At 55.8% G+C, this 461,373-nt stretch carries 426 protein-coding genes, 5 tRNA genes, 1 other RNA gene, 6 pseudogenes, 3 riboswitches and 1 other annotated feature (2 of these 442 running past the window's edge); of the genes and pseudogenes, 180 read left to right on the forward strand and 258 right to left on the reverse strand.

Features of this window, described 5'->3' with window-relative positions:
* Positions 1-666, forward strand: partial view of a ribonuclease D gene (gene rnd / locus R8G34_00275; protein MDW3221317.1) — the 3' portion only. It extends 495 nt beyond the left edge of the window; the window shows 666 of its 1,161 coding nt (coding positions 496-1,161); the start codon falls outside the window, past its left edge; the stop codon is at positions 664-666.
* Between the two features lie 21 nt (positions 667-687).
* Here rnd and R8G34_00280 read toward each other — a convergent pair whose 3' ends face one another.
* Positions 688-1,194 carry a hypothetical protein gene (locus R8G34_00280; GenBank protein MDW3221318.1) on the reverse strand — a complete coding sequence of 169 codons (507 nt, stop codon included), beginning with the start codon at positions 1,192-1,194 and terminating at the stop codon, positions 688-690.
* A gap of 123 nt (positions 1,195-1,317) precedes the next feature.
* On the opposite strand from R8G34_00280, the gene R8G34_00285 reads away from it, so the two are divergent.
* On the forward strand, positions 1,318-1,725 hold the full coding sequence (locus R8G34_00285) for a SufE family protein (protein MDW3221319.1): 408 nt from the start codon (positions 1,318-1,320) through the stop codon (positions 1,723-1,725).
* A gap of 81 nt (positions 1,726-1,806) precedes the next feature.
* On the opposite strand, the gene R8G34_00290 is transcribed toward R8G34_00285, so the two are convergent.
* The 4 genes from R8G34_00290 to R8G34_00305 all read right to left on the reverse strand — a co-directional run bounded on the left by R8G34_00290 (position 1,807) and on the right by R8G34_00305 (position 7,731).
* Entirely contained in the window at positions 1,807-2,445 is a 639-nt protein-coding gene (locus R8G34_00290; GenBank protein MDW3221320.1) for a DUF1638 domain-containing protein, read from the reverse strand.
* 67 nt (positions 2,446-2,512) lie between these two features.
* A complete protein-coding gene (locus tag R8G34_00295; GenBank protein MDW3221321.1) occupies positions 2,513-3,211 on the reverse strand; it encodes a B12-binding domain-containing protein in 699 nt (232 codons plus the stop codon).
* A gap of 213 nt (positions 3,212-3,424) precedes the next feature.
* Positions 3,425-6,574: an efflux RND transporter permease subunit gene (locus R8G34_00300; GenBank protein MDW3221322.1), complete on the reverse strand. Its 3,150-nt coding sequence runs from the start codon at positions 6,572-6,574 to the stop codon at positions 3,425-3,427.
* Positions 6,574-7,731 carry an efflux RND transporter periplasmic adaptor subunit gene (locus R8G34_00305; GenBank protein MDW3221323.1) on the reverse strand — a complete coding sequence of 386 codons (1,158 nt, stop codon included), beginning with the start codon at positions 7,729-7,731 and terminating at the stop codon, positions 6,574-6,576. The genes R8G34_00300 and R8G34_00305 overlap by 1 nt, the downstream gene beginning before the upstream one ends.
* 80 nt (positions 7,732-7,811) lie before the next feature.
* On the opposite strand from R8G34_00305, the gene R8G34_00310 reads away from it, so the two are divergent.
* Positions 7,812-8,441 carry a TetR/AcrR family transcriptional regulator gene (locus tag R8G34_00310; GenBank protein MDW3221324.1) on the forward strand — a complete coding sequence of 210 codons (630 nt, stop codon included), beginning with the start codon at positions 7,812-7,814 and terminating at the stop codon, positions 8,439-8,441.
* 5 nt (positions 8,442-8,446) lie between these two features.
* On the opposite strand, the gene bmt is transcribed toward R8G34_00310, so the two are convergent.
* Positions 8,447-9,469 carry a betaine--homocysteine S-methyltransferase gene (bmt, locus tag R8G34_00315; GenBank protein ID MDW3221325.1) on the reverse strand — a complete coding sequence of 341 codons (1,023 nt, stop codon included), beginning with the start codon at positions 9,467-9,469 and terminating at the stop codon, positions 8,447-8,449.
* A gap of 156 nt (positions 9,470-9,625) precedes the next feature.
* Entirely contained in the window at positions 9,626-9,940 is a 315-nt protein-coding gene (locus R8G34_00320) for a DUF1476 domain-containing protein (protein ID MDW3221326.1), read from the reverse strand.
* A 156-nt stretch (positions 9,941-10,096) separates the two neighbouring features.
* Between R8G34_00320 and R8G34_00325 the strand changes: the two genes are divergently transcribed.
* From R8G34_00325 to R8G34_00345, 5 genes are read left to right on the forward strand one after another with little or no spacing between them, the layout of a single operon-like run.
* On the forward strand, positions 10,097-10,858 hold the full coding sequence (locus R8G34_00325; protein ID MDW3221327.1) for a phosphoribosylaminoimidazolesuccinocarboxamide synthase: 762 nt from the start codon (positions 10,097-10,099) through the stop codon (positions 10,856-10,858).
* Between the two features lie 53 nt (positions 10,859-10,911).
* The gene (gene purS / locus R8G34_00330) at positions 10,912-11,142 is read left to right on the forward strand and encodes a phosphoribosylformylglycinamidine synthase subunit PurS (GenBank protein ID MDW3221328.1); all 231 of its coding nucleotides are present in this window, start codon (positions 10,912-10,914) and stop codon (positions 11,140-11,142) included.
* Positions 11,142-11,810: a phosphoribosylformylglycinamidine synthase subunit PurQ gene (gene purQ / locus R8G34_00335; protein MDW3221329.1), complete on the forward strand. Its 669-nt coding sequence runs from the start codon at positions 11,142-11,144 to the stop codon at positions 11,808-11,810. The genes purS and purQ overlap by 1 nt, the downstream gene beginning before the upstream one ends.
* A 37-nt stretch (positions 11,811-11,847) precedes the next feature.
* Positions 11,848-13,608: an ATP-binding protein gene (locus tag R8G34_00340; protein ID MDW3221330.1), complete on the forward strand. Its 1,761-nt coding sequence runs from the start codon at positions 11,848-11,850 to the stop codon at positions 13,606-13,608.
* A 3-nt stretch (positions 13,609-13,611) separates the two neighbouring features.
* Positions 13,612-14,946 (forward strand): sigma-54 dependent transcriptional regulator, encoded by a 1,335-nt coding sequence (locus tag R8G34_00345; GenBank protein ID MDW3221331.1) that lies wholly within the window; start codon positions 13,612-13,614, stop codon positions 14,944-14,946.
* A 132-nt stretch (positions 14,947-15,078) separates the two neighbouring features.
* Here the strand turns inward: R8G34_00345 and R8G34_00350 are convergent, their stop codons facing one another.
* Entirely contained in the window at positions 15,079-15,396 is a 318-nt protein-coding gene (locus R8G34_00350; GenBank protein ID MDW3221332.1) for a hypothetical protein, read from the reverse strand.
* A 28-nt stretch (positions 15,397-15,424) separates the two neighbouring features.
* Between R8G34_00350 and R8G34_00355 the strand changes: the two genes are divergently transcribed.
* On the forward strand, positions 15,425-18,184 hold the full coding sequence (locus tag R8G34_00355) for an Rne/Rng family ribonuclease (GenBank protein ID MDW3221333.1): 2,760 nt from the start codon (positions 15,425-15,427) through the stop codon (positions 18,182-18,184).
* A gap of 53 nt (positions 18,185-18,237) precedes the next feature.
* Here the strand turns inward: R8G34_00355 and R8G34_00360 are convergent, their stop codons facing one another.
* Positions 18,238-18,471: a sulfurtransferase TusA family protein gene (locus R8G34_00360; protein MDW3221334.1), complete on the reverse strand. Its 234-nt coding sequence runs from the start codon at positions 18,469-18,471 to the stop codon at positions 18,238-18,240.
* A 93-nt stretch (positions 18,472-18,564) separates the two neighbouring features.
* On the opposite strand from R8G34_00360, the gene R8G34_00365 reads away from it, so the two are divergent.
* Both R8G34_00365 and R8G34_00370 read left to right on the forward strand, forming a co-directional pair.
* On the forward strand, positions 18,565-19,317 hold the full coding sequence (locus tag R8G34_00365; protein MDW3221335.1) for a cytochrome c biogenesis protein CcdA: 753 nt from the start codon (positions 18,565-18,567) through the stop codon (positions 19,315-19,317).
* Positions 19,318-19,516: 199 nt separating this feature from the next.
* The gene (locus R8G34_00370) at positions 19,517-20,407 is read left to right on the forward strand and encodes a fructose bisphosphate aldolase (protein MDW3221336.1); all 891 of its coding nucleotides are present in this window, start codon (positions 19,517-19,519) and stop codon (positions 20,405-20,407) included.
* On the opposite strand, the gene R8G34_00375 is transcribed toward R8G34_00370, so the two are convergent.
* From R8G34_00375 to fumC, 3 genes are read right to left on the reverse strand one after another with little or no spacing between them, the layout of a single operon-like run.
* Entirely contained in the window at positions 20,389-20,634 is a 246-nt protein-coding gene (locus R8G34_00375; protein ID MDW3221337.1) for a ribbon-helix-helix domain-containing protein, read from the reverse strand. The two genes, R8G34_00370 and R8G34_00375, sit on opposite strands and share 19 nt — an antisense overlap.
* Positions 20,631-20,807 carry a DUF4169 family protein gene (locus R8G34_00380; protein ID MDW3221338.1) on the reverse strand — a complete coding sequence of 59 codons (177 nt, stop codon included), beginning with the start codon at positions 20,805-20,807 and terminating at the stop codon, positions 20,631-20,633. Before R8G34_00380 ends, R8G34_00375 begins: the two co-directional genes overlap by 4 nt.
* Positions 20,804-22,195 (reverse strand): class II fumarate hydratase, encoded by a 1,392-nt coding sequence (gene fumC / locus R8G34_00385; protein MDW3221339.1) that lies wholly within the window; start codon positions 22,193-22,195, stop codon positions 20,804-20,806. The genes R8G34_00380 and fumC overlap by 4 nt, the downstream gene beginning before the upstream one ends.
* Before the next feature lie 223 nt (positions 22,196-22,418).
* Here fumC and R8G34_00390 point away from each other — a divergent pair, with 223 nt between their 5' ends.
* A complete protein-coding gene (locus tag R8G34_00390) occupies positions 22,419-22,973 on the forward strand; it encodes a hypothetical protein (protein MDW3221340.1) in 555 nt (184 codons plus the stop codon).
* Positions 22,974-23,008: 35 nt separating this feature from the next.
* Here R8G34_00390 and R8G34_00395 read toward each other — a convergent pair whose 3' ends face one another.
* From R8G34_00395 to R8G34_00420, 6 genes are all read right to left on the reverse strand, one after another.
* Positions 23,009-23,530, reverse strand: coding sequence for a ClpXP protease specificity-enhancing factor SspB (locus R8G34_00395; protein MDW3221341.1), 522 nt, complete (start codon positions 23,528-23,530; stop codon positions 23,009-23,011).
* Positions 23,531-23,622: 92 nt separating this feature from the next.
* On the reverse strand, positions 23,623-24,870 hold the full coding sequence (chrA, locus tag R8G34_00400) for a chromate efflux transporter (GenBank protein ID MDW3221342.1): 1,248 nt from the start codon (positions 24,868-24,870) through the stop codon (positions 23,623-23,625).
* Entirely contained in the window at positions 24,867-25,673 is an 807-nt protein-coding gene (locus R8G34_00405) for a chromate resistance protein (GenBank protein MDW3221343.1), read from the reverse strand. Before R8G34_00405 ends, chrA begins: the two co-directional genes overlap by 4 nt.
* Positions 25,674-25,782: 109 nt before the next feature.
* Positions 25,783-26,214 (reverse strand): hypothetical protein, encoded by a 432-nt coding sequence (locus tag R8G34_00410; GenBank protein MDW3221344.1) that lies wholly within the window; start codon positions 26,212-26,214, stop codon positions 25,783-25,785.
* A gap of 98 nt (positions 26,215-26,312) precedes the next feature.
* Positions 26,313-26,661, reverse strand: a transfer-messenger RNA (tmRNA) gene (ssrA, locus tag R8G34_00415).
* Positions 26,662-26,714: 53 nt separating this feature from the next.
* On the reverse strand, positions 26,715-27,065 hold the full coding sequence (locus R8G34_00420) for a DUF4345 family protein (protein MDW3221345.1): 351 nt from the start codon (positions 27,063-27,065) through the stop codon (positions 26,715-26,717).
* A 552-nt stretch (positions 27,066-27,617) separates the two neighbouring features.
* Between R8G34_00420 and R8G34_00425 the strand changes: the two genes are divergently transcribed.
* From R8G34_00425 to R8G34_00435, 3 genes are all read left to right on the forward strand, one after another.
* Complete coding sequence (locus R8G34_00425; protein MDW3221346.1) at positions 27,618-27,842, forward strand: hypothetical protein; 225 nt, start codon at positions 27,618-27,620, stop codon at positions 27,840-27,842.
* A 188-nt stretch (positions 27,843-28,030) separates the two neighbouring features.
* Entirely contained in the window at positions 28,031-28,285 is a 255-nt protein-coding gene (locus R8G34_00430; GenBank protein ID MDW3221347.1) for a hypothetical protein, read from the forward strand.
* Positions 28,286-29,671: 1,386 nt separating this feature from the next.
* Positions 29,672-29,956: a hypothetical protein gene (locus R8G34_00435; GenBank protein MDW3221348.1), complete on the forward strand. Its 285-nt coding sequence runs from the start codon at positions 29,672-29,674 to the stop codon at positions 29,954-29,956.
* Positions 29,957-30,614: 658 nt separating this feature from the next.
* On the opposite strand, the gene R8G34_00440 is transcribed toward R8G34_00435, so the two are convergent.
* Positions 30,615-31,352, reverse strand: a complete 738-nt coding sequence (locus R8G34_00440) for a GntR family transcriptional regulator (GenBank protein MDW3221349.1) — start codon at positions 31,350-31,352, stop codon at positions 30,615-30,617.
* A 72-nt stretch (positions 31,353-31,424) separates the two neighbouring features.
* Here R8G34_00440 and R8G34_00445 point away from each other — a divergent pair, with 72 nt between their 5' ends.
* The 6 genes from R8G34_00445 to R8G34_00470 all read left to right on the forward strand — a co-directional run bounded on the left by R8G34_00445 (position 31,425) and on the right by R8G34_00470 (position 36,100).
* Entirely contained in the window at positions 31,425-32,213 is a 789-nt protein-coding gene (locus tag R8G34_00445) for a DUF2182 domain-containing protein (protein ID MDW3221350.1), read from the forward strand.
* A gap of 3 nt (positions 32,214-32,216) precedes the next feature.
* On the forward strand, positions 32,217-32,924 hold the full coding sequence (locus R8G34_00450) for a DUF1326 domain-containing protein (GenBank protein ID MDW3221351.1): 708 nt from the start codon (positions 32,217-32,219) through the stop codon (positions 32,922-32,924).
* A 23-nt stretch (positions 32,925-32,947) separates the two neighbouring features.
* The gene (locus R8G34_00455; GenBank protein MDW3221352.1) at positions 32,948-33,430 is read left to right on the forward strand and encodes a DinB family protein; all 483 of its coding nucleotides are present in this window, start codon (positions 32,948-32,950) and stop codon (positions 33,428-33,430) included.
* Between the two features lies 1 nt (position 33,431).
* Positions 33,432-34,535 carry a dimethylsulfoniopropionate demethylase gene (locus R8G34_00460; GenBank protein MDW3221353.1) on the forward strand — a complete coding sequence of 368 codons (1,104 nt, stop codon included), beginning with the start codon at positions 33,432-33,434 and terminating at the stop codon, positions 34,533-34,535.
* Positions 34,536-34,592: 57 nt separating this feature from the next.
* The gene (acuI, locus tag R8G34_00465) at positions 34,593-35,585 is read left to right on the forward strand and encodes an acryloyl-CoA reductase (GenBank protein ID MDW3221354.1); all 993 of its coding nucleotides are present in this window, start codon (positions 34,593-34,595) and stop codon (positions 35,583-35,585) included.
* A 389-nt stretch (positions 35,586-35,974) separates the two neighbouring features.
* A complete protein-coding gene (locus R8G34_00470; GenBank protein ID MDW3221355.1) occupies positions 35,975-36,100 on the forward strand; it encodes a hypothetical protein in 126 nt (41 codons plus the stop codon).
* 146 nt (positions 36,101-36,246) lie between these two features.
* On the opposite strand, the gene R8G34_00475 is transcribed toward R8G34_00470, so the two are convergent.
* Positions 36,247-37,185 carry a LysR family transcriptional regulator gene (locus R8G34_00475; protein ID MDW3221356.1) on the reverse strand — a complete coding sequence of 313 codons (939 nt, stop codon included), beginning with the start codon at positions 37,183-37,185 and terminating at the stop codon, positions 36,247-36,249.
* Between the two features lie 86 nt (positions 37,186-37,271).
* Here R8G34_00475 and R8G34_00480 point away from each other — a divergent pair, with 86 nt between their 5' ends.
* Positions 37,272-37,505 carry a hypothetical protein gene (locus tag R8G34_00480; protein ID MDW3221357.1) on the forward strand — a complete coding sequence of 78 codons (234 nt, stop codon included), beginning with the start codon at positions 37,272-37,274 and terminating at the stop codon, positions 37,503-37,505.
* A 328-nt stretch (positions 37,506-37,833) separates the two neighbouring features.
* Positions 37,834-40,254 carry an FAD-dependent oxidoreductase gene (locus R8G34_00485; GenBank protein MDW3221358.1) on the forward strand — a complete coding sequence of 807 codons (2,421 nt, stop codon included), beginning with the start codon at positions 37,834-37,836 and terminating at the stop codon, positions 40,252-40,254.
* A gap of 106 nt (positions 40,255-40,360) precedes the next feature.
* On the opposite strand, the gene R8G34_00490 is transcribed toward R8G34_00485, so the two are convergent.
* The gene (locus R8G34_00490) at positions 40,361-41,059 is read right to left on the reverse strand and encodes a VPLPA-CTERM sorting domain-containing protein (GenBank protein MDW3221359.1); all 699 of its coding nucleotides are present in this window, start codon (positions 41,057-41,059) and stop codon (positions 40,361-40,363) included.
* A gap of 310 nt (positions 41,060-41,369) precedes the next feature.
* Positions 41,370-42,677 (reverse strand): HlyC/CorC family transporter, encoded by a 1,308-nt coding sequence (locus R8G34_00495; protein MDW3221360.1) that lies wholly within the window; start codon positions 42,675-42,677, stop codon positions 41,370-41,372.
* 48 nt (positions 42,678-42,725) lie between these two features.
* On the opposite strand from R8G34_00495, the gene R8G34_00500 reads away from it, so the two are divergent.
* Entirely contained in the window at positions 42,726-43,568 is an 843-nt protein-coding gene (locus tag R8G34_00500; GenBank protein ID MDW3221361.1) for a metallophosphoesterase, read from the forward strand.
* On the opposite strand, the gene R8G34_00505 is transcribed toward R8G34_00500, so the two are convergent.
* Genes R8G34_00505 through R8G34_00515 form a run of 3 tightly spaced genes read right to left on the reverse strand, consistent with a single transcriptional unit; the run spans position 43,505 to position 46,165 of the window.
* Positions 43,505-44,473 carry a site-specific tyrosine recombinase XerD gene (locus R8G34_00505; GenBank protein ID MDW3221362.1) on the reverse strand — a complete coding sequence of 323 codons (969 nt, stop codon included), beginning with the start codon at positions 44,471-44,473 and terminating at the stop codon, positions 43,505-43,507. The genes R8G34_00500 and R8G34_00505 overlap by 64 nt on opposite strands.
* Positions 44,470-46,026: a hypothetical protein gene (locus tag R8G34_00510; GenBank protein ID MDW3221363.1), complete on the reverse strand. Its 1,557-nt coding sequence runs from the start codon at positions 46,024-46,026 to the stop codon at positions 44,470-44,472. The genes R8G34_00505 and R8G34_00510 overlap by 4 nt, the downstream gene beginning before the upstream one ends.
* Complete coding sequence (locus R8G34_00515) at positions 46,016-46,165, reverse strand: hypothetical protein (GenBank protein ID MDW3221364.1); 150 nt, start codon at positions 46,163-46,165, stop codon at positions 46,016-46,018. The genes R8G34_00510 and R8G34_00515 overlap by 11 nt, the downstream gene beginning before the upstream one ends.
* A gap of 82 nt (positions 46,166-46,247) precedes the next feature.
* Here R8G34_00515 and R8G34_00520 point away from each other — a divergent pair, with 82 nt between their 5' ends.
* Positions 46,248-46,841: a shikimate kinase gene (locus tag R8G34_00520; protein ID MDW3221365.1), complete on the forward strand. Its 594-nt coding sequence runs from the start codon at positions 46,248-46,250 to the stop codon at positions 46,839-46,841.
* A complete protein-coding gene (aroB, locus tag R8G34_00525) occupies positions 46,834-47,949 on the forward strand; it encodes a 3-dehydroquinate synthase (protein ID MDW3221366.1) in 1,116 nt (371 codons plus the stop codon). Before R8G34_00520 ends, aroB begins: the two co-directional genes overlap by 8 nt.
* Here aroB and R8G34_00530 read toward each other — a convergent pair.
* Both R8G34_00530 and ssb read right to left on the reverse strand, forming a co-directional pair.
* Positions 47,946-48,395: a GNAT family N-acetyltransferase gene (locus R8G34_00530; GenBank protein MDW3221367.1), complete on the reverse strand. Its 450-nt coding sequence runs from the start codon at positions 48,393-48,395 to the stop codon at positions 47,946-47,948. The two genes, aroB and R8G34_00530, sit on opposite strands and share 4 nt — an antisense overlap.
* A complete protein-coding gene (gene ssb / locus R8G34_00535) occupies positions 48,376-48,867 on the reverse strand; it encodes a single-stranded DNA-binding protein (protein MDW3221368.1) in 492 nt (163 codons plus the stop codon). The genes R8G34_00530 and ssb overlap by 20 nt, the downstream gene beginning before the upstream one ends.
* A 250-nt stretch (positions 48,868-49,117) precedes the next feature.
* On the opposite strand from ssb, the gene R8G34_00540 reads away from it, so the two are divergent.
* Both R8G34_00540 and R8G34_00545 read left to right on the forward strand, forming a co-directional pair.
* Positions 49,118-49,663 carry a lytic transglycosylase domain-containing protein gene (locus R8G34_00540; GenBank protein ID MDW3221369.1) on the forward strand — a complete coding sequence of 182 codons (546 nt, stop codon included), beginning with the start codon at positions 49,118-49,120 and terminating at the stop codon, positions 49,661-49,663.
* A gap of 446 nt (positions 49,664-50,109) precedes the next feature.
* Positions 50,110-50,616 (forward strand): hypothetical protein, encoded by a 507-nt coding sequence (locus tag R8G34_00545; GenBank protein ID MDW3221370.1) that lies wholly within the window; start codon positions 50,110-50,112, stop codon positions 50,614-50,616.
* Positions 50,617-50,766: 150 nt separating this feature from the next.
* Here the strand turns inward: R8G34_00545 and R8G34_00550 are convergent, their stop codons facing one another.
* The 6 genes from R8G34_00550 to miaA form a co-directional block, all read right to left on the reverse strand.
* Positions 50,767-52,857, reverse strand: a complete 2,091-nt coding sequence (locus R8G34_00550; GenBank protein ID MDW3221371.1) for an ABC transporter ATP-binding protein — start codon at positions 52,855-52,857, stop codon at positions 50,767-50,769.
* A 99-nt stretch (positions 52,858-52,956) separates the two neighbouring features.
* Positions 52,957-54,174: an ABC transporter permease gene (locus R8G34_00555; protein MDW3221372.1), complete on the reverse strand. Its 1,218-nt coding sequence runs from the start codon at positions 54,172-54,174 to the stop codon at positions 52,957-52,959.
* A gap of 15 nt (positions 54,175-54,189) precedes the next feature.
* Entirely contained in the window at positions 54,190-55,233 is a 1,044-nt protein-coding gene (locus R8G34_00560; GenBank protein ID MDW3221373.1) for an ABC transporter permease, read from the reverse strand.
* A gap of 14 nt (positions 55,234-55,247) precedes the next feature.
* Positions 55,248-55,439: a hypothetical protein gene (locus tag R8G34_00565; GenBank protein MDW3221374.1), complete on the reverse strand. Its 192-nt coding sequence runs from the start codon at positions 55,437-55,439 to the stop codon at positions 55,248-55,250.
* Positions 55,440-55,824: 385 nt separating this feature from the next.
* Positions 55,825-56,631 carry an AraC family transcriptional regulator gene (locus R8G34_00570; GenBank protein MDW3221375.1) on the reverse strand — a complete coding sequence of 269 codons (807 nt, stop codon included), beginning with the start codon at positions 56,629-56,631 and terminating at the stop codon, positions 55,825-55,827.
* A gap of 77 nt (positions 56,632-56,708) precedes the next feature.
* Positions 56,709-57,620, reverse strand: a complete 912-nt coding sequence (gene miaA, locus R8G34_00575) for a tRNA (adenosine(37)-N6)-dimethylallyltransferase MiaA (protein MDW3221376.1) — start codon at positions 57,618-57,620, stop codon at positions 56,709-56,711.
* 385 nt (positions 57,621-58,005) lie between these two features.
* Here miaA and frr point away from each other — a divergent pair, with 385 nt between their 5' ends.
* The 12 genes from frr (at position 58,006) to lpxB (ending at position 69,383) form a co-directional block, all read left to right on the forward strand.
* Positions 58,006-58,569: a ribosome recycling factor gene (frr, locus tag R8G34_00580; GenBank protein ID MDW3221377.1), complete on the forward strand. Its 564-nt coding sequence runs from the start codon at positions 58,006-58,008 to the stop codon at positions 58,567-58,569.
* 168 nt (positions 58,570-58,737) lie between these two features.
* Positions 58,738-59,478, forward strand: coding sequence for a polyprenyl diphosphate synthase (gene uppS, locus R8G34_00585; GenBank protein ID MDW3221378.1), 741 nt, complete (start codon positions 58,738-58,740; stop codon positions 59,476-59,478).
* The gene (locus tag R8G34_00590) at positions 59,475-60,269 is read left to right on the forward strand and encodes a phosphatidate cytidylyltransferase (GenBank protein MDW3221379.1); all 795 of its coding nucleotides are present in this window, start codon (positions 59,475-59,477) and stop codon (positions 60,267-60,269) included. Before uppS ends, R8G34_00590 begins: the two co-directional genes overlap by 4 nt.
* A gap of 3 nt (positions 60,270-60,272) precedes the next feature.
* Positions 60,273-61,445 (forward strand): 1-deoxy-D-xylulose-5-phosphate reductoisomerase, encoded by a 1,173-nt coding sequence (dxr, locus tag R8G34_00595; GenBank protein MDW3221380.1) that lies wholly within the window; start codon positions 60,273-60,275, stop codon positions 61,443-61,445.
* 3 nt (positions 61,446-61,448) lie between these two features.
* Positions 61,449-62,801, forward strand: coding sequence for an RIP metalloprotease RseP (gene rseP, locus R8G34_00600; GenBank protein MDW3221381.1), 1,353 nt, complete (start codon positions 61,449-61,451; stop codon positions 62,799-62,801).
* Between the two features lie 94 nt (positions 62,802-62,895).
* Positions 62,896-63,027, forward strand: a complete 132-nt coding sequence (locus tag R8G34_00605) for a hypothetical protein (protein ID MDW3221382.1) — start codon at positions 62,896-62,898, stop codon at positions 63,025-63,027.
* Positions 63,028-63,297: 270 nt separating this feature from the next.
* Entirely contained in the window at positions 63,298-65,547 is a 2,250-nt protein-coding gene (bamA, locus tag R8G34_00610; GenBank protein MDW3221383.1) for an outer membrane protein assembly factor BamA, read from the forward strand.
* 4 nt (positions 65,548-65,551) lie between these two features.
* Positions 65,552-66,115, forward strand: coding sequence for an OmpH family outer membrane protein (locus R8G34_00615; protein ID MDW3221384.1), 564 nt, complete (start codon positions 65,552-65,554; stop codon positions 66,113-66,115).
* A gap of 81 nt (positions 66,116-66,196) precedes the next feature.
* Positions 66,197-66,655 carry a 3-hydroxyacyl-ACP dehydratase FabZ gene (gene fabZ, locus R8G34_00620; protein ID MDW3221385.1) on the forward strand — a complete coding sequence of 153 codons (459 nt, stop codon included), beginning with the start codon at positions 66,197-66,199 and terminating at the stop codon, positions 66,653-66,655.
* 3 nt (positions 66,656-66,658) lie between these two features.
* Entirely contained in the window at positions 66,659-67,441 is a 783-nt protein-coding gene (lpxA, locus tag R8G34_00625; protein ID MDW3221386.1) for an acyl-ACP--UDP-N-acetylglucosamine O-acyltransferase, read from the forward strand.
* A complete protein-coding gene (gene lpxI / locus R8G34_00630; GenBank protein MDW3221387.1) occupies positions 67,441-68,232 on the forward strand; it encodes a UDP-2,3-diacylglucosamine diphosphatase LpxI in 792 nt (263 codons plus the stop codon). Before lpxA ends, lpxI begins: the two co-directional genes overlap by 1 nt.
* Positions 68,232-69,383, forward strand: a complete 1,152-nt coding sequence (gene lpxB, locus R8G34_00635) for a lipid-A-disaccharide synthase (protein MDW3221388.1) — start codon at positions 68,232-68,234, stop codon at positions 69,381-69,383. The genes lpxI and lpxB overlap by 1 nt, the downstream gene beginning before the upstream one ends.
* A gap of 485 nt (positions 69,384-69,868) precedes the next feature.
* Here lpxB and mnmA read toward each other — a convergent pair whose 3' ends face one another.
* Positions 69,869-71,011 carry a tRNA 2-thiouridine(34) synthase MnmA gene (gene mnmA, locus R8G34_00640; GenBank protein ID MDW3221389.1) on the reverse strand — a complete coding sequence of 381 codons (1,143 nt, stop codon included), beginning with the start codon at positions 71,009-71,011 and terminating at the stop codon, positions 69,869-69,871.
* 125 nt (positions 71,012-71,136) lie between these two features.
* On the opposite strand from mnmA, the gene R8G34_00645 reads away from it, so the two are divergent.
* From R8G34_00645 to R8G34_00665, 5 genes are all read left to right on the forward strand, one after another.
* A complete protein-coding gene (locus R8G34_00645; protein MDW3221390.1) occupies positions 71,137-71,415 on the forward strand; it encodes a DUF1153 domain-containing protein in 279 nt (92 codons plus the stop codon).
* Between the two features lie 98 nt (positions 71,416-71,513).
* Positions 71,514-72,233, forward strand: coding sequence for a response regulator transcription factor (locus R8G34_00650; protein ID MDW3221391.1), 720 nt, complete (start codon positions 71,514-71,516; stop codon positions 72,231-72,233).
* 159 nt (positions 72,234-72,392) lie between these two features.
* Positions 72,393-74,486 (forward strand): NAD-dependent DNA ligase LigA, encoded by a 2,094-nt coding sequence (ligA, locus tag R8G34_00655; protein ID MDW3221392.1) that lies wholly within the window; start codon positions 72,393-72,395, stop codon positions 74,484-74,486.
* Entirely contained in the window at positions 74,483-76,573 is a 2,091-nt protein-coding gene (gene recG, locus R8G34_00660) for an ATP-dependent DNA helicase RecG (protein ID MDW3221393.1), read from the forward strand. Before ligA ends, recG begins: the two co-directional genes overlap by 4 nt.
* Positions 76,574-76,671: 98 nt before the next feature.
* Positions 76,672-76,800 carry a hypothetical protein gene (locus R8G34_00665; GenBank protein ID MDW3221394.1) on the forward strand — a complete coding sequence of 43 codons (129 nt, stop codon included), beginning with the start codon at positions 76,672-76,674 and terminating at the stop codon, positions 76,798-76,800.
* 281 nt (positions 76,801-77,081) lie between these two features.
* Here the strand turns inward: R8G34_00665 and R8G34_00670 are convergent, their stop codons facing one another.
* Together R8G34_00670 and R8G34_00675 are read right to left on the reverse strand one after the other, a co-directional pair.
* Complete coding sequence (locus tag R8G34_00670) at positions 77,082-77,270, reverse strand: hypothetical protein (GenBank protein MDW3221395.1); 189 nt, start codon at positions 77,268-77,270, stop codon at positions 77,082-77,084.
* 751 nt (positions 77,271-78,021) lie between these two features.
* Entirely contained in the window at positions 78,022-78,474 is a 453-nt protein-coding gene (locus R8G34_00675) for an iron-sulfur cluster assembly scaffold protein (protein MDW3221396.1), read from the reverse strand.
* Positions 78,475-78,552: 78 nt separating this feature from the next.
* Between R8G34_00675 and hisI the strand changes: the two genes are divergently transcribed.
* Entirely contained in the window at positions 78,553-78,924 is a 372-nt protein-coding gene (gene hisI / locus R8G34_00680; GenBank protein ID MDW3221397.1) for a phosphoribosyl-AMP cyclohydrolase, read from the forward strand.
* Between the two features lie 4 nt (positions 78,925-78,928).
* Here hisI and gluQRS read toward each other — a convergent pair whose 3' ends face one another.
* Genes gluQRS through trmFO form a run of 3 tightly spaced genes read right to left on the reverse strand, consistent with a single transcriptional unit; the run spans position 78,929 to position 81,778 of the window.
* Positions 78,929-79,789, reverse strand: coding sequence for a tRNA glutamyl-Q(34) synthetase GluQRS (gene gluQRS / locus R8G34_00685; protein ID MDW3221398.1), 861 nt, complete (start codon positions 79,787-79,789; stop codon positions 78,929-78,931).
* The gene (locus R8G34_00690) at positions 79,786-80,400 is read right to left on the reverse strand and encodes a methyltransferase domain-containing protein (GenBank protein MDW3221399.1); all 615 of its coding nucleotides are present in this window, start codon (positions 80,398-80,400) and stop codon (positions 79,786-79,788) included. The genes gluQRS and R8G34_00690 overlap by 4 nt, the downstream gene beginning before the upstream one ends.
* A gap of 22 nt (positions 80,401-80,422) precedes the next feature.
* Positions 80,423-81,778, reverse strand: coding sequence for a methylenetetrahydrofolate--tRNA-(uracil(54)-C(5))-methyltransferase (FADH(2)-oxidizing) TrmFO (gene trmFO / locus R8G34_00695; GenBank protein MDW3221400.1), 1,356 nt, complete (start codon positions 81,776-81,778; stop codon positions 80,423-80,425).
* A 347-nt stretch (positions 81,779-82,125) separates the two neighbouring features.
* Here trmFO and R8G34_00700 point away from each other — a divergent pair, with 347 nt between their 5' ends.
* Positions 82,126-82,554: a PaaI family thioesterase gene (locus R8G34_00700; GenBank protein ID MDW3221401.1), complete on the forward strand. Its 429-nt coding sequence runs from the start codon at positions 82,126-82,128 to the stop codon at positions 82,552-82,554.
* 827 nt (positions 82,555-83,381) lie between these two features.
* Here the strand turns inward: R8G34_00700 and R8G34_00705 are convergent.
* Positions 83,382-83,891 (reverse strand): Arm DNA-binding domain-containing protein, encoded by a 510-nt coding sequence (locus R8G34_00705; protein MDW3221402.1) that lies wholly within the window; start codon positions 83,889-83,891, stop codon positions 83,382-83,384.
* A 734-nt stretch (positions 83,892-84,625) separates the two neighbouring features.
* Here R8G34_00705 and R8G34_00710 point away from each other — a divergent pair.
* The 7 genes from R8G34_00710 (at position 84,626) to R8G34_00740 (ending at position 95,792) form a co-directional block, all read left to right on the forward strand.
* Positions 84,626-86,626, forward strand: coding sequence for a hypothetical protein (locus R8G34_00710; protein ID MDW3221403.1), 2,001 nt, complete (start codon positions 84,626-84,628; stop codon positions 86,624-86,626).
* A 76-nt stretch (positions 86,627-86,702) separates the two neighbouring features.
* Positions 86,703-88,148: a hypothetical protein gene (locus tag R8G34_00715; protein ID MDW3221404.1), complete on the forward strand. Its 1,446-nt coding sequence runs from the start codon at positions 86,703-86,705 to the stop codon at positions 88,146-88,148.
* A gap of 1,087 nt (positions 88,149-89,235) precedes the next feature.
* The gene (locus R8G34_00720) at positions 89,236-89,772 is read left to right on the forward strand and encodes a hypothetical protein (GenBank protein MDW3221405.1); all 537 of its coding nucleotides are present in this window, start codon (positions 89,236-89,238) and stop codon (positions 89,770-89,772) included.
* Positions 89,769-90,050, forward strand: coding sequence for a hypothetical protein (locus R8G34_00725; protein MDW3221406.1), 282 nt, complete (start codon positions 89,769-89,771; stop codon positions 90,048-90,050). Before R8G34_00720 ends, R8G34_00725 begins: the two co-directional genes overlap by 4 nt.
* 144 nt (positions 90,051-90,194) lie before the next feature.
* A complete protein-coding gene (locus tag R8G34_00730) occupies positions 90,195-90,401 on the forward strand; it encodes a hypothetical protein (GenBank protein ID MDW3221407.1) in 207 nt (68 codons plus the stop codon).
* Positions 90,402-90,959: 558 nt separating this feature from the next.
* Positions 90,960-94,424: a calcium-binding protein gene (locus R8G34_00735; GenBank protein MDW3221408.1), complete on the forward strand. Its 3,465-nt coding sequence runs from the start codon at positions 90,960-90,962 to the stop codon at positions 94,422-94,424.
* 981 nt (positions 94,425-95,405) lie between these two features.
* Entirely contained in the window at positions 95,406-95,792 is a 387-nt protein-coding gene (locus R8G34_00740) for a helix-turn-helix domain-containing protein (protein MDW3221409.1), read from the forward strand.
* 258 nt (positions 95,793-96,050) lie between these two features.
* On the opposite strand, the gene R8G34_00745 is transcribed toward R8G34_00740, so the two are convergent.
* From R8G34_00745 to R8G34_00775, 7 genes and pseudogenes are all read right to left on the reverse strand, one after another.
* Positions 96,051-96,704, reverse strand: a complete 654-nt coding sequence (locus R8G34_00745) for a hypothetical protein (protein ID MDW3221410.1) — start codon at positions 96,702-96,704, stop codon at positions 96,051-96,053.
* The gene (locus R8G34_00750) at positions 96,701-97,291 is read right to left on the reverse strand and encodes a papain-like cysteine protease family protein (GenBank protein MDW3221411.1); all 591 of its coding nucleotides are present in this window, start codon (positions 97,289-97,291) and stop codon (positions 96,701-96,703) included. Before R8G34_00750 ends, R8G34_00745 begins: the two co-directional genes overlap by 4 nt.
* Positions 97,292-97,356: 65 nt before the next feature.
* On the reverse strand, positions 97,357-98,244 hold the full coding sequence (locus R8G34_00755; protein ID MDW3221412.1) for a phosphatase PAP2 family protein: 888 nt from the start codon (positions 98,242-98,244) through the stop codon (positions 97,357-97,359).
* 33 nt (positions 98,245-98,277) lie between these two features.
* The gene (locus tag R8G34_00760) at positions 98,278-100,083 is read right to left on the reverse strand and encodes an adenylate/guanylate cyclase domain-containing protein (protein MDW3221413.1); all 1,806 of its coding nucleotides are present in this window, start codon (positions 100,081-100,083) and stop codon (positions 98,278-98,280) included.
* A gap of 1,016 nt (positions 100,084-101,099) precedes the next feature.
* Positions 101,100-101,918 (reverse strand): DUF2189 domain-containing protein, encoded by an 819-nt coding sequence (locus R8G34_00765; GenBank protein MDW3221414.1) that lies wholly within the window; start codon positions 101,916-101,918, stop codon positions 101,100-101,102.
* A 427-nt stretch (positions 101,919-102,345) separates the two neighbouring features.
* A complete protein-coding gene (locus R8G34_00770; GenBank protein ID MDW3221415.1) occupies positions 102,346-103,269 on the reverse strand; it encodes an IS30 family transposase in 924 nt (307 codons plus the stop codon).
* A gap of 549 nt (positions 103,270-103,818) precedes the next feature.
* A pseudogene (locus R8G34_00775) lies at positions 103,819-104,985 on the reverse strand (ISNCY family transposase).
* A 230-nt stretch (positions 104,986-105,215) separates the two neighbouring features.
* On the opposite strand from R8G34_00775, the gene pcaC reads away from it, so the two are divergent.
* From pcaC to R8G34_00795, 4 genes are read left to right on the forward strand one after another with little or no spacing between them, the layout of a single operon-like run.
* The gene (gene pcaC / locus R8G34_00780) at positions 105,216-105,596 is read left to right on the forward strand and encodes a 4-carboxymuconolactone decarboxylase (GenBank protein MDW3221416.1); all 381 of its coding nucleotides are present in this window, start codon (positions 105,216-105,218) and stop codon (positions 105,594-105,596) included.
* The gene (gene pcaH / locus R8G34_00785; GenBank protein MDW3221417.1) at positions 105,593-106,327 is read left to right on the forward strand and encodes a protocatechuate 3,4-dioxygenase subunit beta; all 735 of its coding nucleotides are present in this window, start codon (positions 105,593-105,595) and stop codon (positions 106,325-106,327) included. The genes pcaC and pcaH overlap by 4 nt, the downstream gene beginning before the upstream one ends.
* Positions 106,327-106,926: a protocatechuate 3,4-dioxygenase subunit alpha gene (gene pcaG, locus R8G34_00790; protein ID MDW3221418.1), complete on the forward strand. Its 600-nt coding sequence runs from the start codon at positions 106,327-106,329 to the stop codon at positions 106,924-106,926. Before pcaH ends, pcaG begins: the two co-directional genes overlap by 1 nt.
* A complete protein-coding gene (locus R8G34_00795; protein ID MDW3221419.1) occupies positions 106,919-107,752 on the forward strand; it encodes a 3-keto-5-aminohexanoate cleavage protein in 834 nt (277 codons plus the stop codon). Before pcaG ends, R8G34_00795 begins: the two co-directional genes overlap by 8 nt.
* Positions 107,753-107,757: 5 nt before the next feature.
* Here R8G34_00795 and phoB read toward each other — a convergent pair whose 3' ends face one another.
* From phoB to R8G34_00850, 11 genes are all read right to left on the reverse strand, one after another.
* On the reverse strand, positions 107,758-108,447 hold the full coding sequence (gene phoB / locus R8G34_00800) for a phosphate regulon transcriptional regulator PhoB (protein MDW3221420.1): 690 nt from the start codon (positions 108,445-108,447) through the stop codon (positions 107,758-107,760).
* A 5-nt stretch (positions 108,448-108,452) separates the two neighbouring features.
* A complete protein-coding gene (gene phoU / locus R8G34_00805) occupies positions 108,453-109,160 on the reverse strand; it encodes a phosphate signaling complex protein PhoU (protein MDW3221421.1) in 708 nt (235 codons plus the stop codon).
* Between the two features lie 4 nt (positions 109,161-109,164).
* Positions 109,165-109,962 carry a phosphate ABC transporter ATP-binding protein PstB gene (gene pstB, locus R8G34_00810; protein ID MDW3221422.1) on the reverse strand — a complete coding sequence of 266 codons (798 nt, stop codon included), beginning with the start codon at positions 109,960-109,962 and terminating at the stop codon, positions 109,165-109,167.
* Between the two features lie 12 nt (positions 109,963-109,974).
* On the reverse strand, positions 109,975-111,333 hold the full coding sequence (gene pstA, locus R8G34_00815; GenBank protein ID MDW3221423.1) for a phosphate ABC transporter permease PstA: 1,359 nt from the start codon (positions 111,331-111,333) through the stop codon (positions 109,975-109,977).
* Positions 111,330-112,802 (reverse strand): phosphate ABC transporter permease subunit PstC, encoded by a 1,473-nt coding sequence (gene pstC, locus R8G34_00820; protein ID MDW3221424.1) that lies wholly within the window; start codon positions 112,800-112,802, stop codon positions 111,330-111,332. The genes pstA and pstC overlap by 4 nt, the downstream gene beginning before the upstream one ends.
* 107 nt (positions 112,803-112,909) lie before the next feature.
* Positions 112,910-113,950: a substrate-binding domain-containing protein gene (locus R8G34_00825; protein ID MDW3221425.1), complete on the reverse strand. Its 1,041-nt coding sequence runs from the start codon at positions 113,948-113,950 to the stop codon at positions 112,910-112,912.
* A gap of 216 nt (positions 113,951-114,166) precedes the next feature.
* Positions 114,167-115,228, reverse strand: a complete 1,062-nt coding sequence (locus tag R8G34_00830) for an ATP-binding protein (protein ID MDW3221426.1) — start codon at positions 115,226-115,228, stop codon at positions 114,167-114,169.
* 13 nt (positions 115,229-115,241) lie between these two features.
* The gene (locus tag R8G34_00835; protein ID MDW3221427.1) at positions 115,242-116,429 is read right to left on the reverse strand and encodes an aminotransferase class I/II-fold pyridoxal phosphate-dependent enzyme; all 1,188 of its coding nucleotides are present in this window, start codon (positions 116,427-116,429) and stop codon (positions 115,242-115,244) included.
* A 1-nt stretch (position 116,430) separates the two neighbouring features.
* The gene (locus tag R8G34_00840; GenBank protein ID MDW3221428.1) at positions 116,431-116,958 is read right to left on the reverse strand and encodes a gamma carbonic anhydrase family protein; all 528 of its coding nucleotides are present in this window, start codon (positions 116,956-116,958) and stop codon (positions 116,431-116,433) included.
* Entirely contained in the window at positions 116,955-117,599 is a 645-nt protein-coding gene (gene gmk / locus R8G34_00845; protein ID MDW3221429.1) for a guanylate kinase, read from the reverse strand. The genes R8G34_00840 and gmk overlap by 4 nt, the downstream gene beginning before the upstream one ends.
* 3 nt (positions 117,600-117,602) lie before the next feature.
* Positions 117,603-118,493 (reverse strand): YicC/YloC family endoribonuclease, encoded by an 891-nt coding sequence (locus tag R8G34_00850; GenBank protein MDW3221430.1) that lies wholly within the window; start codon positions 118,491-118,493, stop codon positions 117,603-117,605.
* Between the two features lie 294 nt (positions 118,494-118,787).
* On the opposite strand from R8G34_00850, the gene R8G34_00855 reads away from it, so the two are divergent.
* Positions 118,788-119,450, forward strand: coding sequence for a PAS domain-containing protein (locus tag R8G34_00855; protein MDW3221431.1), 663 nt, complete (start codon positions 118,788-118,790; stop codon positions 119,448-119,450).
* Positions 119,451-120,010: 560 nt separating this feature from the next.
* Here R8G34_00855 and R8G34_00860 read toward each other — a convergent pair.
* Positions 120,011-121,381: a 3-deoxy-7-phosphoheptulonate synthase class II gene (locus tag R8G34_00860; protein ID MDW3221432.1), complete on the reverse strand. Its 1,371-nt coding sequence runs from the start codon at positions 121,379-121,381 to the stop codon at positions 120,011-120,013.
* A 1,264-nt stretch (positions 121,382-122,645) separates the two neighbouring features.
* On the opposite strand from R8G34_00860, the gene R8G34_00865 reads away from it, so the two are divergent.
* Positions 122,646-123,650, forward strand: a complete 1,005-nt coding sequence (locus R8G34_00865; GenBank protein MDW3221433.1) for a GlxA family transcriptional regulator — start codon at positions 122,646-122,648, stop codon at positions 123,648-123,650.
* Here R8G34_00865 and R8G34_00870 read toward each other — a convergent pair.
* Complete coding sequence (locus R8G34_00870) at positions 123,647-124,756, reverse strand: PQQ-dependent sugar dehydrogenase (GenBank protein ID MDW3221434.1); 1,110 nt, start codon at positions 124,754-124,756, stop codon at positions 123,647-123,649. The genes R8G34_00865 and R8G34_00870 overlap by 4 nt on opposite strands.
* A gap of 165 nt (positions 124,757-124,921) precedes the next feature.
* On the opposite strand from R8G34_00870, the gene R8G34_00875 reads away from it, so the two are divergent.
* The 8 genes from R8G34_00875 to R8G34_00910 all read left to right on the forward strand — a co-directional run bounded on the left by R8G34_00875 (position 124,922) and on the right by R8G34_00910 (position 131,668).
* The gene (locus R8G34_00875) at positions 124,922-126,112 is read left to right on the forward strand and encodes an ABC transporter substrate-binding protein (GenBank protein MDW3221435.1); all 1,191 of its coding nucleotides are present in this window, start codon (positions 124,922-124,924) and stop codon (positions 126,110-126,112) included.
* Positions 126,113-126,206: 94 nt separating this feature from the next.
* Positions 126,207-126,989: an ABC transporter ATP-binding protein gene (locus R8G34_00880; GenBank protein ID MDW3221436.1), complete on the forward strand. Its 783-nt coding sequence runs from the start codon at positions 126,207-126,209 to the stop codon at positions 126,987-126,989.
* A complete protein-coding gene (locus R8G34_00885; protein MDW3221437.1) occupies positions 126,986-127,600 on the forward strand; it encodes a hypothetical protein in 615 nt (204 codons plus the stop codon). The genes R8G34_00880 and R8G34_00885 overlap by 4 nt, the downstream gene beginning before the upstream one ends.
* 34 nt (positions 127,601-127,634) lie before the next feature.
* Entirely contained in the window at positions 127,635-128,459 is an 825-nt protein-coding gene (locus R8G34_00890; protein ID MDW3221438.1) for an ABC transporter ATP-binding protein, read from the forward strand.
* Positions 128,460-128,572: 113 nt separating this feature from the next.
* The gene (locus tag R8G34_00895) at positions 128,573-128,890 is read left to right on the forward strand and encodes a hypothetical protein (protein MDW3221439.1); all 318 of its coding nucleotides are present in this window, start codon (positions 128,573-128,575) and stop codon (positions 128,888-128,890) included.
* On the forward strand, positions 128,890-129,318 hold the full coding sequence (locus R8G34_00900) for a hypothetical protein (GenBank protein ID MDW3221440.1): 429 nt from the start codon (positions 128,890-128,892) through the stop codon (positions 129,316-129,318). Before R8G34_00895 ends, R8G34_00900 begins: the two co-directional genes overlap by 1 nt.
* Complete coding sequence (locus R8G34_00905) at positions 129,318-130,328, forward strand: branched-chain amino acid ABC transporter permease (protein ID MDW3221441.1); 1,011 nt, start codon at positions 129,318-129,320, stop codon at positions 130,326-130,328. Before R8G34_00900 ends, R8G34_00905 begins: the two co-directional genes overlap by 1 nt.
* Positions 130,325-131,668 (forward strand): branched-chain amino acid ABC transporter permease, encoded by a 1,344-nt coding sequence (locus R8G34_00910; GenBank protein ID MDW3221442.1) that lies wholly within the window; start codon positions 130,325-130,327, stop codon positions 131,666-131,668. Before R8G34_00905 ends, R8G34_00910 begins: the two co-directional genes overlap by 4 nt.
* A gap of 15 nt (positions 131,669-131,683) precedes the next feature.
* Here the strand turns inward: R8G34_00910 and R8G34_00915 are convergent, their stop codons facing one another.
* Positions 131,684-133,231, reverse strand: a complete 1,548-nt coding sequence (locus R8G34_00915; protein ID MDW3221443.1) for a helicase HerA-like domain-containing protein — start codon at positions 133,229-133,231, stop codon at positions 131,684-131,686.
* Between the two features lie 344 nt (positions 133,232-133,575).
* Between R8G34_00915 and R8G34_00920 the strand changes: the two genes are divergently transcribed.
* Positions 133,576-134,262: an invasion associated locus B family protein gene (locus tag R8G34_00920; GenBank protein MDW3221444.1), complete on the forward strand. Its 687-nt coding sequence runs from the start codon at positions 133,576-133,578 to the stop codon at positions 134,260-134,262.
* 27 nt (positions 134,263-134,289) lie between these two features.
* On the opposite strand, the gene R8G34_00925 is transcribed toward R8G34_00920, so the two are convergent.
* Genes R8G34_00925 through R8G34_00940 form a run of 4 tightly spaced genes read right to left on the reverse strand, consistent with a single transcriptional unit; the run spans position 134,290 to position 138,541 of the window.
* A complete protein-coding gene (locus R8G34_00925) occupies positions 134,290-135,498 on the reverse strand; it encodes a beta-ketoacyl-[acyl-carrier-protein] synthase family protein (protein MDW3221445.1) in 1,209 nt (402 codons plus the stop codon).
* A 7-nt stretch (positions 135,499-135,505) separates the two neighbouring features.
* The gene (locus R8G34_00930; protein MDW3221446.1) at positions 135,506-135,763 is read right to left on the reverse strand and encodes a phosphopantetheine-binding protein; all 258 of its coding nucleotides are present in this window, start codon (positions 135,761-135,763) and stop codon (positions 135,506-135,508) included.
* A gap of 30 nt (positions 135,764-135,793) precedes the next feature.
* Positions 135,794-136,894 carry a UDP-3-O-(3-hydroxymyristoyl)glucosamine N-acyltransferase gene (locus tag R8G34_00935; protein ID MDW3221447.1) on the reverse strand — a complete coding sequence of 367 codons (1,101 nt, stop codon included), beginning with the start codon at positions 136,892-136,894 and terminating at the stop codon, positions 135,794-135,796.
* 33 nt (positions 136,895-136,927) lie between these two features.
* Positions 136,928-138,541: a L,D-transpeptidase family protein gene (locus tag R8G34_00940; GenBank protein ID MDW3221448.1), complete on the reverse strand. Its 1,614-nt coding sequence runs from the start codon at positions 138,539-138,541 to the stop codon at positions 136,928-136,930.
* Positions 138,542-138,845: 304 nt separating this feature from the next.
* On the opposite strand from R8G34_00940, the gene R8G34_00945 reads away from it, so the two are divergent.
* Complete coding sequence (locus R8G34_00945) at positions 138,846-139,415, forward strand: DUF882 domain-containing protein (GenBank protein MDW3221449.1); 570 nt, start codon at positions 138,846-138,848, stop codon at positions 139,413-139,415.
* 1,023 nt (positions 139,416-140,438) lie between these two features.
* Positions 140,439-140,554: a sequence feature (AL1L pseudoknot), on the forward strand.
* An 88-nt stretch (positions 140,555-140,642) separates the two neighbouring features.
* Here R8G34_00945 and R8G34_00950 read toward each other — a convergent pair.
* From R8G34_00950 to R8G34_00960, 3 genes are all read right to left on the reverse strand, one after another.
* Positions 140,643-140,837 (reverse strand): hypothetical protein, encoded by a 195-nt coding sequence (locus tag R8G34_00950; GenBank protein MDW3221450.1) that lies wholly within the window; start codon positions 140,835-140,837, stop codon positions 140,643-140,645.
* 662 nt (positions 140,838-141,499) lie between these two features.
* A complete protein-coding gene (locus R8G34_00955) occupies positions 141,500-142,495 on the reverse strand; it encodes a metallophosphoesterase (protein MDW3221451.1) in 996 nt (331 codons plus the stop codon).
* Positions 142,495-142,731, reverse strand: a complete 237-nt coding sequence (locus R8G34_00960; GenBank protein MDW3221452.1) for a Xaa-Pro dipeptidase — start codon at positions 142,729-142,731, stop codon at positions 142,495-142,497. Before R8G34_00960 ends, R8G34_00955 begins: the two co-directional genes overlap by 1 nt.
* Before the next feature lie 909 nt (positions 142,732-143,640).
* Here R8G34_00960 and R8G34_00965 point away from each other — a divergent pair.
* Complete coding sequence (locus R8G34_00965) at positions 143,641-144,114, forward strand: hypothetical protein (GenBank protein ID MDW3221453.1); 474 nt, start codon at positions 143,641-143,643, stop codon at positions 144,112-144,114.
* Positions 144,115-145,071: 957 nt separating this feature from the next.
* A riboswitch (cobalamin riboswitch) is annotated at positions 145,072-145,347 on the forward strand.
* Positions 145,348-145,517: 170 nt separating this feature from the next.
* Here the strand turns inward: R8G34_00965 and R8G34_00970 are convergent.
* Positions 145,518-146,075, reverse strand: a complete 558-nt coding sequence (locus tag R8G34_00970) for an IS3 family transposase (GenBank protein MDW3221454.1) — start codon at positions 146,073-146,075, stop codon at positions 145,518-145,520.
* A 326-nt stretch (positions 146,076-146,401) separates the two neighbouring features.
* Entirely contained in the window at positions 146,402-146,812 is a 411-nt protein-coding gene (locus R8G34_00975; GenBank protein MDW3221455.1) for a methyltransferase domain-containing protein, read from the reverse strand.
* Between the two features lie 199 nt (positions 146,813-147,011).
* Here R8G34_00975 and R8G34_00980 point away from each other — a divergent pair, with 199 nt between their 5' ends.
* From R8G34_00980 to R8G34_00995, 4 genes are all read left to right on the forward strand, one after another.
* The gene (locus R8G34_00980) at positions 147,012-148,088 is read left to right on the forward strand and encodes a nitronate monooxygenase (protein MDW3221456.1); all 1,077 of its coding nucleotides are present in this window, start codon (positions 147,012-147,014) and stop codon (positions 148,086-148,088) included.
* Positions 148,089-148,124: 36 nt separating this feature from the next.
* A complete protein-coding gene (locus R8G34_00985; protein MDW3221457.1) occupies positions 148,125-148,646 on the forward strand; it encodes a methyltransferase domain-containing protein in 522 nt (173 codons plus the stop codon).
* Between the two features lie 270 nt (positions 148,647-148,916).
* Positions 148,917-149,456, forward strand: a complete 540-nt coding sequence (locus R8G34_00990; GenBank protein ID MDW3221458.1) for an alpha/beta hydrolase — start codon at positions 148,917-148,919, stop codon at positions 149,454-149,456.
* A gap of 121 nt (positions 149,457-149,577) precedes the next feature.
* Entirely contained in the window at positions 149,578-149,745 is a 168-nt protein-coding gene (locus tag R8G34_00995) for a hypothetical protein (protein MDW3221459.1), read from the forward strand.
* 298 nt (positions 149,746-150,043) lie between these two features.
* Here the strand turns inward: R8G34_00995 and R8G34_01000 are convergent, their stop codons facing one another.
* The 5 genes from R8G34_01000 to R8G34_01020 all read right to left on the reverse strand — a co-directional run bounded on the left by R8G34_01000 (position 150,044) and on the right by R8G34_01020 (position 154,693).
* Entirely contained in the window at positions 150,044-150,307 is a 264-nt protein-coding gene (locus R8G34_01000) for a hypothetical protein (protein MDW3221460.1), read from the reverse strand.
* A gap of 17 nt (positions 150,308-150,324) precedes the next feature.
* A complete protein-coding gene (locus R8G34_01005; protein ID MDW3221461.1) occupies positions 150,325-151,509 on the reverse strand; it encodes a carbohydrate porin in 1,185 nt (394 codons plus the stop codon).
* A gap of 7 nt (positions 151,510-151,516) precedes the next feature.
* On the reverse strand, positions 151,517-152,398 hold the full coding sequence (locus R8G34_01010) for a hypothetical protein (GenBank protein ID MDW3221462.1): 882 nt from the start codon (positions 152,396-152,398) through the stop codon (positions 151,517-151,519).
* Complete coding sequence (locus R8G34_01015; GenBank protein MDW3221463.1) at positions 152,395-153,168, reverse strand: DUF3299 domain-containing protein; 774 nt, start codon at positions 153,166-153,168, stop codon at positions 152,395-152,397. The genes R8G34_01010 and R8G34_01015 overlap by 4 nt, the downstream gene beginning before the upstream one ends.
* 115 nt (positions 153,169-153,283) lie before the next feature.
* Positions 153,284-154,693 (reverse strand): amidohydrolase family protein, encoded by a 1,410-nt coding sequence (locus tag R8G34_01020; GenBank protein ID MDW3221464.1) that lies wholly within the window; start codon positions 154,691-154,693, stop codon positions 153,284-153,286.
* 189 nt (positions 154,694-154,882) lie between these two features.
* Between R8G34_01020 and R8G34_01025 the strand changes: the two genes are divergently transcribed.
* Positions 154,883-155,875 carry a helix-turn-helix domain-containing protein gene (locus R8G34_01025; GenBank protein ID MDW3221465.1) on the forward strand — a complete coding sequence of 331 codons (993 nt, stop codon included), beginning with the start codon at positions 154,883-154,885 and terminating at the stop codon, positions 155,873-155,875.
* A gap of 897 nt (positions 155,876-156,772) precedes the next feature.
* Here R8G34_01025 and R8G34_01030 read toward each other — a convergent pair.
* A complete protein-coding gene (locus R8G34_01030) occupies positions 156,773-157,426 on the reverse strand; it encodes a TetR/AcrR family transcriptional regulator (GenBank protein ID MDW3221466.1) in 654 nt (217 codons plus the stop codon).
* Positions 157,427-157,527: 101 nt separating this feature from the next.
* On the opposite strand from R8G34_01030, the gene R8G34_01035 reads away from it, so the two are divergent.
* From R8G34_01035 to R8G34_01045, 3 genes are all read left to right on the forward strand, one after another.
* Positions 157,528-157,995 carry an ABA4-like family protein gene (locus R8G34_01035; GenBank protein MDW3221467.1) on the forward strand — a complete coding sequence of 156 codons (468 nt, stop codon included), beginning with the start codon at positions 157,528-157,530 and terminating at the stop codon, positions 157,993-157,995.
* Positions 157,982-158,803, forward strand: a complete 822-nt coding sequence (locus R8G34_01040) for a hypothetical protein (GenBank protein MDW3221468.1) — start codon at positions 157,982-157,984, stop codon at positions 158,801-158,803. Before R8G34_01035 ends, R8G34_01040 begins: the two co-directional genes overlap by 14 nt.
* Positions 158,804-158,864: 61 nt before the next feature.
* Positions 158,865-159,443 (forward strand): hypothetical protein, encoded by a 579-nt coding sequence (locus R8G34_01045; GenBank protein ID MDW3221469.1) that lies wholly within the window; start codon positions 158,865-158,867, stop codon positions 159,441-159,443.
* A 338-nt stretch (positions 159,444-159,781) separates the two neighbouring features.
* Here the strand turns inward: R8G34_01045 and R8G34_01050 are convergent, their stop codons facing one another.
* On the reverse strand, positions 159,782-160,681 hold the full coding sequence (locus R8G34_01050) for an alpha/beta hydrolase (protein MDW3221470.1): 900 nt from the start codon (positions 160,679-160,681) through the stop codon (positions 159,782-159,784).
* Positions 160,682-161,761: a tartrate dehydrogenase gene (locus tag R8G34_01055; GenBank protein MDW3221471.1), complete on the reverse strand. Its 1,080-nt coding sequence runs from the start codon at positions 161,759-161,761 to the stop codon at positions 160,682-160,684.
* A gap of 291 nt (positions 161,762-162,052) precedes the next feature.
* Between R8G34_01055 and R8G34_01060 the strand changes: the two genes are divergently transcribed.
* The gene (locus R8G34_01060) at positions 162,053-162,796 is read left to right on the forward strand and encodes a metallophosphoesterase family protein (protein ID MDW3221472.1); all 744 of its coding nucleotides are present in this window, start codon (positions 162,053-162,055) and stop codon (positions 162,794-162,796) included.
* A 1,329-nt stretch (positions 162,797-164,125) separates the two neighbouring features.
* On the opposite strand, the gene R8G34_01065 is transcribed toward R8G34_01060, so the two are convergent.
* The 8 genes from R8G34_01065 to R8G34_01100 form a co-directional block, all read right to left on the reverse strand.
* The gene (locus tag R8G34_01065; GenBank protein MDW3221473.1) at positions 164,126-165,136 is read right to left on the reverse strand and encodes an alpha/beta fold hydrolase; all 1,011 of its coding nucleotides are present in this window, start codon (positions 165,134-165,136) and stop codon (positions 164,126-164,128) included.
* 5 nt (positions 165,137-165,141) lie between these two features.
* Entirely contained in the window at positions 165,142-166,278 is a 1,137-nt protein-coding gene (locus R8G34_01070) for a M20/M25/M40 family metallo-hydrolase (protein ID MDW3221474.1), read from the reverse strand.
* Between the two features lie 11 nt (positions 166,279-166,289).
* Positions 166,290-167,453: a M20 aminoacylase family protein gene (locus tag R8G34_01075; protein MDW3221475.1), complete on the reverse strand. Its 1,164-nt coding sequence runs from the start codon at positions 167,451-167,453 to the stop codon at positions 166,290-166,292.
* 16 nt (positions 167,454-167,469) lie between these two features.
* Positions 167,470-169,098: an ABC transporter ATP-binding protein gene (locus R8G34_01080; GenBank protein MDW3221476.1), complete on the reverse strand. Its 1,629-nt coding sequence runs from the start codon at positions 169,096-169,098 to the stop codon at positions 167,470-167,472.
* Positions 169,095-169,985 carry an ABC transporter permease gene (locus tag R8G34_01085; protein MDW3221477.1) on the reverse strand — a complete coding sequence of 297 codons (891 nt, stop codon included), beginning with the start codon at positions 169,983-169,985 and terminating at the stop codon, positions 169,095-169,097. Before R8G34_01085 ends, R8G34_01080 begins: the two co-directional genes overlap by 4 nt.
* Positions 169,982-170,926 carry an ABC transporter permease gene (locus R8G34_01090; GenBank protein MDW3221478.1) on the reverse strand — a complete coding sequence of 315 codons (945 nt, stop codon included), beginning with the start codon at positions 170,924-170,926 and terminating at the stop codon, positions 169,982-169,984. The genes R8G34_01085 and R8G34_01090 overlap by 4 nt, the downstream gene beginning before the upstream one ends.
* Positions 170,927-171,002: 76 nt before the next feature.
* Positions 171,003-172,652, reverse strand: a complete 1,650-nt coding sequence (locus tag R8G34_01095; GenBank protein ID MDW3221479.1) for an ABC transporter substrate-binding protein — start codon at positions 172,650-172,652, stop codon at positions 171,003-171,005.
* 31 nt (positions 172,653-172,683) lie between these two features.
* A complete protein-coding gene (locus tag R8G34_01100) occupies positions 172,684-174,198 on the reverse strand; it encodes a M81 family metallopeptidase (GenBank protein MDW3221480.1) in 1,515 nt (504 codons plus the stop codon).
* A 142-nt stretch (positions 174,199-174,340) separates the two neighbouring features.
* Here R8G34_01100 and R8G34_01105 point away from each other — a divergent pair, with 142 nt between their 5' ends.
* On the forward strand, positions 174,341-175,153 hold the full coding sequence (locus tag R8G34_01105; GenBank protein ID MDW3221481.1) for an IclR family transcriptional regulator: 813 nt from the start codon (positions 174,341-174,343) through the stop codon (positions 175,151-175,153).
* 804 nt (positions 175,154-175,957) lie between these two features.
* Here the strand turns inward: R8G34_01105 and R8G34_01110 are convergent.
* On the reverse strand, positions 175,958-177,277 hold the full coding sequence (locus R8G34_01110; protein ID MDW3221482.1) for an ArgE/DapE family deacylase: 1,320 nt from the start codon (positions 177,275-177,277) through the stop codon (positions 175,958-175,960).
* A 217-nt stretch (positions 177,278-177,494) separates the two neighbouring features.
* On the opposite strand from R8G34_01110, the gene R8G34_01115 reads away from it, so the two are divergent.
* The 3 genes from R8G34_01115 to R8G34_01125 all read left to right on the forward strand — a co-directional run bounded on the left by R8G34_01115 (position 177,495) and on the right by R8G34_01125 (position 179,919).
* Complete coding sequence (locus R8G34_01115; GenBank protein MDW3221483.1) at positions 177,495-178,352, forward strand: DMT family transporter; 858 nt, start codon at positions 177,495-177,497, stop codon at positions 178,350-178,352.
* Between the two features lie 942 nt (positions 178,353-179,294).
* Entirely contained in the window at positions 179,295-179,483 is a 189-nt protein-coding gene (locus R8G34_01120; GenBank protein MDW3221484.1) for a hypothetical protein, read from the forward strand.
* A gap of 169 nt (positions 179,484-179,652) precedes the next feature.
* Entirely contained in the window at positions 179,653-179,919 is a 267-nt protein-coding gene (locus R8G34_01125; protein ID MDW3221485.1) for a hypothetical protein, read from the forward strand.
* Between the two features lie 657 nt (positions 179,920-180,576).
* On the opposite strand, the gene R8G34_01130 is transcribed toward R8G34_01125, so the two are convergent.
* The 7 genes from R8G34_01130 to R8G34_01160 all read right to left on the reverse strand — a co-directional run bounded on the left by R8G34_01130 (position 180,577) and on the right by R8G34_01160 (position 186,403).
* Positions 180,577-180,822: a hypothetical protein gene (locus R8G34_01130; protein ID MDW3221486.1), complete on the reverse strand. Its 246-nt coding sequence runs from the start codon at positions 180,820-180,822 to the stop codon at positions 180,577-180,579.
* 238 nt (positions 180,823-181,060) lie between these two features.
* The gene (locus tag R8G34_01135; GenBank protein MDW3221487.1) at positions 181,061-181,921 is read right to left on the reverse strand and encodes a DMT family transporter; all 861 of its coding nucleotides are present in this window, start codon (positions 181,919-181,921) and stop codon (positions 181,061-181,063) included.
* A gap of 14 nt (positions 181,922-181,935) precedes the next feature.
* On the reverse strand, positions 181,936-183,348 hold the full coding sequence (locus R8G34_01140; protein ID MDW3221488.1) for a M20/M25/M40 family metallo-hydrolase: 1,413 nt from the start codon (positions 183,346-183,348) through the stop codon (positions 181,936-181,938).
* Between the two features lie 11 nt (positions 183,349-183,359).
* A complete protein-coding gene (locus R8G34_01145; GenBank protein ID MDW3221489.1) occupies positions 183,360-184,103 on the reverse strand; it encodes an SDR family oxidoreductase in 744 nt (247 codons plus the stop codon).
* A complete protein-coding gene (locus R8G34_01150) occupies positions 184,100-185,119 on the reverse strand; it encodes a 2-dehydropantoate 2-reductase N-terminal domain-containing protein (protein ID MDW3221490.1) in 1,020 nt (339 codons plus the stop codon). Before R8G34_01150 ends, R8G34_01145 begins: the two co-directional genes overlap by 4 nt.
* Positions 185,112-185,828, reverse strand: coding sequence for a creatininase family protein (locus R8G34_01155; protein MDW3221491.1), 717 nt, complete (start codon positions 185,826-185,828; stop codon positions 185,112-185,114). The genes R8G34_01150 and R8G34_01155 overlap by 8 nt, the downstream gene beginning before the upstream one ends.
* Complete coding sequence (locus R8G34_01160) at positions 185,825-186,403, reverse strand: MarR family winged helix-turn-helix transcriptional regulator (GenBank protein MDW3221492.1); 579 nt, start codon at positions 186,401-186,403, stop codon at positions 185,825-185,827. Before R8G34_01160 ends, R8G34_01155 begins: the two co-directional genes overlap by 4 nt.
* A gap of 163 nt (positions 186,404-186,566) precedes the next feature.
* Between R8G34_01160 and R8G34_01165 the strand changes: the two genes are divergently transcribed.
* From R8G34_01165 to R8G34_01185, 5 genes are all read left to right on the forward strand, one after another.
* Positions 186,567-188,153 (forward strand): ABC transporter substrate-binding protein, encoded by a 1,587-nt coding sequence (locus R8G34_01165; GenBank protein MDW3221493.1) that lies wholly within the window; start codon positions 186,567-186,569, stop codon positions 188,151-188,153.
* Positions 188,154-188,224: 71 nt separating this feature from the next.
* Complete coding sequence (locus tag R8G34_01170) at positions 188,225-189,199, forward strand: ABC transporter permease (GenBank protein MDW3221494.1); 975 nt, start codon at positions 188,225-188,227, stop codon at positions 189,197-189,199.
* On the forward strand, positions 189,196-190,077 hold the full coding sequence (locus R8G34_01175) for an ABC transporter permease (GenBank protein MDW3221495.1): 882 nt from the start codon (positions 189,196-189,198) through the stop codon (positions 190,075-190,077). The genes R8G34_01170 and R8G34_01175 overlap by 4 nt, the downstream gene beginning before the upstream one ends.
* The gene (locus R8G34_01180; GenBank protein MDW3221496.1) at positions 190,074-191,057 is read left to right on the forward strand and encodes an ABC transporter ATP-binding protein; all 984 of its coding nucleotides are present in this window, start codon (positions 190,074-190,076) and stop codon (positions 191,055-191,057) included. The genes R8G34_01175 and R8G34_01180 overlap by 4 nt, the downstream gene beginning before the upstream one ends.
* A complete protein-coding gene (locus R8G34_01185) occupies positions 191,054-192,067 on the forward strand; it encodes an ATP-binding cassette domain-containing protein (protein ID MDW3221497.1) in 1,014 nt (337 codons plus the stop codon). The genes R8G34_01180 and R8G34_01185 overlap by 4 nt, the downstream gene beginning before the upstream one ends.
* Before the next feature lie 104 nt (positions 192,068-192,171).
* On the opposite strand, the gene R8G34_01190 is transcribed toward R8G34_01185, so the two are convergent.
* From R8G34_01190 to R8G34_01290, 21 genes are all read right to left on the reverse strand, one after another.
* Positions 192,172-193,767, reverse strand: coding sequence for an isochorismatase family protein (locus tag R8G34_01190; protein ID MDW3221498.1), 1,596 nt, complete (start codon positions 193,765-193,767; stop codon positions 192,172-192,174).
* Positions 193,768-193,776: 9 nt separating this feature from the next.
* A complete protein-coding gene (locus tag R8G34_01195) occupies positions 193,777-194,625 on the reverse strand; it encodes an N-acyl homoserine lactonase family protein (protein ID MDW3221499.1) in 849 nt (282 codons plus the stop codon).
* Positions 194,626-194,638: 13 nt separating this feature from the next.
* Complete coding sequence (locus R8G34_01200; GenBank protein ID MDW3221500.1) at positions 194,639-195,514, reverse strand: amidohydrolase family protein; 876 nt, start codon at positions 195,512-195,514, stop codon at positions 194,639-194,641.
* Positions 195,511-196,608 (reverse strand): VWA domain-containing protein, encoded by a 1,098-nt coding sequence (locus R8G34_01205; protein ID MDW3221501.1) that lies wholly within the window; start codon positions 196,606-196,608, stop codon positions 195,511-195,513. The genes R8G34_01200 and R8G34_01205 overlap by 4 nt, the downstream gene beginning before the upstream one ends.
* The gene (locus R8G34_01210; protein MDW3221502.1) at positions 196,605-197,486 is read right to left on the reverse strand and encodes a MoxR family ATPase; all 882 of its coding nucleotides are present in this window, start codon (positions 197,484-197,486) and stop codon (positions 196,605-196,607) included. Before R8G34_01210 ends, R8G34_01205 begins: the two co-directional genes overlap by 4 nt.
* The gene (locus R8G34_01215) at positions 197,487-198,509 is read right to left on the reverse strand and encodes a molybdopterin cofactor-binding domain-containing protein (protein ID MDW3221503.1); all 1,023 of its coding nucleotides are present in this window, start codon (positions 198,507-198,509) and stop codon (positions 197,487-197,489) included. It lies immediately after the preceding gene.
* A gap of 2 nt (positions 198,510-198,511) precedes the next feature.
* On the reverse strand, positions 198,512-200,368 hold the full coding sequence (locus tag R8G34_01220) for a molybdopterin cofactor-binding domain-containing protein (GenBank protein ID MDW3221504.1): 1,857 nt from the start codon (positions 200,366-200,368) through the stop codon (positions 198,512-198,514).
* Complete coding sequence (locus R8G34_01225; GenBank protein MDW3221505.1) at positions 200,368-200,850, reverse strand: (2Fe-2S)-binding protein; 483 nt, start codon at positions 200,848-200,850, stop codon at positions 200,368-200,370. Before R8G34_01225 ends, R8G34_01220 begins: the two co-directional genes overlap by 1 nt.
* 2 nt (positions 200,851-200,852) lie before the next feature.
* Positions 200,853-201,644 carry an FAD binding domain-containing protein gene (locus R8G34_01230; GenBank protein MDW3221506.1) on the reverse strand — a complete coding sequence of 264 codons (792 nt, stop codon included), beginning with the start codon at positions 201,642-201,644 and terminating at the stop codon, positions 200,853-200,855.
* Positions 201,644-202,084 carry an SRPBCC family protein gene (locus R8G34_01235; GenBank protein MDW3221507.1) on the reverse strand — a complete coding sequence of 147 codons (441 nt, stop codon included), beginning with the start codon at positions 202,082-202,084 and terminating at the stop codon, positions 201,644-201,646. Before R8G34_01235 ends, R8G34_01230 begins: the two co-directional genes overlap by 1 nt.
* 1 nt (position 202,085) lies before the next feature.
* Entirely contained in the window at positions 202,086-202,523 is a 438-nt protein-coding gene (locus R8G34_01240; protein MDW3221508.1) for an SRPBCC family protein, read from the reverse strand.
* Positions 202,523-205,717, reverse strand: a complete 3,195-nt coding sequence (locus R8G34_01245) for a flotillin domain-containing protein (protein ID MDW3221509.1) — start codon at positions 205,715-205,717, stop codon at positions 202,523-202,525. The genes R8G34_01240 and R8G34_01245 overlap by 1 nt, the downstream gene beginning before the upstream one ends.
* 18 nt (positions 205,718-205,735) lie before the next feature.
* A complete protein-coding gene (locus R8G34_01250; protein MDW3221510.1) occupies positions 205,736-206,560 on the reverse strand; it encodes a phosphoenolpyruvate hydrolase family protein in 825 nt (274 codons plus the stop codon).
* A gap of 3 nt (positions 206,561-206,563) precedes the next feature.
* The gene (locus R8G34_01255) at positions 206,564-208,711 is read right to left on the reverse strand and encodes an ABC transporter permease (GenBank protein MDW3221511.1); all 2,148 of its coding nucleotides are present in this window, start codon (positions 208,709-208,711) and stop codon (positions 206,564-206,566) included.
* A complete protein-coding gene (locus R8G34_01260) occupies positions 208,704-209,501 on the reverse strand; it encodes an ABC transporter ATP-binding protein (protein ID MDW3221512.1) in 798 nt (265 codons plus the stop codon). Before R8G34_01260 ends, R8G34_01255 begins: the two co-directional genes overlap by 8 nt.
* Entirely contained in the window at positions 209,498-210,559 is a 1,062-nt protein-coding gene (locus R8G34_01265) for a branched-chain amino acid ABC transporter permease (GenBank protein ID MDW3221513.1), read from the reverse strand. Before R8G34_01265 ends, R8G34_01260 begins: the two co-directional genes overlap by 4 nt.
* 1 nt (position 210,560) lies before the next feature.
* Entirely contained in the window at positions 210,561-211,574 is a 1,014-nt protein-coding gene (locus tag R8G34_01270; GenBank protein MDW3221514.1) for a branched-chain amino acid ABC transporter permease, read from the reverse strand.
* Between the two features lie 132 nt (positions 211,575-211,706).
* On the reverse strand, positions 211,707-212,582 hold the full coding sequence (locus R8G34_01275) for an AraC family transcriptional regulator (GenBank protein MDW3221515.1): 876 nt from the start codon (positions 212,580-212,582) through the stop codon (positions 211,707-211,709).
* Between the two features lie 152 nt (positions 212,583-212,734).
* Positions 212,735-214,132, reverse strand: a complete 1,398-nt coding sequence (locus R8G34_01280; GenBank protein MDW3221516.1) for an aldehyde dehydrogenase family protein — start codon at positions 214,130-214,132, stop codon at positions 212,735-212,737.
* A 29-nt stretch (positions 214,133-214,161) separates the two neighbouring features.
* On the reverse strand, positions 214,162-215,226 hold the full coding sequence (locus R8G34_01285; protein MDW3221517.1) for an iron-containing alcohol dehydrogenase: 1,065 nt from the start codon (positions 215,224-215,226) through the stop codon (positions 214,162-214,164).
* An 87-nt stretch (positions 215,227-215,313) separates the two neighbouring features.
* Positions 215,314-216,582: an ABC transporter substrate-binding protein gene (locus R8G34_01290; GenBank protein ID MDW3221518.1), complete on the reverse strand. Its 1,269-nt coding sequence runs from the start codon at positions 216,580-216,582 to the stop codon at positions 215,314-215,316.
* A 466-nt stretch (positions 216,583-217,048) separates the two neighbouring features.
* On the opposite strand from R8G34_01290, the gene R8G34_01295 reads away from it, so the two are divergent.
* Positions 217,049-217,729 (forward strand): GntR family transcriptional regulator, encoded by a 681-nt coding sequence (locus R8G34_01295; GenBank protein MDW3221519.1) that lies wholly within the window; start codon positions 217,049-217,051, stop codon positions 217,727-217,729.
* A gap of 143 nt (positions 217,730-217,872) precedes the next feature.
* Here R8G34_01295 and R8G34_01300 read toward each other — a convergent pair whose 3' ends face one another.
* On the reverse strand, positions 217,873-218,286 hold the full coding sequence (locus R8G34_01300) for an amidohydrolase family protein (GenBank protein ID MDW3221520.1): 414 nt from the start codon (positions 218,284-218,286) through the stop codon (positions 217,873-217,875).
* Positions 218,287-218,348: 62 nt separating this feature from the next.
* Positions 218,349-218,672, reverse strand: a complete 324-nt coding sequence (locus tag R8G34_01305) for a hypothetical protein (protein MDW3221521.1) — start codon at positions 218,670-218,672, stop codon at positions 218,349-218,351.
* Positions 218,673-219,018: 346 nt separating this feature from the next.
* Between R8G34_01305 and R8G34_01310 the strand changes: the two genes are divergently transcribed.
* The 6 genes from R8G34_01310 (at position 219,019) to R8G34_01335 (ending at position 224,490) form a co-directional block, all read left to right on the forward strand.
* Positions 219,019-220,071, forward strand: coding sequence for an extracellular solute-binding protein (locus R8G34_01310; protein ID MDW3221522.1), 1,053 nt, complete (start codon positions 219,019-219,021; stop codon positions 220,069-220,071).
* Positions 220,072-220,076: 5 nt separating this feature from the next.
* On the forward strand, positions 220,077-221,171 hold the full coding sequence (locus R8G34_01315) for an ABC transporter ATP-binding protein (GenBank protein MDW3221523.1): 1,095 nt from the start codon (positions 220,077-220,079) through the stop codon (positions 221,169-221,171).
* Positions 221,168-221,998, forward strand: a complete 831-nt coding sequence (locus R8G34_01320; GenBank protein ID MDW3221524.1) for an ABC transporter permease — start codon at positions 221,168-221,170, stop codon at positions 221,996-221,998. Before R8G34_01315 ends, R8G34_01320 begins: the two co-directional genes overlap by 4 nt.
* Positions 221,995-222,795 (forward strand): ABC transporter permease, encoded by an 801-nt coding sequence (locus tag R8G34_01325; protein ID MDW3221525.1) that lies wholly within the window; start codon positions 221,995-221,997, stop codon positions 222,793-222,795. Before R8G34_01320 ends, R8G34_01325 begins: the two co-directional genes overlap by 4 nt.
* A complete protein-coding gene (locus tag R8G34_01330) occupies positions 222,792-223,673 on the forward strand; it encodes a polysaccharide deacetylase family protein (protein MDW3221526.1) in 882 nt (293 codons plus the stop codon). Before R8G34_01325 ends, R8G34_01330 begins: the two co-directional genes overlap by 4 nt.
* 64 nt (positions 223,674-223,737) lie before the next feature.
* Complete coding sequence (locus R8G34_01335; GenBank protein MDW3221527.1) at positions 223,738-224,490, forward strand: aspartate/glutamate racemase family protein; 753 nt, start codon at positions 223,738-223,740, stop codon at positions 224,488-224,490.
* 460 nt (positions 224,491-224,950) lie between these two features.
* Here R8G34_01335 and R8G34_01340 read toward each other — a convergent pair whose 3' ends face one another.
* Positions 224,951-225,151 carry a hypothetical protein gene (locus R8G34_01340; protein MDW3221528.1) on the reverse strand — a complete coding sequence of 67 codons (201 nt, stop codon included), beginning with the start codon at positions 225,149-225,151 and terminating at the stop codon, positions 224,951-224,953.
* Between the two features lie 67 nt (positions 225,152-225,218).
* Positions 225,219-225,923: a GntR family transcriptional regulator gene (locus R8G34_01345; GenBank protein ID MDW3221529.1), complete on the reverse strand. Its 705-nt coding sequence runs from the start codon at positions 225,921-225,923 to the stop codon at positions 225,219-225,221.
* Positions 225,924-226,156: 233 nt separating this feature from the next.
* Here R8G34_01345 and R8G34_01350 point away from each other — a divergent pair, with 233 nt between their 5' ends.
* From R8G34_01350 to R8G34_01405, 12 genes are read left to right on the forward strand one after another with little or no spacing between them, the layout of a single operon-like run.
* The gene (locus tag R8G34_01350) at positions 226,157-227,143 is read left to right on the forward strand and encodes an ABC transporter ATP-binding protein (GenBank protein ID MDW3221530.1); all 987 of its coding nucleotides are present in this window, start codon (positions 226,157-226,159) and stop codon (positions 227,141-227,143) included.
* A gap of 33 nt (positions 227,144-227,176) precedes the next feature.
* A complete protein-coding gene (locus tag R8G34_01355) occupies positions 227,177-228,445 on the forward strand; it encodes a PotD/PotF family extracellular solute-binding protein (GenBank protein MDW3221531.1) in 1,269 nt (422 codons plus the stop codon).
* Between the two features lie 60 nt (positions 228,446-228,505).
* The gene (locus R8G34_01360) at positions 228,506-229,369 is read left to right on the forward strand and encodes an ABC transporter permease (GenBank protein ID MDW3221532.1); all 864 of its coding nucleotides are present in this window, start codon (positions 228,506-228,508) and stop codon (positions 229,367-229,369) included.
* A 1-nt stretch (position 229,370) separates the two neighbouring features.
* Entirely contained in the window at positions 229,371-230,210 is an 840-nt protein-coding gene (locus R8G34_01365) for an ABC transporter permease (GenBank protein ID MDW3221533.1), read from the forward strand.
* Positions 230,207-230,842: an aspartate/glutamate racemase family protein gene (locus tag R8G34_01370; GenBank protein MDW3221534.1), complete on the forward strand. Its 636-nt coding sequence runs from the start codon at positions 230,207-230,209 to the stop codon at positions 230,840-230,842. Before R8G34_01365 ends, R8G34_01370 begins: the two co-directional genes overlap by 4 nt.
* On the forward strand, positions 230,839-231,258 hold the full coding sequence (locus R8G34_01375) for a nuclear transport factor 2 family protein (GenBank protein MDW3221535.1): 420 nt from the start codon (positions 230,839-230,841) through the stop codon (positions 231,256-231,258). Before R8G34_01370 ends, R8G34_01375 begins: the two co-directional genes overlap by 4 nt.
* Positions 231,255-232,157 (forward strand): polysaccharide deacetylase family protein, encoded by a 903-nt coding sequence (locus R8G34_01380; GenBank protein ID MDW3221536.1) that lies wholly within the window; start codon positions 231,255-231,257, stop codon positions 232,155-232,157. The genes R8G34_01375 and R8G34_01380 overlap by 4 nt, the downstream gene beginning before the upstream one ends.
* Positions 232,147-233,082: an N-carbamoyl-D-amino-acid hydrolase gene (locus tag R8G34_01385; protein ID MDW3221537.1), complete on the forward strand. Its 936-nt coding sequence runs from the start codon at positions 232,147-232,149 to the stop codon at positions 233,080-233,082. The genes R8G34_01380 and R8G34_01385 overlap by 11 nt, the downstream gene beginning before the upstream one ends.
* A gap of 13 nt (positions 233,083-233,095) precedes the next feature.
* Positions 233,096-234,553 (forward strand): dihydropyrimidinase, encoded by a 1,458-nt coding sequence (hydA, locus tag R8G34_01390; GenBank protein ID MDW3221538.1) that lies wholly within the window; start codon positions 233,096-233,098, stop codon positions 234,551-234,553.
* Positions 234,554-234,575: 22 nt separating this feature from the next.
* Positions 234,576-235,478, forward strand: a complete 903-nt coding sequence (locus R8G34_01395) for a polysaccharide deacetylase (GenBank protein ID MDW3221539.1) — start codon at positions 234,576-234,578, stop codon at positions 235,476-235,478.
* Positions 235,478-235,753, forward strand: a complete 276-nt coding sequence (locus R8G34_01400; protein ID MDW3221540.1) for a hypothetical protein — start codon at positions 235,478-235,480, stop codon at positions 235,751-235,753. Before R8G34_01395 ends, R8G34_01400 begins: the two co-directional genes overlap by 1 nt.
* The gene (locus R8G34_01405) at positions 235,750-236,709 is read left to right on the forward strand and encodes a GTP-binding protein (GenBank protein ID MDW3221541.1); all 960 of its coding nucleotides are present in this window, start codon (positions 235,750-235,752) and stop codon (positions 236,707-236,709) included. Before R8G34_01400 ends, R8G34_01405 begins: the two co-directional genes overlap by 4 nt.
* Here the strand turns inward: R8G34_01405 and R8G34_01410 are convergent.
* Together R8G34_01410 and R8G34_01415 are read right to left on the reverse strand one after the other, a co-directional pair.
* Positions 236,673-238,400 carry a hydantoinase B/oxoprolinase family protein gene (locus R8G34_01410; GenBank protein ID MDW3221542.1) on the reverse strand — a complete coding sequence of 576 codons (1,728 nt, stop codon included), beginning with the start codon at positions 238,398-238,400 and terminating at the stop codon, positions 236,673-236,675. The genes R8G34_01405 and R8G34_01410 overlap by 37 nt on opposite strands.
* The gene (locus tag R8G34_01415; GenBank protein ID MDW3221543.1) at positions 238,397-240,475 is read right to left on the reverse strand and encodes a hydantoinase/oxoprolinase family protein; all 2,079 of its coding nucleotides are present in this window, start codon (positions 240,473-240,475) and stop codon (positions 238,397-238,399) included. Before R8G34_01415 ends, R8G34_01410 begins: the two co-directional genes overlap by 4 nt.
* A 290-nt stretch (positions 240,476-240,765) precedes the next feature.
* Between R8G34_01415 and R8G34_01420 the strand changes: the two genes are divergently transcribed.
* Positions 240,766-241,746, forward strand: coding sequence for a zinc-binding dehydrogenase (locus R8G34_01420; GenBank protein ID MDW3221544.1), 981 nt, complete (start codon positions 240,766-240,768; stop codon positions 241,744-241,746).
* A gap of 163 nt (positions 241,747-241,909) precedes the next feature.
* Here the strand turns inward: R8G34_01420 and R8G34_01425 are convergent, their stop codons facing one another.
* From R8G34_01425 to R8G34_01480, 12 genes are all read right to left on the reverse strand, one after another.
* Entirely contained in the window at positions 241,910-242,671 is a 762-nt protein-coding gene (locus R8G34_01425; GenBank protein ID MDW3221545.1) for an SDR family oxidoreductase, read from the reverse strand.
* Between the two features lie 14 nt (positions 242,672-242,685).
* Positions 242,686-243,672, reverse strand: coding sequence for an acetamidase/formamidase family protein (locus tag R8G34_01430; protein MDW3221546.1), 987 nt, complete (start codon positions 243,670-243,672; stop codon positions 242,686-242,688).
* A gap of 63 nt (positions 243,673-243,735) precedes the next feature.
* Positions 243,736-244,212 (reverse strand): hypothetical protein, encoded by a 477-nt coding sequence (locus tag R8G34_01435; GenBank protein MDW3221547.1) that lies wholly within the window; start codon positions 244,210-244,212, stop codon positions 243,736-243,738.
* Complete coding sequence (locus R8G34_01440; GenBank protein ID MDW3221548.1) at positions 244,193-244,489, reverse strand: putative quinol monooxygenase; 297 nt, start codon at positions 244,487-244,489, stop codon at positions 244,193-244,195. The genes R8G34_01435 and R8G34_01440 overlap by 20 nt, the downstream gene beginning before the upstream one ends.
* 57 nt (positions 244,490-244,546) lie before the next feature.
* Positions 244,547-246,100, reverse strand: a complete 1,554-nt coding sequence (locus R8G34_01445; protein ID MDW3221549.1) for an amidase — start codon at positions 246,098-246,100, stop codon at positions 244,547-244,549.
* Positions 246,101-246,167: 67 nt separating this feature from the next.
* Positions 246,168-246,875 carry an ABC transporter ATP-binding protein gene (locus R8G34_01450; protein ID MDW3221550.1) on the reverse strand — a complete coding sequence of 236 codons (708 nt, stop codon included), beginning with the start codon at positions 246,873-246,875 and terminating at the stop codon, positions 246,168-246,170.
* On the reverse strand, positions 246,872-247,594 hold the full coding sequence (locus R8G34_01455) for an ATP-binding cassette domain-containing protein (GenBank protein ID MDW3221551.1): 723 nt from the start codon (positions 247,592-247,594) through the stop codon (positions 246,872-246,874). Before R8G34_01455 ends, R8G34_01450 begins: the two co-directional genes overlap by 4 nt.
* Positions 247,591-248,622 (reverse strand): branched-chain amino acid ABC transporter permease, encoded by a 1,032-nt coding sequence (locus R8G34_01460; GenBank protein MDW3221552.1) that lies wholly within the window; start codon positions 248,620-248,622, stop codon positions 247,591-247,593. The genes R8G34_01455 and R8G34_01460 overlap by 4 nt, the downstream gene beginning before the upstream one ends.
* Positions 248,622-249,488 (reverse strand): branched-chain amino acid ABC transporter permease, encoded by an 867-nt coding sequence (locus R8G34_01465; protein ID MDW3221553.1) that lies wholly within the window; start codon positions 249,486-249,488, stop codon positions 248,622-248,624. Before R8G34_01465 ends, R8G34_01460 begins: the two co-directional genes overlap by 1 nt.
* 9 nt (positions 249,489-249,497) lie before the next feature.
* A complete protein-coding gene (locus R8G34_01470; protein MDW3221554.1) occupies positions 249,498-250,736 on the reverse strand; it encodes a transporter substrate-binding protein in 1,239 nt (412 codons plus the stop codon).
* Between the two features lie 108 nt (positions 250,737-250,844).
* Positions 250,845-252,374 (reverse strand): amidase, encoded by a 1,530-nt coding sequence (locus R8G34_01475; GenBank protein ID MDW3221555.1) that lies wholly within the window; start codon positions 252,372-252,374, stop codon positions 250,845-250,847.
* A gap of 767 nt (positions 252,375-253,141) precedes the next feature.
* Positions 253,142-253,564 carry a MarR family winged helix-turn-helix transcriptional regulator gene (locus tag R8G34_01480; GenBank protein ID MDW3221556.1) on the reverse strand — a complete coding sequence of 141 codons (423 nt, stop codon included), beginning with the start codon at positions 253,562-253,564 and terminating at the stop codon, positions 253,142-253,144.
* 116 nt (positions 253,565-253,680) lie between these two features.
* Here R8G34_01480 and R8G34_01485 point away from each other — a divergent pair, with 116 nt between their 5' ends.
* A complete protein-coding gene (locus tag R8G34_01485) occupies positions 253,681-254,823 on the forward strand; it encodes a substrate-binding domain-containing protein (protein ID MDW3221557.1) in 1,143 nt (380 codons plus the stop codon).
* A gap of 343 nt (positions 254,824-255,166) precedes the next feature.
* On the opposite strand, the gene R8G34_01490 is transcribed toward R8G34_01485, so the two are convergent.
* From R8G34_01490 to R8G34_01520, 7 genes are all read right to left on the reverse strand, one after another.
* Positions 255,167-255,436: a hypothetical protein gene (locus R8G34_01490; GenBank protein ID MDW3221558.1), complete on the reverse strand. Its 270-nt coding sequence runs from the start codon at positions 255,434-255,436 to the stop codon at positions 255,167-255,169.
* Between the two features lie 486 nt (positions 255,437-255,922).
* Positions 255,923-256,072 (reverse strand): hypothetical protein, encoded by a 150-nt coding sequence (locus tag R8G34_01495; GenBank protein ID MDW3221559.1) that lies wholly within the window; start codon positions 256,070-256,072, stop codon positions 255,923-255,925.
* Positions 256,069-256,395 (reverse strand): hypothetical protein, encoded by a 327-nt coding sequence (locus R8G34_01500; GenBank protein MDW3221560.1) that lies wholly within the window; start codon positions 256,393-256,395, stop codon positions 256,069-256,071. The genes R8G34_01495 and R8G34_01500 overlap by 4 nt, the downstream gene beginning before the upstream one ends.
* A 92-nt stretch (positions 256,396-256,487) precedes the next feature.
* Positions 256,488-256,658 (reverse strand): hypothetical protein, encoded by a 171-nt coding sequence (locus tag R8G34_01505; protein MDW3221561.1) that lies wholly within the window; start codon positions 256,656-256,658, stop codon positions 256,488-256,490.
* Positions 256,659-256,810: 152 nt separating this feature from the next.
* Positions 256,811-257,005: a hypothetical protein gene (locus tag R8G34_01510; protein ID MDW3221562.1), complete on the reverse strand. Its 195-nt coding sequence runs from the start codon at positions 257,003-257,005 to the stop codon at positions 256,811-256,813.
* A gap of 245 nt (positions 257,006-257,250) precedes the next feature.
* On the reverse strand, positions 257,251-257,379 hold the full coding sequence (locus tag R8G34_01515; protein MDW3221563.1) for a hypothetical protein: 129 nt from the start codon (positions 257,377-257,379) through the stop codon (positions 257,251-257,253).
* A gap of 378 nt (positions 257,380-257,757) precedes the next feature.
* On the reverse strand, positions 257,758-257,880 hold the full coding sequence (locus tag R8G34_01520) for a hypothetical protein (GenBank protein MDW3221564.1): 123 nt from the start codon (positions 257,878-257,880) through the stop codon (positions 257,758-257,760).
* A 572-nt stretch (positions 257,881-258,452) separates the two neighbouring features.
* On the opposite strand from R8G34_01520, the gene R8G34_01525 reads away from it, so the two are divergent.
* Genes R8G34_01525 through R8G34_01540 form a run of 4 tightly spaced genes read left to right on the forward strand, consistent with a single transcriptional unit; the run spans position 258,453 to position 263,501 of the window.
* A complete protein-coding gene (locus R8G34_01525; GenBank protein ID MDW3221565.1) occupies positions 258,453-259,703 on the forward strand; it encodes a sarcosine oxidase subunit beta family protein in 1,251 nt (416 codons plus the stop codon).
* A gap of 18 nt (positions 259,704-259,721) precedes the next feature.
* Entirely contained in the window at positions 259,722-260,009 is a 288-nt protein-coding gene (locus R8G34_01530) for a sarcosine oxidase subunit delta (protein ID MDW3221566.1), read from the forward strand.
* Positions 260,006-262,945: a sarcosine oxidase subunit alpha family protein gene (locus R8G34_01535; GenBank protein MDW3221567.1), complete on the forward strand. Its 2,940-nt coding sequence runs from the start codon at positions 260,006-260,008 to the stop codon at positions 262,943-262,945. The genes R8G34_01530 and R8G34_01535 overlap by 4 nt, the downstream gene beginning before the upstream one ends.
* Positions 262,938-263,501: a sarcosine oxidase subunit gamma gene (locus R8G34_01540; protein MDW3221568.1), complete on the forward strand. Its 564-nt coding sequence runs from the start codon at positions 262,938-262,940 to the stop codon at positions 263,499-263,501. Before R8G34_01535 ends, R8G34_01540 begins: the two co-directional genes overlap by 8 nt.
* On the opposite strand, the gene R8G34_01545 is transcribed toward R8G34_01540, so the two are convergent.
* The gene (locus R8G34_01545; GenBank protein ID MDW3221569.1) at positions 263,498-264,502 is read right to left on the reverse strand and encodes a GlxA family transcriptional regulator; all 1,005 of its coding nucleotides are present in this window, start codon (positions 264,500-264,502) and stop codon (positions 263,498-263,500) included. The genes R8G34_01540 and R8G34_01545 overlap by 4 nt on opposite strands.
* Positions 264,503-264,624: 122 nt before the next feature.
* Between R8G34_01545 and R8G34_01550 the strand changes: the two genes are divergently transcribed.
* Positions 264,625-265,254 (forward strand): cupin domain-containing protein, encoded by a 630-nt coding sequence (locus R8G34_01550; GenBank protein ID MDW3221570.1) that lies wholly within the window; start codon positions 264,625-264,627, stop codon positions 265,252-265,254.
* Positions 265,255-265,374: 120 nt separating this feature from the next.
* Here R8G34_01550 and R8G34_01555 read toward each other — a convergent pair.
* From R8G34_01555 to R8G34_01565, 3 genes and pseudogenes are all read right to left on the reverse strand, one after another.
* Positions 265,375-266,090, reverse strand: a pseudogene (locus tag R8G34_01555) (DUF3445 domain-containing protein).
* A complete protein-coding gene (locus R8G34_01560) occupies positions 266,080-266,283 on the reverse strand; it encodes a hypothetical protein (protein MDW3221571.1) in 204 nt (67 codons plus the stop codon). Before R8G34_01560 ends, R8G34_01555 begins: the two are co-directional and overlap by 11 nt.
* Positions 266,284-266,820: 537 nt before the next feature.
* Positions 266,821-267,852, reverse strand: coding sequence for an IS110 family transposase (locus R8G34_01565; protein MDW3221572.1), 1,032 nt, complete (start codon positions 267,850-267,852; stop codon positions 266,821-266,823).
* A gap of 76 nt (positions 267,853-267,928) precedes the next feature.
* Between R8G34_01565 and R8G34_01570 the strand changes: the two genes are divergently transcribed.
* On the forward strand, positions 267,929-268,180 hold the full coding sequence (locus R8G34_01570) for a hypothetical protein (GenBank protein MDW3221573.1): 252 nt from the start codon (positions 267,929-267,931) through the stop codon (positions 268,178-268,180).
* A 182-nt stretch (positions 268,181-268,362) separates the two neighbouring features.
* Here R8G34_01570 and R8G34_01575 read toward each other — a convergent pair.
* Both R8G34_01575 and R8G34_01580 read right to left on the reverse strand, forming a co-directional pair.
* Positions 268,363-268,464, reverse strand: a pseudogene (locus R8G34_01575) (transposase).
* Between the two features lie 782 nt (positions 268,465-269,246).
* On the reverse strand, positions 269,247-269,561 hold the full coding sequence (locus R8G34_01580; protein MDW3221574.1) for a hypothetical protein: 315 nt from the start codon (positions 269,559-269,561) through the stop codon (positions 269,247-269,249).
* Between R8G34_01580 and R8G34_01585 the strand changes: the two genes are divergently transcribed.
* The 4 genes from R8G34_01585 to glnT all read left to right on the forward strand — a co-directional run bounded on the left by R8G34_01585 (position 269,560) and on the right by glnT (position 273,921).
* A complete protein-coding gene (locus tag R8G34_01585) occupies positions 269,560-270,483 on the forward strand; it encodes a glutamine amidotransferase family protein (protein ID MDW3221575.1) in 924 nt (307 codons plus the stop codon). The genes R8G34_01580 and R8G34_01585 overlap by 2 nt on opposite strands.
* Entirely contained in the window at positions 270,483-271,166 is a 684-nt protein-coding gene (locus tag R8G34_01590; GenBank protein MDW3221576.1) for a GXGXG domain-containing protein, read from the forward strand. Before R8G34_01585 ends, R8G34_01590 begins: the two co-directional genes overlap by 1 nt.
* Positions 271,167-271,177: 11 nt before the next feature.
* Positions 271,178-272,524 carry an FMN-binding glutamate synthase family protein gene (locus R8G34_01595; GenBank protein ID MDW3221577.1) on the forward strand — a complete coding sequence of 449 codons (1,347 nt, stop codon included), beginning with the start codon at positions 271,178-271,180 and terminating at the stop codon, positions 272,522-272,524.
* 68 nt (positions 272,525-272,592) lie between these two features.
* Positions 272,593-273,921 (forward strand): type III glutamate--ammonia ligase, encoded by a 1,329-nt coding sequence (gene glnT / locus R8G34_01600; protein ID MDW3221578.1) that lies wholly within the window; start codon positions 272,593-272,595, stop codon positions 273,919-273,921.
* A 40-nt stretch (positions 273,922-273,961) separates the two neighbouring features.
* Here glnT and R8G34_01605 read toward each other — a convergent pair whose 3' ends face one another.
* Complete coding sequence (locus tag R8G34_01605) at positions 273,962-274,303, reverse strand: RidA family protein (GenBank protein ID MDW3221579.1); 342 nt, start codon at positions 274,301-274,303, stop codon at positions 273,962-273,964.
* Between the two features lie 568 nt (positions 274,304-274,871).
* On the opposite strand from R8G34_01605, the gene R8G34_01610 reads away from it, so the two are divergent.
* Complete coding sequence (locus R8G34_01610) at positions 274,872-275,012, forward strand: hypothetical protein (protein MDW3221580.1); 141 nt, start codon at positions 274,872-274,874, stop codon at positions 275,010-275,012.
* 1,159 nt (positions 275,013-276,171) lie between these two features.
* Here the strand turns inward: R8G34_01610 and R8G34_01615 are convergent.
* A complete protein-coding gene (locus R8G34_01615; GenBank protein MDW3221581.1) occupies positions 276,172-277,626 on the reverse strand; it encodes an exopolysaccharide biosynthesis polyprenyl glycosylphosphotransferase in 1,455 nt (484 codons plus the stop codon).
* 532 nt (positions 277,627-278,158) lie between these two features.
* Between R8G34_01615 and R8G34_01620 the strand changes: the two genes are divergently transcribed.
* Together R8G34_01620 and R8G34_01625 are read left to right on the forward strand one after the other, a co-directional pair.
* On the forward strand, positions 278,159-279,514 hold the full coding sequence (locus R8G34_01620) for an MmgE/PrpD family protein (GenBank protein ID MDW3221582.1): 1,356 nt from the start codon (positions 278,159-278,161) through the stop codon (positions 279,512-279,514).
* Between the two features lie 676 nt (positions 279,515-280,190).
* Positions 280,191-281,159, forward strand: coding sequence for a D-2-hydroxyacid dehydrogenase (locus tag R8G34_01625; protein ID MDW3221583.1), 969 nt, complete (start codon positions 280,191-280,193; stop codon positions 281,157-281,159).
* A 363-nt stretch (positions 281,160-281,522) separates the two neighbouring features.
* Here the strand turns inward: R8G34_01625 and R8G34_01630 are convergent, their stop codons facing one another.
* Genes R8G34_01630 through R8G34_01645 form a run of 4 tightly spaced genes read right to left on the reverse strand, consistent with a single transcriptional unit; the run spans position 281,523 to position 287,065 of the window.
* Positions 281,523-282,260 (reverse strand): Asp/Glu racemase, encoded by a 738-nt coding sequence (locus R8G34_01630; GenBank protein MDW3221584.1) that lies wholly within the window; start codon positions 282,258-282,260, stop codon positions 281,523-281,525.
* Positions 282,250-283,326 (reverse strand): histidinol-phosphate transaminase, encoded by a 1,077-nt coding sequence (locus tag R8G34_01635; protein MDW3221585.1) that lies wholly within the window; start codon positions 283,324-283,326, stop codon positions 282,250-282,252. Before R8G34_01635 ends, R8G34_01630 begins: the two co-directional genes overlap by 11 nt.
* The gene (locus R8G34_01640; GenBank protein ID MDW3221586.1) at positions 283,323-284,975 is read right to left on the reverse strand and encodes a hydantoinase B/oxoprolinase family protein; all 1,653 of its coding nucleotides are present in this window, start codon (positions 284,973-284,975) and stop codon (positions 283,323-283,325) included. Before R8G34_01640 ends, R8G34_01635 begins: the two co-directional genes overlap by 4 nt.
* Entirely contained in the window at positions 284,972-287,065 is a 2,094-nt protein-coding gene (locus R8G34_01645; GenBank protein MDW3221587.1) for a hydantoinase/oxoprolinase family protein, read from the reverse strand. Before R8G34_01645 ends, R8G34_01640 begins: the two co-directional genes overlap by 4 nt.
* A 451-nt stretch (positions 287,066-287,516) precedes the next feature.
* On the opposite strand from R8G34_01645, the gene R8G34_01650 reads away from it, so the two are divergent.
* The gene (locus R8G34_01650) at positions 287,517-287,735 is read left to right on the forward strand and encodes a hypothetical protein (GenBank protein ID MDW3221588.1); all 219 of its coding nucleotides are present in this window, start codon (positions 287,517-287,519) and stop codon (positions 287,733-287,735) included.
* Between the two features lie 654 nt (positions 287,736-288,389).
* Here the strand turns inward: R8G34_01650 and R8G34_01655 are convergent.
* Positions 288,390-290,012, reverse strand: a complete 1,623-nt coding sequence (locus tag R8G34_01655; protein MDW3221589.1) for a thiamine pyrophosphate-binding protein — start codon at positions 290,010-290,012, stop codon at positions 288,390-288,392.
* A gap of 157 nt (positions 290,013-290,169) precedes the next feature.
* Here R8G34_01655 and R8G34_01660 point away from each other — a divergent pair, with 157 nt between their 5' ends.
* The 4 genes from R8G34_01660 to R8G34_01675 all read left to right on the forward strand — a co-directional run bounded on the left by R8G34_01660 (position 290,170) and on the right by R8G34_01675 (position 294,936).
* Entirely contained in the window at positions 290,170-290,631 is a 462-nt protein-coding gene (locus R8G34_01660) for an Lrp/AsnC family transcriptional regulator (GenBank protein ID MDW3221590.1), read from the forward strand.
* A 339-nt stretch (positions 290,632-290,970) separates the two neighbouring features.
* Complete coding sequence (locus tag R8G34_01665; protein ID MDW3221591.1) at positions 290,971-291,717, forward strand: hypothetical protein; 747 nt, start codon at positions 290,971-290,973, stop codon at positions 291,715-291,717.
* Positions 291,714-293,810 (forward strand): trypsin-like peptidase domain-containing protein, encoded by a 2,097-nt coding sequence (locus R8G34_01670; protein ID MDW3221592.1) that lies wholly within the window; start codon positions 291,714-291,716, stop codon positions 293,808-293,810. Before R8G34_01665 ends, R8G34_01670 begins: the two co-directional genes overlap by 4 nt.
* An 877-nt stretch (positions 293,811-294,687) precedes the next feature.
* Complete coding sequence (locus tag R8G34_01675) at positions 294,688-294,936, forward strand: hypothetical protein (GenBank protein ID MDW3221593.1); 249 nt, start codon at positions 294,688-294,690, stop codon at positions 294,934-294,936.
* Between the two features lie 237 nt (positions 294,937-295,173).
* On the opposite strand, the gene rpsI is transcribed toward R8G34_01675, so the two are convergent.
* From rpsI to R8G34_01690, 3 genes are all read right to left on the reverse strand, one after another.
* Positions 295,174-295,668, reverse strand: coding sequence for a 30S ribosomal protein S9 (rpsI, locus tag R8G34_01680; GenBank protein MDW3221594.1), 495 nt, complete (start codon positions 295,666-295,668; stop codon positions 295,174-295,176).
* Between the two features lie 2 nt (positions 295,669-295,670).
* Positions 295,671-296,132, reverse strand: a complete 462-nt coding sequence (gene rplM / locus R8G34_01685) for a 50S ribosomal protein L13 (GenBank protein MDW3221595.1) — start codon at positions 296,130-296,132, stop codon at positions 295,671-295,673.
* 161 nt (positions 296,133-296,293) lie between these two features.
* Positions 296,294-297,709, reverse strand: a complete 1,416-nt coding sequence (locus tag R8G34_01690; protein ID MDW3221596.1) for a PLP-dependent aminotransferase family protein — start codon at positions 297,707-297,709, stop codon at positions 296,294-296,296.
* Positions 297,710-297,802: 93 nt separating this feature from the next.
* Between R8G34_01690 and R8G34_01695 the strand changes: the two genes are divergently transcribed.
* From R8G34_01695 to aroQ, 3 genes are all read left to right on the forward strand, one after another.
* Positions 297,803-298,036, forward strand: a complete 234-nt coding sequence (locus R8G34_01695; GenBank protein ID MDW3221597.1) for a DUF1127 domain-containing protein — start codon at positions 297,803-297,805, stop codon at positions 298,034-298,036.
* 635 nt (positions 298,037-298,671) lie between these two features.
* Positions 298,672-299,124: a hypothetical protein gene (locus tag R8G34_01700; GenBank protein MDW3221598.1), complete on the forward strand. Its 453-nt coding sequence runs from the start codon at positions 298,672-298,674 to the stop codon at positions 299,122-299,124.
* A 429-nt stretch (positions 299,125-299,553) separates the two neighbouring features.
* Positions 299,554-299,991, forward strand: a complete 438-nt coding sequence (gene aroQ, locus R8G34_01705) for a type II 3-dehydroquinate dehydratase (protein MDW3221599.1) — start codon at positions 299,554-299,556, stop codon at positions 299,989-299,991.
* 254 nt (positions 299,992-300,245) lie between these two features.
* Here aroQ and tsf read toward each other — a convergent pair whose 3' ends face one another.
* Together tsf and rpsB are read right to left on the reverse strand one after the other, a co-directional pair.
* Complete coding sequence (tsf, locus tag R8G34_01710) at positions 300,246-301,121, reverse strand: translation elongation factor Ts (protein MDW3221600.1); 876 nt, start codon at positions 301,119-301,121, stop codon at positions 300,246-300,248.
* Positions 301,122-301,222: 101 nt separating this feature from the next.
* On the reverse strand, positions 301,223-302,026 hold the full coding sequence (gene rpsB / locus R8G34_01715) for a 30S ribosomal protein S2 (protein ID MDW3221601.1): 804 nt from the start codon (positions 302,024-302,026) through the stop codon (positions 301,223-301,225).
* A 293-nt stretch (positions 302,027-302,319) separates the two neighbouring features.
* Between rpsB and R8G34_01720 the strand changes: the two genes are divergently transcribed.
* Entirely contained in the window at positions 302,320-302,895 is a 576-nt protein-coding gene (locus R8G34_01720; GenBank protein ID MDW3221602.1) for a PA14 domain-containing protein, read from the forward strand.
* A 9-nt stretch (positions 302,896-302,904) separates the two neighbouring features.
* Here the strand turns inward: R8G34_01720 and R8G34_01725 are convergent, their stop codons facing one another.
* From R8G34_01725 to R8G34_01735, 3 genes are all read right to left on the reverse strand, one after another.
* Positions 302,905-303,738 carry a lysophospholipid acyltransferase family protein gene (locus tag R8G34_01725; GenBank protein ID MDW3221603.1) on the reverse strand — a complete coding sequence of 278 codons (834 nt, stop codon included), beginning with the start codon at positions 303,736-303,738 and terminating at the stop codon, positions 302,905-302,907.
* Complete coding sequence (locus R8G34_01730; protein ID MDW3221604.1) at positions 303,735-304,523, reverse strand: GNAT family N-acyltransferase; 789 nt, start codon at positions 304,521-304,523, stop codon at positions 303,735-303,737. The genes R8G34_01725 and R8G34_01730 overlap by 4 nt, the downstream gene beginning before the upstream one ends.
* Positions 304,524-304,627: 104 nt before the next feature.
* A complete protein-coding gene (locus R8G34_01735) occupies positions 304,628-304,810 on the reverse strand; it encodes a DUF3553 domain-containing protein (protein MDW3221605.1) in 183 nt (60 codons plus the stop codon).
* A gap of 28 nt (positions 304,811-304,838) precedes the next feature.
* On the opposite strand from R8G34_01735, the gene R8G34_01740 reads away from it, so the two are divergent.
* On the forward strand, positions 304,839-305,435 hold the full coding sequence (locus tag R8G34_01740) for a histidine phosphotransferase family protein (protein MDW3221606.1): 597 nt from the start codon (positions 304,839-304,841) through the stop codon (positions 305,433-305,435).
* On the opposite strand, the gene R8G34_01745 is transcribed toward R8G34_01740, so the two are convergent.
* The 10 genes from R8G34_01745 to R8G34_01790 all read right to left on the reverse strand — a co-directional run bounded on the left by R8G34_01745 (position 305,432) and on the right by R8G34_01790 (position 313,435).
* The gene (locus R8G34_01745; protein ID MDW3221607.1) at positions 305,432-306,697 is read right to left on the reverse strand and encodes a glutamate-5-semialdehyde dehydrogenase; all 1,266 of its coding nucleotides are present in this window, start codon (positions 306,695-306,697) and stop codon (positions 305,432-305,434) included. The two genes, R8G34_01740 and R8G34_01745, sit on opposite strands and share 4 nt — an antisense overlap.
* A gap of 58 nt (positions 306,698-306,755) precedes the next feature.
* Positions 306,756-307,862 (reverse strand): glutamate 5-kinase, encoded by a 1,107-nt coding sequence (gene proB, locus R8G34_01750; protein MDW3221608.1) that lies wholly within the window; start codon positions 307,860-307,862, stop codon positions 306,756-306,758.
* Positions 307,850-308,884: a GTPase ObgE gene (gene obgE / locus R8G34_01755; GenBank protein MDW3221609.1), complete on the reverse strand. Its 1,035-nt coding sequence runs from the start codon at positions 308,882-308,884 to the stop codon at positions 307,850-307,852. Before obgE ends, proB begins: the two co-directional genes overlap by 13 nt.
* A gap of 35 nt (positions 308,885-308,919) precedes the next feature.
* Positions 308,920-309,456: a GNAT family N-acetyltransferase gene (locus R8G34_01760; GenBank protein ID MDW3221610.1), complete on the reverse strand. Its 537-nt coding sequence runs from the start codon at positions 309,454-309,456 to the stop codon at positions 308,920-308,922.
* A 2-nt stretch (positions 309,457-309,458) separates the two neighbouring features.
* Entirely contained in the window at positions 309,459-310,061 is a 603-nt protein-coding gene (locus R8G34_01765) for a LysE family translocator (GenBank protein ID MDW3221611.1), read from the reverse strand.
* Positions 310,058-310,558: a GNAT family N-acetyltransferase gene (locus R8G34_01770; GenBank protein MDW3221612.1), complete on the reverse strand. Its 501-nt coding sequence runs from the start codon at positions 310,556-310,558 to the stop codon at positions 310,058-310,060. Before R8G34_01770 ends, R8G34_01765 begins: the two co-directional genes overlap by 4 nt.
* A 93-nt stretch (positions 310,559-310,651) precedes the next feature.
* Complete coding sequence (gene rpmA / locus R8G34_01775) at positions 310,652-310,921, reverse strand: 50S ribosomal protein L27 (GenBank protein ID MDW3221613.1); 270 nt, start codon at positions 310,919-310,921, stop codon at positions 310,652-310,654.
* Positions 310,922-310,932: 11 nt separating this feature from the next.
* Positions 310,933-311,598 (reverse strand): 50S ribosomal protein L21, encoded by a 666-nt coding sequence (locus R8G34_01780; protein MDW3221614.1) that lies wholly within the window; start codon positions 311,596-311,598, stop codon positions 310,933-310,935.
* A gap of 184 nt (positions 311,599-311,782) precedes the next feature.
* Positions 311,783-312,592, reverse strand: a complete 810-nt coding sequence (locus R8G34_01785; protein ID MDW3221615.1) for a DUF2059 domain-containing protein — start codon at positions 312,590-312,592, stop codon at positions 311,783-311,785.
* 3 nt (positions 312,593-312,595) lie between these two features.
* A complete protein-coding gene (locus tag R8G34_01790) occupies positions 312,596-313,435 on the reverse strand; it encodes a DUF2059 domain-containing protein (protein MDW3221616.1) in 840 nt (279 codons plus the stop codon).
* Positions 313,436-313,594: 159 nt separating this feature from the next.
* Between R8G34_01790 and R8G34_01795 the strand changes: the two genes are divergently transcribed.
* The 3 genes from R8G34_01795 (at position 313,595) to R8G34_01805 (ending at position 315,151) form a co-directional block, all read left to right on the forward strand.
* Positions 313,595-313,684 (forward strand) — tRNA-Ser (locus R8G34_01795).
* Between the two features lie 150 nt (positions 313,685-313,834).
* Positions 313,835-314,479 carry a hypothetical protein gene (locus R8G34_01800; protein MDW3221617.1) on the forward strand — a complete coding sequence of 215 codons (645 nt, stop codon included), beginning with the start codon at positions 313,835-313,837 and terminating at the stop codon, positions 314,477-314,479.
* Positions 314,480-314,590: 111 nt separating this feature from the next.
* On the forward strand, positions 314,591-315,151 hold the full coding sequence (locus tag R8G34_01805) for a tyrosine-type recombinase/integrase (GenBank protein ID MDW3221618.1): 561 nt from the start codon (positions 314,591-314,593) through the stop codon (positions 315,149-315,151).
* Positions 315,152-315,441: 290 nt separating this feature from the next.
* Here the strand turns inward: R8G34_01805 and R8G34_01810 are convergent, their stop codons facing one another.
* Entirely contained in the window at positions 315,442-316,140 is a 699-nt protein-coding gene (locus tag R8G34_01810) for a Crp/Fnr family transcriptional regulator (protein ID MDW3221619.1), read from the reverse strand.
* 135 nt (positions 316,141-316,275) lie between these two features.
* Here R8G34_01810 and R8G34_01815 point away from each other — a divergent pair, with 135 nt between their 5' ends.
* The 3 genes from R8G34_01815 to R8G34_01825 are packed head-to-tail and all read left to right on the forward strand — an operon-like array spanning position 316,276 to position 321,113.
* Entirely contained in the window at positions 316,276-318,117 is a 1,842-nt protein-coding gene (locus R8G34_01815) for a DUF3604 domain-containing protein (GenBank protein MDW3221620.1), read from the forward strand.
* Between the two features lie 14 nt (positions 318,118-318,131).
* Positions 318,132-319,922: a DUF3604 domain-containing protein gene (locus R8G34_01820; GenBank protein ID MDW3221621.1), complete on the forward strand. Its 1,791-nt coding sequence runs from the start codon at positions 318,132-318,134 to the stop codon at positions 319,920-319,922.
* Between the two features lie 39 nt (positions 319,923-319,961).
* A complete protein-coding gene (locus tag R8G34_01825; protein MDW3221622.1) occupies positions 319,962-321,113 on the forward strand; it encodes a hypothetical protein in 1,152 nt (383 codons plus the stop codon).
* A gap of 158 nt (positions 321,114-321,271) precedes the next feature.
* Here R8G34_01825 and R8G34_01830 read toward each other — a convergent pair.
* The 4 genes and pseudogenes from R8G34_01830 to R8G34_01845 form a co-directional block, all read right to left on the reverse strand.
* Positions 321,272-321,401: pseudogene (locus tag R8G34_01830) on the reverse strand (IS481 family transposase).
* 54 nt (positions 321,402-321,455) lie between these two features.
* Positions 321,456-322,880 carry a DUF1214 domain-containing protein gene (locus R8G34_01835; GenBank protein MDW3221623.1) on the reverse strand — a complete coding sequence of 475 codons (1,425 nt, stop codon included), beginning with the start codon at positions 322,878-322,880 and terminating at the stop codon, positions 321,456-321,458.
* Between the two features lie 17 nt (positions 322,881-322,897).
* Positions 322,898-323,419, reverse strand: coding sequence for a DUF1214 domain-containing protein (locus R8G34_01840; protein MDW3221624.1), 522 nt, complete (start codon positions 323,417-323,419; stop codon positions 322,898-322,900).
* A gap of 144 nt (positions 323,420-323,563) precedes the next feature.
* Positions 323,564-323,962 carry a DUF1254 domain-containing protein gene (locus R8G34_01845; GenBank protein ID MDW3221625.1) on the reverse strand — a complete coding sequence of 133 codons (399 nt, stop codon included), beginning with the start codon at positions 323,960-323,962 and terminating at the stop codon, positions 323,564-323,566.
* 873 nt (positions 323,963-324,835) lie between these two features.
* Here R8G34_01845 and R8G34_01850 point away from each other — a divergent pair.
* Entirely contained in the window at positions 324,836-326,125 is a 1,290-nt protein-coding gene (locus tag R8G34_01850; GenBank protein MDW3221626.1) for an alpha/beta hydrolase, read from the forward strand.
* A 7-nt stretch (positions 326,126-326,132) separates the two neighbouring features.
* On the opposite strand, the gene gltS is transcribed toward R8G34_01850, so the two are convergent.
* The 4 genes from gltS to R8G34_01870 all read right to left on the reverse strand — a co-directional run bounded on the left by gltS (position 326,133) and on the right by R8G34_01870 (position 330,158).
* Positions 326,133-327,338, reverse strand: a complete 1,206-nt coding sequence (gene gltS, locus R8G34_01855) for a sodium/glutamate symporter (GenBank protein ID MDW3221627.1) — start codon at positions 327,336-327,338, stop codon at positions 326,133-326,135.
* A gap of 18 nt (positions 327,339-327,356) precedes the next feature.
* Positions 327,357-327,488 (reverse strand): hypothetical protein, encoded by a 132-nt coding sequence (locus R8G34_01860; GenBank protein MDW3221628.1) that lies wholly within the window; start codon positions 327,486-327,488, stop codon positions 327,357-327,359.
* Positions 327,475-328,986: a BCCT family transporter gene (locus R8G34_01865; protein ID MDW3221629.1), complete on the reverse strand. Its 1,512-nt coding sequence runs from the start codon at positions 328,984-328,986 to the stop codon at positions 327,475-327,477. The genes R8G34_01860 and R8G34_01865 overlap by 14 nt, the downstream gene beginning before the upstream one ends.
* Positions 328,987-329,147: 161 nt before the next feature.
* Positions 329,148-330,158: a DUF4105 domain-containing protein gene (locus R8G34_01870; GenBank protein MDW3221630.1), complete on the reverse strand. Its 1,011-nt coding sequence runs from the start codon at positions 330,156-330,158 to the stop codon at positions 329,148-329,150.
* 1,153 nt (positions 330,159-331,311) lie between these two features.
* Between R8G34_01870 and R8G34_01875 the strand changes: the two genes are divergently transcribed.
* Positions 331,312-333,546, forward strand: coding sequence for a cadherin-like domain-containing protein (locus tag R8G34_01875; protein ID MDW3221631.1), 2,235 nt, complete (start codon positions 331,312-331,314; stop codon positions 333,544-333,546).
* 483 nt (positions 333,547-334,029) lie between these two features.
* Here the strand turns inward: R8G34_01875 and R8G34_01880 are convergent.
* The 3 genes and pseudogenes from R8G34_01880 to R8G34_01890 form a co-directional block, all read right to left on the reverse strand.
* A pseudogene (locus R8G34_01880) lies at positions 334,030-334,219 on the reverse strand (IS3 family transposase).
* Between the two features lie 58 nt (positions 334,220-334,277).
* Positions 334,278-334,793 carry a GFA family protein gene (locus R8G34_01885; GenBank protein ID MDW3221632.1) on the reverse strand — a complete coding sequence of 172 codons (516 nt, stop codon included), beginning with the start codon at positions 334,791-334,793 and terminating at the stop codon, positions 334,278-334,280.
* Positions 334,794-334,823: 30 nt separating this feature from the next.
* Positions 334,824-335,576, reverse strand: a complete 753-nt coding sequence (locus R8G34_01890; GenBank protein ID MDW3221633.1) for an isoprenylcysteine carboxylmethyltransferase family protein — start codon at positions 335,574-335,576, stop codon at positions 334,824-334,826.
* Positions 335,577-335,680: 104 nt separating this feature from the next.
* On the opposite strand from R8G34_01890, the gene R8G34_01895 reads away from it, so the two are divergent.
* The 3 genes from R8G34_01895 to R8G34_01905 are packed head-to-tail and all read left to right on the forward strand — an operon-like array spanning position 335,681 to position 337,347.
* Positions 335,681-336,364, forward strand: a complete 684-nt coding sequence (locus tag R8G34_01895; GenBank protein MDW3221634.1) for a winged helix-turn-helix domain-containing protein — start codon at positions 335,681-335,683, stop codon at positions 336,362-336,364.
* Positions 336,365-336,385: 21 nt separating this feature from the next.
* A complete protein-coding gene (locus R8G34_01900; protein ID MDW3221635.1) occupies positions 336,386-337,033 on the forward strand; it encodes a hypothetical protein in 648 nt (215 codons plus the stop codon).
* 14 nt (positions 337,034-337,047) lie between these two features.
* Positions 337,048-337,347, forward strand: coding sequence for a hypothetical protein (locus tag R8G34_01905; GenBank protein ID MDW3221636.1), 300 nt, complete (start codon positions 337,048-337,050; stop codon positions 337,345-337,347).
* Positions 337,348-338,054: 707 nt separating this feature from the next.
* Here the strand turns inward: R8G34_01905 and R8G34_01910 are convergent.
* The 10 genes and pseudogenes from R8G34_01910 to R8G34_01955 form a co-directional block, all read right to left on the reverse strand.
* A pseudogene (locus tag R8G34_01910) lies at positions 338,055-338,162 on the reverse strand (IS110 family transposase).
* Positions 338,126-338,407, reverse strand: a complete 282-nt coding sequence (locus R8G34_01915) for an Arm DNA-binding domain-containing protein (protein ID MDW3221637.1) — start codon at positions 338,405-338,407, stop codon at positions 338,126-338,128. The pseudogene R8G34_01910 and the gene R8G34_01915 overlap by 37 nt, the downstream one beginning before the upstream one ends.
* A gap of 149 nt (positions 338,408-338,556) precedes the next feature.
* Positions 338,557-338,646 (reverse strand) — tRNA-Ser (locus tag R8G34_01920).
* 766 nt (positions 338,647-339,412) lie between these two features.
* The gene (locus R8G34_01925; protein ID MDW3221638.1) at positions 339,413-341,734 is read right to left on the reverse strand and encodes a DUF3772 domain-containing protein; all 2,322 of its coding nucleotides are present in this window, start codon (positions 341,732-341,734) and stop codon (positions 339,413-339,415) included.
* Positions 341,731-342,768 (reverse strand): cysteine synthase A, encoded by a 1,038-nt coding sequence (locus R8G34_01930; GenBank protein ID MDW3221639.1) that lies wholly within the window; start codon positions 342,766-342,768, stop codon positions 341,731-341,733. Before R8G34_01930 ends, R8G34_01925 begins: the two co-directional genes overlap by 4 nt.
* A 54-nt stretch (positions 342,769-342,822) precedes the next feature.
* On the reverse strand, positions 342,823-343,929 hold the full coding sequence (locus tag R8G34_01935) for an NUDIX domain-containing protein (GenBank protein MDW3221640.1): 1,107 nt from the start codon (positions 343,927-343,929) through the stop codon (positions 342,823-342,825).
* Between the two features lie 16 nt (positions 343,930-343,945).
* On the reverse strand, positions 343,946-344,386 hold the full coding sequence (locus R8G34_01940) for a TrgA family protein (GenBank protein MDW3221641.1): 441 nt from the start codon (positions 344,384-344,386) through the stop codon (positions 343,946-343,948).
* 26 nt (positions 344,387-344,412) lie between these two features.
* Positions 344,413-345,621: a cyclopropane-fatty-acyl-phospholipid synthase family protein gene (locus R8G34_01945; GenBank protein MDW3221642.1), complete on the reverse strand. Its 1,209-nt coding sequence runs from the start codon at positions 345,619-345,621 to the stop codon at positions 344,413-344,415.
* Positions 345,622-345,694: 73 nt separating this feature from the next.
* The gene (locus R8G34_01950; protein MDW3221643.1) at positions 345,695-347,113 is read right to left on the reverse strand and encodes a deoxyribodipyrimidine photo-lyase; all 1,419 of its coding nucleotides are present in this window, start codon (positions 347,111-347,113) and stop codon (positions 345,695-345,697) included.
* Positions 347,114-347,181: 68 nt separating this feature from the next.
* On the reverse strand, positions 347,182-348,405 hold the full coding sequence (locus R8G34_01955) for an aminotransferase class V-fold PLP-dependent enzyme (GenBank protein MDW3221644.1): 1,224 nt from the start codon (positions 348,403-348,405) through the stop codon (positions 347,182-347,184).
* Between the two features lie 376 nt (positions 348,406-348,781).
* On the opposite strand from R8G34_01955, the gene R8G34_01960 reads away from it, so the two are divergent.
* From R8G34_01960 to R8G34_01970, 3 genes are all read left to right on the forward strand, one after another.
* Positions 348,782-349,597 (forward strand): alpha/beta hydrolase, encoded by an 816-nt coding sequence (locus R8G34_01960; protein MDW3221645.1) that lies wholly within the window; start codon positions 348,782-348,784, stop codon positions 349,595-349,597.
* A 123-nt stretch (positions 349,598-349,720) separates the two neighbouring features.
* Positions 349,721-352,138 carry an FAD-dependent oxidoreductase gene (locus tag R8G34_01965; protein ID MDW3221646.1) on the forward strand — a complete coding sequence of 806 codons (2,418 nt, stop codon included), beginning with the start codon at positions 349,721-349,723 and terminating at the stop codon, positions 352,136-352,138.
* Between the two features lie 42 nt (positions 352,139-352,180).
* Positions 352,181-352,801 carry a nucleotidyltransferase family protein gene (locus R8G34_01970; protein MDW3221647.1) on the forward strand — a complete coding sequence of 207 codons (621 nt, stop codon included), beginning with the start codon at positions 352,181-352,183 and terminating at the stop codon, positions 352,799-352,801.
* 295 nt (positions 352,802-353,096) lie between these two features.
* On the opposite strand, the gene R8G34_01975 is transcribed toward R8G34_01970, so the two are convergent.
* Positions 353,097-353,180: transfer RNA gene (locus R8G34_01975), tRNA-Leu, on the reverse strand.
* Positions 353,181-353,364: 184 nt separating this feature from the next.
* Here R8G34_01975 and R8G34_01980 point away from each other — a divergent pair.
* Both R8G34_01980 and R8G34_01985 read left to right on the forward strand, forming a co-directional pair.
* On the forward strand, positions 353,365-353,979 hold the full coding sequence (locus tag R8G34_01980; protein ID MDW3221648.1) for an exopolysaccharide biosynthesis protein: 615 nt from the start codon (positions 353,365-353,367) through the stop codon (positions 353,977-353,979).
* Complete coding sequence (locus tag R8G34_01985) at positions 353,976-354,431, forward strand: disulfide bond formation protein B (protein ID MDW3221649.1); 456 nt, start codon at positions 353,976-353,978, stop codon at positions 354,429-354,431. Before R8G34_01980 ends, R8G34_01985 begins: the two co-directional genes overlap by 4 nt.
* Here R8G34_01985 and R8G34_01990 read toward each other — a convergent pair.
* Positions 354,428-354,853: an Lrp/AsnC family transcriptional regulator gene (locus R8G34_01990; protein ID MDW3221650.1), complete on the reverse strand. Its 426-nt coding sequence runs from the start codon at positions 354,851-354,853 to the stop codon at positions 354,428-354,430. The two genes, R8G34_01985 and R8G34_01990, sit on opposite strands and share 4 nt — an antisense overlap.
* Before the next feature lie 109 nt (positions 354,854-354,962).
* Between R8G34_01990 and rocF the strand changes: the two genes are divergently transcribed.
* Positions 354,963-355,883 carry an arginase gene (rocF, locus tag R8G34_01995; protein ID MDW3221651.1) on the forward strand — a complete coding sequence of 307 codons (921 nt, stop codon included), beginning with the start codon at positions 354,963-354,965 and terminating at the stop codon, positions 355,881-355,883.
* Between the two features lie 88 nt (positions 355,884-355,971).
* Positions 355,972-357,021: an ornithine cyclodeaminase gene (locus tag R8G34_02000; protein MDW3221652.1), complete on the forward strand. Its 1,050-nt coding sequence runs from the start codon at positions 355,972-355,974 to the stop codon at positions 357,019-357,021.
* Positions 357,022-357,102: 81 nt separating this feature from the next.
* Here the strand turns inward: R8G34_02000 and R8G34_02005 are convergent, their stop codons facing one another.
* Together R8G34_02005 and dksA are read right to left on the reverse strand one after the other, a co-directional pair.
* Positions 357,103-358,257, reverse strand: coding sequence for an FAD-dependent monooxygenase (locus R8G34_02005; GenBank protein ID MDW3221653.1), 1,155 nt, complete (start codon positions 358,255-358,257; stop codon positions 357,103-357,105).
* 78 nt (positions 358,258-358,335) lie between these two features.
* The gene (gene dksA / locus R8G34_02010; GenBank protein ID MDW3221654.1) at positions 358,336-358,758 is read right to left on the reverse strand and encodes an RNA polymerase-binding protein DksA; all 423 of its coding nucleotides are present in this window, start codon (positions 358,756-358,758) and stop codon (positions 358,336-358,338) included.
* Between the two features lie 170 nt (positions 358,759-358,928).
* Here dksA and R8G34_02015 point away from each other — a divergent pair, with 170 nt between their 5' ends.
* From R8G34_02015 to R8G34_02040, 6 genes are all read left to right on the forward strand, one after another.
* Positions 358,929-359,768, forward strand: a complete 840-nt coding sequence (locus R8G34_02015) for a MoxR family ATPase (protein MDW3221655.1) — start codon at positions 358,929-358,931, stop codon at positions 359,766-359,768.
* A gap of 93 nt (positions 359,769-359,861) precedes the next feature.
* Positions 359,862-360,317 carry a GNAT family N-acetyltransferase gene (locus R8G34_02020; GenBank protein MDW3221656.1) on the forward strand — a complete coding sequence of 152 codons (456 nt, stop codon included), beginning with the start codon at positions 359,862-359,864 and terminating at the stop codon, positions 360,315-360,317.
* Complete coding sequence (locus tag R8G34_02025) at positions 360,314-361,678, forward strand: DUF2927 domain-containing protein (GenBank protein ID MDW3221657.1); 1,365 nt, start codon at positions 360,314-360,316, stop codon at positions 361,676-361,678. Before R8G34_02020 ends, R8G34_02025 begins: the two co-directional genes overlap by 4 nt.
* Positions 361,679-361,728: 50 nt before the next feature.
* Positions 361,729-361,896 (forward strand): apolipoprotein acyltransferase, encoded by a 168-nt coding sequence (locus tag R8G34_02030; protein MDW3221658.1) that lies wholly within the window; start codon positions 361,729-361,731, stop codon positions 361,894-361,896.
* Between the two features lie 11 nt (positions 361,897-361,907).
* Complete coding sequence (locus R8G34_02035; protein MDW3221659.1) at positions 361,908-363,095, forward strand: VWA domain-containing protein; 1,188 nt, start codon at positions 361,908-361,910, stop codon at positions 363,093-363,095.
* An 84-nt stretch (positions 363,096-363,179) separates the two neighbouring features.
* Positions 363,180-363,869, forward strand: coding sequence for a M48 family metallopeptidase (locus R8G34_02040; GenBank protein MDW3221660.1), 690 nt, complete (start codon positions 363,180-363,182; stop codon positions 363,867-363,869).
* Positions 363,870-363,873: 4 nt separating this feature from the next.
* On the opposite strand, the gene R8G34_02045 is transcribed toward R8G34_02040, so the two are convergent.
* The 4 genes from R8G34_02045 to R8G34_02060 form a co-directional block, all read right to left on the reverse strand.
* The gene (locus R8G34_02045) at positions 363,874-364,419 is read right to left on the reverse strand and encodes a PIN domain-containing protein (protein MDW3221661.1); all 546 of its coding nucleotides are present in this window, start codon (positions 364,417-364,419) and stop codon (positions 363,874-363,876) included.
* A 4-nt stretch (positions 364,420-364,423) separates the two neighbouring features.
* Positions 364,424-365,641 (reverse strand): class I SAM-dependent rRNA methyltransferase, encoded by a 1,218-nt coding sequence (locus R8G34_02050; protein MDW3221662.1) that lies wholly within the window; start codon positions 365,639-365,641, stop codon positions 364,424-364,426.
* A 251-nt stretch (positions 365,642-365,892) separates the two neighbouring features.
* Complete coding sequence (locus R8G34_02055) at positions 365,893-366,162, reverse strand: hypothetical protein (GenBank protein ID MDW3221663.1); 270 nt, start codon at positions 366,160-366,162, stop codon at positions 365,893-365,895.
* Positions 366,159-368,948, reverse strand: coding sequence for a glutamine-synthetase adenylyltransferase (locus tag R8G34_02060; GenBank protein MDW3221664.1), 2,790 nt, complete (start codon positions 368,946-368,948; stop codon positions 366,159-366,161). The genes R8G34_02055 and R8G34_02060 overlap by 4 nt, the downstream gene beginning before the upstream one ends.
* A 275-nt stretch (positions 368,949-369,223) precedes the next feature.
* Here R8G34_02060 and R8G34_02065 point away from each other — a divergent pair, with 275 nt between their 5' ends.
* From R8G34_02065 to R8G34_02075, 3 genes are all read left to right on the forward strand, one after another.
* Positions 369,224-369,640: a DUF2852 domain-containing protein gene (locus tag R8G34_02065; GenBank protein ID MDW3221665.1), complete on the forward strand. Its 417-nt coding sequence runs from the start codon at positions 369,224-369,226 to the stop codon at positions 369,638-369,640.
* Between the two features lie 55 nt (positions 369,641-369,695).
* A complete protein-coding gene (locus R8G34_02070) occupies positions 369,696-370,136 on the forward strand; it encodes an RDD family protein (protein MDW3221666.1) in 441 nt (146 codons plus the stop codon).
* A gap of 70 nt (positions 370,137-370,206) precedes the next feature.
* Positions 370,207-371,025, forward strand: a complete 819-nt coding sequence (locus R8G34_02075) for an arginyltransferase (GenBank protein ID MDW3221667.1) — start codon at positions 370,207-370,209, stop codon at positions 371,023-371,025.
* A gap of 115 nt (positions 371,026-371,140) precedes the next feature.
* On the opposite strand, the gene yghX is transcribed toward R8G34_02075, so the two are convergent.
* From yghX to R8G34_02095, 4 genes are all read right to left on the reverse strand, one after another.
* Positions 371,141-372,028, reverse strand: coding sequence for a YghX family hydrolase (gene yghX, locus R8G34_02080; GenBank protein MDW3221668.1), 888 nt, complete (start codon positions 372,026-372,028; stop codon positions 371,141-371,143).
* Between the two features lie 231 nt (positions 372,029-372,259).
* Complete coding sequence (locus R8G34_02085) at positions 372,260-374,614, reverse strand: TRAP transporter large permease subunit (protein MDW3221669.1); 2,355 nt, start codon at positions 374,612-374,614, stop codon at positions 372,260-372,262.
* Positions 374,615-374,655: 41 nt separating this feature from the next.
* Positions 374,656-375,588 (reverse strand): C4-dicarboxylate ABC transporter permease, encoded by a 933-nt coding sequence (locus R8G34_02090; GenBank protein ID MDW3221670.1) that lies wholly within the window; start codon positions 375,586-375,588, stop codon positions 374,656-374,658.
* A gap of 131 nt (positions 375,589-375,719) precedes the next feature.
* On the reverse strand, positions 375,720-376,808 hold the full coding sequence (locus tag R8G34_02095) for a TRAP transporter substrate-binding protein (protein MDW3221671.1): 1,089 nt from the start codon (positions 376,806-376,808) through the stop codon (positions 375,720-375,722).
* Between the two features lie 251 nt (positions 376,809-377,059).
* Between R8G34_02095 and R8G34_02100 the strand changes: the two genes are divergently transcribed.
* From R8G34_02100 to ilvN, 6 genes are all read left to right on the forward strand, one after another.
* The gene (locus R8G34_02100; protein ID MDW3221672.1) at positions 377,060-378,487 is read left to right on the forward strand and encodes a cache domain-containing protein; all 1,428 of its coding nucleotides are present in this window, start codon (positions 377,060-377,062) and stop codon (positions 378,485-378,487) included.
* Positions 378,484-379,131 (forward strand): response regulator transcription factor, encoded by a 648-nt coding sequence (locus tag R8G34_02105; GenBank protein ID MDW3221673.1) that lies wholly within the window; start codon positions 378,484-378,486, stop codon positions 379,129-379,131. The genes R8G34_02100 and R8G34_02105 overlap by 4 nt, the downstream gene beginning before the upstream one ends.
* A 122-nt stretch (positions 379,132-379,253) precedes the next feature.
* Positions 379,254-379,973 carry a methyl-accepting chemotaxis protein gene (locus R8G34_02110; protein MDW3221674.1) on the forward strand — a complete coding sequence of 240 codons (720 nt, stop codon included), beginning with the start codon at positions 379,254-379,256 and terminating at the stop codon, positions 379,971-379,973.
* 324 nt (positions 379,974-380,297) lie between these two features.
* Entirely contained in the window at positions 380,298-382,049 is a 1,752-nt protein-coding gene (locus R8G34_02115) for an acetolactate synthase 3 large subunit (protein MDW3221675.1), read from the forward strand.
* A gap of 38 nt (positions 382,050-382,087) precedes the next feature.
* Positions 382,088-382,636 (forward strand): hypothetical protein, encoded by a 549-nt coding sequence (locus tag R8G34_02120; protein ID MDW3221676.1) that lies wholly within the window; start codon positions 382,088-382,090, stop codon positions 382,634-382,636.
* A 32-nt stretch (positions 382,637-382,668) separates the two neighbouring features.
* Positions 382,669-383,229 carry an acetolactate synthase small subunit gene (gene ilvN, locus R8G34_02125; GenBank protein ID MDW3221677.1) on the forward strand — a complete coding sequence of 187 codons (561 nt, stop codon included), beginning with the start codon at positions 382,669-382,671 and terminating at the stop codon, positions 383,227-383,229.
* 3 nt (positions 383,230-383,232) lie between these two features.
* Here ilvN and R8G34_02130 read toward each other — a convergent pair whose 3' ends face one another.
* On the reverse strand, positions 383,233-383,589 hold the full coding sequence (locus tag R8G34_02130) for a hypothetical protein (GenBank protein ID MDW3221678.1): 357 nt from the start codon (positions 383,587-383,589) through the stop codon (positions 383,233-383,235).
* A gap of 250 nt (positions 383,590-383,839) precedes the next feature.
* On the opposite strand from R8G34_02130, the gene R8G34_02135 reads away from it, so the two are divergent.
* The 3 genes from R8G34_02135 to R8G34_02145 all read left to right on the forward strand — a co-directional run bounded on the left by R8G34_02135 (position 383,840) and on the right by R8G34_02145 (position 386,129).
* Complete coding sequence (locus R8G34_02135) at positions 383,840-384,637, forward strand: helix-turn-helix transcriptional regulator (GenBank protein ID MDW3221679.1); 798 nt, start codon at positions 383,840-383,842, stop codon at positions 384,635-384,637.
* A 107-nt stretch (positions 384,638-384,744) separates the two neighbouring features.
* Positions 384,745-385,902: an SRPBCC family protein gene (locus R8G34_02140; GenBank protein ID MDW3221680.1), complete on the forward strand. Its 1,158-nt coding sequence runs from the start codon at positions 384,745-384,747 to the stop codon at positions 385,900-385,902.
* Entirely contained in the window at positions 385,899-386,129 is a 231-nt protein-coding gene (locus R8G34_02145) for a hypothetical protein (GenBank protein MDW3221681.1), read from the forward strand. Before R8G34_02140 ends, R8G34_02145 begins: the two co-directional genes overlap by 4 nt.
* A gap of 90 nt (positions 386,130-386,219) precedes the next feature.
* Here the strand turns inward: R8G34_02145 and R8G34_02150 are convergent, their stop codons facing one another.
* The 6 genes from R8G34_02150 to R8G34_02175 all read right to left on the reverse strand — a co-directional run bounded on the left by R8G34_02150 (position 386,220) and on the right by R8G34_02175 (position 394,742).
* Positions 386,220-387,005: a DUF2189 domain-containing protein gene (locus tag R8G34_02150; protein ID MDW3221682.1), complete on the reverse strand. Its 786-nt coding sequence runs from the start codon at positions 387,003-387,005 to the stop codon at positions 386,220-386,222.
* Between the two features lie 24 nt (positions 387,006-387,029).
* Positions 387,030-388,439, reverse strand: a complete 1,410-nt coding sequence (locus R8G34_02155; GenBank protein ID MDW3221683.1) for an amidase — start codon at positions 388,437-388,439, stop codon at positions 387,030-387,032.
* Between the two features lie 2 nt (positions 388,440-388,441).
* Positions 388,442-389,566 (reverse strand): peptide chain release factor 2, encoded by a 1,125-nt coding sequence (prfB, locus tag R8G34_02160; GenBank protein MDW3221684.1) that lies wholly within the window; start codon positions 389,564-389,566, stop codon positions 388,442-388,444.
* Between the two features lie 83 nt (positions 389,567-389,649).
* Entirely contained in the window at positions 389,650-392,202 is a 2,553-nt protein-coding gene (locus R8G34_02165; protein ID MDW3221685.1) for a PBP1A family penicillin-binding protein, read from the reverse strand.
* 113 nt (positions 392,203-392,315) lie between these two features.
* Positions 392,316-393,533 (reverse strand): N-acetylmuramoyl-L-alanine amidase, encoded by a 1,218-nt coding sequence (locus tag R8G34_02170; protein MDW3221686.1) that lies wholly within the window; start codon positions 393,531-393,533, stop codon positions 392,316-392,318.
* A gap of 66 nt (positions 393,534-393,599) precedes the next feature.
* The gene (locus R8G34_02175) at positions 393,600-394,742 is read right to left on the reverse strand and encodes an aminotransferase class I/II-fold pyridoxal phosphate-dependent enzyme (GenBank protein MDW3221687.1); all 1,143 of its coding nucleotides are present in this window, start codon (positions 394,740-394,742) and stop codon (positions 393,600-393,602) included.
* Between the two features lie 80 nt (positions 394,743-394,822).
* Here R8G34_02175 and R8G34_02180 point away from each other — a divergent pair, with 80 nt between their 5' ends.
* Together R8G34_02180 and R8G34_02185 are read left to right on the forward strand one after the other, a co-directional pair.
* Positions 394,823-396,097, forward strand: coding sequence for a M48 family metalloprotease (locus R8G34_02180; protein ID MDW3221688.1), 1,275 nt, complete (start codon positions 394,823-394,825; stop codon positions 396,095-396,097).
* A gap of 7 nt (positions 396,098-396,104) precedes the next feature.
* A complete protein-coding gene (locus R8G34_02185) occupies positions 396,105-396,854 on the forward strand; it encodes a DsbA family protein (GenBank protein ID MDW3221689.1) in 750 nt (249 codons plus the stop codon).
* Positions 396,855-396,871: 17 nt separating this feature from the next.
* Here R8G34_02185 and ispG read toward each other — a convergent pair whose 3' ends face one another.
* The 3 genes from ispG to hemA form a co-directional block, all read right to left on the reverse strand.
* Positions 396,872-398,002 (reverse strand): flavodoxin-dependent (E)-4-hydroxy-3-methylbut-2-enyl-diphosphate synthase, encoded by a 1,131-nt coding sequence (gene ispG / locus R8G34_02190; GenBank protein ID MDW3221690.1) that lies wholly within the window; start codon positions 398,000-398,002, stop codon positions 396,872-396,874.
* 87 nt (positions 398,003-398,089) lie between these two features.
* Positions 398,090-399,328 (reverse strand): DUF4115 domain-containing protein, encoded by a 1,239-nt coding sequence (locus tag R8G34_02195; protein MDW3221691.1) that lies wholly within the window; start codon positions 399,326-399,328, stop codon positions 398,090-398,092.
* Between the two features lie 130 nt (positions 399,329-399,458).
* Positions 399,459-400,682, reverse strand: coding sequence for a 5-aminolevulinate synthase (gene hemA / locus R8G34_02200; protein ID MDW3221692.1), 1,224 nt, complete (start codon positions 400,680-400,682; stop codon positions 399,459-399,461).
* Positions 400,683-400,922: 240 nt separating this feature from the next.
* Here hemA and R8G34_02205 point away from each other — a divergent pair, with 240 nt between their 5' ends.
* Both R8G34_02205 and R8G34_02210 read left to right on the forward strand, forming a co-directional pair.
* The gene (locus R8G34_02205) at positions 400,923-402,296 is read left to right on the forward strand and encodes a M20/M25/M40 family metallo-hydrolase (protein MDW3221693.1); all 1,374 of its coding nucleotides are present in this window, start codon (positions 400,923-400,925) and stop codon (positions 402,294-402,296) included.
* Positions 402,297-402,350: 54 nt separating this feature from the next.
* Positions 402,351-403,226 (forward strand): alpha/beta hydrolase, encoded by an 876-nt coding sequence (locus R8G34_02210; GenBank protein ID MDW3221694.1) that lies wholly within the window; start codon positions 402,351-402,353, stop codon positions 403,224-403,226.
* Positions 403,227-403,501: 275 nt separating this feature from the next.
* On the opposite strand, the gene R8G34_02215 is transcribed toward R8G34_02210, so the two are convergent.
* The 6 genes from R8G34_02215 to R8G34_02240 all read right to left on the reverse strand — a co-directional run bounded on the left by R8G34_02215 (position 403,502) and on the right by R8G34_02240 (position 406,914).
* Positions 403,502-403,578 (reverse strand) — tRNA-Asp (locus R8G34_02215).
* 132 nt (positions 403,579-403,710) lie between these two features.
* Entirely contained in the window at positions 403,711-404,439 is a 729-nt protein-coding gene (locus tag R8G34_02220) for an SGNH/GDSL hydrolase family protein (GenBank protein ID MDW3221695.1), read from the reverse strand.
* Between the two features lie 247 nt (positions 404,440-404,686).
* Positions 404,687-404,983, reverse strand: a complete 297-nt coding sequence (locus R8G34_02225; GenBank protein ID MDW3221696.1) for a hypothetical protein — start codon at positions 404,981-404,983, stop codon at positions 404,687-404,689.
* Positions 404,984-405,226: 243 nt separating this feature from the next.
* On the reverse strand, positions 405,227-405,526 hold the full coding sequence (locus R8G34_02230) for a hypothetical protein (protein ID MDW3221697.1): 300 nt from the start codon (positions 405,524-405,526) through the stop codon (positions 405,227-405,229).
* 698 nt (positions 405,527-406,224) lie between these two features.
* Positions 406,225-406,300, reverse strand: a tRNA-Val gene (locus tag R8G34_02235).
* Between the two features lie 35 nt (positions 406,301-406,335).
* Complete coding sequence (locus R8G34_02240) at positions 406,336-406,914, reverse strand: histidine phosphatase family protein (GenBank protein ID MDW3221698.1); 579 nt, start codon at positions 406,912-406,914, stop codon at positions 406,336-406,338.
* 241 nt (positions 406,915-407,155) lie between these two features.
* Between R8G34_02240 and R8G34_02245 the strand changes: the two genes are divergently transcribed.
* Both R8G34_02245 and R8G34_02250 read left to right on the forward strand, forming a co-directional pair.
* Complete coding sequence (locus R8G34_02245; GenBank protein MDW3221699.1) at positions 407,156-407,617, forward strand: (2Fe-2S)-binding protein; 462 nt, start codon at positions 407,156-407,158, stop codon at positions 407,615-407,617.
* Between the two features lie 3 nt (positions 407,618-407,620).
* The gene (locus R8G34_02250; GenBank protein MDW3221700.1) at positions 407,621-409,798 is read left to right on the forward strand and encodes a molybdopterin cofactor-binding domain-containing protein; all 2,178 of its coding nucleotides are present in this window, start codon (positions 407,621-407,623) and stop codon (positions 409,796-409,798) included.
* A gap of 182 nt (positions 409,799-409,980) precedes the next feature.
* Here R8G34_02250 and R8G34_02255 read toward each other — a convergent pair whose 3' ends face one another.
* The 10 genes from R8G34_02255 to R8G34_02300 all read right to left on the reverse strand — a co-directional run bounded on the left by R8G34_02255 (position 409,981) and on the right by R8G34_02300 (position 423,685).
* Complete coding sequence (locus R8G34_02255) at positions 409,981-410,244, reverse strand: hypothetical protein (GenBank protein ID MDW3221701.1); 264 nt, start codon at positions 410,242-410,244, stop codon at positions 409,981-409,983.
* Between the two features lie 948 nt (positions 410,245-411,192).
* On the reverse strand, positions 411,193-411,666 hold the full coding sequence (locus tag R8G34_02260; protein MDW3221702.1) for a helix-turn-helix domain-containing protein: 474 nt from the start codon (positions 411,664-411,666) through the stop codon (positions 411,193-411,195).
* Positions 411,667-412,248: 582 nt separating this feature from the next.
* Positions 412,249-412,635 (reverse strand): chemotaxis protein CheD, encoded by a 387-nt coding sequence (locus tag R8G34_02265; protein ID MDW3221703.1) that lies wholly within the window; start codon positions 412,633-412,635, stop codon positions 412,249-412,251.
* Positions 412,636-412,766: 131 nt separating this feature from the next.
* Positions 412,767-413,894 carry a chemotaxis-specific protein-glutamate methyltransferase CheB gene (gene cheB / locus R8G34_02270; protein ID MDW3221704.1) on the reverse strand — a complete coding sequence of 376 codons (1,128 nt, stop codon included), beginning with the start codon at positions 413,892-413,894 and terminating at the stop codon, positions 412,767-412,769.
* Between the two features lie 127 nt (positions 413,895-414,021).
* Positions 414,022-415,170: an acyl-CoA dehydrogenase family protein gene (locus tag R8G34_02275; GenBank protein MDW3221705.1), complete on the reverse strand. Its 1,149-nt coding sequence runs from the start codon at positions 415,168-415,170 to the stop codon at positions 414,022-414,024.
* A 1,796-nt stretch (positions 415,171-416,966) separates the two neighbouring features.
* Entirely contained in the window at positions 416,967-418,016 is a 1,050-nt protein-coding gene (locus R8G34_02280) for a lipocalin-like domain-containing protein (protein MDW3221706.1), read from the reverse strand.
* Positions 418,006-420,390 (reverse strand): ABC transporter permease, encoded by a 2,385-nt coding sequence (locus tag R8G34_02285; GenBank protein MDW3221707.1) that lies wholly within the window; start codon positions 420,388-420,390, stop codon positions 418,006-418,008. The genes R8G34_02280 and R8G34_02285 overlap by 11 nt, the downstream gene beginning before the upstream one ends.
* Complete coding sequence (locus tag R8G34_02290; GenBank protein ID MDW3221708.1) at positions 420,387-421,061, reverse strand: ABC transporter ATP-binding protein; 675 nt, start codon at positions 421,059-421,061, stop codon at positions 420,387-420,389. The genes R8G34_02285 and R8G34_02290 overlap by 4 nt, the downstream gene beginning before the upstream one ends.
* 109 nt (positions 421,062-421,170) lie before the next feature.
* On the reverse strand, positions 421,171-422,154 hold the full coding sequence (locus R8G34_02295; protein ID MDW3221709.1) for a 2-dehydropantoate 2-reductase: 984 nt from the start codon (positions 422,152-422,154) through the stop codon (positions 421,171-421,173).
* Position 422,155: 1 nt separating this feature from the next.
* Positions 422,156-423,685 carry an acyl--CoA ligase gene (locus R8G34_02300; GenBank protein MDW3221710.1) on the reverse strand — a complete coding sequence of 510 codons (1,530 nt, stop codon included), beginning with the start codon at positions 423,683-423,685 and terminating at the stop codon, positions 422,156-422,158.
* A 323-nt stretch (positions 423,686-424,008) separates the two neighbouring features.
* On the opposite strand from R8G34_02300, the gene R8G34_02305 reads away from it, so the two are divergent.
* Entirely contained in the window at positions 424,009-424,776 is a 768-nt protein-coding gene (locus tag R8G34_02305) for a sulfite exporter TauE/SafE family protein (GenBank protein MDW3221711.1), read from the forward strand.
* A gap of 17 nt (positions 424,777-424,793) precedes the next feature.
* Here R8G34_02305 and R8G34_02310 read toward each other — a convergent pair whose 3' ends face one another.
* From R8G34_02310 to R8G34_02325, 4 genes are all read right to left on the reverse strand, one after another.
* Positions 424,794-425,639, reverse strand: a complete 846-nt coding sequence (locus R8G34_02310; protein MDW3221712.1) for an ABC transporter permease subunit — start codon at positions 425,637-425,639, stop codon at positions 424,794-424,796.
* 1 nt (position 425,640) lies between these two features.
* Positions 425,641-426,504, reverse strand: a complete 864-nt coding sequence (locus R8G34_02315; GenBank protein ID MDW3221713.1) for an ABC transporter permease — start codon at positions 426,502-426,504, stop codon at positions 425,641-425,643.
* 1 nt (position 426,505) lies between these two features.
* On the reverse strand, positions 426,506-427,609 hold the full coding sequence (locus tag R8G34_02320) for an ABC transporter ATP-binding protein (GenBank protein MDW3221714.1): 1,104 nt from the start codon (positions 427,607-427,609) through the stop codon (positions 426,506-426,508).
* A gap of 71 nt (positions 427,610-427,680) precedes the next feature.
* Entirely contained in the window at positions 427,681-428,742 is a 1,062-nt protein-coding gene (locus R8G34_02325) for an extracellular solute-binding protein (protein MDW3221715.1), read from the reverse strand.
* A 456-nt stretch (positions 428,743-429,198) separates the two neighbouring features.
* On the opposite strand from R8G34_02325, the gene R8G34_02330 reads away from it, so the two are divergent.
* The 3 genes from R8G34_02330 to R8G34_02340 all read left to right on the forward strand — a co-directional run bounded on the left by R8G34_02330 (position 429,199) and on the right by R8G34_02340 (position 434,112).
* Entirely contained in the window at positions 429,199-431,019 is a 1,821-nt protein-coding gene (locus R8G34_02330) for a glycerophosphodiester phosphodiesterase (GenBank protein ID MDW3221716.1), read from the forward strand.
* Entirely contained in the window at positions 431,006-431,593 is a 588-nt protein-coding gene (locus R8G34_02335) for a hypothetical protein (protein MDW3221717.1), read from the forward strand. Before R8G34_02330 ends, R8G34_02335 begins: the two co-directional genes overlap by 14 nt.
* A 242-nt stretch (positions 431,594-431,835) precedes the next feature.
* Positions 431,836-434,112 (forward strand): mechanosensitive ion channel, encoded by a 2,277-nt coding sequence (locus R8G34_02340; GenBank protein MDW3221718.1) that lies wholly within the window; start codon positions 431,836-431,838, stop codon positions 434,110-434,112.
* 37 nt (positions 434,113-434,149) lie between these two features.
* Here the strand turns inward: R8G34_02340 and R8G34_02345 are convergent, their stop codons facing one another.
* The 10 genes from R8G34_02345 to cbiE form a co-directional block, all read right to left on the reverse strand.
* Positions 434,150-435,694, reverse strand: a complete 1,545-nt coding sequence (locus R8G34_02345; protein ID MDW3221719.1) for a phospholipase D family protein — start codon at positions 435,692-435,694, stop codon at positions 434,150-434,152.
* Positions 435,695-435,821: 127 nt separating this feature from the next.
* A complete protein-coding gene (locus R8G34_02350) occupies positions 435,822-436,718 on the reverse strand; it encodes a DUF2950 family protein (protein ID MDW3221720.1) in 897 nt (298 codons plus the stop codon).
* Between the two features lie 3 nt (positions 436,719-436,721).
* Positions 436,722-437,999 (reverse strand): DUF3300 domain-containing protein, encoded by a 1,278-nt coding sequence (locus R8G34_02355; GenBank protein MDW3221721.1) that lies wholly within the window; start codon positions 437,997-437,999, stop codon positions 436,722-436,724.
* A gap of 261 nt (positions 438,000-438,260) precedes the next feature.
* Positions 438,261-439,001 carry a precorrin-6A synthase (deacetylating) gene (cobF, locus tag R8G34_02360; protein MDW3221722.1) on the reverse strand — a complete coding sequence of 247 codons (741 nt, stop codon included), beginning with the start codon at positions 438,999-439,001 and terminating at the stop codon, positions 438,261-438,263.
* A 63-nt stretch (positions 439,002-439,064) separates the two neighbouring features.
* The gene (locus tag R8G34_02365) at positions 439,065-439,742 is read right to left on the reverse strand and encodes an energy-coupling factor ABC transporter permease (GenBank protein MDW3221723.1); all 678 of its coding nucleotides are present in this window, start codon (positions 439,740-439,742) and stop codon (positions 439,065-439,067) included.
* 51 nt (positions 439,743-439,793) lie between these two features.
* Positions 439,794-439,977, reverse strand: a riboswitch (cobalamin riboswitch).
* Between the two features lie 34 nt (positions 439,978-440,011).
* On the reverse strand, positions 440,012-440,731 hold the full coding sequence (cobA, locus tag R8G34_02370) for a uroporphyrinogen-III C-methyltransferase (GenBank protein MDW3221724.1): 720 nt from the start codon (positions 440,729-440,731) through the stop codon (positions 440,012-440,014).
* On the reverse strand, positions 440,728-442,047 hold the full coding sequence (locus tag R8G34_02375) for a cobyrinate a,c-diamide synthase (protein ID MDW3221725.1): 1,320 nt from the start codon (positions 442,045-442,047) through the stop codon (positions 440,728-440,730). Before R8G34_02375 ends, cobA begins: the two co-directional genes overlap by 4 nt.
* Positions 442,040-442,834 (reverse strand): precorrin-4 C(11)-methyltransferase, encoded by a 795-nt coding sequence (gene cobM / locus R8G34_02380; protein ID MDW3221726.1) that lies wholly within the window; start codon positions 442,832-442,834, stop codon positions 442,040-442,042. Before cobM ends, R8G34_02375 begins: the two co-directional genes overlap by 8 nt.
* A complete protein-coding gene (locus tag R8G34_02385) occupies positions 442,831-443,199 on the reverse strand; it encodes a cobalamin biosynthesis protein (protein MDW3221727.1) in 369 nt (122 codons plus the stop codon). Before R8G34_02385 ends, cobM begins: the two co-directional genes overlap by 4 nt.
* A complete protein-coding gene (cbiE, locus tag R8G34_02390; protein ID MDW3221728.1) occupies positions 443,196-444,395 on the reverse strand; it encodes a precorrin-6y C5,15-methyltransferase (decarboxylating) subunit CbiE in 1,200 nt (399 codons plus the stop codon). The genes R8G34_02385 and cbiE overlap by 4 nt, the downstream gene beginning before the upstream one ends.
* On the opposite strand from cbiE, the gene R8G34_02395 reads away from it, so the two are divergent.
* Positions 444,394-445,149, forward strand: a complete 756-nt coding sequence (locus tag R8G34_02395; GenBank protein ID MDW3221729.1) for a cobalt-precorrin-6A reductase — start codon at positions 444,394-444,396, stop codon at positions 445,147-445,149. The two genes, cbiE and R8G34_02395, sit on opposite strands and share 2 nt — an antisense overlap.
* Here R8G34_02395 and cobJ read toward each other — a convergent pair.
* The 13 genes from cobJ to R8G34_02460 form a co-directional block, all read right to left on the reverse strand.
* A complete protein-coding gene (gene cobJ / locus R8G34_02400; GenBank protein MDW3221730.1) occupies positions 445,122-445,874 on the reverse strand; it encodes a precorrin-3B C(17)-methyltransferase in 753 nt (250 codons plus the stop codon). The two genes, R8G34_02395 and cobJ, sit on opposite strands and share 28 nt — an antisense overlap.
* Positions 445,871-446,599: a precorrin-2 C(20)-methyltransferase gene (gene cobI / locus R8G34_02405; GenBank protein MDW3221731.1), complete on the reverse strand. Its 729-nt coding sequence runs from the start codon at positions 446,597-446,599 to the stop codon at positions 445,871-445,873. The genes cobJ and cobI overlap by 4 nt, the downstream gene beginning before the upstream one ends.
* Complete coding sequence (locus tag R8G34_02410) at positions 446,596-447,225, reverse strand: precorrin-8X methylmutase (GenBank protein MDW3221732.1); 630 nt, start codon at positions 447,223-447,225, stop codon at positions 446,596-446,598. The genes cobI and R8G34_02410 overlap by 4 nt, the downstream gene beginning before the upstream one ends.
* Positions 447,222-448,358 carry a cobalamin biosynthesis protein CobG gene (locus R8G34_02415; GenBank protein ID MDW3221733.1) on the reverse strand — a complete coding sequence of 379 codons (1,137 nt, stop codon included), beginning with the start codon at positions 448,356-448,358 and terminating at the stop codon, positions 447,222-447,224. The genes R8G34_02410 and R8G34_02415 overlap by 4 nt, the downstream gene beginning before the upstream one ends.
* Positions 448,355-451,648, reverse strand: coding sequence for a cobaltochelatase subunit CobN (gene cobN, locus R8G34_02420; GenBank protein ID MDW3221734.1), 3,294 nt, complete (start codon positions 451,646-451,648; stop codon positions 448,355-448,357). The genes R8G34_02415 and cobN overlap by 4 nt, the downstream gene beginning before the upstream one ends.
* A gap of 6 nt (positions 451,649-451,654) precedes the next feature.
* On the reverse strand, positions 451,655-452,713 hold the full coding sequence (cobW, locus tag R8G34_02425) for a cobalamin biosynthesis protein CobW (GenBank protein ID MDW3221735.1): 1,059 nt from the start codon (positions 452,711-452,713) through the stop codon (positions 451,655-451,657).
* Complete coding sequence (locus R8G34_02430; GenBank protein ID MDW3221736.1) at positions 452,706-453,104, reverse strand: DUF1636 domain-containing protein; 399 nt, start codon at positions 453,102-453,104, stop codon at positions 452,706-452,708. The genes cobW and R8G34_02430 overlap by 8 nt, the downstream gene beginning before the upstream one ends.
* Before the next feature lie 93 nt (positions 453,105-453,197).
* A riboswitch (cobalamin riboswitch) is annotated at positions 453,198-453,411 on the reverse strand.
* Between the two features lie 53 nt (positions 453,412-453,464).
* Entirely contained in the window at positions 453,465-454,373 is a 909-nt protein-coding gene (locus R8G34_02435; protein ID MDW3221737.1) for a DMT family transporter, read from the reverse strand.
* A 128-nt stretch (positions 454,374-454,501) separates the two neighbouring features.
* Positions 454,502-455,005 carry a DUF2478 domain-containing protein gene (locus tag R8G34_02440; protein ID MDW3221738.1) on the reverse strand — a complete coding sequence of 168 codons (504 nt, stop codon included), beginning with the start codon at positions 455,003-455,005 and terminating at the stop codon, positions 454,502-454,504.
* A 31-nt stretch (positions 455,006-455,036) separates the two neighbouring features.
* Positions 455,037-457,151: a HEAT repeat domain-containing protein gene (locus R8G34_02445; protein MDW3221739.1), complete on the reverse strand. Its 2,115-nt coding sequence runs from the start codon at positions 457,149-457,151 to the stop codon at positions 455,037-455,039.
* A 59-nt stretch (positions 457,152-457,210) separates the two neighbouring features.
* A complete protein-coding gene (locus tag R8G34_02450; protein ID MDW3221740.1) occupies positions 457,211-459,886 on the reverse strand; it encodes an arsenate reductase (azurin) large subunit in 2,676 nt (891 codons plus the stop codon).
* Between the two features lie 11 nt (positions 459,887-459,897).
* Positions 459,898-460,485, reverse strand: a complete 588-nt coding sequence (locus tag R8G34_02455) for an arsenate reductase (azurin) small subunit (GenBank protein ID MDW3221741.1) — start codon at positions 460,483-460,485, stop codon at positions 459,898-459,900.
* 13 nt (positions 460,486-460,498) lie between these two features.
* Positions 460,499-461,373 carry the 3' portion of a cytochrome c peroxidase gene (locus R8G34_02460; protein MDW3221742.1) on the reverse strand. Its footprint extends 253 nt past the window's final position, so only the last 875 of its 1,128 coding nucleotides appear in the window; the start codon falls outside the window, past its right edge; it ends in the stop codon at positions 460,499-460,501.

The following is a 461,373-nucleotide window of genomic DNA, read 5'->3' on the forward strand; positions in this document are numbered from 1 at the left end:
TATGAATATCTGGCAAAACAATTGGCCAAGAGCGAACGCGCGCGCTGGGTGAGTGAGGAACTCACGGTTCTGACCAGTCCTGACACCTATGTCGTGACCCCTCAGGAAGCATGGCGCAGAGTCAAAACCCGCACGAATTCACCAAAATTCCTGGCTGTTGTGCGCGAATTGGCAGCATTCCGGGAGCGCTTCGCGCAGGATCGCAACATACCGCGCAACCGCGTTTTCAAGGATGATGCCCTGGTGGAACTTGCGTCAAACAAACCGAAGAACAACGAAGAACTGGGTCGAGCACGCCTCTTGTTGCGCGAAGCGCGACGTGGCGATATTGCCGAGGGCATTCTGAAGGCTGTCGCCGCCGGAGTTGCGTGTCCGCCTGATCAGATGCCCAAACCGGATCGATCGCGCGACAAACTACAGGTCAACCCGGCGCTCGCGGATCTCTTGCGCGTGCTGCTGAAAGCAAAGACCGAAAGTGCAGGGGTCGCGGCCAAACTCATCGCGCCCACGTCGGAACTTGATGCGATCGCTGCTGGATTGCGAGACGTGCCGGCTCTTTCGGGCTGGCGCAAAGAGGTATTCGGCGCAGATGCACTTAGGCTTTGTGATGGGAAAATTGCGTTGACAGCAGATGGTTCAGACGTACGCATTGTTGCTTTGGACTAGGATCGCCAGCGCGCAACTGGTTTAACGGCGGGCTTGCACCGCGTTGTTCTTGGCCTCTACCCGGATCGTGCGTGTGCCTTGAAGTTTTTGATTGGTGACTTTGCGCGCCGCTACGACTTCGCGGGACGCGGGCGGGCCGCTTCCTGCACTCGGCCCTTGCAGCCCTTGCAGGCGATAGGTCAACACACCATCCACTGCCTGTTCATCGTCGTTGTCAGGCGTCAATTGCACAGCATAAAAACCCTGCCGCGCAGCAACGCCGGTGGCGCGAATGATGATACCGTCCGGAACGCGCTCCACCACAAGGCTGCTCACGGTATCCAGTGGCTGGCCAATAAACACAACTTCCTCGTTGTTGGATCGAAACAACCCGGAACGATCCGGGATCAACGGATTGGTGTTTTCACTTGATGCTGCGACAGGTGCCGCACTGCGACTGCCGCCGAACCAATTGAAGGGATTGGCTTTGGTCGCACAGCCCGAAACAGCAAGGGTCGAGATCAAAAGAGCGTAAACTGATGTGCGCATGAAGCCTGCCGTTTGTTTTTATCAGTTGTGAACTATCGCATCTTGATCGTGTTGAAAAGCATGAAGGTTACTGGACCTTCTTGCGCGCAGGCCCTACCTGACAGAAAGAAAAAGAGGACAAACATGGCGCAGACAGCATTTGAGGAACTGGTCGAAGACTTCGAGTTTTTGGAGGATTGGGAAGATCGTTATCGCCTCGTGATTGAGGAAGGCAAAGCCATGGCACCCCTGGAAGATGCGCTCAAAGTTCCCGCAACAAAAGTGGACGGATGCGCCAGTCAGGTTTGGCTGCATGCAACGATCACGAAAGGTATTCTGCATTTTGACGGGGAGAGTGATGCAATGATTGTTAACGGTCTGATTGCGGTGCTGCGGAAGCTCTATAACGGTCTCTCGGTTAAAGATGTGTTGGATGTTGATGCCCGCGAGGCGATGGGCCGCTTGGGATTGAACGATCACCTATCTGCGCAACGATCAAATGGGTTGCGGGCTATGATCGAACGTATCCGCATGGTTGCTGCCGCAGCCTGATCCAATTGCGGCGTCAAAGACGCCACGCGATTGTTCAGATTTCCTTGCGGAAATTGCCGAGAGCGCACGTAATCCGTTGCGTCATAGTTTTTTGAGTGCGGCGGCCAGATCGCCATAGCCTGTGAAGCGGCGCTCAAAGGACAACCCTAGAAACGCGGCGCAGTCCTTGGCTTTTTGCGTCAGTTCGGGATCATCGGTCTGCGCCTGATAAACAAGCTTTTCATAGTTTGCGAAATACATATCGCGCAGCTCCGGGTGGCGATCGAGCCCCATGGGTTTGACAACAAAGGCATCAAATTGGCGCACCAGGAAGTCGGTCAGATAAAAGGCAGTGATTTCGCTTTCACTATGGGCGCTGAACCGTTCATTACCTTCAAAAAAGGAATAGCAATGGGGACCTGCGATCATTTCCACGCCCATTTCCTTGCAGGCTTTCTGCAAAAGCCCGCCCGTGCCGCAATCTGCATAGACAATGAAGATCTGGTCATATTGGCGTTGATGTTTAGCGACAGCATCACGCACGCCTTGTGTGATTTTCTCGGGGTAGAGATGGTAGTTGGCCGGCAGGCAAACCAGATCGAGATGCGTCCAGCCATTTGCGGCCTTGAGATCCAGGATTTCGCGGGCGAGCGCGCCACAGGCAATCAACAGGACCTTGCCGTTCTTATGTTCAAGTGGCAGGCCAGTTTCCGTCAATTTGGTATCGTTCAGGTCCTGCATTCACGCCTTTCACAAAAACGGCCCGTGCCGATCTCCCGACACAGGCCGCAAATCCGGTGTTGGGGTCTCAGGCGGATTTTTGGTTGTGTTTGCGACCAACCCATTCCTTTGCAGTTTCCACCGCAACGGCGGCATCACGACAATAAGCATCTGCGCCAATGGCTTTGCCGAACTCTTCGTTCAGAGGGGCACCACCGACTAGGACAATGTAGTCATCGCGGATACCCTGTTCGACCATCGTGTCGATCACGACTTTCATATAAGGCATCGTTGTGGTCAGGAGGGCGGACATGCCCAGAATATCGGGGCCTTCTTTTTCCATCGCTTCGAGATAAGCTTCCACCGCATTGTTAATGCCAAGATCGACGACCTCAAAACCGGCACCTTCCATCATCATGCCAACCAGGTTTTTGCCGATGTCGTGGATGTCACCCTTGACTGTGCCAATGACCATCTTGCCGACGCGCGGCGCACCGGTTTCAGCCAAAAGTGGTTTAAGGATGCTCATGCCGCCTTTCATTGCGTTGGCGGCCAGTAATACCTCGGGTACGAACAAAATGCCGTCGCGGAAATCAGCGCCGACAATGGTCATGCCACCGACCAGCGCCTTGGTCAGAATGTCGTAAGGTTCCCAGCCGCGTTCCAACAGAATGTTGACGGCTTCCATGATTTCTTCTTTGAGACCGTCGTAAAGGTCATCAAACATCTGCTGGACAAGTTCTTCGTCGTCCAACTCTGAAAGGATGATTTCGTCTTCGTCTGACATTGGCTTTCCTTTATTGCCGTACCAGAAAGCGGGGCACGGTCTCCGATCCCTTGTGACAGAACGACACCACCTGACTTTTCAAATTGCGACACGCAGATAACGATGTGCGACGCTGTGACGCTATTTTGGCGGTGCGTATAAGTCACCGTACAACCTGGAGTATTGGCTTGTACGGGTGAGGCCGGTTTGTAGCGAAAATTGGTTTAAGGCTTGTTACTCAGCGGCCTGCACAAGGTTCAAGGGCGCGGGCCTTGTGGAAACACTGGCGGAATTTGCCATCTTTGCTTTGCTTTTGCCCGCATAAATCAAGGCGAACATTGGCGGTGTGAAATAAAATGAAACGACCGTCGACAGCAAAACGCCACCCGCGACGGACATTGCGAATGGCGGCCAGAACCCACCGCCCGCCAGGATAAGAGGTAAAAATCCTCCAAAGGTTGTGATGGTGGTGCTGATGATGTGGCGGCTGGAGCCCATCAGGACATTCACCATTGCTTCGCGGTCGCCATTGCGGGCATCCGGGTCATCCCGCAGGCCGGTCATGATGATGATCGCGGCGTTGATTGACACACCAATGGAGCCGATGACGCCGATGATGGCATTAATGCCAAAGGGGTATTGGAAAATAGCCAAGGCCAGAATGCTCAGCCCGGCAGACAGGACGCTGACGATCAGGGCAATGGCCGACAGACGGAAGGAATTGAACGTCATAACGATCGCGGCGATGGACAGGGTGACGATCAAACCGAGTGATGCCAGCAAATTGCCCAGCGTTTCGGCACGCGCATCGCTGTCGCCGCCAATCTCTAGGCGGTACCCTGCGGGCAGGGTGAAGCCAGCGGCGTCCAGTGCAGTACGGACCTGGGCGAGCGCCTCTTCGGGCAACACGTCTCGCAGGATGAAGGCCTGAATGGTGTTGACCCTTTCGGCATTGCGCCGGGTGATGATGGGCTCGCTGGGAGACAGGGAGATTCCAGCAATCGCCGACATGGGAACCCCGGGGAAAAGTCCGCGCGCCGATTGTTCGGCGGCATCCGGGGGCAGGAGAATCATATCTGCAATGGCCGTCAGATCGCCGCGCGTTGCGTCCCCGAACCGTACGCGCACGGGTAACTCTTCGGGTCCCTCCAGCAGGGAGCCGCCCGTGACGCCCTCGAGCCCTGCTTCGAGTTGGCGCGAAACGGCAGCGAGTTCCAGGCCCAGTTGCCGGGCTTTGGCTTCATTTACGTCAATGCTCACTTCAGGCGCGCCCGTTGTGACCGTGCCACGTGTCAGCGTGACAGCATCCACGTCCGAGATGATGCGGCGCATCTGTGCCCCGGTGTCGCGCAAAGTTGCCAGATCGGGTCCCACCAGACGCAATTCGACCGGTGCGTCGACGGGAGGGCCTTGTACCAGGCCGCGCACCAGAACCTGCGCCTCGGGGGCGGCGGCACCGATTTCGCGTTCAAGCCGGGCAATCAGAATTTCGGTGGCCTCAGGGGAATGGGTGGTAACGAGCGCCTGCGCGAAACGTGCAGCATTGTCGCGCGCGCTGACCATATTGTAATAAAACGCGGGCGCGGATCTGCCAATGACCCAGGATACCTGTTTCGTCTCAGGCGCGGCACGCAACAGGTCATCCAGCCGATCCACCACTTGCGTGGTTTGTCCGATGGCCGCACCGGGCCGCAGATCGACCTCAATGTGAAATTGATCACGGTCCACGCCAGGAAAGAACTGTGCCGTCAAGAGCGGCATGGACATGAAGCCCACGATCGGCAAGACCAGCGACAGGGCAACGGAGCGCACCGGGTTGCGCACCGCCCAGCGAAGTGTTGCGGCGAACCCATCCGAAAGGCTGCGGATCTTGAGACCATTGGCAAAGGTGCTGGTGTTGCCAGCGGCGGGCATTGCCCAGCCGGCAATAGCGGGCGTGACGGTAATGGCGATCACGAAAGACCATAGCAACATGGTCACCACGGCGATGGCGATGGAGCCAACGAAATCACCGGCAGGGCCGGGCAGCAAGATCATCGGCGTAAAGGACAGGGCGGTGGTGACAGTGGAAGCAAAAAGCGGGGCCGCGAGCCTGCGCACAGAACTCTTTACGGCCGCAATCCTGGTCTGACCCTTGCTGATGCGCTGTCCGACCTCATCCGTCATGACGATTCCGGCATCCACCAGCAAGCCAAGAGCCACAATCAAACCAGTCACGGACATCTGGTGAATGGCGAGGCCGATCACATTCATTGTGGCCAGCGTCGCCAGCGAAACCAGCGGCAAAATGAGCGCGACAATCAAGGCGGCGCGCACCCCCATGGTGATCAGTAACACCCCAACCACAAGAGCGACACCAATGGCCATGTTGCCGCCGACCTCGGTGAGCCGTTCAGCCGTGTATCGGCTTTGATCAAAAATCAGCTCGGCTGTGATGCTGCTTGGGACGTCGTTCTGAAAGCCTGCAAGAGACGTTTTTACACGTTCCATCCAGACATCGACCTGCAAACCGTCTTCCAGTTTGGCAGCCACCAGAACGGCAGGCGCGCCATTGTGCAAGGCTGCCTCAGAGAGGGGCAGGCGCGGGCCTCTGGTGATATCGGCGATGTCGCCAATGCGTGTGACCTGACCGTCCGGTCCTTCGCGCACGATCATTTCACGCACCCGCTCCAGAGCAGTGATGTCGCCTGCCACGTCGATGATCAACTCATTGGCAAAGCTGCGTACGCGCCCTGCCTGACCCTTACTGTCGCCACGCGCAATGACGCTCGACACATCATCCGCCGTAAGCCCCAAGGCCGCGGCCTTCATCGGATCAAGCGTGACGAGCACTTCTTCTTCGGGAGCACCAAAGGTTTCGACCTGTTTGGTGCCAGACAGGCTGCGGATGTCATCGGCAAGGCTCTCGCCAAACCGCCCCATGATCGTCAGCGGGACCTCTGCGTGAGTGGCTGACAAGGCCATGATCGCACCGAAGGTTCCCGCACCGTCTGACGAAAAATCCGGTGTCTGCACCCCTTGGGGAAAATTCGCCTCCGCATCGCCTAAAGCATCGCGAATTTCCGACCAGACCTGCTCGATACGGTCATCCGCCAATGTGTCGAGGAGATCGACCTGCACGATGGACACGCCCGTGGCCGAGGTTGAATTGATTTCATCCACCTCGGGAATTTCGCGCAGGGCGTCTTCGATTTCAGCCGTAACCAGTGTTTCAACACGCGCGGGGTCTGCACCGGGATAGGCGGTGGTGATATTGGCAAAGAGATTGGTAATCGTCGGGTCTTCCTGCCGCCCGATCGCAAGCAAGGACGACAACCCAGCCGCTATGATGACCAGAAGAACAAGAGCAACTATACGCGGTTGGCGAAACGTCAGCGTTTCCATCAGCTTGTCTCATCCAGAATGCGTATACTCTGACCCTTGACGACCCGGTGCGGACCATCGGTGATATAACGTGTGCCTTCAACAAAAGTGCCGCGCACATAGGCCCGCTCGCCATCCGAAAACAACACTTCTACGGCCTCGTTCTGCACGGTCGCAGGGGTACTGTCCTTGACTGTCATCAAGCGCCACAAACCTCGCGGGGCATCCTGGAGTGCTCCGAGTGGCACCCAGGCGCCGCGTTCCACCACATGTTGTTTCATCACAAGCATGCCAGTGTCTCGCAGCGGCGGAAGGTCATCCCCGGCGATATTGAACAGTACAGTGCGCGTTCGGGTCGCGCTATCCAGTTCTGGCAGGATCGAATCGAATGCCAGCTCAAATGCGTCTCCGTCAAAAATGACCTGGAATTCGGTTTGCTCTGACAGCGCGGTGACCATGCCCGGGGTCAGCCCGACGCGAAATTGCTGCCCATCGGTTTCAACAAGGGACAGTATCGCCTGTCCCGCGCCTACTGCGCCACCTGTATCCACCAGACGTGTCGACACCGTGGCCTCAAAAGGCGCACGCAGTTCAGATTTTTCCAATTGCAATGTGATGGATACAAGGCTCGCGTCTATTTCCGCGATGCGGGCTTCGAGTTCGGTAAGGCGCAACGCGACATTGTCCACGGCTTGCTTTGAAGCAAAGCCGCGGTCCTTGAGTTCGGTTTGTCTCTCAGTTGTGCGCCGGGCAAGTTCCGCCTGAGCTTCAAGTGCGCGCCGGACCGCTGTCAGCCGGGTGTGTTCAGCGCTGATCAGGCGGGTATCCAGACGCGCAATCAGGGCTCCGGCTGCAAGAGTGTCGCCTTCATCTACCGCCAGCAGGGCAAGCGTTCCGCCCTGTTCAAAGGCCATGGTAGTCCGCTGCGCCGCCTCGATCTGGCCCGGGAACCGGCGCGTGACCTTGTATCCGTTCTCGAGTCTCAACTGGGCGGTTGCAACCTGCATCGGGAGCGTCTCTTGCGGCGCAATTACTTCTGCGGCGCGCTGAGCAAGCCCGCTTTGGGCCGTGATGATCAGCCCGACGGCAAGCCCGACCACCAAAAGGGTGCAGACGAGCGTCACGCCTTGTCGTAAGATGCGACGCCAAAGGGGTTTGGTCGGAACGATAGTCGACATTGCCTGAGCCTCACTTGTGAAGTAAGTGTCACTTACATATGTTACAGGCTATAACTTAATCAAGCGCAAAGGAGCGTTTTTTGTCTGATAATTCGCCCGCCGTTCAGGATCGGCGCACCACATACCATCACGGCGATTTGCGCGGGCACCTTCTGAGCGTGGTCCGTGATTTGGTGGAACTACATGGTCCTGAAGGGTTTTCTGTCGCAGAAGCCGCGCGTCGCGCAGGGGTCAGCACGGCGGCTCCGTATAAACACTTCAAAGATCGCAACGATCTGTTGAATGCGCTGGTGTCTGACGCGATGGACCGCTTAGCGCTCCAAATGGCGCAGGAACGGGATCGTCATCCAAAGGAGTCGATCGAGGCAGTGGCGGGAATCGGCAAAGCCTATATTGATTTTGCCAAAACGGAACCGGGCATCTTCCGTCTGATGTTTGGGTTGACGGAAGGGCAGGAAGAAGACGATGGCCTGCAGGAAAAAGGCGAGGCCTGTTTTGAGATCGTGGTCAGGGCCTGCGCGGGGTATTTGGGGGCAGAAGCTGCCCCAGAAGCGGCCGCGCGGTCCGCCTACATCCTGTGGACCAGCGTGCATGGCCACGCCTTTTTGAGCATCGACAATAAGAACAAGACTGAGGCCAAGGCTCTGGAAGATTGGGATTTCCTGATGACGGTTGCGCGCGCGATCCTTGCAGAGACCGCGGCGTCCTGATGGTTTTATCCAGCGGCGCGACGACGGCGTGATGTGCGCCGGGCAGGGGCCTCATTGTCGCCCGTACCATCGGTTGCTGAAGAAAACGCGCCCAGACGGTCCACTATTTCTTCAAGGGCTGGCGGGTGATCCATGCTGCGCGTATCCAATGCCTCACGCATGTGGCGCAGGTGTTTGGGCATTGTGCCGCAGCATCCTCCGATGATCCTGGCACCACAGGCGCGTGCCATCACCGCATAATCCGCCATCAATTCGGGCGTACCGTCATAGTGAATGTGGCCGTCGACGTATTTTGGAATCCCGGCATTGCCTTTTGCAATGATAGGACGCTCCGGCCCTTGGGCGGAAAATCCCAGAATGGTACGCAACAGATCGGACGCGCCCGTGCCGCAATTTGCCCCAAAGGCCAACGGAGCATGCACCTCCAGATCATCTACCATTTTCACCATGTCCGCACTGGTCAGGCCCATCATCGTGCGACCCGCCGTATCAAAGCTCATCGTGCCAACCCAGTCGAGCCCGGCAAGGGTGAACCCTTCGGCAGCGGCGCGGTATTCTTCGGGAGCAGAAATCGTTTCCAACCATCCGATGTCCGCGCCGCCTGATTTAAGGCCATCTGCGGCTTCATGAAACATTTCAACGGCCAGCGCGTGGCTCAACGTGCCAACAGGCTCCATGATATCGCCAGTTGGTCCAACGGACCCCGCAACGATGACTTTGCGACCGGCGGTGTCTGCTACGTCGCGACCGATTTCGGCGGAAACGCGCGCGAGTTCATGGGTCCGCTTTTCTGCATTGTGGAGTTTGAGCCGGGACGCATTAGCACCAAAGGAGTTGGTCAGGAAAACATCGCTTCCAGCATCAACCGCACCCCGATAAAGCGTCTTGATCTTGCCGGGTTGTTCCGTGTTCCACATTTCTGGCGCGTCACCGGACATCAGCCCCATGTTGAACAGGTTGGTGCCCGTGGCGCCATCGGCCAGCAAAGTGCCTTTTTCCTGCAGTAGATTTATCATGGGATTGGTCATTTGGGGCCTCGCGAAACATCAGGCCCTGCTGTGGCACGCGCAGCGCCTCATAGCAAACTCATTTCATTCATTTTGGTTATGAGTTTGCTAATGAGTGCATTGGTTGGCTGGGTCTTGATTGTCACCCGACGCCGAAGCGCCGGGACTGGCGCTGTTTTAGACCTCGTTCATGAGTTGCGCTTTGGCTTCGACCATCATCTCCGCCATTTTGGCGCGAATGGTAGCCTCATCCGCTTTTGCGCCGAGATCTCCGGACACTTTGCGATAGACATCCTCGTCGCCCGCTTCTTCGAAATCGGATTTAATAACTTCTTTGGCATATTCAGCGGCGTCATCTCCGGATTTTCCCAGTAATTCAGCAGCCCAGAGACCAAGCAGCTTGTTGCGCCGTGCTTCCGCTCGAAATTGCATGTCCGCATCATGGGCATACTTGTTCTCAAATGCATTTTCGCGGTCGTCGAATGTCGTCATCGGCCTGTCTCCTCATCAACATATAGGGCTGATAAACGATATGCGGGTTCAGATGGGTTTGCGCAAGAGCCGCTGGCTTGCAGCGGTCCAGACCTTGCACTAAGAGGGACCTGTATTCAGCCGCAAAACCTGTGGCATGTTCGCGAAAGGACGCCCATGGCCCGGCGCAAGAAAATTTACGAAGGCAAAGCAAAAATCCTCTATGAAGGCCCCGAGCCCGGTACAATCGTGCAGTATTTCAAGGATGATGCGACCGCGTTCAACGCCGAAAAGAAGGCCGTGATTGAGGGCAAGGGCGTGTTGAATAACCGCCTTTCAGAATTTTTCATGACCGGATTGGGCCAGATTGGTGTGCCCAATCATTTCATCAAACGTCTGAACATGCGCGAACAACTGGTGCGTCAGGTTGAGATCATTCCGCTGGAAATCATCGTTCGCAATTATGCTGCGGGCACGATGTCGACCCGGTTGGGCATAGAGGAAGGCACGCAATTGCCGCGCCCGATTGTAGAATATTGCTACAAAGATGACGCCCTGGGGGATCCATTGGTCACCGAAGAGCACATCGCCGCCTTTGGCTGGGCCAGCCAGCAGGACATGGAAGACATCCTGAGCCTTGCGCTGCGGGTCAATGATTTCCTGTCGGGCGTGATGATGGCCGTGGGCATTCGCCTCGTTGATTTCAAAATTGAAGTCGGTCGGATTTATGACGGGGATTTCCAGCGCCTTATCCTAGCGGATGAAATCAGCCCGGACAGTTGCCGGCTCTGGGACATCGAGACCGGCCAAAAGCTGGACAAGGATGTATTCCGCCGCGATCTGGGCGATCTCAAAGACGCCTATACTGAGGTGGCGCGGCGACTTGGAGTGATGCCCAAGAACGCGGCACCCGTTATCAAACCGACGCTGATCAACTGATCGTACCGTCATATTTGCCAATTGAACCGGATCACACGGGAGTTGAGATCACCATGAAAGCGCGAGTGCATGTGATGTTGAAAAACGGTGTTTTGGACCCGCAGGGTGAGGCTGTGCGCCACGCGCTGGGTGCTTTGGGCTTTGAAGGCGTCAACGGCGTGCGTCAGGGCAAAGTCATCGAGTTGGACCTCGCGGAAGGTGCAAGTGAAGCCGATGTAACGGCCATGTGCGAAAAACTACTGGCCAATACAGTGATCGAATCCTATTCGGTGGAGATCACATAATGCACGCGGCGGTTGTTGTCTTTCCCGGATCCAACTGTGATCGTGACCTTGCGGTCGCTTTTGAGGCGGCAGGAGCCAAGGTCAGCCTCGTGTGGCACAAAGACAGCGCATTACCTGCTGGTGTGGATATCATCGGTATTCCCGGCGGGTTTTCCTTTGGGGACTATCTGAGGTGTGGGGCAATTGCCGCGAATTCGCCAATTTGCCGATCCGTGGCCGACCATGCTAACCGCGGCGGTTACGTAATCGGGGTCTGCAACGGCTTTCAGGTGTTGACGGAAACCGGGTTGCTACCGGGCGCTCTGTTGCGCAATGCTGGCTTGAAGTATATCTGTCAAACTGTTGGTTTGAAAACGGAAACATCCGATTCAATATACACGCAAGGGTATAATGCAGGCGATGTGATCAACATTCCCATTGCGCATCATGATGGCAATTATTTTGCCGATGAAGAAACCATTGCACGGCTGCAAGGCGAGGACCGCGTTGCCTTCACCTATACCGACAATCCGAACGGAGCACGGGCGGATATTGCGGGGATTCTGTCGGAAAACCGCCGTATCCTAGGTATGATGCCGCACCCGGAGCGGGCGGCGGATGTTGGCCATGGAGGCACCGATGGGCAAGCGCTCTTCCGCGCATTGGCGAATGCGCTCGTCACGGCGTGACTTGAGCCGGGGTTGCGCTTTAGCGTAGTCTTTTCGCATGGAAAGCACCGTGGATCCAGACCACCAGACCCAGGCGGTCAATTGGCGCGCGCGCATCGCGCTCGGGATTGTGCTGGCTTTGGCTGTCGTGGTGGTTTCTGTAACCAACAAGCTTTTGACGGATCGCTTCACAGAAAGCACTCGAAACCGCGCTGAATTGCGACTGGCGCTTTACAGCGGGAACCTTCTATCGGAGCTGCGCCAGAACGCGATCGTGCCACAACTTCTGGCCCGTGACCCGGAATTGATCGGCGCTCTGAATTCGGCAGATTATACCGCATCCACACGTCGCTTGATCTCCTTTGTGGATGAAATCGGCGCGGCATCTTTGATGTTGCTGGACATTGATGGCCGCACGGTGGCCGCCACGGATCGCAACCGCCTCGGGTCCCCAAATGGCACGGAAGCCTATTTTGTTGATGCCATTCGGTCCAATGCAACGGTTTTCACCGTGGCAGAAACAGAAGCGGGAGGCTATCGGTTCATGTATTCCCGGCGCGTCCAGTCAGGATCCGACGTCTTGGGCGTGATCACGGTTGAGGTCGATCTGCAGAAATTCGGGCGCGCCTGGGCGGGCATCTCGGATGCCGTGATTGTGACGGATAGCACCGGCAATATCATCCTGACGACGGAACCACGCTGGCGCGGGCGCACCGAAGAAGACGCACTGGCCCGCCAAACACCCAAGAACGCCATACAGCGGGCTATTCAGGCCACCGCCGACTGGACCGCGTTGCCGCCCGATGCGTATTTGCAGGGCGAAGCGGTCATGCGGCTGGAGACACGAATTCCATTTCGCGGCTGGCGCATGGCATCCTTTACAACCTACGCGTCTGTTCGCGAAAGGGTGAACGGCGTGCTTGCGCTGGAAATCATGGGATTCGCGATCCTGCTGGCACTGAGTTTCTACGCGCTCAGCCGCCGGAACGCCCTGCGCATGGCGCTGTTTCAGCGAGAATCAGCCGAACTGCGCGCCCTGAACGTGGCGTTGCAGCGGGAAATCGCTGAGCGGAAACGGGTTCAGGAAACGCTTGCTGTAGCTGAACAAACACTTGAGCAATCCAGTAAACTGGCCGCTCTCGGTGAAATGTCCGCGGCCGTCAGCCATGAACTGAACCAACCCTTGGCGGCGATGAAAACCTACCTCGCGGGCGCACGGCTGTTGCTGCGACGCAACCGGCAGGAAGAGGCGCTGTCCTCCTTTGGACGTATTGATGATCTGATCGAACGCATGGGCGGCATTACGCGCCAGCTGAAATCCTATGCGCGCAAGGGCCAGGAAGCGTTTTCGCCAGTAGACATGGGCAATGCGCTGGCTTCAGCGCTGTCCATGATGGAGCCGCAACTGCGCCAGCGACATGTGCAGATCTCTCGTATTATCCCGGATGCACCCGTTGAGGTGATGGGGGATCGCTTGCGCATTGAGCAGGTGATGGTGAACCTCTTGCGCAACGCTTTGGATGCCACCAAGTCAGAGCGGAACCCGACGGTCGAAATCATACTGTCGGCCGGCGAAACAGCGACGCTGACGGTGCGAGACAACGGCCCCGGCATTGAGGACCTCGATCAGTTGTTTGAACCTTTCTACACCACGAAGCAGCCCGGCGATGGCGTCGGTCTGGGCCTTGCCATCTCCTCCGGGATCGTTAACGACCTCGGCGGAAGGCTCACTGCCCGCAATGGGCAGGCTGGCGGGGCAGTATTTGAAATGCAATTGCCGATTTTAGACGGCAAGCAAAACACACAAGCGGCGGAGTAATCCATGACACAAGCAATGAAAATCGCGATCGTTGACGACGAACAGGATATGCGGCAATCGATCAGCCAATGGCTGGCCCTGTCAGGCTATGACACCGAAACTTTTGGCAGTGCGGAGGATGCGCTCAAAGTACTGGGCCCGGAATACCCCGGTATCGTGATTTCTGACATCAAAATGCCCGGTATGGACGGGATGCAATTTCTCAAAAAATTGATGGGAAATGACAGCGCCTTGCCGGTCATCATGATCACTGGCCATGGCGATGTGCCCATGGCTGTGGAGGCCATGCGGGTTGGCGCGTTTGATTTCCTTGAAAAGCCCTTCAACCCGGACCGTATGAATGAATTGGCGAAAAAAGCCACTGGTGCGCGGCGTCTGGTGATGGACAACCGCGCGCTGCGCCGCGAGTTGAGCGACGGTGGTCAGTTGATGAAGAAACTCATCGGTCAAAGCCCGGTGATGGAACGCCTGCGTGAAGACATCCTTGATCTGGGGCAGGCGGATGGCCACGTGTTGATCGACGGTGAAACCGGAACGGGCAAGACACTGGTGGCACATGCGCTGCATGCTGTCGGATCGCGTGCCGGCAAGAAATTCGTTCTGATCAGCTGTGGCGCATATGAGGAAGAGGAGCTGAGCAAGCGCTTGTTTGGTCCGATGCAGCCCGAAGATGCGCAGTTGCCTGCCATAGAGGAGGCGCGCGGCGGCACTTTGGTGCTGGAAGACATCGAAGCGCTTAGCGAAACCTTGCAGGCACGGCTGCTGAGCGTGATCAACGAGCAAGGCTCTCCTGCTGAAACGCGCATCGTGGCGATCTCGAACCTTCAGGAAGCGGGTCGCACATCCGAAGACGCTTTGCGCGCTGACCTGTTCTATCGCCTGGCGGCTCTACGGATCACGGTTCCTCCGTTGCGGCAACGCGGCGAAGACATCCTGACGCTCTTTACCCGTCTCAGTGAGCAGTTCTCGGATGAATACGGGTGTGATGCACCACAGGTCTCTGCACAGGAGGCGGCGCAGCTATTGCAAGCGCCATGGCCCGGCAACGTGCGACAATTGATCAATGTGGCTGAACGTGCGGTGCTGCAATCGCGCCGGGGATCGGGCACAATTGCGTCGCTCTTGATGAACGATCACGAGGATATGCAGCCCGTCATGACCACTGAAGGCAAACCGCTGAAAGAATATGTCGAAGCTTTTGAGCGAATGTTGATCGACAACACAATGCGCCGTCACCGGGGGTCAATCGCATCTGTGATGGATGAATTATGCCTGCCACGCCGCACGTTAAACGAGAAAATGGCAAAATACGGTTTGCAGCGGTCGGATTATCTCTGATCGCGTTGATCCGGGCGCTTTTGTTGAAAAATCTCGTGAAACCGGGGGTATAGGCGCGAATTATGTCTCGAATGTCACATTGCCCATTGTGTTTCTGGACGCTCTCGCATTAATTAGAAGGAAGGAGGCGCGTCACAGGATGATGCACCCCCTCCTGACGAAATTCGCTGTCTTGGGCGCGGTGTGGGACGTATCACGCCACCAGGGCAGGCCGATTGGGCCGGAAACGGCCAACGAACCGCTGATGTGACACAAGGCGACGCGCCCCAAAACACTCAGTATATAATGGATACGAGGCCGCAATCGCGTGCCCGTGTCGGAGAAGAAACGCGATGACGCGCGCCGATGCAGTGAGCAGATACCCCATGGCCCCTCCGGGCCGGGCCAGCCGTGCGTCTCAGATCGCCCTGACAAGACATATTCCGCATCTGACTGATCCTCCGGGGTCATCGGAATCGCGGCTGTGCACATTGGAAATATGGCTAAGAAAATGCTTATCGATGCCACCCACGCGGAGGAAACCCGCGTCGTGGTGGTGGACGGAAACAAGGTCGAGGAGTTCGATTTTGAGTCCGAAAACAAACGCCAGCTTGCTGGCAACATCTATCTTGCAAAAGTAACGCGGGTCGAGCCGTCATTACAGGCGGCTTTTGTGGACTATGGTGGTAACCGCCATGGATTCCTGGCTTTTTCGGAAATCCACCCGGATTATTACCAGATCCCGGTCGCGGACCGTCAGGCGCTGATGGAAGAAGAGCGCGCCTATGCGGAAGCGCAGAAGGCCAAAGAAGACGAAGACGAAAAACCAAAGCGCCGCTCGCGTAGCCGCAACCGGTCCAAGGCGAAGGCTGCGGAGACCACTAGCGAAGATGCTGTGGTCTCTCGTGATGTGGACACCGATCAGATTGACGGCATGGAGACCATCGATCTGGACACCGAAGAGGGATCATCCCCGATGGAGCGGGTGGCGGAAACGCCCGTCGAAGAGCCTTTGGATGTGCCGGAGGAAGAGGACGCAGTCTCTACCGAAGAAACCGGTGATGAAGCCGCGCCGGAAGAGGCAGAAACCCCTATGGCAAGCGAGCCGGAGGAAACGCCCGAAGCGGTCGCCTCAGAGGCCGATGGCGAGGAAGAGGACGATGAGGACGCCCCGGCGCGTAAGTCGGATGCGTCTGCCAAGGATGACAGCATCGAATCGGTGGCGGATGATGATGATCACGAGGACATTCGCCCGGTGCGTAAACCACGCCCGCGTCGCTACAAGATTCAGGAAGTCATCAAGGTCCGTCAGATCCTGCTGGTGCAGGTGGTTAAGGAAGAACGCGGCAACAAGGGCGCGGCACTGACGACATATCTCTCGCTGGCCGGCCGCTATTGCGTGTTGATGCCGAATACGGCGCGCGGCGGCGGGATCTCCCGCAAGATCACCAATGCGGTGGATCGCAAGAAGCTCAAGGAAATCGCTACTGAGATCGAAGTGCCACAGGGGGCCGGTCTCATTGTGCGCACCGCAGGGGCCAAACGCACCAAAGCCGAGATCAAGCGCGACTATGAATACCTGCAGCGGTTGTGGGAACAGATCCGCGATCTGACGTTGAAGTCAGTGGCGCCCGCAAAGATCTATGAAGAAGGTGATCTGATCAAACGGTCGATCCGCGATCTGTACAACCGTGACATCGACGAAGTGTTTGTCGAAGGCGCACGGGGCTATCGCATCGCCAAGGACTTCATGAAAATGATCATGCCGTCCCACGCCAAGAATGTGAAACTCTACACCGAAAGCCTACCGCTTTTTGCGCGTTATCAGGTTGAAAGCTATTTGGCTGGGATGTTCAATCCCACGGTGCAACTGCCCTCAGGCGGCTATATTGTGATCGGCGTGACAGAAGCGCTTGTGGCGATTGATGTGAACTCCGGTCGGGCGACCAAGGAAGGGTCAATCGAACAAACCGCGACCAAGACCAATCTGGAGGCCGCAGATGAAGTGGCACGGCAGTTGCGGTTGCGTGACCTTGCCGGTCTGATCGTGATCGACTTCATCGATATGGATGAGCGCAAGAATAACGCCGCCGTTGAAAAGCGGATGAAGGAAAAGCTTAAAACCGATCGCGCGCGCATTCAGGTGGGACGTATTTCGGGTTTTGGACTGATGGAAATGTCACGCCAACGCTTGCGCCCGGGCATGATCGAGGCCACCACGCAGCCTTGCCAAGCCTGCCATGGGACCGGTTTGATCCGCTCGGATGACAATCTGGCCCTGTCGATCCTGCGTCAGATCGAAGAGGAAGGCACGCGTAAACGCTCCCGCGAAGTCCTGGTGCGTGCGCCCGTCGGGATTGCCAATTTCCTGATGAACCAGAAGCGCGAACACATCGCTCATATCGAGGCGCGTTATGGTCTCTCCGTACGGATCGAGGGGGACCCTGCGCTTGTAAGCCCAGACTTCAGCCTTGAGAAATTCAAGACGGCTACACGCGTTGTGCCAGTGGCTTCTGCTCATGTGGTCTCTGTGGATACTTCATTGATGGATCAAGTTGATGCGGATGATGACGACACTGCGGTTGTCGCGGATGAGGCGCCGGCCGCCCCGGCTCAAGAGGCAGAGCAATCGCGACACTCTGGCGAGCATGGTGAAAGCGACGCAAAACCCAAACGCCGCCGTCGCCGCCGTCGTCGCAGCCGCAACAAATCCAATGGGGTGGAGGCGGAAAGTGCCAACGAAAATGCGGAGAGCCCTGTTCAACAGGATGACACATCAGTGCCCGTTGCGAATGGAGCAGCGGAGGCTGCTGAGCAGACACCGGTTGCGGAAACGCCTGTAGAGGCTGCTCCCGAAAGTGAAGCGGAAAAGCCAAAACCCCGGCGGCGGTCCCGTTCAAGCAAGGCGAAAGCCGAGGCTCTGAGTGAAGCGTCGAAGGAAGAAGTGACCAGTGATGCACCTGCGCCTTCTGACCCCGAGGTTGCTGTCGAAGAAGAGCCAAAGCCCAAAGCCAAGCCAAAACGTGCAAGCCGCGCGAAGAAGCCCAAAGTTGAAGAAACGGTTGATGCAACAAAAGAACCGACGGCCGCAAGTGAGTCAGAAGTGACGACTGAGGTCGCCGTGGCGCAAGCCCCTGTTGAACCCAAATCCGAGCCCGCGGCAGCAGAGTCAGAGCCAGTGGCGGTTGCAGCGGAACCTGTTGCAGAGGCAAAACCGGCCAAGCCAAAACGCAAGGGTTGGTGGTCGCTGGGCGGCTGAGTGCTGATCAACGCAAAAAGAACAAAAGGCGTGCCGTCTGGGCGCGCCTTTTTCTATGCACCCTTTTGAATAACGTAGACTTGCGTTGGTCCGTTTTGGCCGGTTTCAACCAGCGTATGACCCGCCTCAGCGCAGAAGTGCGGTACATCCACAATGGCCGCCGGATCATCGGCATGCATTGTCAGGACATCCCCCATGGACAGTGCTTGCAGACGTTTGCGCGCCTTGAGCACGGGCAGGGGGCACAGCAACCCGGTTGCATCCAAAATATTTTCGCTATCAGTCATGGGGAGTGAAATAGGCGCGATGTTTCAATCTGTCCACAAGGATGTGACTTCAGGTCGCGTGACCTCTTAACACTTATCGGCTAGGGGTGGAGGATGTTTGGAATTGAGATCATTGACGCAGGCCTGCTCCCTGCGATGCTTGTGGCTCTGCTTGCCGGGGTTATCAGCTTCCTGAGTCCCTGTGTCTTGCCAATTGTGCCGCCCTATCTGGCCTATATGAGTGGCGTTTCCCTGAACGAAATGTCGGGTGAAACGGCTGCGCGTCGGCGGGCGGTAATTGCCGCTTTGTTCTTTGTCTTGGGGCTCAGTACTGTTTTCCTGATCCTGGGATTCACGGCCTCCGTTTTCGGGGCGTTTTTTCTGCAGAATCAAGTGCTTTTTGCACAGGCCTCGGGCCTTGTCGTAATTGTCTTTGGCCTGCATTTTCTTGGACTGTTCCGCATCTCATTCCTGGATCAGGAGGCGCGTCTTGATGCCGGCGACAAGGGTGGGTCGAGCTTTGGCGCTTATATCTTGGGGCTTGCCTTTGCTTTTGGCTGGACGCCCTGTATCGGGCCACAACTCGGCGCAATCCTCTCTCTCGCCGCGTCAGAGGCCTCCGTCAGTCGGGGTACCTTGTTGTTGGGGGTTTATGCGGCCGGTCTGGGGATCCCGTTTCTGGTGGCGGCCATGTTCATCACGCGCGCAATGGGCGTCATGAACCAACTCAAGCGCCATATGAAACTGATCGAGCGTGTTATGGGTGGTTTGCTGGTGGTTGTTGGATTGGCGCTGGTGACAGGAGCCTTCACGACGTTCTCTTGGTGGCTGCTCGAACGCTTTCCAGCGCTGGCCTCTCTGGGTTAATCCGGTCCGCCTTGCAAACTCTGTCAAAGACGAGGGCCGCATTTTCCAGAATGAAGGCATGCATTGCGGCACTTAGGTGCCGCGCATTTGGATAACACGACATATTTGGTTGGCGACTGTCCGGCGCTAACATGTACCATCCTGCGTGGGACTGTTCTATGGAGTGACGAACAGCCGGAATCAGAAGGATAACTCAGATATGTCAGACACCAACGCGATGCGGGATCAAATTAAATCTGGCGCGGGATTCATCGCGGCCCTGGACCAGTCCGGCGGGTCGACACCCAAAGCGTTGAGCCTTTATGGCGTTGAACCATCTGATTATTCTGGCGATGCGGAAATGTTCAAGGCGATGCACGACATGCGCGCCCGGATTATTCTTGCTGACGACTTTACAAGCAAAAAAATTATCGGGGCGATCCTGTTTGAGCGCACAATGCACGACACGATCAATGACAAACCGGTGGCGGAGTTATTGTGGAGTGACCGCGGGGTGGTTCCGTTTCTGAAGATCGACAAAGGATTGGAAGAACAGGCGGACGGGGTTCAACTTCTGAAACCGATGCCGGGTCTGGAAGACTTGCTGGCTGACGCAAAGTCGAAAGGTATCTTTGGTACAAAAGAGCGTTCCGTGGTGAATGAGGCCAATGCCAAAGGCGTAGCTGACATTGTGGCCCAACAGTTTGACGTGGCGCGCACCGTTATTGCGGCCGGGTTGGTGCCGATCCTGGAGCCGGAAGTGAATATTCATTCCGAGACCAAAGCCGAGGCCGAGGCGCTTCTTGAAGCAGAAATCGCAAAGCATCTTGATGCGCTTGAGGGCGATGTTGATGTCATGTTGAAGCTGACCTTGCCCGACCAACCGGGCCTCTATGACGGGCTCGCCGCACACCCGCGTGTTCTACAGGTTGTTGCGCTGTCGGGGGGATATTCAACAGATGTGGCATCGGCGAAACTTTCCGAAAACAAACATATGATCGCAAGTTTCAGCCGGGCGCTGACCGAAGGGTTGAACGTGAAAATGAGTGATGCCGAATTTGGCACGGCTCTCGGGGCCAACATCGAAAAAATCTACCGCGCGTCTGTTTGAACGCGTGACAGACGGTCCTGCAAATCGCGCAGGACAAACAGGCGGATCGCGGAGGCCAGCCCCATGCTGTTACCGCGTTCCACATCAATTTCAGCGATCAAGACATTGATGGGCTTTGATTTTTCTGACGCAATATCGCGCAGCGCCTTCCAAAACTCGTCCTCCAGAGAGATAGACGTCCGGTGACCTTTCAAGGTCACCGAATGCTTTATGGGGCGCCGGTTCATGTCTCGCGCTTGTGAGCGTCCAGATTGCGCGCGATCTTTTCGGCTTTGGCTTTCAACAGGTTTTTTTGCGCTTTGCTTTGACCAAAGCTGACGGCGTTTTCGTCAGCCCGCGCCTTGCGCGAGGCCCGGTTGCGTTCTTTCTTGACCTTGTTGAGGTTGATGGGCGTACTCATTTTGGTCCGATCATATTTTCGGGGCGCACGACGCGTTCAAATGTTTCTGCGTCCACGAAACCCAATGAAATCGCTTCTTCCTTCAGTGTGGTTCCGTTTTTATGCGCAGTCTTGGCGACCTTTGTGGCATTGTCATAGCCAATTTCCGGAGCCAGTGCTGTCACGAGCATCAAGGATTCGCGCATCAGCTTTTCTATCCGGTCTGCGTCCGCCTTCAAATCAACCACGAGGTTATCCGTAAATGCTGACGCCGCATCACCCAACAGTTGCATGGATTGCAGAACGTTATAGGCCATCATCGGCTTGTAAACGTTCAATTCAAAATGCCCCTGAGACCCGGCAAACCCTACAGCAGCGTCGTTGCCGAACACATGTGCGCAGACCTGCGTGAGGGCTTCGCATTGGGTCGGGTTCACTTTGCCTGGCATGATGGAGGAGCCCGGCTCGTTTTCTGGCAAAACCAACTCCCCCAGACCGCAGCGCGGCCCGGATCCCAAAAGGCGAATGTCGTTTGCGATCTTGAACAGTGACGCGGCAACGGTTTTCAGCGCACCTGAGATTTCGACCATGGCATCATGAGCGGCGAGCGCTTCGAATTTATTGGGGGCGGTGACAAAGGGCAGGCCGGTGATTTCGGCCATGTTCGCGGCAACCGTCACGTCCCACCCTTTAGTAGTGTTCAAACCGGTGCCCACGGCGGTGCCGCCTTGTGCGAGCTCGTTTATGCGGCCTAAAGCGTCTTTGACCCGCTGGATGCCCATCGCGACCTGATGCGTATATCCCGAGAACTCCTGAGACAGGGTCAGTGGCGTGGCGTCCTGCGTGTGGGTGCGTCCAATCTTTATGATGCCGTCAAATTCCTCGACTTTGGCCTGCAAGGCGGCGTGCAGCTTTTCAAGACCGGGCAAGAGCACGTCGCGCGCCGTCATCGCCGTGGAGATATGCATTGCGGTGGGAAAGGTGTCGTTGGACGATTGCCCCATGTTGCAGTGATCATTGGGATGCACGGGGTCTTTGGACCCGATTTCGCCGCCCAGAATTTCGATGGCGCGATTGGCAATGACTTCATTGGCGTTCATATTGGATTGCGTGCCCGATCCGGTCTGCCAGACCACCAGCGGGAAATTGTCGTCAAATTTACCCTCCACAACCTCGCCTGCGGCCTGCACAATCGCGTTTCCCCGCTCTGCGTCCAGTTTGCCCAAGGCGATATTGGCCTGTGCGCAGGCTTTCTTGATCACGCCGAGGGCGCGCACCACAGCAATCGGTTGTTTTTCCCAGCCGATGGGGAAGTTGATGATGGAGCGCTGCGTCTGCGCGCCCCAGTATTTTTCTGCGGGAACTTCCAGGGGGCCAAAGCTGTCGGTTTCGGTGCGGGTCTGAGCCATGATGTCATCCGTGTTTTTGTGCTACCCGGGGTGTACAGTTGCCTGCGTTGCGGCGCAACAAGGTCTTGGCAATCACGGTCCTGCGCGGTGTTATGATCCAATAGAACGCGTTAGTTTGGATTGCATTGTTGAATAGATGCCGCCGCGTGTTATCTTGTATGGTGCAAGAAGCTCGTCTCGACCCGCCACTCGGCGTGGTTGCGTCGCCAGAAGGATCGGCAACATGTCATCAGCCCCGCAAACGCTCAGATGCTATTTGACGCGGGTCTTTCTGGCGGTAGGACTTATCATGTGTGCGGCGGCCGCTCAGGCGGACATTTCGCGTTTTGTTGGTGTCTATGACGGATCGGCCACGGTCACCTCTGCTGATGGCACCAAACGCGAGCGTGACATGAATGTGGAAATCTTTGAAACACGATACGGGTTCAAGGTGAACTGGACGTCCACGACCTACCGGGCTGATGGATCGACAAAAGCGAAGTCATATTCGATCGAGTTTGTGCCTTCTGATCGCGGCGAAGTCTACGCGGCGGCGATGAAACGCAATGTTTTCGGGCATGACGTGCAGATGGATCCGATGCAGGGAGAACCCTACGTCTGGAGCCGAATCCACGATGAAACGCTGAGTGTATATTCGCTTTTCGTAGCAGAGGACGGCGGCTATGAGATACAGCAGTTCGACAGAACCCTTGCGGATGGCGGATTACGTCTGGACTACAAAAGTGTACGCAACGGTGAAATCCAACGCACCGTTTCCACCTTTCTGACAAAGCAATAGGTTGGGTGCACGGCGTCAAGCCGCAGCATCCTTATCTATTTGCGAAAGCTGTCCAAAGACACAATATCGGCGTCTTTGGCATCTTTTGTGGCCGGCTCATCCGTGCTGGCGGGTGTTTCAGCCGCAGGTTTGACGGCCGGAACCGGCGCTGTTGGCAGCGTGGAAAGCTCTGTTCCGGTGGCCACTGTGTCTTCGCCGTCTTCTTCCTGCGTTTCAAAGCGCAGGCCGAATTCAACAGATGGATCAACGAAGGTCTTGATCGCGTCGTATGGGATGTAGAGCGGCTCCGGCGCATCTCCAAAGTTCAGCGTTACGGCAAACCCGTCCGTGCCAACTTCCAGATTCTCGTACCAATGTTGCATGACCACGGTCATCTCGCCGGGGTACCGGTCTGACAGCCAATCCGCCAACTCTGCATCCGGGTGGCTGGTGTCAAACGTGATAAAGAAATGATGCGCTCCGGGCAGACCATGGGATGAAACATCCTCAAGAACCTTTTTGATGAGGCCGCGCATGGCCTCATGCATCAGGTTTCCATAATCAATGCTGCTGCTCATCGTGATCCTCTGAGCTGTCCCGGTTGCGTGGCTAAAGCATAGCCGATTCCCGCGCAGAGTGAAGAGGCTGCATGCTCAAAATCGCGCACGCGTCAGAACAGGCTCGTCAACACACCCGCCAGTGCCATGATAACAAGCGTTTCTACCATGCCGCGTTTTGATATGAGCATTAGAACGGCCGCCAGACCCGTTAATCCCAGCGCTTTAAAGCTCAAGGACGCCAGTTCCGGTACTGGCGCCGCGTGCCACGTGGCAGTTGATGTTTGTGTAAACAACACGTGAAGGGCGAACCAGATGGCAAGATTTAAAATGACGCCGACAACACAGGCCGTAATGGCGGACAGGGCTGATGATAGTCTTGGTTTGCTGGAAATGATGTCAAGGTAAGGCCCAGCGAGGAAGATCCATAAAAAACATGGCGTGAAGGTCACCCAGAGTGCGACCGTACCAGCGGCGAGGGCGAGACCAATCCCACCTTGGGCGAACCCGGCCAGGAGTGCCACGAACTCAGTGACAAGGATCAGCGGCCCGGGCGTCGTTTCCGCCAGCCCCAAGGCGTCGATCATCTGTGCTGTGGTGATCCAGCCGAAATCCTGAACAACCGTTTGAGTCATATAGGCAAGTACGGCGTAAGCGCCGCCAAATGTCACCACGGCGAGCTTGGAAAAGAAAAGCGCGATTTGCGTCAAGAATACCTGATCCGTTACCCACAGGACACCAACCGGAAGGGCCCAAAGGCTGGCCCAGATTGCAAGGGTTTTCAGCGTGTTTGGTGCAATATCCGCAGCCGGTGTTTCGGGCGGCGTGCCGGTGTTTTGCATCATCGCGCCATAAAGGGCCGCCAGCACAATGATCAGCGGGAAGGGCAGGCCAAAGACGAACAAAGCCACAAAGGCAGCCGCCGCCAGCACCCATGCGTCGCGGGTTGTGAGCGCCTTGCGGGACACTTTCAATAGGGCTTGTAAAACGATAATGATAACGGCGGCTTTGACCCCCTCAAATGCCGCCTGGACCAGTGGCACCTCACCATAGACGGCATAGCCCATCGCCAGCAGAAGGATCACCAGCGCTCCGGGAACAACAAAGAGCAAACCGGCGATCAAACCACCAAGCGTGCCACGCAGTCGCCATCCGGCGTAGGTGGCAAGCTGCATGGCCTCCGGTCCGGGCAGCAACATACATAAAGAGAGGGCGCGCAGAAAACTCTGTTCACTCAGCCAGTCACGGGTTTCGACCAACTCTCGGTGCATCAGTGAAATTTGCGCTGCCGGACCGCCAAAGGACAACAACCCAATGCGACCAAAGACGTGAATTAACTCCTGCGTTGACGGGGCTGTCATGCGGGTGCCTCTTGCCAGTCATGTGTTTCGTTCTGGCCGTCGCGGGCCCACTGATAGAGGGCGTCATAGATCACCATACCCGCGTCCAGTTGCTCCAGGTCGTCCCGAAACCCGCGTGACAGACCCACCGAGAGGGCAAGCAACCCGGCGCATTCCGGGGCCAAAGCATGATCATTTGTGTCTGCGCCCCGGACCACCACGGCCATTCTTTCCAAAGCGGGAATATTCAACCCAAACCCGGCCAGCATATTATCAAAGGTGCAAAGCGCACCGCTGTGGGTCCAGGGTGCGCCGGGAACATCAAAGGCAGTTGCCTGAAATTTTTCGGCAACATTGGCAACTTCGGCGGGCGGTACAAAGAGAATTTGCGCTTTGGGGTCTATAAATCGTCGGATCAACCATGGGCAAGCGATCCGGTCAATCTTGGTGCGCCATTTGGTCACCCAGCGCGTGCCGGTCATGGTGGGAGGCAACTGTGACGCTGGGATGCGTGGCAGCTTGAGTGCGTGCCAGGCCAGATTCCCGCCCTCCAGGGCTTCCGCCCGAATACCAAGCGTACGCAGGAGCGCGGCGGCACCATGGCTGAGTTTCAAACCTTTCTGGCACACCACGACCACATGTTTGCCCGGCAGCTCCGGCGCAAGCTCTTGGATGGATTGATGGGGGCATCTTTGTGCGGTCGGTATCAAGTAGGGATCGTCGTTGAAATCTTGCTCTATGCAAACGTCGATGATTACGGGCGCCTGCGGCGTTCCGATCAGTCGCATCAGGGAATTTGGGGTGATCGAGGCAAATTGTGCCATGAAATGCATCCTTATGTCGTCTCAACAGGATGCGATACTTGGGCCTGAGCCTCACGGGGCGATCGCGATATCCCCATATCACAGGGGTCGCACGAAAAAGATCATAAGGTCAATGCGAGAATACGTTCACGTCACCGGTGTCGCGCCCGGCAAGAGGCGTGGGTGTTTTCAGGCCATTGGCCTGCCTGTTCGAAAAAGCAAATGCTGGGCAGCTCTCAACTTTGAGGTTGGCGTCAAATCGCAGTATTAACTGCTGACAGGTTTTGATCGGCACCCCTTTCGACGCCTTGGTGACCTTGATCCCCGACATGGCGCTCAACCCATGTTCGTCTTCAATCCTGTGAAGGATTGTTACCATGATGTCGATCACAAGAGTTTGCAAAACACAGACCCATTCGCGCACTTCAGCTGGTTCAATGCCAAATCTGGGCGCGATGTAGTGATTGGTGGGGGCTGCCACGAAATAGACGTCAATCACGCCCAGATTGTCATCTTCCCAGATGTCGTTGTACCACTGGTTCAGAATTTCAGCCCTGAACACAACAACCGGTCAACAGGGATTAGCCTCCTTAAATTTGAGAACATATCCATTTCCACAAGCTTAACAAAAGCTTCCAGGTCGCTGAATTCATTGGGTAAAGTGCAGGCTTCTGTTGCCAGGTGCCTGCGAACCCCGCCTTAGGTCGCTAAACGTAAGGACTTAGATTTCAGTATCTCAGGTCGCTTACGCGGCCATCGCTACTGGAGCACGATTGTCATTTGCAATTGTACATGTTTCGCCGATAACGGTGGCAGACAGCCGAAACAAAGCAAACCCCTTTAGACGTTCGTCGATCCTATTTCGACCCCATGATCCCCAAATGAAGGATGTTTGGTGGAGTCGCCGGGTACCGCCCCCGGGTCCGATCCGCTTATTGCGAGCGCGTTTATGTCCATAGTCCCGAAGGACATCTTAAACATAGGCGCAACTGCGTCTGATCACAAGGGACACCCGCATGGGGCTGATCGCATTATCGCGCTCAATTTTAAAGGTTCCGGTCTTTACAGGTTGGCAGCAAGGAACCACAGCGCCAAGGCTGCTTCGATCCCACCAAAAATCAGGACTTTGCGCAGGGGCGGTTTGTCAAAAATCAGTGAGGCGACACGTCCGGTGGCTGCCCCGGCAAAGGCAAAGCCGATCATTGCAAAAGCGATGGGCGTTTGCATCCAGAGCGCGGCCAAACCTGCAACAACGAAAAGCCCGCCGACGGAGGCGCGCATTTCACTGAGACCCATAGTTGACACGGTTGGCGCCAGATCCAGAGCCGACGCGGTATAGCGCGGGGCCAGAAACCCGAAAAGGCCAAAGCCAACGGTTAGAAGGCACGCGATTGTGTTAAAGACGTCGATCATGCGCAAGAGGTAGCAGTCTTTTGCAGGGGCGCAAGAGGCGGCGTTTGCATCGCTGGGGACCACGGTTGCCAGTTTGGACGCGAATCATGGGTTAATCCCAACGGGGCAACGGCGCGGCATCATGCACCCGGCGTACACACCCTGTACACAGACTGTGCACCGCCTCTGTGCCGGTGGGCGATATAATGATGCGTGCGGCGGAATATGTGAAGCAATGGTTCACCGCCCCTATGTGGGGAGGCTCGTTTGCGAGTTTTTGGTTTGAGCGGGTGCCCTTGAGACGAAAGCGCAGGCGCGTTTTTACGATTTTTAGACCAGAGCCTGCCTCTCGGGCCTGCTGCAGCAGCGATTGGCAGGGTACTCTGATATTGCTCACCTGGATAGTGGACGCGGGCGCGCACAGCTTTGTCAGTTGTGATGTTTTCGATCTGCCCGACTGTGAAGCAAGGTTGGGCCCTGTTCAGAATTTGATCATGGGCCGAAAGCGCTCGTTCGGCATGGTGCGCGCCGCGCGCGGGCAAGGGCTTCGTCCAAGCGCTGTTTTCATTTGCTATGGGCATCCTGCGTTGGCCATCTGCGGATGCGACGCGCTTTATGATGGGTGCAATTGTCTCTGGGAACAAATTCGCCACCTTTATCTGGCCCATATGTCCGGATCGATTGTCCGTCTTGTTCGCGGTTGAGCCTAAAGACCAACTGCTGTCCATCTGGGCAGATGCGGGCACCGGCTTGCATGGTACAGGCAATGGTCGCCAGGCCGACTGGCCCGCGCATTAACCCAAGGGGCCGGATGTTTGGGCAAAGAGACCGCATTTCCTACCTCATCTCGGGTCGGGATTTCCGGGCGCTTGCCGCTTTACTTCTCAGCCATGGCCTCTATCCGACCAAGGGTCATGGCAAGACGGGGAGCGAGCTTTGCGTCGCAAACGTTCGCAGATCAATCTGCCGAGAGGACGGCGTCATCTATGGGCGTCCCGATCATGGCCGCGCGGGGTGACGGTGCGCATGCCGATCAGGCGGTTCTCGGCTTCAGCCACTGTTTGCAAATTGCTGCTGAAGACGCGCGCAATGCCGAGCTTCGTTTCCGTGCACCGCGCCCGGGTTTCTCGGCGAGACATCTATTTTGCCCGTTTCATCCGCACGCTTGTCGATTGAGCTATTACCCGCAGACGTTCCAGTTTGGGCAGGGCGCGCGGCATCCGCGGTTCCTCCTGCTCTAATCTGGTCGGGTCGAACGCTTCATCAGCGCGATCCGGATTGCCCGGGTAACATTCAATAGCCCTATGGATCCCACTCCTTTTTGGCGCAGCTTGCCTCGCGCATGTCTTTGCCGTGGCATCCGCCGCCTTCACCCGGGCCGCATAAATGCCGACAAGGTTTCCATCGAACGGATCCGTATCGTGGCAAGCAAGCATCGCACCGCGCGCAAGCCTTGCGGATTGCTTGATCTTTTTCAGCGCCAGTGATCTTCGAAAACAATTATTCATCGCTCAAACACCTCGCGCGTTCTGCGATGGTTTCGATGTCGGGTTTCAATGGGAATATCAGCCAAATCCGTCCCGGATTGCGACCACATGTCCGTGCCAGCCGATGCGACATCTGGGGTTGGTTCACCTGCCCATGGAGACAGCTGCGCACCTCCTCAGAGGCATCCGGGGTGGATCTGTGGCGGCAGGTTTAATCCGAAACCCAACCGTTCACCGCCAAGACTGCAGCGGGCCCGGTCTGTCGCGCCATACCCCTGCAAATACTGCGGTCGCAATCCCTCTGCTGACCCGCTACACCTTCGATCATTCGCGCCATGACATCTCATCTACACATGCAGCAATCATCACGCCTTCAGAGCGCGGCGGCAGTTTTTTCAAAAGCCTCGAACGGAGCACGCAGGGAGATGTTCGCTGCTCTGTTCGGCATTAATCTGTAAGCAGATGGGGGCGCCTATATCTGCCTTGTTGTCCTGCACCCAAGGATGCAATTTCCTGCGACCCACTCGGTCACACAACAGGCTGTGATGTTGCCGGATGACGCGCGGGATCTTTTTGGCACTGCGCCAAACACATCAATGATCCAGTCGTCGGGTGTAACGTTGGTGTCGCGTTGTTCACCCGTTTTGCTGAGGACATGCGGGTGGGCAAAGGTCCGGATCTGACTGACTTCACGCGGCTCATCTGTTGAACCGGGACGCAGAGCAGCCTGGATGCAACCCGCGTGGCGCAGTTCAATTCACGGACAAGGGCCTGGTGTTTGACACATATGACGAGCCTGCTTGAGGGTTGAGGAAGTTCAAAACCAGATCGCCCGCCTGACCGCAGATACGCAAGGCAAATCGGTCTTCTGCAGGTTCTCGCGCCCATCTGCCAATATCACGGATTTGCACCAGTGGAATTTGGGGACCGCAAATAGCTGGGGTGGGTCGTCGCTTGAGGTTGGCACCGCTGACATGCAAGTAAACTCGGTTTCTTTCCCGGTGGATCAGTGCATGTCGACCACCTTCGACGATGGACAGGGGGCGCGAGGCGTTTTTGCGACCGAGTTTTTTAAAGCAAGTTGCGGCGCGCCAGCCCGATACGGGTCCGGTGTCATGAGCTGGCCGTTCCGGAGTCTGATTGAACCTGCGCGCTGCTTTTTTCGGTGATGTCTTCGCCGTTCTCACGATTGCTTGCCGAATTGGCCCTGTGACGCGTGCGTTGATGGTGATGCGATGGTCCGTGTCGATCCGGGCGATTTTACAAGAGTTGATGACCGCGCTTGCCGTTCCCGAACCCAAGGCGGGACAAGGTTCATCCATTGAGCGCCGCTGTCCATTGAGCGCCGCTGTCCATGGCCGCGCGGGATCGGCGGAGGATGTGAATTTGGGTGGGGCGATTATGGTGATCCAAAAGGCGGTGTAGTCTCACAATTTGACTTACTTACGGTGGAAAGAGGGCCGTGGGCGGTATCAATTCGCGTCAGAGCCCCTTCCGCGAAGCTACCGAATATTGTCTCTTGGCATCTGATTTGATCCGGCTGGAGCCAGTTCCATGCGCTGGCAATATCTGCGTGAACACCAAGCGACTGCCGGCTCAAATAGAAGGCGCGGAAGCTCGCTGTCGTTGAAATGCCTAAGTGTTTCCCGGATGTGGGGGGCAGGAGAATCCGCTCATGGGGTCTGTTCTTCGCGATGATCGAATGCTGCGGGAGGCAGCTCTTCGCGCGACCGGCGTTATAATTTGATACCCAAAAAAATAGCCGACATCTGCGTATTGATCGGCAGTTTTGGCACAGCGGTGGGCGACCCATGTGGCCGTGGAAAGTGATCAAATGCGTACGGAACATTCAGATCGAGGCAGCGCTGATTTAGCCGCAAAAGATGACCTTGAGAGAAGAGGGTCCGCCAACAAGTACCGACGAAACACGGCCGCTTGCGCGTCCTGCTTTGGTGCTATCCTCGCCATTACCTATGCGACGCGCCGGAAGTGACCGGACGATCGGCTCGTCGATCAAGCGCGCGTGTTCAACGAAACCGGCTCAGAGGAGGCGGTCCGAAGCCGGACCAGCGGGCGCAGGCCGTCACCGTGCATTTTTGTCCGCGCGTGCGGCAAAGACGCTTTGCGCCAGTGCCTGGGTTTCAGCCTCCAGCGCCGTCAAAGCATCGCTGGTTTCTGCGCCGTTTTGTGCCTCCAGCGCATCGGCGATATCCTTGTGCAACCCGATGATCCGCGCACGATCACGCGCGGTAAAGGTGATCATGTTCATCAGGGGCTGCATTGCTTCGACCGCGCCGGCGAGCTGATAACTGAGCACCAGATTACCGGTGCCATCTACAAGCGCGCGGTGGAAGGCGACGTCCGACGCACAGAAGGCCTCATCTGTCAGTCCGGGCTGGTTTTGCCGGTGAATTTCGGCACGCATTGTGGCCAGATGGTCCGCCGTGCGACGCTCCGCTGACAGTGGCGCACAGGCCCTTTCGAGCGCGTAACGCGCTTCGCAGGCGGTGCCAAAACTGACCGCGTTCATGCTGAGTAACAACGTGGAGGTTGTGATCTGCTGGGGGTAGGCGGCCTCGTAACTCAGCCTGTTGACAAAGGCGCCGCCCGTCGCGCCGCGTTGCGTGCGGATCAGCGATTGTGCGGCCAGCCGTTTCAAAGCCTCGCGCACGGTGGGACGGGACACTTCAAACTGCTCTGCCAGTTCCGCCTCGGACGGCAGGCGTTCGTCCACAATCAATGTGCCGGCAACAATCGCATCGCGAATGGCACCTGCAATCTGCGCGGAAAGGTCGGCGGGGCTGTCAGGGTCAATTTTCATATGTCTTACATTTAATGTTTGATCGTTTTCTAATTGTCTGGCATTTGATTGGCAAGAAAAAGGACTCATCTCTTGCACGTCACCCTGCGATCCACTCTCTGGCTGGGCTTTTTCGCGGCAATATTGGCCGCGTGGTGGGTGATGTTTGCCATGAGCATGGACATGGATCTCGATGTGCTGGGCCGCCCCGGTGAGATGGGCGCGCGCATGGCGGCGATGGATCCACGCATGCCAATGTATATGCCAATGGCCAATTTCGGACCGCTCTTTTGGATGTGGGCGATCATGATGGCGGCAATGATGTTTCCGACGCTGGTGCCGACCCTGCGCGCCTATGAGGATCTCATGCACAGCGCCAATGGGTCACGCGCGGGCTGGGTTGGCGTCTTGCTGGGATATTTCCTTGTCTGGGTGGGTTTCGCGGCCCTGATCACGGGAGTGCAACTGGCGCTGCTGTTTGGCGGCGTGGTGGACATGCTGGGCATTGCGAAATCGCCGTGGTTTTCAGGCGGGTTACTGCTGATCGTCGGGTTGTTCCAATTCACCCGCGCCAAGGAAATCTGCCACGGGGTCTGTCACGCACCGGCAATGTATTTTCTGGGCCACTGGCGCACCGGTTTTGGCGGCGGGCTACGCATGGGTCTGGGCCTCGGCGCATTTTGTGTGGGCTGCTGCTGGGGCTTTATGTCTCTGGGCTTTGTCGGCGGAGTGATGAGCCTCGCGTGGATGGGGCTGGCAACGCTGTTTATGGTGCTCGAAAAACTACCACAAATCGGGCATTACGTTACAAAACCAATGGGGTTTGCCCTGTGTATCGCGGGCGTCGCGGTCATGGGCTGGCCCTTGTTTATGGGAGGATAAACCATGGCAACGAACAGACGCGAAGATGCGGACAAGCTGCCGATCAGCCAACGGATTGATCAGCGCATGCCCAATCCGAAACGCCGCCAGTCCACGCCGACAGAATGGGCCATCAAGGGCGAGTTGTTTCTCAATTGTTCCTGCACGGTGTTTTGCCCCTGCGTGGTCAGCCTTGGCGCGCACCCCCCCACAGAGGGCCATTGCCATGCGTGGATGGCGATTGCCATTGATGAGGGCCACTATGAAGGTGAAGACCTGGCGGGGCTGAACATCGGTCTGCTGGTGGATATTCCCGGCCGTATGGGCGAGGGCAACTGGAAAGTCGCGGCTTATGTGGACGAACGCGCAACCGGCAAAGCCTACAACGGGATTTTGCAAATCTTCAGCGGTGCTGCGGGCGGGACGACGGGTTTGTTCACCATGCTGGTGAGCGAAATCATCGGGGCCGAGCGCGCGCCGGTTGAGATCGTGCGCGAGGGCAACCGGCGCTCCATCATGATCGGACGCAAAATACAGGGTGAGATCGAAATGGTTGCGGGCAAGGACCCTGCACACCCCGTCATGGTCAGCAATTCCAAATACTGGATGGGCCCGGATATCATCGCGGCGACGGGCCTCAAAAGCCGAGTGCGCGATTACGGTCGTATCTGGGATTTCGGCGGCAAGTCGGCAGAGATCTGCCCGATTGATTGGAAAGGCCCCAAACCGTGATTGATCCGGGTTATGTTCGGACAATGGCGCGCTATAATACGTGGCAAAACAATCAGTTGATGCCTGTTCTTGAAGCGATGCCGCATGACGAACTGATCAAGGATCGCGGCGCGTTTTTCAACAGTATTCTGGGAACTGCGAACCATTTGCTATGGGGCGATACGATATGGATGAGCCGGTTTGACCCATCTGTGCCGGCGCCCACCATTGCTGGCAAGGACGCGCCGGATTTGCATCCGACAATCACATCGTGGTCGGCGGACCGCTTTCGGGTTGATGGCAAAATAAGGTTTTGGGCGGACTCTCTGCGTGCGCTTGACCTCAAAGGTGATCTCACTTGGTATTCCGGGACACTGGAAAAAGAAATCACGTCTCCTTTTGCCATGAACGTCGTTCATTTTTTCAACCATCAGACACATCACCGCGGTCAGATCCATGCCATGTTGACGGCGGCAGATCAAAAAGCACCGGTGAGTGATCTGGCTTTCATGCCAAAGGATGCCTGAAATGGCGCTAATTTCTCCCTCACGCAGGCTGCGCAGGACCCATTTTTCCGCTGGTGTCGAAGCGGCGGGCGTCAAGGCCTACACGGTGTATAATCACATGCTTTTGGCAACGGTGTTCGAAAGCGTTGAGGCGGACTACCATCACCTGAAAAACCATGTGCAGATCTGGGACGTGTCCGTGGAGCGTCAGGTCGAATTGCGCGGACCCGATGCCGCGCGTCTGATGCAGATGCTGACCCCGCGTGATCTGCGCAGCATGTTGCCGGGGCGGTGTTTTTACGTGCCCATCGTGGATGAAACCGGCGGCATGCTGAACGATCCAGTGGCGGTGAAACTGGCCGAGGACCGGTGGTGGATATCCATCGCAGACAGTGATTTACTGTTTTGGGTCAAGGGGATCGCCAACGGCTACCGCCTCGATGTGCTGGTGGACGAGCCCGATGTATCACCCCTGGCGGTGCAGGGTCCCAAGGCCGAAGAGTTGATGGCGCGTGTCTTTGGCGAATCGATCCGGGATGTCCGCTTCTTTCGCTTTGGTCTGTTCCAGTTTGAGGGTCGTGATCTGGTAATTGCGCGCTCGGGATATTCCAAACAGGGCGGTTTTGAAATCTACGTACAGGGTGGTGATCTGGCGATGCCGCTGTGGCATGCCTTGTTCGCCGCCGGCGAGGATCTCAATGTCCGTGCCGGGTGCCCCAATGCGATCGAACGGATTGAGGGCGGTCTGCTGTCCTATGGCAATGACATGACAGATGACAACACGCCGCATGAATGTGGGTTGGGTCGTTTCTGTGACACGCAGACCGCGATTGGGTGTATCGGTCGGGACGCTCTTTTGCGCGTGGCCAAGGAGGGTCCGGTGCAACAGGTGCAGGCCATCGCCATTGACGGTGACGCGGTGCCGCCCTGTGATCGGGTCTGGCCGCTGTTTGCTGGAACGCGCCGTGTCGGGCAGATCACATCGGCGATCTGGAGCCCGGATTTCAGCACAAACGTCGCAATCGGCATGGTTCGGATGACCCATTGGGACAGTGGCACCAAACTCGAAGTTGAAACGCCTGATGGCATGCGCACGGCCACCGTGCAGCCCGGATTTTGGGCATGATACCGGCTGTTAGGCCTGTCGAAAACAAATGGGAAGAATCCCGGAATGGAGACTGAAATGTTCAAGGCACTTGTGGTGAACAAGGATGAAGACAGCGGCAAAACGTCAGCCGCTCTGGAAGATCTGTCTTTGGATCAATTGCCGGAGGGTGATGTCACGGTGGCCGTGGAGTATTCCACCGTGAATTACAAAGACGGGCTGTGCGTTGGGCCGGGCGGTGGATTGGTGCGCAAATACCCGCATGTGCCCGGCATTGATTTTGCAGGCACTGTCGAGGCATCTGATGATGCGCGCTACAAGCCGGGCGACAAGGTGGTGCTGACCGGCTGGCGTGTGGGCGAGGCGCATTGGGGCGGCTATGCACAAAAGGCGCGGGTCAAGGCGGATTGGCTGGTACCCTTGCCGGAAGGGTTGGATACGCGCGCGGCCATGGCCGTGGGGACGGCAGGTTTCACGGCGATGCTGTCGGTCATGGCGCTTGAAGATCACGGTCTCAAGGCAGGCGATGGTCCGGTGCTGGTCACGGGCGCTGCTGGCGGTGTCGGGTCGGTGGCGGTGGCGCTGCTGGCCTCACTGGGGCACGAAGTCGCCGGTGTAACCGGGCGTCCGGAAACCGCCGATTACCTGACGGGTTTGGGCGCGTCGCAGATTGTCGCGCGCGAAGAAATCAATGAAACGGTCAAACGTCCGCTGGAAGCGGAAACATGGGCCGGGTGTGTGGACGCCGTGGGCGGCGCAATGCTGGCACGCGTTCTGGGACAGATGAAGTATGGGGCGTCCGTCGCGGCGGTCGGTTTGGCGGGGGGGGCCGGGTTGCCTGCAACCGTGATTCCATTCCTGCTGCGCGGGGTGAATCTGCTGGGCATCGATTCAGTGATGCAGCCCTATGACAATCGTGTTCGGGCGTGGAAACGCATCGCATCCGACCTGCCGATGGATAAGCTTGAGGCGATGGTCGTCCCCGCGACGCTGGGCGATCTGCCCCAGCTTGGCCAGGATATTCTCAAGGGCCAGGTCAAGGGTCGCGTTGTCGTCGACGTAAACGGATGACGTGACAGTCGCCGGACTGCGTAGATGTCCTAATTTGAGTTTTTGGATTGAACATGGGTGATTGTCGATTGCGGCGATGGCGTGCTGACATGGCAGGTCAGGACGCTTAGTTCCCTATGCTCGTTTTGAGATATCCCGGTAATTCCCGCGTTCGGGAATGACTTGAGCCACGCGCCGCGCAAGGCACTGTTCGCCACTCTGACGGATGGTGTTGCGCAACGTGTCCTGTGTAGCGGGCTTGCACCCAGATCGGCTGGATAGTTACTGGCGCGTCAATACGTCGGGCATAGAAACGAAAGTAAAAATCTGTTCCGCTTTGTGCATCAGACTCTCGTCATCGGCTGTATGACATCCTCACAGCGCCTTGAGAGTGGTGATTGTTCAAAGAGGTGCTGTTCCCTCAAGCGATCCCAACGCGCAGTCACCTTCAGGATGCGCATGTTCTTTGGCAAGGCACCGGTACGTCGGGCGTAACGCCTGAGGCCATCATGGTTATGGACATGGAAATAGCCTGATCGTCGCGCGCGGCCTGCAATTGTGCAACGTCTAGATACACTGTCTGAGCATGTATCACATGTTTTCGACTGGCGTGATGCGCACAAGTTCGGAGACGCACAAAGGCTGTCGGCATTTGCCGCTGTGAGCAAAAAAATCCGGTATCTCAGGCGCAGGGCTGCGCCATGGTATTGTGTTTGTCTTCAGGTCGCCGCGCTTCCAAAATCAGGTTGCGCAACCACATATTGCGGCCGGAATGCTCGTAGCGACGGTGCCAGACCAGTTCGTAAACGATTTTTGGGACTGGAATCGGCAGCGGAACATGCGCCAACCGCCTGTAACTGAAATCGGCGAGTCGCCGTGGCATGGTCGCAATCAAATCCGTGCCGTGTATGAGATCCCCCAGCATTGACGCCGTCGGCGCAGAGAGCGACACCTGCCGTTCCATACCACGGTCTGCCAGAAACTGCCCGATTTCACTCTTCATCCCGCCGCCAAAATTCACCACTCCGTGGCTGGCTTCCATATAGTCTTCCAACGTCAGGATCGGCGCACGACTGGTCGGATCATAAAACACCACAAGCTCTTCGGTGCCATAAACACAATGGTTCAGCGTGCTCGGAAACTGCAACCCGGCAACCGTGATCGCCAATTCCGCTTCGTCTTGGTTCAGCATCTCGGCGAGCCGACTTCTGGGCGCCAGGCGTCGTACATCCAGGGTCAGACGGGGTGCAAGTTGTGAAATTTGGGCGCGCAAACCTTTGATTTCATTCAGCAAGGCGGGTGTGGGTATCGCAATGACCAAAGGCTTTGTTTCCAGAGCCACATCGTAATTCTCGGTCGTCACCAGCCCCTCAATATCGGCAAGAATGTTTTGAACGCGCGGGAGCAGCGTCAAGGATTTCTCATTGGGGGAGATATTGCGCCCGGTTTTGACAAACAGCGGGTCTCCCAAAGCGGCACGCATTTTGTCGAGGGTGTGACTGATCGTGGACTGATTGAGTTCAAAAAGCGCTGCTGTCCGGCTGACTGAGCCAGTTTGACAGACGGATACAAAGACCCGCAGTGTATGCCCGTCGATGCGCAATAGATCGAAATTTTGCATAGGTTATTTGTGACCAATTGGTTGATCTGGGTAAAGCGCATTCTTTATTGTTTTTACTCACATAGTCGGCTTTTAGGACGGAACTTTTGGATCAAGACGGAAATTCCAAGTATTTAGACGAGATATATGCTCTGAGCGCTATGCTGGAGTTTTCGGCGGACCGCGCGCGCCGTATTGGGGCAACATCGCTGGGGCTCGCCATTGATCAGGCACAGAAAGTTGCGATGCTCGAGATTAAAGGGTGTGCGGCCAAAAAGGCGAGCCGGGCATCGAAACACGCAGAGCGCAAGAAGAACGCGGCGCGATTTGATCCGGTCTAGGCTGGCGGCGAGGCAATTGGAAAAGCGAACACTCGGTAAGAGTGCGTGAGGGTGACCAAACACTTCTGTTTTTGCTTCTGACGTCTCCAGAAGGCAAAGACTGATGACGTCTTGAAATCATCACAGAAGATTTGAAAAGGGCCATTGCTTTCCGGGAAGACTTCTTTCTGCTGGCACGGGTCACAGCCATATAGCGGACGTACCTGCACCAAAAACGCTGAAACACTGCAATGCGCAGTTGCGACGAAAAATGTCGCCATCGCGCAAACTGGCCTCTCCGGTCTGGGTCAATATGCAGGGCAGGACACTCAAACAGGACCCCGTTTTCATGCGCACCCATGCTCAGGCCGTCGTCATCGGAGGCGGCGTTATCGGCTGCTCCATTCTGTATCATCTGACGAAACTGGGCTGGAACGATGTTGTTTTGCTGGAACGGGATGAATTGACCTCGGGGTCCACGTGGCACGCAGCCGCCAATATCCACGGCCTGCACGACAGCACCAATATCAGCCGCATCCAACATTATACGATGAACCTCTATAACGCGCTTGAGGCGGAAACGGGCCAAAGCTGTGGTGTTTTCCAACCAGGGTCGCTGTATCTCGCACAAACCGTAGAGCGTGAACACCAGCTCCGTTTGCAGGCGGCCAAGGCCAAGTTATACGGCATGAACTTCCACGAGGTCAGCCGCGATGAAGCAGAGCGCCTTCATCCGCTGGTGAATTTTGAGGGCATCCGCTGCATCATGTGGGAGCCGGATGGCGGCAATGTCGACCCCTCCGGTGTGACCAATGCCTATGCCGCCGGCGCGCGGCAAAACGGGGCGGAGATCATTCGGTTTTGTCCCGTCATCGGCACCGAACAGCAACCGGATGGCACATGGATCGTGCGCACGCCAAAGGGTGACATTGCAAGTGAGTGGGTGATCAATGCGGCTGGCCTCTGGGGGCGCGAAGTTGCCGCGCTGGCAGGGTTTGAACTGCCACTGCAACCCACAGAGCATCAGTATTTTGTGACTGAGACGATCGCAGAGATTGCCGCGATGGATCGTCGGTTGCCTTCTGTTGCGGATCGCGACGGGGAATACTACCTGCGCCAGGAGGGCAAGGGACTGTTGGTGGGCGCCTATGAAAAAGATCTGCGTTTCTGGGCGGAGGAGGGCACGCCGCAAGGGTTTGGTCACGAGCTTTTTGCCGATGATCTCGAACGGATTGAGGACAACATGATGCGCGCCATTGACCGCGTGCCTGCGGTGGGTGAGGCCGGGATCAAACGGGTGATCAACGGGCCGATGATTTGGTCGCCTGACAGCAATGTGCTTTTTGGGTCGGTCCCGGAACTGTCCAATTATTTTTGCTGCAACGGGATCATTCCGGGATTTTCGCAATCGGGGGGCATGGGGCTTCTGGCTGCGGATTGGATCGTCACAGGCGAAACGCGATACGACATGTTTGCCTGGGACGTCGCGCGGTTTGGAAAATGGGCGGACAAAGCCTTCACCAAGGCGCGGGTCGGGGACCAATACGCCAACCGGTTCAAAATTCATTTCCCAAACGAAGAACGCAGCGCAGGTCGCCCGATGCGCAAACGCACGGCCTATGAGATTCAAAAGGACCTCGGCGCTGTGTTTGGGTTGAACTACGGGTGGGAACATCCGCTTTGGTACGCGGATAAGCCGGGAACCGAGGACACAGATGGCTTTACGCGCCAGAACTGGTGGGAACCGGTGGGGCGCGAATGCCGGATGTTGCGCGAAAATGCCGGTATCATTGATATTTCGAACTTTGCCAAATACCGCTGCAAAGGGCCGGACGCCGAGGCGTGGTTGAACAGTGTCTTTGCCAATACAATGCCTAAATCAATTGGGCGCTCGTGCCTGACCCCGCTGATTGGAAAACGAGGCGGGATCGCAGGAGATTTCACGGTGACACGGCTCGGCGAGGACGAGTTCTGGATCATCGGATCAGGCATGGCAGAGCGGTATCACAAACGGTTCTTCAAGGCGGTTCCGCTGCCTGAAGGCGCCGCTTTTGAAAGCAAAACGGACGCGATGTGCGGTTTCAATGTCGCGGGTCCCAAATCCCGTGACATGCTGCAACGCCTGACCAATGCCTCGCTTGCAACGAATGATTTTCCTTTCATGCGCTCGAAATGGATTGAAATCGGCGGCGTAAGCGTTCTGGCGTTACGGGTCTCGTTTACGGGTGATTTGGGGTGGGAACTGCATTGTGATGCGGGGGATCAGGCGCGTTTGCTGGAGGTGCTACTGGATGCCGCCAAGGATGTCGGTGCGGGTCCCGTGGGATCGCGCGCCTTGATGAGTTTGCGAGTGGAAAAAGGATATGGCTCATGGGGTCGGGAATATTCACCGGAATACTGGCCCCAGGAAGTGGGTCTGGACCGCCTGTGCAAGATGGATAAGGACTTTTTGAACAAGAAGGCGGTTGCTGAGACTCTGGCCAAGGAAGCGCGGGAGCATCTTGTATTATTGGCGTTGGACGCGGCGCAGACCGATGCCTCAAATGCGGATGCAACGGGGGGTGAGCCGATATTCAAAGACGGCGAGGGGATTGGCCGCGTCACCTCCGGCACCTATGGCTATTCGGTCGGGATGAGCCTTGCTCTTGGCTATGTAACGGGCGCTCAGCCGGGTGACAGCGTCGAAGTCATGGTGCTGGGTCAGCCGCACCGCGCCAAGATCCTGCATGAACCGCCCTTCGATCCTTCGGGCGCTCGGTTGCGTGCGTAGACAGGCGGGGGGATATTATCAGAACGCGAAGTGGTCCAAGTTACACATCTCATGAAAAAAGCCGCGCAAAACCAATGCGCGGCTTTAAAGATGTTGGTTTGTTGGCTTAGCTTGAACGCCTACGACGGCGTATGAGACCCATGCCGCCGAGTGCACTCAACAGCATCAGACCAGCTGCAGGTACCGGAACTGGAGCGAGCGAAACATTCTCTGGTGTCAGGGAAATATTGTCGATGCCCCAGCCAATGTTAGGCCGGTTTGCGCCAGTCGGTGACCCCACCGTGCGATTGGTGATTTCAACACTGTCAAACAGGCCGGAATAGCTGATGGTGGTGATCGTGCCATCGCCAGGCGTTGTTGGTGCAACGCCAGCCTGTCGGAAAACACTTCCGACCACGGTTCCCGCATTCAGAAAGTTGAACGTGAATTGTTCTGCTTTCTGGCCAGAGCCATCAATATCGGCAATGTCAAATGTGATCGCGCTTGCCAATCCAAAGGACAGGTTCATCGCGCTGTTCTGGATGAAGTCACCGGTCAGGAAAACGTTACCGAAGGCGCCTGCGGGCGTAACCGAGTCGCTCGGCACAAAGCCGTCGAGTCCACCGCCTGATCCAACCAATTGCAAAGCGTTCCCGTCACCAGACGAAAACGTGATGCCGCCATTGATGTAAGTGGTAGAACCAATAGCCACGGTGACGGCATCGCTTGAGCCAACGGTAGTTTCATTTTCGAAATCAATAACGGCCGCAGATGCGGCGGTTGTCGACACGGCAAAAAGGCCGGCCAATATCGTTGCTTTATACATATTTTCTCCTCATCAGGACCCGCACGTAAAATGCACAAACAGAGCGGGCATCAATTTAACAAACATTAACAGTGGTTAACGTCACTGATGTTTGGCACCCTGTCTAGCAAATTTGTGCCTAAGACGGTGAAATCGACAAACTTCTATCGGGGGTTATGTTCACAAAGGGAACTTCGCAGTCGTTGTGCAATTTAAAGGCGTTTCGAACGATCTCAACGCTTGCCTGACGATAGACATCGTTTTCGTTTCGCCGTTTTTTGACGGTTAGAAATTGCCTATCGCTGGCGAAAATTGCTCGGTCGTCGCGCGGTCACAACGGCCTGATTTTCAATTCGGTGATGCGGTTGCCATCCCGCGCGCAGACCTCAAAGCGAAATCCGTGAAAGGAAAATACCTGCCCAGAGGTCGGGATCATCTGAGCCTCATGGATGACCAGCCCGGCCACCGTATTTGCCTCTTCATCCGGCAGGTTCCAATCGGTGGCTCGGTTGAGGTCGCGGATTGTCATTGCGCCATCCACGACAAACTGCCCGTCCGGGCCGCTGGTCACTGTTTGATTAGCGTCCTGATCAAATTCATCCGTGATCTCGCCGACGATTTCCTCAAGGATATCTTCGAGCGTGATCAGACCCTGCAGCGACCCATATTCGTCCACCACCAGCGCAAAATGCGTGTGGCGACGCAGGAACTGGCGCATCTGCTCGTCAAGGGTCGAGGTCTCTGGCACAAAATAGGGCTTCATCGCCACGTCGATGATGTTGAAGTCGCGCAGGTGACCCGCATCGCCTTCCGGTCCGCCAATGGTTTTATACATCGCGCGCAGCAGGTCTTTGGCGTGAATCACGCCAATGATGTTTTCCTGATCGTCTTTAAAGACGGGCAGGCGGGTGTGGTTCGACGTCAGGCATTGTTCCAGGATCTTTTGGGGGCTGTCATCGGCGTCAATCATTTCAATGCCGGATCGGTGCAACATGATCTCTTCGACGGTGCGGTCATTCAGATCAAGCGCGCCCAGGATCCTGTCGCGATCTTCTTTTTCGACGACGCCCTCGGAGTGCCCCAGATGCAAGGCCCCTGCGATTTCTTCGCGCACGGCCAGAATGTTGCTGTCGGGATCGATTTTCACACCAAAGAGGCTCAGAACACCGCGCACCAGAAGCCGCACGACCGCAACGATGGGGGAAAAAACCTTGACCACAATCGAAATGGGCCAGGATACCATGGAGGCGGCGGCTTCAGAGTTGGTGATTGCATAGGTCTTGGGCAACACCTCGGCGAAGATCAGGACCAGCAGGGTCATGACCAGCGTGGCCAACGCAACACCGCTTTCACCAAAGGCACGGGTAAAAATCACCGTGGCAAGCGATGCTGCCAGTATGTTCACAAGGTTATTGCCCAGCAAGACCGACCCGATCAGGCGCTCGTTATCTTCGGTGATCCTGAGCGCCCGTTTTGCGCCCACCGATCCCTTGTCCGCCTGTGCGCGCAGCTTGCCGCGCGAGGCCGCCGTCAATGCGGTTTCTGATCCAGAGAAAAATCCGGACAGGACCAGAAGGAAGATGATCACGCCACTTGTGATCCAGAACGTACTATCAAGCGTTGCGCTCGCCGTTTCCATTTGGAATGTTACCTTTGAATTTCGATAATAGGGTTATGGGTATCAAGCGTGTCTCAATCAAGAGAAGAGCCGCATAAGCACTGTGATCTGGGCATAATCAACGGCCCGGTGTTGCTGTTTGGCGGACCCTATTCAAACCGACACGCATTGGAGGCGCTTTTGAGCGAGGGCGATGCGGGTGGGGCAACCGGTGCGCGGATGATCTGCACCGGTGATGTGGTTGCCTATTGTGCGGACCCCCAGGCCTGTATCGATCTGTTGATGCGCAGCGGTGCGGCGGTTGTGGCGGGGAACTGCGAAAAGCAATTGGGGCAGGGGGCTGCGGATTGCGGATGCGGGTTTGAGGATGGCAGCGCCTGTGATCTGTTGAGCAGGGGGTGGTATCCGTTTGCCCTGTCCCGGGTTGATGTCGATGGACGCGAGTGGATGAACGAGCGCCCGGACATCATCAGCTTTCAACACCATGGCGCGCGCTATGCGGTCATTCACGGCGGAATTACCGACATTGCGCGGTTCATCTGGCCCAGCGATCCGGAGGCGGTTTTTGCCGAGGAATGGCAGGCGGTAGAGTCCGCAATTGGTCCTGTAGATCACGTGATCGCCGGTCATTGCGGGTTGGCCTTTGTCAAAGAGACAGCGCGCGGGCGTTGGATCAATCCCGGTGTCATCGGGATGCCGCCTAATGACGGGAGGGTGCAAACGCGTTATGCTGTTCTGGCGCACGGTAAGGTTTCTATCCATCACTTGAGCTATGATGCAGAAGCGGCGGCACGTGAGATGCGTGAGGCAGATCTCACACAGGGATATGACGCGGCACTGCTCAGCGGTTATTGGCCGTCAGAGGATGTCTTGCCTGACGTTTTGCGTGGCGCGTCGTTGGCCAGCGGGTGATGGGTCAACACCAATTCTGACAAACGCGCCTCAAGCACATGTGTGTATATCTCCGTGGTCGCCACATCCGCATGTCCGAGCAAGGTTTGGATGGAGCGCAGATCAGCCCCATTGGCGAGGAGATGCGTGGCAAAGGCGTGGCGCAGCGTATGGGGGGTCACCTTACCCGGCGACACACCTGCGGTGACGGCGAATTCCTTGATCAGCAGATAGAAACGGTGCCGCGTGAGATGGCCTGCCGCCGAGTTGGACATGAACAGGAATTTGGAAACCGGTTTGCCCGCACCGCGGCGTTTGTCCTCCAGAGCATCGCGGATTTTCAGCCAATCCGCCAAAGCTTCTCGCGCCGGCGGGGACAGGGGCACCATGCGTTCCTTGCCACCTTTGCCGAGAATCAGCAGCATCCGGGGATCCCCGCGCGCCGCACTCATCGGCAGGCTTACCAGTTCCGAAACGCGCATGCCTGTCGCATAAAGCAGTTCCATCAGGCATGTGTTGCGGGCCCGGTCCTGCTCTGTGCGCCCCGAGGCGCGTGCGGCTTCCAGCAAAAGATCAACCTCTGCCTCAGACAGGGTTTTGGGCAGGCGCTTGTCCCGCCCGGGGCCGGAAATCTGGATCGCAGGATTATCCGGGCGCCAGCCCTCCTCAAAAGCAAAGCGGTACAATTGTTTGATTGCGGACAGGCGCCGCGCGCGTGTGGCTTTGGACAGTCCTTGCGCGTCGCAATTCACCAAATAGGATTCCACATCCGATTTGCTCACGGCCTCGAAACCTGTTTTGCGATGCGCAAGCCAGCTCTCAAAATCCTTCAAATCACGGCCATAGGCCAAAAGCGTATTGCGTGCCGCGCCAAGTTCCGCAGCCTGTGCCTCGAGAAAGGCGGATATCCAATGGGTCTGGGTCATGCGCCAAACCTGTCCAGCAGCAGAATTTGCAAACTCGCGCGCCGCGCTGTGTCCTCAAGCCCGAGGGCGCGCAGCGTGCCAAGCGCTTCAGTCAAGGCACTGGCGTCCCCGGCCGCGCCCTCTTCAAGCGCGACGAGGGCATGCAAGATGACCTCGCCCAATTTGCCTTGCCGCGCCATAGCAACATGTTCGTGGCGCGCGGCATCGGATTTGAACCCATCGATGATCGCCTGTTCAAAGAGGTCCGAAGAAGACAATCCAGACGGATCGCCCGCAGCAACGGCTTGCAGGAAAGGCGCATCAATGTCCTTTGCCGCACTGCGAAAATCTGCTGACAACAGGGATAGGGTCTGGGCAATATCTGCGGACGGGCCAGTCAAGGCGACCCTGTCCAATCGTGGGTGAAACAGTCCCGCAAAAGCGGTTTCCAGTTCCGCCGCCTGCATGGCGGCCCAGGCATCTGGCAGTGTTTTCGTAACCGCTTCTTTCGACCTTGTATCAAGGGCGGTGTCAAAGTGTTGGATCGCTTCAACCCGGTCCCAAATCCCGCCGGAAGCTGCGGGTAGCCGTTCGGTATAGAGTCCAAGCAGGCGGTTGTCGGGCAAAGCGCCGGTTTTAGCCAAGCGTTCTGCGGCCTCCAATTGCGCTTTCCACCCCACCAGATCGCTCAGATCGGCCACAGCATAGGCGCGCGGCAGAAAGCGGGTGGGAAGCGGTTCGCCAACTGTTTCATGAAGTCGAAACGTCAACGGCGTGATCTGTGCCGGCGGGCGCAATGGCGCGAGGCCGTCGAAATACTCCGGATGCAGAAAACGATCCAGCAGCGCAGTTTCCGAATTAGTCATCACGGATAGTGCGCGCGACGTGTCAAAAAGCAGCGCGGCAGTGGACCAATCTCCTTGCCGCGCGGCGCAGAAGATCCGATGTCCGGGTCCCGGGCTCAGGTGTGGTTGCGCGCTCAGGATATTGCAGGCCAGCCATTCATCACCGGTCAGCAAGGCCAAATCCATGTAAGCGGCGAAATGGGCCTTGTCGCGGGTGACATCAGCCTGTTCGATCAGTGCAATTGCGGGATCCAATGCGCCAAAACGTTGGAGCGCCGCAACCCGGGCAAGGGTAAAGAGATCCTCCGCACCGCTGTCGTCCCCGGGTCCGCGTGCTTCCGTCAACAGTGCTGTAAACAACAGCGCCTGTGCCGCAGGCAGGCGAAAATCAGGCAGCTTCGACATTCTGAGGCTGAGATCCTCCGGGTCGCTGGCCTGCCATAAATCCGGCGACAATCCCGTCACCTCGGCAGGCACAAGCCCGATAATGCGCGCAGCCTCCTCGGACAGCGGCTTGACGTCCACAGTCGGCACCAGCCCGGAACTGGCGACAGGTGGCTCACCCAGTGGCATCGCCACGGAGGTCAGTGCGGGCTGATCCGGATTCTGCTGGACCCAATCGATGACGGACAGCGGTTGCTCGCCTGGCGTCTCCTGCGCCATGAGTGACGTCACCAACACGCCGCTCAGCACAAAACAGCAGAGATATGGCAGGGATCTAATTGGCATCCAGCGTCACTGGAACGCGAACCTCATTTTGTGGCGCTGAAAAGTCAGCCCCGAAGTAAGGCCCGATATAAGCATAGCCCACAAGACCTATAAACCCGATCACAATCAGGTATGCCAGAAGTTTAAAGACGCGCGACATTATATTTACTGCCTTGATTGCCTGCCGATTTTTCGAAACTTATATATGGCCTTTCGAGCAATATCACGTCATTCAGAGAAATATGAGCGATTTTCAGCAATCCGTGACGAAAGAAACCCAGACGCGGCCCTTTGTGTTGAAAAAAACCGTCGTGATGGTCGGAATGATGGGGGCTGGCAAGACAGCAGTGGGCCGTACTCTGGCGCAATTGCTCAATGTCAGCTTTCTCGATTCGGATCTGGAAATCGAAATGGCCGCGAATATGACCGTGCCCGAGATATTTGCCCGTGATGGCGAAGCTTTTTTCCGGGCACGCGAGACCGAGGTGATCCATCGCCTGCTTCAGGAGCGCAAATGTGTCCTGTCCACTGGCGGGGGAGCGTTTTTATCCGCTGAAAATCGCGAAAACATTGCGCGCAGCGGTGTTGCGGTTTGGCTGGATGCGGATCTTGAGCTTTTGTGGAGCCGGGTGCGTCATCGTGATACCCGACCTTTGCTGCAAACCGCAGACCCCAAAGCGACCCTTGCCGACCTGTTTGCCCAGCGCGTTCCTGAATACAGCAAGGCGGATTTGCGCGTATCCTGTGCGCCCCCTGTGTCATTGGACAAAATGGCGAAGCGTGTAGCATCCAAATTGCTGACCCGACCGGATGTATTGGAACAAAAGGATGCTTGAAACTGTCCATGTCGATTTGCCCGGCCGCGCATACGATGTTCGGATCGGGCCGGGATTGCTGGAACGTGCGGGCATTGACATCGCGCCCCTTCTGTCACGGCCCAAAGTGGCGATCCTGACCGATGAAACCGTCGCTGCGCTGCATCTGGAGACGTTGAAAGCAGGTCTTGCCCGTGCGGGGATCACAGCGGAAGCGCTGGCCTTGCCGGCGGGTGAGGTGACAAAATCCTGGGGTCCGCTGGAGCAAAGCGTGGGCTGGTTGTTGGACCAGCGCGTGGAGCGCGGCGACATGGTGATCGCATTTGGCGGCGGCGTGATCGGTGACTTGGCGGGCTTTGCCGCCGCCATCCTGCGCCGTGGTGTGCGGTTTGTGCAGATGCCGACCTCGCTTCTGGCGCAGGTGGACAGCTCGGTGGGTGGCAAGACAGGGATCAACGCCACGCAGGGCAAAAACCTGATCGGGGCATTTCATCAACCCTCGCTGGTGCTCGCGGATACGGGCGTTTTGGGCACGTTGGAGCCGCGTGATTTTCTGGCGGGTTACGGCGAGGTCGTGAAATACGGCCTGCTTGGGGATGCTAGTTTTTTTGACTGGCTCGAAGAGCAGGGACCAGCCCTTGCCGCAGGAGACATGCAGGCCCGTGTCGAGGCGGTGCGCTGGTCGGTGCAGATGAAGGCGGATATCGTCACGCGCGACGAAAAAGAACACGGGGACCGCGCGCTGTTGAACCTGGGACATACATTCGGCCATGCGCTTGAAGCGGCGACGGGTTACTCAGACCGATTGCTGCACGGCGAAGGTGTCGCGGTGGGTTGTGCGCTGGCCTTTGAATTGTCGTCTCGTTTGGGGCTGTGTTCGCAAGAAGATCCCAGCCGGGTGCGGGCGCATCTCAAGGAGATGGGCATGAAAACCGACATTTCCGATATCCCCGGAGATTTGCCGGATGCGGATGGGCTGCTGGATCTGATGGGGCAGGATAAGAAGGTCGAGCAGGGGGTTCTGCGCTTTATCCTCGCGCGCGGCATCGGCAAGGCATTCATCACGTCCGACGTGCCGGGTGATGCAGTGCGCGGCGTATTGAAGGATGCTTTGCGCGGGCGTGCCTAGGCGCGTCGCAACACCATGCCGAATTTGTCCTCACAATCAAATCCCAAGGCTTCGTAAAACCCGCGCGCACCGCGTTTCTGACCGGTCAGCAACATGATTTTATAGGTGTTTTGCGCCCATGCTGCATCTATGGCGGCCTGCATGACCTGTCGCCCGATCCCGCGCATTTGGAACTTGGGTGTCGTCGCAACGTTTTCGATCAGCGCATAGGGGCGGGCGTCATGGGTCACATTGGGCAGAATATGCAACGTGCACATGGCAACGAGCCGACCATCGATTTCGGCCCCGAAAATGAACGTCCCGGGATGCGCTAAAACAGCGCAAATATCGGAAATTCGCGCTGTCTTGGGACCAAAGGTCAGTTCATTGTAGAGCGTGACCAGCTGATCGGCATCCGACCGTTTGAGCGGCCGGACCAGAATATCCTCAGAACGGGATTTCATCATCCAGATCGCGTGAAGGTGCCGGGCTGCCGCCGCCTGAGCTGCTGCTGGACCGGTCATCATATCCCATGGACTCCGGGCTGCCACCGCCACCGCCGAAGTTGCCGCCACCGCTTGCGCCGTCACGACCGTCCAGCATGGTAAGCGTGCCGCCGTATCCTTGCAGCACGACTTCCGTGGAATAGCGATCCTGACCGGACTGGTCCTGCCACTTGCGGGTTTGCAGCTGCCCTTCGATGTAAACCTTGGACCCTTTGCGCAGATACTGCTCTGCGATGCGTACAAGGCCTTCTTGGAAAATCGCGACCGAATGCCATTCAGTGCGTTCCTTGCGTTCGCCGGTATTGCGGTCTTTCCAGGTCTCAGAGGTCGCAATGCGCAAGTTGCAGACCTTGCCGCCGTTTTGGAAACTGCGCACTTCAGGGTCACGCCCCAGATTGCCGATGAGAATTACTTTGTTGACTGAGCCTGCCATGATGCCCCCTTTGACGTCTGGATTGTGATGCCTCGGGTGCTGCGCGAATCCCGAAAGTCCGAATTAGGGTGTTTGTATACCGGGCGCGAGGATAATTGAACATCGCTATACTGTGGGTTGTACAATCATTTTCATGCGTCAAAACGCTGGATTGCGGCGTGGTTTCGGTATATCCGGATCGTGGATGAGGGAAATCAGCAAGATATTGGCCAGACTGGCATTTAGCTGCGCGGTGATCGTGGCATTTGTGATGGTGAGCGTTCCGCTTGAGGCGCAAACCCTCTCCAGTAAGAACCGTGCCAAGCTGTTTTCTTCACAGAAACGCGTGCTCGATACCCGTGCTGCCGGGCAGTACAAGAACTCGGTCAGACTAAAACCGCCAACCGTATATACGCCCAGCAAATGGGCAAACCCTGAATATGAGGGCCGGTATAGAGGCCAGTTTCTGGAGATGGCAAAACGGGCGGCGCGCAAACACGGTGTGCCGGAAAACCTGTTCCTGCGGCTTGTGCAACAGGAATCCAACTGGAACCCCACAGCCAAATCTCACAAAGGGGCTTTGGGTCTCGCCCAATTGATGCCGGGGACCGCACGGAGCCTTCGCGTAGATCCTTTGGATCCGGAGCAAAATCTGGAGGGTGGCGCGCGATACCTCAAGACGCAGTTCCGCGAATTTGGCTCATGGCGTCTGGCCCTGGCGGCCTACAATGCGGGACCTGGCGCGGTGAAGAAGTACGGCGGTGTCCCGCCCTTTAAAGAAACCCGCAATTACGTCAAAATCATTGGCGGGCAATAGCACTCGAACCGCTTATCCTTCAATGGTGTGCAGGCTGTCTTGCGGCCTTGGTTTCCCTGCCTGACCTGTACGGGTGATCGTTTCGTGTTGTCATACAGATGGCGTAACATCTGCGCTCTCCGTTGATCTGGCATAAGACCAGTTTTTACACTCTTGCTGCAGCGAGGCTTTGTGACAGTGGGTCCGCGCAGGGCCCTGTCACGCCTCCATGAATCGCATCGAGCACAGATTGTCTCAGCGAGAGACCGCTTATCGAGTACTGAGAGTAACCTTTTGTTAAAATGCATTAAATTTTGAAATCTGTGAATTAGATTCCATTGATGTCTGCCCAAAACTGCCGATCCGGTGGCGGTGAATGGAACAATTTCAGGCCGCCTTTGTTTTCTCCTCAGTGCTTGCGGCTCATCCCGCCAGTGCGGATCAACTGCACGAAAAGGAACATCACGATGTTCGATTTAGTAAAGAATACGGCGCTTGCAACATCCATCAGCCTGTCGGCTTTCATGGCCTCAGGGGCCCTCGCCGGGACCGGCATAGGGGCGATTGATGTCAAAACCACATTGGAAGCGCCCCAAGGCAGCAATGCCCTCGACCTTTACCCGACAATTGCCGACGACTTGACGCGCGAAATCATGCAACGGGTCGATACAACCACTGATCCCACAGCGCCAATCATCTCAGTCACGATCAAAAAGGTTAGTCTGGATGGCGATACCATTCTGCCGGACTCTGCTGAGTTTAACGAATTGCAGGGCGTTCTGTCCTATCAGGGCGGGAGCCGTCAGGTGGTCGAGCCAATCAATCTTTCGGCGCACACTGACCTGCAGTCGATGCCAGAGGGTTACGTCGTCAAAACACCAAGCGACGCCGATTTTTACAACGCAATGATTGTCACCTTTGCCGAACGCGTGCTGGAGTTGGTGCCAGCCGAAGATGTGAAAATCGACGGTTAGGATAGTGCTTTAACGAGTGGTCATTACCCGGTGTTCTGCCAACCCAATGGGTGATGACAATTGGTCCCGCCAAGGCTCACCGTCCCGTGGCCTGAGGTGGTAAACGGCGCAGATCAGTCCCCGATCTGCGCCGTTTTTCCGGTCGATCTGCTATTCTGCGGCCACACCGACTTCGATCACGGGATCCATCTCTGCCAGCTTTTCATCACTCAGATGGCATTTAATTTGATGATTTCCGGGCAACATGCGCACCGGGGGCATGTCGGTTTCACACAGCCCGCCCGGAACCTCAGATTTCCAGCGACAGCGTGTCTGGAACGGACAGCCCGAGGGCGGGTTCATGGCAGACGGAATATCGCCTTCCAGAACGATATGTTTCTTTTTCACCGATGTATCGGCGATGGGCACGGCAGACAAAAGCGCTTCAGTATAGGGGTGATAGGGCGGCGCAAACACCTGATCCGTGGTGCCCAGTTCAACCACATGGCCCAGATACATCACCATCACCCGGTCGCTCAGGTAACGCACGATCGACAGATCATGGCTGATGAACAACAGCGTGGTTTTATGTTCGCGTTGGATTTCCATCAACAAATCGGTCACTGCCGCCTGCACAGAAACATCCAGAGCAGACACCGGTTCATCAGCAACCACAATGCGGGCATCCCCGGCAAAGGCGCGGGCGATCCCGACGCGCTGTTTCTGGCCCCCTGACAACTGCCGTGGCATCCGAATTGCAAATTCGCGGGGCAGCTTCACCAGATCGAGCAGTTTCAACATCCTGTCGTTGCGTTCCCGATCGCTTTCCCCGATGCCGAATATTTCCAGCGCCCGCACGATCTGGCGCCCGACGGTCATGGAAGGGTTCAGCGTGTCAAAGGGGTTTTGAAAGACCATCTGGACTTCGGACACGGTTTTCGTATCGCGATCTTCGATGGGGATATCCTGAATTTCCTTGTTTCCCAGCAGGATCTTGCCTTCGGTCGCGGTTTCCAATCCCATCAACACTTTGGCAAAGGTCGATTTACCGCAACCGGATTCCCCCACAATCGCCAGGGTTTCAGATTCGCGGGCTTCAAAACTCAGCGTCTCATTGGCTTTGACAACCTTTGTGCTGCCGCCGCCAAAGATCGCATTTGCCGCTACCTCGTAATACTTCTTGAGGTTATCCATTTTCAGGACAACATCGCCGACCTCACCCTTGGTTTTCACATCCGCCAGTTCCAGCGGTGCGTTCCAGTCGATCTCCTTGAACTTCACACAGCGGGTTTCATGACGGGCGTCCTGATCCACCTGATGCATCGGGATAAACCCCTGATCGCATGTGCCAGCTTCAAAATAGTCACAGCGCGGTCCGAAGTTACATCCTTTGGGGCGTTCGTGGGGCAGGGGAAAATTCCCGGGAATGGCGATCAGCGGGCGCGCGTTTTTATCCGCACCCGGCAGGGGAATGGAGCGGAACAGCGCTTGGGTATAGGGGTGCTGCATCTTGTCGAACACATCCTCAATGGAGCCCCGTTCAACCGCTTCGCCGGAATACATCACGCAAATCCGATCGCAGGTTTCCAGCACGAGTCCAAGGTTGTGCGAGATGAACAGCATCGACGTGCCGTATTTCTTGCCCAAATCCTTGACCAGTTCCACAACGGCAGCTTCCACCGTCACATCAAGCGCGGTCGTCGGCTCATCGAGGATCAGCAGAGAGGGTTCCGACATCAGGGCCATGGCGATCACGATGCGCTGTTGTTGCCCGCCCGAGAGCTGGTGCGGAAAGGAGCCCAGAATGCGTTTGGGGTCGGGCAGCTTCACGTCCGTGACCACCTGAAGTGCGCGCTCATAGGCGTCTTTTTCGTTCATACCCTGATGGATCATGGGGACTTCCATCAGCTGTTTGCCAATCTTCATCGCCGGGTTCAGTGAGGCCATCGGTTCCTGATAGATCATCGCGATTTCGGACCCGCGAATGTCACGCAGTTCCTCGTCATTCATCTCGCCCAGATCGCGGCCCTTGAATTTGATCGAACCGCCGACGACGCGCCCGTTTTTGCCAAGGTCCTGCATGACGCCCAGGGCGACCGTGGATTTACCGCAACCGGATTCTCCGACCAGACCGACGGCTTCGCCGGGTTTGACGTGTACCGAGAAATCCATGACGGCCGGAATTTCGCGCAGGCGGGTGAAAAATGAAATCGACAGTTTATCAATTTCGAGAATGGGACCCTCATAGTCGGTCTTTGGCATCTTTTGTCTCCTTCAGGAGGGCCGATCAGTCGCGTGTCGCTTCTTTTGGCCAGAAATACTTTTTCGGGCCGGGAACAGGGTCCCCAGCCCGCTGTCTCGTCAATCGCGCAGGGATTCCTCGCGCAGCCCGTCCGCCAGCAGGTTCAACCCCAGCACCAGCGTCAGCAGCGCCAGTGCAGGTGCAATCGCCGCATGCGGATAAAGCGCCAGCAAACGTCGCCCGGCGTTGATCGTGCTGCCCCAGTCCGGGCTTTCTGACTCCAAGCCCAAACCAAAGAAACCCAACGTCCCCAGAAGGATGGTGGTGTAGCCAATCCTCAGGCAGAAATCGACGATCAGCGGCCCGCGTGCATTGGGCAGGATTTCCCACAGCATGATGTACCAGGGTCCTTCGCCGCGCGTTTGTGCGGCTGCCACATAGTCCCGCGTTTTTATGTCCAGTGCGAGACCGCGCACGATCCGAAAGACCGTGGGCGAGTTCACAAAGACCACCGAAACGAACACGACCAGAATCCCCGGATCGATGTCAAAGAGATCCAGGAACGCCGGTATGCCGGGGATCGAATAGGTTGGTGTGGCAACCACCGAGCCATTCGTTGAAACAAGCGACAGGTAAAGCCACGCCAACCCGCCCAAGACCCCGATCAACAGCGGCGTGCGCACCTTTGGTTGCGTGTAATATCGCGAATTCAGCAGGATACAGACAAAAATCAGCGGAAACACAAAGAGGAACAGCGCCATATAATTCGGGATGCCCGTCAGCACGATCTCCGGGGTCACCAGCAGATAAAACAGCAAGATCACCGGGAAAGCGAGGATCAGGTTCGCCAGAAACGACAGGATCGTGTCCAGACGCCCGCCATAATAACCCGCCGGAAGGCCCAGCGTGATTCCCACCATAAAGGCAAAGAGCGTAGCAATGGGCGCGATTTGCACAACGACCCACGCGCCTTTGATCAGGCGGCTGAAGACGTCGCGCGCAAGGTTGTCGCCGCCCAGCAGGAACCAGGCATATTCGCCTTCTTCCGCGCCGCGCATCGGTGTGCCGGGTATCTTGTTCTTCATCCCCGACACCTGACTGAGCGGATCATGCGTCACCAGCATGTCCAGCGGTCCGCCGAAGATACCGACGAAAACCCAGAACATCACCAGCGCGAAACCGATCATGCCGATGGTGCTGTCAAACAGTTTTCCATAGAGGCCGAGACGGCGTTTATATGTCATCGACACGGCGAAAAGAACAATCAGCGCGATCCAGACCGGACCGAGTTGAAGGAACATGCGGGCGAGAATGCCGCCCCAGGATAATTCTTCCATTGAACCAGCCCTCCCTTATGCGATCCGGATGCGTGGATTGAGGTAGACATAGCCGATATCCGATATCAGCTGGGTCACCAGCACCACGATGACTGAGACAACCGAGACCGCCAGCAGCAGTTCGATGTCATTGTTTGAGGCCGCCTGAACCAGCAACCAGCCAAAGCCCTTGTAGTTGAACAGCGTCTCGACGATCACCACCCCGTTTAACAGCCACGGGAATTGCAACATGATGACGGTAAAGGGCGCGATCAGCGCGTTTCTGAGCGCGTGTTTCAAAACTATGTCCGAAAATTTGACGCCTTTGAGCCGAGCCGTTCGGATGTATTGCGCGGTCATGACTTCGGTCATCGAAGCGCGTGTCATGCGGGCAATGTATCCCATCCCGTAAAGCGCGATGGTGATCACCGGCAGGGTGAAATTCTCAAACGTCACGCTTTCCATGGCTGAGGTTGCCGATCCTTTGAACCATTTCAGTCCAAAGGCTGAGGAGGCGAAAACGGCGATAAATATAACCCCCGACACATATTCCGGGGTGGCGGTTGAGGCGATGGAAAAGGTCGAGAGCGATCGGTCGAGTTTCGATCCCTCCCGCATGCCTGCAAGCACCCCGATCAGAAGCGCCATGGGCACCATGACCATCATCACAAAGAACATCAGTTTACCCGTCAACCCCAAGCGCGTGCTGACAATAGACCCCACATCGTCCTTGAAAACGGTCGACTGACCCCAATCACCCTGCAAAACGCCACAAAAGCTGCGCTGTTCTTCGACAGGCGTATCAGCAACAAAGCATTTGCCCGTCATTACGCCTTCATCTTCCAGCGTCCAGCCCGGCAAAACGCCCAACCATTGGCCGAATTTCACGGGCATCGGTTGCAGGTAGCCGTTTTTCCCGAGGTAGCTTTCCACGGCCTCATCGGACATGCGGAAATTGCCTTGAGTCTTGGCGAGCTTTTCGAGGTTCGGATAGAGATTCGTCAACCAGAAGACGACGAACGTCAGGCAAAGCGCGGTCAATATCATCACGCCCAGCCGTCTGAGTATAAATAGTCCCATGTGTGCCCCTGTTGTCAGGCTATGGCACGTGGATCGCGCCGGTTTTCCAAGCTCTTTTGAGCTTTGCATTTAATTTGTTTTGGCATGAGGCATGACTTTTTTCGCAGCGTCAATGCAAGCTTGTCGGCAAAATTGTTCATTTGCGACATGGCACGGGTCGCAAATTGAACTCTTTGCAGCGATGGTTGGCCTTCGTTGTCAGGCATTGATCCGCGAAAAAATGGCGGTCATGGCGCAGTGCTACTGGGACCGTCGATGCAAAATTTAAGCCTATGGCGGCGCGGCCTCGCTGCTGTGTCTTCATGAAGGCTCCGCTTGTGAGCGGGTAACTATAATTTCTCAGAGCTCGGAATGAAAACAAGGTGGCGCGGCGGAATTGGCGCAAGCCGCAACATGCGTTCCATTTGAGCTTTCATACGGGAGGCAAGCGCTTGTGCACTACCAGTTGTGCACACGATGCTGACTGTTCCTTGCGGCGACTCGCAACGAAAAATGTCAGGTTTGCAAAGGAAACGCGCCACGGTCCGCTGGCTAACAAATCCACAGTGGGGCCTTGTTGCGCGCATTTCGCTTTTTGCATGATCAATAGGTCTATGCGGCCTCATCCAGTCGTTTGGAAGCTTTGCGCAGCGCAGTTGGGGTTTCTTTCGTGTGGTGTAGCATGAAACGTGTGAAGTAAGCGGCACTGCCGAAGCCAAGATGTCGCGCGATATCCTGCGCGGGCACCTTTGTTGCCGCCAGTAAACATCTTGCCTCATGCAACACGCGCTCTGTCAGCAGATCCGCTGCTGTTTTGCCGGTGGCCGCCTTGCAGGCGCGAGTCAGGTGCGTCGGCGTGACCCCGAGAGCCTCGGCGTGATCTGCCATCGTCATGGGATGCGAAAAATACATGCTGATCCGCTTGCAATAAGCCGCGCTCAGGCGCGTTCCTGCCTTGCGCCGCGGCAACGCGTGTTCCTCCAATCCCAATTGGCGATGCACCCACACGGTGATGAGGGCACCGTAAGCATCCATGGACTGTGCGCGCAGGGGTTTGCCGTTGGTCTGTTCGCGTGTGGCCGCATCAATCAGAGTGGTCAGATCATTCATCACTGAGCCGTCGCGGATGCGCAGAAGTCTGGGCATCTGCGGCACCGACAACTCCGTGGCTTCCGGAATTACGACGACCTGTCCGACGCCTTGGCGACCAAGATCAAGTGCAAAGAGGGATCGCGACGGTACAACGATCGCGTTGTGGGTGCCCACGCCGAGGCGCTGCCCATCCAGCAGGAGTCGGCCTTGCCCGCGCGTGATCCAGATCATCAGATTTTCAGCCCGGTCATGCGCGAGGGACAAGCGCCAGTCCTGACCTTTACTGAGTTGAGACAGTGATTTGATACTCAGCGCGCCCAGTGCCATTCGACCTCATTGCGAAACATCGCATTTGAAACATTATCTACCCAAGATTGTGTCAAGAGTAGTTAACAATAGTATAATTAATACAAGTGCCCGCCAGCAATATGCGGCGAGAAGGGCGACCAACCGCGCATTTTTGAGCGAAACCAGGTGCGTTGGCGTTTTGCGAATTGCCGCGTGGCAATGATTGTTTGCGCGCGGGCGTCCTCCAAGGACATTTTACCGCTCAGATGGGCCATCAACTCGCGTGCGCCAATTGCACGATGCGCGGGCAGCGCCGGATCGAAATCCGGCCAAACGCTGCGGGCCTCTTCCAGCGCGCCGTTGGCGATCATCACATCGAAACGTTTTTCAATACGCTCGTTGAGCCAGTTTTTGTCTACATCAAAGACGATTGTTTCTGCTTGCACGATGGGCAGGACGGGATGAATTGGCTGCTCTTGCCACTCGGCAAGGCTGCGTTGGGTGGCGCGCAGCACTTCCCAGGCGCGTTGTACACGGGCGCGATTGGCCGTGTCGATCCGAGCTTTGGTTGGTGCATCCAGCGCGTCGAGCAGTGCAGGAAGCGACAGCGCATCGCCCTGCACACGGACGGACTCCGGCGTTGGGGGAATATCCGCCAGACCTTGGGTCAAAGCTTGAAAATAAAGCCCTGTGCCGCCCACAATGATGGGGCGTTCGGCGGTATCCAGTAGCCCGGTCACCTCGCGCAGCCAATGTCCGGTCGAATATTGGTCTCGGGCCTTCTTGTGCCCATATAGCCTGTGCCTTGCGGCGGCTTCTTCCGCTTCAGTGGGTCGCGCGGTGAGGGTCCGCCAGCACGCGTAGACCTGGCTGGCATCCGCATTCACGATGACACCGCCATGCTGCTGCGCGATTTCCATCGCCAAGGCAGATTTTCCCGAGGCAGTCGGCCCGGCGATCAAGACAGGTCTTTCGCGCGACAGGGATGCAAGCAGGGTTTTGGCGTTTTGGCTGGCAAAGGGGGTCATGCGGAAAAGATGCCTTGAAAGGAGTTTTGACCTGTATCTGCTTTTGAGACATTTTCCGGGCAAACAAAAGCCCATGCCCGAAAAGCCATTGCGCCTTCCTGCCGAGGCGGTGGCGGGAGATAAAGGAACGCCGGAGCATATAGACGCGGTCAACGGCACATAAAGCGCCTCGCTCGGCCTGAATCCGCCGATGATTTCGCACAAGGCGCGACACATCTGGTGCCTGATACCAGCCCGCGTCGGGCCATGGAGATCACCGATGGTGCGGCTTTGCGTATCCTCCGGGGCAACTCATGCTGGCCTTTCATCATCTTCCTGAATTATAAGACGCCAAATTGCGGTGCCGGCACAGGAGTATCGCAGAAACTTTTGGCAGGAATAAGTTATGTCAGACGACTTTATGCTCGACACCGATGATCTGGAGAGGCGCATGGATGGCGCGATGGCCAATTTGCGCACGGAGTTTGCGTCGCTGCGCACAGGGCGGGCTTCTGCTGCCATGCTGGAGCCGGTGATGGTGGATGCCTACGGGTCCATGACACCGGTCAATCAGGTCGGGACTGTGAACGTGCCCGAGCCCCGGATGGTGACAATAAATGTCTGGGACAAGGGCCTCGTGGGGAAGGTTGAAAAAGCAATTCGTGAAAGCGGGCTTGGCATAAATCCGCAACTGAATGGCACAATCATCATGCTGCCGATTCCGGAATTGAACGAAGAACGCCGCCGTGAACTGACCAAAGTCGCCGGGCAATATGCGGAAAACGCGCGGGTGTCTGTGCGCAATGTGCGCCGTGACGGGATGGACCAGATCAAAAAGGCAAAGTCAGATGGGATGTCGGAAGACGACCAGAAAATCTGGGAAGGCGAAGTGCAGGAAATTACCGATCGCGCGATCAAATCCGTTGATGAGATGCTCGAAAACAAGCAAACCGAAATCATGCAGGTTTAGATAAAGGGACGTCTAAACGCTTTCGTTTCGAGAACGCTTTCAAGGACAAACCGTTGCGTTTTTACATGAATGGCAAGGATTTCTTCGCGCACAGCGTGCAAAAGCGATTTACCGACGGAGACTACGCTGTCTATATTGGGGCAGGGGTGTGGGCATCAGGAGAATACAATGGCAGGTGTGCCGCAACCTAAAATCGATCTGATACCGGGATGTCCGCGCCATGTTGCAATCATTATGGATGGCAACGGCAGATGGGCGACGCAACGTGGACGACCGCGCTTGTATGGCCACCATGCCGGCGCGAGGCGTGTCCGTGAAATCGTGGAAAGCTGCCCGCAAATCGGCGTCGACTATCTGACGATCTTTGCGTTCTCCACCGAAAACTGGAAACGCACGCAGGTTGAAGTGGCTGGATTGATGAGCCTTTTTCGCCGCTATATTGTGCGCGAAACCCGAGCGCTGATCACCTCCGGGGTGCGTGTTCGTTTCATCGGAGACCGCCTGCGTCTGGATGATAAGCTGATCTCGATGATGCATGATCTGGAAGTCGCCACCGAGCAGAACACCCGCGTCCATCTGACAATCGCCCTGAACTATGGCGGTCGCGACGAAGTGGCGCGCGCCACCAAACGTTTGGCAGCAGACGTCGCCGAGGGGCGCTTGCAACCCGACGATGTGGATGAGGAGACCCTGCCGCGATACTTGGATACATATGTTCTGCCTGACCCGGATCTGGTCATACGCACCAGCGGTGAGGCGCGCATCTCCAACTTTCTGCTCTGGCAGGCGGCCTATTCCGAATATGAATTTGTCGACACGCTGTGGCCCGATTTCACCCGCGAAGAGTTTCAGGAACTCTGTACGGCCTATGGCGGCCGCGAACGTCGCTATGGTGGGGTGCTTGGGTGAATGCAGCGCCTGAAAGGTGGTCGGATCTTGCCGCGCGCATGGGGTCGGGGGCGGCAATGGTCGTTTTCGGTCTATGGGGCGTCTGGGCAGGGGGTCATATTTTCCATGCGATGGTTGCCGTCATTTGTGGATTGATGGTTTGGGAGCTCGCAGTGATGCTGCGCGCGCCCAGAGACAAGGCGTTGCAACTGGGCCTGCTGACGGGCTGTGCCGCCTTTGTTGCGATTTATCTGCCGACCGGATTTGCCTTGCCCATTCTCTTGGCGGCAGCGCTTGTAGGATTTGGCCAACTGCAGCAGTTCAGAACGATCTACATGGTTTTTTCGGTGATGGTGGTGCTGGCTGGCTACGGCATGATGTCGGTGCGTGACGATCTGGGCTTTTATTGGATGCTCTGGCTGGTCCTGGTGGTTGTCGCCACGGATGTGGTTGGCTATTTCGCCGGACGCATGATTGGCGGGCCAAAATTCTGGCCGCGCGTCAGCCCCAAGAAAACTTGGGCCGGCACCGGATTTGGCTGGGTTGGGGCGGCTGTTGTTGGCGCTTTGTTCATGGCCAATACCGGAGCAGGGATGCAATTGATCGGCATATCAGTCGCGGTGTCCATGGCCAGCCAGATGGGGGACATTGCCGAAAGCGCAATAAAGCGCCGCGCTGGCGTAAAGGACAGCTCCAACCTGATCCCCGGACATGGCGGCTTGTTGGACCGGTTTGACGGCATGTTGGGTGCTGCCGTGTTTTTGTTGATCATCGGTGGGCCCCTGATGGGGTCTGCTGTGGTGCCGGGGTAGGCGATGCGTCGGATCAGCATTTTTGGTGCCACGGGTTCGATCGGCCAGAACACAATTGACTTGATCGCCCGCGCGCCAGAGGAGTACAGCGTTGTGGCGCTGACCGGTGCGCGTAACATCACCAAACTGGCAGCTGATGCCATCCGGTTGAACGCGGAGGTGGCGGTCACCGCGCATGATCATCTGCTGCCCGACTTGCGCGCCGCCTTGGCAGGTTCAGGCGTTGAGGCGCAGGCGGGAACGCAGGCCATTGTTGAGGCCGCAACGCGCCCTGCGGATTGGACCATGTCCGGAATCGTCGGGGCCGCTGGGCTGGCACCGGGTCTTGAGGCGCTTAAACAGGGGCAGACGTTGGCGTTGGCCAATAAGGAATCTCTGGTCTGCGCTGGCGCGCTTATGCTGGAAACCGCTAAAAATCATGGCGCGCAACTTTTGCCAGTGGACAGCGAGCATTCCGCAGTTTTTCAAGGGCTCGCCGGGGAGGATATGAGCGCAGTCGAGCGGGTAATCATTACAGCCAGCGGTGGTGCGTTTCGGGACTGGCCGATCGAAGATCTGGCGCATGCAACGCTTGATCAGGCCTCCAGTCATCCGAATTGGGACATGGGTCAGCGGATTACAATCGATTCAGCATCCATGTTCAACAAGGCGATGGAACTCATTGAAACACGGGAATATTTCGGCGTGCGCCCGGATCAGATCGAAGTGGTCGTGCATCCTGAATCCCTGATCCATGCCTTGGTCGGCTTTGTTGACGGTGGCCTGATGGCGCATGTGGGCCCGCCGGACATGCGCCACGCCATCGGATATGCATTGCACTGGCCAAAGCGCCGGGAAATTCCTGTCGAACGGCTCGATCTGGCGCAGATCGCGACCCTTAGTTTCCGCGCGCCATGCGAGATACGCTGGCCCGCACTCAGGCTGGCGCGCGAGGTCATGCAAACCGGGGGCCTTGCGGGCGCGGTTTTCAACGCGTCCAAAGAAACCGCACTGGATCAATTCATCGCAGGCCATATCGGTTTCAATGAAATGGCAACCATTGTAGAAGAAGTTCTGGACATCGTTTCGGGCATGCCCGGCCATATTGATGCCACCATGACCCTTGATAACGTCGCCCAAGTGGACCATCTGGCACGACAAGAGACCCAGAGGGTCATTAACAAAAGAGCAGGTTAGACTTTGGATATTTTTGCGTTGATCCCCCAGTTTGGCGGATTTGTCTGGACGGTCGCGGCCTTTGTGCTGGCGCTCTCCGTGATCGTCGCGATCCATGAATATGGCCATTACATTGTGGGGCGTTGGTCGGGCATTCACGCCGATGTTTTCTCGCTGGGTTTTGGCCCGGTGCTTTGGTCCCGCGTCGATCATCGGGGCACTAAATGGCAGGTGGCAGCGTTACCCTTTGGCGGATATGTGAAATTTGCGGGTGACGCTAATGCGGCCTCTGGTCGGGATGACGCGGCCATGGCCGCGGCGGCAGATAACCCCGAAAGGTTGCGCGCAACCATGCATGGTGCCCCTTTGTGGGCGCGCGCCGCAACGGTTGCGGCAGGCCCGATCTTTAATTTTGCGCTGTCCATAATTGTTTTTGCCTGCGTGGTTTTGACCAGCGGCGTGGCACGGGATCAATTGGCAGTCGGCGAATTGCGGCCCTTGCCGGTTGCGGATCGCGGTTTGGAAGTCGGGGATGAAATCCTGCGCATCAATGGCGCTGAGGTGCCAAGCACCGAAGAAACTCAGGCATACGCGGACTTCATAGACGCCATCCCGCGGCAACCCTTGCTGGAGTATACCGTGCTGCGCGGCCAGTCCGAACGCGATGTGACCGACGCCTACATACTGCCACCGCTGGTCAACGGGGTCAGCCCGCAAAGCGCGGCCTTTGGCGCCGGTTTGGAAGTGGGTGATGTGATAACGGCCATCGACGGCACGCCAATTTTTTCATTTGATGAGCTCAAAGCCGCCGTCGAAGGTGGGAACGGTGCCTCGCTGGCGCTGATGGTGTGGCGTGCGGGCGATGAATTAGACGTCACACTGACACCCAAACGGGTGGATGAACCCCAACCCGGCGGCGGTTTTGCGACCCAGTGGCGTATCGGTATCGCTGGCGGGCTTGCTTTTGAAGCGGCCACGCAAACGCCTGGTGTTGGCGAAGCGTTAATGGCTGGCGTGCGTCAGACGGGTCGCATCATCGAGGGATCTCTTTCCGGGCTGGGCCACATGATCACGGGCGCGATCAGTACCTGTAACCTCAGCGGACCCATAGGGATCGCGCAGACATCAGGTGCTATGGCCAGTCAGGGTGCGGAATCCTTTATCTGGTTTATTGCCGTGCTGAGCACGGCCGTTGGGCTGTTGAACCTGTTTCCCGTCCCCGCACTTGATGGCGGACATCTGGTGTTTTACGCCTATGAAGCCGTGACGGGCAAGCCGCCGAGCGACAAGGCACTACGGGTTTTAATGACCTTTGGGCTCGCAACGGTACTGACTTTGATGGTTTTTGCCCTGGGGAACGATCTGTTCTGCCCGTAACAGAGGTTTTGAAATGCCCTGATTGTGCCACATTCGGTCAAATTCACGCCTCATTCTTTGTATAGCGTCTCTGTGAGCAATTTGGAGAATGCCAATGCACACGCTACATGATGGATATCGCGGGTTGAGCTTGCTGATGGATCTCAATTGGGATCGGGCCTTGTACCTTGCAACGATTTTACTAGCACTTGGCACAAGCACATGGCTGGCAACGATCCTTAGCTGAAGCAATGCTACGGCGTTGAAAATATAAAATAACCTATGATTGTATTTCCTGCTGTAAATGCGCCCATGTAGTGTTTTCAGGATTTATACCCACATGGTTTTGACAATACTTCCCAACATCGGTACTCAGATAGTCATAAAAATCTGAGGATCGGGGCAGGTCATGACACGGGGCACATTGGGCACAGGCCCACGCAAGCTTGGACGTTTCGCAACAATCGGAAATTTGCTGCAACTTTGCAGTTTTTGTCTGGTTTTATCAGTGGCTTGGATGGCGTCAGCCAAACCGGTTCTGGCACAGCAATACACGTTGAATTCCATTTCAATTGACGGAAACGTCCGTGTGGGAGACGCAGCGATCCTCACGCGCGCAGGAATCGCTCCCGGACAAACTGTGAGTGCGGCGGAACTGAATACCGCATTTCAGCAACTCAACGCCTCCGGGTTGTTTGAAAGCATCGATTTTGATCCGCAGCCCAATTCACTGCGCATCACCGTGGTGGAGTTTCCGACCATCAACCGCATCAGCTTTGAAGGCAACGCGCGCATTGATGATGAAGCTCTGGCCGCTGCAATCAATTCCAATGAGCGGCGCGTCTTCAACCCGTCTCAGGCCGAGCGCGATGCCGGATTGATCGCTGACGCATATGCCACCGAAGGACGCTTGGCGGCCAAGGTAACCCCGACGATCATCCGCCGGTCCGACAATCGCGTCGACCTGGTGTTTGAGATCTTTGAGGGCGACAATATTGAAATTGAACGGTTGAGTTTTGTCGGCAATCGCGCCTATTCCGACCGACGCCTGCGCCGTGTTCTGGACACCAAACAAGCCGGATTTTTCCGCGCCTTCGTGCGGGCAGATTTGCTGGTTGAAGATCGCATCGAGTTCGATAAGCAATTGTTGCGCGACTTCTACCTGTCACGGGGTTACATCGATTTTCGAACAAATTCCGTCAATGCAGAGCTGACCGAAGAGCGCGATGCTTACTTTCTGGTGTTCGATGTTCAGGAAGGCCAGCAATTCCGGTTCGGCGAAATCACGGTATCAAGCGACATTGCCGGTGCTGACGCGGATATCTACCGCGACATCGCAAAGATCAAACCCGGTGTGGTCTATTCGCCCAGCCTTCTGGAGGCGGATATCGCGCGCATGGAACGTCAGGCGCTGCGCGATGGCGTCGATTTCTTGCGCGTTGAGCCGCGGGTGACCCGCGACGAGCGGAATGTGCGCCTGAACATTGAATATGTGCTGTCTCGGGGACCTCGTGTCTTTGTCGAACGGATCGATGTTGAGGGCAATACAACAACACTGGATCAGGTGATCCGTCGGCAATTCAACAGTGTAGAGGGTGATCCTTTCAATCCCCGTGAAATTCGCGAGGCGGCGGAACGGATCCGCGCGCTTGGGTATTTTGAGACCGCTGAGGTCAACGCGCGTGAAGGTTCTGCGCCTGATCAGGTTGTGGTCGATGTCGATGTGGTTGAAGCGCCCACCGGATCCTTCAGTTTCGGTGCGTCATTCTCGAACAATGACGGTATTGGTTTTGCAGTCCGTTTTGCTGAGGACAACTTCCTCGGACGGGGCCAGAGACTTGCATTGAACGTGCAGACCACAGAGGATTCGCGCCGCTACGGGATCAACTTTGTCGAACCTGCCTTTCTGGGGCGCGACCTCGCATTTGGCGTGCGGTTTGACATTGCGGAGACGGACAGTTCCTTCACCACCTATGACACCGAGCGTTTCCTGTTCCAGCCGTCCCTGACGTTCCCGATTGCGGAAAACACCCGGCTAGAGTTGCGCTACACGCTTGAAGATTCCGAGATGCAGGCGCGTGACGTGCCAGTGAACGGCGCTGTAATCGGCAATGAAATCGCGGTGGGTGAACAGTTGAGCAGCGCCTTCGGTTACGAGTTGACCTATGACACGCGCTTGACAGGGTTGGACCCGAATTCCGGTTACTTGTTGGAATTCGGCCAGGATTTTGCCGGTATTGGCGGCGACAGCCAATACATCAAGACCACGGGTCGCGTTGTGGGCCAGACCAGAGTGCTGAGCGAGGAAGTCACCTTGCGCGCCACCCTCGAGGGTGGGGCGTTGTCCTGGTCCGGTGGCACCAACCGGGCGGTCGATCGTTTCTTGCTGAACACCAACATCATGCGCGGGTTTGAACCCGGCGGGATAGGGCCACGCGATCTGTCCGTCAGTGGTGAAGACCCGCTTGGCGGGAACCTCTATGTGGTCGCGCGATTTGAAGCGGAATTCCCATTGGGGCTGCCGGAGGAATACGGTATTACCGGGGGTCTTTTCTATGACATCGGTAACCTGTGGGACTTGAGCGACGTGAACGTGGCAGGCGGTAATATCGTGGGTGAAGGTGGTTCGTTCCGCCAGGTCATCGGTTTTGCGATCCTGTGGAATACGCCGGTCGGGCCCTTGCGCTTCAATTTCACGGAGGCCTTGGTCAAGGAAGACTTCGACCGTGACCAGTCGTTTGAATTGACGCTCAGCACCTCGTTCTGATTCGATGAGACGCCTGTCAGCGCTTCTGACCGGTTTGATGTCCATCTGTTGGCTTTTGATGGCTGGCAGCGCCGCCGAAGCACAACGTATCGGGACGTTGCAAAGCCCGATTCTGACGATTGATTCTGATCGGCTCTTTTCCGAAAGCGCGTTTGGAAAGCGCGTTGTAGAAGAGTTTGAAGCGCGAGGCGCCGAGCTTTCCGCCGAAAACCGTCAGATTGAACAAGCTTTGTCAGAGGAAGAAAAAGCCCTGACAGAGACTCGCGAAACCCTGCCAGCCTCGGAATTTCGGGTTTTGGCGGACGCTTTTGACGAAAAGGTTCAGGCGACGCGGCGCACGCAGGATTCCAAGACGCGTGAGTTGAATGTTGCGCTTGAGGGGCGGCGGGTGGTTTTTCTCAATGCGGCTGCCCCGATTCTGGAGACACTCATGCGCGAATCCGGGGCCGCTGTCATCCTGGAGCGACGGTCTATTTTTCTGAGTTCCAATGCCATTGACATCACGCGCACAGCCATTGACCGTCTGGACATGGTGTTGGGAGACGGTAACACGAGGGACCAACCCTGATCGCTGCGCGCGGTGCTTGCCCCCTTCGGGCGGAGTTGCTAGTCAGAAAGCCAAGTCCTTGAGGAGAATAGGAGCCTTACGATGACGTCCCCTCAAACCAGCGCCGACATCCAGCTGATCCAACGCATCTTGCCGCATCGCTATCCGTTCCTATTGGTGGATAAGGTTGTCGATATCAACGGGACGACTTCCGCGCGGGGACTCAAGAACGTCTCGATGAACGAGCCGCATTTTCAGGGCCACTTTCCAGGGCTGCCGATCATGCCCGGTGTCACCATAATCGAAGCCATGGCGCAAACGGCGGCCGTTATGGTTGGGGTGTCACTGGAGATGGCGGATAAGGAAATGAAGGTCTACTTCATGGCGATCGACAAGGCCAAGTTTCGACGCAAGGTGATCCCCGGTGATGTGTTGGAGATGCACTTGCAAACACTGCGAGGCAAGCCCGGCGGCAAGGTCTGGCGCTTTGGCGGTGTGGCCTCCGTAGAAGGCGAAATGGCTGCGGAATGTGAATTCACTGCGATGATGGATCTGGGCTAGGGCATGGGTAACATCCACCCCAGCGCTGTCATTGAAGAAGGTGCTTCGATTGACGCCTCTGCGATTGTAGGGCCCTTTTGCATGGTGGGTCCGCAGGTCTCGCTCGGCGCGGGGGTGCACCTGAAAAGCCACGTGGTTGTGACCGGACATACTGAAATTGGCGATGAAACAGTGATCTTCCCTTTTGCGGTTATTGGAGAAATTCCGCAGGATCTCAAGTTCAAGGGCGAAGCAACGCGACTTGTTGTGGGCAAACGCAACCGAATTCGTGAACATGTGACAATGAATTGTGGCACCGATGCCGGCGGCGGCATCACCCGCATCGGTAATGATGGATTGTTCATGGCCGGATGCCATATTGCGCATGATGCGGTGATCGGGGATCGTTGTATCATCGTGAATTCCGTGGCCATTGCCGGGCATTGCATATTGGAAGACGATGTGATCGTGGGCGGGTTGTCAGGCGTACATCAATTTGTGCGCATCGGGCGCGGTGCGATCATCGGGGCCGTTACCATGGTGACCAATGACGTCATTCCATACGGGCTCGTACAGGCACCGCGCGGAGAGTTGGACGGGCTCAATCTGGTTGGGCTCAAACGACGCGGTGTGGCCCGGTCGGACATCACCGCATTGCGCGCCGCGTTTCAGATGTTGGCGCAGGGTGAGGGGACATTTCATGATCGCGCGCTCCGTCTGGCGGATGAAACAACCAGTGACTATGTGCGCCAGATCGTCGATTTCATACTGGCCGATAGCGGCCGACATTTTCTGACACCGCGCTGATGTTGGCTCTGATCGCAGGACGTGGCGGCCTGCCTGCCCGGATCGCCGCCGCGCAATCCACACCTCCATTGATCTGTGCCTTGCAGGGGTTTGAACCGGACGGCCTCGTTTCTGACGAGGTTTTTCGCTTGGAGCAACTGGGATCGCTGCTGGTGGATTTGAAGGAGCGTGGCGTTTCAGAGGTTTGTATGTGCGGTGCCATTGAGCGTCCGCCGATCGATCCGTCTGCGCTCGATGATGCCACGTTGCCGTTGGTGCCAATCATCATGAAGGCTCTGAGTTCGGGAGATGATGGTGCCTTGCGCGCAGTGATCGCCGTCCTGGAAGCGCAGGGTTTTGTGGTGCGCGCAGCGCAGGACCTTGCACCTGATATCATTGTACGCGCCGGCGTGCTCAGCGCCGCAGAACCGGATGATCAGATGTTGGCGGACGCCGCCAAGGCCGAAGCCGTCTTGACAGCCTTGTCGCCTCTGGATGTGGGGCAGGGGTGTGTGGTGGGCAAAGGTCAGGTCTGGGCCATTGAAACGCTGGGCGGTACGGATCATATGCTGGACACTCTTCCCGCGTCCTGTGCCAAGGCACGTGCGATATTGCTCAAGAAGCCAAAACTGGGACAGGACCGCCGCGTGGATATGCCCACGATCGGGCCCGCGACTGTGATCGCCGCTGCACGCGCCGGATTGGCTGGCATATTGGTTGAAGCAGGCAGCGTTATTCTTTTGGAACCCGAGGCCACACGGACCGCTGCGGATGCGGCCGGTCTTGTGCTTTGGGCGCGCGCCGCTTCCTGATGCGGGTTTTCATCATTGCCGGCGAGCCCTCGGGTGACAAGCTCGGTGGGGCGTTGATGAAGGGGTTGAAACAGCTGCGCCCGGACGTGGAATTTGATGGAATCGGCGGGGTAGACATGCAGGCCGAAGGCTTGCAAAGCCGCTTTCCGATGGACGAACTGAGCGTCATGGGGATCGCCGAGATCCTCCCGAAGTATCGCGCCTTGATGGCCCGGATCAATGAGACGGCGGGGGCGGTTGTGACGTCACAACCTGATGTTCTGATTACCATCGACAGCCCTGATTTTTCGTTGCGGGTGGCGCGCCGGGTCAAATCAGTCAGCAAGATCCGTACGGTGCATTACGTGGCCCCGACCGTTTGGGCCTGGCGCCCCGGGCGGGCGAAAAAGATGGCGCAGGTGATTGATCAGGTCCTGGCGTTATTCCCGTTTGAGCCCCCCTTGATGTCTGTGGACGGGATGGTGTGTGACTTCGTAGGTCACCCGGTGGTGGCTGAGCCCAAGGTCAGTCATGAAGACGCCCAGGCGTTTCGGTCAGATCATGGAATCGGCGCAGCACCGATGCTATTGGCCTTGCCAGGTTCAAGGCGCGGTGAGGTTGCACGGCTGGCGTCCGTGTTCGGGCATTCCATAAAGCCTGTCAGAGACGCACATCAGGATCTCAAGGTTGTGGTGCCGGCTGCGGCCCCAGTCGTGGATCTGGTACGGGCGGAAGTTTCCAAGTGGTCAGTCGACGCGGTCGTTCTGGATCCACGGGGCATGTCATTGTCAGCGGCGGGAGATTTGAAACGCGCCGCGTTCCGGGCGGCAGATGTGGCATTGGCGGCTTCCGGGACCGTGTCACTGGAGCTGGCAGCGGCGGGCACGCCGATGGTCATCGCCTACAAGATGAACTGGCTCAGCTTTCGGCTGATCAAGGCGATGGCCTTAGTCGATACGGTGACACTGGTCAATCTGGTATCTGACACCCGTGTGGTTCCCGATTTTCTGGGACCGGAGTGTCAGCCCGATCAGATTGGTGCCGCACTTTTGCAGATCATGCGCTCGCCCGAAGCCCAGTTGGAGGCGATGGCCTTGACCATGCAGCGCCTTGGCGACGGCGGGGAAGATCCCGGTTTGCGCGCCGCCAAAGCCGTCATTGGAAGACTTTGACTACTTTTTGGTTTGCCGAAACGTGGATTGATTTAACATAGTTAGCCGATCGGCATGGCGGTCAGTGCGAGGGAAAAACGTCATCTCAACGCATGGATCACTGGCACTCATAAAGTGGCATTTTTCAATGCGTCAAAGACGTGTCAGGCGATAGTTCCGGAGCCTCTCGTCTCAACCGCAAAAGCGCTGTCGTTTGAAAGGCACAAGCGTCATCCGGCCGTCTCTCCGCTACCCGGCGCTGGGGACCGGTCGGTTCATCGGGCTTTGTCGGGCGCACCCGCTACCCGCTTATTCACGTCCGTGCTCAAGAGTTTCCGCGATAGGTGCAAAAGCGCCTCTACAACAAGGCGCAAACTCCGGTCACGCCGCAGAGTCTTCGGAAACGAACACAGGTCAAGGGAAAGGCTGCGTCTGGCGCGACTCGTTTGATCCAATAGGGTCAAACAACTGATCCGTCACGCGCAGGTGGGCGCATCGACGTCACATCATCCTTTGTGGATCCATCCACCACCATAGATACGGCTGCTTGTTGGATCATAGAAGACGCAGGCCTGTCCTGGCGATACACCCTGTTCAGCAGCCGCCAATTCCACCGTGGCTTCTGTGGCGCTGATCGGTCGGATAACAGCTTCTGTTGGCGGGCGGGTGGAACGGACTTTCACAGCAAGATGCCATTCCTTTTGCGACATGAAGTCATCATCCCCCAGCCAGTTGATTTCGCGCACAGGCACCGTTCTCGTGGCCAGCATGTCTCTTGGACCCACGACGACCGATTTCGTGTCGGGATCAAGTTTGACCACATAGAGAGGGTCAGCGAGCCCCCCGATTCCCAATCCGCGTCTTTGACCAATGGTGTAGTTGATAACGCCGTCATGTTGCCCGAGGATTCGCCCGTCCGCGTGCACGATATTACCGGGGTCGGCGGCTTCCGGGCGTAACTTGAGAATCACGGACGCGTAGTCGCCGTTTGGAACGAAACAAATGTCCTGACTATCGGGCTTATCGGCGACGCTCAGGCCGTATCGGGCGGCCAGTTCACGCGTGTCCGCCTTCGAAGCCAGATGCCCCAGCGGAAAGCGCAGGAACTCGAGTTGTTCCGGGGTTGTGGAAAACAGGAAGTAGCTTTGATCACGGGTGCTATCAGCTGCGGCGTGCAATTCAGCGCCCCCGACGCCCTGATGGCGTTGGATATAATGCCCGGTGGCCATGCAATCCGCGTCGAGATCTTTGGCGGTTTCCAACAAATCCTTGAACTTCACCCGCTCGTTACAGCGGATACATGGCACTGGCGTTGCGCCGCCCAGATAGCTGTCAGCGAACTCGTCAATGACCGCATCCTTAAAAATGTTCTCATAATCCAACACGTAATGCGGGAACCCCATTTGCTCGGCAACGCGCCGCGCGTCGTGAATATCAAGCCCCGCACAGCAAGCGCCTTTTTTGGCCAATGCAGCGCCATGATCATAAAGCTGAAGGGTTACGCCAACGACATCATAGCCCTCTTCCGCCAACATAGCAGCGACAACAGAGCTATCCACGCCGCCGGACATCGCCACCACTACGCGCGTGTCAGCAGGCGCTTTGGCGAAGCCAAGCGAGTTCAAAGGGGGCTTGAGATCCAGCGGCATGTCAAAGTCTCCGGGTATTTCGAGGAAATATAGGAAAATCCTAATTACTCTCAAGAGGGCGCTTCATCGGTCTTTAAGGCGATAACGTCAAGGTAGCATCAAATGAGTAACGATGGGTATGAGTGATGTATCTTAAGAAAGTAGATGGGCCACGATCTGTGACCCTGGCGGATGGCAGTGTCATGACCTTGGCGGATCTTCCGCCTGCAAATACAAGGCGGTGGGTTGCTTCACGCAAGGCTGCGGTTGTGCGTGGTGTGGCTTATGGTTTGATGACGCAAAGTGACGCGCTGAAAAAATATATGATCAGTGATGATGAGTTCCAAGAGTGGGTTAAGGCCGTTTCAGAGCATGGCGAGGGCGCTTTGAAGGCCACAGCGCTACAAAAATATAGACAACCATAAGTTGCTAACGTAATAATCTGCAAAACAGTAACGTGTAGTTAACCTTTTTTGTTCACGGTTAATGACAACCTAAACGTTCATCCGATGCGGAGATTATTATGCGCGTACTTCTTGTGGAAGACGACCCAACCACCTCAAAAAGCATTGAGCTCATGCTCACCCATGCAAACCTGAATGTCTATGCGACAGACCTTGGGGAGGAGGGGATCGACCTTGCAAAGCTGTACGACTACGACCTGATATTGCTGGATCTGGATCTGCCTGACATGAACGGTCATGAAGTGCTGCGCCAGCTGCGGCTGTCACGCATCGAAACACCTATCTTGATCTTGTCGGGCGCGGATGACACCGAAAACAAGATCAAGGGGTTTGGGTTTGGCGCAGACGACTATCTGACGAAACCATTCCACAGGGAAGAATTGGTTGCACGCATTCACGCAATTATCCGGCGCTCCAAAGGCCATTCTCAATCGGTGATCGATACCGGTCTGATTTCTGTGAACCTGGATGCTAAAACGGTCAGCTCGGATAACAAAGCCGTACATCTGACAGGCAAAGAGTATCAGATGCTTGAGCTTTTATCGCTCAGGAAGGGAACCACCCTGACCAAGGAAATGTTCCTCAACCACCTTTATGGCGGTATGGATGAGCCGGAACTGAAGATCATCGATGTCTTCATTTGCAAACTGCGCAAAAAACTCAGCGTGGCAACCGGCGGCGAAAACTACATCGAAACAGTGTGGGGCCGCGGCTACGTGTTGCGCGATCCTGAACCCAGTCAAGTGGATGACCCACACCGGCTTGCCGTGGGTGCGTGAACCCTGTGACGGTCGGCCAGCCCGCGCGGCTGGTGCGCAACCCTCGGCAAACCATGTTCAGTTCTGAATTCAACTGGACCTGATCCTGTCCTGCGCCTATCTACGATGGGGGCAAGGAATAAGGGTCAGGTTTTGTCGTCTTCACAAGATATCGATCACATGGATGACGAGTCTGCAAAGGCTGAACTCGCACGTCTCTCAGAGTTACTGCGACAAGCAAACACTGACTATCATGGCAATGATAATCCTCAAATTTCGGATGCGCAGTATGATGCGCTGAAACTGCGTAATGCATCCATTGAAAAGACCTTTCCACATCTGAAACGGCAAGACAGCCCATCAGACCAAGTTGGTGCTGCACCCACCGAGGGCTTTTCGAAGGTGACCCATGCGGTCGCGATGTTGTCCTTGTCCAATGCCTTTGACGCTGACGATATCGTGGATTTTGATGCGCGGGTGCGGAAATACCTTGGCACAGCAGCAGGCCAACAACTTGCCTATACTGCCGAGCCCAAGATCGACGGGCTTTCTTTGTCTCTGCGTTATGAAGGGGGCGAACTTGTCCAGGCCGCGACGCGCGGCGATGGCTCGGTCGGCGAAAATGTGACTGCGAACGCGCGCACAATTTCCGACGTGCCGCACAGTTTGCGCGCAGCTCCAGAAGTGCTCGAAGTTCGCGGTGAAGTTTATATGTCTCATCCAGATTTTGAGGCGCTGAATGATCGTCAGAAAGAAAGAGGCGGCAAAGTTTTTGCCAATCCGCGAAATGCTGCGGCCGGCTCTTTACGCCAGCTGGATTCAGAAATCACGCGCGCGCGGCCTTTGCGCTTTTTTGCTTATGCCTGGGGAGCATTGTCAGAACCGCTTGGTGCCACGCAGCTCGAAGCGATTGAGCGACTGGCGGCATTGGGGTTTTCGACCAACCCTTTGACCGAACGGTGTACGGGTCCAAGTGAACTGCTGCGCCATTATGCCCGAATCGAGGCAAGCCGCGCCACGCTGGGATATGACATCGACGGCGTCGTCTATAAAGTTGACGATCTTGGTTTGCAGGAGAGGCTTGGCTTCCGCTCCACCACGCCCCGATGGGCAACGGCGCATAAGTTTCCGGCTGAACTTGCGTGGACCCGGCTTGAGGCCATCGACATTCAGGTCGGGCGAACCGGGGCTTTGTCACCGGTTGCGCGATTGTCTCCGGTTACGGTGGGCGGCGTCGTTGTGTCGAATGCCACACTGCACAACGAAGATTACATCGCTGGGCGGGACAGCAAAGGCGGGGTGATACGCGAGGGCAAGGACATCCGTGTCGGAGACTGGGTCCAGGTTTACCGTGCCGGTGATGTGATCCCCAAAGTTGCTGATGTAGACTTGACGAAACGTGCTGCCGACTCGGAACCTTATGTATTTCCAACCACTTGCCCGCAGTGCCACAGCGCAGCCATTCGCGACGAAGGTGACGCCGTTCGGCGATGCAGCGGTGGCTTGATTTGCCCTGCACAGGCGGTTGAAAAACTCAAACACTTCGTGTCGCGCGCGGCTTTTGACATCGAGGGTTTAGGAGCCAAGCAGGTGGAGCAGTTCTATGCGGACGGGTGGATCAAGGAACCCGCAGATATATTCAGAATGCGCGAACACTACGGCGACGGAATTCAGCAGTTGAAAAACCGTGAAGGCTGGGGCGAGAAATCGGCCGCCAATCTGTTTGACGCCATCGACGAAAAGCGTGAAATACCCCTGTCCAGATTGATTTTTTCTCTAGGTATCAGACATGTCGGGGAGGCTGCCTCCAATATGATCGCCCTGCATTTTGGAAATTGGGACGATTTTGATGCTGCAATGCGCGCATCAGAGGACCAATCCGGTCCTGCCTGGGATGAATTGATCGCAATTGACGGTGTGGGCACAGTCATGGCTGGGTCTTTGACGCAAACGCTTGCGCAGCCCGCCGAGCGCGCGTCAATCAGTCGCCTGATTTCGCAGCTATCCATCCAACCCGTTGCGCGTCCGGATACCGATGGAAGCCCCGTTGCCGGAAAAACGATTGTTTTCACCGGGACCTTGGAAAAAATGACGCGCGCAGAAGCCAAAGCACGTGCAGAACGCCTGGGCGCAAAGGTCGCGGGCTCGGTCTCGGCCAAAACGGACCTGTTGGTTGCTGGGCCGGGTGCCGGGTCGAAAGCGAAAAAAGCCATTGAACTTGGTATTGAAACGCTGGACGAGGACGGTTGGCTGGCCCTGATTGCCGATACATGAGCAACCGTCCGGAAATGCTGTTTCCTTTGTTTGCCGAAACACAATCCTTAGAGGGAATCGGGCCCAAAACAGCGACGAACCTGCGTGCATTGGGGGTCGAAGCGCCGCGTGATTTGCTGTTTACGTTGCCATATTCCGGGATTGATCGGCGGATCAAAAATACAATCAAGAACGAGTTATTGCCGGCAACCCTGACGGTCGCTGTCACGGTCGGTAATCACACAGCTGCGCGCACGAAGGGCGGGGCCTACCGGATACATGTTGAGGACAATGAGACAAGTTTCCAACTGGTTTTCTTTCACGCACGAGGAGATTACTGGCGCAAAGCCCTGCCAGAGGGCAGTCGGCGTATCGTGTCCGGTAAAGTCGAAGCCTTTGACGGCTTTGCGCAAATGGTACATCCGGATCATATCCTTCCCGAAAGTGAAGCTAGCAGCATCCCGGAATTTGAACCCGTCTATCCGCTCAGCGCGGGCATTACGCAAAAGATCATGTTCAAGGCCACACGCGGGTCTGTTGCGCTGACGCCGGAGATGCCAGAGTGGATAGATCCCGCCCAAAAGGCAAAGGCGGTGTGGCCGGATTTCGGCGCGGCTGTTGTTCAAGCGCATTCGCCGTCACGGCAGGATGACCTGCTGCCAATCGCACCTGCACGTGAACGTCTGGCATATGATGAAATGTTTGCGCATCAGCTGACTTTGGCCTTGGCCCGCTCTCGCGAGCGGCGCAAATCCGGGCGCGTATCGGAGGGTGACGGGCGGCTTCAGGCCAAGGTTATGACGGCGTTGCCTTATCAAGTCACGAATGCTCAGAACCGCGCCATTGCCGAAATCAACAGTGACATGGCGCAACCTCAGCGCATGAATCGATTGCTTCAGGGGGATGTGGGCGCGGGCAAAACGCTTGTGGCTTTTATGGCTTTGCTGCGTGCGGTGGAGGCAGGCGGGCAGGGTGTCATGATGGCGCCGACCGAAATTCTGGCACGGCAACATTATGAAAGCCTCGTGCCTCTTGCTGAACAGGCAGATGTTGTGCTGGCAGTGCTGACGGGGCGGGACAAGGGCTCTGAGCGGCGCTCAAAACTGGAGGCGCTCGCGCGTGGTGACATCCAGCTATTGGTCGGGACGCATGCGGTCTTTCAGGCTGATGTTCTCTTTTGTGATCTGCGCCTGGCCGTGATTGATGAACAGCATCGCTTTGGGGTGCGTCAACGGCTGGAGTTGGGACGCAAAGGTCAGGCAGTGGATGTGATGGTCATGACCGCAACACCCATCCCACGATCCTTGTCGCTGGCGCAATACGGCGACATGGACGTGTCGGTGTTGGACGAAAAACCGCCCGGAAGACAGCCTATCAAGACCGCTTTGATCAGCACCGGGCGGATGGAAGAAGTAGTCGACCGCTTGCGTAGCGTGATCGCATCCGGAAGCCAATGCTATTGGGTGTGCCCGCTTGTTGAGGAAAGCGAAGTATTGGATCTGACGGCCGCGGAGGACCGTTTCAAACACCTGCGCGCGGCCTTGGGCGAAGACGTCGTCGGATTGGTTCACGGCCAGATGCCGGTCACGGAAAAAGATGCCGCGATGGCGTGTTTCCAGGCGGGCGAGAGCAGAGTTCTGGTAGCAACCACGGTGATCGAAGTGGGTGTCGACGTGCCCAATGCCACAATCATGGTGATTGAGCGCGCCGAAACGTTTGGTCTCGCCCAATTGCATCAAATGCGTGGGCGGGTAGGGCGCGGCGATGCGGCGTCGACTTGTCTGCTCATGTATCAATCGCCATTGTCTGAAAATGGTCGCAAGCGGTTGAAAGTGTTGCGCGAAACGGAAGATGGTTTTGTGATTGCCGAAACCGACCTGAAAATGCGCGGCGCAGGTGACTTAATCGGCACGGCGCAATCCGGTGTCCCCAAGTTCAAAGTGGCTGATCTGGAGCGGCAGGCAGGGTTGATGGCGATTGCCCAAAGCGACGCACGACGTCTCTTGTCCGAGGATCCTGATTTACGAAGTGACAGAGGGCAGGCGGCGCGTCTGCTTTTGTGGTTGATGCGTCAGGATGAATCGATTCGTTTAATTTCAGTAGGTTAAGGTCTTTTGTGACTTTTTGTTCGCAAATGTTCTTATTTAGTTCTTTACAGAGAGTTAATAATATGAGAACAAAGAGGCAACAAACGTCGGAGGTTCCCATGACCACATTGTTGCAAATCAAGGCCATTGCATCCCGTTCGCATCACACTTTGGTGCAGGACACGGTGGGTGTTGCTGCTCTGGTTGTGATGCTTGTGGTTGGGCTGCATCTTCCGACATTTGTCTGATTTCTGCCTGCGATCTCTCGCCGGATAACAACATGTACTTTCCCCAAGTGCCGCGTAAGACAAACACTGCCTGTTCCTGATCTTACTGAGGTTTTCCTCGTCGTTGTTGTTCGGATCCCACGTGAGAATTGCTTTACCTGATGCCGCCGTTCTCTACAGAATGGCGGCGTTTTTTCGAGAAGAACTAAGTTTTTTGTTGTAGTTCTCCCGCCCGGTGATCTGTTTTGGCAGACGAAGAGGGTGTCTTGGATTGCGACGTCATCCGGCTAAATCGTTCAAAATTAAGCATTGTGTCGCAGCCCTTTCATCGGTCGCCGCAAATGGATGCGCAATGAAATCTCATTTACTTCGACGGCCGGAACAGGATTGCGCAACAAGGCTTTTTGAAATCGCCCCAGGAAATTAAGATCAACTCCCAAATTTGCTTCCGAGAAAGCAAATTCCACATGATGCAGCTTTGCTTCAATCAATCCTTGCTCAAATCACGGGACCAATTGAATTTGCCAATTCGCTGATGAGTTTGATCTTTGCCCGAACGGTCAGAAGCCAGCAATTGAAAAGGGCATTTTGGGGGTGTCTGCTTGCCATGGTGATGTGAAGAATAGGTCATCCTAACACGCAGAGCACCAGCGTGGCATAGACGGTTAGCGCTAAGCATTGAAAAGGGGGGGAGGTGGTGGGCGCGCCTGACGTTCATGCCCGCTGAAGAGGTGTGTGGGGAGGCGTTGAATTTGCGTGACGACACGTACCTCCGGTTTTCAGGAGCGGCCCTTGGTGGCCCAACCAAGTCACTTGCCACAGATTGGTGTTTCGGAGGGCAGATTGCGCGAAAACCCGTTGTCTCGCCAGAAACAAGCGCTTCCGCCATTTTTCCTGGCACAGGTGGCTTGAGTTTACGCATGATACAATCGGTGTTTGTCGCCCGGCGTCCGTGCGGCGGTGCCGGATGGGAGTCAAGGACCTGGGTGCGTATCCCAGCCGAAAAAAAGTCTTGAAATCTTTGCACGCCGCAGACCGTTATCGGGACGCTCGCCAGCGCAAATGCTCCATCCCATAAACCTGTGTCTTGGCCATTGCAGCCCGGGTTCATTCCCGCAAACGTAAGCGCCTATGCATTCAGGCCAGAAACAAGAGATTTTTTCACAGCGTCATAAGGACACGCTTCTTCAGAAACATCGTTCCCACACAACTGCGAAACGTCAGCAAAACAAGCCTCTTTTTTCAAGCGCAATCGGCTTGAAGGGCTTGCTCCATCGCTTCGCAGGCTGCCTCTATGCTTAACAGAATCGAAGCATGACGGTTTTTGTAGTCGCGCGCTGGTTGCAGCACTTCGAACCCCTCAAACGGCGTGGCGGGTACCATGCCGTCATCCTTGAGCATTGCGCGAAGCTGATCACGTGCACACTCCAGATCGGACAATGAGCATCCGATGATCGCCCCCCCGGTGACGGCGGCAGCGGCCTGACCCAAAGCACAGGCTTTTACATCCTGCGCAAAATCCGTAACGCGGCCAGCTTCAACGTTCAATTCGACCGTGACCGCCGATCCACACAAGGGAGAGCGTTTTTTCACGCTCGCCATAGGTGCTTCGAGATGCCCCAAATGTGGAATATCCGCCGCCAGTGCCAGAATGCGGCCCGAATAGAGATTGATCAGATCGTTTTCACCAGACATATGGCACCTTATGGCTTTGCACTCACGCTTAAACCCATACATAAGTCCTGGCGTCAAAGATGCAAAAAGGTTTTCGCAATGTCTGACGATCTTGTTCCCTTCGATCCAGCCACGCTCAAATACGACGGCGCTGGCTTGATTCCCGCGATTGCTCAAGATGGCAATACCGGCGAAGTCCTGATGATGGCATGGATGAACCGTGAAAGCATCATGCGCACGCTGGAAACCGGACGGGTGACTTATTGGAGCCGTTCGCGCCAGTCCTTCTGGGTCAAGGGGGAAAGCAGCGGACATTTGCAGTCACTCATCGACATGCGGGTGGATTGTGATCGCGATTGCCTTTTGATGCAGGTGCGCCAAACGGGACCAGCCTGCCATACGAACCGTCGCACTTGCTTTTACACCGAGATTTCGACGCGCGGTGAAATTGAGCTGATGAAACCTATGTGACGGGCTAGGTCAGCCCGACCATAGATCGGATATCGGAAACGCATAGCCCGTCATCACGAAATTTACGCAAGGCGCGCGCATCATCGCGTTTTGCAAGACGTTTCCCCTGCGCGTCCCGGATCAGTCTGTGATGATGGTATATGGGTGTGTGCAAGCCCAGAAGGTCTTGCAGGACAACATGGATTTGCGTCGCGTCAAACAGATCCGAGCCGCGTGTGACATGGCTAACATCTTGTGCGGCGTCATCCAGGACAACCGCCAGATGATAAGATGTACCCATATCGCGCCGTGACAGCACAACGTCTCCGACGTTCTGGTGCAGCGCTTGGCAGGAAACAGTGATTTCGCCGGTCTGACCGGTCGGGCCTTCTCCCTCTTCCACGAAATGATAAGCGGGGGGCTGCAAAGCACGCGCCAAGTCCAGACGCAGTGCCAAGTCTTTGGGGCGTTCGTTTGGTTTCGGTTTTGCGCGGCAAGTTCCGGGGTAAATCAACCCATCCGGACCCGTGATAGGCGTTCCGCCCTCCTGAGGGGCGGAGGCCGCTTCAAGAATGTCACGTCGATTGCACGTGCACGGATAAAGAAGATCGCGGCGCCAGAGAATATCAAGTGCCTGATCATATTCCTCAAACCGGTCAGATTGCCTCAAGACGGGCTTTTCCCATGACAATCCGAGCCACGCCAGATCGTCATAGATTTGCCTTTCCCACTCGGGCCGCGCACGGGATTGATCGATATCCTCAATCCGCAGCAGAAACCGCCCGTGGTTGGCGATGGCGATGTCGTGAGCAACCCATGCGGCATAGGCATGACCCAAATGCAGGGGGCCTGTTGGTGAAGGCGCAAACCGGGTGGTGGTTATCACGCTTTTTCAAGCACGTAGACTTTGGAGCACAGATTGATTCCCGGAAGGTGTGGACCGTGTTCACAAAACAAAAGACGCGCCGCGCAACAATCTGTCCATTCGTTGATCCGCGCCTCATTTGCGCGCTCCTGCAGCGCGTGATCATTCAGGGAAAACACCAACAATCCATCAGGGCCAAGAGCATGCATCAAGGTGTCAAGCAGGGAGATCGGGGCCGCCCCAGCGCCAATCACTCCTATAGCTGCAATTGCCGGGTAAGTGCCTTGGGCAAAAGGCAAGGGCGCATCCGCTTCGATCACTTGCAAAATGCGGTACAGGCGCTTGGCTCTGGCCTGCGCCAACATGTCCTCTGACAGATCAAATCCGTCAATTTCCGCAAAACCCGACAGCTTTAATGCCAGCCCTGACAGCCCGGTTCCGCATCCAAAGTCCAGAATAGGTTCAGTCTGGTCGGTGACAAATTTAGCCAGTGCCTCGGCACAACGCCCCGGCGTGACATACCCGTTTTTGCCAACTTCGGCCTCGTAACTCTCTGACCAGTCATCATATAATGTGCGGGTCTGTGCCGCATCGCGTGCCAAATAGGCCTTGTCCAAAAATCCTTGTCCCATGAGGGTATGTTAACCGCTCAACTCAGGCGGCGTCCAGTGCCTCGGCCCCAAGCCATTTCTGCCAGGCCAGTTTCGCACGGTCCGTGTAGGCCTTGTAGCGATCCTTGCGCCCGCGCCGCCCCCCTTTGAAACCTTCAACAGGTGGGAAAAGCCCGAAGTTCACGTTCATGGGTTGAAAGGTCTTGGCCTCGGCGCCCCCCGAAATATGCGTAATCAATGCACCTGTGGCCGTATCTGCAGGCGGAATATCCAAAGGATGCCCCTGCATTTCACGCGCCGCCAAACGCCCGGCAAGCAAACCCATTGCAGCGGATTCCACATATCCTTCAACACCGGTGATCTGCCCGGCAAAGCGGATATTGGGCCGCGAGTGCAGGCGCATCTGGCCATCCAGCAGGCTTGGTGAGTTCAGGAAGGTGTTGCGGTGAATGCCGCCCAATCGCGCAAAACTGGCGTCTTCAAGGCCCGGAATGGATTTAAAAACATCGGTTTGCGCGCCGTACTTCATTTTTGTCTGGAAGCCGACGATGTTATAGAGCGTCCCCAATTTGTTGTCGCGTCGCAATTGCACCACCGCATAAGGTTTGACGTCGGGTGCATGTGGGTTGGTCAGCCCAACCGGCTTCATGGGCCCAAACCGAAGCGTCTCGCGGCCCCGTTCGGCCATCACCTCGATCGGCAGGCAACCATCAAAATATCCTGCCGTCTCGCCCTCATGGAATTCGGTTTTATCTGCGGCCATCAATGCGTCAATGAAGGCTTCATATTGATCGCGGTCCATGGGGCAATTGAGGTAGGCCGTGCGCTCTTCTTCTGTCTCGCCTTTGTCATAACGCGACTGCATCCAAGCTTTGGACATGTTGATGCTGTCGAAATAGACGATGGGCGCGATGGCATCGAAAAACGCCAGCGCTTCTGCTCCGGTCTCAGCTGCGATGGCCTGACCCAAAGCGGAGGACGTCAACGGGCCCGTGGCGATGATCCACTGTCCATCGGTGGGCAATTCCGTGATCTCGCCATATTCCACACTGATGTTGGGGTGGGCCATCAGCGCATCTGTGACAGATTGCGCAAAAGGGTCACGATCAACGGCGAGTGCGCCCCCGGCGGGTAGCCGATGCTTGTCCGCGGTCTGCATGATCAGCCCGTCGGCCTGACGCATTTCCCAATGCAACAACCCCACGGCGTTTTGTTCGTCATCATCGGATCGAAACGAATTGGAACAGACCATTTCACCCAAAAGTCCGGTCTGATGGGCAAAGGTTCCAACACTGGGGCGCATCTCATGAATGACCACCTGAACGCCAAGGTTTGCGGCCTGCCAGGCGGCCTCGGACCCGGCCATGCCGCCGCCGACGATGTGAAGTATTTGTGTCATGAAGATCATGTAGGCCAGTGGCCGACCGTGTGCAATACGGGCTTGACGCGGTTTGACGGCCCCGAGCAGTTTCAAGGAAGTAGATTTTTGGGCGCCGGTTCAGGAATGTCGCACCAGCGAGAGACTGGTTTGGAGGGACTTTCTGCCACCGGCGACCCAAAAGGAATAGGCGCACTGCCATCCGAGCCTCTCACCTAAGGCATTTTAGCACAATTTGAAACAAGCCATGTAGAAACACTCTGATCCGGATGCCGAAACAATGCAGCGTCGAAAAAAACCGAAACCAGATGGCAGCTTGCTCTTATCCGCTGTTTCGCACAGTTATGCACCCGAAGCAGGGGGAAAACATGGATGTTAAAATGACGGCCGCCGAAATGGGCGCGTTTCTGGATCAGGCCTTCGAGCAGGTCAAAGGTGAATTCACGATAGAACACGTCGCCCCTAATCACGTCACGGTACGTTTGAACGTGCAAGAAAAACATCTGCGGCCGGGCGGCACGGTTTCCGGGCCCAGCATGTTTGCGCTGGCGGATGTTTCGGCCTATCTGGTCACCATGGCGATGATTGGGCCGGAGGCATTGGCAGTCACAACCAACTGTTCCATAGACTTCATGCGAAAACCGGCTTCTGGCGTTGATCTGATTGCGAAAGTGCATTTGCTGAAACTGGGAAAGCAGCTCTCGGTCAGCGATGTTATGATTTATTCGGACGGGCTTGAAGCTCCTGTCGCCCGCGCGAGCCTGACTTACGCGATCCCTCCCAAAAAGGAAATTTAGCCGTTTGGGGCGGCTCGTTCTGGGTCGTCGGGCCGCAACGCGTCTGATCTTGGCATTCTCCAGACCGTGCAAAAAGGAGCAGAAATTCCTGACCGGTAACAATTGTTGCAAGGATAAGCTGCACTGCCGTCCCGAAAACGGTTTTGCAGCCCATTAGGGCCGGTTTTGCCTTCTAGCGGGCGGTGACACCAACCGACCAATCATTTTGATCCCGTCATCCATACGTGAACCTCGGACTTTACACCTCCGGTGACGATCCTCAATTTCCAAACAGTGATTGGTGAAGGCGAGACTTGACGCCTGGGGATGATGACCGGTGAATTTCCGCGTGAGCCGCCCTCTCAAACGGTCCATATCGATTTACCCGGGACGGACATCACGAACGACGGACCCATCAGTCCCAAATCTCGACGGCGCGGGCCGGCGGGCTCTGTGCTGTATTGCGGTGGGCAGATCTATGTGGTCAGCGACTTCATCGACGGTCAATGTTCCACTACTTAAGTTTGGTTGGACCGGATCAACCCGAAAGCAGGTGAGTGGCAAGTGCTGCCGGATGCGCGAGATAAACAGGATCAATGACCCTGTGTGGTTGCGGAAGACGGGTTTTCTTCTTTTGGCGGCCGTGAAGCCCGGCATCAGGACGGCACGGATTGCGATGCATTGCTCCTTACCGCCATCAGGGATGTGGATGTTCATGATTTTGCCAGTGAGTCGTGGCCCCTGCACGCCGAGCCCTTACGATACATACTATTGCTGCTTCGATGGAAGGCACATACGCTCAGTTTGTTCAAAGCACCACGAAGGCACAGCTTATAACGCTGACGACATTAAAGCGCTTGAAAGGCCATTGCTAATACCCCCCGGAGTCTCGCAGCAACGCCGCTGCCAGGAACTCCTAAGACAGATATCCTTTGGCGCACGCGGCTCGCAGTCTCGGGCTTCTGCGTCCAGATCGGTTTAAGTGTGCCCATCACATCCGCCGTCTCGATTTTAGCAACCCGCATTTGCCCTAACTTGGAAACAACGTAGGTATCGAGCGTCGCCGTCCATTGAGGGGCGTGCTTGGTGCTTTTCCAGCCGGGGCGTTTGCTTTCAATCAGTTCAAGCGCCGTATCCTTGAAGGTGTTTGACTTGGTCTGTCGCTTCTGCGCAATGGGGTCTTTCCCATCGATAATCAGGCGCCGCGCCTCGGATGCTCGATCCCTGGCCATTGCGATGGTCACGTCAGGATAGGCCCCGAGGCCAAGATCACGCCGTCTTCCTTCCACTTGATAACGCAGAACAAGAGCGCGTGCCAGATGGCTGGACGTAGAGGAACAGTCCACGGTATTTTCCATAATAATTAAGCATCCATGAACTCGAGCGAATTTGGGAGAGCAATAGTTATACGAACTGTCGCTCCGCCACTAAAGTGTCTTTATGGATCACTGTATTTCCGAAAAACCCAATGCAATCAATTCGCATACGCCGTGTTTACGCGGTTTACCCAGCCTATCCCTCATAAAATCCCGCATGTATTCGCCTTGTATCGGTACATTGCTTTCGAACATCGACGCTGGGTCAACGCCATGCATTCCGAGGGTGTTACCATTGAGCGTCAGCTCATTGACGACATTGTATTCATCCGCTGCGAAAGCGGCCGTCGAGTTGGCAAGTGAAACGGGCAAAGCCGAAAAAAGAGGAACGGTTGGATCAGCCTTATAGAGCCCTTCGCGTCGTACAGCGTTACCATGGGGAAGTTCGCCTGAATGAAAGCTTTCAGGACCTGGAAAGCATCACTACTTGGACCTGTTCGTTCTCTGGGACAAAATGATCACGAATTTCATTCTTGATTTGGGGGTCAATCAAGAACTTAGCTATGGTCGAGCGCCGGCGTCATAGATTTTTGAACCGATCCTCTTAGTGTAACTCGCCGCCGCTCAACGACCCTAGTTTTGTTAGGCTTCTCGCAAGCCAAAAGATTACCTTGGGTAAAGCGTGCCTAGGTTGTAAGCTAGGAACATTGGACAACTTTTGACACTTCTTTTTTTTACGCAATTCTTTTTGAAACCAGATTTAAAGGAATAGAAGGATGACCTTCACATTTACAGAAAAACATATTCGCAGAATGTTTGAGCTCGCCAATTTTGAAGTTCCGGAGGATGAAATGGTTTTCTTCGGCCTTCGCGGTTCATCTCCGGTCACAAATGAAGGCGTTTTTGACGATAGCCATGTTTTAATCGAGCTTGGGACAGACTGGACACATCAGCGCTGTACAATAGGGCAATGGCTTCCAGGAAAAAGCTTCGCCATTCATACTGCAAGCACGGTCCCCAACATCGTGTCAGTGCGCAAAAAAATAAACAACAATGGCTATGGGGTTAATATGCTGGCACCCTGCTATTTGACCGATCTGCCCGGCACGTCGGACCACAGATACACGAAGGGCGATCACGGATTAACGTCGAAGCTTGGGCCGCATCGAGCATTTCGAAATGCCAACAAACTGCCAGTTTGGCGAACGGGTGACGATGATGACTACGAGGGCGACGATCGACTGGTTTACGAATCCGCTTTCGACAATTTGCATTGCTCACGCCACATGGACTCCACGACGCCAGGCTATTCCAGTTTCGGCTGTCAGGTCGTGGCTGGAGCAGCAGGTAGACGAACGTCCAATCCGGGAGGCGAAAAAGGATCCTGGAAGGCGTTTGTTAATGCGGCCTATGCGCTCTCCCAACACAGTTTTCGATACGCGCTGTTTAATCAGGGAGAAGCTTTGCGCACGGCAACTCTGGGTGTGTCTAAGAGATCCCCGACCGTGCGCTTTGGTTCAACCGGCGATCTTGTCCTGCATCTCCAGGAAGCGTTGGTAGATGGCGGGTTCAATGTCGGGCGAAGTGGGCCAGATGGCATTCTCGGCTTCAAGACACTTGAGGCAATTCGAGACATCCAGCTTGAAGCATTTGGTGCCTCCGGTGTGGATCTCGTGTGTGGACAGGCAACAGCCGCAGAGATTGGCATCGACTGGCCGGCCGCGGTCGGAAAGAAACCCGAACCTGTTCATGATTTAGAAAATGGCGCATTAGGCGCGATTGATCTGCTCGATGAGGGAGCCGGTCCGGAAATTGACGACAAAGATATGGAAGTGTTTTTTGTTACGCCAACACGTGAAACCAAACCAAATGGCAAGGTGCGCTGGGTTTTTGAAGATCCTGTGGACAAAACTCGGCGCTATGTCGGTGGCGAAGCCAAATTGCAAGGTTTTCGTGGATTAGCAAGGATCCGCGGTTTTGATGCAGAGAAGGCACCTGTCTACGATCACAAGGACTGGATCGAGCAATTCGGTGCTTGGGCTGCGGTTATCGAACCAACGGGCTTGGGTGAAAGCCAGAACTCATTTACCTGCCTGAATAGCTATGATCGTGCGGCCTTCACATTCGGCTTCTATCAATTGGCTGCCCACACAGCGAACGACAACCTGATTTTGCTGTTCCGAAAGTTGCTGGAGTCTGCGGAAGCATCCCGGTATTTCCCGGATCTTCGTCTCATTGGAGGTAAGGTGCACAAGGAAACCACGTCGGGTGCTGTCTCGCTGGAAGGAGCTCAAAGAAGGGTTGATGGAAACAACCGCGTGGGTGAACAGGGTGGTTTTATGGACTATCTTAACGGCGACATGAACTCCGTTGATCCGGCTGAGCTTCAGGCCGCGTCGCGCTTGATCCATTGGGCCGTTCATAGCGAAGAACACCGCTCGATCCAGGTTGAGGTTGCAGTTGAACTTGCGCGAAAAAAAGTCAAGCGGATCGCTGACAGGATGTCAGGACAAGGGACCAGCCTTGATGGGAGGCCGGTGCGTGAAGTCGCCTTGGCCCTGGATATCCTGCACAACGGTCGCGGTGGCTCGGAAACTTTTCCAAGAATAGGTCGAGCGTTGAAGTCGGACGATCCGATGGCAGAGCTTTCGAAAATTGGCTGCACGGATATCTTTGCCGGGCGTATCGATCGGGTTCGCAAGGCTGCTGAGCGGATACAGAAGCTGAAGCGCTTGAAAGGCCTGCGCTACGACGTGGCATCTAACGATTTCGTCTGAGTGACTAGAAGACTTTTGAATTGGCGCCAGTCATGAGGCCTGACGAGACGCAACAAGGTATAGAAGAGGGATCAGCATGAATCGATTGTACGCTCCACTATTCTTTTCAGTGATGGCATCATTCTGGAGTGACGCTGCAGCCGCCGAAGCCATTTGTGAACCCCTGAACGCTGAAGTCTATGAAACTAACATCGAAAGTTTGGGCGTCGGCAGCGTGGGTATTGTCCGCATAGACAAAAACGGTCAAACCGAAAGTGCTCATCCGATCACACCGTTCGGGTGGCCTTTCACCATAGAACTGGAAACCCCTGTAGGGGCTGAAATCGAGAACAGAGTCTCCGTCCTGGGGCGATGGGTCGGAGATAAGGAAAACGGTTTGGAAGTCCTTACCGTCGACAGTATGGAATCGGTTTCGGAAACGTTGTCACTGAATGCCACATTAATCGCTCCAGAGAATGCGCCCCACGGCATTCTGAATCACTGGTGGCCCAAATACTCGTTACTGGTTCTTGGTTGCGAAGTGACAGTTGGTAGCGATGGGACGGAAGTTGCCAAATATGTGACGCTTGGCAAACTTGATCGCAGGTTTTCCACCCGAGTTCCGGGATGGGCGATTGGCTTGGCTACACTCTCTGGACTACTTGGACTGTTCTGGTGGTATGTTCGTTCACTCAAGAATGAGCTTGATCCGAAGGGAAAGAACAACAAGGTCACGTCAAAGAAATGTGCTGCTCTGGCCTTTACCGGAGTTCATGACCGATTAAGTCTCACAAAGGTTCAGATGGCGATCTTCTTTGTTGTCATCTTTGGTGCCTTATCCATCGCCTTCAGCCGCACCGGTGCCCTGAGTGATCTGTCAAATGACGTGCTTTTGTTGCTCGGCATAGCTGTCTCCAGTGCTGCAGCTGCACGCTTAAGCGATCGGGTCAAGTCTCGATTGGATTATGGCAATTGGACCTGGCTTGAAGAAGATCGTGGCGTTTTGCGGTCGAGGATTGAGGCTCAGCCAAAGTTTGCAGACCTGGTTCGCACCAACGGGCAATTCGATCTGAGCCGCTTTCAAGCTTTGGCTTTTACTCCCTTAGTGGCAATAGCCTTTGCGACATCGTCGCTTTATTCGCTGGATACTGCGACGATTCCGGAAAATATTCTTCAGCTTCTCGGGTTGAGCCAAGTTGCCTATATTGCGGGAAAGTCCGTTGCGCCCCCCACGATGAAGGAATTCGATCAAATCGTTACCGAATACCGAGAATTAGCCCGATCAGGAAAAAAGAGTGTCACTGATGCAGAAGGTAACACCGAATTCGTCCAGGCAAATCCAACGGATCTCTATTTTGCGGCCAAAGGTGTAAGACAAGCGTTTAACGGGGCAATGGGCTATCCATGGAAGGTGGATGTCGCACTTCCATCTAAGAGTGAAATCAGAGAATTCGCAGTCGCTCGCGGCCTGGAAGAAACTGAAGTTTATGAAACGGTCTCTGATTTGACAGAAAGAGATGGGAAACCTCAGCCGGAACCATGACATAACGGCATAGAGCTTCTGTCTTGTAGGGCCACTGTATACAGATTTCAGTAAGCACGTCGCTCGTGTCGATTTACGCATCGGTCAAAAAAGAAAGAAACTTGGCTAGATAAGTGAGTTCTGTGGCTGTCAGCGCTGTATTCTGGTTGAGTTTTGCAACGCATCTATCAGATATTTTAAAGAAAAAAATATGCTCCCAGAGTCTTGAAAAAAATATACCTGGACGAAATTCAAGTAGTGCATCAACCACTAGTTGTCGTGCTACTTTTCTGGCCGCCAAACATTTTCAGAATTCTGGTTTCTAACCGTTAGAGGAATACTCCATGATTTTTAATAGTGTCTCAAATATTTATAACACGGTCTTCAATACAGCTGTCACTCGAAACGCTGCAAGGCAATGAAGAAGCGCGACGATGCTACGAGGGAACTGACCAAAATTGTCCGCGCTATAAGTTCGGTCGGGACAGCCGCGGAAGACGCGTCAAAGTCATGCCAGCCCGGTCGAGCAACTGTCAGCTGTTGCAGGAGTTGACCCTCAAAAGATATCGATCCGTGCACTCAGAATATTTTGATTGAGCGTATGTCTGAAAGGCTCGCATCCGGCGCTGTTACAGAATCAAAAAAAACGGACCGAGCAGGCGAAGCCAAAGCCAAAGCGCCAAGTATCGGTGAACTGGTTCATCCAAGGGAAGCAATCGACGCCGCTAAAGTGCTTTTGACCGATAAGGATGTTGATCAACAGGTGCAGAACTGCATCGACCCCTCCTTTTTAACCGCCTGGCATGTGTTCAGAAAGTACTATTATCAGGCTTTCCTCAACGAGCAGGATGAACAAACTAGGCTGAAATGGATAAGGGATTGCCCGAACTCCGGATATCCAGTCAAAAGGATCGATTTGACAAATGTGCAATTCGACTCCGCAGTCTGCCCGCAAGTGACAAGCGGATGGTACCGTGTCGTTCCGACCTTCGACGGAGTGTCTTATGTTCGACAGGCGCGCGCCGGAGAGAACACGCCCCGTGCGCCGTTCATTCGCTGGTCAGCAATTCAGGAACGCGATGGTAACGCGATTGACCTGAAGCGGTTTGTGGCCTCTGACGACAAGGAACAGCGCACACCACCGGCGGTATACCGGTATTCGGACCGGACGCTGCTTCCAAACCGCGCCATCAATCCGACGCGCGACGTCGACGCCGAAGTAGGTGAAAATCCAAACTCGCAAACGCTCGACTTTTGTCTTGGCAACGCACAGCAGCTCGAAGCCGAGTCAATCCGGTATGCGGCCGAGGTGAGCGTCAAGAGTCTTGATGTCAAAGAGGAAACCGCTGAGATGTTTAGCCGTCCAAAAGCGCTTCAAACGGTACTATTTTCCGACCTTCTGGAACTGCAAGGGTTCGACATCATTGCAGGCTGGCAGGCACATCTTGGCAGTCTGATGAGCGATGCGAAAGCTTCGAATAACCAGGTGAGACGTTTGATCGGAATGAATTTGGGCTGGCGGCAAGCATTAACCACAGCTGTTTTTTTTCGATCTGTATTTTCGTTCCGGACACCTTGGCCAGCAACAAACTTCTTTCTTGGGATGTGGCGGATGCTTTGGCGCTATGCGTCGCGCACGGCATGAAATTTGTGGTCAATAATGATGCGGTAGACGATGGTGATCTAGATGTAGTTTTGGTTGAGCAGGTATACCAGCCTGACAAGGCAACCCCGGGCGTACAAGCATATGATCTGCACATTGCGGTCCTAGGCCCAGTCGCCGTCAGGCACGATGGAAGCGCGTCAGAATTGGGAATTGTCGAACAAAGCAAGGGCATACTGTCCACAAAAGCCTTGAGTCCGGCGCTATTTGATGAAGGGGCGGAAGCGGGACTGGTAACCGCAAGGAATGAGTTTTTTTAAGCTGACAAGGCTTTGGTCGCGCTGTAATCCCGTTTTGACCCTAAGCCAGTTCGCTCGGTGCCTCCGGATGTCTATTAGGCAATTGCAAGGTTCTTCAGGACGTCGTCTATTGAACTGGGCTGGGTGTTCCTCCTGTTCTGCATTATGGCGACGTCTGAGAAGACTGATGCTTTTTCAATGAAAACGAATGAATTCGGCCTGATAGGTATTCTGTTCTTTGCGGCCTATCTCTTGCGTATGTACACCGTTTATGGCCTTGGCCGGATCGCCAATCAAGCGGTTGAGGTCAAGCGGTCTGTTTCTCGGTCGCTTGGGCGCAGATGCGCCGGCGCGTTCTTTTTCAACAGATGAACGACTTTTGTAGGTGTGGTTGTTTGGACGATCGTCGCGGGCGTTTGTCTGTTTGAGAGCTGGCTGGATTTTTCGAACATCGACGACTGATCGATCATCGGACCCAGTTTGCCCGACATGGAACTAAGGTTCTAATCCACGTCATACATATCTGCTTCTGAAAGTTATCGAGCCCCAAGCGGTATTCGCATATGTCGCGATGTGAAAACTAACTGTCCCCTAAAAGCAGTAGGAAATGTACTTGCAATCAAGGTTACTCAATTGTACGTTTTTTAATGAGTATTTCGACTAATAGTATCGAATTAAACGATAAATTCTATTTGGGGTTGTGTGTAGTGGTCGGTTGGATTTGTCGGATAAAGGCCAAAAGGCTCGCAACTGGGGTGAAGGCGGGCATTGCTCCATTGAATCAAGAATGAACGACATTTCGATTGGGCTGAATGAACGCTCGACCGATTCAGTGACATTTTGACTTGGCGGTTAGTTGGTGTGACTTTTGGGCAGTTTCATCAGCAACGGAAAGTTTGTGAAAAAGACGTAAGAGCATCGGAATAGATTGTGGCAATTAATGGAACCGAAAATGACGATATTTTGGATGGTGGCGCGTCTCACGATACAATAAATGGTCATGATGGAAGCGATCGGCTAAGTGGCAATGATGGTAATGATGTTCTTTATGGTGGCGCAGGCAACGATATCCTAGCTGGCGACAACGGCGATGACGTCCTCGATGGTGGTGCGGGAAATGACATCGTGCGCGGCGGTGCGGGCGATGACACGTTAGAAGGCGGTGCGGGCCAAGACCATTTGTATGGCAACGATGGCAACGACATTTTATACGGTGGATCCGGAGAAGATCTTTTATACGGTTATAACGACGATGATGTTCTCAATGGTGGCGAAGCAAATGACCGCTTGTATGGCGGCCCCGGTAACGACATCCTGCGCGGCGGCACCGGGAATGACGGTCTTTATGGCGGCGGAAATGCGGACACCTTTATATTTGGGCCCGGCTGGGGTCAAGACACTGTGTATGGATCCAATACTGCTATAGCGCCGGGGTTGGGTTCAATTGAATTTGAAGCAGGCATTTCTGCTGACGATATCGAGATTCTTCGAGACGGCAATAACTTGATCTTATTCCACGTTAACGGGGACACGATCACGATATATGCCCATTTCTTAAATACAGAACGATATGTTGACGAAGTAAGGTTTTTCGATGGCACGGTCCGGCATCCAGAGGATTTCGCGATTTTTGGAAGCATTGCAGGGACAGATAACAACGATACGTTGACCGGCGGCGGTTTTGGTGAAACATTTTTGGGTCTGGCCGGTAACGACACGCTAAATGGCCTTGGTGGCGACGACACATTAGACGGCGGTGCGGGCAATGATCGTCTGTTTGGCGGTGACGGTGACGATGTCCTGATAGGTGGTTCGGGACGGGACTCGCTATATGGTGGCGAGGGCAGCGATACTTTTGTTTTTAACCTTGGATGGGGTGAAGACACCATCTTTGATGCAACTGCCCCAAACGTTCCCCATTACCTCGCTCAGTCCCCGAACATCATTAGGTTTGGCGCAGATGTCCTCGCTGCAGACCTTATTGCAACCAGAGAAGATGATGATCTGCTGTTGGTGCATACGAACGGTGACTCCATACGAGTGGTGAACTTTGCCTGGGGAAATGACGCGCACGGCGGTGAGGTTCATTTTGCCGATGGAACGGTTGTGAAAGCCAGCGAAGTACGGCTGACAATTACGGGCACGGCCGAGGATGATGATCTGGAGGGAGCCGTCGCAAACGACACTCTTATTGGTGGTGCCGGCAATGATCATCTCAGCACCTATGCCGGCGATGATCTTCTCTATGGCGAGGATGGCGAGGATCAATTGTATGGCGGCGAAGGCAACGATGTTCTGTACGGTGGCCGCGGTGACGATGAATTGTTTGGCGGACGTGACCATGACAATCTTTGGGGTTTTTCTGGCGACGACACGCTACTTGGAGGCGACGGCTGGGATAATCTCACCGGCGAGGCGGGCGATGACCACCTGATAGGAGGCGGACACGAAGACATTTATTGGTTTGGTCCCGGTTGGGGGAACGACACGATCCAAAATGTGGACGAGTTCTATTTTACTGCGGACAGGGGTTGGATCAGGCCATGGGATGGGATCATATTTGAAGATGGCATTCTGACGTCAGATATTTCCGGGCATCGTGAAGGCAATGATCTGGTTTTGTCTCATAAAAACGGGGATACGATCAGAGTAGAAGACCAATATTTAAGTTTCGATCACGAAGTCTCATTTATCGAATTTCAAGACGGTACTTATTGGGGTTTCGATGTACTGGACTATGTGCGTGCCGAAGATCCAAATGCGCTTTCGATCGATACATCCGGTGTGGGGCTTCGACTTGCAGGATCTCAGCAATATCAAGTTGTGGATGCAATAGCGGCCTACAACCTGAGCTATGGCGGCACGCCGAGCGGGGCGCAGAGTTTTGCGGGCTGGCAGGCGATCGAGGCGGGATCCAACGGCGCGGGCGGGTACAGCGTGTTGTGGCAGCACGACGCGGGCAACTACACGATCTGGGATGTGAGTGCCACGGGGGCTTATGTTGGCATTGCGGATATGTCCAATCTTGTGGATTACGAGGACCGGTTCGAGTTTGATCTGAACGGGGATGGCGACATCGGGCACACCATCACGGATATCGATACGCTCGGCATCGGGCTGCAGTCCAGCACGCGCGGTGTTTACAGTCTTGTGGACGGCAGTGACATTCACAACCTGAGCTATGGCGGCACGCCGAGCGGGGCGCAGAGTTTTGCGGGCTGGCAGGCGATCGAGGCGGGATCCAACGGCGCGGGCGGGTACAGCGTGTTGTGGCAGCACGACGCGGGCAACTACACGATCTGGGATGTGAGTGCCACGGGGGCTTATGTTGGCATTGCGGATATGTCCAATCTTGTGGATTACGAGGACCGGTTCGAGTTTGATCTGAACGGGGATGGCGACATCGGGCACACCATCACGGATATCGATACGCTCGGCATCGGGCTGCAGTCCAGCACGCGCGGTGTTTACAGTCTTGTGGACGGCAGTGACATTCACAACCTGAGCTATGGCGGCACGCCGAGCGGGGCGCAGAGTTTTGCGGGCTGGCAGGCGATCGAGGCGGGATCCAACGGCGCGGGCGGGTACAGCGTGTTGTGGCAGCACGACGCGGGCAACTACACGATCTGGGATGTGAGTGCCACGGGGGCTTATGTTGGCATTGCGGATATGTCCAATCTTGTGGATTACGAGGACCGGTTCGAGTTTGATCTGAACGGGGATGGCGACATCGGGCACACCATCACGGATATCGATACGCTCGGCATCGGGCTGCAGTCCAGCACGCGCGGTGTTTACAGTCTTGTGGACGGCAGTGACATTCACAACCTGAGCTATGGCGGCACGCCGAGCGGGGCGCAGAGTTTTGCGGGCTGGCAGGCGATCGAGGCGGGATCCAACGGCGCGGGCGGGTACAGCGTGTTGTGGCAGCACGACGCGGGCAACTACACGATCTGGGATGTGAGTGCCACGGGGGCTTATGTTGGCATTGCGGATATGTCCAATCTTGTGGATTACGAGGACCGGTTCGAGTTTGATCTGAACGGGGATGGCGACATCGGGCACACCATCACGGATATCGATACGCTCGGCATCGGGCTGCAGTCCAGCACGCGCGGTGTTTACAGTCTTGTGGACGGCAGTGACATTCACAACCTGAGCTATGGCGGCACGCCGAGCGGGGCGCAGAGTTTTGCGGGCTGGCAGGCGATCGAGGCGGGATCCAACGGCGCGGGCGGGTACAGCGTGTTGTGGCAGCACGACGCGGGCAACTACACGATCTGGGATGTGAGTGCCACGGGGGCTTATGTTGGCATTGCGGATATGTCCAATCTTGTGGATTACGAGGACCGGTTCGAGTTTGATCTGAACGGGGATGGCGAGATTTGGCTCTAAGTGATTTGTTGTTGATTATTTTTGAGAAGCTCTGCCTTAGGGTTTAAAGTGCCTGGTGAAGTATTTCATGTGGCATGTAGGCAATACTAATTTTTATAATATGAATTTGACAAGGCTTTGTGAGAATAGTGCGAATCCCCATTGTTTTCCTCAATCAATATACCGCTAAAGACTTGATAACTTATGTTTTTTTGGTTTTCGAAATCCTTCATTTCAGCGGTATGCTATACGCTCTGCAAATCCTAGTTTTAGCGCCATTCAATGCAACTCGTTCCGACCGGAAAGCCATAATTTCAAGTGTCTTAAAGAAACTGTACCGCGAGTTTTGCCCCCTGGTCTTGGCTGTAAAAGACAGGCAGCATTGTTTTGTTGACGGGGTATCTTTCGCTCAGCGTAATTATTGAGGGTGTGCGAGGTGGGAGCGACGACAGGGCCGAATGGATCGGCCGACAAACACGTTAAAGAAATCAAGCGTAGGACGCAGCGTCAATTCCCTGCAGCAGCGAAGAGCTGGATCGTTTTAGATGGTCCGCGCGGGGAGAGCTGGATTTCGGAGCTTTGCCGTCCGTTTGCCCAGCAGTCAAAACGTAGTTTCGATGGGAGGGGCGAGGGGATCGCGGAAAGCCTGATTTACAATTGATCGAAAGGCTTCATGGAAGCGGGGAAGAAGCGGTTGGCTGGAGATACAGCACGCCCAGCAATCTCGACGGAAGTCACGCGTCTGAAGCGTGCGGTCCAAGATCTAAAACAGGCTGTAGTGGAACAGAGGCTTGAACTGCGCCGTTTCAAAAAAGGCATGCGCGGGCCCTCTCAGTGAACGCAAGGCATTCACCTGCCGGGTAATAGCTGGGGAAAACCTCGAATGAGCTATCCGTTACCCGGCAGGCGATTTGGCTAAGCCAGAACAGCCGAAAGGGCGGCATCAGAAAAGCTGGAGATCATCCGGCTGGTCGAGGGATCACATCTGCCCGTCAAACGTCCTTGAAGAAGCTGGGCGTGTCGCGTTCGACGTTGCATCGATGGTATGATCGGTACCTGCAGCGTGGTGAGGCCGGGCACCAGGATCGTAAGCCATATCCCGGTCGTGTCTGGAACCGCTTTGCAGATAGAGTCCGCCAAGCGATGTTGGAAATGGTCTTTGCGCAGCCAGAACTCAGCCCCGAAGAACTGGCTGTTACTTTCACGGATGAACGCATTTACTTCGTCTCAAAAGCAAGCGTTTACAGGCTGCTTCGCTCACATGATCTACGTCCCGGCTTCATCTTCATGAACCTTCCGCAACTTGACCTGGCGTCTCGGTGTTTTCGACAGAAACGGCAGCCGGCCCAAAGCGGAATTCTCGCGCATATCCAGGATCACAGGGAGTGATCATTTGAAAAGTGGGAAGAAAAAAGAACGTCGGTCCAATATGATAGGGACAAATAACCAAGCGCGTCGCCGAGACTGACATGCGTGCCAGGAGACGACGATTTTGGCAGTCGGTAACAACAACTCTATGTAATGCGGGTAGCAAGTATTTGTTTTGCGGCAAGTTCCTCACAGATCTTCGCACGCCGATTGCGTCAACTCTACATATGACTTCAAATTCCGTACGGCAAATCACGCCCGGCTCTAAACACACCGCAGCTAGTCGACGGTTTTCCCACTGTAGACGTCGTCGTCTTCATATATGGGCCGGGCACGGTCGCCCTGTTCCAGCCTGTCATTGAGATAACGAACAAAAACAGACAGCTTTACCAACGTGCTCGGAATTGTAGGCGCCCAAAGCGGAAAAACCCCAAATGTTTTTTTGATAAAAGCCAGTCTGTCATCTTCGGGGCTGTCCGTACGTAGCCACAGCGCTTCAAAATAGTAGGTCGGCACCTGAAGAAGCGCGAGCTGCGGCGTGCCGGTGCCCGCTCGTAGTATTTCCCGAACTTGTGCCGAGAAAAACTCTCTTGGAATGTTCATAATGCTGCTGTATCCGAAGCCGCCGCCTGGCGTCGGTCCGGCCTCGGCCAACACTGATTGAGGAGCACCGGACGTCTCGACATCGAAAGCAAAGGCCCAACTTGATGGCTTCCTGAGTCGGTGGATTTGCCCGAGCTCTACGCGTTGCCGGGCGGCCAGCATGAAGTTCGGTATCGTTTCTGCCGGGCCTTCCAGCAAACCGCCGGAAACAAACCCAAGTGACTGATTGAAGGTCTCATTTTTCATACGTAAGGCGACGGCATCACGCACCTCTTTGGCGAGGTTCTCAGGTGGTTCTTCACGGCTGGACTCCGAGCAATCGGCCATCATGCTGCTGCCTCGCAACCGGCTTCAACCTCACTCTTTTGTGTGAAATAGCTATGCGTCCAAAGTCCTTCGCCAATATCATCGCCGACTCCGTTTTGCAGAGGTACACGATAGAAACGTCGGAAAGCTCCGTAGGTCTGGATCGACCGGCCGTAGAATGAATCCTCGACAACTACATCGGTGATGCCGCCCTCGCTATCATGGATTACGCCGACAATGACTACGAAATGCCCCTCGCCGAAACCTTCTTCCCAGACAACCCGGCAGCAAACCGGACGGCCTTGAGCGACTTCCGAAGCGATGGTTTCAAAATCAAGCTGGTTGGCATATGTCACCACGTGATGTCCCAGCTCAAACAGCGGCAACGTCAGTCCGGATTGCACGTTGCACTGCCATCGCAAGTCACTGGCGCCGTCGAAGCAGCAATCGCTACGTTTCAGCCTGCGGTTGACCACATCGCATTGCTTTATGGCGTCCTCAGGAGTCATCGGTGGGTTGTAGTAATCTGAAATCCCGACGGTGGTCGCGGCCCAACACCAATTCGCTTGTTCCTGCTCTGGGACAGTCATCTGTATCAGTTCAGAACTCATTAGCTATCCTTTCAACCGCAGCACTGAGGAGCGGCACAAGGTCTCTTTCCTCGCGCCGGAAATGCTCAATGGCTCGACTCCAGCTCGATGCGTGCTTCGTTCACGAGATTGCGGAATTCCGTATTAGGCTGGTCCAGGAGCGTAATGACATGTGCGGCAATCGCGGCACCCGCATCGCTGTCATTGCGATAATGAACGCCCGCAACCTCCCGATTTTCCGCGATCCGGCGTGCCAACACAAATGCCGCATCGCGCATATCCGGCATCGTACCTCCGATGGCCCGCCCGATCGCTTCTGCCACCAGATAAGCTTCGGTTGCATGTCCGCTCGGCCAAGAAGGATGCATCGGCACTGGGATCATCGGGACCAGATTGGAAAAGACCTGATTGGGTCGCGGGAACGCATGGACTTGCTTGAAGTGCATGGCCACTGTGATGCCAACCCGGTCCGCTGCCGCCATCAGTCTGTGCGTGTTGAAGTGCCGGGGCGTGATCTTCAACAAATTCGAGAAATGATCCAGGAATGAGTTCAACTGATCGTAGATCTCGACCTCCCGGATTCGACGTTGAAATGTCTGTTCCGTCAGAATCGTGATTGCTTCGAATAGCGCGATTCTGAGGTCATTGCCTTGAGCACCACCAAAGGGTTCAAGCCCCGTCAGAACCGGATCGTTTTGCCAGTCTGGATTCTTCTCGTTGAATTCCTTCAGCACACGTTCTGCAAAATAACCGGGCGCCCAGTCTTGTTCGGAAAAACGACGTCCAAGGATGATTTTGTTCAGTTGAAGGGGTCCTTCAGCATGCAATGGGTCAAACCCAAAGTGGCTGGTCCCACCGAACATATTGGTGCCAAAACCGCCGCCCGCACCGCCGCCGGAGCCACCACCGGACCCGCCGCCTGAGCCTCCTCCGGAACCACCGCCCGAACCGCCGCCTGAGCCACCACCACTCATGCTAATACCTCCATTAATAAATTTCTTAAAACGTTAATACTCAACGCCGGCGCGCCTGAGCCTGTCAACATAAATCTCGGTCTGCTCGCGACCGAAAGGGCAACGTTCGCGATAATCGGATAGTCGAAAACTAGGGGCTAATGCATTGTGATGTTTTACGATTTTCGTCGCAGTAGGTTGGTCATCCAGCGCCGTTAGGCTCGCAATCAGAACGCGGGCAGCATTGCCAAAACGAGGGTTCGCGCTCAGCGAACGGCGTGCCCAGGTAGCCCCTTCCAGATGATTCCCGTGCAGATAGTGGTTCTGTGCCAGCAAACCTTGCATGAAGAAAACATGCTGATCGAGAGGTGACAGCCGCAGCCCGCGCTCGGCCTGACGGATCGCAGTTTTAGTGTCGCCAGAAAATCCGTAGGGACCACTGCTAAACGTCCAGGCCCATGCATTGTTTGGTGATAGCTCCCGCGCGCGGTCGACGCTTGATCTCGCCCCGATTGCATCATGCTCAAAGAGGCCTTTTGCTTGACCAAGAAGCGCGTGGGCGAGGGCGTTTGAAGGATCAAGTTCGATGGCACGGTTGGCTGCGCGCATCACCTGCCCAATTTCCGCATCAGGGTTATCGGACCATCCCTCAGCGACCCGGAACATATGCCAATGCGACAACAGGGCGAAAGGCGCTCCGAACGAATTGTCTTCGCGGATCGCGTTGTTAAGCAGGTTTTTCGCTTCTTCAAAGTTTTCCGGGCGTAGCTGGTACAGCAAATTGAGCGCGCGCAAGTAGTAATCATAGGCCGTTAGGTTCTGCGGTGCCTTTCGCATTGCCTTGCGGACCTGCTGGCTTTGGATATGCGAAGAAATCTGGCGCACGATGCTCAAGGTGATCTCATCTTGCAGATCAAAGATCTCATCCATCAGGATTTCGTATTTCTCAGCCCAGACAACCTCGTTTCTGGTGGCATCTGTGAGTTCGACCGACAAGCGCCACTGCAGACCGTGACTGCGAATGCGGCCTGAAAACAAGTATTGGACGCCAAGTTTCTCCACAATCTGATCCCTCGTCCAGCGAGTCAAATCGATCCCGACGGTTGAGCCGTTGGAGACCGTAAAGATATCGCGTAGGTTGCTGAGCGAGGTATTGATGTCGTCGATAAATCCGGAAACAAGGCTTGCTGTCTCGGGTGCTTCCGTAAGATTTTCGAATGGTAACAGCGCGATAGATGGCATCGCATCACGCCGTTCTTCCCCCTCTACGATCGTTTGCGGGAAAGACTGTGGCTCACCCAACAGCGCAGCGGCCACAGGCTGTTCAAGATTCTTGAGTTGAAGATTTCCCAGATCGGAAGTAGCTGTACCGCCTGGCACCTCGATGTGCGCCAGTAGCTCGCGCGACAGCACGGTACCACGTGGCGGCGCAAGTTCTTGCAAACGTGCGGCCACGTTGACGACGTGACCGAAAATGTCGTCGGCGTCGTAAATAACGCGGCCCCAGTGCAACCCGACACGCAGCACGATTTCCAAATCCGGAGCGACCTTTGGCTGCGCCTCTCTGAGCTTGTGATGTAGTTCGGATACGCAGAGGAATGCATCGCTTGGCACATCGAACTCGCATATGAAACCGTCGCCGGTATTCTTGACCGTGCTACCCCGGCATGAAACGATCAGCGGGTCGATGACATTGACCCGGAGGCTGCGAAACCGCTGGTACGTGCCGACGCTATCTGCTTCCATAAGCCGAGAGTAGCCGACCGTGTCCGCAACGAGCACCGCTTTGTATGTCGGCGCCAAAGCGATTTCCGGCAGATAGCGGTTGCCGGGCTGTTTTGGCTGCTTGTCTTTCAGCACCGGACGGCCTTTGTTATGATGGCAGGATCAAGTGCATTGTGGCTTCAACACTATTATAAGACAAGCAGCGCCGCTGCCTGCCGCAAAAAGTTAGCCTGCTTTTGGCCAATTCTGGTGAAAAACTCTTCCTTGATCCGGGCTGGAACTGCTGATTCAATTTCATCATTGAGCGGTGGATTTTGCGATGATGGGATCAAAGCAGGAAGCGTAGACGGTACTGTTTTACAAGTTCTCGCTGGAGGATCACGTTCCGCAGGATCAACCCTAACACTCGATTGATCGGTTTGTCGGTCTGGATGAAAACAGCCAGTTTTCCACAGCCATACTGGCTGCCCATTCATTGATCCCGAACGGCTGATCTATGGACCGACAGGGCATGGCGCAACAACGTCGCGAGAGTTGCGGTGGATGCGTACAAGCAAACCTCGACGCGCAAAGGAAAATCGGGATCATAGCGCCAATAGTCCAAGCGATGCTGCGCGCGCCGTGAAGAAATATCTAAACGTCCTCGGCGATGCAGCTTTTGGAGCCGCATCGGAGGTTGAACCCGGGGGCAGGGGCCACTCTGATCCATCCCGTCAGTGCCACTTGTGACATTGCTATGCAACGCACTGCAGGTAATAGAAGGCTGTGCGCAGAGGCCCTGCGTGCTTTGCCTGTTCGACCAGCTGTCTGATCGACACAGATATTAGCGTGATTGTCCTCTCTCATTGCCTGCAGGGCAAAAGGCCGGCGATCAAAGGATATCGACGCAACCAGATTAATCCGGAAGGCTAGGGTGGGTTCGATAATGGCACAATGCTCGCAAATGAAAGCTGCGAACACGGTATTTGGCGACCGCGATCAATGCCGGCTCTGGGCCGTACTCACTATCCGTTCTTACTTTCGAAGGCTGCGAAGCGGCGAAGTATCGAATGTCGTGATTGCGGGCTTGCTCCCAAGCGACCCGAAAACCAAGACTCATGTCTGTGCGAACGAAAAACGCAAGGAGTTGCTCAGGGCGGTAAACAGGTAGTTCATCGCTCTACTGGTGACACGGCCCGCTGATAGAGATGCCATGTCGCGTGGCCAAGGATCGGCAGAGTGAAGATCAGCCCCAGAAACGCGGGAACCAGCGACAACAGCATGGTGATAGAGATTATCGCAGCCCAGCTGAGCATTACCACCGGGTTTTCCGTTACAACGCGCACAGACGTTATCATGGCGGAAACGAAATTGGTTTCCCGGTCGAGCAGCATCGGCATGGCGATGACGGTCAGCGAAAACAGCACAGCCGACAGCAATGCGCCTATGCCTGTACCAATGGCAAGAAAGGTCCAGCCCGCAGGCGTAAAGAATACGGCGTTCAAAAACCCGTCAAAATCCGAGAAGGATGCATCCTGCAGGATGATCGCCAACAAGAGACGAACCTGGTAGATCCACACCCAGAAAATGAAAAGTGTTACAAAGGCCATCCAGCCCATTTCGCGCTTGCGCTGATGAGCCACGACGGTGAGGATTTCCGACCAGCCGAAACTCTGTCCTTTCTGCAAGCGTCGGGACATTTCATAAAGCCCGGCGGCGGCAAAAGGTGCAACCAGCGGAAAGGCCACAACGGCAGGAATGATCATCCAGATTTTGCCGAGCCAGACCAGGCTCCAAACAAATAGGATTCCGAAAGCCGCATAGAACAGGCCGAAAAAGCCGCTCATGAAGGGGCGCGCCAGGAAGTCGGAAAACCCGGCCTTCAGCGACGCGGTGATATCATCCGCAGTCACCTGATTGACCTTGGGCATGGCCTGAGGCTGGGGTGCCAAGTTGTCCGGTGACGTGGAACCCGTGGTTTTGGATGTCATGGCACACTCCTTCCAAAGAACAATACCGCGCTGAACCGTTTGCCAACAGCTCCAATAGCGAAACAGAAATTTGTCATCCGCATATAGATTCTGCATCAGGGGAGGCATAAAGGGCAAGGGGGAGATTAGCAGCCAAGTCCGCGGCGTTGTCTTTCGTGCAAGAAAAAAATGTCGCGTTCTAAACGAACGTCCGGTCCGCGGACGCGGTAAGGTCAGGTTTTTGGCCGCGCGAATTTCGGCGAAGGGTCGTCTTTGACTGCGAGAGCGGACCACCACCAGTTTGCTGCGCTGTTACCAAGGTCGATAGAGGGACCTTCATATCGGAACCAAAAGGTGTCCCCAGTTTCTCGACCGGTTCGCAATCTTTGTTAAGATGGATCTGTAAGCGATACCTGAACCGCGACTCCTATTGGCTTTGAGAATAGGATCAATGCCCCATCTCTTCCATCATCTTCTCGCGAAACACCTCGGCCGGTGTCTTCCATCCGAGACATTTGTGATGCGTGTTATTGAGGCGGTCAAAGATCGCCTTAATATCGCGATCCGTGAGTGCCGTGATATCGCGCTTCTTCGGGAGCCAGCTTCGGGCGCGGCGGTTCGTGTTTTCCACCGGGCCTTTCTGCCAAGTTGATGGTGGATCACAGAACCAGGTCTGCGTCCCGATCTCGGCCTGAAGGTGCAGCCAGCTGACAAACTCGGGTCCACGATCGAAGATGATTGAACGACGCGCGATCAAGGGCAAGTCTCTGATGGCCTTCATGATCTTTCCCATGACCGGTTTGGTCGGCTTGTTTGGGTTCTTCAGGATCGCGGTGTAGCGGCTGACGCGTTCAATAAATGACGTTACATTTGTCTGTCCAAACTTCTGTTCGAACAACTTTAAGTCACCTTCCGAGTGGCCGAACTGGCGGCGGTGAGCGACATCCTCTGGCCTAAACAAGATGCTGGCATCACGGTCAATCTTGGACGGCAAACGTTTGCGCGCACGACGTGATGTGCGGTTCTTCCTGTGCAAGGGCAGGCAACACCACAACTCCTGTGCCATACCTTCTTTGGAATAGATGCAGCGGTAAATCGTTTCCTGACAAACGCGCAGTTTCGCACCTTCAAAGATCATCCGATTGCCGATCTGCTCGGGCGTCCAACCGTTCTTCAGGCGTTCCACAATGTACTGAAACAGTTCAGGATATCGGATCAGCTTGCGCTGCGTAGATCGACGGCGTTGCGAACGCTGATGCGCGGCCATCCCGAAGTACCCAGCGCACGTCTTGGGAAAGGCATCATCGGTCCAGTAATTCCGTTTGATCTCACGAAAGATTGTGGACTCGTGACGCTTCAGAACCCGCGCCATCCCTGCGACGGGGACTTATGCGTGCCACCGGTCTGCAATTCTGCGACGTTTTTGCATGCTTAGTTGCGTAGAAACGGTGCGCATGCGATAAAACTCCCATTAGATAACCCATTGTTTTCTAATAGGATTCGCACTTCAAAGTGACGCGCGCGCATAGACAATTCTGTTGCAACCAAGTAGAAATGTTACCGGATTTGCAAAGCAGAAGTGTCACCATAGAGAGAGACGGGAGTAAGGCTTCGCAGCCCGAAGACCTTAAATATCTTAGGGCTGGGAAGCCTTGCGGGTGATGCAGTTGACCCACGATGCTGAGTGATAGACGGTCGTCCTATGCTTCGATTTGTTTTTTGGCTTTTTCTCTTTGCGGTCGTTTTTCTCAGCGCTGTTGGTTTTGCCTTTGTCGGGTTTGCTGCGTTTTCTGACGCACAATATCGTTGTCCGGGCATTCAGTGTTCTGACGCACGCGGATCGGCCATGCTGGGTGCAGGCTTATTTGTGTTTTGCGCGGCAGCTGCGTGGTTCTCAATGAAGCGTCTACGTCGGACGCCTTCACAGTGACGCTTCTTTTTTAAATTCAGTCGCTCGTTCTTTGCGTCTGCGGTCATAGTAGGCTTCCATCTTTGAAGGTCCGCCGGGTGGTCGACGCCCAGTCTTCTTGTAGCCGTTGCGCGCACTCTCCGGTTTGACGTCAGGCTTAATTTGGCCCTTCTCCTGCTCTTCTTTGATGTGGGCCAATACAGCGCTTAGACGTTTGTTCTCGGTGATTGCGGCATGTGTGACGCGCTGCTGATGTGGACTGAACACTGTGCAGGGTAGGAGGACACCTTTTGCGCGCACCTGGATACGGCCATCTGCAAACTCGTAGGTATCAACATACTTGCCGACCAGGCCACGCGTCAGATCGTTGACCTCTAGCCGGATGCGTTTGCGGTCATACTTGAGCGTCAAATCCTTTGTGACATAGCGTTTGTCGCGCAGGCAGAAGACTTCGGCGAGGCGATTCGGTTCGATGCTCAAAGCGCGATACAGATTGTCTGGTTTGGCCGGAGCCTTTGCAAACTTGGCATTATAGCGGTCGACAAAGTCCACCAAAAACGCGTTTCCGTCCTCCATGTTCGAAATGCCTGCGATGCGCAGTTCTTTGACCAGTCGGTCTTGCAGTGTCCGGTTTGCCCGTTCGACACGGCCTTTGGCTTGGGAAGAATTGGCACAGATGATCTCGATGTTCAGTTCCGCTAGAGCGCGCCCAAACTGCGTCATGCCCGTCATGTGCTCGTTGGGTTTTGGAACCCGAAACACCGTGTGCCTGTCGCTATAAAATGCGACGGGACGGGCATGCTTTAACAAATAGCTTTCCAAAGCCCCGAAGTAACTGAACGTGCTCTCGGACGTCGCGAACCGCAGTTCCATCAAGTTGCTGGTCGCATCATCGGCGAAGACGAGCAGGGTGCAGGCAGGGCCACGATCCTCAAACCAACGATGGTCTGAACCGTCGATCTGGATCAGCTCGCCGAAGCATTCCCGACGCAAACGCGGTTGCTGGAAAGTGCGCCGCTGTTTGCGCGACAGCCAAAGACCGTCGTCCTGCATCCACTTGCGAACCGTCTCATGCGAGACCTTGAACCCGTGATGTTCGGCCAGCATCTCAGCCGCATGAGTCGGCCCGAAATCCGCATAGTTCTCTTTGATCAGGCTCAGAGCGTGAGTGACATTCCTGAATTGCTCACGGGTGACATTTTAGCTTTGCGAGTACACAAACACTCCATTCATAATCAGTATTATGTAACCAGTCTGATATGCAGAATGTGTATGGACACTCTTTAGAAGAATTCTTTTAAAGCGCGCCGATTTAAGGAAGATCACTCACGACAGTTTGCGGGTTTCCTCAGGCGCATATTATGACGTATGTTTTTGACGGAACAACGAAGTGAATGCGGAGAGCGAGCATGACTGACCGTCATACAACAGGCGAAAAAATGCGCCGCATGGTTTTGGGCGATGCACATGTGGATCGCGCTGACTCCGCGAAGGATGAATTCGATGCACCGTTCCAATCGATGATCACAGAGAGCGCATGGGGAACCGTCTGGGCCTCAGATGGCATCAGCTTGCGCGAACGATCCATGCTTACGCTTGCATTGCTTGCGGCCACGGGCAACTTTGAAGAAATTCCAATGCATATCCGGGCCACAGCAAACACCGGCGCCGACAAGACCGATGTTATGGAAGTGTTCCAGCACGTTGCGATTTATGCTGGGGTGCCGCGCGCAAACCATGCGATCAAACTCGCAAAAGCCACGTTCCAAGAAATGGAAAGCAAGTCATGAAAGATCGGCCTGAAGGCGGTTTTATTGCGCGTGACTGGTCGCGCCAACCGCCGGCCATCACGCCAAGCTATAGAACAAGCATCACGCGAGGACCTGAGCGCGCCAAGATTTCCTATCCGAGCACGCAAAGCGAAGAAACTGGCCCCGTTTTCGGTCATAACCTGCTGGGACCACTGGATAATGATCTGATCCGAAATTTCGCAACTGGCGACGCATCGGCAATTGGTCCGCGCATTGTCGTGCATGGTCGGCTTCGGGATGAAACCGGCCGAGGCGTAGCAGGAGCGCTGATCGAAGTATGGCAGGCCAATGCAGGCGGTCGCTATCGACACAAGAAGGAAGGCTATATCGCCCCTTTGGATCCCAATTTTGGCGGCTGTGGTCGGATGATCACCGATGAAACGGGGGCTTATCGCTTCAGAACCGTGAAGCCGGGCCCCTACCCCTGGCCAAATGGTGTCAATGACTGGCGTCCCGCTCATATCCATTTTTCTGTCTTCGGTCACAGTTTTGCGCAACGGCTGATCACCCAGATGTATTTTGAAGGGGACCCGTTGATCTGGCGTTGTCCGATCGTTGCGGCCATCCCCAGGCGGGAGGCCATTGAGGGTCTGATCGCACCCTTGGATATGAACAATACGATACCGATGGACGCTTGTGCGTACCGTTTCGATATAATCCTACGCGGACGCCGCGCCAGCCATTTTGAAAACCGACCCGAGGGGATGTGATGGAAAAACTATGCGAGACTGCATCGCAAACTGCCGGACCCTATGTTCACATCGGGTGTGTGCCAAATTTCAGCGGTATTTCAGATGTTTACGCTCAAGACTTGGGCTCAATCATGATCACCGACAAAACGCCCGGCGACCGGATCACCATAGCTGGCAAGATTTTCGATGGGGTGAGCAGCGTGGTCAAAGACGCCATGGTAGAGATATGGCAGGCTGACTCCAAGGGGATTTACCCTGCCCCGGGTTCTTCCAGCACACCAGATCAGGGATTTACCGGCTGGGGCCGTCGGGCGGTCGATCCCGAGTCAGGCGAATGGCGTTTCGATACGATCAAACCGGGCCGCGTCGCGCATGGGAACGGATTTATGGCGCCTCATATCACGATGTGGATTGTGGCGCGTGGCATCAATATCGGCCTTCACACAAGGTTATACTTTCCAGAAGAAGCTGTTGCGCATGCAACAGACCCGGTTCTGGCAAGAATTGAGCACAAGGACCGCGTACAAACCTTAATTGCTTTGCCTAAAGCCAGTGGTTCCTATAGGTTTAATATCCACCTGCAAGGGCCTAAAGAAACGGTATTTTTTGATGTCTGATCCTTGTATCTTATGCGTCGCGATTACGGGCAGTGTGCCGACAAAAGCCGCTAATCCTGCCGTGCCCATCAGTGTGTCCGAGCAGATCGAAAGCACACAGGAAGCCTTTGAAGCGGGCGCATCGATTTGTCACGCTCACGTTCGCAATGCCGATCAGACACCTTCCTCTGAACCGGATAAGTTTGCGGCGCTGAAAGAAGGTTTGGAAAAATACTGTCCGGGGATGATCATCCAGTTCTCGACAGGCGGGAGATCTGGTGCGGGTGCTGCGCGCGGGGGTATGTTACCGCTGCGCCCCGATATGGCCTCTCTTTCTGTGGGGTCGAACAATTTCCCGACGCGGGTCTATGAAAATCCCCCAGACCTTGTGGAATGGCTTTCTGGCGAAATGCGCGCCCATGAAGTTACACCAGAAATCGAGGCTTTTGATCTGTCGCATATATTGCACGCCATCAAAATGCATGAAGCGGGAAAACTGCATGGTCGACTTTATGTACAGTTTGTCATGGGTGTGAAAAACGCGATGCCTGCTGACAAGGAAGTTTTTGACTTCTACGTTCAAACGGTCAAATCGCGGGCGCCCGATGCGGCCTGGTGTGCTGCGGGTATCGGCGCGGCGCAGATTAAAGTGAACGAATGGGCGATTGCCGCAGGTGGGCACACACGGGCTGGTCTGGAGGATAACGTGCGCTTGGATCGCGACAGGCTTGCGCCGTCAAACGCGGCCTTGATCAGGCGCGCCGCCGATCTGTGTGAAAAATACGAACGCCCGGTGGCGACATGGCAACAGGCGCGCGATATTCTGCGACTACGGCCCGCGGTCTGAATCCCCTACCCCAATGCGTATCCCGCACCGCGCACCGTGCGCAGCGGATCAGAGCCCCCGAATTGCGTCAGCGCCTTGCGCAAGCGACCGATGTGAACATCCACCGTGCGCGTGTCGACATAAATGTCGCGGCCCCAGACCCGATCCAGCAGCTGTTCACGCGAGAACACGCGCCCGGGTTTTTCCATAAAGGTCGACAGGAGCCGAAACTCCGTCGGTCCGAGTTTCAGCTCACTATTGCCCCGGTTCACCCGGTGCGTAATGGAGTCCAGAAGAATATCCTCATACTCCAGACGTTCACCAGACGCCGCGGGGCGCACCCGGCGCAATTGGCTGCGCACCCGCGCCATCAATTCGATCACGGAATAGGGCTTGATCACATAGTCATCCGCGCCAGTCTCCAGGCCGCGCACCCGATCCACTTCTTCAGAACGGGCTGAGAGCATGATGATCGGGATGCTTCGCGTTTCAGATTTTATTTTCAGGCGGCGGCACACTTCGATGCCAGACAGATTGGGCATCATCCAGTCCAAAACGATCACGTCGGGGGCCGTTTCGTCCACCAGCATCAAAGCCTCTTCGCCGTTCTCTGCGCGGCTTACGGCAAAGCCTTCTGCTTCAAGGTTGTAGGCCAGAACCTCGCGCTGTGCAGGCTCATCTTCAACGACCAAAACCCGGGGTTGATCGGCGGACATGTGGCTTATCCTTCCACTACCAATGATGTTTTATCCGCCTTGGGGCGGGAGTCTTCGGGATGCTCGCCAGTCACCAGATAGACCACCTGCTCTGCAATAGAAGTGACGTGATCCCCCATACGCTCGATGTTCTTGGCGATGAAATGTAGATGCATACAGGCTGTAATATTGCGCGGATCTTCCATCATGAAGGTCAGAAACTCGCGAAACAATGCGTTATACATCTGATCCACGTCCCGGTCGTGATTGATCACGTCCATGGCCAGTTCCGCATCGCGCTGAATATAGGCATCCAGCGCATCCTTGAGCATGCTCTCAACCTCCCGGGCCATCCGACGCAGCGCGCCCGTGCTGTCATCCACCGGTGCCATCTGAGACAAGACGCCGGTGCGTTTGGCCATGTTCTTCGCGTAATCGCCAATCCGCTCGAGGTTGGCGCTGATTTTGATCACTGACAAGACCAGCCGTAAATCCCGCGCCGTGGGCGCGCGCAGTGCAATCACGCGCGCGGCTTCCTCATTGATCATTTCTTCAAGATCATCAATGACGCGGTCGGCTTTGCGCACCTTTTCCGCCAATTCCTCATCGCGGGTGTCCAGCGACAATGATCCGTTGCGAATGGAGTCTTCAACCAGCCCGCCCATTTTCATGATCTGCGCTTGAATGGCTTCGAGGTCGCGGTCAAACGCGGAGGCAATATGTTGATCTTGCATGATTTTATCCAATTCGACCGGTGATGTAGCTTTCCGTGCGGGGATCTTCGGGGTTGGTAAAGATCGTGCCCGTTTCACCATATTCCACAAGATTGCCAAGATGAAAGAACGCCGTCTTTTGACTGACACGCGCTGCCTGTTGCATCGAGTGGGTCACGATCACGACGGAGTAATTCTGCCGCAATTCGTCGATCAACTCCTCCACCTGAGCCGTGGCAATCGGATCCAGTGCCGAGCAGGGTTCATCCATCAACAACACTTCAGGCTCTGTGGCAACTGCACGCGCAATGCAAAGACGCTGTTGCTGGCCTCCGGACAGGCCGGTGCCGGGTGCGGTCAGGCGGTCCTTGACCTCGTTCCAGATCGCGGCGCGGCGCAAAGCGCGCTCCACAATATCATCCAGATCTGCCTTGTTTTGCGACAACCCATGAATGCGCGGCCCGTAGGCCACATTGTCATAGATGGACTTTGGAAAGGGGTTGGGTTTTTGAAACACCATTCCGACCTTGGCGCGCAGTTGTACTGGATCGACCTTTTTATCATAGATGTCTTCGCCGTCGATATGGATGTCCCCCTCGACGCGGCACGCATCAATTGTGTCGTTCATCCTGTTGAAACAACGCAGAAAAGTGGATTTTCCGCATCCGGATGGCCCAATGAATGCAGTCACGGTCTTGTCTTGGATATCAACATCCACATCCTTGATGGCGTGGTTATCGCCATAATACACCTGAACGCCCTTGGCGGCGATTTTAATGGCGTTGATGTCCACGTCTCTCTCCAGTATTCTCATATCGTTCATGGCAATCTCTCCTTACCACCGGCGCTCAAAACGGCGACGCAGGATTACGGCGATGGTGTTCATGGTGATCAGGAACGCCAACAGGATGATGATACCGCCCCAGGCGCGTTCGTAATAGGCAGGATCAGCACGTTTCGCCCACTCATAGATTTGCGCGGGCATAGCGGAGTTTGGATCCAGCAGACCGCTTGCAATCCCGTCAGGCGCGTTTGACGCGATGTAACCGACCATGCCGATCAACAACAGCGGAGCTGTTTCGCCCAAAGCCTGAGCCAGCCCGATGATGGTCCCGGTCAGAATACCCGGCGCGGCAAGCGGCAGCACATGGTGAAACACTGATTGCATCTTGGATGCGCCAACCCCTAGCGCTGCATCCCGGATCGAAGGCGGAACGGCTTTGAGCGAGGCACGCGTCGAGATGATAATTGTTGGCAGGGTCATCAGTGTCAGGACCAGCCCGCCCACCAGCGGCGCGGATTGCGGCAAATGCATGAACTGGATGAACACGGCGAGACCCAGAATACCGAAGACAATGGATGGCACAGCTGCAAGGTTCGCGATATTGACCTCGATCAGATCAGTTATGCGGTTCTTGGGCGCAAACTCTTCGAGATAGATCGAAGCGGCGACACCAATCGGCAAGGCCAAAACCAGCACCACGATCATCATGAACAGGGATCCGATCATCGAGACGCCCAGACCGGCAGCCTCTGCGCGGCTCTCTGAAGCGTCTGAACCTGTGATGAAGTCGATATTGAATGTCTTTTTGATCACGCCCAAAGGCTGCAAGGCATCCACAAGATCGAGATGCTCTGCGTCTATGTTCTTGTCACGCGACACATCCTCGCGCTTCACGCGATCCTTGAGATACCCATCAACGCGGCTCGACGCCAGGATACGGAACTCGACCGTTTCGCCAATCAGATCAGGGTTTGCCAGAACAACATCGCGCACCTGAGCGGCGGCAGAGGCTGAAATCATCGCTTTCATGTCGCGCGGCTTTACCAGCGGTGTTTCGATCCCGGCTTCCTGCACCTGGGTCAGAACCGCAGCCTGAATAAGAGGCGCATATCCGAAGGTTGACACCTTTGCGAGGTCCGCAGGATCGCGGTTCCCATTTTTGTCAAGCTTGGCTGGATCAAGGTAGATGGCAGTGTTGATGAAAGTCTGCTGAAACGCACCGGCACCGCTGTAGACAATCGAGACCAGAAGCACGATCAGGAACAAAATTCCAGTGGCAATGGCAGCGACCCCGTACATGCGGAACCGTCGTTCGGCCGATTGTCGTTTTTGTGTGCGCGCATCAGGTAAGGTCAGAGAGACTTTGTGACGTTGCGCGGGAATGTCGTCCGGCATATTTGCTTCGGTCATTCGTACTGCTCCCTGTATTTGCGCACGATGTAAAGGGCGAAGACGTTCAGCCCGAGGGTCAGAACGAAGAGGGAAATACCCAAGGCAAACGCTACAAGCGCTTCGGGAGAGGCAAAATCACTGTCCCCGGTCAGTTGGGACACGATTTTGGCCGTGACCGTGGTCATCGCCTCGAAAGGATTGAGCGAGAGGCGCGCTGCGGCCCCTGCCCCCAACACCACGATCATGGTTTCGCCGATGGCCCGGCTGGCTGCCAGCAATACGGCTCCGACAATCCCGGGCAAAGCGGCAGGCAATACCACCTGTTTGATGGTTTCGGAGCGCGTCGCGCCAAGCCCGTAGGCGCCGTCGCGCAGCGATTGTGGCACCGCATTGATGATATCGTCGGACAGAGAGCTGACAAAGGGGATCAGCATGATGCCCATCGCAATGCCCGCTGTCATGACCGAACGACCGCCGCCCATCCAGCCCAAACCGTTATCACCAAAAACGCCAACCAGCAGCGGTCCGATGGTCAGCAAAGCAAACAAGCCGTAGACAATGGTGGGAATGCCCGCGAGAATTTCCAGCAGAGGTTTGGCAATACCGCGCACGCGGGGCGAGGCATATTCAGAAAGGTATACGGCGGCGAACAGACCGATCGGTACAGCCACCAGAAGCGCTATAACGGAAATATAGATCGTGCCCCAGAGCAAGGGCAGGATGCCAAGACTGGAGGCCCCGCCCCGGCCGGAAAAGCTGGGCGCCCATTCCAGCAGCGTGAAAAAATCAGCCGCCGGGTACAGTTTGAAGAACTCCACCGTGTTGAAGATCAGCGACAGGATGATGCCAATTGTCGTCAGGATCGCCACGGAGGCAGCGGCAATCAAAATCGCCATGATCCCATGCTCCACCACGTTGCGTGCGCGGAACGCGCGATCACTTTGCACTACACCCCAGGCGGCGCCGGCAAGCGCCAGTATCAGCACCACAACTGTCATGAAGAGGCTCGCCTGCGTGCTCATCTCGCGATAAGCCAATGCGGCGCGCAGTACGGGTTGGGTGATTTGACTGGTTACGACCTGGCCCGCATCTTTCAGGCGTTGCGTTATGTCGGTCAGATCTACGCCCGTATTGTTTGCAGTTTCCTCATCGAGCACCCCTGCCGCGATCGCATTGTCCAAGCCACTCGCTGTGCGACGCACTTCGGACATCACAAGACCGCGGTTGGAGTCATCAGACACTTCGCTGCTCGGAATCATTTGTATGATTTGGCTGTCGATGACGATGGGTTGTGCCAGAAGCCAAATGAACATCACGCCGAAGGCCGGGACAATTGATTTCATCAAAGCATTCGAACCGTAGTAAGCTGGCAATGAATGCAGGTTTCGGCTGTTACCTTCCGCGCTCTGGAGCGCGCGGCGGCGGCCAAGTACAAAACCGCTGGCTGCGACGACAAGAATAAAAAAGCTTAGCCAGAGTACAGGCATGTGCCCCCCAAACCCGTTTTGTCTATGGGTCTAAATCACCCGGGTGGTATGAGCAGCGCGCGCGGCACTGCTCATTTCATGGTCATTATTTCCGAAAGGGAATAGGATTAGCTGCCGCCACCCATGACCTGTTCACCTGAAACGCTGGTCTGCGTCGCCGCAAGCTCAGGATCAGACACAAGGCCATAAGAGGCCAATGGACCGTCCGGGCCCGCAATCTCATCAGAGACGAAGAACTCGGCAAATTCCTTCAATCCCGGGATGACGCCGATGTGCGCTTTCTTGATATAGAAAAACAGCGGACGCGACACCGGGTAATCACCCGACGAGATTGTTTCTGTTGTCGGTTCAACGTCTGACATGGTCGCCACTTTCAGCTTGTCGGTATTGTTCTCGTAAAACGCCAGACCGAAAACGCCGATGGCGTTTGCATTGGCATCAATGGATGCCAGAGTTTCGGTGTAATCGCCGTCGATATCAACCGAAACGCCGTCCGAGCGCACCGCAAGGCAGGCGTCTTCTGCGTCACCCTCGGACATGCCGCCCGCGATCATCGCTTCCATGGCACCGGTGACTTCACAGCCATGTGCCACAACTTTTTCTTCAAACACTTCGCGCGTCCCGTGCTTGGTGCCGGGGATAAACGCGAGAATATCTTCCGCGGGCAGGTCCGGGTTGAAATCGGACCATTTGGTGTAGGGATTATCCACCAAGGCTCCGTCCACCACTACTTTGGGTGCCAGAGCGTTGAAAATATCCGCTTCGGTGAACGCTGTGTAGGACGGGCCGTCGATCTGGCTGGCGAAGACGATGCCATCATACCCAATGCGCACTTCGATGATATCTGTCACACCGTTTTCCGCGCAGGCCGCGATTTCTTTTTCGCGGATGGCGCGGGACGCATTCGCGATGTCTGTATGCTGGGTTCCAACACCCTGACAAAACCGCTTGAGGCCCGCAGAGGAACCGCCGGACTCTACGACAGGTGTTGGGAATTCAAAGTTTTCGCCAAAAGCCTCGGCAACGATGGAAGCATAGGGCAGCACGGTTGACGAACCGGCAACTTGAACCTGATCCCGCGCGACAGCAGCGGACGCGGACATGGCGGCAATTGCCATCGCCGAAGTGGTGAGTTTTACGAACGACATGGTGTCTCCTGTCATTTTCATTTCGAATCTGATCACCCCCATGGCAATCTTGGCCTGTGCCTAAGGGCCTGTGACAACTCTTTTGTGACAAGGGAGTAACAGTTTTATGACAGCATCAAGCAGAGTCGCCGTGAAAATAGTAACTACCTGTTTTCACGTGTTTAATTTAGCCTCTGCATTAGGAAACTCTTGTCCGAGACGCGCGTGTGATATGCCTTAGGCCGTGGAATCAAGCACCGCTGGCGATGCATCCAGCGGCAATACGACCGTGAACTGTGATCCTTGCCCCAACTCGCTTTCGACGCGCAGCCTGCCACGGTGACGATTGATGATGTGTTTCACAATCGCCAGCCCCAGACCCGTGCCGCCCAAGGCGCGGCTGCGGTGATTGTCAGCACGATAAAACCGCTCCGTCAGGCGCGGCAGGTGCACCGCGTCAATTCCGGGTCCATCATCGATGACATGAATACAGACGCCAGATGCCCGAAGGCCGGGATCGCGTTCAACCCGTTCCATGCTTAGGCTGACGCGCCCCCCTGATGCACCGTATTTGATTGCGTTTTCAATCAGGTTCGTAAAAACCTGCATCAATTGATCCGCGTCGCCGGTTACTTCAATTGGCGTTTGTGGAAAATCGAACGCCAAGGTCACATCCGAGGCCAATGCCAGTGGTTTAAGGGTGCGCAGGACTGATTTCAGAATATCAGTCAGGTTTACGATATCGCGCGGACGCACACGGCCTTCGCTTTCCACCCGGCTCAGTGACAGAAGATCACCAACCAATCTGTTCATGCGCCCGGCTTCGCCTTCCATAATGTCTAGAAATCTGTCGCGCGCAACGGCATCGTTTTTTGCCGGGCCGCGCAGCGTTTCGATGAAACCCATCAAGGCGGTTAGCGGTGTCCGCAGTTCATGGCTGACGTTGGCGACGAAATCCCGCCGCATCTGCCCCGCCTGTTCAAGATGCGTTACATCAAGAAAGCACACTAGGACCACTTTCTGCGCGGGGACGACCCGGGCGGAAACCTGATAGATGCTGTCTTGCACGCCGTCACTGGCAAGATATTGCGATGATCGGGGTCGGCTGTCGCGCAAGACTTGTTCAATGATCTCGAGCAGAGCGGGCTGGCGCAGCATTATCACGTAATTGCGCCCTTCGATCCCCTGCCCGATCAGCCCGCGCGCCTCCTCATTGGCGGCCACGATTCGCTCAGAGCCATCAATTGCGAGCGCCGGCAGCGGTATGGCGGCCAAAACATCGTCCAGAGGCTCCGTCATGGCGTGCTCCCGCTTAGGTGTCCACTGCCGCAGCCACAGCCTGTGTGAAAACAGCGCAAAGGGCATCCGGGTCCTCCAACCCGACGGAGACCCGAAAGAAGCCTTCTGACATGCCGAGCTCACCGCGTCGCTCAGCACTCAACGCACGATGAGAGGAAGACGCTGGATGGGATAGCGTGGTACCTACGTCGCCAAGGGTTGGCGCAAAGCTCAGACCATCCGCCGCGCGCGTAAACGCATTGGCCGCCGCGCGCGCACCGTCCAGTTCAAAGCTGACCATATTGCAGAACTGGCCATTCAGAAGCGCTTTTGCCCTATTGTGGTCCGGGTGGTCGCTGCGCCCGGGATAGATCACGCGTCGCACCCCCGGCAACGCCGCCAGATGATCCGCCAGTCGAGCCGCTGTGGCTTGCGCGCGCTCAAAGCGCAACTCAAAAGAGAGCATGCCCCGTTCCGCCAGCCAACAGTCAAAGGGACTGGGAGACATGCCCGCAGTGACCGTAAACACCCTTAGCCGGGTATTCAGATCAGCGTCGCGGGCCGCGACATACCCCAGCATCACATCAGAATGCCCGGCGAGCAATTTGGTGATGGAATGAATGACGATATCCGCACCCTGCTCAAAGGGTTGAAATGCGCGCGGCGTGGTGAATGTATTGTCGATCACCAACAAAACGCCGGTTTCCTTGGCCAGCGCGGCCAGACCCGCCACATCCGCAACCTGCAAGGTTGGATTGGACACGGCTTCGATCAGGATCATGCGGGTTTCCGGGCGCATGGCCGCGCGCATCGCATCAATGTCGCCGGGATCGACCATACTGGTCGCAATTCCAAGACGCGGAAGGTCTTCGCTCATCATGCGCAGCGAGCGACCATATAGCTGATTGCCGCCGATGACGTGATCCCCTGCTTTGGTTAGACCCAACAGAACGGCACTGACCGCGGCCATGCCTGAAGAGGTTACAACACCGCTGTGCGGAGCGTTTTCCAACCGGTCCAACCGTTTGGCAACCACGTCTGCGTTGGGGTGACCTTCGCGGGAGTAGGTGTAGCCGTGCAACGCGCCTTCATATTGCTGATCGAGCATGTCGGGCGTGTCCGAGGCATAGACCACCGAAGGGCTGAGCGGTGTTACAACTGGCCGGCTGGCGCTTTCGGGCAAAGCATCCGGGCGCACCAGTGACCCTTTTTCGTTTTTCATATTAACCCTTTACGACCCGCAATTCATCTCGGAAGCGACGCATGTTTTCCTGATAATGCACAGCGCTTTGCGTCAGCCCATGAATGGCCTGCGCATCCAATTCGCGCACAACTTTGCCCGGTACACCCATCACAAGGCTGCCATCCGGGACCACCTTGTTCTCCGTGATCAGCGCCCCTGCCCCGATCAGGCAATTGTTGCCGATCTTTGCGCCATTCAGCACCGTGGCTCCCATGCCGATCAGGCTATTGTTGCCAATGGTGCAGCCGTGCAGCATGACTTTGTGACCGATCGTGCAATTCTGGCCGATGCTCAGCGGATAGCCCGCATCGATGTGAAAGACACAGTTTTCCTGAACGTTGGAGCCTTTGCCAATCCGGATCTCTTCATGATCGGCGCGGATGGTGGTGCCGAACCAGACCGACGCGCCCTCTTCCAGCACGACTTGTCCAACCAGATTGGCATCTGGTGCGACCCAGGTATCTTCGTGCAATTCCGGCGCTTTTGCACCCAGCGCGTATAGTGTCATGGCAAATCCTCAAATTCTGATTGCAAAGCCCGCACATGATCCGTCAGCCCCGGCACCTGACTACGACGCAAACGTGTCGCGGATATGATGGTTTTCAACTGCGCTTCTGTGGCGTCCAGATCGTCATTCACCAAGACAAAATCATAAGCACCCCAATGGCTGATCTCATCCCAGCTTTTCTCCATGCGGCGCGCGATGGTGGCCGCATCATCCTGCCCGCGCTTTTCAAGACGGTTGCGCAGTTCGACAATGGAGGGCGGCAACAAGAAGATGGACAGGGTATGCGCCCCCAGCGCCGAATTGGTGATCTGCTGCGCGCCCTGCCAGTCAATATCAAAAAGAACGTCACGCCCTGAAGCAATCGCCTTTTGGACCGGTGCGCGCGGCGAGCCGTAGAAATTGCCGAAAACATGCGCATGCTCCAGCATCCCTTCCTCCGCCACCTGCGACTTGAAACTGGCGTGGTCGACGAAATAGTATTCGCGCCCGTCTTCTTCACCGGGGCGCGCTTGCCGAGTGGTGGCGGAAATGGAAAACTCGATCTCCGGATCCCAATCGCGCAACCGTCGCGCCAGAGTTGATTTTCCGGCACCGGAAGGTGAACTGAGAATGATCAAAAGGCCACGGCGTGTCGCGGTCATGCTTTACTCCACATTCTGTACTTGTTCACGCATCTGATCGATCACTGCCTTGAGCGCAAGACCACAGCGCGTGAGATCGGTGTTTTGCGCCTTGGCGCAAAGCGTATTTGCTTCGCGATTGAACTCTTGCATCAGAAAATCAAGCTTGCGTCCAACGGGACCACCCTGCCCCAGCAATTCCCGAGCAGCGTCAACATGCGCGCTCAACCGGTCGATTTCTTCTGTGACATCCGATTTAACGGCGATCAATGCAAGCTCTTGGGCCACACGGTCCGGGTCCAACCCGTCCGTATTATCGACAACTTTTGCCAGATTTCGTTGCAATGTCGCACTCATGGCAGCGGCGCGCGCATTTGTCAGTTGCGCAGAGTCGGCTGTGAGCTGGGCGATCTGATCCAGCTGCTCGAGCAAAACAGTTTGCAACGCGGCCCCTTCGCTGTCGCGCATGGCGTTGAAATCGGCGATTAACGTCTGCGCTTCGGCCAACAGTGCCGAGGCCAGAGGGGCGGCATCGTCCTCACTGCTGCTTTGCTCCAATACACCGCGCAGCGCAACAATGTCAGAAGACTTTGAAGGCGCCAGCGAGATGCCTGCATCCATCGCGCGGGATTCAATCACAGCCATGGCATCCAAAACTGCCGTGAGCTGTGCTGCGTTAATCTGCAAGGCGCCTGAAGCATCATCGCGTGCCAGACGAAGCGACAACGTCACATTCCCCCGTGCCACCGCAGCACCCAGTTTTTTGCGCAACCCGATTTCAAGCCCGTCGATCCAATCCGGGACCCTCAGTCGCAGATCAAGCCCCTTGCCGTTGACCGCACGCAGTTCCCATGTCCAGGAGTGTGGGGATAGGTTGCCGGTCGCGGAGGCAAAACCAGTCATCGATCGGATCATCCGGATATCCTTTGGCTTATGATGACGAGCCTTATGGCGAATTTGCCTCACAGGGCAACCCCTCGGCAGTTTACTGCCACCTGAAAGGTTGCGGAAACGCGGTTAACCAAATCTAAAGAAATCATACCGTTTGTAGAAAATTGTTGGTATTAAAGTTTCAGTAACCAGTTTGGTGCTGCGACATGAGATCAACAGCGGCACGGGTGGGTAAAACGAAATGGACGCGAAAGCGGCGTTTCAGTATAGGGGGCGGCAATGGACAACGGCGGTAAAAACTCGCACAATGTATTTTCTATGACGCAAAATGTTTCTCATAACGGCTTCGCGCCATTGGCCCAACTTGAGGCCTATTGGGAAGCCTTGCGTGGCGGGCGCTTGATGCCCAACCGTGCGGAGATCGATCCACGCGGGATCGAACAGGCGTTGGAGTTCTCTTTCATTGTAGAGCGCATCGCACCGGGGATTGCACGTTTGCGCATCGCCGGCAGCCATTTGAGCGATCTGATGGGGATGGAAGTACGCGGTATGCCTCTGACGTCCTTCATCACGCCGGGATCACGCCGCCAGTTGAGCGACACTCTCGAAGAGGTGTTCGAAACCCCTGCGACCTGTTCAATTCAATTGCGTTCCGAACAGGGTCCGGGCATGCCCGCCCTTGAAGCGCGCATGGTTTTAATGCCGCTGAAGAGTGATCTGGGCGATGTGAGCCGCGTCCTGGGTGCCTTGGTCTCGGTCGGTGACATGGGTCGCAGCCCGCGTCGATTTGATGTCATACGCACCGCTCTTCGCCCGATTATTGCGGATAGCTCGCTGCCTATTACCGCGGCCAAGGCGCCATCTGTTACAGCAAAAACACCCACGAGAGTGCCGGGTTTTCAGGAAGCCAAAACGCCTTTCAAAAGCGAGACACCGCGTCAGGACGCGCCTTATCTCCGGCTCGTCAAATCTGACGACTAAAGAGATTTTAGTACCAAATTCCTTTGATCAGGAAGACCGTTCGTACAGAATGTACGGGCGGTTTTATTTTGTTTCAGACAATGCGACGCGGACCCCTGCTGTCCGTAAACACCTTTAATCTCTTTTACGTGCTTGAAGAAATGTGTTTCCTGCGGGTCTGATCGGAGTGAGCCAGACCGCACCCATAGCAATATCAAATGTGCATCTGTCGCGTTTCGACCCTTGGTTAAGGCCATCTACATCACATGTCGCGTTTGAGCGAAGCAAGAGGTGACCTTGAAATCGATTCAGGTGCAAGTCGAACTGCTTTTGATCAGGATAGGCAGGATATGATACCGTGCTGCGCAGTCCGGGTATTTTTACCACTTGAAGACGGTCCATGGATTTCACAGCATCCACAATGGATTGCTCAAATGGCCCCTTCAGCTATGTCATTTTTCGCTCTCAGGGTACCGATCTGGCGTCTTCAGGTCCGCGAAAGCAGCATCATCGTATCACGATCAAAAAAGCCCGCAGTTTTCGACTGCGGGCTTTGAGGAAACTCTTTGTCCCTAAAGGTTTTAGCTAACCGCCTGAGTCTGGTGCGTAGCGCGGCGATCAGACAGTTCATCCGCAACAAGAAAGGCCAGTTCCAAGGATTGGCTGGCATTCAGGCGCGGGTCGCAAGCAGTGTGGTAGCGATCTGACAGGTCTTCGTCGCTGACGGCCCGTACACCACCGGTGCATTCGGTTACGTCTTGCCCGGTCATCTCAAAATGCACACCCCCCGGTACGGTGCCTTCAGCCGCGTGAACAGCGAAGAATTCACGCACCTCGCGGAGCACGGACTCAAACGGACGGGTTTTATATCCGGTCGAAGACTTGATCGTATTGCCATGCATCGCATCACAAACCCAAGTCACGTTTGCGCCTTCTTCGCGCACGGTTTTAATGAGGCGCGGCAGGTGTTCGCCAACCGATCCCGCCCCAAAACGTGCAATCAAGGTCAGCCGACCTTCTTCGTTTTCCGGGTTCAGCTTGGCCATCAACACCTTCAGGTCTTCAGAGGTCATTGATGGACCCGCCTTCATGCCGATTGGGTTTTGCACGCCGCTGGCGAATTCCACATGCGCCCCATCGGGCTGGCGCGTGCGGTCCCCGATCCAGATCATGTGACCGGATCCAGCCAGCCATTTGCCGGTGGTGCTGTCCACGCGGGTCAGTGCCTCCTCGTATTCCAGCAGAAGCGACTCGTGGCTGGTGTAGAATTCAACCGACTGCAGCGTATGCGCGGTCTCAGCCGTGACACCGGCAGCAGTCATGAAATCCAGCGTGTCGGAAATACGATTGGCAATCTCGCGGTAACGTTCGACCTTTTCGGCCTCGGTGAAGCCAAGCGTCCAAGCATGCACCTGGTTTACGTCCGCGTAGCCACCCGTTGAAAACGCCCGGATCAAGTTCAGGGTCGCAGCGGCCTGCGTGTAAGCACGCAACATCTTTTCCGGATCAGGAATGCGGGCTTTGGACGTGAAATCCAACTCGTTGATGATATCACCCCGGTAGCTGGGCAATTCCACCCCATCCACGGTTTCCGTGTCGGCCGAGCGCGGTTTGGCAAACTGACCTGCCATGCGGCCAACTTTGATGACCGGAACCTTGGCACCATGGGTCAACACGATCGCCATTTGCAGCATGATTTTGAAGGTGTCGCGGATCGCATCGGAACTGAATTGATCAAAGCTCTCTGCGCAATCACCACCCTGCAACAAAAACGCCTCGCCCCGACCCGCAGCACCCAAGTGCTTTTTCAAGCGGCGTGCTTCACCCGCAAAGACAAGCAATGGAAAGCGCGCGAGCTGTGCCTCAACCGCCTCAAGTGCAGCTTGATCGGGATACTCCGGCATCTGGATCCGCGGTTTCGTGCGCCAGCTTGATTTTGTCCATTCACTCATCGTTCTCACTCCGGGTTGTGCGCGCAAAAAGGCGCGCCCTCTTAACTCACGGCCTTCTATACAAAAGCCTGCGGCGAGTGACCATATCACAAATTATCCGGGAGTCATCTTCGTAAGTGTCTGTCGCTCGGCGGAAGATTATTCTCGATTCAGCCTTCTTTTTCGACTTGGCGCAACGACTCGTAAACAACGCGGCACCCTTTTCCATGTAATGGGTCTCTCAATTGGACGCCCGTGCAAGGCGCTGGAATCCACACCACGTCCTACAATGGCCTCCAGATGGCCGTAAAGACATCTCCATTGTTATAGAAACACTGCTTGTCTTTACCAAAGTACGTCTTTTTGCTGTGCTGATTACTCGGTTGCAATGTCCCCGCCTTGATTGCCTCCGCGAAGGGGCCGTATTAATGCCGAGTAACAGGAGCATGTCGCTTGGTCATGCACGTGGGCCGCAATGGGTCGCGAAAAGGAACGAGCGGACGCGCCAATGCTCCGGAATTTGGAGGGTAACGATCGCTGTTTCGCTATTCCACGCTGGTGCGTTAACGGGAAATCGCATCCGGCATGTAAGACGATGAGACGGGATGAAAACACCAGCAACCCAGCGAGGAAAGACGCGTCTGATTGATATACAGCGCATACGTCCGACTCGGATCGCGACACAGCGACCAACCGGGATCAATAGTTTTTGTCACCCGTAAGCGGCTGATGCTTTTCCAATATGGCATATCACCCTCACACAAAGCAGAAACACTTTAGTGATCCGGGTCCAACTTGCGTTGCTGAAGATTGCCAAGCGCAGATCGCCACAAACAGATTGCATCGCGTCGGGACCCCAGCGAGAGGGCAATTACTGCAAAAACTCACGCGCGGATCTGCCACAAAGCCTTGAAGGGCGACCCATCCACACCCCTGTAAATCTTTGGCCCATAAAGCCGGCCGGAAAGTTCAAGGCATCACACATTCTGCCGGATTGCACCAAAGCCAAAACAACACTGCCAAAGCGCTTCGGTCTTCAAGGGCCACGCACCCAACCGAGACGAGTTTTTCCATAAACCTCTGAGGGCTCCTTCGGCACATGATGATCGCAGATGTGTCAGAAGAAATCCCGGACACATGCGGTCGTTTTGGGAAACGGATTTCAAAGTGAGCTATCAAGCAGGAATTCGTACTCTTGACGTCACAAACGCAGCATGACCAAGTGGTTTATCAGGCCAGTCTGCGCGCAGATTCGAGGTCGCCAAGGCATAAACAAGAAACGGCAATGTCCCAGCAACGTTCAGCCACGCGGATCGATCCGCCAGAAGACAAGCCAAAACGCTTTGTTTTTGTCTTGCTCGACGATTTCACCCTGCTCAGCTTTTCCGCCGCCATTGAAAGCCTGCGCATCGCCAATCGTATGGCCGGCAAGAAAATCTATGACTGGCGTATCGTCGGCGAAGGCGGAGATATTATCCATTGCTCTACGGGCAGCGGCTTCAAACTGGATGGCGATCTTGAAGATCTGACGCGCGATGACACCGTAATGATCTGCGGCGGGATCAATATTCAAGATGCCACGACCAAAAGATTGCTGGGTTGGTTGCGTCGGGAAGCGCGCAAAGGCCTGTTGGTTGGTGGGTTGTGCACTGCCGGGTACACGCTTGCCAAGGCCGGTTTGCTGGATGGCAAGCGCGCAACGATCCACTGGGAAAATCAGGATAGCTTCTCTGAGGAGTTCCAGGAAGTCGAACTGACCAAATCTGTGTTTGTTGTGGATGGCAATCGTATGACCACGGCCGGGGGAACATCCTCAATTGACTTGATGCTGAAACTGATTGCAGATGATCAGGGTGAAGATTTGGCCAATATGGTGGCGGATCAATTGATCTATGCCTCAATCCGAACCGACCAGGACACACAACGCCTCAGCGTGCCGACGCGTATTGGTGTGCGTCATCCCAAGCTCAGCAAGGTTATTCAGATGATGGAAGGCAACATCGAAGAGCCGATCAGCCCGTCGATATTGGCCAAGAATGTGGGTATGAGCACGCGCCAGCTGGAACGGCTGTTTCGCCGGTATCTCAACCGCTCACCCAAGCGATACTATATGGAACTGCGGTTGCAAAAGGCGCGCAATCTGTTGATGCAAACGGATATGAGTGTGATCAATGTGGCGCTGGCCTGTGGTTTTGCCTCACCGAGCCATTTCTCGAAATGCTATCGGTCGCATTATGACACGACGCCCTACCGCGAACGGGGCAGTCACGCGAGCCGCCTGTCCATCTAGGTTCCTGGTTTGGCGATGCGGTAAACTGTGCCGCTTCCCGCGGAAATGAACCAAATGCTGCCATCGGGCGCCTCGACAAGATCGCGCACGCGTTCGGTTTCATCGGTTTCGATTTTCTGGACCTCACGTGCGGATTGCCCGGTGATTTCCAGACGCGAGATATAGTCAAATTTTAACGAGCCAACGAACATATCCCCGCGCCAGTTTGGGAACATATCCCCTTGATAGACAATCAGACCGGACGGTGCCATTGAAGGATCCCAGTAGTAGGCAGGCTGTTCCAATCCGGGTTTTGCGCTGCCCTCACCAATTTTACCACCGGAGTAATGGCGTCCATAAGAAATGATCGGCCAGCCAAAATTTGCGCCCTTTTTGATCAGATTCACCTCATCTCCGCCTCTTGCGCCGTGCTCGGACGTCCAAAGCCGCCCTTGAGCGTCCAAATTCGCCCCTTGGGGATTACGATGTCCGAAAGACCAAATTTCAGGCAGGAAATCTGCCCGCCCCACAAACGGATTATCGCCGGGCACAGACCCATCACGATTGATGCGGATAATCGAACCATTGTGGCGGCCGACATCCTGTGCAGATGGCCGGTCGCCCCGATCCCCGATGGTTAGAAACAAGGTCCCGTCTCGCGCCTCCACCACCCGGCTGCCAAAATGCCGCCCACCAGATGTGCCCGTCGACATTTGAAAGATATCCCGCAGGTTTTCGAGGCGATTTGCATCATTGGAAAGACGCGCAACAGCCAGTGCGGTTGCAGCCCCACCCTTGACCGGCTTGGAATAGGTCAAGAACACGTCGCGTGTGCGGGCGAAATCACGCGCAGGTGTGATGTCCAGCAATCCGCCCTGCCCCTTTGCCACGACTTTTGGCACACCGGCAACTTTGCGGCTTTGACCATTGGACACGGACAACAAATCCCCGTCCCGTTCGGTAATCAAAGCGCCCCCTTTCGGCAACAAAGCCAGCCCCCATGGCGTATCCAGCCCGGTGATCACTGGCGTGATTGTTGCCGCAATTTGATCTTGTGCAAGAAGCTGAGGGGCCGCGCCAACGAGCGTCAGAACACTCAAGTATTTCCACACATCACGCGCTTTCATAGGATGCACCCTTTTGTTGCTTTTGCTAAACAGAAACTTAGGGTTGTAGCCCTTTTTCTCAAGGCGGGATCGCCATATTGTGAGGCCATGGAAAAGCGCTTTTCTTTTAAGCACAGGAGGCCTAACCTGCGCGGCGAACGTCCAGTTCCAATATGGGAGAAACCAATGAAAAAGATGCTTTTGGCCTCAACGGCTGCTGCACTGATGGCGACATCTGCTCTGGCAGGTGGACACGCAAAAGAAGTAAAACTCGGCATTCTGTTTGGCTTTACCGGTCCGATTGAATCACTGACCGGTCCGATGGCCGCAGGTGCCGAAATGGCGATGAACGAAGTCACCGAAAGCGGCAAGCTGCTGGATGCGGCGAAAGTTACCGCGATCCGTGCCGATACGGGCTGCATCGACAACGGCCTGTCCACATCTAACGGCGAACGTATGATCGCAGAAGGTATCAATGGACTGATCGGCGGTGATTGCTCGGGCGTTACAGGTGCGATCCTGCAAAACGTTGCCATTCCAAACGGTATGGTAATGATTTCACCCTCCGCCACATCGCCCGGCCTAAGCACGGTTGAGGACAACGATCTGTTCTTCCGCACGGCCCCCTCAGATGCACGCGAAGGTCAGGTCATGGCGGAGATCCTGCAAGAGCGCGGCGTCAAATCCATCGCACTGACCTATACCAACAATGACTATGGCAAGGGTCTGGCCGACGCGATTGAAAGCAATTTCAAGGAGATTGGCGGCGAAGTTACCATCGTAGCTGCTCATGAAGATGGCAAAGCCGACTATTCTGCCGAAATGGGTGCTTTGGCCTCCGCCGGTGGGGATCTGCTCGTGGTTGCGGGCTATCTGGATCAAGGCGGCCTCGGTATCATCAACGCCGCACTGGACACAGGTGCGTTTGATACATTCGGTCTGCCCGGTGGCATGATTGGCGACAGCCTCCCGGCAAACGTTGGCTCGGCACTGAATGGCTCTTATGGTCAGATCGCCGGTTCAGGCGGTGAAGGTATTGAAAAGCTGACGGCCATGGCTGGTGACGCTTATGACGCCACCTCGCCTTATACACCCGAAAGCTATGACGCCGCTGCATTGTTCATGCTGGCGATGCAAGCTGCGGACAGCACGGATCCGGCGGATTACGGCAAGCACATCCTCGATGTGGCCAATGCACCGGGCGAAAAAATCTATCCCGGCGAATTGGGCAAAGCACTCGACATCATCCGCGATGGCGGTGACGTGGACTACGTCGGCGCTTCAGCGGTTGAACTGATTGGTCCCGGTGAATCCGCAGGCACCTATCGCATGATCGAAGTGCAGGACGGCAAGAACGCGACCATCGGGTTCAAATAAACCGATCATTTGAGACTGAATCGCCCGAGGCATTTGATGTTTCGGGCGATTCCAATGAGAGTGCGCCAAAAAGATGCGCTGACGGGGAAAACATATGATCGTCGTAGACGATGTTCACAAACACTTCGGCGGTTTCCACGCCGTTGACGGGGCGACGCTGGAAATCGCGCAAGGGTCGATCACCGGCTTGATTGGCCCCAACGGTGCCGGAAAGACAACTCTTTTCAATGTGATCGCAGGCGTTCTTCACCCAACATCCGGCAAGGTTTCCATGGCGGGCGAGGATATCACCGGCCTGCCCCCACATGAGTTGTTTCACAAAGGGCTGCTGCGCACCTTTCAGATTGCCCATGAATTTTCCTCCATGACGTGTCGCGAAAACCTGATGATGGTGCCCGGTGCGCAATCGGGGGAAACGCTTTGGAACACATGGTTTGGCCGCAAACGCATCGCGGATGAGGAACGCGCTCTGCGCGCGAAGGCAGATGAGGTGCTGGAATTTCTGACTGTGGAGCATCTGTCGGATCACCGGGCGGGGCAGATTTCAGGCGGTCAGAAAAAGCTGCTCGAACTTGGACGCACCATGATGGTGGATGCCAAGATCGTTTTTCTGGATGAGGTCGGTGCAGGCGTGAACCGCACGCTTCTGAATACCATTGGCGATGCGATCATTAGGCTCAACAAAGAGCGCGGATATACTTTTGTGGTGATTGAACACGACATGGATTTCATCGGACGCCTCTGTGATCCGGTGATCTGCATGGCGGAAGGGCGCGTGCTGGCACAGGGCACGCTTGATGAGATCAAAGCCAACGAACACGTGATCGAAGCCTATCTCGGCACAGGATTGAAGAATAAAGAGAAGATCGTTTCATGATGGCACAAGTCCGCCATTCATTTTTGATTTGCGCAGCCGCCTTATTCATTTCTGCCCCGGCACTGGCACAATCTGTTGTCGGGACAAGCGCCGTGGAAGGCCGCACGGTTACATTGTTCTCGGATGGGACCTGGAAATTCGCTAACCCGAATAATTCACGTTGCATAACGCTCCAAAAGGCTTTGGCGTTTTGCGGTCAAAGTCCGATCTGGCAAAGAACCCCTGCACCACGCCCCGATATCACAGCTCAGTTTAGAAAGACCGATACGGATTTTGTCCAATTCATCGCTGAAGACATCGTAACCGCCCAAGGGCTGACCCAAAAAGCTGTGAAAGCCTTCACAATAAACATGGCGGCAAGCCCATCTGGAATTAGACCTGAAGAACTGCCAATCCTGAGCGACACCCCGAGCGAGATCGATGGTAGAGGCGCCCAAACCATTGTATACGCCGTCGTATTTGAAGGGACACCGTTGGTGTTTGCGAACACTATTGTTCTCGAGGAAGCGCGATTGCTGCAGCTTCAAAGCTACCGGATTGGGGCCGATGACTATTCAGAGGATCATCGCGCCTTTCGTGCAGCATTTCTGAACTTAATAGATTTGGATTAGAACAGTGGCTGAACCGTTTCAGACTGGAACATCTATGAGTTCGGATCCTTACAGCGACCGCGGCAACAAGGATCTGTCATTGGGTAACGCCAAAGGTATGGGCACCACGACCCCGGTGAAGCAAGGCGGTAAGGCTTATCCTGCCGCAGGTGGGCCGTTTCTGATCGGCGAAAACATGACGGGCGGTTACGGCGCGGGTCCAGACATCCTGCATGATTGCACCATCGCTGTGGATCGCGGAGAGATCGCGGTGATTGTCGGGCCGAATGGTGCGGGTAAATCGACCGGCATGAAGGCCGTGTTTGGGATGCTGAACCTGCGCGAGGGTCATGTGAAGCTCGATGGCGAGGACATCACGCAACTCTCCCCCCAAGACCGCGTTGGCAAAGGCATGGGGTTTGTCCCTCAAACCTCCAATATTTTCACCTCGATGACCGTCGAGGAAAACCTGGAGATGGGTGCTTTCATCCGCACCGATGACATCCGCCCGACAATGGAACAGATTTACGATCTCTTCCCGATACTGCGCGATAAACGCAATCAGGCAGCGGGTGAACTTTCCGGTGGACAGCGCCAACAGGTTGCCGTGGGCCGCGCGCTGATGACAAAACCAAAAGTCCTGATGCTGGATGAGCCGACTGCCGGTGTCTCCCCCATCGTGATGGATGAACTTTTTGACCGCATCATCGAGGTTGCGCGCACCGGGATCCCCATTCTGATGGTGGAACAGAACGCCCGCCAGGCGCTGGAAATTGCCCACAAAGGGTATGTGTTGGTGCAGGGACGCAACGCCTTTACGGGCACGGGCCAGGAATTGCTGGCCGATCCCGAAGTGCGCAAATCGTTTTTAGGAGGGTGAGCGTGCGCGTGTTATCTCTCGTTGGATTCATAGTCTTCTTTTCTTCGGAAGGCGGATACGCTCAAAACGCCAGTGGGTGGGGGGATCACAAAGCTTGGCGGATAAAATGCTTGATGGATACCTGGTGCAAACAAGGCAAAGCCTGCATTGAGGTGCAGCGTGAGACATTATTGACGTACCTGCCCGAGGACGGCACCGCAACTCAAGATCTCGGAGATCAAAAACAAGATGCCATTGTCTTCAAGGACAAAGGTCGCCCACGCAGCCGGGCGCGCAGCTTTCTGTTTCAGCTTGACCAAGGGTCCACCGGCCTGTTGACGCTTTTTCATTCGGGCGGAGCGGCGTATTCTTTACAATATGAGGGATCTCCAGCAGGCGGACAGATGACTTTCGGGAGTTGTACCGTGGGACCGATGGATCAGGAGTTGTAATGAATATTATTAACGCCATCGTAACGCTTCCGAATGCAGCGCTCGCATCCGTGCTTCTTGCGTGCCCCGTGCTCGCCGATGTCCCTTTCATGAAGTGCCAGCTTGAGCGGATCATGCCCAATGATGCACGCAAACTCACGGATGCTGACCTCAGGACCTACACGACCAGCGGAACGCCGTGGATCGAGATCGCAGGCACGCATCAGGGTCCGGACGCTATCCCGAGTGATCCGCAAAAAATCCGCGGCTTTCGCCTCGACGAAATCAAGTCGGAGAAGGGCCAGAGTTCGTGGTTGTTCAGCAATGAAAACACCAGCGGCGTGATGAATATTTACCCTTCCGGTCGTGTCGACATCACCCTCCACGTGAAATTGGCGGACCAGACCTATGTCGAATTGTTTTCCGGACCTTGCAAGGACCCGTCCTGATGGATCTTCTCAACGCCATTGTGGCGCTGTCCAATTTCGTGATCATCCCCGCGATGGCTTATGGATCGCAACTTGCGCTTGGCGCTCTGGGGGTAACCCTGATCTATGGCATCCTGCGGTTTTCCAATTTTGCCCATGGGGACACCATGGCCTTTGGCGCAATGATCACCGTGCTCATCACATGGATGTTTCAAAGCTGGGGGATTTCTCTGGGCCCCCTGCCGACCGCCCTGCTCGCGCTGCCCTTTGGTATTCTGGGCTGCATGGCATTGGTGTTGGTCACGGACCGCGTGGTCTATCGCTTTTACCGGGCGCAAAAAGCGAAACCGGTGATTTTTGTCATCGTCTCGCTGGGGGTGACGTTTATTCTAAACGGCCTCGTACGGTTCATCATTGGGCCTGATGATCAACGTTTTCTGGACGGCGAGCGGTTCATCATCTCTGCGCGCACTTTCAAGGAAATGACCGGTTTGCAGGAAGGGCTGGCGTTCAAGACCACGCAAGGGATCACCATTGTGACGGCAGTGATCGTGGTCAGCATCCTGTTCTGGTTCCTGAACCGCACGCGTACGGGGAAAAGCATGCGCGCCTATTCCGACAATGAGGATCTTGCGCTGCTGTCTGGCATCAACCCCGAGCGTGTTGTGATGATCACGTGGTTGATCGTGGCAGGGCTCGCGACGATTGCGGGTGTTTTGTACGGGCTTGATAAATCCTTCAAGCCGTTCACCTATTTTCAATTGCTTCTGCCGATCTTTGCCAGCGCCATTGTCGGCGGGCTTGGTAATCCGCTGGGGGCCATCGCGGGTGGGTTCGTGATCGCGTTTTCCGAAGTTACGGTGACCTATGCCTGGAAAAAGGTCGCCACCTATCTGCTGCCTGAGAGCATGGCCCCGGATACACTCATTCAACTGATGTCGACGGACTATAAACTCGCGGTGAGCTTTGTGATCCTGCTCATTGTGTTGCTGGTCAAACCCACCGGATTGTTTCAGGGGAAGTCGGTATGAACCCTGCAATGAAAAACGTGATCCTCTTTGCCGCAGTCTTTGCGATGATCCCCCTGATTGCGATGTTTCAGGGGTGGAACGCTGCGCTTTTCGTGCTGAACATGGGGTTGATCTCGGCGATCATGGCGTTGGGGGTGAACCTGCAATGGGGATTTGCCGGGTTGTTCAATGTCGGGATCATGGGATTTGTCGCCTTGGGCGGGCTCGCTGCCGTGCTCATCGGCATGCCCGCGACACCGGGTGCCTGGCAGGCTGGAGGCTTTGGCATCATCGGCGCGCTGCTGATGGGGGCGGTCACCATTGTCGGGGCCATTCTTGTATCAAAACGCATGGCGCGCGGCGTGCTGCGCGCAGTGGTTGTAATTGCCATTCTGGTCCTTGGCTTCATGCTCTATCGCGCGGTGTTTGATCCCTCTGTTGAGGCCATTGAGAGCATCAACCCCGCCCTGACGGGTTACCTTGGGGGGCTGAACCCCTATACGGTTGAAACTTACCGAGACCCCGGCAATGGCTGGGTAATGCTCATTGCCTGGCCCGTCGGTGGTTTACTGGCTGCCGGTGCCGCATGGATCATTGGCAAGACGGCGCTTGGCCTGCGCTCGGACTATCTGGCAATTGCCACCCTCGGGATCGCCGAGATCATCATCGCGATCCTCAAGAACGAAGACTGGCTGTCGCGCGGCGTGAAAAACGTGGTGGGCGTGCCGCGCCCTGTCCCTTATGAAATCCACTTGCAAAACAATCCGCAATTTGTGGATCGCGCCGCCGGGTTTGGTGTGGATGTGGTCACCGCCTCCACAATTTACGTGAAACTTCTCTACTGCGGGCTTTTTGCCTTTGTGCTGGTGTTGTTGCTCTGGATGGCGCAGCGCGCGTTGAACAGCCCGTGGGGCCGCATGATGCGGGCCATCCGCGACAATGAGGTGGCGGCTGAGGCCATGGGCAAGGACGTCACCGCGCGGCATTTGCAGGTCTTTATCCTTGGCTCTGCAATCTGCGGCATTGCCGGGGCCATGTTGACCACGTTGGATGGTCAACTGACGCCAGGCACCTACCAGCCGCTGCGTTTTACCTTCCTCATTTGGGTGATGGTGATTGTCGGTGGGTCGGGCAACAATCTGGGCGCTGTATTGGGCGGCATGCTGATTTACCTGATGTGGGATCAGGGAGAATCCATTGGCCTTTGGGTCATGGAGTGGATCACGGCTGGCCTGCCGGATGGCAGTGCGGTCAAGGCGCATCTGATCGAATCTGCAGCACATATGCGGCTTTTGACGATTGGCGTTTTGCTTCTCTTGGTGTTGCGGTTCAGTCCGCGCGGCTTGATCCCGGAGAAATAAACAGCCTCGTCGGTTTCAACGGCCCTTGAACAATCCACCCAAAATACCACGCACCAGGCGACGACCGGTCGTGCCCTGCAACTCCTTGATGACCGCGGACGCCATGGCCCCCCCGATGCTTTGTGTCTGTCGTGTTTTGCTGCGCCGCGATGTGGAACGCGCCACACGCTCGCCCGTGAACCGGCGCGCGGCATTGAATTCACGCAATTGTGGCGCGCCTTCTTCTGCCTCTTCTTCTGCGGCGGCCGCTTCCTTGGCGGCTTCATCCGCACGCTGTTTTAGGATTTCATAAGCTGAGCTGCGATCGACCAAGTCATCATATTTCCCCGCCATATCCGAGGCTGCCATGAAGGCTGCGCGCTCCGCTTTGGTGACAGGTCCCAATTGCGAGGACGGCGGACGGATCAATGTACGTTCCACGATCCCCGGTACACCTTTGCGTTGCAGCATAGAAGTTACGGCCTCACCAACGCCGACTTCGCGAATGGCCTCTTCGGTATCAAACGCGGGGTTTTCGCGGTAGGTTTCCGCAGCCATGCGCAGTTCTTTTCGATCTTTGGCGGTGAAAGCACGCAAGGCATGTTGAATACGATTACCCAACTGCCCCAGAATGTCATCGGGCACATCTGCCGGGTTTTGCGAGATGAAATAGACCCCCACCCCTTTGGAACGGATCAGGCGCGCAACCTGTTCCACCTTGTCCACCAGCGCTTTGGGGGCATCATCAAACAACAGATGCGCCTCATCGAAAAAGAACACCAGTTTGGGTTTGTCCGGATCGCCCACTTCTGGCAGTTCCTCAAAGAGTTCGGACAAAAGCCACAACAGGAAGGTCGCATATAGCCCGGGCGCGTTCATCAGCTTGTCTGCGGCCAGAATGTTGATTTCACCCTGCCCCGCCGCATTCACGCGCATCAGGTCCGACAATGCCAGCGCGGGTTCGCCAAACAATCCGGTCCCCCCCTGATTTTCCAAGACCAGCAGGCGACGTTGAATCGCCCCAATAGACGCGCTTGAAATGTTGCCATAGCGCAGGGACAACTCTTTGGCATGCTCACCGATCCAGACCAGCAGCGATTGCAAATCCTTGAGATCCAGCAGAGGTAAACCATCCTCATCTGCCAGGCGAAAGGCGATGTTCAGGATGCCCTCCTGCGCGTCGGTCAATTCCAGTAGGCGCGCCAACAAAAGTGGACCCATTTCGGACACCGTGGTGCGTACAGGATGCCCCTGATCCCCGAAAATATCCCAGAACGTGACCGGAAAAGCCTCATAGGCGAAATCGGAAAAGCCAATGGTATCTGCCCGCTCCATAAACGGCGCATGCAGTTTGTGCGTCTCCGATCCCGGTTTGGCGAGACCAGAGAGGTCCCCTTTAACGTCGGACAGGAACACAGGCACCCCTGCTTTTGAGAACCCTTCCGCCAAGATTTGCAGCGTCACGGTTTTCCCCGTTCCTGTGGCCCCGGCAATCAATCCGTGCCGATTGGCGTACCCAATGCTCAAATGCTGTTGCGTTCCATAAGAAGGCCCGCCGCCGCCAATTAAGATATCTGATGTCATGCCCGGATCTCCCTCGTCCACGTTTTCTGAATTTGAGCATACGTTTTTAACCTTTGAGGGCCATAGTGAAAGTGCTCGGGCTGGTGGTTATGTCCCTCCTGGTCCGGGTATCCTCCCTGTCAGACTGGCCGTGCCGTTTAGCGGTACGGCCCTTTTTTTGAGTGAACAGCAGGATGTCGGTAATCATTTATGGAAATTTCGGAGATTGCAGTTGACTGCATCTGTGACGTTTCGTAACGTTCGCGCAATAAGTCGGTCAGTCCGACGGGGAGAAACGATTTGGGAAGGGATGCATCGCGCATCCCTTTTCTTATTTGGCCCTCTGCCCACAAAAAAATGATCCAATGGCGCGTGATTTTGACCCATCAGACCTGACACCTCCGGATCATCATGTTACACCGCTCCAAAGCAACGAAAACGGAGCGATCATGCCCAAATCCTATTCCTTTTCCGCCCGTGTTTTGGCCATGGCTGCACCGATGGCGCTGCTGACAAGCCTGGCGGTGGCACAGTCGGATACATCCTCGGACAGTTCCACAATTGCAGATGAATTAAGCCTCGGTGAAGTGACACCGAAGGTGGGTGAAACCTATATCAAAGAAAAATTTGGCGATTGGGACATGCGTTGCATCAAAACCGAAGATGGCGAGGATCCTTGTCAGATGTATCAGCTTCTGGCAGATGAACAGGGCTCTCCCATATCGGAATTCACGCTGTTCAAGCTGCCCGAAGGAGGGCAGGCTCAGGCCGGGGCAACCGTTGTCGTGCCGCTTGAAACGTCCTTGGCATCTCAGTTGACCATGAAGATTGATGACCAACCGGCAAAACGCTACCCGTTTGCTTTTTGCAATCAGGTCGGCTGTTACGCTCGGATCGGCTTGACGGAAGACGACGTCAATCAACTGAAACAAGGCAACCAGGCTCTGTTGACGATTGTGCCGATTGTGGCCCCCGATCAGCGGGTTAATGTCGCCTTGTCTCTGAGCGGGTTCACGGCCAGTTTCAATGTGGTCTCGATCATTGAGCAGTGATGGACGCGTGACATGCTGACGGCTGGTCTATACCCGTCGTAAGGCCAGCACAGCATTCATGCCCCCAAAAGCGAAGGCATTTGAAATTGCCACTTTGATCTTTGCATCACGGGCGGTATTGGGCACAACATCCAACGCGCATTCCGGGTCTGGTTCCTCATACCCTATGGTTGGCGCGATGATGCCGTCGCGTAACGCCATGATACAGGCCAACAGTTCTACCGCGCCGGTGCCCCCGATCAAATGCCCGTGCATCGATTTGGTCGAGCTGATCATCAGGCTGTCGGCATGTGGACCAAAAACATCTGCCACAGCTGCGCATTCGGTTTTGTCATTGGCCGCCGTACCCGTGCCATGGGCGTTGATGTAGCCTACGTCTTCCCGGTTGATCCCACCATCCGCCAAGGCCCCGGACATCGCGCGCGCAGCGCCATTTTTTGACGGCATAACGATGTCGCTGGCGTCCGAAGACATGGCAAACCCAGCCACTTCGCACAGGATATCCGCACCGCGCGCCCGTGCGTGTTCAAACTCCTCAAAGACAAATACGCCTGCGCCTTCGCCTTGCACCATGCCATTGCGGTTTGCCGAAAACGGACGACAGGCATCGCGCGACATGACGCGCAATCCTTCCCATGCTTTGACGCCGCCAAAGCACAACATGGACTCCGATCCCCCCGTCACCATGGCCGGGGCCATGCCCGAACGGACCATGCTGAAAGCCTGCGCCATCGCGTGGTTGGAGGACGCGCAGGCGGTCGACACAGTGAAGGAAGGCCCCTTGAGATTGTGTTCCATGCTGACGTGGGAGGCGGCTGCATTATTCATCAACTTTGGCACTACAAAAGGATGAACGCGGTTTTTGCCGTCCTCATAAACCGACCGGTAGTTATCATCCCACGTGCTGACACCGCCCCCCGCCGTGCCTAGCACGACGCCAGATTTCGCTGCCAATTCACCGCTGAAGACCAGACCGGATTGATCGATCGCTTCCTTCGCGGCGGCAAGTGTGAACTGGGTGAAGCGATCATATAGCGACATCTGTTGGCGGTTATAGCGGCCTTCAGCTTCAAACCCGCGGACCTGCCCACCAATCTGGATCGACAGGCGTTCGACATCGCGCAAGGCCAGCGGTCCAATCCCGCATACACCTGCTTGCATGGATGCCATGGTTTCGACCACATCATGCCCAAGGGCGTTGATGGTGCCGGCGCCAGTGATCACCACGCGTTTCATCTGCTCTTCAACTCTGTTCGTCTTTCAGACGTTCTATTCCGGCGATAATCGAGGCCACGGTGGAAACATCAAAATCGGACTCCGTTGGTGCATTCGCATTGAAAGGCACGGAGATATCGAAGGCCTCCTCAATGGAAAAGATACTTTCCACCAACCCCATGCTGTCGATTCCCAGATCCTCCAACGTGTGGTCCAAAGCTACATCAGAAGGTTCAAGGAGGGCTTGTTCCGCGATGATGGAAATGACCCTGTCTTTGATGCTCATCCGCCCTGCCCCTCAATACGCTCGCGCAATTCAGTCATCCGAACCCGATTTGAACACCGCCTGCTTCAAGGCAGCTACATCCCGCATCAGACGTGGCAAACGCCGCATCGCCTTATAGGATTCCATCTGTGTTTCCATCTTTGTTGCGGGTGAACCAAGAATTGTCCGACCTGCCGGGACGTTGGAGAAAATCTTGCTGGCACCGCCTGCAATCACACCGTCGCCAATGAAGATATTGTCGCTGACACCAACCTGCCCGCCCAGGACCACGTTGTTGCCAACACGCACTGACCCGGCGATGCCGACCTGTCCGCAAATCAGGCAATCATTGCCGACAATACAATTGTGTCCAATCTGGACGAGATTATCAATTTTCGTACGATCCCCCACTTTCGTGTCCCGGATGGTCCCGTAGTCAATTGTCGCGTTTGCACCCACTTCGACATCATCACCTATGGTCACCGCCCCCAAAGAATGAATGCGCCGCCAGGATTGCGCCTGAGCGTCCTGTTGATCGCCAAGGCTGGCGCGCGCGGCTTCCACCCCGGATGTATCAGGTGTCGCAAATGAAAAGCCGTCGCCGCCAATGCGCGCGCCGGGTTGTGCTATGAACCCATCTCCTATGCTCACACGCGCGCCAATGGACACGGCCTCGCGCAGATAGGTGTTTTGTCCAAGTGTCGCGTTCCAACCAATAAAACACTGTGGGCCAATGATGCTGCCTGCGCCGATGCGGGCCCCCGCCGATATCACTGAAAATGGCGCGACACTGACGCCCTCGCCCAGTTCAGCTGTGGGATCAATGATGGCGCTGGGATGAACGCCGGCTTGATACCCCTGCCCTTGATCCAGCAGGCGCGTCAGCCCTGACATAGCGTATCGGGGTCTTCTGGGGACAATCGCCGCCTTGAGGCCAAGCGCTTGCCAATCCGCGCCTTGCCATAGCAATGCAGCCTGTGCATCACCCGCGCTCAAAGCTTCGGCATAGGTCTTGCTTGTGGCGATGGCGAGATCATCAGATCCGGCGTCTTTCGGCTCGGACGCCCGCGCAATGCGGAGTGACACGTCACCAAAGGCATCCGCCTCAAGGGATGCTGCAATCTCCGCGACGCTGTAACTCGTCTCCGCCATGGCGATTTGCCCTCATGCTATTCACGGTTCGATTTAACCCTGAACAGCGCGCAATGCCACCCCTGCTTTGGACAGTGCATCCCAAATTCTGGCATCACGCCCATAGATGTCGCGACGGAATTCGGTGCGTCCTTTCCCATCCACAAAAGCTGTGCGGTAAATAATATGCACAGGTACCGGGCTCTCGAGGTTTACCTGCTGCTCTTTGCCGGTTGCCAATTTGGCCTGAAACAACCCTTGCGGATCATTTGTCTGCTTGGCCAACAGCGCATAGGCAAAGTCAAAGGGATCCGCCAGGCGGATGCATCCGTGACTGTAGGCACGGGTCTCGCGCGAAAAGAGGTTTTTGGCCGGTGTGTCATGCAAATAGATATTGTGTGGGTTGGGGAACATGAATTTCACCAGACCCAATGCATTGCCACGGCTGGGTGGCTGGCGCATGGCAAAGGGAAATGACCGTGCCGTGAATTGGGTGAAATCGACCGCGCCACGGTCAATTCGGCGACCCTGACGGTCGGTGATCTCAATATGGTTTACGGCATTCGGGTCCTTTTGCAATTCCGGCAGGTATTCCTTGGTCACAATGGAACGCGGCACATACCAGCTTGGATTGATGACCATGAACTCCATCACATCAGAGAATTCCGGAGATTGGCGCGCTGCCTCTCTGTGACCAATCACGGAACGTGTTTCAAAGGTCACCTTGCCATTGTCGATGATCTTGGCGGAGAAATCCGTGAGGTTCACCTCGACATGGCGCCGCCCGCGTTCTTGATTGAGCCAGCGTTCGCGCTCCATGGCAACGATCACCGACTGTAGCCGGGTCTGCACGGACGTATTGATTTCAGCCATCGTTCCGGGACCGGCAACACCGTCTTGCGCCAGGCCGTGGCTGCGTTGGAACTCCTGTATTGCAGCAGTCATTTTGGCATCATACGCCTGCCCGGCATTGCGCTTCATGTAACCCATGCGCATCAGACGGTCGCGCAATGCAACCACAGCAGCGCCTGAAGCGCCCGGTTTCAGGGTCTTGGAGGGCACCGTCTGACCCCAGCCGCCCTGCGCGAGCAATCGTTCCAGGCGCAGTTTTTCTTTCATCAATCCAGCATACTCAGAAGTCGTCGGGGCCAGCGCGCGAAAAAACCCTTTGGGCGATGATTTGACAAAATTCACCAGGTAGGACGTGCGATCCCGATACGGCACCTTGCGCACAATGGCTTTGTCAACGCGGCCGGGGATCAGCACGCCTGTCTGAATGTCGCGGGCGTATTGCAGGAAAACACGGCTGATTTCGACCTCAACCAATCCGATGTCGCGCGGACTGCGTGCAGCTTTCATTTTTGCCTGAAGCCCGGCCACGTCATAGCGCGCCGCCGGCAGCCCGTGGTCCTCTGCGGATTTCAGCGCGTCTATCAGGGCGCTGCGCCGATTGCGGTCACGTCCATTGCCCGTCCAGATGCCTTCGTAACCGTTGGATTTGTAAAAGGCCGAAATGTCCTTGTCCCGCGCAGATGCCTCCGCCACCGCTTGTTTGAAGGCGACACCCTGCGCCTGAACAGGAGGTGTCAAAATCAAGGCTGACAGCACGAAGAATGCGCCAATCAGAAGACCGAGACATGAGCGGTTGCACTGAACCAAAATCGACATGAAAACCCCGTCAGTTTAGATATTTTCCACGTGTGTGAACATCCAAATTGACCCTGTCCAATAACATTTCAGTTTTCTGTCAAAGAAAGACAAAAATGATGCAACGGCGCATCTGCTGTGCGCCATTTACCACGAAACGAGCCGAATTGGCGGTATTTTGCCTAAAATTGCCCCTAAATAACCGATCTGTCGTTCAGTACTTGGTTAACAATCGCGGCTATGAAATAACCATGTTGCGTCTGGGGAAGAGATGACACCCTCGTGTAACATCACGGGCAAAGGCAGAATACGGGGCGAAAACCAAATGACGATCGACAGCTCAATGAGTATGTCCCGCCGTGCACTTTTGAGTGCGTTCGCGGCGACGGCAGTAACGGCAGCACCAACATTTGCGAACGCAGCAGGTTTCTTGCGAGGCGGTGGAGATATTCGACGCGTTCGGATGTATTCGGGTCGAACTGGCGAGCGGATCGACATGATCTACTGGATCGAAGGCAAATACGTTCGAGAAGCTGTCAAGGAAATCAACCACTTCATGCGCGACTGGCGCACTGATGGCATAAAGTCCATGGATTTGCGCACAATCGACATCATGTCTGCAGCGCACAACCTTTTGGACGCATCAGAACCGTATATGCTGCTGTCTGGCTATCGCAGTCCGCAGACAAACGCGATGTTGCGGTCACGTAGCCGTGGCGTTGCCAAGAACTCCCTCCATGTCAAAGGGCAAGCTGCAGACTTGCGGTTGTCGAGCCGATCTGTATCACAGATTGCTAATGCTGCGCGCGCATGCAAAGGCGGCGGGGTTGGTAAATACTCTCGCTCGAATTTTGTTCACATGGATTGTGGCGTGGTGCGCACGTGGGGTCGCTGAGCCGGGCACGTTCTGCGATAAATTTACCATGTATGCAGCCCTAAGGGCCCTTCTTGTCGCATGATAGGCAACAGTAAAAAACGAGACTTTTCGTTTTGAAGGCCGGCGTAAGCTGAAGTAATCAATTGTCGGCCAACTCGGCAGCCACGTGACACGCTTAGAATGCCGACGGCTGCGCATTCGAAAACGTATTTGTTGATTGCGCGCGTTCGTTATCACAGAAGGCTGTGCAATTGTTGTCAACGATGGCACCGGCCACGATACAGGTTGCCGATCATCGGACTCTGAATCTGATATGGGTTCGACTTGTCGCACAATCTGCGCTTGATCGTTCTTCGTAAAGTGCGTTTTGCATCCCCGACCCGTAGACTAGCCGTGCTATTCGTCCAAGTGCTCCTGCGTCTACCAAACGCGCACCGCGCTGAAGCGTAATATATTCGTCTTGATGTTCCCGCGCACTTCAAACAATTCGACTGCAATTTTGGGCAATAGTTTTTTTGCGCTTGTCTCACAATTCGCCGTTTCCAACACGCGCACCTGCCCAAGAGTACTAATACATGCGCGTTGGTTAGTTAATCACAGTCAATAGGTGTTCAGACTTCGCGCATCTTTATATTGAGCTGAACGCCCTTTTGTTGGTTTCTCTGCAATAAAACAAATGTTGCACCGCCCTGTTGGGTCAACGTGAACCTGCTGTATTTTTCCGGAAGCCTTTTGGCAGTCAGAATATTGGGATTTGGCAAAGAAGCGCTTTGGGAAGGGACGTCCGAACGAATTATATGCACGTGCCGTGTTTATGGGTTTGGAAAAGAGAGTGAGTATCAAAGTCGTCAAGCGGCGCTTTCATCTGTTTTGCGGAAAGTTGAATGCGACCGAGACAGCCTTCGGATTTGGATTAAACCGCACGAGACGGTCATTGGCGCCCACATTGAATTAGCGATAGCCGAGCGTGATCGCATCAGGGAACCAGAACGCAATAACCGTCGAATATGAAAGGCTTACGAGATCCCTAAAAATGACCTCCTCTAATTTTGCTTAGGCGGAGATCGACCGCCCGTTGCGCAAAAAATTGCCTTCATTGAGGAACACCGCGATCAATGCGGAGTGGCGTTGATGTGCGGCGGTCGACAAAGTGCCCGGTCCACTTTTCATGAAAATCTGGCCGTGGACCATGATCCTGAACGAGTCTTGGATCGCGTCAATCGGGAGGCCTGGCTGCGCGATGCGTCAAAGCGGGTTTGGGAATAAAAACTGTCTGTCTGAGGGGCGCGCAAACTGTGGTATGCGATGAAACGGGCAGGCTTTGGTATGGCCCGCTGCACCGTTGAAAGGGTGATGCGCGACATGGGCAGAGACGGCGTTCAGCGCGGCAGACAGGCCAAAACCACGCACGGCCAACTTGCCGGGTTCTGCCTCGTACACGGCGAACTCGCCTTTTCGCGTATCAGGATCTGGCCCACTTTGGGTGCCCGATTTTACAGGCCTGTCCGCATGGCTCGAATTTGGCTATGTGGCTTTCGATATCGACAGTTTTTGCCCACCGGATCGTTACCTGAAAGGCGGCGACGTCCCAAATCACCTGGTTCGTCCCCGATGCTTAGGATCAGGCCGATTACGCTCGCCGCCCTGCTGAACAGCGCCTGCCCCCCTCTGATCGCGGCTGCCAATATGTATGCATCAACTCATCCGAAAGACAGCGCACGACCAGGAGAAGCCTTGCGTCGTCAGCCCTGGTGATTCATCGAACACCGCGCTTGCCAAAACGACATTCGATCTGCCCTTAACCCAGGTCATCATTCGCGGGGGAGCACGGAAATCAAAAACCAAGTCGCATTGTAAACGCGCAAATGGGGTTATGGGGTCAACACGTACCAAGCTAAAATGTCTCCAGCAATACCGCAGGGGGGCGCAGCAAATGAAGCCATGCGGCCGTGTTGCGTTTAGACATTGGAGCAACAGTAGGGAACGCCCAGAATGTTCGCCGACCCGTCAGATAAGGTCACAATAGGCTGTGGGCTTCGGGTTGGCTTCCGACAATTGGCCAAGACAATCAGATGTCGGCACACTTAGCGAAAAGCGGAAGGTCAGCACTTAGCTACATCAAAACATGGTGCGACTTTCGTTCCTGGAAACTCTAACCTGCGATCCCTAATGCCCTGAAGCATCAGGTTCACAAGCTCAACCTCATCATCTCGAACAGTAACCAGCATCACGTGATCCTCGGACAGTCCCTTCTCGGGAAACTGCTCGCCGCCGGTTGTAGCGAGTTGGATGTAGTCTCGTCCGTAACGCTCTCGGTGCTCGTAGAAGTGCTCATGGCCGTTGAACACCGTATATTGCATGTCCTTCAACGCCGCCTCTAACCTATGAAACTCGGTTTCTTCGGCTTCCCATGCCGGCTTGTGGGTGATGACAAAAGTATGGCGGACGTCACCATTCGATGCGACCGCGTCAACAAAGTAATCACCCTGAGCCCTGCTGATCGCGCCTGTTGTCCGCTCAGGGCTTTGAGCATAGGGCGTTTGAGCGAAGGCTTGAGGTCCGTCCGATTTGTAAATCTCTACAGATTCTGCCCGCTGATTAGCGATGATTTCACGCCGTTCTGCTGTCATATCTTCGGTATCCAGCACCAGAAAGAGAACGTCTTTGAACCGGAAATGGTAATAATACGGGCCATAGCGTTCGGCCCAGACTTCACGTTCCAGAGCGCTGGAGAGGTCGTGATTTCCGCCTACGTAAATGACCGGAGCGCCGATCAGGGAGGCACGACGATCAAAATCCTCCCATTCAGCAATCAGTTCTTCCCGAGTGCCGCCACCTTCGATCAGGTCGCCCACGCTGATCACAAACTCAGGCCGCAGCAATGCCATCTGGCGCGCGGCAATTTCAAAGATGTCATCTCTTTCGCCGCCCGTCAGGTCCGAGTGAAGCACAAAAGACAAATCGCTTGGATCATTGGCTTTCAGCCTTTGAGTCCATGGGGTGGCTTCCCCGAAAATGGGGCTCTCAAAGGATTGTGCCGTGACGCCGGAAGCGCAAAATCCGACCACCACGGCAACTATCGCCAGACCATAGACCATCAGCTTTCCTCCAAGTCTTTTCTGTAAATCAAACCGTTCCTCATGATCACGTCAACAATCTCTTCGTAATCGATCAATATTTCTGTTCCTTCTAAAGGGATGCCGCTGACCCACAAGGTATCCGAGAAAGCGCCTGCATCGATGGCTCCAAAAGGACCGTCCCGACGAGGGTTCAACTCACCGATCATGGCCAGAAATTCGGCCTTTATCGAGGTCGCGCTACGAAGGGACCCCATAGTCGTACTGTATTGCTCCAGACAGGTTAAATCCAGTGCCGCAGCAAAACGGTTTTTCCAGGCGCCGAACTGATCTTTTCGAATTGCGGTTCACTAGTCGAACTCTTTCATCGGGCGTGTGTGGTCGTCGAGCCCCTCTTTAGCTGTAAAAAACTCTTTGCTGTTAGGATCACATAGAAAAGCCACGACTTCCTGTGGAAGTTGGAGGCCTTGGCAACCGGGCATAAGGAAAGTGTTTTTGTTATGCAGGACTTTTGCCGCCGCTTCGGTCATAGGTGTGCCGTGTTCGAACACTCATGACATTTTGCATCGCACGAATAACTAATGCATCACCATCGGCGTGCACCGCAACATAGGTGCCGTTTCCAGCACCCTCCCCCGTCGCAACGCGGAACTCTTGAGCAGCTTACCGAAACTTGCAGAGCGGGTCGATGCTGGATGACAGGCCGCCGCCTGTAATCACTTTGATCTAAACTGCGCCGCGCCCAAGAGCCTTGCGCTCTGCGCGCTCCAACTCTGCCGGATAGTTCGCAGCAAACGAGAAAAGCTCGTAGACCGGCGATTTATACTTTTCCGTATTTCGGTGCGGGTCGTTGTTCTGGCGAAACGCTCCGTGCCCTGAAATTGGAACGAAAACAGGGATTGATCAGTGGATGCGTGGCCCCCGATCCTACCGTCTTCGATAGCGTGGTGCACGTCCATGCAAGGACGATCGATGTCACGCAAGGTAGTCCCGACACGCCCAGATAATCGTCAGTTTCCGCAGCCGCGGCGACGCCGATGTAGGAGACATCGTGCATGTCGACCCAAGTCGTCGCACCAAATGACAGCATAAGGTGGCTAGTGGCGCCGGATCAGTCAGTTTTTGTGATTGTTGCGTAGCAGAACTTCTCGCAATGCGCACAAGATTTGGGAGGTTGGTCAGTCCACCTGCTTTCCATTGGAGATGAAGGTCCGCTGGCAGACTACCGACATGCAAGCAGTTCGGGGTCGCTGTACGAGTTGTTGAAAAGACGTCGCCAGAAGGGCGGGATTGATTTCGCGCTGATCGATGCAAGCGCCGGATCAACTGACTTAAATACATTTGCGGTAGAGTGGTGTGATCTGGCAATGATTTTGTGTGCAGGGACCGGCGAGACCATAGACGATTTTGACGGCATGCCGGACATTCCGAACCATCGGCAAGAAGCCCGGATACGGATTGCTGCTCCCAATGAGGCCAACGGAGAAAGGGTTAACGTAGGTACTGGAAGGAATAGTCCCCGGTCCTATGAAACTGGTTATCAGTTTCTGAGATTCTTAATGGCAAATACTCGAACGGACATATTCCAAAATACCGGCGCGGATGAATTTCAAGACGCGTCCAACGGCGAAAGCGCCTAGCGGCCACAGCGTTACGTTTAAAAGAAGCGTTCAAGCATTCAACGCTTGGCTGGCTGTTCCAGCTTGCACTTGGGAGATCGTCTGGCATCTCAACGGTTTTGAACGCAAGCCGGCACCCACGTCAGAGGCAGCCATTTTGAGTGCTACGTCACATCAAACAAAACAGGCGGACTTATTTCTGATGACGTATTCATCCTTGCTTTCGTGATGATCACTATTGAAAGATGCGCACATGGTCGACGCTTTAATTACTTCCCATGCCCAAAATCTTGTGTTCACACAAACATAAACGAGTCGAAGGAAAACAACCTTCCTTGGAAACTTTGGCTCCAGTTTGCCGGATGGGATAAGAAGGCTGTTGCCATCGAAACGCTTGCACAGGCGTGCGGCGCTCATGTCTATGGCTCGCAAAAACATCAATACCTAAAAGTTGGAATACAAAGGAAATCTAGCTCACCAGAACAGACCAACGCACTATTATGAAAAAGCAGATATGATCGAGAAGATAACTGATTATCTTTAGCTGCCGGTCTGTTGGTCAATCGTAGTCCAAACTGCAAGCGATCCGGCGCTCATTGAAATTCAGCGTCAAGGTTGCGCCGTTAGATGCTCTTCCATCGCGATGCTGCAATGCGGCGCACCGGTGCAGACATTCGCTGCGCCTGCAAAGTCAGGCAATCTACAAATTCACACTTTGCGGGACAAACCGGACTTGTGCTGGTGTAGCTATCGCTAACTTAGCATTTTTTGCGCAATCGCAGTGGTATCAAAGATGTAAAGCAGAGTGAGCCCCAAACCGGTCACTTATGCCTTTAAAGGAAGCTGAACCCATTTCATCTTGTTTCTTGCCCCAGTTGTGATCGAAAGTTCGGCGTCGAACAAAATCATCGGTCCAAAAATCGGAACTATCGTCCGTCCCAAGAAGACAGTTCAACATTGACCTCCCATCAATTCTAAGCCAACGGTGGGAGAGATGGTTTCCTACGGTGCGATCGTGGGATGAAACGGGAATACGGTGAGGTTGCCAACCGGCAGCAAGTCCGCGACTGCCCCCGCAACTGTGAGCGGAGAGCGACGCCAAAGATCCACTGGCCAAAGTGCCGGGAAGGATTGATCCGCGCCACTTGGTTGGTTCACTTTGAATGTTAGTGCATGATTGGCCTGGGTTTCATCGGGATGATGGTTTCCGGAGCCGGTGGGCGGTAGCCTGGGGCCCTATGTTGTCGTTTGGTGTTGTAGTGTTTCCTCCATTGTTCGATCAGGATTTGCGCCTCCCTTAGCGAGTAGAAGACCTCTCCGTTCAGCAGTTCATCCCGAAGCCTTGCATTGAAGCTTTCACAATACCGGTTCTCCCAGGGCGAGCCGGACCCGATGTAGGCGGTCTTGGCACGGACTGCTGAGATTCATTCTCGAACGGCCTGAGCGATGAACTCTGGGCCGTTGTCTGACCGGATGTAGGCAGGGACACCGCGCAGAATGAACAAGTCGGTCAGCGCGTCGATACCCTCGGTCGAGTTCAGCCTCCTCTTCACTCGGATCGCGAGGCACTCCCGTCTGTGTTCATCCAGGATGTTGAGCGTCCGGAACGCTTTCCCATCATCGGTCCGATGATGAACGAAGTCATAGCTCCAGACATGGTTGCGGTATTCAGGCCTCAGCCGAACACAGGAACCATCCTTCAGCCAGAGCCGTCCTTTCTTTGGCTGTTTCAGGGGCACTTTGAGCCCTTCACATCGCCACAGGCGTTCGACCCGCTTGTCGTTGATCTGCCAGCCAGCATCTCTCAACAGAACCGCGATCCGGCGGTACCCGTATCGACCATATTGGCGCGTCAGCTCGATCATGTCAGACACCAGACGATCTTCATCGGCGCGGCCAACGGGCACCCGCCTCTGTGTGGAGCGAGGCTGCCCCAGGACACGACAAGCACGACGCTCCGAGATGTGGAGCTGACTCCGCACATGGTCAATGCAGGCACGGCGACGTGAAGAGCTCAGTCGTTTCCCCGTGCGGCCTACGACAGGACCAGCTTGTCCAGCGTCAGGTCCGATACCGCTCGCCGCAGCCGATCATTCTCCTTCTGAAGCCGCTTTAGCTCTTTCAGTTGGTCGGTTCCCATCCCACCATACTGCTTAGGCTAGCGATAGAAGGTCTGTTCTGTGATCTGCACGTCGGATGGCGTCTACGCGCGCCATCCCTTGGCCGCACAGCACCTCAACCTGCCGCAACTTACTGACAATCTCTTCCGGCTTGTGTCGCTCGATTCCCATCTTTGACCCTCCGATTCCTAACCATAGGGGCCGAACACTTCAGTGGGGCAGCACCAGTACTTCCGATGAAAACGCCTCAATATCCGGGACATATTCGGCGCCTTGTGTGCTGACGACAACATCAAATAACTGTCGTCAAATTGGAGCGCTGTCGCATCTGCGCATTGATAGCTGAGCCATTCACGTTGATTCCGCCGCTTGGCGCGATCAATCATCTGTTGAGAAATATCGATGCCGACCACTTTACCGTTTGAGCCAGTTTGATCGGCGATGGCTGCGGCGAGAAATCCGAGTCCAATTCCAATATCCAGAACGAGTTCTCCCTTTTGGACCGCGATCCTCCCAAGCGTATCGTTGCGTTGCGCAAGGACGTCGGGTCCAAGATATACTGCCACTAAGCGTTCTGCCGCCGCCTCGTTGTATTCCATTCCCATAGAGCCCTTCGTCATAACATTTACGCTAGCATCATTTCGTCATTTTAAGAAACTGTGAGGGGAACAAGACAACGTGTCTTTGTGCCGTCTTCCAGACATTCGCTTCCAGTTCACGCAATCCATCAGCTACAAGCGCCATTGTCGCGTGAGCAGCTTGGTCCAAGCGCCCCCTTTGACCGATGCTGAGTGATGGATGGCTGTCCGCTCTGGTCAGTACACGCCGATTGACACACCCAACAATCCGACGCTCAATACATCCGTATCTTGGAGAAAAGCTGTGACAACGAGCCTTTTGGACGTCCTTCGAATTGAGAAACCAATATTGTCCGCCCCTATGGCAGGCGCAGCAGGACCAGACTTGGTAGCTGCAGTTTGCAATGCCGGTGCCTACGGCGTTATCCCGCTTTGGGGCGGATCAAAGGAGCACGTAAGCGCTGGTATAGATGAGCTTCGAGCACGGACGGATCGGAATTTTGCCGTCAATCTGAACCTGTCGTTTCCCTTTGAAGAACAGCTGGAAGTTTGCATCGCCAAAGGTGTCCACGGGGTATCACTGTTTTGGGGCGTGGAGCCTTCGGCGATCAGACGGGCCAAGGCAGGGGGGCTGATTGTCTTGGCAAGCGTCGGGAACGCTCAGGAAGCGCGAATAGCCGCTAATGCTGGTGCCGATGCCATCGTCGCTCAAGGATGGGAAGCAGGAGGTCACGTTTGGGGGCAAGTCTCGACCATGGCGCTTATTCCGGCCGTGGCGGACGCGGTCGATATTCCAGTTGTGGCAGCCGGGGGCATTGCCGACGGGCGCGGGATGGCGGCGGCCATCATCCTGGGGGCATCAGGGGTCTGGATCGGAACGCGACTGTTGGCCAGTTCAGAGGCGACGATCCACGACGTCTACCGCAATCGCATCCTTCAAGCGTCAGAGGCCGATACGCAATGGTCCCACGATCTTTACGATGTCGACTGGCCCGACGCCCCCCATCGAACGCTGTCGAATTCAACGTCGCGTGGCTGGATGGATGCCGGGTGTTCAGCGCCCGGTGGAAGGCCGAATGAAGAGCAGCAGATCGGGCACCGGCCAAATGGTGATCCAGTGGTTCGATATCAGAGCTATACGCCCTTGCCCGAAACAACGGGCAACGTCGAAGCGATGTCGCTTTGGTCAGGGCAAGGCGTATCGCTGGTACGTGAAGTGATGCCCGCAGCAGATATTGTTGAGGATATCTATGGGAACGCAAAGACGCTTCTGCAAAATGGACCCTTTGCGCTTTGACCTACGTGAGGTGGTTTAGACGAAAGGACGGCTAAGATGACATTTCAATTGGTGGGGAATGGTCCGCAAATTTACGAAGAGGTCATGGACCATTTGTGGTTTGGTCGATGGGCATCTGCGCTTGTAGACATGCTTGCACTCCGGGACTCGGAAAGGGTGCTGGATGTCGCGTGCGGAACTGACGTAACTACGGGCATTGCAAAGCAGAAAGTCGGCGCGAGCATGACGATCATTGGGCTGGATATCAACGCGCCGATGCTCGCCAAAGCGAAAGAACTGGCGGATGATCCTGATATAGGCTGGCTCGAAAGCGATGTATGGGACAGCGGTCTGACCGCCGAGACCTGCGATGTCATCCTGTCAAAGCGCGGCTACCATTATTTCCCGGACAAACCTGGCACGCTGAATGAATTTTATCGCCTTCTTACGCCCGGCGGGCGTATGGGGTTCGCGGTCTGGCACGGTCACAGTGCGTACACGCATGCGCTTTGTGTAGCCGTTAAACGTCACATCTCACCTGAAGCAGCGCTCACAAAGGCAAACTCCATCAGCCAATGACCTGAAGGAACAAGTCACTCATGCAGGTTTTTCTGACGTTCGGGTTCATAGGCAGGAACTCTTGATAGATGTGCCCCGCCCTTCAGAATTCGTTCCATTGCATCTTGCTTCGAAGCCAATCGGAGGGGCATTTCTCGCGCTTTCGCAAGATGCTTAGGCGGAGCTGGTCGATAATGTAGCGGCGGCCTTGGGTGATTGCATGCAAGAAGATAGGCTTATCTATCCTGACGCAGTCCATGTCGCGATCGGATACAAGTCGGACGATCATCCATGCTTATTGAAATTTTGAATGGTTATATCAGTGCGCATACGCGCTCCAGTGGCAGGCCCTTTTTGGTGTTGCACGGTGGCGGCCTGGATCATCGGCATATGGTAGACGCAATTGAACCGGTTTTTCAGGAAAACTCCGATTGGGAGCGGTTCTACATCGACCTGCCTGGGCACCGCGATTCCAAAGTGGATGCCAGCATTCATTCTCAGGTTGATGTGTTGAAAATGGTTAGCCAGTTCGCAGACCTGACTTTCAATGGCGATAGGTTCGCAGTCATAGGTGAATCGCGCGGTAGTTATCGCGCCATGGGATTGGCGCATACACGGCCTGATTTCCTTTTGGGCACGATGTTGATTGTTGCAGATGCGATGCCGGAATCGACTGCAATCTGGCGGCCGAAGCATCAAACCCTTGTGTCAGCGCCGCATAAAATTTCGAAAAAATCTCCCACCAAACGCCGCGGGGCGCTTCGCAAGACTGGTTGTTCAGAACGCCGATATTCTGGAGAAGCTCCAGCAGACAAAAATACCGGCTGCTGAACGCGTAGACGAGGACTTTGCAGCGCGGCTCAAAAAGAACTTCAATTTTTCGTTTGACCTTTCGAAACCCGCAACGGGTTTCGACAAACCTTCACTTGTGGTGAACGGACGACAGGATGCCATGGCTCGTTACCACGATATGATCGAAGGATTCCACCAGTATCCGCGCGCTAATTTTGCCGTGCTGGATTGTGCGGGTCACAGTCTTGCATGGGAGCGCCCAGAGCTTTTCCAAGCCCTTGCTCAGAATTGGTTGCAGCGACTGGATGACAGCCTTTCGTCAGATTAGCTCTTTCGAACAACCATGATCGGGGGGGCTTTACTTTTGACAACCAACGGTGCCATCACGGAGAACATCGTCCTTCAGTACCTAGAACAGCATATCGCTAACCCTACCGACGCAAGTCGGTAGTTGTTTAGTATCTGTGAACGAGAGCGAGCCAAGCACGATTGCTCGCGCTCATGCCGTCATTGGCACAGCCACCGCTAAAATTCCCTTTTCTCAACATTTCGATCACTGGGCTCTTTTTCTCTACCTGTGATTTGTCTGAGCGACCACTTTTCCCTCCGCAATGCCGCATAAAAATTTACGCCATTGCAGCAATATCCCTGCTGCGTGCACGCGCAGCACAAAAACTCAATTCACAGGTTGGGCTCAATGCCGACCTCAGAGGCAGCGCAGCATAGCTCCCTGCCCTCAGATTGAGGACCTTGAAAGACGGCGCATACTCGGCAAGCTGCCCAATGGCGTGGACATGAGCGCTGATGACGATGCCCGCTTCTTTGAAACACTCATAAACCTCGCTGCTAATGGAGAATTGCCAAAGAGAGTGGCTGATCTTGGTAAACATGGAAGATGTTGTTCATGTCAAAACACAAACCTTGCTCTGATGCCCCACAGCGTTGTGCTGGAAGCTGACGCGTTCAAAAGCGGGTTGTCGATGTATTGGACAGATGGCGTGATCTGAAGCCCGGGCGAAATCGAGAATCTGTAGAAGGCCTCAATCGTTTTCTGATTGCCGGAAATGCCGTCGGCTTCTGCCCAGTTCAGTCCGATGCCTGCAAGGTCTGTATTGCGCGCAAAGTAACCGACACCTGCTGAGATCGATTTTTCATAGAGGGCAGCGCGGCCTTTTGACGTCCCCGCTCGAAAGAAGGGCATCCATTTATTCTCCAGAAACCACGCTGCGGAGAACGTTGCTCCATAGTCCTCCCGCCGGCTGCCATCATCTGCGCTATCCGAATGCCAGAAGGTAAAGTGGATATTGTCAAAATAGATGCGGTCTAGGCCACTGGCGTATCCAACTTCCACACTTTTGAAAAGTTCACCATCCGAAAACACATCCAGATCGGGACTGGAAGGGTCGGCATTTGCATCGGCGATACTGCCGATAGCATAGAAGTTTGATCCCAGCTTTACACCGCCGGCAACGGCCAGCCCGGGGTTCGGCGCGTTAATGGTCGGATTTGTGTTAAAAGCGAGGTTTTGAAAGGCGGTATAGGGGCTTACCAACCCATACAAATCCACGAAATCAGTTACATCAATTTGCCCGATTTGGAATGTCCATGATCCGTCGGCGGCGCGCTGCGTCCAGAAAAGATTGGTTAACAGCGTTCCGTTATCGTTGAAGGCCGTTCCCGTGATCGACAATGCGCCACTGTCAAAACCAAAGTTCTGGGGGGCGACATCTCCGTAGGCGTGGCGGTTTTCGATCTTGAAAGTCAGGGTTCCGTTCTCGGTCGCTTTCCAGTTGCCATAGAAGCGAAAAATACCGCCAGAAGCGTCTCCTTCTCCAAGGTCAGAATTCGAGGTCTGCCCCAGTGCAAGATAGTCCAGATTGAAGCTGAAGCCTTGTTCTGCGCGGTCATCTTTCCAACGAAAGTATCCCGGAGCTATATTTCTGGGGAAATCAGATCTGAATTGTGGATCGGTGAGGCCATCGCCGGGCGTAAGGTCAGCCTGAACAGAAGAGGGTCCGCCCAGCCCCTGAGCGAAACCAGCATGTGGAAACGACAGCGCGAGAAAACAGGTGAAAAAGAGGGATCTCATCATGTCAATGTCACCGTATGGGTGCGAGCACCGCTGCCCGTGTTGCTTCGTCCACCGGCGGCGATGGCGGGTTGGGTTGGAAGGGGTTTGAGATAACCGGACTGAAGGTGAAAGTGACCTTCCAGTCTGACGCAAAAGCATCGGGTGAGACCACGTTTTTCTCGATGCCCGCGTTCAGTTTCACCAGTTGCTTTCCGATTGCGGTGGTCTTTGCCACCTGAACGCCAAAAGGAACGGTCCATGCATCATCACTCTCAGCTTCCCAGTCGTAAGTGATCGTTGGGCCGGTGCCGACTTGCCAACCGTCGCCCAGACCATAGAAGAGGAAATATTGCAGGGAGGTGATGGAGACATCTGGCCCGCTGCCGCCCACCTTTTGATTGTGGAAGGGAAAGACACCCCAGACCCCCCAGTCTTCGGTTTTCACGGCCAGAGCACTCGGTCCCAGTAACCAGTTGTCAGAAGAGACGTTGCTGCCGGTAGGGATAGCCCCCACGAGTCCCGCGCCGAAGGTCCAGCCATCGCGAGAGCCCGCGTAGAGCAAGTCAAAGGGAATATCACCAAGCGCATCGTCTTCAGCAAAGCGGCCCGTTCCGGTGTCAAATGCGGGTTGGCCAAAGACGTAAGGGATCGCAGGTCGAAAGATCAGGTTGTTACCATTGGGTAAAACAAAGGGAAACACAGGTTGAAAGGTTGCCGTGAAGCTGTCCTGATCGTTGGCACCCGGCAAATCCCCATCAAACGTGCGGTATTCGAACTTGAAGTTCAATGTGGCATTGGCCGCGCCAGGGTTTGCAAGTTCCTTGGCCAGCTCGTCGATGTTGGGGCCGGCTTGCGCATGGACAGACGTGGCCGAGCAAAGGCACAGTAAAATTGCGTTGAGACGGGTCATTCCGATACCACGGTTTTGGAATTCGCCTTCGCGCCGGATGCCCGAACCCGCTCTGCAATGCTCTGCGCCATTTCATCCGACACAGCCGGCACTCTCCCAAATCGGCGATCTTGGAGTGTTTCGACGCGCTCCGCTTCCATAAGGAAGGACGCCTTCATCGGGACCACGCCATCGACAATGTGCATCGCAGTTTCCGAAGGTGCAATCGACAGTTTTCCGGTCAGCCGGACCGGTTCATGGAGAGTTTTTGGTTGCCAGTCGTCCGTCAGACGCACGCGCAACATCTGGTTGGGGTTGGGCGGGGGCATATGGCTGCACATGCCGCGCTCGGGGACGAGAAAGGCGACCGCCGTGCCATCCGGGTCAGGCGCTGCAGGAATGGCAAAGCCTGCCAGTGTCACAGTGCGCCCGTCGATTGCCGGATTGCCGGCCGTCGCCGCGGCCTCCCGCCGCTCGGCCACCACCCAACGTTGCGCAATCAGCCAGTCCGCGTCGATGTCGCGCGTCGCAAGCGTGGCCAGCGCGCCAGATAGCTTCGCTTCCAGATCTGCCCGGTCGCTGTCGGCCAGATTGGCGTTTTCCAACCGCGAACGCGTGATGACGACGGTTTGCAAAGCCTCGATCTCATCATAGGTCAAATCCCGGAATGGATCGTCAAAGGACTGAGCGCTTTGGTCAATCAGGTCCGGCCACTGAACAGAGGTATCTGCAAAAGTGGGTCCTAGTAATAGCAAAACCGCTGCAATGGCAGAGACAATACAGTTGGTCATAGAGCGTCCTCAGATAAAATAGGTTGCGCAAGACGGCCCGAGGTAATTGACCGCCTTGCATCTTGGAGACTTACCTCTAGCAGTTCTTGTGAACCACAAACAGGTGTGTCCCTATTCAAAGATTTCCGAAATAGTCTTCCCGGCTTGGTTTGGCAGGTTGAAATGACGGGGCATTGTCGCCGGGCAACCAATTTTTATACACGTCACCATCTTTCATGACGAAGTCGACAGTTTCGCGATCCAGCACATGGATGTCTTCCAATGGATTGCCATTCACCAGGATAATGTCCGCATACCCTCCCTCAGCGATTGTCCCGAGCGTTCCTTCTTTATATGGGTTCATTCCGCCTACCCAAGTCAGAACTTCAGCTGCATTACTCGTTGCGGTTTTCAACGACAGAAGCGGATCATTGGTGATCTCATCGTTAAACCAGATGACATTGTCCGCCTGACGCACAACATCAGGTCCGAACATATCCCCGCCTGTTACCAGCAAGAGATCGTGCTTTACGGCCCATTCCATCATTTGTCGCGCGCCACTGTTCACCTGTGTCGCTTTTGCTTTCTGATCCGCACTGAAGAAGGTGATCGCTTCGGGATTCCCGAAAGCTTCCAGCGATTGTACAGCTTGGACCGAAAGGGCCACGCCTTCCTCTTTCATTCGAATGATTGTTTCTTCTGAAACAAGGAAGTTGTGGTCAATGACCCGAACGCCAGCGTCGATGGCACGATTGACCGACCTGTCATGATAGGCATGCACAAGCACATAGGTTCCATAGTCTTTGGCAACCTCCACAATGGCCTTAAGTTCTTCTGGTGAATACTGTGTCGTATGTAGCGGATCGAACTCGCTGGCCACGCCACCCCCGGCCATGACCTTAATCTGGGTCGCACCATTTCGAAGGTTGTGCCGGGCTGCGCGTTGAACTTCCGGAACGCCATCAGCGATGAACCCAAACATATGCGCCTCCAGGTCGTCCACATCACCGGGCACGTCATTGAAAGATCCGGTATCAGCATGGCCACCCGTTTGGCTTAAAAAAGCGCCGCTCGGGTAAATGCGTGGGCCGGGGACGATACCGTTGTTGACGGCTTTTGCGATGCCCAGAATGTTGCACCCCGCGTCTCTGACGGTTGTGAACCCCTGATCCAGATAGTCCTGCATTACCAGTCCTACGTAGGCACCGTTTGCCATCTGGTCGTAATCATCGCGGAACTCCAACATTCCGTTGCGGATGCACAGATGTGAGTGCATGTCGATCAAGCCAGGCATCAACGTGCGCCCGTCGCCGTCGACCATGAAGGCGTCCGGCGCTTCGATCACATCGGCAGAGACTGTTTTTATCAGGTTACCCTCAACCAGTACCGAGCCCCCTTCCATCATCTCACCGTCCATACCATTAAAGATATTCACATTGGTGAAAAGCACTTGGCGCGGCGCGTCTTCTTGCGCGGCTAGAGTTACCGCGCTCATCGACAACATCCCAAGAGCCAGTGTTGTGGCCAGAAATTTAGCTGACGTCATGATTGATCCTATAGTTGATTCGTCTCACACAGAGACCTCGGCGTTTATAATATCGAAGTGAATTTCCTGATGCGCATCATTTTCAGACAGTCCAGCAAGATTTCTGACGTATTATGATGGATTTTCTTGACTCGTTAGCACCGGTCAGACTGACTGCGGGTCATTTGGTACCGTCGTGCGAGGGGCTCCATGTCCAAGTCATTGCCGTTGGTCAGGCTTCAACTACTCGCGCCGCTTTTGACGGGGCTGAGGGAATGTGGCGTGGATCCCGAACCTGTTCTGGAAAGCGTCGGCCTGACAATGTCTGCCGTGAGACAAGAAGGTACGTCAGTTCATGTCATGGTCATGCACCATTTTTTGGAGAACTGTGCAAAGGCAGTTGATGATCCGACATTCTGTGCAAAAATCGGTTCCCGTCTGGACCCAACCGGCTGGCCAATGGTGCGTCAAGCCTTCGAGCAAGCGAACACCTTGGGGGATTTCTTGAACATCTATGTGTCAAACGCGAGCAAATATGCCTCATCTGCAACGGCATTCATCGAAGTTCGCGGAGATATGGCTGTCTTCGGTGAAGCACGCACTTTTGAGCCTTTGATCACACCCGCCCAGAATGATGGCTACATGATCGGCCTGCAAATGGCCGTGTTGATCAGAGGGCTCGGCGCGCTCAGAGAACCGGAACGCCTCATTCTGGTGCTGAGTGATCCATCTGTGTTGCCTGCTTCTTTTGATGCTTGCCAAGCGCTGCGCGGCAACAACCTGGGAAGCCGGGTTCAGTTTCCCTCAGAATGGCTGCTCCATTCGGTTGCCAACGATGGCTCTCCGGCGGTGCCGATGCCCAGCAATGAATACAAACGACCCGATAAATTCCTCAACGGGTTTCGCGAATTACTGAGCCAGAATATATGCGCAGCAGACCTCAACGCTGAGAAAGTGGCGGCACTCGTTCATCTGGCACCCCGCACGCTGGCGAGGCGGTTGTCGGCGTGTGACACAAGTATTTCAGCAGAAGTTACGCGGGCCAAGATCGAATATGCAAAAGAAGCCCTGACTTCCTCTCATCAGTCCATTTCTGAGATCGCTTCACTCCTTGGGTACACGAACCCTTCGAACTTCGCGCGCGCATTTGCCAGAGAAGAAAACATGAGCCCAACGGATTTCAGATCACAAGTTGCAAGATAATGTTCCTTTGGATCGGGCCGCAGGACGCCAGCGGGCAACATGCTCATTCACGTCGGCTTAATGCGTATCTTTCCAAATGATGGCCGCAGCCACTAAATTGAGCTGCCCAAACGCAAGGCTATGGCAACGGAGCCACTCCCGTTCTTCTGGCTTCTGCACGCCTGCGCAGTCGCGTGAGTGCTTTCTGCAACAGACCTTTGGAGTTATCGGCGGGATTACCGACGTGGCTGCTGGCTTACCGGGACACTTTGCTGTTGTGGTGGCCAGACGCAATCCCAACGAAGAACGCAGGGCACAATCAGCCAATGGGTTTTGGTCTGATGGATAATTTGGTTGCCGCCAAGTCGACCGTGCTGTTCCTGCTCCGCATGATGACCCCATCTCGCCAGATAATGTACGCCATTTTTCACCGATCCTGCGGTGGCTCTATGTCGTTCCCCTCTCCAAGCACTTGATGGTCCAGCAAGGGTACGTTGCAACAATAGGCCTTGAGTAAACGGACTAGCGCGTCCGATGTTCCAGATGGGGCGTTGTTCTCTTTTTGCAATTCAATACAGCATGGAAGGAACACCGATGTCCAAGCTCGCTTTTTCCTGGATAGTATCCGCTTTGGACGTCTACGCCCGTTACTTGCCGCTTGCGCGCTGCTGGCGAAAAGGATTGCTGGCTTAATGGCAGAGTAATACCACCCACCCGCTTGAGGCGCTTCACTCGAACGTTGAAGAGGACAGCGTGACCAAGATCGCTTTGTTCGATCCCCGGATCAAGCCGCACGCACTGCCTTCTTCTTCGCCGGATCCACTTATGTAGCTGCCAAGCTCGATCTAATTGCATCAGCGACGAACTCATCAATGTGGTTGATGAACACATAAAAACTCTGTTAGCAGAAACAGGCACTCAGCCTTTATCTCTGCGTTGACCTTTGAAGGGTTCTGGTCTGTTCTCGTTCACGTCCGAGCGGTAGCCAAATCCGGGCATGATCTGATCCATGCTGAATGGAGGCGTGCCATCGTCTTCGCACCGAATTTCCCCATCTACCAGCAGCATTGCGTAGCCATGTACCAGGCTCCAAAGCATCCATTCAGTGCGCCATGGACTGCCGGGGGCTTCGGCCTTGTCCCAATCAAGGCCATGAGCTACGTCCCGCAGGACGCCATAGCTAGCCCATCCCGCCTGCTTCAGGGCGGGATCCTCGGCGAGGTGAAACGAACTGGTGAACATCAGCTTGAATAGCTCAGGGTTCTCCAAAGCGAACCGCAGGTAGCCATTGCAGGCAGCATCAAGGCGGTTTTTCCCGGGCGGATGACCCTCCGCGCCGCGCTGCATTTCGGTTGCGTGACGCTCAAAGCCCACAGTGGCCATTCCAGTCAACAGACCGCGTAACCCGTCAAAATGGTTCTTGGGTGCCGTATGGCTCACACCTGCCCGAGCAGCGATGGAGCGCAGCGAAATCGATTCCAGCCCTTTTTCTTCAAGCTCAGCGAGCCCTGCGTCGATCAAAGCTGGCTTCAGATCACCGTGGTGATATTTTTTTTTGTTTTCCTTCAGCAAGTTATCGCCTCCATATTTCCACTGTAAATTTTTTTTCTGGACTCCGCAAGAGAATGCACTCCATAAATTACCAATGGAAATTTACAGTGGATATATAATCGATGACACCGGAGATACTCTTTTCACATGTCGGGACAGCCGCAATGGCGGGATGGGCTCTGCTCATCCTTGGCCCAAGGCGCTTTACATGGTTCAACGCAATCCCGCTTTGGATTATACCCGCCGGTCTTTCAGCTGTGTATGCCGCGCTGATCTTCAGCCGCTTCTCAGGCATGGGCGGGGGCTTTGACAGCTTGGCCAATGTCGCAATCCTCCTGACTGATGATTGGGCACTCCTTGCCGGATGGGTACACTTTCTCGCCTTTGATCTTTTCGTTGGGGCAGTGATGGCGGCCCGCATGGACCGGGTGAGTGTCGGTCGCCTTGTGCAAGCGCCCATCCTGCTTTCGACCTTCATGCTTGGGCCGCTCGGCTTTCTGATTGCTGCCCTGACCGAGTTGGGCCTGCGTGCCCGTCTTCTGCCCACACAGATAAAAACGCTAGAAGGTACGCGCCATGTCGTCGCTTGAGACCGATTTACCATCCGCTCGTCACTCTGAACCAACGCAGTTCATCACTCTGACCGTTGTGGCGATTGTCCTCGCTGGCCTCTCACTCCTCTGGGGTGTTGTAGACCCACGTCTGATCGAAGGCGCGCCAGTCTATATGAAACCCCTGAAATTTGCGCTCAGCTTCACCGTGCTTTTCGCCACTTTGGCGGTGGTCGAAGCCCGGCTGTCCGAAGCGGCCCGCGATGGTTGGACCCTGCGTATCACAGGTTGGGTGATGGCCACCGCGTTCCTGTCAGAAATGGCCTATATCATGTACCAGGCCGGACGTGCAGAAGCCTCTCACTTCAACGTCTCCACTCCTTTTACAGAACTGATGTACACCGTCGTGATGGCCGCTGGGGCCGTTGCCCTCGTGATTGGGACCGCCGTGGTTGGTTGGGTTGTCAAGCGGGACAAGGCGTCCAACCTCAACCCGGCGCTGCGCGAGGCGATCTGGCTTGGATTTCTGCTGACCTTCGTTCTTACCATGATTGTGGCCGGTTATATGAGCATGGGTAACTCGCGCTTTGTCGGCGCCCATCCAGAGGACGGCGCCACTCTGCCAATCCTTGGTTGGTCCGGTGTGACTGGAGATTTGCGCCCAGCGCATTTCTTCTCGCTTCACGCGATGCAGGCTTTGCCGGTGTTGATACTCTGCCTCAACCGGAGTGCAGACCGACCGGGATCGGTGCGCACAGTTCGGATTGCAGCGCTCTGCTACGCCGGGCTTACCTCTGCCGTTTTTGCCCAAGCCCTCATGGGTGTGCCCCTCATCCCTCTTGGATGACGTCCTCGGTTGTGCACTCACACATGGCTGATCCCCTTGAAAACCTAGAAAGGACTAAACAATGTGCCTCAAAATCTCGACCCTCATCTTTTGTGCCGGTTTGCTTACACCTGCAGCCGCGCTGGCCACAACGCCCGCCGATGTGATCGGCATCTGGAGAACGGGCATCGGCGAACAACCGGCCCCGGATGGCAGCACCGCCTATCTGCAAGTCACGACGGTCTTCACAGAACACGCACAGGACCTGATCTTTGAGATCTTCGCGGATAAAGAGCTTCGGACCCCGCTCTTCAAGTACCACTCCAGCGGACCATGGGACCCGCAAGGCCCTTCTTCGGCGGTGCCGGGCGCGATGGAGGTCAACATGACAAACGACTTCTCGGGCGTGGAGATATTCGTTGACGCCCCCGATACCTGGGCCGCCCTCAACTTGGCCGACTGCCCGCTTGAAGTTGGCGTCGCGGTAGAAGTGGGCAACTGTGTGATTGATCCGCCCTTTATTGTCTCCGACTGCATGGACATGGACCTCGTCAAGGTGGACCGGGACGGTCAACGCCTGCGCTATGGTGGTGGTGACGTAGACCGTTGCGAAATGCGCCCGACCGAGATGTCCAAGGACGCGTACTTCAAGGTCAACTGAAAGGGCGTCAAAGCCTTGAGTAAGCGCTGTGCGAAGTGCCGGGTGCGCTTTCGTCGACGTCCTTTCCGCTCTATGACTAACAGCCCGCCTTGTTGCGACTTCGACCGGGCGACTGCCATGATCTCTTGCAAAAAACAGGAGGCACTCTGGAGCGGCCGACCTTCTTAGTCCAGAACGGTCTCAACAATCCACCCTGTTTCCGCCTTCGGGAAAGCGGACTCTGTCTGGGATCGAGGCCAATGCGCCTGATGCGCACTAAGCAGCCTGCAAAATGCTCGGCCTGCGTATTCGCTTCCGGCCAAAAACACGACACTGGGTCATTTGTGATTAAGGCCAGGCTACTGCTGGCTGGCGGCAAGAAACCCAAGAACCTCATCGGTCAATTTTTCCGGTAATTCTTCGGGGATCGCATGTCCGCAGGGCAAAGACAGGCCCGACACGCGTGTCCCTTTCTCCTGCCAGGTCGCCTTGACGTCATATAGGTCTCCAACAACACTGTGCTCACCCCATACGGCCAAAAGAGGCGCCAAGACGCGACTGTCCTTATCCGCCTCGTCATGTTCCAGATCAATGCTTGCGCCAGCTCGATAGTCTTCGCAAATGGCATGGAGCGTGGCTGGTTGCTGGTAGCTGCGCAGGTATTCAGCGATCGCGTCCTCGCCCACCGATCCTTCGATTTTTACCTGTCCCGCAATATGCCTGCGCAAAAAATATTCCGGGTCGGACCCGATCATCCTTTCGGGAAATCCATTGGGTTGGATCAGGAAAAACCACCAGAAATACCGCGTGGCAAACTCTTGGTTTGTTTGCGCATACATCGTGTGAGTTGGTGCGATGTCGAGCACGATCAGGTGTTCAACTGCGTCCGGAAAATCCAGCGCGAGCCTATGCCCCACGCGTCCTCCCCGGTCATGACCAACAACTGAAAAACTCTGATGACCAAGATAGGCCATCAACGCGATCTGGTCCTGTGCCATGACCCGTTTGGAATAGGGCAGATGTGACGCGTCACTTGGTGGCTTATCGCTGTCGCCGTACCCCCTTAAATCCGGGGCAATCACCTGATAACCCGCAGCCACAAGCATCGGAGCGACCTTGCGCCATACGATGTGGGTTTGTGGGTGACCGTGCAGCAGCAATACGGGCGGTCCGTCTCCTGCGCAGGCATAGTTGATGTCGATACCAGGCAGGCGGGCCTTGGAAACGTCAAATCCCTTCAAAAAGGCAGAAGCGACCATCTAGGCACCTTCCAACAGGGCGTCGGCAATCGCGGTCCCGCAGGTTTTGGTATCGGCGGTTCCACCAAGATCGGGGGTACGCAGCGCTTTTTCCGACAGCACGCGTTCGATGGCCGAGATAATCGAACCACTGGCCTCCTGTGCGCCCAGATGCTCCAGCATCATCGCGGCGGCCCAAATCTGTCCGACCGGGTTTGCGATACCTTTACCCGCAATATCCGGGGCGGATCCATGGACAGGCTCAAAGAGCGACGGAAACTTGCCTTCAGGGTTGATGTTGCCTGAAGGCGCTATCCCGATTGTACCGGTGCAAGCGGGGCCGAGATCAGACAAGATGTCTCCAAACAAGTTGGAGGCGACGACGACGTCAAACCAATCTGGGTGCAAAACGAACTGCGCCGTCAGAATATCGATATGGTATTTGTCGACTTTGACATCAGGAAACTGCATGGCCATTTCCGCAACCCGTTCATCCCAATAGGGCATCGTGATCGAGATCCCGTTTGATTTGGTTGCCGAGGTCAGGTGTCCGTCGCGTTTTGCCGCCAGCTTGAAGGCATACTTCAAAATCCGATCAACGCCGACGCGGCTCATAACGGTTTCCTGCATGACAATTTCGCGATCCGTGCCGGGGAACATTTTTCCCCCGATGGAGGAATATTCACCTTCAGTGTTTTCCCGCACGATCATCATATCGATGTCGCCCGGTTTTCGATTTGCCAGTGGCAAGGGAACACCCGGCATCGCGCGGGCCGGGCGCAAGCTCACGTATTGATCGAACTCTCGACGGAATTGGATAAGCGAGCCCCAGAGCGAAATGTGATCGGGCACAATGTCCGGCCATCCCACCGCGCCAAAGAACAATGCATCACTACCACTCAATCGATCTTTCCAATCATCCGGCATCATTTGCCCATGTTTTGTGTAATAGTCAGCAGACGCAAAATCATGGGTGTCAAAATCAAAACCAAGGTCAAATTTTTTCTGAGCCGTTTCCAAGACCCGCAGGCCCTCATGCGTTGTCTCCTTGCCGATGCCATCGCCGGGTATAACCGCGATCTTCCAACTGTTTTTTGGCACTATCTGCCTCCCTTTATGGCATCATTGATTTTGTTCACCTTTGGATATCACATAGCTTAAACGCAACGAAGAAATTCGCATCTCTCGTTGCTGAAAGGTTAGGCGTGACGCGTTACATGAACGGCTGCAAATTTCGGGATATGCTCAATTGACAACCGTGCAACATTGGTGGAAGCGGGATCAAAATCATTTTGAGCTACAGTCGAGATCAGTAATAGCGTTTGCGTGTCTCGCGGCCACGCAAGTGATGCCCCCTTGAACAATTGGCGCAACTATCGTGGGATCAATGATATGAGATTTGCGGTTTTGGCTGACATCCACGGTAATTGCTTTGCTCTGCAAGCCGTGCTGAGAGATATGGACGACCTCAAGGTCACGGAGGCAGTGAATCTTGGTGATTTCTTCAGTGGTCCTCTCGATTCCGCTAAAACAGCCGCGCTCTTGATGGACCGTGACTTTGTTTCGATACGAGGCAATCACGACCGTTATCTTGTTGAGCAAAACAGATCGCAGTTGGGACCGTCTGACCGGGTGGCATTTGATCAGTTAAACCAAAGCCAGCTTGATTGGATCTCAAACCTGCCAACGACGCGCGTCGTCTTTGATGATGTATTCCTGTGTCACGGAACACCGACCAGTGACGAGACATATTGGCTCGAACGCGTGCAAGAGAATGGAGTGATACGCGCCGCGACTCTGGACGAAGTCGCAAGAGAAGCAGCAGGTGTCGATGCGAGTCTCCTGCTCTGCGCACATACGCATATTCCGCGCTGCATGCGTTTGCCCGATGGTCGGACAATCATCAACCCGGGCAGTGTCGGCTGCCCTGCCTATGATGATGATGCCCCTGTCTATCATTTCATGCAGACAGGAACACCCAACGCATCCTATGCCGTGGTTGAACGGCAGTGTGGCGAATGGGCCGTCACATTTCGATCTGTCCCCTATGCGTTCAACGCAGCGCGCGACCTTGCCGTGAAAAACGGCAGAAACGATTGGGCGAGAGCCTTGGCGACCGGTTGGTTCGAAGAATAAGCCGTTACGACACAGTTCGGTAGGGCGTCATAAAGGTGTGCGCCGCACGGATCTCAATTTTACGCAACTTGCACCAACGTTGTCAGAACAACGCCCGTGCGCTTGCCTGCTCAAGTTCTGTTTAACGTTGCAATTGGCGCAGGTTGCTGAATGCGGCAGTGCAGAGTGACTATGGTAACGAACCTGTATCCAAGGCTATACCCACTTGTGGCCGATGACCGCGTGCAGCCGACCTCCGGGAGGAGAAACATGAGTTCGAAAGCACTCCGGGAAAGGTTGGACGCCCAAGAACGTCGCGCATTTTGCGTATAGCCAGCAGGCACGGGTTTACAACGGCAGTGGTTGTCGCGACGGACGATGCCCTTATGTCAGGGTTCGCAATTTTACAAACAGTGTCTGAACAAGAAGAGCGCAAGAAGGCGGCCGATCACGCAATGATCGTTGCGTCGCCTTGAGTTGTAGGTACCTTTCGCCGCGTGCCCTTGATGTAACTGGACTTCAAAAAAGCTTGGGAACATGCCCAACTGCAAAGTCCTTACCAACGCCCGGTGGCGAAACTGATGTTGGCATTGCGTTTGTGCAAACCGTTCAATCGAACACATCCCATGAGCGGGAAACGTGCTCGCAAACTTTATGCCGTTTGCCCCGATCATTGATCTGGTGAATATCCCATACTGGTGCGGCAAGAACCAGCAGTCGGTAACCTGATGACTTCGCCACAATGGAAGGAACAGGTAAACCCCGGTATCGAGGCGCGGAGCTTCGAGGCTTTGCGGTATGTCACCGTTGATCCGCGAACAGTTGTTCCGTGCCGTGGATTTAATGAACCCAAGAGGCATTTGCCGCACGACATAGGCTGCTCTTGACGACGAACCTGCCGTTGAGGCGCAAAAAACATGCGCTTCGCAAACCCGCTTGCATACTGGTGCGCCTCAAGCCGCGCTCCACCCCGAAGACGGCATCGATCATTGAGGTGAAAAGATGAAATCGGCGAAAATCGCTGCCCGCGCATATGCAATCCTCATCGACGCAATCTTTGGGCAAACTCGCTAAGACGGGTTCTCAGACCCCGTGTCTCCGAAGCGGTCCTCGCATCGTTCCTTGCCGACCATCACAGACCAGAGCGTGGCCGCATGCGTTCCCAGGCCAGAGCGCTAGCCACGAACACGCGGACGGCAGCGACACAACGGGAAGATCACATTGGCGGGGTTTGCGCTATTTTTTCGCTTCTGCTTGGCGGCAAAGCTGCTGCTGCCGGATCACACCTTTTCCGGAGTCAAGGATCACTTGCCTCAGAGCATAGGTTGGCGCAAATGACAGGTCATCATTCTATTGGCTCAGCAAGTCCTGCACAGCACAGCGCAACACCGCCTCATCTACCGGGTTCAGTGTCGGGTTGCCCGCGCGATGACCCCAGATCGACTCGATGGCGCGCAGCTCGGCATTGGGCATCATTGCAGCCTCAATCTTGCTGTCTTCAGGCGTGAAATAGAGATCTGTTTTTGAGGGCATGATAATGGAGCGTGCAGTTATTGCGCCCAAGGCAGCGGCGAGATCACCCTGGTGGATCTCGTTGTCAGATATGTCCGAGGCCATCCAGGTTTCCAGGCTGGCCAGCAAGTCATGCGCGTCGCGACGTAAGAAATTAGCCTCCCAGGACCTGACGAGAAAGTCTTCGAGTGACGTAAAGCCGACGGCCTCAAACACTTTCTCCCGATAAAACGCCTGAGACATCGCCCAACCCGCATAAACGCGACCCATCGCGCGCAGACCTCGTGTCGGGTGTTGCGAAAAATGGTCGCCCTGCCAGTGTGGATCACCTGTCAGCGTGGCGCGCACGCCTTGCAAAAATACCTTGTTGTGAATCGACGTCCGGGCCGAACCGCAGATCGCAACAATGCGTGCAACCTGATCCGGGAACAGGGCCCCCCAATGCAGCGCCTGTTGCGCGCCCATGGACCACCCGTAAATCATTGCAAGATGCTCAATACCAAAGACGTCGCGCAACATCTGCCGTTGGGCATGAACATTGTCCCAATGGGTGAAGACCGGATACCGTTCAGGCCCAAAAGGTTGGGACATGTTGGATGGCGAGGTCGAAAGACCGTTACCGAACATGTTCGGGATCACGATGAACCACGCGTCAGGGTCAAGCACCCTGCCCGGCCCGATCAGCCATTCGGTATCTGTGTGCTGCGCGCCATAAGACGTTGGATAGAGGATCACATTGGACTTGTCCGGTGCCAATGTGCCGTATGTCTTGTAGGTCACTTGCGCCGTCGGAAGGGTGATGCCCTTTTGCAGTTTCAGGTTCTTGAACTCGTAAGTCGCGCTTGCCATCTGTGTCAGCTTAGCCGCATCAGCAAGCCGGTCATCAGGCGCGCGCGCTCAACTAGACTGTCGACGCGGATGTGTTCGTTGAGCGTGTGCAGATCCGCACCGCGGACTCCGAGCGAATCCAGTGTCGGTATCCCCAGGGCGCCCGTGAAGTTCCCGTCAGACCCACCACCTTGACTACGGCCGGTCATCTCAAACCCAATCTCGGATGCAATGTCCTTGGCAATTTCGAAAATCCTGGCCGTACCGGGCGTGTCAGGCCGCCAGACTGGCCGCGTCACGCCGCGCTCCACGTGAAATTCAACACCGTTGACCGTGCCCTGCAGCGCCAGCATTTGCTTGACGCCATCATCGAGATCCTCTTGTTTCTTCGCCATGCTCAATACCTCCGCCGCGCAGGTGGATGAAACGCAGTTTACCCATTGCCCTGCATGGATCACACCGACACTGAATGTACAATCGGGACCGGTCATCTCTTCAATCTCGATGATTTTGCGTGCCATTGCGGCGATCGCCGATTTGCCATCCTTCAAACGCGCGCCCGCATGGCTGGGCTGTCCTTTTGTCATCAAATTAAAGCGTGCAATGGCATAGCGTCCGATGGTCACACCTCCATCGTCATGCCCAGGCTCAGGCACCAGAACATAGGCGCTGCGCGCGGCCTCGGCCTCAATCAGGTCCCGCGTGCTGGGGGTGCCGACTTCCTCGTCGGGGGTGAAAAGCACGCTCACCGGCAATGGCGTTTGCAACCCGGCCCGAAGTAACTGGCGGATGGCCTCAAGGCTGATGTAGTTCCCGCCCTTCATGTCCATGAGACCGGGGCCATAGCAGATTTCGCCGTCCCTCTTGAACGGCAATACATCAAGGGTTCCGATGGGGTGAACTGTATCCATGTGACCGGAAATCAGGATGCCGGGCTTACGCCCCATGTCCGGATGCGGAAAGCGCGCGCGCACAGAGCCGCCAAAACCCATACGCCCCGGGATACGCTCAATCACAGCGCCAAGGGCGGCCAGATCATAGGCCGCAATGTCCATCATCCGGTCAACCGCACGCGCGTCATAGGTCGGGCTTTCACATTCAATCCAAGGCTTCAGGCCCGCAAGCATGTCATCGGTATCAAACGGCAGTTCAAGCGGGTTCATGGCGACTCCTTTCAATTGGCAAGGCGGCGTTCTACAATGCGTGCCATCACGGATGCCCCAACCGGCAACACTTCAGGATCCAGGAAAAAGCTGGGGTTGTGCAGGCCTGTTGTGCCGGAATGGCCAATGCGGCAATAAGCGCCCGGAATCACTTTGAGCATATCGGCAAAGTCCTCCGAGCCCGTCGCGGGTTCGTCGTTTCCGCTTATGTTTTCCTGGCCGACAATGTCCTGTGCGGCTTCCATATAGGCATCTGACAATTCAGCATCATTCATCAGCACATCAAAAATGTTGCGCAGGTCGATGCGGATTTCGACAGCATAAGCCTTGGCAAAGCCTTCACAAAGCTCACGCATTCGCGTCTCAGCCAGTTGACACACCTCATCTTTGAAGTAGCGGATCGTACCCGCCAGCGTCGCAGTGTCCGGGACGATGTTATAGGCAGCGCCAGAATGCAGCTGTGTCACCGACAGCACGCAGGTATCCAGCGGGGCCACATTGCGTGACAGGATCGTTTGCAAACTGCCCACAAGCGCCGAGGCGATCACCAGAGGGTCGCGCGATTGCTGCGGCATTGCCGCATGACTGCCTTTGCCTTGCACGGTAATATCAAAAAACGATGCCCCCGCCATCGCAGTCCCTTTGCAAATGCCGACGGTCCCCGGTTTGCCGTTGGGGGCATTGTGCATGCCGTAGATTTCATCACAGGGAAAGCGGTCAAACAGCCCATCCGCCAGCATTCCGCGTGCGCCACCCAGTCCTTCTTCGGCGGGTTGAAAAATTAGAACGGCGGTGCCTGCAAAATCACGCGTGTGCGCCAGATGTTTTGCCGCTCCCAACAACATCGTGGTGTGACTGTCATGACCGCAGGCATGCATGACACCGGGGGTCTGGGACGCATAGCCAAGGTTTGTTTCTTCATGGATTGGCAGCGCGTCCATGTCTGCGCGTAACCCGATGCGCCGCGCGCTTTCCCGTTTTCCCTTTACAAGACCGACCACGCCAGTACCTGCGATGCCTGTATGCACCTCGTCGACCCCATATGCCCGCAGCTTGTCGGCAACAACGCCTGCTGTGCGGTGTTCCGTAAAGCCGATTTCAGGATGCGCATGCAGATCCTTGAAAATAGCCGTCAATTCATCCGTGCTGTCAGCGATTACGGGCAGTATGTTCATCTCGTTGTCTCCATGGCTATTCGGCGGCTTCAGCAAAGGGGCGGAAATTTGCGAAATCCCAGTGGCGTCCCGGCGCCGCTTTGATCAACGCTTTTGTGTATTCTTGCCGGGGGGCGCCAAGCACCTGTCCGGCAGGACCGATCTCAACGACACGACCATGTTGCATCACCAGCACATCGTCGCAGATTTGAGCCGCCACTCCCAAATCATGCGTGATGAACAGAATGCCCAGACCGAGACGTTCCTGCAGTTCAGCCAACAGATCAAGCACCTGCGCCTGCACGCTAACATCCAGCGCTGACACCGCCTCATCCGCAACCAGCACGTCCGGGTCCATCGCCAGGGCGCGCGCGATGGCAATGCGTTGGCGTTGCCCGCCGGAGAATTGGTGCGGGAAACGGTCCACGGCACTGGCCGGCAGTCCCACAAGTTCCAGCAACTCGCGCGCGCGCGCCATCGCCGTGTCGCGCGGCGTGCCAAAATTGAGCGGTCCTTCGATGATCGATTGTCCTACCTCAATCCGTGGATTGAGTGAGCGCATCGGGTCCTGAAACACGATCTGGATGTTTTTGCGCTGAGGCTTGAGTTCCTTTTGCGTTAGGGTTGCAATGTCTTTTCCCCCGACGGTGATCACGCCAGACGTCGGATCAATCAACCGCATGATGCAGCGCGCAACGGTTGTCTTGCCGGAGCCGCTTTCTCCCACGATCCCCAACGTACGGCCTTTGGTCAGGCTGATGCTCACGTCCTGTGCCGCTTTTACCTCGCGCGCCTTTGAGAAGAACCCGCCCCCGCCATAGGTCTTGCACAGGTCACGCGTGGACAACACAATGTCATTTGACTGCCCGCCACGCGGCGGACGCGGAACCTGACTGGGCACCGATCGCAAAAGGTCACGCGTGTAATCTGTCTGGGGATGGCGCAACAAATCATCAACGCTCTGCGTCTCCATCACCTCGCCCAGCTTAAGAACGGTTACATCGTCCGCGATCTCGGACACCACACCCATGTCATGTGTAATGAACAGCACGGCTGAGCCTTGATCTTCGCGCAGCTCACGGATCAGGCTCAGAATTTGCGCCTGCGTTGTTACGTCAAGCGCCGTTGTAGGCTCGTCGGCGATCAGCAATTGTGGACGCATGATCAGTGCCATCGCTATCATGATACGCTGGCGCTGCCCGCCTGACAGTTGATGGGGAAAGCTTGCGTACATCTTGTCCACGTCAGGCAAATGCACCGCTTCCATCATGTCCTTTACGCGACTGCGACGTGCGGATTGCGTGAGGTCAGAATGAAACTCCAATACTTCCTCGATCTGTTGACCGACACGCGCAACCGGGTTGAGCGCCGTCATCGGTTCTTGAAAGATCATGGACATGGACGTCGCACGCAGGCTGCGCAGGCGGGCGGTATCCGCCTCCAGTACGTTCTCGCCCTTGAGCACGATCGAGCCCTCAATGGCTTTCAGCGCATCCGGCAGCAGACCCATCGTTGCAAGTGCTGTCAGCGATTTCCCGGACCCGGACTCGCCGACAAGACACATCGTCTGCCCTGGCTCGATGCTCAGATCCAGCCCCCTGACCACCTGACTGTCTGCCTTGCCGCCCAATGCAATGGACAGGTCGCGAATTTCCAGCAGGCTCACCGCTCAATCCCCCGTTTTGCCATGCGTGGATCAAGCGCGTCGCGGACCGCATCCCCCAGCAGATTGATCGACAGGATCGCCACCGAGACCACAAGACCAGGCCAAAGAACAATACCGGGGTTGATCTGAAAATAGATACGGCCCTCAGCCATGATGTTGCCCCAGCTTGGTGTTTCCGGGTTGATGCCCGCCCCAAGAAACGACAGGATCGCTTCGGTCAGGATGGCGCTGGCACAGATGTAGGTCCCCTGAATGATCAACGGCGCAACGGTATTGGGCACCAGATGACGGCGCATGATCAGCCATGTGGGCGTGCCTGCAGCGATGGCCGCTTCGACGTAGGGCTCTTCGCGCGCAGAAAGCACCAGGGAACGGACAAGGCGGATCACGCGGGGCACTTCGGGGATCGTAATTGCGACCAGAACCGTCCAGAGGCTCGCGCCCCAAAGCGACACAATTGCAATGGCCAAAAGGATACTTGGGATCGCCATCAGACCATCCACCATACGCATCAACACGGCGTCCATCCAACGAATGTAGCCCGCAAGCAAGCCCAGAAGCAGGCCAAAGAAGACAGCAAAGATCGCCGCCGCAACACCCACAACCAATGAAATCTGTCCCCCATATATGATGCGGGAAAACAGGTCGCGCCCAAAAGCATCAGTGCCAAGCCAATATTCGTCGCTGGGTGGTTTCAAACGCACCGAGGGTGTCAGGCGAACAGGATCATGCGGCACAACCCAGGCAGCAAATATCGCTGAAAGCACGATCACGGCGAGGATCACTGCCGCGAGCGTTACCAGCGGGCCCGACAGCACGATCTCGCGCGCCCGGCGGATCGGCGACGGGCGGTCCGGCGCTGCGGCGATGGCGGTCTGATCTGTCATGTGTAACGAATCCTTGGATCCAGCAAGACATAGGCGATGTCGATCATCAGGTTGATGACCACATAGATCAGGGATGCCAGCAGGATGACCGCCTGAATGACCGGGTAATCCCGGCTCAGAACGGCATCAACGGTCAGACGGCCCAGTCCAGGCAGGTTGAAGACGCTTTCCGTGACAACAACCCCGGAGATAATCAAGGCAAAACCAATGCCGATGACGGTGATGATCGGCACCGAACAATTGCGCAGGGCATGGCGCATCAGAACACGGCTCTCGGGCAGGCCTTTCGCCCGTGCGGTCCGGATGTAATCATCGCCGAGGATTTCCAGCATCGAGGTCCGCGTGATCCGCGCAATGAGCGCGATGTACAAAAGTGTGAGCGTAAACGTCGGCAAGGCGATGCGGTGGAGAAAATCGCCCAGACCGTCACCGATTGGGCGAAACCCCTGCACCGGGAACCACTTCAACTCCATGGAGAATAGCGAGATCATGAGATAGCCGATCACAAACACCGGAACCGAAAACCCGAGCACCGACAGCAACATAACGAAACGGTCGATCAATGTACCCTGTTTCCATGCGGCAATGACACCCAGCGGGACTGCGATGATCACCGACAGGACGATGGTCGTCAGCGCAAGGCTGATCGTCGGTTCCATACGGTCGCTGATGAGTTCGATGACGGGTTTGCCGGATAGGATCGACGTGCCGAAATCGCCTTGCAGCAATTGGCCGATCCAGCTGAAAAACTGGGTAAACAGAGGTTCGTTAAGGCCAAGGGACTCGCGTATCGCATCAAGCTGGGCTGGCGTCGCGGTGTCACCGGCAAGAATGGCAGCGGGGTCACCCGGCGTCAGTCGCAAAAGCAAAAAAACAAACAAAGCGACAAACCCCATCACGGGGATCGCAGCAAGGACGCGCTGCACGATATAGCCAACCATGGGCCAGACCTCTCGGATCACGGACGCGGTAAAAATCGGCCCCACGCCTGCATGCGCAGGGCCGACGGATCGTGGTTTATTTGCTGATGTTCCAGAACAGGGGCGCCGGTGCATCCAGCACGCCGTCTATGCCGCTGGACCATGCTGTCGGCACGAAATACTGGCCGATCGGAGCGTAGACACCTTCCTCATAAGCGATTTTCTGGATCTCGGCGGCGAGGCCTTGCTGTTCTTCCAGCGTTGGGGCTGTGGCATAGGAAATCCGCAATTCTTCCAGCTTGGGCACGTCCGGCCAGCCAAACCAACCCCCATCAGGGCCTTTGCCGTTAACCATGTTATTGACCAACGGGTTGAACACGTCCGCACCGACCCAATTGGTCATGAACATATGCCAGCCGCCATCTTCAATGGAGGCTTGGCTCGCGCGTTTACCTACCAGCGTCTGCCAGTCCATTGCCTGCAAGTCGACGACAAAGCCGGCATCCCGCATGGCCTGCGCGACCACAACGGGCTGCGTGCGAAGAGTGCCGACATCTGTGGGATGCATGATCACAATTGGCGTGCCGTCATAACCGGCATCCGCAAGCATTTGTTTGGCCGCTTCCATGCCATTGCCTTCCACCAGCGTTTTTGAACCGACATCGGAAGCAAGTGGCGTGTCGCAGACGAACATCGCGCCGCAAAGGTTATATAGCTCCGGATTGCCGACCAGCGCATCAAGCACATCTTTCTGGTTCACCGCAGCAATCGCCGCTTTGCGGATCATGACGTCATCCATTGGCGCATTCAACGTATTGGGGCGCATAATCGTTTGCATCCCAAGCGCGTTGAGGTTGCGCACGATAATCTCTTCGTTCAGTTCCAGGATTGGCAACAGATCCGACGGAGGGCTTTCCCAATAATCGATTTCACCGGCCTGAAGCGCATTGAATGCCGTTTGATCGTCCGGCATCACAACCCATTCTACGCGATCTACGTTCACAACCTTGCCACCTGATGCCCAGCTGGAGGGCTCATTACGCGGAACGTAGTCTTCGTTTTTCGCATATACCGCGATGACACCCGGCTGATATTCGTCCGCAACCCATACGAACGGGCCCGATCCGATCTGTTCCGGGATCGGTTCTGTTGACGGCGTTTCGGCCAGACGCTTGGGCATGATGAAGGGCACGTTCGATGACGGCTTTGCCAGGCTGTCGATCACAAGCCCGTAAGGTTCCTTGAGAGAAATCACAAACTCATTGGGCGCAGCGCCTTGGCTCATACTATCGACAAATGACATCAGGACCTGCCCCATGCCATCGCGCTCACCCCAACGTGCTACCGAGGCCGCTACGTCTTCGCCCGTGACTGGCGCGCCATCGTGGAATGCCAAACCGTCGCGCAGGGTGAATGTGTAGACCAAACCATCGTCTGACACGGTGTGACTTGCCACCATCTGCGGCTGTGGCACCAGATCACTGTCCAGCGCGTAGAGCGTGTCAAAGATCATATAGCCATGATTGCGGCTCATATATGCGGTGGTCATGATCGGATCCAGCACACGTAGGTCTGAATGCTTGACCGCCCGTAAGGTTTGCGCATCCGCCGCGCCGCTTACAAAGGCAAAAGTAGCCAGCGTTGCGGCAAGCAGTGACGTTCTCAGTCGCCCGGAGGGCAGTCGATTGAAATCAGTCATGTGGATCATCTTGAACTCCCGGTTGTTGATAATATGCGCCGGGCTCATGTCTCCCTTTTTGGCGCGGCTTGTATATGTGTTATGCAGCGTCCTGTGGTGTGAATGCGGCGCCCATCGGTTCCAGTCGCAGTCCCGGCGCAAGATTCCTGAACGGCAGGCTCGCAGGGCTCACGGGCATTGGACCAGGGGCGGTACAGGTCAGAATAGTTTCCGCGATAGGGTCGAAATCAGCGCGAAAATGCACTGAACTCTTGTTGACGAGGATCGCTTGTTGTTCCGGTTCGATGCCGACGAAGCGGTACATCTCACGGTCTGCCATCTGTGCTTTGTACGTGGTAACGACGATGCGGATGTCGTCGATCCTGAGGCACGCGGAAGGTCCCAGATCCAGCGGCGCACCGCCATAAAACGGGCCCTCTGCGATAAACTTGCCATCTGACAAGGTCTCGACCGTGAAGGTTGCCCGAAAGGGTGCATCGCCGGGAATGTTGGAAAATCCGCCAAGGGCGATGTCAATGCGGGCGCCGGCACCGGCTTTATGGGCCATTTCTGCCGCATTGGGATCGACCATGTTGCCAAGAGCCGCACGTTTGGCGCCCTGCGCGACCAAGGCACGCAACATCCCCGTGGTATTGGAATCGCCCCCCGCCCCGGGGTTGTCTTGCGTATCTGCAATGACCACGGGGCGCTTTGCCGTCTGCGCAATGCGCATCGCCTCAATGACGCCCGCGTTCGGGTCATAGGTGGTTCCGGCCAGCGCGGGTTCTGCATCCAGAACCGCGCGCTCTATTTGATCGGCTGCGCGTTCCGCATCAGCCTTCGCCTCTCCATAACAAACGATTGTTGGGCCGCAGCCGGGGAAATCCGCCGCCGGAAAGCCAAAAAAGAACGAGGCACTGGCGATTGCCCCCTCTTCGATCTCTGCGACCAGATCATAGATGCCCTTGCCAGGTTCAGCGCGCGTGCTCTGCCACGCTATCGGCACCAGAAACGGCAACCGCCGGAACGCGGAGGCGAATGGTTTGCCCCGAGTCATCAGAGCCTGCAGCTTTGCGGCCGCGCGGCTGCCTGTTTCTGCCATATCAACATGCGGGTAGGTACGGAACCCGACCAAAACATCAGCCGCATCAACCATCTTTTGGGTGATGTTGCCATGCAGATCGAGTGCCGCAACAATTGGAACATCCGGCCCAACCGTGTCACGCAGGCGCATCAGCAGTGCGCCTTCCCCATCGTCTTCATGTTCAGCCACCATGGCGCCGTGCAAGTCGATGAAAACGCCGTCGAGGTCTCCCGCCGCGGCAACGCCTGAAATAATCTCGTCGGTGATGCATTTATAGGCATCTTGGCACACATAGGCCGACGGAACAGCGCCAGCCCACAGGATTGGAACAATGTCCCACCCTGCCGATTCTGCGAAAAGAACGGCACCGCCAATTCCCAGATTGATATTGCGTGATTGCTCAATCAGCGCTGAACCGCGCGCCAAAGGCATGTACCCACCGCCCTGTAAGAAGTCAGCCATCCGCGCTTTGGTGGGCGCAAACGTGTTGGTTTCATGCAAAAACCCGGCAAGTGCCACGCGATCAGGCATTCTGTTCCCCAGCTCAGGCACTGATCCCAGTACCACGGTTTTCAACCCCATAGTATTGCAATGCAATACGCATACATCGTATACAAATCGTACGGCTTTGAGTGACCCTAAGTCAACGGGCGGACCTGAAGGAAGAACGGCCATGCCCAGAAACACGACGCGGGCAGAACATGGGCAGCGGGTATTGACCCGCGAAGATCGAGGTGGATCGCTGTTTGTTCAATCCGTGGAGAAAGCTATGGGCATCCTGTCAGCTTTTCACCACGCAGATGGCCCGCTGACCCTTTCAGAATTGGCGAACCTGGCGGAAATCGACCGCAGTGCAGCACAGCGCATGGTGCACACGTTGCGCACCCTGGGGTACATAAGACGTGACGCAGAGCGGCATGGGTTCCTGCCGGGGCTGCGCATATTGGATCATACGCTGGACTATTTGCGCCTTGATCCTCTGGTTCGACAATCGATGCCGGTGTTGCAGGAACTGCGCAAATCGGTACGCGAACGCGTGGATCTGTCCCTTTTCGACGGGCCGCGTGTTGTCTATGCCGTACGCTTGCAAACCACGCGTCAGACGCTCAATGCGTCATTGGTCGGACACAGCGTTCCCAGCTTTTGCAGTTCCGGGGGGTGGGCGATGCTGTCGCGATTATCGCCCGAAACCGCCCGCGACATCGTGGAACATTCTGACCGCCGCCCATTCACATCAGAAACAATCACCGAAGTCGATGACATTATGGCACGGATCGCCCAGACCCGGGCTGACGGTTATGCGCTCACAGTCAATCAGATCCTTTCCGGCGAGATCGCCGCCGCTTTTCCCGTCATGAACTCAAAAGGCGAACCTCTTGCCGCCATCCACATTGCCGGATCACTTGCCGATTGGACACCGCAAGACTATGCCCGCCGGGTTGTTCCATTAGGCCAACAAGCCGCCCGTACGATCAGCCAATACTGACCATTGCACACATTGTTTGATGAATACCCTCGGCCGCCCTCGCCTGAGTGTCCGCGCCCGTATTTCAGGCAAGATGCGGAACTGACGCATATCCGTGTGACCTGCGCCACATCTGTTCATTGTTGGGCATTTGCCGCGGCCCGCGTCAGTCGGAAATGGATCTATCTGTGGCGCAACACTGGGCCGAAACCGCCAGCCGCACATTTCTGCGCTGGTGATCTGATGCAGATCGGGCCTCGGCTTTTTCCTGATTGGCGCGATTTGACACCTAGAGGTAAGACCTGAGGCCAATGGGTAAAAACATGTGAACTGCGGTCGCACGCGGCAGACCTTGGCGCTGATCTATGAGCAAAGAAGAAGACCACTAGGTCAATAGTCCGGTGGCTCAAAAATGAAGATCACCGGCTTTTACGCAAGGATGAAGTGCATAGTGCACCGCTTTTCGATACCGCGAACAAGGCAAGGTTGAGAGTTCCGCAACGCTCGGCTTTGTGCCTCTGGCGAGCCCCCCAATAGTCTGCTTTTTTGCGTTTGTCGTGTTCCGTGCCCGATCACCATATTGGACCGCCAGCACTTTTGATCCGGCGACCACTAAAAATGCATTTTGGAGTATAACAAGCACGTGTAGATCAGTTCCGGCATGGATCGATCGTTCCCAAGGGCCACAAGAATACATCTTCGCGGTCTTGCGTTTTCACAACACAGGGTTTTGACCCTATGCCGTTAAGGCTAGCTGAGACCACTGGCGCAGAGTGTTAAGCGCCCAATGATGCCATCCAAGGCGCAACATAGAGTCAGAACAACCTAATCTTCCAACCTGTTCAATCCGCACCATCGCGCAATGAAAAGGGCCAGAATTACCGTCAGGTCACGCACAGATGCGAGCTCGACACGCTCATCAAATCCATGAATGTTCTCAGCCTTCGGACCAATGCAAAAGGCAGGTATATTGCAATAGAGGCCATAAAACCGCGTATCCGTCAAAGCGGTCATTTTGCGTTCCTTGAGGGACCGACCCGCTCCCTTTACCTGCGCATAGGCATCCTGCATTACGCCAAGTGCGGGATCTGCCTCAGGGCCAAGAACGTAGCCTTCGGCCTGAAATCCGTTCCAGACGACCTGTGCAGGACTATTCGACAAAAACGGATGGTCACGACAAGCGGCAGCAACGCAGGCTTCAATTTCAGCCTTGGCTTGCGCCAGGTCCTGCCCCGGCAAGACGCCCATGCGCAGATCGATATCGCACCATGCGGGCACACTGGACGCCCAATCGCCGCCCACGATCTTGCCTGCATTCAGGTTCAGAGGATGCGGTACATCCGCGTAAACCGGATCAGACGCCGCGCGCGCGTTCCAATCGGTTTCCAACTGCTCAAGCGCATGGATCAAATCGTATGCCGCCAGAATGGCATTGGACCCGTCCCGTGCCACGGCAACATGCACAGGCTTTCCGCGCACTTCCAGGCGAAACCACAGCGCGCCGATCTGCGCGCGGTTGATGGCAAAATCCGAAGGTTCCGGCAAGACAGCGACATCTGCCTGGTAGCCGCGCTGCAAGGTTGAAAGCGCACCCAGCCCCGTGCTTTCCTCTTCGATGACAGATTGAAAGTGGACGCGGGCGGCGGGCTCGAACCCTGCCTGTCGCAATGCATCAAGCGCGAATAGAGCAGCAACCGTCCCAGCCTTCATGTCGCCTGCGCCGCGCCCATGCATCCACCCTTCCTTTATGACGGGATCGAATGGGGGATGGGTCCACATCTCCACGGGACCAGTGGGAACCACATCAAGATGCCCTTGCAGGATCAATGAACGGCCCTTGGTTCTTTTGGGATGGTGCGTTCCGACAACGCTGCGTGCCCGCGAGAAATCACCATGGATCGCGCCATATCCGCTCAAGTGTTCCAGATCCGCTGTTCTGATCGTCCAGTCATCCACCTTGTAGCCTCGCGCGCCAAGCGCGGCGGCGATGAAATCCTGCGCGGGACCTTCCTGAAACCGCAGACTGGGAATGGCCACAAAATCCGCCAGGAACCGGGTCTGGGTCTCGAAATCCGCATCGACCGAACGGGTGATCCGCTGGATTGTCTGTGCACCAAGTGGTGCTTGGTCGGGCTCGGGTGACATGAGTGCTCTTTTTGGTTGGTTGCACCACCTTCAAATGCACCGACCCCGTCGTCAAGACCGATCCGATGGTGGTGGTCAACGCAAGATGCACCTGCTACCGACGGTATCAACCGCATCAGATGAGTGCGCTGCAAGTCGCTGAACGCGAGGGAACATGAAGACGCACGCCTCCCTAATCACCGGGTTCAGGCAAATCTGGCAACGGCAAAGCCCGGCAATGCTTGGCATCATCCTGATGTGTCTATCAACGGTTGCCTTTTCGATCATGCATGGGTTAGTGCGTTTTGTGTCTGATGTCTTGCCGCCGTTTCAGATTGCGTTCTTTCGCAATATATTCGGCTTGCTGTTCCTATTGCCCCTTCTGATGCGTTCGCGTTTTGCCGTTTTACGCACGCAGCGGATCGGATTGCATGCGTTGCGCGGTGCGATCAATATTGTGGCGATGCTGATGTTCTTCACCGCGCTCTCCATATCACCGCTTGCGAAAGTCACTGCGCTCAGCTTCACCGCACCGATATTCATGGCTGTTCTCTCTGTTCTGTTCTTGGGAGAACGCTTCCGCATCTTTCGATGGCTTGCCATCTTGATGGGGTTCAGCGGTATGCTGATCATTCTGAGACCGGGGTTTGTCGCCATAGACGCTGGCGCATTGCTGACGACAGGCGCCGCCGGACTATGGGCGGTCGCAATGTTAATCATAAAGCTACTGTCGCGCACGGAATCGGCCCTTACAATCGTTGCCTACATGGGAATCTTTCTGGGGGCGTTCTCTATCATTCCAGCGCTCTGGGTTTGGCAACCCTTTGGGCTTGAAACACTTGGATGGCTGCTTCTGATTGGCCTTTCCGGCACCATCGCACAGATGTCGTTGAGCCAGGCATTGAAGGAGACCGACCCCACAGCGCTGATGCCTTTCGATTTTCTCAAACTGATTTGGACCGCCCTGATCGGAGCGTGGTTCTTTACCGAAATACCCGACATCTTCACATGGATCGGCGCGGCGGTGATCTTTTCCTCGGGCCTTTTCATCGCGCTGCGCGAACGACGTGCCGAGCGCTTGAGAAAGCGAGCTTAACAGGCGCTTGTCGTGGTGTTCTGCGTCGTATTGTTAGTCTTCAACTGCCCGAACGAGGGTCATATCCGGCGCTTTGATGTGTCGACGGGCGGCCACTAGCAAACAGCCTCCGAAGTGGCATAAATCAATTTGAAAAGGCTAACCTGAGAGAGTCAGCATGTTTAGGTATCATTAAAATCCTCCTTGGCGGCCTGCTGCTTGTACGACGGCGGCCGGGGGGGGGTATAAACACATGCACGCATTGCTGAAGATAACATAATCGATACCGTACTGTGGTGCGAAACTCCGTTAGATGAAACGATCACGAAAACTGACGCCATGACGCGGTTCGGCTGACGCGCGCCCCGGCCCGGTCCGGTTTGACCCGGACGGGGTAAGATGGCTGGACGATACAACACGCGAACACCGGCCGGCTGGTTCTGCCATTCACAGGTATTTTGATTGGTCAGATTGCAGGGGCCCGCAAGGTCGCTGAAGCCATCTATTCAGATTTGGAGATGGGCCAATATGCCCGTAACCAGATGGCCAAACAGACGTCATTCGTTGACAGTTGAGTGAGTTGTTCGGTCCGCGTCAACGGTTGTTCGCAGTCTTAAATGAACAGAACTGCAAACACACTGACGGGCGCAACCAACCTGTTCACAACGTGTCATTTGCAAAGGCTTTGGCGCCCAATGGTCTGCAGCGCCCGGTTTCTGGAGTATCCCACCAAAAATCGCGTATTTCGCCACGAAGATTCCGCCGATCTGATCAAGGCAGTTCTCGCGCAGGACAGTATAGCGGTCTGAGATTCACGTTTTGCCCTCATCGATGTCCAATGGGCGATCAGTGTGGGACTGCTAAACAGTGATATTCCTGACGTCTGCGGGATGACGCGGCGCGCGAGATATGCGGCCGAACATACAGGCGAGAGGCAGGGACTTTTGCATCAAAGCTATACTGGTGGCGGCTGTCCTTGCCGCAGGTGATCGCGGCGTATCGGTAACGCTGTCGCGCGACGATGCTTATCGAGGCCACAAAGGCCCGTTTGAAAGGGCCATTTCCGACACAATGGCCGACCCTGTGACGGGTTTTCTGTTCTCCACGCTGGCACTGCAGCTATGGCGGTCTCCGTCTACGCAGGCGCGGTAGCCCAGCTTGCGACGAATTACGCAATCAAAGTGCTTTGAGCGCCAACAGACCGCGTCGGACACATGGATTCAAACCCGGACGCCGCCCTTTGAAGCTCTTGACATGCGCCACGCGGCCAGTGCGCGATCAATCATCTGGGCATCACCGAAGGCCTGTTGCGAGCAGTGAAATGCAGATGGCTCAAAGGGCCAGTCCGACCCACTTTGGCTACAACCCCGATGTGCCCAAATTTGCGTATGAACTGGATGCGGACAAAGCGATTGCCGCAGCCAACCCTGATCTGTCGGCGACCATGGCAATGCTGGCCATGGCGTTCGTGATTAATCGAGGGATCGCTCAGGCGCTTAAACCAATGCGGAATCAGGCAGGTTTTGGCATTTCACTCAGTGGGCGAATTCCCGGCTCATCCAGGCACTGTGCGTTCGGATTGGCCTGAAAAAAGCACATGGAGTTTTGGCCCTCGGTCATACAAAGGTCAGGGTGCGGATGGCATCACCGATCCGGCGCCGTATTCCACAAATAGCCAGAGCCATGTAAACATGCCCGAGTTGGAGGTCTTGCTGCAACAGGCTCATGCGTCACGTGAGGTCAAAGTACGTCAGGCCGCCGGGAACAGGGTCCATCACATTATGCGCAGAGCTTCGACACCTTTTCGCTCCAACAGATTGCCTCTATCATTGGGGCATCCGCAAAATAGTGTTTTGAGCCTGAAGCATAGGAACGGAAGTTCCTCCATCGCGTGAGCCGGTCGGAACAAATGCTTCGGTTTCTGCTGCAACACGGCGGACTGGCGCTTGTCGTGTTTTTCAGTGCGATGCCTCAGGTGTTCTTTACCAGCGCCTCACCTGTTACACGACGCCCCTGCTGCTGCCCAAAACGTCCATGCAGGCGGATACCAAAAGCACGTGCGCAGCATTAGGGCTCGACGGTCAAAACTAGACGTAATACTCCGTTTTTATGAAGTAAATCAAATACTAAGTCCGTGGCCGAACTCTATTAAAAACTTCTTAGTCCAGGATATAATTGTTAATCGCACATCCGAGACACCACAAATGGCAGGGTCGCATTTTGCGTAGCACCGCGTATGGGTCTACTATTGAAGCTGTTGATCACCTTGACGCGGGGCCGTGCCGAGCCGCGCTGTATCATGGGTCTGACTTTGGCCTGTCAGACGATGCTGGCGCTCTGTTTGTGGATCATGATGATCCCTGTTTTTGGTGTCTGGTTGCACTGGCTCCCGTCTCTGGGCAACGGCGCGCATCCGTCCTGGCATGCCCTCCATCGCGCCTGATCCGCTGTCCTTGGTCACCAACGTGAGAATTGCATAGTTCGCAGTCATCGACGCGTTTAGCAAAGACGACGCGCACTCACGGCGTTCACACGGGTCGGCCAGTGCAAATCGATCTGATAGGTATTGCGCCGGTCAATATCATTTTGATCAAGGCGTATAAAATTTCATAGCTTCTGGTGCGTAACGTGATTGACTAAACGGGTTTAACCGGTCGGGTCATCCAATGTTATTTGCGACGTGTCTGAGCATCACGCCCGCGTATCAAACTAAGCCAACGCGGGCGATTTCAAAACCATTTTCGACGCAACGCGCTTTGCGAACCACTTGCCAAAAGACCACAGACAACAATGACAGTCGCGCCCAAGACTGCGCGTGGTGATACGGTTTCGCCAAAGATGAAATAGCCCACCACAAGTGCAAAAAGGATCCGCACATAGGGAAACGTGGCAAGCGCTGATACCTCGCCAAACCTGTAGGCCTCAACAGTGAAAAGCATGCCCACCGTGGCAAGTGTTCCCGCCGCAACCAGCACTCCAAAATCCGAAAACCCAAGATCGTGCCAGCCCACAAGGGCTGCGGGCGTCGTCCCAAGACTGGCCACCAGCCCGATCCAGAACATGATTGTCGCTGTATGTTCTGTGCGCGCAAGCACCCGGTTTTGAAAGATCAGGATCGCCGCAACAAATGCGGAGCCTATACCAAACAATACACCTGTATCGACGGCTAATCCGGCAACCTCACTGGCAAGCATGACCCCGGCAAATCCCATCACAGCGGTCAGCCAACGCAAAATGCCAATGCTTTCCCCCAGGACAAAGGGGGCCATTGTCACCGCAAACAGGGATGTGGTGAACGTCAGTGTGGAGGCGAGCGCCAAGTCAAGTCTCTGAAAACTCGCGTAGTACAACCACCAGCACAGAAGGCTGGTCAGGCCGCGCAGCATCAGTTTTGGCCACCCTGCAGAATGAAATAAAGCGGGATTCTTGACGCCAATCCACAGTGCAACAATCACCAATTGGCACAGGGATCGGAAAAAAATGATCTGCGAGAAAGGAACATCGGGGGAGAGGAAACGCAACAGGGTGACATCCGCTGTAAAGGCGGCAGCTGCCGCGATCAAAAGGGCAGCGCCATAACGATTGTTCATGGCAGGCTGCAGTGTCACTTGCGCTTGAAGGGGGTAAAAGCGTCCGTCGGGATGTCGCCAATCAGGTGCATGATCCGCACCCATGCGGTCAGACCGTCAGAGATTGATGAGAGACGAAAAAACTCATTCGGTGCATGAAAGTTCTCATCTGACAGGGCAAAGGAGAACATCACCGTATCCAGTCCCAGCACCCGGCTGACGATTTCCGTCAGCGGAAGCGATGCGCCAATACGCACTTTCAGAGGCACCTGATCTGTCGTTTGCTCAAGCGCGCTGACCGCAGCACCGAGCAGCGGATGATCGACAGGTACATGATAGGCACCACCCTGCCCGCGATCCCCATAGATCTCCAGTGTCGCGACATCCGGCAGCAGGGATTTGAGGTGATCCATCACCGCTTGTTTTGCGTGACTTGGATCCTGCCCGGGCACCAGCCGCATTGTCAGTTTCGCAAAGGCTTCGTTGGGGATCACGGTCTTGGACCCCGCACCGGTATACCCGCCCCACATGCCATTGACGTCCAGTGTGGGCCGCACCCAAAGACGTTCCAGCGTGGAATATCCCGCCTCGCCCATCGGTTTGGCGGCAATCGCTGCAAATGCGCTTTCCTCATCATATGGGATATCCGCGATCTCTTCACGTTCTGCCTGAGTGGGTTCTGTGACACCATGATAAAAACCGGGCGCTGCCACACGCCCCTTCGCGTCATGCAGACCAGCAATAAGGCCAGACATGACATGCAGCGGATTGGCCACGATCCCGCCATAGCGCCCGGAATGTAAATCCTGCCCTGCGGTCTGAACCCGGATTTCAAACCCGGCATTCCCTCGCGAGCCGACATTCAAGGAGACCAGATCAGGCCGCCAGCGCGCACCATCCGCAGATAAAACAGCATCAGCGGCCAAGAGTTCGCGATGTGTTTCCAATATCCCAGGCAAAGAAGGTGAACCGGTTTCTTCCTCGCCTTCGATCAAAAGCTTGACGTTGATCGGTAATTTGCCATCCACCGCAACAAATGCCGCCAGCGTTTCAAGGGCGATGATCATCGGGGCCTTATCGTCAGAAATCCCCCGTCCATAGAGCCTGTCGTTCTCTTGCACGACTTCAAACGGCGGCGTGTTCCACTTCTCCACGGGATCGGCGGGCTGCACATCATAGTGAGCATAAACCAGCATCGTGGGCTTGCCGGGCGCATCCATGCGCTGCGCAAAGATCGCGGGCTGGCCGCTGCCATCGGCCGGTGTCAGGCGCTGTCGGTTTTCAAACCCTATGGCATCAAGGCGGGCCTCGATATGGCGACGCGCATCTTCCATCCCTTGGGCCATCTCGGGATCCGCGCCCACCGAAGGGCATGCGACAAGCGTTTTCAGAAAGCGGATCAACTGCGGTTGTTGCGCGAGGGCGTATGTCAGGATGGGATCGGTCATTGGCGCCTCGTTCAGGTAATGCCGCCATCAACGCTCAAAATCTGGCCCGTGATCCACGCGGCCTCTTCCGAGGTCAGAAAGGCCGCAGCAGCTGCTATGTCTTCGGGAGCCCCAAGCCTGCGCGTATGGATACGTTCGATCAACCGCGCCTGACCCTCAGGTCCGTAAGCCGCCCATTGGCGACGCGTCGCGGGATTGGACAGAATAAATCCGGGCGCGATTGAATTGACAGTAATTCCATGTTGACCCAGCTCGAGGCTCAGCTGTTTCGTCAGCCCGACAAGCGCATGTTTGGCGGCCGTGTAAGCATGAATGCCGGTCAAGCTGGGACGCAAGCCGGCACCTGAGCTGATTGTGACAATCCGCCCCCACCCTGCGGTCTTCATATCCGGAACCAAGCATTGGGACAGATAGAGGGTGGCATCCACATTCACCGCAAAAATGCTATGCCATGCATCCGGGTCAACCTCCTCGAGCGGTGTGCCAACTTGCTGGCGCACCCCTCCTGCGGCATTGACCAAAATATCGGGCGCACCGTGGGCCGCTTTGATGTCGTGCACCATGGATGTGACCGACGCAGGATCTCCCAAATCACCTGAAACGGCCGGCAATCCAAGTTTACCTGCAACGTCCGCCAAGGCCTCCCCCGGCAGGTCGCTGACAATCACGCGGGCGCCATCACTGGCCAGACGCGCCGCAATGGCGGTACCGATCCCGCCGACAACACCCGTCACAAGCGCTGTTTTAGCGCTCATGTCAGCACCTTGGTCAATTCGTGAAACGTCTCAGATGACATGTCGCGGCGGCCCTCTTCGATATCATGGATCAGCTCCACCAGACGCAGCAGCAGTGGCGTCTCAATACCGTGGCGCGCCGCGATAGCCGCCACAGCGCCAACCTGAGGGTCGACTTCGGTTTTTCGCTTACGCACGGCTAAATCTCGATAAATGCCGGTATGAGTCTTGGCGGTTTTGGAATTGAATGTCGCGAGATCTGCAAGGCTTTGGGCAGCCGCCGCATCATCTGCATCCGGCATGAAAGCTTTAGGTTCAAAACCATTGAAAGGTTTGGGATCAACGCCTTCTGCAACCGCGGCGCGCATCACTTCGCGCGCCAGCCCCATCAACGCAGGCCCCCGCAAAGGATCAGCAAAATTGGCTGTCATACTGTCAGGTGTCAGTGCTGTTGCAAACAACATCGCGCCATAGCCCAGTTTGCCCCAGAGATACGCCCAGATATCCGGCGTCAGAACGGCGTCCGGCTCAAATACCTGCAATAATTCATGCATCTCTGATGTTCGCGCGCGGATCACGCCATCAAGCTCTCCCACCACAACCGCTCCGCGGTTTCCAAACAGGATGCGCCCCGGCCCGGTCCAATCGGCCCCATAGTTCACGAACGCCCCCATGGTCCGCTCAGCGCCCACATGCGCGGCAATGGTGTTTTCATTCAGTCCATTCTGCGCGGAAAGGACAAACCCTTCTGGATGCAGATGCGGTAGCAGTTGCATCATAGCTGTTTCAGTTGCCTGCGCTTTTACCGCCAACACGACCTTTCTGTAGGTGCCGCTCAATTGCGCAGGCGTGACGCAGGGAACGATTTGCGTGAAGTCTTCGACCGGCCCGTGGATGCTCAAACCTTCCGTTGAACAGGCAGCGGCATGCTCGGGAACAATATCGACCATCTGAACCGGTATGCCCGCCCGCATCCAATAGGCGCCCAAAATGCCGCCAATGGCACCTGCGCCCCAGATCAGAACCGGTTCAGCCATCGCCAATGGCCGCCCATGGGCCCTCAAGTGCAGCGCGGGTTTCCATGACGCCGGCCTCCCAAATCGTCGACATATCCGCATCAGAGCGTTGCCAAGGCCCGCCAAACGAACCATCGCCAAGGATGTCGCGCACTAAAGCCGGAGGTGAGGCTTTCATCACGTCCATATCAACCGCCTGTTTTTGGCCATCAGGCGCCGCGGCATGCGCCAGCCGGGTCCATGGGAAATTTTCCATCCAATTTGCGTGTGATCCGCTGGAGTCTATGGATTGGATCGTGGCCCATGTTTGCGGTGCGTTCCACCAGTTGTGAAACTTGATCGACATATCTTCATGCGCCACCATGAGTTCCTGCGCCAGCGCACCCACCGGGTTGTTGCCCCCGTGACCGTTGACGATCAAGACCCGGCGGAACCCGGCACGATGCAGGGACGTTACCACGTCCCGGATCACGGCCATCAATGTTTCAACCTTTAAACTGATGGTGCCCGGATAGGCCGTGAAATAAGGGGCGAGACCATAAGGCATGACCGGAAAAACCGGAATGCTGAGCGGCTCTGCCGCGTCAATCGCGACCTTTTCGGCCAAAATCATGTCAACGCAAAGTGAGAGTTGCGCGTGTTGCTCGGTCGAGCCGATGGGAAGGATGCACCGTGTATCGCGCGCCGCCGCGGCCTCAACGTCGCGCCAGTTCATATCGGCTATTTTCATTGCAGTTTTCCTTTGTTCCGGGCACTCGGTTCTGGTGCGGTTTCAGGCGGTAAATCACCGGCCCAATCCTGCGCGGCAAGCACGACCTTTGACATCAGTTCAGACAGCATCTGACGTTCGCCATCTGACAAAACCTTCAACATTTCCCGCTCCTGCGCTTCAAACATCGGGCGGGTCTCGTGGATCAGTGCCCAGCCTTTCTGAGACAAATGCAGCGCTTGGCGACGTCCACCACCGGGGGCTTTGGTGCGGGCCTCGATCAGCCCCATCAGTTCCAGTCGCTTGATGGCGCGGCTCAGAGTGTTTTTGGGAAATCCCGACGTGCGCGACACATCGCGGGCACTGCCGCCATCCGACAGCGCAAGCGAATAAAGCACCACATATTCCGGGCGCTTCAACCCGAACGCATCCTGAATCCAGCTGTAGAGAGGCGTGTTATAGAGCAACGCAAGATAATTTATGCGGAACGTAAAGGGGCAAGGATTGGCCCATAGTTTCGCCTCCAGCATGTCCGGGCTTGGTGTTACGTGCTGTTTGCCGAATTCTTCATCGTCTGCAGCCTGTGACCCTGACATACCTCTGGTATTCCCCTGCTTCGCGACAGTGAGTTCCAAATTGAACTTGACTGGCCCCATTATCTCGACCCATTCTGGGAAAGCAAGTTCCAAATGGGACTTAAAATAAGCAACAACATAAGGATGAGGGTTGCTGCCTCCTCCAGAACGGGAAGGGAAAATCATGAAGCTCCAGAAATTCCTAACACCCCTGGCTTTTGCTTTGGGACTGACGGCGGCGGGTGCTGCATCGGCTCAAACGCTGACCATGGGCGTGCGCGGCGGACCTGAATCAATGGATCCGCATTTCTCCGCACTCGGACCCCATGCTGAGGCCGCCAAACACATCTTTGACACGCTGGTATGGTCCGGCACGGATTTACAGATCGAACCGGGCCTTGCCACGAGCTGGACCCCGGTGGACGAGGACACCTGGGAATTCAAACTGCGCGAGGGCGTGAAGTTTCACGATGGCTCAGATTTTGACGCTGAGGATGTGAAATTCTCGATTGAACGCATTCCGGTTGTGACCGGGCCGACGACAACGGCTATTTACGTGCGGCGCGTGGCAAGCGTGGAGATCATTGATCCCTATACAATCCACATCAACACGGACGGTCAGGCGGCGACATTGCCAAATGATTTCATTCGCCTGTTCATCGTTTCATCCGAAGCCGCCGCAGATTTTTCAACGCCAGAGACCGCAGCTGAAGGGTTCAACTCAGGCGCTGCCACCATCGGGACCGGCCCTTACAAATATGTAGGTTGGGAACCAAAAGGCGATTTGGTGCTGGAACGAAACGATGATTACTGGCGCGGGATGGGCGCATGGCAAACGGTGATCCGCAAGGAAATTCCGAATGACAGTTCTCGTCTGGCGGCGCTGAAGGCCGGACAGGTCGACGTTATCAACTATGTGTCTTCTGTGGATTATCTCGCGCTGGAGCGGGATTCAAACATCGACGCAGTCAAAGGCGACAGCGTTTACATCATGAACCTGCAACTAGACCAACGTGCGGACACGCCACTGGTGCGGGCCATTGATGGCTCTGATCTGGATGAAAATCCGTTTCGCGACCTGAAGGTGCGCCAAGCCATTGATCACGCCATTGATCGGCAAACCATGGTGGATATTGTGCTGGAAGGTCTCGGCAAACCCGCCAATCAGATGATGCCTCCGGGCTTCTTCGGATCCAGCGAGAGCATTCCAATGCCTGAGTATGATCCGGCAAAAGCCAAGGCTTTGTTGGCCGAGGCCGGATATCCAGATGGGTTTCAGGTCGATCTCTACTGCACCGCAGACCGCCTGCCGGGCGATGGTGCGATCTGTCAGGGTCTGGGTCAAATGCTGACGCAGGCCGGGATCAAAACCAATGTGAATGCGATTTCCAAAACGGTCTATTTTCCGGCACAGGCGCGTCTTGAGTATTCGATGTTCATGAACGGCTGGGGCACCTTGACGGGTGAGGCCTCTTACACGCTGGGTGGTCTGGCGCATACCAACAACCCGGACGTCAAACTGGGCGCCTACAACCGTATCGAATACACCAACGATGACGTGGATAAGCTGTTGCAAACCGGGGCACAGATGATGGATGCCGATGAGCGGCGCGCAACCTATGAACAGGCCATGGAAAAAGTAATGGCAGACAAGGCCTATATCTCCCTTGTGCAGCTTCAAACGGTCTGGGGTGCCAAAGCGGGTATGTTGCAATTTGATCCGCGTTTTGACGAAGATACGCTTGCATTTTTCATCACACCCGCGTCCTGATCGCGTCACATGACATTGGGCTGGGCGGCTGATCGGCCGCCCGGTCTTCGTTTTGCCGCAACGGAGAGCTGATGCTCGGGTTCATCATCCAGCGATTTTTGCAGGCCATCATGGTTATGGCTGTAATGTCAGTGATCGTTTTCTGTGGGGTCTATGCCATCGGCAATCCCATCGACATCGTGATCCCGCCCGAAGCGACGCAAGACATTCGCGAAGAAGCCATCCGTCGGCTCGGCCTCGATCGCCCCCTCTATGAACAGTACTTTATATTTATAACCAATCTGTTACAGGGCGATCTTGGGCGGTCATTCGTCTACAATATCCCTGTGCTGGAACTGATTGGCGGACGCTTGCCGGCAACGCTTGAACTGGTTTTAATCTCGGTTATTTCGGCCACCGTTCTCGGCGTGAGCCTTGGCATTTACGCAGGCTACAAGCCCGACAGCTGGGTGTCCAAAACGATCATGGCTGTCTCTGTCTTGGGTTTTTCTGTCCCCTCTTTTTGGGTCGGGCTGATCCTGATCCTGTTTTTTGCGGTGAATTTGGGCTGGTTGCCCGCCGGAGGGCGCGGCGAGACCGTCATGATCTGGGGCGTCGCATGGTCCTTTCCAACCCTGAATGGCCTCTCTCACATCATGCTGCCCGCCATCAACCTTGCCCTGTTCAAACTGGCGATGATGATCCGTCTGGCACGTGCAGGCACGCGCGAGATTATGTTGACCGATACCATCAAATTCGCCCGCGCCGCGGGCATCTCCGAGGGCACAATATTGCGCCGCCATTTGCTTAAACTCATCTCCATCCCGATCATCACGGTTTTCGGACTTGAGCTGGGATCGACGCTGGCATTTGCGGTTGTGACGGAAACGATCTTCTCCTGGCCCGGTGTGGGCAAATTGATCATCGACAGCATCAGCGTGCTCGACCGCCCCGTCATGGTCGCCTACCTGATCCTTGTGGCGTTTTTGTTTGTGACCATAAACTTTGTGATCGATCTGGTGTTTGCCCTGATCGATCCACGCGTGCGTCACGGAATATCTGCATGAGCGATAACAGCACGCCGATGAGCCGTTTCTGGGCGGAGTTCCGGGAAAACAAGATCGCACTTGTAGCTTTGATCGTCGTTTGCATCCTTATTCTGCTGGCGGTTTTTGCGCCGCTTGTCTCACCCCAAAACCCCTACGACCTCGCCAATCTATCGTTGATGGATTCTCGTCGACCGCCCGGTTTTGTCGGTTCTGGCGGGTATACGCATCTTTTGGGGACCGATCCACAAGGCCGCGATCTGCTATCTGCGATCTTTTACGGGTTACGCATTTCCATTCAGATCGGGCTTGCTGCGGGGTTTGTGTCCCTCACCATCGGCACCGCGCTCGGCATCACCGCCGCCTATGTGGGGGGGCGACTGGAGTCCCTGATCATGCGGTTGGTGGACCTGCAATTGTCTTTCCCCGCCATCCTGTTGGCATTGGTCATTGTTGCCCTCTTGGGACAAGGCAAAGCGCAGCTCATCGGGGCCCTCGTCGCCGCGCAATATGCCTATTTCGCGCGCACCGCATACGGCGCCGCCAAGGCAGAGCGCGGTAAGGATTACATTGAAGCAGCCCTTGCAACACCACTCAGCGGACGGCTTGTGGTGTGGCGTCATCTGCTGCCCAATTGCACACCTCCGCTGATCGTTGTGGCCACCGTGCAAATTGCCAACTCGATATCGCTCGAAGCCACGCTGAGCTTTCTCGGCCTGGGCCTGCCCGTCACGGAACCATCGCTCGGCATGCTGATTTCAAATGGATTTCCCTATATGATGAGCGGTCGGTACTGGATTTCTGTCTATCCCGGCATTGCGCTTATCATCCTGATCGTTGCGATCAACATCGTCGGAGATCAGGTACGCGACCAGAACAATCCAAGGTTACGCAAATGAGCGATCCTGTCCTCAGCGTCAAAAATCTGAGCACGCATTTCTTTACCCGCGCAGGTATCGTGAAAGCAGTGGATGGCGTGTCTTTTGATCTCGCTCAGGGAGAGATCATGGGTCTTGTGGGGGAAAGTGGTTCGGGAAAAACCGTAACCGGATTTTCCCTTCTGGGGTTGGTTGATCCACCGGGGCGCATTGTGAAAGGTTCAGTAAAGCTCAACGGGACGGAACTGACTTCACTCACTGAGACCGCATTGCGCGCCCGTCGCGGTCGGGAGATCTCGATGATCTTTCAGGACCCCATCGCCACGCTGAACCCAATGCTGACCATTGGTCAACAGATGAAACTGGCCATTGAGGCCCATGAGCGTCTGAGCAGCCGCGCATCTGCTGTACGAGCGGCTGAATTGCTGACACAGGTCGGCATTCCCGCAGCCTCCGCACGGTTGCGCGCCTATCCTCACGAATTCTCCGGCGGGATGCGCCAACGTGTGGCGATTGCCATTTCTTTGTTGCACCGCCCCGCCGTCCTTGTCGCAGATGAGCCAACGACGGCGCTTGATGTTTCAATTCAAGCGCAAATCCTGTTTCAGATGCGCGATCTCGCCCGCGAAACCGGCACGGCGATGATCTGGATCAGCCATGATCTTGCGGTGGTCTCAAGCCTCGCCAGCAAACTGGCCGTCATGTATGCGGGCAGGATCGTTGAACAGGGCCCAACCGCTGACTTGCTCCGCGATCCCCGCCATCCCTATACTGCGGGCCTGATCGCCTCCCTGCCCGCGTCCGGCCGACCACGCACCGCCCTCACCCAAATCCCCGGCACCACGCCGTCTTTGATGTCTTTGCCACCCGGCTGCCCGTTTGCACCGCGTTGTGACCGCAGGACCGACGCATGCAACGATGCGCCTGAAATGGCCATGGAAAGCGCGCGCGGATGGCGTTGTTTTCACCCGGTGGGACGTGACGCAGAGGTCTCCGCATGAGCGCGTTTGTGCAAATTGACAAGGTAAGCCGACTGTTTGGCCCCAACCTCTCAACAGGTGAAAAGATCGCCGCAAAACTGGGCGCGCAAGTCGAAACCCGGTCGGTGCGCGCCGTTTCTGATGTTTCGTTGACGCTCAACAAAGGTGAAACGCTGGGACTGGTCGGTGAATCCGGATGTGGCAAATCGACGTTGGGCCGCGTTATCTCAGGGATCCTGCCCCCCACCACCGGCACCGTTTCAATTGACGGCGCGGCGGTCATGGCAGACGGCAAAAAGGTGACCACGCGCGTGCAAACCGTCTTTCAGGACCCTTTTGCGAGCCTAGATCCACGGATGAAAGTCGGCGATACGGTTTCAGAAGGGCCTATAGCTCACAGTCTGACAACCAAGTCATCCGCCCGCAGTTATGTCGCTGACTGGTTTGACCGGGTTGGGCTGGACCCCACTTGGGTTGATCGCTATCCGCATCAGTTTTCCGGCGGACAGCGCCAGCGCATTGCCATCGCCCGTGCGCTTGCGATGCAACCTGATGTTCTGATCTGCGATGAGCCGGTCGCCTCACTTGATGTGTCGATACAGGCGCAGATCATCAACTTGTTTCTACAACTGACGCGTGATCTGAAACTGACCAGTGTTTTCATCAGTCATGATCTGAGCGTTGTTCAGCATGTCAGCGACCGCGTGGCTGTTATGTATCTGGGCCGGATTGTAGAAATTGGGCCTGTTGCGCAAGTTTTTGATAGGCCTGCCCACCCCTATACGGCCGCACTATTTGGCAGTGTACCGAAACTGGTGTTGGATGCGGACGAATTGGTGCGTTTTGATCCGATTGAAGGTGAAGTTCCCTCGCCATTGGCGCCACCGACGGGGTGCTATTATCATCCGCGTTGCCCGCTTGCGCAGGGTCCCTGCAGCGCGTCACAGCCGACTATGGAGCCCCTGTCGGACCTGCGCGCCGTGGCCTGCCATCATTTTGAAATGCAGCTGGCCCAAAAAGAACGGGCGTGATCGGCGCGATTTTCGGCACGTTGCGATTCGCAGGCAGGTTCTTGGTTGCAGATCCTGCCGATCATGCGACCGCGGATCACAACGCGGCCGCTTGGACCCATTGTTCAACGAAGTGCCGCGATCGTGGCCGCCACCGTGCTCACAGCCGCCACATTCTGCATGCCATATTCGATTGAGGCGCGATGCCAGTCCGCATTCATTGTCGAACAAGCATCTTCGGGCACGATCATCCGAAACCCTTTGTCCGCCCCCGTGCGCGCCGTGTGCTCGACACTCATGTTCGTCCAACTGCCCGTATTGATAATTGTATCCCTGCCCCCGCCATGCAGATAGGCTTCAAGCCGTGAGGTTTCCCAAGCGGACATGCTCATCTTTTCGACAATCAAATCACCGGGCTTCGGTTCCAGCCCCGGCACTGGCGCCACGCCCCATGTGCCGCGCACGAGCGCCTTGTGTTCCGCCAGACCCTGTTGCAGTGGCGCGTGTTGGCACAGATACGGCGCGCCGGGTTCCAGAACCATCCAGACATGGATGATCATCACCCCCTTTGCGCGCGCCGCATCAGCAAGTTTTGCGACATTGCTCACAACGTTCTGTTGTCGCGCGTGATCAGGCGAACCGGTAAAGGCAAAGGCGCCCCCATCCATCATCACATCGTTTTGCAGATCCTGAATGATCATCGCCGCTCTTTTACCCTCAATGGGATCCACCGACGTTTGAACCATCGCGCTTTGCACCTGTGTCGTGCCCGTCGGTGTGTCTCGCGGTGACAGGGCGTGTGGGCTCATAAAGGGTTCAGGCCGACCCGTTGTTTTGGTGTCAAGCGCATAAAGTCCGGTGCTGGCGCAGACATAAAGCGTGTTCCACCCCTGCCCGCCCCAATGCATATTGGCGGTTTTCTCGGGGACCGCGATCTTGCCTATCAGTGCGCCATAGAAATCATAAACCCAAAGACCGCCGGGGGCCGTCACAAACAGATTGCCCTTGTCGTCAGCCTTCATGCCATCCGGCACACCTTCAAGCTGGCTGTCCTTGATGCCGCTGGCGAAGAGACGCCCGTTTACCAACCGCCCATCAGCGGCCACATCAAACATGCGAATATTGGCCTGATCCGTGTCATTCACCCACATCCAGCGCTGGCAGGGACTGAAAGTTAACCCATTGGGTTGGCTGAACATGTAGCGATCTGTGACGAGTTGCGGCTCATCTCCAGGCGCATGACCGGGCGGGATGCGGTAAACGCCTTGAAACCCTTGCTGGACAGGACGCGGCACGCCAAAATGTTCAAGACGGCCATACGTCGGATCGGTAAAGTAGATCGACCCGTCATTGCCAACAACGATATCATTGGGAGAGTTGAGTTCCTTGCCCTCAAAGTGCGAGCACAAAACGGTGCGGGTCCCGTCCGGCGCGATCCGCACAACGGAGCTGGTGGCATGTTCGCAGATCAATAAATTGAGCTGCGCGTCATAGGTCATACCGTTGCCCTTTTGCGAGGGGCGAGCAATTTCGGTGATGTCGCCGCTGGTCGGGTCATACCTGCGCCGCACATCCCCCGGCATATCCGAAAAGATCAGATCGCCATTGACCGGGTGCCACAGTGGGCCTTCGGTAAAGATGAACCCCGATCCAATCTGGCGCACCGGGGCGTCCAGATCAATGATCTGGTGAAAGGCATCCTGCAGTGCTGTATGTGCCATGATGCGACCTCAGACCGCAAACCAAGGACGATCAGGCAGCGTTTCCGTCATTGGACCGGGTACGGTCATGCCCAAACGTCCAACCACTTTCTGACGTTCGATTTTGGCAGGCTTGTCATGGATCGGCAGCAAGAACGTGTAGTTGTTCAACAGCTTTTTGATCGCGCCTTTTTCTTCGCGTTTGGACTGGGAATGGTTCCCTGTCACGCGTGGCTCCATCCAGTTGTTGGTGTGCACATGGTTCACGATTTGGTCGTTGAAGTCATAAATCACATCCCCGCAAATGCAGGCCAATCCCTCGGCGGTTTCCACGATCACGTTCATCGACCCTTCGGTATGCGCACCCGCATGTTCACACCACACACCGGGAATGATCTCTTCGGCGGTGGTGATGTCCAGATCCAGAAAGCGGATCGCTTCAGGCTCGTAAATGCGATCTACGAGGTGCTTGATATCGGGCTTGGGGTATTGCGGAAACATGATACCGGACACGGAAAACTCCATCTCGCGCCGGTTCAAAACCACCGTTGTGTTCATGGGGAAAAGATCATCCTTGCCGGCATGATCGATGTGCAAATGGGTGTGCAGGATATACCGGATATCACCCAGTTTCAGGCCATGTTTTGCCAGTTGTTGTTCGATCATGTTCTCATGGAATTGCAACCCGCGCATGCCGAGGCTTTCCATGATCGCATTGTCGCGGTAGCCGGTATCCACAAGCACGGGGTATTCACCGCCGGTGATCAAGAAGCCGTAGACCGGTACACGGCGGACGCGCCCGCACTCATGCCCGAGCACCAGAAAGCTGGTTTCCAATTCGATGTCGCCATAATCCAGAATGTGAATTTGCAAGGCCATGTAGGTTCCTCCCTTAGAGCCGGTAGACCCGCTTTGCGGTGTCATTAAATATGAGTTTTTGTTGTGGTTTGGTGAGGCTGGATGCACCCTTTTGAAAGGCTGCGAATAGCTCCGCGTAGGTGGTCCAGATTTTTTCGATTGGAAAATTGGACCCGAACATGCAGCGTTTCGCCCCAAAGATGGCCACGGTTTCGCGGATCATATCCGCAATCAGCGCCGGATCGTTTCGATGCACAAAAGTGCCAAAGGCGGACAGCTTGCTCACCACATTCGGACATTTCGCAAGCTTTTTCATCTGCACACGCCAATGCTCCCACCCTTCCGGGCTGAGATCCGTGAGCATACCGGCATGTTGCAAGATAAACGTGACCTCTGGGCATGCATTTGCCAGTTCGATCGCCCCATCCATTTGGTCAGGAAAGACTTGCAGATCAAAACTCCAGCCGTATTGCGCCAGATGTGCGATGTTCTTTTGCACAACCGGGTCACGGGCGACATCGCCATGGGGCGCGAAACGGTACATCGGCTTTTCGTGCCAGTGCAATTGCTGGCGAATCCCGCGCATCAGAGCAAAGCCTTCGAGCCTATCCAGCTGTGGGCGCACATCATCGACCCGGAAATCCGCATAGCCCACAATGCCGTGCGGCCAGCCATGTGTGTCCGCCACCGATTGGACCCAGGCGACTTCGTCCACAAACCAATTAGGACTCCAGTTGGCCTGCACATAGACCGATTTCGTAATCCCCGTCTCCGCGATATCCGCCAAATATTCGTCGATTTCATAGTCCCGCATGATGCTGCGGTAGCTGCCAAAAATGCGCGGCTGTTCGGGGCCCAGCAGCCAGGGCAGATCTTTTTGCAGCCAGATATGGTGGTGTGCGTCGATCATGCGGCTCTCGCTAAGTTAAGGATATGGGTGGTGATGGCCTGTGTGTCCGAGCCGTCGCCGAGGGTATGGATGTGTGGCAGGATCGCTTTGAGCGCGTCCGTTTTAGGCGCGAAGTCCTCGGATGCCAGCGGTGTCAGCCAATCCACGCGCCAGGCCATCCGCGACAAACGGCTAACAGCTTCGATCATCGCATCAGGCGCGCCACGCTCTAACCCGTCCGATAAAACCACCACCGCAGCCCCGCGCGCAAACCCCGCGTATCGTGGCACCGCGAGGTAGGCGAGCAGCGCATCGCCAATCCGGGTTCCGCCATCGAAATCGGCAACAGCTTGCGTCACGCGTGTCAGCGCCATGGCGCGATCCGCAGGTCTCAATGCCGTGGTGATCCGGGTCAACCGCGTGCCAAGCGTGAAAACCTCGGCGTGATCTGCCGCCTGCACAAGTGCATGCGCCAGCCGCATCGATGCATTGGAGCGATCCTTCATCGAGCCGGAGACATCCACCAACAGCAGAACACGCCGTTGGCGGGTTTTGCGCTTGGTTTCAAACAGATGGATTACCTCGCCGTCACGTTTGGCGGCCTCTTTCAGAATGCGGCGCATATCCATCGCGGTGCCATTCTTTGCGGATTGATTGCGATAGGACAGCCGTCGTGGCAAGGCGCGCGGCGCTTGGCGCGCAAATTGTTGCAAGGCGGCCTCCCCGCCTTGATCGGACAGGTCTCGCTGACCCAACCGTTCGCTTACCGTGGCTTCGCCGCCAATTTCTGACTCCTCATCGGGAGCCTCGACATCTTGCGTATCGCCTGTGGGCTCATAGGCTTCCACCGCAACATCGTCATCTTCTTCGATTGGCGCGGCCACGGTCTGTCCTAAAAATACCGCGCGAAAGAGCGCGTCATACTGCCCACGCCGCTCAGGCTGCACCGAAAACACAGCCAGCCCGCTGCGGTAAATATCATCCATGTTGCGCGGGCCCAAAACACCCACCGCTGCAATAAAACCTTCGGTCTGATCCGGTGACACCGCAAAACCGGCGCGCCGCAGGGCTTGGGCAAAAGTAATAAATGGCTCCAAGGCTCGGGGCAGCGTCATGCGGCTTCCCCCGGCAAGATACCCTCTAGGCGGGGAGCCATGTAAGTCAGGTCATCGTGATCCTTGAGCGCCACACCAATGGCCCGTGCAAACGCCTCTGGCCAGCGCACGCCTTGCGTGTTCAAAAGCGTGGCGGCTTCGGCCCACTCGATTGTTTCAGCCACGCCGGGTGGTTTCGCCAATGGTTCCGCACGCAATCTGTTCACCGAACCGACAACGGCGACGGCTGTCGCATGGGCCACCGATGAGGCCCGCGCCATCACGATTTCCGCCTCCAACGCGGGGTCCGGATAGTCGATCCAGTGATAAACGCAACGCCGCCGCAACGCTTCATGCAAGTCGCGCGTCCGGTTGGATGTCAGCACCACAACCGGGGGGCGCACGGCGCGCACTGTCCCGGTTTCCGGGATTGAGATGGTAAAATCCGACAGGAATTCCAACAGGAAAGCTTCAAATTCATGGTCTGAACGGTCGATTTCGTCGATCAGCAGCAGTGTATTGCCGGGATTTCGCAGCGTTTCTAACAAGGGGCGTTGGAGGAGAAAATCTTCGGCGTAAAGGTTGACCGGGTCTTGATCTGCCTGCCGGATCGCCAGCAATTGGCGTGGGTAATTCCATTCATAAAGGGCCGCAGCCGCATCAATACCCTCATAGCACTGTAATCGGATCACGTTGCGCCCCAAAACGCCCCCAAGAGCTTTGGCGGCTTCGGTTTTCCCAACGCCCGGCGCCCCTTCCAGCAACATCGGTTTGCCAAGTGCCAATGACAAATATGCCGTCGTCGCCAAGGCATCATCCGCGAGGTATTGCGCCGCCACAAGCGCCTGCTGCAACGCTTCGGGCGAAGAAATGCCCGCGATATTTGACTGGACCGCCACTTAGCGCACGGCCTGGGGTTTTGCGCCGCCCAGGGCCTGAATGCCGCGCAGAACCTTCTCGGGCGTGATCGGCAAGGCATCCACCCGCACGCCCACCGCATTGTAAACGGCGTTCGCAATCGCGGGCAAAACCGGGTTCGCGCACATTTCACCGGGCCCTTTACCTCCAAAAGGCGCATCCTCTGCGGGGCGTTCAAGAACGGCGATGTTATGGGGCACCACCTCGCCCGGTCCGGGCATCAGGTAGGTGTTGAAGTCTTCTGGCCCGTGATCGCGCACCGGATAATAGGGTTCGGTCGTTTCATACAGCGCGTGCGACACGCCCATCCACGCCCCGCCAATCAGTTGTTGTTCCACCAGTTTAGGGTTCAAGGCGCGGCCCACTTCGTAGGCGGAATTAATCTGCGTGACGGTGACTTCACCGGTTTCATCGTCCACCGTCAGATCGATCACCAAGGCGGCATGCGCGAAACAGCTGACCGGGGTCATTTCGCCGGTTTCCGGATCGGCTTCAGAAGGCGGAATGAGGAATATCCCGCGCCCGGACAGAGTCCGTCCCTGTTTGAATTGCGCCGCTATGGCGGTGTCCGCGACTGAAATGGACCGGGTTGGCGCCCCTTTGACGTGGATATTGCCCAGACCGTCCGTATCCAGATCAGAGGCGTTGACCTCCAATTCTTCTGCCGCCGCTTCGAGCATCTGCTGGCGCGCCTCGCTTGCCGCCCGGATGACCGCGTTGCCGACGCGGTGCGTGCCGCGCGAGGCAAAGGAGCCCATATCATGTGGGCCGGTATCGCTGTCGGCGGTGTCCACATAGACATCCTCGACCGGTACGCCGATGGTTTCCGACGCGATCTGGCGGGTTACTGATTTCATGCCCTGCCCTAGATCGATTGCTGAGAGGGCCACCATGAATTTGCCATCCGGCGTCGAATGTACCAGGGCTTGAGACGGATCGCCGCCAAGGTTCATGCCAATGGGATAGTTGATGCAGGCAAAGCCGCGTCCTGTATGGATGGCCATGGCTATCTCCTCCTCGAACCGGACAGGAACCGCGACACGCCCGGCTTGTTCACACCGCGCGCAAAGGGTTTTTTGGGCGTGTAGGGCTCGGCCTGTTCTGGTGGTGGCGCCGAGTCGGCCGGTTCCGGGTCTGGTGGCGCATAGCGATAGGCGGGGGGTGCGGCGGCCGCAACAGATGGCACGGCCGGTGCTGGGGGTGTGGGTGCCAGACGGGGCGGTGTAATCGCGCCAGGAGGAGGCGCAGGTGCCGGATCGAGGGTCCCCCCCACGCCACTGCTGATTTTATGTCCAATCCGCTCCGCTGCGATCTGCATGTCTTCTCGCTGCACCGGTGCGGCCACCACGGCCTCCGATGCAGTTCCTGCCGGGACGCGCCCCGTGCTTTGTTGGGCGGGGGCTGTTAAGGGCGCGCGACCCGCCCGGCGTTCTGCGATCTTGCCTTCCTCGTCTGTAGCCGTCTCGGGGATTGCAACGCGCTCCGGCGTGCCCCCCCCCGTCAGCGAGGAGGCCGCCTGCGCTTCAGCCGATATTGCCCAACCTGATTTGCCCGCCGCCACTTGGCAGCATTCGATCAACGCGGTGTTTTTCGCGACCCGCCGATGCGCTTTCATGTCGCCATCGCGATAGGCGTTTTTGATGCGCAGATCGATTGGGTTCATTCCAATCGTTTCCGCCACCCGGTCCATTTGAACCTCGATGGAAAAATCAACGCCGGTAATCCCGAACCCGCGCATCGCCGTGGCGGGCGTGCGGTTGGTGATACAACAATAGACGTTCGAGCTTACATTGGGGATCGTATACGGCCCCGGCAAATGCCCGGTTCCCTTTATAATCGCATAGGAACTGAGGCGAATATATGCGCCGCTGTCAAAAAAGCCGGTGAATTCGCGCGCAACGATCCGCCCGTCATTCATCACCCCGTCTTTGATCCGCCAGCGTTCGGCACCCCTTGGCGCGCCCACCTGCATCTCTTCTTCGCGGTCCCAAGCGAATTTCACCGGCCGACCCGTTAGTACCGCTCCTAAAACGGCCGTGGGCTCCACGATGGAATCTACCTTGCCGCCAAAGCCACCCCCTGCTGTGCCACCAATGAAGTGAAGCCGCGAAGATGGGATATCCAACAACTTCGCCGTGGTCCCAAGAGAGAAAAACAGCGCTTGCGTGTTGGTGTGACATACAAAACGACCGTTTTGTTCCGGGGCCGCAATCGCCCCGCAGGTTTCAATCGGGGCCTGTTCGATGGGCGACATCTGGTATTCGGCTTCGATGATGTGATCGGCCTCGGCAAAGCCCTTTTGCACATCGCCAAAACGCAGCTTTTGGTGATCATATTTACCGTGATAGTCAAAGGTGTTGTTGGGATAGACCTCATTCACCACAGGGGCGTTTGGCGTCAGGGCTTCCTCCGGGTCGAGCACATGCGGCAGAATTTCGTAATCGACCTGCACCCGCGCTACGGCATCACGCGCCAATCGTTCGGTATCTGCAATGATCCAGGCCACCGTCTCGCCCTTGTAGCGAACCTTGTCATGCGCGCACATCGGTTCATCATCGCGACCAAATCCGATCAGCGACAGCAGCGTGTTGAGATTATTGGGAACATCCTTCGCGGTTGCGACGCGGCGCACGCCGGGCATGTTTTCCGCAGCCGCGGTATTGATCGATCGAATACGCGCATGGTGATGCGGCGACCGCACAGCGCGCATATGCAGCAGACCGTCAAAAAGATGATCGTCATAATACGGGGTTCGACCCGTGACATGCCCTAAAATATCCTGCCTTATCGTAGGCTTACCGATCTCTTTTAATGTATCATCGCGTTCGTCAGCAAAGAGGTCTTTGCGAAATTCGATGGGCATCACGCGGTCCTCCCTTGCAGGCGGGCGGCAGCGGTCAGGATTGCATCAATAATCGGCTCATACCCCGTACAGCGGCACAGATTACCGCTGATTGCTTCAGCCACGTCTTCGCGTGTTGGGTTCGGGTTGGCGGCCAGCAAGGCCTTGGCGGACATCAACATGCCTGCCGTGCAAAACCCGCATTGCGCGGCAAAACCTTCCATGAAAGCGGTTTGCAAGGGGTGTAATTCCGGCCCATTGGCCAGACCGCCTGTCGTCTCAATGGCCTTGCCGTCCGCAGCCTCGGCCAGCGTCAGACAACTCAGGCGAACTTCGCCGTCAATCAGAACGGTGCATGCGCCACAGGTCCCTTGACCGCAGCCATGTTTGGGCGTCAAATCCCCTGCCCCGCGCCGCAGAACGTCCAGCAGGTTCGCGCCTTCATCGACAAAAAGAGCTGCGTCCGCGTCGTTCAGTTTAAATTGAATGGGTCGTTTGGCCATCCTCAGCGCCCCCCGTTTAAAAGAAGACGTTTCAAATGCACTGGGGCGACTTCGCGACGATACCATGCGGTGGCCAGTGGATCGTCTTGTGGCTGCAAATCCTGCGTGCAGACCACGAGCGCCGGCGCAATACCGGCTTCATCGAGCGATGCGTTGTTCAGCGCCGCTTCAGCCACCTTGGCCCGCAGCGGTGTTGGGCCCATCGCGCCAAAAGCCAGCCGCGTGTTGCTGGGACGCGCCACACCGGGGAGCCACGCCGCAATGGCCATGACGGAGATCCCTTTAGGCTTTACGCGACTGACCTTGGACCAGCGAAACTCGCCCGTATTGGGGCGCGCGATGGTCACCGCCTGCACCAACCCGCGCGCATTAGCGCGCCCGGCAAAGAAGGTTTCTATCGTTTCACTACGCCCATCCGCCCAGATCACCTCAGCGTCCAGTGCAAGCAACGCCGTGGCCAAATCACCGTAAGGATGCGGCGCAAAAAGATTCCCCCCGACCGTCGCCATATTGCGAATGGCAGGTCCCCCAATCTGACGCGCAACGGGGTGCAAGAAATCCAGATCCCGTGCGGACAGCACATCGCACATGGTCGCGCCGGCGCCAATGCGGATGCGCGCACCTTCTTGCTGTATGCGGGCATCAGGCTGCGTGACGCGCAGGATCTTATCAAACCGCTGATCGCCATAGTTGACGGCCCGCATCAAAAGCGTCCCGCCCGCCAGAAATTGCGATGTAGCCCCCACATGCGCGGCGGCCTGCGCCAAGGTTGGATAGGTCTCTACGCTCAACATCAATTCAACCCCATATGTGACCGGATCGCGTCGAACCCGGCTTGGTAAATGTCATTGCCCACAAGTGCCGCCATGCCCTCGGCTTGCCCCGCGGGCGTGTCGAACTTTGACTCCCACTCCCAGAACGTCTGATCGCCGTCGGTGACGGGCACCAGACGCACATGGGCGACGTAGTTGAACAGCGGAATTGGTGTCTCCAACAGGCAATAGCTGAACGCCGTTTCCATGTCCGAGAGGGTCAAAAGCTGTTCGCGCAATTCCGACCCATCCTCGAGGTGAAACTTGCGTACACATCCCACGCGGTCCGCGTCGCGGCCCCGTTCAATCTGGCTGTCAGCGACAGCAGGATGCCAGCGATCATGCCCGTTAAAATCGCGCAGTTCTTCCCAAACCGCCTCGATGGGTGCGTCCAGAACGGTGCTGCGGACCACGTGAACCATATCAGCCCCCGAAATGCCGTTTGAGCGCATCAAACCCGCCCTGAAACACATTGGTCCCAATGCCTGCGACCAAATCGCTCTCATCCTTGGGATCGCAGGAAAACTCGGCGGACCATTCCGCAAAACACCGGGTGCCGTCGGTCACTGGCGTCAACCGAAGTGTCGCCACATAATCCGACAGCGGCATGGGCCCTTCGAGCATGCTGTAGGTGCAAAACATGTCATAATCGCTCAGCCCCAACAGTTGCTCGCGGATCATGTCACCCGATTGCAGGTTGAAATTTCGAATACATCCCACCTTGTCTGAGGGCAGCGCGTCCTCAATCCGGCTGTCTCGGATGCGCGGATGCCACTTGGGCAATGCATTGAAATCACGTACTCTTTCCCAGACGGATTCCGCGGACGCGTTGATCACGCTTGATACAAAAACGCGTGCCATTACTTGTCATCCTTCTTTTGCTGAGCCTTGGCGCGCGCAATCTCGGATGTGGACCGGGACATGTCGGATGCATTGCGAAAGATGTCCGACTTGGCGATGTTGGAGCCATCGATCCCGATGTCGGTCAACAAGCTGTCCACAAAGGGCGCTTGCACGCGGTAGCGCAGCGCTGAATTCATCACCTCGTCTGTGGGGCTCGCTCCGCCTCCTCCACCGGAGCCGCCATCCCCGCCCCCATTGGCCCAATCCAGCCCTTGGGTACCGGAGCCACCTAATTGCATGATCTTGATGTCGTTGATCTTTTCCAACGGCTTGGCCGAAGCTGTGACGATACCTTCGACATGTTCCAGCATCTTGCGTTTGAACAGGCTGTGGCGGGCCTCGTCGCTGAGAACATTTTCGGCCTCGTTAATTAGGCGCGCGGCCTCCGCTTCGACTGCGGCGCGGACCTTCTCGGCCTCGGCTGCAATGCGTTTTTCTTCAGCTTGCAGTTCGGCAGCAGTTACGCCCACGACCTTTTGACGAGACGCAATTTCCGTGTCAGTAGCCGTCTTGACCTTCTCGGCAGCGGCAACTGCACGCGCACGCGCATTTTCGGCTTCCACGGCGGCAGCACTTTCATCCAACGATTTCTGATATAGCGCTATGGCCTTTTCCATGCTGGCCTCTTCGACCGCTTTTTCGCGGGCGATTTCCAAACGACGTCGTTCGGTCTGATGCCCAATGCGTGCATCATCCAATCCTCTCTCGGAGGCGATCTTGGCGCGCTCTACGTCCTCCTGGCTGGTGATTTCGGCCTCGCGCAACGCTTGAACGCGCGCGATTTCCAACTGCTCCAACACCTTTTTGCGCTCCAGCTTCTTGGCATCGATTTCCTGCTCGGCCAGAATGCGTTCGGCATCAACTGTTTTCTCTTTGACCACACGGGCCGCCTCAACCGCCTCATCAGCGGCAATTTGGGCGGCATCCAATGCCTTGTTACGGGCGATCTCAAGATCGCGGATTTTCTGATCCCGCGCGATTTTATCCGCAGTGGTTTCGGCTTCTTTCTCAATGCGTTGGCTTTCCACCAAGCGGCGTGAACTGATTTCAGCGGCCTCCACCGCCTCGTTCTTCTCGATCTCGCGCGACCTCACTTCGGCCTCTTTCTCGATCTCAGCCGCCCGCGTCCTGGCCTCTTCGGCAATCCGCGCCGCGTTGACGGTTTCCTGCGCCGTCAAGTTGGCGACATCAACCGCGCGATTTTTGGCGATCTCACGCTCCCGCATGTCCTGCTCATAGGCAATGCGTTCGGCGGCAACTTTCTTTTCCTTGGCAATACGACCGGCCTCGATGGCTTCGGCTTTGGCCGTTTCAGCCTTGGCTAACGCGCGGGTGCGTGCAACATCGCGTTCTTCTGTTTTCTCCTGCGCGTCGATGCGTTGAACCGCCAAAGCACGTTCCTGTGCAATCCGGGATTTCTCCACCTCTTCTCGCGCAGCAATCTCGGCTTCTTCCACGGCGCGATTGCGCGCGATTTCCAACCCGCGAATACGCTCTTCTTGCGCAATGCGTTCCTTCGACGTTTCTTCATGCGCGGCAATCTCGGCACGATCCAGCGTTTTACGTTGCTCAATCTCCAAAGCCCGTGTCGTTTGCTGGGATGCGATCCGTTCAGCGGCCAGCGCTTTTTCTCTGGCAATCCGGGCAGCTTCTGTCGCTTGCTGCGATGCAATCTCGGCCTCTTCAAGCACCTTCTGGCGCTCGATCTCCAACTGACGCGTTTCCTTATCTGAACTGATCCGCTCGCGGCTGATGGTCTGCTCCTGTGCGATGCGCAACCTTTCCGAGGCTTCGCGTGACGCAATCTCGGCCTCCTCAATGGAGAGGTTCCGCGCAATCTCCGTTTCGCGGGTGGAACGCTCCAATTCGATCCGGGCCTGCGTCACTGCACGTTCCTGAGCAATACGCGCCTTTTCAATCACTTCCTTGGCGGAAATGTCGGCTTCATCAACGATGCGCTGGCGCTCGATTTCTTTGCTCTGGGTTTCCTGATCTCTGGCGATCCGCGCCTCGGTCAGGGTTTTCTCTTGTGAAATACGCGCCTTTTCTATCGTTTCCTTGGCGGCGATATCAGCAGCTTGCGTGTCTTTTTCCGATTTGATCCGCGTCTCAGTCAGGACGCGTTCTTGCGATATTCGCGCCTTTTCCACGGTTTCGCGGGTTGCGATTTCGGCCTCATCGATCACTTGCTGGCGCGCAATCTCCTGCTGGCGGATCTTGCGCTCTGAAGCAATGCGGGCTTCGGCGATCTGTTCATCATTGGAGATGCGCGAGGTTTCAATGGCCTCTTTGGACAAAAGCGACGCCTGTTCCGCCTCCTTCTCCCTCTCCGCCCGCTCGCGCGTCAGTTCCGCGCGTTGTTGGGCACGTTGGAATTCGATGTCGCGTTCCTGATCCAGTCGCGCGGATTCGGACTCTCGTTCAATATCCAGTGACTTGCGTTCTGCTTCCAGATTGCGTTCGCGGATTTTGATCATCGTGTCCTGCTCGATGTCATTGCGCAGTTTGCGGCGCTCTTCCACGGCAGCAATCACCGATGTCAGGCCCTCGGCATCAAACCGATTGGAAGGATTAAAGTACTCAATATCCGTCTGATCGATGTCCAAAACAGCAACGCTTTCAAGTTCCAGACCGTTGGCGTTCAACCCCTCCTGAGCGACCTCAATCACACGGTTGAGGTAATCGTTGCGCTGCATATGCAGCTCTTCCATCGTCATTTCGGCCGCCACTGTGCGCAGCGCCGAAATGAACCGACCCGACAGCAGTTGATGGATACGTTCCGGCTCCAGCGTGCGGCGCCCCAGCGTCGAGGCGGCCAATGCAACAGAGGCCTTTTCCTGTTTGACCCGCACGTAGAAAGACGCATCCACGTCCACCCGCATGCGATCCTTAGTGATCAGCGCGTTTTCCCGCTGGCGCACCAGGTTCATATCAAGCGAGTTCATATTGACCGGCGTGATGTCGTGAATGATCGGCCAGACGAATGCGCCGCCATTGATCACGACCTTCTCGCCCAGGAAACCCGTGCGCACAAACGCGACTTCCTTGGTTGAGCGGCGATAGAGCCAGTTCATCACCCAATAGAGGATGAAAACGACGATTACCGCCATGATCAGCCATAAAATCAGCTGTCCAATCAGTTCTCCGGTCATGGTGTTTCCTCCTTCGGCTTAGCGGCCGATTTCCTTGAATCTCTTGGTTTGTGCGGTCAGCGCGACCTCGGTCGGCAAGCGTTCCATTGAGGATGCGCCGTAAAATCCGTGGCAGTATTTTGTATTTTTCAAAACGAATTCCGCGTCTTCGGGCATAGCAACAGGGCCCCCGTGCACCAACACGATGGCGTTCGGGTTCACGTCCAGCGCCGCCTTGGCCCATGCATCCGTCAGCGCCGGTGCCTGTTCCAGCGTGCAGCCGGTTTCCGCGCCAATTGATCCACCCGTTGTCAGGCCAAGATGCACCACGATGATGTCGGCTCCGGCTTCGGCCATGGCCTTTGCATCCGCTTCGCTGAACACGTAAGGCGTGGTCAGCAGGCCCTTTTTATGGGCGGCGGCGATCATGTCGACTTCGAGTTGATAGGACATGCCCGTTTCTTCGAGGTTGGCACGGAAATTACCGTCGATCAGGCCTACAGTCGGAAAGTTCTGAACGCCGGAAAAGCCGGCATCCGCCACCTGATCCAGAAACTTATCCATCAAGCGAAATGGATCTGAAGCACAGACCCCAGCGAGAACGGGTGTGTGTTTGACCACCGGCAGCACTTCACCGGCCATTTCCATGACCACGCCGTTTGCATCCCCATACGGCATGAGCCCGGCAAGCGATCCACGCCCTGCCATACGGTAACGTCCGGAGTTATAGATCACGATCAGATCAATGCCGCCCGCCTCTTCGCATTTCGCCGACAGCCCCGTGCCAGCACCACCGCCAATGATGGGTTCGCCGGCATCACGCATGGCTCGGAAATTCTGCATTAAAGTGTCGCGGTCGATCATGGATCAGGCTCCTTTCGCCAGGCGAGGTTGCGTGTGAAGCGACCGGAAAGTCTTGATCACAAGCGCTGAAAATTCAGGGTCATTGATGTTGTGAGGCGTGCGGATCAATTGCCGGTTTGCCGTTGTGCGTACGGTCTGTTCGAGTGTCTCAAACAGGGCTCTATTCGCATCCGGATCCCAAAACGGTTGGTCTGGCGCATCCAGTGCTGACACGCCGCCCTCGGGTAGGAAAAACCGCACCACACCGTTCATATTGTTGATTTTTTCACCGATGAACCGCCCCATTGCGACGTTTTCGTCCACAGTCGTCCGCATCAGCGTAATCTGCGGATTGTGTTCGTAGAACAATCGCCCTTGAAATTTGGCAGGCACGGTTTCGGGCGCATTAAAGTTCACCATGTCGAGCGCACCGCAAGACCCGATGAAAGGCAAACTACTTTGTGCAGCGGCATCGAAACGAGTCTCATTGGCCGCAAAAACACCGCCCGCGACCATGTCGCAAACCTCGGTTGTGGTCAGATCAAGCGCCCCTGCGAGCATGCCCGAGGACAGCAGTTTTTCCATCGACCGTCCGCCTGTCCCGGTCGCATGGAACACAAGGCAATCGTAGTCGCTTTCCAGATCCGACACGATTTGCTGCACACAAAGCGTGGTCACGCCGAACATGGTGATCCCGATCGCGGGTTTGTCTGTTTGCGCGGCGCGCGTCTGTTGGCGGGCTTTGGTCATGCCAGCGATGGCATGCGCCGCATTCCCAAGCACCTCGCGGGTGATCGAATTGAGCCCCTGCACATCCGCCACAGAATGCATCAGCGTAATGTCTGAAGGCCCCACGTATTGTTCGGTATTGCCGCTGGCGACGGTCGATACGATCAGTTTCGGGACCCCGACGGGTGGCACGCGGAACCCAGGGGCCACAAGCGCTGTACCGCCAGACCCGCCTGCCCCGATCAGCCCGGCAACATCGTGCCGTCCCGTCATCCAACGTTCAAATGCCACCGTCATGCCCGCCACGGCCGTGCCACGATCACCCGTGAAGACGGCCGCGGAACCGCGCGGGTGAAAACCCGCGATTGCATGGGGCGGTACCTCTGCGCCCGACGGTTTGCCAGAGGTGGACAGATCGACAAGCGCGACCTTCACACCCTGGCCTATGATGATGTCACGCATAAAGCGCAACTCGTCTCCCTTGGTATCAAGCGTGCCGCAGACATAGACCGTGCCGCTTTTTGCAGCATCCACACGCACCGGTGCAGCCTGTTGAACACTGGCAACCTGCGTCACCGTGCGGGCAGAAGTTTCAATGACATGCACCGGCACCGGCGGGGTCCAACGTGTCGGCACCTTGGGATTGGAAAGATACAGCTTCACCGGGCCTTTGTGGTGTTTTTCTTCCGTGGCAGGCGTTGCCGTCTGACCCGGTTCAGGCGTTTCATCATGCGCGTGGCGTCCAACGCCCAGAAGCGCCTGTTGCAAATCGCGGTCGGCGGCCAAGACACCTGCGTCCATGCTCCGGTTGATCTTGCCATTGACCATGATTGCGACCTGCTCAGCGACGGCACACGCCACGCCGATGTTTTGTTCGATCACCAGAACGTCGATGTCGCCTTCTTGACCAAGTCGGATCAACATTTCCTGTACTTGCGTGACAATCACCGGGGCGAGGCCTTCGGTCGGCTCGTCCATCACCAGCAGTTTCGGATTCAGCAACAGCGCGCGTCCAATGGCCAGCATTTGCTGTTCACCGCCCGACAATTGGCCACCGCCATTTGATTTACGTTCAGCGAGGCGCGGAAAAACCGAATAAATCCGCTCAGGTGTCCAACTGCCACCCTTGATTGCCACCAGCCGCAGGTGTTCATCAACCGTCAAAGATTTCCAGAGCCGCCGCCCCTGCGGGACATAGCCAATGCCCAGACGGGCGATTTCTGCGGGCCCAAGACCGGCCAGTGATTGACCATTGAAGCTGATTGAACCGGCGGCGGTTGGTTCCAACCCCATGATCGCCTTGCACATGGTGGTTTTGCCCATGCCGTTACGCCCGACCACGGATAAAACGCCATGCTCCAGCGTCAGGTTCACCCCTTGCAGCGCGTGGGACTGGCCGTAATAGACGTTGAGGTCTTTGATTTCCAAAGTTGGGCTACTCATCTTCGCCGCCCCCCAGATAAAGCGCCTGCACTTCTGGATCCTCTTCGATCTCGGCGGGTTTGCCCTCTTTGAAAATGCGCCCGTTGTGCATCATCGTCACCATGTCAGAGACGCGCAGCGCCACATCCATGTCGTGCTCAATGATGATGTAGCCGACATGGGCGGGCAGCCCGGTCAGGATTTCAATCAATTCCGTCCGCTCCGTTGGGCTTAGCCCGGCCGCAGGTTCATCAAACAGGATAAAGCGCGGCGCACCGGATAACGCCATCGCGATCTCGAGTTGGCGCTGTTGGCCATAGCTCAAGGTGCTGACCATCGAGTCCTGGACATCGTCCAGATGCACCATATGCACCAGATCCCGCGCGGTCGCCATCAGCGCGTCATCATAGCGAGGCCGTATCAGGGAAAACCGCCCGCGCGAAACGCCCCGGCAGGCCAGATAGACATTGTCGATCACGCTGAGACCGTGGAACAGCAACGAAATCTGATACGTACGGCGCAACCCCCGCCGAATCCGTTCCTGTGCAGGAAAAGCAGAGACGTCCTCGCCAAAAAACCGGATGGCCCCGGTTGAGGGCGGGAAATCCCCGGTGATGCAATTGAACAGGGTCGTTTTTCCGGCCCCGTTTGATCCAAGTACCGCGTGCCTTTCACCTGGGTGTACGGTCATGTTGATATCAGCGAGCGCCACCAATGCGCCAAATTTCTTGGACACATTGCGCAATTCGAGTGCGAATTCGGTACCGGTCGATTTCATCCGGTCAGAGACATTTGGTACGGCAGCACTCATGGCGATGTACCAGTATCGCGCCCTGTCAGCGGGTCTTTTTGCCGGCTGTCTTTCAGGCGCTTCCACAGGCCCAGAAGGCCATCCGTTGAAAACAGCACGATGATCAGAAAGCCTAGGCCGATCAAAAGCTGGAATCGTTCACCGGACAAACCAAGCGCGATCAGCACATCAATGGCAAAGGTCTTGAGCAGAACATAGATAAAGGCCCCAAGAAACGCGCCGATGGGGTGCGACATCCCACCAATCACTGCGATCACAAGAATGTCTATGGCTGCTTGGATGCCCACCGTTCCGGGCGATATCTGTGCAGATTGCCAGGTCAGAAGGATGCCACCGACACCAGCAGGGATCGCCGCAAGAGCGTAGGCTGCGACCCGGTGCGCGGTTACATTGTATCCAAGCGCTGCCATCCGGCGCGGGTTATCGCGCACCCCTTGCAGGGCCAAACCAAACGGCGCGCGCGAGATATAGAGCACGGCGAGATAACTCAGGACCGCAAAGAACAGCGTCATGTAATAAAACGCCTTGGGTCCGCGCCAATTCACCCCAAGAAGCTCTGGCGGGAACACCCCGTTGAAGCCCTGAAACCCATTGAAGAGATCGTAATTTTGCCGCGTGAAATAGAAAAATGCCGCTGCGATCGCGAGGGTAATCATGATCGTATAAATGCCCTCAGTGCGCACGGCGAGCCAACCGATTGCGGTGGCAAACAGGACCGTCAAAAGCAACGCGAGCGGGATGGTCAGCCACCAGGGCATGCCCATCGAAATCCCAGTGATGGCGCTGTCCCCGAAAATCGCAACGAGGTATCCGGCAAAACCCGCAAACGTCATCTGCGCCAGACTGACCATGCCGCCGTACCCGCCCAGAAACATCAAGCTCAGCGCGATCATGCCTAGAATGAAGGTCCAGCCAAAAATCTGGTACATCACGAAATTCGACGCAAAACTGGGGATGATCAGTAGTAAGACACCGCCAATCCAATAGGGTGCCGGAATGCGTTCGACCCATGTGCGATGATCACTGTTCTGTGCCGTATGGTTGTCTGCAACGGCCATATCAGGATTTTCCCATCAGGCCTTGGGGGCGGAAAGCCAGCACGATCACCATGATCAGAAAGGTCAGCACCACAGCGTAGGTCGGGAAATAGACAGAGCCAAACTGTTCCGCCAGGCCGATCAGCAGCGCACCCAAAGCGGCACCCGGGATCGAGCCCATGCCCCCCACGATCACAACCACAAGCGAAGCCAGCAGAAAACGAATGTCCTCTCCCGGTGCGACGGATTGGAATGTGCCGCCGACAACACCCGCAATCCCTGCCAACCCGGCCCCAAAGGCAAAGACGGCAACAAACACCAGTTGGATACGTGATCCGGTGGCTGACAACATGTCACGATCATCAACGCCTGCACGGATCATCATGCCGATCCGGGTTTTGTTTAGCGCAAGCCACATGCCAACACCGACAACCACAGAGGCCACAAAAATCACGATGCGCACCATAGGGTATTTCATGTAAATCAGGTCACCCGAGGAGCGTTTTACGCCTGTCACGAAAAACGTTTCCATCGGGCCGGACAGCCACGCGGGCGGCGAAATATTGAAGAAATCCCCCCCAAACCCCCAAAGCATCAGATCAGCCATCACGATGGAAATACCAATGGTCACAAGAGTTTGGCGCAAATCATCGCCCTCCATACGGCGAAAGATCAGGATCTGCAGCAAGACGCCAAAGAACCCGACGACGACAAAGGCCACCGGGAACGCCAGAAGCCAATATCCGGTTGCATCCGCGACAAAAAAGCCAACGTAGCCACCCAACAAATAGAGCGAGCCATGCGCCAGATTAACATTCCGCATCAGCCCGAAGATCAGCGTGAAGCCGGAAGCCACGAGGAAATACAGCCCGCCCAAGGTGATGCCGTTAAAGAGCGCGTTGAGGAATACTTTTTTACGACCAATGACGTCGATCAACTCTGGCGGCCAGATCGCAAAAATCAGCCAAAGCAGAACGACCGATACAACAGCCAGCACGGCTGTCCACACCGGGTGGCTATTTGCGAAAGCTCTCACAAATATCCCCAAAGCACAGCGCTACCGCGTGCAGACAGGCTGCAATACACACAGGTCAATGATGTCCTCCCAACGCGCCGCTTTGAGTTGGCAAAATACGGCGTCTGTGATGTCAGCGTAGTGCGAGAACCGCTATCCCGGCATACCTGAAAGTCTTGTGGGTTGGCCCATCATCGCAAAAGTGGAGCCGCTCACATGCGCGACCCTGCGGTATTCGCTCGGGGCGATGCCCACATTGGACGAAAAGAAGCGTGTGAAGCTGGCCTGACTTGAAAAGCCCAGATCAAACGCAATATCCGTGACGGTCTTTTCGGTGGTCAGCAGATCGTCAATTGCCTGTTCAGAGCGCAGCGTGTTCATGTAAACGCTCGGCGTGACACCTAGCTGTTGTTTGAACAATTTGAAAAAATGCGGCCGCGACAGACCGACCGTGCGCGCCAGCTCTTCCATCTCGACATCTTCGGTCATGCGCTCCTGCATCACGCGCAGGGATTTGCGCACCCGAAAGTCGCTGAAACGATCACTGACATTGCACATCTGGGTGGCATTTGTGGTTTTCCACGACCAGTCAAAGCATTCGCGCGTCAGGCAATACAGCAGATTGTCGAATTGAGAATGCACCTCCTCTTCCAAAAGATGTGCGGTCAGACGCTTGATCAGATCCGAGATCGCCGGGGTAATTCGCAGCCGCGTCGATCCGAAATTCAACGCATATTCGGCAGAAACGCTGTTTTCCAGAAACCACATGGGTTTGATATAGAGCGTCAGGCAAATGGTTTCGCCGTTTTCGACCTGATTATAGCTGTGCGGCGCCCAAGGGCTCACCGCAGTGGCGAATTCCGGGTTGTTTGGATGCGCTTCATCAGAAACAGTCACCGTGTTCGGTGTCCCGTCTATGTAGAAGATCAGATGCCCCTCCCGGTGGGCATGCGTAATAATCGGCTTGTTGAGTTTATAGAGAGCGGCACGACCGAACTCCCCATGTGAAACTGCGATTGCATGGCTCATGATGTCCTCCCAAACATCAGATCGCGCCTCTTGCGCGGGCGCTTGTCTGGCCCACAGTGCCGCACGAGTCAGGGGCACCTGGCAAGTACGTCGGGCCAAAAATCATACTTTGGGTTACTTCAAGAGATGCTGGGTGTGATCAAAAACGGCTCTCAAGGCGCGGTATATGCGGTTTTTATGGTCGTAAAAAACTCACGGGCATGGCTGCCTTGTTCGCGGGGGCCATAACTTGAGGCTTTGCGTCCGCCAAAGGGGACGTGATAGTCCACACCCGCCGTTGGCAGGTTCACCATGACCATTCCGGCTTCTGCTTTACGCTTGAAATCACTGGCATATTTCAGGCTTGTCGTACAAATCCCCGCTGTAAGCCCAAAGTCACAATCATTGGCGACATGCAGCGCTTCATCATAGTCCCGCACGCGGATCACAGAAGCCACGGGGCCGAAAACTTCCTCCTTGTTGATGCGCATGTCCGGGACTGTTTCCGTAATTAACGCTGGCTCAAGAAAGAATCCGTCAGTCTCACGCGAAACGCGCGCGCCACCCCCTCTAAGCGAACCACCCTGACGGCATGCAACTTCAATATACTCCAGATCCTGCTCTAACTGAGTCGCGTCAACCACTGGACCGATCTGCGTATCGGCATTCAATGCATGGCCCACTTTGAGGTCTCGCATCCGCTCGCTCAGCGCATCAACAAAGCGTCCATGAATGCCCTCGGTTACAATCAATCGCGATGACGCGGTGCACCGCTGGCCCGTTGAGAAGAACGTACCGTTCAGTGCCGCGTCTACTGCCACATCAAGATCCGCGTCATCCAAGACAACAAGCGGGTTTTTACCCCCCATCTCAAGCTGCATTTTGCGCATATGGGTTACGCAAGCCTGCGCCACCCGCGCGCCTGTGGCCTGCGACCCAGTAAAAGTGATCGCATCAATGCCCGGATCATCCAACATGGTTTGACCCACCACGGAGCCAAGACCCATCAAGAGGTTGAGCACCCCATCTGGCAGTCCAGCGCGGTGCAGAATATCGGTAATTTCCCATGCGGTTGCAGGCACCAGTTCTGCAGGTTTGAACACTATAGTATTTCCGAAACACAGCGCGGGTGCGATTTTCCACGCGGGGATTGCCGCAGGAAAATTCCACGGTGCAATGACCCCGATGACACCGACCGGCTCGCGGGTGATCTCAATCCCAATGCCCGGGCGCACGGAGGGAACGACCTCTCCCATCAACCGCAACGCTTCACCCGCAAAGAAGTGGAAAATCTGGCCTGCACGCGTGATTTCAGCGATACCTTCGGACAGGATTTTGCCTTCTTCACGGCTCAACAGCGCACCGAGCTCTGTTTTTCGGGCGAGAATTTCATCACCGGCGATTTTCAAGATATCATGGCGTTGCAGTGGCGTGGAAAAGGACCACGCGTCAAATGCCGCTCGCGCTGCGCGCACCGCAGCCTGTGTTTCGGCCACCCCAGCCTGAGCGTATTCATCAATCACATCTGAAATGTCGGAGGGGTTTATGTTTTTTGTACTGCTGGAGGTCACTACCCGGCTTCCCCCGATGAAAAGCGGCTTCAAAATACAGCCTCCATGATTTCCATGACGTCGCCACCGCCCGAGCGCGCGGGGAGCGTAAGCCGATCCGAGAGGTTGCTGGCAACCCTTACCATATCACTGCGGACCACGCCCAGTTCGGACAGAGATTGCGGCATCTGAATGCCCATGAGCAGTTTTGCCAGGCCTTCCGGCAAATGCGTTTCTTCCTCAAAGTTCAGCATTTTCCGTGCCAGGTCGCGCTTGTCTTCCGTCGCGTCCTGAGAACGCAACACGCCCGGCAACAGCAAACCAGCAGCAAGATGCGCGTTCAGGTCACCATTGTGGATCGCCTTCAGAGCCTCGCCAATGACCTGCGCGGGTCCGACGCCCTTTTGCTGGCACAACATCGCGTTGAACGCGGCTGCCATCAATTCGCGGCGCACCTCAAGGGTTTCATTCCTCAGATGCGGCAACATCTGCGCGACCCTGTGCAAACCATCCAACGCCATTCCGTCAGCGGGTGGATTGAACGCCGTCGACAGGTAAGCCTCAAGGCATTGCACCAGAGTGGTGACCGCAGCACGCGCACTCACCGCCGGGTCCGCGCCAAGTGTCACAGTTGGATCACAGATCAGTATCGTCGGCAGTCCCATGCGAATGGATAAATCAGACGGGAGCTCTCCGGGTTCACACCCTTTGCGGCAGGGTCCCGGCAACCCATCAACGCCAGGTATCGCAAAGAGATCAATGCGAGCTTTGGACGGATGATCCTGCTGCAGAACCTGACGGCATTTTCTGGCGTATTCGATCGCTCGCGCCGATCCATAAGCGATCAGGACATTGGGCTGCTTGTAACTGGCAAGGGCCCGAACCTCCGATGCGGCATCCGACTTACGGGTATGCGCCGGGATCGCATAGTGCACCGGCTTGTATCCCCTCGGAAAACTGGAAAACAACCGCTCGCTGAATTCGCTCCCCGTCTCGGCCACATCGCTGATGACCAAGGGCGCATCAAAATGGTGAGTTTCCAATTCTGACCGGAGGGCCTCTTCAAGGACTCCATCGGCAAAATGGGCGCGCACAGGATATGTTATCAGCGTCATGATCAAGCACCGCTGGCAGGGAAGGTCAAATTTGAAAAAAGACAGTCAGGCGACGTAAAACGCCGCCCGACCATCAGGGAGAAACCATCAGTAGGATGATTTACACACCGGAACTTCACGTCCCGGCAGACCGATGGCATCAAAGGACTCTTTGCTCAGACCAAGGGTCTGGGTCACGCCTTCTTTCATCGACACCAGTTTGGTGGCCAATGTGCCGTCATCCTGCTCAAACACTTCCGTCACAAAGTTGGTACCGACAGCTTGCCGGTTGCCATCCAAAGTGATCTTGCCGTTTGGCGCATCAAGTTCGAGACCTGTGAGGCAAGCCCGGAACGCCGCGTGGCCGTCACTCAGATCCCCGCCAACTTCGCCAACACATGTGTGCATCGCTGTTGTGGCGTTGTAATACCCCGTGGCCAAAAGCGAGGGGCTTGGGAACCGCTGATCGGGTTCAAACGTGTCTTGATACTTCTTGACATAGGCCTGCCATGCGGCGTCGTCCCATGTGTCTGCCTGCGGACCGGATGAGGGTACACCAATCAAAGCGTCCTTGGCAGACCCTTTTGAGTTCAACACGGTGCCGTCGACCATGATTGAGCCACCGATCAGGTTCGCGTCCCCACCTGCCTGTTGGTACTGGTTCAGGAAGTTGACCGCATCACCGCCGCCAAGACCGAGATAGATGGCATCCACGTCATCTGGCAAAGCCGCGATGATCGAGCCGAAATCTTTGGTGCCAAGCGGTACCCAAAGACGATCCGTGATTTCACCACCGGCGGCGCAGAACTCCGTCGCAAACCCGAAGACCTGCGTGTAAATGAAGGAATAGTCTTCTCCAACGGTGGCTACTGTTTCATAGCCTTTTTCGTTGAAAACGTAGTCCCCCAGACCGGCAGACCACTGTGAGCCGTCCGTGTTGAACCGGAAGAAATTGTCCGAGGGCGTTACATAAGTGGTTTCCATCGCGCCCGAGATGCCGTTGATAAAGGTCACTTGCGGCTGTGTTTTCGAATAATCCCGGATCGCGATCCCCTCGCTTCCCGAGAGCGGCCCGAGAACAATATCAACACCGTCTTGTTCGACCAGTTTGCGCGCGCCACGCACCGCAGAGTCCGGCGTTGTATCAGTTGAGGTGATGATCAACTCGATTTCGCGCCCCCCGGCTTCATTGCCAAGCGTCGCCAGCGCTGTACGCAAACCGCGAATACCATCTTCGCCAAGGGCCGTGTAAGTCCCTTCAAGCGTTGCCAGAACGCCAACTTTCAGCGGTGCATTATGGCCGTCTGCGTAGGACGCACCGGCGGTCACAGCCATTATTGCGCCCACGGACAAGCTGTTTAAGAACGTCTTTTTCATTGAATCCTCCCTAAGATGAATCCGCTACGCGGCACGCGCAGCAATTCTGAGAACAGCGTCGCAGGCAAATTGACTTATACTGATCTCGCAGAGTGCGGCCGCATATCAATGGGTCTTATTTTTCCAATTTTCGCGTTAGCGCATAGTGCAACACTGCAAAGGTTCTTAGGCGATAAGGGCCTCCCCTGCCAGACGCAACAGATCAGCGCATCACCTGTAACACCCGCATTCAGCTTGTTGGGCTCGGCGTCGCCGCGTTGCTTTTGCTTGCGCATCACGTTGTTGAATTTGCAGCGCGACCGTAACTCCTCACCAGATACCAGCAGATATAGGGGAGCAGCTTCAGCAATGATCTGAGAAAAACTGAACGCATCTCTTAAGGCCATGGAAAAAATGACGCGAGGGGTTGTATGGAATTGACGGATGATGTCCGGTAATTCAATCGGCCTACGCTCGAGAGGTTTGGATGGACGTGAATTCGCATAAAACAGTGTCGGACCGAGATGTGACCGCCGTCGCAGAGTGGGTGGCGGACATCTTGAGAGACCGTATTGTAAAGGGCGTGCTGCCGTCTGGCGCCCGCATCGTGGAACGCAAACTGTCGTCTGAATTGAACGTGTCGCGCACGCCGATACGCGAGGCATTGAAACTGCTGCGCGCCGATAATCTGATCGAGATTTCTCGTCATAAGGGAGCACAGGTGACTGAATACGCCCCGCAGCAGGCGCTTGATATGTTTGACGTCATTGCGTCCTTGGAGAGCCTCGCCGCTGAAAGGTTGGCAAATGTCATCAGCCCTGAGGATTTGCACACATTGGAATCGCTGCATGCACAGATGCTGGCGCACTATGACAAATCAGAGGCAGAGGCCTATTTCGACGTGAATTCTGCCATACACGACGCGATCCTGTCGATGTGTGGAAATCCTGTTCTACAGGAGACTCACGTCAAACTGATGGCGCGCGCACGCCGCGGCCGGTTCATGGCAATCATGGATCCTGATCGGCTGAATGAGGCTGTCAGCGAGCATGAAAAACTGATGGTCGCCCTGCGTCGCCGGGATTCGGAAGCGGCGCGGCAGGTATGGCGCAGTCACTTGCTGAATACCGGCCGCACCGTCGCAACGGTCTTGAGCGCTGAAACCTAACCTGCGGCGCGCGCCCAAAGACCGCTGGCCATATCTTGCGCCGCCCGGATCACCTCAGCCTTGTCCACCCGGGTAGGGTAACGATCCCGAACCCGTCGATAACCGGTCGCAGGTTGGGTGCTAGCGGGTCAAGCAATACGAGATCAGCCAGCACGCCCGATGCGAACGTTCCGGTGCAGTCGTGTCCGCGCAGCGCATGTGCCGCATCTGCGGTTCCCCAGTCGAATGAGGTCTTTGCATCCAGTACAAAATCCATCTTTGCCAATCGGCGCATAGTTGATCATCGCGCGCGCCCGCCCCACCCGCCGGACGTCCGTCTCATCAATAAAAATGCAATGCGCCGTGACCAGATCAGACATCAGCAAGCCGACGTCATCCAGAAACTCTGCAGGCGTCATTCCTTCGCGCGCCTTGACCTGTGCAACTTCCATTGCTGATTGCGCCAGATGGGTATGCGCTTGCTCACCCCTCTGTGATGCGAGATCAGACATCATCTTCAACAGATTACGCGAACAGGTGTCAGGTGCATGGAGCGCTAGAATGGTACTGATCCGCATGTTGTCGGATCTGTCCCAGACCTCGATCAGATCTAGCTCTGTCCGCAGTGTAACACCCCCAGTTAGGGATCATGTTCAAACGTGCCTGAAGCAAGCGCCGCTGTATCGACATCCATTACCCGCCCGCCAATCATTGCCCGGACGCCCAGAGCATCCGCTGCCCGGGCCAAGGCATCAGGCATGCGGTAGTGGTCCACAAACGTCGTTGCCCCGGCGCAAAGCATTTCCATTACCCCAAGTCCGGCCAGTATCTTCGTTTCTTCCTCGCAAAGCGAATGGCCCTGCGGCACTCCGGGCGTGTAAGCTGGCGCAAAGCCAAGGCCCTCCATCATGCCGCGCACACTCATCAACGACGAATAGTTGGGCGTGGTGATCAGCCCCGGCAAACAAAGTGCCCCTTTCTCATCTACAATGGTGTCACCGGGGCCGCGCAGGCTGGCCTATTTTAGCGATAATCCCCTCACAAATGCGCAGAGTGCTTTGAGGAACGAATCCCTGGACCGGACACAGCAGGGATACATTTGCCAAATGGCATGCCATTCCAGTTTCCAAAACGCTTACTCCTTGTGCAAACCACCTCGGCGCTGCAATTTTTCGCACCATTTTTCTGCGTGGAGGTCAAATGCAGGTGTTTCCTTCGCGATGCATTCCCTGAACGAGGCACCCTGTCAAATGGAATGCCATTTAAGTTCGACGCCAGTTCGAACCTCATTTGACGGAGAAAGACAGTTTATGACACATCGAACCCTTGCCGGATTGACGCGCCGTCGCCTTTTGAAAACATCAACTCTTGCGGCCATCGGAACGCTGGCAGCGCCTGCCCTCTTGCGCGCCCAAAGCAGCGAATTGGTTATCGGATGTGCCGGGTCTCATACGGCCTGGATGGAATCCATCGTGATACCGCACATGAAAGAAGCCATCGGCGCGGACATCTTGTTTGAAGGCACCAAATCCTCGGTGAACCTCGAAAAGATGTCCTCCAACAAGGATGCGCCCTATTTGTCGGTGGTGCAAATGGATGACCCTGTAATGATTCAGGCTGTCGAGGCGGATCTTCTGAGCCCGATTACCCCCGACGCGGTCCCCAATATGACGGACCTTCGGGCCGATGCGACGCATATGGAAGGCATGTGGTGCAACTACGTGCAGCCTTGGGCCGGGATTGCCTACAATACCGACAAAGCCGAGGGCGTCCCTTCCTGGACGGCACTTTGGGATCCTGCAAATTCGGGTCAGGTGATCATTCCCTCGCTGCAGAACACTGAGGGTATGTGGACATTGATGTCTGCTGCAATGCTGAGCTCCGGCAAGCCTTTCTCGGAAGCGCAATACGAAACGGATGCCGCATTCGCCAAGCTCGAAGAGCTGAAACCCAACCTGCTGACGGTCTACACGACGATGAGCCAGGCCTTTAACCTGTTGGAACAAGGTGAAATCTCGATGCTCTCGGGTAATTTCTCCTCCTATACCCTGCCCCGCAAAGCCGAAGGCGTCCCCGTTGACCTTGCAGCCCCTGCCGAAGGTATTTTCGCAATGCCATCTGGTATTTGTCTGGTCAAAGGCGGTCCGAACCCGGAACTCGCACAGGCCTATGTCAACGAAATGCTGGGACCGGTGATGCAGGCCGCCATCGCGGATTTTGCCTCCTCCGTACCTGCCAATACGACTGTTACTGCGGGGGCCGTGGTGCCGGAAGGTGTCCCGATCTATGCGCCTGACTGGTCATTTGTAGCGGCCAACCGAGCGGCCTGGATTGATCGGTTCGACAAGCTGATGGCGCTCTGAACGCAATGGCCACCAAGGCGACGGACCAGACCTTGAACGCACGGCATTACCTTGACGTTGTGGGCGTCGCCAAATCGTTCAAGGGCACCGTGGTAATGGATCAAATGGATTTCGCGGTCAACAAAGGCGAACTGGTTTCTCTGCTGGGGCCTTCCGGGTGCGGAAAAACGACGCTTTTGCGGATCATTGCGGGACTGTTAGCTGCCGATACCGGTGATATTGTTTTGGACGGGCGAAACATAACCCGACAGCCGACCCATCGCCGGAATATCTCAGTTGTTTTTCAGAATTACGCCTTGTTTCCGCATCTGACAGTGGCTGAAAACGTTGCTTTCGGGCTGCGGGCACGCGGGATGGCAAAGGCGGACGTGGGCGCGCCGGTTGAAGAAGCGCTTGCGCTTGTCCGGATGGAAGGGTTTGCTGACCGCCCGGTATCAGCGCTTTCTGGAGGCCAACAACAGCGCATCGCCGTTGCACGCGCGCTGGTGGTCTCGCCGGATCTGTTGCTGTTGGATGAGCCGTTTTCCGCGCTTGACCGCAAACTGCGCGAGACGATGCAGATCGAGCTGAAATCCCTGTTACGGGACCGTGGCATAACAGCGGTTTTTGTTACCCACGATCAAGAAGAAGCAATGGGCGTTTCGGATCGGATTGCGGTAATGAATGCAGGCAAAATTGAACAATTTGCAGATCCATCGACACTTTATGCGGCACCCTCCTCTCTCTTTGTAATGGACTTTGTCGGCCTCTCGACACGCCTTGCCGGGCAGGTCACGGCACAAGAAAACGGGCTTGCAACGATAAAGACACGCACCGGGCAGATCCGGGCACGCACCGATTTTGATATTGGCGCAAATGTATGGGTCGGCGTGCGCCCTGAACTTATCACACCCACTGTAACGACGGATATGAACGCGATAAATGTGCAGTTGAGCGATGTCATTTCGCTGGGGTCAAAGACCGTGCTGCATGGCGCGGCGACCTCCGAGGACAGGCTTTTGTGCGAACTGCCCGGTATACGGACCGGTTTTGCGCGCGGCGAAACCGTTCGACTTGGCTGGCCTGTCTCAGACACGCTTGTGCATGCGGTGCCTGGGTGATCGCGCGCACCAACCGTATCGCGCTGCTTGCAGTACCTGGTCTTGCATTTCTGGCGGTCATCTACGCCTTGCCTCTGCTTTTGCTCCTGATCAAAAGCCTCCGGGGCGTGGAGGGCATGACTATTGTCACCTATGTCGAATTCTTCGCCGACAGCTACAACATGACGGTGCTGTGGCGGACGCTGCGCATTGCAACCCTGACGACGCTGCTTGCGCTCATCATTGCCTATCCAACCGCCTTCGCGATGGCCCGGGCCAAAGGCATCTGGCTCACGATGTTTCTGGTGGCTCTGGTCCTGCCCATGTCGCTCGGCGTCATCGTCAAGGCCTTCGCCTGGTCTATCCTGTTTCGCTCTAACGGCTTTCTGAACACCACATTACAAACGCTTGGAATCACTGAAGAACCTGTCCGAATGCTTTTCACGGAAACGGCATTGATCATCGGCGCGGCAAACGTGTTTCTGCCATTCATGGTTTTGCCGATTTATTCGGTTGTGCGCCAGTTAAATGCCTCGCTCCCAGAGGCCGCATCCTCCCTTGGTGCATCACCTTGGTTCCGTTTCACAAGGGTCACGCTGCCGCTCTCTTTGCCGGGCGTGGTAGCGGGGTCAGCCTTTACTTTTTCGCTGGCCATTTCAATGTACGTCATCCCTTCACTCATTGTCGGCGAACGGCAGCAAACCCTGTCGATGTTGATCGCGCGATCCTTCCTGTATCTGCGTAATGAACCGCTTGGATCCACAATTTCAGCCATTTTGCTGGCAATCGCAATCTTCGTCGTTCTCTTTTCAAGCTGGCTTGTGGGCCGTCTGGGGGCGCGGCGATGACCCAGACCGACCGCATCACCATATGCATTGCCTGGATCATAGGCTTTGCCTGCGTCATCTTTCTGATGCTGCCGATTGTGATTACGGTCCTCACGTCGTTTACTTCCTCTGCGGTCTATACATTGCCGCCGCCGGAATGGTCGCTGCGCTGGTATCAATCGCTGGAGCGGCGCAGCGGTTTGTGGGAGTCGGTGCAACTGTCCCTGAACCTTGCATTGGTCTCTACAGCTGTTTCAATCATCCTGGGCACCCTGGCCGCCATCGCCGTGACGCGGGGCGAGTTTCGCGGCAAAGAGGCCATCGCCACGTTTACGGTCTCCCCTCTGATGATGCCCGGGCTCGTTCTGGGGGTCGCCCTCCTGCAGTTTTTTCGTGAAATCGGATTGCGGGATGCTTACTGGTCGCTGCTTTTGGGTCATATCGTCATCACATTGCCATTTGTGATGCGCACTCTTCTGGCATCAATGAGTGCCTTTGATTTCGCACTGATTGATGCAGCGCGCACATTGGGAATGAGCTATCCCCGCGCGATTTTCAGCGTCTTGATCCCCAATCTTGCGCCTGCTTATCTGACCGGCGGGCTCTTTGCGTTTTTGGCCTCAATGGACAACTACCCGATCTCGATCTTTCTGACGGATGCGCGCAACAAGACGCTTCCGATAAAGATGCTGCAATACCTCGAAGAACAACCCGATCCGTCGCTGGCCGCAATTTCCACGGGCCTGATCCTGTTGGCGATTGTGGTACTGGTTGTGGCATCGCGCACTGTCGGGTTGAACCGAATGGTGGATACATGACGGATCAGCGCGATTTCAAAGAGTACTTCAGGGCGGCCCCTGCGCCGAACTGGCCAAATGGGGCGCGACTGGCTGTGTCCTGCGTGCCGAAAGTTGAAAACGGCGCTGTGCTTTCAATCGCAGATGACACCCTGCGCAATGAGAGCAACTATGAGATCCGCGAAGAGGTTTTCGACCACCCCGATCCCTACATGGAAACACATTTTACCCATGGTACCCATCAGGGCTATGGCCGCATCGCAAAAGCCTTTGATCGGTTTGGCGGAACCGCGACTTTCTCGACCTGTGGACACGCTGCTGAGGGGTCGCCTTGGCTGTTGCAGGACGCTGTTGCGCGCGGCCATGTAATGTCCTGTCATAGAGGGCGATGGGAGCGTCAGGCTGAAATGCCGATTGCCGAAGAACAGGCGATGATCGCAAAAACCCACACAGCCATTGCAAGAACCTTTGGCGTGACCCCTGTGGGCTGGCACACGCGTTCGGTGCCGTCCATGAATACCCGCGACTTGCTCTGTGCACACGGCGGTTTCGACTATGACAGCGATGTTTATGACGATGATACCCCGCGGATTCATAACCGGCAGCACGCCATTTTACCCGATGCGTTTGACACCAATGACATGCAGTTTTCGCCTGGCGGCGGGTTTGTTCAGTCGTATGACTTTTCCGACTACGGCATTGGCGCTTTTGAACGGCTTTACGCAGAGGGGTCTGAGACCGCGCGGATGATGTTCACCGGGTTGCACCTGAGATTGATCGGGCGGCCGGTTCAGATTGCCGGGCTGGAAAGTGTCCGCGAGCACATTAGCGCCAAACCTAAGATCTGGAGTGCTCAAATACGCCAGATCCCAGCGTATTGGAGGGCCGCTTCCTCATGAAAATGACGGTCCGAAAACCGACTTTGTCTGATCCGGGCGCCGTTGTGTCTGAAAGGAAAATACCGTGAAAATTCTGCTGCTCAATCCAAACATGACGCAGTCCATGACCGATAACATGGCCGCAATTGCCCGGGCAACGGTCGGAGATTTGGCGCAGATACATCCTGTTACCGCAACGCGCGGCTTTCCTTACATCGCCAGCCGCGCAGAGGCTCAGATCGCCGGGAATATCGTGTTGGAAATGATCGCAGAACATTCAGGCGATGTGGATGCGGTCATCATCGCAGCTTTTGGTGATCCGGGTTTGTCCGGGGCCCGCGATCTTTTTGACATGCCGATTGTCGGCATGGCAGAGGCTGCGATCATGACTGCGGGTTTGCTCGGCGAGACTTTTGCTGTGGTCACCTTCTCACCATTGATGAACCGGTGGTATGCCGATTGCGTGGCGCAAACCGGTCTGGCTTCAAGATTTCGCGGTGTGCACACTCCTGCGCTCAAATCTGTCGACATTGCGGCACTTCAAACTGACATGCGCGACGATCTGATTGATCTGGCAACCAACGCAACAGTGCATGACGGCGCAGACGTGATCATACTCGGTGGCGCGCCACTGGCCGGCATGGCGCCTGAAATCGCGCCAAACGTCCCGGCTCTTGTGATTGATCCGATTGCCGCTGCTACGCTGCAGGCGCTTGCTCTCGCGCGGCTCACCAAACAGGCTGGTTTCGCGCATCGCGCTTGCAAGCCGGATGCCAAGACCTCAGCCGGACTGCCGCACTCGCTCGCGACTGCACTCAATCCGCAGCGCGCATCATGACACATGATCTCATCACGCGCGCCGCGCGCGTCGACACCGGATCGCCGGAAGAGGTCTGCGATATCGGAGTGCGCGAGGGAAAAAATTGCAACCCCAGGACATGGTCTTGGACCAGCGCATCAGGCTATCGACGCTGACGGGCTGATCGCATTGTTCAGTGGTGTCGACAGCCATGTTCATTACGCGCACCCCTCGGGTTCGGGCATCGAAATGCCAGGTGATTTCGACATTGCCAGCCCCGCGGCTTGAGGTGAGAATACAACTGTCACGCCACTCTGTCTGCCAGAGGGTGATGCGACCCCGCGCTAAGCGGAGCAAGCCTAGATCGGCAAAGTGGACGGCCAGTTTTTGTTGATCTTTCCTTTCACCTGATCATCACGTCCACGGACGCGGAAACCTTGTGGCAAGACTTACCCGCGCTATTCCATGCAGGCTACACAAGCTTCACGGTCTCAATGACCTATGCCGGACTGGCCTTTTCTGAACGCGAATTTCTCGATGTCTTGGAGGTGCCGATGCCCATGGAGCCATGGTCATGGTCCACGCCGAAAATGAAGGCGGCATTGAATTTCCGCACGACAAAGCCAAAGCTGCTGGCACCAGCAGTCCAGTGCATCACGCCCGCGCCCGTTCTGTTCAGGTTGGACGGGAAGTAATCCATCACGCCAAACACGGGCCGAAATCGTAGATGTGCCGGTCACTATAGTGTTTTACAACCGGCCATTTTATCAGCCCAAGATTTCTTTGAGCGACGCTGCGGTGGTGGGTATCTTGTGCAATTCCAGGGCGGAGTGCAGATCCACTAGATGACGTCGCATCAGGTCTTCTGCGGCGTTTTCGTCATTCCGGGCGATAGCCTGCACCAGTGCATTATGCGCGTGGCTCTCACAGAGCGCGCTCTCCCGCTTCCAGTAAAGCGCCACAATCAGGGATGACCTTGCAATGAGCGTTTCAATAAAGCTGGCAATGGTCGCCTGCTCTGCAATGCGGGCAATATGCACATGAAGCTGGCCCGACAAGTAAAGCGCGTGGCCCCGATCCCCTTTTGACAGTGCTTCATGTTCCTGCGCGATGTGAGCGTTGAGGGTGGACACATCGTCCGCCGTCGCCTGTTGCGCGGCAGAGCGCGCCATGCGCGGCTCCAGAAGCTCGCGGGCCTCAAAGACTTCAAGCGCTTCTTTCGGCGTTGGCTTGGCCACAAATGCGCCCCGATTGCGGTGTATTTCGACAAGCTGCCGGTGAGCCAGAGTTTGCAGGGCTGTGCGTATGATCGTGCGCGACACGCCATATATCTCTGCCAGTTCGTCTTCGCCCAATTTGGTGCCGGGCAGCAGACGATGTTCATGAATTGCCCGGGACAAATACACAGAGACCAGCGCACCTGAGGGTGGCTTATCCTGTTTTGAAAACGCAACGTTGGCGGGCTCAATCATCTGGATGTCCTTTGGGTCCCCTGATGCCAACAAAACAATAAACGAACAAGAGCCGCTTGAATTGGATGCAAAAGCATGCTCAGGTTGTATACAATAATACGCCTAATTATTGAGCATATACCCCTCTTGGTGGCTAATTTACGTGCACACAAAGGGTTCGCTCTCTTTTTTGGCGGCGTTGGTCTTTCCGACTCAAGGCGCAAACGCCTTGCTGACGCCATCTGAGGGGAAGAATATTCGTGTCAAAGGACGATCTGGAACTGGTATCACTGACAAAACGGTATGGAAATACCGTAGCGGTGAACACCATCAACCACCACTTCAAGGCCTCAAGCTATACTTGCCTGCTTGGGCCTTCCGGATGCGGCAAGTCATCGACGCTGCGCATGATTGCTGGGCATGAGACTGTCAGCGATGGCTCTATTCTGCTGGGCGGACGTGACATATCGGAATTGGCCCCGGCCAAACGCGGTACCGCGATGATGTTCCAGAACTATGCTCTGTTTCCGCATCTGAATGTTTTGGACAATGTGGCATTCAGCTTGAAAATGAAGGGCGTCGACAAGGGCGAGCGGCATGGCAAGGCCGCTGAGATGCTGGAATTGGTGGATTTGACTTCTTTGGCTGATCGATTGCCCGCGCAGCTGTCCGGCGGGCAACAACAACGCGTGGCACTGGCCCGCGCTCTGATCACCCGGCCGCAGGTTTTACTGCTTGACGAACCGCTCTCCGCGCTGGATCCGTTTCTGCGCATTCGGATGCGTAGCGAATTGCGCAAACTGCAAAACGAGCTGGGTATCAGCTTCCTGCATGTGACCCACGGGCAGGACGAGGCCCTCGCGCTTGCTGATGAGATTGTGGTGATGAACGATGCGGTGATTGAACAGGCCGGGCCCGCGCGCGAAGTGTTCAACGCTCCAAAAACGAAATTCGTGGCGCAATTCATGGGCGGACACAATGTAATCGCCCTGCCCGAGGGTCACGTGGCCATCCGCACAGACGCCGTTTCAACCACGACCGTCAAGGAGGGTCGACTTGAAGCCAGCGTTCTGTCCATCGAATATCAGGGGACGCATGTCACCATCCTGACAAAAATCGCAGGGGATCAGGAAGTCACGGCTTTGATGCCCGATGGTGCGTTCTTTGCAAATCCGCACAATCCTGGGGACCAGATTGGTCTGAACTGGGACCAAAAGGATCAACATCAACTGACCGCGTGAACCGCGGCACTCACGACTGACAAGGAGAGACGAATGACACGATACACAAAACGAAATGGCCTGAGCCGACGCACATTGCTGAAAACAGGTGTGGCTACTGCGGCGGGAACACTGGCGGCACCGATGGTTTGGGCGCAATCCAACGTCGTTCTGCGCCAGGCCGGTACAGGCGTTTCCGCATTTAACGAAATCGCGGAAAAGGCCTTTGACGATCTGGGCATCACCATGGAAATGACCGCGCTGGATTCCGACAGCGTGACACAGCGTGTGGCGACCCAGCCAGACAGCTTTGACATCGCAGATATCGAGTACTGGATTTGTAAAAAGGTCTGGCCAACAGGCAATTTGCAAGCGATGGACACATCCAAAATCGCCAATTACGACAAGATTGCCGGGACGTTCCGGTCCGGGAAGCTGACACCAACAAGCGAGATCGCCCAAGGCACAGCGCCCCATACCGTGGGTTTTGTGGAAGGCAAAGACGGCAAATCCTTTGTGGACAATGAATCCGGTTGGATGACCCTGATCCCGACGATCTACAACGCTGACACGCTGGGCATTCGTCCCGACCTGATTGGTCGTCCGATCAGCAACTGGTCTGAACTGCTGAACCCTGAGTTCAAAGGCAAAGCCTCCATCCTCGACATTTCTTCCATTGGAATCATGGACATGGCGATGGTTGTTGAATCGATGGGTGAATATAAGTACCCCGACAAAGGCAACATGACCAAAGAGGAAATCGACCTGACGCTGGGCATCTTTACCGAAGCCAAGAAAAACGGTCAGTTCCGCGCGTTCTGGAAATCATTCGATGAAAGCGTCAACCTGATGGCCTCGGGTGAAGTCGTGATCCAATCCATGTGGTCCCCGGCCATCACGGCTGTACGTTCACAAGGCATTCCGTGCGTCTATCAGCCTCTTGAAGAGGGGTATCGCTCCTGGGGCGGCGGCATGGGTCTGGCGGCGAGCCTGGAAGGCGCGAAACTGGATGCAGCCTATGAATACATCAACTGGTATCTCAGTGGTTGGGTTGGCGGCTTCCTGATGCGTCAGGGTTATTACTCCGCTGTTCCGGAAACCTCCAAATTGTTCATGTCCGATGACGAATGGGGCTTCTGGTATGAAGGCAAGGAATCGCAGGGCGATATCGTCAGCCCAAGCGGTGCCGTGCTTGAAGGTCCGGGCGCTGTGCGTGATGGCGGATCGTTCATCGACCGCATGGGGGCTGTTGCCTGCTGGAATTCCGTCATGGATGAAAACCAGTACATGGTGCGCAAATGGAATGAATTCATCGCGGCCTGATGCGATTTTTGGGGGCGCGGACATGCGCCCCCTACCTGCCCTTTATTACGGCACTCAAATATGCAAAAAATATTTAAAAGCAATGCTGTAACCGGCTGGTTGATGGTTTCGCCGCTGGCAATTGTATTGTTTTTCTTTCTGGTTCTGCCGATCGCCATGATCACAATCGTCAGTTTCTGGCAGGCCACCGAATTTTCGATTATCCCGGCATTCCAGTTTGACAACTACGAATTCCTGTTTGGATCGCCCGTCACGTACACAGTCTTCGTCAACACGTTCAAATACGCCATCCTGACGTGGATATTCACCTTCCTCATCGGCTTTACCGTGGCCTATTATCTGGCCTTTCACATCCGAAGCCTGACCTGGCAAATTGCGCTGTTTTTGCTCTGCACCATCCCGTTCTGGACTTCCAACATCATCCGCATGATCTCATGGATTCCGTTTCTTGGGCGTAATGGCATTGCCAACTCGACGCTGATGTCCTGGGGCGTCATTGATGAACCTGTGGAATGGCTGTTGTTCAGCGACTTTTCCGTCGTGCTGGCTTTCGTGCATATCTACACGCTGTTCATGGTCGTCCCGATTTTCAACACGATGATGCGGATCGACAAATCTTTGATCGAGGCCGCACGTGATGGCGGCGCAAATGGCGCGCAGATCCTTTGGAACGTCATTTTGCCACTGACAAAACCCGGTATCATGATCGGTACGATTTTTGTGGTCACCCTGGTGATGGGGGACTTCTTCACCGTCCGGATCATGTCCGGCAGTCAATCCGCCAATGTCGGACGTTTGATTTCCAACGATATCTCACTGCTGCAATACCCTTCCGCCTCAGCCACAGCGATTATCTTGTTGCTGACGGTTTTGATCGTGATCGGTATCCTGCTGCGCTTTGTCGATATTCGAAAGGAGCTATGAAGTGGAACCGCGCTCCCGCTCCTTCTACGTGTTGACAGCATTTTTTGTGCTGTTCATCCTGTTCCTCTACGGCCCCACGCTCACCATCGGCATCCTGTCGTTTCAGGGTCCGGGCGGCGGGCTGACCTTCCCGATGCGCGGCGTGTCGCTCTATTGGTTCTACGATCTGTTCGAACAGCAGGCGGTTGGCGACATCTGGGGCAGTTTCCGCCGCAGCCTCGTTCTGGGCCTTATGGTCATGGTTACCACAATTGTGGTTTCGGTGATGGGCGGCCTTGCGTTTCGAAAAAGATTCCCTGGCTCGGCCATCCTGTTCTATCTGATTGTCACTGCTCTTGTGATCCCTTCGATTCTGATTTCCCTGGGCGTGGGTTTGCTGTTCAGTCAGGCCGGGATCAACGTGCATTGGGCAACATCGGGGTATGGTGCGCAACTGACGTGGACCCTGCCCTTTGGTTTGTTGATCATGTTTGCCGTCTTCAACCGATTTGACAAAAGCTTTGAAGAGGCCGCTCGCGATCAGGGGGCCAGCTCCTGGCAAACCGTCCGCTATGTGGTACTCCCGATTATCGCGCCATCGCTGATCGGTGTGGCGCTGTTCGGCTTCACCCTGAGCTATGATGAATTCGCGCGCACCTTGCTGACCTCAGGTAGCAAGAACACCCTGCCGCTTGAGATATATGGCATGACCACCAATGTCACCTCGCCGGTTCTTTACGCTCTCGGCACGCTCACAACGGTGTTTTCACTGATTATCATCGGATTGTTTCTTGGGATTGCCGTCTGGGCCAACCGCCGCCGCGCCAATAAGGGAAATGATGCAGGCAAAGGGATGGTATGATTGTCATCATCAATCCGAATTCGACGGTGTCCATGACGCAATCCATGTTGGCGACAGCACAGACCGCTTGTCCCGACGCGCGGATCGAAGCATGGACCTCGCATGACGGTCCGCCCGCGATCCAGGGTCCCGAAGACGGCGAGGCTTGCATACCGCCTCTGTTGAAACTCGTCTCAAAAGCCTCCGCACAAGGGGCGCGGGCTATAATCATAGGATGTTTTGACGATACGGGGCTGGCTGAGGCGCGCGAGGTAGCCGCCTGCCCCGTGATCGGCATTGGACAGGCGGCCTATCATCTTGCAGCACTTGCTGGACCACGCTTTTCGGTTGTCACCACATTGTCGGTTTCCACGCCCATCCTTGAGGACAACATCGAAAACTATGGTCTGGCGGGTCATCTTGGACGTGTGCGCGCCTCTGGTGTGCCGGTTTTAAAACTTGAAACGGATGTAGACGCCTCAGCACATCAGGTCTTGCAGGAGATCACCCGCGCGCAAAATGAGGACGATGTGCAATCGGTCGTCCTTGGATGCGCAGGCATGTCACATATCCCGGCCCGCGCCGGGCCGGAGGTTACCGTGCGCTTGATTGATGGGGTCAAGGCTGCGGTGCAGATGGGGGAATTACTATGAGCGATGAAGTTATTGCGCAGGCTTGTGCCGTGGTTGAAGCCTATCTGGAACGCTCCATGGTGCCCGACCCCGAAGGTGCCGCCGCTTTTGTCGCAAACGATCTGAAAATCACTTTTACCGGCGGGCGCGCCTTCACCGCCCCGGCAGATACCGCTGCTTTTAATGCCAAAAGGTATCAATGGGTCAAAAAACGCCTTGGGACGACCCATGCCGCATTGGATCCTGAGACGGGCGATGTTCATGTCTACAACAGTGGCCACCTATACGGCGCCTGGCCGGATGGCACGCCGTTTGATGGCAATCGATACATCGACACTTTTGTGATCCGCGGCGGGCTCATCGTCGAGACACAGGTCTGGAATGACAGTGCCGAATGGCTGCTGGATCGAGCCGGGCTGGGTGAGGCCCCGCTGTGACACTGGCCGGGCATAACCGTTATGATTATGCGCCCATCACAGCGCGCCCTGCTTTCAAATGGCCCGAAGGCAAAGGGCTTGGCGTCTATCTCGGGATTAATCTGGAGCATTTTGCCTTTGGCGAAGGGCTTGGCGCAGAACTGGCCCCCGGTGGGCCACAGCCGGATGTACTGAATTATGCCTGGCGCGATTATGGCAATCGGGTTGGGGCATGGCGGATGCTGGAGATGCTGGACCACTTCGACCTACCCGCCACCGTGCTGATCAACTCTGCCATGTATGACTACGCCCCGGAACTGGTCTCGGCCCACAGTGCGCGAGGGGATGAAATCGCAGGCCACGGGATTACCAACTCCGAGCGTCAAAGCACAATGACGGAGTCTGAGGAGGCCGCGTTGATCGCGCGGGCGACAGCGGCCATTATCCAGTCCGAAAAACGCGCGCCCACAGGCTGGCTCAGTCCCTGGATCGCCGAAAGCCTCACCACGCCGGACCTGCTGCAGGAAGCCGGATACAGCTATACCATGAACTGGTGCATGGATGATCAGCCGGTTTGGATGCGGACGCGAAGCGGGGCGCTTTTGTCGGTGCCCTATCCGCAGGAAGTCAATGACATCCCCGCCATAGTCGCGCGCAAAGAGACTACGTCGGCTTTTGGTGATCTGATCATCGACACGTTCGATGAGATGTTGGAACAATCGCGCCAGCAGCCTTTGGTCATGGGAATCGCGCTGCACCCCTATATCGTTGGGCAGCCCGCGCGCCTGCGCCATCTGCGCCGCGCACTGAGCCATATTTGTGAGCACCGCAAGGACATCTGGCTCACCACCGCCGGAGCCATTGCAGAGAGTTATGCCGCGCAAATCCCCCCACCGGATCGGAGAACCCATGACCCGTAAACTGATCACCGCCGCCGCCCAGATGGGGCCTATCGCCAAGTCCGAGACCCGCGCAGATGCCGTTGCGCGACTGCTGGAGATGATGCGCGAGTCCAAGGCCCGCGGCTGTGAGCTGGTTGTATTTACCGAACTGGCGCTCACCACGTTTTTCCCGCGCTGGATGATAGAGGACGACGCCGAACTCGACAGCTATTATGAAACCGATATGCCCAGTGCAACAACGCAACCGCTCTTTGATGAGGCCAAGAAGCTTGGGATCGGGTTTTACCTCGGATACGCTGAATTGACTGTAATCAATGGTGTGAAACGGCGTTTCAATACCTCGATCCTTGTGGACCAGAACGCTCAGATCATCAGCACCTATCGTAAGGTGCATCTACCCGGTCACAGCGAACCCCAGCCCGGGCGTGATTTTCAACACCTTGAAAAGCGGTATTTTGAGCCGGGCGATCTGGGTTTTCCTGTGGTCAAAGGGTTTGGTGGCAATATGGGCATGGCGATCTGCAATGACCGACGCTGGCCCGAAACCTATCGCGTGATGGGGTTGCAGGACGTTGAGATGGTTATGCTTGGGTACAACACGCCCTTTGGGCATGTGGGCGAACAGGCAATGGACAGCCTGACCCTTTTTCACAACCACCTATCGATGCAGGCCGGGGCTTACCAGAATGCGACATGGGTCGTAGGAACAGCTAAATGTGGCGAAGAAGAAGGCTCCAAAATGGGCGGGCAAAGCGTGATCATCGCGCCATCGGGTGAGATCGTCGCGCAGGCGGTCACGGTCGAGGACGAAGTGATAACCGCCGCGTGTGATCTGGATATGGGCAAACGTTACAAGGAAACCGTGTTTGATTTCGCGGCCCATCGCCGCCCCGAACACTATGGTATCATCGTGGAACGGACCGGGGCAGTCGCGCCGAAATAGAGGGGGGAAAGACATGTCAAAAGTCATCAAAGGCGGCACAATTGTCGCCGCAGACCGTACTTACAAAGCCGATGTGCTGGTGGAGGGCGAACGCATCAGCGCCATCGGGCCCGATTTGACGGGCGACACGGTAATCGACGCGGCGGGGTGCTACGTGATGCCCGGTGGGATCGACCCCCATACCCACCTGGAAATGCCCTTCATGGGCACGCGCACCGCTGAGACCTGGGAAAGCGGTACGTTCGCTGCAGCCTCTGGCGGGACCACAATGGTGGTGGATTACATCATTCCCGGCGAGGATGGGATCATCGCGGCATTAGACGAATGGGAAGCGCGCGCCGCGCCGCAAGCCTCTTGCGATTACGGGTTCCACATGGCGATCACCGGTTGGTCGGAACAGATATTCGATGACATGGCTTTGGTCGTGGATCGGGGTGTGAACAGCTTTAAACACTTCATGGCCTATAAGGGCGCCTTGATGGTGAATGATGATGAAATGTTTGCCTCCTTCTCGCGCTGTGCTGCTTTGGGTGCCCTGCCCTTTGTGCATGCGGAAAACGGTGATCTGGTAGCATTATTGCAGGAAAAACTACTGGCCGAGGGCAATAACGGACCCGAAGCGCATGCCTATTCCCGCCCCGCCGCTGTGGAAGGAGAAGCCACCAACCGCGCGATCACCATTGCCGATGCCGCTGGCGTGCCGGTCTATATCGTACACACCAGCAGCGAGGACGCACATGAAGCCATCCGGCGTGCCCGTCAGAATGGCCAACGGGTCTGGGGCGAACCTCTGATCCAGCACCTGTTGTTGGATGAGGGCGAATATGCGCATGCCGAATGGGATCACGCGGCCCAACGGGTGATGTCGCCCCCCTTCCGGAACAAGAAACATCAGGACGGGTTATGGGCTGGTTTGGCCGCGGGGTCCCTGCAGGTTGTGGCGACGGATCACTGTGCCTTTACCACCGAACAGAAACGCATGGGGGTGGGTGATTTCACGCAGATTCCCAATGGGACGGGCGGGCTTGAGGATCGCATGTCCTTGCTATGGACCCATGGTGTTGAAACTGGGCGTCTGACCATGAACGAATTTGTCGCGCTGACCTCGACGAATATCGCCAAGATCCTCAATATCTTTCCGAAAAAAGGTGCCGTGATCGTAGGTGCAGACGCGGATCTGGTGATTTGGGATCCCAAGCTGGGTAAGACAATTACTGCAAAAACGCAAAAATCAGCCATTGATTACAACGTTTTCGAAGGTTTTGAGGTCACCGCCCTACCCCGATTTACCCTGTCACGCGGGGATGTGGTCTGGGAAGCAGGCGCCAACAGCCAACCCCAGCCCGGTCGGGGCCAGAAAATCAGCCGCATGCCCTTTCCGTCCACCAGCACAGCCTTGAGCACGTGGAAAGAACTGATCGCGCCGCGCCCCGTCGCACGTGATCCCAAACATATGCCCATCGGCGTTTAACGGACCCTGAGGAGGAGACAGAATGACCAAGAAAATTATGTGTGCCATTGGCACTGATATCGATTCCGTAGCCGGATGGATCGGATCCTATGGCGGTGGGGACAGTCCGTCGGATATTCAACGCGGTATCTTTGCCACCGAGGTCGGAATTCCCCGTCTTTTGCGTCTGTTCAAGAAGTACGACATGGAGACCAGCTTTTTCATTCCCGGGCACAGTCTTGAAACCTTTCCCAAGGAAATGCAGATGATCGTGGATGCAGGCCATGAGATTGGCGCGCATGGGTATATGCATGAAAACCCCGTGGCGATGACGCCGACGCAGGAAGAGGATGTGTTGGTCAAATCCATCGAACTGATCGATAAGCTAACCGGGAAACCGCCCACGGGTTATGTGGCACCCTGGTGGGAGATGTCTAATTCCACCGCCGCCCTGTTGCAGAAATACGGGTTTTCTTATGATCACAGTCAGGGATATCGCGATTTCCAACCTTATTATGCGCGTACCGGTGACGAGTGGAACGTGATTGATTACACCAAGACAGCCGCGGAGTGGATGCACCCGCTGAAACACGGTCATGAGATTGATTTGGTGGACATTTCGGCCAATTGGTATCTGGATGATTTGCCGCCGATGATGTTCATCAAGAAATCCCCCAACAGTCATGGGTTCGTGAACCCGCGCGACATCGAACAGATGTGGAAGGATCAGTTCGACTGGGTTTACCGAGAAATGGATTACGCGGTATATGCGATCACCATTCACCCGGATGTGTCAGGGCGGCCACAGGTCTTGCTGATGCTGGAACGGTTGATTGAATACATCAACGGGCATGAGGGTTGCGAATGGATGACGTTTGACAGCATCGCCAATGACTTCCGCGCGCGCTTCCCTTTTGAAGGCGAGGCCCGGCCAGAGGTGATCTGATGTGTTCGGCCTGTGGTTTCCCCGCAGCCCCCGGTCACTGGACAGAAGCAGGGGCGGCCACACCGCATGACCGATTGCGCGAAAGGTTCCGCCGGGTACAGGTGTTGCAAAAGGTGCTGAAAGGCACTGGCGTTACAGCGCATGACGGCGGAATGGTGCCGGGCATTCAGGTGATGTCACTGAGCGGTGCGCAGAGCATTGTGCCGGATCTGGAGGCGCTCTGGCAGGAAGTCGAAACCCTGCGCGGGCGCCCTTTTGACCCGCTCGATCTGTGACCGAGACGACTGAGGGTCGGTTGCGGCTAACCATTCTGGGCGGGTTCTTGGGTTCCGGTAAAACAACCTGGTTGCGCCACCAGCTTCATACCGGCGCTTTTGGCCGGGTACATGTGATCGTGAATGAGGCCGCTGATGCCCCGGTGGATGATGCGCTGTTGCAAGCAGCGGATCAAATGACTCTGCTGTCGGGGGCCTGCGTATGTTGTACCGGGCGGGATCAGTTGCGCGATGCTTTGTTGTCGCTGTGTGACGTGCGTAGCCGCAGGGCGGATCACGACACACGGCTTGAAAACATCGTGCTGGAAACCAGCGGTCTTGCGGATCCGGGCGCGATCCTTTCGGTAATCCAAGCCGATCCAATCCTCGTGCGCCAAATTGTGGTGGCCGAGACCATCGTTATTGTGGACGCCCTAAATGCACTGCAACAAATGCAACAAGAAACGCTCAGCCGGCGGCAGATCGAGGCTGCCGACAGGTTGATTTTAACGAAAACCGACATCTCTGGGAGCACCGACACGGCTGGTCTGCGCGCGACTCTCAGAGCGCTTGCACCGGGGGCGACGCAATCAGCGGCAAGTTTTGGTAGCGATATGCCCCTGCCCGCCTTGGCGTCTCAGCAAAAACCCCTCGCTTTACCCGACCTCGCCGATGACGACAGCGCGCCAATCATCGCCACACGTTTGACTCTAGGTCCAACGCCCGACTGGACAGCTTTCACCGTCTGGCTTTCTGCCTTGCTGCACGCGCGTGGCGACCAAATCGTTCGAGTCAAGGGGGTGGTACGGACACCCGCCGGGCGATTGTTGCTGCAAACCGTGCGCAGATCGGTGCAATCCCCGGAGATCCTTCCCGAGCCCGATGTGCCCTGCGATACGGACAACACCATTGCCGTGATCGGACGCGGATTTACGCAAGATCAATTGGCAGCTTCACTCGCTCGTGTTTCCGCCTGAGGGAACAACTTGCGCGCCGTTTCAGTTGTGATCAGACCGTCGGCCACGTCGCTCGCAATGGCATCTGTTGCCCGCAGTGACGCATCACCATATCCGCCGCCACAGGGCCCATAGGACACCAGCTTGTCCCCCGCCTTGACCTTGAAATACGGTACTTTGGAGGGCAGTTCCTGCGCACTCCCATCCGGGTGAACCAGAGTCAAAGCGGCGGTATGACCGGCCGCGCCGCCATCAAACCCCCAGGGTTCAAACGCATGACCGTCGCCTTCCAGCGAAAAGCCCGCATCATCCAGAAACGTAAATTCACGTATCGCGCCGATGCCACCGCGCCATTGACCCGGTGCCATCGCATCCTCGCGCAACTCGTACCGTTCCACGCGGATAGGGATGTGAGATTCGATATCTTCCACCGGATTATTCCGAGTATTGGCATAAAGCGTGTCGACCGCATCCATTCCGTCCAGGCCAGAGCGACCGCCGTAGCTACCTTCCATGATTTCCATATGAACCCAATGGTTACCGTCCTTAAGCCCCGAAATCGCGATGACACGCAGGTTTCCAATACCCGCCGAGACCTGATCGGGCACAATCTGTGCAAAAGCTTTCATCACCGTGTCAGCCAATTGGTTACCGGGGCAGAACCGCGCAATGACAGGGGCAGGAAAGATCGGATTGGCAAGGCAGCCTTCGGGCGCGACGATCTCGATCGGTCGCGTCAGCCCCGAATTCTGCGGGATGGCGCCATAGGTGACCGAATCCAGTAAAATCGAGCGGATTGTCAGCCAAACAGCGCAATCAACGGTCCCGATCAGCGGCATGTTGATCGGCTTGTCTGGCAATTGCGGCGCGGTGCCGGTTAAATCCACCACCAGATCATCACCACTCACGTTCAACGTCACCACCAACGGCAATCGGCTGCGCGCCGGGTCAGGATCGTCCAGAAAGCCATCGAGATAAGTCGTTGCCGTATAGGACCCGTCCGGCAGCGCCCGGATCGCATCACGCATCAGGCGTTCGGAATAATCCATCAAGTCATGGAAGGCCGCTGTCACAGCTTTCAGTCCATGATGTTCGACCAGTTCCAAAAAGCGCGCCGCGCCAATACGGGCGGATTCGATCTGCGCCTCCATGTCCCCGACCACCAATTCCTGCGCGCGGATATTTGCCCGCAGAATGTGCCACACGGCGTCATTGCGAATGCCTTGATCATAGACTTTGATCGCCTTGAATTGCAGCCCTTCTGCATAGGTATCCACTGCATCCACGATCCCGCAACTGCCTGGGGACAGGGCACCGATGTCAAGGTGATGGGCGGTTGTAACCGACCAACCGATCAAGGTCTTTTCCATAAAAACAGGCACGCAAAACGCCACATCCGGGCCATGGCTCGCACCGCCATAAGGGTCATTGTGCATGATCACATCGCCGGGACGGATGGGATCATTGCGCTGCGCCAAGACTTCAAGCACATTGCGCACATAGCCGGGAATGGGACCGGATTGCAGCGGTGTGGACATCTTGCATTCACACATCTGCAGGCCCGACGCATCGGTGAGTGCCGCACCAAAATCTTCAGATTCGCGGATGATCGAGGAATAGGACATGCGCATCAGCTTATGGCCCATCTCGATGGCGATGTTTTCCAAACCACCCTGGATCACGGCGGCGGTGACGGGATCAATCCGGCTCATGACGGGTCCTCCAAAGTGATGATGAGACTGCCCGAGGAGTGAACCCGGACTGACGCGTTGGGGGGCACAACTGTTGTGCTGTCCTTTTGCAGCAGGATCGCCGGTCCTTGAAACGGTTTATCCACAGGCAGCCTATCGCGCCGGTAAATGCTGGTCTCGAGGCTTTCCAGACGTCCCGCCACCCTGAATACGCAGGCGCGTTTGTGTAGCAGTGCGGTTTCAAGAGTGCCGGTATCCAGAGCCGGCATTTGTTCGAGTTTTGATAGATTGCCAAGCGCCGTAACACGCAGATTAACCAGTTCAATCGGGCTGGTTTGGAACGCATGACCATATTCGGCGGCGTGGATGTCGTGAAACTGAGACCAGACGCCCGCGAGGGCATCATCGTCCAAGTCGCCCTTCGGGAAAGGTACCTTGAGTTCATACCCCTGCCCGACGTAACGCAGATCCCCAAACCGTGTGAAACTCACCCCGCTTGCATCAATCCCGTCATCGGCGAACCGTGCAGCAAGTTCCGCCTCCATCGTCACGAAATCGGCGTTGATCCGGGTGAGGTCGCAGGTAGTGGAGACCTGAAACTGCGTCCGAATTGCGTCATATTTCAGATCAGCCGTCAGTAAGCCCATCGCGGAGGTGATGCCGGGAAAGGGCGGTACGATCACTTCGGGAATTTGCAACATTGCGGCCACTTCGCAGCCGTGCAGCGGTCCGGCCCCGCCCATCGCCACAAGGGCAAATCCGCGGGGGTCTATGCCTTTTTGCACTGTACGGGATCGTATGGCATTGGCCATGTTGGCGTTCAGAATGGTCAATACCCCCTCTGCAGTTTCCAATGTGTCCATCCCCAGTTGCATGGCCAAATCCGCAATCACCGTCTGCGAAGCCGTCGCATCCAATCCCATTTCACCTCCCAGAAAATCGTCCGGTTCCAAACGACCCAGCACCAGATTCGCATCCGTTACTGTCGGTTGTGTTCCGCCAGTACCATAGGCCGCAGGACCTGGCACCGCACCGGCACTTTGCGGACCAACGCGGAAAGCGCCGCCTTTGTCTACATGGGCGATGGAACCGCCGCCGGCCCCAATGGTGTGAATGTCCAGCATTGGCATCAACAAGGGAAAACCAGCGATGGAAGTGGACCGGGCGTCTGTCTCGACAAATGCCCCATCCACCGCAATGCCAATATCGGCCGAGGTGCCACCAATATCAAAGGTGATCAACCGATCGCGCCCGCATTGCGACCCCACCCAGCCTCCACCCAGAACGCCTGCTGCCAAGCCGGACATCAATGTCAGCGCAGGATTTTCGGTGACCATTCGCGGGGTCGCGACACCACCATTTGACGCCATGATGCGAAGATCTCCCTTGATCCCCAATTGCGTCAGCGCGCTGCCCAGATCGGTGATATAAGACCCGACTTTCGGGCCGACAAAACTGGCCAATGCCGCCGTGGTAAAACGTTCAAACTCACGAAATTGCGGTGAAATCGATTGCGATGTTGTGACAAAAGCCTTTGGCATCACCTCTTGCACAATGGCTTTGGCGCGCTGCTCATGCGCTGGGTTAAGATATGAAAACAGAAAGCAAATGGCGACCGACTCCACTCCTTCCGCCTGAAGCTGTTGCGCAGCAACACGCACCCCGGCCTCATCCAGCGGCACGATTTCTGCTCCCGTGGGCGGGGTCAATCGACCCGCAACCGTCTTGCGGTATCGCCGCTGGATCAATGGTCGGTTTTGCCATGGCAGCTCCTGCATGATCGAATAATGCTCAACCCGCTGATGCCGCCCGATGTGAAGCACGTCACGAAACCCGTCATTCGTGATCATGCCCGCGCGGGCACCCTTGCCCTCGAGAACGGCATTGGTGGCGGTGGTCGTCCCATGAAAGACATGTCCGACATCGCCCAGATCCACCTGATTTTGATCGCATAATGCTTTGATCCCGGCGATGACACCGCGCGACGGATCATCCGGGGTTGTCGCAACCTTATGTATGCCCAATTTCCCCTCTTGCTGATCAAAATAAATCAGGTCTGTGAAGGTTCCCCCCACATCAACACCTATTGTTTTCATCGCCTGTCCCCGCCTTCAACAATCCGCGCCTTCTTACGCCATTACAGCACCCTAACACATCGGGACGCCTTGCGAAGATGTCTCATGAAGCCTTGAGGTGCCCAATGCGGCAGCAAGGCTGAGGATATCGCCTATAATTTGGGTGATCATGATCGATAGGTTTAGAAACAGACCCAAAAAACTGATGGCACACCCAATACGTCGGCCCGAGGAAACAAAGGACCGCTGATTCATCGTCAATCTGTTCGATTGATGCTATTGCTTGCAAGTCTTGAGGAAGAGGAGCCCCTATGCGCGCAGTTGTGTTTGAGAGACCGGACGGCGATCCCGGTTCAACCGTGGTCAAGGATGTGCCGGAGCCTGTTGTTGGATCCGGCGATGTGCTAGTGAAGGTCGCTTATGCCGGGTTGAACTATGCCGATCTGATGATGCGCCAAGGGGTTTATCCGCATCCGAAAGGATATCCTCTTGTGGCCGGGCTGGAACTGGCTGGCACCGTCGTGTCGGTTGGATCAGACACCGCTGGGATTGCACCCGGCGCGCGGGTCGCGGCCTTTAGTGAAGACGCCGGGGCTTTTGCTGAATTCTGCGCGGTACCGGTGGAGCGGATCATCCATCTGCCAGACGACATCGGGCTGGATGTGGCCGCAGCCGCCTATGTACAAGCCTTGACTGCCTGGAACCTACTGCACACGGTCAGCAAGACCAATCCAGACGATGTAGTTCTGATCCATGCGATCGGGGGCGGTGTCGGTCTGTATTTGACGCAACTGGCCAAGGCTGCCGGGGCCGTCGTCATCGGGACGGTTGGCACATCGGGAAAGGAGGCCCGCGCGCGAGAGTATGGCGCCGATCTTGTGGTCCATCGCGATGAGGCTGATTTCGTGGCCGAGGTTTTGAACTTCACGCAAGGACGTGGCGTGGACAAAGTCGTTGACTCAACCGGGGCAACAATTCTGGACCGCAGTTTTGACGCCATCCGACCTCTCGGGCATGTGGTAAGTTATGGTGAGGCAGAAGGCCCGCCGCTGCCAAATCTATGGGAACAACTGGTCCGGAAATCGTTGACTTTCACCCGAATGCATCTGGGGCATCTCGACTATGGGTCTGAGGCATGGTCGAGCGGCGCAACACAGGTGCTGTCTGCGATCAGTGATGGCTCGTTGAAGGTGCCGATTGAAGGCACTTACACATTGGACAGCGTTGGCGACATGTTTGAGGCCCTCGCCTCGCGGACCCTCTCCGGCAAGGTGATCCTGAAGCTGTCTTGATGGTGTAGCGGAAGGCGTCAGACAAGCGCGGATGCTGGTGAGCGCCTGCGTCGCTGCTGTGGAGACCTCTGGTGACGGCGCTCCATCAAAGAAGGCAGCGGGCATTTCATCCCGTGTCTCGCAGATCTCACGCCATCATCGCAGTGGCCCGATACCAGACTGATCAGAGTTGCACGCCTTTCGTCAAAGCCCCGTCAATCACCAGATTAGTGCCCGTTGTGAAACTGGAGCAAGGAGCCGATAAGAACACCACACCAGCAGCGACTTCCTCCGGCGTCCCCATGCGCCCCATCGGGTTCATGCCGAGGGCCTCGGCAAACAAGTCCGGGTTGCCCTCCTCGATCTGCTCCCAGATACCCCCCGGGAAATAGGTATTGCCCGGCGATACTGTATTGGCGCGGATGCCCTTGTCAGCCAGTTTGAACGCGAGGCCTTGAGCGTAATGCACCAGTGCGGCCTTGAACCCGCCGTAGGCCGGGCCGGTGAAGTCAATCTCCCGCCCTGAGACGGATGAAATCAGGGTGATGGCGGCGTGATCCGATTTTTCCAACCAGGGCATCGCAGCATTCACCAGTCGGACGGAATGCATCATGTCAACATTAAAGCCAGCTTGCCAGGCGGCCTCGTCATCCGTTACTGCGAGTGCCGAAACATTGGCCACAACCACGTCGATACCCCCCAGCGCGGCGGCACTCTCGCCAACCCAGGTTTCGAGCGCTTCCTTATCCGACACATCAACCGAGGCCCCGAGACAGGTGGTGCCATGCGCCTTGAGACCTGCCACTGCGCTGTCGACCTCATCCGCGTTGCGCGCGCAGATGGCAACATTGGCCCCTTCTCGCGCAAACAGATCCGCGCAGCGTTGCCCGATGCCCTTGCTGCCCCCGGTGATCAGAACGTTCAGCCCGTTTAATCCAAGATCCATTGTCGTTCCCCTTTTCAGACCAGATAGCGTTTTAGAATGGAGGCCCCAACTGAATATTTCGGATCCACCATGTTCCCAAGACGCACCTTGCCACACATGGTCAGCAGCATATACGCCTCTTCCTCGCTTTGTCCTGTCTGGGCCGCGACCCAGCGCACCAACTCGCGGTATGCAATACGCGCGGCATCCTCCAAAGGTCGGGCACTGCCGATGAACATCATCGCTTCTTCGGTTTCAAGCTGCGGCCAGGCGTTACCATGCCCTTTGATCAGATCGATATGCAAAACGACAGTTGCGGGAATTTCAAGGGCCACACCGCAAAGCTCGCCATCCCCCTGAATGGCGTGACAATCGCCCACGTAAAGATACCCGCCCGGCGTATTCACGGGCAGATAGATGATCGCGCCAGGCGCCACGTCCGGCAAATCCATATTGCCGCCGTAGTAATCCGGTTGGAGCGATGAAATCGCCTCAATCTCCGGTGCGGTGCCAATGGTGCCGATGAAGGGTTCATATGGCAGGGTCAGCGTATCCGACCAGTGAACGCCATTCTCATCCACAACCACCTTCTTGACGATCTCAGGCAATGGCGCGTTCAGCATTGCGGTCTGCCCGGTCGACACCAGGCCGCCGAATTCCGGGATCAGGCAGGTGGTGCCCACAGGCTGCGGTCCACGCGGCGTGATCGAGACAATCCGCACGGCCAGCGCGTCACCTTTTTCAGCCCCGCGCACGTGAATGGGTCCTGATTGCGGGTTCAGAAAGGGAAATTGCAAGATGTCGGAGGGTTTGTCCTGATCCGTAACGATTTTGCCCTCAAAGGCGTCATGGGTTTCTACCGTCACAACGGCGCCGGGATCCACTTCGATCACCGGATCTACATAAGGCCCATAGACATAGTGAAAAGTCTCTTGGTCGCCGATGCTGATGCCGTGGGACGCCCCTTGCGCCCCGCCAGCAACACCTTGCCGCGCCATAAGTGAAGTCTTGAGCCAGTCCATAGTCGTCCCCCGTAAGTGTCTGTGTGCGCTAGACCTGTGATATTACGTGAATATGGTCTGATGTCACGCGGCGGCCACAGGAAATCGTTCGCCCGCATCCGGTGCCCGACCCGGCAACCATGTCTCATGAATGTGAGACCATGCAACTCCCAGCGGTGCGTCATCCTTGACGCAGAAAAGAGCCGTGGATATCCGAGCCGACTGCTCAGCGCCCAAGTCATGCCATTCCTCATAGCTGATCAGCGCGCAATCCCGCCACGCCTGCAAGATGGCCACGTTTTCCACGCGGATCGCAAAGGTTTCCCCCTGCCGCGCCAAGACACCATGAATGGATCTGAACTCCTTCAACAAGGCGGCGCGTTCGGTAACGGTGCCCAGCGGGCTGACCACACGGCAAGGGTCACCCAGCGCATTGGCAAAAGGCGCAAACCCCTGAGACGTTGCGGGTAAAGTCCCACATAGCCAGTCTTGCAACACCTGATGCAAACGATGCGTTTCTTGCACACAACGCTGCGCGAAATCATCCATCGGTGATTTCATGGCATATGTGCAGCACAACATCACCTTCAATAATCCCAGGTGCACGTGCAAAGAACCGCGCAACGGCTTCCGATCCGTTGTGTATGTCCTTGGCGTTGACATCCGCAAACCGCTCGTAAGTTGTGAAAATATCAGGTGTTTCAAGGCTTTGAGAGATGTGAAAGCCAATTGTCCCAGGCTCTTTTGCAGCCACATGCGCAGCTACATCCAATAGCGCGCTGCGTAAGGCTTCGCGCTGGCCAGGCTTGGCGCGTATAATAGCGGTAATTGTAATCATAAGCCCCCCAAAAGACCACGGGCCGAATCTGCCTATCGGGCCCGTGGTTTAGTACAGTTACTGTGCCGGCGTGAGTTCAGGTTTGACAGCAGCTTGAGCGCCACCCGTCCAATCAACACTGGCCTCAAAGGCTGCGGCCGCTGCATAAATCGTGCTTTCGGTATAATCGGCACCGGTCAGCATCAGACCAACCGGCAAGCCGTCAACCTGACCGCATGGGATGGACATTGATGGATGGCCCGTGACGTCAAACTGCGCGGTATTGGCAATCATCTCGAAAGCGCGCGAAATCACTTCCGTGATCGGAGCGCCGGGTTCGGGCAGCTTTGACGCGGTGATGGGCAATGTCGGCATCAACAACAAATCATATTTTTCAAAAGCCGTATCATAGCTCGCTTTCACTTTGCGCGCGATGTTCTGCGCTTTGGCGTAGTAACGCCCGTTGTAGTGATCAATGCCATACTGCCCAATCATCATGCAGATTTTCAGGCTTTCGGAGAGATCATCCGCTTTATGGCGCCAATTGGCGTGGAAATCCATCAGACCCACATCATAGGCCCCCTTCCAGTTCATGCCCATGCCGTTGCCCTGCATCATCTGCCATTGCAGACCCTCAATGGCGATTGGTGCCCAGACAGCACCCGCCAGAAGGTGATCAGGAATAGAAACCTCCTCAACGATAGCACCGAGACCGCGATAGGTTTCTGCCGCTGCGCGCGCCGCATCTTCGACGCCGGGCATCAGGTTGGCCGCGACAAAACCTTCGCTCAGCACACCAATTTTCATCCCCTTTACACCGCGATCCAGCGCGTCGGTATAGGTATCGACCTTGGGTGCGTATTGGCGTGGATCAAGTCCGTCAGCCCCGGCCAGCACTTCGAGCATCAGCGCGTTATCTGCCACGTTGGCGGTCATCGGGCCGGTGTGATCAATGGTGCTCTCAATTGGCATGACGCCAGTATAGGGCACCAGACCGTGGGTCGCCTTCATCCCCGCTATGCCGCAATAAGAAGCGGGCATCCGGATCGAGCCGCCCTGATCACCGCCGATGGCCAAATCAACTTCGCCAGCGGCGACAAGGGCCGCACTGCCCGAAGAGGACCCGCCTGCGGAATAGCCCATTCTGCGCGGATTATGCACCATGCCTGGTTTGGAGGTGTGACTGCCACCGGACAGGCAGAAATACTCGCACACCGCCTTGCCCTGAATACTCGCCCCCGCGTCCAGCAGCCGTGTCACGATGGTTGCATCTGCCACTGGCACGAAACCCTCAAGGGTTGATGCGCCGTTGGTCATTGGCACGCCAGCAAGGGCAACATTGTCTTTCAACGCGACACTCATACCTTTGAGTTTGCCCTCAGCTGCGCCCTTGACCTGTACCTTACGCGCCCATGCGCCAAAGGGGTTTTCAGCCGCCTCCGGCGCATATCCAGACGTGCGAGGATAGGTAACGGGTGGCGTGAAATCAGGAGTGTCGTCCACCACATCATAAGCGTCAAAGTTGGCCTGCATCAAACTATGGTATTCGGTGGCCTGCTCTGGCGTCAGGCTCATGCCCAAGCTATTGGCGATGTCCATAACCTGATCTACTGTAGGTCGCGTAATGGTCATTTTCTTTTCTCCTCTAGGTCAGTTTCATTGGGTCGCTGCGCGGGCCAAAAACATAAGGTTTGACCCCTTATGCCGTAGTCATACCCACAAATTCGGCAACAGTTTCGGGGTTTTGTAAATCCTGTGGCGCAAGTTCACCGGTGATAGCCCCCTTTTGGATAATCAGGACGCGGCCAGAAAGCGCGGCGATAAACTCAAGATTTTGCTCGACCAGGACAAGGGACAACCCACGCTGGCGCAGCACTTTCAAAGTATCCACGATCTCTTCGAGGATCGAGGGTTGAATTCCCTCCGTTGGCTCATCAAGCAACATCAGCTTGGGTCTCGCGCACAGGCACCGCGCCAGCGCCAGCAGCTGTTGCTCCCCGCCCGACAAGGCCCCACCGCGCCGATCCAGCAGGCGTTGCAGACGCGGGAACAGCCCCAATATATCTTCCAGCAGCGACATGTCCTCATTGGAACTGCCCGCCATGCCCATCCGCAAATTCTCCTGCACTGTGAGGTCCGGAAAAATCTGTCGTCCTTGCGGCACAAGGCCAAGGCCTGCGCGCGCGCGTTTATGGGGTGCGAATTTTGTCACATCCTGGCCATCAAATTGGATCTTCCCATCGGTCGCCGGTAAATGGCCCATAATGGTGTTCATGAGCGTGGTCTTGCCCATGCCGTTGTGGCCCAGAATCCCGAGGAACTCGCCCTCCTTTACGCTGAGCGTCACGCCGGCAAGAATCGGGATGCGGCCGTAGCCGGAATGAAGCGCGTCTACTTCAAGGATCATGCGGCCAACCCCTTGCCCAAATAGACATCTCGCACCCGCTGGTCCTCCAGCACAACACTCACATCATCTTCAATCAACACGGCTCCCTGATGCAGAACAGTCACTTTCCTGGCGATCATCTTGATAAACTGCATGTCATGCTCCACCACAATCAAGGCCCGGCTCCGATTGATCTCCACGATCAATTCGGCGGTGCGTTCCACCTCTTCATGTGTCATGCCCGCCGCAGGCTCATCCAGCAGAATCAACTCAGGTTCGCCTGCCAGAACGGTGCCAATCTCCACCCACTGACGTTGCCCATGGGCCAGTTTCCCAACCTCTTTGCCCGCAATACCTGTCAGACGCAGGTCGCTCAGAATCTTGTCAGATAGCTCTGTCGCAAAGGCGGGCGTATGTTTATGGCGCGCCGCGATCCACAGGTTTTCCCGCACGCTCAGAGCGTTGAAGACGTTCGGCACCTGCGTTTTGATCCCAACTCCTTTGCGCGCAATTTCATGGGGCAATGCGCCTGAAATATCCGCACCGCGCAATTCCACCGCGCCTTCGGAGGGACGCAATTGCCCCGTCAGAAGCTTGAAAAATGTCGACTTTCCAGCCCCATTTGGCCCGATCAGACAGCGCAGTTCAGATTCCTGCAAAGCAAAATCCACGGTATTGACCGCCGTGACACCGCCAAAACGCACCGTCAGGCCACGGGTTTGCAATAAAGGGGTGCTCATGGTTTTACCTTTACAGGGCTCTGCTCCGGTTCAGAGGATGTCTCGCGGCTGCGCGACAGGATCAGATCGCGCAGCGTTGGCGCAATGCCCTTTGGCACCAGCAAGACAAAAACAATCAGCACCGCGCCCAGTATGAAATTTGCATCCAACGTTTGTTGCGCGCCGACCTCGGTCACCATCCATTGCATCAGCAAGCACCCAATCACCGGACCAATCAGCGTCCCTCGCCCCCCAATAATCACCCAGATGATGATCTGTGCGGACAGGCCAAGGGCAAAGATCGTCGGGCTCACAAAGGCCCCCCAATTGACATAAAGCGCGCCGGCAAATCCCGCGATTGCCCCGCCGATCATGAAGGTAATCAGCTTGTAAATCCGCGGGTCGTACCCCAGCAGAGCAGCGCGGGTTTCGTTTTCGCGAATGGCCAGGATAATACGTCCGAATGAGCTGGCAATCAGAACGCGCAGCCCCAGATAAACCGCGATCAAGGCAAGACCGGTGACGATCCACGATTGTTCCGGACTCAGAATATAGGACGGGTTGCCCGGAACGTTGAAGGTGGGCACCCCGGGTATCCCGTTAAAGCCCCCCAGCCGCGCGTCGCCAATTTTGTAAAAATCGCCTGCGGTCGAGTTCACCAGGTTGAACAGGATCAACGATACGGTCAGGGTGATCACTCCAAGGTAGACGTCACTGACCCCGCCATAGATCATGAAGTACCCCAGCAGAGCTGCGAAGATGACCGGGATCAGAATCGCCAGTAGGATTGCATAGGTGCTGTCATCAAAATTGATCGCCGTCACCGCGTAAGCATAAGCGCCAAGGCCAAAAAACGAGGTTTGGCCAAAACATAAGATACCTCCGTAGCCCCAGATGAACCCGAGACTCAGTGCCAGCACCGCCATCGCGGCAAAGACCGTGAACTGCATGATTTGAAACAGATCAACATAACCCGGCGCGATGATGATCGCCCCGGCGAGCAAGACCGACCCGATGAGCGCACCTGCCATTCCATTGAGTTTTTGCATTACAAACGCCCTTTGAAGAACTTGCCGGAAATGCCGGTTGGTAACATGCGGATCAAGGCGACTGCGGCAATGAACAGGATGACCTCTCCAAAGACCGGTGTGGTCAGGAACGCCGCGATCTGGTTGATGAATCCAAAGAGCCCTGAGGCCGTGATGAGACCCCACAGGACAGATGTGCCGCCGCCGACCACCGTGATGAACGCTTTGGCGATGAAGGCCGCTCCCATGGTCGGAACAACACCCGCGACCGGGGCAAGCAAACCGCCTGCCAGCCCCGACATGGCCGCCCCGGCCCCAAAGGTGGCCATGTAGACGCGTGCCGGGTTGACCCCCAATGTCGCCGCCATTTCCGGGTTTTGCATCACGGCCCGTGCGATCAGGCCTGCACGCGTGAACCGCATCACCGCCCAGACCGCTGTCATCAACAAGACCGCCATGAGCGCGAGGAATGGTGTGTAAAGGCTCGATTGAAACGCACCAACCGTGAAGCCGCCCAAAGGGGAGGCCACACCGACGATGGTGTTGCCAAATATCATGGTGGTACCGCCGACAATCACGAGACTTAGACCCCATGTCGCCAGCATCGTATCCACAAGCCGCCCATAGAGGAATTGGATCAGGCAGCGTTCAACGATGACCCCCACGAGGCCTACGAAAACGGGCGCGATGATCAGCATCGCAATCCAGATATTCACGCCTGCCGAGACAGACAAAACCGTCGCATAGGCCCCAAGCATGAGGAATTCCCCATGCGCTAGGTTAATGATTTTCATCATTCCAAAGATCACCGCCAGCCCGGCGCTGATCAGCACCAAAGATGCAATACCGCTGATTACGTCCAGCCCGACGATGATCGCAAGGTCCATGTCGTTTTCCTAGATATCGATGATGTAGTGGGTTGTGTCGTTCGGGTTCGCTTCCAGATCGCAAACCGCCGCAGTATCCAGCGGCGCTTGTTGCTCAAAAGTATCGAGCACCTTCCAGGCTCGGTTTTCGACCTCTGCAAGGAACGTATTGCGCGTGACATGATGCGTTTTGGGATCCACAACCACATTGCCGCTCGGACCTTCGAAGGAAAGCCCGGTTTCCAGCGCCTCGATCACCGGCATTCGTTCCACCGTGCCCGCCTGTTTGACGCCCTCAGCCCAAAGATGCACGCCCTCGTAACTAGCAGCTGCCAATTCGCTGATGTACGGGGTTTGCGCGCCGTGGCGGTCTTTGATCGCCTTGACAAAAGCCTGACTGGCCGGCGTTGCCAGTTCCTCAAAATAGCCATAGCTGCCGAGCACGCCCTTGCTTTCGGAATCCTCCAGCGTCGCAGGTTCATTCACCAGACCAAAGGTTGTCGAAGCAATCGGGATTTCATCCTTTAGCCCCGCCGCAGCCCATTGGCGGTAAAATGCGGTGTGGTTGCCCCCGACCATTGCGGACAACAACAGATCAGGCTCCGCTGCCTGTATCCGTGAAATGGACGGTCCAAAATTCGTCACATCCAGCGGGAAGAAGTCGGTGGAGAGCACCTCGCCGCCATTGTCCTCAACGTATTTGCGCATCCATTTGGCGGTGATCTGCCCGTAATTGTAATCCGCGGCGATGATGTAGGCTTTCTTGCCCCACAGATCCATTGCACGCGGCACCAGTTTTTCGACCGTCTGCGCGGGCGTGGTGCCGGTGTTGAACGTATTGCGGTCACAAACACCGCCCTCATAGAGCGTGTTGTAGAAATATAGCGTGCGAAAGCGGCTGAAGATCGGACGGATCGCCTCACGTGAGGCGGATGTGATACCGCCGTGGATCACATCGACCTTATCACGCACCGCCAATTGCTGGGCAAATTGCGAATAGAGCTGAATGTTGGACTGGGTGTCATAGTTGATCAATTCGATCTCCCGGCCCAACAAACCTCCGGCGGCGTTCAATTCCTCAACAGCCAGTTGTATCGCGTAGACCATCGGTTCGCCGGTCGCTGCCAGGGGACCGGCAAGGTCATGCAAGCTGCCCAGTTTGATCGGCCCATCCTGAGCACGTGCAATGCTGCCAATCAGAGACGGTGCCGCCAAAGCCAGGCCCCCGGCGGTTGAGTTTCGCAAGAATCTACGGCGTGAAAGTGTCATGTGTTTTCCCTTTTCTCTTTTCTTGTTCTGTTCCGGCCAATGCCGCGTTCCAGCAGGTCATGCTGTCTGGTTTCAACGTGTAGCGCTGAAACCAATCCGGATGCCTCTTCATGTCTCGGCCATCTGCTCAAACGTGCAGTTTTCAACGCAGACCGCCGCCCGGTACAGGGTCATCTCATCCAGCTTGGCCCCGATGAACATTGCACCGATGGGACGGCCATCGCAGGTCGTGCCCGCAGGCACCGAAATACTTGGATGGCCGGTCGCGCAGGAGGGCGACGTATTCTGGATCATGCCGAATGCGGCCCCAACGATCTCCTCGCGGGTCGCGTCCTGACCGGGCAATGGTGTGGCGGCCATCGGTGTTGTTGGCATCAAGAGCACATCATAAAGTTCCAGCAGAGCGTCATAGGCCGCCGTCAGTTGCCGGTTGAGGTTCTGCGCTTTGCCATAGAAACGGCCCTTGTGGCGCGATGACATGTAATGGCCCATCAAGACGCCGAGTTTCAGCGTTTCCGACATGTCATTGGCCTGCTCTTTCCACTGGGACTGTGCGTCCAACAGGCCTTCGCTGAAATGGCCTTTCATATTCGTGCCATAAGCGTTCTGACGCAGCATCATTTCCGTCGCCCCTTCCAGAAAGATCGGCGTCCAGATTGCCGGACCGACGGCATGCAGCGGCATCGATATTTCCTGGACCACCGCGCCTGCAGATTCCATTTTCTGTCCCAGTTCCCGGATGCGAGCCTCAACCTCTGGCTCGGCGCCGGGATGCCCAAAACCTTCGGTGACAATTCCAACGCGCAATCCGTTGACGGGTTGGGAGAGTGCATCCGTATAATTCTGTGCTGGTGCGCCGCTCTGGCGCGGATCCAGCCCGTCAGGACCGGCCATCACCTCAAGCATCAGGGCATTGTCAGCCACCGAGCGCGTCATCGGCCCCGCATGATCGACCGTCAATTCCACCGGGAAAATCCCGGTATAGGGCACAAGCCCATGCGTTGGCTTGATGCCCACAATGCCGCAAAAAGAGGCCGGAATACGGATCGAACCACCTTGATCGCCACCTGTCGCCATGTCCACGATGCCTGCGGCTACCAGTGCTGCGGACCCTGAGGAGGAACCTCCGGCATTGAAGCCCGCGACAACCGGATTTTCGACAGGCCCGTTTGCGGATGTGTGGCTGCCGCCCGATGCGCAATAATATTCGCAAGCAGATTTGCCCAAAATGTCCGCGCCCGCATTCAGTAAGCGCGTCACAATCGTGGCATCCGTATCCGGCACATAACCTTGCAGAATGGTTGACCCGTTTTCCATCGTCACGCCCGCCACATTGACGTTATCTTTTATCGCAACGGTCTTGCCCGACAGCTTGCCGCCGGTGGCGCCTTTTATATCGGTCCTGACAGCCCAAGCATTATACGGGTTATCCTTTGCGCTGGGTCGTGCACCGGGTGCGCGCGGATATCTTTGCGTTGGCGCCCCATTATCCATGCCGTTGACAGCGTCGTAGGCCTCAAAGAGACCCTCCATAAGGCCCAGAAAAGAAGCAGCGTCATCGGAGCTGAGGAACAGACCGAGTTCTGCTCCTGCTTCTTTCAGTTCCGTTTCACTTGGACGATCAATCCTGCTGGCCATCTCTTCTTTCTCCACACCAACGTCGATAAAGTCTGCGCGTTAGGCGAAATTCCCTTCACGAAGAAATACTTTGCATACCACCTACAAAGCATTGTTTTTAAATGACTATATTTACTGGATCTCCACTTCTTCTCATTCCAATTGTCACTGCTAAAAGCTGCAAGTTCATCGCCAAAGCATATTTACTTGAATTGGAAACTTAATATCGATTAGTCACGGACAACGCGGCGCTTCAACATTTTGTCCACGGTTTTTCGTGATATTTTGTCTATGAAAAGATTTTTGCCCAATTTTTAGACACTGAGTTGTTCGGCGACGCTTTCAGCGGGAACCTCCGGAACTGCGAATTGCGAGCGGTCTCGATGCGGCAACGAATCAAGAGAACGGTACCAAGTGCCAAAGCTGTCCCGCTACCAATGCGCGGCCAGATCAGCACCGCCAGAAACGAGCATATGATATGTGATGCCGCCGGTTCGATAAGTAAGCACCGCTGACTTTTACTTTGGGCCAAAGGCATGTCTGTCAGCGAGGTCAACAGCAGAGACATGAGCGCACATGTGGCGGGTTCCGGAGCCAGGACTAAGGCTCAGAAAGCGATCTTTTTCTGGATTTATGAAATGGGTTGCGCCGTGTCGTAACCGCAAATGAAAGGGAGAACGCGGCAAGTCGGCTAACAAAACCGCCTTGAGATATCATTCCCGGATCCTGCGCGCGTCTCAGGGTTCATCAGAAATGCAGCGCCCGACCATCGACGGTTTTACGCTGCGCTAGATCAAACGATCCAGCGCCTCCCGCAAAAGCGCAGCCTTTTCTGTACCAATGGCCGCGATGATTTCCTCGTTTTGCGCGTCCACATGGGTCATTATTTGATGGCAGAGGCTGTCACCACGATCCGTCAACGCCAGTTGCACGCGACGTTGATCCTCCGCTGACAACTGCCGCTGCACCAGACCATCGGCAACCATGCGGTCCACAAGCTTGGTCAGTGTTGGCGGGTTCATCAGGACGATCGCAGCCAATTCGCTCATGGTCGGTCCGTTTGAAGCGCGCAAGGATTGCAACACGCGCCACGTTTCGACCTGCACGTTCAATGATTTGATTTTTCGACCAAGATCATTGTGTAGCCTGCGGTGCGCCGCCGCGAGTGCATAAGAAATGTACGAATCAACAGTTTTTACAGGCGTTTTCATTCAGGCACCGAAGGTAAAGCGGCAAATGGATTGACGGGCGTTGAAGCGAGTAACACCATCAGTCCGCTAAAACCAGTCAAGATGTAACCGACGTCGAAAATGCATAAGGCAGAATGATGAGCTTGGCACCTCAAACACCATGGATCAAATCATCGACCGCTTTTTCGCGCACCGCAAGCCAAGCGTCGCACGGCAAAAAAAAGTCGCAACTCCCCTACCGCGTCGCCGTGATGATTCCGATGTGCGGTGCCGCTGGTATGTGGGCTCCCTCCTGCATCGCCAGTGCCGAGGCGGCAGTGAAGGAACTCAACGCTCAATCGGGTATTGATCACCGCCCGGTCGAAATGATCGTCGTTGATGCTGCAATAGAAGCAGAACGCCCGTGCGCGATCGTGATTGACGATTTGATCCAGACTCAGATGATTGATGCCATTGTTGGCATGCACATCAGCGCGGTAAGGCAGATGATTGCCCGGGTGTTGCGCGGCAGGATTCCGTTTGTCTACACGCCCCTTTATGAAGGTGGTGAGGCTTCTCCCGGAGTTTTTACCATTGGCGACACGCCCGCCCGACAGCTTGGGCCCGCGATCCGGTACATGTCCCATCGCTTCAAGCTGAAAAAATGGGCGTTGATTGGAAATGACTATATCTGGCCCCGCGCGTCACATGCATACGCCAAGCGGTATTTGCAGCATCACCACCATGAATTGGTTTTTGAAAGATACCTGCCCTTCAGTTCACCTGAAATGGCCAGAGCGGTCGAGGCTTTGGGCAAATCGGGCGCAGATGGCGTTTTGATTTCATTGATTGGGCAGGATGCCGTCGAATTCAATCGGATCTTTGGCGCAATGGACCTGCACCGTAAAATGTTCCGTTTGTCCTGCATCGTCGAAGAAAATGGGCTGCTGGCCAGCGGCGCGCACAACCTTGATCGACTGTTTTCTTCCGCTTCCTATTTTGCCGCGCTGAACACAGAGGAGAACGCACAATTCCGCGAAACATACCACAACCTGCACCAACACCGCGCCCCAATGCTCAATGCGCTTGGCCAATCCACCTATGAAGGGTTCCATTTCCTGGCCTCAATGGTGGCGCACAGAGGCGAACCCTGGGGGCTGCCCGGAGCCGCGACATCGCCACCGATCCGTTACAAGAGCGCGCGTCATGGGGTTTACAGGTCGAACGCGGGTAATGGGTCATCGGTATATCTTGCGCGTGCCAATGGGTTTGTTTTTGACGATTTTCAGCACTTGTCATAGCTGCGGTCTTTGGACGCGACGCGTGATCGACATACTATGATGCGATGGGCCTCAAGGATCTTTCAGCTTGGTTCGATCTGGCGGCACGACGAAATCTACCTGGCATGAATACTGAACCAAACCGATTGCCACCGACACGCTGACCACAGCAATCCCAGCATAGGTTTCTTCTCTACAGCCCGCCTCCCCGATGACAGCTCAAAGGTTTCTGCCATCCGCAACACACAAATCTCCAACACGAAATTCTTGCCCAGATCAGTGTCTGCAAGTGTTCTTTACAACCCCAGTCGCGGGTCACGCGTCACAAAAAGCGCGGCGATGATCACCGAAAAAGATAGGAGCATTATGGTTTGCTTAAGGCCCACGGCGGCTGCACATTCCAAAGCTTTTGCAAGCGCATTGCCCCGGCCATGTCTACAGCTTCGTATCTTTCCTCGGGCACCATGCGCAGCCCTTCGATTGTTTGCCGGATCAGCAGCACCATTGCGAAAATCAGGGGCGAACAGATCACCATAATTTCCAAAGTGCCAAACAGCATGAGCGCTGGGATAAGGCAAACAATACGGGGAAACGCCTGTGCCGTATCGCAGTTCAAAGGCACCCGCTGGATCACTTCTCTGTCCGCACCGCGAGGATGCGATGGGCATCATAATCATGGCCGCGATTGTGACTACGCAAATGACCGAGTCGAAAGTTACCTTCGCCCGGCCACACCGGCCTGACAGCGCACAGAGGCAAAAAATACCACCGGATGGATGTTTACTTTGCGTCCCGCCAGCGTCAGAGAAAAAGCCGCAATCAGCAAAATGAAAGCCGGCGTTGGAATGGGCAGCGGGGAATCTCGAAATGGGATCAGCACTCGCACGTTAAGGAAAGCACTTAAGAATCCTGGTGCAGATTTAACCCATTAGATGCTAAGAAAATTCTTGATTAGTGCGTCTAATTAATGGCCTTGGGTGAAGTCCTGCCCACACACGTCTTCTGCAAAAATCGGTGCCATCAACGAGGCCAACCTGATTCCTACAAAAAACGCGATGCCCAACAGCACCATGCGATGACGTTGCCAAAATGGCGTGCCGCGCCCAAAATGTTCGGGCTGTTATAACCCACATTCTTTTGACATACGGTCCGGCATTGCCGCCAGCAACACGATGGTCAAGCCAATCTCCAAGGAACGGCCCAGCTTGAAGCTTCCCATCATCTCCAGTAGATGCGCGCCTAGCCCCGGCATGCCAATAGAGGCGGTCAAGACAGAGGCGACGCGCAACAGGAGGGTCGCGATTTGACTGTTGCTCCAGACCCGCGGCGCGGCCGGAAGTGAAGTCGCCTCGACGTCCACCCTTCTGTCCCGAGCAAAATATCCAGAGCTTCTTTGCGCTGCATGACACCGATGAGAACATCGCCTTGTTTGCCCGGAATCATTTCGCGCGCATCCTTGACCAACATGCGTGCAATGTCATGCACGGTTGCGCCGGCGTCTGTCGCCTCCCCCTCGCTCACGGCACCTGCTTGGGCCAGAACACCTGCATGCACCAAACGCGGCTTGTCGTTGCCTTCGGTGAATTTTCGCACCTTTTCAGTGGCGGGGTGCAAAAAGATCTGGTCTGGCGTGTTGAATTACTCGACCGCACTGTCCTTCATGATCGCAAAACAATCTGCCAGCCTCAGCGCTCCGTCCAAAAAAAGGTGATGAACACACCGGTCTTGTTGAGCGTCTTTCGAAGGCGCAGGAATTCATCCTGCGTTTCTCTGCGGACAAGCGGGTCCCGCGCGCTGAAAGGTTCGTCCATAAACCAGATGTCCGGCTCGATTCCGAGTCTGCGCGCGAGGCCCACGCACTACTGTTGCTCCTCGGACAGTTCACTCGGGAAAAAATCCTCGCGCCCCTCAAGTCCCGCCAGCTAGACCACCTCAAGCGCGTTCGCGCCGCGTGCCTTTGTCCTGCCCCCCCCCACCTCCAGCAGCAAGACCAGGTTTTCAGAACCGTTTAATGCACCAGCTTTCCGAAAGACTGGAACACCATGCCCACTTTGAAGCGGCGCACCGCAATCAGGTCCATTTCGGACAGGGACATGATCTTGTGCCCCCACAGTAACTGTCCCACCGGTAATGTCATGCAGGCGTGAAAAGCCGCGCACAATGTGGATTCGCCGGACCCGAACAACCCCATGATCACCAGCATTTCGCCCTTGTGGACATCAATGGAGACGTGCTTAACGCTCGCGATTTAGCCCGCTGCAGGGATGTCGCAAAACGCGTGCCCACAGGGATGGCGCTCATGAACTCCTGGACCCTTGCCAAAATTTTCCATACATTTTCGAAGATATGACCGGCGTGTCGACTGGCACAATGCGCCTTGCATTGGAATTCCCCGTCCAGCAAGACCAGACAAGGTGTGAATATCGTGTTTGAAGCGACTTAGTTCAGCTAATCACCCCAAACGCCTTCATTGGCTTCCAGCCAGACTTCGTCAGCTTCTTCGGGTTCCATCTCTTCGAAGTCCACCAGTTCGGCCATTTCAGCGATCTCAAGATTGGTAAAGCTGATCCTCTCCAAAATGTCATGGGCGCTTGGCTAATTCTTTTCAATGCCTGCCTAAAGCGCTTTCTTCAAATACCCACTGCCAGAGTTGCCACGGGTATTTTGCGGGTCCGGATTTGGATCCACGGAAGGACGTTTGTCTCAACCCGCAACCCACTCAGGGAAATCAAAAATTCTCCTGGCCAGGCCGCTTCGGTAAAATTTTGTGTCCAGTCCAACACAGCAATCGGCCGCTTGTGTGCCTCTGTAGCACCAGTTTCCGCCCAAAGTGCAGCAGCAGATTCCGCGTCCACCACAATGAATTCTATCTTCAACGCCTCGATCCGCTCCTGACGGTTTTTAACCCGTCAACCGGCCTGTCCCGATACCTGCCGTTGTCACAGGTTTCTGCCGTCAAATATTGCAGCGCATCCGTTCAACGCCTTCCAATCCGACAATCCCGGACAAGCCGCTTTGGCTCCACATCGGATACCAACCGTCTTCGCGGGGCTTTGCCTCATGATCGGCGATTTCCATAATACCGCCATTTTTTTTGCACCACACCGAAAGGCGCTCCAAAGGCGCTTTCCCAGACTTCCACCACAAGGATTACACACCCCACACGCGAGGGTTCCTAAACGACCTGCTTATTCGTTGTTACGTATTCAAAACAGTTTTCGTTCTGCTCATACAATTGCCCAGCGATCTTAGAAATCAAAATTTGGCTGGAATAATTGCGCACCGGCAAAAAAAATCTGAAACACTGCTATCTGCGGTAAATCCATCAAGAGGCGTCGAGGCTAAAACACCCGCTATCAACGCCGTCACTAGATTTTTCGTTCCGGAGCCTCCTTTTTTTCTATTCCCGTTTGAGGTGTTAATGCGCTTTACCTTGTGATCCATCTTGTTTTAGCCCAAGCGTCGCTTTGTCGCGAATGTCACGCGTCACTGCTACAGAATTTCTCTGTCAATCAGTTTGTCTTACTACCATCACTCAAAGTTTCACCACAATCCCGACAAGCGATGTCGCAAATGCATAGTCCGACGTCCAATTTCAAGCTGTTTTCTGCCTCGCCTCGCGGCATTCTGGTCCAAAGGAGTTTGCGCGCATGCGTTATTCGGGTTTCAAAGTCATCAAAGAGGCGCTGACCGGGCATAAGGGTTGGAAACCCGCCTGGCGTGATCCAGAACCGCAAACCCATTATGACATCGTCATTATTGGCGGCGGCGGTCACGGGTTGGCGACGGCATATTACCTGGCAAAGGAATTCAAGCAAAAGCGCATTGCCGTTCTCGAAAAAGGCTGGATCGGGGGCGGCAATGTCGGGCGTAACACTACTATCATCCGCTCGAACTACCTTTTGGACGGCAATCAGCCGTTTTACGAATTCTCCCTGAAACTCTGGGAAGGGTTGGAGCAGGATTTCAATTACAACGCGATGATTTCGCAACGTGGTATTTTGAACCTGATCCATTCTGACGCACAACGTGATGCCTTCATTCGCCGTGGGAATGCGATGATCCTGAACGGGGCGGATGCAGAATTGCTCTCAACCGAACAGATCAAGGCGCGCTATCCGTTTTTAAACACAAAGGATGCACGGTTTCCGATCAAGGGTGGATTGGCGCAGCATCGCGGGGGAACCGTGCGCCATGACGCGGTGGCCTGGGGCTATGCGCGCGGTGCGGACAGCCACGGCGTGGATATTATCCAGAACTGCGAAGTTACCGGGTTTCGGATCGAAAATGGTACCTGCTCCGGGGTCGAAACATCGCGTGGTTTCATCGGCGCATCCAAGATTGGATGCGCTGTAGCGGGATCTTCCAGCCGCCTGATGTCGCATGCAAATATGCGCCTGCCTATGGAGAGTCAGGTGCTACAGGCCTTTGTCACTGAAGGATTAAAACCGGTGCTGCCGGGGGTCGTGACATTTGGGGCAGGCCATTTCTATGTTAGCCAGTCCGACAAAGGCGGGTTGGTTTTTGGCGGCGACCTGGATGGTTACAACTCCTATGCCCAACGCGGCAATCTGCCCGTGGTCGAAGACGTCTGCGAAGGCGGCATGGCGATCTTCCCGGCATTGGGGCGTGCGCGCCTGCTGCGCATGTGGGGCGGTATCATGGACATGTCGATGGATGGCTCGCCGATCATCGACCGGACCCATATCGACGGTCTCTATTTCAACGGCGGCTGGTGTTATGGCGGTTTCAAGGCAACCCCGGCGAGCGGCTTTTGTTTCGCCCATTTGCTGGCCAGGGACGCGCCCCATCCCACCGCCACGGCGTTCCGGTTTGATCGGTTCGAAAAGGGTCTCATGATAGACGAAAAAGGCGTGGGCAATCAGCCCAATCTGCATTGAGCGCACTGGAAAAACGAAATGATTATTGACCACCCCCTGCTCGGCCCGCGCGATGCCGCTGAATTCACCTATATGGGGGACGCGAAACTGATCGACCGCCCGGATTGGAAATCGGGCACAGCGGCACGGGATTTTTACGAATATGGGTATTTGCGCGACAATCCCGCTGGATGGCATGAAGAATTGTGGTTTCATGAGGCCGGGGACCGATCATGGCTGGTTGTGACACGTAACACGCTCACTCATGAAATCTCCAAGGTTGAAATGGCGCGCGATGTCGCCCGCAAGCGGGGGCGCAGCACATGAGCCAGATCAACCGACTGCCGACTGGCGGGCAAATCACGCGCGACAAAACACATAAATTCCTGTTTGATAACAAGACATACCTCGGGCATCCTGGCGATACGCTGGCTTCGGCATTGCTGGCCAATGGTGTGCGCCTGATGGGACGCTCGTTTAAATACCATCGCCCGCGCGGTGTTCTGAGCGCAGGGTCTGAGGAGCCCAACGCGCTGGTGGAGTTGCGCGGCGGCGACAGGCAGGAACCCAACACCCGCGCCACAACGGCAGAGCTTTATGATGGGTTGTTTGCCAAAAGCCAAAACCGGCTGGGGTCGCTTCGGTTTGATCTGCTCGCGATCAACGACCGGCTGTCCAATTTCTTGACCGCTGGGTTTTACTACAAAACGTTTATGTGGCCTGCTGCGTTTTGGGAAAAGCTGTATGAACCGATCATTCGCCACGCGGCTGGATTGGGCGCGCTGTCGCTCAAGGACGATCCGGACACCTATGACAAAGGGTTCCTGCATTGTGATTTGCTGATCATCGGCGCAGGACCGGCCGGGTTGGCGGCCGCGCTGACTGCCGGTCGGGCAGGTGCAGACGTCATCCTTGCGGACGAAGATTTCCGTTTGGGCGGACGGCTGAACGGCGAAACCCATGCGCTTGGCAATCAATCGGGCGCAGACTGGGCAAACGAGACCGTTGCCGAACTCGCCAGCCTGAAAAACGTGCGATTGATGTCCAGAACGACCGTGATAGGGGCCTTTGATCATGGCATTTATGGGGCGCTGGAACGCATCAGCGACCATCTGCATGCCCCCGCGCCGGGCAAACCGCGTCAAGTCCTCTGGCGTATCTATACCCGCCAAACGATACTTGCCGCAGGCGCGACCGAGCGTCCGATTGCATTTGACAACAATGACCGGCCCGGGATCATGCTGGGGTCTGCCCTGCGCACCTATGCCAACCGGTTCGCCGTAGCCGCCGACAAACGCGTCGCGATTTTCACCAATAACGACGACGGGCATCGCACGGCCACTGATCTTCACGCGAAGGGTGTAAAAATCGCTGCCGTCGTGGATGTGCGCGCGGATGCCCCGCGCAGCATGGACTACGAAGTGCTCCACGGTGAAGTGGTCAATACGCGCGGTCGACTTGGCCTTTCGTTTGTGGACCTTAAACTCGCCGATGGATCGACGCGAATTCTGGAATGCGGCGCTTTGGGTATGTCGGGCGGGTGGAACCCCAATGTGCACATGACATGCCACCAACGGGGTCGCCCGACATGGAGCAATGACATCGCGGCCTTCGTTCCGGGCAAAGACCTGCCGCCCGGAATGATCGTGGCGGGTGCAGCAAATGGCACGCTTTCCACCTTTGGCGCGCTACAGGGTGGGGCCCAAGCGGCGCGTGATGCTTTGGGTTCAAAAACTCCTCTGCCCGATCTGCCGCAAGCCGAAGATGCGCCCGTGAACCTCAAGCCATTCTGGTATGTTGAGGGCTGTTCCCGGGCTTGGCTCGATCAGCAAAACGACGTCACGGTCAAAGACGTCCGGCTCAGCCATCAGGAAGGGTTCCGCTCGGTTGAGCATCTCAAACGCTATACCACGCTGGGCATGGCCACGGATCAGGGCAAAACGTCAAACATGGGCGGCCTTGCGATTATGGCCGAACTGGCGGGCAAGACGATCCCAGAAGTTGGTACCACCATCTTCCGCCCGCCCTACACACCCACGGCCATTGGTGCCTTTGGTGGTCGCCACCGCGGCCAGGAATTCCACCCCAAACGCCTGACCCCCAGCCATAAGTGGGCGGAGGAACAAGGCGCGGTCTTTGTCGAGGTCGGCAATTGGATGCGCGCGCAGTGGTTCCCACGCGCCGGTGAAACCACATGGCGGCAAAGCGTGGACCGCGAAGTGCTCGCCACGCGGGCCTCAGTCGGTGTATGCGACGTGACAACATTGGGCAAAGTGGACGTTCAAGGGACCGACGCGGCCGCGTTCCTGAACAAAATCTATTGTAACGGCTTTGCAAACCTTGCTGTCGGCAAGACCCGCTATGGTCTGATGCTGCGTGAAGACGGCATTGCGATGGATGATGGCACCGCCGCCCGTCTGGCCGAGGATCATTTCGTCGTCACGACCACCACAGCCAACGCCCTGCCCGTCTACCGTCACATGGAATTTGTGCGTCAATGCCTGTTTCCGGATCTGGATGTGCAATTGATCTCAACGACCGAAGCCTGGGCGCAATATGCCGTATCCGGACCAAACAGTCGCCGGGTTCTCAGCAAGCTCGTCGATCAAGACATGTCAAACGAGGCGTTTCCGTTCATGGCTTGTGCCAACATCACAATCTGCGGGGGCTTGCGCGCACGGCTGTTTCGCATCTCCTTCAGCGGCGAGTTGGCTTATGAAATCGCTGCGCCGACGGCCTATGGCGATGCCTTGATGCGCAGAATTATGGACGCCGGAGCGGAGTTTGACATCACCCCTTACGGCACCGAAGCGCTTGGCGTTATGCGGATCGAAAAAGGCCACGCAGCGGGCAACGAGTTGAACGGCACCACCACTGCGCAAAATCTTGGGATGGGGCGCATGGTTTCAAAAGCCAAAGACAGCATTGGGTCCATCCTGTCGGAACGCACAGGTTTGAACGCAGAGGGTGATTTACGCCAGGTCGGGATCAAACCTGTGGATATAACCGCCACCGTGCCAGCGGGCGCGCATTTGATGGGTGCAGATGGCCCGGTGGACGCGGCTCATGCGCAGGGATATGTGACTTCAGCCTGTCATTCTCCCAATTTGGGGCATGCAATCGCGCTGGCGTTTTTGAAAGATGGCGACCAACGGTTTGGCGAACGCATGAGGCTGGTAAGCCCGCTCACAGATGTCGAAACCGAAGTAGAGATCGTCAGCGCCCATTTCATTGACCCAGAGGGGGAACGGCTTCGTGCATGATCTAAAGCCACTCACCGCTCTAGGTGGAACCGAACCCCGCAATGACCGGTTTGATCACGTGAGCATCGTGGAAAATGACGGTCTGGCATTGGCCTCTGTTGCCGCGCGCCTGGGTCAGGAAAAAGCATGCCGCGCGGCTCTAAAGTCCCTTTTGGGAGCCGTGCCAGCACCCGGAAAGGCCCGATTGCGCGACCCGAAAGCAGGCTTCTGGATGGGCCCTGATCAATGGATGATCGGTGCGCCACGCGACAGTCATGAACTGTTGGCCGAAACCCTCAAGACGCGCTTTGGCGAGTGCGCTTCGGTCACCGAACAATCCGGCGCTTGGGTCTGTTTTGATGTCATTGGAGACGGCATGGCCGATATGTGTGAACGTCTTTGCGCAGTTCCGATCCGGCGTATGCAAAGCGGTGATGCACAGCGCACCGTGATCCATCAAATGGGGTGTTTTGTCATCCGGCGCGCGGAACAAGACCACATCCGAATCCTAGGGCCGCGCGCTTCGGCAGGATCACTTCACCATGCATTGATCACGGCAGCGCAGGCGACTGCCTAGGCCTGAGGCACAATCGCGTTGTCGCGCACGCGGAACATATTGACCTTTTCACGCTCTTCGCGCGGATGGGTCGCAAAGACGTCCATATAGGTTTTAATCAGCGACGAAGATGTCGAATACCCCACGGCCAGCGCGATTTCCGTCATGGAAAGGTTGCCATATAACAGCAGCTGCCGCGCTCGATGCATGCGCAGGGATTTGTAATACCCATGCGGTGTATTGCCGGTGGTTTTGTAAAACACCCGTTCCAATTGTCGCACCGACAGGCCAACCTCTTGCGCAACATCCGCTATGTTCAATGGATCCTCGATGTGATCGGCAAACATCTCGATGGAACGGCGGACAGCAGGGGGCAACATATCGTTCGTACTTTCGGCAGCAAAGGTTGGTTTGCGTTGCGAAACCCCCTGCCCGCGCACCAAAGGATGCTGGAACCAACAGGCCACTTCTGTTGCCACATCACCGCCAGAAGCGGCCTCAATCAGGTGTAGTGACAGATCAAATGCTGCCCCCGCCCCTGAGGCCGTCACCCGGGTGCGATCAATCATAATGACGTCTTCGGTCGCTAGCAGATCGGGGAATTCGGTGGAAAACGCCGTCTCATAACACCAATGCACCGAAGTCGTGTGTTGCTCTAGCAGGCCTGAGCGCGCCAAAGGGAATATCCCGCCACTGATTGCACCCATAGTGACGCCGTGCCGGGCGAGCCTGCGCAGTTTTCCTTCGGCCTCAACAGGATGCTGAAACCGCGAGAATGGCCCGCTCAGAAGGTAGATCTGATCAAGGTCAGCCGCCTCCTTCAGGGAGAGGTCCGGCTCAAACCAGACATGCGCACTGGCCTCCACGCGCCGCCCATCCTCAGAAATCAACTGCCAGCCAAACACCTCCTGCCCAACGATCTCATTAGCTGCCCGCAGAGGTTCGATCATCGAGGTCAGGCAAGCCATGGGAAAACCCGGGAAGATCAGAAATCCAATATCAACTTTATTATTCTGGTTCATAAAAATATCCTATCAGGAAAATTCCGTGCTATTCTAGAGATCCCAGCAGACATTTTGCTTGATCTGCGCGTCTCAAAGAACCATGCGATAGTGCAATGAACATTGAAAAACCAGATGCTGCCATGACACCAACGCTGTTGAAGCAAGACCCGCACCGGGTTGTTGAGAACCGCGAAAAAAACCTCGAAGTTGCAATCGGGCGGGAAGTCCGCGCCTATCGGCGCAAGCAAGAGATTACCGTAGCGGATTTATCTGCCACAACCGGTCTTTCCATCGGGATGCTCTCCAAGATCGAAAATGGGAATACCTCGCCGTCGCTGACAACGTTGAAAACACTGGCGAATGCGCTTTCCGTTCCTTTGACCGCGTTTTTTCGTAGGTTCGAAGAGACCCGCACAGCTGTTCATACCAAAGCAGGCGAAGGCGTGGAATTGGAACGTGCCGGCACGCGCGCCAATCATCAATATGATTTGCTGGGGCATATCGGTTCAAACGCGAGCGGGGTGATTGTAGAACCCTACCTCATCACCTTGTCTAATGAGGCCGATGTTTTTCCAACCTTCCAGCATGCAGGGATTGAGACGATTTACATGCTTGAAGGCGAGGTGGATTATCGGCATGGCGATGCTGTCTACCCCCTCAAGCCCGGCGATACCCTTTTCTTTGATGCGGACGCGCCTCACGGCCCCGAAAACCTCGTAGCGCTGCCTGCCCGGTATCTTTCTGTGATCAGCTACCCACAAGACAGCTGAGGTCTGCCCAGTACTTCAACCATATAAAAATATGTTATTTGGCAGACATATACCATATATATCTAAAGTATCAAATTAATGCGATAGCCTGGACCCACATCCCTTCGGAACGGGACTGGCTCATTCTTGCAAGGCAGCTTCTGTTTCCAGTTCCGGCCATACCCCGGGCGACGTGGGTTGTCCTTCATCAAACTGAGACAGGTCGTCCAACATCATGGGGCGATTGGCGATAAAACCTTTGTAGGTCGCTGGTTCCTCAGGCAAATTACGGTGCAAACGGCGGCTCCACTTCGGCACTCTCATCACGTCCTGAAAACTGCACAGATAACAGCGGATCGGGAATACAAGCGCGTTGGAACGCGGCAACCTAGGAATTTGAGCGGGTACGACAATGCCCTTTTCAAGGGCCATTGGGACCGGGGCATGCCATTCGAAAAAGTTCATGCCAATGTCAAAATCAGGTGACCAATCGGCCTGCGCCGTCACCAGACCCGCATTTACCCATAGAATGTCATCACGTTGATCCAAAGGCCAAAATCGCTCGTGCCTGCCGCAAGATTTATTCCATCGGACCGTAAGGCAAGGTCGCCTGGCCCAGAAACGTGAAACTGTGATCAATGCGCAGAGGCTTGTCGATCCAGCGCAATGTGTGGCCGTCCCAATGCAGCTCAAACAAATCGGGTTAGCCCTTAGACTTGAACGCCGTGATCAATTCCAGCAGATTCCAGCCTTTCAGCGTCATATGAGGCAGCGATTTACAACGCAACGGATCATCCGCCAACACCTGTGCGATCCTTCATTCCTGAGACGTCGTGTTCGTCCGCATCAACGCGCTTTTAGTTGATCTATGCCATTCACGACCAGCCGTGACTTCACCGCGATATGAAAGAAGTTGCCGTCGTCAACGAACTTTTCATCAGCATTCAAAATGGAGGCATAGGTTGAGCGCCCCGTCGCAATTTTCTCGACACTGCGCATTCTGACTCCGTCGATCACATAGGCCGTAACGGCCCGGACTATATGGGTCATTTTGAGGATCGAAACATTTATCAAGCCTGCTTTGGTTCACATGAATTCTCAATCAGATTTGGCGCTTGGCAATATGGTCAAAATATCATGCGGTGCCCATCCCGTTTCAGTCTACTAACTCTCCGCCGATATCCGCAAGGCGATGCGCCACCGCGAAAGCTCTCTAAGACTGGCCAGCGGGTATTCCCCCGGTTACGACCCTCTTTTAACAACAGGTATTGAACCTCAGCCTATCGTAGCTGTCATGTGTGATGTATATGGGCCCCTCCTGATTGCAACGGTCTGTTTGGTTCTGGTTTCGAGGGCGCGATTGCTGATGTAGGTCCGGCTTCTTAGTGCTGCCAGATATATCCGTAGCCAAGAGCCCCGATGGATTTCCGCTTGCTTCCCCCTCATCGCCCCTAAGGCATCGGTGTTGACCTTGCCGATCCACACATCAGGTTCGAGAAGCAACGGGTGTGACCCTTTTCCATCTCCTGGCAGATGTTGCAATTTTCCTGAGATTGCCCTCCTTTTGTCAGCATATCGAGACAATTTTCAACTGAATGACATCTCATGAGCCGGACAGTATTCTTGATCTCTCGATAGAAGTGACCAAATTATCCGTGCGTTCTTATTTGCCAGTGCGACCGCGACGACATTCGGATGTCGCCGTTCCCGCATCCGACCGATCCACTGGCTGCGCGCATCGGTCTTCCCAGCGGCACGGCTGAGCACAGCGCGCGCTCCACGGATGAGCAATGTTCGCAAGTATCGATCGCTGCGTTTGCTGATACCGAACAGTCGAGCCTTTCCGCCACTCGAATGCTGTTTGGGAACTAACCCCAACCAAGCTGCAAATTGACGGCCGTTCTTGAAGCAGGACTTATCCCCGACTGCAGCGACCAAGGCTGTTGCTGTGATTGGCCCAACACCTTCAATTTGGCTAATGCGTTGGCACATCTCATTTCGACGGAAGAGGGTTTTGATCCGACGATTGTAACCCGCGAGCCGATTGTCCAGTTCGGCCAATTCGTCACGCATGTCGCGCAACATATCAATGAAGATATCCCCAAAGCCGCTAACGTTGCTGTCAGCAATCTCACCTAGCGCGCGCCGGATGCGAGTAATATCCCGTGCCACCACGACACTATGCTCCCCGAGTAGACCACGAACCTGGTTCACCAGCCGCGTACGATTTGCAACCACGCGCTGACGGATACGATGGACAGCCTGGATCTCAAGCTGTTCGGCGGATTTTGGTGGCAGGAACCTCATTGATGGACGACCGACTGCCTCACAAATCGCTTCTACATCATTGCGACCGTTCTTATTGGATTTCACATACGGCTTGACAAACTGAGGCGATATCAGACGCACTTCGTGACCCAAATCCGTCAGAACCCGCGCCCAATAGTGGGAACCGCAAAATGCTTTCATTCCAACAATACAAGGTTCAATTTCGGCGAAGAGCTGTGCAACGGCGTCGCGCTGCAGTGTCTTCCTCAGAACGATTTCATCCTTAGCATCGACACCGTGAACTTCAAAAACAAATTTGGCCAGATCAAAACCTATCCTCTTAATGTGTATGGTATGTATCCTCCTGTTTCCTTTTCCGAAGATGCCCCAGTTTGAGGGCGGCGGGGTCCATACCATTGCTCCTGCAATGCAAGCGCGTTTTGTGACGGTTTTGGCTCGCGTGATCGGTACCGGTCCTGTGTCAAGCCTGCGCATGTGGCTCAGGTCTGCGAAGAGCCGTTGTAGTGTTCGTGAGTCCAGGGTCAAAATCGCACTTTCGGACTTTGATGTCTTTGACCGCAATATGTTTTTCCCAGAGCTGAACGTGAACAACGCGCCCACAATTGTCTATGGATCTCCTCACTTCACCGATCCAACTTGGGTCTATGAAGCGGGCTGAAGCGGAAGTCGTTTCTCGCTTATGGCGTGGCGTAATGTGCTAACCTGCCCAAGTAGTCTTGCCTTTTTTGTCGTCGTCGCCCACAGTGCGTGGGCCATTTTTTGAGGTTTGCGGGCTAGCAGGCGATCCAGCCTACTTTACGAACCTATCCTTTTGTGTATGGCCCAACTCAGGAAGACGGTCGCACCGGTGATCAGGAGCCTTCGCAGATCGGACTTCCCCACTTTACTCACCCGGCCCAATCTGGCCTTTCCTCCGGTTGAATGTTGTCGCGGCACTTATCCGCGCAAGGTCGCAGCGTTGATAGGTCCGATGCCTAAAATATTTTGTAGCTTGCCTGCTGTGTCGTCACGCTTTGCGGTGTCTCTCATCTGCCACACAAAGGTGGCGATGGAACTGTTGAGCGTGTCGATTTGATAGAAGTTGAGCCGCGCAGCTTCCAGCGCGAAATCTGGAACGCGTTCAGCAACTGCGACCGCTGGCGCGTGAACCTCTGGTGAGTTCGTAAAAGCATGCCCTGCGCCTGCTGTTCCGGACTCTTGACCGCTACAAACCGCATATCGGGCTGCCGAACAGCAACTGCAATCGCCGATGCGTCATTTGGGGTCGTTGTTCCTGCGCTTGACGAAAAGCTTCACATAAATCCACGGGATCAATTTGCGCTTCGCGACCCCAGTTTTGGCTGGTCGCACAGGCCTCCAGCGCCACGATACGCATAGGATGGGTGGCCAACAGCTCTCTCAGTTAGCTGCGCGAATATTTGCGATTGAACACGGTCACGCCTTCGGCGTTCGTCGCACAAACCTGAAACGAGTGCTTTGCTCGGTCTTTGGATAGAACGCTAATGTCGGTCATGGATACTTCCTTTCATTCTTACTGACCTCCAACAAAGCCAGTCGGGCACATTACAATGCGGCCGTGGGAGAGAGCAGACACCCCATCAGAGTCGTAAAAGCGAAGGCCAGAATTTTTTGACTCCCGAAGGCCGCACGTTTTCCAAACGCGATGCGCCCATCTCATAGGCCGGAAATCCCGCGTGGATGATGATCTTCAGCGGGTTTGCCAGTTAACAAAAGCTTGCAGCGCACATGGCGTTGGTGACAACGATACCAGCTGCCGCCGCCTCCAGCTCTGCTACTTTTGCAGCACGTTCTGTGAGTCGTTCCTCCACGATGTTTACTCCCATGTCTGAATTTGCCGGTCTGCGACATTCCCGAATGATCGCCCTATTCGCAAACGAAAAACAGACTGTCACATTGGTAAATTCATTTTGCCCAGTAAGAAAAAAAGTTTCCTCATGGTTGAGGTTTAGGTTTTTTATGATAACTTCCCGATGGATGCTGGTCGCATCAGGCAAGTCGCGAGTCGGGAATAAAAACATGTGCGGAATCGTAGGCCTTTTTCTGAAAGACAAATCGCTGGAACCAAAGCTGGGCGACATGCTGACGTCCATGCTGATCACCATGACGGACCGTGGGCCCGACAGTGCGGGCATTGCGATTTATGGTGGCGAAACAAAAGGCCGTACTAAAATGACGGTGCAATCTGACGATCCCGGAACAGCGTTTGCTGGGTTGGAGAAAACGCTGTCTGACGTTGTTGGCGGACCGGTTCAGATGGATATCAAGAGCACGCACGCCATTCTGGACATTCCAGCGGGCACAACCGCGAAGGTCCGCGCGGCACTGGATGAAATTGGCATTCGCGTGATGAGCCGGGGCGATAGTTTGGAAATCTACAAGGAAGTCGGCCTGCCCAAGGATGTCGCGGCGCAATTCGACATCTCAAAGATGTCAGGAACGCATGGCATTGGCCACACGCGCATGGCGACAGAATCCGCTGTGACCACGATGGGCGCCCACCCTTTCAACACCGGCGACGATCAGTGCCTTGTCCACAACGGCTCGCTGTCAAACCACAATTCCCTGCGCCGCAAGCTGCGCCGTGAAGGCATTCATATTGAAACCGAAAACGATACCGAAGTCGGAGCCGCCTATCTGACCTGGCGGATGCAGACCGGCGCGACACTGGGTGAAGCCTTGACCAGCAGCCTTGATGATCTTGACGGGTTCTTCACCTTTGTGGTCGGCACCAAGGACGGGTTCGGCGTCGTGCGCGATCCGATCGCCTGCAAACCTGCGGTGATGGCGGAAACCGATCAATATGTGGCCTTTGGCTCTGAATACCGCGCGCTGGTGGACCTGCCAGGAATCGAAGCGGCACGCGTGTGGGAGCCCGAACCTGCGACGGTCTATTTCTGGAGCCACAATGACGCCCCCACAGCGACCGAGAAAGCCGCCTGATGCAAACCATTGATCTATCTGAAACTGGCCTGCGCGAGATGAACAAGACGCTTCACGCTCAGGCCGAGACGACCAACCAAACCACATGGGAAATCATCAACCCAAAAGGTGCGCATGCGATTGCCTGCGGTCTGGATGCGCCGATTGAAGTCACGGTAAAAGGGTCGACGGGGTACTACTGCGCGGGCATGAACCAAAAGGCGACCGTGAACATCCATGGGTCTGCCGGACCGGGTACGGGCGAAAACATGATGTCGGGCAAGGTCGTGATCGAGGGCGATGCGTCCCAATATGCGGGTGCCACGGGACATGGCGGGCTGCTGGTTATCAAGGGGAATGCCTCTTCGCGCTGTGGCATTTCGATGAAGGGCATCAACATTGTGGTGCACGGAAACATTGGCCACATGTCCGCGTTCATGGCGCAATCGGGAAACCTTGTGGTCTGCGGTGACGCGGGCGACGCGCTGGGGGACAGCTGCTATGAAGCGCGGCTTTTCGTGCGCGGTGAGGTGAAATCACTCGGCGCGGATTGCGAAAAGAAAGAGATGCGCCCGGAACATATTGAAATCCTGCGGGATCTATTGGCCGAGGCTGGATCAGACGCCAAACCCGAAGAGTTCACGCGTTATGGGTCCGCCCGCAACCTTTATAACTTCGATGTCGATAACGCAGCCGCGTATTGAGGATACCTGACATGAACGAACACGATCCCAAGGGTATCCCCCAGACCACGCCGCGCCAATCCGCGACCTTTACACAAGACATCAACAGTGACATCCGCCGGGCGGCGGCCACTGGAATTTACGACATCCGAGGTGGCGGCGCGAAACGCAAGGTGCCGTCCTTTGACGATCTGTTGTTCATGGGCGCGTCGATCTCGCGCTACCCTCTCGAAGGCTACCGCGAGAAATGTGAAACCTCTGTCACCATTGGCGGGTTGCACGCGGAAAACCCAATCGAGCTGGACATTCCGATCACCATTGCGGGCATGTCTTTTGGCGCGCTGTCCGGCCCGGCCAAAGAGGCTTTGGGCCGGGGTGCCTCGGCGGCGGGCACCTCCACCACCACCGGCGATGGCGGCATGACGCCCGAGGAACGCGGCCATTCCGACAAGCTAGTCTATCAATATCTGCCGTCTCGCTATGGGATGAACCCGGATGATCTGCGCAAGGCCGATGCCATTGAAATCGTCGTGGGTCAAGGAGCGAAACCCGGTGGCGGTGGCATGTTGTTGGGTCAAAAAATCAGCGACCGCGTTGCGGAAATGCGCAACCTGCCAAAAGGCATCGACCAACGTTCTGCCTGCCGCCACCCGGACTGGACCGGACCGGATGATCTTGAGATCAAGATCCTTGAGCTGCGCGAAATCACCGGTTGGAAAGTGCCGATCTATGTGAAAGTCGCAGGCGCGCGCCCCTACTATGACACCACTCTGGCCATCAAAGCGGGTGCTGACGCCATCGTTTTGGACGGCATGCAGGGCGGCACCGCTGCCACGCAGGATGTGTTCATCGAACATGTAGGACAACCAACACTGGCGATTGTGCGCCCCGCTGTTCAGGCGCTTCAGGATCTGGGCATGCACCGCAAAGTTCAATTGATCCTCTCGGGGGGTATCCGCTCAGGCGCTGATGTCGCCAAGGCCATGGCGCTTGGCGCTGATGCGGTGGCAATCGGAACGGCAGCCCTGATCGCGCTGGGGGACAATGATCCCAAATGGGAGTCAGAATACAATGCGCTTGGCACCACTGCCGGGGCTTATGATGACTGGCAGGAAGGGCTGGACCCGGCAGGGATCACAACGCAAAACCCAGACCTTATGGCGCGCTTTGATCCCATCGAAGGCGGACGGCGGTTGCGCAATTACCTTAAGGTGATGACGCTTGAGGCGCAAACAATTGCGCGCGCCTGTGGTAAAAACCATCTGCACAACCTTGAACCCGAAGACCTCGTGGCACTGACCATGGAAGCCGCAGCCATGGCGCAGGTGCCGCTGGCGGGCACCAACTGGTATCCCGGCAAGCCCGGTACTTCTTACTAATATCCAAATTGAGGGCGCGGCTGGCAATAGACCCCGCCCCATTTAATTCACGACAGGGAACACAAACGATGGCACAAGACCTCGCAAAATTCGCCGAAGACAACGGCATCAAATACTTCATGATCTCCTTCACCGATCTGTTTGGCGGGCAACGCGCCAAACTGGTGCCCGCTCGCGCGATTGCGGACATGCAAGAGGACGGCGCAGGCTTTGCCGGGTTTGCCACATGGCTGGACCTGACGCCCGCGCATCCCGATATGTTGGCCGTGCCGGATCCGGACGCGGTGATCATCCTGCCCTGGAACACCGAAATCGCCTGGGTCCCGGCCAATTGCGTGATGGAAGGCGAGCCAGTTGAACAAGCGCCCCGCAATGTGCTGTGCCGCCTGATTGACGAGACCGCGAGCGAGGGCATGCACGTCAAAACCGGCATTGAGGCCGAGTTCTTCCTGCTGACGCCAGAAGGCGATCAGATCAGCGATCCGTATGATACTGCTGCCAAGCCCTGCTATGACCAGCAGGCGTTTATGCGGCGTCTGGATGTGATCCGCGAGATCTCTGATCATATGCTGGAACTGGGTTGGAACCCGTACCAGAACGATCATGAAGACGCGAACGGCCAGTGGGAAGTGAACTGGGATTTCGATGACGCGTTGAAAACCGCAGACAAACACAGCTTTTTCAAATTCATGACGAAATGCGTCGCCGAAAAACACGGGTATCGCGCCACTTTCATGCCCAAACCCATCGAGGGTCTGACAGGCAACGGATGCCATGCACATATCTCGGTCTGGGATGCGCCGGGTGCGGATGCCAAAACCAATGTATTCGCAGGTAAAGGAGAGGGGCAAACCGGCGAGGTTGGATTGTCAGAGCGCGGCAAACATTTCCTTGGTGGCATTATGAAACATGCCAGCGCGTTGGCAGCGATCACCAATCCAACAGTGAACAGCTACAAGCGCATCAATGCACCGCGTACCATATCTGGGGCCACATGGGCGCCAAATACGGTGACGTGGACCGGTAACAACCGCACGCATATGGTGCGGGTCCCCGGCCCCGGACGGTTCGAATTGCGCCTGCCCGATGGCGCAGCCAACCCCTATTTGCTGCAAGCCGTGATCATCGCCGCTGGCCTGTCCGGCATCCGCGCCAAAGCAGACCCCGGCAAGCGGCACGACATCGACATGTACGCTGAAGGTCACAAGGTCAAAGGCGCGCCCAAATTGCCGCTGAACATGTTGGATGCCTTACGCGCCTATGATAGGGACAAGGGGCTCAAAGAGGCCATGGGCGCTGAATTCTCCGCCGCCTATCTCAAGATGAAAAACGAAGAATGGAACGACTATGCGTCCCATTTCTCTGCTTGGGAAAAAGCCAACACATTGGATATCTGATGGCTCGCTCCACGCCCCGTCTAAGGGGCGCAGATCGCGGTTAGGCGTAAGCCGCATCCACGATGAATTCCACTTTCAACTCGGCGCGGGCGAGTTTTGCCTCGCCGCAGGCTCGCGCGGGGGCATGACCGCTGGGCACCCATGCGTTCCAGACCTCGTTGAGGCCCGCGAAATCATCCATATCCGCCAACCAAATGGTCACGCGCAGCATGTTTTCACGCGATGATCCGGCCTTAATCAAAAGCGCGTCGATCTTTTCGAGGCAAATGCGCACCTGTTCCTGAATGGTATCGCCCTCTGCGACCTGCCCGGTCAGATATGCAACCCCATTGTGTTTCACAATTTTCGAGGAGCGTTCCCCGGTTTCAATACGTTCGATCATGCGCAATCCTTCATTTGGCGTTTAGCGCAACCAGCCAAAGCGGCGCGCAGACGAGCCGTATCAAAGCAAAGCGCCGCCGACCAGCACCGACAGGATCCTCCTCGGCGCCTCACCGACAATCATCAGGGTGAAAACACCCGTCGACACAGTTCCGGAGGGCAACAGAAGTAGAATCTGTATGGCAACACAGCGCCGCAGCAGGCATGGGATGCACCACGCTGCATCGCCAAATAAGGCCATCGCAAATGCCGCTGAGGCTCAGACAACGCGCTCTGTAATGATCAGATGAGACACCTGCGGCAACTGGGCAACCGTCGCCGGACCAGTTTGAGATTGGCAGTTAAGACGACCCACCAAATTTCGGGAGCACGCCAATTCCCGCAACGACCCAGAATGTGAAATAGGTCTTTCTTACACCATCGCGTCCCGCTCAATCGGGAGACCTCATACGCGTTCAATATGCAAGCTAGTTCAGCTTGGCGTTGTTCGCATTTCCTCAGAATAATATCGATTTATGGGGTGGATCCCGGCCCACTCCAACAAACATTTTCACATAGAGATCCCCACTATGAAAAAGCGAATTGCGGTTCTTGGCGCGGAACCCTCCGGCCTGAGACAGCTACGCGCGTTTCAGTCCCCTCAGGAAGAAGGTGCCGATATCCCCGAGATCTATGGTCTTGAAAAACTGGTGAACTCGGGAGGTTTGTGAATCCACGCATGGCAAACCGGTGCATGGATTGATGTACCGGTACTTGCGGACAAATGGCCCTGAGGAAGGCCTCGAATTCGCTGATTTCAGTCTCGAAGAGCGCTCTGGCCCCACCCGCTCCGTTCAGTTCTGATTGATGACATCTAGGGGCGCGCGTTGAAAAGGCTGGTGTATGCGTTGGGATCTGGATTGAAACTGCGCTGCGTTGGGTGGAAAAGACGAACGCGGGACTCAATGTCTCGGGTTCCCATTTTCCTGAAGACCGCACGTATACAAAACATTTTGATCATGGGAGCGTGGCGAACGGACATTTCAGCAGGCCAAATGTATCCCATTTTGAGGAGTTCGATTCTTTTCAAGGTCGGGTCCTGCAGGCCCAAGACTTATGAGACGCGTTGGCATTCGGTGACAAGAATATTCTAATCGTCAGCAAGTGCTATTCTGTCAAAGGCATCGGATCGAAATTGTGGAAATATGGCGCCAAAAGCATCACCATCAGCCAACCTAAGGAACTGTTGGCCACACCTGAGCAAAGACGAGGATTACGGGACGACTTGGAAAATGAACCCGCCGGCAAATTCCGATCTGCTGTAAACCCGGCTTTCATAGTGACCCGATGAGGCCGGGCATCAGCATAGGCTTGCCAGACGGAATTCCCATTTGGCCATACGATAAACTGTCGATGCCGTATTTACGGTGGCAAACGAGAAAACCCAGTTACTTCGCGACAAAGCACAGCTTGCGATCAGGGAAAGGACCACGGATGTAAAACGTCGCCGCACGCCCTCTTGGTCATTGTCGCGCAATACCCGGCCGCGCGAGAAAAATTTGCTTTTCCGGCACAGCTCGTGGAGCTTTGTGCCGCCTAATGTTCTTTGTTATCCGAATGATCTGTTTGTTTGAAAACCTGCGTTCCATCCTCCATCGTCTGATGGGATGACATGTGAACACCTCAGTGGCTCGACTTCACGGCGCGGGAGTATGTTGCTTCGGTCCCGATCTGTGATGGGAATTCGGAAACACTGAAATCCACTCGGTGACTTTTCCTCAGATTACTCGAAACTTGCCAAAAAACACATCTATAAGCCAGCCAGCACAAACCATAGGTCACATGGCTAAGGTTTCATTCTGATCGGGTCGTCGAACACATCCGGCGACCTTAATAAGCCCCCTTGCTGTTCAACAGGCTTAAAGGGGTTCGGAACAGGATTTTCAAGTCGAGCCAGAACGACCAATTCTCAATGTAAAACAGGTCGTGTTCATAGCGCGCTTCAAGCTTTTGCGGGTTATCGATCTCTCCTCGCCACCCATTGATTTGCGCCCACCCGGTGATGCCAGGCGGCAAACGGTGTCGCGCGGAATACCCGTCAACGATTTGCGTAAAACGTTCCTGTTGGCTCGATTGAGCTTCCACTGCATGTGGGCGCGGGCCAACAAGGGATAAATCGCCACGAAGCACATTGAAAAGCTGTGGTAACTCGTCAATCGAACTGCGCCGCAAAAACCGTCCGACATGTGTCACGCGCGGATCACCTTTCGTCACGACCTGTCTGGCGCCGGGGTCGGACATTTCTGCATACATGGACCGGAATTTGAGCACTTCGATGATCCGGTCATTATAGCCGTGACGGCGTTGACGGAACAGAACCGGACCTGGGCTTTCAAGGCGCACGGCAAGGGCTGCACAGATCAGAACAGGCCAAAGTGTCGCAAGCGCAAAAAGCGCAAAGAAGACATCAAAGAAGCGTTTAGTCATGCGACACTCAGGTGAAAAACTTCGTCGAAGCCTTTCCAGATATGGCCCGCGTCCGGGGTGCTGTGCAAAGGCGTAGTCCTTACTGTAGGTGGAAAGGCCGACTTCGACCGGCAGCACGCGGAATTCGTCCAATAGCCATTTGATCCGTTGTTCCGCCGTAAATGGCAGCGCGATGATAACAAGGTCCACTTCCGAAGCTCGCACAAAAGCAAGCAAATCGTCATAACCCCCGATTTTCGGAACCCCCAAAACCTGAGTCGGGGAACGCGCGTCATCCCGGTCATCAAAAATGCCAAATACGCGGATATCATTGCCTTGACGTTCACTCAAACCACGGATCAATCGGGCCGCCTCATCCCCGCCGCCGGCAACAACTGCACGCCGCGCAATCAAACCGGTTTCAATAACCCACCGCACAACCATTTGAGCCCCAAGCCGGGTCGGGATGATTGCAATCATCACGACAAACACTGCTGTCGGGACCGCGATGCCGGGGTTTTCCGGAGGCACAGCCATCAAGAGTCCACCAAGAGGTGCAATCGCACAAAAAATTGACCGGGAAATAAAGGCGGCACGATTCGCCATGATCGTACTGCGATAGGTTCCGATCGCGACCATGGAGGCCACAAACAGTCCGGCGGCCAGCAACGCCCATCCTGCCGCCAGAAATGGTGCAAAACTCCCTGTCACAGCAGTAGCATACAAGACAAACCAAAAAGCCAGCACAAAGACTGGAAGGTCAACACATACAGCGACACACATCAACCAAAGCGGCTCCAGCGCGCCGCGCCGCAACGCGGATGCCACATTCTTTGCCGCTTCATTCAGCCCAATCGTCTGACAATCCACATGTGCCATGGTTTTCCCCAACCCCGTTCTCCGCCAAATGTGTGTCCAACGCCCTAGACGCGGAACTCTAATGGCAATCCGTTAAAAACCCGGTAATCAGGCACTGGTGCATATGATTGCGTCTACAAGTCCTCGTATCAGATGGAAATGGACGCAGGTGACCCGTGGCAATTGGAATCCAGACAACAAACCATGAACTATTTTTAACACAAAACCATAGTGCTACACATCACTTTTAATGCGATTGGTTAAGTGAAGGTTGTATTGGCGTGATTGAACTATTGTCGGTCGTGTGGATCTGGCAAAAGCCCAAGTCAACAAGTCCAGTCAGGTACTCTTCAAGAACACCACACGCGACGCGTCGGTGATTTAGCAGCAATTATCCTAACATCGGTTGCCATTACTTGCGCAAATACTGTCAATTTCGCGGGAAAAGTCATGAACGATGTCGCAAACGCAGGACCTTGAGCACGCGCAACTGATAAAACGGCAGCGATCCCCAAAGAAATGCGCAACCCCGCCACCAAATTGGAAAATGTAAATGTCAGCCGCAGACTTCCCGATGTCACGCATCAGCCAATTTACCTTCGACCTTCAAAGCCACCAGATACCGGTCGATGTCGTTAAAACGGTGCGCCTTCTGCTTCTGGACACGATGGGCATCTGGATTGCCGCGACACCTATGGAGGCGGGAAAACTGGCACGGGAAACGTCTTACCGTCTTTACAACACGGCGGTTGCACATGACTGCTCCACCATGATGTTTGATGGGCGCCGCGCCAGCAGTGCGGGCGCCGCATTTGCTGGTGCTACGCAGATTGATAATCTGGACGGGCACGACGGATATAATCCCACAAAAGGCCACATCGGTGTTGCAGTTGTACCAAGCCTTTTTGCAATGGCGGAGCATATTCCATACCTCTCCGGCCTTGACGCACTGGCCGCACTCATCGTCGGGTATGAAGTCGCAGGGCGAGCGGGTATTGCGTTGCATGAGACGGTCTCAGATTATCACACATCAGGTGCCTGGAACGGCCTTGGCGTAGCCGCAATGGCTGCGCGCCTCAGAAACAGCTCACCAGAACAATTGCGCGAGGCGCTTGGTATCGCCGAATATCACGGGCCGCGGAGCCAGATGATGCGCGAAATCGCCAATCCAACAATGCTTCATGACGGATCCGGCATGGGCGCGCTGGTCGGCCTTTCTGCAATTATCATGGCAGAAATGGGGTATGCAGGTGCGCCCGCCATTACAGTAGAAGCAGATGACGTGTCGCCTTACTGGGCGGACCTCGGCACGTTCTGGCAAACGGCGCATCAATATATCAAACCCTATCCAATATGCCGCTGGGCCCATGCCGCTATCGATGGTGCAGGAGAGGTTTGCACCGCACACAACCTGCGTCCAGAGCACATAAAATACATCGAGATACGCAGCTTTCACAACGCGGTGCAGCTTTTTTCAGGCATGCCCGAAACCACGTCGATGGCCCAGTATTCATTGCCGTTTGCAGTTGCGAACATGATCGCGCATGGGCAGATCGGGCTGGAGCATATTTCAGGCAAGGGCCTTTGCGATCCGGTTGTGGCGGAACTGGTTGCCAAGACCAAGATGGTCGAAGACGCACGCCACGAAAGCCGTTTCCCGGCTGGCCGCTGGGCGGATGTCACTTTGCATTTGCACGACGGACGGATCCTGGCATCCGGTGATACCCACGCCCGGGGCGGTCCGGAAAGACCATTCTCCGAAACGGATATCATCGACAAATATATGGCGTTCGCAGTTCCCGTACTGGGGAAAAACCGCGCCGTCATTATCCGCGATACCATTCTGGCGCTGGACAGCCCGACCGCCCGATTGGCCGACCTGACCCGACATCTTGTTGCGCCACCCTGATCCCTTTGCCTGGTTGGTAATACCCATATGGTGTTTCGGGTGTCCGGTGCTCGAATCCTGGCTGGTGAACTTGGCCCAGTCGATCTGCAAGGCGACATATGCCGGTGCAGACCCGATAGAGTTATCGCCAGGAGACAAAGGGTTTTCTCGCCAGTGTTCGCCGCCTGCGACCAAAATGAAGAGCCTCAAAGTGCACCCCCTTGCCGGCCACATTATGCCAAATAACTTCTTGAAAGAAATCCAGCCTCACGATTGACTGGTTCACGACCCTCCCAACGCGGCCAATTGAACATTATGCCTTGTTGCGTGGGTGCAAGGCGTTCTTTCGCCGGTTCCAAGAACGCGGGGCTCAATGTCTTTGTTGCCTCATGCTTTTGGGCGACCGCTTCTGTATCCAAGCCCTTTTTTCCAGTCACATTTGGCGCAACCCCAAAACAGAAGGTGCACCGTTTCAAAGGAAAAGGCTCTCCCGAACACCCTAGACACTTTGTCACGCGTTCAGACGCCTCGCACGATTGTGTCGAAACGCATGGTTTTGCCGACGAATTATCCACAGATCGCATGACTCTCGTCCAGAATTCTGCCGTCTTGCATGGACCCGACGGCGCAGGCGTGCGAGGTTTCACTTTGGCGCAACGGCGCGATTGGCAGATGCCCAGCAAGCACAGGTGAACCTATGCAAAAAAACCCGACCGTGATGTTGCATACAGATAACCCGATGTCTGCGCGTGACGCTATCGAGGCCGCACATCCAGACCTGTCTTTGCTAACCTGTGACAGCTATTCTGCCCTGCCCGATATGATAGAGCACCATCGCCCCGAAGTCATTTTTTCGGTGCGCTTTGCCGGTACGCCCGAGTTTCCGAGCGACGCCATTATTCAAAGCACAACAGTGCGTTGGGTATCGGTTGGTGGGTCAGGCACCGATCATCTGGGCACCTGGGATCCCGCGCACCTAACGGTGACAAATGCAGCCGGTGTGGCTTCAGACATGATGGCGGAATATACGTTGGGTGCGATGTTGCACTTTTCACTGGATTTTGATGGATTCAACAAAGCCAAGACTGCGCGGATGTGGCAAGCTGGCAGCGTCACCCCGATAGCAGGCCAGCGGGTCTTGATCCTCGGGCTTGGTCACACCGGCGTCGCAGTCGCTGCGCGCTGCAAGGCCATGGGGCTGCACGTGACCGGCGTGCGCGCCCATCCTGCACCAACCGACGCGGTGGATGACGTGTGTGCTGTGAGCGCCCTCCCGGATCTCTGGGAAAAGGCGGATTTCGTTGTGATATGCGTGCCACTTCTGGACAGCACGCGTGGGATGGTCGATGCATCCGCGATCAAAGCGATGAAACCCGGTGCGGTCGTGATTGATGTTTCGCGAGGCGGTGTCTGCGATCAGATCGCATTGGCTGGTGCTCTTAAACAAGGTCATCTGAAAGGCGCTGCCTTGGATGTTTTTGAAGTTGAGCCGCTGCCCAAAGACAGCCCTTTCTGGGATCTGGAAAATGTGATTGTGACTCCGCATTGCGCGTCTGTCTATGAGGGTTGGGAGATGAACTCAGTTGCGATGTTTTGCGAAAACCTGACACGCTACCGAAACGGCAAGCCATTGCGGAACACTGTGAACCCGACAAGAGGTTACTAGGCCACGCAGGTTTTCTTGCATCAGATGTTTAAGGGATGCCTGTGTTAACGCCGCTATCAATGGCCCCTTGAAGGGAACCATTGATCAAAACACATACCTGCGCATGTGCCGCGCGTAGTTTCAGTTCAAACCCTGTGCTTCGGGGTCGCTGTCACGGTATTTCTGCAAAGAGTCACCCACCACAGAAAATTTGCGTCGGAAGTGAGTCAAAGGAATGCCCGACTGGTCCATGAAAACCCGACGCCGCTCACTGATTGATGGAAATTCTGACGCAGGACACGGCTCAAAGATCGCGCTTTCCTCGCGGCGAGACGGTCTTCGCACTTATAGTATTCCAATACGCTTTCCTGGAAACCGTAAGGGTTACAGTTGATCGAATAGAACACCCGGCAACCCATCATGACGCGGGCATTTCAATGCACGCATCACCTCGAAAACCATCGCCTGGTTGGAGGTCACGACGGGTTTGCCAAGCGCCGTTTCAATGCGTTCAATGGCCTCAACCGACCGCATATCGGTGCATGACAAGACGATGGCCTGCGCCTCCGTGTGATCCGCCCGCAGCGCGAGATCAAAAACGTCGTCAGGTGTCAATTCGCCCTGCCCATAGTTATCAAGGATGCGGCCAATATCGGCGCGCTGCACAACCTTTATGCCCGCGCCACGCAAGAACCTTTCCGCCTGATCGTTGATTTCACCCAGATAGGGTGAAGCAAAACCCACGCGCGTGACATCAAGCGCCCGCAGGGCTGCCACCAACGCCCCCGCAGCGGTAATGGAGATCGCCCCGGAGCCGGTCTTCATGCGCGCGGCCAGATCCCGGTCAAACCTGCTGCCATGGGTGAGCGTGGCAGAGGTACAGCCGTATAAAACGATGGCTGGTCGCACACCGGACAACAAGCGCAATGTCTCTGAGATATCCGAGGCTCCCAGACCTGCCATCTGGTCGGAGCCGGGTATTTCATCAACATCATACCCACCCATCCGCGCAAAATGCACCGTGCATCCGGGCGGGCAAAGCGCCATCATGTCAGGTTCAAGATTACAGTTTGTGAAGGGCACCAGCACGCCAATCCTAGCCCCCGATCGGTCAAGAATCATGGGTTTCATCCTGCTGTTTGATTAGAATTTCCGCGACTTTGTCCATAACGTCGGCGCGCCCGATGGTGGCGCGCAGGCATTCGGGCAATCCATAACCGGCCATGCCGCGCAGCAAATAGCCGCTGTTGCGCAAGGCGTCATTGGCATGTGCAGCAGCCGCCGCACCAGCGAATTTGATCAAGACGAAATTGGTATGGCTCCGGGGCACGCTCAAACCGGCGCCGCGCAGACGTTCGACGAAACGCGATCTGATCTGTGCCGTCTGATGCACCACATTTAACATGTGGGATTGATCACGCATTGCAGCAGCCGCCATATCCTGACTGAAGTGCGTGACATTGTTGGGGTTCAGCAGTTTGCGCACCTCATCCGCAACAAGGGATGGAAAACATCCCCATCCGACACGGGCTGCGGCAAGCCCGTAGGCTTTGGAGAAAGTCCGGGTGATCAACGTATTGCCATGGTCGACAAGTTGGAAAAGAACCCTGTGATCCTGATCGTCAAACTCGCCATATGCCTGATCAATCACCAGCAAAACGGCTTCAGGCAAGGAAGCGCGCAGGCGCAGGATATCCGAGTTCAGGATCCGTGTTCCCGTTGGATTTCCGGGATTGCACAGGAACACAATGCGCGTGGCAGGGGTAACCGCGTTGAGCAATTCATCCACCGATACAGTCAACTCTGGTTCCAGCGCCTGGACGTAACGGGCACCCGCCTGCTGACAGGCGGTCGCCACAAAAAGGTATCCATATTGGCTGCCCACTACTTCATCCCCCGCCCCGGCGAACCCCCGAATGAGGCATCCGATCAATTCCATCGAACCCGCCCCGCATAAAATGCTGTCTGTGGCCAGCCCATGCACGGATGCGATGGCCATGCGCAGGTCCTGCCAGTCCGGATCAGGATAAAGCGGGGACCGGGCCAGTGCCGCCTGCCCTGCCTCCAGTGCCGCGGGGCTGGTTGGAAATGCACTTTCGTTTTGCGCAAGGGATACCGCATTTGCGTCCCCAAGATCCGCCAGCGCATAGCTGGCCATAGCCGCAACACTTGGAACCGGGCGGATCATGACGATCGCCCATAGTCGCGGACTGCAGCCGCAGCGCTGACAATGCCGCCGGCCAGATCCTCCGCCAACTGCGTCGAGTCACGATGCGCCGGATCACCAAACCCGCCACCGCCGGGGGTGTCAAAGATCAGGCGCTCCCCGGGTTCCACCCGCAACTGGCACTTTCCCGGAATGTCCTTGTCGCGGCCCTGCACACGGATGCGCCCTGCGGCGCCGGCACAGCCCCCCGCACGCCCCGCCGCCGGGTTGTTCAGCCGTTCCACTGACAAGAACACCAAAAACGGCTCATCAATGGAGGAGGTCAATTCGATCCTTTGGCCCAAACCACCGCGGAACTGCCCTGCACCCCCGGAATCTGGTATCAATTCGCGCCGCCAGATTGTTACCGGAGCGGTCGCTTCAGTGATTTCGACCTGACTGCCAAAAACCCCGGATGGGAAAGCCGTTGTGGACAACCCATCCGATGTGGGCCTGGCTCCCGTGCCCCCGTTGTGGACAAGCTCGACCGCAAAGGCACGCCGACCTTCGCGGATCGCATCAGCTGTATGCCGCATTGGCAGATCATACATGCAGGATGCGCCCTCGGCTGGAACGCGCCCAGGCAACGCCTGATGCAAACACCCCAGAACCAGATCCGGCGTCATTTGTCCCAGTGTGTGGCGCATGGCCACGGGTGCCGGACGTTGTGCATTCAGGATGCAGTTTGGCGGTCCTGTCACCACAAACGGATCAAGCGATCCTGCATTGTTGGGAATGTCCGGGCCGATGATGCAGCGCATCGCAAACACAGAGTATGCCGCTGCATAGTTCAAGGGCACATTGATGCCCTTACCAGAACACCCCGATGTGCCCGCAAAATCCAAATGCAATTGGTCCGGCAGGACGGTCAACGTGGCCTTCAGCGTGAGTGGCGTTTCATACCCGTCCAGCGTCATTTCGTTGCAGTAAACGCCGGGCGGCACCTCGGCGATGGCGTCAAGCGTGCCGCGCCGGGACGTGTCGATGATATAGGTCGACAGCGCCTCCAGATCCTTCAGGTCATAGTCATCCATCATGGATACCAGCCGCGCGGCACCCGCTTCACAACAGGCAATCAGCGCATAAATGTCGCCCTCATTCGCGATCGGTTCGCGGGAATTGGCGCGCACGATATCCATCAGCAAGGCGTTGACCGCTCCCTGATCGACCAATTTGCACGGCGGGATCAAAAGGCCTTCATCATAGATGTCAGAGCCTTCCGGCCCCATACCTAACCCGCCAAGATCCACCAGATGCGACGTGCAAGAAGTATAGCCAATGACATGACCGGCCTTGAAGACGGGCATCATCAGCAGAAAATCGTTCAGATGCCCTGACGCCAGCCAGGGATCATTGGTCATGTAAACATCACCGGGCTTCATGCTCTGGGCGGGAAACCGTGTGCGCAGGGTCTTGACCGCCTCCGCCATGGTATTGATATGGCCCGGCGTGCCGGTCACTGCCTGTGCCAGCATCTGCCCCTGCGCATCGAAAATTCCCGCAGAAATGTCACCGCATTCACGTACAATTGGCGAAAATGCCGCGCGGATCAGCGTTTGTCCCTGTTCTTCGACAACCGCCAACAGTCGGTTCCACATGACTTGCAAGCGGGCAGGAGAAATCACGGTCATGGCATCACCTTTCTGGACAATATCAGATTGCGATGACCGTCCACGCAGAGCGAGAAATCCGCACCGACAAATGTCGTGGTCTGGGGTTCTGCTATGAGAACGGGTCCCTCTAGCGTGTCGCCCGGTACAAGGGTCGAACGGTCGATAAAATTTGCACGACGGGCCCTGCCCGTGACATCGCAATAGAGTTCGCGTGTTTGATCAGGTGTGATCATGCGCGGTTCATGGGCTTTGATCGGATTCCGTGTCGCCGCAGCGGCAGTTGAGACGTGAACGGACCAATTCAGAATTTCGATGATCATGCCGGGCACTGGTCTTGAGAACTGCCGCGCATAGGCCGTCTCGAAAGCTTCGCGCAATGATGCCACGTCTTCAAGCCTCAAAGCGCGGTTTGGCAGCTCGATCTCTATTTCATGCCCCTGCCCGTGGTAGCGCATGAAGGCGATGCGTCGCGTTGTGATGTCACCCGCTGCATCGCCCTGACGCACAATGATCAAAGCCTCGGCCGTGATCTGGTCCAGCAAAGGGTTGACCGCACTGAGGTCCAGGCGGCTCAACACTTCATATCGGCTGCGGATGATTTCAAAGGACACAGGCGCAAAAAGGAACCCGACGGCGGAACCAACACCCGGGTTCAAGGGCACCAGAATGCGCTCGATGCCAGCGCTGCGGGCCACACGACACGCGTGCAACGGCCCGTTGCCACCGAAGGCAATCATTGTGCGCGCGCTCAGATCCTTGCCGGACTCGACCGCATGGGTGCGCGCAGCGCTCGCCATGCTTTCATCAACGATCCGGCTGACACCATCCGCTGCCCCGAATGCATCAAGCGCCAGCGGCGCGCCAATGCGATCCTCCAGCACGTCTTGCGCGGCCCGCACGTCTATGTCGATGTGCCCCTCGGCAAAGCTTTCAGGCTGAATATATCCAAGCGCGATATCGGCATCACTGACTGTGGGATCCGTTCCGCCATGACCGAAGGCCACTGGACCGGGTTCAGAACCTGCACTTTTCGGGCCCACAGTAAGGCGCCCCAACCGGTCGATATCTGCGATAGACCCGCCGCCAGCGCCAATTTCGATCATCTCGATCACCGGGATCCGCGCCGGCATCCCGGACCCTTTGACAAAACGCGCCGCCCGGTTGATTTCGAATTGGCGGGCATTTTGCGGCCTCCCATCATCTATCAGACACAGCTTTGCCGTGGTGCCCCCCATATCAAAGGACAACACGTCACTCAGCCCGTTTTCCGTCGCGATATGTGCGGCTAATATCGCCCCGCCCGCCGGACCACTTTCAACCAGTCGGATTGGAAACTGTGCAGCCGTTTGCAGCGTCGTCATACCCCCGCCTGCCGTCATCATCAAAATCGGGCAGGTCAGTCCGTTCTGTGCAAAAAGGGCGGCAAAGGAACCAAGATACTGGGCCATCATGGGTTGAATGTAGGCATTGGCGATAGTGGTGCAGAGGCGATCAAACTCCCGCGCCTCCGGGCTGACCTCAGAGCTGATTGAAGTAACAAGATCGGGCCGGGCAGCCTGCAGCAGATCGCGCAGCCTTTCTTCATGGGCAGGATTGGCATAGGCATGCAAAAGGCAAATCGCCACCGCCTCGACCTGTGCCGCATCCAACTGTCCAATCAGATCCGTCACGCAGGTTTCGTCGATCGGGATTATAACGTCGCCTGAGGCCGACATTCGTTCAGGCACAGTGAATGAACGCTCCCGGCTGACCAGAAAATCCGTCTTTTGCAGGTTGATATCATACTGGCTGTGGCGCCGTTCATAGGCGATTTCGAGTACATCGCGAAAACCATCTGTTGTGATTGTCGCAACGCGCGCACCACGTTTTTCGATCAGCGCATTTGTCGCAAGCGTGGTGCCATGGATGAAGCCAACGACATCGCCAATCTCAGCTTGTGCCACATCAAGCGCCCGCGCTGCGCCCTGCATCGCGCCAAGCGCCGGATCCTTGTGGGTGGTAAGTGTCTTTGTGGAGGCGACAACCTGATCGGATTGATCAAAGATCACCGTATCCGTGAATGTGCCGCCAATATCGATGGCCAGTCTGAGCTGTGGCGTGAGTGACATGGAGTAAGTCCAGCATAAGGATCAGGAAAATCGATACCTTGCATGGACTTATGGGCGACCAGATCACAGCCGGTTTCACGCCGCATCATCGGGTCTTTGATCCAGCGTATTGCCGTCACTGCCGTCAGCATATCTTAACGACTCCCGTTCCCTTCTGGTCCGATCCAGAGCCATCAACTCTGACCATTCGCATGCCGCTTGGCTTGCGCGACTCTCATGAATCGATGTGACGTCACATCACCGAAATTTGCAACGTTTTTTGACCCTGAAATGGGGTGGCCCAAGAAACGACCTGTTTCACCGCGCTTAGGGCACATCTTGCACGAGAAGGAAAAACTGGTAGGGGCAGTGTCAATGAAATTCGCCGCGTCATCCGGTTGAGAGAACGGTTAATTTTCGCGGCGCGGATAGTTTGATAGGCGAGCAACGCTTTGCGGTAGGTTCATGGTTGATGAAAGACGGTGCCGACATAGAGAACTTCACCGAAAAGGAAGACTGCGGCCTCAGGAGCAAAGACTTGCCGGAGACACGGCGCGCGACCGGCAACACGGATGATCTCAAGGGATGCTGCTTTGGGCCGATGGCCCTTGAGCTCGCAGCCTTGTTTGATGTGGTCTCGCAGAAGGATCATGTTCGCAGGCGCGGCCTTTGCGGTCGACTGGTACGTTGATCGACTTGAGCACGATACACCATGATCTGGTTGACTTTGGCACCCACGCAATCCGCCATCAATGAACCGGGAACTTTTGATCCGCCTGTTTTCGATTGCCAAACTTAACCGTTGCATCGACGCGAAAGGACAAGCTGACATCAGCTCTTGAACCGAGCCGAAGCCGCATGATCCGACACTGGTATGATACGTCGGACGCGAAGTAGCTCACATCATTCCCCTTCTGAAAAAACCAACCGGAGAGATAGTGTATGGTTTCGCACGGCTGCGAAGGAGAGGCTGAGACTGGCTCATAAACCCGCCCAGAAAGGCGCGCTCAAACAGCCCATAGGCCGTGGTTCGGATCCCACCGCAGGTCAACCAAGATCGTTACCACGCCCCCCCCCCCGCAGGCGCTCTATGCTTGACCAAATCGAGACTGGCTCTTTGCTTTATGGGCACGCAGAAAGGTGATCTTAGCTTTAATGCGCCTTCATTAAGTTTTCACCAGTTATCAAGCCCTGAAGCGCCGGTTCACCCGATTGCCCATTTACCAAAAGGGCGACCAGTGGCGTTCATACCGCGGATAGAGCGCCTATTCGCATCTGACAATGCAACGCCCGTTTTCATGCACAAGACATGTGTTATCGCCTTCTGGTAGCGTAACAAAGTGCGTCATACGCGCATGCGCGGGACCTCCAGGGGGTCCAATCGAAGCTCAATCAACATCGGTCCGCTCCGGTGCTGGAGTGCTTCAATGGCAGCCTCCAGTTGCTCTGTCGAGCGCACCTCAACGCCCTCCCCGCCCAGAGACTTTGCAATTTTGGCGAAAGACGGCCAATGGAACTCGGTCAGGCCTGGGTCCATCTTGCGGTCAACAAACTGAATGTGTTCGGCCCCATAGGCGGAATCATTTGCGATAATGACGATTAAGTCCAATCCAAGCCGCACAGCGGTGTTAAACTCGTTGATCCCGCCCATCATAAAGCCACCATCACCGCTGAACAGGACAACCGGGCGATTGGGGGCCGCAAGTCCTGCGCCCACAGCTTCCTGTAAGCCCAGCCCAATTGCGCCGAAGTTCACGCTGCTGATAAAGCTCTCTGGATTGGAGACGGAAATTCTGCACCAAACCTCCGTCATGAATCGGCCACCATCCGTCACGAGGACGCGATCTTTCGGCAGCGCTTCTTCCAACCGCTCCAACGCATGAATGTAGTTTATGAAGCCCTCGGAAGTTTTATATGCTGGTGCCGGATGCCTTGTCAGGCGTGCAACTTCCAATTCTCTGGTGAAGCCGCTTGACGGAACTTCTGCTTCGTTCAACCAAAACAGTATTGTCTCAGCGGTAAGCCCTGCATCCGCCACAAGCGCTGCGTCCGGATGTAGACCACCACCAATCGCCGTCGGGTTGGCATCAATTTGTATAACCCGCTTGTCGTTCATCAATTTGCCACGGTCTGTCGTAAAATCATTCAGTGCGGTCCCAAAGCAGATGATGCAATCCGATTGAGCCATTAAATCATAGGCGGCAGGTGTCGAAAGCGTGCCAAAAATATCAATGTTATTCGGGTGGTCGTTGAACAACCCCTTGGCCTTTAACGTGGTCGCTAACGGGGCCTCCAGCCGGTCGGCCAGCCGAACCAATGTATCGCGCGCTGCCACGGCGCCCCCACCCGCGAGGATCAACGGACGCCGCGCCGAAGCAATCATCCCAATTGCATTGTCGAGGGTTTCGCCCTCCGCGACACCACCCGGCTTGGTAAAAACGTCGAGCACTTGCATGTCATACTTTGCCTGCTGCCACATGTAGTCGGCGGGCATGTTCAATACCACCGGGCGCCGTTCGACCCGGGCGCGATAGAACGCCCTTGCGACGTCTTTGCCAACTGTTTCCGGGGTGCGCAGCTGTTCAAAACCGGCGCCGGTCACTTTGACAAGTTCACGTTGATCGATACTTTGCAAATGGCGCGGGTTGTCGGCGGCGGTATCTCCTGCAAGTACAACCAGAGGGGAATGCCCGCGTACGGCCTCCGTCAATGCGGTGGTGCAATTGGAAAGCGCAGGCCCATGGGTTACAGTTGCCACCCCAACATTTCCCGAGACATGTGCATAAGCAGACGCCATAAGGATTGTGCTGCCCTCATGTGCTGCTGGCACAAACCGTCCTCTGAACTCCCGTACGAAACTATCCACCATGAAAAGATTGGCATCTCCCATGAGCCCAAACATCGTTGTTACGCCGTGGTCATGGACCGCGCGTGCAATGAGTTCGTGCACGTGGTTTTGACTCTTCATCGGGCCGACCTCCGTGGCGTTTTCCGGTTAGGTGTTTTTGGACGTCTGCATCAAAGAGACGATATCCTTGCTTCACAGGCAAATCGCACCCAATATGGTTGCCTACAAACTATATCCGGTAAATTTTACCTCATTATTACGGCAGGCAGGCAAATTTATGCTCGACACATTCGAGAAACTCATTCTGAAGGTCTTGCAACGGAATGGGCGCGCAAGCACGCAAGAGCTTTCAGATGCCGTTGGTTTGTCAAACTCCCCCTGCTGGCGGCGTGTCAAGCGGTTGGAGGAGGACGGGTACATCACGCGTTACGCCGCGATCTTGGATGGGAAAAAGCTGGGTCTGCATGCGCTTGCACATGTCCAGGTTTCGCTCGTTGATCATAGTGAAACCTCCGTTGAAACATTTCGAGCCTTTGTCGAGAGAAACGAGCAAGTGCTGGAGTGCGCCTCCATCACGGGCGATTTCGACTTCATTCTGAAAGTTGCAGCAACTGATCCAGAAGCGTTGGAGCAGTTCATCATGAACAGCCTTCTCAGGCTCGGGATTGTCCGCACAACAACGACCCTCTTTATTCTGAGGCAGATGAAGGTTTCAGGGGTACTGCCCGTCGACATGTAAACGATGCCGCATCTGGCGACATCTAACGCAAACCGTGCTGCTTGGCGCAGCAAAGTTCACCTTGCACGCATTTTGTAGAAAGATCTTGTCCCAGATCGCGACTGTAACCCTTCGGTCAAAAATGACTAAGAATTTGGCGAAAATGGATAAGGACGCCGGGATACGCCTATTGGACGTAAGCTCCAGCATACCGGCTGAGAACCTGATCTTGACAAGATTCACAGTGCGACTGCCTCTTTTTGTTTCCGCTGAGTAGAATTTCCAAAATTCAACTCGCTCCTTGGAGTGAGCAAAAGCCATGGTATACCGGAAGTCATTGCAGTTCCCCCAGGAGGACCGATGGAGGCAATTTCAGAACCATCCGAAAAACCATTGCAGGACGACTTACGCGCATCGGCATTGCCGGATGTCTTTGCTGGCGGTGGTATCGGATTATTGTTGGGCGCCGCCTTGAGTTTGTCTTTGACGCCGGTCATTGCAGGTTTCATCAGCGCGCTGACGTCCATGCTCGCCGTTCTTCTGAGCCTTGACGGCAGTTCTAGTGGAAAACGGATGTTGCGGGTGAATGCGCTGCGGATCGGCGCTTTTGGGTTTGCGACAGTGATCGGCCTGACGGCGGGGTTGTATGTCCGCACCAGCGAACCATTCAAACCAACACCCGCTGAAGTGACCCGCCTTTGGCAAGAGGCGTTGCCTGAAAACCCCACCTTGGCGAAACAGATCGCGCTCTACGAACGTGCTGCCCTTCAACCTGCCACATGGGCTTACATCGAGGGGGAAACGGGCACCGAAGCGGCAATTGATGAAACGCGGCGATTGATAACCGCCTCGGCGTTGCAATCCTCGCAAACCGATACCTCCAGCTTTGACTGCAGCGACCTCGACCCCAATATCCCTGGCGTAAATACGGTTGACGCAGTGGCGAAATACAAAGCGGCTGATGCACCCGAGCTGGTTCGCTCGCTGGGCGCCGGGATTGACTCGCTGTCCGACCCTGACAAGGTCAGGGCCTTGGAAATGGCCTTTGACCTCGTCTGCCTGGTTCAAGACAAGGGCGCGCTTTTTCCGCCTCGCAAAGACCAATGATGCGCCGCACTCGGATCTTGCCAACCGCGGTCACGATCTGCCTCCTCGCGACTTCTGCTCTCGGAGAGGCAGATCGCAAGAGTGCGCATTCTGTTGTCAAAATCACCTGTAAAACGGGCGAGAACGGTTCGATGAAGGCAACAGGGTTCGTGTGGCCTGAAAAGGGTTATGTGGTAACCGCCCTGCACGCTGTCGCGGGATGCACGGATGTGACAGTGACCAGCGAGGGCGCGCGTCAGAAAACGCGCATCCAATCAATGGAGAGTGTTAATCTGGAGGCGGATTTGGCGCTCCTGCGTCTCGAAAACGACATGGGGCTTCTGCCGGTTCCGTTTGCCGAAACCGGGCCTGCCCTGCGAGATCGTCACTCCATCTGGGGATATCCCGCCTACGCCGAATATATGGAAGACCGCGGCGTCGATTTCTCCCGAGGCCTGAGCGATGAACTACTTACGCTTGGAAGTGCATTTTCATCGCGTGACCTGCGTTCGCTCTTTCGGACGCAGGACTATCCGACGCGGCGCACGCAGATCTTGCGGGTCACCTCAACCACACAGCCGGGTCATTCCGGCGCGCCAATATTCGACGCCGAAGGCCGAGTCGTCGCGATACACAATGGCGGCCTCAAAGGCGGCTGGCTTGGCATGAACTGGTCGATACCCGCGCATATCTACTTACCCGGGCTCCCCGGTTCGGAGGATCCTGCGCCAGGTGAAATCTCGGAATGGGCTGCCCTACAGAGCGCCGTATCTATTGACGCGCGGGACACTGTCGTCATCACAGGTAAGGATCGCAAACCCGGTGGCGATGCGCAGTCAGATCAGGGCTGGCACTATGTTGGCTGGGTTTCGCTGGATGCCATCGAGGAACACTATGAACTTTCTGGCATCACCGGTCTCGACGACAGTTTCGATGTCATTCGTGAAGTTCATAACGAACAATACGCTTTTGAAAGTGTCGGGTTTGATGTCTGGGGCTTCGCGGACAGCGCCAGCACGGTCGCCATACCGAGCAACTATGGTTTCGACGTCGATGTGGATACCAATGACATCATGTTCACCAGCGACGACGAACTCTTCGAACTGGAAGCCCGCGCCAGCCGCAGTACTTCTTTCAAGGTTGCAGTCGATGATGAAACCCAGCGCTTCTTTGACGGTTTCAATGCTTACTTCGAATGGGATACGACAGCGACACACGAGGGTATGGAACGGGACGCAGGCCTGGAATACGCCTTTCTTTCAACGCATTGCATACCTGGATATGATCGAAAGTTCCGCGATCCTGCACAGACGGACATGACGCTGGCGGTAAATGGGTCGCTTTTCCTGGGCGCGGCGCTTACCAGCTATGATGATGCTCCCTGCAATGCGCGCCAGAAGGTGACCATGGAACTGATGCGGATAGGGTTTCAGGAACTGACAGGCATTGACGGGCCGGGCGTCTACAGGGACGCCATGGATCTTGCGGCCGCACCCAGCCAACTCACCCTTGTGCGACGCGTGCCGCTGAGCGAAGTGGCGCGTGACTTTGTGGCATACGGCGATTTTGCGTGGAAACAGGACGTCTTTGCAATCAAGGCTTTGCTCGGCGAAGACGCTTTTAGTCAGGTCACCTTCGACGTCTATGAAGATGCCGTGACGAATGCGACCGTGGCCGTGCCCACGGGCATGACGCTCGCATGGAACGACGAATTGGAAATGCTGGAGACATTCAGCAAGAGCGCGCACAGCCGTCTCAATATCTCCTTGGTGCAAGCGGCATCGTTCGAGGACGCCCTTGGGGCCGAATTCAAATATTTTTCATCTGACATCTACGATCTGGCCAACTGGTCGGGCCTCGGAAGCCCGGAGGATTGCGAAAACAGCCACGTGAACGCCGATGACCTGACGGCCAAATGTACAATGTACTTGCAAGGGGAAAAGGACGGGCGATTTGCCGATATATTCTTTGCCATGTCCGTAGATCAGGATGTGTTTCTTGGAACGTCACTCCTCATTCTCGATGAAGAGAAAAATCTGACCCCAGCGCAAAGAGCCGAGCATCGCTTAATGCGAATTGCAGCGGAACATCTGTCGGATTTTGCACTGCACTGATGGCTCTGAGACTTGATGCTTGAGAGATATTCGATGTCTGGTCCGACTATTGCGGTCCGCTTCTGCGACGTTGAGAAACAAAGGTAGTGCGAGGTGACGGGTGCACCCACAAAGGCAGACCAAGCGTTTAACATCAGGCCGCGAAGAAACGGCGCGACGGTTGTCGGGGTCAGCCAGAACACATTCCGACAAAATACGACACGGCGATAGCGCGGATCGATGTGAAGCGGTCCCACGAGTTTGGGGACAGGGCTTGCGGGCTTGGCGAGATCGTCAAAGACTTTACTTGGGATGGTAATGGGCCGCGAGGCTTTGGATGAAACCGAGCCATCCATATGCCCGGGATGTATGGCTTTGTCAGACCAATGCCATGCAAGTGTCGCAGACCCCAAACACAAGACATGATATCGGCTCTTCCATCCGGAAGGCTCGAGCGTCTGACCAATGCCAATGCGACCAGATCCCGCGTAAGCGATCGACAGCGTACACGACAACCTTAGCAATGCTCAGTTGTCTGCAATGGTTTTTGAGCGCACGCAGTCTACCGGCCTGAACTACGACAGCCACTTTGAGAGTCTTCCCTTATTCGAACGACGCACGGTTGTCTGATGTTTGGCAGATTTGCTAAAGCGCTGACTTAATCTCGCGTGGATCGACATCAACGCGTTTGGACCGTTGCCACTCCGCACGGGTGAAGGTGAGGGGATCACGCAGGCGTTGTCTTGCCGCCCACGCGGCATTTCCCAGTCATGCTTGAGATATAGCCCACGTGATAAATCACGCAACCTGGTCCTGTAGTGGGGCAGTTTATCGCTCGCACGGGCTTGATACCGATATGCGACCAAAAAACATGTGCGTGGCGTCGGCCATCTTTCTGATGAAACACGATGGCGCGAGGTTGATTTTCCAGACCAAGCTTTTGCCCGATCTGATCTGCCGCACGCTCAAAACCCTCAGTTTCAATATTAACTCCTTCTGGGGGGTTGAGGCCCATGGAAAAGAAGTTGTTCTTTCACCGTGTTCCTCTGGCAATGGCATCAGCTTCATGAAACGCTTCAATAAAGTCATCGCTGGCAAAGCCCGAGACTTCGTGCAAAACCACATGATCATTGCCCCTCATCGATAGAAGATAACGAGCTAGCTACGGTGCATCGCCGCGTTCTTTCCCTTTAAGTATCATGGGCGCGGTTCCGGCATCTTACCCAACCCGTCAAAAAGATGCTGCAACTTATAACTTTATGCTAAAACTGCTAACCACAAACGTCAGCATAATCAGCATCCTGCCAATAGAATACTAACACAAAAAAACGCCCGCTTCGAAAAGCAGGCGTTTGAAATTGTCGAGCTTCTTGATCGTTCAGCGTTAGCGCTTGGAGAACTGGAAGCTCTTGCGCGCTTTGGCCTTACCGTATTTCTTCCGCTCCACGACGCGGCTGTCGCGCGTCAGGAAACCGGCCGCTTTCAGAGCGCCGCGCAAGGACGGATCATAGAGCTGTAGCGCTTTGGAAACACCGTGCTTCACCGCGCCCGCCTGACCGGAAAGACCACCACCTTTGACCGTGGCAACCACATCAAACTGATCTGTGGTACCTGTGATCGAGAACGGTTGTGCCAGGATCATCTGCAACACGGGGCGCGCAAAATATTCGTTTTGCGGTTTACCGTTCACGGTGACCTTACCGGAACCGGGCTTGATCCAGACACGCGCCACAGCGTCTTTACGTTTGCCCGTGGCATAGGAACGCCCCAGATCGTCACGTACCGGTTCACGGGCGACCACAACCTCCGCTTCGGGGGCTGCTGTTTCGAGACCTGCGGCCTGACCGAGTTCCTCGAGTGTGTTGATTTCTTCAGCCATGCTCATGCACTCCGCGTATTTTTGGCGTTCATGGATTTCACGTCCAGAACTTCGGGGCTTTGCGCCTCGTGGGGATGTTCGCCGCCAGCATAGACGCGCAGGTTGGTCATGATCTGACGGCTCAGACGGTTGCCCGGCAACATGCGCTTGACCGCGAGGGTCACGACACGCTCGGGGTGCTTACCTTCAAGGATCTGTGCCTTGGTGCGGGATTTGATGCCGCCTGGGTGGCCTGTGTGCCAGTAATGATGCTCTTCGCGTTTCTTGCCGGTCAACTGGATCTTATCCGCGTTGATGACAATCACATTGTCGCCCATATCCATGTGCGGTGTGAAAGAAGGCTTGTGTTTGCCGCGCAGACGCTGGGCAATGATCGAAGCAAGACGGCCCAGAACAACGCCTTCAGCGTCGATCAGGATCCATTTCTTGTCGATATCTGCGGGTGTTGCAGAAAAGGTTTTCATGGACGGTTCCCCGTTTGAGGTGACAGGTCGATGCCGGATCGCACAGACCTAAATTCGATTGGGGCGTTATAAAGGAGGTGCGCGTCACGTCAAGCGCATCCTGTCCTGATTTGTAGTTCAAAAACAGGTGGTTATAAAATAGGTATTATTTTACCCCAAACTCAGACGCTGATTTGCTCCGGTGGATTATCCAGCAATTGGCATAACCGCATCATCGCAGCTTCAAAGCTCTCAATCGAGACGCCTGCGTTGACGGCCATGCGTATAGCATGGGGAGCACGCGCGTCACGACATACGAATTCTTCGGCGGACCTGATTTGCACGCCGACAGTTTCTGCCGCCTGACAAAACGCCCCTGCCCGCCAGCCCAATGGTAAGCGCAGCCACAAAAACGGCACATCCGCCCGCCAGCTCAAATCATACCCGCCCAGTATATTCACGGCACTTTGCACATATTTATCAAAGGCCTGACGGGTTTTTTCGGTCAGATCATCAATCTGCGGGTGATCAAGCAGCAGCGCGCAGAGGTCCGAAATCGGCGTCGCCAGCCCGAAAAAGCTATGCTCGGCCGTGCGGCGCAGGACCGACCACTTCCCTTCGGGTGCAATCGCAAAACCAAAACGCAATGCGGGCGTGATCGTTTTCGCGATGGAAGACACATACCACCCGCGCTCCGGTGCCAACATCCGGTAAGACGGCGCGCGATTCACGCCCATACGATAGCAATCATCTTCAACGATCTGCATGTCATACCGCCGTGCTATTGTCGCGATCTGCTCGCGCCGCGCCACGGGCGTAAAACCACCCGTCGGATTGTGAACCTCAGGGGACGTGCACAGAACCTGCGCATCATGCGATTTGACGATTCCCTCCAGCGCCTCAGGGATAATCCCATCTGCATCCATGGGCACAGGGACAACATCGGCCCGCAGCATTTCCGCCACGCGCCGGAATCCCGGATAGGCCAGTTCCTCAATCAAAACGGTCGGTTTGCGCCCCTCAAGAATAGACTGAAGAACCAAGAGTATTCCATTTTGGCCACCCTGACACAGAACAATATCTTTCTCTCCCAACGGTCCAAGGGGCGTGCCTTCCAACCATCTCAACACGGCCAAACGCGCCGGGCGGGCGCTGTTGCGACTGGGATAGTGCATGATGCCAGACGGCGGGTTCGCAGCGACTTGTGCCATCAGGTGACGGACCAGCTTGTCCTGCCCCACGCAAGGCAAGTGTGGCGAAAACAGACTGACATTATAGGGGTTATTATTTTCTTCGGAGCTGTGCTGGATCACGTCAATCTCGATCGGCACATCTGATACGCGCGCAGGGTTTGGCGATGCCACAAAAGTACCGCGCCCTACTTCCGCCAAAAGCGCACCCTCATCTGTGAGGATCGTATAGGCCCGCGCGACGGTGCCCGGCGTGATCTTGAGCTGCCAGGCCAGGTCCCGTACGGGCGGCAACCTGTCACCGATCTGCAAGGCGCCTGTTTCAATGCCGCTACGTATTGTCGTTACAACCGCCTTGTACTTTGGCCCCTGCCCCTCGACCAATTCCGGCTCCCAAATTGTACCCATTACAATATTCCCCTAGCGTCTTTGTATCAGTTATCGTATCAATACAGTATGGCATATATGCCAAATTGTGTCAATACAATACAGGAGATACCCATGACACACGCAATGACACCTTCGCCTAAAACAATGGCCTACCTGCGGGAGGTCAATACAATGCCTGCGCTTGCCATCATCGCGGTTGAGTTTGCTGTCTGCGTGTCAAAATGGGCTACACGCCGCGAAACCAGACGCACATTGAAACAGCTGACGGATTGGGAGTTGCGCGATGTAGGACTGACACCACAGCAGGCTCGCGATGAGGCTGCCAAGGTGTTCTGGCGCGCGTAACCTCCCCGGTACGCCACCAGACCTCTTCCTAGGCCGGGCTTTGTCCCGGCCCTTTTTTATGGATCACTAGCACTTTCAATACATTCATGAGCCTTTGGTCGCATCAAGGCTCTGCACCCCGTCAAAGGCTTCCATCTGACCAACCTCACCGCCAGCATAAGTTATTTTGTTGCCAGCAAGGCTGTCGCCAACCACGCGCTGCCTTGGACTGATATTTTTATCAGAAGGCAGTGGGTTATCTCATGGGGAGTTCATTGTAGGGAGCAGTTTGCTTGCAATTTTCACCTCAGCAAACTTGCAAAGTCGAAGACTGATGTCTGGCAGAGACCTCTGTGCGAGGGATGGCGTGGGTCCTGAGGCACGCCAAGTCAGTGATCTGCCGGGCATTGACCGGGAATTTCCGGGCGGATGTATACATGCCAAAATGTGGAACGATCATGGCGATGCTGCGCATGAGATGAAGTCGTATCGGTGGGCACGGCAGCGCAAACGCATCAAGCCCGAAGGACGCTGCAAGTCTGTCTTCGCAGGGCTTGAGAAAGGATTGACACCTGGAAAACCGGGAGTCGGATGATCTGTGCAGGCGCCAGGAAATGCGTTTGTGTGTAAATCATCGATTGTTACGTCTTCAAGGCATGGCGGAATTTGTCGAAACACCGGTGTCCTGTCGACCGCAGTTTGTCGGAAAGCGTCAAGCGCCCAAGGTCGACCGGGATCTCCGTATCTTGCTCTGTCCGGGCGATGTGGCTCACCGAGACCAGATCGCGCATTATGAGGGTGGCCCTATGTTGTTCAAACACAGTCTTGGCCAATTGCATGTTGCATCGCTTTTCGTACCGAACGGCATCTTGGCTGAGCTATTCAAGCGCTCGATCCAGCGCATCAAACCGATCAAAGACAAAATTGCGAAAGTCGTGCGCGACCTGCCCTATCCCGAGCGCAAACCGATTGCCTTGCAACGCAGCACAGAGTTCGACAGTTGGCCGCATACCCGAGCCGAGCCCGGCATCCAGACTTGGGTTTGGTCCCTCCCCCGCTCTTGGCAGGTCGGATCCGGTGCAGATACGAACCGAACGCGTCGAGGATAGCTTCCCCGCAATCGCGGTATCTGGTTGGCGGACAGTTACAACAAAAAGCAGATCTGCGACCAATTCGACAACACGCGCTGGAATTGCTTCGGATGGAATACACCCGCAAAGCTGTTCGGAACAAAGACGATGGAAGAATTCGGAAAACGTCCTTACCAACAAAGACTATGGGAGTATGGGTGGGGTACCGCTCCTAATCCGCTTCAAAAACCAGTGCCTGTTTGGCGAGCATCAATTGATCCGGCCGTAGCGCCTCTCCAACTGTTCAAGCCGATAAGCCGTGCGGCTTGTCTCAATAGAACCGCGCCACGGCAGTTTTGTGTTTTCAAGGCAGCACATCAATATCATAGCCTGTGATGGTTCCGGCCTCTCTGGACAGGCCTTCCATCCTCGGTTTATGGATATCTCGTCTTGTACTGTGAGCGTTTTATGACTTCGATCCTTGTGTTAAACGGACCCAATCTGAATTTGCTCGGCACGCGTCAGCCGGAGGTCTATGGCACCACAACACTGGCCGACATCGAAAAACGGTGCACCGAATGGGCAAAAGCGACGCAATGCGATGTGCGCTTTGCGCAATCCAATCATGAAGGCGATTTGGTTGATCACATCCACGCAGCGCGCGACACGCATGATGGCATTATTTTGAACGCAGGTGCTTATACACACACATCAATTGCCCTGATGGATGCGATTGCCTCTGTAGAACTCCCGGTGATCGAGTTGCATCTCAGCAACGTCCACGCCCGCGAGGAATTTCGGCACAGATCCTATATCGCAAAGGTGTCACTTGGTGTTGTTTGCGGCTTTGGTGCTTATGGGTACAGTCTGTCTCTGGATGCTATGCTGGATCACCTGACGCCCTAGCGCTCGGTCACCCAGAATGCTGACGCTGTATTTCCACGCCGGGGGCCGCTGTGAGACCGGAATATCGATTTGTACATGGCTCAGAAAGAAACGCCGCAGTTTCGATCCCTCCGCAATCTATTCTGCGGCCTGCGCATCACCCGGTAACGCCTTTTCGGACATCCGTGTCGGTACTGTGAAGGCCATGTGACCTTCATCCGCAAACAAAAAAGGGCGCATCACTGCGCCCTTCCCCGAAGGTCCTGTTAGAAGGCTCAGCCTTTGACCGCTTTCGCGACTTCAGCTGCGAAATCTTCCTTGATGACTTCGATCCCCTCACCCACTTCAAGCCGCACAAAACCTGTGATGGTTGCGCCAGCTTCTTTGGCGGCGTCACCGACAGACAGATCCGGGTTCACAACAAAGGATTGGTTCAACAGTGTGACTTCGGACATGTATTTCTTCATCCGGCCCACGATCATCTTTTCAATGACCTGCTCTGGCTTGCCGCTTTCGCGCGCAATATCCATTTGAACCTGCTTCTCTTTTTCAACAACAGCCGGGTCCAGATCTGCTTCGGACAAGGACGCCGGGTTCACCGCCGCAATGTGCATCGCGACCTGTTTGCCGAATGCTGCGTCGCCGCCTGTCATGGCAACCAGTACACCGATTTTGCCCATGCCAGGCGCCGCCGCGTTGTGCACGTAGGACACAACCACGTCGCCATCGATCGTGGACATGCGGCGCACCGACATGTTTTCCCCGATGACTGCAACCGCGTCCGTCACGGTTTGCTCGACGGTCTTGCCATTCATGTCCGCCGCTTTGAGTGCGTCAACGTCATTTGCCGACAGTGCGACATCCGCAATGCCCGCGACCATCTTTTGGAAATCCGCGTTTTTACCGACGAAGTCAGTTTCTGAGTTGACTTCGACCGCCACGCCGTGACCGCCCTCGACCTTGACCGCAACCAGACCTTCTGCTGCTGTACGGCCAGATTTCTTGGCGGCCTTGGCAAGGCCCTTGGTGCGCAGCCAATCCACCGCCGCTTCCATGTCGCCATCGTTTTCGGTCAACGCTTTTTTCGCGTCCATCATGCCCGCGCCGGTCGTGTCGCGCAGTTCTTTGACCATAGATGCTGTAACTGCCATCTGAGGTTCTCCTTTGGGAATCGTCAGGCCAGAAGCCCGCTATAAATCGTGAAGTTTGGGGCAGGTTGTCCCTGCCCCGCGTGTCATGGGTATGACGCCGCTTACGCTTGTGCCTCGGCGGCGGGCGCTTCTGCGGCTTCTTCCGCTGGCGCTTCTGCCACAGCTTCTTCGACAGGTGCTTCTTCCATCGCGCCGAGATCAACGCCTGCTGCACCCAATTGCGCGCTCATGCCGTCCAGCGCTGCACGGGCTGCGAGATCGCAATAAAGCGTGATCGCACGAGCCGCGTCGTCATTACCGGGGATAATGTAGTCAATGCCGTCTGGTGGGCAGTTGGTATCCACAACAGCAACAACCGGAATACCCAGTTTGTTGGCTTCTGCAATCGCCAGCGCTTCTTTTTTTACATCGATCACAAAGATCAGGTCTGGGCGACCGCCCATTTCACGAATGCCGCCCAAGGACGCTTCGAGTTTGCCCTGATCGCGCTCCATACCAAGACGCTCTTTCTTGGTCAGGCCGGCAAAACCGTTCTCGGATTGCTCGTCGATGTTTTTCAGGCGGTTGATCGATTTGGAAACCGTTTGCCAGTTGGTCAGCGTGCCGCCAAGCCAACGGTGGTTCATGTAATACTGTGCGCATTTCTCTGCGGCATCCGCAATCGGCTGTTGTGCCTGACGCTTGGTGCCCACAAAAAGAATGCTGCCGCCTTTGGCGACGGTGTCACGGATGGCTTGCAACGCCTGGTCCAGCATTGGAACGGTTTGCGTGAGATCCATGATGTGGATGCCGTTACGTGCGCCGTAAATGAACGGACCCATACGGGGGTTCCAACGCTGCGTTTGGTGGCCGAAGTGTACGCCTGCTTCAAGCAATTGGCGCATGGTGAACTCTGGAAGAGCCATGGTAGTCTACCTTTCCGGTTTTATCCTCGGCGGGGGCATGACACCGTTTGGGGCCAACCGGAGGACCGTTAAGGATGTCTCCCTCAACAAGCCCAAACCCCGCCTGCGGGTTTCAGTGCGCGCCGTATAGGCCAGCCTGCCGTCCATCGCAAGTCCATAACGTCGCGTTTTTTGTCCTATAAGTGATCGCAAAATCAGACCCCAACGCTTGTCTCTTTGGGAAATCGCGTTTTAACTATCGCCAAACCGCCCCGCAGAGGGCGCGACATCAATGTTGAAAACCGGGAGTAACCATGAATTTTGCCTTGAAATCCGCCGCAGTGGCGCTTGCCTTGCTGATCCCAAGCCTTGCTTTATCCGACACTTTGCAGCTCAGCCCGGCCAGTCCGCAACCAAGTGCGGGTAGCCTGAAATCAGGGCTCGCAGTCAAATACGCCTTTAAAAATCATGGCAGCTCGCTTGCGGATGCGAAATCGGTTTTGAAAAAGGCGAAACCAGGCACAGCGCTCGTCGGCCTGTCCTATGACGATACGGTAGCTGGGGACAATGTGCTCACAACCGAGCAGTCTGAAAAAATTGCGGCTGCGATTTCTGGATATATCAAATTTCCCTCAGCAGGCACTTACATGCTGGAATTTCTGGCCAATGATGGTCTGGAAATCAGCATTGGCGGACAGCAGGTCGGGCGCTATGACGGCATCCATCCCTGCGGCTATGTTGGTGAGCAGGAAGTTCAAGTGCCGCAAGCCGGATATTACCCGCTTGAAGCGACGTATTTTCAACGCAAGGGAACCGCCTGCCTTTTGATGGAATGGGGCCCTGATAGTGATGGTTTGGAGCAGGTGCCTGATAGTGCATTCTTCCACTGACGTGCGGAGTTATCTATCCTGCTGATTATCTGAGTGCCCGGCTCTTACCTGCGCCTCACAGGTCTGCGACAGCGACTTGCGCTCATCATAGTCGCGCGCCTTCAAGGGCGGGTGATAGTTTATGGACACGTGCCCCTGCCGCGATGACGCCAACACCTTAAGGATATGGGGCCCAAAATCCATATTCCCCCACCACCCATAAAAGCGACGGTCCATGCCGGGCGGCGCGTGATAGGTGACGCTGACGGGTTGCAGGGACAGGACATCCCGCAGTTCCGGGGTGAAGAAGGCAGCGAAAAGGGAAGACTTGAAGGGAAGCACCTGCAAGCCATCGCTGCTGGTACCTTCCGGGAAGAACAGCAGCTTATGCCCGGCTTGCAACCTTGTCCTGAACAGCGCGGCCTGCGCGCCGGCTTTGGATCGCTTGCGTGTGATGAATACGGTTCCCGTGGCGCGGGCAAGCCATCCAATGCCGGGCCAGCTTGCCACATCTGACTTTGAGACGAAGTAAACCCGCTTTCGCGCATTGAGAACAATGATGTCCAGCCAACTGGAGTGGTTGGCCACAAGCGCACCCTGCCCTGTCATCGGTTGGCCGATCAGATCAATGCGCAACCCGATAATCTTGAGGGCAATTCTGCAGACAACTACCGTGATAAAAGGTGTGATTGGACGTGCCAGACCAAAAACAGGTCGTTCAAACAATCGCAGGAGGAGTGACAGCGCCAATCCAATAGACAGAACAATCAGCAAAGGCACGACACGCAGTGCGAAACGAAACCATCCAGCGAATGTGATTTTTTCAAAGGGGGGCGGTGTGTCGCTATGCCAAGTCGGGCTCACGATCCCGAACCCAGATAGATTTTGGCCTGCCGTTCATTCATGCGCGCCGTGTCAAGGATCAGGCAGACGTCTGTAGTATTAAAAGCATGATCAACAAACGCGCCCTCTCCTACAAAACCACCCAAACGGAGGTAAGACTTGATCAGCGCCGGCACTGACAGCATCGCTGCGCGCACGTCCAAATCACCGGGGGCTATCAGATCCATTGGTTGAAAGGCTTCTGCACGCGCTCTGACGCGTAAATCCGAGGGCGCAAGGTGACGGTGATGCAGCAAAGACAGCGCCGCGGTAAGCTGCGATACATCGGTCCCGTGGAAACTCGCGACACCAAAGAGAACATCGATATTGTGGTCCTGAATATACGCAGCGAGACCGCGCCAGAGGTAGAGCATCGCCATGCCGCCCCGGTAGTCCGGATGCAGACAGGATCGCCCGAGTTCCAAAAGGTTGCGCTCAGAATTCAACAAAACCGACAAGTCGTACTCACTGGCGGAATAGAACTGCCCTGCTGCTGCGGCCTGATCGGATCGCATCACCCGGTAGACACCGACGACTTCGTCGAGGCTGATATCCGTCAGCAACAGATGGTCGCAAAACACATCGAAGTGATCCACTTCGAGGCCAGCTGCGTGATCGACCATGTCACCGCTGCCGCCGAGTTCCTGCACAAAAACCTGATACCGCAAACGTTGCGCCGCTCGCCGATCCGCGTCGGTCTTCGCAAGCGCCACCGAAAACGTAGGTTCAGAGAGCGTTGGAGACCTTGAAGGATCAGTTGGTTTCATAGGGGGCATGGCGCAAACATGGTTAAAAAGACCCACCCTCAAAGCGAGAAGGTGTTGCAGGGTTTACAATGCAAACGTGTGCGTTAAAGTTATGGTAAGGGTTCTCAATCATCAAAGATCGGGACCAGAGCTACGCGAGTACTATCAATGACGACCTTTCCATGGTCCCGAAAATTCACTGTAACACGTGCGTTTACGTTGCTTTGCACCTGCCCCGTTCCCCAGTCTGGAATGTCCGGATGCCTCACAAGCATACCGGGTGACAGGATCGCATTCAAATCTTCCATGGCATATTCTTCCAGCAGGAGACATTAATTGGGCCACAGCAACATTAATCTTGGCGCTTTGATCGGCAGTCGCATTTGTCATGATCTCATATCGCCGATTGGCGCGATCAACAATGGGCTGGAATTGCTCGGGATGTCTGGCGGCACGGGCGGAGCCGAAATAGATCTCATTCAGGAAAGCGTCGGGAACGCCAGTGCGCGCATCCGCTTTTTCCGAATTGCCTTCGGCGCGGCGGGCGAACAGATGATGGGGCGTGCCGAAGTGATTTCCATACTCGATGATCTGATGGAGGGGAGCCGATTGGACGTGGCTTGGGGCCCGCTTGATCCACAACCCCGCACGGGCGTCCGGTTGGCGTTTCTGGCCTTGCAATGCCTTGAGGCTGCCATGCCCTATGGAGGCCGTATCGAGGTCAGCAATGATGGCCAGCGGTGGCTTTTACATGGGCGCGCGGACAAGCTTAACCTCGATGAAATACTTTGGGCGGTGCTGGCGACCAAGGAACCGCCTACAGATTTGCGCCCGGCGCATGTTCAGTTTGCGCTTTTGCCGATTGTTGCAGCGGATGAAAACCGCCGCGTTACGACAGAAATCGCCGAAACAGATATCAAACTGAGTTTTTAAGCGCGCACGGTCCCTTGCCCGGTCACAAGGTACTTGAAGCTCGTTAACTGGCGTGCGCCCACGGGTCCGCGCGCGTGCATTTTACCCGTCGCGATCCCAATCTCAGCACCCATGCCAAACTCGCCACCATCCGCAAATTGGGTGGAGGCATTATGCATCAGGATAGCCGAATCCAGTTCTGTCATGAAGCGACGTGCCGTGGTTTCGTTTTCCGTCAGGATGCAATCGGTATGGTTTGAACCATGGGTGCGGATATGCGCCATGGCCCCATCGAGATCTTCCACCACGCGCGCCGCGATGATCATATCGAGGTATTCGCGCCCCCAGTCATCGTCGTTTGCCTTTTGTGTGCCTTCAATAGCGGCCAGCGTCTCATCGGCGCGCACTTCGACGCCTGCATCCATCAAAGCCATGAGCACGCCGCGCCCGATTGTATGGGCAATGTCCTTATGGATCAAAAGACACTCAGCCGAACCACATATCCCGGTGCGGCGCGTTTTGGCATTCAAAACCACCTTCAGAACCTTCTCCGGGTCCGCTTCCGCATCAATGTAAACATGCACGATCCCTTCAAGGTGGGCAAACACCGGCACACGTGCTTCGCGCTGCACCAGCCCCACCAAGCCTTTGCCGCCGCGAGGGACGATCACATCAATGCTTTCGGTCATGGTCAACATCTCAGAGACCGCTGCGCGGTCGCGGGTTGGCACCAGTTGAATAGCATCTTCGGGCAGGTTTGCATCGCGCAACCCCTGTACAAGGCAGGCATGCAACGCCGTGGAGGAATGAAAACTCTCAGAACCGCCGCGCAGGATAACAGCGTTGCCCGCCTTCAGACACAGGGCTCCGGCATCCACAGTCACATTGGGACGACTTTCATAGATCACCCCGACAACGCCCAACGGCGTGCAGACGCGTTTTATGTGCAGGCCCGTGGGCTGGGTCCATTCGGCAATGACCTCGCCTACGGGATCTGATTGCTCCGCAACCGCACGCAACCCATCAATGATCCCGCGCAGCCGATCTTCGTCCAGCGCCAAACGGTCCATCATGGCGTCCGACAAGCCCTTTTCACGCCCATAAGCGAGATCCTTCTGGTTCGCTTCCAAAATGGCCGCACGTTCGGACCAGACATGTTCCGCCGCGGATATCAGCGCTGCATGTTTGCGCTCGGCACTGGCAAATCCCAAAACTGCGGCGGCTGATTTTGCGCGAGCGCCAATGTCCGTCATCAGATCAGAAATACTGTCAAAATCTTTCATCGTGCTTTGTCCCGTGTTGCGCCATCATCTGCGATCCGGATGGGGTTTTCAGTTCTGTTTAAAGTGCCATATCGTCGCGGTGGATTAAAGCCGCTCGACCCGGATAGCCCAGCAAGGCTTCAATGTCCTGGGATTTCCGCCCCTTGATGGTACTGGCCTCTTGCGCTGTGTATCTGCTCAACCCATGGCCCAGAATATGACCCGATAAATCCGAAATCGCCACCGGATCACCGCGTTCAAAATTGCCCGCGACTTTCGCAACACCGGCCGGGAGTAGGCTTTTGCCGGACATCAGCGCAGCAACCGCGCCTTGATCCAACGTCAGGACGCCGCGCGGCTTCATCGCCGCAATCCAACGTTTTCGGGCCGCTTGCGGGTCCGTATCGGCGGTGAACCAAGTGGCTGTCGCGCCGTCTTCCAGCTGGCGCAACGGGTTAAGCGGCGATCCTTCGGTAATTGCCATCGCACACCCCGCAGCAGTTGCCGTTTTAGCGGCCATCAATTTGGTCTTCATACCGCCTTTGGACAGGCCTGACCCGGCATCGCCTGCCATTGCCTCGATCTTGCCAGTGATTTTCTCGATCACGCTAAATCGGGTCGCGTCGGGATCTTCGGTTGGATTGGCGGAATAGAAACCGTCCACATCCGAGAGCAGGATCAACTGATCTGCGCCCACCGTGACGGCAATCTGGGCCGCAAGACGGTCATTATCGCCAAAGCGGATTTCATCCGTCGCGATGGTGTCGTTTTCATTCACGATTGGCACGACACCCAGCGACAACAGCTGTTCGAGCGTGGCACGACTGTTGAGGTATCTGCGCCGATCCGTGCTGTCTTCCAATGTGACCAGAACCTGCGCTGTGGTGATCTGATGCGGCGCCAGAACTTCTTCGTAGGCGCGGGCCAATCGAATTTGGCCGACAGCCGCCGCCGCCTGTGATTGCTCCAGCGGCAGATCGCACGCAGGGAGTTTCAACACACCGCGCCCCAAGGCAATTGAGCCTGAAGACACAAGGACAACAGCGATGTCTTGAGATTTCAACCACGCAATATCGGCAGCCAGTGAGATCAGCCAGTCCTGTCGCAAGTGCCCGTTTGCGCGGTCTACCAGCAAGGCTGAGCCGATTTTAACGACGATCCGGCGCGCTGTCGTCAGGGACGCCAAGGCTCTGCCTCCTCAGCGGGGCGATGGCGCAAACGATCATCATCAATTTGACCGCGCAAGCTGCGCAGAACTTCGGTAACGCCCTCGCGTGCTACGCCGGACATCATCATCACCGACCCGCCGACAGCAGCCTCGAGCTCTTTTCTCGCGGCCGCGCGTTCCTCATCATCAAGCGCGTCTATCTTGTTCAGCACCGTGATGCGTGGCTTTTGGGCAAGATCACCGCCGTAGGCTTCCAGCTCTGTGATGATGGTCTGATAGTCCTGCGCAATGGTCTCGGACGTGCCATCCACCAGATGCAACAACACAGCACAGCGCTCGACATGCCCCAGAAACAGATCTCCCAAACCGCGCCCCTCGGAAGCGCCTTCGATCAGGCCGGGTATGTCGGCGACCACAAACTCGGTATTGTCCACCCCGACCACACCAAGGTTTGGATGCAAAGTGGTGAACGGATAATCCGCAATTTTGGGCCGTGCATTGGATGTGGCCGCCAAAAACGTGGATTTACCGGCATTTGGCAAGCCCAGCAGACCGACATCAGCAATCAGCTTCAGGCGCAACCACAGGGTTCGTTCCACACCGTCCTGACCGGGATTGGCGCGGCGCGGTGCCTGATTGGTTGCGGATTTGAAATGCAGGTTGCCAAAGCCGCCATTGCCGCCACGCGCCAGTTCGACGCGCTGACCAACTTCGGTCATATCGGCGATGACTGTTTCCTGATCCTCATCGAGGATTTCGGTGCCCACGGGCACGCGCAAAACAATGTCATCGCCATCGGCGCCTGTGCGCTGGCGGCCCATGCCTGGAATGCCGTTCTTGGCAAAGAAATGCTGCTGGTAGCGAAAATCAATCAACGTATTGAGGCCTTCAACAACCTCCGCCCAGACAGACCCTCCTGTCCCGCCGTCTCCGCCATCCGGACCGCCGTATTCGATGTATTTCTCACGCCTGAAACTGACGCAACCGCCTCCGCCCGCCCCGGAGCGTATATAAACTTTGCACAGATCGAGAAACTTCATGGTGGCTTCCTAGCTTGAGGGCTCACTGCCCTCAATCATAGTTTTCGCAAGTAAGTCCAGGTGGGCACGGTTGTATCGCGCGCAACGCTGTAGCTTTCGGCGTCCCCTAGATACTGGAAGCCGCAATGTGTCAATACACGCGCAGAGGCTGGGTTGTCCTGAAAGACGCTGGCAAACATCGTGCTATTGTTCAGCGGGTTGGCCGTGACAAGTGCCTGCACCGCATCAGAGGCCAGTCCTGTGTTCCAATAGGGTGGTCCCACCCAGTAGCCCACTTCGGTTTGTTCCCGCTCCATATTTTCCAGCGAAATCAGACCCATCATTTCGGAACCGCCTGACTTTGTGCCATCCATGGCCCAGATGTCCTCATAGCGTGCGTCCGCGAGGGCACGGTTGATGAGCGCGTCCGTCATGCCGGACGGCACCGGATGCGGAATCGAGGTGGTCATACGCGCCACACGTTCGTCGCTGGCATATAGCTCGATCAGTTCTCGATCCGATTTGCGCAAAGGTCGCAGGTCAAAACGTTCCGTTTCGACCATTGGTTGAAGCGCTATTTTCTTCATTTCCACCGTCATGTCCCTCCTCCGAACAGTACGAAAAGGACCGAGGCGACAGTCAGCGCCGCCAGGGTCCACATCAGATAAGGTTCCAGCGCGGTTCCCGCGACCGTTTTCGCGATTCTGTCACCGGCGAACGTCCAGATCGGATGCAATATGATCTGGCAGAGAAGCAGGACAGCCGCGATGCTTGCCGTGGCTTCCAAAGTGGATGTGCCGGGCGCAACAAAGGCCGTAAAACCGCCCACGATCATGGCCCATGCCTTTGGGTTCAGCGGATGTACGATCAGCCCGGCGGCAAAGCCAGGGGCCGCGCTGGACCCGCGCGCCGCGTTCAGACGCATGTTTGCAACTTTCCACGCCAACCAGATGATATAGGCCGCAGAGACATACTTCAGAGCTTCAAACACCCAAGGTGCACGCTGCGCCAATTCCATAAGGCCAAACCCAACCGGCCAAATCACCAGCTGCTTGCCTAGAGCGACACCCGCCACGAAGGGCAGAGCCGCGCGAAACCCATAGCGTGCACCCGTTGCCATGAGCGCCATATTGGCCGGGCCCGGTGTGCCGACCTGGGAGGCTGCAAAAACTGCAAAGGACGCGATGGCCACACTCATGCACGCGCCTCCCAACTATCGAACGTCAGAGTCATTTTTTGCAGAACCACAAGGCGACCCAGCGACGAGCACACGGCTTCGTCCGTATGCGTCGGGGTAAAGCCAAGTTTGGTCAAAATTTTCTCCGATCCGACATTTCCCAATATGAAACCGGAGTGCAAATCATCGCGGGTCTTGCGAAAATACCGTTCGACAATCGCAAGCGTCGCTTCGGACATATAACCGCGCCCCCAATAGGGCTGACCCAACCAATACCCCAGTTCCGCGTCTATGGCGCAGCACCCGATAATCTCCTCGGACCGGGTAATGGCCAACGTATCGTCATTCTCAAGGTGGCGATCAATAAATTGCTGTGCGTCCTTTATTTGATAGGGAAACGGCACCCGGGTCAGCCAGCGCGACACCGACAGGTTCCCGATCAACTCAGCGACACGCGCGGCATCCGCGCTGCGGAGCCGGCGCAGGACGAGCCTGTCTGTCTGGATGCCTTTTGCCATCGTGTCAGCCTAACGTTTCAGTATGGCAGAAATAAGAAAGGGGACCGGCGGTACTCGCCGATCCCCTGATGTTTCATGTCCTTGAGGAAGGGCTTATTCAGCGGCCTCCGCCACCGGCAGAACCGAAATGAATGTGCGGTTTTTGAGGCCCTTGTGGAACGTCACGGATCCATCAACAGTCGCAAAGATCGTATGATCCTTGCCCATACCAACACCGGCCGCCGGCCAGAATTTCGTCCCGCGCTGACGCACGATGATGTTGCCGGGGATGACAGCTTCGCCGCCATATTTTTTCACGCCAAGACGACGACCCGCTGAGTCGCGACCGTTCCGGGATGAACCACCTGCTTTTTTATGTGCCATTTGGTCTCTCCTTAGCCTTTGGCCAGTTCTTTGGCCTGTTCGATCCAGCCTTCACGCTCGATCCGGCCTTTGAACGACAGTTTCTCGTCCATAGCAGCTACATCCGCATCGGTCCATGCTGCGATTTGTGCGAAAGAGGTTACGCCGCCTTCGATCAGTTTTTTCTCCAGTGCCGGGCCCACGCCTGACAGCTGTTTCAGATCATCCGCGCCGGCAGCAGCTTTTGGCTCTGCTTTTGCTTTTGGCGTTTCAGCTTTCGCTTCGGCTTTTTTGGGCGCTGCTTTCTTGGGCGCGGCCGCAGCAACAGCTGTTGCAGATACGGAACCTGCGCCCATTGCTGCCTTTACGCCGGATTTGTCAGCGCCGGACGCCAGAATGTCTGTGACCTTGATCAAGGTCAGCTTTTGGCGGTGGCCTTTCGTGCGCTTGGAAGAGTGCTTCCGACGGCGCTTCACGAAATTTATGACCTTTTCGCCTTTGATCTGATCGACCACTTCGGCTTGTACGCCGGCATCCTTGACGAAAGGCGCGCCAACAACAATTTTGTCGCCACCCAGCATCAGGATATCATTGAATTGGATTGTTTCACCTGCGTCAGCAGCCAGCTTTTCAACACGGAGCGTATCGCCCGATTGAACTTTGTACTGCTTGCCACCGGTCTTGAGGACCGCAAACATAGCATTTCCTTTGCTTACCCGCGTTCTGTGGTCCCCAAACCCTGGGCGTTTTGGCCAAAAGGCCACCTCGAACAGCGCACTCCGGTCAGAGCGATTGTTTAAAAAGACTTAAGGTCCGGCGCACCGGACCCTATTCGAGCCCGCCAAATGCACCAAGCGTGCACGCATGTCAAGCGCCATCCGGTCAGATATCGTTGCCGACCGCATTCAATGCGACGGCGCGACCGAGGCCGTATGCAATATCGGTGAACATGGCTTCAAAACTGGTGAAAAGCGCGCTGTTCAGCGCCTGCCCTGAAGAGCTTTCAAAGAAGGCAAGATAGGCATCCCGATCTTCTGGTGCCAGAGGCTGATAAGCCAGCAGGAAATAGGCGAACAGCCAATCCTGTGCTTCGGCGCGCAAAGAGGGCTCAGAGTCCCAGACATCTGCAAGAATATCTGCTTCGGGACGACGTAAAAAACCGCCGTCCGATAGTCCGCGGTAAAATTGATAGCTTGTGCTCATCGTGACTGCGACGTTCAATTCCAGCGCATCATTGGCCTCAACCATCTGAGCGACGAACTCTGCGTGCGGATCATCAGTCGTCTGCAACGCGTCATAAGCCTCAGAGGCGGTGGCACGCACATCCGGATCAATCATCGCTTGTCGGGCGGCCATCTCCAAATTGACGATCCTCTGGCCGCGCGCACTGTCGAAAAAATCGACCGCCACTTGCAGATCACCGTCGTCAAGCCCGTCACGCAGTCCGGCAAAAAACATGTCCTGCATCGCAATGGGATTGTACAGACCATCTACCTGACCCAACCAGAAGGCACCGCCCTGCCCGGCCAGCATATCGATGTTAATTTGCTCTGCGTCGCTCAACCCCTCCTGACGCATGATCTGAACCAGATCAGGCAGGCGCAACGCATCCATGAGGACCGTCAGCCGCGCGTCAGCCCAGACCGACGTGGCACAGAGCCAGATCAAACAGGCGGCTGCAAGCCTGCGCATCGCTCAGAGGTCTTGACTGGGTCGAAGAGATTGCAAGCGCTGTGCGACCGCTTCATATCTGTTTGCCATGATTTCAAACTGAACGGCGTTCATTAACTCATACACCTGTTGCATTTTCGGATTTTCCAAAGCATCAGCATATGCAGAAATTTCATCATCAGAGAAAGCCTGATAGGTGTAGGCAGATCCTGACAGAGCCGATCGTTGCATATTCAGGCGAATATCGGCTTCCTGGGATTTCAGGCTTTCGCGCAGGTCTTCTTCCTCCATGCGCAGCTCAATAATCCCCGCAGACGCTGCCGCCATCAAAAAGCGGACCTGAACTTCCTGAATGGCCCGGATGGACGCATCCTCCGATCCAATGGCATTGTTCATGCGTTTGAGTTCTTCCAGACGAGGCGATCCAATTTCCAGCAACCCCGCGACAATTGCCTCGCCGCTTTCGGTCTTGAGCTGGTCGTCATCCTTCAAATGTGACGCATTTTCGGCCACTACCAGGCGCTGCCCGAGGTCAGAGGCGTAAAAATCAACAGCGTGGTTCAATATGTCCTCGTCCAAAGTTTGCGACAGGATATCGATTGCCATTGAATGCATCTGATCCGTGTCAAAGACTTCTTCAACCAAACGGGTCCATTCAGAGCCGAAATCATCCGCCTGCAGACCGATCATATTAGGCGCTGTTTCAGCGGAAAGACGAATGCTGTCCAAAGCAACATCAAACCCGGTTACCTCCATGAACGCTTCGAGGCGATCCAGATTAGATGCGCGCACCCCGCCTGTCAGGGCAACGGTCATAAACGCCGTCATCATGACAAGGGCGCAGTTTCGGATCACTGCTGTCATATCGATCTCCTGCTTTCGTAATGTGTGTTCACGTTTAAATAGAAGCTTAGGCGAATTATACCAAGGGGCAATGAAATTTCCCGTGTGTCACCGTACGGTGCCAATCTCCCCTTGTCACACGACCAAAAGCCGACTAAACGCGCCCCACCAGACCCCCGCGGAGAGGTGCCGGAGTGGTCGAACGGGGCGGTCTCGAAAACCGTTGAGCCTTCACGGGTTCCCAGGGTTCGAATCCCTGTCTCTCCGCCACTAAAGTGTCCTTATGGATTACTGTATTTCTGAAAAACCTAGTAAAATCAACGTGCGCACGCCGCGTTTACGCGTTTTACCCAGCATATCCCTCATAAAATCCCGCATGGATTCCCGCATAGGTGGGGCGGCGGTGATGGAGGATTTTGCATGGGACTGACTTTGGATCGGGGGCGCTATTATTTTGTGATGAATGTGCCCAACCGTCTCTTTGGGCACGTGTTAGGCAAGGCGGGGCAGCCGGTGCGGCAAGTGCGGCAGGCGTTGCGAACGGCGTACCTGAGTATGGCCAAGCGCAAGGCATTCGAGCTGGAAGAGCTGAAACGTTCGGAATGGCATATGCTAGAAATGGGGGAAGACGCACTTGCCCACAAGAAATTTGCTGCTGCCAAACTCATGGCGGAAAGCCGCGGCTTCGACTATGTGCCAAGCACCGTGCTGTTGCGGAAATCGTTTCAGGAAGATCTACCGCGCTTGCTTGCAGCGGCGGGAACCACGTCTCAACCCACCTCGCCGGATGTGGCGGACGCCATATTGTGCGGCGCTGCGGTTGCGCTTCCTCCGCTGCGCAGTGTTCTTGAGGAGTTCATCACTCTCACTAAAACAAAACAGATCCGCAAATCTGACCGTCAGCGGCATCTATGGTGGTTACCCCGCGCGCGCGCCGTGTCGAACTTCGAGCAAGCTGTGCCGAAGCGTTCCAAGGCGGGTATCGACAAGATATCGCGGGAAGATGCGCTTGCCTTTCGGGGCTGGTGGGCGCAGCGGATCGAGACGGGAGAGACGCGGGCTTAGACCGCAAACGAGGACTTTGGTCACCTGGCGCAGATCCTTCGGCAATGGTGTGAGTTCAAAGGTCATGCCAATCTGGAGAACCCCCTCGCAAGGCTCCGGTTTGACAAGGCGGTGGATCCCATAGTCACGCGCCCGCCATTCTCGCCAAAGTGGGTGAAAGAACGGTTGTTGGCACCTGGCGCTCTGGGCGGGCTCAACGTCGAGGCTGCAGATGCGTTTCTTGTGCTCGTCAACACAGGGCTCAGGCCATCTGAGGTGCTGTCCTGCCCGCTGGAAGATTTCTGTCTAGATCAGCCTATTCCCTATTTGCGCGTGGCTCCGCATGGTCGGGAGCTCAAACAACATCACACGGCGCGCGACATCCCACTTTTAAGGGTCTCGCTTGCCGCGGCACAACGGTTCGTGACACGGGGCGGAATCCAGCGGTACTGCGACAAGGCAAATGGATGGTCGAGCCTGGCCAACAAGTACCTCGAGACGAATGGCTTGAAGGAAACACCCGCGCACGTGGCCTATAGTCTGCGGCACTATGTCGAGGATGCGCTGCTCACCGCTGGAATTGATGATCGCGTGCGCGCGGATATTCTAGGTCACAAGTACAAGCGGCCTGTTTATGGGGCTGGCGGTGAGTTCGCGTTTCCGACATTGGACTTTCGGCCTTTGCAAAAGTAGCATTTTCTCGACTGCGCAGCATTTCTATCGTTGCGATACAGCGTATGTCGCGGAAGCGGTCATTGCGAAACGGTTTCCGAGACCTCGTCTGTACCAAGCTTTCGCTGAAGGCAGATCGAATAACCAGGAAGCGGTCAAAGCAATAATTTGTCACTGACCCGATACCTTAAGTCTATTGCTGTCAATTCCGCTGCAGGGAGTGTCCAAGAGAAGACCGTCAGATACGGTTTGCGGAACTCTGTGCTAATCACGATTGTGCCATGCAGAAAATCGAAACACGACAAGGCAGATCAATCGAGCATCTGCCTCAACCGTTCAACCTGTAAAAGTCTGATGCATCCGTAGGCGTGCTCGAGCAGATTCTCGCTCGCCAGACGCTTAAGATGCGCATTCACAGACGGGCGTGACATACTCGACAAGCGCGCCAGATCAGCCTGTGTGATATCGATTTCCGGATGAGGGTCGGCAGGGTTTTGGGAATGTCTCACGCCACCCAGCCAAAGGAGTAATGCGATGACCCGCTTTTCAGATTGCCGCCGAATGGAGTCGTCAAACATGCCAATGGCAATTTCCAGATGTTGACTGCACAGGTGGCCAACCTGTCGCCAAGTGTCGGGATTGATCTTTGCGAGATCGACTAAAGATTTCCGGCTAATGTGAAGATAGCTGGACTTGCGCGTTGCTATGATGCTTCCGGTCTTTTCCCGATTGTCAAAAATCTCCATTTCTCCGAACCAGAAGCCAGGCCGGAAGAGGAACAATGTATGGGGGCCGCGTTCATTTGGCGCGATACTGTATGCAAATAAGCCTGATACGACGCCATACAGCCCGTCTGTGAACTGCCCATACGTGTAGATGACTTCACCTGCTTCGGCCTCGTGAAAGGTCGCCAGTTCCAGAATTTCGCTGGCAAAGTCACCCTTGCGATCAGCGAGCCATCCATTCGTGTACAGATAGGTACGTGCCTGTTTCGCGCTGCTCGGTATCACAAAAAATCTCTTACAATGTCAGTGATCGACAGTATTGATAAATTTGTAGTGCTACGATTGCAAGACAAGGCCTCGCGTCGCTTTTTGTATAGCGTTGGCAAAGTCATGAACCCGTCTGCACCAGAGGCAATTTCTATGAGACGCACCAAAATCAACCTGATTAGTTTCTTTGTGGCTGCAAGCATGTCCTCGGTGGCACCTGCTGCCCTCTTTGCCGACGACATTCCAGTGTACCCTCTGAACGAGGTGTTTTTTGGGAACCTTCATGTTCACACCAGCTACTCATTTGATGGCTACACAAACGGATCGGTAACCGATCCCGTCGATGCCTACGCATGGGCGCGGGGCGAGGCCATCCCTGGCGGCGGTGGCGGGGGCGACATGCAGATCAAAGTGCCGTTGGACTGGTACGCTGTATCAGATCACGCGGAGTACCTTGGCGTGTTCAAAAAAATGGAAGACCCCAACAGCCCGTTCAGTAAATTGCCAATTGCTGAACAAGTCACTTCGGACGACGCGGCTGTCGCTTTCGCGGCATATTCAAACGTGCTGAACGAAATGAGCGAAGGCAAGTCAGACCCTGATCTGTCTGACCCCGTCACCGCGACAACCATCTGGAAGGAAGTTGTTCAAACAGCAGACGATGCCTATCAGCCCGGTGTGTTTACAACTTTCCCCGCGTTCGAGTGGACATCCAACCCAGGTCAGCGAAACCTTCACAGAGTTGTCTTGTTTCAGACATCCCAAGGTGTCCCGGACATTCCATTTTCCGCACTGGACTCAGATAAACCCGAGGATCTGTGGGCGTGGATGGATGGTCTGCGCGAGGCCGGGGCGACCCTTCTTGCAGTGCCGCACAACGGCAACGCAAGCAACGGGATAATGTTTGCGGAAGACGGAAACGACTCGTTTGTAAATCCGATTGACGCAACCTATTCCGAGACCAGAAATCGCAACGAGCCGCTTTACGAGATCACCCAGATCAAAGGAAGCTCAGATACGCATCCACAACTTTCGCCCAACGATGAGTTCGCAAATTTCGAGATCTGGAACTACACGCTTTCAGCAGACGCCAAACCGGGCACCGAAATGGTCGGCAGTTATGCCCGGGACGCCTTTCTGCGTGGATTGGCAATGGAAGCCGAAGGTCGTGGCAACCCGTTCAAATATGGGCTGATCGGCGACAGTGACACGCACAACTCGGCCTCTACAATCGAAGAGGACAACTACACCGGAAAATTCGCCTTCGAGAACACACCGGAAGACCGCCACTTTGGACCAGAAGGCTTCCCCGAGCCGAACAAGAAACAAGCGCGTGAATTTGGGTCAGCGGGCGTCGCAGGCGTCTGGGCCAAATCAAATACACGAGAAGCGATCTACGAGGCGCTATTAAACAGGGAAACGTTTGGAACATCTGGTCCTAGAATTAGACTGCGGGTGTTCGGAGGGTCTGATTTTGACGATAGATTGATGGACCAGCCCAACTGGGTCGAAATCGGGTATGATATCGGGGTTCCTATGGGCGGAGATCTCTCCGTGACCGAAGGCGCCGTGCCTAAACTGGCTATTGCTGCCTTGAAAGAACCACATGGGGCAAATTTGGATCGCATTCAGGTTATCAAAGGGTTCGTCGATGCGGATGGCGCGTTGACAGAAGTGATCTACAACGTTGCGCTGTCTGATGGCCGCGAGGTTGATGCGGAGGGCAATGCGACAGATGTGGGCAATACGGTCGACACCACAACCGCCACCTACACGAACTCGATTGGCGCGATACAGCTTTCCGCGCTGTGGACCGATCCGGAGTTTGATCCAAACCAGCACGCGTTCTATTATGTGCGGGTTCTGGAAATCCCAACACCGCGTTGGTCCACCTATGACGCTGTCAGGCTGGGTCTGGAGATCAGAGACGATGTTCCTGCATTCATCCGCGAACGCGCGTGGTCTTCACCTATTTGGTACACTCCGGAAAGCTGAGATTGAGACAAGAAATGAACATCATCATAGCCTCTTTTTTTCTAGCCACTCTGTCGCTTCCAGCATTCGCAGAACAAAATCCGATGCGGAACGCCTACTTTGGGGAAACCCATATGCATACGGCGATGTCACTCGATGCATATATCGGTGGCGCGCGATTGATGCCGTCGGATGCGCTTAGCTTTGCCAGGGGCAATGAAGTCACAATGCCCAATGGGATCAAAAAACAATTGCCGCGCCCGTTGGATTTTGCAGCAGTGACAGACCACGCTGAATATCTCGGGGAAATGTACACTGCAATCTTCCCTGATGCCGAAGGACACGATCAGCCACAGATAGAAGCATTGAATACGCTCGACTCCGTTGAAGAGCGCGCCCAGTGGTTTTTGAAGTACGTGCAAATTCCAAACCGTACGACCCCCAGCCATACGGATTTCTATACCGGTCCGGCCTCGACTCGAAGCGGCTGGCAGGTGTTGATTGATGCTACGGAAGAGCACAATGAGCCGGGCGAGTTCTCAGCTTTTATCGGTTTTGAATGGTCAGCTGCACCGAATGGCGCAAACCTGCATAGGAATGTCATTTTTCGGGACAGCAATGTGCCAAAATCACCGATCAGCTACATAGAAGTTCAACAGGAAGAACTGCTTTGGGAATGGCTGAATGCTCAGGAACGGATGGGCATGAAAGTTCTGGCAATTCCGCATAACTCGAATGCATCCAAGGGGCGGATGTTTCCTGATACGGACAGCAATGGCGCGCCCCTCACAACAGAATATGCGACACTCCGGCAGCGCTTTGAGCCGTTGGTTGAAATGATGCAGATCAAGGGTAACTCTGAGGTTCACAGGAAGTTTTGGGCGGCTGACGAATTCTCGGATTTCGAGAATGCGGACTCCATTCAGGACAGTTCTGATCGTGCTTTCTCGCAGCGGGACTTTGTACGTGGCGGATTGAAGGTCGGCCTGAAACATAAAGCAGAAATCGGCGTGAACCCATTCAAATACGGGTTTATCGGCGGCACCGACAATCACAACGGGTTGATGTCAGACGTCGCAGAAGATGATTTCATTGGCGGTCATGGGTCCGAAGACAACACAGTGGATCGCAGACGTGCGGCCAGTGTCTCGGGCTGGGTCTCCGGTCGGGATCAGTCCATAGGGTCAATTTCGGGGGTCTGGGCTACAGAAAACACCCGCGCGGCAATCTGGGACGCAATGAAGCGCAGAGAGACATTCGCGACCTCCGGACCACGCATCAAGCTTCGCATGTTTGGTGGTGTAGACCTGAACGCAACTCCGTCTGATGCGATGACGCTTATCAACGAGGGCTATGCGTACGGAACTCCAATGGGCGGCACGCTTCCAACCAATCCCGTGGCACCAACATTTACAGTTTACGCGGAAAAGGATCCCGATGGCGCAAATCTGGATCGCATTCAGATTGTCAAAGGCTGGGTGGACAAAAACGGTGACGTCAACGAACAGATTATCGACGTGGTCTGGGCAGGTGATCGTGAAGTCCAAAGCAACGGCAAATTGCCTTCCGTGGGGAGCACTGTTGACCTTACAACCGCAACCTTCACCAACGACATTGGGTCCGCAACTTTGATGGGAAGTTGGACGGACGAGAGCTTTGACCCTTCGGCAGGTGCTTTTTACTACGCCCGTGCTCTTGAAATCCCAACGCCGAGGTGGACGACATATGAGGCAGTCCGCAACGATCTGCCCCTTCTGGAGGATGTGCCACCCGTTGTTCAGGAACGCGCTTGGGGGTCACCTATCTGGTACGGCCCGACGCAGTAATTTTCCGGTTCTCCGGCGACCGTTTGAAAGGCTGCAGCAATGGACGTTATTTGCGAGAGGAAATTCACGGTGGCTAACGGCGCAATTGCCTTGACCTTGCCTAGGGTCGGCGAGATTTCGAAAACGGCGGTTCCGGCGGTATTGGCATCGCTGGTTGCAACCGCAGGGTATTGTTGCAGCTTTCACAACTATCTACCTGAGAAAACTGCAATCAATTGGATCATCGAGAGCGACCGACTTGTCCTGGCGCGAAATTCGCGGGAGGACGAGTTCGTTTATCAACCTGTGACAACACTTCGCGGTCAAAAACAGACCGCGCAGATCTCAGATGTGACTGGACCAGGCCTGCGCGGCTGGTACGCCGAAGGGTCTCAAAAAGACGCGCTGCTCGCCTTTGATGAAGAAGAGCAAGCGTGGCGGTTTGCCGGCTACTTTTCGCCCGAATATGAAACCCTGGTCCAAAAGGTTCTGGGCAAAGCCGCCGCTTGGGAAAGTAAGTATACCGCTGATCGCTTAGCACTTTTTGGGGAATACCTGGGGCACTCAGACGAGAAACTCAGAAACCTTGCGCTGCGCGACATCGATCAGGCGCCGTATTCACTATTGCGAACCGTGGACTTTCATATTCCGGCACAAGACCTTTTGGCGGGGCTTTGGACTCTGGAGGGGTACCCCGACCAACCCATCAGCGTTTTGCTTTTGGGGTTTACGGATGATGCCGCGGTCCGCCGCGAACTCTACAACTACGTTGATCGCGTTTCAGACACCGGCGTTGGTAACAATATTGGGGCATTTGCAACGGCGCTGGTCGAGATCGACGGCATCCGAGGCCTCAAACGGCTCGAAAACAAGCTGTTTTCAAATTCAACCTTGCCCTTGAACAGGCTGGAGCAAGTCATAGAGGCGCTGGCCATTCATGGTGACGTCGGACGGCCAGAGCTTCAGGATGAAATCAACAACACAATTGCAAGACTTGTTGCCAAGCGCCATGATGCCGCAGCAGTTGTTGCCCGGCAATTTGGCGGTCGCAAAGACTGGTCGCAAACAGCTGCGCTGGAGTTTTTCCTTCAGCAAGGGGTACTCCAAAACACACAGGACTTACTTGCAGTCGCAATCTACGTCGCTCAGGGCAGAGAAGCTTTGAGAGGCGCATCTGACAGTAACTTTGCCAGAATGAAACAGAACCCCTGATCCGAAGCTTTGGTGCTGTCTAGGTGCAATAGTAGAGAATACTTGATTGCGCTTCAGGCGAAAGAGTCCAGCCTAACCGCCCCCTATGATGACGTGTTTCAAGGCAGTAGGTCATCGACACAGTTGATCTTTTGCTCTGGAATGCGAGCGAGGGTATTTACTTTGAGTGCCGGCACTCTTGTTGCAGTTTCAATCGCAGTGTTCTGAATCCGTCGCACGGCTCGGCTACTTTTTCCGTTTGAAGGTGGCGAAACTGGCGTCCACCTGGATGTGATGTCCTGGCAATTGCATCAGATCAAGCCTGGCACAAAAAGACACCTAGAAACTTTGACCAACGCTACACTAATCTGCCTGCTTGATGTTCGGAAGCACCCAACTGTTGTCATACCAACCGTCTGTTGGCCAGTAGGTTCGGAACCACACCATAAACCCTTCGTCCCGATTGGTTTCGATCCAGTTTCGATCTGAGACCCCTGCCGGTTGTTGGGGCGCAAAATGCAAGATTGCTGAGCCGTTCTCTTGCATGAACAAATCCTCCGCACAGGAACTGACGCCCCACTGGAAAGAGGCGTCGCGGACCATCGACCGATACCGGGCATCGTAGACAGTGATGGACCAGAAATCCTTGGCAGGTGGATTGGCTGGGATCGTCAGCGTGTAGTGATTTGTCCCATCAAGCCACAGGCCAGCGTCATCTTTTGTTGAAAAGATGTATTGCGAGCTGGCACCTGCAGGCGGGCGCGTCATGGCGACAGAATTGAATGTAGCAAAGAAAGACCACAGCCGATGCTGCGAACTGGCGTATGTGCCGCTGCTTCGCCCGGTGAAATCCTCATCGACAAAGTTGTTTGCCCACTGCCAATTGCTCCGACCGGGCCATTTTTCAGCGTCTTTGTCGCGGTTATTGTACCCCAAGGTTCGTACGTTACGGTCACCGATAGTAGCTGCTTCGGTCAACAGACCCTCGGCCACGGTTTCGTCGAAAAACCCCAAATCATAGAGATCGCTGTAGGTCTGCATATGCATGGGATTTGAAGATGGCCCGTTGAGCTCAAAATACTGCCGGATCATCGCGAACACATCAGCTTCATCATACAGCATGTCCATGAAGTGATCGCCCAGCTTTCCCGAAGTATTATAGAAGGTATTCGCGGGCGGGTTATCAGCATCTGCGAGCGAATATGTCCGGATGCCGGCCTGCACCTCGCGGACCGTTGCAGCGGTATCTCCGTTTTCGACAAACCCCCGTAACAGCCACAGGATGGTATTGGCGGGCGACGCAAAGTGGTAAAACCCGTCGGGAATGACCCCTTCGAAACCGGGGCCAGTGAACAGGTATTTTCCACCATCGCCTTTGTCCGGACCGAAGGCCCCGATATCCTTGATGGTCCACCATCCCGGTGCATTGGCCATGCCTAGCATGCCCTTGGGGACTTCGAGCACAACCGCGCCGCCTTGCTCGCCCAGATTGACTGGATGGACCGCGTATATCGTCTCAGAGTTGGCTGTCAGAACGCGCTGTCGGCTATCAACCGAGGTCTCCATAATCCCGATATTTGTGGGCGATGATCCTTCTTCCACGTAAGCGTTGTAGACCGACAGAAATCCGACTTCCGGATGCATACTGCTATGCGTGCGGATGAGCGTTTGCAGGTCCATTTCCCTGTAGATTTCAGTTGGGTCCAACGGTGGGTAGTATTCCGGATCCGCAAAACTGGCAGAGCCGGTAAAAACCAGTGCGACGCAGAGAGCTTTCAACTTGAACACGGCATGGGCCTTTCGGATCAGTTCTGGCGGGTAAGAGTCAAGTTCAACAGCGTCGCAGGGATCGGCTCTGTCCGATTGTAGAAACGCGATGTGATTGAAAACCCGTTGTCGTTCTTGTCGGCGCGGTTTTCATTGGCCCCGCAGGCCGCTTCCGATCCGAAACGCAGGGTAATCGTTCCGTCATCATTAGGCACCGTATTCTGATTGTTCAAAGTACTGTTGTTGGAGGCGATATACCCGTCCAAACCATAAACCTGATACGACCAGAAACCTGACCGGTCATAGTCAATGGGTGGCTGAGCGATTGTCACTACGGCGCAGTCACTGCCGAACTCTGTCATATCCGCAGTAGTGCCATAGCTAGCATACCGTTCCAGTTGCCCACCCCAGCCGATGGCAGAATAGAAATTGTGAATGAATGGTTCGGTTTTACCGCGTTCGTTATAGCCTTTCTCCGTCCCCTGGGCGACGGTCTCTTCGAGGTAGGGCACGAAACTTGCCTGCATCTCGCGTACCGCATCAATGTCCCATTCCCGCATAGACCATGTTTTCGGGCTGTCGTCGTTTCCTGTTCGGACCTTGTTCTGCAATTCGACGGCTTTTGCATCGCCCGCCGCTGTCTGGTCCGTTTGCGTGCGCAGCAGAATGTAGACGAAATCAGTTACCGCTTGATCCTGTGAGATCTAAATGTCCCGTTCTTTATCCACAAACGCCTGATAGGTGCCGATGTCGCCAGTTTCATCAAAGCCCACTTCGCGCACGATGAAGGTGTCATTGTCTATGGCAAGCGCAGACATGTAGAGATCGCTTGCAGCAGGCAGAGTTACGGTCAGACCATTTGTTACGTCGAACACACCCCAAGAATAGAGAGTATCGCGGTTTTCGCGGATGATATTTTGGTTTTCAACGCTTGAAACCTGCCGCATATGCACAAAGCTATTGTTGCCGCCGCGGTCGAGAACTTCCTGAAAGTAGATGTCCGCCATCGCAGTTGAAAAGTTTTCTTCGGTTGGCTGCATCCCCTCAGAGAATACTGGCTGTGCCGCAATCGCAAAAACGGCAGTGAGTAATGCTTTTTTCATTTTTCTTTCCTGCAGCACGGTCGCTCACTTCGGGCAGAGCAACCGGCATCGAGTGGCAAACAGGCCAGTGGTGAACGCCAGCTACTTTGGGAAAAGAAGCGTCACCTGAATGCACGCTCCCCATCCTTCCGGACCAGTATCAGGCCCATCGACCCCGGATCTTAGACCGCCGCCTATGCTGACGCTTTGCTTGCCCAATTGTACGACCTTGCTTGAATTGGCAATAACGGCCACGGACCGTTGCTCTAACTACCATTTGTAGATCGAGTCGGTGGTAAGTGTGAAGGACCATGGAAACAGTTTTGCTGCGCGTTGTATGAATGTCCGCATTTCTCTTAGCAAATCGGCTCAAGCTCTATTCCGTAGTAGCAAAATCGGCGCTGCAGGCGCGCGCAGCAAGATACCAACAGGTCCGGTGAGGACTCTTCCGAAACATTCTCCACCTATCTCACCAATGGCCGATCTGGGAAACTACGCCGTTCGCTGCATCACGCATGAACTTGTAAGATGCAGGACTTTCCCGACATTGATGTTTGGACATTTTGCTTATGCAGCATTCGATTGCTTTCGCGACATGTGATGTTCTGGATCGTAGCAGTTTTCGTCAAACCAGTCATTCACAGAAGTGGTTTAGGTCAGGACCTACAGCAAACTTTCGTTGCATTCCGTTAAGACAAACACGTGGGGGGCAAAGCCTCACTTAAAATTGAGCGGATTAAATTGCGCTTTGTGTAGTGAATGACGAAAAAAATGGTGGAAAAACTGCGGTACCGAAAGCTCTGGGTTTAGTGACACTTCATTGCGGTTTCTTACAAATACCTGCAGATAGGTATGCGGTGAACCCGACGTGTTCCACCCGTTTCGGAGGTCTTTGTGCTGAATAAGTTGGTATGCCTTTTGTTGGTGTGTGGCCTTGCTGCCTGCGCCCCGGCCAATTCGGTCACGACAACCATTGGCCTTATGGAGCCACCGGTTTTGTATCAAGGCGGGGACATTAATCCGTTTCCGGCGAATTTACCTGCCGACCGGCAGATTCCCTATGCGACTCAACGGGTGCCTGCCATTGTTGGCGATGCGCTCACCTATACGGATGAACCTGAGACCATCCTGCGTGTTGGTCACGTGGACGTCGCGATTTCAGGGATAGATGGGTCGTTGCAGATCTCTGACAGCCTTCTCCCCGCTCAGGATCGCATGCCTGCTCTTTTTGTTGATGTCCGTTCAATTGACGAAGCCGGACCCTTGGTTGCATCGCGCCACCCTGCCGCTAACCCCGCCCTGTTTGCACCGGATGCGGTGTCTGCCGATCGCGCGTTTGCTGCGCGGATCAACAAACAACTCGCGGCGACCAGAGGGGGGGATTTGGTCATCTATGTCCATGGTGTCAGGTCGGATTTCTCTAACCCTGTTTTGGCGGCAGCAGAGTTGCAGCATTTTGCGGGATACCGGAATGTGTTTTCCGCCTATGCATGGCCTGCAGAATCCAGCCTGATCAGCTATTTGCAAGACACCGAAGAGGCGACGGGAAGTGCCTTCTTGTTTCGGCGTTACATCCGTTTTCTGGCGGCAGAAACCAATGCAAGACGAATACATATCGTGGCGCATTCAGCTGGCACACGGCTAGTGACGGAAGCCATTGGACAGTTCGGGCTGGAATACTCCCGCGCCAGTGACGCTCAGATCAAGCGCGACTTAAAGCTTGGCAAAGTCATTCTGATCGGAAGTGATGCCAGCCCTGACCGCTTCGGGAGTTATCTGATTGACGGTGCCGACCGAATTATTGACGAATTGACCATCTATACGTCTACGCGAGACCGTGCGCTGCGTTTGTCCGATGCCTTGTTTGGCTTGGGCGGCCGTCTGGGTCAAACCACGACAACAGCCTTGCCCGACTATGTCCAGACCTGGTTGGAAAGCATTGAAGACCTTAACATCATTGATGTGACCGATGCCGAGGCATCAAATGCCGCAAACGGTCATGGATATTTGCGGGGCAGCCCTTGGGTGAGCAGTGACATTGTGACGTCAATCAACTTTGATCTCACCCCGGCGGAGCGCGGTCTTGTGCGCGCACCGGTTGGTCCCGGTTGGGTGTTTCCGCCAGATTACCCGTCGAAATTGCGCAGTGCTGTGCGCCGCGCAGACCCCGGCCTTGTGCGGTGATTACGCATCACAGACCGACGAAAAAACGGATCGCCAAGGCATTCGCAAGGTCGACAAAAAAAGCTGACACCAGCGGCAGCACAATAAAGGCCAAGGGCGCGGCACCGTATCGCTTAGTGACAGAAGACATGTTCGCAATGGCGGTGGGGGTAGCACCCAGCGCAAAACCTGCGAAACCAGCGCTCAGTACAGCGGCCAGATAACCGCGACCAATGGCGCGAAAGACCACAAACAGAATAAACCCTACGGTCATGATGACCTGCATCACCAGCACGACAATCAGCGGCCCGCCCAGTTCCGCAAGCGTCCAAAGCTGCATACTCATCAATGACATGGCAAGGAAAACCGACAGTGCATAGTCAGAAACAACAGCGAGCGCTTTGCTGCCCGTAGGCCATATAAGGGACTTGAAGACGTAAGGCACCGTATTTGACATCACGATGCCCATGAGCAGGCAGGGTACAAACAGCGGCAACAACAGACCCATTTCGGAGATGGCCTGATGGGCGAACCAGCCCAGCAAAATCGCAACATGCGCGGCCAGAGTCGCGCGCATCAAGCTGACGTGATTAACGCTCTCGCCGGTTTCCTTGTCAAAGCTTAACCCGACAATTGGTGCCGCATCGCTTTCACCGGACAATTGATTGCGGTCAATCAACCATTTGGCGATTGGCCCGCCGATCAGGGCCGCCAGAACCAGCCCCAAAGTCGCTGTTGCAATGCCGACTTCGGCTGCGGCCTCAAAACCAGTGAGGGTTTCGATCTGCGGACCCCAGGCAATTGCCGTCCCGTGCCCGCCGATCAAAGAGGCAGAGCCCAGCAGCACCGATACTGGGCTGGGCAAGCCAAAGAGCTGCACGCCGATAAGGCCTACGATGTTTTGCAGGAGCATGAACCCGACGGTCAAAAGCAGCAAAATGAACAGCAAACGTCCGCCTTTGAACAGATCTGCGATGCGCGCATTCAGTCCGATGGTCGCAAAAAACAGAACCAGTAGGTAATCCCGCACGTCCATTTCAAAGGTGATCTCGCGCCCGGTCATCACAAACCAAACCCATGTCAAAACCGCCACAGCAATGCCACCAGAGACAGGTTCCGGGATATTATAGTTCTTCAGGAAAGCGACTTTGCGGGTGAGAAATGCCCCCAGAAAAAACACAATGAACCCGAGGGTTGCAGCAATAAAGGCAGGGACGACGATCGGGGAGGTCATAGATGTCCTTCGAACTTACTAGTCTTTGGGGTTGTCACTCTTGTCGTGACGTGGCGCAACCGGTTTGCGCAACAAAAGCCAGACCATCGCCCCGACAAACGCAAATGTTCCAAGGTTCAGTAGTGTGTCAAGCAGATCACCGATCAGCATGATGCGTCCCTTTCACATCTTCCTCGCGCAGCGCACGCAACATGCACACGCAGAGCAGGATCGATACAAAGACAAAAGGCAAGGCACCAAGGGCGATCAGCTTTTTGACAGCATCTATGGAGCCTGACAGGACCATCGCCCCGCCAAGTACGCCCAGCAATACACCCCAGACCAACCGGACCTTTGGTTTGGGATTGGGATCACCGCCCGATGAAAACGTGCCTAGCACAAAGGCCGCGCTGACCACGCTTGTCACGATAAACAGAAAGGCAGCGATGATCGTGGCGAGGGTTGTAAGCGTGGTCCAAGGCAGCCGTTCGAGCAGGCCAAAAGTCACGCGTTCTACATTGCTGGTGGTCAATGCCAGTAGATCGCCGGTCCCGAGCAGAGCATCGTAAAAACCAATGCCGCCGAAGGTGCCGAACCATATGATCGAAAAAAGGGTCGGCCCGATCAACACGCCTAGCACAAACTCACGGATGGTCCGGCCGCGTGAGATGCGTGCGATAAACACGCCCACAAATGGCCCCCATGCGATCCACCATACCATATAAGTGAGTGTCCAATCCTGAAACCAGTTGATCAGGGACGCGTCAAAAAAGTTCAATGTTTGAAAGCCGCGTGGGATTGCCGTACTGACATATTCGCCAAAGCTGGTGACGATGGCGTTCATCAGATACTCGGTGGGACCGACAATGATGACAAAGGCAATGAGACCAATCGCAATCGACATCGCAAGGTTGCTGAGTTTGGACATACCCGCGCCCAGATCCACCAAGAGCGGGGGTAGATAGGCCGCGACCATGACGGCGAAGACCGCTGTAATGAGCCAGGGAGCCGCTTGGCTGCCGCCCATCAGCACATCAATGCCATCCGCCACCTGAAACACGCCCATGGCAATGGAGCCAGCGACACCGATTGCAATGGCCACAATGGCCATGAAATCAGAAAGCCAGCCGACGATGCGCGCCCACCTCTCATCGGGAAACAGGTTTTCAACAGGGGCGCTGACCAGCATCGGAGTACCGCGCCGGAACGCAAAATAGGCGATCACCAAAGCTGTCGCCCCGTAAATGGCCCACGCGTGAATGCCCCAGTGAAAATTCGTGGCCAACAAGGCTTGCTGGGCCGCGACTGGCGGATCCATAAACTCGGTTGCAAAATGAAAGTGCGTTAAGGGTTCGGCCACGGCCCAAAACAACAGACCAACCCCCATGCCAGCCGCGAACAGCATCGCAATCCATGAAGGCGTCGAAAACTCTGGTCGGTCATCATCTGCACCAAGGCGGATTTTGCCATAAGGGGACGCCGCAAGACCGATGCAGAAAAACAGCATTGCAGAAACCGCGATCATCACAAACCAACCACGACTGACAAAATACTGCTCAACAATGAGCGATGCACCCGCAACGATCCCTTTTGGATCAAGCACTCCCCAAATCGCGACAGCTGCAATAGTAACAATGGATGTAACAAGCAAGAGGGTCGTGCGGTTCATGGGTGTGCCCTTTCGAGTGCATGCAGAGGGAACAAAATACGATCTTGGATGTCCAGACTGTTTGATGTCAGCGCGTTGGTAAAACCTGAAAAATCCCACCAGTTGCGATCACAATCGCGCGCATCCACAAAAGCGATAAGTAACTGGCCATCGTGAAGGTCTTACAAACCAGGTTTTGCGGCGGGAACACCAACCCGTATGGCGTCGGAAAACCCGGGGTTTAGCCCAAACTGCTGCGCTTTCTGCGTGATTCTGCCCAGCTGTCTGAGGTCGTCAACGGAATAATCCGTGTTCAAAACGCCCTGCTCATAACCGAATTCAGGAAGGTATCCGTTCGCAATCAATCGCCAATCAAAAGGCGGACCACTTCCGATCGCGCTCAGCAATTTCATGACGACAGTTGTGCAATTCGTGGACACCGAATTGTACCATCGCGGTGTTTGGGCCAGGTCATTGGCGTCACGCACGTAGGCTTCAAGCAGCGCGCGCGCCACGTCGATTTCCGCGTTCAAGCGAAAGAGCTGCACATTTTCACCTCTGATATTTGTCCGCAGGCCGACCACGTCGCGCTCAGTTGCGGCCAGAATGACCAGCGTGTTCTCTTTGAAGAAATCGGCAACAGGTGAAAACCCACCACCTTTCTGCCGTCTGACCTCAACTGACCAAGCCAGCTGTTGTCCACCTTCAAAACCAAAGCTCAGGATGAAATGCGCGATCTGTGGACCCGCCCAATAGGACATGAAGAGATCAACTGTTTTTAGCTCTGCCATATCGTAACTTTCTTGCACCCAATTCTCGCGGTAGCTCCCATCTGCACGCCACCCGAAATCCCGAATGTCGGTCACGGTAAGGGTATCGCCTTCAACCACTCCGGTGCTCTGACGGGAAACCTCTGGCGACCAGTCTTGCGTTCTGGGTGGCTCCAAAAATGCCCACCATCCGATAAGGCCCAAAAACGCTATGGCGAAAATGACCGCTGCTTTGAAACGCCTTGCGTTGAATTGGGCGATAAACGCGCTGCTGCCTAAGCAAGCGGTCAAGCCACAAGCCATGTAGCGCAATGTATCTGAACCTGGCAGCCGAAACCAAAGCGCCAACGCTCCCCAAAACGTCAGGATCGCAATGCAGCAACACGCCAGAACAACCCAAATGCACAGAAATGGAAGCCGCATGGATAGTCCACCTCATTTTCAATCATTTCGATACAGGTCTGGGTATTTACAAATAGGCAAGTGGTCGATGCCTTAGACTGCTTAAGCGGATACTTTGCAAAACTGGTACCCTTCGTTCCGCGACCTGTAATTCCCGCGCCTGATCAATGCTCAGACGTGTGTGAAAGGCCGCTTCTCGCGCCGCGCCGCGGCATGTTGAATTTCGCTCATTACACATTTTTCGTGCCACATACTCGTGCGTCATGAAAAAACAATAACTGCTTTGGGCTCGAAGCCGCCTTGCGGCGTAGCGGCGTATAGAATTTGGCCGTGCAACCCCTTGCGCGGTCTACCAGATGACGCCAGCCAGCCCTAGCGGACCTTAGTCTTGGTCGCTCAGTGACCGGACCGCGGACGAAGCAGACCTTGCTTTTTGATCAGGCTCCGGGAGCGCTAAGCTCTTCGAGCTGTACCTTGTCGAGTTTGGTCGGTGCACCATTTTTGTCGAACGGCAACTTGAAATTAAACGATGTTGGTGACGTACCGTGGTTGTGTAGATGTTACAGACACCCGACGCCGTCCGACCAAGTGGGATGGCCGTGGTTTGTATGCCACCATAGTACTAGGGGTGGCCATTCCGGCGTCTCAAACCATTCCTGCCCACGCTTGAGCGCTTCAGCGTGAAGGCCGAAATATGTAAAGGAAAACACGGCCTCCATGTCTATCCAAAGAGAAAGCGCAGCTGGCGACCAGTCCTCGCCGGCTTCCCGGTAGAAGCGAGGGTATAGCAACAGGTCTGCGCTTTTCCTGCCGGTGGGAAACAGGTGTGGCTTACTTCGTTCCATATAAAGTCAATTTTGACGACCACCGGCTATTCCTGCCAAATTTTGGAGTGGTCGGGTCGGAACCATCTTCCGACGCAGAAACCAGACCAAATTCAGGACACTTCGCAAAGGCTGCTTGCTGCGCAAACAGAATGTGGCATCGCTTGCGACCAGATCCTCCGAAATCTATTTTGTCTCTCGTGGTTCAAATCGAAGCACTCTTCAGGACATTGCTACATTGATTTAAAGTAATGCGCGATTGGCGAACGTGTGATATTTGTGAACGCACTTTCTGCCACGAAAAAACTCATTTCCTTTGATTTCACCCCCTCTGCGAGAGGACACACCTCGTGCACCCAGTGAACATTGCCCCCAGTGCCAACGATGACGAACTTTTTCGTGATAGCTTTCTCGTCAACAGTACGACCGACAGCCTGCAAGTGGAGCAGAAAGTTGCAGCGCTTGAGGATGATCGATATGTCGTGATCTGGCGGGCTGACCACAATCCGAACTACGGGTCCGATAATACGATCCTCGGTCGTATTTTCAACGCGGATGGCTCGGAAACCAGTGCGGAATTTCGGGTTGATGAAAACGATGCCGCCGGCTTCCAAACCGATGACATCCTCTCTTTGCCAAATGGTTATTTCGTGGTCACCTGGCAGGAAAAGCCCTTCGGCTCCTTCGGATCTGACTCACGGTTGCGCGTCTTTGATGACACGGGACAACCTGTCTCGGATGTGGTGGAACTCGCAAGTGTGAGCTTCAGCACCTGGCAGAAAGCCTATGTGGAGGTGCTGTCTGATGGCCGCTTTATCGCGGTCTATCCAATAGGCGCATCGCATATCCTCGAAGCACAGGTGTTCGAGGCGGACGGCACGCCCTCGGGCACAACCTTTCCCATTTTCTTGCGGTCTGAGGCTATCGGGCTCAACAGTATTGAGGTTCTGGATGGGGATCGTCTGTTGGTCACCTGGAGCGATCTAGCCACCGGGTATCCCGAGTTCGGCCGTTTCTTTTCCATTGAAGGCACACCGGAAGGCCCGGCTTTTTCGGTAAACGAAACCGGGCCTTTGAATCCGACATTTGTTTCTGGGCGGACAAAGCTCGCGGACGGTGGGTTTCTGGTGATGGACGACGACTTTGATGGCCGCATCACGGTCGATGACAGCCCTGGCCTTTTTGCATACTTCTTTGACCCGCAGGGCAGTTTGCAACACGTTGTTCAGGTCAATCAGGAGACGACCGGGTTGCAGCAACGAAGCTCGGTAGATGTCTTGCCGAACGGGCAGATTGTCATTGCCTGGATATCCAACAACGAGCGGGAATTACCTGCTGTAGACGAAATAAAGGCGCGCATCCTAAACGCTGATGGCACGCCCGCAAGCGATGAATTCCTGGTCAATGAGGTGACGTTCCTTGACAGATGGGAGCCCGACGTTGCCGCTCTGGAGAATGGACAGTTCGTCATCACCTGGACGTCAAGGGACCAGCTGGAAGACACAGATGACTGGGGAGTTTTTGCGCGGGTCTACAATGGCGATGGCTCGCCGGCAGAACGATCCGGCACCGTCCCTGCCACCGTGATCACGAATGAGGACACCCCCTATCTGTTTGAGGCCGCCGATCTGCTGGCCAATGACAGCGACACTGACGGGGACGCTTTGGGAATCGTCTCGGTGAGCACCACCAGCGCACTCGGTGCGACCGTCATGCTCGGTTCCGATGGAACCATTTTGTATAATCCCATAACTTCGACAACGCTGGATGCGCTGAATTTCGGTGAAACCCTGCAGGACAGCTTTACTTACACCGTGTCGGACGGGTTGCTGACCGATACAGCGACGGCGACATTGACCGTCGGTGGGCTGACCGATGGCGGCTTTGATGATTTTTCTGTGGATGGCCAGTATCTGGTGACGCTGGACGCACTGGATGCGGCAGGCTCCAGTTGGTTTCGCATCGCCGATAGTGTCGAGGGTACGGACATTCTGGAAAACGATCGATCGACCAGCACTCAGTTCATCTACGTTCAGGGCGGACTGGTAGAGTACGGAGCATGGTTTGATGGCACCGGTGGCGGTCAGTTCCGAGTTTTTGCAAAAGGCGCTGTCGATTTCAGAAACCAGGGTGACCTGATTGCACCGGGAGAGAGCACGGGTTTTTCCTACACGTTGAGCAATGGATCCAGCGCGACAGATTCTGCGACTGTCGTGTTGGAAATAGAGGGCACATCTTTCGAGGGCGATGATCTGTTTGCCCTCTCTGCCGAGGCGCTCGCATCTGCAGGTACAGGATGGTTCCGGCTTGGCGCAAAGAACGACGAAACGGATCTGTTGCTAAACGACCCTCTGGTCGATGAAATTGTCCTGATCGATGGTGCGCCAATTGACGACGGGATCTGGTTCGATGGGTCAGACGGTGGCGAGTTCCGGGTCTTTTCCAGCGGAGTCGTTGATTTCCGCAATCAGGGTGACAGCATTGAGCCGGGGGCGCAAACCGGCTTTGAATATGGCGTTTTGATCGACGATGAGATCATGACGGCTCAAGTCGTGCTGCAGGTGGATGTTTTTGATTTTCTATGAAAAACGGTTTTTAATCGGCGTGTGACTTTTGCATTTTGCGAGGCACGCGTCGTTCCGACCGAACGAGGGTTTTTCACCACATGACTTTGCGATGATGGCCCTCCTCAACCTCGGACGAATTGTTGCCTTCGCCGCACGCCAACACCGAAATGACGGCGTTGTCGTTCGAGGATGCAGTGAGCTTTCAAACCGGCCTGTTGAAGAATTTATCGTTCGGTGCCGGTGTCTCAGCTTACAGGGGGCGAGTTGTTCGTAGTTTACGGAGTGTGTAACACCGGCCTGAACGGTGCGCGTCGGAATTTCACGAGGCCATCCCGCCAAGACGCCCTCTTCGCGGGTCGCGGAGTTTTGACGTGGATCCGACTTCCCTTATGACTTCGCCGCCAAACCGGCACGCATCGCATCAACAGGATCAAGCAGTGGATGCACCGGTCCGCTGTTGAAAGCGGGTCAAGGTTTCACAAGCCTCTACAGAAAAGGTCTCTTGCGAGCAGACAGATGGCTTTCCTCGACCAGCCGAACGATCTCCAGCTTCTCTGATGCGGGATACCTGATTCATCGTCGCCCCAACGCCTGTCATGCTTTTTTTGAGAAGACGCAGTTCGAGCGTCTGTTCCTCAACGATCTACTTGAGATCCTTTGCTTCGCGGCGCAGTGCCTTGACCTCGTCCGCGTTTTGCAGATCGGACGGTCAAGCAGTGTCGTGCTGCGGTTGATGGGATGATGATGTGTCATTTAGCACACTCCTGTTGAATCGGTGCGATACTTGCGCCAAGTGACAAACGCCGCAGACTGGGTTCTGACCAGACGGCATCAAGCCGATAGAACCCTCTGAATTCGGGCTTCTTATCTGCCTGTGCAGAACACTGCAGCCGTGTCTCGGTGTAGATGTGAACGTCCGTTGGAAAGTCTTCGGGGTGGTCCGGCGTTCCGGCGCGCACAAACCTGACGCTGCACCCTGTTCGATGCACAAAATGGCGATACACACTCCAGATCGCAGCCGAGCAAGTTGTGCACCTTCTGATCGCCTGTCCATGGCCCGAGGGTGTATCGACAAGATGATCAAACGTCTCGCCGCGCAAAAGCTGTGCGTTCTCCGCCTCGATGAGAACGTTGACGGCGTAAGAGCCCCCGGTCAGCACCTGACACATTTTGCAATGGCAGGCATGCACGATCAGGGCTGTATCGGTCAGTCTGTAGCGGGTGCGACCACAACTGCAATCGCCCTCGTGATGGTTCTGTGACATCTCAACATCCTTTGGACTGATTGTGTGGGATCAATGCGACTGCGGCTGGCCGCGAAAAATACCGCCCAGTCCCGGGATCAACATCGGCACGCGGTTTTGGTAGTCGCGATATGCGTCGCCAAATTCGCGCAACAGAGCACGTTCTTCGAACCAAAGGCCGATCAGGACGTAGGCCGTCATCGACAGTGCAAACAGCATGTGCCCCGCCGTCATGAGCGGTGTTCCAAAGAAGACCATGATGATCCCCAACTGCATCGGATGGCGCACAATGCGATACAAAAACGGCGTGCGGAATTCTGGCTTGGGAATAGGGCGTTCCCGGTTGGCGCACCAGATCTGGCGCAGGCCAAAGAAGTCGAAGTGATCAATCAGAAACGTGGACAACAGAACCATCACAACGCCAAGTACAAAGACAGCGTAGGTCATCGCGGCCAACCCACCACCGACAGACCAAAGCGTGGTCGGCATCGGCTGCCACAGCCACATGGCCAGGCCCAGAAACAAGGCGGATTGCAGGACATAAGTGCTGCGTTCAGCGGCCTTTGGGATGATTCGGGTCCACCAGTCTTTGAACCATTGGCGCGCCATCAGGCTATGGAAAAAGCCAAACAGGAAAATCAGGCCGACATTGATCAAAGCCGCATAAGGGGCGGATATCTGAGGCCCGTCATTGATGGCCTTTGGCACGAAAAGCGCCTGCAGGAAGCCAAGCATATAGAGGAAAGACAGGTTAAAGAGGATGTAGGCGATGACGCCGTAGATCAGGACGAATGGGCGTTTCATAAACGCGCTCCTTGTTAAAAAACGATACCCATCCGGTGCGGCGGGCCTTGATAAGGGGAGGTCTAGAGCGGCGGCGACCAGCGTGCTTGAAGCGAACCTGATGATTGTCTGATGATTTCGTGAAGAGGTTTGCTCTGACCTTCCGCCGTGTCGAAATTTGCCATGCGTCGGGCAAACGTGGCAGGTATGAGCCATCGTTCCTTTTCAAAATTAAAGGCCACCCGGTGATTTTTGCGTTTGATGATTATGAGCTCGACACCCAGCTGATGGAGCTCCGCAAAGGGGCCGAGCCGATAAATATTGAGCCAAAGGTTTTCCAGACACTGCGCTTTCTAATCGAGATGCGTGCCCGCGCCGTCTCGCGCGATGAGCTGCTTGATCATGTCTGGGGCGGGCGGATTGTCAGTGACGCGTCGGTTTCTTCGGCCATCAAGGCAGCGCGGCAAGCCATTGGTGACAGTGGAACCTTGCAGCGCAGGATAAAAACCGTGCACGGATACGGCTTTCGTTTTGCCGGGGACATCGGCCTGTCGGCACCTGCGGCGGTACAAAAGGCCACCTCGGTGACAGACACTTCGCCACCATCCAAGCAACCTTCAATCGTCGCCCTGCCTTTTGAGATGCTTGGGCCACAACAGGATCATCCGGCCATTTCTGTGGCCATTGCACATGATGTCATTCAGGCGTTGTCCCGCCTGCGCTGGCTCAGGGTCATTGCGCGGGCGACAGCCTTTCAGTTCAGCGGCCGCCCCTACGGCGAAATCGCTAGCAGCCTTGATGTCAACTAATGTCTGACCGGAACGGTTGAGGTGGACCAGAAGCGTTTGCACATCACCTTAGAATTGCTCGATCTGGTGCGGGGCAGTGTGATCTGGGTTGATCAATTCGCGGGGGCCATGGACGATATCCATGATCTGCGTGCCAGGATCGTCAACGGGACTGTTGCGTCAATCGAGACACGGATCTCTCAGCATGAGGCACGGTTTGCACAGGGGACCCCGACGGAAAGCCTTGATGCATGGTCGGCCTTTCATGTTGGTCTGGTGAATATGTATCGCTTCAGCCATGCGGGAAATGAACGTGCGATCGCAATGTTTGACCAGGCCATCGCGCTGGACCCCACTTTTGCAAAGGCCCATGCCGGACGGTCGTTCGCCCATTTTCAGAACGCATTCAACGCCTATCCCGGTGTCGACAAATCGCAGGCTGCCCATATGGCGCTGGCGACGGCAGAGCGCAGTCTGGAATTGGACGAAATGGATCACTTTGCGAATTTCGTGCGGGGGCGGGCCAGTTGGCTGGCTGGCGATCTAGAGCAGGCGCTGGACTGGGTCTTACGGTCAACAGAAATAAATCCAAACTTCTCGCGCAAGTACACTACACAAGTGGTCTGCTGGGCGTCTTGTCAGGGGCGCATGTTGACTATGAAGATGCTTCGGACCGGTCTATATCTTTAAGCCCACTTGACCCGATGCTCTATGGAATTCGTGGCATTCGTGCCCTTGGGTATCTGCAGGACAATAACTATGCAGATGCCGTCGTCTGGGCCAACAATTCGGCGAATGCGCCGGGTGCCCTGCCAGTGATGGACCTTGTGGCGCTCATCGCCAACGAACTTGCAGAAGACAGATCGGTCGCCAAAAAGTGGGCAGAGCGGGCACTAGCCCGCCACAAAGATTTAAGCAGCGCCTGTTTCTTTCGAGCACTGCCATTTCAAGACCGTGCCTTTCGGCATTTGGCGGCAAAAATTCTTAAGAAGTATGGCATTTGATCCAGTTGTTTGGAGAGGCGGCGAATTGCCCTTCTAATACTTGAATGAGTAAAGACAGAGCGCGGGAACGTTTGGTTGAATCGCCCGCTCCTTTTGCGGCGTAGAGGGCATTCGAAATGCCGGCCGAGACCAGCAAGCAATCACCGCTTCCGCAACTGAGCTGCGGCGTAGAGAGAAGCTCGCTGCAACTGAGAACGAATGCCGCGTCAGCAACATGGCCAAACACCAAAGTCGGGAAAGACTGCGGACTGTGAGTTCGAGCGTCCCGAGATCATGCAGCTGCAGCGAAAGTCCGGTCTGGTGAGGCCGCAGCGCGGCACTTGACTACCGCGCCAAGGTCCGGTTTGGGCCGTCCACCCTAAAGTTTGCCAAAATCAGCAAAGTCCGCTTCCTGCGCTTCGCTGACATCTGCGCGGTGTGCAGCATTGTTCTGACCAACCGAGCAGACTGAACGTCCTGTGTGGATAGCTCCTGCAAAGCAAGACATATTTGAAGCTGATTTTGGCACTGGTCAGAAGCAGACGTTTGTCCGATCCGTTTGCGCGGCGCACGCGGCCGCTGGCCCTGATGGTTTTCGCAACCCGAGTCCCAAACCGCTCTGCGGACAATAAGGTGTCCCTGACATACGAAGGGGTCTCTCGGTTGACGGGCTGACTGTGCTTTATCATTTCAATGGTCTTGCTGTCTGGTCTTCTGTTCTCCTCGGTTTAAGCAGTATGCGGTCTGTAGTATTCGTTCCTTGTTAGGACGGCCCAGATGATCCGCGCGGTCTTGTTCGCTATTGCCACAGTGGCAAGACGGGTTGGTTTGCGGTCATGCGGCGATATTCCAACGCCCGGTCGCGTGCCTGATGGATCGTGACCACATCTGCACCACCAAAACCGAAATCCGTGTGCAGCGGTGCGTCTTTTTTGTTTTTCTGACCTTTGACCGACACGCGCACAATCCAGCGCCGCGCGCCGGGCGGATCAGCCACCAGATAAAGGCCACTGGCGTCACGTTGACGACCAGAACCAAGTTTCCCGACTAGCTTCTTAGTCAGCCTACCGGATAGGGCCATGTCAAAACACCACTTTCCGTACCATTCAAGAAACGAATTTAGGCATCGTCAAAGGAACTCAATGCAAACGATAGCGGGCCCTAAATTCAATAATATAAAATAAAAAGATCGCTCAAAGCGACCCAATCAGATTCGTAAAAATGTGGTAATGGCGGAGCGACAGGGATTCGAACCCTGGAGACGGTCTCCCGCCTACACACTTTCCAGGCGTGCGCCTTCGACCACTCGGCCACCGCTCCGTTGCAGCGGTGTAACGCGCCCATGACCGGATGTGCAAGAGGCAAATTATAACTCAATCCATGACGGTTCATGCGTTGAACCAGATTTAAACCAGGTCTGCCAGTGAAACCTCTTCAATCGTTAAACCGGTCGATTTTGTCTTGGGGCCCTGATCAGATAGGCCATTTTGGGATTGCTACAGGCTTACGATGTCAAAAAGAAATACCACCTGCCGTTGAAGCTGATGAAAAGCGCGCGGATCTGCCATGCTTTTGGATCTGATGCTGACTTGAAGACCTGTTGTCTTTCAGACTGCCCTACAAAGTCGCGATGCTATCCTCGCTGCGCAGACCAACCAAAAAGCGGCGAGGCGCATTTCTGGCAAGGCGGTTTTGTCTTTTCTTGATATGGATGTTCGTCTTGACCACCTATGCGGCGCCCTGCCCGATCTGGCGCTACTTTGTCACTGCGATCAACCCATCGAAAAGAAACTCCCGGCACCATCCTGCATCTCCAATCTAGAACATGACGCAGAACCCGCTTGGCTTTCAGAAAGTCGTTGTAGAATCTTCTGCGGTGTCAGTCTTTTTCATATGATCGAGGCCAGATGATGCAACGTGATTTTGCACCCGTACACCCATCTGATGGTCCGTAACCGTTGAGCTTGGCCACCAGTCAGACGAATATCGTTTACATGCAAAGCCGTGTTGGCATTGCTGCGCGAAGCTCCCGATTTTCGCAAAGCGTCAATATGACAAAGCTCAACGCAAACCAGTGATCTCAAATTCAGGATGGCGCGTCTTTCAGGACTTCGGCATTGCGCAGCCAGATATCACGCTGGGCGAATGGAATTTCGATGTCTTCTTCGGTAAAGCGCTTGGCAATCGCGTGATTGATGTCGTTCTTGACATTCATGATCCAGTTCACGTCCCGCAAGATCATTCGCAACTCGAATTCCAGAGAGTCCGCGCCGAAATTATTGAACAGAATCATTGGCGGCGGGGTGCGCAAGACCATGGGTTGATCATCCACGATCTCTTTGAGGATTGTTTCAACACGGCGTGTATCGGTGCCATAGGCGACACCAACAGATACAATGAGACGCCCGACCTTGTTGCCGCGCGTGTAGTTTGTGACGGTGCCCGAAACAAGATCGGCATTCGGGACAATCACGTCGGTGCGATCAAAGGTTTCGATCCGTGTGGAGCGCACGGAGATGTCGCGCACATAGCCCATCTGCCCGCCAACCTCGATCCAATCGCCTTCGGAAATCGGACGTTCAATCAACAAGATGATGCCTGACACGAAATTGGAAACAATCGTCTGCAGTCCAAAACCAATTCCCACCGATAAGGCACCGGCAACAATTGCCAGCGAAGATAAATCGAGCCCTGCCCCGGTGACTGCTAAAATGCCCGCGAGGAAAATCCCGACATAACCAAGACCGGACACAATGGCGTTCTGACCGCCGATGTCGATCTTGGTTTTCGGCAAGACATTCGCACGTAGCGTGTTTTGCAACAGCCGCGTGATCCCGTATCCAAGCGCGAAAATCACCACAAGCGTCAGAAAATCACCGGGCGAAATCCGGGTGTCGCCAATGGCGAAACCCAGCGTAAACCGAGACCAGAGTTCCGTGAGATCTGCGACCCGCGCGCCCCAGACAAGAGCGAGCACCGGCAAAGATGCCATAAGCAGGAAAAATCCGGTGAATATGGGGAACAACGCGTCACGGGCCTGGACGCCCATCCCGGTGATCAACCCATAAACATCCGCCACAAAGCGGTTCAGGGTGACCACCACACCCAAGACCAATATGGTCATGACCGTGGGGTACAGCAACGCGTTGCCGGCCTCGCTGTAACCGATGGCTGCCATTGACGGCGCAACCACGGAAACGGCAATCAGCACGGTTCCCATACTGCGATTGAAGCGCGCGATCGAGGTGCCACGCGCAGCTTCACCTTCTTCGGTCGCCGCAGGCGAAGCATGCCCACGCAGCAGCTGTCCAATACCGGCCAGTGCAAAGGCAACCAAAACCATGATCGGGAACGCGACAACGGCCTCTGCCTTCGCCTCCATGCTGTCAAATTCAAGGAGCAGACGCACGATGTCGCGCATCACCATGAATACCGACAGGATCAGCATCAAAAACCGTGCCTGCGCGCGTTTTTCGTCCGATAGAAGGATCAAGGCATCATCAGGATCGCGTGGAAAAAGGCGCTCGGCCAACCAACGGAACCCCAGCAAGAAAACCGCCCAGATCGGTAAGGCGTCGAGGATCTGATTGACCCGGTCGCCCGCCAACCCGGTGACCCGCAAGGCGTGGGCAAAGATCGCGACACCAATCAATGGGATAATGATCCGGAACAACGACACCAAAAAACGCCAGACGCCGCTGCCGCGTCCTCCGATTGCTCTGAGACGGCTCAAAGCAAATCCGGCCCAGGCCCTGCCCCGAAAGATAAAAGTCAGGGAAACCACCAACAAAAACAGGACAAGCGGCGCGTTCTGGCGCAAGACCATTCGACGCTCGGGATCCTTGTGCAGGCTCACCTCGTCGAGCAGATTGCTGAAGGTATTGTCCAATTCCCTGATCGCGATGGGCCAATTCGACGGATTTACCGGAGAAGCGCCCAGCGACAAAAGGCGTTTGGTTTGCCGTTCGCGGATGATCCCATCTATTTCGTCGATCAAAGAGTCGGCCCGTCGAAATGCCTCCGTGGCAACCTGCACAGGGCCCTGCACTGCCAGAAGCTGGCTTTCCAATTCACTGCGGCGTGCGGCGACTTCGGGCAATTCTTCGCCCGACGCCGGTGTCTCACCCAATGCTTCGATTTGTCGGTTAAGCGCAGCTATTCGGGGTTCACTTGCGCTTCTGACATCAGAAAACCGCGCCCGAAAATTTGAAACGCCCTGTCGTAGGACTTCAAACTGTTCGTTGGTGCTGACATCCTTTTGAATGGCTGTTTCCGTGAGGCCCGCCAATTGCTCCCACGCAGAATAATCCAGTACATCGCTCGGCGCGTTTTGAGCCGTAGCGCCATCGTTGACGATAGTGCACAGCCCGATCAGCAGAATCGCGAAGGCCCGGAATAAGCGGCTCATACGTCCTCAAAGACCCCCGGTATGCTTGCAGGTGCCTGATCAAGCCATCCGGGTGTCGGCAACCCCTTTTCGCGCAGAAACTCGGGATTGAACAATTTGGACTGATAGCGTGTGCCATAGTCGCACAGTATCGTCACAATTGTATGCCCCGGCCCCATGTCACGCGCCAGACGCATGGCACCCGCGATATTGATGCCTGAGGATCCCCCGAGGCAAAGTCCCTCATGCTGAAGCAAGTCAAACACGATCGGCAGAGCTTCGGCGTCATGTATGTTGTAGCTGAAGTCCGGCACAAAACCTTCCAGGTTCTTGGTGATACGGATCTGCCCGATCCCTTCGTTGATCGAGGATCCTTCTGACATGACCAATTCACCCTTGGTGTAGTGGTTGTACAAGGAGGCGCCATCCGGATCGGCCAACCCTATTTTGACACCCTTGGGCTTCAGGACCTCGGATACGCCCGCTAAAGTGCCACCAGACCCCACGGCGCAAATGAAGCCATCAACTCCACCCTCTGTCTGTGCCCAGATCTCCGGCCCTGTTGTTTCGATATGCGCGCGCCGGTTGGCCGTATTGTCAAACTGATTGGCCCAGATCACGCCCTCATTCGTGGTGCGCGCCAATTCATTTGCCAGCCGTTCGGAATAGCGCACGAAGTTGTTGGGGTTGCGGTAGGGCGCTGCGGGCACCTGTACCAATTCCGCACCCGCCAGGCGCAACATGTCTTTCTTTTCCTGACTTTGTGTCTCCGGAATAACAATGACAGTTTTAAAACCCATCGACGCTCCGACCAACGCGAGGCCGATGCCTGTATTACCTGCGGTGCCTTCGACGATGGTGCCACCAGGTTTCAGCAGGCCGCGCTCAATCGCGTCCTTGATGATAAAAAGCGCTGCGCGATCCTTGACCGATTGGCCCGGGTTCATGAACTCGGCCTTACCTAGAATTTCGCAGCCCGTCGCCTCACTGGCATGCCTCAACCGGATCAGCGGTGTGTTTCCAATGGCTGTCGCCAGATCAGTCGCAACCTGCATTGCCCTACCCCAATTTATTACTTCGTTGAAACCTATCCCCGCGCAGGCGTGACCTCAAGAGGAAGCGCGTAGTCGATCACGATGACGTGCCAACCAATAGGCAATTAGAACCAAAGGCGCATTGACGATCCGCTGCGTGTCACATTGTGCCATCAGCGTGTCAAAATCCATCACATGCGATCGGATATCTTCCTCTTCTGCATCCAGACCACCAACCCCGCCGGCATCATCAGGAAGATCGGCGATTCCCACATAAGTGTAGTGAAATTCCGTCGAATTCCCCGGCGAGCTGTAGGTCTCTCCGACGGCATGCAGGGCACCAATACTGACACCGGTTTCCTCAATGGCCTCGCGGCGCACCGCCTCCTGTGGAGTCTCTCCCGGATCAAGGCGGCCTGCAATGGGTTCCAACTGCCACAAGGCTGCATCCCCCCGCGCCAGAGGGCCCAGACGCATCTGCTCGATCACCAGAACACGGTCCCGAACCGGATCATATGGTAGGACATGTGCCGCATCCGCCGCCACGAACACCGCACGCATCAGCTGCGGCGTCATGGAACCGTCAAACCGTTCATGGCTCAGATCAAATTCGTCCAATGCAAAATACTCAGCGTACATCCGGCGCCGTTCGGTGATATCCACCCTGCCCCGAAACCTGTCCTGCGCAGAGCCGCCCTGCGCGGCGTTCAAAGTGGACCAGGCCCGCGCCCGGATCATGGGAAACATTTGAGCGATATCTTCGGGCGGTTTCTGCCCCATATATCCCATCACTTCGTCTGCGGCGAGAACGCTTAACGGTCCCCAGTCTTCAGCCCACAACGCGAGGGACCATGCGCCATTTGCCGTCCAGAGATCCTGCTGCGCCATGTATACCCGTGCCGCACGTCCATCTGCGAGGACGACATCCCTGAGAACATAGCCAAAGGCGCCTTCGTAATAGTCCAGCCGTGCCAGTTCGGCATCTGTTACCCCTTCAGCGAGCAGACCCGGAGCGGTTGTGCCTTGTTTCGCGACAAGCGTCGGAAACGGACCTTCAAGGACAGCCTGAACGCTGTAATCCGCCAACTCTGCAGGGCTTAACCTGATGTGGGAACAATCGCCAGCAACGGCATCAAAAAGCGCGCGGTGCTGCATCGTGCCGAAAAAAAAGAGTGATGTCATACCGCGTCTTAGCGCGTCAACGCCAGGTCCGCCATGCGTATTCGGTGGCAAGTCCGGACAAAATGCCACCCATGATCAGGGACATGACCACCAAGGGGTTGAGCATGACCAGACCGTATTCTGCCATGAACTTGAAAATCGCCAGTAATGCATCAAAAGCACCATCATACCAATTCGCCATCGCCCGGTCGAACATCTGATAGCTGGCATGCAAAAACAGGCACCACAAGATCAACATCAAAACCCCGCCGAAGCCGTTGTTGATGGCCGCTGTGAGCCCGCGCCCGGCCCGTTTACCCATCACTGTCCAGCCGACGAAAACGCCAATAAAGGCGTTCACATAAGCGAAAAGGCCGAAACCGGTGCTTTCAGGCATCAAGGGGATGATCTGATGGGAGACGATAAATCCGACGATACAGATGCAAATGGCGGCAATCAGCCGGGCTGCTGTTGGCATCTGATCTATCCTTTCAATATGCGCCCCTATCCAGGCCGCTTGATGGTGATTTGCGTGACATCGCAATTCGAGCTTTCGAACGTTGATGCACAGGACGTCAGGTAGAAATTCCACATTCGACGAAAGCGTTCATCGAACCCCAAAGTGCTGACCTGATCCCATTTGGCGTTGAATGTATCGTGCCATCGGCGCAAAGTTATGGAATAACTGTGGCCAAATTCGACAGAACGCTCGATGCTCAGGCCGGCTTTTTTGACCTGATCGCGCAAAGCCGAAGGGCTTGGCAGCATCCCACCGGGAAAAATGTATTTCTGGATGAAATCGACGCCGCGCTGGTACACATGCCAACGCCTGTCCGCCACGGTGATAATCTGGAGCGTCGCACTTTTCCCAGGTTTCAACCGTTCCCGAACCACATTGAAATATGTCGGCCAGTACTTTTCGCCCACGGCTTCGAACATTTCGATGCTGGCGATGCCATCATAGGTCCCGGTTTCATCCCGGTAGTCTTGTAGCTTGAAGTCTACCTGATCTGAAAGTCCTGCACTTTCAATACGTTCCCGAGCATATTTAATCTGCTCCTCGGAAATGGTCAGCCCGGTAACACGCAGGCCTCTTTCCTTGGCGGCATATTCGGCAAAACCGCCCCAACCACAGCCAATTTCAAGAATGTGATCCCCCGGCTGGGCCCCCATTTCATCCACCATTGATTTATATTTTTCGATCTGGGCTTTCTCTGTGCTTTCCTGCCCGGTGCGGAACATGGCCGAGGAATAGGTCATCGTGTCATCCAGCCAGAGCCCATAGAAATCATTTCCCAGATCGTAATGAAAACTGATGTTCTTGCGTGCCTGATTTCTGTGATTGCGCTGCAGCCAGAACCGAAATCGTTCAAAATTGCGCAAAATGGCCATGCCGGGGAAGCCATCATAGATGTCCTCATTGTCTGCATGCACCAGGTCCATGAAGGCCTGCAAATCGGGTGTTGACCACCATCCATCCAGATAACCATCACAAAATCCCAGATCGCCTTCGCGGATCAGGCGGGCAAAGAGATCGTCATTGTGGATCTCGATCTCGGCGACCGGCCCGGGGTACTTGCCCTCCGCGCGGAACCGCCGCCCGTCCGGAACTACAAAATCAACGCGGCCGTTGTTCATCTTCTGCGCCATGGCGAACACATGCGTGAAGTATCGCGGCAGATTGTGTTGGCCATCAGTGGTGGTCAGGATCATGTGGTTTCCGTCTGTTGTAGTGGTCGGGCGTTACACCGATTTTAAAGCATGCGCAAAGGGGCGATCAAGGGTTTCAAAAGCCTTTGTTTCCATAGGCTTCAAGGGCGATTTTACGTCCCTCATCCGCAGCCACTACCGGAGCGGGAATTTTGTCATCGGGGGACATGTTCCAGCGGCGTGGAATGGCCTCAAAAAAGGCAAGCGCATCTTCGCTGGGCTTTGACCGTCCTTCTGCAATCCAGCGGGTGGTATAGTCGCGGTTTTTGTCAAATTTATCGAGTTGCGTCACGGGATTGAACACCCGGAAGTAAGGTGTGGCATCGGGACCGGACCCGGCAGACCACTGCCATCCCATGGCATTGCTGGCGGGATCCCAGTCAATCAGGCAGTCCTCAAACCAGTCCCTGCCGATTTTCCAATGCGTCAGCAGGTGTTTCGTCAGGTAACTGGCCACGATCATGCGGCCCCTATTGTGCATTATTCCAGTCACATAAAGTTCGCGCATGGCCGCATCGACGAATTGAATTCCTGTACGTCCTTGCATCCACGCCCTGACTTCCGGCGCGTCTGGATCGGTGCGCCACGGAAACGCATCCCAGGCCTCCTTCCAGTTGCCGCTCAGCAAACGCGGGGTGTGATGCATCAAGTGGTAGGCAAACTCGCGCCAGACCAGCTCCTTGAGAAAGGTCTCCGCACCCTTCTTGCCCTCTTGGCGCGCCCGCACGCCCGCGTGCCAGCATTGATGCGGACTGATCTCGCCAAGGCTGAGGTTCTGCGACAGACCAGACGTCCCGTCGACCCCCGGTAAATCGCGGGTGGTGTCATACCCCTCGACTATTTGCGCGATAAACGCGCCCAGACGTGATTGTGCCGCCTTCTCGCCCAACCGAACGTGGGGCCGCACTATTTCCGCACCCCGGTTCATGGCTTTGCCCATTTCCCAAGCGGCCAATTCCTCACTCGATGGCCATTGAGATGGCGCGGGAATGTCACCGGGGGTGGGCAAAGGTGCATCGACCTCACGCGTTTTCACCATATTCCAAAACGGTGTGTAAACTTTGTAGAACCCGCCGGTTTTAGTTTCTACGGTCCAAGGCTCGAACATCAAATGCCCGCCAAAGGATTTTGCCTCGATTCCCTGCTCTTTGAGCGCGGATTTGATTTCGGTGTCGCGCGTGACCGCGTCCGGATCATAGAGCCGAGACCAGTAAACAGATGTCGCCCCGGTCTCGGAGATCAGCGCGCGCAGAGTTTCCAGCGCATTGCCGCGGCGCAACGTCAGCCGGCTCCCCTTACTGGAAAGACTGCTCGCAAAATCCTCCAACCCAAGACCAAGCCGCCATTTCGGAGCAGACCCCAGTTTAGACACCGCGTCGTCATGGATGAAAATCGGAACAATGGGTCGGCCCGTCGCACATGCAGCGTGCAACGCGGGATGATCACTCAGTCGCAGATCACGACGGAACCAGACAAGTATCGGAGATGTGCCCACGCCGCAAAGCCTTCACGTTTCTTTAATACACTTACGTAAATCGATCCTTTTTGGATCAAGTCAACCGATTAAAGAACATGATCAAGTGCTTCTAATAACTTATCGATTTCTTCCTTCGAGGTGTAATGGGTGAAGCTTAGCCGCAAAACGCCCAAACCCTCATCCACCCCCATCGCCTTCAGCGCGCGACCCGCATAGAAATCGCCGCCCCCTGCCATAACACCATGCGCAGAGAGTTCGGCGGCCACCTCTTCAGCATTCCGATTGAGGGCCAGCGTGACCGTAGGTGCGCGATTTTGAGGATCAGACGGGCCAATGAGACGCACAGAATTGCGCGCTTTGACAGCTTCCAGTACAGGCGCCAGAAGAGCCTGTTCGTGGGCCCGCATCAGATCATGTACCGCGCTACCGCGCTCCCTTGGTAACATCTCCTCCGCAAAATGATGTGCAAATAGCGCGTCGACATAGTCCGCCATCCCGGCGCAGGCCGCTACCTGCGCGTGATCCGGACCGGCAGGCGTGAACCGTTTATAAAGCGTATCCGCGTTGAAGTGATGCCCCTGATTGGGCAACAGGTTCCCCAATGTGCGCCGCATGATCATAACGCCCTGATGCGGCCCATAGGTTTTATAAGCAGAAAAAAGATAGATATCTGGTCCCATCGCGCCCAGATTTGGAAATCCATGTGGCGCATAGGAGACGCCATCAACACAGGTGAACGCCCCGGCTGCGTGCGACAATGCGGTGATTTCCACAACCGGATTGATCTCCCCCACCACGTTTGAGCAATGCGGAAAACATACAAGGCGGACTTTTTCATCCAGAATTTCTTCGAGGTCTTCGGGATTGAGGTGACCAGTATCTGGATCGACTTGCCACTCCCGGATCTCGATGCCGCGCTCGGACAGCCGCCGCCAGGGGCCGGAGTTGGCTTCATGATCCTGATTTGTGACGATGATCGCCTCGCCCGGCGCCATCATTTCCGCAAAGGCCTGCGCCAGCACATAAGTGTTTTGAGTGGTTGAGGGTCCAAAGCTCACTTCATCCGCGTCGACACCCAAAATCGCCGCCATACGCTGCCGGGCTTCGTCCATCTCGGCACCCCCCAAACGGCTCGCCGCGTAAGGTGCATAGGGTTGAACTTTACGTTCTCTGTAAAACCGCGTGAGCCGGTCAATCACCTGCGCGCAAGCATAAGACCCGCCCGCGTTCTCAAAAAATGCCTGATCTTTCAAAGAAGGCACATCAAATGCGGGGAACTGGCGCCGCACAAATTCTAAATCCAAATTCATGGTGGCAACGTCTCTTGCGCGGCTTGTCAGGTCAAGCACTCAATGCATACGGACGTCGGATGGACCACTCGTCTTTTTCAAGATATTGGGGTCGCGCTGAAGATCAGCTTTCACTATCTGGCTTTTAATGGTCGCGCACTGCAGAAATGCGCGCGCGCAGATGACCGGCGATTTCAAAACCTAAGACACCTTTGGCCGATCGTTTTCTGCACCGGTCACACTTGCGCGCGTTGTTATGTCCACAGGCGGTACGAAACGTTTTTCGTATACGAAGCCAAATCGTTGGAGATAAAAGTCATGTGTTTGCCCAACACATATTTGCTTGCCCGGCTCGTGAGATTTAAGAAGGCTACCAAAAACCAATAGGACTTCAAACATGCCAACATGGCAGTTATCCGAGACATATCAGACTTCAGCCGGGCGAGTTTCGGCGGGAAAAGCAGGCCAGGGCCCTGCTTTGGTGCTGGCACATGGATGGCCCTGGTCTTCCTATTCCTGGCATCGCATTATTCCTGAGCTTTCAAAAACCCATACGGTTCATTGGTATGATATGCCCGGGTACGGGCAGTCTGAAAAGAGCGCCGATCACCGGACGTCCCTGGACGTTCAAGGCGGCGTCTTTGCTGAGATGCTAACCCATTGGGGGCTGGTGCGGCCCTGTGTTCTCGCCCATGACTTTGGCGGCGCCACAACACTGCGGGCGCATTTGCTGCATGGCTGCGAGTTTGAACGTTACGCCTTGATGAACGTCGTGGCGATGCGGCCTTGGGGGTCCGAATTTTTTGATCATGTCGGACGACATGTCGATGCCTTCGAGGGCCTGCCGCCTCATATCCATCGCGCGATTGTGTCGGCCTATATCAAGGGGGCTCTGATCAATGACATCGCGCAGGATGATTTTGACGCGCTTGCGGCACCTTGGTTGACCACAAAGGGCGCGAAGAGTTTTTACCGACAATTCGCTCAGGCGGATGAAAAATATACGGCCGAGGTGGAACCTCTGTTTGCGAACATAAGATGCCCGGTTAAAATTGTTTGGGGTCAGGATGATCCGTGGATTCCGATTGAAAGGGGCCGTGCTCTGCATGATATGATCGGTCAGGACCAGTTTGAGGCTCTGCAAGGCGTTGGGCATCTGCCGCAACTGGAAGCGCCCGAGCGGGTTTTGAAGGCCTTGGACGGATTTTTCTGACACCATCCTCCCAATCCTCAAAACCCCGGTATCGGCATCTGGAAACGTCAAGTTCTGTCGCTCCTGAGCCAGCCGACTCCGCTGAAAACGAGACAGTGAGGCCAGGAAACACTGGAGGACCCCATGCAGACCACCACGCGCGTTGCCATTATCGGCGGAGGCGTTGTTGGCGCGTCTGTCCTTTATCATCTGACCAAATTGGGGTGGTCGGATGTGATGCTGCTGGAACGCTCCGAACTCACGTCTGGGTCTACATGGCATGCGGCGGGCGGGTTCCATACATTGAACGGCGACACGAATATGGCCGCCCTTCAGGGCTACACCATTCGCCTATATAAGGAGCTGGAAGAGATTACCGGCATGTCCTGCGGATTGCACCATGTGGGGGGTGTGACGCTGGCGGACAATCAGGACCGCTTCGATATGTTGCTGGCGGAGCGTGCCAAGCACCGTTTCATGGGGCTGGAAACTGAAATTGTCGGCCCGGAAGAAATCCGCAAAATCGCACCCGTCACCAACATCGACGGCATTATCGGCGCGCTTTACGATCCGCTGGATGGGCATCTGGACCCGTCTGGCACAACCCATGCCTATGCCAAGGCCGCCCGGATGGGTGGGGCGACAATCGAAACCCATTGCATGGTGCGTGAAACCAATCAGCGCCCCGATGGCACCTGGGATGTTGTAACGGACAAAGGCTCGATTCACGCCGAACATGTGGTCAACGCGGGGGGTCTCTGGGCTCGCGAGGTAGGTGCGATGGCGGGCGTCTATTTCCCGCTGCATCCGATGGAGCATCAGTACATCGTGACAGAAGACGTGCCGATGATCGTCGACATGTTGGCAGATGGCAAAGAGCATCCGCATGTGATGGACCCTGCGGGTGAGAGCTATTTGCGTCAGGAAGGGCGTGGCCTGTGCATCGGGTTTTACGAACAACCCTGTCGGCCTTGGGCCGTGGATGGCACCTCTTGGGACTTTGGTCAGGATCTGCTGCCCAATGATTTCGACAAGATCGAGGACAGCATTACGTTTGCCTACAATCGTTTTCCTGATCTGGCGCGCGCGGGCGTCAAGAATGTGATCCACGGGCCTTTTACCTTTGCCCCTGATGGCAATCCGCTGGTCGGACCGGTACCGGGCATGCGCAATTACTGGTCGGCCTGCGGCGTTATGGCCGGGTTCAGTCAGGGCGGCGGCGTCGGTTTGATGCTGGCGCAGTGGATGATCGAGGGTGAAACGGAACGCGACACCATGGCCATGGATGTGGCGCGTTTCGGGGATTGGATCACCCCGGGTTACACGCTGCCCAAGGTGATTGAAAACTACCAGAAACGCTTTTCGGTGGCCTATCCGAACGAGGAGCTCCCTGCTGCCCGCCCCCATCGCACCACGCCGATGTATGACATTTTTACACAAATGGGCGCGGTCTGGGGCCAGCAGTTCGGCCTGGAAGTGCCGAATTACTTCGCGCGCAGCGATGAACCCACATATGAAACACCGTCGTTTCGCCGCTCGGATGCATTTGCGGCAACCGCGCGTGAAGTCAAAGCGGTGCGCGCGGGCGTCGGCATCAACGAGTTGCAGAATTTTGGCAAATACCGTGTGTCGGGCCCAAAAGCACGGGCATGGCTGGATCGGATCATGGCCGGGCGGGTCCCACAACCGGGGAGATTATCCCTGACACCAATGCTATCACCCAAGGGCAAGCTCATCGGTGATTTTACGATGTCTTGTCTGGCGGAAGATCACTTCCAGCTCACAGCTTCCTATGGCAGCCAGGCGTTCCATTTCCGGTGGTTCCAGCAACATCAGGAAGAGGGCGTAAGTCTCTGTAATATCAGTGATCAACGCACGGGATTTCAGATCGCAGGCCCGCGCGCCCGCGATGTATTGACCGCCTGCTCACGCGATGATGTGAGCGACATGAAGTTTCTGGATGTACGACGCATGACTGTCGGCAGTGCGGACTGCATCGTGCAACGGGTCAGCTACACAGGCGATCTGGGGTTCGAGATCTACTGTGATCCAATGGACCAACGCAGTCTTTGGCATACGCTTTGGGGGGCGGGTCAAACCCACGGCATGACACCCTTTGGCATGCGCGCGATGATGTCCCTGCGGCTCGATAAATCCTTCGGCAGTTGGATGTCAGAATTTTCGCCGGATTATACAGCGGCCGAAACCGGGCTGGACCGTTTCATTCACTTCAAGAAAAACACCGATTTCATCGGACGCGCAGCGGCGGAACAGGAACGTGCAACAGGAGCCGCCCGCCAACTCGTCACATTTGAGGTCGATGCAGAAGACGCCGATGTTCAAGGGTATGAGCCGATCTGGCTAGACGGCACAGTGGTCGGATTTTGCACATCGGGCGGTTATTCACACCATGCCGGAAAATCCATCGCCATGGGATTTTTACCCAAGGATCGCATCGCAGAAACCCCTGATGTACAAATCGAAATACTCGGCAAGATGCGTGACGCATTTGTGATTGCCCAACCCCTCTTTGATCTGGATGGTGCGCGCATGCGTGGATGAGTATCGCTGTCCTTCTCGCTTGGATTGCGTTACATCGGGAGCATGAAACAGCAAGCGCCTTCGGATCTTCCAATCATCGTGCTTGCCGCCGGGCAATCGCAGCGCATGCGGGGCGTCGATAAGCTCCTGGAGGAGGTCGATGGCAGACCCCTTTTGCGCAGACAGGCAAATTTGGCCTGCAATGTCACGACCGGGCCGGTTCTGGCCGCCCTGCCCCCGTCGCCGCATCCGCGATATCAATGTCTGGATGCTCTCGGCGTCAACCGGATCCCGGTTCCCAATGCTTCAGAAGGCATGAATGCGACGATACGTACGGCCATTCGTGCGCTTCCCCCGGATGCGCCCGGGGTCATGGTGTTGCTTGGGGACTTACCTGAACTGACCGAAGATGATTTGAGAGCGGTGCTACAATCGGTGGACCTGACAAGTGAAACCCTGATCTGGCGCGGCGCGACGCAGGCCGATGAGCCCGGACACCCCATCGTTTTTTCCAAGGCGCTTTTCGATAGCTTGAGCTGCGTCAAAGGAGATTGCGGCGCGCAATCGGTGGTCCGGGCCGCGGGCGGGCGCGTGAAACTTGTGCGACTGCCGGATCGCAGGGCACGGATGGATCTTGACACACCAGAGGAGTGGGCCGCTTGGCGCGCCGCCCGAACCTCTTGAACTACGCTTCCAATGGTCCAGCCCTATCTTTTCCGCGCGATGCCACGTGTGCAACTTGCCGTATTCGTCTTTCAAGCGCGCCGCGTTTGATTGAAAATCGTCGCCTCGTTTGAGTGCAGTCGCTTGGCGGCGCTGACCACACCTCGGACAGGCCACTGGTCATGTGATTAAGGGGTAATTTTTATGGCAAGCGCAGTCTTGGCTAAAGCAGCGCCAAGAGATGAAATGCTTCTCTACATAACGAAAAAACCCGGCAGCCAACGTTCCAATCCATTGATCCACCGGGGTTTTACTATGGTACCCAAGGCCGGACTCGAACCGGCACGCCTCGCGGCGGGGGATTTTGAATCCCCTGCGTCTACCATTCCGCCACTTGGGCACTTTCGTGGTCATTACCCGAGCTTTCGGACGGCGTCCAGCCCAAAGAATCCTCCGTCAAAGCCGGACGTCGCTTCAATCGTCGCAAAGTCTTCACGGGCGCTGGCGCCGGTGTCTCCAATTTGGTAGGCGCTGGAAAAGCATTGGTTGACACAATTCTGTCCATAACTGCAGAGGATACGCGCATGACGGCTCATGCCATGAACGAAATAACGATTTCGGACCGTCTCAACCAACTGGCGGAAAACGCAGAAAGTGACACCGTGTCGCTGAATTGGATCCTCGGTCAGCTCCACGAGCGTGCTTTTGGCCTCTTTCTTCTAGTGCTTGCGCTGCCCTGTTGCATCCCGTTTCTGTACGGGATCCCACAGATCGTATCATTGCCTCTGATGTTTGTATCCGCGCAGATCCTCATGGGGCGCCAGACCCCGTGGCTGCCCGAGCGATTGGCCGTTCGAACCGTGTCGGCCGAAGGGCTGCAAAACCTGGCGCGCCGCGCGGGCCCTTGGCTGCGTCGGATCGAGTCTATCAGCAGTCCGCGACACTCCCAACTGACCCGCCCACCCTTGGACCGGATTGTTGGTCTGGCGTTGGTGCTCTTTAGTGCCTCAATTCTTGTGCCCCTTCCGGGCACCAACACAGTACCGGGCTTCGCTGTCGTTCTCGTTTCGATGGGCCTTTTGCAACGCGATGGTATTGTTGTGCTCCTTGGTATGATGCTCGGAACAGCATGGATCGCGTCGCTGATCTTTGCTGGCGCAACACTGGCCAGCTTGATGAAAAGTTGGATGGGCTTTTGACACGCGCACATCTGATCACTTTCGCCGCGCTTGGTTCTGCCGGATTGTTGGCAGGGGCATTCATGTTCCAAATGCTCGGCTACGCGCCGTGTCAGATGTGCATTTGGCAACGGTATCCGCATGTTGTTGCGGTCGCTCTTGGTCTTGTTGCCCTGCGACTTCGCAGCACTGCTGTCGTTGTTCTCGGGGCGATGGCAGCCTTTGCCAGCGGTGCGACCGGCGTGTTTCACGCTGGCGTCGAGCAAGGCTGGTGGCAGGGGCCGACAACCTGCTCCTCCGGTCCGGTAAGTGATCTGAGTGCCGAGGCGCTGTTGGATCAGATCCTGGCTGCACCGCTGGTGCGATGTGACGACATTGCATGGGAATTTATCGGGATCAGTATGGCAGGCTGGAACGCGATTCTGTCTTTCGCATTGGTTGCAGTCTGGATCATGGCCCTGAAACGCTCCTAAGAGGCCTTTCTTGTGCTCAACAGCAGACTTGTCTCGCTTGCAGTGATCCCGTCAAGCCTGCGCACCTGCGTCAGAACCCGGTCGAAATCCTCAAGCGTAGTGGTTCCGATTTCAACAATCACATCCCAGCGTCCGTTCGTGGAATAGACGCGACGCATTTCGGACATACCGCTCAACTGTCGAATAATCCTGTCCGTGCCCCTGCCCTCGATAGCGATCATCATCAATCCACGGACCGGGTCCGTTAAAACATCTTCCTTCATGACGACTGAAAACCCTAGGATGTCACCCCGCGCCTGTAACTTCGCCAACCGCGTACGCACAGTTGTGCGGGTCAGGCCAAGCTCCAAAGCCAGATCGGAAAGCGACGCACGGGCATTATGCCTCAGCGCGCTGACCAGCTTGCGATCCAATTCGTCCATTTTATTTATCCATATTGATCATTTAATCGTCATTATGAACAAAATACATGCTTGATGATACCTCGATATGATCAATACTTTGTCTCAACCCGACAAACCAGAGGTTTTCATGACACAACAGACTTGTATTCTCATCGGCGCTCCCATGGACAGTGGCAAGCGTCGCCGTGGCTGCTTGATGGGACCTGACGCATATCGGACCGCGGGTCTGGCGGACGCACTAATGGATCTGGGCCATGATGTTCAGGATCGCGGCAACGTTGTGCCGGCTACCTTTACGACCGCGCCTTCGAGCAAAATCCATGCCCTTGAAGAAACTGTCGCTTGGACAATCGCCCTGGCTGAGGCTGCACAGGCAGGTTTTCAAGACGGTCTGCCCATTTTCATGGGGGGCGATCATGCCTTGTCGCTTGGGACAGTCCTGGGCGCCATGCGCCATGCTGATGCGCAAAATCGCCCGTTGTTCGTTCTCTGGCTCGATGCCCACAGCGATTTTCACACCCCCATGACCACAGACAGCGGACACTTGCATGGAACACCGCTTGGGTATGTAACGGGCCGCCCGGATTTTGAAGGTTTTCCGCAGATCACATCCCCCTTGCCGCAAAGCAACATCGCCATCATGGGCCTGCGCTCTGTGGATCGCGCGGAACGCGAGGCTTTGCAGGAAACCACCATTCACCGTGTCGATATGCGGGAAATCGACGAGACCGGCATCGCAAAACCGCTGCACGCGTTTTTGAAGCGCGTGGCAGATGCAAACGGGTTGCTTCATGTGTCGCTGGATGTGGATTTTCTCGATCCGGCCGTTGCGCCTGCTGTTGGCACAACTGTGCCGGGAGGTGCCACGGTACGCGAAGGTCACCTGGTCATGGAGATGTTGCACGATTCTGGCCTGATGACGTCGCTCGACCTGGTTGAGCTCAATCCCTTTTTGGACGAGCGCGGCCGCACCGCTCAGGTGATGGTTGATCTGGCCGCCTCTGCTCTCGGGCGCCGCGTATTTGACCGCCCGACACAGGCCTACTGACCCCCAAAAGCCTGCGGATCCAGGTTTGCAAATCCGCTCTGCTGCATCACAACCCACACTCGACGTCGCTCGTAGAAGGACACCCGCCATGACCAATCCAACCCCGTCTGAAAAAGCCCTTGTGCCCTTTGTCTCCGTCGATCACATGATGCAATTGATCCATCATGTCGGCATCGAAGGAATGCTGAGCGGTCTCGCGGATTATATCGAGGCCGACTTCCGACGCTGGCAGCTTTTTGATAAGACGCCGCGCGTGGCCAGCCATTCCACAGAAGGCGTGATTGAATTGATGCCAACCTCAGACGGCGAAGTCTATGGGTTCAAATATGTGAACGGCCACCCCAAGAACACCGCCGAAGGATTGCAGACGGTCACTGCGTTTGGCCTGCTGGCGGATGTGGCGAATGGCTACCCGGTGTTGCTGTCTGAAATGACGCTGCTGACCGCGATGCGCACTGCGGCGACATCAGCCCTTGTCGCCCGCTTGCTGGCTCCCAAAGATGCGCGCGTGATGGCGATGATCGGAAACGGCGCGCAATCGGAGTTTCAAAGTCTCGCCATGAAAGCGATCTGCGGTGTGCGTGAAATTCGTCTTTACGATACCGACCCGCTGGCGACGCAAAAATGCGCCGCGAATCTGGCAGATAGCGGTTTGACAGTTACGGCTTGCACCAGCCCCCAAGAGGCAATTCTGGGCGCGCAAATCATCACGACCTGCACGGCGGACAAGCAATACGCTACGATCCTGACCGATAACATGATCGGCGCAGGTGTGCATATCAATGCGATTGGCGGTGACTGCCCGGGGAAAACTGAACTGGCACCTGCAATCCTGCATCGTTCCGATATTTTTGTGGAATACCCGGAACAGACGCGAATCGAGGGGGAAATCCAACAGCTCGCTGCGTCCCACCTGGTCACTGAGATCTGGGAAGTTCTGACGGAACAGGCGCCCGGACGCGTATCAGACAAACAAATCACACTTTTTGATTCAGTTGGTTTCGCAATCGAAGATTTTTCCGCGCTGCGTTATGTGCGCGATCAGCTGGCGACAACGCAGCTATTTCACCCACTGGATCTGCTGGCCGATCCGGATGATCCACGGGACCTTTTCGGAATGTTGCAACGGGCGAGTTAAACCACATCCGTCAATGCACACCGTTTTGGGCAAGCCCAAAACCAAAACATGTCGTGCGCGGCGACGCCGCGCGCCGCTGGATCAGGGGTTCTTCCCGGTGACGTCATGCCGGTAGATCCAATCAAACTGGCGCATCATGGCACCCGGTGCTGCACGACTGCCAAGAGACAGCCCAAGATGTGCGAGCCTGCGCATCGGCCCTTCCGGCAAATGGTACTTCCAAGCATTCTTGCTGGCGGCATCAATGACCTTTCGTGCGCGGTCCTTGCGCAATTTCTGATAGGTAACGGAATCCTTGCCGGACATCAGGCAATCCGCCAGCACCCACGCGTCTTCAAGCGCAAGATTCGCGCCCTGCGCCAGAAAAGGCAAAGTGGGGTGCGCCGCGTCGCCAAGCAAGGACACATTGCCCGCCTGCCATGTCTCAACGACGGGATGACGAAACAGACCCCAGAGCTTCACTTCGTTTACTTGCTCCAGAACAGAACGTATTGGGTCGCCAAAATCCGAAAAGGCCGCGCGTAGATTGTCAGGATCGTCCGCGTGATTCCACCCCCCGGATGCCCAGGCGGCGCGTTCCTGTACCGCCACGATGTTCATTAACTTGCCCGCATGGATGGGATAACTGACCAGATGTCGGCCTGGTCCCATGGTCACCCGCGCCTCAGGCAGCGCATCTTGGACTGGTATGGCCGCACGCCATGCCACCTGTCCGGTAAAACTTGCCTCAGGGCCCGGGGAAACCGCCTGCCTTCCGATTGAATGAATGCCATCTGCGCAAATCACCGCTTGCGCTTGTGCTGAGCTTCCGTCCTCAAAGGTCACAAGGGGCGCGTCACCGGGCGCAATGGCTGTTACTTTTCGGCCAAGTTTGAGCACCACACCGTGATCAAGCGCTGCCTGTGACAAAAGAGTGATCAGCGCGTGCCTGTGGACAAACAAGTAGCGCTGATCCTGCAAACGCGTCAGATCCAATCTTGCGACTTGGCGTCCCGACTTATAGTCAGCTAAAACAACGGCCTGCGCGGTAACTGCACCGGATCTCGCTAAACTCTCTTCCAGGCCCAGAGCATGCAAAACCGCTAAACCATTCGGGCTGACCTGCAATCCCGCACCGACCTCAGAAATCGTAGGGGCTTGCTCAAACACCTCCACTGCCACACCCTGACGCGCTAAAGCTGTGGCACAGGCCAAACCACCGATACCCGCGCCCGCGACAATCGCGTTTTTGATCATGACGTGCCTTTCAAAACAAAAAGCGCCGAAGCTTGTGCTTCGACGCTTTTAAACTTTTTTCACCGGTCTCGCTTGGGATCAATCGTCGCGGTGAACTTTCTCGCGGCGTTCATGGCGTTCCTGTGCCTCAAGGCTCATGGTCGCGATCGGACGCGCGTCAAGGCGTTTCAGTGAAATTGGCTCACCAGTCACCGCGCAATAGCCAAATTCACCCTCATCAATCCGGCGCAACGCACCATCGATTTTGCTCACCAGCTTACGCTGACGATCCCGGGTGCGCAATTCAAGCGAGCGATCTGTTTCCTCTGATGCGCGATCCGCAACATCGGGAATATTGCGGGTTCCATCCTGAAGCCCTTCAATCGTATCCTTGCTGCCCGCCAAAAGCTCGGACCGCCAGGTTAACAGCTTGCGGCGGAAATACTCAACTTGTCGTTCATTCATGAACGGTTCATTCTCGGCCGGGCGATAATCGTCCGGCAGAAACACTTCCTGCTTCATTTGCTTCCCTTCAACGTGGCTAACGTCTGTCATATGCATCTTGTCCTTAGGCCAAGCGCCCCCGATAGGGCACGCTCTACCCCACGTATTTACAATTGTCACTACACAAAGCAGAAGAATTCTGGCTAAAAGCGAAACAAGATTTTATCGCGCAAAGGGTTGACACAAGAATGAAATTCCAGGGAACCGCCAACTATATCGCGACGGATGATCTCACCATTGCGGTGAATGCCGCCGTCACGCTGGAACGTCCGCTTCTGGTCAAGGGAGAGCCGGGCACAGGCAAGACTGAATTGGCGCGCCAGGTCAGCCTCTCCCTCGATCTGCCTATGATTGAGTGGAACATAAAATCCACTACCCGCGCGCAGCAGGGTCTGTACGAATATGACGCGGTCAGCCGGTTGCGCGACAGCCAACTCGGCGAGGAACGCGTGCATGATGTGAAAAACTACATTCGCAAAGGCAAGCTGTGGGAAGCCTTTGAAGCGGATCAAAAGGTTGTTTTGCTGATCGATGAGATCGACAAGGCCGATATCGAATTTCCCAACGATTTGTTGCAGGAACTCGATAAGATGGAATTTTTTGTTTACGAAACCGGCGAGACCATCAAGGCGCGGCATCGGCCTGTCGTGATCATCACATCGAACAATGAAAAGGAATTGCCTGATGCGTTCCTGCGGCGCTGTTTCTTTCACTATATCCGGTTTCCTGAAATCGAGACGCTACGCCAGATTGTCGAAGTGCATTTCCCGGGTATCAAGGACGCGCTGCTCACCACCGCCTTGACCCAGTTCTACGACATCCGCGATCAGGCGGGACTGAAGAAGAAGCCTTCCACATCCGAGGTGCTCGATTGGTTGAAGCTTTTGCTGGCCGAAGACCTGAACGCAGAAGATCTGAAATCATCGGGCTCAAATGCGCTGCCAAAGCTTCATGGGGCATTGCTCAAGAACGAACAAGACGTGCATTTGTTTGAGCGACTGGCATTTTTGGCGCGCAGCGGACGTTAAATCGCGCGGCAAACTTGCTTTATTTCCCGTCTGGTATAGCCTTGCCCTGCGGCAACAAGACCGCGCACAAAAGCTTTAGGCAGGCAGAACAAAATGGCAGACCGTTTGAGTATCCTCGTGCGTCCCTTACGCACGTCCGACAAACCGCAATGGGCAGCAATGTGGCGCGCTTACCTTGAATACTATGAAACCGAGCGCCCTCAGGAAATCTTTGATCTCTATTTCAATAGGCTGATGGGCGATGATCCTCAGGATTACACCTGTCTGGTCGCAGAATTGGATGGGAAACTCGTCGGCCTGACGCATTACGTTTATCATCGACATGGCTGGTCCAAAGAAAACGTTTGTTACCTGCAAGACCTCTATGCGGACCCTGCCGTACGCGGCAAAGGCGTCGGGCGCGCATTGATCGAGGCCGTCTATGCGGCTGCGGACAAGGACGGCGCACCGGGGGTTTATTGGCTGACCCAGGATTTCAACGCAACCGCACGCAAACTTTATGATCGCATTGGCAAAAAGACGCCTTTCATCAAATACACGCGCCCATGAAAAATCGCGTTATATTGCCATTGCTTATGGTGTTGAACGCCTGTGTTCCCATCTCCGAGGGGGGCATGCCATCCCGCGCTGTGATTGCGGACAGCAGCCTACCTCCCATGAAAACCTTTGGGCGCGCCGAGATTTCCAGGCCGGCAATCGCCAACGCCGATTTAACGCGGGATTTCATTGAGCTTTCCTTTCAACTGGAAAGTGGTCGGGCCTTGCCCGTATTGACCCGGTTTGAGACCCCAATTTCGCTCCGCGTTACCGGTTCCCCACCGCCCTCGCTTTCCGCTGATCTGACCGCCTTGTTAGGTCGGCTGAGGGATGAGGCCGGCATTTCGATCAAGACGACCACCTCAGCGGACGCCAATATTACGATCCAATCCGTATCACGCGCCGACATACGCCGCGTATTGCCGCAAGCCGCCTGCTTCGTGGCCCCAAATGTCAGTTCTTTGAGCGAATACAGATCTGCCCGCCGTAGCCCGCGCACCAATTGGACAACCTTGCAAACGCGAAAAAAGCTGGCGATTTTCATTCCCAATGATGTCAGCCCGCAGGAAGTCCGCGATTGTTTGCACGAAGAAGTTGCGCAGGCGCTCGGGCCGCTTAATGATCTCTATCGACTGCCGAATTCCGTTTTTAATGATGACAACGTCCATACGGTCCTGACCAATTTTGACATGCTTATCTTACGTGCAACCTATGCGCCGGACCTCAAATCCGGCATGACGCGCGAAGAGGTCGCCGCCCGTCTGCCAGCCCTTTTTGCGCGCCTCAATCCCAGAGGCCAAACCGGGGCGACGCCGGCCCCCAGTCCAACACCACAAGCCTGGAGTGCCGCCATTCAAGCCGCGCTCGGACCCGGAACCAGCAGGTCAACACGCCGCAAGGCCGCGGATAACGCGCTTGCCATTGCCAAGGCACAGGGGTGGACCGACAATAGACGTGGCTTTGCACATTATGCCAAAGCGCGCGTGCTGCAGGCCTCCGATCCGGGTGCGGCCAAGCAAGAATACATATTGGCAGACCGGTTTTACGCTCAATCCCCAGATACAAGACTGCATCGCGCCTATGTGGCCACGCAACTTGCCGCCTATGAGATCGCAGACGGAAACGCGGCCCGCGCCCAGCAGATCGTTGGACCTTATATCGAAGTTGCCCGCAAATCGCAGAATGCCGCGCTGCTCGCTACCTTGCAATTGTTGCAGGCCGAAGCGCTCGCTTTGGGCGGGCAAGAGACACAAGCGCGATCCGTCAGACTGGACAGTCTGGGATGGGCGCGATACGGGTTTGGCGCTGATTGGGCAGTGCGGGCCAAACAACGCGAAATCTCCGCTCTGAACCCTGAATACGAACCGGCCTGACCTGGGTTTCCCAGAATAAAGAAGGCGTGGCAGGAAAAACGAGGGAACCGATGATTGTCATAGCAGCCGCCATTCTGGGTGCCATAATTGGCGGTATCACCGCTGCGCGGCGCAAGGGAAACCGCAAGGATATTGCCCAATATGCAGCAGGCTACGCGATGGCCTTTATCATTGTCGGCATGATCGTAACGGTGGTTGTGCATCGTATGATCGTGTAAGATCGTTTTCCATGTTTTTGCCGTTTTTTGGTGCTCTGCGAAAATCTGGACTGCCCGTGTCTTTGCGGGAATTCTTGTCGTTTCTGGAAGGGATGCAATTCGGTCTCGCAACCTATGATGTTGATGCGTTCTATTACCTGGCACGGGTGACGCTGGTGAAGGACGAGCGTAACATCGATAAATTCGACCGCGCTTTCGCCGCTGCCTTTTCGGGTCTGGAGAACATCACCGCACAAGACGTTCTGAACGCAGTAGAAGTCCCATCCGAGTGGCTCGACAAAATGGCTGAAAAACACCTGACGGCCGAAGAAAAAGCCGAGATTGAAGCTTTAGGTGGTTTTGATAAGTTGATGGAAACGCTCAAGAAACGCTTAGAGGAGCAAAAGGGTCGCCATCAAGGGGGTAACAAATGGATTGGTACCGCCGGGACATCTCCCTTTGGCGCTTATGGCTACAACCCCGAAGGCATCCGCATTGGCCAGGACGGCTCGCGCCATCAACGTGCCACCAAGGTCTGGGACAAACGTGAGTTCAAAAACCTCGACGACACGGTGGAGCTGGGGACACGCAACATCAAGGTAGCTCTCAAGCGCCTGCGCCGCTGGGCACGCGATGGAGCGAATGAAGAACTGGATCTGAATGGCACCATCCGTGCTACCGCAGAGCATGGATACCTGGATGTGAAAACGCGTCCGGAACGACGCAACGCGGTCAAGGTCTTGCTGTTTCTGGACGTTGGTGGGTCGATGGATGCCCATGTGAAAGTGGTGGAAGAACTTTTCTCGGCGGCGCGCGCCGAATTCAAACACATGGAATACTATTACTTCCACAATTGCCTATACGAAGGGGTTTGGCGCGATAATCGGCGCCGCTGGGATGCGCAGATCCCGACACATGAAGTGCTGCGCACTTATGGCACGGATTATAAATGTATCTTTGTGGGAGATGCGTCCATGTCGCCTTATGAGGTCGCTTATCCCGGTGGCGCGTCCGAACATTGGAACGCAGAAAGCGGTGCGACATGGCTCACGCGGGTGCGGGATCAATGGCCGTCAACGCTCTGGATCAATCCTGTGCCGGAAAATTACTGGCCCTACACCCAATCCATTGCGATGATCCAGGAGGTAATGGGTGCAGAAACGATGGTTCCCATGACGCTGGAGGGGCTTTCACGTGGCATCCGGTCACTTGCACGCTGACACTCCCGCTTCTTTTGGCCAAAATACTCCCGCCGGAGGCTCCCAAAACTTGCCACGCAGCCATTCCGGCCCCATATCAAGCCCATGATCAAAGTGACACCAATTCTGCTGGCCATCCTATACGGTCTGGCCATGTACCGGTTTTCCGCCTGGCGCACGGCCAAGGAACTGGACACGCGCTCTACGGAATTGGCCGATGCCAAGCTCAAGGCTCTGACAGACCGGATGGCAGCAGCACTTGAATTGCCCCGTATTCGCGTCAACATCTATGAAATTGACCCGGTGAATGGTCTTGCAGCTCCGGATGGGCGCATTTTCATTACGCGCGGATTTTACAATCGATTCCGATCCGGTGAGGTCACGGGGGAAGAAATGGCCAGCGTGATTGCCCATGAGATGGGACACGTGGCTTTGGGCCACTCCCGCCGGCGGATGATCGACTTTTCCGGCCAGAACGCGTTGCGCACCGCACTTGCCATGGTGTTGGGTCGTTTCATTCCGGGCGTTGGCGTTTGGATTGCAGGGATGCTGACGACCCTGCTTGCCGCCAGATTATCACGCTCGGATGAATATGAAGCGGATGCTTACGCGGCTGCCCTGCTGACCAAAGCTGGGATCGGCGTCGCCCCACAGATCAGCCTTTTTGAAAAGCTGGAGTCCCTGACCCAGCAAAACGGAGGCACGGCCCCTGCATGGTTGTTGAGCCATCCGAAAACCGATGAGCGCATTGCTGCGCTGCGCGCGCTTGAAGCGAAATGGGTGACACAGGATTAATCCGTCAAGTGCGGGTGAGCGCTTTAGCAAGACGCGGCAGGCGTGCCTTTTTCAACAAGGCACGCATTTCCCATTCAGCTCCTGACAGGCGCCGCGCTTCAGCCAAGACCCGATTTGCAACATCTGAAACAGCATCGGGGTTATCTGACCAGGCGCGGTGTAGAAACCCATCAGGTTCGATGCGATCCAGCCCTTCTTCGGCCAATATATTCTTGGGAAAGTCTTTTGCATTCAATGTCATGATCGCATCAGCTGAAGCCGATACAGCCACCGCAAGGACGTGAATGTCATTTTCATCCGGTAACCAAAGACGGGTTTCCACATGCGGCACAGGGCTGCTTTCCGCCTTGGTCCAGGCAGCACGTAACAATGCGATTTCGCTGCGCGCTTGAGCCTCACCGGTGGGGCCGAGTTTAATCGCTGCGCGCGCCCATTCCTCCAGGATGCGGGTGGACCAGACAGGTTCAAATATGCCCTGCTGCGCGACCCCCAAAATCATTTCACGCATGACCGTTGGATAAAGCACACAGGTGTCGATGACGATTTTCATGAAGCTAAAGTTGGAAGAAGATCGATTTGAGATAGCCGCTTTCCGCAAGCTGAGGCAGTTGCGGATGATCCGGTCCTGCGAAACCGGTGTGGATCAAAGATGCCCGTCGCCCTGCCCGGCCAATCCCGCGCACGCTGGCCACGCGAAAGGCTGCAAGATCGGCCGCGTGGGAACAGGAGCAAAGGCCCAAGATACCGTTCGGCGCGACCAAGGGTGCCGCAAGCCGTGCAATACGCTCATAGGCGCGCAAACCCGCTTCCAACGCGGGGCGCGCAGGTGCAAAGGCCGGTGGGTCACAGATAATTACGTCAAATTCGCGACCCTTTGCGCGTAATTCTGTAAGCACTTCAAATGCATCACCGCGTTGGGTTGTGAAACGATCCTGAACGCCCATCGCTACCGCGCCAGCCTCTGCCAGATCCAATGCGGGTTGCGATCCATCCACCGCCAATGCTTCACTAGCGCCTGCAGCCAGAGCCGCCAGGGAAAAGCCGCCCACATGGCTGAACACGTCAAGCACACGTGCTCCGCGAGACGCCGAAGCCGCAAAGGCATGGTTGGGACGTTGATCATAGAAAAGCCCGGTTTTCTGACCCCCTGTCAGGTCCGCCATATAGGTGGCACCATTCATCGGAACCGGCACAGGCGCGTCGGGAGCGGTGCCCGCCAAAACAGCATTGACGTCATCCAGACCCTCAAGGGATCGCGTGCGGCCTGCGGCATTCTTCAAAACCGTTGTAACGCCAGTCACCGATTGCAGCGCTGACGTCAAAGGCGACAACAGAACCTCCGCCCAGGCAGCATTGGGTTGCACCACGCATATCACGTCGAACCGATCAATCACAACGCCCGGCAATCCATCTGCCTCCGCGTGGATCAAGCGATAAAAGGGGGCGTCAAAAAAACGGCTCCGTGCTGCAAGGGCTTTGGCAATGCGCGCTTCAAACCAGGCCTGATCCATACGTGCCGTCGGGTCCTGGTCGAGCACCCGTGCGATGATCTTGGAATTCAAATTGACGGCAACCACGCCCATTGGCGCGCGCGCATCGTCCTGCAATTGCGCAAGTGTTCCCGGTGCCAAAGCCTTGGTGCGCCGGTCCGTGACCAGTTCATTGGCATAAACCCAAGGGAACCCGTGGCGAATAGCGCGGGCGTTGGCTTTGGGTTTCAGTCTGACAACAGGCAGATCTGCGGAAACGGAGGGTTCATTCGAAGATGTCATACCCCTTCCTCTAGTGTGTTCCGCTATCGGGCGAAAGATCGGAAAGCACTCCAGATCAAGAATGCGAAGCCATGATCCGGTCCGGCTTGCTCCCTGAACCCGGGAGGAGACAGCTCAAAGCCATGGCACAACCGCGCCGAACGCGTGTCACCAACGCAGCAACACGGCGCGGCCTTTTCTCAACGCCTGTGCCGGTTTGCCTTATGTTGGCCAACGCTGTTCAAGGGACATCTTTCACGTTTCTTTCGGATTCAATTCCTCGGGCGCGACCGCCATCCCCCACGCCGGCGCGGCGTCGCCATCGACACAAGTCCTTCGTTCATCACTTCAGTCATCGGATGCGCCGCATGCCGGTCTTCGTATTGCGCCAATAAAAGCCGGAGCACGCCGTGGGTATCCCGTTCCACCGGAAGGCTCAAAGCCCAGTCCAGAAAGATCGTGCGGCATTCACTTTTAGTGATACCCTCGATCTTGAAGGCCTCCAGAATCAAACCCTTGGGATCGTTTTCATCCCCCTTCATGGCACACCACTGCCCAGGTCGGAGGCCGTAAGGGCGACATCTATGATGTCGGCGGAATGGGCGTAATTGGCGGTCAGACGTTCTCTTAAGCATTCCATTGTTTCCTCCTCCAGAACCCGCAGCAGGAAAGACTGCCCCGCGGGCCCCAAGGACTCAACCTCAAGCGGCTTTTCGGAGAGCAGGCGCGCGACCTGATACAATCTGGAGTAAAATGAGTAGAGACTGCCAAGGTCGCGCCCCTCCGCGTCATTCAAAAGCCCTGATGCGACAGCCGCCGCCAAACCCGCGTCTGTCTGCCCGCTGGTGTCGCCTTGCAACAATGCGCCTGCCTGCGCGAGAAGTTCAATTTCCTGAAGCCTGCCCGGTCCAATCTTGCTCTCCCAGAGGCTTATCGCAGGTTTTGCTGCCTGAATGCGCGCGCGCATCTGCGCGACTTCCGCGACGACGTCGGCGCGGTTGCGTGTGATTTGCAAAAGCCTGTGCAGAAAGGCAGATACGTCCCGCGCCAAAGCCTCCGGACCTGCGATCACGCGGGCGCGGGTCAATGCGAGGTGCTCCCAGATCCATGCTTCTTTGACCTGATAGCTTTGAAAAGACATCCAACTCGTGGCAACGGGACCTTGATTGCCGGACGGACGCAACCGCATGTCGACCTCAAACAGACGCCCCTGCGCCATCGGCGCCGTCAGTGCGGTGATCAACGATTGGGTCAATCGCGCATAATAGAGCCGGGTCGACAGCGGCTTATCCCCTGACGACATATCGCACTCCAACGGATCATAGATTACAATCAAATCCAGATCGGAGTTCGCGTTTAATCGCCCCGCACCCAGCGATCCCATTCCCAGGACTACGGCACCACGCCCGGGCGGCTGTCCATGCCGTATCGCAAACTGATCAATCACAACCGGCCAGAGCACGCTCAAAACAGCACCTGCAATGTCTGAATACTGACAGGCCGCAGTTTCCGGGTCGATCAATCCGCGCAAAAGATGCACGCCGACACGGAAATGCCACTCCCGTGCCCAAAGCCGCGTGGCATCCAGACGGGTCTCATAATCCGTTTCGCGCTGCAGGCGTTGGTGCAGGAGGGTTTTCAATCCGCCCTGCTCTGGCCATTCCGTGAAAAAATCTCCGCCGATGACGGCATCAAAGACACCTGCATTGCGCGACAGGTGCTGCGCCAGTTTTGGCGATGTCCCGGTGATGTCTATCAGCAGATCCGTCAGTTGCGGATTAGCTTCCAACAGAGAAAACAATTGTACGCCCGCGGGCAACCCCGCCAGAAACCGATCAAAGGTCAAAAGCGCGTCTTCGGGCCGGGACGACCGGGCCAGGCGCGACAGTAGGTCCGGGCGCAAACGGGCAAAGACCTCACGGCTACGCTCACTGCGCAGCGCTGGATAGCTCAGCCACCGCGTGAGCATGTCATCGTTCAGCAGATCCTCCGCCTTGTCCTCGGACGGTGCCGGGGCAAAGAAGCCTTCAGTCATTTCGTGCACGGCGGCCAGCCGATCTTTGAGTTCACCCTGTAGCGCAGCCGCATCGCGATCCATCAAACAGGCCAGTCGCTCAAACCCATCCTCATCCTTGGGCAGGCTGTGTGTCTGCGCGTCCTGCACCATCTGCAACCGGTGTTCTACGGTGCGATGTGCCGTGTAATGCTCCACAAGAGATTGCGCCATGGCAGGGTCAACCCAGCCCTTTTGCGCCAGGGCGGTCAGGCTTTCGACGGTGCCGCGCCCGCGCAGGTCAGGATCGCGTCCGCCGGAGATCAACTGGCGGGTCTGGGTGAAGAATTCAATCTCGCGAATACCGCCGCGCCCCAGTTTCATATTGTGACCCGGCAACGTGATGGGACCGCCCAACCCTTTATGCTCCCGGATCGCAAGACGCATGTCATGCGCATCCTGAATGGCCGCAAAGTCCAGATGCCTGCGCCATACAAAAGGCGACAGGTCCTTGAGAAACCGATTGCCCGAGACCTGATCCCCGGCGGCGACACGCGCCTTGATGTAGGCCGCGCGTTCCCAAGTCCGTCCAAGGCTTTCGTAATAACGTTCCGCCGCTTCCATCGACATGCACACCGGGGTCACAGCCGGATCCGGGCGTAGCCGCAGATCGGTGCGAAACACATAGCCCTGCGCGGTCATTTCGCTGAGCGTTGCAGTCATGGCCCGCGTGGCGCGCACAAAGCTGGCCCTTGCATCATGAAAATCATCAGGGTCAAAACGCGTTTCGTCAAACAGACAAATCAGGTCAATGTCAGAGGAATAATTCAGCTCCCCTGCCCCCATCTTACCCATCGCCAAGACACACATACCTGCCGCGTCTTCAAGGTCGTCTTCCGACATGCCCGGCAGCTTTTTCCGCTTGATCTGCACGGCCAATCCGGCACGCAGTGCTGACTGACACGCCGCGTCCGCAAATTCAGTCAATGCGCCGGTCACCATTTCTAAAGGCCAGGCCCCGCCCAGATCCGCCAGCGCAGTCAGCAATGCAACCCGGCGCTTGCCACGGCGCAACGTATCGCCAATCCCGTGTTGCGGCGCCGATCGCGCCGTTTCGATCTCTTCCCGAAGGCACGTCTGCGACGATTCCAAACCCTGCTGCAGCCAAGTGGCTTCTTTTGTGATTAAACTGGCCAAATAGGGGCTGGAACCTGCCGCCCCACAAATGAGGTCACGGGCGTCTGCCTGCAGGTCAGGTACGGCCGCTGCTGCCTCCGCACCACGTTCAGCGTTGTAAGGCCGGGGACAGCGGACAAGGTTTTCAATGATGTTCATAAAACCTGTTTTCAGGCCTGCACAGACCAAGGTCAATGGGCGAAAGGCACCGTCGTTCTGGTGCAGGACACCTATAACACGTGGAGTAACGTGACTTTTAAACTTGAAAAATTCCTGCCTACTAAATTGATATTACAGCAAAATATCAATTAATGTAAAAAACATTCACATAACTACTTGCAAGCAACGCCGACAATGCCAATCTTATTAATGTGAAAGACATTCACATACCGGAAAGAAACCGGTCCCGCAAACGCAAACTGAAAGGCACTTCAATGACCACCGTCACACAAACAAGCCCCCTGTCCAGCCAGCCCGGTTGGTTTACGCGGGCCGAAAGCTGGTTGGATTCCAAGGGTAAGGGCGCGTGGATTGCCGCGATGGTTCTTGGCTTTGTCTTTTTCTGGCCTGTTGGCCTGGCCCTTCTCTTTTACATGATCTGGAGCAAACGCATGTTCACATCCTGCAGCAAAAAATCCACTTCCATGCGCCGTGGCATGAGCGCCATGCGCCCCAGTGGCAACAGCGCCTTTGACGCCTACAAAGCTGACACGCTGCGCCGTCTCGAAGACGAACAGCACCAGTTCGAAGCCTTCCTGGAGCGCTTGCGCGATGCCAAGGACAAAGCGGAATTCGACCAATTCATGAATGACCGCGCCGACAAGGCAGACAACGCCAGCGGCACCGCGTAAAATAACCGTGCCGGGGGGCTCCCCGGCACACCACATCTCAAAGAAGTATGATCCCATGACCGCCACGCCAGACCCCTATGCACAACCGGCTTTTTACAAGGATGTCCCGCTCAAACGTCTGATGGCCTGGGGCGTCGACGCAGTTTTGACCTTTCTGGCCTGCCTTGCGATCTTGCCCTTTACGGCATTCACCGGGATATTCTTTTTCCCGCTACTGTTTCTCGTTGTCGGATTCATCTACCGCATGATCACTTTGGCCAACGGATCGGCGACATGGGGAATGCGTCTCTTTGCCATTGAGCTGCGCCAGTCAACCGGAGCGCGTCTGGATGCAGGCAGTGCTTTTGCGCACACGTTGGGATATACGATCAGTTGGGCAATGTTTCCGCTGCAGCTGATCTCCATGGTGCTTATGGCGACGACCGAACGCGGTCAGGGGCTCAGCGACCACGCCTTGGGCACCGTCATGGTCAATCGCCGCGCAAACCTCCGTTAACAATGATAAACTACTCCTTGGCGGCTGGCGCATGTCTTGCTATCTTAGGTAAGACAAGTCTTGGAATCTCATGCGCCACACGCTCCCTATTGCCCCGCAGTTTTATGTGACGGCTCCGCAACCCTGCCCCTATCTCGAAGGGCGCATGGAACGGAAGCTGTTTACAGCATTGCAGGGAGAGAACGCGGACAAGCTCAACGACAGCCTGTCCCAGCAGGGGTTCCGCCGATCACAAAATGTCCTCTACCGTCCGTCCTGTGCGGAGTGTTCTGCATGCCTGAGCGCACGTATTGATGTGGAAGCTTTCGGAGCCTCGCGCAGCCAACGCCGCACAATGCAGCGCAATCTGGATCTGGTGCGCCGCGCCACGTCACCCTGGGCGTCCGAGGAGCAATACGAACTGTTTCGCACCTATCTGGATAGCCGCCACGCGGATGGCGGCATGGCGGACATGGATGTTTTCGAATTTGCCGCCATGATCGAAGAAACACCCATTCGCAGCCGCGTCGTTGAATATACCGACGCACATAACGGCGCGCTGATCGGGGTCAGCTTGACAGATGTGCTCGCCGACGGCTTGAGCATGGTTTATTCATTCTATGAGCCGGATCATCCGAAAAGATCACTTGGCACCTACATGATTCTGGATCACATCAAGATCGCACAAGAAGCCGGACTGCCCTACCTCTACTTGGGTTACTGGGTGCCGGGCAGCCAGAAGATGGGTTACAAGGCCAAATTCTCGGGCCTTGAAGTTTACATCGGTGGCCAATGGCAAAAGATGAAAAACCCGGAAGACTTCAGCGCGGACACGCATCCGCTCTCCACAGACCCGATTGCCGAGCAGGTGGCCAACATTCATCTGCCTGATACTTTGCCCACCCGGTGAATGCCGCACCTCGCGCGCTGCGGTCTGAGGTTTCACATGGTCAATAGAACGGACTCATGGCGCCACGCGCCATCCCGAAAAAGTACGGGATGACGCCTTTTTTCCGGTCCCGATGTCAGGACAAATATCTATTGAAATGCGCGATTGTCCGATCCCATGACAGATTGGCCATTGCCTCATCATAGCGTGGTGTGCTGTCGTTATGAAATCCGTGGTTCGCGCCTTCGTAAATATAGGCCTCATAGGATTTGTTGTTTGCCTTCAGCGCCGCCTCATAGTCCGGCCACCCTGCGTTCACGCGCTCATCAAGTTCACCATAGTGCAGCAACAACGGCGCTTGTATTTTTGGCACGTCTTCTGCCGCCGCCTGACGGCCGTAATAAGGCACAGCAGCCTTGAGCTCAGGATAGGCAACCGCCGCTGCATTTGACACGCCGCCGCCATAGCAAAATCCGGTAATCCCAACATTGCCTGTTGACCCTTCATGACCCATCATGAATTCAACCGCTGCGAAAAAATCATTCATCAGCTTTGTGCTGTCCACCGTTCTTTGAAGTTCGCGCCCATCTGCGTCATTGCCCGGATAGCCCCCGACCGAGGTCAACCCATCCGGTGCCAACGCCATGAACCCCGCCTTGGCCACACGTCGCGCCACATCCTCGATATAGGGGTTCAGACCCCGGTTTTCGTGCACAACCACAACGGCGGGGATGGGTCCTTCAACACCTGCGGGCCGCACCAGATAACCACGCACTTCGCCATGTCCTTGCGGCGATGGGTACATGATGTACTCCGGCTCGATGTCCGGATCATTGAAAGAAACCTGTTCAGCCAGAGCGTAATTCGGCGACATCAATCCAAGGATCGTCGTGGCCGTCATCCCTGCTACGGCAAATTTGGCTGCGCCATCCAGAAACTGACGCTTTGTGATCATCCCATGCGCGTAAAAATCATAAAGCTCTAAAAGCTTGGGATCGAAGTCTTGTGCCGTCAGACGTGTCATTTAATTCCCTCCAACATTGCTGCCAATCCAGACAGGATACCGCGGGCCAAAAGGTCTTTTGTTTTGCCCGCATGTTCAGGCCGGCGCGTTTATTTGTGATACCCGCGCCATCATCAGCCAATGGTCGCTCCTAGCCACGCAAATGACAAGACGCTCTGGCAAAAATCCACTGGCGATAATGAAAAAGCGGGCAAAACTGCCCGCTCTTTTTTTTGGTGGCGCTGTATGGCCTTAATTCGGGATCAGATCCGGAATGATGGTCACAATGCCCGGGAAGCTCCACAAAAGGGCCAAACCAACCACCTGGATCAGAACAAAGGGTATGATCCCGCGGTAAATATGGCCGGTCGTGACCTCCTTGGGCGCAACGCCGCGCAAATAGAACAGCGCAAAGCCAAAGGGCGGCGTCAGGAAGGAAGTTTGCAGGTTCACCGCAATCATGATCGTGACCCATTTGGGATCAAAAGTACCGCCATAAATGACGGGCCCGACAATCGGAATGACGATATAGATGATCTCCAGGAAATCGAGCACAAAGCCCAGCACGAACAGCACCACCATCACGATCAGGAAAACCTTGAACTCGTTGTCGAAGGATTTCAGGAACTGCTGGATATAGTGCTCACCGCCGAAGGAGATCACCACAAGGTTCAGAAGCTGCGAGCCGATCAGGATGGTGAAGACCATGCTGGTGACCTTGGCCGTTTCGCGCACCACAGGGCTCAACACGCCGGAGGTGTAGAGAATCCAGCAGGAAAACAGCAGACCAAACAGAGCATAGAGATAGGCGGCGTAAGCTACAAAGAAGGCAAACCAGCTCTGGAAACCGACTTCGGACTGATTGATCCGCAGATCGAAATTAATGCCTACAAGGATACAGATCATGATCGCCAGCGTCGACCAGATGATCACCTTTGGCGAACGATCCTGATCCTTGAGCTTGCGATAGGCTGCAAGCATGATCGCGCCCCCTGCCCCGAGGGCCGCGGCTGGCGTCGGGTTGGTGATGCCGCCGAGGATCGAGCCCAGAACGGCAACGATCAGCACCAGAGGCGGAAAGACCACGCGGATCAATTCGTTGGTGGCGCAGATCTTGGTGGCATAGACCACACCATACATCAGCGCCGCAAAAGGCAGGGCCATCAGCACAACAAGCCCGCCCGGCGAGGTTGCAGGGCTAATCACAATAATGTCGAGAAGGATCATCAAAATCGCGCCAACTGCCCCTATCAACAACGGTTGCGCAGAGCTTGACGGTGATACGCCGCGCGCCGTGGTAAGGATCAGGCCGGTCAGAACCATTATGATCGCAACGCCTGTCCCGATCGGGGCTGCGTTTGCAATTTTGTCTGCGCGCGCTTGAATCAGTTCCTCTTCGCTCAGACGCTCGGACTGTTGAACGCCGCCCGCATCGTTGATCGCGGCCTGCTGTGTGAGCGCAGCGTCCCATGCGGCTTGGCCGTGCAGTTCGATCATCGACGCCTGACATTCCGGGCCCACCGTGGTGCGCAAGGACGCCCCCTGACCAATGTCGGAAAAACGAGAGACATTGGTGGATTGATCGCCGATGACACCCAGATTTCCGAGTAGAACGGTGCCGACCACAAGTGCAATTGGCGCCCCAAGGAACCATGTGAAGGCTTCCGAGCGGGTCACCGGCTCTGCATTGGTGCTGCCCATCGGGACGGCGGGCGCCTTGTCCGGGTTCAGCAAGGCAAATCCAAATGCATAGAGCGCATAGAGCAAGGCCAGCATGATGCCTGGCAGTAACGCCGCCTGAAACAGCGTGCCAACAGACAGAACCGCCGGTTCACCCAGAAAGGTCAGGGCATCCGTACAGCCCGCAGCCACCGCGCGTTTTTCCTGTGCGGCAGAATAAAGATCCCCGGCCAGTGTTCCCAGCAGAACGATGACAATAGAGGGCGGAATGATTTGCCCCAAGGTGCCTGAAGCTGCAATCACACCGGTGGACAGCTCCGGGGAGTAGCCATTGCGCAACATCGTCGGCAGCGCCAGCAGGCCCATGGTCACCACGGTCGCGCCCACAATCCCCGTGGACGCCGCCAGAAATGCACCAACAACCACGATGGAGACTGCGAGACCACCGGGCAGCGGGCCAAAAACGCGCGCCATGGTGGTCAGCAGGTCATTGGCGATTTTCGAGCGTTCCAGCGTGATACCCATCAGAACGAACATCAAAACAGCCAAAAGCGTTTCAATGGATTGTCCCGCCAATACGCGCTCATTCATCCGGTTGACTACAAAAGAAACATTCCGGTCCAGCGCGAATTCCCACCCCTTCGGGAAAACGGCTTCTTCGATGCGCGGCAGTTCCGGGTATCGGAAAACGGATATGGTATCGGCCTTGACGCCCGAATTCACCAGATCGCGGTAGACTTGGGAGCTTTGATCAATGGCCTGGTGGATCAACAACCCCGCAGAGTCGAGCGCGGCAATAATGCCAAAGGAAATGATCCCTGCCCCGGCGATTGCGAAAGCCACGGGAAATCCGGACAGGATGCCGCCGAACAGACATATGAATACGATGATGAGGCCAACTTCGACGCCGTCTAAACCAAAAAACATGTCGCTAAGTTCCTTACTGCGCTGCGTTAAACGCGCGTCTTTTAGTGTGCGCCCTCATAGGCTTCTTCGCCCTCGCCCAAGGTGTCCTTGTCGAGATATTTACCTTCGCTCTCAGGTCCTTCTTTCCATTCCAGATAGGAGCGGTAAAACATGGCCATCGCCTGCAAAAACAGCATCGCGGTGAAGGCACACAGAAGAATTTTGAAGAGGAAATAGCCGTTGAAGCCGTTGGGGCTGAAGCCAATGGTTTCGACGTTCCAGCGCAAAGCGCGGGACTTGTTCAGCAAACGATCGAGGGTGTCAGAGGCCGACGGGTTGGGTACGATCAGATGCCGCCACAGGAAGAACCAGCCATACATCCAGACCAGAACCGCCACAGGCATCATGAAGAAAAGCGATCCGAACATGTCGATCGCTTTCTTTGTGCGAAATTTCACGGCTGAATAGATCAGATCGACGCGTACATGGCCGCCCTGCACGAAGGTGTAGGCCATGCACAGGCAGACCACCATGGCGTTATAGAGTTTGAGCTCTTCGGCAAACCAACTGATGTCAAATTGAAGCGGGATACCAAAGCCAAACGAAATATCGGGTCGGGTGAAAATCCGCTGCATGAAAACGATAATGATCTGTTGCAGCACCATCAACAGACCCGCCCAGGCAAAGAAGCGTCCAACAATGTTGGCGAACCCTTCAAGTACACGCACGTATCCCCACATGATGTCGTTACGCCACAGGCCGATGGCGAACATGATCAGGAAAGCGGTAAAGACAACGAAGAAAAATTCGACGGAACCGCCATAATAGACAAACCGCATGATGGCTTGCTTATCACTCCAGTCCAGCCAGAGAGACGGGTGCGAGATCGCGTAGAAAAAGTTGTAGACAGCCATGCCAATGTTGGCGAAAAACCACAACACCCCGTCAAATATGACGGATAGCGCGCCGCTCGATGCGTCGACGTCATTTTCCATATGTCCCCCTCCCTTGGTGTCCGCAGTTCAGCGGTTCAAGGTGCCGTGTGATCCCAGTGATCCGAGACCTTTTTTTGAGTATGAGAGGCCACGGGTTTAATCGGGGCCTCTCACCATTTGAAAGCTATTCCTTAGCCGTTTGCAAGAACGCGGTTACGTTGTGCCACGTAAAAGCCATCCGATTTCAGCAACCAGTCGGAACTTTGTGCCAGTGACTCCTCAAAGGAGCCGCGGATTTTGGCAAAGAGCTCATCACTCATGTTCTCATCCATCACAGTTTTGGAGGCTGCACCAAAGGCATCCCAGACATCATCAGGGAATTGCAGCGTTTTCACGCCTTGTGCCTGCAGACGTGCCAAAGCCGCACCGTTGTTGGCCAGTGTTTCGGCCAACTGGGTGTGTGTTGTTGCCATGGCTGCGTTGGAGATGATGGCCTGATGCGCAGGCGACAGGTCATTCCAGACGTCAAGGTTTACACCGGCCGCAAGGGCGGAGCCCGGCTCGTGGAAACCCGCTGTATAATAGACTTTGGCGACTTCCTGGAAACCGGCGCGTTCATCCGCGAAAGGACCAACCCACTCAAGACCGTCGAGTGCACCAGAGGACAGCGCCTGATACAATTCACCACCGGGGATGTTCTGCACAGATGCACCAAGTTCACCCAGAACCTTGCCGCCCAGACCGGGCATGCGGAATTTCAGACCGTTGAAGTCCTCGGCAGAGTTGATTTCGTTGCGGAACCAGCCACCGGACTGGGAACCGGAGTTGCCCGCGATGAAGGATTTCAGGTTGAAGATCTCACCAAGTTCGGTGTGCAACTCATGGCCACCACCGTGGTGGTACCAGTTGGTTACTTCCTGAGCAGTCCCACCAAATGGCACGGCTGTGAAATAGGCATAACCGGGGTGCTGACCGATGAAGTAGTAATCAGCAGAGTGATACAAGTCGGCTTGGCCGGAGGAAACCGCATCGAATACTTCGAATGCGCCAACCAATTCGCCCGGCGCTTTTTTGTCGATGGTGAGGGTACCATCAGACATTGCGCCGATCATTTCCTCAAAATAAGTGGCCGCGTCATCCAGAACGGCGAAACCACGGGGCCAGGATGTGACCATTGTCAGGGTACGGTTGCCCTGCGCATAAGCGGGTGCGGCCAATGTGGTCGCTGCTGCGGCGGAACCGCCAAGTGCAGATGTCTTCAGAAATGAACGACGATCCATTTAGATACTCCTCCCAAATTTTGCGCCCACGTCGCATTGAACACGCGCAGGTCGTTTAGAGTGGCGCCACATTAGCGGCGCGGATCGCAAATGAAATACCTACTACTGCGTAGATTGAGCAGGTTTAACGCGTATTGGTCATTTTTTTTGGCCAGTTTTGACGTAGTGGCCGGGCAATTCGTGCGGATCATCAAGAGCTGCGCGCCCGAACAGACTTTGATTCGCTTTCAAATCGACTTATGCCGGGTATTATGAAACGCATTGCCGCATGGTTCAGGCCCAGTTACGCGCAAAAACTGTCTCTGGTGGCCACAGTGCCCCTGATTGCAGCGGTTGCGGCTATTGCCGTTTTGGTTGCCTTTCAGTCCCGCACCTTGGCCGAACGTGAAATCAAAGCGCTGGAGACGCAACTGCTGGAAGCCAAGAAAGCGGAACTGGCAAATTACGTCACTCAGGCGCGCAATGGTTTTTACTTTATTTACGGCAACGCCGCACCGGATGATCAGGAAGCGCGCGATCAGGTTGCCCAGATTCTGTCGGCAATGATCTATGGCACGGACGGCTTTTTCTTTGTTTACGACTATGACGGCACTAATCTGGTCAGCCCGCGCCAGACAGACATGATCAACAAGAACTGGTCCGGGTTGCGCGACAGCGAGGGAACACCGGTGGTGGACGAAATTATTCGGATCGCACGGTCCGGTGCGGGGTATCACAGCTATCTCTGGCCCAAGCCCTCTACGGGTGAAGACGCGCGGATGATCAGCTATATCACCAGTTTCCCCAGCTGGCGGTGGGCCGTTGGGACGGGTGTGTTCATTGATGATGTGCTCTCCACGGTTGCCACGGCCCGTGCCGAGGTCGAGGCCCGCGTACAGCAAACGTTTTTCTATATCGGGATGATCACTCTGGCAGCGCTTCTGGCGGTCTTTCTAACCGGTATGGTGCTGAACATTCGCGAACGGCGTCTGGCGGATGCCAAGTTGAAAAAACTGACACAACGTGTTTTTGACGCACAGGAAGAAGAACGCGGACGCGTGGCACGGGAATTGCATGACGGGATCAGCCAGTTGCTGGTGGGCGTACGGTATGCATTGGATACTGCACGGCGCAAACTGGAGCGGTCAGATGCGACGGCGTCTGAACCCTTGGGCAAGGGGATTGAGACATTGGGTGAAGCGATTTCGGAAGTTCGTCGGATCAGTCGTGATTTGCGCCCGGGCGTTCTGGACGACCTCGGTCTTGGCCCGGCACTCAAAGCGCTGACCGATGATTTCAGTGAACGTACCGGTATGACGACGGAATTCGATACGGTGGTGTTTCGCAACCGATTGGACGCAGAAGCCAAGATCGCCCTTTACCGGATTGCGCAGGAGGCTTTGACCAATATCGAAAGGCACGCGCAGGCAAGCCATGTGCAAATTGACCTCAGGGGGCACAAACGCGGGGCGACTTTGCGCATTCAAGATAACGGATGCGGCATTACGAAAGAGACCTCAGCTGTCATGGGGGGCCTTGGGCTCAGAAACATGCAGGAACGCGCCGAGCAATTGGAAGGCGAGCTGCGCATCACGACGCCCCGTCAAGGCAAGGGGACACTCATCGAAGTAAATGTGCCTTTGTCACACCTCTTGCCGCCTGAACCGGAAACGCCAACGAAGGCGCAGGCCGCAGCATGACCCAACCAACTGTCAAAGTCCTGATCGTAGATGATCACCCGATGGTGGCCGAGGGCATTCAGTCCATTTTGGAAAGCTATGATGGCATTACCGTTGTTGGCACCTGCAATGCCGCACGCGAAGCGATTGACCAGTTAAGCACGTTGGATCCGGACGTCATCTTGATGGATCTCAATATGCCCGATATGGGCGGTCTGACGGCAACCGAAATCGTACTGGAACAGCGCCCTGGCACACGCATTCTGGTTTTATCGATGCACGACAGCCCTGAATATATTTCATCCGCCCTCAGTCACGGGGCCATGGGATATGTGCTCAAGGATGTGCCGACAGATGAGATCAAGCTGGCGATTGATGTGGTCATGTCGGGCGAGCGGTATTTGTGCACCGGTGCGCGCGGATCACTGGAGCCAAAAGATGATGCGGCGCGTGAAGCGCTGACAGGTCGCGAGCAAACCATCCTATTGCAGTTGGCGCAGGGCAAATCGAACAAGGAGGTGGCCCTGTCTTTAGAGATTTCCGTGCGCACGGTTGAAACTCATCGCAAAAACATCAAACGGAAGCTGGGGATTTCAAGCACTGCTGGCTTGACGCGATATGCATTGGAGCACGGCGTTTTGCAGGGCACAGGAGCGCGGTTCTAAAGACTGTTTCGAAATGACAGGAATTGACTGATTTCTGCGCTCAATGTCCAAAAAATATCATTCTCGACATCACTTGTTCAACACTTTTTTAAGTGCATCTTTTTAAGATCACAGCCATGAATATGCAGAATGATATCGTGGTGCCAGACGCATCTAAAATCGACAAAATGCCTTATCGAAAGGCAATCGATCGGATTGCCACCCTGCGTGCCCTGGTCGTGCGCATTGCCCTGAATGCCAGCCAGCTGGGAAATGGCCATACCGATAGCGATCAGCAGATGTCGCGCGACAACCTGACACGGCAGGCAGAAACCCTGACTCAAACCGTTGAGGTGCTGAAGGGCGCTGCCACCCTATCTGATTTACCTGAGGAACTCAGTACGTGGCTCGCGCAGATGGCGAGCGCTCAGGAAGCCCAAATGCGTATCATCAAACGCATGGTGGAAAAATCCAATGCTCTGGTCACCGCTGCAAGTTCCGAAGATGGTGTACCACGCGACGCCTTGCAGGCATACATTGCCTTTGGCCAGGGCGAATTCTTTGAGGCCGTTTCGGAATTGACAGATACCATCTGGGACCAGATTGAGGCAGGCCGCAGCCAGCAGTTGGACATCGCCATGCAATCTGCGGCCCGCCTCGGCGAAGGGCTCGGTCGGCTCGAGCGGATCGGTAAATACGTGCGCTCAATGTCGATCAATGCATCTGTCGAAGCCTCGCGCGCCGGGGAAGCTGGCAAGGGTTTGGCTATCATTGCCCAGGAATTCAAAACGCTTGCGGAAGAAGTGCAGCAGCTCACCCTCTCCGCCCGCGAAGACATTCAGAGTATCGAAGCTTCGCAGTAACTGAGACTCGGCGGATTTATCCACACTCATTTGCAAAAATTACGTTTGGACTGCATTTCTCGCAAGTAAGTGACCGATTTTTGCTGTCTGGCGACACATTTTTCGTATGAACCTGCTTGACGCCTCCTCCCTCCGCACATAATGTCTCGCCAGCTAAAAGGAGCATTCCAACCATGACTTCGCTTGTCGTCATTCTAGGATATTCGCGCATGGGCCGGTAACGGTAGACCATAGTCTGACCCATGCGCCCCCGCCAGAACGGGGGCTTTTTTTTGCGCAAACGACAGAACAGGCCCAGAGCGGCCCGATACGGAGAAGAACGATATGAAACGGCAAATGTCCGGAGCAAAAATGATTGTCCAAGCCTTGATTGATCAGGGTGTGGACACCGTCTTTGGTTATCCTGGAGGCGCCGTGCTACCGATTTATGACGAGATCTTTCAGCAAAACGCCATTCGCCACATTCTGGTACGCCACGAGCAGGGGGCCGTGCACGCCGCAGAAGGCTATGCGCGCTCGACTGGCAAGCCAGGCGTTGTTCTTGTGACCTCTGGCCCGGGTGCCACAAATGCGGTCACCGGTCTGACGGATGCGTTGATGGATTCGATCCCGATCGTTGTTCTGACCGGTCAGGTGCCAACCTTCATGATCGGATCAGACGCTTTTCAGGAAGCTGATACTGTTGGCATCACGCGGCCCTGCACCAAACACAACTGGCTGGTCAAGGAAACAGATGCTCTTTCAAGTGTTCTGCATGAGGCTTTTCATGTGGCCACGCAAGGTCGACCCGGCCCGGTTCTGGTTGACATTCCAAAAGATGTTCAATTTGCCACCGGCACGTATGTTGAACCAAAACCGTCAGTGTCTCATTACCAGCCCCGCGTGAAAGGCAATATGGATGAGATCACCGAACTGGTTGCCGCCATTGAAAAAGCCAAAAAGCCGATCTTCTATACAGGGGGCGGGGTAATCAACTCCGGGCCGGCGGCCAGCCAGCTTTTGCGCGAACTGGTGAAGGCCACCGGTTTTCCAATCACCTCGACTCTGATGGGGCTCGGCTCCTACCCCGCCTCTGGTCAAAACTGGTTGGGGATGCTGGGAATGCATGGACTTTACCAGGCCAATATGGCGATGCATGACTGCGATCTTATGATCAACATCGGCGCACGCTTTGATGACCGGATCACCGGGCGCATCGATGCGTTCAGTCCGAAATCAACCAAGGCTCATATCGATATTGACCCCTCATCGATCAACAAGGTGATCAAGACAGATATTCCGATTGTTGGCGATGTGGCGCATGTGCTTGAGGACATTCTCAAAGTCTGGAAATCGCGTGGTCGCAAGACCGAGTCTGAGGCACTTGCCAAATGGTGGCGCCAGATCGAAGAATGGAAAGCGATTGACTGTCTGAAATTCACACAGACGGGAAAGACGATCAAGCCGCAGCACGCCTTGGCGCGCCTCGAAGCGCTGACCAAACAACACGACCGCTATATTTGCACCGAAGTCGGCCAACATCAGATGTGGGCGGCGCAGTATCTCGACTTTGAGGACCCCAATCGCTGGATGACATCGGGTGGATTGGGCACCATGGGCTATGGGTTCCCCGCGTCGATCGGAGTTCAGATGGCCCACCCTGAAGCTTTGGTAATCAACGTCGCCGGTGAAGCCAGCTGGTTGATGAACATGCAGGAAATGGGCACAGCCGTTCAATACAACCTGCCGGTGAAGCAATTCATCCTGAACAACGAACGCCTTGGCATGGTGCGCCAGTGGCAGGAATTGCTGCATGGTGAACGCTATTCTCAGAGCTGGTCAGAAGCCCTGCCCGATTTTGTGAAATTGGCTGAGGCCTTTGGGGCCAAGGGTATTTTGTGCGAAGATGCTGATGATTTGGATGATGCAATCATGGAAATGCTCAACCACGATGGGCCCGTGATCTTTGACTGTCTGGTCACCAAGCACGAGAACTGTTTCCCGATGATCCCATCTGGCAAGGCGCACAATGAAATGTTGTTGGGCGAGGCAGAAACCCAAGGTGTGATCAAATCGGATGGTGCGGTGATGGTGTGATACGCCTCCACCTATGGTGTTGCGTCGCAGCGTTTTTGATGTTCGCGGCGCATAACGCCACAGCTCAAAGTTTTGGTGGCCTCAAAATTGGCTCGAACGCCGCAGCCGTAGCAGGCTTAGGTGCTGCCGTTGCATTGGGTGAAAACGGTCCAGACCGCTACGCGAAGTTCCGTATGGCAAGTGGTCATGATCTTTCAGTGACGACACGCAACTTTGGCCCAATTATCTATATGGAAAATAGTCGAAACCATTCTGTCCTCCCCACTCCCGGACAAGGGTTTCGATTTGGCATAACAACACGTCGTGACCTCGTGGATGTGATCGGCAATGACGGCTACACTTATGAAAACCGCGATCGTGTGCTTTTGGGTTCCGACGTTGTAATTTTTCATAGCTATGAACTCTTGAACGAACCTGGCGTGGTCGTAACGTTCGCCTTCCTGCTGAAACCAGACCGAGTTTCACTAGGTGATGACGCCGCTGTTCTCGATAGCATTGCCATCGCACAGGCTTGGTATCTTGACGAAATCTGGAGCACCACGAAAACCGGGAAACCGGGGTACATGCCAATCACACTGCAATACTAAAACCTTGAACAATAAAAAACGGAGAGCATCATATGTCCCCGCTCAAAATCAAAAAAGGCGCTACCAGCCATTCTGCGTACAACCTGAGACCGACGTTCTCAGATGTTGAGGAACGCCACACGCTGGCTGTTCTTGTCGAAAATGAGCCCGGCGTTCTGGCACGGGTCATCGGGCTCTTTGCCGGACGGGGTTATAACATCGACAGCCTCACCGTCGCGGAAGTGGACCACACAGGGCATTTGAGTCGCATCACAATTGTCACCACTGGCACGCCACAGGTCATCGAGCAAATAAAGGCGCAACTAGGGCGTATTGTGCCAGTGCACGCGGTTCATGATCTCACCGTCGAAGGCGCATCTGTCGAGCGCGAATTGGCAATGTTCAAAGTCGTCGGCACCGGCGATAAACGCGTCGAGGCGTTGCGGCTCGCGGATATATTCCGTGCAAGCGTCGTGGACAGCACGCTGGAGAGCTTTGTTTTCGAAATCACCGGTGCGCCCGATAAAATTGACGCCTTCGCTGAGTTGATGCGCCCCCTGGGGCTGTCGGATGTTGCCAGAACCGGGGTCGCCGCGCTCTCTCGCGGAGAATAGCGCTCAGGCTTCCGAAACGCGCGGCAGCATGACGGACACGTCGACTTTGCGTGGCGTAAAGGGGATAATCTGAGCCATTGGGCGGGTATTGCCAGTGGACGTTGCTCTATCGCGCAATGCTTCCGGCAATGCAGCGCCCGCGCGTTCTACCACAAGACGTGGATTGTGTGCGTGACGCATGGTTTCTTTGACTTCCATGTCAAACTGAACCACATCACCAGCATCAAAAAACGCTTCATAGTCCGGGAATTCATTTTGGGAATTCAAAAAAGCCAGATCGCCTTGATCCTCGCACCAGATGACGGCTTTTCTGTCCGAGATGTCGCTCCAAAGGACCACGCCGATCATGCTTTCTTCCACTCTATCGTCCTGCCCTGTCGGTGTTCGTTTGTTTTCGCATCCTCATTCGTACCAATAAGTTAACCCTGCGACACGCCGCAAAAACAGAACCGAGCGCTTGGAATTTGTGTCGTGCTGCTCTAAGAATGACACAATTAAGGTCATATACTGACGCACTTTAGCATCAGTCATATCAACCGAAACGAAACCATTGGCGCAAATGCAACATACTGGGTAGTATGCTTGCCTAGCGACCAGCAAAGGGACACACATGCCTTTGAACGCCCGTACTCCAGCGCAGTTGCGCAATATGTTTGGCGCAAACCTGCATACCCTTGCCGCTAAATACCCCTCAATTTCAGCACTTTCGCGCGAGTTGGGAATAAATAGAACGCAATTCAACCGATATTTGAGCGGCGAGAGTTTTCCGCGACCGGATGTTCTTGCGCGCATGTGTGATTTCTTTTCGGTGGATGCACGCGTACTATTGGAGCCGATTGATCAGGTCGTACGGGACCAGGGTCCGGCGTCAAGCGAGTACCTGCGGGAGTTTACCGGACCAATGATGCAAGCGGTTTCCGAGGAAATCCTGCCCAGTGGTTTTTACCAGTTCACCCGTCGCAGTTTTCTGAGAGACGATCAATTCGTGCGCGGCGTCATTCTTATCAAGAGACAAGGCGAAAACACTTTTTTGCGGGGATTTGAGCCCAAGAATGCCATGGCCATGCAAGGCATTCCAGCGGCAGCCAGAGCGCGGGAATATCGCGGATATATCTCGCCAATTGAGGACGGTGTCGCGGCTACAGTGACGCGCCGCAATGGGATGTCAGCTTCGTTCAATTATCTGAGCCGTGTTACCTCCTTTCAAAATAATTTCTGGGCGGGATATGCGGCCAGGCCGGTACGGGAGAATTCCCTGAGCAGGCGCATGACGCGGTTGGTATACGAATACATCGGCACGGAATTCAGCGACGCATTGCCTCATGCGCGCGTCGCGGGATTTTGTGCGCTGGAGGAACTCGTGCCCTTTCACCAAACGCTCCTGCAACCGGACGCCCCATTTCGCTAGACGCCCATGCGATGTTTCATGTCGCCTGCGGAAAACTCGGGTCGCTTTGGGCCCTGCGGAAAGCGCCACGCGTAATATGATCGCTGCATGATTGCAGGGGAATTGTTATGAAGCGTGTCCAATCCGATCTGTCACAGGTTCGTCGCCCGATTGCCAAGGCCAACGGCCTGCCAAACACTCACTACACAGATCCGACAATTTTTGACGAGGAAAAACAGGCGTTGCTCTTTGACGGCTGGGCCGGTCTTGCGGTAGCGGCTGATGTTCCTGAAATCGGCGATGCCGTGCCTCTCAGCTTTCTCGGTATGCCGCTACTGCTTATCCGGGATCAACAGAACAATGTGCGTGTTTTTCAAAACATTTGCCGTCATCGTGGTATGATTCTGGTTTCGCAGGCGCGCAAGATTGAAGGGGCCATCCGGTGCCCCTACCACAGTTGGTGCTATTCAACCGCAGGCAAACTGGTCAGCACGCCGCACGTCGGCGGACCGGGGCAAAACACGCATGATGGTATTGATCGCGCGTTACTGGGTCTTGTCAGCGTTCGCTGTCACGTATGGATGGGCGTGGTCTGGATCAATGTATCCGGAAACGCCGCTGAATTTGAGGATGCAAACGCAGCGCTGCTCCAACGATGGGCTGAGTTTGACAAACCGATTTATCATGGTGGCCCCGACAGCAGCTTCACACTGGATGTGAATTGCAACTGGAAGCTGGCAGTAGAGAATTACTGCGAAAGCTATCACCTGCCTTGGATACACCCCGGATTGAACAGCTATTCGCGGTTGGAAGATCACTATAACATTGAGGAAAAGGGCCTTTTTTCCGGCCAAGGGACATCAGTTTATCGCCAGATTGAAAACGACAATGGCGTCTTTCCGGATTTCGATGGCTTGAGCGACAAATGGGATACCGCGGCAGAGTACATCACAGCGTTTCCAAACGTATTGCTTGGGGTCCATCGCGATCATACCTTCGCGATCATTCTGGAAGCTCAGGGCCCGGAAAAGACGCGGGAACATGTACATATTTTCTATACTGCGCCAGATACAGACCAGGCGTTGCGCGAGAAAAACGCACAGCAGTGGAAAGATGTTTTTCTCGAAGATATTTTTGTTGTCGAAGGGATGCAGCGCGGGCGCCATGCCATTTCTTTCGATGGCGGGCGGTTTTCTCCCGTGATGGATGGGCCGACGCATCTGTTTCATGATTGGGTGGCCGGTCGTATGGATGCTCATCGAAACATGCCGCAAGCGGCAGAATGACATCAATTGAGGCACAGCTGCTGGTCGCACATGAAGCGGGTGATCAAGCTGCCCTCGTGAGGTTGTACACCGAGGCGGCCAGAGTTGTGCAGGACGAAGACGCGCGCGGTTTCTATTTGACCCACGCCTATATCTTTGCGCTTGAAGCTGGCCTTGCCGAGGCCAAAGGTCTTCAAGAAGAGCTCATTGACTTGGGGCGGGAAGACCCGGACACGTTTACCGAATAAGCGACATCACGGGTGACAGACGGGCGTATCTATATTTGATACGCTATCGGGCGAGTTGGCTGTTAGTTTGGTTCAGAACTGGAAACAGCCTCAGGGTGCGATTATGAGTAGGCGGTACAAGTGCCATGACGCGTGACCCAACCATGGCAGCACAAGCCAAAGCCCCAGAAACCCGGGCAGAATTGCGGCGAAACTCAAGGCCGCAATCAAGATACCCCAGCAGATCAGCACGGCGGGAGATTGCTTGACCGCGCCGAAACTCGTGATCATGGCAGTAATGAAATCAATTTCGCGATCCAGCAAGAGCGGTAACCCAATCACTGACATGCTATAGATCAGCAGAGCAAAGATGCCGCCCACGACCGTACCAAAAGCCAGCATTGTGATGCCATTCAAGGTGAGGAACACCTCGTAAGAACTTGATATATTTGTCATTGTCGAGAGCCCAAGAAAGAGGGCGAAAATCATATGGCCCAAAAAGAACCAGAACATGAAGATTACAACCATCATGGTGCAGAGCGAGGGGAGCTGGCGCAAGCGCTGATGCCAGATAACACCAAAAATGGCACCTGCGTTAATAGACAGACCGTTCTCCAGCCGCCGCGACACTTCGTATAAACCCACCGCTGCAAAAGGTCCAAGCAAGGGAAATCCGATCGCTGCCAGCACCAACCAAAAAGTATGCCCGGTCTGAGCCGTGACCATGACCATCGCCCACCCGGCTGCGATGTAGAATGTTGCGAAGATCAATCCATAGACGGGATGCGCACGGAAGTCTTTTGCGCCCCGTGCAAGCGCCGTCTTGAGATCCGCAAATTGGGCCGGTCGAAGCCCGGGCGCGCCGACTTTCAACTCAGGGGGGGGTGCCATTGTCATGCTCGCTCCTCTGGTCTTGATTTATTATACCATAGCAGGTCTCTTCTGAGGCCAACCAGTGGCTTCATGCCATTTTTGAGCGATCTGAAGCAAAAATCCGTCGCTTCCCGGCTTGCCTATCAATTGCAATCCCATGGGTAGACCTTGCGCGCCAAAGCCGATGGGAAAATTGACGACCGGCAATCCAATCAGGCTGGCGGGCACGACAATCTGCATCCAGCGGTGGTAAGTGTCCATTTGCGCGCCCGCGATTTCAATCGGATGTTCAAGCCCGACATCGAAAGGCCAAAGCTGTGCGGATGGCAGCACCAGCACGTCGAAATCCGCAAACAGCTCGGCTGCAGTGCGAAACCAATCTGACCGAATTTCGCTGGCGACCTGGATGGTTTCACCGCGCATTTTCAGGCCACGCTCGATTTCCCAGATCATCGCGGGCTTTAACAAATTGCATCTGGTTGGGTCGCGGTAGTCCTCGCGCCTGCGCATCGCCACCAAGTATGAGCGCAAATCTATCCAACTGGTCCACATGGCATCGGCATCAAACGGAGCCGAAACCGTTTCTATATTCCAGCCCATCTGCTCCATTCCCACCAATGCCGTTTCGCAAAAGGTCAGAACAGTTTTTTCTGTTGGAAACGCGCCGCTCCAATCGCCCAGCCACGCGACCTTTGGGGCCGTGAATCGGGCATCAATTTGTGGCAGGGTGGGTGCAACTTGCGTCGGCATCGGCACCCTGGGATCCGGACCCGCCATGGTATCCAGCAGCGCGGCAAGATCCGCAGGCGAGCGTGCCATTGGACCGTCTGTTGAAAGCTGGCTCATGAAAGCCTCCCCCTCGGGATGCGCGGGCACCACCCCCCAGGTCGGTCGCATGCCATAAACGTTGTTCCATCCTGCCGGATTTCGCAAGGATCCCATCATGTCAGACCCATCTGCGATGCTGAGCATGCCCGTGGCCAAGGCGACGGCGGCACCGCCCGACGAGCCACCAGCAGATTTGGATGTATCATAGGGGTTTTTCGTAGGGCCATGGACCGGATTGAACGTATGGCTGCCCAATCCAAATTCGGGGGTATTTGTCTTACCGATCACGATTGCCCCGGCGGCCCGCAATCGCGCGACCATCAAGTCGTCCTGCGTCGCCATCTGACCCGCAAAGATCGGTGATCCTTTGGAGGTCGGAAACCCTTGGGCATTCGCCAAATCCTTGATGGCAATAGGCATGCCATGGAGCCAGCCTTTGCGCGCAGTCTGATCAGCCGTTTCCGCCTCGACCAAAAGCGCGTCGTCCGGTTTCAACGAGACTATCGCGTTAACTTCCCTGTTCACGACATCAATGCGTGCAAGGGTCGCCGCCATCAGTTCTTTGGCGCTGATCTCGCCCGTTGCCAGTGCTTTTGACAGCGCGAGTGCGGATGTCTCAGCGAAGTCCATGATCAACCGCTTTGTGCTTCGGCCCGGCTCTTGCCGGACACATCCAAGGCCAGGGTCGCCGCCATGAGACCATCAAGATCGCCATCCAAAACACCCTTGGTGTCGGATGTTTCGTAATTCGTGCGCAAGTCCTTAACCATCTGATAAGGCTGCAAAACGTAGGATCTGATCTGGTTTCCCCACCCCGCGTCCCCCTTGTTTTCATGGGCCTCGTTGATGGCTGCATTTCGACGGTCCAGCTCCATTTGATAGAGCCTCGATTTCAGCGCTTTCATCGCAATATCGCGGTTTTGGTGCTGGGATTTTTCCGAACTTGTAACAACAATGCCGGTGGGGGCATGGGTAATGCGCACCGCGGAATCCGTAGTGTTCACATGCTGCCCGCCCGCACCGGAGGAGCGATAGGTATCAATGCGAATGTCCGACGGGTTCACTTCAATATCAATGTTGTCGTCGACAACCGGATAGACCCAAACAGACGTGAAAGACGTGTGCCGCTTGGCGGCTGAATCAAACGGGGAAATCCGCACCAGCCGATGCACGCCACTTTCCGATTTCAGCCAACCATATGCGTTCAGGCCGGTAATTTTGTAAACGGCTGACTTGATCCCCGCCTCTTCGCCCGCGCTTTCGGCCTGCAATTCAACCTTGTAGCCCTTTTTCTCTGCCCAACGGACATACATCCGGGCCAGCATGGACGCCCAGTCACAGCTTTCCGTACCCCCTGCCCCGGCATTGACTTCGAGGAACGTGTCATTGCCGTCCGCCTCGCCATCAAGCAGCGCCTCCAGCTCTTTCTTGGCCGCATTTGCCTCAAGAGATTTGAGAGCCGCCTCGGCATCAGATACGACTTCTTCGTCTTCCTCCATTTCACCAAGCTCGATCAACTCGATGTTATCTGCCAAATCCTGCTTGATGCCCTCATATGTTGCCATGGCATCCACCAACATCTGACGGTCCCGCATCAGTTTTTGTGCGGCATCAGGATCGTCCCATAGAGTTGGATCCTCAACGCGCGCGTTGAACTCCTCCAGACGAAAGGACGCCGTTTCGACATCCAGTCTCTGCCCTAGCAGGTCCAGAGATTTTTCGATCTTTTCAACGGTATTTTGTGCGTCAGCGCGCATGCAACTTGCCTCGGACGTTGGGTCTGATCGTGGTGATAAACCAGTGCCCGACCAGCGGCAAGAGAGCCTTGCCAGCTTGCGGCCTAATAAAGCCCGCCGGAGCTCAACGTGCCGAAATCAGCCTTTGGACCAACGGTGGTCGTTTCCCCGGTCGAGGTTGTGACTTCCTGTTGTTGGCGCCCGACTTCCTCAAACAACGGCAAGTTCTGCCCCATCGCAAAGCCACCATCATAGGTAATACCAAAAATCGGCTGTTCGCCTTCGCGGAAATACTCTGCAACCACGGCCTCGCCTGTGGCGCTGTCATCAAGTCGCGCACCGGTAAACCGGTCAATCTTGATGAATCTCCCGCCCGGCGGGATCTGAAACGGTCCGCCCCCGTATTTTTTGGTGGCTTCTTCCATGAAGCGCTGGAACACAGGACCGCACATCCCACCCCCGGACGCGCCACGGCCCAAGCCGCGCGGCTGATCATAACCGATGTAACATCCCGCAACGATGTTGCTGGTGAAACCGATGAACCAGACGTCCTTGGCCTCATTCGTGGTGCCTGTTTTCCCTGCTGTCGGTACCGGCAAATTGACTGTGCGACTGGCCGTGCCCCGTTCCACAACGCCACGCATCATAGAAGTCAGCTGATAGGCCGTAATCGGATCCATCACCTGTTCACGGTTGGAGATGATCCGGGGCGGTAGGCCCGCATCAAGGCTGGCCAGTTGGCAATCGTTACAGAGGCGTTGATCGTGGCGATAGATCGTGGTTCCATATCGGTCCTGAACGCGATCCACGAGCGTGGGCTGCACCCGCTCTCCGCCATTTGCGAACATCGCGTAGGCTGCAACCATTTGATAAAGAGTAGTTTCTTCGGAACCCAGTGAATTGGCCAGGAAAGTGCCCATCCTGTCGTAAACGCCGAAGCGTTCCGCATAGTCAGCTACAACATCCATGCCAACTTCCTGCGCGAGACGGATGGTCATCAGGTTTCGCGAGCGCTCAATACCGGTGCGCAGCGGTGTCGGTCCATAAAATTCACGCGATGAATTACGTGGACGCCAAAGCCCTTGGGGGGTGTTGATTTCGATCGGTGCGTCCACCACGATCGTGGCCGGAGAATACCCGCTGTCAAGTGCAGCGGCATAGACAAATGGCTTGAAACTGGAGCCCGGCTGGCGTTTGGCCTGTGTGGCCCGGTTAAACACGCTGGATTGGTAGGAAAAGCCGCCCTGCATCGAAATGACCCGGCCCGTGTTGACGTCCATCGCCACAAACCCGCCCTGGACGCTCGGCACCTGGCGCAAGGTCCAGCGCACAAAAGTGCCATCTTCGTCAGATGTGATAGCGCGGACGTGAACGACATCACCCACGTCCAGCAGGTCGCCCGCAACCTGTGCCGTGCGCCCGGTCGATCCGTCCTGTGACCGCTTACGCGCCCAAGTCACATCTTTGGCCGTTATGAAATGACCGTCTTCGTCCTCGGCCACGCCTTCTATCCCGATCCGCGCGTCATTGCTGCCGACGGAAAGGACAACGGCCGGATACCATGGGCCATCAAGGTCAACGTCACGGGCCATCTTGGTCTCACCGAGTGCGGCGCGCCAGTTTTCTTCGGTGTCCAACAACGCCGGATCAATCTTGATCCTGGTCTCGCGCCAAATGCCCTGACGGCGGTCGTATTCTTCCAGCGCCCGGCGCAGGGATTCCGCCGCTATGGGCTGCATTTCCTGATCAATGGTGGCGCGAACCGTCAGGCCGCCGGTGAAAAATTCGCCCTCGCCGAAGTCGCTGGTCAACTGCCGACGGATTTCGTCGGTAAAATAATCCCTTGGAGGCAGTTCCGACTTGAAGCTCTCAAAATCACCGTTCTGAACAGAGCGCAGCGGCGCATTCAACTCAGTGACCAAAGCTTCCGGCGTGATAAAGCCATTCTCCATCATTTCCTTGAGGACAAAATTGCGCCTTGCTAGCAAACGGTCTTTCTGTCGCACCGGGTGGTAATCACTTGGGGCTTTGGGCAGGGAGGCCAGAAATGCGGCCTCATGCGGGGCCAGATCGTCCAGCGGCTTGTTGAAATAGGTCTGGGAAGCCGCAGCAACCCCATAGGAGTTTTGCCCGAGGAAAATCTCGTTCAGATAAAGTTCGAGAATGCGCTCCTTGCTGAGCGTTTCCTCAAGTCGCGACGCGAGAATGATTTCCTTGATCTTGCGTTCCGCCTGACGGTCTCCGGACAAAAGGAAATTCTTCATCACTTGCTGTGTTATGGTTGACGCGCCCCGCACGTCTTGTCCCCGAGATTTGACTGCGTCAAATGCCGCCGCGCCGATGCCGCGCAGATCATACCCGTCATGGGTATAGAAATTTTTGTCCTCCGCAGAAATAAACGCCTGTTTGATCAGATCAGGAATGGTCTCCGCCGGAGCGAACAACCGCCGTTCCTTGGCAAACTCATCAATGATCTGACCCTGACCTGAATAAATCCGGCTGATCGTGGGGGGCGAATATTGTGCCAAGGACTCATGACTGGGCAGGTCGCGCCCATACATCCAGAACACCGCGCCCACGGTCAGAGCCACCATGCCGATGGCCATGGTGATGGTGGTGAAGATACCGCCAAAAAAAGACAAAATAAATCTGAACACCGGCGCGCTGCCTCTCCGTTTGTTGGCCTACATATAGGCAGTGCCGCCCACCGCGTCAAAACACGAAACCTTACGAAAAGTGGCGAAATCGGCCATTCTTTGCCTCTGGCAGTTTACTGCCGCACCAAGGGACGTTTTGCCGCGTCCGCATCGCGCCAGCCCGCAATGGCCTGCACCATACCGCCGATTATTCCTGCGCGCCACGTCGGGTCGCGCAGATTGTCCAGATCCCGCGCGCTGGACAGGAACCCAACCTCCACCAGAACGGATGGAATATCCGCCGATTTCAATACAGAAAAACCAGCTTCACGCAGGGGTCTGCGGTTCATCGGGCCGCCGGCTTCTGTCATGCCTTTGACCAAGGACGCCGCAAGCGCTTTTGAACGGGGCTCTGTTTCCTGACGTGCAAGATCAAGCAGCACACTCGCGACCTCATCGTCCGATCCCGTCAGATCCGTGCCTGCAATGATATCAGACCGATGATGCCGCGCTGCCAGATGCGCGGTGGCCGTATCGCTTGCCCTGGCAGAAAGCGTGTAGATCGTCGCCCCCTCTGCATCGCCTTCGCTCAGAGCATCTGCATGCAGCGACAGGAAAACATCCGCACCCGCTTGATGCGCGCGCGCAACGCGTCCTTCCAAAGAGACAAAAACATCACTTTCCCGGGTGAGAACCACGTCCGAAACGTCAGACCGCAAGAGAGCTTCACGCAACTCAAAAGCGAACTGCAGCATCAGTTCTTTTTCGTTGATGTTATCGCGCTCAGCGCCGGGATCGACGCCCCCGTGGCCTGGATCAATCGCCACGACAAACCGATCATCCACCAGAGGGGCGACAATCTCCTCCTTTTGAGGCGGCGGCCACAGCGCGTCCTTTGGCGCCCCGGAACGCGCAAAAAAGTCGTCTGCTTCGGTTTTTTCGAGGGTAAAGGAGAGAACCGCGGTTCCGGCGGACCGATTCAGGTTCATGGCAATTTCCAAGGGTAACATCGGATGCGCCATATCTGCCACCAGACGGGACCAGCCGGGTTGAAAATTGCCGAACCGCACATTTGTCAGTCCAGATGACCCCTCCAATAAATCTGACGCATGTACGCCGGACCAGTCCACATCGCGAAAGTCGATCACCAGTCGGGGTGGATCAGCCAGCGTGAAAACGCGAAAAGGCACGCCCTGGCTCAGATGCAATGTGACGTTCGTCTTGCCAAACCAGCCATCCTTGATCTGACTGGCCTGCGCATCCACACGCGCCACAGCCGTGAGGTCCTGCGCGCGCGCCGGGACCAAGCCGATACAAAGGCAGACCGCGAGTGTTACAATGTGCCGGATCATGTTCTGCTCTGCCGGTTTTTGATTTTCTTCTTCTTAACGCAAGCAATCCCGCGAGGGAACACTCCCTCAGCGCCCCTGCATGAACACTTTGAGCCGTGCGAGGCCTTCAATGATATCCTCGGTGCTGCGCGCATAGGAAAATCGCAAGGTGGTGTGACCGCGATCTGGATCAAAATCCAGCCCCGGCGTCACAGATACACCGGCCGTCTGGAGAATTTCATTGGCAAATGCCCGACTGTCTTTTGTCATGTCAGAAACATCGGCATAAACGTAAAAAGCCCCATCTGGCGGGGCGATCTTGGTAAACCCTGCCTCGGGAAGCTCTTTGAGCATAAGCGCGCGATTGATGCGGTAGACCTCCATATTCTGCTGTAATTCTTCCTCGGCATCCATGGCAGAGAGCGCCGCGAGCTGGCTTGCGTGGGGTGCACAGATGAACATGTTCTGCGCAATGCGCTCCAGGATGCGGACATGATCCTCGGGCACGACCATCCACCCTACACGCCAACCGGTCATGGAGAAATACTTGGAAAATGAGTTGATTACATAGGTTTCGTTGGTGATTTGCAGGGCTGTAACGGCCTTCGCTTCGTATTCGATCCCGTGATAGATCTCGTCCGAAATGAAAGATGCGCCCTGGGCCTGCGTGGCGTCAATCAGCGCGCGCATCGCCGGCGCGTCAAGCATCGTACCGGTTGGGTTTGCCGGCGAGGCCACAAGGAGACCCGCCAGATCCATCGCCGCGAAATCCTGCGGGACCGGTTGGTACCGGTTCTCCAGCGCGGTCGGCAAGTCAACTGGCTTCAGGTCCAACGCACGCAGAATCTGGCGATAGCTGGGATAGCCCGGTGCGCCGATACCCACGCGATCGCCCGTATCAAACAACGCGGTAAATGCGAGTAAAAAACCGCCGGAAGATCCTGGTGTGATCACGACGCGCTTTGGATCCAGATCAATACCGTACCACTCACCATACATTCTCGCGATCCGCGCGCGCAAAGCTGGCAAACCCAATGCGACGGTATACCCCAGCGCGTCATTCTCCATGGCCCGACTTAATGCCACTGCGGCTGCCCGCGGAGCCCCGGTACCCGGCTGCCCGACTTCCATGTGGATGACATGGCGACCAGCGTCCTCAAGACGGCGTGCAGCCTCCATGACATCCATCACAATAAAGGGATCAACATCCGATCGCCTTGAACTACGCATGAATTCGCTCCACCCTCGTTTTCATGATGTTTCACCTGTTCTGTCGACTGACGTCAATCCCGTTGCTATTGCTATGGCTTATGGCTGTCCCCTTGCACGCGCAAGGGTTGCTGCGAGACGGTGATCTGGAATACGGGCTTAAGCAACTGGCGGCCCCAATTCTAAGCGCCGCCGGCCTAAGCCCCTCCCGCGTCAAGATTCTGGTGGTCAACAACAGTTCGCTCAACGCATTTGTGGTCAGCAATGACGCGATTTACTTGCACTACGGCCTGATCAATCGCATGGAAACAGCCGCCATGCTACAGGCTGTAATCGCGCATGAAGCGGCCCATATTGTGAACGGACATTTGACCCGTCGCATGACCAATCTTTCCAGCACGCGGACAGCCTCAGGACTTGGGCTTGCCCTCGCCGCCATTGCCGCCGCCGCGGGCGCCGGCAACGCAGCAGGCGGTATCGCGCTTGGCACGCAAAGTTCCGCACAGGCGCGCTTTTTCAAGCACACGCGGGCCGAAGAGGCATCGGCGGACCAATCGGGTATTCGCTTCATGAAATCTGGCGGGGTTGACCCAAGGGGAATGTTGGATGTGCTCCAGATCTTTAGCGGTCAGGAAGTTTTATCGGAGACAAGGCAGGATCCCTATTTACGCAGTCATCCCTTGTCGCGCGACCGGGTGCGTGCCGTGCAGGGTTTTACCGCCGCATATGGCCATGCAGCAAACGAGAACCCGGCATATGCCTATTGGTTTGAACGCGTTAAAGGAAAGCTGAGCGCTTATACGCGCGCACCAAAATGGACCCTAAGGCGGCTCAAGGACAGTCCTTATGCCGATGTGCGGTTGCTGCGCGAAGCGATTGCGGAACATCGCCAATCTCGCACGACACAGGCCCTGGGCGCCATAGACGCGGCAATCTCGATGCGGCCCGATGATCCCTTTCTGCATGATCAACGTGGCCAAATCCTGATCGAAACACGTAATTTTCAGGCAGCCGTAGCGGCCTATGGACGTGCCGTGCAGCTCGCGCCCAATGATGCTTTGGTTCTTTCAGGATATGGGCGGGCACTGCTGGCAACCAATGAAATTGAGCGCGCGCGCAAGGCGCTGGAGAAAGCGCGCTCGATTGATTTCCGGGATGGATCCATGCTGCGCGATCTTTCAATTGCCTATGCAAAATCCGATCAGCTGGGGATGGCGTCGCTTGTAACGGCCGAGCGTTACGCCTTGACCGGACGCATGGAGGACGCGGAAATTCATGCAAAACGTGCTTTGGGATTATTGTCGACGGGGACAACCGCTTGGCAACGCGCTCAGGATGTGTTGATTGACGCAGAGCGCGCGGAAAAAAGGAGATGACTCAATGATGAAAACAAGAATACTACCGGCCTTACTGACTGCGGTTGTGCTCGCAGGTCCCGCTGTTGCGCTGGATCTAGAAACCATGACCGATGAGGACCGCGCGCTGTTTCGATCCGAAGTGCGAAACTACCTCATGGAAAATCCTGAAGTGATCATGGAAGCTGTTCAGGCTCTCGAAAACCGTCAGGCGGAAGCTCAGGCGCAGGCCGATCAATCCTTGGTCACGGACAATGCGCAAGCAATTTTTGATGACGGGTTTTCGTTTGTCGGCGGCAATCCGGATGGCGACATCACACTTGTAGAGTTCATGGACTATCGCTGTGGGTACTGCAAACGGGCTTACGGCGAAGTTGAAAAACTTTTGGAAACAGACGGAAATATTCGTTTCGTCGTTAAAGAATTCCCGATTCTGGGTGAGCAATCCGTTTTGGCTTCACGGTTTGTGATTGCTGCCAAGCAACTGGAGGGCGCGCAAGCCTACAAAAGCCTGCATGATGCTTTGATGGAATTTAATGGTGACATCACTCTGCCCGCCCTGAGACGTTTGTCCGCGACATTTGAATTAGATGCCGACGCGATCGAGGCGCGTATGAATGATGCTTCGGTTACTCAGGAAATTGCCGACACGCGCGCCTTGGCTCAAAAACTACGCATCACAGGCACACCAACTTTTGTCATGCAAGACGAGCTGTTACGCGGCTATCTCCCCTATGATCAGATGCGCGATCTTCTGGAAGAAAAACGTGACCTCTGAACAGGCAAATTTGCGGCTTATTCGGCAGCATCCAAAAGGGCTGCTTCGGCATCAAGCGCTGCGGCCTTTTTCTCAACCTGCTCGACGATGTGCTCGATCATTGAGTCGTTGTCGAGCTTGTGGCTTTGCTTGCCTGCCAAATAAACCATGCCAGAGCCAGCACCACCTCCGGTAAAACCGACATCTGTCATGAGCGCCTCACCGGGCCCATTGACCACGCATCCGATGATGCTCAGACTCATGGGTGTCTTGATGTGTTCCAGTCTTTTTTCCAGCTTTTCCACTGTTTTTATGACGTCAAAGCCTTGCCGCGCGCAGCTTGGGCAACTGATGATATTCACGCCGCGATGGCGCAAACCCAGAGATTTCAGGATCTCGTATCCCACCTTTACTTCTTCGACCGGATCCGCAGAGAGGCTGACACGGATCGTGTCTCCAATTCCCATCCACAGCAAATTTCCCAGACCAATGGCCGATTTGATCGTCCCCGAAGTCAGACCTCCTGCTTCCGTTATGCCAAGATGAATCGGCGCATCGGTCGCATCAGCCAATTGTTGATAGGCCGCTGCCGCCATGAAGACATCAGAGGCTTTGCAGCTGATTTTGAATTCGTGAAAATCATTGTCCTGCAGGATCTTGATATGGTCGAGCCCGGATTCGACCATCGCGTCCGGACAGGGTTCACCGTATTTGTCCAGCAGATGTTTTTCAAGACTGCCCGCATTGACCCCGATGCGGATCGAACAATTATTGTCCCGCGCCGCTTTGATCACTTCCTTTACCCGCGACTCATCGCCGATATTGCCCGGATTGATCCTCAAGCATGCAGCGCCTGCCTCGGCCGCTTCGATGCCTCGTTTATAGTGAAAGTGGATGTCTGCAACTATCGGAACTGTGACTTCACGTACGATCTCGCGCAAGGATGCGGACGACTCTTTATCCGGCACAGATACGCGAACGATGTCAACACCGGCGTCCACAGCGGCTTCGATTTGAGCAATTGTACCGCGCACATCTGTCGTCAGCGTGTTGGTCATGGTTTGCACTGAAATCGGTGCATCTCCGCCTACTGGCACATTGCCGACCATGATCTGGCGCGACGTACGGCGATAAATATTGCGCCATGGGCGCACGTGGTTCAGCGACACGAATCTGTCCTTTGCGAGGAGCTTCTGTCACTTAAAATAGACAGTCGCGCCGCCGCTCGCAATGGTCGGTTTGTTACAAACAGGTTGTTATTCGTCTACCGTGCCCAACGGCGCTTGTAGCTGAACCACAGTCGTGGCAAGGGCTTCGTCCGCTGCAAGGTCCGCTATCGAATAACGTGTCTTTAGTGCGTCGACATCAAGCGGTAGCTTGGATGTGACAACGCCAGTTTCGCCAACGGGTCCGTAATACTCACCGCTGAGCGAAAAATAGATTGCACCACTTTCGCCGGTACGCAATGTGGGTGGGGCTTCGCTCAACGGAGCATCCCAGGTTTCGCCAGGTTCCATAATGGTTTCAAAAATCACCGTTCCGTCTGCCGCGCTGACACGCACCCATGACGGGCGAACTGCAATCATGCGCAGGGCTGGACCGGGTTTCTGCACGACTTGCGGTATTGTCGGCTGTTCAGCAAGGCTGGCAGAAACTGCCGCGTCGATTGATCCCGCAAAGGAGTTGGTCGGGGGTACAACGTCTTTTTCGACGCTTGCAAAATTTCCAATCGTGCGCGGATCAATTGTGGATATTGGTGCGTCGCGGGCGGTCAAAACCGGCACATCAAGCGCCTGAGGCCGGTACAACTGGTCCAGCGCGTCCAACCTGGGTTGATCCATGGCGCCCGGTGTCACTGTCGATCCGGTTGCATCCGGAACCGCTGCAAGCACGCCGTCCAGAGGGTCCAGATCGGAAAGCACAACCGGGGTCTGCTCGACAGGCGCGACTTGAACGCGCTGCACCTCTTGAAGGACAGAATAGCCGCCGAAGCCAATCGCCGAGATCAAGGCAACCAATACCAGAGAGGAGCCAATGGCACTGGGTTCTATACCGGAGAAGAAGCCCTCTCCCGACGGCGTGAAAGGTGTTTTGGACCTGCTGAACATGTCGCCGTCACCCAGACCAACAGATCGCTGCTCTTTGGGTGATTTTCTGACCACGGAGGCTTTTGATGACATGCCATGAGCAACGGTGAACCCACTTTCCTCGCAGAAAGTATCAAACGCCTTATCTGGGTCCATCCCCAGATATCTGGCATATGATCGCACGTAGCCAGCAATAAAGCCCGGTGTATCAAAGGCGTCGGGATCGCAGTTTTCGATGGCGGCGATATATGACGCTTTAATCCGAAGCTCCCGCTGAACATCCAGCAACGATTTACCTATTGTTGCACGCTCGCCGCGCATAACATCGCCAAGGCGCAATTCGAAGTCATCGAACGCCTTGCGTTCGACATCTTCCTCAACACCTTTGGAGTGCCTACGCCCAATCATAAACCTGCCCCGTCCTTGCCGTGCCTGCCTGACGCCTGTGCCAGACTTGAAACCGTTCGCACGATTCGTATCCGACTTGTTGTTTATGTTAGGTTAACACAAGGCAACTCGATTCTCATACAGGCGATTGCTAGCCCGCCTCTTCGGCGCGATTTAGCGCACAATGTGACCACAACCCATCCATTGCGTGCACCAGAGAATCCATTTCGTCCGGGCCGTGTATCGGCGACGGAGTAAAGCGCAAACGCTCGGTGCCCCGCGGTACGGTTGGAAAATTGATCGGCTGGACGTAAATGCCATGGTCTTCGAGCAGCATGTCGCTCAATTTCTGAGTATGCACCGGATCGCCCACCATGACCGGCACAATGTGACTGCCATGATCAATGATCGGCAAACCAAGCCCCTTCAGCCTCAGCTTCAGAATGCGCGCTTGCGTCTGGTGCGCCTCGCGCAGTTCAGGGGCATTTTTTAAAAAGGCTACAGAGGCCGCAGCGCCCGCCGCGACAGCAGGCGGAAGCGACGTTGTAAAGATGAAACCAGGCGCGTAAGACCTTATGGCATCACACATTTTAGCAGACGCAGAGATGTAGCCGCCCATGACGCCAAAGGCCTTGGCCAGTGTACCGTTGATGATATCAAGCCTGTGCATCAAACGATCGCGTTCTGCAACGCCAGCGCCGCGTGGGCCATACATGCCGACGGCATGCACCTCATCGATGTAAGTCAAAGCGCCGAATTCATCTGCCAGTTCGCAGATCGCTTCAATCGGTGCAAAATCACCGTCCATGGAATAAATCGATTCAAAGGCGATAATCTTTGGTGCCGCAGGATCATCAGCTGCGAGCAGTTCGCGCAAATGCTCAATATCATTGTGACGGAAGATGCGTTTGGCACCACCATTGCGGCGCACGCCTTCGATCATGGAAGCATGATTGAGCGCATCAGAATAGATGATTAATCCGGGGAAAAGTTTAGGCAAAGTTGAAAGAGTTGCATCATTGGCGATGTATGCAGATGTAAAAAGCAGCGCTGATTCTTTGCCATGCAGATCTGCGAGCTCGGTTTCGAGCCGTTTGTGATAGACCGTGGTCCCGGAGATGTTCCGCGTTCCGCCAGATCCTGCACCTGTTGCATCGAGCGCTTCATGCATCGCATCAAGCACAACCGGGTGCTGCCCCATGCCGAGGTAATCATTGCCACACCATACAGTAACGTCTTGTGTGCTGCCATCGGGACAGGTGCGCGTGGCATGGGGGAATTGACCGTTGTGACGTTCAATATCTATGAACGTCCTGTAGCGTCCCTCAGTGTGCAGGCGCGCAATAGCCTGGTCCAACTGGTCGTTATAGCTCACCCGGTCTCTCCTCCGTTTGATCCCTGGGTACGACGCACCTTTGGAATCCTTCTAAGTTCAATATCGTTCCTGCCCTTAAGGTTCAATAACCTTAGGATGCGCATCCTGTCGCATCCTTGACATGCATCAAGCCAATTGCGTGAGTGCGGAGCGTTTGGCATCGCCGGTTTCAGGCCTTTTCACCGCTGGACACCACCGTGCGCACTGCTACGGTTCGTGGAAAATCAAAGGAGTCGCCCGATGTCTTTAGACGCCGTTTTATCCCGAATTGATGCTGATCTGCCTGCAGCAACGGACCGCCTTCTTGAGTTGCTGCGTATCCCCTCCATCTCAACAGATCCCGCATTCAAAGATGCCTGTGATCAGGCGGCAGACTGGTTGGTCACGGATCTGAACCGCCTTGGCATTGCCACCCAGAAACGTTCGACGCCGGGGCACCCGATGGTGGTCGGACATATTGATGGCCCGGGTCCGCACTTACTGTTTTACGGTCACTATGACGTGCAACCTGTTGATCCGCTTGACCTTTGGGACAACGATCCTTTTGATCCGAAGATAGAAGATACCGCCAAAGGACGTGTCATTCGCGGACGCGGTTCTTCTGATGACAAGGGCCAGTTGATGACGTTCATTGAGGCCTGCCGCGCCTGGAAAGCCGAACATGGCAGCTTGCCTTGCAAGATCACGTTCTTCTTTGAGGGGGAAGAAGAGAGCGGCTCCCCTTCCCTTGTGCCCTTCATGGAGGAAAACGCCCAGGAGCTGAAATCTGACATCGCGCTGATCTGTGACACCGGGCTTTTTGAAAGCAAGACACCAGCGATTGTGACCATGCTGCGTGGTTTGCTGGGCGAAGAGATCACGATCACCGGACCGGATGTGGATTTGCATTCAGGAATGTATGGCGGTGTGGCGATCAATCCCATCCGCGTGATGTCACGCATCATCGCTGCGCTGCATGACGAAGAAGGGCGCATCACCGTTCCGGGATTTTATGATGGCGTACCGGAGCTTTCCGACGAGATGGAAGCGCAATGGCAGGGGTTGGCCTTTGATCATGCAGGGTTTCTGGGAGATGTGGGACTGTCCTACCCAGCGGGCGAGCAGGACCGCACGCCACTGGAGATGATCTGGTCGCGCCCAACCTGCGAAGTCAACGGGATTTGGGGCGGATACACGGGCGATGGCTTTAAAACCGTCCTGCCCGCCATGGCACAGGCAAAGATCAGTTTCCGACTGGTTGGCGATCAGGATCCGCTTTTGATCCGGGAAAATTTCCGCGCAATGGTACGCGAGATGCTGCCCGAAGACTGTGAGGTCAGTTTTAGTGAACATGGCGCCAGCAAAGCCTCGATGACCGAAACCGACGATCCCAGTTTTGAAGCGGCGCGTCGCGCCCTGAGCGACGAGTGGCAAGTACCAGCGGCCTATGTCGGGTGCGGCGGGTCGATTCCGATTGCAGGCTTCTTCCAGAATATTCTGGGAACAACGCCGATGTTAGTCGGTTTCGGCAAGGACGATGATGCGATCCATTCGCCGAATGAAAAGTACGATTTGGAGAGTTTCCACAAAGGGATCCGCAGTTGGGCGCGTATTCTGGCGGCACTCGCAACGTGATCGCCGTGCGGATCGCGCGGTGGCCTGAAGCCCACCCTACGGTGCCTTTGTCCAGTGGGTGAGGAATTCAAAAAGCTGTTTGCAGATGTGAATGGCCAGCGCATTTGTTATGCGACCCTGGGCTCTGGCCCCCCCCTCTTGCTGTTACATGGGTTTCCGCAAACACATGATTTGTGGCGCGAGGTGGGAGCGACGCTGAACGATGATTTTACCGTGATCGCGCCCGATTTGCGCGGGTATGGTGCGAGTTCGAAGCCACAAGGCACCGAAAATTACACCTTTCGCCATATGGCGGGGGATCAATCCGCATTGATGCAACATCTGGGATTCACGGAGTTTCACGTCGCAGGGCATGATCGGGGGGGACGCGTGGCCCACCGGCTCGCCCTCGACGCGCCTGAACAGGTACTGAGCCTGACAGTAATGGACATTGTGCCCACGCACTTACTGCTAGACCAACTCTCGCGGCAGGTTGCAACCGCCTACTACCATTGGTTTTTCCTCGCTCAACCCACGCCTTTCCCCGAAACGATGATCGGGCATGACCCGGACCGGTATTTCGAAAGCTGCCTGTTGGGCTGGGGCGCGGCACTCTTGTCTGACTTTGATGCAAAAGCGCTCGCCGCCTATCGCAAGGCGTGGCGCGACCCGGATGCCATTCGCGGCATGTGTGCTGACTATCGCGCTGCATTGCAATATGACTTTGATCTTGATGCCCAGGATCTTCACCGTCAGGTTACTTGCCCTGCGCTGGTTCTTTACGGGGCGGATGGCGCAATGGCGCGGGCGTTTGACGTCCCTGCGACTTGGCAGGACAGGCTCTCGGACATGCGTGCCAAGGCCATTTCCGGCGGACATTTTTTTGTGGACCAGTCGGCCGATGACACGGCGCAGGCGCTCTCGGACTTTCTGCGTCCGATTGCGGACTGACGCGCCTGCGTCCCGCGCAATAAGAGAAGTGAGCGCTGTGTAATGAGTTCGAAACGCTCCCTGCGCTTATCCGCGCCATGTGCGCCCGTTCGAAGAGTAGCGGGGACGAGCGGACAGATTTGATCTGCCTGTGATTTCCAGAGACCGAAACCGACGTCTCTGCACGTCGTCCTAAGTTGAACCTTGATTGAAAATACCTTTCGCGCCGCCGCCCAAGATGACGGTATGACGCCAAAAAGCAAAAAGGGACCCGAAGGTCCCTTTTCAAGCAGCGGTGGCGCGGTTGACGGGGCTCGAACCCGCGACCCCCGGCGTGACAGGCCGGTACTCTAACCAACTGAGCTACAACCGCCCTCTGCTCGCCGGGTGTACCCAGCGCGTTTGGACGTATTATGGCGCGCCTCAGGTCACGTCAAGCACGTAGCGCGCCTGAGACAACATTTTTTGTAATCATTTTTCGCCACGAGGTCGCTGGACGTGATTTTCAGGAACGTCCAAGTCCGCCATCAGGCAAATCATTGAGAATATGGCGCGCCATGGCGCTGCCCCAACGTGCATAGAGACGCGGACCCGGATGGAAGCGATCTGAGGCCATCATCGTATCATCAAAACCCCAGTCCGGATCGACAAGCCGGGCTGAGCCATGCGTATCAAGCCCCCGTTGCTGCGCTGCGTTCATCAAGGATGCGCGATCCCCGAGGAATCCCGCCAGGGGATCAGGGATTGACGGGAACTTGGCCATCGGCGGCACTGCTGTCACATAGATCCGCCTAACGCCAAAATCGTTTTCCAGGACCTGATGAAACGCGTTGGTTTGTGCAACCCAAGTCATGGGGGCGACAAGCCGGGTTACATCGTTCACGCCAAGGGCAGTCACGGCGATATCAAACCGCAACTGAGCATTTTTCTTCAGATAGCCCGGCATTTTACGAGTGGTCATCCCGGTCTTTGCAACAAGTTGCCAACTTACGGAAAAATTTGCGGCCAATGCATGCGTGAGCCGCCCGCTGAGCGCCTCCAACTGATGATCAGCACCCACCCCGGCGGCCGAGGAATCGCCAACGATCAGAACCCTTAGGTCCGGGCCAGATCCAACACGCCCAACACGCGGGCCTTCGGGTTCGGGCAGACGCGGGGTTTTGCTGATGACCTTCATGGCTTGAAAGGCCAACACGGGCGAAAGGGCTGCCGCTCGCAATCGCGCTCTTACCATGGTGTCGCCTCCGGTCGGGCTAGGCTGTAAGGCAATGAAACACTGCGTGGGACTTAAAGGAATCGTGGTTTCATCAAAGTTTTTTTCACTCTTGGGACAGGGGATCGCAATGCCATACCATCATTCTTGGATACCAAAGCCATAACCAGCGCATAGACGCGGGTATTAACAATGTGCTTAACAAACGGTTTCCTGTAGCGACTTCGGAGCAATGTTCGTACACGGAAAAAAACAATCACCTTTGCAACTAGATCTCACGGTGGTCCCGACTGGCGTTTCGGGAAATCGCTTTATCATCAATACGCCGCGCTGCCTGGTCCAGACGCGCTGCCATATGGATGATCTCGGAAACATCCCCCGCGTTTTGCTCCAATGCCATTTCGTAGGCTGCATACTCAAGAAACTGGGCGGCGACCTGCATGGCATTTTGCGTCCGTTCAGGGTTTGGCAACCGATCAAGAACGGCAAAAACCGGCGAAAGGTCCACAACCTTAGGGGGATCTTGATCCACAGGCCCGGTCATATGATGTCCGCTTTCAGCCATTATCGCATTTTCGCTCTCGGCACCGACTGCACCAGAGATGTATTGTCCGGCTCTATTATCGAAAACGGCGTTTTGCGGCGCAAATTCGCGCGTCGCAGAAATCAAACAGCGCTGCCATTGAGCCGATAAATTTTCCGCCGTTCTAACGTTTACTCTTCGTTAACACATGCGAACATGTCAACCCAAGGTAGACTAAACATCTGTCCAAAGCACGTTTGTCGGTAAATAAGACGCATATCTCACCTATTGCAGGCGTGATGCTGCCAAAGCTCCCGCGTAGGAAAGATCGGGGAGAACTTCAGACGATGATCTGTTGAGTTTTGCCGATGCATCGACCAACTCGGCGACGAAAGTGGCAGGTTCGTGCCCCGCAAGTTCAAAAGCGGCATATTCCAGAAGCTGTGAAGCAATTTTCATCGCGCGGCTTGATCGCTCTACCAATGGCAATTCGTCCAGCAATTCGACGATGCGATCAATCTCTTGTTCCGAAGGCTCTCTTCCAGTTTCGCCAAACCCCTTCAGGCCGTTTTTATCATAGAACATCTGCGCACATCCCGTATCTATTCCGCATAGCACCACCATTTACTCCAATAACCAGAATCACAGCTCGGCAGACATGGCAAGCGACTCGTAAAACGCAGCTCCAAACAAGTGGTTCTGAGCGATAGTATGCCAGTTTCTGCGAGAAACCGATATATTTATTTGTGACAGTTTGGAAATGCCAGACACCAGCGCTGCTTGCGCGAACGCTTTGACCATATCCTGGAAGGGCCGGGACACTCAAAGCGCGTGCCATAGAGCTATGCTTCATTGCAACCAAGTGGGACACTCCAACTGTGCGCATGCGGTGAGATCTCTACGTGGGCGCAGCGTCTTGTGACACAGGCCAAAACACCTCGCTTAAGGGCAAGGATATGTCGGAATGTCATTTATTGTAAGCGGCTTGCTCGTATTTGTAGATAACGGAATTGTCAGCTTTTGCGGTAATCCAACTCGCCAAGTCGGCCATTCTGTTTCCATTTCAAGGCATCTGCATCTTGTCAGAACCTCTTCAACGCTGTGCCCCGCTCCACTGCGCCTTTACGTAACACTTGCCGTGCCACTTACTGGTGGTTGCGATGTCGCGTCATAACACCTGATTGGGGCGCTCAGAGCGTGACCCGCGCGTTGCGAAAAGAAGAAGACGTCAACCAAAGCGCAAACGCACATCGTTCCAAGCGCCAATGTTGCAGCAGGTTTTATGGTGGGTCGTGAGAGGCTCGAACTCCCGACATCTTCGGTGTAAACGAAGCGCTCTACCAACTGAGCTAACGACCCGTTACGCGGCGGTTTAGCTAAAGTCGCGCGCTGCTTCAAGCCCCTATCGACAGGCAATTCATTTCTCCTGCGTCGAGATGGTATACAACCCCTTGCCCACCCGGGAGCATACCTATTTCCGCAATGTCTTTGCCCAAGACGATCAGACGCAACATACGCGAAGTGATTCCGTGGGTAACCAAGACGGATGGCTCAGACAGATCGTTCAAAAACGCAACGCACCGAGCATGTAATCCAACGAAACCTTCGCCTCCTGGTGCACGATCATACAGATCCAAGCCGCTCTCTTCACTCTCATCCACGGGGCGGTCGATGATCAGAGTGTCACGGCGCATGCCCTCCCAGTCTCCGACCGAAATCTCCGCTAAACGAGCGTCAGTTGTGATTGATCCGAACAGGCCATTCAATGCGATGGAAGCCGTATGAAAGGCGCGTCCCTGAGGGCTGCAATAGGCTTTAAAACCAGTCAGATCACGCCGTTTCAAGATGCTATGTTGATCCCGCGCCTGCGCCCTGCCCTGATCGGTCAATGCCGAATCCAGCCGCCCTTGTATCCTGTGGTCAGCGTTCCACAAAGTTTGTCCGTGGCGCAGAATATAGAGCGGCGGCATCATTTGGAGTTCTCCGGTTCGGCAAAGCCAGGGGGTTAAATACTTGTTACACGTCGATGTCACATCACGTGCCAGATCCGCAATGCCAATTAATCGGCAAAATGTTGCGCCACGCGATGTTGACGCTGAAAGTCTAGTGAACCGTGATCTTTTTCGATCCTTTCCAGCTACCAATTCTAGCTTTTGAACCTACTTGTTAACCAAGTTGAACGGATTTGTTAGCGCAACCCGAAAGGAAGCTTTCATGACAATAGATCTTAAACTGAACGGCGAGACCCACGCGGTTGATGCCGAGCCCGGGACACCTTTGTTGTGGGTGATCCGCGATGACCTCAAGATGACAGGAACAAAATTTGGCTGTGGCGTGGCGGCATGTGGTTCCTGCACTGTGCATGTTGATGGCGTGCCTGTCCGGTCCTGCCAAACCTACATCGAGGATCTTGAAGGCTCCGAAGTTACGACGATCGAAGGGCTCACCTCGGATGTGGCGAAGGCGGTGCAAACCGCCTGGGCGGAACTGGACGTCGTGCAATGCGGTTACTGCCAATCCGGCCAGATCATGTCTGCGGTTGGATTGCTGAGCGAAAACGCGAAACCAACCGTTGATGATATTGACGACTATATGAACGGCAATGCATGCCGCTGCGCCACGTATCAACGCATCCGCGCTGCCATATTACGCGCTTCAGATTTGATGGAGGCCTGAGTCATGACACTAACAACATCCAGACGCGGCTTTCTCGCTTCCGCAACAGCAGCAACGGGCCTTCTGGCCATTGGCATCTCCCCTCGGGGCGCTTTGGCCAAAGCGAGTGAAGGGGCATTGAACCCCTTTGTGACAATCTCTTCGGACGGCACCGTGACAGCGATTGTCAAGCATTTTGAAAAAGGCCAAGGCACTGCGACGGGTCTGTCGACATTGATCGCTGAGGAATTGAACATGTCACTGGATGCGATTAAATACGAATTCGCGCCTTCAGATCCGACCGTTTACAATAATTCGCTTTTTGGCCCCTATCAGGGGACGGGCGGCTCAACGGCCATGGCAAATTCCTACATGCAGTATCGAACTGCCGGGGCTGCTGCGCGGGAGATGTTGATCTCTGCGGCGGCCAACCGTTGGGGCGTGAGCGCGTCTGAGCTTGCCCTGTCAAATGGCGTTGTTTCAGGTGCAGGCAACGCAGCATCAATCGGCGAGTTGGTCGCAGATGCTGCCATGTTGGAGGTGCCTGCTGACCCGAGGCTCAAAGATCCGTCTGAGTTCACAATCATTGGTAATCCTGACGTGCACCGCACCGATCAAGGCCCCAAGATCGACGGGACAGCAAAATTTGCCATGGACTTGCATCTGGATGATCAGATGGTCGTCGTGATCAAACGCAGCCCGCGCATGGGCGGCACGGTGGCATCATTTGACGACACAGCCGCAACGGAAATCAAAGGTTTCATACAAGCGCTGGCGCTGCCAAATGGTGCGGGTGTCGCAGTCTATGCTGATAAAACCTGGGCTGCTTTCCAGGCACGCGACGCTATTGAGGTGACGTGGGACTTTTCCGCCGCCGAGACGCGCAGTTCCGGCGACGTCCGTCGAGAACTACTCGCGGCACTGGATGACAATGCGGAATTTGACGCGTCCTCAGAAAGCGACCTGTCAGATACTCTGCAAGCCATAGAAGGGGCCGCCCAGATTGTTGAGGAGACCTTTTACTTCCCGCTTCTGGCACATGCTCCCATGGAGCCGCTAGGGGCTACGATTGAACCACTTGCCGACGGCACTGTCGTTATTCATGACGGCGCACAGTTTCCGACCAGCGACCACAGTGTTCTGTCGCAGATCCTCGAATTGCCGATGGAGAAGGTTAAGGTCAACACAATTCTGGCCGGTGGTTCCTTTGGACGGCGCGCAACCCCAAGCGCGGATTATCAGGTCGAGGTCGCACTGGCATTTGCAATGACAGACCGCACACGGCCGGTGAAGCTGGTCTGGTCGCGCGAAGATGACATCACCGGTGGCTATTACCGTCCGGCCTTCGCGCACAAGGTGCGAGTCGGATTGGATGATGCGGGCAAGATCGTGGGTTGGGATCACCGCATCGCCGGTCAATCCATTTTCAAGGGGACCTTTTTCGAAAGCGTTATGGTGCATGGCGGCATTGATCATGCCTCCGTTGAGGGTGCCGCCGACACGCCTTATGACATTCCGGGGATGCATTTCGGCCTAACGGATAACAAACCTGCAACAACGTTGCTTTGGTGGCGGTCTGTCGGCCACAGCCATACGGCATATGTCATGGAAAGCATGATGGATATTGCGGCCAAGGCTGCACAACGGGACGCGGTCGGATTTCGCCTGGAGTATCTGTCAGGCGGCACAGCCGATCAACAACGCAAGGCCGCTGTTTTGAAGCTTGCGGCACAAAAAGCAGGTTGGGGACGTTCCGGCCCGGGTCGTAGTCAGGGCGTTGCTGTGCATAAATCCTTTGGATCATATGTGGCACAGGTTGCCGAGATTTCGCGTGATGAGACTGGCGCAGTGAAAATTGAAAAAATCACGGCGGCAGTGGATTGCGGCTTACCGGTCAACCCGAACGTCATCAAAGCCCAGATCGAGGGCGGCATCGGCTATGGAATAGGCGCGGTCATGCGTAACGAAATCACGCTGAGCAATGGGGAAACTGATCAACTCAACTTTCCTGACTACGAACCACTGCGTATTCACGATATCGCCGAAATCGAAACGCATATCATTCCATCTGCCGAGGCACCTACGGGGATTGGTGAACCCGGCACACCGCCTGCGGGGCCCGCGTTGGCAAATGCGATCGCGGTGGAGGGACCAAGGATCACATCGCTGCCGATGAGCAATGAGGGTGTGGATTTCGTCTAGACCTTCAAGCGTTTCATAATCAAAGTCCGCGCGCAGCATAGTGAGCGCGGGCTTGTGTCAAATATAATGGTCAACCTGTTTCCTTGCTCGGCACTTTAAAACTATGGTTGGAATTTCGGACCCCACATCGCGTGTGCATCAACTTCAGATTACATGTTCGGAAGTTTCAAGGCTGCCAGGGGTCATGACCTCTGCGGAAAATGGGCTCGCTGATCAAGTGTCTCTATGTCGCGAACAACCTGATCCAGGCGGGTCGCCAACTCCCCAAGTATTGGATGCGCACGGCCGCCTTGATTTTGCTCTACAGCGGCAAGATATCCGACAAGTTCACACAGCACCGATTTGGTTTCGTCCAGTACATCCCTGCTGACTTTGTCCAAATCACGCCCCCCAATGATTGAATTGTTAAGTGGTGAATTATGTGCCACTGGCACTTTTTTCAACATTAAACGAGGGACTTTCAAGTCACTAATTTTTGCAAGGTTGGAAGGAACCTTAATCTGCTGGATGGATTATTGACGCAGAGGGCCATGGCTCGCCCTTCTGCAGATTTCTGTAAATGCCGCATACTGTCACGTCTATTCTATCGTCACCGCAACCGGAACTCAGCAGGACGCACGAATATTGGAGCGCCTAACCTCTGCTGTAACATGCACGGCATTGCAGGTTTCTTGTACACAGTCACACCAAAGCAGACCTAAATGGCGTAGGATTTCGAGAACCGCAAATCTGCAATTTTGTTTTTGCGGTGTCACGCGGATTTAGAATTCATTCACCTGATCTCGCTTCAATAGTGGTCTTCATAACTCCATTTCTGATGTTTGCGTCGATAACAGACATATTTCGACTGAGATTTCCCCGCCCATTTCATGCTGCTGCGACGCGGGCTGTCACATATCTCACGCCTTCGGCCTCAAGCCGCATGTTCTGTTCCAAATCACAATCGATCCAATGGACCATTTTACGAATTCTGTTTCATTCAAACATGCGCTTTTGGACAAGCGCATCCAACCACACCGCCAATGACTGCGCCGGTAAAAGTGTATGGCAACAAAACGAATTTGCAGCTCAGTGCCAATATGTTGTCTTGTCGACGTCCGAATAGCTTAAAACGGCGTGTTTCGCCATCGCCTGCGAGAGCATGGGGCATGTTCTTCGGAACGACAAAAATCACCGCAGGCGCTTAAGAGCCATGTCAAACTCAGCAATTTGGTCCACCTCTTTTCGGTGTTCGCAGACAACCGTGACCAGCCGAACGCCAAGTCTTGCGTTTTTCACAGCCAATTCCAGTAGTTTCTCCCTATGAAAACAGCCAGTCCTCAACTGGGCTACAAGTCGCGGACAGGACGCTTCGGGTAAGTTGCCTACCGGTGAACTGCATGGGCAGCCAGGTTTCAGCCTGCGTCGGAAACCAAAACATGTGCCATTTTGGTGATGCTCTTCTTTAGGTTGCGCAACTCGTTCTGGGGCAACGCATCCAAGCATTCCACAATTTTGAGCAAAGGATCGTTCCTGAGGGACTCTATCCCTGCTTCAGTCAGAAGCAGCATTTTGCTACGCCCGTCCCTCGGGTTTTCCATCTGTGCGACGAATCCGCGATTTACCAGCGTCTGAATCGCGCGCACCACAGGAGCGTGAGTTTTGCCCAAAGATTTGCGGATCAAACTCATGGTGCAATGGCTTCTCGGATTTGACCTGATGTAGCGAAGTATCGACCATTGTAACGGTTGGATATCGCCAGAAGCCTGTGGTCCATAGGCGCTTCGCACAATGGTTTCCATCAAAACGGCAGTAGCAATATTGCTTTTTATGACAGTTGGATTTTTCAAATTAAATTTTGTATAAATTTGAACGGCAATTTGTTTCAATCAAAAATACCCTTTAAGGTTAACCGCTTAGGCGGGAGCTGGTGTTCCATTTGTGGATTGAAACAGAGACTCGTTTTTTGATCATAGGCATTAGTTCTGGCCGGATCCGTGGATTTCCCGGAACGTGTCATATGTGCATTTTTTGAAAACCTGTCTCTCCACAGAGACGAAACTGGATGACACAAAAGCCATTCGCGCGTCGGGCTTCGCAAAGCCAAGGCAGTTTCTAACCCGCGCCAGAAAACGCCTGACGTTTCCAAGCTGTCACCCAGCACAGACTGGAGTCGTTAACTGCGGCGCCAAATCCTGCTGGTTTTGACATCCTCAGTTACTCAGCAGCACCCTCGTTGGGGATGATGTGATCACCCGACCCGCAGGATACATGGATACTCACCACAGGTGTTACATGGCATCTACCTGATCGCGATCGCACGCGATCACTTTTTTGAAGAGTAATGGCGAACTAAAGTCCACGTGTGCTCGCCTCGGGTAATTCAGGCCGATACGCTCTCACTCATTCCCAAGTATTTGGGAAAAAGCAGTGCAGCGCATGCCTCTGGATCCAATCAGTGTTTTTGGGCTTCAAAACAATTCGAGATCATTGCCAGAACTTTGTGGGGCCTGAACCTGAGACACAGTCTCGACCGGCGCGTCGCTGCGAATTTTCAGCATAACGCGGCCCGTCGCTGGCCAAAACATGATATGACGCGCAGTTTCGCCACCCAGTGAATGGCCTTCGCAGGCTATGCCTTCTTGCTCCAGGAATTTTAGAATGAATGCGCTATTCTGCTTCCCGATTTCGCTCAATCCAGCGACCATCTGCGCGCCGCCAAACGCTTTGGCCCGCAATTTGTTTCTCTGCGCTCCATGCTTTAGGATATCGTTGATCAAAAGCTCCATCGCGTTAATGCCAACAAGGTTGCAGACACCGCTCTCAGCTGTGCTGGTTGTAAGAAGCATATGATTCATACCACCAACACCGGAAGCAGGATCCCACAAGCAGCACGAAACGCATGACCCCAGAAGCGTACTAATGATAAAATCCGGATCAGAGCCGACCGCCTGCTCCCCCTGCGTGATATGATGACGTGACTTTTCCATCAAATTCGGGCCCCATTTTTACTTTTTACTGAATTACGTGCCTGCCCGGCACTGTCACGGATCGCTTGTCCAATCTTATCCAACGGCAACTCATGCTGGACTGCGCCAAGAGCCATTGCAGCGCGCGGCATTCCATAAATCACGCAGGTGTTTTCGTCCTGCCCGAAAGTAGACGCGCCTAATCCGGCCAGTTTAAGCAATCCCTTTGCGCCATCTTGCCCCAATCCGGTCAACAGACCGGCGGTGATGCGGTCCGCGCCGTCTTTGACGGAGGAAAACAACACATCTACTGATGGGCAATGCAATGCAGGCGGGTCGTTCGGCGCAAAACGGCAATACCAATGACCACCACGGCGACAGATTTCCGTGTGCTGATCATTGCCAGGTGCCAGCACAATGTCACCCCTGCTTAAAGCCTCTTCCTCATTGGCCAGAAATACATGCTGTTGCATTTGCCTGTTCAAACGTTCCGCAAAACTGATCAGAAAGTTTCCAGGCATATGCTGCACAATGACAACCGGCGGCCCGGACGGGTCCAGCATTGGCAAAACGGCTTCCAGCGCGGCAACGCCGCCAGTCGAAGCGCCCAGCAGAATAATCGAACCTTCGTCGCAAGGATCGGCGCTCTTCTTGGACGTCGCATAGGTCACAGCATCTGTGCCATTTGATTGCAATCGCATTTGCAACTGCGAAGGACGTGTGCACGCGGCATGATAAACGCGCTCACAAATGTCGTCCGTCAATTCTTCGCCAAAACTTTTGGAAGGCTTGACCATGCAATCAATCGCTCCCCGCGACAAAGCTTGCACCGCCGCATCACTTCCTGCCGCTGTTAGGCTCGACATCATCACAACCGGCATGGGCCTTGCGCGCATCAGGCGCGTCAAGAAATCCAACCCGCTCATTCCAGGCATTTCGATATCAAGCGTCAACACATCTGCGGGATGGGCTTTGATGTAATCACGCGCTTCTATTGCGTCAGCGGCCTCACCCACGACTTCCAACCGAGGGTCTGCAGAAAGAACTGCACGCAACCAGGCACGCATCACGCGCGAATCATCAACTATGAGGACCTGCTTTGGAGTTCCCGTACCGCTTAACCCGCCGTTCGAATGTGTCGCTGTCACAATAAAATTCCCGTGCCGAATGTTCGACAACCAACGCGGCGTTGGTCATGCGCTTTCCGGCACTGGTATGGCAAAGACTTATGAAGCGAGCCTTAATGTCGTCGTGTTTTTGGCGGCCAATTTGCCCTCAACCGGCCCGCTCCAAAATCAGCTGTCGCGACACGATCATGCGCATGATTTCATTCGTGCCTTCCAAAATCTGATGGACCCGTAGATCCCGAACAATTTTTTCGATGCCATAGTCCGCCAAATACCCATAGCCGCCATGGATTTGCAAAGCATCATTGGCGATATCAAAGGACGCATCCGTGACAAAAACCTTTGCCATTGCGCAAAACTTCGTCACATCCACCGCGCCCTGATCCAGTTTCCATGCGGCCTGACGCAGGAAAACGCGTGCTGCCTGAAGTCTGACTTCCATGTCCGCCAATTTGAATTGCAATGACTGAAATTGATCTATGGATTTGCCAAACGCCTTGCGCTCCGCCGCATAAGACAAGGCTGCATCAAGCGCCGCCTGCGCGCCCCCAAGAGCGGATGCCGCAATATTCAACCGGCCCCCATCCAACCCCGCCATGGCATAGGAAAAACCGCGCCCTTCCTCCCCGATCAGATTGTCAAATGGCACGTGACAGGCATCAAATTGAACCTGCGCCGTCGGTTGCGCACGCCACCCCATTTTCTGTTCCAGGGCGCCAAAGGACAAGCCTTCGCTTTCGGACTCGACGATCATCGCCGAAATCCCCTTTGGCCCATCCTCCCCGGTGCGCACCATACTGAGATAGGCATCCGAATAACCGCCCCCGGAGATAAACGCCTTTGTGCCATTGAGCACATAGCCTTCATTGCTGCGCCCGGCCCGCGTGCGCAAGGCTGCTGCATCTGATCCCGATCCCGGTTCGGTCAGGCAATAAGAAAAAATCTTCTCCATACTGCAAATCTGTGGCAGCCATTTTGCCTTGCTGTCCTCAGTCCCGAATTTGTCAATCATGCCACCGCACATATTGTGGATCGATAAAAACGAAGCCACCGCAGGACAGGCCATGGACAATGCTTCAAAGACCAGCGTGGCATCCAGTCGGCTCAGTCCCGATCCGCCATATTCGTCCGAAACATAGATCCCCGCCAGCCCGAGCTCTGCAACTTTCGGCCAAAGGGCTTTGGGGATCGTACCTTGGCGTTCCCAATCCTGGGCAAAAGGTGCGATGTGTTCCTGTCCAAAGGCATAGGCCATATCGAAGATGGCGGATTGTTCTTCGGTTGCTGCAAAATCCAAGAGGTTGCCCTTTCTGAATGCGATGTCTGAACCGCGCTCGCGGATATGAAAGTGATCCTTCAAGGAGTATCACTATTACATGGCCTTGGAACAGATGGCATCGGGGCCTGAATGAAAACATTTTGCCGACCAAAAGACGTTCTGTAAATGCGGCGGTCAGCGGCGGCATCGGGTAAGTCGGACATGTCAGAGCTGAAGTCGGAACCGGGAACCTGCCGAAGCGCTGTCAATCTAGACACTGGCGGTTGAATCCGGCACCTGATGCAACCGCATGCCCTCACCCGGATGGTAATTCATCAACACTCTCCGCCCCTCTGAGACTGTAAATTCGAATTCACTGTACGCCTGCGTCTCAGACCTCGTCCCTGAACCCGAACTAAAGTGTTTGTTGGATCGACACTGAGGGTTTCGTCAGCAACGAAACAACCATGGAAAACTACAGATCCATTTGGCTTTTTTTTGAGTAAGCCTGGTCATCTGCACAACAACAGTAGCGCATGCAGCTAATGCCGCACCATGCATACGGGCGCGCTGCATCTCTGATCAGATAATGTGGAGAGCCCACGCAAAAAACCTTCTCACCGGATCGCTCACCAAGCGTAACGGTACCAAAATCATATCTGCTCGGGCCGACTGGAGTCCTCCATCCCAAACAAATTCACTCCGGAACCCTACGATTGACGCACCGACGGGGTGCCACGGGCCTTACTGCGCCCGTTCGGGCGTTCGAATGAGGCAAGGGACGTGACGAAAGTGCGGTCCAATCAATCACGCACCGCTTGTGGCATCGGTGGCGGTCCCGCTTGCGGGAGGGGTGCGGCGGGACTGCTTCACCATAGGAAATCGCACACTGCGACAGCATTGCGTGTCATGTTTTTTGGCAATAACCGCAATTCTGCTGACATCAACGCTGTTTGGATTTCCGCTCTTGCGCAGAGTGCGCCGCGCGGCGGAAAATACCACACAACAGATTTGCAAATCAGTTGCAAAAATTTGCAAACTGACAGATTTCCTTTTTTATTACATATTTACAGATACTTAAATATCATCTGCTAATCATTCATTGTTATGAAATCACGCCGGCGGGTCAATTACGGAACCGCAAGGAGCCAGATCGGTGCAAGCCATCTTTTCGCCGTTCCTGAAGCACAATGCGTTCCGTGAGGTGCGCTGGCTGGCAAGTGCGACGCCTTACAGTTGTTCCAACGCTACCCCGTGAAGTGGTTCCAGGCGACGGCTCCCGGAATTTTTCATGCGCATCCGGTTGCAACGCAGATCAATCGCTGTCTACATTCTCGCAAGTCAAAATGAGGGACCAATTTTGTCCCGAAAAATTTCAGCGGCAAATCCTGTGACGTCCTGCATCGAAAACACCGCCGCATCTGTGTCATACGTCAGAATCGGAACCGCCTGTGGGATGCGAAACTCTCCAAACTCAAAATAAAGCTCTCTGGCAATCAGCGAAACATGCAGTGAGACCGCGCTACTATCGGGTCAACACGCGGTGGACTCACCTTAGTCCCTTTGAAGGGAATGCGCGCAAGCGGGTCGCGGCCAGTTTCTGCGAAAACATCCGGAGCGTAAAAGGGTTCAAATGAGGTGGCATGCACGATAGCGCCCAAAGGCCACGCACGCTGTAACCGCAGCGACCACGAGCGTCACACCCCGACGGCCTAAAGTACCATCCCGGTTCAACCGGCGAATTCCATAACAGTTCGCGCCGGGAACGCGATTTGCGGTCCGATAGGATAGGCAACAGCCCAACACTTGGCCATCAAGCACGCCTTGTGAGGCATTCAATACCCGGTCATTTCCAAATATCCACGCCCGACATGCGTGCCGGAAATTCGCACTGGCCCCTCCCAATAAGGAATGGATGTTTCCATCCATGCCTGCGGATTCAACGCCTCAACTGTGACGTCAACGCCTTTAGCGGGCAAAAAAGCGCGCCAAGTTGTCGGAATCTGACGACCCGCTACGTCATGTGTGACCAGCGGTTCAGCCGAAAAAGCGCCATCGGGAAAAGGCGTGGCAGATCCGTCAGGCTCTATCCAGGTGGCGGCGGTATAATCGCCGCCCGCGCTATCGCGCAGGGTGAATCCCATCAGACGCGCGCCCCCCTCGAAAGCCATTGAAAACCAATCCCAACTGACTTGAGACGCTCCAAGCGGTTGCGAGGCCCATTCGCGATCCAGCCAGGCCTGACCGCTCACTTCCACTGGCCCGCCCGGTAGGGTCAGCGTGCCGGAAATGTCAAAAAAAGGCTGGGAATAGTAATAGCTGGCGCGGCCCGAAGCTGATTTTTGCGAGTACCCGCGATCCCCGTGAAAAACCAGCGGTCCTTGCGCCTTCAGTGCCATGTCATATGCAAAATCAACGCCTGTGGCGCGCAGGGACATCTCTTGCATGTCATCCCCGCGCATCACCCAGTCATCAATCCAGGCCTCAAACGGATCGGCAGTAACGCCCGCCTGACCAATCCCGCCCCGCGCCCGCCGCTCTGCCACATGATGGGCATCGGGCGTCGTAATGGCCGCATGTGCCAGCCAAAGCTGCGGGCTGTCCCACCCGGGGCGTTCTTCCGGCGCCATGGCGCTGCGAAACAGGGTCCATTGCAAGCCGTAATCTGTCCCTGCTGCGTCTTTCAGGTTGGCGGTGAGATACCACCATTCAATGCGAAACCCCGGATGCGGGCCATGATCGGCCGGGAACTCAAATGCCTGACCACGTACAGGCAGATCAAACCCTTCCGCGTCATTCCCGAGCCCGGCGAAGCTTTGAGCAACAAGCGATGTTGCACATAGCGACCAGAACAGAAAGCCGATGACCAAAGAATTAGCGTTCATTGCTAAAGACTCTCAGCAGCTTATCAGGGGGCGTGCGCGCCAGTTGGATCGCGGGCCAAAGGGCCGCAGCAAGTGCGGCAACCAGCGTCAGCCCCCCCAACTTCATGTAATCCAATGGAAACAAAAACATCGGCAGCCGCCAACCAAACGCTTCGACGTTGACAATCGCCAGTAAGACCCACGCCAGTGTTAATCCCAACGGCACCGCCAGCACACCAGTGAGAGCCGCCAATGAAATGGCGCGCAACAGTTCCAAAGCCGCGAGATGCCTACGCGTCAATCCCAAGGCCCAGACCGGCGCTAATTGCGGCAAGCGCAGGCTGGCCAGCGTCAACAGGCTGATCAAGAGCGCGAGACCTGCGACAGAAAGGGTCAGTACATTCAGCGCCGCAGTCACGGAAAAAGTCCGCTCAAAAACGGAAAGGGAAAACGCTTTCAGATCGCTCTGGTTGATCAGTGCGGCCTCGCCGAGGTCAAATTCCTGTCGCAGCTCGTTTGCCAATTGGCCCGGTGTATCCGTGCGCAGTCCAAACCGCTGCGCGCGAATGTCCGGGTAACGCTCAGCGAAAAGCGTTTGAGAAATTACAACTTGTCCCGCTGAATTGCCATAGTCGCTGTAGATGCCGAGGATCAGATCGCCATTGGGCAATGTATCTCCAGTTTGCAATCCATTCCGGCGCGCCAGCTGCTCATTGACCAAAGCTCCCTCACTCGCCGCCAGCCTGTCCCATGCGTCTGGCAGGGTTGCAAGCAAGGGCCAGTTTTCACGGTAGGTCACATCATCCTTCATGCCGAAGACTTCCGCGGGCAATCCAGCGATGCGTATCTCCTGAGAAACGATCGGCAGGACCGTTACCCCCTGCGCCTCTAGATAATCAACGAGTGCGACAGCCTGATCGGGTGAATTAGCGTTAACATACAACTCGGAAGCCAAGCGCTGGTCCAGATATCCCGTAAAAGTCATTCGGAAGCTCGACACCATTGTGGAGACGCCAATGTTGGTTGCCATCGCCAAGAGCAGAGCCATCAGCGCCATTGAAAGTCCCGGTAATTGTTGGCGGCTGTCGGCCCAGAACCATTCTGACAAGGCGCCGCGCTGCAGCCGACTTGCGCCATGCAGTGTTGCGTTTAACAAGAGCGGCAGCAAAAATGCAGCCCCGATCAGCAGGCAAGCCAACAAAGCAAACCCGGCAAAAAGCCCCTGCCCTAAAGTGGCAAACCCGAGCCCCACCACAAAGAGAGCCAACGCTGACGCCGCTAGCCATCTGGCGGCGCCTTCCGCGTGCATGCTCATGGCGCGCGGATGGTTAAAGGACAATAAAGGCAAGCGCGCCAGTTTTATCAGGGCCGCGGCAGTGGCAACACCGGTGCCTGCCACAGCCATCCCCAATCCCGACAGCCACCACGCCGGGCGCAGTTGCAACTGACCAGTAACCTCTGCGCCATAAAGCCCGCGCAGGGTCGCCGCCACATCCGGCAGAAGCGCGGCCGCGATCACATACCCCAGCGCAATCCCGATCGTGCCCGCAATCAGTGCAAAGACGCCCAGTTCCAGGGCCAGAAGGATCATCAGACGGCGCAATGGGATGCCCAGAGCACGCAACGTGCGAAACACTGCGCGGCGTTGCTCAAACGCCAGACCAACCGCACCGTATACAATGAAAATACCAACCGCGAAGGACAACAGGCCAAATGCCGTGAGATTGAGGTGAAAGCTTTCTGTCAACCGCGCCACGTCGTTTTGTGCTGTGGGTTGCGTCAAAACATAATCCGGCGGCAAGGGCGGCACCCCCATCGGTTGGCGTGATGCCACGATCAATCGGGTGATGTCACCCGGTCGTGCCAGCAGGTTTTGCACAGTCGCAATATCACCGATCGCCGTGCCGGGATTTTGCGCGTCATCCAGTTGAACAGCAATTGGAAGACCGTCAAAGAACCCCGCGTCTTCCGGATTTGCAATGATGGTGTTGGCCTCAAAAAGCGGGCCGCCCGTCGTGTCAGGCTCGGGGTCTTCGGGGGTTTGTTCCATAGTGGATTGCGGCAAAGTCATCGGTTCCAGACCGATCACGCGTAAGGATTGATCGTCACTGCGCAATTGCCCGTCAAGAACCGGACTGACCTGCCACCCCAACCGCCGCAGCGCCACATATTGCGACGTTGTGAGAGACGCACCATCCGCGCGACGCACCTGTTGCAAATCGGTATTAGACAGCACATCGGCCGCGCCGTCATAGCTGGCGCGCGCCTCGGCGTTGATGGCCTGAACGCCGGACCACAAAGCCGTTGCAAGCGCCAGACCAGCGATCAGTGTCACCAATTGCCAGGGGTTGGCGCGCCAATGCGACATCAAAGCCGTGATGCCGAGCCACGTCATGACATGTCACCCACGTGATGCACTGCGCCGTGTGACAGCGAAAGTCTGCGTGTCATGCGTGCAGCCTGGCGCAGCGAATGGGTGACCATCAGGATTGCCGTGCCGGTTTGAGCCGCACTTTCCAGCATCAGACTCAAAACTGCGTCAGCCGTGGTTTCATCCAGATTGCCGGTTGGTTCATCCGCGAGCAACAACTTGGGCCGTGCGGCCAATGATCGTGCAATGGCGACCCGCTGTTGTTGCCCACCAGAGAGGGCCTCGGGGTATTTCGAAAGGTGATCCTTCAGCCCGATTTTTTCGGCCAGTTGATCCGCCCAATCGGGATCGTATTGATGCGCCAGGCGTGCGTGAAAGGCAATGTTGCTGGCCACTGTCAGGCTGGGAATCAGGTTGAACTGCTGGAAAATCAGGCCGACAGTCTTACGGCGCAGAAGGGCGGTCTGCGCATCTGAAAACGCTGTGATATCGGTACCATCCACTTCGATCTTGCCGCCGCTTACGCGGTCAAGACCCGCCACGAGGTGAAGCAATGTGCTCTTGCCACTGCCAGATTCGCCCTCAAGAGCCAGGGTGTCGCCCGCCGCCAGTTCGAACGAAACATCTCGCAACACTTCAACGGCGCCCGGACCTGTGTCGTAGCGTTTCGCCAAATTAGAGATCTTCAACACCATTTTGCGTCCTGACACCCATACCCTAGCGGGACATGGCGCAATTGTCGCCGAGCGCAAGACAGGCTGCGCGGACCTGACGCATGTTTATCGGCGGCAAAAAGGGAAACGTTCAGCCACCATAAAGTCCGGCAGAACGCCCTCGCAGTTTTATCAAAGCCAGCACCGTGTCGATGGTCGGCGTCGCGGTGTTTGTCACGCGGCCAAGTTCCTGCACCGATCCGACAAGGGCGTCAATCTCCATTGGGCGACCCGCATCCAGATCCTGTAACATGGAGGTGCGATGTGCGCCAACAGCGGCGCCCCCATCAATTCGGCGTTCTACGTCGATGGGGAATTTGACGCCCAGTTTCTCGGCAATCTCTTGCGCCTCCAGCATCATGCCCCGGGCCACAGCGCGGGTTTCAGGGTCCGTGCACAGCACATCCAGCGTCGCGTGTGTTAGCGCCGAGATTGGGTTGAACGACAGGTTGCCCCAGAGTTTCACCCATATTTCATCGCGCAAACGCGGGCGTACCGGGGCCTTGAGACCAGCGGCCATCAAGGCTTTGGACAAGGCCACGGCGCGCTCGGATTTCGATCCGTCAGGTTCGCCCAATGAAAAGCGGTTGCCCTCGATATGGCGTATGGTGCCGGGTTCAGAAACTTCTGCCGCCGGGTAGACCACGCACCCAAGCACGCGATCCGGACCGAATCCATCCCACTGCGCATTGCCGGGATCGACGCTTTGCAAGCGCGTGCCTTCCAGATCGCCACCGCTCTTGTGGAAATACCACCATGGGACGCCGTTCACACCGCTGACCACGGTGGAATGTTCGCCCAACAGTGGCGCCATGCGTGGCACCACAGGCGGCACGGAATGCGCCTTCAGCGTCACAATAACATAATCCTGTGGCCCCAAATCGGCAGGATCGTCACTGGCGGTGACCTTGACGTTGCTCTCAACGCCGCCCTCTTCGATGAGCGTCAGGCCCTTGTCTTTCATGGCAGCCAGATGCGGACCGCGCGCGACCAAGGACACATCTGCCCCCGCCTGCGCCAATTTCACGCCCATGTAACCGCCGATGGCGCCTGCCCCGAAAATACAGATTTTCATATCAGGCTTTCTCCACCAATCCGAGCTTCTCCGCCAAACCGATACGTTGCATCTTGCCGGTCGCGCCCTTGGGAATTTCATCCATGATGATGACTTTGCGCGGCACTTTGAAATCCGCCATCCGGGTGGCGGCAAAAGCGCGAATGTCTTTTTCAACCGCTTCTGATCCCTCGCTCAACACAACTGCGGCAGCAACCTCTTCGCCGAGTTTGGGGTGCGGCACGGCAAAGGTCACAACCTGCGCGATGTCCGGGTGATCCAGCAAGACGCCATCAACCTCCAGCGGGCTGATCTTTTCCCCGCCCCGGTTGATGATTTCTTTCAGCCGGCCCGTCAGGTGCAAATAACCCTCCTCGTCAAACGCCCCCTGATCACCAGTCCGGAACCAACGCGCACCGTCGGCCTCGAAAAAGTTCTTTGTGTTGGCCTCTGGGTTACTCTCATAACCCGGCGTCACATTGGGCCCGGAAATCACGACCTCGCCGGTGCCTTCCATCAGATGGTTTTCGGTCTCATGCGCAATGCGCATTTCTGGCCCCGCAGGGATACCGACGGCACCGGGTTTCTGGGTGCCCGACGCCAAGGGGTTGCAGGCCATCTGGTGGGCGGCTTCGGTCATGCCGTAAGCCTCGACCACAGGAGCGGCGAAGGTTTCGTTCAAAGCGACCATGACCTGAGCGGGCAAGGACGCCGAAGAGGAGCGCAAAAAGCGCAGCTTGGTATCGGCAATCACATCTGCATTGCGCTTGGCACGTGTCAGAATGGCCTGATGCATGGTTGGAACGGCCGTGTACCATGTCGGCTTGGCCTCTTTCATCCAGCCAAAGAAACGCAAAGCGTCAAACCCCGGCGCGCACCATATGGATGCGCCTGCGGCCAGCGATGCGGTGACGGCCGCAATCAACCCGTGGATATGAAAAAGCGGCATCACATTCATGCAACGGTCCTCAGGCGCCAGTTCCAGTGACGCGCGGATGTGTTCCGCAGAGGCAGCAACGTTGGATTGCAACAGTGGCACGATCTTGGGGCGCGACGTTGTGCCGGAGGTATGCAGGATCAGCGCGACGTCATCCGCCGTGACCGCATCGGGTGATGCAGTCCCCTGCGTGTCAGAGTGCAGTGTAAAATATCCCGCCGGGGCATCATCAGGAACCTGCAACCGGATGATCGCCATCCCGGATTTCTGCGCCGCACTTAAAGCCGGGCCATCGTAGTCCTGCATGACCAAAAGCGCCTTGGCCTTCAGATCCTCGAGGTAAAATTCATATTCTTCTTCCCGGTAGGCCGGATTGAGGGGCGCTGTTGTTGCCGCCTGCGCAACGGTCACAAAAGCCGCTGCCATCTCGGGGCCGTTGGGCAATACGATCGCAACCCTATCGCCTTTTCCGATCCCCATAGCGTTCAGCGACGTCGCCACTTCCTGTGATAAATCGCGCAAACCGCCATAGCTCATCCACGCGCGATCGGGCGCGCCAAAAGCGGGTGCATCGGAGGGATGATCTGAAAACAAAGATGTGACCGTGGTTCTCATTTGGTTGCTGTGTCCTTTTCTGGAGCGTTTTACACTGCTTTATCAGCCGCTGCGACATACCTAGCACGATGTCGCAAATATGCCATGTCCCCGTTTGAAGACAAGTTTCTGCGCTCGAAAGGAGCCACAAAATCCGGGTAAGCGAGAGGCGCATTAAACACTTGGGCACGTCGTCTTCCACGCCGTTCCCGATTTCCGCATCGCGTCCGCTCAGGATCATCCGGCTGGCGCTTTGGGCTTGAAACGGTCAAAAGACGTGTGCGGCTTGGCTCTCGTCGCTTCGCATGCTGCGCGACATGACGTGATTGAGGAATAGAACTTACATGATTGGCGATCTTTTACACGCGGGTCTGGGATGGCCCATTGCCTCCATTCTGATCGTGACCAGTTTTCTGGGGTCGCTGATCACAGCGGGGTTTGGCATCGGAGGCGGCGCGGTCATGCTGGCCGTCATCGCCACGCTGCTGCCAGCCCCCGCTATCGTGCCGGTGCATGGGCTTGTGCAGGTGGGCTCCAATGCAGGACGCGCATTCCTGTTTCGCAAAGAGGTTTACCGCGCGGTCATGATGCCGTTTCTAATTGGCGCTCTGATCGGGATCGTGCTGGGCGGATTGTTTGTGGTGCAACTGGAAGCCGGCGCTTTGCAAATCGCGCTTGGCTCTTTCATTTTGTGGTCTGTGGCCTTCAGCCCCCCTGCCCTCATGCGCCGCTCTTCAGCGATCACCGGCGGGCTTTCCAGTTTTTTGACGATGTTTATTGGCGGCACCGGACCTTTCGTAGCGGCCTACATCAAGACTCTGGGTCTCAGCCGGATCCAACATGTGGCCACACATGCGGCATTCATGACCCTGCAACATCTGCTGAAAACGATTGCCTTTGGGGTGTTGGGATTTGCATTTTCAAAATGGGCAGGACTCATCGGTTTGCTTATTGCATCCGGCTTTCTGGGCACCGTCGCCGGGCGTCATATCCTGTTCAAGATCAACGAGGCGCGCTTCAAGCTGATCCTGAATGCCATCCTGATCATTCTGGCGCTGCGTTTGATCTATGCGGGCGGGATCGAGCTTTGGACCGGCGGGTCGACCTCATGAATTTTCAACGTCGCGCCTCAGCGTTTCAAAAGCAACGATAGCAAACCCAGCACAGCCGAGACTACGATCAGCAAAAGCGATACTGCATTCAGCACAGGCGTGGAGCCCAGCTTCAAGCGATCAAACATGGTCACCGTCAGTGGCGCATCCGATCCGACCAGCATCAGTGTCGTGTTGAAATTCTCAAAGCTCATCAACACGGCGACAACCGCGGCTGCCAGCATCGCGGGAAGCAAAAACGGCAGTGTCACCTGACGGATCGCGCCCCATTTTGTTGCCCCAAGGTTCAGCGCTGCCTCTTCGAGGCTGGAATCGAACTTCTGCAACCGCGCGGAAATCACCAGCGTCGCAAAGGTGGTGATAAATGAAAACTGCCCCAGTACGACAAGGATCAGGCCCGGGCGCAGCCCGTCAAACCAAAGCCCCGTGGCCTCTTCGAGGGTGTTGGCGATGGTGCTCGAAAACACAAGGATCGAGATACCCAGAATAATGCCCGGAATGATCAGCGGCAACAGCATGAGGATATAAAGCAGGTTTTTGCCCCGGAAATCGTGGCGCACAAACAAAAATGCGTTACATGTCCCGACGATCACCGACAGGCCTGACACCCAAATCGCGACAACGCCTGATATCACGATAGACCGAAGGATGGGCCGTTCGTGAAAGACCCCAATGCGCGGGGCCTCAGTCCCGAAAAACCAATCCCACGTGAAGCCGTCCCAAGGCAGCGAGGGAAAGACGCTGTCGTTGAAGGCAAAGACACAGACGGTCACAAGCGGCAGAGCCAGATAGATGAAGAACAGGGTCACATAGGCCCGGTAAGACCAGCGAAACGGGGCGGATTGTGGGATAGTGGTGATCATTTCAACGCCCCATCGTCTTGCCGAGCGATTGTCCGGAAATTTTCAATGCCAAGAACACGATCAGCGAGGACAACCCCAAGAGCAGGAAGCCAAATGCCGACCCAAGCTCCCAATTAAACCGCGTGATGAACTGGTTATAAATCAACCCGGTGAACCACAGGCTGTCCTTGCCGCCCAGCAGGATCGGCGTCAGGTAATTGCCCAGCGACAACATGAACACCACGATACAGCCCGATACGATCCCCGGCATGGCATGTGGGATGACAATTTCGCGCAGAATCGACAGGCTGGAGCCGCCCAGATCATAGCCTGCCTCAATCAGGCTGTCATCGAGGCTGTCCAGCGTGGTCACCAGCGGCACGACCATGAACAGCATCGAGGTATAAACCAGCCCGGTCATAATCGCGGCATCGTTATAAAGGAACTCCACCGGACCGCTGACCGCGCCGATGTATTGTAAGAACGATGACAAAACGCCGGTTTCGCGCAGCAGGATCATCCAGCCAAAAGTACGCACCAACTCGCTGACCCAAAACGGGATCAGGCACATCAGAAAAAGCGTAGTCTTAGCGCGCCCGCGCGTCAGTTTCGCGATGTAATAGGCAATGGGAAAGCCGATGATCAGCGTCAGAAAGGTCGCTGTGATCGACATATAGGCGGTGCGCGCAAAGGTATTCCAATAGAGCGGTTCATTGAAAAACACCGCGTAATTGGCAAAGCTGGTTTCGTATTGCCGGATGCCGACCTTTTCCTGCAAGGATACAAAAAACATCCCCACATGCGGCAAGACGATCAGCGTCGTCAGCCAGATCAGCAGCGGCGCCAGCAACAGAAAAAACCCAAGTTTTGATTTGTCCGAACGCATGTCAGGACACCTGCCGATAACAGCGCGTTTGATCAGGTTGCCATCCGAAATAAACCTCATCGCCCTGCGCTAGATCGCGGAATTCGGCGGTTTGTGGCAAGGCCACGCTCATCTCGCTGCCATTGGCCGCATCGCGCAGGATCAATTGGCTGTTGGCACCATTAAACAGCACGCTTTCAACCCGTCCGCTGCCAACATTGGCCATTTCTGCCAGATCGGTATGCGCGCGTGACAGGCGGATCGCTTCGGGGCGCACAAAAATCTGCGCGGTTTCGCCCTTGGAGAGCCCGTCCCCGGCATCCACACCGCGCAATTGCAATCCATCCGACGTCACAAGGTGCAAGGCCGCGCCATTAGCGCTTTCAACTTTGGCCACATGTTTATTGGCCTCGCCCACAAAACCCGCCACAAAAGACGTATCCGGTTGATAATACAAATCCTTTGCGGATCCTATTTGTTCGAATTTTCCGTGATTCATGACCGCGATCTGATCGCTCATCACCAGCGCTTCGGATTGATCATGGGTGATGTAGACAAAGGTTGTGTTGAACTCAGATTGCAGCTTTTTAAGCTCTACCTTCATGTGTTCGCGCAGTTTGAGATCTAAAGCGCCCAACGGTTCATCCAGCAACAACACATCAGGCTCCAAAACCATGCAACGCGCAATGGCGACGCGCTGTTTTTGCCCGCCTGACAGCGAATCTACCGGCCTGTCGGACACCCCGCCCAGACCAACGCGCTCAAGCACGCGTTCGACTTGTATTTTGATGTCACTCTTGTTCACGCCGCGTTGGCGCAGGCCAAAACCGACATTTGCACCGATGCTCATCATCGGAAATAGCGCGAGATGCTGAAACACCATGGAGACCGGACGTTTGTTGGGCGGCACATCCAGCATGGATTTACCTTTGATCAGCAAATCGCCCCCGGTCGGGTTCTGAAACCCCGCGATCATGCGCAAAAGCGTGGTTTTGCCACACCCGGATGGTCCAAGGATTGAGAAAAATGTACCCTTTGGGACGCTGAAACTCACATCCTTAACGGCTTGAAAATCATCATAACTTTTGCTGAGTGCACGGCACTCAAGATCGGACGTGTCAGACATTTGAATTTGGGCTTTCGCAAAAAAACATGGAGCGCGGGACCCGCGCTCCATGTTCTTGTTAAATCAACGACTTACTTGGCAGCGTTGATCCGGTCGAGCGCGGCCCCTTCAAGGGCTTCGAGACCAGCCGGAACAGCGGGATACCATTTAATGTTATCAATAGCTTCTGCCGGAAAGCTCGCCTGATACTTTACCTTTAGCGCGTCATCGACACCTGCGTCACCGCCTTGCGACGCTGTGAAATTGCCCGCCGTGTTGGTGATCATGGCCGCAATTTCCGGACGCATTACAAAGTTGATCCAGTCATAGGCCGCATCATCAGCCCGACCGCGCGACGGAATAACAAACGTGTCGATCCAGCCTAATGCGCCTGCTTTTGGGGCAACAAAGGTGATGTCCGCATTGTCGTCATTCAACTGCCAGCCGCCAGTATCCCACGCCATGGAGGCGGTGACTTCACCGGAACGCAGCAGGTTTTTGATTTCATCGCCACCGTCCCAATAGGTTTTCACATTGGACTTGCACTCGATCAATTTGGCTTCGACCTGATCGAGCACTTTCTTGTACTCATCCGGGTCGGCGTAAGCCGCAAAAGGGTCGAGCCCCATGGAAAACGCAAATCCGATCAGCGTTGGGCGCTTCAGACGGTAGGACACTTTGCCTGCGACGTCCGGACCGCACAGATCCGCGTAGTCCTGCACGCCGCCCGCTTCGGCAGTGTTCACCACAAGACCGCTGGTTCCCCAGACATGGGGCACGCCATAGATCTCGCCCTCAAAGGAGGTGTTGATCTGTGTCGCCTGCATCATCGAAGGGATAAACAGGCTGGAATCGATCTTGGAAAGATCAATTGGCTTATAGATGCCAAATTCCGCCTGCGCCCCGGCGACACGGTCCTGGCTTGGTTGGGCCAGATCGAACCCGCCGCCATTGGTGGCGCGCAACTTGGCGATCATCTCTTCATTGTTGGATTTCGTGACTTCGACCGTGTGGCCTGTTTCTGCTTCAAACATGGCAATAACGTCTTCGGGCGCATAGCCACCCCAGGTCAGCAGCCGCAGAGTATCTGCCTGAACCGCAACCGATGACAGCATAACTGCGGTTGCCGTAGATAAAATTAGAGTTGTTCTCATGATCTTCTCCTTGTTGTACAAAATAGCTTTTGTTTTGTCTTTTTGGCGGCTCTATCGCGTCGACATTGCCTCGCTTTTCCCTTTGGTAGGCCCGGCGTTTGGAAAGCGCAAGTTGACTTCCTGACGACCTGCACAACGCACTGACCACAAGCGTGCAACAAATGTGCGACAAATACTGGCGCTTTTTCCAGAAGCAGACAACTGCGATTGCACCAATTGGCGTCCAAAACGATCCATAGACCCGTCACGCCCAAACCATGAAAAGCGGCGAGCTCGCTAAGAATGGGACGCGATTCCAACTTTTAATCAGTATGATGCAATGCAAATCCTCAAACAGAGTGACAAAAAACCTCTACGGCCAATGCTCTTTTGTGCGTGTAAAAATACTTCATGACGCCGGGGGTTTGACGAGCTACGGTGCAGATCGATACGCAAGGCAAGGAAGAAAGACCAGTCATGCCCGTTCTTCAAGCCTTTTTGGACACATGGGCGCGACGCGGCGTGGTGGTACCGATCTTCATTGCTGTGCGCGTGCTGAGCCTTGCAATCCTGATACCCGCCACCACGCTCATTGTGGGATTTGCCATATCGCTATCGGGCCAGTCAGCATTGACGGATCAGGCAATTGCGCATTTCTTTGTTTCCCCGTTGGGCCTGCCCGTATTTTTATTCATCGCAGCCGTGCTGCTAGTCGGATCGGTGATTGGCCTTGCCGCAATGACCGTGGATCTCACACAAGAAAACGCATCAACCGCAGCCGCGCTCAAATCCACATTTGCTCTGCTGGCGCGTCGCCTGCCCGCGCTTATTCAATATGCCGTCCGGCTCGTGATACGCATCCTTTTGATCGTCGCGCCAGTCGCCATAGCCTCGCTATTGATCGCACAAAACCTGTTCGGGCAATATGACATCAATTTTTACCTGTCCACACACCCACCCGAATTTCTGATCGGCGCAGGGATCATTGCGGGTTTGATGGCCATCATGGGCGTCATACTGTTGAACCGCCTGCTGTTGTGGGCCGTTTCCCTGCACTGCGTCTTGTTGGATGGCGTGACGCCGCGCGCATCCTTTGAGGAAAGCGCGCAGATCATGCGGGGAAAGCGCTTGCGTTTGCTCAAGACACTGGCTCTGTGGTTCGCCATTCGCACGCTGCTTGCGCTGTGCATTGCTTTGATCTTTGAGTGGCTGATCAGCGACGGTGCCGCCTTGGCAGGCACCGGGTTTCGCATAAAACTGACCATCGCACTTGGTCTCGGAGCGCTGTGGAGCCTTTGCAGCATGGTGTTGGGCGCCATTTCGCTGGGAGCTTTGGCCCGCCTTTTGTACCAAGTTCAGTCCCAATTGCGCCATCGCGCACCTGTTCAAGGCAGCCCATTGATGTCTACGGGGCGGTTGGCCGCAGGTCTCATCGGGTTGGTTGTCTTTGGTCTGGTGGCCGGCGGAGTGATGATCAACAGCGTGCAGACAAATCCCACGGTGGAAGTCATTGCGCACCGGGGCGCAGCGGGCGCGCGGCCGGAAAATACATTGGCATCAATACGAAAAGCAATTGAGGACGGCGCCGACTGGGTGGAGATTGACGTCCAAGAAACGGCTGATGGCGATGTGGTCGTCATGCACGACAGCGATTTCATGAAAATTGCCGGAGTAGATCTGAAGATATGGGAGGCCACGCGCGCGCAGTTGGATGACATTGACATCGGCAGTTGGTTTGATCCGGTCTACGCCGGCGAACGCACCCCGATGCTCGCAGACGTTCTTGAAATCACACGTGACAAAGCGCAGTTGCTGATCGAACTGAAGTACTACGGCCATGACACGTCCCTTGAGGAACGCACTATTGCCCTTGTCGAAAACGCAGGTCTGGCGGATCAGGTTGCCACCATGTCTCTGAAGTACCCGGCCGTCACCAAGATGAAGCAACTGCGTCCGGAGTGGCGTGCAGGCGTGCTCGCAGCCACTGCCATAGGGGATCTGTCGAGACTGGATGCTGATTTCATTGCTGTAAGCACGAATATGGCGGGGCCAAGACTGGTCCGTTCGGCGCGCAGACAGGGCAAGAAACTCTATGTCTGGACGGTGAACGATCCGCTTGAGATGTCGGCGATGATGTCATTGGGTGTGGATGGAATCATCACGGACGAGCCCGGCATGGCACGCCAAGTCATGCAGGTTCGTTCAGAGCTGAGCACACCGGAACGGCTGTTTGTGCTTTTGGCAGAACGTTTTGGTCTGACCCAAGACGCCGGAGAATATCGTGATGATGCACCTTAAGGCATGTGCCACGTTTCTGGTGGCGTCTGTCCCCATCGCCGCTGTGTCCCAAACAGCAACGAGCATTGGCGAAATGGCGGAACTACCTGCACACCAAACACTTATGACAATGATCCCCGATGGCCCATTGGCCGAATTTACGACCGATGGTTGTAGCGGCGGCATGTCAGACATCTGGTCCGCCAGTGCTGCCAAGTTCCCTGAATGGGCAAAAAGCCAAGGGGAAAAACCACCCTGGGAAGCCTGTTGCGTGAGCCATGATCGCGCCTATCACAATGCCGCTGGCGCAACCGACGCCAAAAAGAGCTTTGATGCCCGCAGGAGTGCGGATGAAACCCTGCGCAGTTGCGTTCTGACACAAGGCACGCGCGACAGAGCCGCACTGGCGCAGCGCTTTGATGTAAGCGGCACAACCATTGACACGGCCTATGCCGGGATCGCTCAGGCGATGTATCTCGCTGTCCGTTTGGGGGGTGGGCCTTGTTCCGGACTGCCATGGCGCTGGGGATATGGCTTTCCCAATTGCTCCATCCTGCATCGCGCATGGCCAAGCTTGGGATCGAAAGAGGACTAACGGGAGTGATCTCCTCGCGCACACAGACAATATTTTTTTGCAACCAGAACGTTAGAGAACTTGAGTATTTGTAAAAAGCCATTAAGGGTCGCGACGGGACATTTTCGGCTCGGTCACAACAAAATGCGCTAGCGACAACAAGCAAGCAACGCGCACCGGGTCAGGAAAAATCGGTTTCGCTGCGTGACCTTCATGCTGCGGATATGGTGATAAAATAAAAAACTCGCTGCGGGGACACGCTCATGAAACACGCTTTTGAATTCTTTTTTGTGCTGCTTACTGCGTGTTTCATCACCTCTGCAGCGCAGGCACAGGTCGCTTTGCCGGGATCAGGGGGGAGTGAAACAGAAGCTGCGGCAGACCCGGAACTCGACAGCCCTGCCGCCGTGCGCGAGATGGTTGCCACCATGTCAGACGATCAGGTGCGGCAAATGCTGCTGGATCGCCTTGATGCTGTGGCCGCGGCAGAAGCCGAAGTCAGCAGTGCACAGCCAACGTTTTCGGACATCTTGAGTGACACATGGGAAGCGTTTTACCGGCCCAATCTCGAAGTTCTCCAAGTCGTGCCCACATTGTTGGCCAAGCAAGTCGAAGCGTTTTCGAATTTCCTGAGCACATTTGGGGCGGCAGGCATTCTGACCTTGCTGGGATTGACGGCTGTCGCTCTTGCCGCCGGGTACGCCGCAGAACGTGGCGTGCTGGCGATTTTCCAACGCCGTCACAGCGATGCCGTCGACCCGGATACCAGCTCGCTTGCGAGCACCCTTGGGTTTCTGGTGCGCAGGCTTTGGCGCGAAATTCTGGGCCTCGTCGTTTTCTATGTGGTTACGCGGGCAGTCGGGCAACTGCTTTTGACGCCTGAACAAATCGCAGTCGTCGCACCAGCAGTAAGAAACGTCATTCTCATTCCACGTGTTGCGGCAGCCTTGTTGCGTTTCGCACTGGCACCCAAACAACCAATGTACCGGCTGGTCAGTGTCGATGACGCATGGGCTGCGTTCTTTTACCGGCACTTCTTTTACCTGTCGCTGCTGATGGGTGTTGGGTTCTTTGTCATGGCTTTCAACATTCGCTTTGGCGTGCCCTTGTCCGAAACCCGCATTGGTGCATGGTTTGGCTTCGCCTTCCACGTTTATATCATTGCGATTGCCTGGTATGGCAGAGAAGGCCTCACCAAAATGATGCTTGGCACGGACCCTGATCGCACCGCATTTGATGCGCAGCTCGCCTATGCTTACCCGATCTTTGCTATTGTTGCTTCGGCTATGACGTGGGCTGCGGCAAACATCGTGGCCGGATATGGCCATTATGGTTTGCTGTCCTCTGCCCCACACCTCAAGACAATGTTCTGGTTGCTGCTGACACCCCTGATAGACACCGCAATTCGCGGGTTGGTTCGCCATTTGCAACCGCCGATGATTGGCACCGGCGCCGTGGCGGAGCAGGCACATAAAGCCAACAAACGCAGCCTGGTCCGCATTGGGCGTGTTGTTGCCCTCGGCGCGATTGCCTTGATCATTGCCGGAACATGGAACATCAACCTGTCCAATGTGGGCGCGACAGATGGGGGCTCGTCCCTGGCCGGCAACATCGTCGAGTTTATCATTATCGCTGCGGTCGGCTACGTCATCTATGAGCTGACCTCGCTTTGGATCAACCGTCGCCTGACGCGTGAGAACAGTTCGGCATTGACCTCCGATCAGGAAGCCGGCGAAGGCGGTGGCGCCGGAGGATCGCGTCTGGCGACCGTCCTGCCATTGGTGCTGATGGCGGCGCAAGCAGCGATTGCGACGATCTTTGTCCTGCTGGCTGTGGGAAGCCTCGGGATCGACATCACGCCGCTGCTGGCCGGTGCTGGTATCCTTGGTCTGGCCATTGGTTTTGGCGCGCAAAAACTGGTAACCGATATTGTGTCCGGCGTTTTCTTCCTGATCGATGATGCCTTCCGTGTCGGAGAATACGTCGATGTCGGCGGCACCATGGGGGCGGTGGAAAAGATCTCAATCCGCTCGATGCAACTGCGCCATCACCGCGGAAACGTGCACACGATACCCTATGGCAGCATTGAGAAGGTCACCAACTTCAGCCGCGACTGGGTGATCATGAAACTGATGTTCACCGTTCCCTTCGATACAGATCCCAATCGGGTCAAGAAAATCTTCAAGAAGATCGGCGCTGAGATGCTCGAAGATCCCCTGTTCAAGGATGATTTCCTTGAGCCTTTCAAAAGTCAGGGCGTCTTCCAGTTTGACGATGTGGGCATTGTGATGCGCGGTAAGTTCATGGCCAAACCGGGCACGCAATTCACCATTCGCAAGGAAATCTATAATCGCGTGCGCAACGAATTCAAAGCCAACGGGATCGAATTTGCGCGCCGCGAAGTGCGCGTTGATATTCCCGGGATGGAAGACATCGAGCATCTGGATGAGACAGGTAAGGCTGCTGTACAGGCCGCAGCCTCCAGCGCGGTGGATCAACAAATCGCGCACCAGGAAGCTGAAGCGGCCGCCAAGAAATAGCGCAATGCCGCGCGGTTACCCGCTGCGCGGCCTGTGCCTAAAGCTGTTTACCGATGGGCAAGACACCAAACAAGCGCGCCATAAACATCCGCCACGCAGATGAAACCGGTTCGGAGAGATACAGCACACGCTGGCCGTTTTCTTCCGTCCCAAGCCAGTTGATCGTGCCTTTTTCGTCCAGGGACAATTCGTAGGCCGCCAGCGGCAGGTTTTTCTCAAAAGCGTCCACAACGCGCTGCGCCAGAGCTGGCGCTTCGATGAGCACGCCCATTTCGGTGTTGATGTTGATGGATCGCGGATCCCAGTTTACTGACCCCACAAAGACATACCGGCGATCGATAATGAAAGCCTTGGTATGCAGTCCGGATTGGGACAATCCCAGTTTCAGGCGCTCGCGATCCGAACGCGTGCGATCTGATCGCAGTTCCCACAATTCGACTCCGGACGCCAACAGCGGCCTGCGAGACCGGGCGTAATGACCATACACCGGCAATACGTCGTTGGAATCCACCGAGTTTGTCAGAATTGTCACATCAACCCCCCGCGCCTCCAGATCGGCCAACGCTGTTTCGCCCTGAGTCCGCGGTACGAAATAGGCAGAGGCGACATAGATGCTTTTTTCAGCACCTTGCATGTAGGGACGCATCATGTCCCTGATAATGGGCAAGCCTTGCGTGTCACCGGATATCTTCTCAGGCGGATCAGACATGAGCCTGTAGGCCGCCCAGTTCAGTTTCAGGGTGCTGCGTCGCAGGGATTGATTGAACTCATGATCAAGTGCCGCGCCATATTCGGTCTTGCTGGCTTTTTCTGCCAGATCGGCCAGCACCACACGCGCATAGTCGGGCGTGAGTTCGGTGTCGCGCGACCGCACAACCACCTCTGCGGGAACCGCATAGGGGCTGTTCCAATAGGCGTCAAAGTCATTGGAAACATCTGTCGCCACCGGTCCCACACCAAGCACATCGAGATCATCGTAATTGCTGCGTTCGTTGGCTGCGAAATACTCCGCCCCGATGTTGCGCCCGCCGACAATTGTGACCGCGTTGTCAAAGGTCATGGACTTGTTATGCATCCGGTGGTTGATGCGGTTGAAATCCAGCACCGCATTCAACGCCTTGCCACGTTCGCGCCAGAATGGATTGAACAGCCTGATTTGGACGTTCGGATGGTCGTTCAACGAGGCCGTCATCGCATCGTAGCCGGATGTATCCATGTCATCGATGAGCAATCGAACACGTACGCCCCGATCCGCAGCTTTCAAAAGTTCGGATGCAAAAAGATGTCCCGCCACATCATCATGCACCAGATAATACTGGGCATCTATGGATCTTTCGGCACGTCTGGACAGACCAATGCGTGCACCAAGGGCCTCGGGACCGTCCGACAAAAGGTAAAACCCGGATCGCCCGTCGCGTGGATCCCCCAAATCGCGGGCCTTTTGCGCCAGAAATGTCGACTCTGTTTTTGTGATCGCCTTGCTTGGGGTGCGCGCATAATCCTTTGGTATCGGCGTACAGGCGCCCAGGCCAAGACTTAAAGTCAATAGTGCTATTCCTATGACGGACTGTCGTTTTCTCATCCGGTCGCTCTCTTGTGGGGTATTCCGCACAAAACCAAACCTAGCCTTGCCAGGCTGGTGAATGGCTTATGCGTGCAGTCTGATCTGGCAGCGCTTGGATTGTGGTACAGGGCTTTTTGCAGAGGCACTATTGAACGGGGCTCCAGTCCGCCGTTGGATCATAGGCCGTCATTTCCGCAGCAAGGTCCAACGTATCCTCCCCCAGAACAGCCTCCAGCACGACCCCATTTTCGGAGACCATAAAGCTGTGGATACCCGTTTCACCATAGATCGCCGGGACCGCCAGCAAGGCATGTCCCCCAAGCATGTTGCCATTGATCTGATATTCCATCGCCCCGCCCGGTGCTGCATCCGATTGCGACGTCAGAATGCGAAAGTAGTAACCGGCGTAAGGTTCAGGCGCGTGGTCCGTTTCGCCATCGCTGAACCCCTCAGCCGACGCTCGCGCAAACAGCTCCCCAAACAGAGCGTCCGGCCCGGGCCAAAACAATCCGTCACGCATTTCAGGCGAGCTGGAAATGATCGTGCTGGCAAATTCCATTACACCGTCACCATCGCGATCCTGGGAACGAAACAATGCTTGAACATCGACATAGGCGCGCAACAATTCCACCACGTCCAGCTCATTCAGGCCAATCTCTCTGGCCTCGACTTCTGCGCGGCCGGTTTCGATGTCGAAGGCCCAGGTGTCCCCGGTCCTGGCCACGGGAATTGGGAACGGCCAGCCGTCCACTCCAAGTGCGATGAGCACCGCGCCGTCCTCTTGCGGCACAAGGCGATACCCCTCGCGATACAGCTCCAGCAATGCTTGACGATTGGCGGCGTCTTCCGCCGGGTCGCCGTCCGACAGAAAGTCGCGCGACGCCTCACCGAACACTTTCAGCGCTGCTCCGTCCCCCTCTTTCAGTGCTGTCATCATGGTTTCCAGCGCTTCCTGAGGAGTGGCAAATTGCATTGGTTCCGCGCTCAGACCGGTGGCAAGGCAACACGTCAAAACGAATGATTTGAAGGAAAATTTTTGCATGTCCTACCTCCGCCCTTTGATTTTACGCGCCCCGGCGCCGCCGCGTTTGGACCCGGCCCTTGCTCTCGGCGCTGCGGCGCGCTTATGCGTGGCTTTGGGTTTCTTATGTGCGATCTTCTTGGGTGCGGTTGCCTTGCGCACCGGCGATTTCTTGACGGCAGGTTTTTTTATCGCAGGTTTGGCTTTCGCAGTTCGGTTTGCAGCCTTGGCCACGCCTTGCTTCTTGGGCAATGTCTTTTTGACTGCAGCGGCAGACGCGGCACCGCCGGGGAGCGAGATATCTGCTGCACCGGATTTTGAGGATAGCTTATTGCGCAAATCATCCGACCGGGTCTGCGGTTTATTGATGGGCAATTTGGTTTTGCCGGCCTCGTCCCGCTTGTTCGAAATCTTGTTACGTGCTTCGTTCTTGCGATTGTCATCCGCTTTCCAACCCCCGTCAGGCCGGCGGTCCGGGCGATTGCCCAGATCAACAGAATTCCCGATATTTACGTTTCCATCCACATCAATGTCGATGTCGGGTCGCGGATAAATCGGCCCGCCACCCCATCCACCGCAATTGCGACACCCCCAATAGTTGTTCCAGTCATCGTCATCATCGAAAATGGCATCAATCAGAGCGAATGTGCCAAAGGCAATCGCGCCCGTCACAATGGCGTCGCCGACCACATTGCTGTTGTTTTGTGCATAGACGACCTGCGGGTCATATTGCGGGACATAAACCACCTCAGGCGATGCCGGTTGGATAATCACTTCTTCCTCTTCGGTGACTTCCACTGTCTGTTCTTCACCGCTGATCAGTGCGCCGCTGTTGATGGCTTGGGTTCGCATGGTTTGTATCGCCACCATTACGTCGTCTGATTGCGCCAGCATTGCGTCCCCGACGGTTTCCGTCCACTCAATATGCGTGGCCATATCGGCGAGCACATCCGGAAAGGCTTTGGCGAGCACAGCAACACTCTCGTCCCATTCCTCCGCATCGACGGCCGCCTCAATCACCTCCGGCTCAGCACCCTCGTTCGTCGCCAGCAACCGATCCCCTTTGACAACCTGCAAGGGGTTTGTGGCTGCGACTAGAATTTGAATAAGCAAGGTATCAGGATAGAGCGCAACAGGAGCCACAAGGTTTTCCAGTTCGGCCTGCGTCAACAGGTTCGCTTCATCACCGTCAACGTCCGAGGCGGCCTCGGTTGTCTCCGTGGCATCCGTCGTTTGCGCACTCAAAACAGCGGGCGTTGCCGCCAAAAGTGTTACCATAAAAAGCACGCCAGCGGTCTTCACGCCGTGCTCCCATTTCCACGCAATTTCATGCACAGACTATCCCCCATTTTTTTTGACCTGAGTGGATGGAAGTCACCCCGAGAGTATTAGTCGGGCCCACACCGCAATCAGTCACTGACTGCCAATCAAACGCAGTGTTGCAAGAAAAGCAATTGTAAGTTGAGCACCGCTCGCCTCATCGCCGATCGGACGGGCCAAAAAATTGGAACCATTGCCGCGATGAAAACGGTTCGACAGAAAAACAGTGCTTCAACACGACTCTCAGTCACAGGTGCTGAGGAGATAAGTGTCCATGATCCAGCCGTGCTGTTCTCTGGCATTTTGACGTTTTTCCACGATACGTGCTCCGACTTCAGACAGCGGCCCGTGATCCAGAATTTCCTCGGGCATTCCCAGATAAGCGCCCCACCAGATTTTGAGATCATTCTGTGGAAGTGTTTGAAACGCGGCCTCGCCATCCAACATGACCACAACCCGTGTTGCGCCTGTCGGCCAACCATGATCGCGCAGCTGCCGCCCGGTTGTGATAACAACCGGCCCGTTGACGGTATTCAACGGTATTGCATGTGCCGCTGTCAGGGCCTGAATGGCCGTCACGCCGGGGACGACCCTGATGTCAGGCTGGGGTTTCAAACGTCGGGCAATCCGCATTGTGCTGTCATAAAGCGATGGATCGCCCCAGACCAGAAGAGCAACCGGCCCCGTTCGGGGGGCGTCGCCGAGGGCGGCCTGCCAGCGTTGTGCAATTGCTTCATGCCAGCGTTCCACCCGTTCAAGGTAGGGCAGTTCCGGGTTACGGACCGGGTATTCAAAAGGGATAATCTCGGCCTTGGATCCGCTGACGGCAATAATCCGGTGGCGCAATTCAGCAAGATCATCTTTGCCCGGCCCCTTATGGGGCACCAGAATAACTGCGGCATCACGAATTGCGGCCATGCCCTGCCCGGTCACATGATCCGGTGATCCGGTGCCGATCCCCACCAGCCAAAGCGTTTCGATCAAAGGTAAAACCTCACAAAAAATCCCGGACCCCGCTCAGGGATCCGGGACAGGATTTTCAAGCGCTCAAGAAGCGTTATACAGGCGCTGTGTGAACAGGTCGGCTAGCTTGCCAGACCGCGCAGCCTTGGCAGCGGCCAGCACAGCGAGGTCTGCGATTGGCTCAATCAGGACCACCAGCATATAGGCGGCACCGAAGGTCAGGACCGATTGGAACGTATCGGCACCGACACCCTGACCGTAAAACGCCCAGAATGCGACCCAAGCGACAACACCGCCCTGATACATCGCAGACAGCTTGAACACATCCGCATAGGCCAGATCGACGTAAGCCTTGTCTTCGGGAATGAAGCGGTTCGCCAGCGCGCTGATCGCAAAAAGCGGCACCAGCAAAGTGGTCACGTTCACAAAGAACATCGGTAGGTCGCTTGGCGCGAAAAACGCGCCTTGAATCAACAATCCAAGCGCCAGGCCAAGAGCTGCTGGAGCCGCGCCCATCAACAGGAACAAGGTCGTGCCCAGAATGAAATGAACTTCAGAGATGCCAACGGCAAAATGCGGCATGACTTCGAAGAATATAAACGTCCCGATCATTGCGAGCACTGTGCGCAGACCAAATGACACGAAGCTGTGCCCTTTCAGATCGTCGATCGCCAGCTTGGCGGTGTATCCGGCGGCACCTGCTGCTGTTGCGTAGGCAAAGACCATCTTGGCTCCGTCGACCACGCCCGGTTCGATATGCATGTTGTTTTCCTTTCTGTGCTGCCCCTCCGGCAGCGAATGATCCGTGACCTCACGGGGTTATGGTTCTACGGCAGGTCTCCTGACTTGCGGGTCATAGCGCTTGGGTCCTTCCCAGCCTTTCGGCCAGTGGGTCTTGCCGTTGCGCTCGCCGCTTACAGTTGCGGGGGCAGTCTGAGCCTCTCACTCAGTTCCCTTTTCAGCTACAGAATGTAGCACCGTGTTTCATTGGTATCCTTGATTGCGACGCGCGAACAAGAAAAAAACGACTTTCAAATCCCTGCAAACGGCCCATAAAGGATCAAAGCAGGTTTCTCACCAATTTGATGGCTCAAATCCTCAGCCAGTCTGCTGATTGTCGTCCGCGTGATCTGTTGTTCGGGCCCGCTGACACTTTCCGCGAGAATCGCAGGTGTATCTCCGGGCAGCCCCTTTGCGATCAGCGCCTCAACCAGCTTGGGAAAGGTCCGCTTACCCATGAAGACCACAGTCGAGGCCGATGCGTCAGCCAACGCCTCAAGGTTCAGATCTTCGGGAAGTGCGCCGGTCACATCATGACCCGTCACGAATTGCACCCGGCGCGATGTGAGGCGTCTCGTCAGGGGAATACCAGCCGCCGCTGCCGCCGCAAAAGCCGACGGCACACCGGGGATGATTTCGTAAGGAATCCCCGCGTCCTGCAGCGCGACCAGTTCTTCTTCGAGGCGGCCAAAAAGCCCGCTGTCACCCGATTTAAGTCGCACAACGCGTTGATTGAGCTGGGCGTATTCAACCAGCAAACGGCTGACGTGGCGCTGTTTTGGAGAGGGGCGTCCGGCGCGTTTGCCGACCCCGACCAGATCCGCGCCGGGTTTTGCATGTGTCAGGATGGGCCCTGAGGAGAGATCATCAAACAGCACCGCATCCGCACGTTTCAAACGGTCCACGGCCTTGAGCGTCAGTAATTCGGGGTCCCCGGGGCCGGACCCGACAAAGCTTACGAAACCAGTCACACGCGTTCTTCCGCCGTGATCAGATGAAAGAATGTCCCGGAGACATTGCCGCGATAGGACCCCGTCTCGGGTACCGGATTGCCATCTGCATCAGCCACCTGTGCCAAAGGTGCATCGGGCTGTTCCAGAATGGTCGAATAATGAAACTCATGACCGCGTAGCGCTGCGCCGGGGTTGTGTCCCGGCAGGGCGGCATCCAAAATGGCGCGCCGATAGCCAAGGTGAAACTTGCGCTTTTCATAGCTGGTCACAAGACCCAGCAATCCGGCCATCTGGTGGGCAACGCCCTCTTTGTCGATCAATGTTTCGCCAAGGGCCATATAGCCGCCGCACTCGCCGTGTACAGGGCGCGTTTCAGCGTGCTTTTTCAATCCAATCAAAAACCTATCTGCACCAGCTAAAGTGCCCGCGTTGAGTTCGGGATACCCTCCCGGCAACCAGACAAGATCAGCCGTTGCATCAGGCGCTTCATTGGAAAGCGGCGAAAACGGCAGGATTTCTGCACCTGCCCTGCGCCACCCTTCCAGCACATGCGGATAAGTAAAGGAAAAGGCCGCGTCTTGCGCCAGAGCAATCCGCTGGGCGGGCGGATCGGGTAGCTTTGCATCACCGTGTTTGGGAATTTGACCGCGGGCGGCTGCGCGAATGGCGTCAATGTCCACATGCTCTCGCAGAAAAGTGGCATAACCTGCAATGGCCGCATCCAGATCCGGGTGTTCAACTGCTTGGATCAAACCCAAATGCCGTTCCGGCAGGCTTAGATCTCCACGACGCGGTAAAACGCCCAAAACCGTTAGCCCTGCATTTTCCATACCCAAGCGCGCAAGGCGTTCATGGCGCGGCGAGGCACAGCGGTTCAGGATCACCCCGGCAAAAGGCACATCCGGATTGTAGGCTTGAAAACCCATCGCTGTGGCGGCAGCGGATTGCGCCTGACCACTGACATCAACCACCAGAACCACAGGCCACCCCATGCGCTGTGCGGTCTCAGCACTGCTGCCAAATCCGGCCTGTCCACGCGTGGCTACCCCGTCATAGAGCCCCATGGACCCTTCGGCGACACAGATCTCAGCACCCTGTGCCTGACCCGAAATGGCCGCCAGCAAATTTGGCCCCATTGCCCAACTGTCCAGATTGAACGACGCGCGCCCGCTCGCGGCATGGTGAAACGCGGGATCAATATAGTCGGGTCCGGATTTGAAGGGTTGTACGCGCAGACCATCATCGGCCAGCGCCCGTAAAAGACCCAACATTACAGTGGTTTTGCCCGTCCCCGAAGAGGGCGCGGATATCATGATCCCCGGCATATCAGTCATCATTATGGTTCCAACTTGCCCAAGGGCTTTCCGCACTCTGGGGACGGTATCGACGATCATAATCCGCAGCATACAGGCAGCTTTCATCGAAACCCTCGCCGGCCAATGCGGGACCGACCAAGATCAATGCTGTGCGCGATATGCCATCATCCAATGCCTGTGCAATATCGCTGAGGGTGCTGCGGATGATACGTTCATCTGGCCAACTGGCGCGGTAGACCACCGCCACTGGACATTCAGCGCCATAGGCGGGCAACAGTTCTGCGACGACCGTGTCGATGTTCTGGATCGAGAGGTGGATCGCCAATGTGGCTCCGGTTGCTGCGAAATTACTGAGTGTTTCGACCTCTGGCATGGATGAGGCTCGACCCGATGTGCGGGTTAATACAACAGACTGGGCCAGCCCGGGAAGCGTCAATTCCGCCCCAAGGGATGCGGCCGCTGCAGCAAAAGATGGCACGCCCGGCGTCACCGAGACAGGAATGTTCAGATCCCGCAGCCTGCGCATTTGCTCGCCCATGGCCGACCAGACAGACAGATCGCCAGAATGCAGCCGCGCCACATCCTGACCCGCCGCATGGGCCGTGACGATTGCCTCGATGATGTCATCAAGCGCCATGGAGGCCGTATTGACGATTTCGGCACCTTCCGGGCAATGCGTCAGAATGGCCTCAGGCACCAAAGACCCGGCAAAAAGGCATACGGGGCAAGACGCGATCAGATCACGACCGCGCAGCGTTAAAAGGTCCGGCGCGCCAGGACCTGCGCCAATAAAATGTACTGTCATGATGTCTCCCTGACCGCCAAAGCGCAGGTGGCCAGCCTGTCCGCTGAAACATGCCTTTCGGTCATTAAACGTGCGCCGGGACCCGCTGCTGACAGCGCCGCGGCCTCTGCGACGGATCCAACGCCGCGCTCCGCAAGAGATTTCAGCGATTGTGTGAGCGTATTTTGCTGGGTGAGCATATCTGCAGGCACGGCCTTGATCGGCAGGTCGATCTCATCAGAAAACAAGCGAAACACTTCTGTGGTTGCTTTGTCATCCGACGTCGCAATCGCATCCGGGCGCGCAGCCACGCAAGCCCTATCAAAAGCGTCTTGCAAGCTGCCAAGGGTGGCGTCTTTCTTGAACCCAAATCCCGCAACGATCATAGTGTTACACTCCATTGCACAATAGGATAGCTGGCTTTCCAACCGCGCCGGGACCCCAGTGGCTCGGCATGTGACAGGGCCACGCGCATCAGATCGCCGCCTTGCTGAACTTGCGTTGCGACCAGCAAGGCTTCCGTCTCAAGCGTCACGGCATTGGCCACAATGCGTGTGCCCGCGCCCAGGTTGTCATAGATCCAGTCTAGCAGATGTTGTGACAAACCGCCGCCAATAAAAACAGCGTCGGGTTTTTCGAGACCCATCAAAGCGTCTGGCGCGGAACCGGTGATGATCTTCAGACGATCCACCCCAAGTCGCGCGGCATTTGCAGCGATACGCTCGGCGCGCTCACGGCGGGGTTCAATTGTGGTCGCGCGCAAGGTTGGGTGCGACAAAAGCCATTCAATCCCAATAGACCCTGATCCACCACCGATGTCCCAAAGATGTTCGAACGGCACGGGCGCGAGTGCGGATAACGTCAAGGCGCGAATGGGGCGTTTTGTGATCTGACCATCGCTGTCAAACCAATCATCCGCGCGTCCAGTGGCAACCGGCAAAACACGTGCGCTGCCTGAGATTTCGCAGGCGACACAAACGGGGTGTTGATACTCCAAGTCAGGCAAAGCACTGGCCCGCCCGGTGCTCACACGCTCTCGCGGTCCGCCAATGGCTTCAAAAACATGCAACGCACTATCCGGGAACCCCTCTGACGTCAGATAGGTTGCAAGGTCGCCCACTGCCACACCATCCCGCAGCAGCACAATCACCTGTACGCCCTGCGCCAGATCGGGTCGCAACCGGCTTAGAGGTGCTGCGTGCAATCCGACACAATGTGATTTCTCCAACGACCACCCCAGACGGTTGGCCACCAGCGAAAACGTTGAAGGTGCCGGGTAACTTTGCCACTCCTGCGGCTCTATATGAGGCGCCAGCGTTGCCCCCGCCCCATACCAAAACGGATCGCCCGACGCCAAAACGACGACCCGCCGCCCCCGCAAGGCGATCAAACGCTCAATGCCTTCCGAGAATGGCACCGGCCATGTGATCACTTCAGCATTCAAATCCCCCAACAGCGCAAGGTGGCGCGCGGGCCCCATAACTATTTCGGCCGCCGCGAGCGCACTACGGCTTGCGGATGCCAGCCCTTTGAGGCCATCTTCGCCCAAGCCGATTATTGTTAACCAAGGGGTCTCAGACATGACGCCAAACCTGCTCGTTCTTGGTGGTACTACCGAAGCCACAGCGCTGTGTCGCGTATTGGCTGAACGTGGCTTGCAAGCCACGATCTCTTTTGCCGGACGTGTCGCGCGCCCGGTGCGCCAACCCCTGCCCCAACGCGTCGGAGGATTTGGCGGCGTTAACGGTCTCACGGGGTATCTGACGGCTCAAAACATCACGCATGTGGTCGATGCCACACACCCTTTTGCCGCGCAGATGAGCCGAAATGCCATGACCGCTTGCGCGCGCGCGGACATACCGCTGGTCGCGCTGACCCGCTCGCCTTGGGTGGCTGACTCCGGGGATCGCTGGGCCTGCGTGCCAGACATGGATGCCGCCGTTGATGCGCTCGACAGACCCAAAGAACATGTCATGTTGGCCATAGGACGCATGCATCTGATGGATTTCGCCCCGCATCCGCAGCATTTCTATCTGTTGCGCCTTGTGGATCCACCTGAAATCACACCGCCGTTTCCCGACCACCGCATTGTGGTGGATCGAGGCCCGTTCAGCCTGCAAGGCGATCTTGATCTGATGCGCGCGCACAACATTTCGCTGGTTGTTTCCAAAAACTCGGGCGGTACAGGGGCTTATGCCAAACTCCTTGCGGCGCGTCAGTTGGATTTGCCCGTGATCATGATCGACCGCCCCCAATTGCCGCAACGCCAGGAATTGCATAGCGCCGAGGCCGTTTTGGATTGGATTGCTCATGCCTCCACCGATCTTGGCGTATAGACAATCGGCGCGCCGTTACGGACGATCATCCGGGTCGTAGAGGATCCAACAATCACCATGGTGCGCATATCGGCCATCTCCGGGCGCGCCTCTGGCAACGGCACGATCCGAATATTCTGCTCTGGTGTGGAGACAGCGCGCGCGAAAATCACCGGGCGCGCATCCGCGCAGGCCTCTTTGAGAATATCGAGGGTTCTGACAAACCCCTCGGGGCGCGATTTGGAGCGCGGGTTGTAAAACGCCATGGCAAAATCCGCCTCAGCTGCGAGGCGCAATCGCTTTTCGATCATGGACCACGGTTTCAGATTATCGCTGAGGTTTATGGCACAAAAATCATGCCCCAGCGGCGCCCCTGCTGCGGCAGCCGCTGCCAGCATCGCGGTGATGCCGGGGGCCACGCGAATATCGAGATTGCGCCAGGCGGCAGGCCCGGCCTCAACGGCTTCATAGACCGCGGCCGCCATGGCAAAGACGCCGGGATCACCAGAGGACACAACCACGACGCGCGCGCCCCGTGCGGCCAATTCCAGCGCATGTTTTGAGCGATCCATTTCCACGCGATTGTCCGTGGCATGCAATGTCAGCCCGTCTCTCGGAGCCACACGCGCCACATAAGGAATGTAACCGACAACATCCGTTGCCGTGTCTAAAGCATGGCGCACCTCTGGCGTGATCAGGTTTTCGGCACCCGGACCAAGGCCCGCGATCACCAACCAGCCGCTCATGGCCGGCGCCCCTGCCCGTGTACGACTATGATCGAAAAATAAGGGGTGATTTTGTCGCCCGCCTCGGCCAGCTTTTGCACAGTCTGGTTTGGCATACTGGCGAATTCGATCAACCAAGCGGTGTCAAATTTGCCCGCTTGCTTCAGGGCTGATTTGACTTTTTCAATGTGGCGCCCGATTTTCATCACGACAATGGCATCGCTTTGGGTCATTTGGTCCACCAGCGTGTCTTCGGGCAATGTTCCCATCATGACCGTCAGAATATCATCCCCCCAGGTCACGGGTTGGCCCGTGGCGGTCCAGGCACCGGACATACCCGTTATGGCAGGTACGACCTCAACCGGCACCACATCTTTCAAGCGCATGTAAATATGCATGAAAGATCCGAAAAAGAACGGATCTCCCTCACACAAGACCACCACATCCTTACCGTTTTGGATCAGGGCGCGCAGATGATCCACGCAATCGGTGTAAAAGGCGGATAGCGCCGCGTTGTACCCCGGGTCACTGACCGGAATTTCGGTGGTAACCGGGTATTCCATTGGAAACTCGACGGCCTCATCATGCAGCATGCCTTCAACAATGCGTCGTGCCTGGCCTGATCGACCCGCTTTGCGAAAAAACGCGACATGGCGCGCCGAGCGCAGCAACCTATCGGCCCGCACGCTCATCAGATCGGGATCGCCGGGCCCAAGGCCCACGCCGTAAAGTGTGCCTGTGCTCATTCTGCGCGGCTCGCAATTGCGTTGATTGCCGCGACAGTGATGGCGCTGCCGCCCAAGCGCCCCTGCACGATGCAGCAAGGCACGGGCTGATCCGCCCAAAGCGCGTCTTTGCTCTCGACTGCGCCGACAAAACCAACCGGACATCCGATGATTGCCGCCGGTCGCGGGCAGTCGGGGTCTTGCAACATGTTCAGCAAATGAAACAAGGCTGTCGGTGCATTGCCAATCGCGACCAGCGCGCCCGCCAGATGGGGGCGCCAAAGCTCCAACGCCGCTGCGGACCGGGTGTTTTGCATTTCAGCCGCCAAGGGGCGGACCTGCGCGTCATGCAATGTGCAGATGACTTCGTTTTCAACAGGCAAGCGCGTGCGCGTCACCCCTTCGCTGACCATGCGCGCGTCACATAGGATCGGTGCGCCCGCCTCAAGGGCTGCGCGCGCAGTGGTCGCAAAACCAGGTGAAAACCGGATGTGTTTTTCCAGACCCACCATACCAGCCGCATGGATCATGCGCACCGCGACCTGCTCTTCGTCGGGTGCAAAAGCGGCAAGTTCAGCCTCGGATCGGATCATCGCAAAAGACTGTTTGTAGATGGCTGCGCCGTCGGTCTGGTAGGTGTAGGTCATCTTTGGCCTGTCAATTCCGCCTTGAGGTCATCAGGCGTGAGCCCTGTTTTTTCAGGGGCATCCCATGCATGTCCGTTTGAAACAAGATCAAAACGTCCCTGATTACCCACAAACGTTGTGTTTGCCTCGGATTTGCGGGCGCAGCCTTTGGCGCATCCGGAAATATGCAGGCTGCCGTTTGATCGTGTTGCAAGGTCGCGCGCCAGATCTCTTGTTGGAACGGTCGCGCTGGCGCAAAAAGGCGCGCCGGGGCAGGCATCGACATGCAGCAACGGATCATCCGGTTTCGTAACAAAGGTCGTCGTGTCCAGCGACGCAACACCTTCGAGGAGAAACAACCGCCAGGGCGTAATACGCAGCGCAGGCGCCCCTGTCTGCTGCATCAGATTGGCAAGCTCGGCAGAGTCCAACTGCCCAAAAGCGGCACCAAGCAAAAAGCCCTGTTGGCAAGGCCCCGGCACCAGAGGATTTGCTGGTTCAAGCGGCGCAATCGCTGTCCAGTCCGCCGGCAAATCGCGCGCTGCCACGACATCCGCCATTCTGCGTTGTTCTGGCGTTCGATGCGCGGCAAACCACTGCGCCATGTCATGTACGGCACTCACGGCTGTGTCCCGCGTGACCGCCCGCCCGCGCGCCGCACCTTGCGCGCGGACAATCAAGCCATCGCAACCGCGTTCAATACGAATATCGCCAGAGGTCTGCGTCAACAAAGGCGCTTCACATGCCTCAATCGAAAATCCAAACTTCGCTGGCAATTCAGGTAGTTGCGACAGTGTGTTCATCAAGTCGCGACACAGCGAAACGGTGTCATCTCCCATCGCCCAGAAAGGCGTGATCACAATGTTGCGGCGGCTTTCGGTCTCCGCTTGATCATCCAACAAGTTCAAATCGGCCAAAGCGGATAGCAGGTTATCCAGACGCGCTTGCTGCACACCGCGAATCTGTATGTTGGCTCGGTTGGTAAGGTCCAGAAACCCGTTGCCAAATTCCTGTGACAACGCGCATAGTCCAAACACCTGTGCGCTGTCCAGCCGGGCGAAAAATGGCCGCACGCGCACGATCAGCCCGTCGCCCGACATCATGGGCCGATACGCCCCCGGGCACCACCCCTTGACAGCGGAGGTGTTGTTCACTGTGCCGCCTCAAGACCCGCAAGGATGGAATTTCGGCGGGTTTGCCACAGGCCCGCGGCATGCAGTTCGCCAAACCTTTGCACCATGGCTTCGCGCGCTTCGGGATTGGCATCCTGCAAAAAATGATCGGTGTCCTCATGACCCAAGGTCGCATCGTGATAAAGATCGAACAGATGCGGCGACACAGCCCCCGCCAAATGCGCAAAAGCCGCCATATGATCCAAGGTCGCGGCAATCTCAGCAGCACCTCGAAACCCATGCGCCCGCATGCCTTTGATCCATGCTGGGTTCGCTGCGCGGGCCTGCACCACACGGGCGATTTCTTCGGGCAGTGCGCGGGCACGCGGGCGATCAGGATTGGTGTTGTCCAGATGATAAAGTGACGATTGCCCGCCCGTGACCGCTTGCGCAGCGGCGAAACCGGCCTCATGGGCGGCATAGTCCGCGGCCAATAACAGATCCGTTTCCGGCAAGTCCTGCGCATGTACAAATGTGTCTGCCTGTGCGACGCGGTCCCGAATGCCTTGATCGTGTTTTTCGACTTTTTCACCGTCCAAGGCCCAGGCGCTGGCCTTCAGCCAAGCTTCTCCAGCCGCTTTGCGCCCCTCTGCTGTGAAAGTTTGCGCAGCATCGCTCATGCCAACGCCGAAACTCCCCGGTGCCGGACCATAGACCCGCGCAAGATCAGAACCCTCAACATAAGGGTTCCAATCAGGCGCCTCATCACGCGCAGCCAAGGCCCGCACGGCTTGGGCAAAAAGGGCCGAAAGCGTTGGAAACACATCGCGAAACAGTCCTGACACCCGCAAGGTCACGTCAATCCGAGGGCGATCCAGATCCGTGATCGGCAAAACCTCGATGCCCGATACCCGTTCAGATCCCGCATCCCAGATGGGCCGCACGCCCAGCAGATGCAACGCCATGGCGAAGTCCTCACCGGCAGTGCGCATGGTTGCAGAGCCCCAGAGATCAACGATGAGACCTCGCGGCCAATCACCTGCGTCCTGTAGCTGCCGACGGACCAATTCCTCAGCCAGCTTGACGCCTTGAGCATAGGCCGCCCGTGTGGGGACGGACCTTGGATCCGTGGTGTAAAGGTTACGTCCGGTTGGCAGTACATCCCTGCGTCCGCGATAGGGTGACCCGGAGGGACCGGGCGCAATACGGCGTCCCTCCAAAGCGTCCAGAAGCGCGCGTTGTTCTGCCGTGCTGGAGGATGCCGTTTCAAAACCGCTCTGATTTTGCGTTGCACGCCCCCAGATGTGAAGCCCTTCGCCAAACTGGCTTTCTTTGATGTCACAGACAAATCGGTCGATGCGTGTAATCGCCTCGGCACTACAAGCCGCGCGCGCCAATCCAAGATCATCCTCCACCCCCAAGGCTTGCGCCTCCAGACGGATATCTTCCTGCAAGCGGTCCCGCCGCCTGGGGTCCAGACCGTCAGCATTCGAGAATTCATCCAGCAGGGCTTCCAGTCGTACCAATTTTTCGGGCGTCCCACTGTCCCGCATTGGCGGCGGGATATGTCCCAAAGTGACCGCACCAATACGACGTTTGGCTTGCGCCGCTTCGCCCGGATCATTGACGATGAATGGATAGATGACCGGCAAGGCCCCGGTAAGCACCTCGGGCCAACAGGTTTCAGAGAGAGCCACGGATTTACCAGGCAGCCATTCCAAGGTGCCATGCGCGCCAATGTGCACCAGCGCATCCATCTGCGATTGGAGCCAGAGGTAGAACGCCACATAGGCGTGGCGCGGCGTGCGCGATAGATCGTGATACTCATCACCCCGGTTCTTTGGCGTGCCGCGTTCAGGTTGCAACGCAACCATGACCTTGCCGCATTGGATTGCGGAAAAATGGAACGCGCTATCTTCTATATCGGGGTCGTTTTCGGGTGGACCCCAGGCGTCATGCAAATCCTGCTGCAATGCGCTGGGTAGGTTTTCCAGTGCCTTTTGATAGTCCGAAAGCGCCCATGCCTGAGACCGCGCAAGTAACCTCTGAGGCAGATCTGACCCTGGCACCGTGGTGTCATATCCCGCCTCAGTCAGGTCCTGCAAGATCGCCTGCGCAGAGGCCGGTGCATCCAAACCCACCGCGTGGCCCATGTTCCAGTCTTTGCCCGGATAGGTAGACAAAACCAGCGCGATGTGGCGGTCGCGCGCAGGTGTTTCTGCCAGTGTAAGCCAACCATGCACCCGGTCTGCCGTGGCGGCAACACGCGCGGTTTCCGGTCGGTGCCCAAAGCGGGAATACTCAAGGTCCGGGTCTCGCAATCCCGGCTCTTTGAACGAGACCACACCGCCCATGATCCGACCATCCACTTCGGGCAAGACAACATGCATTGCCAGATCAGAGGGAGACAGCCCGCGTTCGGCACCCGCCCAGGCTTTGCGCGTCGAGGTGGCAAGAGCCACTTGAAACACTGGAACATTACTTGCATCCAGCGGCGATGACCCATCCGCGCCTTTTCCACTAAAGGCCGTTGCATTCACAATAGCTGCGGGCTTTAGATGTGCGATTTGACGTCGGAGCCAAGTGGCCGCTTGTGGGGCCTTCAATGAGGGCGCAAAAAGCCCGATTACTTGGTACCCACGAGATCTGAATGCCTCGAAAAGCGCCGCAATCGGTGCCAAATCCGCCGCCACCAGATACGAGCGATAGAATGTAATGGCGATGAGTGGCGTCGACACGTTGGTCTGCGCCAGAACGGGACAGGTCACGCCGTGCTCTGGCGTCCAAGCTCCAACGGAGGGCAAAACCTTCGATCCACTGACCGGCCCCGCATAGAGGCCTGCGGCCAGCGACAATTGCGCCAGTGCTGCCTGCGCTGCAATCGCGCCGCCCGTATCACATAAATGCGCCAACCGGCGCAAAGTGGACACAGGGAGCGTGGAAAATTCATCAAGGCGCGCGTCAACCCGACCGTCCGCTGGCAATACTGCCAATGCTATTCCCTTGCGCTTTGCCAATGTGCAAACCTGTTGCAAACCATAGGCCCAATAAGGCACGCCACCGATCAAGCGGATCAGGATGCCTTTGGCCCCCTCAAGCGTCTGCTCGACATAGGTATCCACCGACAAGGGATGTTTGAGGGCCACCAGATTGGCCAGCCGTAAGGTGGGCATTTTGGCCACCGCTCCGCCCCCGCGTCGCCAGCCTTCCGCGAAAGCCCCAAGGTCGCTGTCCGAAAACGACAACACCACCAGATCCGCAGTCGTCTGACCCAGATCCATTGGCGTCTCGGTTTCTTCCAACCCATGACTTTCGCGGAATACGACGTGCATTGTGCGCTACTCTGCGGGCTCGATGGCTTTCACACCCAGCACCGATTTGATTGTCTCGGTCTTGATGTCGTCATGTTCTGCGATCACCACCAAACGCCCCTGACGCGCCTCGCCGGGCTGCCATGGTCGGTCATATTGGTGCCGCACGCGCGCCCCCACCGCCTGTACCAACAAACGCATCGGCTTACCCGCAACCGCCGCATAGCCTTTCACCCGAAGGGTATTATGCGCATTGGCCAATTCCTGCACGGCGCGCACCAAATCTTCTGGGTCGGATAGCTCTGGAATATCGACCACAATGCTCTCAAAGTCTTCATGATCGTGGTCATGCGGGCCGTCGTGATGGCTGGGGCGTGCATCCATGTCGTCTTCTGCTGCGGCCTCCAACCCCAGAATAATACGCGGATCCACAACGCCCTCGGCCACTTCGACCACCGGCAATGGGCGGGGTACTTCGGCGGCGATGACAGCCTTGGCTTTTGCGATGCCCTCAGGACCCGCCAGATCGGGTTTGGTCAGCAATATAATGTCCGCACAGGAAATCTGATCCTCGAACACCTCAGACAAAGGCGTTTCGTGATCAATGCTTTCATCCGCTTCACGCTGGGCATCCACGGCGGCCACATTCGGCGCAAAACGCCCTGCCGCCACGGCCTCGGCGTCCGCCAATGCGATCACACCATCCACGGTGATTTTTGAACGGATATCGGGCCAGTCAAACGCCTTCAACAACGGTTTGGGCAAAGCAAGGCCAGAGGTTTCGATCAATATATGATCCGGGCGCGGTTCCAACGCCATCAGCGCCTCAATGGTTGGAATGAAATCATCCGCCACCGTGCAACAGATACATCCATTGGCCAGTTCCATAATGTTTTCCGCCGGGCAATCCGGGATTGCGCAGCTTTTGAGGATATCGCCATCCACGCCCACATCGCCAAATTCATTGACAACAATCGCCAGACGTTTGCCGCCCGGGTTCTGCATCAACTGGCGGATCAGCGTGGTCTTACCAGAGCCGAGAAAACCGGTGACGACGGTTACAGGGAGTTTTGCAAGATCAGTCATTTTGAATCTCCAGCGGCGGTATGCGCGCGATACAGTTGCGTTTGAAATGTTCAGGTCGTTCACGCCAAGGAATTAACCCATCCGTTGTGGCGTTGTAGCGTGCAGCGCCGTCCAGCAGAATGTCAGGATGCGACACTTCGTCGATGTTTCCGTAAATATAGGTCCAACGGTCCCCACCGCGCAGGGCAATCGTGCACCCGTGATTGCAGTTTTGCAGGCATTCCACCGCTTTAATCCGCACACCGGCGGGCATTTCTTGTCCGGCCAGAGTATCAAACAAACGCTGGCCGGGGCGGCGTTCGTCTTCAGGAATTTCCATGCCACGCCTGCATTTCACGCAGACCAGTAATTCCGTTGTCTGACCGTCAAACGCGGTCGCCTCTGTCGTCATAATATCCTGTCCCATCTGATATGGGACGTGGGTCTGATGGCGAGAAGAGCCTGATCGTTCAGGGCATGTCCCGACACCGGAGCACCCCGCCCGGTTCCTTCACGTTCCGCTGGCAGGTCTCCCGGCTCACGGATTTCAACAGCTTCGCTGCCTTCGGTCTGTTCGGCCTTCCCGGATAGCTATCCAGTGGCAATGACAGACCTTTCCGTTCACGGTCGCGGGGGCGGCTGTGGTTTATCAAATTGCTTTGAACACACATTCCCTTTTCACTTGGGCAAAGCCAAGCACCAACGAGCCTCAACTGTGTCGGAACGCCGTGTAATGTCAAGCGCTAGCGCGTCGAGTCACGAGGTCATCTTCTCAGATGTCGGTATTGTGCCGAGCACTGGCGTTTTTGCCACGCCACAGGATGAACAATCCCGACACGACAATCAAACCGCAGCCTGCAAAAACCGTCATCTCCACCTGCTCTCCAAAGAGAACAACTCCAAAACCTATCCCAAACAGCAATCGTGTATAGCGAAAGGGAGTCACTGCGGACACGTCACCACTGCGCATTGCTTTCATCAGACTGGTATATGCCACCACACCCGCGCCGGTTGCCCCCAAGAGAATGAATGCGTCGAGCCCATTTGGGTGCACAAATGACGTCTGCGCCCAAAGGGAATACAATCCACCTGCAATGGTGACCGACAAAAATCCATAAAGCCCCAAAATGGCAGCGCTCAAGGACGCGGGTGCAGCGCGACTGGCAAGATCGCGACCAGCAAAACCCAACATGCCAATGACCGCCAAGACCGAGAGCATTGAAAAACTGTCCGATCCGGGACGGATGATCACCAGGACGCCGGCCATTCCGATCAGAATGGCACACCATCTGCGCGGTCCGACATTTTCGCCAAAAAACCACGCGGCTCCCGCGACCACGACCAGAGGCGTCGCCTGCAAAATCACAGTGGCCGATGACAGGGGTGTTAAAGTGATGGCGAGTACAAAAAACAATCGCCCGATGATCTCAAAGAAAACCCGCAAGCGCATCGGGCGTGATATCACATCTTTCGTGAACAAAGGGTCTTTGTTCAGCAGGGACATGCCGGCAAAAAGGACGCTGCCCCCCAGTCCGAATATTACCAGGATCTGACCAACCGGAAGGTTCTGCGATGCAGCCTTGATGAAAACGTCCTCAACGGCAAAGGCTGCCATGGCAAAAACCATCCACATGCTGCCGACCGCATTGGCGCGGGTGTCGGTGGCGATGTCCGGACGCACTCAGTCTCCAATGTCAGTGAGGCCGTTAGGGCATTTGTTCAATGCCTGTCGCATGGAGGAATGTTTGAACTGCGTCAACGCAAAAGCAACGGTGGCGTGGAAATTCCTCGCGCTCGGGTCCGACAGTACTAAGCGGTGGCAGTCACCGCGCGGCCTTGCTGGTCAAACCATTCCATCAAGGCTGTTTCTGTTGCATCCAGCGGCTGCGCCAAATCGCCGGTGAATTCGTCGAATGCAGAGAGGTTCAAGGCGTTCAATCCAACCAGAACCGGAACATCCAGACTGAGGGCTTCCGCAATCACCGGACGAAACCCTCGCCCGCCTGCCTCGTGCTTGCCGAACTTGTTGACGATGAGCAGGTCAGCGCCTTTTTGCAACTCTGTACTCACAAGCCCCACTGCGTTTTCCAGCGCGTCGGGATCCAATCGGCATCCCTTTGCGGCAGGGCCCAGATTTTGAGAAATCCGTATGATCGGTCCGCCTGGCATGATTTTGACGTCCATGTCGCACAGACCGCTGCCGCAGGTTTCCGAATTCTCCTGCACCGCCCCGCACACTCGCAGGCCTTGCGCCAAAACACGGCGCGCAAACCCGAAGAGCAACAGATCGGTATCGCCCTTTCCAGGCGCCATTGTATAAGCAATTCTCATATTAGGACGCAGATTAGGATAAATCTTGTGACGACGCCAGAGCTCGCAAAATGACAAGGGCGCGCCGATGGTTTGCGCCGCATTCCGCGAGCATTGAAAGCGCCTTTTGCAGAGCAGAACGGGATTGCCTTGCCAAGACCGCCAGCGTATCTGAACGCTCGGCCATGATCACCTGCACAACGGCCGCTTCGACCAGATCAGCCTTGCCGCAGTTCAGGATCCTCTGTGCCACATTCTGGCGCACCGAAACCGCGTTGTCTTTGATGTAATCCACCGCTTTGGCCGGCGGCAGGCTCAGAGCAGCTTCGGCGCGGATCAGGGCATCTTCGTCTTTTAATGCCGGCTCAAGGATGTCGCTGTCCGGGCACCGCGTGAGGACCCGTAAGGCAGACATTCGGATCAGCGGGTCATCTCCTGCAAATGCGGCGCGCGCCTTGTCGGTAATCTCGGGCGTCAGGTCCCGCCCCGAGAGCGCTTCCCACGCCCTGCGGCGCACCGTGTCATCCGGATCTTCAATCCGTGATATCATGGCCTCTGTCAGGGATGGCGCATCACAAGCTCTAAAGACCCGCATGGCATCAATTGCCAAAGACAGGGCCAGATCATCGGATCCTTCCACGGCTCGGCGTCTGGCGCGTTTTGCGCCAGACTCTTCGGGTGTTTCACCGGCTTGTGACTGCGGCGCGATCACGTTTCCATCCGACAAAATGGAGTCCAGAGTGCTTTGCCCCTCAAGCGCTGGCGTTTCGTCGCGCTCCATGATGTCGCCCTCGGGCGTGATCCATATCTTGCGCGGACCCGCGCCCTCTTTTGGCGTACCGGCGTCCGGACCGCTTTGCAGACCACTTTCGTCAGGGTCTCTTTTCGGCATCGCCACCGCGCCGGCAATAAAGGCCGCCGCGAGGTCGAGCGCAGCTTCATCGCTGTCACTGCGCACCAACAGAGTGGTCAAAAGCGTGGCGCGGACCTGACGCGCCGGGTTTTCCAACAGCTCGGCAAGCAAATCCGTCGATACACTCAGTTCGGGTGCCGCCAGGGCTTTTGATGCCGCCACCCGCACCTCAAGATCGCTTTGCCCAGTTTCCAGAATCTGAACCAGAGGGCCCACTGCGCGATCGGGGGCCAAATGCACCAACCTGTCGATTACCCCCATGGCCAGCTCAGGCGTACAGCGTGGCAGCCAGGACAACATGTTATCGACCAATGCCTCATGGAATTCCGGTTCAAGGGGAAAACTCAGACATTCCAATGCTGCCGCCTTGACGGTATCACTGGGATCGCCAAGACAGGTTTGGGCCAGACCTAGAAAGGCGGATGATGCGCGTCGCAGAGCAGCCGCGCGCACCAACGCGCTTGCATCGCTTTGCGCAAGTGATTGAAGACCTGGATCATCTGCCGCCATCGCCTTGATCGCCAGCAATCGTAATTCGGCCTCGGGGGCTGCGAGAATCTCATCGAGCCGTAACATGAAATCCTCGGGGGCCGCGCGGGCCAATGCCGCCGCGGCGCGGCGCCGTGACGCCCCCGTGGTGAGATTGAACACTTCTATCAGGGTCGCAACCCCCACCGCGCCCATTTGCGAAAGCGCGTGAAAGACAGGCACGTCAAGCGACTGGCCAAACTCATCCATCAAAGCCGCTGTCATGTCATCAATGGCTTCTTCTGCGCCAATCTCCCCCAAAGCCCGGATCGCAGCCGTTTGAATGTCCAGCCATTCTTCCCAGTCGCTGCCTTCATCTTCCCAGGCGACCTGATCTTCGGATCGCGACCGTACCAGGGATCGCAACAGCGGAATGGCCTCCGGGGCACACAGATGCGACAAAGCGCTGATCGCGGCCAATTTGACTTCGCGCACCGGATCATCTTTCAGAGAATGCAAAATGTCTGCGGTGTCACCACCACGTACCAGAGGGACCAATGCCTCCATGGCATCGCTGCGCACATCCGGGTCAGGATCCAGCCGGGCGGTTAACAAGGCGTCGCGCACGCCTTCGATGTCCTGTGAAAGGACGGTCGGAAGCGCACAAATGGCGGCAGAGCGCAGCACCTCGTTTTGCGAGTTCAAAAATGGTGCGAACGGCGCAAGCGCCGCCTGCGCATCAGGGGCAGTCAGGGTATTCGTTTGCATAATGTCTCCGCAGATCTCGCACAGGCCCGACCTTTCTGATTGGGCCTGCGCATTCAGGTTCAGGCAATGTCACGGCGCGCAAAGGACATGGAACGGAACTGCGATTTATAGGGGCTATCGCCCATTTTCCGAACCTTGCCGACACCCATCTTGTAGTTGTAATTCCCGCTGATCCAATCAACGACCCGCCCGGCCAGCGCATTCGCGGGCTGCGCAGTATGCAGAAAATCCATATACCCAAGGTTTTCTTTCACTGCTGGGGTCACAATCGCCACGGCCGTGATGGAGGCCTTGGTCAGCTCGATATGACCGTTCTTGAGCAGGGACGCGAAATCGAAATCGCTGCCCTCCACGCCGACGATCGTATCGGTCTGCACCGGAATGCGATCTGAATAAATCTGAACGTAATCACCACTCTCAATGCCGCGCGCTTCGGCCACCGAAGGGTGGATTTCGATCCAGTTTTCCGGCCAGCGCTGCACGATATAGGGGCGGCGGCGGTCATCATAGCCCGATTGCCAACGCTCGTTTATACGACCTGAAGAAATCCAGATCTCATCCTCGCGCGGTTTGAGCCATTCCCAATAGCTGGAAAACAGATCCCAAGGCGCTTTCTGAATGTTGCACTTGCCGGTCTGCGTGTTGAAATGCGTCAGTTTCTTGTTGAACACATTCGCGCCAATCGGCCCCTCTTCGGGTAACACACGGCCAACGTCATGCAGGCGTTTAGTTTCCACCAAAGCACCATCTTTGTCCATCAAAACAGGGCCTTGAATACCGTTGGTTCCGAATTCACCCAACTTCTGGTGCAGCGTCTTGCCTTCACGGTCAGCCTTGACCTTGACCATGAAGAAATCCTTGCGCGAGCCGCGCGAATGCCGCGCGCCCTCTTCCAGCACCTCGTTTGAATCCTTCCAGTCAAACCCTTCAAAACCCATCTTCTTTGCAAGCTGCGCAATAATCCACCAATCGGGTTTCGCCTCGCCGGGCGCATCATAGAATTTCGGATAGAGACGAATACGGCGCTCACCATTGGCGCGGGTGAATGTTTCCTCGCCCCACCCGGAGGCCGGAAACACGATATCCGCATAGCGCGCGCCAATCGGGTCCACCATGTAGATGTCCTGGTTCCAAACCACCATGCCGCCTGAATCTGCACGCCGTTTCAACGTATCGATGATGTCCTTCTTCTCGAAACTCTGGACCTGATGCGGGTTGCGCGTCGTCAACTCGTCAAACTTGGCCTGCAGGCTTTGGGACCCACACATCGCCTGCACCCAGGTGGTGCCGATCACATGTGCCAGCCGCGTGTGACCGCTCATCAGATACCGATCCGTGTCCATCGCGCGGCGCCGGCGCCCGGGCAGTTTTTCGGGCGATTTGTTGCGCGGATACCCGCCCCCGCGCAGACCCCCGCGCTGGTGACCCCCTGCCCGGCCAATGACCTGACCGGGACGCCCGCCACAGCCGGTAATGATGCCAAGCGCAGAAATCGCCTGCGTGTTGCCGGTGTTATTGGACCAATAGAAGCCCTTCTCGATCATGATCGAGGTCTTGGGTTTGGTGCCATCCTCGCGCGGTTTGGCCATCCATTCCGCTGCCGTATAGATTTTCTGTACGTCAATCTGGGCGATCTCAGCCGCTTTTTCCGGCTCGGCGTAATCCTGGCTCAACAGCCATTCTTTCCAATCCTCGAAACCGGCCGTCTGGAACTTGCCCCAAGTCGTGCGCCACTGCCAAGGTGTGTTGCGTGTGCCCTGGCCGAAACCAGATGAGCTTTCCCATTTGTTGTTGACCCAGTCTTTGATCCAGTCGCCATCTTCCCAGCCGTTTTCGACAATTACCCGCGCGATGGCCAAGACCACAGGCAAATCCGTGCCCGGCTGGATGTCGATGACCATACCGCCGTTTTTCTCCGCAAAAGCGGTGCCGGAGGTGCGGCGCGGCAACAGGAAGATCGCCTTTTGCCCGCCTTGGATCGCGGGCATGATATAATCAGTGTATAGGATCGTCTTGGACTCGTAGGGGTCCGTGCCACACATCAGCAGCGTGTCGGCCTCTGCCCAATCATCGTAACTGGGACCGAAATTATCAAACCCTGCATCTCGGAAACCGGGCGTCGAGGTCACATCAGAGGGCGTATCATGGAAGGTAAAATTCGCCGTGCGCACGTGGCGCAGCGCATATTTGGTAATGGCGTAAGTGTTTTCCATATAGCCATAGGAGAAGGTCTTCACGCCGTAGGCATTGGTCCCGTGCTTTTCGAGCACGTGGTTGCCGACCTCTGCTGCGATTTCCAGCGCGAACTCCCATGTGACGGGCATCAATACGCCAAACATCCGCACCATAGGTGATTTCAAACGATCCCGCGTCGGCGTCTGCGGGTTATAGACCTTCTGGGCCAGCGCTCCGCCCCGGATCGAGGAGTTGCCCGAGTAATTGACAAAATCCGTGTCCTTATCAGGGATGATGACCACATGGTGCGGTTCCCCGTTGTGCAGCACAATGTTGTGTTGATTGGGCGCCACCCAAGCGCCCAAAGGGGCGACGGGGAAATCCTCGCCAAAGGCATTGTCTTCGGCTTTGGGACCGCCGACCTTACCGCCTGCAACAGGCCAGCGGTAAACTTTGTACCCGCAGGCAACAATGCAATAATCACAAGCGGTTGAAATCACGTCGGCATCTGGTGGCGGCAGCGGAACCGAGGATTCAGGGACATAATATGGCGTGGACATGGGTGTGCTCCTCAGCCTTGCAGATTGTCGAAACGGCCATAAATCAGGCCAAACATGCCGACGGCGTAGATATCGTCACCATCCAGTTCGAGCAAAACCTGCGGCAGCGATTGATAGGCCTGTCCGGCGATGAAAATACCGTGGCGCGTCAGATCAAAGGTTGTCAGGTGCAGCGGACATGGACCCAGCGCCTTGTCAGCCGCCTGATAGGTGCCCTGCAGCGGGCCGCCCTGATGAGTGCAGGTGTAGTTGAAGGCCACCACGTCCTTGTCCGGCCCGAGGCCCCCACCCGCTTCCCGACCCAGTTTGACCAGAATGGATTCTGCATATTCGCCTTCATCTGGGTATTCGAAATCGAGTGGTTCATCGACGCTGAGATCGCTGAGTTTCGCGATCAGTTTACGGGGGTATGTGGAGACCACGGCCGGTGTTTGCGCCTGTGGCATGCCCGGCACGCCGACCATCACGACGCTTGTTGCGATGCCGCTGGTCAGCAGGAATTCGCGCCGGCTCATCAGGCACTTACGCGTGCCGGCCTTCTTGGCTTCGCCGTTGGTGCCGTTGATCGCGGCACGGATCCTGGGATCAACCTGGTTCATGACTGTTTCCTCATCAATTTTGTGGGGCTGGCAGGGGCTGCATTTCTGGCAAATCCGGCTCCTCGACCAGGATCTCATCTCCGCTCAGGCTTTCGAGAAAGGCAACCAGGTCGTCGACCTGCGCCTCTTCAAGGCCCAAGGGCTGGATCAACTCGGACTTATTCGCGCTGAACTCATTCTCGCCGCCGCCCTCATTGTAGAACACGACCACATCGCGCAATGTCTCCAACATGCCGTTATGCATGTAGGGATAGGTGTATTTGGTATACCGCAGGCTCGGCACGCGAAATTTGCCTTTGTCAGCTTTCTGTTTGGTGCGGAAATAAAGACCGGGGTCATCCTTGGTTTCACGGTACATTTCCTCTGTCGAGCCCTTGGCATAAAGCTCGAACCGAAAGGTGATCTGTGCCAGCGCATCGTCTTCCCACCCGTCATAGGGCGGCACACCGATGTTGTAATAGGCCTCATTGGACAACAGCGCTCCACTGTGGCAGGCGGTACAATTTGCCGCGCCCGTGAATAGATCCAGCCCGCGTTTTTGTGCCTCACTCAGCGCGGCATCATCCCCACGCATGTAAGTGTCAAATGGCGTATCAGTTTGCACGATCGAGCGTTGATAGGCCGCCAGCGCCATATAGGCGTGGCGCACGAGCGGGTATTTATCGCCGTAGACCTCGCGGAACGCGGCGCGGTATTCCGGCACAAAGGCCAGACGCGCCTCCATCATATCATCCTCGCCGTTACCCGCCACGCCCCCGCGCGCAGCCGACCTTGCCTGATGTTCCAGCGATCCTGACGCCCCGGCCCAGAACAGCTTTTTGTAGTAAGCTGAGTTCACGATTGTCTGGCTGTTGCGCCAATGGGTGGTGCCGGGATAGCCAAAACTGA

The sequence above is a fragment of the Paracoccaceae bacterium genome (genome assembly GCA_033344815.1).
Lineage (GTDB): Bacteria > Pseudomonadota > Alphaproteobacteria > Rhodobacterales > Rhodobacteraceae > Roseobacter.

Excerpts from the sequence above, each read along its gene's own strand:
- R8G34_00280 (MDW3221318.1), bottom strand. The coding sequence starts at position 1,194 with ATGCGCACATCAGTTTACGCTCTTTTGATCTCGACCCTTGCTGTTTCG.
- R8G34_00285 (MDW3221319.1), top strand. The coding sequence starts at position 1,318 with ATGGCGCAGACAGCATTTGAGGAACTGGTCGAAGACTTCGAGTTTTTG.
- R8G34_00290 (MDW3221320.1), bottom strand. The coding sequence starts at position 2,445 with ATGCAGGACCTGAACGATACCAAATTGACGGAAACTGGCCTGCCACTT.
- R8G34_00295 (MDW3221321.1), bottom strand. The coding sequence starts at position 3,211 with ATGTCAGACGAAGACGAAATCATCCTTTCAGAGTTGGACGACGAAGAA.
- R8G34_00300 (MDW3221322.1), bottom strand. The coding sequence starts at position 6,574 with ATGGAAACGCTGACGTTTCGCCAACCGCGTATAGTTGCTCTTGTTCTT.
- R8G34_00305 (MDW3221323.1), bottom strand. The coding sequence starts at position 7,731 with ATGTCGACTATCGTTCCGACCAAACCCCTTTGGCGTCGCATCTTACGA.
- bmt (MDW3221325.1), bottom strand. The coding sequence starts at position 9,469 with ATGACCAATCCCATGATAAATCTACTGCAGGAAAAAGGCACTTTGCTG.
- R8G34_00320 (MDW3221326.1), bottom strand. The coding sequence starts at position 9,940 with ATGACGACATTCGACGACCGCGAAAATGCATTTGAGAACAAGTATGCC.
- R8G34_00325 (MDW3221327.1), top strand. The coding sequence starts at position 10,097 with ATGGCCCGGCGCAAGAAAATTTACGAAGGCAAAGCAAAAATCCTCTAT.
- purS (MDW3221328.1), top strand. The coding sequence starts at position 10,912 with ATGAAAGCGCGAGTGCATGTGATGTTGAAAAACGGTGTTTTGGACCCG.
- purQ (MDW3221329.1), top strand. The coding sequence starts at position 11,142 with ATGCACGCGGCGGTTGTTGTCTTTCCCGGATCCAACTGTGATCGTGAC.
- R8G34_00340 (MDW3221330.1), top strand. The coding sequence starts at position 11,848 with ATGGAAAGCACCGTGGATCCAGACCACCAGACCCAGGCGGTCAATTGG.
- R8G34_00345 (MDW3221331.1), top strand. The coding sequence starts at position 13,612 with ATGACACAAGCAATGAAAATCGCGATCGTTGACGACGAACAGGATATG.
- R8G34_00350 (MDW3221332.1), bottom strand. The coding sequence starts at position 15,396 with ATGACCCCGGAGGATCAGTCAGATGCGGAATATGTCTTGTCAGGGCGA.
- R8G34_00355 (MDW3221333.1), top strand. The coding sequence starts at position 15,425 with ATGGCTAAGAAAATGCTTATCGATGCCACCCACGCGGAGGAAACCCGC.
- R8G34_00360 (MDW3221334.1), bottom strand. The coding sequence starts at position 18,471 with ATGACTGATAGCGAAAATATTTTGGATGCAACCGGGTTGCTGTGCCCC.
- R8G34_00365 (MDW3221335.1), top strand. The coding sequence starts at position 18,565 with ATGTTTGGAATTGAGATCATTGACGCAGGCCTGCTCCCTGCGATGCTT.
- R8G34_00370 (MDW3221336.1), top strand. The coding sequence starts at position 19,517 with ATGTCAGACACCAACGCGATGCGGGATCAAATTAAATCTGGCGCGGGA.
- R8G34_00375 (MDW3221337.1), bottom strand. The coding sequence starts at position 20,634 with ATGAACCGGCGCCCCATAAAGCATTCGGTGACCTTGAAAGGTCACCGG.
- R8G34_00380 (MDW3221338.1), bottom strand. The coding sequence starts at position 20,807 with ATGAGTACGCCCATCAACCTCAACAAGGTCAAGAAAGAACGCAACCGG.
- fumC (MDW3221339.1), bottom strand. The coding sequence starts at position 22,195 with ATGGCTCAGACCCGCACCGAAACCGACAGCTTTGGCCCCCTGGAAGTT.
- R8G34_00390 (MDW3221340.1), top strand. The coding sequence starts at position 22,419 with ATGTCATCAGCCCCGCAAACGCTCAGATGCTATTTGACGCGGGTCTTT.
- R8G34_00395 (MDW3221341.1), bottom strand. The coding sequence starts at position 23,530 with ATGAGCAGCAGCATTGATTATGGAAACCTGATGCATGAGGCCATGCGC.
- chrA (MDW3221342.1), bottom strand. The coding sequence starts at position 24,870 with ATGACAGCCCCGTCAACGCAGGAGTTAATTCACGTCTTTGGTCGCATT.
- R8G34_00405 (MDW3221343.1), bottom strand. The coding sequence starts at position 25,673 with ATGGCACAATTTGCCTCGATCACCCCAAATTCCCTGATGCGACTGATC.
- R8G34_00420 (MDW3221345.1), bottom strand. The coding sequence starts at position 27,065 with ATGATCGACGTCTTTAACACAATCGCGTGCCTTCTAACCGTTGGCTTT.
- R8G34_00425 (MDW3221346.1), top strand. The coding sequence starts at position 27,618 with ATGGGCATCCTGCGTTGGCCATCTGCGGATGCGACGCGCTTTATGATG.
- R8G34_00430 (MDW3221347.1), top strand. The coding sequence starts at position 28,031 with ATGGGCGTCCCGATCATGGCCGCGCGGGGTGACGGTGCGCATGCCGAT.
- R8G34_00440 (MDW3221349.1), bottom strand. The coding sequence starts at position 31,352 with ATGAAAATTGACCCTGACAGCCCCGCCGACCTTTCCGCGCAGATTGCA.
- R8G34_00450 (MDW3221351.1), top strand. The coding sequence starts at position 32,217 with ATGGCAACGAACAGACGCGAAGATGCGGACAAGCTGCCGATCAGCCAA.
- R8G34_00455 (MDW3221352.1), top strand. The coding sequence starts at position 32,948 with ATGGCGCGCTATAATACGTGGCAAAACAATCAGTTGATGCCTGTTCTT.
- R8G34_00460 (MDW3221353.1), top strand. The coding sequence starts at position 33,432 with ATGGCGCTAATTTCTCCCTCACGCAGGCTGCGCAGGACCCATTTTTCC.
- acuI (MDW3221354.1), top strand. The coding sequence starts at position 34,593 with ATGTTCAAGGCACTTGTGGTGAACAAGGATGAAGACAGCGGCAAAACG.
- R8G34_00475 (MDW3221356.1), bottom strand. The coding sequence starts at position 37,185 with ATGCAAAATTTCGATCTATTGCGCATCGACGGGCATACACTGCGGGTC.
- R8G34_00485 (MDW3221358.1), top strand. The coding sequence starts at position 37,834 with ATGCGCACCCATGCTCAGGCCGTCGTCATCGGAGGCGGCGTTATCGGC.
- R8G34_00490 (MDW3221359.1), bottom strand. The coding sequence starts at position 41,059 with ATGTATAAAGCAACGATATTGGCCGGCCTTTTTGCCGTGTCGACAACC.
- R8G34_00495 (MDW3221360.1), bottom strand. The coding sequence starts at position 42,677 with ATGGAAACGGCGAGCGCAACGCTTGATAGTACGTTCTGGATCACAAGT.
- R8G34_00505 (MDW3221362.1), bottom strand. The coding sequence starts at position 44,473 with ATGACCCAGACCCATTGGATATCCGCCTTTCTCGAGGCACAGGCTGCG.
- R8G34_00510 (MDW3221363.1), bottom strand. The coding sequence starts at position 46,026 with ATGCCAATTAGATCCCTGCCATATCTCTGCTGTTTTGTGCTGAGCGGC.
- R8G34_00515 (MDW3221364.1), bottom strand. The coding sequence starts at position 46,165 with ATGTCGCGCGTCTTTAAACTTCTGGCATACCTGATTGTGATCGGGTTT.
- R8G34_00520 (MDW3221365.1), top strand. The coding sequence starts at position 46,248 with ATGAGCGATTTTCAGCAATCCGTGACGAAAGAAACCCAGACGCGGCCC.
- aroB (MDW3221366.1), top strand. The coding sequence starts at position 46,834 with ATGCTTGAAACTGTCCATGTCGATTTGCCCGGCCGCGCATACGATGTT.
- R8G34_00530 (MDW3221367.1), bottom strand. The coding sequence starts at position 48,395 with ATGATGAAATCCCGTTCTGAGGATATTCTGGTCCGGCCGCTCAAACGG.
- ssb (MDW3221368.1), bottom strand. The coding sequence starts at position 48,867 with ATGGCAGGCTCAGTCAACAAAGTAATTCTCATCGGCAATCTGGGGCGT.
- R8G34_00540 (MDW3221369.1), top strand. The coding sequence starts at position 49,118 with ATGGTGAGCGTTCCGCTTGAGGCGCAAACCCTCTCCAGTAAGAACCGT.
- R8G34_00545 (MDW3221370.1), top strand. The coding sequence starts at position 50,110 with ATGTTCGATTTAGTAAAGAATACGGCGCTTGCAACATCCATCAGCCTG.
- R8G34_00550 (MDW3221371.1), bottom strand. The coding sequence starts at position 52,857 with ATGCCAAAGACCGACTATGAGGGTCCCATTCTCGAAATTGATAAACTG.
- R8G34_00555 (MDW3221372.1), bottom strand. The coding sequence starts at position 54,174 with ATGGAAGAATTATCCTGGGGCGGCATTCTCGCCCGCATGTTCCTTCAA.
- R8G34_00560 (MDW3221373.1), bottom strand. The coding sequence starts at position 55,233 with ATGGGACTATTTATACTCAGACGGCTGGGCGTGATGATATTGACCGCG.
- R8G34_00565 (MDW3221374.1), bottom strand. The coding sequence starts at position 55,439 with ATGCCTGACAACGAAGGCCAACCATCGCTGCAAAGAGTTCAATTTGCG.
- R8G34_00570 (MDW3221375.1), bottom strand. The coding sequence starts at position 56,631 with ATGGCACTGGGCGCGCTGAGTATCAAATCACTGTCTCAACTCAGTAAA.
- miaA (MDW3221376.1), bottom strand. The coding sequence starts at position 57,620 with ATGACCCCCTTTGCCAGCCAAAACGCCAAAACCCTGCTTGCATCCCTG.
- frr (MDW3221377.1), top strand. The coding sequence starts at position 58,006 with ATGTCAGACGACTTTATGCTCGACACCGATGATCTGGAGAGGCGCATG.
- uppS (MDW3221378.1), top strand. The coding sequence starts at position 58,738 with ATGGCAGGTGTGCCGCAACCTAAAATCGATCTGATACCGGGATGTCCG.
- dxr (MDW3221380.1), top strand. The coding sequence starts at position 60,273 with ATGCGTCGGATCAGCATTTTTGGTGCCACGGGTTCGATCGGCCAGAAC.
- R8G34_00605 (MDW3221382.1), top strand. The coding sequence starts at position 62,896 with ATGCACACGCTACATGATGGATATCGCGGGTTGAGCTTGCTGATGGAT.
- bamA (MDW3221383.1), top strand. The coding sequence starts at position 63,298 with ATGGCGTCAGCCAAACCGGTTCTGGCACAGCAATACACGTTGAATTCC.
- R8G34_00615 (MDW3221384.1), top strand. The coding sequence starts at position 65,552 with ATGAGACGCCTGTCAGCGCTTCTGACCGGTTTGATGTCCATCTGTTGG.
- fabZ (MDW3221385.1), top strand. The coding sequence starts at position 66,197 with ATGACGTCCCCTCAAACCAGCGCCGACATCCAGCTGATCCAACGCATC.
- lpxA (MDW3221386.1), top strand. The coding sequence starts at position 66,659 with ATGGGTAACATCCACCCCAGCGCTGTCATTGAAGAAGGTGCTTCGATT.
- lpxI (MDW3221387.1), top strand. The coding sequence starts at position 67,441 with ATGTTGGCTCTGATCGCAGGACGTGGCGGCCTGCCTGCCCGGATCGCC.
- lpxB (MDW3221388.1), top strand. The coding sequence starts at position 68,232 with ATGCGGGTTTTCATCATTGCCGGCGAGCCCTCGGGTGACAAGCTCGGT.
- mnmA (MDW3221389.1), bottom strand. The coding sequence starts at position 71,011 with ATGCCGCTGGATCTCAAGCCCCCTTTGAACTCGCTTGGCTTCGCCAAA.
- R8G34_00645 (MDW3221390.1), top strand. The coding sequence starts at position 71,137 with ATGTATCTTAAGAAAGTAGATGGGCCACGATCTGTGACCCTGGCGGAT.
- R8G34_00650 (MDW3221391.1), top strand. The coding sequence starts at position 71,514 with ATGCGCGTACTTCTTGTGGAAGACGACCCAACCACCTCAAAAAGCATT.
- ligA (MDW3221392.1), top strand. The coding sequence starts at position 72,393 with ATGGATGACGAGTCTGCAAAGGCTGAACTCGCACGTCTCTCAGAGTTA.
- recG (MDW3221393.1), top strand. The coding sequence starts at position 74,483 with ATGAGCAACCGTCCGGAAATGCTGTTTCCTTTGTTTGCCGAAACACAA.
- R8G34_00665 (MDW3221394.1), top strand. The coding sequence starts at position 76,672 with ATGACCACATTGTTGCAAATCAAGGCCATTGCATCCCGTTCGCATCAC.
- R8G34_00675 (MDW3221396.1), bottom strand. The coding sequence starts at position 78,474 with ATGTCTGGTGAAAACGATCTGATCAATCTCTATTCGGGCCGCATTCTG.
- hisI (MDW3221397.1), top strand. The coding sequence starts at position 78,553 with ATGTCTGACGATCTTGTTCCCTTCGATCCAGCCACGCTCAAATACGAC.
- R8G34_00690 (MDW3221399.1), bottom strand. The coding sequence starts at position 80,400 with ATGGGACAAGGATTTTTGGACAAGGCCTATTTGGCACGCGATGCGGCA.
- trmFO (MDW3221400.1), bottom strand. The coding sequence starts at position 81,778 with ATGACACAAATACTTCACATCGTCGGCGGCGGCATGGCCGGGTCCGAG.
- R8G34_00700 (MDW3221401.1), top strand. The coding sequence starts at position 82,126 with ATGGATGTTAAAATGACGGCCGCCGAAATGGGCGCGTTTCTGGATCAG.
- R8G34_00705 (MDW3221402.1), bottom strand. The coding sequence starts at position 83,891 with ATGGAAAATACCGTGGACTGTTCCTCTACGTCCAGCCATCTGGCACGC.
- R8G34_00710 (MDW3221403.1), top strand. The coding sequence starts at position 84,626 with ATGACCTTCACATTTACAGAAAAACATATTCGCAGAATGTTTGAGCTC.
- R8G34_00715 (MDW3221404.1), top strand. The coding sequence starts at position 86,703 with ATGAATCGATTGTACGCTCCACTATTCTTTTCAGTGATGGCATCATTC.
- R8G34_00725 (MDW3221406.1), top strand. The coding sequence starts at position 89,769 with ATGAAATTTGTGGTCAATAATGATGCGGTAGACGATGGTGATCTAGAT.
- R8G34_00730 (MDW3221407.1), top strand. The coding sequence starts at position 90,195 with ATGGCGACGTCTGAGAAGACTGATGCTTTTTCAATGAAAACGAATGAA.
- R8G34_00745 (MDW3221410.1), bottom strand. The coding sequence starts at position 96,704 with ATGATGGCCGATTGCTCGGAGTCCAGCCGTGAAGAACCACCTGAGAAC.
- R8G34_00750 (MDW3221411.1), bottom strand. The coding sequence starts at position 97,291 with ATGAGTTCTGAACTGATACAGATGACTGTCCCAGAGCAGGAACAAGCG.
- R8G34_00755 (MDW3221412.1), bottom strand. The coding sequence starts at position 98,244 with ATGAGTGGTGGTGGCTCAGGCGGCGGTTCGGGCGGTGGTTCCGGAGGA.
- R8G34_00765 (MDW3221414.1), bottom strand. The coding sequence starts at position 101,918 with ATGACATCCAAAACCACGGGTTCCACGTCACCGGACAACTTGGCACCC.
- R8G34_00770 (MDW3221415.1), bottom strand. The coding sequence starts at position 103,269 with ATGGCGCGGGTTCTGAAGCGTCACGAGTCCACAATCTTTCGTGAGATC.
- pcaC (MDW3221416.1), top strand. The coding sequence starts at position 105,216 with ATGACTGACCGTCATACAACAGGCGAAAAAATGCGCCGCATGGTTTTG.
- pcaH (MDW3221417.1), top strand. The coding sequence starts at position 105,593 with ATGAAAGATCGGCCTGAAGGCGGTTTTATTGCGCGTGACTGGTCGCGC.
- pcaG (MDW3221418.1), top strand. The coding sequence starts at position 106,327 with ATGGAAAAACTATGCGAGACTGCATCGCAAACTGCCGGACCCTATGTT.
- R8G34_00795 (MDW3221419.1), top strand. The coding sequence starts at position 106,919 with ATGTCTGATCCTTGTATCTTATGCGTCGCGATTACGGGCAGTGTGCCG.
- phoB (MDW3221420.1), bottom strand. The coding sequence starts at position 108,447 with ATGTCCGCCGATCAACCCCGGGTTTTGGTCGTTGAAGATGAGCCTGCA.
- phoU (MDW3221421.1), bottom strand. The coding sequence starts at position 109,160 with ATGCAAGATCAACATATTGCCTCCGCGTTTGACCGCGACCTCGAAGCC.
- pstB (MDW3221422.1), bottom strand. The coding sequence starts at position 109,962 with ATGAACGATATGAGAATACTGGAGAGAGACGTGGACATCAACGCCATT.
- pstA (MDW3221423.1), bottom strand. The coding sequence starts at position 111,333 with ATGACCGAAGCAAATATGCCGGACGACATTCCCGCGCAACGTCACAAA.
- pstC (MDW3221424.1), bottom strand. The coding sequence starts at position 112,802 with ATGCCTGTACTCTGGCTAAGCTTTTTTATTCTTGTCGTCGCAGCCAGC.
- R8G34_00825 (MDW3221425.1), bottom strand. The coding sequence starts at position 113,950 with ATGTCGTTCGTAAAACTCACCACTTCGGCGATGGCAATTGCCGCCATG.
- R8G34_00830 (MDW3221426.1), bottom strand. The coding sequence starts at position 115,228 with ATGACGGAGCCTCTGGACGATGTTTTGGCCGCCATACCGCTGCCGGCG.
- R8G34_00835 (MDW3221427.1), bottom strand. The coding sequence starts at position 116,429 with ATGAAAAACGAAAAAGGGTCACTGGTGCGCCCGGATGCTTTGCCCGAA.
- R8G34_00840 (MDW3221428.1), bottom strand. The coding sequence starts at position 116,958 with ATGACACTATACGCGCTGGGTGCAAAAGCGCCGGAATTGCACGAAGAT.
- gmk (MDW3221429.1), bottom strand. The coding sequence starts at position 117,599 with ATGACCGCGACACGCCGTGGCCTTTTGATCATTCTCAGTTCACCTTCC.
- R8G34_00850 (MDW3221430.1), bottom strand. The coding sequence starts at position 118,493 with ATGATCCGATCGATGACTGGTTTTGCCTCCGCGACCGGCAACCTATCC.
- R8G34_00855 (MDW3221431.1), top strand. The coding sequence starts at position 118,788 with ATGACGCAAAATGTTTCTCATAACGGCTTCGCGCCATTGGCCCAACTT.
- R8G34_00860 (MDW3221432.1), bottom strand. The coding sequence starts at position 121,381 with ATGAGTGAATGGACAAAATCAAGCTGGCGCACGAAACCGCGGATCCAG.
- R8G34_00865 (MDW3221433.1), top strand. The coding sequence starts at position 122,646 with ATGTCCCAGCAACGTTCAGCCACGCGGATCGATCCGCCAGAAGACAAG.
- R8G34_00870 (MDW3221434.1), bottom strand. The coding sequence starts at position 124,756 with ATGAAAGCGCGTGATGTGTGGAAATACTTGAGTGTTCTGACGCTCGTT.
- R8G34_00875 (MDW3221435.1), top strand. The coding sequence starts at position 124,922 with ATGAAAAAGATGCTTTTGGCCTCAACGGCTGCTGCACTGATGGCGACA.
- R8G34_00880 (MDW3221436.1), top strand. The coding sequence starts at position 126,207 with ATGATCGTCGTAGACGATGTTCACAAACACTTCGGCGGTTTCCACGCC.
- R8G34_00885 (MDW3221437.1), top strand. The coding sequence starts at position 126,986 with ATGATGGCACAAGTCCGCCATTCATTTTTGATTTGCGCAGCCGCCTTA.
- R8G34_00890 (MDW3221438.1), top strand. The coding sequence starts at position 127,635 with ATGAGTTCGGATCCTTACAGCGACCGCGGCAACAAGGATCTGTCATTG.
- R8G34_00895 (MDW3221439.1), top strand. The coding sequence starts at position 128,573 with ATGGATACCTGGTGCAAACAAGGCAAAGCCTGCATTGAGGTGCAGCGT.
- R8G34_00900 (MDW3221440.1), top strand. The coding sequence starts at position 128,890 with ATGAATATTATTAACGCCATCGTAACGCTTCCGAATGCAGCGCTCGCA.
- R8G34_00905 (MDW3221441.1), top strand. The coding sequence starts at position 129,318 with ATGGATCTTCTCAACGCCATTGTGGCGCTGTCCAATTTCGTGATCATC.
- R8G34_00910 (MDW3221442.1), top strand. The coding sequence starts at position 130,325 with ATGAACCCTGCAATGAAAAACGTGATCCTCTTTGCCGCAGTCTTTGCG.
- R8G34_00915 (MDW3221443.1), bottom strand. The coding sequence starts at position 133,231 with ATGACATCAGATATCTTAATTGGCGGCGGCGGGCCTTCTTATGGAACG.
- R8G34_00920 (MDW3221444.1), top strand. The coding sequence starts at position 133,576 with ATGGCGCGTGATTTTGACCCATCAGACCTGACACCTCCGGATCATCAT.
- R8G34_00925 (MDW3221445.1), bottom strand. The coding sequence starts at position 135,498 with ATGAAACGCGTGGTGATCACTGGCGCCGGCACCATCAACGCCCTTGGG.
- R8G34_00930 (MDW3221446.1), bottom strand. The coding sequence starts at position 135,763 with ATGAGCATCAAAGACAGGGTCATTTCCATCATCGCGGAACAAGCCCTC.
- R8G34_00935 (MDW3221447.1), bottom strand. The coding sequence starts at position 136,894 with ATGGCGGAGACGAGTTACAGCGTCGCGGAGATTGCAGCATCCCTTGAG.
- R8G34_00940 (MDW3221448.1), bottom strand. The coding sequence starts at position 138,541 with ATGTCGATTTTGGTTCAGTGCAACCGCTCATGTCTCGGTCTTCTGATT.
- R8G34_00945 (MDW3221449.1), top strand. The coding sequence starts at position 138,846 with ATGACGATCGACAGCTCAATGAGTATGTCCCGCCGTGCACTTTTGAGT.
- R8G34_00955 (MDW3221451.1), bottom strand. The coding sequence starts at position 142,495 with ATGGTCTATGGTCTGGCGATAGTTGCCGTGGTGGTCGGATTTTGCGCT.
- R8G34_00960 (MDW3221452.1), bottom strand. The coding sequence starts at position 142,731 with ATGGGGTCCCTTCGTAGCGCGACCTCGATAAAGGCCGAATTTCTGGCC.
- R8G34_00975 (MDW3221455.1), bottom strand. The coding sequence starts at position 146,812 with ATGGAATACAACGAGGCGGCGGCAGAACGCTTAGTGGCAGTATATCTT.
- R8G34_00980 (MDW3221456.1), top strand. The coding sequence starts at position 147,012 with ATGGCTGTCCGCTCTGGTCAGTACACGCCGATTGACACACCCAACAAT.
- R8G34_00985 (MDW3221457.1), top strand. The coding sequence starts at position 148,125 with ATGACATTTCAATTGGTGGGGAATGGTCCGCAAATTTACGAAGAGGTC.
- R8G34_00990 (MDW3221458.1), top strand. The coding sequence starts at position 148,917 with ATGCTTATTGAAATTTTGAATGGTTATATCAGTGCGCATACGCGCTCC.
- R8G34_00995 (MDW3221459.1), top strand. The coding sequence starts at position 149,578 with ATGGCTCGTTACCACGATATGATCGAAGGATTCCACCAGTATCCGCGC.
- R8G34_01000 (MDW3221460.1), bottom strand. The coding sequence starts at position 150,307 with ATGTTTACCAAGATCAGCCACTCTCTTTGGCAATTCTCCATTAGCAGC.
- R8G34_01005 (MDW3221461.1), bottom strand. The coding sequence starts at position 151,509 with ATGATGAGATCCCTCTTTTTCACCTGTTTTCTCGCGCTGTCGTTTCCA.
- R8G34_01010 (MDW3221462.1), bottom strand. The coding sequence starts at position 152,398 with ATGACCCGTCTCAACGCAATTTTACTGTGCCTTTGCTCGGCCACGTCT.
- R8G34_01015 (MDW3221463.1), bottom strand. The coding sequence starts at position 153,168 with ATGACCAACTGTATTGTCTCTGCCATTGCAGCGGTTTTGCTATTACTA.
- R8G34_01020 (MDW3221464.1), bottom strand. The coding sequence starts at position 154,693 with ATGACGTCAGCTAAATTTCTGGCCACAACACTGGCTCTTGGGATGTTG.
- R8G34_01025 (MDW3221465.1), top strand. The coding sequence starts at position 154,883 with ATGTCCAAGTCATTGCCGTTGGTCAGGCTTCAACTACTCGCGCCGCTT.
- R8G34_01035 (MDW3221467.1), top strand. The coding sequence starts at position 157,528 with ATGACACCGGAGATACTCTTTTCACATGTCGGGACAGCCGCAATGGCG.
- R8G34_01040 (MDW3221468.1), top strand. The coding sequence starts at position 157,982 with ATGTCGTCGCTTGAGACCGATTTACCATCCGCTCGTCACTCTGAACCA.
- R8G34_01045 (MDW3221469.1), top strand. The coding sequence starts at position 158,865 with ATGTGCCTCAAAATCTCGACCCTCATCTTTTGTGCCGGTTTGCTTACA.
- R8G34_01050 (MDW3221470.1), bottom strand. The coding sequence starts at position 160,681 with ATGGTCGCTTCTGCCTTTTTGAAGGGATTTGACGTTTCCAAGGCCCGC.
- R8G34_01060 (MDW3221472.1), top strand. The coding sequence starts at position 162,053 with ATGAGATTTGCGGTTTTGGCTGACATCCACGGTAATTGCTTTGCTCTG.
- R8G34_01065 (MDW3221473.1), bottom strand. The coding sequence starts at position 165,136 with ATGGCAAGCGCGACTTACGAGTTCAAGAACCTGAAACTGCAAAAGGGC.
- R8G34_01070 (MDW3221474.1), bottom strand. The coding sequence starts at position 166,278 with ATGAACCCGCTTGAACTGCCGTTTGATACCGATGACATGCTTGCGGGC.
- R8G34_01075 (MDW3221475.1), bottom strand. The coding sequence starts at position 167,453 with ATGAACATACTGCCCGTAATCGCTGACAGCACGGATGAATTGACGGCT.
- R8G34_01085 (MDW3221477.1), bottom strand. The coding sequence starts at position 169,985 with ATGACAGATCAGACCGCCATCGCCGCAGCGCCGGACCGCCCGTCGCCG.
- R8G34_01090 (MDW3221478.1), bottom strand. The coding sequence starts at position 170,926 with ATGGTTGGCTATATCGTGCAGCGCGTCCTTGCTGCGATCCCCGTGATG.
- R8G34_01095 (MDW3221479.1), bottom strand. The coding sequence starts at position 172,652 with ATGAGCCCGGCGCATATTATCAACAACCGGGAGTTCAAGATGATCCAC.
- R8G34_01100 (MDW3221480.1), bottom strand. The coding sequence starts at position 174,198 with ATGCCTGATCGCGTGGCACTTGCCGGGTTTTTGCATGAAACCAACACG.
- R8G34_01105 (MDW3221481.1), top strand. The coding sequence starts at position 174,341 with ATGCCCAGAAACACGACGCGGGCAGAACATGGGCAGCGGGTATTGACC.
- R8G34_01110 (MDW3221482.1), bottom strand. The coding sequence starts at position 177,277 with ATGTCACCCGAGCCCGACCAAGCACCACTTGGTGCACAGACAATCCAG.
- R8G34_01115 (MDW3221483.1), top strand. The coding sequence starts at position 177,495 with ATGCTTGGCATCATCCTGATGTGTCTATCAACGGTTGCCTTTTCGATC.
- R8G34_01125 (MDW3221485.1), top strand. The coding sequence starts at position 179,653 with ATGCAGATGGCTCAAAGGGCCAGTCCGACCCACTTTGGCTACAACCCC.
- R8G34_01130 (MDW3221486.1), bottom strand. The coding sequence starts at position 180,822 with ATGACTGCGAACTATGCAATTCTCACGTTGGTGACCAAGGACAGCGGA.
- R8G34_01135 (MDW3221487.1), bottom strand. The coding sequence starts at position 181,921 with ATGAACAATCGTTATGGCGCTGCCCTTTTGATCGCGGCAGCTGCCGCC.
- R8G34_01140 (MDW3221488.1), bottom strand. The coding sequence starts at position 183,348 with ATGACCGATCCCATCCTGACATACGCCCTCGCGCAACAACCGCAGTTG.
- R8G34_01145 (MDW3221489.1), bottom strand. The coding sequence starts at position 184,103 with ATGAGCGCTAAAACAGCGCTTGTGACGGGTGTTGTCGGCGGGATCGGT.
- R8G34_01150 (MDW3221490.1), bottom strand. The coding sequence starts at position 185,119 with ATGGCTGAACCGGTTCTGATCTGGGGCGCAGGTGCCATTGGCGGCATT.
- R8G34_01155 (MDW3221491.1), bottom strand. The coding sequence starts at position 185,828 with ATGAAAATAGCCGATATGAACTGGCGCGACGTTGAGGCCGCGGCGGCG.
- R8G34_01160 (MDW3221492.1), bottom strand. The coding sequence starts at position 186,403 with ATGTCAGGGTCACAGGCTGCAGACGATGAAGAATTCGGCAAACAGCAC.
- R8G34_01165 (MDW3221493.1), top strand. The coding sequence starts at position 186,567 with ATGAAGCTCCAGAAATTCCTAACACCCCTGGCTTTTGCTTTGGGACTG.
- R8G34_01170 (MDW3221494.1), top strand. The coding sequence starts at position 188,225 with ATGCTCGGGTTCATCATCCAGCGATTTTTGCAGGCCATCATGGTTATG.
- R8G34_01175 (MDW3221495.1), top strand. The coding sequence starts at position 189,196 with ATGAGCGATAACAGCACGCCGATGAGCCGTTTCTGGGCGGAGTTCCGG.
- R8G34_01180 (MDW3221496.1), top strand. The coding sequence starts at position 190,074 with ATGAGCGATCCTGTCCTCAGCGTCAAAAATCTGAGCACGCATTTCTTT.
- R8G34_01185 (MDW3221497.1), top strand. The coding sequence starts at position 191,054 with ATGAGCGCGTTTGTGCAAATTGACAAGGTAAGCCGACTGTTTGGCCCC.
- R8G34_01190 (MDW3221498.1), bottom strand. The coding sequence starts at position 193,767 with ATGGCACATACAGCACTGCAGGATGCCTTTCACCAGATCATTGATCTG.
- R8G34_01195 (MDW3221499.1), bottom strand. The coding sequence starts at position 194,625 with ATGGCCTTGCAAATTCACATTCTGGATTATGGCGACATCGAATTGGAA.
- R8G34_01200 (MDW3221500.1), bottom strand. The coding sequence starts at position 195,514 with ATGATCGACGCACACCACCATATCTGGCTGCAAAAAGATCTGCCCTGG.
- R8G34_01205 (MDW3221501.1), bottom strand. The coding sequence starts at position 196,608 with ATGACGCTGCCCCGAGCCTTGGAGCCATTTATTACTTTTGCCCAAGCC.
- R8G34_01215 (MDW3221503.1), bottom strand. The coding sequence starts at position 198,509 with ATGGCCATCCATACAGGACGCGGCTTTGCCTGCATCAACTATCCCATT.
- R8G34_01220 (MDW3221504.1), bottom strand. The coding sequence starts at position 200,368 with ATGCCCATCGAATTTCGCAAAGACCTCTTTGCTGACGAACGCGATGAT.
- R8G34_01225 (MDW3221505.1), bottom strand. The coding sequence starts at position 200,850 with ATGGCCAAACGACCCATTCAATTTAAACTGAACGACGCGGACGCAGCT.
- R8G34_01230 (MDW3221506.1), bottom strand. The coding sequence starts at position 201,644 with ATGTTGAGCGTAGAGACCTATCCAACCTTGGCGCAGGCCGCCGCGCAT.
- R8G34_01235 (MDW3221507.1), bottom strand. The coding sequence starts at position 202,084 with ATGGTTCACGTGGTCCGCAGCACCGTTCTGGACGCACCCATCGAGGCG.
- R8G34_01240 (MDW3221508.1), bottom strand. The coding sequence starts at position 202,523 with ATGGCACGCGTTTTTGTATCAAGCGTGATCAACGCGTCCGCGGAATCC.
- R8G34_01245 (MDW3221509.1), bottom strand. The coding sequence starts at position 205,717 with ATGACCGGAGAACTGATTGGACAGCTGATTTTATGGCTGATCATGGCG.
- R8G34_01250 (MDW3221510.1), bottom strand. The coding sequence starts at position 206,560 with ATGATCGACCGCGACACTTTAATGCAGAATTTCCGAGCCATGCGTGAT.
- R8G34_01255 (MDW3221511.1), bottom strand. The coding sequence starts at position 208,711 with ATGAGTAGCCCAACTTTGGAAATCAAAGACCTCAACGTCTATTACGGC.
- R8G34_01260 (MDW3221512.1), bottom strand. The coding sequence starts at position 209,501 with ATGAGTGCTGCCGTACCAAATGTCTCTGACCGGATGAAATCGACCGGT.
- R8G34_01265 (MDW3221513.1), bottom strand. The coding sequence starts at position 210,559 with ATGGCCGTTGCAGACAACCATACGGCACAGAACAGTGATCATCGCACA.
- R8G34_01275 (MDW3221515.1), bottom strand. The coding sequence starts at position 212,582 with ATGAGCCATGCAATCGCAGTTTCACATGGGGAGTTCGGTCGTGCCGCT.
- R8G34_01285 (MDW3221517.1), bottom strand. The coding sequence starts at position 215,226 with ATGACGCTGATAACATATCCTGTGCGCGCCCATTTTGCCGATGGAGTC.
- R8G34_01290 (MDW3221518.1), bottom strand. The coding sequence starts at position 216,582 with ATGAAAAAGACGTTCTTAAACAGCTTGTCCGTGGGCGCAATAATGGCT.
- R8G34_01295 (MDW3221519.1), top strand. The coding sequence starts at position 217,049 with ATGGACGTGAATTCGCATAAAACAGTGTCGGACCGAGATGTGACCGCC.
- R8G34_01300 (MDW3221520.1), bottom strand. The coding sequence starts at position 218,286 with ATGCGGATCAGTACCATTCTAGCGCTCCATGCACCTGACACCTGTTCG.
- R8G34_01310 (MDW3221522.1), top strand. The coding sequence starts at position 219,019 with ATGACACATCGAACCCTTGCCGGATTGACGCGCCGTCGCCTTTTGAAA.
- R8G34_01315 (MDW3221523.1), top strand. The coding sequence starts at position 220,077 with ATGGCCACCAAGGCGACGGACCAGACCTTGAACGCACGGCATTACCTT.
- R8G34_01325 (MDW3221525.1), top strand. The coding sequence starts at position 221,995 with ATGACCCAGACCGACCGCATCACCATATGCATTGCCTGGATCATAGGC.
- R8G34_01330 (MDW3221526.1), top strand. The coding sequence starts at position 222,792 with ATGACGGATCAGCGCGATTTCAAAGAGTACTTCAGGGCGGCCCCTGCG.
- R8G34_01340 (MDW3221528.1), bottom strand. The coding sequence starts at position 225,151 with ATGGATTACTTCCCGTCCAACCTGAACAGAACGGGCGCGGGCGTGATG.
- R8G34_01345 (MDW3221529.1), bottom strand. The coding sequence starts at position 225,923 with ATGATTGAGCCCGCCAACGTTGCGTTTTCAAAACAGGATAAGCCACCC.
- R8G34_01355 (MDW3221531.1), top strand. The coding sequence starts at position 227,177 with ATGACACGATACACAAAACGAAATGGCCTGAGCCGACGCACATTGCTG.
- R8G34_01360 (MDW3221532.1), top strand. The coding sequence starts at position 228,506 with ATGCAAAAAATATTTAAAAGCAATGCTGTAACCGGCTGGTTGATGGTT.
- R8G34_01370 (MDW3221534.1), top strand. The coding sequence starts at position 230,207 with ATGATTGTCATCATCAATCCGAATTCGACGGTGTCCATGACGCAATCC.
- R8G34_01375 (MDW3221535.1), top strand. The coding sequence starts at position 230,839 with ATGAGCGATGAAGTTATTGCGCAGGCTTGTGCCGTGGTTGAAGCCTAT.
- R8G34_01385 (MDW3221537.1), top strand. The coding sequence starts at position 232,147 with ATGACCCGTAAACTGATCACCGCCGCCGCCCAGATGGGGCCTATCGCC.
- hydA (MDW3221538.1), top strand. The coding sequence starts at position 233,096 with ATGTCAAAAGTCATCAAAGGCGGCACAATTGTCGCCGCAGACCGTACT.
- R8G34_01395 (MDW3221539.1), top strand. The coding sequence starts at position 234,576 with ATGACCAAGAAAATTATGTGTGCCATTGGCACTGATATCGATTCCGTA.
- R8G34_01400 (MDW3221540.1), top strand. The coding sequence starts at position 235,478 with ATGTGTTCGGCCTGTGGTTTCCCCGCAGCCCCCGGTCACTGGACAGAA.
- R8G34_01410 (MDW3221542.1), bottom strand. The coding sequence starts at position 238,400 with ATGAGCCGGATTGATCCCGTCACCGCCGCCGTGATCCAGGGTGGTTTG.
- R8G34_01415 (MDW3221543.1), bottom strand. The coding sequence starts at position 240,475 with ATGAAAACAATAGGTGTTGATGTGGGGGGAACCTTCACAGACCTGATT.
- R8G34_01420 (MDW3221544.1), top strand. The coding sequence starts at position 240,766 with ATGCGCGCAGTTGTGTTTGAGAGACCGGACGGCGATCCCGGTTCAACC.
- R8G34_01425 (MDW3221545.1), bottom strand. The coding sequence starts at position 242,671 with ATGGATCTTGGATTAAACGGGCTGAACGTTCTGATCACCGGGGGCAGC.
- R8G34_01430 (MDW3221546.1), bottom strand. The coding sequence starts at position 243,672 with ATGGACTGGCTCAAGACTTCACTTATGGCGCGGCAAGGTGTTGCTGGC.
- R8G34_01435 (MDW3221547.1), bottom strand. The coding sequence starts at position 244,212 with ATGAAATCACCGATGGATGATTTCGCGCAGCGTTGTGTGCAAGAAACG.
- R8G34_01440 (MDW3221548.1), bottom strand. The coding sequence starts at position 244,489 with ATGATTACAATTACCGCTATTATACGCGCCAAGCCTGGCCAGCGCGAA.
- R8G34_01445 (MDW3221549.1), bottom strand. The coding sequence starts at position 246,100 with ATGACCATTACGCGACCTACAGTAGATCAGGTTATGGACATCGCCAAT.
- R8G34_01450 (MDW3221550.1), bottom strand. The coding sequence starts at position 246,875 with ATGATCCTTGAAGTAGACGCGCTTCATTCCGGCTACGGCCGCATCCCG.
- R8G34_01455 (MDW3221551.1), bottom strand. The coding sequence starts at position 247,594 with ATGAGCACCCCTTTATTGCAAACCCGTGGCCTGACGGTGCGTTTTGGC.
- R8G34_01460 (MDW3221552.1), bottom strand. The coding sequence starts at position 248,622 with ATGCAAAAACTCAATGGAATGGCAGGTGCGCTCATCGGGTCGGTCTTG.
- R8G34_01465 (MDW3221553.1), bottom strand. The coding sequence starts at position 249,488 with ATGGACCTTGCGATCATCGTCGGGCTGGACGTAATCAGCGGTATTGCA.
- R8G34_01470 (MDW3221554.1), bottom strand. The coding sequence starts at position 250,736 with ATGACACTTTCACGCCGTAGATTCTTGCGAAACTCAACCGCCGGGGGC.
- R8G34_01475 (MDW3221555.1), bottom strand. The coding sequence starts at position 252,374 with ATGGCCAGCAGGATTGATCGTCCAAGTGAAACGGAACTGAAAGAAGCA.
- R8G34_01480 (MDW3221556.1), bottom strand. The coding sequence starts at position 253,564 with ATGAAAACGCCTGTAAAAACTGTTGATTCGTACATTTCTTATGCACTC.
- R8G34_01485 (MDW3221557.1), top strand. The coding sequence starts at position 253,681 with ATGAGCTTGGCACCTCAAACACCATGGATCAAATCATCGACCGCTTTT.
- R8G34_01510 (MDW3221562.1), bottom strand. The coding sequence starts at position 257,005 with ATGCTGGTGATCATGGGGTTGTTCGGGTCCGGCGAATCCACATTGTGC.
- R8G34_01520 (MDW3221564.1), bottom strand. The coding sequence starts at position 257,880 with ATGGAAATCGCCGATCATGAGGCAAAGCCCCGCGAAGACGGTTGGTAT.
- R8G34_01525 (MDW3221565.1), top strand. The coding sequence starts at position 258,453 with ATGCGTTATTCGGGTTTCAAAGTCATCAAAGAGGCGCTGACCGGGCAT.
- R8G34_01530 (MDW3221566.1), top strand. The coding sequence starts at position 259,722 with ATGATTATTGACCACCCCCTGCTCGGCCCGCGCGATGCCGCTGAATTC.
- R8G34_01535 (MDW3221567.1), top strand. The coding sequence starts at position 260,006 with ATGAGCCAGATCAACCGACTGCCGACTGGCGGGCAAATCACGCGCGAC.
- R8G34_01545 (MDW3221569.1), bottom strand. The coding sequence starts at position 264,502 with ATGAACCAGAATAATAAAGTTGATATTGGATTTCTGATCTTCCCGGGT.
- R8G34_01550 (MDW3221570.1), top strand. The coding sequence starts at position 264,625 with ATGACACCAACGCTGTTGAAGCAAGACCCGCACCGGGTTGTTGAGAAC.
- R8G34_01560 (MDW3221571.1), bottom strand. The coding sequence starts at position 266,283 with ATGACCCATATAGTCCGGGCCGTTACGGCCTATGTGATCGACGGAGTC.
- R8G34_01570 (MDW3221573.1), top strand. The coding sequence starts at position 267,929 with ATGCAAGCGCGTTTTGTGACGGTTTTGGCTCGCGTGATCGGTACCGGT.
- R8G34_01585 (MDW3221575.1), top strand. The coding sequence starts at position 269,560 with ATGTGCGGAATCGTAGGCCTTTTTCTGAAAGACAAATCGCTGGAACCA.
- R8G34_01580 (MDW3221574.1), bottom strand. The coding sequence starts at position 269,561 with ATGTTTTTATTCCCGACTCGCGACTTGCCTGATGCGACCAGCATCCAT.
- R8G34_01590 (MDW3221576.1), top strand. The coding sequence starts at position 270,483 with ATGCAAACCATTGATCTATCTGAAACTGGCCTGCGCGAGATGAACAAG.
- R8G34_01595 (MDW3221577.1), top strand. The coding sequence starts at position 271,178 with ATGAACGAACACGATCCCAAGGGTATCCCCCAGACCACGCCGCGCCAA.
- glnT (MDW3221578.1), top strand. The coding sequence starts at position 272,593 with ATGGCACAAGACCTCGCAAAATTCGCCGAAGACAACGGCATCAAATAC.
- R8G34_01605 (MDW3221579.1), bottom strand. The coding sequence starts at position 274,303 with ATGATCGAACGTATTGAAACCGGGGAACGCTCCTCGAAAATTGTGAAA.
- R8G34_01610 (MDW3221580.1), top strand. The coding sequence starts at position 274,872 with ATGAAAAAGCGAATTGCGGTTCTTGGCGCGGAACCCTCCGGCCTGAGA.
- R8G34_01615 (MDW3221581.1), bottom strand. The coding sequence starts at position 277,626 with ATGGCACATGTGGATTGTCAGACGATTGGGCTGAATGAAGCGGCAAAG.
- R8G34_01620 (MDW3221582.1), top strand. The coding sequence starts at position 278,159 with ATGTCAGCCGCAGACTTCCCGATGTCACGCATCAGCCAATTTACCTTC.
- R8G34_01625 (MDW3221583.1), top strand. The coding sequence starts at position 280,191 with ATGCAAAAAAACCCGACCGTGATGTTGCATACAGATAACCCGATGTCT.
- R8G34_01630 (MDW3221584.1), bottom strand. The coding sequence starts at position 282,260 with ATGATTCTTGACCGATCGGGGGCTAGGATTGGCGTGCTGGTGCCCTTC.
- R8G34_01635 (MDW3221585.1), bottom strand. The coding sequence starts at position 283,326 with ATGATCCGCCCGGTTCCAAGTGTTGCGGCTATGGCCAGCTATGCGCTG.
- R8G34_01640 (MDW3221586.1), bottom strand. The coding sequence starts at position 284,975 with ATGACCGTGATTTCTCCTGCCCGCTTGCAAGTCATGTGGAACCGACTG.
- R8G34_01645 (MDW3221587.1), bottom strand. The coding sequence starts at position 287,065 with ATGTCACTCACGCCACAGCTCAGACTGGCCATCGATATTGGCGGCACA.
- R8G34_01650 (MDW3221588.1), top strand. The coding sequence starts at position 287,517 with ATGAAAGACGGTGCCGACATAGAGAACTTCACCGAAAAGGAAGACTGC.
- R8G34_01655 (MDW3221589.1), bottom strand. The coding sequence starts at position 290,012 with ATGAAGAGTCAAAACCACGTGCACGAACTCATTGCACGCGCGGTCCAT.
- R8G34_01660 (MDW3221590.1), top strand. The coding sequence starts at position 290,170 with ATGCTCGACACATTCGAGAAACTCATTCTGAAGGTCTTGCAACGGAAT.
- R8G34_01665 (MDW3221591.1), top strand. The coding sequence starts at position 290,971 with ATGGAGGCAATTTCAGAACCATCCGAAAAACCATTGCAGGACGACTTA.
- R8G34_01670 (MDW3221592.1), top strand. The coding sequence starts at position 291,714 with ATGATGCGCCGCACTCGGATCTTGCCAACCGCGGTCACGATCTGCCTC.
- R8G34_01675 (MDW3221593.1), top strand. The coding sequence starts at position 294,688 with ATGAAACACGATGGCGCGAGGTTGATTTTCCAGACCAAGCTTTTGCCC.
- rpsI (MDW3221594.1), bottom strand. The coding sequence starts at position 295,668 with ATGGCTGAAGAAATCAACACACTCGAGGAACTCGGTCAGGCCGCAGGT.
- rplM (MDW3221595.1), bottom strand. The coding sequence starts at position 296,132 with ATGAAAACCTTTTCTGCAACACCCGCAGATATCGACAAGAAATGGATC.
- R8G34_01690 (MDW3221596.1), bottom strand. The coding sequence starts at position 297,709 with ATGGGTACAATTTGGGAGCCGGAATTGGTCGAGGGGCAGGGGCCAAAG.
- R8G34_01695 (MDW3221597.1), top strand. The coding sequence starts at position 297,803 with ATGACACACGCAATGACACCTTCGCCTAAAACAATGGCCTACCTGCGG.
- R8G34_01700 (MDW3221598.1), top strand. The coding sequence starts at position 298,672 with ATGGCGGAATTTGTCGAAACACCGGTGTCCTGTCGACCGCAGTTTGTC.
- aroQ (MDW3221599.1), top strand. The coding sequence starts at position 299,554 with ATGACTTCGATCCTTGTGTTAAACGGACCCAATCTGAATTTGCTCGGC.
- tsf (MDW3221600.1), bottom strand. The coding sequence starts at position 301,121 with ATGGCAGTTACAGCATCTATGGTCAAAGAACTGCGCGACACGACCGGC.
- rpsB (MDW3221601.1), bottom strand. The coding sequence starts at position 302,026 with ATGGCTCTTCCAGAGTTCACCATGCGCCAATTGCTTGAAGCAGGCGTA.
- R8G34_01720 (MDW3221602.1), top strand. The coding sequence starts at position 302,320 with ATGAATTTTGCCTTGAAATCCGCCGCAGTGGCGCTTGCCTTGCTGATC.
- R8G34_01730 (MDW3221604.1), bottom strand. The coding sequence starts at position 304,523 with ATGAAACCAACTGATCCTTCAAGGTCTCCAACGCTCTCTGAACCTACG.
- R8G34_01735 (MDW3221605.1), bottom strand. The coding sequence starts at position 304,810 with ATGGAAGATTTGAATGCGATCCTGTCACCCGGTATGCTTGTGAGGCAT.
- R8G34_01745 (MDW3221607.1), bottom strand. The coding sequence starts at position 306,697 with ATGAAAGATTTTGACAGTATTTCTGATCTGATGACGGACATTGGCGCT.
- obgE (MDW3221609.1), bottom strand. The coding sequence starts at position 308,884 with ATGAAGTTTCTCGATCTGTGCAAAGTTTATATACGCTCCGGGGCGGGC.
- R8G34_01765 (MDW3221611.1), bottom strand. The coding sequence starts at position 310,061 with ATGAGTGTGGCCATCGCGTCCTTTGCAGTTTTTGCAGCCTCCCAGGTC.
- R8G34_01770 (MDW3221612.1), bottom strand. The coding sequence starts at position 310,558 with ATGGCAAAAGGCATCCAGACAGACAGGCTCGTCCTGCGCCGGCTCCGC.
- rpmA (MDW3221613.1), bottom strand. The coding sequence starts at position 310,921 with ATGGCACATAAAAAAGCAGGTGGTTCATCCCGGAACGGTCGCGACTCA.
- R8G34_01780 (MDW3221614.1), bottom strand. The coding sequence starts at position 311,598 with ATGTTTGCGGTCCTCAAGACCGGTGGCAAGCAGTACAAAGTTCAATCG.
- R8G34_01785 (MDW3221615.1), bottom strand. The coding sequence starts at position 312,592 with ATGCGCAGGCTTGCAGCCGCCTGTTTGATCTGGCTCTGTGCCACGTCG.
- R8G34_01790 (MDW3221616.1), bottom strand. The coding sequence starts at position 313,435 with ATGACAGCAGTGATCCGAAACTGCGCCCTTGTCATGATGACGGCGTTT.
- R8G34_01800 (MDW3221617.1), top strand. The coding sequence starts at position 313,835 with ATGGGACTGACTTTGGATCGGGGGCGCTATTATTTTGTGATGAATGTG.
- R8G34_01815 (MDW3221620.1), top strand. The coding sequence starts at position 316,276 with ATGAGACGCACCAAAATCAACCTGATTAGTTTCTTTGTGGCTGCAAGC.
- R8G34_01820 (MDW3221621.1), top strand. The coding sequence starts at position 318,132 with ATGAACATCATCATAGCCTCTTTTTTTCTAGCCACTCTGTCGCTTCCA.
- R8G34_01825 (MDW3221622.1), top strand. The coding sequence starts at position 319,962 with ATGGACGTTATTTGCGAGAGGAAATTCACGGTGGCTAACGGCGCAATT.
- R8G34_01840 (MDW3221624.1), bottom strand. The coding sequence starts at position 323,419 with ATGCGGGAATGGGACATTGATGCGGTACGCGAGATGCAGGCAAGTTTC.
- R8G34_01845 (MDW3221625.1), bottom strand. The coding sequence starts at position 323,962 with ATGAAAAAAGCATTACTCACTGCCGTTTTTGCGATTGCGGCACAGCCA.
- gltS (MDW3221627.1), bottom strand. The coding sequence starts at position 327,338 with ATGACCTCCCCGATCGTCGTCCCTGCCTTTATTGCTGCAACCCTCGGG.
- R8G34_01860 (MDW3221628.1), bottom strand. The coding sequence starts at position 327,488 with ATGCTGATCGGTGATCTGCTTGACACACTACTGAACCTTGGAACATTT.
- R8G34_01865 (MDW3221629.1), bottom strand. The coding sequence starts at position 328,986 with ATGAACCGCACGACCCTCTTGCTTGTTACATCCATTGTTACTATTGCA.
- R8G34_01870 (MDW3221630.1), bottom strand. The coding sequence starts at position 330,158 with ATGCGGCTTCCATTTCTGTGCATTTGGGTTGTTCTGGCGTGTTGCTGC.
- R8G34_01885 (MDW3221632.1), bottom strand. The coding sequence starts at position 334,793 with ATGTCACAGAACCATCACGAGGGCGATTGCAGTTGTGGTCGCACCCGC.
- R8G34_01890 (MDW3221633.1), bottom strand. The coding sequence starts at position 335,576 with ATGAAACGCCCATTCGTCCTGATCTACGGCGTCATCGCCTACATCCTC.
- R8G34_01905 (MDW3221636.1), top strand. The coding sequence starts at position 337,048 with ATGCTCTATGGAATTCGTGGCATTCGTGCCCTTGGGTATCTGCAGGAC.
- R8G34_01915 (MDW3221637.1), bottom strand. The coding sequence starts at position 338,407 with ATGGCCCTATCCGGTAGGCTGACTAAGAAGCTAGTCGGGAAACTTGGT.
- R8G34_01925 (MDW3221638.1), bottom strand. The coding sequence starts at position 341,734 with ATGAGCCGCTTATTCCGGGCCTTCGCGATTCTGCTGATCGGGCTGTGC.
- R8G34_01930 (MDW3221639.1), bottom strand. The coding sequence starts at position 342,768 with ATGCAGGTTGCGACTGATCTGGCGACAGCCATTGGAAACACACCGCTG.
- R8G34_01935 (MDW3221640.1), bottom strand. The coding sequence starts at position 343,929 with ATGACATCACTCTTTTTTTTCGGCACGATGCAGCACCGCGCGCTTTTT.
- R8G34_01940 (MDW3221641.1), bottom strand. The coding sequence starts at position 344,386 with ATGCCAACAGCAGCCCGGCTGATTGCCGCCATTTGCATCTGTATCGTC.
- R8G34_01945 (MDW3221642.1), bottom strand. The coding sequence starts at position 345,621 with ATGATCCTGACCACCACTGATGGCCAACACAATCTGCCGCGATACTTC.
- R8G34_01955 (MDW3221644.1), bottom strand. The coding sequence starts at position 348,405 with ATGAATTTGGATTTAGAATTTGTGCGGCGCCAGTTCCCCGCATTTGAT.
- R8G34_01960 (MDW3221645.1), top strand. The coding sequence starts at position 348,782 with ATGCCAACATGGCAGTTATCCGAGACATATCAGACTTCAGCCGGGCGA.
- R8G34_01965 (MDW3221646.1), top strand. The coding sequence starts at position 349,721 with ATGCAGACCACCACGCGCGTTGCCATTATCGGCGGAGGCGTTGTTGGC.
- R8G34_01970 (MDW3221647.1), top strand. The coding sequence starts at position 352,181 with ATGAAACAGCAAGCGCCTTCGGATCTTCCAATCATCGTGCTTGCCGCC.
- R8G34_01980 (MDW3221648.1), top strand. The coding sequence starts at position 353,365 with ATGACGGCTCATGCCATGAACGAAATAACGATTTCGGACCGTCTCAAC.
- R8G34_01990 (MDW3221650.1), bottom strand. The coding sequence starts at position 354,853 with ATGGACGAATTGGATCGCAAGCTGGTCAGCGCGCTGAGGCATAATGCC.
- rocF (MDW3221651.1), top strand. The coding sequence starts at position 354,963 with ATGACACAACAGACTTGTATTCTCATCGGCGCTCCCATGGACAGTGGC.
- R8G34_02000 (MDW3221652.1), top strand. The coding sequence starts at position 355,972 with ATGACCAATCCAACCCCGTCTGAAAAAGCCCTTGTGCCCTTTGTCTCC.
- R8G34_02005 (MDW3221653.1), bottom strand. The coding sequence starts at position 358,257 with ATGATCAAAAACGCGATTGTCGCGGGCGCGGGTATCGGTGGTTTGGCC.
- dksA (MDW3221654.1), bottom strand. The coding sequence starts at position 358,758 with ATGAAGCAGGAAGTGTTTCTGCCGGACGATTATCGCCCGGCCGAGAAT.
- R8G34_02015 (MDW3221655.1), top strand. The coding sequence starts at position 358,929 with ATGAAATTCCAGGGAACCGCCAACTATATCGCGACGGATGATCTCACC.
- R8G34_02020 (MDW3221656.1), top strand. The coding sequence starts at position 359,862 with ATGGCAGACCGTTTGAGTATCCTCGTGCGTCCCTTACGCACGTCCGAC.
- R8G34_02025 (MDW3221657.1), top strand. The coding sequence starts at position 360,314 with ATGAAAAATCGCGTTATATTGCCATTGCTTATGGTGTTGAACGCCTGT.
- R8G34_02030 (MDW3221658.1), top strand. The coding sequence starts at position 361,729 with ATGATTGTCATAGCAGCCGCCATTCTGGGTGCCATAATTGGCGGTATC.
- R8G34_02035 (MDW3221659.1), top strand. The coding sequence starts at position 361,908 with ATGTTTTTGCCGTTTTTTGGTGCTCTGCGAAAATCTGGACTGCCCGTG.
- R8G34_02040 (MDW3221660.1), top strand. The coding sequence starts at position 363,180 with ATGATCAAAGTGACACCAATTCTGCTGGCCATCCTATACGGTCTGGCC.
- R8G34_02045 (MDW3221661.1), bottom strand. The coding sequence starts at position 364,419 with ATGAAAATCGTCATCGACACCTGTGTGCTTTATCCAACGGTCATGCGT.
- R8G34_02050 (MDW3221662.1), bottom strand. The coding sequence starts at position 365,641 with ATGACATCTTCGAATGAACCCTCCGTTTCCGCAGATCTGCCTGTTGTC.
- R8G34_02055 (MDW3221663.1), bottom strand. The coding sequence starts at position 366,162 with ATGAAGGGGGATGAAAACGATCCCAAGGGTTTGATTCTGGAGGCCTTC.
- R8G34_02060 (MDW3221664.1), bottom strand. The coding sequence starts at position 368,948 with ATGAACATCATTGAAAACCTTGTCCGCTGTCCCCGGCCTTACAACGCT.
- R8G34_02065 (MDW3221665.1), top strand. The coding sequence starts at position 369,224 with ATGACCACCGTCACACAAACAAGCCCCCTGTCCAGCCAGCCCGGTTGG.
- R8G34_02070 (MDW3221666.1), top strand. The coding sequence starts at position 369,696 with ATGACCGCCACGCCAGACCCCTATGCACAACCGGCTTTTTACAAGGAT.
- R8G34_02075 (MDW3221667.1), top strand. The coding sequence starts at position 370,207 with ATGCGCCACACGCTCCCTATTGCCCCGCAGTTTTATGTGACGGCTCCG.
- yghX (MDW3221668.1), bottom strand. The coding sequence starts at position 372,028 with ATGACACGTCTGACGGCACAAGACTTCGATCCCAAGCTTTTAGAGCTT.
- R8G34_02085 (MDW3221669.1), bottom strand. The coding sequence starts at position 374,614 with ATGTTTTTTGGTTTAGACGGCGTCGAAGTTGGCCTCATCATCGTATTC.
- R8G34_02090 (MDW3221670.1), bottom strand. The coding sequence starts at position 375,588 with ATGGAAAATGACGTCGACGCATCGAGCGGCGCGCTATCCGTCATATTT.
- R8G34_02095 (MDW3221671.1), bottom strand. The coding sequence starts at position 376,808 with ATGGATCGTCGTTCATTTCTGAAGACATCTGCACTTGGCGGTTCCGCC.
- R8G34_02100 (MDW3221672.1), top strand. The coding sequence starts at position 377,060 with ATGAAACGCATTGCCGCATGGTTCAGGCCCAGTTACGCGCAAAAACTG.
- R8G34_02105 (MDW3221673.1), top strand. The coding sequence starts at position 378,484 with ATGACCCAACCAACTGTCAAAGTCCTGATCGTAGATGATCACCCGATG.
- R8G34_02110 (MDW3221674.1), top strand. The coding sequence starts at position 379,254 with ATGCAGAATGATATCGTGGTGCCAGACGCATCTAAAATCGACAAAATG.
- R8G34_02115 (MDW3221675.1), top strand. The coding sequence starts at position 380,298 with ATGAAACGGCAAATGTCCGGAGCAAAAATGATTGTCCAAGCCTTGATT.
- R8G34_02120 (MDW3221676.1), top strand. The coding sequence starts at position 382,088 with ATGTTCGCGGCGCATAACGCCACAGCTCAAAGTTTTGGTGGCCTCAAA.
- ilvN (MDW3221677.1), top strand. The coding sequence starts at position 382,669 with ATGTCCCCGCTCAAAATCAAAAAAGGCGCTACCAGCCATTCTGCGTAC.
- R8G34_02135 (MDW3221679.1), top strand. The coding sequence starts at position 383,840 with ATGCCTTTGAACGCCCGTACTCCAGCGCAGTTGCGCAATATGTTTGGC.
- R8G34_02140 (MDW3221680.1), top strand. The coding sequence starts at position 384,745 with ATGAAGCGTGTCCAATCCGATCTGTCACAGGTTCGTCGCCCGATTGCC.
- R8G34_02145 (MDW3221681.1), top strand. The coding sequence starts at position 385,899 with ATGACATCAATTGAGGCACAGCTGCTGGTCGCACATGAAGCGGGTGAT.
- R8G34_02150 (MDW3221682.1), bottom strand. The coding sequence starts at position 387,005 with ATGACAATGGCACCCCCCCCTGAGTTGAAAGTCGGCGCGCCCGGGCTT.
- R8G34_02155 (MDW3221683.1), bottom strand. The coding sequence starts at position 388,439 with ATGGACTTCGCTGAGACATCCGCACTCGCGCTGTCAAAAGCACTGGCA.
- prfB (MDW3221684.1), bottom strand. The coding sequence starts at position 389,566 with ATGCGCGCTGACGCACAAAATACCGTTGAAAAGATCGAAAAATCTCTG.
- R8G34_02170 (MDW3221686.1), bottom strand. The coding sequence starts at position 393,533 with ATGATCCGGCACATTGTAACACTCGCGGTCTGCCTTTGTATCGGCTTG.
- R8G34_02175 (MDW3221687.1), bottom strand. The coding sequence starts at position 394,742 with ATGCGTAGTTCAAGGCGATCGGATGTTGATCCCTTTATTGTGATGGAT.
- R8G34_02180 (MDW3221688.1), top strand. The coding sequence starts at position 394,823 with ATGGCTGTCCCCTTGCACGCGCAAGGGTTGCTGCGAGACGGTGATCTG.
- R8G34_02185 (MDW3221689.1), top strand. The coding sequence starts at position 396,105 with ATGAAAACAAGAATACTACCGGCCTTACTGACTGCGGTTGTGCTCGCA.
- R8G34_02195 (MDW3221691.1), bottom strand. The coding sequence starts at position 399,328 with ATGATTGGGCGTAGGCACTCCAAAGGTGTTGAGGAAGATGTCGAACGC.
- R8G34_02205 (MDW3221693.1), top strand. The coding sequence starts at position 400,923 with ATGTCTTTAGACGCCGTTTTATCCCGAATTGATGCTGATCTGCCTGCA.
- R8G34_02220 (MDW3221695.1), bottom strand. The coding sequence starts at position 404,439 with ATGGTAAGAGCGCGATTGCGAGCGGCAGCCCTTTCGCCCGTGTTGGCC.
- R8G34_02225 (MDW3221696.1), bottom strand. The coding sequence starts at position 404,983 with ATGGCTGAAAGCGGACATCATATGACCGGGCCTGTGGATCAAGATCCC.
- R8G34_02230 (MDW3221697.1), bottom strand. The coding sequence starts at position 405,526 with ATGTTCTATGATAAAAACGGCCTGAAGGGGTTTGGCGAAACTGGAAGA.
- R8G34_02240 (MDW3221698.1), bottom strand. The coding sequence starts at position 406,914 with ATGATGCCGCCGCTCTATATTCTGCGCCACGGACAAACTTTGTGGAAC.
- R8G34_02245 (MDW3221699.1), top strand. The coding sequence starts at position 407,156 with ATGACAATAGATCTTAAACTGAACGGCGAGACCCACGCGGTTGATGCC.
- R8G34_02250 (MDW3221700.1), top strand. The coding sequence starts at position 407,621 with ATGACACTAACAACATCCAGACGCGGCTTTCTCGCTTCCGCAACAGCA.
- R8G34_02255 (MDW3221701.1), bottom strand. The coding sequence starts at position 410,244 with ATGTTGAAAAAAGTGCCAGTGGCACATAATTCACCACTTAACAATTCA.
- R8G34_02265 (MDW3221703.1), bottom strand. The coding sequence starts at position 412,635 with ATGAATCATATGCTTCTTACAACCAGCACAGCTGAGAGCGGTGTCTGC.
- R8G34_02280 (MDW3221706.1), bottom strand. The coding sequence starts at position 418,016 with ATGAACGCTAATTCTTTGGTCATCGGCTTTCTGTTCTGGTCGCTATGT.
- R8G34_02285 (MDW3221707.1), bottom strand. The coding sequence starts at position 420,390 with ATGACGTGGCTCGGCATCACGGCTTTGATGTCGCATTGGCGCGCCAAC.
- R8G34_02290 (MDW3221708.1), bottom strand. The coding sequence starts at position 421,061 with ATGGTGTTGAAGATCTCTAATTTGGCGAAACGCTACGACACAGGTCCG.
- R8G34_02295 (MDW3221709.1), bottom strand. The coding sequence starts at position 422,154 with ATGAAAATCTGTATTTTCGGGGCAGGCGCCATCGGCGGTTACATGGGC.
- R8G34_02300 (MDW3221710.1), bottom strand. The coding sequence starts at position 423,685 with ATGAGAACCACGGTCACATCTTTGTTTTCAGATCATCCCTCCGATGCA.
- R8G34_02305 (MDW3221711.1), top strand. The coding sequence starts at position 424,009 with ATGATTGGCGATCTTTTACACGCGGGTCTGGGATGGCCCATTGCCTCC.
- R8G34_02310 (MDW3221712.1), bottom strand. The coding sequence starts at position 425,639 with ATGATCACCACTATCCCACAATCCGCCCCGTTTCGCTGGTCTTACCGG.
- R8G34_02315 (MDW3221713.1), bottom strand. The coding sequence starts at position 426,504 with ATGCGTTCGGACAAATCAAAACTTGGGTTTTTTCTGTTGCTGGCGCCG.
- R8G34_02320 (MDW3221714.1), bottom strand. The coding sequence starts at position 427,609 with ATGTCTGACACGTCCGATCTTGAGTGCCGTGCACTCAGCAAAAGTTAT.
- R8G34_02325 (MDW3221715.1), bottom strand. The coding sequence starts at position 428,742 with ATGAGAACAACTCTAATTTTATCTACGGCAACCGCAGTTATGCTGTCA.
- R8G34_02330 (MDW3221716.1), top strand. The coding sequence starts at position 429,199 with ATGCCCGTTCTTCAAGCCTTTTTGGACACATGGGCGCGACGCGGCGTG.
- R8G34_02335 (MDW3221717.1), top strand. The coding sequence starts at position 431,006 with ATGATGCACCTTAAGGCATGTGCCACGTTTCTGGTGGCGTCTGTCCCC.
- R8G34_02340 (MDW3221718.1), top strand. The coding sequence starts at position 431,836 with ATGAAACACGCTTTTGAATTCTTTTTTGTGCTGCTTACTGCGTGTTTC.
- R8G34_02345 (MDW3221719.1), bottom strand. The coding sequence starts at position 435,694 with ATGAGAAAACGACAGTCCGTCATAGGAATAGCACTATTGACTTTAAGT.
- R8G34_02350 (MDW3221720.1), bottom strand. The coding sequence starts at position 436,718 with ATGCAAAAATTTTCCTTCAAATCATTCGTTTTGACGTGTTGCCTTGCC.
- R8G34_02365 (MDW3221723.1), bottom strand. The coding sequence starts at position 439,742 with ATGCATATCGAACCGGGCGTGGTCGACGGAGCCAAGATGGTCTTTGCC.
- R8G34_02375 (MDW3221725.1), bottom strand. The coding sequence starts at position 442,047 with ATGACTGATATGCCGGGGATCATGATATCCGCGCCCTCTTCGGGGACG.
- cobM (MDW3221726.1), bottom strand. The coding sequence starts at position 442,834 with ATGACAGTACATTTTATTGGCGCAGGTCCTGGCGCGCCGGACCTTTTA.
- R8G34_02385 (MDW3221727.1), bottom strand. The coding sequence starts at position 443,199 with ATGATCGTTGCGGGATTTGGGTTCAAGAAAGACGCCACCCTTGGCAGC.
- R8G34_02395 (MDW3221729.1), top strand. The coding sequence starts at position 444,394 with ATGACGCCAAACCTGCTCGTTCTTGGTGGTACTACCGAAGCCACAGCG.
- cbiE (MDW3221728.1), bottom strand. The coding sequence starts at position 444,395 with ATGTCTGAGACCCCTTGGTTAACAATAATCGGCTTGGGCGAAGATGGC.
- cobJ (MDW3221730.1), bottom strand. The coding sequence starts at position 445,874 with ATGAGCGGCTGGTTGGTGATCGCGGGCCTTGGTCCGGGTGCCGAAAAC.
- cobI (MDW3221731.1), bottom strand. The coding sequence starts at position 446,599 with ATGAGCACAGGCACACTTTACGGCGTGGGCCTTGGGCCCGGCGATCCC.
- R8G34_02410 (MDW3221732.1), bottom strand. The coding sequence starts at position 447,225 with ATGACCTACACCTACCAGACCGACGGCGCAGCCATCTACAAACAGTCT.
- cobN (MDW3221734.1), bottom strand. The coding sequence starts at position 451,648 with ATGCACGTCGTATTCCGCGAAAGTCATGGGTTGGAAGAAACCGAGACG.
- cobW (MDW3221735.1), bottom strand. The coding sequence starts at position 452,713 with ATGACTGATCTTGCAAAACTCCCTGTAACCGTCGTCACCGGTTTTCTC.
- R8G34_02430 (MDW3221736.1), bottom strand. The coding sequence starts at position 453,104 with ATGACGACAGAGGCGACCGCGTTTGACGGTCAGACAACGGAATTACTG.
- R8G34_02440 (MDW3221738.1), bottom strand. The coding sequence starts at position 455,005 with ATGGCGCCTGGAAAGGGCGATACCGATCTGTTGCTCTTCGGGTTTGCG.
- R8G34_02445 (MDW3221739.1), bottom strand. The coding sequence starts at position 457,151 with ATGCAAACGAATACCCTGACTGCCCCTGATGCGCAGGCGGCGCTTGCG.
- R8G34_02450 (MDW3221740.1), bottom strand. The coding sequence starts at position 459,886 with ATGTCCACGCCATATTATGTCCCTGAATCCTCGGTTCCGCTGCCGCCA.
- R8G34_02455 (MDW3221741.1), bottom strand. The coding sequence starts at position 460,485 with ATGAACCAGGTTGATCCCAGGATCCGTGCCGCGATCAACGGCACCAAC.